Source organism: Desulfocurvus thunnarius (assembly GCF_055390965.1).
The window spans coordinates 2,453,847-2,900,290 of sequence record NZ_AP042411.1 but is presented as its reverse complement, the minus strand read 5'-3'; the positions used below and the strand labels follow the sequence as shown (position 1 = coordinate 2,900,290).

The 446,444-nt window shown below is 69.9% G+C and carries 407 protein-coding genes, 4 tRNA genes, 1 pseudogene and 2 riboswitches (2 of these 414 cut by a window edge); of the genes and pseudogenes, 195 read left to right on the top strand and 217 right to left on the bottom strand.

Annotation, left to right across the window (positions count from 1 at the left end):
- The 5 genes from ACZ5KV_RS12710 to ACZ5KV_RS12690 all read left to right on the top strand — a co-directional run.
- Positions 1-404, top strand: partial view of an ATP-binding cassette domain-containing protein gene (locus ACZ5KV_RS12710; protein ID WP_464239681.1) — the end only. It extends 1,540 nt beyond the left edge of the window; only the last 404 of its 1,944 coding nucleotides appear in the window; its start codon lies off the left edge, out of view; it ends in the stop codon at positions 402-404.
- Positions 405-669: 265 nt separating this feature from the next.
- Positions 670-1,428, top strand: coding sequence for a substrate-binding periplasmic protein (locus tag ACZ5KV_RS12705; RefSeq protein WP_464239680.1), 759 nt, complete (start codon positions 670-672; stop codon positions 1,426-1,428).
- 86 nt (positions 1,429-1,514) lie between these two features.
- Positions 1,515-2,273, top strand: coding sequence for a substrate-binding periplasmic protein (locus tag ACZ5KV_RS12700; protein ID WP_464239679.1), 759 nt, complete (start codon positions 1,515-1,517; stop codon positions 2,271-2,273).
- A gap of 25 nt (positions 2,274-2,298) precedes the next feature.
- Positions 2,299-5,019, top strand: a complete 2,721-nt coding sequence (locus ACZ5KV_RS12695) for an ATP-binding protein (protein ID WP_464239678.1) — start codon at positions 2,299-2,301, stop codon at positions 5,017-5,019.
- 51 nt (positions 5,020-5,070) lie between these two features.
- Positions 5,071-6,108, top strand: a complete 1,038-nt coding sequence (locus tag ACZ5KV_RS12690) for a GGDEF domain-containing response regulator (protein WP_464239677.1) — start codon at positions 5,071-5,073, stop codon at positions 6,106-6,108.
- A 69-nt stretch (positions 6,109-6,177) separates the two neighbouring features.
- Here the strand turns inward: ACZ5KV_RS12690 and ACZ5KV_RS12685 are convergent, their stop codons facing one another.
- Positions 6,178-7,350, bottom strand: coding sequence for an ATP-grasp domain-containing protein (locus tag ACZ5KV_RS12685; RefSeq protein ID WP_464239676.1), 1,173 nt, complete (start codon positions 7,348-7,350; stop codon positions 6,178-6,180).
- A gap of 27 nt (positions 7,351-7,377) precedes the next feature.
- Positions 7,378-8,388 carry an HD-GYP domain-containing protein gene (locus tag ACZ5KV_RS12680; protein ID WP_464239675.1) on the bottom strand — a complete coding sequence of 337 codons (1,011 nt, stop codon included), beginning with the start codon at positions 8,386-8,388 and terminating at the stop codon, positions 7,378-7,380.
- Positions 8,389-8,589: 201 nt separating this feature from the next.
- On the opposite strand from ACZ5KV_RS12680, the gene ACZ5KV_RS12675 reads away from it, so the two are divergent.
- Positions 8,590-8,850, top strand: a complete 261-nt coding sequence (locus ACZ5KV_RS12675; RefSeq protein ID WP_464239674.1) for an FmdB family zinc ribbon protein — start codon at positions 8,590-8,592, stop codon at positions 8,848-8,850.
- Positions 8,851-8,958: 108 nt separating this feature from the next.
- On the opposite strand, the gene ACZ5KV_RS12670 is transcribed toward ACZ5KV_RS12675, so the two are convergent.
- The 17 genes from ACZ5KV_RS12670 to mraZ form a co-directional block, all read right to left on the bottom strand.
- A complete protein-coding gene (locus ACZ5KV_RS12670) occupies positions 8,959-10,674 on the bottom strand; it encodes a radical SAM protein (RefSeq protein ID WP_464239673.1) in 1,716 nt (571 codons plus the stop codon).
- A 62-nt stretch (positions 10,675-10,736) separates the two neighbouring features.
- Positions 10,737-12,152: a peptidoglycan DD-metalloendopeptidase family protein gene (locus ACZ5KV_RS12665; protein ID WP_464239672.1), complete on the bottom strand. Its 1,416-nt coding sequence runs from the start codon at positions 12,150-12,152 to the stop codon at positions 10,737-10,739.
- Between the two features lie 132 nt (positions 12,153-12,284).
- On the bottom strand, positions 12,285-13,688 hold the full coding sequence (ftsZ, locus tag ACZ5KV_RS12660; protein WP_464239671.1) for a cell division protein FtsZ: 1,404 nt from the start codon (positions 13,686-13,688) through the stop codon (positions 12,285-12,287).
- A 65-nt stretch (positions 13,689-13,753) separates the two neighbouring features.
- On the bottom strand, positions 13,754-14,983 hold the full coding sequence (gene ftsA / locus ACZ5KV_RS12655; protein WP_464239670.1) for a cell division protein FtsA: 1,230 nt from the start codon (positions 14,981-14,983) through the stop codon (positions 13,754-13,756).
- A gap of 33 nt (positions 14,984-15,016) precedes the next feature.
- Entirely contained in the window at positions 15,017-15,874 is an 858-nt protein-coding gene (locus tag ACZ5KV_RS12650) for a cell division protein FtsQ/DivIB (RefSeq protein WP_464239669.1), read from the bottom strand.
- A complete protein-coding gene (murB, locus tag ACZ5KV_RS12645) occupies positions 15,871-16,758 on the bottom strand; it encodes a UDP-N-acetylmuramate dehydrogenase (protein WP_464239668.1) in 888 nt (295 codons plus the stop codon). The genes ACZ5KV_RS12650 and murB overlap by 4 nt, the downstream gene beginning before the upstream one ends.
- Positions 16,759-16,781: 23 nt before the next feature.
- Positions 16,782-18,161 carry a UDP-N-acetylmuramate--L-alanine ligase gene (murC, locus tag ACZ5KV_RS12640; RefSeq protein WP_464239667.1) on the bottom strand — a complete coding sequence of 460 codons (1,380 nt, stop codon included), beginning with the start codon at positions 18,159-18,161 and terminating at the stop codon, positions 16,782-16,784.
- Between the two features lie 21 nt (positions 18,162-18,182).
- The gene (gene murG, locus ACZ5KV_RS12635) at positions 18,183-19,271 is read right to left on the bottom strand and encodes an undecaprenyldiphospho-muramoylpentapeptide beta-N-acetylglucosaminyltransferase (protein ID WP_464241839.1); all 1,089 of its coding nucleotides are present in this window, start codon (positions 19,269-19,271) and stop codon (positions 18,183-18,185) included.
- 14 nt (positions 19,272-19,285) lie between these two features.
- Positions 19,286-20,419 (bottom strand): putative lipid II flippase FtsW, encoded by a 1,134-nt coding sequence (gene ftsW / locus ACZ5KV_RS12630; RefSeq protein WP_464239666.1) that lies wholly within the window; start codon positions 20,417-20,419, stop codon positions 19,286-19,288.
- Positions 20,416-21,708: a UDP-N-acetylmuramoyl-L-alanine--D-glutamate ligase gene (gene murD / locus ACZ5KV_RS12625; RefSeq protein WP_464239665.1), complete on the bottom strand. Its 1,293-nt coding sequence runs from the start codon at positions 21,706-21,708 to the stop codon at positions 20,416-20,418. The genes ftsW and murD overlap by 4 nt, the downstream gene beginning before the upstream one ends.
- 4 nt (positions 21,709-21,712) lie before the next feature.
- Positions 21,713-22,789 (bottom strand): phospho-N-acetylmuramoyl-pentapeptide-transferase, encoded by a 1,077-nt coding sequence (gene mraY, locus ACZ5KV_RS12620; protein WP_464239664.1) that lies wholly within the window; start codon positions 22,787-22,789, stop codon positions 21,713-21,715.
- Positions 22,790-24,181 carry a UDP-N-acetylmuramoyl-tripeptide--D-alanyl-D-alanine ligase gene (locus ACZ5KV_RS12615; protein ID WP_464239663.1) on the bottom strand — a complete coding sequence of 464 codons (1,392 nt, stop codon included), beginning with the start codon at positions 24,179-24,181 and terminating at the stop codon, positions 22,790-22,792. It abuts the gene before it with no gap.
- The gene (locus ACZ5KV_RS12610) at positions 24,178-25,620 is read right to left on the bottom strand and encodes a UDP-N-acetylmuramoyl-L-alanyl-D-glutamate--2,6-diaminopimelate ligase (protein ID WP_464239662.1); all 1,443 of its coding nucleotides are present in this window, start codon (positions 25,618-25,620) and stop codon (positions 24,178-24,180) included. The genes ACZ5KV_RS12615 and ACZ5KV_RS12610 overlap by 4 nt, the downstream gene beginning before the upstream one ends.
- A gap of 4 nt (positions 25,621-25,624) precedes the next feature.
- Positions 25,625-27,616, bottom strand: a complete 1,992-nt coding sequence (locus tag ACZ5KV_RS12605; RefSeq protein ID WP_464239661.1) for a penicillin-binding transpeptidase domain-containing protein — start codon at positions 27,614-27,616, stop codon at positions 25,625-25,627.
- The gene (locus ACZ5KV_RS12600) at positions 27,613-27,921 is read right to left on the bottom strand and encodes a hypothetical protein (RefSeq protein ID WP_464239660.1); all 309 of its coding nucleotides are present in this window, start codon (positions 27,919-27,921) and stop codon (positions 27,613-27,615) included. Before ACZ5KV_RS12600 ends, ACZ5KV_RS12605 begins: the two co-directional genes overlap by 4 nt.
- Entirely contained in the window at positions 27,918-28,904 is a 987-nt protein-coding gene (rsmH, locus tag ACZ5KV_RS12595) for a 16S rRNA (cytosine(1402)-N(4))-methyltransferase RsmH (protein ID WP_464239659.1), read from the bottom strand. The genes ACZ5KV_RS12600 and rsmH overlap by 4 nt, the downstream gene beginning before the upstream one ends.
- Positions 28,905-28,916: 12 nt before the next feature.
- Positions 28,917-29,378: a division/cell wall cluster transcriptional repressor MraZ gene (gene mraZ / locus ACZ5KV_RS12590; protein ID WP_464239658.1), complete on the bottom strand. Its 462-nt coding sequence runs from the start codon at positions 29,376-29,378 to the stop codon at positions 28,917-28,919.
- A 369-nt stretch (positions 29,379-29,747) separates the two neighbouring features.
- On the opposite strand from mraZ, the gene ACZ5KV_RS12585 reads away from it, so the two are divergent.
- The 16 genes from ACZ5KV_RS12585 to ACZ5KV_RS12510 all read left to right on the top strand — a co-directional run bounded on the left by ACZ5KV_RS12585 (position 29,748) and on the right by ACZ5KV_RS12510 (position 44,900).
- Complete coding sequence (locus ACZ5KV_RS12585) at positions 29,748-30,752, top strand: HD-GYP domain-containing protein (protein WP_464239657.1); 1,005 nt, start codon at positions 29,748-29,750, stop codon at positions 30,750-30,752.
- A gap of 154 nt (positions 30,753-30,906) precedes the next feature.
- Positions 30,907-30,982 (top strand) — tRNA-Ala (locus tag ACZ5KV_RS12580).
- 121 nt (positions 30,983-31,103) lie between these two features.
- The gene (locus ACZ5KV_RS12575) at positions 31,104-31,964 is read left to right on the top strand and encodes a class I SAM-dependent methyltransferase (protein ID WP_464239656.1); all 861 of its coding nucleotides are present in this window, start codon (positions 31,104-31,106) and stop codon (positions 31,962-31,964) included.
- Positions 31,965-32,108: 144 nt separating this feature from the next.
- Positions 32,109-32,234, top strand: coding sequence for a hypothetical protein (locus ACZ5KV_RS12570; protein WP_464239655.1), 126 nt, complete (start codon positions 32,109-32,111; stop codon positions 32,232-32,234).
- 155 nt (positions 32,235-32,389) lie between these two features.
- Entirely contained in the window at positions 32,390-33,499 is a 1,110-nt protein-coding gene (potA, locus tag ACZ5KV_RS12565) for a spermidine/putrescine ABC transporter ATP-binding protein PotA (protein WP_464239654.1), read from the top strand.
- Positions 33,492-34,370, top strand: coding sequence for an ABC transporter permease (locus ACZ5KV_RS12560; protein ID WP_464239653.1), 879 nt, complete (start codon positions 33,492-33,494; stop codon positions 34,368-34,370). The genes potA and ACZ5KV_RS12560 overlap by 8 nt, the downstream gene beginning before the upstream one ends.
- Positions 34,367-35,140, top strand: coding sequence for a spermidine/putrescine ABC transporter permease PotC (gene potC, locus ACZ5KV_RS12555; protein WP_464239652.1), 774 nt, complete (start codon positions 34,367-34,369; stop codon positions 35,138-35,140). The genes ACZ5KV_RS12560 and potC overlap by 4 nt, the downstream gene beginning before the upstream one ends.
- Positions 35,137-36,183: an ABC transporter substrate-binding protein gene (locus ACZ5KV_RS12550; RefSeq protein WP_464239651.1), complete on the top strand. Its 1,047-nt coding sequence runs from the start codon at positions 35,137-35,139 to the stop codon at positions 36,181-36,183. Before potC ends, ACZ5KV_RS12550 begins: the two co-directional genes overlap by 4 nt.
- A gap of 536 nt (positions 36,184-36,719) precedes the next feature.
- Positions 36,720-37,718 (top strand): BMP family protein, encoded by a 999-nt coding sequence (locus tag ACZ5KV_RS12545; protein ID WP_464239650.1) that lies wholly within the window; start codon positions 36,720-36,722, stop codon positions 37,716-37,718.
- 55 nt (positions 37,719-37,773) lie between these two features.
- Complete coding sequence (locus ACZ5KV_RS12540) at positions 37,774-39,315, top strand: ABC transporter ATP-binding protein (protein ID WP_464239649.1); 1,542 nt, start codon at positions 37,774-37,776, stop codon at positions 39,313-39,315.
- Positions 39,305-40,354, top strand: a complete 1,050-nt coding sequence (locus tag ACZ5KV_RS12535) for an ABC transporter permease (protein WP_464239648.1) — start codon at positions 39,305-39,307, stop codon at positions 40,352-40,354. Before ACZ5KV_RS12540 ends, ACZ5KV_RS12535 begins: the two co-directional genes overlap by 11 nt.
- A 3-nt stretch (positions 40,355-40,357) precedes the next feature.
- Positions 40,358-41,299, top strand: coding sequence for an ABC transporter permease (locus ACZ5KV_RS12530; protein ID WP_464239647.1), 942 nt, complete (start codon positions 40,358-40,360; stop codon positions 41,297-41,299).
- A 10-nt stretch (positions 41,300-41,309) separates the two neighbouring features.
- Complete coding sequence (locus ACZ5KV_RS12525; protein ID WP_464239646.1) at positions 41,310-42,602, top strand: amidohydrolase family protein; 1,293 nt, start codon at positions 41,310-41,312, stop codon at positions 42,600-42,602.
- 232 nt (positions 42,603-42,834) lie between these two features.
- On the top strand, positions 42,835-43,548 hold the full coding sequence (locus tag ACZ5KV_RS12520; protein ID WP_464239645.1) for a tetratricopeptide repeat protein: 714 nt from the start codon (positions 42,835-42,837) through the stop codon (positions 43,546-43,548).
- Between the two features lie 93 nt (positions 43,549-43,641).
- Positions 43,642-43,839: a flagellar biosynthesis anti-sigma factor FlgM gene (locus ACZ5KV_RS12515; protein ID WP_464239644.1), complete on the top strand. Its 198-nt coding sequence runs from the start codon at positions 43,642-43,644 to the stop codon at positions 43,837-43,839.
- 203 nt (positions 43,840-44,042) lie between these two features.
- Positions 44,043-44,900 (top strand): hypothetical protein, encoded by an 858-nt coding sequence (locus ACZ5KV_RS12510; protein ID WP_464239643.1) that lies wholly within the window; start codon positions 44,043-44,045, stop codon positions 44,898-44,900.
- Between the two features lie 37 nt (positions 44,901-44,937).
- On the opposite strand, the gene ACZ5KV_RS12505 is transcribed toward ACZ5KV_RS12510, so the two are convergent.
- A complete protein-coding gene (locus ACZ5KV_RS12505; RefSeq protein WP_464239642.1) occupies positions 44,938-46,392 on the bottom strand; it encodes a sensor domain-containing diguanylate cyclase in 1,455 nt (484 codons plus the stop codon).
- Between the two features lie 219 nt (positions 46,393-46,611).
- Here ACZ5KV_RS12505 and ACZ5KV_RS12500 point away from each other — a divergent pair, with 219 nt between their 5' ends.
- The gene (locus ACZ5KV_RS12500; RefSeq protein ID WP_464239641.1) at positions 46,612-47,367 is read left to right on the top strand and encodes an SDR family oxidoreductase; all 756 of its coding nucleotides are present in this window, start codon (positions 46,612-46,614) and stop codon (positions 47,365-47,367) included.
- Positions 47,368-47,435: 68 nt separating this feature from the next.
- Here the strand turns inward: ACZ5KV_RS12500 and ACZ5KV_RS12495 are convergent, their stop codons facing one another.
- A complete protein-coding gene (locus tag ACZ5KV_RS12495) occupies positions 47,436-50,129 on the bottom strand; it encodes a tetratricopeptide repeat protein (protein WP_464239640.1) in 2,694 nt (897 codons plus the stop codon).
- Between the two features lie 26 nt (positions 50,130-50,155).
- Between ACZ5KV_RS12495 and ACZ5KV_RS12490 the strand changes: the two genes are divergently transcribed.
- From ACZ5KV_RS12490 to ACZ5KV_RS12475, 4 genes are all read left to right on the top strand, one after another.
- Positions 50,156-50,521 carry a molybdenum cofactor biosynthesis protein MoaE gene (locus tag ACZ5KV_RS12490; RefSeq protein ID WP_464239639.1) on the top strand — a complete coding sequence of 122 codons (366 nt, stop codon included), beginning with the start codon at positions 50,156-50,158 and terminating at the stop codon, positions 50,519-50,521.
- Positions 50,522-50,596: 75 nt separating this feature from the next.
- Positions 50,597-51,703 carry a glycosyltransferase gene (locus ACZ5KV_RS12485; RefSeq protein ID WP_464239638.1) on the top strand — a complete coding sequence of 369 codons (1,107 nt, stop codon included), beginning with the start codon at positions 50,597-50,599 and terminating at the stop codon, positions 51,701-51,703.
- Complete coding sequence (locus ACZ5KV_RS12480) at positions 51,700-52,815, top strand: glycosyltransferase family 4 protein (RefSeq protein WP_464239637.1); 1,116 nt, start codon at positions 51,700-51,702, stop codon at positions 52,813-52,815. Before ACZ5KV_RS12485 ends, ACZ5KV_RS12480 begins: the two co-directional genes overlap by 4 nt.
- Positions 52,812-53,564 (top strand): UPF0280 family protein, encoded by a 753-nt coding sequence (locus ACZ5KV_RS12475; RefSeq protein ID WP_464239636.1) that lies wholly within the window; start codon positions 52,812-52,814, stop codon positions 53,562-53,564. Before ACZ5KV_RS12480 ends, ACZ5KV_RS12475 begins: the two co-directional genes overlap by 4 nt.
- Before the next feature lie 174 nt (positions 53,565-53,738).
- Here ACZ5KV_RS12475 and ACZ5KV_RS12470 read toward each other — a convergent pair whose 3' ends face one another.
- Together ACZ5KV_RS12470 and ACZ5KV_RS12465 are read right to left on the bottom strand one after the other, a co-directional pair.
- Entirely contained in the window at positions 53,739-54,653 is a 915-nt protein-coding gene (locus ACZ5KV_RS12470) for a delta(1)-pyrroline-2-carboxylate reductase family protein (RefSeq protein WP_464239635.1), read from the bottom strand.
- 2 nt (positions 54,654-54,655) lie between these two features.
- Complete coding sequence (locus ACZ5KV_RS12465; protein WP_464239634.1) at positions 54,656-55,144, bottom strand: CBS domain-containing protein; 489 nt, start codon at positions 55,142-55,144, stop codon at positions 54,656-54,658.
- Positions 55,145-55,326: 182 nt separating this feature from the next.
- Between ACZ5KV_RS12465 and ACZ5KV_RS12460 the strand changes: the two genes are divergently transcribed.
- From ACZ5KV_RS12460 to ACZ5KV_RS12450, 3 genes are read left to right on the top strand one after another with little or no spacing between them, the layout of a single operon-like run.
- Positions 55,327-55,854, top strand: coding sequence for a type 1 glutamine amidotransferase domain-containing protein (locus ACZ5KV_RS12460; RefSeq protein WP_464239633.1), 528 nt, complete (start codon positions 55,327-55,329; stop codon positions 55,852-55,854).
- 44 nt (positions 55,855-55,898) lie between these two features.
- Entirely contained in the window at positions 55,899-57,071 is a 1,173-nt protein-coding gene (locus tag ACZ5KV_RS12455) for an AAA family ATPase (RefSeq protein WP_464239632.1), read from the top strand.
- Positions 57,072-57,106: 35 nt separating this feature from the next.
- Positions 57,107-57,637 (top strand): DUF4276 family protein, encoded by a 531-nt coding sequence (locus tag ACZ5KV_RS12450; protein ID WP_464239631.1) that lies wholly within the window; start codon positions 57,107-57,109, stop codon positions 57,635-57,637.
- A gap of 76 nt (positions 57,638-57,713) precedes the next feature.
- On the opposite strand, the gene ACZ5KV_RS12445 is transcribed toward ACZ5KV_RS12450, so the two are convergent.
- The 4 genes from ACZ5KV_RS12445 to thiM are packed head-to-tail and all read right to left on the bottom strand — an operon-like array spanning position 57,714 to position 60,991.
- Positions 57,714-58,235, bottom strand: a complete 522-nt coding sequence (locus ACZ5KV_RS12445) for a GNAT family N-acetyltransferase (protein WP_464239630.1) — start codon at positions 58,233-58,235, stop codon at positions 57,714-57,716.
- Entirely contained in the window at positions 58,217-59,434 is a 1,218-nt protein-coding gene (locus ACZ5KV_RS12440; RefSeq protein WP_464239629.1) for an aminotransferase-like domain-containing protein, read from the bottom strand. The genes ACZ5KV_RS12445 and ACZ5KV_RS12440 overlap by 19 nt, the downstream gene beginning before the upstream one ends.
- A gap of 55 nt (positions 59,435-59,489) precedes the next feature.
- Positions 59,490-60,128, bottom strand: coding sequence for a thiamine phosphate synthase (thiE, locus tag ACZ5KV_RS12435; protein ID WP_464239628.1), 639 nt, complete (start codon positions 60,126-60,128; stop codon positions 59,490-59,492).
- Positions 60,125-60,991, bottom strand: a complete 867-nt coding sequence (thiM, locus tag ACZ5KV_RS12430; RefSeq protein WP_464239627.1) for a hydroxyethylthiazole kinase — start codon at positions 60,989-60,991, stop codon at positions 60,125-60,127. The genes thiE and thiM overlap by 4 nt, the downstream gene beginning before the upstream one ends.
- Positions 60,992-61,210: 219 nt before the next feature.
- On the opposite strand from thiM, the gene ACZ5KV_RS12425 reads away from it, so the two are divergent.
- The 6 genes from ACZ5KV_RS12425 (at position 61,211) to ACZ5KV_RS12400 (ending at position 67,051) form a co-directional block, all read left to right on the top strand.
- Complete coding sequence (locus ACZ5KV_RS12425) at positions 61,211-61,486, top strand: metal-sensing transcriptional repressor (protein ID WP_464239626.1); 276 nt, start codon at positions 61,211-61,213, stop codon at positions 61,484-61,486.
- Between the two features lie 131 nt (positions 61,487-61,617).
- On the top strand, positions 61,618-63,534 hold the full coding sequence (locus ACZ5KV_RS12420; protein ID WP_464239625.1) for a heavy metal translocating P-type ATPase: 1,917 nt from the start codon (positions 61,618-61,620) through the stop codon (positions 63,532-63,534).
- Between the two features lie 179 nt (positions 63,535-63,713).
- Positions 63,714-64,589: a CheR family methyltransferase gene (locus tag ACZ5KV_RS12415; protein WP_464239624.1), complete on the top strand. Its 876-nt coding sequence runs from the start codon at positions 63,714-63,716 to the stop codon at positions 64,587-64,589.
- A 98-nt stretch (positions 64,590-64,687) separates the two neighbouring features.
- Complete coding sequence (locus ACZ5KV_RS12410; protein WP_464239623.1) at positions 64,688-65,749, top strand: HDOD domain-containing protein; 1,062 nt, start codon at positions 64,688-64,690, stop codon at positions 65,747-65,749.
- A 160-nt stretch (positions 65,750-65,909) separates the two neighbouring features.
- Complete coding sequence (locus tag ACZ5KV_RS12405; RefSeq protein ID WP_464239622.1) at positions 65,910-66,539, top strand: chemotaxis protein CheX; 630 nt, start codon at positions 65,910-65,912, stop codon at positions 66,537-66,539.
- A 182-nt stretch (positions 66,540-66,721) separates the two neighbouring features.
- Positions 66,722-67,051 carry a hypothetical protein gene (locus ACZ5KV_RS12400; protein WP_464239621.1) on the top strand — a complete coding sequence of 110 codons (330 nt, stop codon included), beginning with the start codon at positions 66,722-66,724 and terminating at the stop codon, positions 67,049-67,051.
- A 290-nt stretch (positions 67,052-67,341) separates the two neighbouring features.
- On the opposite strand, the gene ACZ5KV_RS12395 is transcribed toward ACZ5KV_RS12400, so the two are convergent.
- The 3 genes from ACZ5KV_RS12395 to ACZ5KV_RS12385 all read right to left on the bottom strand — a co-directional run bounded on the left by ACZ5KV_RS12395 (position 67,342) and on the right by ACZ5KV_RS12385 (position 70,808).
- Positions 67,342-68,343: a GGDEF domain-containing protein gene (locus ACZ5KV_RS12395; protein ID WP_464239620.1), complete on the bottom strand. Its 1,002-nt coding sequence runs from the start codon at positions 68,341-68,343 to the stop codon at positions 67,342-67,344.
- 44 nt (positions 68,344-68,387) lie between these two features.
- Positions 68,388-69,344 carry an MBL fold metallo-hydrolase gene (locus ACZ5KV_RS12390; protein WP_464239619.1) on the bottom strand — a complete coding sequence of 319 codons (957 nt, stop codon included), beginning with the start codon at positions 69,342-69,344 and terminating at the stop codon, positions 68,388-68,390.
- A gap of 207 nt (positions 69,345-69,551) precedes the next feature.
- Positions 69,552-70,808, bottom strand: a complete 1,257-nt coding sequence (locus ACZ5KV_RS12385; protein ID WP_464239618.1) for an HD domain-containing protein — start codon at positions 70,806-70,808, stop codon at positions 69,552-69,554.
- 293 nt (positions 70,809-71,101) lie between these two features.
- Here ACZ5KV_RS12385 and rplM point away from each other — a divergent pair, with 293 nt between their 5' ends.
- The 3 genes from rplM to ACZ5KV_RS12370 all read left to right on the top strand — a co-directional run bounded on the left by rplM (position 71,102) and on the right by ACZ5KV_RS12370 (position 73,406).
- Positions 71,102-71,530 (top strand): 50S ribosomal protein L13, encoded by a 429-nt coding sequence (gene rplM / locus ACZ5KV_RS12380; RefSeq protein ID WP_464239617.1) that lies wholly within the window; start codon positions 71,102-71,104, stop codon positions 71,528-71,530.
- Positions 71,531-71,553: 23 nt separating this feature from the next.
- The gene (gene rpsI / locus ACZ5KV_RS12375) at positions 71,554-71,946 is read left to right on the top strand and encodes a 30S ribosomal protein S9 (RefSeq protein WP_464239616.1); all 393 of its coding nucleotides are present in this window, start codon (positions 71,554-71,556) and stop codon (positions 71,944-71,946) included.
- Between the two features lie 149 nt (positions 71,947-72,095).
- Complete coding sequence (locus tag ACZ5KV_RS12370) at positions 72,096-73,406, top strand: radical SAM family protein (protein ID WP_464239615.1); 1,311 nt, start codon at positions 72,096-72,098, stop codon at positions 73,404-73,406.
- A gap of 112 nt (positions 73,407-73,518) precedes the next feature.
- Here the strand turns inward: ACZ5KV_RS12370 and purM are convergent, their stop codons facing one another.
- Positions 73,519-74,583 (bottom strand): phosphoribosylformylglycinamidine cyclo-ligase, encoded by a 1,065-nt coding sequence (gene purM / locus ACZ5KV_RS12365; RefSeq protein ID WP_464239614.1) that lies wholly within the window; start codon positions 74,581-74,583, stop codon positions 73,519-73,521.
- 93 nt (positions 74,584-74,676) lie between these two features.
- On the opposite strand from purM, the gene ACZ5KV_RS12360 reads away from it, so the two are divergent.
- The 3 genes from ACZ5KV_RS12360 to ACZ5KV_RS12350 all read left to right on the top strand — a co-directional run bounded on the left by ACZ5KV_RS12360 (position 74,677) and on the right by ACZ5KV_RS12350 (position 76,377).
- The gene (locus ACZ5KV_RS12360) at positions 74,677-74,976 is read left to right on the top strand and encodes a hypothetical protein (RefSeq protein WP_464239613.1); all 300 of its coding nucleotides are present in this window, start codon (positions 74,677-74,679) and stop codon (positions 74,974-74,976) included.
- A 161-nt stretch (positions 74,977-75,137) separates the two neighbouring features.
- Positions 75,138-76,172, top strand: a complete 1,035-nt coding sequence (amrS, locus tag ACZ5KV_RS12355) for an AmmeMemoRadiSam system radical SAM enzyme (RefSeq protein ID WP_464239612.1) — start codon at positions 75,138-75,140, stop codon at positions 76,170-76,172.
- A 128-nt stretch (positions 76,173-76,300) separates the two neighbouring features.
- Positions 76,301-76,377, top strand: a tRNA-Pro gene (locus ACZ5KV_RS12350).
- Here the strand turns inward: ACZ5KV_RS12350 and ACZ5KV_RS12345 are convergent.
- Together ACZ5KV_RS12345 and ACZ5KV_RS12340 are read right to left on the bottom strand one after the other, a co-directional pair.
- Positions 76,356-77,765, bottom strand: a complete 1,410-nt coding sequence (locus ACZ5KV_RS12345) for a HAMP domain-containing sensor histidine kinase (protein ID WP_464239611.1) — start codon at positions 77,763-77,765, stop codon at positions 76,356-76,358. The genes ACZ5KV_RS12350 and ACZ5KV_RS12345 overlap by 22 nt on opposite strands.
- The gene (locus tag ACZ5KV_RS12340; RefSeq protein ID WP_464239610.1) at positions 77,758-78,453 is read right to left on the bottom strand and encodes a response regulator transcription factor; all 696 of its coding nucleotides are present in this window, start codon (positions 78,451-78,453) and stop codon (positions 77,758-77,760) included. Before ACZ5KV_RS12340 ends, ACZ5KV_RS12345 begins: the two co-directional genes overlap by 8 nt.
- A gap of 246 nt (positions 78,454-78,699) precedes the next feature.
- Here ACZ5KV_RS12340 and ACZ5KV_RS12335 point away from each other — a divergent pair, with 246 nt between their 5' ends.
- From ACZ5KV_RS12335 to ACZ5KV_RS12315, 5 genes are all read left to right on the top strand, one after another.
- Positions 78,700-79,071 carry a hypothetical protein gene (locus ACZ5KV_RS12335; RefSeq protein ID WP_464239609.1) on the top strand — a complete coding sequence of 124 codons (372 nt, stop codon included), beginning with the start codon at positions 78,700-78,702 and terminating at the stop codon, positions 79,069-79,071.
- 218 nt (positions 79,072-79,289) lie between these two features.
- Positions 79,290-80,495 carry an efflux RND transporter periplasmic adaptor subunit gene (locus ACZ5KV_RS12330; RefSeq protein ID WP_464239608.1) on the top strand — a complete coding sequence of 402 codons (1,206 nt, stop codon included), beginning with the start codon at positions 79,290-79,292 and terminating at the stop codon, positions 80,493-80,495.
- A gap of 10 nt (positions 80,496-80,505) precedes the next feature.
- Entirely contained in the window at positions 80,506-83,652 is a 3,147-nt protein-coding gene (locus ACZ5KV_RS12325) for an efflux RND transporter permease subunit (RefSeq protein WP_464239607.1), read from the top strand.
- 398 nt (positions 83,653-84,050) lie between these two features.
- Positions 84,051-85,040, top strand: a complete 990-nt coding sequence (locus tag ACZ5KV_RS12320; protein WP_464239606.1) for an HD-GYP domain-containing protein — start codon at positions 84,051-84,053, stop codon at positions 85,038-85,040.
- A gap of 220 nt (positions 85,041-85,260) precedes the next feature.
- A complete protein-coding gene (locus tag ACZ5KV_RS12315) occupies positions 85,261-85,989 on the top strand; it encodes a TrmB family transcriptional regulator (protein WP_464239605.1) in 729 nt (242 codons plus the stop codon).
- 216 nt (positions 85,990-86,205) lie between these two features.
- Here ACZ5KV_RS12315 and ACZ5KV_RS12310 read toward each other — a convergent pair whose 3' ends face one another.
- The gene (locus tag ACZ5KV_RS12310; protein WP_464239604.1) at positions 86,206-87,237 is read right to left on the bottom strand and encodes a response regulator; all 1,032 of its coding nucleotides are present in this window, start codon (positions 87,235-87,237) and stop codon (positions 86,206-86,208) included.
- Positions 87,234-91,166: a PAS domain S-box protein gene (locus ACZ5KV_RS12305; protein WP_464239603.1), complete on the bottom strand. Its 3,933-nt coding sequence runs from the start codon at positions 91,164-91,166 to the stop codon at positions 87,234-87,236. The genes ACZ5KV_RS12310 and ACZ5KV_RS12305 overlap by 4 nt, the downstream gene beginning before the upstream one ends.
- Positions 91,167-91,379: 213 nt before the next feature.
- Here ACZ5KV_RS12305 and ACZ5KV_RS12300 point away from each other — a divergent pair, with 213 nt between their 5' ends.
- The 6 genes from ACZ5KV_RS12300 (at position 91,380) to ACZ5KV_RS12275 (ending at position 98,424) form a co-directional block, all read left to right on the top strand.
- Positions 91,380-93,104, top strand: a complete 1,725-nt coding sequence (locus tag ACZ5KV_RS12300; protein ID WP_464239602.1) for a methyl-accepting chemotaxis protein — start codon at positions 91,380-91,382, stop codon at positions 93,102-93,104.
- A gap of 115 nt (positions 93,105-93,219) precedes the next feature.
- Positions 93,220-94,707: an MBL fold metallo-hydrolase gene (locus ACZ5KV_RS12295; protein ID WP_464239601.1), complete on the top strand. Its 1,488-nt coding sequence runs from the start codon at positions 93,220-93,222 to the stop codon at positions 94,705-94,707.
- Positions 94,704-95,306 (top strand): ribosome biogenesis factor YjgA, encoded by a 603-nt coding sequence (gene yjgA, locus ACZ5KV_RS12290; RefSeq protein WP_464239600.1) that lies wholly within the window; start codon positions 94,704-94,706, stop codon positions 95,304-95,306. Before ACZ5KV_RS12295 ends, yjgA begins: the two co-directional genes overlap by 4 nt.
- 246 nt (positions 95,307-95,552) lie before the next feature.
- On the top strand, positions 95,553-96,299 hold the full coding sequence (prxU, locus tag ACZ5KV_RS12285; RefSeq protein WP_464239599.1) for a thioredoxin-dependent peroxiredoxin: 747 nt from the start codon (positions 95,553-95,555) through the stop codon (positions 96,297-96,299).
- 129 nt (positions 96,300-96,428) lie between these two features.
- Positions 96,429-97,829 (top strand): NAD(P)/FAD-dependent oxidoreductase, encoded by a 1,401-nt coding sequence (locus ACZ5KV_RS12280; RefSeq protein ID WP_464239598.1) that lies wholly within the window; start codon positions 96,429-96,431, stop codon positions 97,827-97,829.
- Positions 97,830-97,878: 49 nt separating this feature from the next.
- Positions 97,879-98,424, top strand: coding sequence for a hypothetical protein (locus ACZ5KV_RS12275; protein WP_464239597.1), 546 nt, complete (start codon positions 97,879-97,881; stop codon positions 98,422-98,424).
- Between the two features lie 120 nt (positions 98,425-98,544).
- Here the strand turns inward: ACZ5KV_RS12275 and ACZ5KV_RS12270 are convergent, their stop codons facing one another.
- The 3 genes from ACZ5KV_RS12270 to ACZ5KV_RS12260 all read right to left on the bottom strand — a co-directional run bounded on the left by ACZ5KV_RS12270 (position 98,545) and on the right by ACZ5KV_RS12260 (position 103,538).
- Entirely contained in the window at positions 98,545-100,872 is a 2,328-nt protein-coding gene (locus tag ACZ5KV_RS12270; RefSeq protein ID WP_464239596.1) for a methyl-accepting chemotaxis protein, read from the bottom strand.
- 208 nt (positions 100,873-101,080) lie between these two features.
- Positions 101,081-103,108 carry a methyl-accepting chemotaxis protein gene (locus tag ACZ5KV_RS12265; protein ID WP_464239595.1) on the bottom strand — a complete coding sequence of 676 codons (2,028 nt, stop codon included), beginning with the start codon at positions 103,106-103,108 and terminating at the stop codon, positions 101,081-101,083.
- Positions 103,109-103,118: 10 nt separating this feature from the next.
- The gene (locus ACZ5KV_RS12260) at positions 103,119-103,538 is read right to left on the bottom strand and encodes a multiheme c-type cytochrome (RefSeq protein WP_464239594.1); all 420 of its coding nucleotides are present in this window, start codon (positions 103,536-103,538) and stop codon (positions 103,119-103,121) included.
- Positions 103,539-103,976: 438 nt separating this feature from the next.
- Here ACZ5KV_RS12260 and ACZ5KV_RS12255 point away from each other — a divergent pair, with 438 nt between their 5' ends.
- Complete coding sequence (locus tag ACZ5KV_RS12255; protein ID WP_464239593.1) at positions 103,977-105,149, top strand: response regulator; 1,173 nt, start codon at positions 103,977-103,979, stop codon at positions 105,147-105,149.
- A 50-nt stretch (positions 105,150-105,199) separates the two neighbouring features.
- Here the strand turns inward: ACZ5KV_RS12255 and ACZ5KV_RS12250 are convergent, their stop codons facing one another.
- On the bottom strand, positions 105,200-106,000 hold the full coding sequence (locus ACZ5KV_RS12250; RefSeq protein WP_464239592.1) for a 2-amino-3,7-dideoxy-D-threo-hept-6-ulosonate synthase: 801 nt from the start codon (positions 105,998-106,000) through the stop codon (positions 105,200-105,202).
- 95 nt (positions 106,001-106,095) lie between these two features.
- Positions 106,096-106,221, bottom strand: a complete 126-nt coding sequence (locus tag ACZ5KV_RS12245; protein ID WP_464239591.1) for a hypothetical protein — start codon at positions 106,219-106,221, stop codon at positions 106,096-106,098.
- A 342-nt stretch (positions 106,222-106,563) separates the two neighbouring features.
- Between ACZ5KV_RS12245 and rpsB the strand changes: the two genes are divergently transcribed.
- The 24 genes from rpsB to rpe all read left to right on the top strand — a co-directional run bounded on the left by rpsB (position 106,564) and on the right by rpe (position 129,926).
- Entirely contained in the window at positions 106,564-107,352 is a 789-nt protein-coding gene (gene rpsB / locus ACZ5KV_RS12240; RefSeq protein ID WP_464239590.1) for a 30S ribosomal protein S2, read from the top strand.
- A 2-nt stretch (positions 107,353-107,354) separates the two neighbouring features.
- Positions 107,355-108,212, top strand: a complete 858-nt coding sequence (tsf, locus tag ACZ5KV_RS12235; protein WP_464239589.1) for a translation elongation factor Ts — start codon at positions 107,355-107,357, stop codon at positions 108,210-108,212.
- 93 nt (positions 108,213-108,305) lie between these two features.
- Positions 108,306-109,028 (top strand): UMP kinase, encoded by a 723-nt coding sequence (gene pyrH / locus ACZ5KV_RS12230; RefSeq protein WP_464239588.1) that lies wholly within the window; start codon positions 108,306-108,308, stop codon positions 109,026-109,028.
- Positions 109,029-109,583, top strand: a complete 555-nt coding sequence (frr, locus tag ACZ5KV_RS12225) for a ribosome recycling factor (RefSeq protein WP_464239587.1) — start codon at positions 109,029-109,031, stop codon at positions 109,581-109,583.
- Positions 109,584-109,692: 109 nt separating this feature from the next.
- Positions 109,693-110,373, top strand: coding sequence for a polyprenyl diphosphate synthase (gene uppS / locus ACZ5KV_RS12220; RefSeq protein WP_464239586.1), 681 nt, complete (start codon positions 109,693-109,695; stop codon positions 110,371-110,373).
- 12 nt (positions 110,374-110,385) lie between these two features.
- Positions 110,386-111,246, top strand: a complete 861-nt coding sequence (locus ACZ5KV_RS12215) for a phosphatidate cytidylyltransferase (protein ID WP_464239585.1) — start codon at positions 110,386-110,388, stop codon at positions 111,244-111,246.
- 11 nt (positions 111,247-111,257) lie between these two features.
- Positions 111,258-112,454 carry a 1-deoxy-D-xylulose-5-phosphate reductoisomerase gene (gene dxr / locus ACZ5KV_RS12210; RefSeq protein ID WP_464239584.1) on the top strand — a complete coding sequence of 399 codons (1,197 nt, stop codon included), beginning with the start codon at positions 111,258-111,260 and terminating at the stop codon, positions 112,452-112,454.
- Between the two features lie 51 nt (positions 112,455-112,505).
- The gene (gene rseP, locus ACZ5KV_RS12205) at positions 112,506-113,579 is read left to right on the top strand and encodes an RIP metalloprotease RseP (protein WP_464239583.1); all 1,074 of its coding nucleotides are present in this window, start codon (positions 112,506-112,508) and stop codon (positions 113,577-113,579) included.
- A gap of 4 nt (positions 113,580-113,583) precedes the next feature.
- Positions 113,584-114,408 (top strand): tRNA (adenosine(37)-N6)-threonylcarbamoyltransferase complex dimerization subunit type 1 TsaB, encoded by an 825-nt coding sequence (tsaB, locus tag ACZ5KV_RS12200; RefSeq protein ID WP_464239582.1) that lies wholly within the window; start codon positions 113,584-113,586, stop codon positions 114,406-114,408.
- Positions 114,409-114,641: 233 nt separating this feature from the next.
- Positions 114,642-115,535, top strand: a complete 894-nt coding sequence (locus tag ACZ5KV_RS12195; RefSeq protein ID WP_464239581.1) for a flagellin N-terminal helical domain-containing protein — start codon at positions 114,642-114,644, stop codon at positions 115,533-115,535.
- 141 nt (positions 115,536-115,676) lie between these two features.
- Positions 115,677-117,341, top strand: coding sequence for a flagellar filament capping protein FliD (gene fliD / locus ACZ5KV_RS12190; RefSeq protein ID WP_464239580.1), 1,665 nt, complete (start codon positions 115,677-115,679; stop codon positions 117,339-117,341).
- 21 nt (positions 117,342-117,362) lie between these two features.
- Positions 117,363-117,923, top strand: coding sequence for a flagellar export chaperone FliS (gene fliS, locus ACZ5KV_RS12185; RefSeq protein ID WP_464239579.1), 561 nt, complete (start codon positions 117,363-117,365; stop codon positions 117,921-117,923).
- Between the two features lie 13 nt (positions 117,924-117,936).
- Positions 117,937-120,315: a glycosyltransferase gene (locus ACZ5KV_RS12180; protein ID WP_464239578.1), complete on the top strand. Its 2,379-nt coding sequence runs from the start codon at positions 117,937-117,939 to the stop codon at positions 120,313-120,315.
- Positions 120,316-120,424: 109 nt separating this feature from the next.
- Positions 120,425-121,519, top strand: coding sequence for a YIP1 family protein (locus ACZ5KV_RS12175; RefSeq protein WP_464239577.1), 1,095 nt, complete (start codon positions 120,425-120,427; stop codon positions 121,517-121,519).
- A gap of 12 nt (positions 121,520-121,531) precedes the next feature.
- Positions 121,532-121,873 (top strand): hypothetical protein, encoded by a 342-nt coding sequence (locus ACZ5KV_RS12170; RefSeq protein ID WP_464239576.1) that lies wholly within the window; start codon positions 121,532-121,534, stop codon positions 121,871-121,873.
- A 99-nt stretch (positions 121,874-121,972) separates the two neighbouring features.
- Positions 121,973-122,647: a hypothetical protein gene (locus tag ACZ5KV_RS12165; protein WP_464239575.1), complete on the top strand. Its 675-nt coding sequence runs from the start codon at positions 121,973-121,975 to the stop codon at positions 122,645-122,647.
- 146 nt (positions 122,648-122,793) lie between these two features.
- Entirely contained in the window at positions 122,794-123,465 is a 672-nt protein-coding gene (locus ACZ5KV_RS12160) for an ATP-binding protein (RefSeq protein ID WP_464239574.1), read from the top strand.
- Positions 123,465-124,832 (top strand): 4Fe-4S binding protein, encoded by a 1,368-nt coding sequence (locus ACZ5KV_RS12155; RefSeq protein WP_464239573.1) that lies wholly within the window; start codon positions 123,465-123,467, stop codon positions 124,830-124,832. The genes ACZ5KV_RS12160 and ACZ5KV_RS12155 overlap by 1 nt, the downstream gene beginning before the upstream one ends.
- Before the next feature lie 246 nt (positions 124,833-125,078).
- Positions 125,079-126,260, top strand: a complete 1,182-nt coding sequence (gene ahbC / locus ACZ5KV_RS12150) for a 12,18-didecarboxysiroheme deacetylase (RefSeq protein ID WP_464239572.1) — start codon at positions 125,079-125,081, stop codon at positions 126,258-126,260.
- An 8-nt stretch (positions 126,261-126,268) separates the two neighbouring features.
- On the top strand, positions 126,269-126,481 hold the full coding sequence (locus ACZ5KV_RS12145; RefSeq protein WP_464239571.1) for a hypothetical protein: 213 nt from the start codon (positions 126,269-126,271) through the stop codon (positions 126,479-126,481).
- Between the two features lie 71 nt (positions 126,482-126,552).
- Positions 126,553-127,566 carry a porphobilinogen synthase gene (hemB, locus tag ACZ5KV_RS12140; protein ID WP_464239570.1) on the top strand — a complete coding sequence of 338 codons (1,014 nt, stop codon included), beginning with the start codon at positions 126,553-126,555 and terminating at the stop codon, positions 127,564-127,566.
- Positions 127,563-128,792: a heme b synthase gene (ahbD, locus tag ACZ5KV_RS12135; RefSeq protein WP_464239569.1), complete on the top strand. Its 1,230-nt coding sequence runs from the start codon at positions 127,563-127,565 to the stop codon at positions 128,790-128,792. The genes hemB and ahbD overlap by 4 nt, the downstream gene beginning before the upstream one ends.
- A complete protein-coding gene (gene ahbA, locus ACZ5KV_RS12130) occupies positions 128,792-129,256 on the top strand; it encodes a siroheme decarboxylase subunit alpha (RefSeq protein ID WP_464241838.1) in 465 nt (154 codons plus the stop codon). Before ahbD ends, ahbA begins: the two co-directional genes overlap by 1 nt.
- A 1-nt stretch (position 129,257) precedes the next feature.
- Entirely contained in the window at positions 129,258-129,926 is a 669-nt protein-coding gene (rpe, locus tag ACZ5KV_RS12125) for a ribulose-phosphate 3-epimerase (RefSeq protein WP_464239568.1), read from the top strand.
- A 99-nt stretch (positions 129,927-130,025) separates the two neighbouring features.
- On the opposite strand, the gene ACZ5KV_RS12120 is transcribed toward rpe, so the two are convergent.
- From ACZ5KV_RS12120 to ACZ5KV_RS12070, 11 genes are all read right to left on the bottom strand, one after another.
- On the bottom strand, positions 130,026-130,388 hold the full coding sequence (locus ACZ5KV_RS12120; RefSeq protein WP_464239567.1) for a PilZ domain-containing protein: 363 nt from the start codon (positions 130,386-130,388) through the stop codon (positions 130,026-130,028).
- A gap of 104 nt (positions 130,389-130,492) precedes the next feature.
- Positions 130,493-130,702, bottom strand: coding sequence for a hypothetical protein (locus ACZ5KV_RS12115; protein ID WP_464239566.1), 210 nt, complete (start codon positions 130,700-130,702; stop codon positions 130,493-130,495).
- Between the two features lie 2 nt (positions 130,703-130,704).
- Positions 130,705-130,932: a hypothetical protein gene (locus tag ACZ5KV_RS12110; RefSeq protein ID WP_464239565.1), complete on the bottom strand. Its 228-nt coding sequence runs from the start codon at positions 130,930-130,932 to the stop codon at positions 130,705-130,707.
- 395 nt (positions 130,933-131,327) lie between these two features.
- The gene (locus tag ACZ5KV_RS12105) at positions 131,328-133,052 is read right to left on the bottom strand and encodes a DUF2207 domain-containing protein (protein ID WP_464239564.1); all 1,725 of its coding nucleotides are present in this window, start codon (positions 133,050-133,052) and stop codon (positions 131,328-131,330) included.
- Positions 133,053-133,055: 3 nt separating this feature from the next.
- Positions 133,056-133,853, bottom strand: coding sequence for a hypothetical protein (locus ACZ5KV_RS12100; protein WP_464239563.1), 798 nt, complete (start codon positions 133,851-133,853; stop codon positions 133,056-133,058).
- Between the two features lie 12 nt (positions 133,854-133,865).
- Positions 133,866-134,441, bottom strand: coding sequence for a LemA family protein (locus ACZ5KV_RS12095; protein WP_464239562.1), 576 nt, complete (start codon positions 134,439-134,441; stop codon positions 133,866-133,868).
- A gap of 168 nt (positions 134,442-134,609) precedes the next feature.
- Positions 134,610-135,236, bottom strand: coding sequence for a LysE family translocator (locus tag ACZ5KV_RS12090; RefSeq protein ID WP_464239561.1), 627 nt, complete (start codon positions 135,234-135,236; stop codon positions 134,610-134,612).
- A gap of 33 nt (positions 135,237-135,269) precedes the next feature.
- Positions 135,270-135,608 carry a tRNA-binding protein gene (locus tag ACZ5KV_RS12085; RefSeq protein ID WP_464239560.1) on the bottom strand — a complete coding sequence of 113 codons (339 nt, stop codon included), beginning with the start codon at positions 135,606-135,608 and terminating at the stop codon, positions 135,270-135,272.
- A gap of 51 nt (positions 135,609-135,659) precedes the next feature.
- Entirely contained in the window at positions 135,660-136,592 is a 933-nt protein-coding gene (locus ACZ5KV_RS12080; protein WP_464239559.1) for a PAS domain-containing protein, read from the bottom strand.
- A 149-nt stretch (positions 136,593-136,741) separates the two neighbouring features.
- The gene (locus tag ACZ5KV_RS12075; protein WP_464239558.1) at positions 136,742-136,987 is read right to left on the bottom strand and encodes a hypothetical protein; all 246 of its coding nucleotides are present in this window, start codon (positions 136,985-136,987) and stop codon (positions 136,742-136,744) included.
- 3 nt (positions 136,988-136,990) lie between these two features.
- On the bottom strand, positions 136,991-138,343 hold the full coding sequence (locus ACZ5KV_RS12070; RefSeq protein ID WP_464239557.1) for an MFS transporter: 1,353 nt from the start codon (positions 138,341-138,343) through the stop codon (positions 136,991-136,993).
- A gap of 326 nt (positions 138,344-138,669) precedes the next feature.
- On the opposite strand from ACZ5KV_RS12070, the gene ACZ5KV_RS12065 reads away from it, so the two are divergent.
- The 11 genes from ACZ5KV_RS12065 to ACZ5KV_RS12015 all read left to right on the top strand — a co-directional run bounded on the left by ACZ5KV_RS12065 (position 138,670) and on the right by ACZ5KV_RS12015 (position 149,084).
- A complete protein-coding gene (locus ACZ5KV_RS12065) occupies positions 138,670-139,248 on the top strand; it encodes a GAK system XXXCH domain-containing protein (protein WP_464239556.1) in 579 nt (192 codons plus the stop codon).
- Between the two features lie 3 nt (positions 139,249-139,251).
- Positions 139,252-140,427 carry a hypothetical protein gene (locus ACZ5KV_RS12060; protein WP_464239555.1) on the top strand — a complete coding sequence of 392 codons (1,176 nt, stop codon included), beginning with the start codon at positions 139,252-139,254 and terminating at the stop codon, positions 140,425-140,427.
- A 48-nt stretch (positions 140,428-140,475) separates the two neighbouring features.
- Positions 140,476-140,748 (top strand): amphi-Trp domain-containing protein, encoded by a 273-nt coding sequence (locus ACZ5KV_RS12055; protein WP_464239554.1) that lies wholly within the window; start codon positions 140,476-140,478, stop codon positions 140,746-140,748.
- A 5-nt stretch (positions 140,749-140,753) separates the two neighbouring features.
- Entirely contained in the window at positions 140,754-142,430 is a 1,677-nt protein-coding gene (locus ACZ5KV_RS12050; RefSeq protein WP_464239553.1) for a PhoU domain-containing protein, read from the top strand.
- Positions 142,431-142,454: 24 nt separating this feature from the next.
- A complete protein-coding gene (locus tag ACZ5KV_RS12045; protein WP_464239552.1) occupies positions 142,455-143,333 on the top strand; it encodes a GAK system ATP-grasp enzyme in 879 nt (292 codons plus the stop codon).
- On the top strand, positions 143,330-144,466 hold the full coding sequence (locus ACZ5KV_RS12040) for an HprK-related kinase B (RefSeq protein WP_464239551.1): 1,137 nt from the start codon (positions 143,330-143,332) through the stop codon (positions 144,464-144,466). The genes ACZ5KV_RS12045 and ACZ5KV_RS12040 overlap by 4 nt, the downstream gene beginning before the upstream one ends.
- Before the next feature lie 6 nt (positions 144,467-144,472).
- A complete protein-coding gene (locus ACZ5KV_RS12035) occupies positions 144,473-145,657 on the top strand; it encodes a GAK system CofD-like protein (protein ID WP_464239550.1) in 1,185 nt (394 codons plus the stop codon).
- Positions 145,658-145,689: 32 nt separating this feature from the next.
- Positions 145,690-146,118 carry an amphi-Trp domain-containing protein gene (locus ACZ5KV_RS12030; protein ID WP_464239549.1) on the top strand — a complete coding sequence of 143 codons (429 nt, stop codon included), beginning with the start codon at positions 145,690-145,692 and terminating at the stop codon, positions 146,116-146,118.
- Positions 146,119-146,226: 108 nt separating this feature from the next.
- A complete protein-coding gene (locus ACZ5KV_RS12025) occupies positions 146,227-146,829 on the top strand; it encodes a MarC family protein (protein WP_464239548.1) in 603 nt (200 codons plus the stop codon).
- An 84-nt stretch (positions 146,830-146,913) separates the two neighbouring features.
- Entirely contained in the window at positions 146,914-148,434 is a 1,521-nt protein-coding gene (locus tag ACZ5KV_RS12020) for a carboxypeptidase M32 (RefSeq protein WP_464239547.1), read from the top strand.
- A gap of 263 nt (positions 148,435-148,697) precedes the next feature.
- Positions 148,698-149,084, top strand: coding sequence for a hypothetical protein (locus ACZ5KV_RS12015; RefSeq protein ID WP_464239546.1), 387 nt, complete (start codon positions 148,698-148,700; stop codon positions 149,082-149,084).
- Positions 149,085-149,125: 41 nt separating this feature from the next.
- On the opposite strand, the gene ACZ5KV_RS12010 is transcribed toward ACZ5KV_RS12015, so the two are convergent.
- Positions 149,126-149,872 carry a LexA family transcriptional regulator gene (locus ACZ5KV_RS12010; RefSeq protein WP_464239545.1) on the bottom strand — a complete coding sequence of 249 codons (747 nt, stop codon included), beginning with the start codon at positions 149,870-149,872 and terminating at the stop codon, positions 149,126-149,128.
- Positions 149,873-150,164: 292 nt separating this feature from the next.
- On the opposite strand from ACZ5KV_RS12010, the gene ACZ5KV_RS12005 reads away from it, so the two are divergent.
- Both ACZ5KV_RS12005 and ACZ5KV_RS12000 read left to right on the top strand, forming a co-directional pair.
- Positions 150,165-150,560 (top strand): FxsA family protein, encoded by a 396-nt coding sequence (locus ACZ5KV_RS12005; protein ID WP_464239544.1) that lies wholly within the window; start codon positions 150,165-150,167, stop codon positions 150,558-150,560.
- A gap of 7 nt (positions 150,561-150,567) precedes the next feature.
- Positions 150,568-151,515, top strand: coding sequence for a rhomboid family intramembrane serine protease (locus tag ACZ5KV_RS12000; protein ID WP_464239543.1), 948 nt, complete (start codon positions 150,568-150,570; stop codon positions 151,513-151,515).
- A 112-nt stretch (positions 151,516-151,627) separates the two neighbouring features.
- Here ACZ5KV_RS12000 and ACZ5KV_RS11995 read toward each other — a convergent pair whose 3' ends face one another.
- Positions 151,628-152,068, bottom strand: coding sequence for a response regulator (locus tag ACZ5KV_RS11995; RefSeq protein ID WP_464239542.1), 441 nt, complete (start codon positions 152,066-152,068; stop codon positions 151,628-151,630).
- A 220-nt stretch (positions 152,069-152,288) separates the two neighbouring features.
- Here ACZ5KV_RS11995 and ACZ5KV_RS11990 point away from each other — a divergent pair, with 220 nt between their 5' ends.
- On the top strand, positions 152,289-153,206 hold the full coding sequence (locus ACZ5KV_RS11990) for an ADP-ribosylglycohydrolase family protein (RefSeq protein WP_464239541.1): 918 nt from the start codon (positions 152,289-152,291) through the stop codon (positions 153,204-153,206).
- Between the two features lie 290 nt (positions 153,207-153,496).
- Positions 153,497-154,516, top strand: a complete 1,020-nt coding sequence (locus tag ACZ5KV_RS11985; RefSeq protein WP_464239540.1) for a nucleoside recognition domain-containing protein — start codon at positions 153,497-153,499, stop codon at positions 154,514-154,516.
- 115 nt (positions 154,517-154,631) lie between these two features.
- Here the strand turns inward: ACZ5KV_RS11985 and ACZ5KV_RS11980 are convergent, their stop codons facing one another.
- The gene (locus ACZ5KV_RS11980) at positions 154,632-154,991 is read right to left on the bottom strand and encodes a hypothetical protein (RefSeq protein ID WP_464239539.1); all 360 of its coding nucleotides are present in this window, start codon (positions 154,989-154,991) and stop codon (positions 154,632-154,634) included.
- A 312-nt stretch (positions 154,992-155,303) separates the two neighbouring features.
- Here ACZ5KV_RS11980 and ACZ5KV_RS11975 point away from each other — a divergent pair, with 312 nt between their 5' ends.
- Entirely contained in the window at positions 155,304-156,845 is a 1,542-nt protein-coding gene (locus ACZ5KV_RS11975; RefSeq protein WP_464239538.1) for a sigma 54-interacting transcriptional regulator, read from the top strand.
- 74 nt (positions 156,846-156,919) lie between these two features.
- Here ACZ5KV_RS11975 and ACZ5KV_RS11970 read toward each other — a convergent pair whose 3' ends face one another.
- Complete coding sequence (locus ACZ5KV_RS11970; RefSeq protein ID WP_464239537.1) at positions 156,920-158,467, bottom strand: alpha/beta hydrolase; 1,548 nt, start codon at positions 158,465-158,467, stop codon at positions 156,920-156,922.
- Positions 158,468-158,625: 158 nt separating this feature from the next.
- Here ACZ5KV_RS11970 and ACZ5KV_RS11965 point away from each other — a divergent pair, with 158 nt between their 5' ends.
- Both ACZ5KV_RS11965 and ACZ5KV_RS11960 read left to right on the top strand, forming a co-directional pair.
- Entirely contained in the window at positions 158,626-159,279 is a 654-nt protein-coding gene (locus ACZ5KV_RS11965) for a class I SAM-dependent methyltransferase (RefSeq protein WP_464239536.1), read from the top strand.
- 108 nt (positions 159,280-159,387) lie between these two features.
- Complete coding sequence (locus tag ACZ5KV_RS11960; RefSeq protein ID WP_464239535.1) at positions 159,388-160,515, top strand: response regulator; 1,128 nt, start codon at positions 159,388-159,390, stop codon at positions 160,513-160,515.
- Here the strand turns inward: ACZ5KV_RS11960 and ACZ5KV_RS11955 are convergent.
- The 21 genes from ACZ5KV_RS11955 to ACZ5KV_RS11855 all read right to left on the bottom strand — a co-directional run bounded on the left by ACZ5KV_RS11955 (position 160,512) and on the right by ACZ5KV_RS11855 (position 184,457).
- Positions 160,512-160,940, bottom strand: coding sequence for a Fur family transcriptional regulator (locus ACZ5KV_RS11955; RefSeq protein ID WP_464239534.1), 429 nt, complete (start codon positions 160,938-160,940; stop codon positions 160,512-160,514). The two genes, ACZ5KV_RS11960 and ACZ5KV_RS11955, sit on opposite strands and share 4 nt — an antisense overlap.
- Positions 160,937-161,752, bottom strand: coding sequence for a metal ABC transporter permease (locus ACZ5KV_RS11950; protein WP_464239533.1), 816 nt, complete (start codon positions 161,750-161,752; stop codon positions 160,937-160,939). Before ACZ5KV_RS11950 ends, ACZ5KV_RS11955 begins: the two co-directional genes overlap by 4 nt.
- Complete coding sequence (locus ACZ5KV_RS11945; protein ID WP_464239532.1) at positions 161,749-162,594, bottom strand: metal ABC transporter ATP-binding protein; 846 nt, start codon at positions 162,592-162,594, stop codon at positions 161,749-161,751. The genes ACZ5KV_RS11950 and ACZ5KV_RS11945 overlap by 4 nt, the downstream gene beginning before the upstream one ends.
- A gap of 15 nt (positions 162,595-162,609) precedes the next feature.
- On the bottom strand, positions 162,610-163,590 hold the full coding sequence (locus tag ACZ5KV_RS11940; protein WP_464239531.1) for a metal ABC transporter solute-binding protein, Zn/Mn family: 981 nt from the start codon (positions 163,588-163,590) through the stop codon (positions 162,610-162,612).
- Positions 163,591-163,727: 137 nt separating this feature from the next.
- Positions 163,728-164,768, bottom strand: coding sequence for a lysozyme inhibitor LprI family protein (locus ACZ5KV_RS11935; RefSeq protein ID WP_464239530.1), 1,041 nt, complete (start codon positions 164,766-164,768; stop codon positions 163,728-163,730).
- A 182-nt stretch (positions 164,769-164,950) separates the two neighbouring features.
- The gene (locus ACZ5KV_RS11930; RefSeq protein WP_464239529.1) at positions 164,951-166,126 is read right to left on the bottom strand and encodes an MFS transporter; all 1,176 of its coding nucleotides are present in this window, start codon (positions 166,124-166,126) and stop codon (positions 164,951-164,953) included.
- An 8-nt stretch (positions 166,127-166,134) separates the two neighbouring features.
- Entirely contained in the window at positions 166,135-166,644 is a 510-nt protein-coding gene (locus ACZ5KV_RS11925; protein ID WP_464239528.1) for a MarR family winged helix-turn-helix transcriptional regulator, read from the bottom strand.
- A 245-nt stretch (positions 166,645-166,889) separates the two neighbouring features.
- Positions 166,890-167,534 carry a hypothetical protein gene (locus ACZ5KV_RS11920; protein ID WP_464239527.1) on the bottom strand — a complete coding sequence of 215 codons (645 nt, stop codon included), beginning with the start codon at positions 167,532-167,534 and terminating at the stop codon, positions 166,890-166,892.
- A gap of 155 nt (positions 167,535-167,689) precedes the next feature.
- On the bottom strand, positions 167,690-168,670 hold the full coding sequence (gene fliM / locus ACZ5KV_RS11915) for a flagellar motor switch protein FliM (RefSeq protein WP_464239526.1): 981 nt from the start codon (positions 168,668-168,670) through the stop codon (positions 167,690-167,692).
- 226 nt (positions 168,671-168,896) lie between these two features.
- Positions 168,897-171,389, bottom strand: a complete 2,493-nt coding sequence (locus ACZ5KV_RS11910) for an HD domain-containing phosphohydrolase (protein WP_464239525.1) — start codon at positions 171,387-171,389, stop codon at positions 168,897-168,899.
- 141 nt (positions 171,390-171,530) lie between these two features.
- The gene (locus ACZ5KV_RS11905; RefSeq protein WP_464239524.1) at positions 171,531-172,241 is read right to left on the bottom strand and encodes a tetratricopeptide repeat protein; all 711 of its coding nucleotides are present in this window, start codon (positions 172,239-172,241) and stop codon (positions 171,531-171,533) included.
- An 86-nt stretch (positions 172,242-172,327) separates the two neighbouring features.
- On the bottom strand, positions 172,328-173,929 hold the full coding sequence (locus ACZ5KV_RS11900; protein ID WP_464239523.1) for a hypothetical protein: 1,602 nt from the start codon (positions 173,927-173,929) through the stop codon (positions 172,328-172,330).
- Positions 173,930-174,007: 78 nt separating this feature from the next.
- Positions 174,008-174,661 (bottom strand): SctD/MshK family protein, encoded by a 654-nt coding sequence (locus ACZ5KV_RS11895; RefSeq protein WP_464239522.1) that lies wholly within the window; start codon positions 174,659-174,661, stop codon positions 174,008-174,010.
- The gene (locus tag ACZ5KV_RS11890; RefSeq protein ID WP_464239521.1) at positions 174,662-176,305 is read right to left on the bottom strand and encodes a hypothetical protein; all 1,644 of its coding nucleotides are present in this window, start codon (positions 176,303-176,305) and stop codon (positions 174,662-174,664) included.
- A gap of 33 nt (positions 176,306-176,338) precedes the next feature.
- Complete coding sequence (locus ACZ5KV_RS11885) at positions 176,339-176,848, bottom strand: hypothetical protein (RefSeq protein WP_464239520.1); 510 nt, start codon at positions 176,846-176,848, stop codon at positions 176,339-176,341.
- A 46-nt stretch (positions 176,849-176,894) separates the two neighbouring features.
- Positions 176,895-178,121 carry a type II secretion system F family protein gene (locus ACZ5KV_RS11880; RefSeq protein ID WP_464239519.1) on the bottom strand — a complete coding sequence of 409 codons (1,227 nt, stop codon included), beginning with the start codon at positions 178,119-178,121 and terminating at the stop codon, positions 176,895-176,897.
- A 39-nt stretch (positions 178,122-178,160) separates the two neighbouring features.
- Entirely contained in the window at positions 178,161-179,810 is a 1,650-nt protein-coding gene (locus ACZ5KV_RS11875; RefSeq protein WP_464239518.1) for a GspE/PulE family protein, read from the bottom strand.
- A gap of 56 nt (positions 179,811-179,866) precedes the next feature.
- Positions 179,867-179,942: riboswitch (cyclic di-GMP riboswitch) on the bottom strand.
- Between the two features lie 14 nt (positions 179,943-179,956).
- The gene (locus ACZ5KV_RS11870) at positions 179,957-181,669 is read right to left on the bottom strand and encodes an AAA family ATPase (protein WP_464239517.1); all 1,713 of its coding nucleotides are present in this window, start codon (positions 181,667-181,669) and stop codon (positions 179,957-179,959) included.
- Positions 181,670-181,855: 186 nt separating this feature from the next.
- Positions 181,856-182,644 carry a prepilin-type N-terminal cleavage/methylation domain-containing protein gene (locus ACZ5KV_RS11865; RefSeq protein ID WP_464239516.1) on the bottom strand — a complete coding sequence of 263 codons (789 nt, stop codon included), beginning with the start codon at positions 182,642-182,644 and terminating at the stop codon, positions 181,856-181,858.
- A gap of 37 nt (positions 182,645-182,681) precedes the next feature.
- Positions 182,682-182,757, bottom strand: a riboswitch (cyclic di-GMP riboswitch).
- 131 nt (positions 182,758-182,888) lie between these two features.
- Positions 182,889-183,776, bottom strand: coding sequence for a UshA-like (seleno)protein family 2 (locus ACZ5KV_RS11860; protein WP_464239515.1), 888 nt, complete (start codon positions 183,774-183,776; stop codon positions 182,889-182,891).
- A gap of 72 nt (positions 183,777-183,848) precedes the next feature.
- Positions 183,849-184,457 carry a hypothetical protein gene (locus tag ACZ5KV_RS11855; protein ID WP_464239514.1) on the bottom strand — a complete coding sequence of 203 codons (609 nt, stop codon included), beginning with the start codon at positions 184,455-184,457 and terminating at the stop codon, positions 183,849-183,851.
- 231 nt (positions 184,458-184,688) lie between these two features.
- Between ACZ5KV_RS11855 and ACZ5KV_RS11850 the strand changes: the two genes are divergently transcribed.
- From ACZ5KV_RS11850 to ACZ5KV_RS11840, 3 genes are all read left to right on the top strand, one after another.
- Complete coding sequence (locus tag ACZ5KV_RS11850; protein WP_464239513.1) at positions 184,689-185,477, top strand: type II secretion system protein; 789 nt, start codon at positions 184,689-184,691, stop codon at positions 185,475-185,477.
- A gap of 53 nt (positions 185,478-185,530) precedes the next feature.
- Positions 185,531-187,225: a prepilin-type N-terminal cleavage/methylation domain-containing protein gene (locus ACZ5KV_RS11845; protein ID WP_464239512.1), complete on the top strand. Its 1,695-nt coding sequence runs from the start codon at positions 185,531-185,533 to the stop codon at positions 187,223-187,225.
- A gap of 105 nt (positions 187,226-187,330) precedes the next feature.
- Positions 187,331-188,731, top strand: a complete 1,401-nt coding sequence (locus tag ACZ5KV_RS11840; RefSeq protein ID WP_464239511.1) for a hypothetical protein — start codon at positions 187,331-187,333, stop codon at positions 188,729-188,731.
- A gap of 79 nt (positions 188,732-188,810) precedes the next feature.
- Here ACZ5KV_RS11840 and hgcB read toward each other — a convergent pair whose 3' ends face one another.
- The 9 genes from hgcB to rfbC form a co-directional block, all read right to left on the bottom strand.
- The gene (gene hgcB / locus ACZ5KV_RS11835; RefSeq protein ID WP_464239510.1) at positions 188,811-189,107 is read right to left on the bottom strand and encodes a mercury methylation ferredoxin HgcB; all 297 of its coding nucleotides are present in this window, start codon (positions 189,105-189,107) and stop codon (positions 188,811-188,813) included.
- Positions 189,104-190,315, bottom strand: coding sequence for a mercury methylation corrinoid protein HgcA (gene hgcA, locus ACZ5KV_RS11830; protein ID WP_464239509.1), 1,212 nt, complete (start codon positions 190,313-190,315; stop codon positions 189,104-189,106). Before hgcA ends, hgcB begins: the two co-directional genes overlap by 4 nt.
- A complete protein-coding gene (locus tag ACZ5KV_RS11825) occupies positions 190,312-190,659 on the bottom strand; it encodes an ArsR/SmtB family transcription factor (protein ID WP_464239508.1) in 348 nt (115 codons plus the stop codon). The genes hgcA and ACZ5KV_RS11825 overlap by 4 nt, the downstream gene beginning before the upstream one ends.
- A 487-nt stretch (positions 190,660-191,146) precedes the next feature.
- Positions 191,147-192,439, bottom strand: a complete 1,293-nt coding sequence (gene qrcD, locus ACZ5KV_RS11820) for a menaquinone reductase integral membrane subunit QrcD (RefSeq protein WP_464239507.1) — start codon at positions 192,437-192,439, stop codon at positions 191,147-191,149.
- Positions 192,432-193,235: a 4Fe-4S dicluster domain-containing protein gene (locus ACZ5KV_RS11815; protein WP_464239506.1), complete on the bottom strand. Its 804-nt coding sequence runs from the start codon at positions 193,233-193,235 to the stop codon at positions 192,432-192,434. Before ACZ5KV_RS11815 ends, qrcD begins: the two co-directional genes overlap by 8 nt.
- Positions 193,236-193,253: 18 nt before the next feature.
- Positions 193,254-195,290 (bottom strand): menaquinone reductase molybdopterin-binding-like subunit QrcB, encoded by a 2,037-nt coding sequence (gene qrcB / locus ACZ5KV_RS11810; protein WP_464239505.1) that lies wholly within the window; start codon positions 195,288-195,290, stop codon positions 193,254-193,256.
- Positions 195,291-195,308: 18 nt separating this feature from the next.
- Positions 195,309-195,911 (bottom strand): menaquinone reductase multiheme cytochrome c subunit QrcA, encoded by a 603-nt coding sequence (gene qrcA, locus ACZ5KV_RS11805; protein WP_464239504.1) that lies wholly within the window; start codon positions 195,909-195,911, stop codon positions 195,309-195,311.
- 504 nt (positions 195,912-196,415) lie between these two features.
- Entirely contained in the window at positions 196,416-197,864 is a 1,449-nt protein-coding gene (locus ACZ5KV_RS11800; RefSeq protein ID WP_464239503.1) for a mannose-1-phosphate guanylyltransferase/mannose-6-phosphate isomerase, read from the bottom strand.
- Entirely contained in the window at positions 197,861-198,454 is a 594-nt protein-coding gene (gene rfbC, locus ACZ5KV_RS11795; RefSeq protein WP_464241837.1) for a dTDP-4-dehydrorhamnose 3,5-epimerase, read from the bottom strand. Before rfbC ends, ACZ5KV_RS11800 begins: the two co-directional genes overlap by 4 nt.
- Before the next feature lie 209 nt (positions 198,455-198,663).
- On the opposite strand from rfbC, the gene ACZ5KV_RS11790 reads away from it, so the two are divergent.
- Entirely contained in the window at positions 198,664-200,652 is a 1,989-nt protein-coding gene (locus ACZ5KV_RS11790) for a PAS domain S-box protein (RefSeq protein WP_464239502.1), read from the top strand.
- 95 nt (positions 200,653-200,747) lie between these two features.
- Here the strand turns inward: ACZ5KV_RS11790 and eutC are convergent, their stop codons facing one another.
- The 5 genes from eutC to ACZ5KV_RS11765 all read right to left on the bottom strand — a co-directional run bounded on the left by eutC (position 200,748) and on the right by ACZ5KV_RS11765 (position 206,028).
- The gene (gene eutC / locus ACZ5KV_RS11785; RefSeq protein ID WP_464239501.1) at positions 200,748-201,605 is read right to left on the bottom strand and encodes an ethanolamine ammonia-lyase subunit EutC; all 858 of its coding nucleotides are present in this window, start codon (positions 201,603-201,605) and stop codon (positions 200,748-200,750) included.
- Positions 201,602-202,999, bottom strand: a complete 1,398-nt coding sequence (locus ACZ5KV_RS11780; RefSeq protein WP_464239500.1) for an ethanolamine ammonia-lyase subunit EutB — start codon at positions 202,997-202,999, stop codon at positions 201,602-201,604. The genes eutC and ACZ5KV_RS11780 overlap by 4 nt, the downstream gene beginning before the upstream one ends.
- A gap of 61 nt (positions 203,000-203,060) precedes the next feature.
- Complete coding sequence (locus ACZ5KV_RS11775) at positions 203,061-204,380, bottom strand: TRAP transporter large permease (protein WP_464239499.1); 1,320 nt, start codon at positions 204,378-204,380, stop codon at positions 203,061-203,063.
- Positions 204,377-204,889: a TRAP transporter small permease subunit gene (locus ACZ5KV_RS11770; protein WP_464239498.1), complete on the bottom strand. Its 513-nt coding sequence runs from the start codon at positions 204,887-204,889 to the stop codon at positions 204,377-204,379. Before ACZ5KV_RS11770 ends, ACZ5KV_RS11775 begins: the two co-directional genes overlap by 4 nt.
- A gap of 86 nt (positions 204,890-204,975) precedes the next feature.
- Positions 204,976-206,028 (bottom strand): TRAP transporter substrate-binding protein, encoded by a 1,053-nt coding sequence (locus ACZ5KV_RS11765; protein ID WP_464239497.1) that lies wholly within the window; start codon positions 206,026-206,028, stop codon positions 204,976-204,978.
- Between the two features lie 873 nt (positions 206,029-206,901).
- Here ACZ5KV_RS11765 and ACZ5KV_RS11760 point away from each other — a divergent pair.
- Positions 206,902-210,138 (top strand): PAS domain S-box protein, encoded by a 3,237-nt coding sequence (locus ACZ5KV_RS11760; RefSeq protein WP_464239496.1) that lies wholly within the window; start codon positions 206,902-206,904, stop codon positions 210,136-210,138.
- 82 nt (positions 210,139-210,220) lie between these two features.
- Here ACZ5KV_RS11760 and ACZ5KV_RS11755 read toward each other — a convergent pair whose 3' ends face one another.
- From ACZ5KV_RS11755 to ACZ5KV_RS11745, 3 genes are all read right to left on the bottom strand, one after another.
- On the bottom strand, positions 210,221-210,784 hold the full coding sequence (locus tag ACZ5KV_RS11755) for an NADPH-dependent FMN reductase (protein WP_464239495.1): 564 nt from the start codon (positions 210,782-210,784) through the stop codon (positions 210,221-210,223).
- A gap of 284 nt (positions 210,785-211,068) precedes the next feature.
- Positions 211,069-211,389 carry a DMT family transporter gene (locus ACZ5KV_RS11750; protein WP_464239494.1) on the bottom strand — a complete coding sequence of 107 codons (321 nt, stop codon included), beginning with the start codon at positions 211,387-211,389 and terminating at the stop codon, positions 211,069-211,071.
- A 122-nt stretch (positions 211,390-211,511) separates the two neighbouring features.
- Positions 211,512-211,601, bottom strand: a tRNA-Ser gene (locus tag ACZ5KV_RS11745).
- A 182-nt stretch (positions 211,602-211,783) separates the two neighbouring features.
- Between ACZ5KV_RS11745 and ACZ5KV_RS11740 the strand changes: the two genes are divergently transcribed.
- The 3 genes from ACZ5KV_RS11740 to ACZ5KV_RS11730 all read left to right on the top strand — a co-directional run bounded on the left by ACZ5KV_RS11740 (position 211,784) and on the right by ACZ5KV_RS11730 (position 214,251).
- Complete coding sequence (locus ACZ5KV_RS11740; protein ID WP_464239493.1) at positions 211,784-212,842, top strand: glycosyltransferase family 2 protein; 1,059 nt, start codon at positions 211,784-211,786, stop codon at positions 212,840-212,842.
- A 187-nt stretch (positions 212,843-213,029) separates the two neighbouring features.
- Entirely contained in the window at positions 213,030-213,458 is a 429-nt protein-coding gene (locus ACZ5KV_RS11735; RefSeq protein WP_464239492.1) for an FKBP-type peptidyl-prolyl cis-trans isomerase, read from the top strand.
- A 217-nt stretch (positions 213,459-213,675) separates the two neighbouring features.
- Complete coding sequence (locus tag ACZ5KV_RS11730; RefSeq protein ID WP_464239491.1) at positions 213,676-214,251, top strand: arylesterase; 576 nt, start codon at positions 213,676-213,678, stop codon at positions 214,249-214,251.
- A 101-nt stretch (positions 214,252-214,352) separates the two neighbouring features.
- On the opposite strand, the gene ACZ5KV_RS11725 is transcribed toward ACZ5KV_RS11730, so the two are convergent.
- Complete coding sequence (locus ACZ5KV_RS11725) at positions 214,353-216,896, bottom strand: ABC transporter permease (protein WP_464239490.1); 2,544 nt, start codon at positions 216,894-216,896, stop codon at positions 214,353-214,355.
- Positions 216,893-217,591, bottom strand: coding sequence for an ABC transporter ATP-binding protein (locus ACZ5KV_RS11720; protein WP_464239489.1), 699 nt, complete (start codon positions 217,589-217,591; stop codon positions 216,893-216,895). Before ACZ5KV_RS11720 ends, ACZ5KV_RS11725 begins: the two co-directional genes overlap by 4 nt.
- Before the next feature lie 207 nt (positions 217,592-217,798).
- Here ACZ5KV_RS11720 and ACZ5KV_RS11715 point away from each other — a divergent pair, with 207 nt between their 5' ends.
- Complete coding sequence (locus ACZ5KV_RS11715) at positions 217,799-218,374, top strand: flavodoxin family protein (protein ID WP_464239488.1); 576 nt, start codon at positions 217,799-217,801, stop codon at positions 218,372-218,374.
- A 12-nt stretch (positions 218,375-218,386) separates the two neighbouring features.
- Here the strand turns inward: ACZ5KV_RS11715 and ACZ5KV_RS11710 are convergent, their stop codons facing one another.
- From ACZ5KV_RS11710 to ACZ5KV_RS11615, 20 genes are all read right to left on the bottom strand, one after another.
- The gene (locus ACZ5KV_RS11710) at positions 218,387-218,983 is read right to left on the bottom strand and encodes a MarC family protein (protein WP_464239487.1); all 597 of its coding nucleotides are present in this window, start codon (positions 218,981-218,983) and stop codon (positions 218,387-218,389) included.
- Positions 218,984-219,106: 123 nt separating this feature from the next.
- Positions 219,107-219,616, bottom strand: coding sequence for a hypothetical protein (locus ACZ5KV_RS11705; RefSeq protein WP_464239486.1), 510 nt, complete (start codon positions 219,614-219,616; stop codon positions 219,107-219,109).
- Positions 219,616-220,065, bottom strand: a complete 450-nt coding sequence (locus ACZ5KV_RS11700) for a hypothetical protein (RefSeq protein ID WP_464239485.1) — start codon at positions 220,063-220,065, stop codon at positions 219,616-219,618. The genes ACZ5KV_RS11705 and ACZ5KV_RS11700 overlap by 1 nt, the downstream gene beginning before the upstream one ends.
- Positions 220,065-222,587, bottom strand: coding sequence for a hypothetical protein (locus ACZ5KV_RS11695; RefSeq protein WP_464239484.1), 2,523 nt, complete (start codon positions 222,585-222,587; stop codon positions 220,065-220,067). Before ACZ5KV_RS11695 ends, ACZ5KV_RS11700 begins: the two co-directional genes overlap by 1 nt.
- Positions 222,588-222,590: 3 nt before the next feature.
- Positions 222,591-223,142, bottom strand: a complete 552-nt coding sequence (locus tag ACZ5KV_RS11690) for a phage connector family protein (protein ID WP_464239483.1) — start codon at positions 223,140-223,142, stop codon at positions 222,591-222,593.
- A gap of 3 nt (positions 223,143-223,145) precedes the next feature.
- Positions 223,146-223,502, bottom strand: coding sequence for a hypothetical protein (locus ACZ5KV_RS11685; RefSeq protein ID WP_464239482.1), 357 nt, complete (start codon positions 223,500-223,502; stop codon positions 223,146-223,148).
- A gap of 115 nt (positions 223,503-223,617) precedes the next feature.
- On the bottom strand, positions 223,618-224,010 hold the full coding sequence (locus tag ACZ5KV_RS11680) for a hypothetical protein (RefSeq protein WP_464239481.1): 393 nt from the start codon (positions 224,008-224,010) through the stop codon (positions 223,618-223,620).
- 13 nt (positions 224,011-224,023) lie between these two features.
- A complete protein-coding gene (locus tag ACZ5KV_RS11675) occupies positions 224,024-224,935 on the bottom strand; it encodes a major capsid protein (protein WP_464239480.1) in 912 nt (303 codons plus the stop codon).
- 3 nt (positions 224,936-224,938) lie between these two features.
- Entirely contained in the window at positions 224,939-225,742 is an 804-nt protein-coding gene (locus ACZ5KV_RS11670; protein ID WP_464239479.1) for a hypothetical protein, read from the bottom strand.
- A 7-nt stretch (positions 225,743-225,749) separates the two neighbouring features.
- Entirely contained in the window at positions 225,750-225,986 is a 237-nt protein-coding gene (locus ACZ5KV_RS11665; protein WP_464239478.1) for a hypothetical protein, read from the bottom strand.
- Complete coding sequence (locus ACZ5KV_RS11660) at positions 225,986-227,758, bottom strand: portal protein (RefSeq protein ID WP_464239477.1); 1,773 nt, start codon at positions 227,756-227,758, stop codon at positions 225,986-225,988. Before ACZ5KV_RS11660 ends, ACZ5KV_RS11665 begins: the two co-directional genes overlap by 1 nt.
- A 2-nt stretch (positions 227,759-227,760) precedes the next feature.
- Complete coding sequence (locus tag ACZ5KV_RS11655; protein WP_464239476.1) at positions 227,761-227,988, bottom strand: hypothetical protein; 228 nt, start codon at positions 227,986-227,988, stop codon at positions 227,761-227,763.
- Positions 227,989-227,991: 3 nt separating this feature from the next.
- The gene (locus ACZ5KV_RS11650; RefSeq protein ID WP_464239475.1) at positions 227,992-228,630 is read right to left on the bottom strand and encodes a hypothetical protein; all 639 of its coding nucleotides are present in this window, start codon (positions 228,628-228,630) and stop codon (positions 227,992-227,994) included.
- Positions 228,630-230,186, bottom strand: coding sequence for a hypothetical protein (locus ACZ5KV_RS11645; RefSeq protein WP_464239474.1), 1,557 nt, complete (start codon positions 230,184-230,186; stop codon positions 228,630-228,632). The genes ACZ5KV_RS11650 and ACZ5KV_RS11645 overlap by 1 nt, the downstream gene beginning before the upstream one ends.
- On the bottom strand, positions 230,183-230,686 hold the full coding sequence (locus ACZ5KV_RS11640; RefSeq protein ID WP_464239473.1) for a terminase small subunit: 504 nt from the start codon (positions 230,684-230,686) through the stop codon (positions 230,183-230,185). Before ACZ5KV_RS11640 ends, ACZ5KV_RS11645 begins: the two co-directional genes overlap by 4 nt.
- Positions 230,687-230,973: 287 nt before the next feature.
- Complete coding sequence (locus ACZ5KV_RS11635) at positions 230,974-231,162, bottom strand: hypothetical protein (protein ID WP_464239472.1); 189 nt, start codon at positions 231,160-231,162, stop codon at positions 230,974-230,976.
- Between the two features lie 14 nt (positions 231,163-231,176).
- Positions 231,177-231,701, bottom strand: coding sequence for a hypothetical protein (locus ACZ5KV_RS11630; protein WP_464239471.1), 525 nt, complete (start codon positions 231,699-231,701; stop codon positions 231,177-231,179).
- Between the two features lie 16 nt (positions 231,702-231,717).
- Entirely contained in the window at positions 231,718-231,879 is a 162-nt protein-coding gene (locus ACZ5KV_RS11625; protein ID WP_464239470.1) for a hypothetical protein, read from the bottom strand.
- An 11-nt stretch (positions 231,880-231,890) separates the two neighbouring features.
- The gene (locus ACZ5KV_RS11620) at positions 231,891-232,301 is read right to left on the bottom strand and encodes a DUF5675 family protein (RefSeq protein WP_464239469.1); all 411 of its coding nucleotides are present in this window, start codon (positions 232,299-232,301) and stop codon (positions 231,891-231,893) included.
- Positions 232,302-232,536: 235 nt separating this feature from the next.
- A complete protein-coding gene (locus ACZ5KV_RS11615) occupies positions 232,537-233,013 on the bottom strand; it encodes a hypothetical protein (RefSeq protein WP_464239468.1) in 477 nt (158 codons plus the stop codon).
- Positions 233,014-233,254: 241 nt separating this feature from the next.
- Here ACZ5KV_RS11615 and ACZ5KV_RS11610 point away from each other — a divergent pair, with 241 nt between their 5' ends.
- Positions 233,255-233,533, top strand: a complete 279-nt coding sequence (locus ACZ5KV_RS11610; protein WP_464239467.1) for a hypothetical protein — start codon at positions 233,255-233,257, stop codon at positions 233,531-233,533.
- Between the two features lie 344 nt (positions 233,534-233,877).
- Positions 233,878-234,159 (top strand): hypothetical protein, encoded by a 282-nt coding sequence (locus tag ACZ5KV_RS11605; RefSeq protein ID WP_464239466.1) that lies wholly within the window; start codon positions 233,878-233,880, stop codon positions 234,157-234,159.
- Positions 234,160-234,720: 561 nt separating this feature from the next.
- On the opposite strand, the gene ACZ5KV_RS11600 is transcribed toward ACZ5KV_RS11605, so the two are convergent.
- The 3 genes from ACZ5KV_RS11600 to ACZ5KV_RS11590 all read right to left on the bottom strand — a co-directional run bounded on the left by ACZ5KV_RS11600 (position 234,721) and on the right by ACZ5KV_RS11590 (position 236,657).
- The gene (locus ACZ5KV_RS11600; protein WP_464239465.1) at positions 234,721-235,485 is read right to left on the bottom strand and encodes a substrate-binding periplasmic protein; all 765 of its coding nucleotides are present in this window, start codon (positions 235,483-235,485) and stop codon (positions 234,721-234,723) included.
- Between the two features lie 147 nt (positions 235,486-235,632).
- Positions 235,633-236,388 (bottom strand): substrate-binding periplasmic protein, encoded by a 756-nt coding sequence (locus ACZ5KV_RS11595; RefSeq protein ID WP_464239464.1) that lies wholly within the window; start codon positions 236,386-236,388, stop codon positions 235,633-235,635.
- Between the two features lie 178 nt (positions 236,389-236,566).
- A tRNA-Ser gene (locus tag ACZ5KV_RS11590) sits at positions 236,567-236,657 on the bottom strand.
- A 245-nt stretch (positions 236,658-236,902) separates the two neighbouring features.
- On the opposite strand from ACZ5KV_RS11590, the gene ACZ5KV_RS11585 reads away from it, so the two are divergent.
- Positions 236,903-237,736 (top strand): AMIN domain-containing protein, encoded by an 834-nt coding sequence (locus ACZ5KV_RS11585; RefSeq protein WP_464239463.1) that lies wholly within the window; start codon positions 236,903-236,905, stop codon positions 237,734-237,736.
- Between the two features lie 24 nt (positions 237,737-237,760).
- On the opposite strand, the gene ACZ5KV_RS11580 is transcribed toward ACZ5KV_RS11585, so the two are convergent.
- Complete coding sequence (locus ACZ5KV_RS11580; RefSeq protein ID WP_464239462.1) at positions 237,761-238,378, bottom strand: TetR/AcrR family transcriptional regulator; 618 nt, start codon at positions 238,376-238,378, stop codon at positions 237,761-237,763.
- A gap of 102 nt (positions 238,379-238,480) precedes the next feature.
- On the bottom strand, positions 238,481-239,044 hold the full coding sequence (locus ACZ5KV_RS11575; protein WP_464239461.1) for a peptidylprolyl isomerase: 564 nt from the start codon (positions 239,042-239,044) through the stop codon (positions 238,481-238,483).
- Between the two features lie 410 nt (positions 239,045-239,454).
- Here ACZ5KV_RS11575 and ACZ5KV_RS11570 point away from each other — a divergent pair, with 410 nt between their 5' ends.
- A complete protein-coding gene (locus ACZ5KV_RS11570) occupies positions 239,455-239,661 on the top strand; it encodes a hypothetical protein (protein ID WP_464239460.1) in 207 nt (68 codons plus the stop codon).
- Between the two features lie 361 nt (positions 239,662-240,022).
- On the opposite strand, the gene ACZ5KV_RS11565 is transcribed toward ACZ5KV_RS11570, so the two are convergent.
- On the bottom strand, positions 240,023-241,084 hold the full coding sequence (locus tag ACZ5KV_RS11565; protein WP_464239459.1) for an HD-GYP domain-containing protein: 1,062 nt from the start codon (positions 241,082-241,084) through the stop codon (positions 240,023-240,025).
- A gap of 128 nt (positions 241,085-241,212) precedes the next feature.
- Between ACZ5KV_RS11565 and ACZ5KV_RS11560 the strand changes: the two genes are divergently transcribed.
- From ACZ5KV_RS11560 to ACZ5KV_RS11550, 3 genes are all read left to right on the top strand, one after another.
- Entirely contained in the window at positions 241,213-242,274 is a 1,062-nt protein-coding gene (locus ACZ5KV_RS11560; protein WP_464239458.1) for a transglycosylase SLT domain-containing protein, read from the top strand.
- Between the two features lie 92 nt (positions 242,275-242,366).
- Positions 242,367-243,251 carry a DMT family transporter gene (locus ACZ5KV_RS11555; RefSeq protein WP_464239457.1) on the top strand — a complete coding sequence of 295 codons (885 nt, stop codon included), beginning with the start codon at positions 242,367-242,369 and terminating at the stop codon, positions 243,249-243,251.
- A 67-nt stretch (positions 243,252-243,318) separates the two neighbouring features.
- Positions 243,319-243,663 carry a hypothetical protein gene (locus tag ACZ5KV_RS11550; protein WP_464239456.1) on the top strand — a complete coding sequence of 115 codons (345 nt, stop codon included), beginning with the start codon at positions 243,319-243,321 and terminating at the stop codon, positions 243,661-243,663.
- Positions 243,664-243,843: 180 nt separating this feature from the next.
- Here ACZ5KV_RS11550 and ACZ5KV_RS11545 read toward each other — a convergent pair whose 3' ends face one another.
- From ACZ5KV_RS11545 to sat, 5 genes are all read right to left on the bottom strand, one after another.
- Positions 243,844-245,733 carry a peptidylprolyl isomerase gene (locus ACZ5KV_RS11545; protein WP_464239455.1) on the bottom strand — a complete coding sequence of 630 codons (1,890 nt, stop codon included), beginning with the start codon at positions 245,731-245,733 and terminating at the stop codon, positions 243,844-243,846.
- 34 nt (positions 245,734-245,767) lie between these two features.
- Positions 245,768-247,693, bottom strand: a complete 1,926-nt coding sequence (locus ACZ5KV_RS11540) for an aconitate hydratase (RefSeq protein ID WP_464239454.1) — start codon at positions 247,691-247,693, stop codon at positions 245,768-245,770.
- A 46-nt stretch (positions 247,694-247,739) separates the two neighbouring features.
- Complete coding sequence (locus ACZ5KV_RS11535; protein ID WP_464239453.1) at positions 247,740-248,018, bottom strand: hypothetical protein; 279 nt, start codon at positions 248,016-248,018, stop codon at positions 247,740-247,742.
- Positions 247,978-250,239, bottom strand: coding sequence for a 3-phosphoshikimate 1-carboxyvinyltransferase (locus ACZ5KV_RS11530; RefSeq protein ID WP_464239452.1), 2,262 nt, complete (start codon positions 250,237-250,239; stop codon positions 247,978-247,980). Before ACZ5KV_RS11530 ends, ACZ5KV_RS11535 begins: the two co-directional genes overlap by 41 nt.
- Positions 250,240-250,419: 180 nt before the next feature.
- Positions 250,420-251,691, bottom strand: coding sequence for a sulfate adenylyltransferase (gene sat / locus ACZ5KV_RS11525; protein WP_464239451.1), 1,272 nt, complete (start codon positions 251,689-251,691; stop codon positions 250,420-250,422).
- 935 nt (positions 251,692-252,626) lie between these two features.
- Here sat and aprB point away from each other — a divergent pair.
- From aprB to ACZ5KV_RS11445, 16 genes are all read left to right on the top strand, one after another.
- Positions 252,627-253,118 carry an adenylyl-sulfate reductase subunit beta gene (gene aprB / locus ACZ5KV_RS11520; protein ID WP_464239450.1) on the top strand — a complete coding sequence of 164 codons (492 nt, stop codon included), beginning with the start codon at positions 252,627-252,629 and terminating at the stop codon, positions 253,116-253,118.
- Between the two features lie 63 nt (positions 253,119-253,181).
- Entirely contained in the window at positions 253,182-255,176 is a 1,995-nt protein-coding gene (aprA, locus tag ACZ5KV_RS11515) for an adenylyl-sulfate reductase subunit alpha (protein WP_464239449.1), read from the top strand.
- A 167-nt stretch (positions 255,177-255,343) separates the two neighbouring features.
- Positions 255,344-256,579: a CoB--CoM heterodisulfide reductase iron-sulfur subunit A family protein gene (locus ACZ5KV_RS11510; protein ID WP_464239448.1), complete on the top strand. Its 1,236-nt coding sequence runs from the start codon at positions 255,344-255,346 to the stop codon at positions 256,577-256,579.
- A 5-nt stretch (positions 256,580-256,584) separates the two neighbouring features.
- Positions 256,585-258,825: an FAD-dependent oxidoreductase gene (locus ACZ5KV_RS11505; protein ID WP_464239447.1), complete on the top strand. Its 2,241-nt coding sequence runs from the start codon at positions 256,585-256,587 to the stop codon at positions 258,823-258,825.
- Between the two features lie 11 nt (positions 258,826-258,836).
- Positions 258,837-260,018, top strand: a complete 1,182-nt coding sequence (qmoC, locus tag ACZ5KV_RS11500) for a quinone-interacting membrane-bound oxidoreductase complex subunit QmoC (RefSeq protein ID WP_464239446.1) — start codon at positions 258,837-258,839, stop codon at positions 260,016-260,018.
- A gap of 53 nt (positions 260,019-260,071) precedes the next feature.
- On the top strand, positions 260,072-260,752 hold the full coding sequence (locus tag ACZ5KV_RS11495; RefSeq protein ID WP_464239445.1) for a zinc ribbon domain-containing protein: 681 nt from the start codon (positions 260,072-260,074) through the stop codon (positions 260,750-260,752).
- 467 nt (positions 260,753-261,219) lie between these two features.
- Positions 261,220-261,984, top strand: coding sequence for an ABC transporter ATP-binding protein (locus tag ACZ5KV_RS11490; protein ID WP_464239444.1), 765 nt, complete (start codon positions 261,220-261,222; stop codon positions 261,982-261,984).
- A gap of 30 nt (positions 261,985-262,014) precedes the next feature.
- Positions 262,015-263,154 (top strand): branched-chain amino acid ABC transporter substrate-binding protein, encoded by a 1,140-nt coding sequence (locus ACZ5KV_RS11485; RefSeq protein ID WP_464239443.1) that lies wholly within the window; start codon positions 262,015-262,017, stop codon positions 263,152-263,154.
- Positions 263,155-263,327: 173 nt separating this feature from the next.
- Positions 263,328-264,239, top strand: a complete 912-nt coding sequence (locus tag ACZ5KV_RS11480) for a branched-chain amino acid ABC transporter permease (protein ID WP_464239442.1) — start codon at positions 263,328-263,330, stop codon at positions 264,237-264,239.
- On the top strand, positions 264,223-265,446 hold the full coding sequence (gene livM / locus ACZ5KV_RS11475; RefSeq protein WP_464241836.1) for a high-affinity branched-chain amino acid ABC transporter permease LivM: 1,224 nt from the start codon (positions 264,223-264,225) through the stop codon (positions 265,444-265,446). The genes ACZ5KV_RS11480 and livM overlap by 17 nt, the downstream gene beginning before the upstream one ends.
- A 3-nt stretch (positions 265,447-265,449) precedes the next feature.
- Positions 265,450-266,211: an ABC transporter ATP-binding protein gene (locus ACZ5KV_RS11470; protein ID WP_464239441.1), complete on the top strand. Its 762-nt coding sequence runs from the start codon at positions 265,450-265,452 to the stop codon at positions 266,209-266,211.
- 178 nt (positions 266,212-266,389) lie between these two features.
- Positions 266,390-266,647: a hypothetical protein gene (locus tag ACZ5KV_RS11465; RefSeq protein ID WP_464239440.1), complete on the top strand. Its 258-nt coding sequence runs from the start codon at positions 266,390-266,392 to the stop codon at positions 266,645-266,647.
- 28 nt (positions 266,648-266,675) lie between these two features.
- On the top strand, positions 266,676-266,882 hold the full coding sequence (locus ACZ5KV_RS11460) for a hypothetical protein (protein ID WP_464239439.1): 207 nt from the start codon (positions 266,676-266,678) through the stop codon (positions 266,880-266,882).
- An 85-nt stretch (positions 266,883-266,967) separates the two neighbouring features.
- The gene (locus ACZ5KV_RS11455) at positions 266,968-268,005 is read left to right on the top strand and encodes a glycosyltransferase (protein WP_464239438.1); all 1,038 of its coding nucleotides are present in this window, start codon (positions 266,968-266,970) and stop codon (positions 268,003-268,005) included.
- Positions 268,006-268,214: 209 nt separating this feature from the next.
- Positions 268,215-269,030: a TatD family hydrolase gene (locus ACZ5KV_RS11450; RefSeq protein WP_464239437.1), complete on the top strand. Its 816-nt coding sequence runs from the start codon at positions 268,215-268,217 to the stop codon at positions 269,028-269,030.
- A 155-nt stretch (positions 269,031-269,185) separates the two neighbouring features.
- Positions 269,186-271,336: a methyl-accepting chemotaxis protein gene (locus ACZ5KV_RS11445; RefSeq protein WP_464239436.1), complete on the top strand. Its 2,151-nt coding sequence runs from the start codon at positions 269,186-269,188 to the stop codon at positions 271,334-271,336.
- Between the two features lie 170 nt (positions 271,337-271,506).
- On the opposite strand, the gene ACZ5KV_RS11440 is transcribed toward ACZ5KV_RS11445, so the two are convergent.
- From ACZ5KV_RS11440 to ACZ5KV_RS11420, 5 genes are all read right to left on the bottom strand, one after another.
- Positions 271,507-271,923, bottom strand: a complete 417-nt coding sequence (locus ACZ5KV_RS11440) for a hypothetical protein (protein WP_464239435.1) — start codon at positions 271,921-271,923, stop codon at positions 271,507-271,509.
- Between the two features lie 19 nt (positions 271,924-271,942).
- Positions 271,943-272,236: a DUF4911 domain-containing protein gene (locus ACZ5KV_RS11435; RefSeq protein WP_464239434.1), complete on the bottom strand. Its 294-nt coding sequence runs from the start codon at positions 272,234-272,236 to the stop codon at positions 271,943-271,945.
- Complete coding sequence (locus ACZ5KV_RS11430) at positions 272,233-273,300, bottom strand: M24 family metallopeptidase (protein WP_464239433.1); 1,068 nt, start codon at positions 273,298-273,300, stop codon at positions 272,233-272,235. Before ACZ5KV_RS11430 ends, ACZ5KV_RS11435 begins: the two co-directional genes overlap by 4 nt.
- A 118-nt stretch (positions 273,301-273,418) precedes the next feature.
- Positions 273,419-274,870: a protoporphyrinogen/coproporphyrinogen oxidase gene (locus ACZ5KV_RS11425; protein WP_464239432.1), complete on the bottom strand. Its 1,452-nt coding sequence runs from the start codon at positions 274,868-274,870 to the stop codon at positions 273,419-273,421.
- Between the two features lie 172 nt (positions 274,871-275,042).
- Positions 275,043-275,861: an acyl-[acyl-carrier-protein] thioesterase gene (locus tag ACZ5KV_RS11420; protein ID WP_464239431.1), complete on the bottom strand. Its 819-nt coding sequence runs from the start codon at positions 275,859-275,861 to the stop codon at positions 275,043-275,045.
- A gap of 139 nt (positions 275,862-276,000) precedes the next feature.
- Here ACZ5KV_RS11420 and ACZ5KV_RS11415 point away from each other — a divergent pair, with 139 nt between their 5' ends.
- Positions 276,001-277,488, top strand: coding sequence for a sigma 54-interacting transcriptional regulator (locus ACZ5KV_RS11415; protein WP_464239430.1), 1,488 nt, complete (start codon positions 276,001-276,003; stop codon positions 277,486-277,488).
- Between the two features lie 62 nt (positions 277,489-277,550).
- Positions 277,551-278,738, top strand: coding sequence for a pyridoxal phosphate-dependent aminotransferase (locus ACZ5KV_RS11410; RefSeq protein ID WP_464239429.1), 1,188 nt, complete (start codon positions 277,551-277,553; stop codon positions 278,736-278,738).
- Positions 278,739-278,847: 109 nt separating this feature from the next.
- Here ACZ5KV_RS11410 and ACZ5KV_RS11405 read toward each other — a convergent pair whose 3' ends face one another.
- Positions 278,848-279,249 (bottom strand): bacteriohemerythrin, encoded by a 402-nt coding sequence (locus ACZ5KV_RS11405; protein WP_464239428.1) that lies wholly within the window; start codon positions 279,247-279,249, stop codon positions 278,848-278,850.
- Positions 279,250-279,473: 224 nt separating this feature from the next.
- On the opposite strand from ACZ5KV_RS11405, the gene ACZ5KV_RS11400 reads away from it, so the two are divergent.
- A complete protein-coding gene (locus ACZ5KV_RS11400) occupies positions 279,474-280,016 on the top strand; it encodes a ferritin-like domain-containing protein (RefSeq protein WP_464239427.1) in 543 nt (180 codons plus the stop codon).
- 92 nt (positions 280,017-280,108) lie between these two features.
- Here ACZ5KV_RS11400 and ACZ5KV_RS11395 read toward each other — a convergent pair whose 3' ends face one another.
- From ACZ5KV_RS11395 to ACZ5KV_RS11385, 3 genes are read right to left on the bottom strand one after another with little or no spacing between them, the layout of a single operon-like run.
- Positions 280,109-280,924 (bottom strand): class I SAM-dependent methyltransferase, encoded by an 816-nt coding sequence (locus tag ACZ5KV_RS11395; RefSeq protein WP_464239426.1) that lies wholly within the window; start codon positions 280,922-280,924, stop codon positions 280,109-280,111.
- Positions 280,925-280,968: 44 nt separating this feature from the next.
- Positions 280,969-281,553: a class I SAM-dependent methyltransferase gene (locus tag ACZ5KV_RS11390; protein ID WP_464239425.1), complete on the bottom strand. Its 585-nt coding sequence runs from the start codon at positions 281,551-281,553 to the stop codon at positions 280,969-280,971.
- Positions 281,550-282,362, bottom strand: coding sequence for a glycosyltransferase (locus ACZ5KV_RS11385; RefSeq protein WP_464239424.1), 813 nt, complete (start codon positions 282,360-282,362; stop codon positions 281,550-281,552). Before ACZ5KV_RS11385 ends, ACZ5KV_RS11390 begins: the two co-directional genes overlap by 4 nt.
- A gap of 406 nt (positions 282,363-282,768) precedes the next feature.
- On the opposite strand from ACZ5KV_RS11385, the gene ACZ5KV_RS11380 reads away from it, so the two are divergent.
- Positions 282,769-283,416 (top strand): class I SAM-dependent methyltransferase, encoded by a 648-nt coding sequence (locus tag ACZ5KV_RS11380; protein ID WP_464239423.1) that lies wholly within the window; start codon positions 282,769-282,771, stop codon positions 283,414-283,416.
- Position 283,417: 1 nt separating this feature from the next.
- Here ACZ5KV_RS11380 and secA read toward each other — a convergent pair whose 3' ends face one another.
- A complete protein-coding gene (gene secA, locus ACZ5KV_RS11375) occupies positions 283,418-285,931 on the bottom strand; it encodes a preprotein translocase subunit SecA (RefSeq protein WP_464239422.1) in 2,514 nt (837 codons plus the stop codon).
- Positions 285,932-286,004: 73 nt separating this feature from the next.
- Positions 286,005-287,159, bottom strand: coding sequence for a (Fe-S)-binding protein (locus ACZ5KV_RS11370; protein WP_464239421.1), 1,155 nt, complete (start codon positions 287,157-287,159; stop codon positions 286,005-286,007).
- 283 nt (positions 287,160-287,442) lie between these two features.
- Here ACZ5KV_RS11370 and ACZ5KV_RS11365 point away from each other — a divergent pair, with 283 nt between their 5' ends.
- Both ACZ5KV_RS11365 and ACZ5KV_RS11360 read left to right on the top strand, forming a co-directional pair.
- A complete protein-coding gene (locus ACZ5KV_RS11365; protein WP_464239420.1) occupies positions 287,443-288,360 on the top strand; it encodes a DMT family transporter in 918 nt (305 codons plus the stop codon).
- Between the two features lie 74 nt (positions 288,361-288,434).
- Positions 288,435-290,819, top strand: coding sequence for a PAS domain S-box protein (locus ACZ5KV_RS11360; protein ID WP_464239419.1), 2,385 nt, complete (start codon positions 288,435-288,437; stop codon positions 290,817-290,819).
- 364 nt (positions 290,820-291,183) lie between these two features.
- Here the strand turns inward: ACZ5KV_RS11360 and ACZ5KV_RS11355 are convergent, their stop codons facing one another.
- The 16 genes from ACZ5KV_RS11355 to ACZ5KV_RS11280 all read right to left on the bottom strand — a co-directional run bounded on the left by ACZ5KV_RS11355 (position 291,184) and on the right by ACZ5KV_RS11280 (position 306,876).
- Positions 291,184-292,551 (bottom strand): FAD-binding oxidoreductase, encoded by a 1,368-nt coding sequence (locus ACZ5KV_RS11355; RefSeq protein WP_464239418.1) that lies wholly within the window; start codon positions 292,549-292,551, stop codon positions 291,184-291,186.
- Positions 292,552-292,559: 8 nt separating this feature from the next.
- Complete coding sequence (smpB, locus tag ACZ5KV_RS11350) at positions 292,560-293,027, bottom strand: SsrA-binding protein SmpB (RefSeq protein WP_464239417.1); 468 nt, start codon at positions 293,025-293,027, stop codon at positions 292,560-292,562.
- A gap of 2 nt (positions 293,028-293,029) precedes the next feature.
- Positions 293,030-294,811 carry a phosphoenolpyruvate--protein phosphotransferase gene (ptsP, locus tag ACZ5KV_RS11345; RefSeq protein WP_464239416.1) on the bottom strand — a complete coding sequence of 594 codons (1,782 nt, stop codon included), beginning with the start codon at positions 294,809-294,811 and terminating at the stop codon, positions 293,030-293,032.
- Positions 294,811-295,110, bottom strand: a complete 300-nt coding sequence (locus tag ACZ5KV_RS11340; RefSeq protein ID WP_464239415.1) for an HPr family phosphocarrier protein — start codon at positions 295,108-295,110, stop codon at positions 294,811-294,813. Before ACZ5KV_RS11340 ends, ptsP begins: the two co-directional genes overlap by 1 nt.
- 46 nt (positions 295,111-295,156) lie before the next feature.
- The gene (locus tag ACZ5KV_RS11335; RefSeq protein WP_464239414.1) at positions 295,157-295,984 is read right to left on the bottom strand and encodes a PTS system mannose/fructose/sorbose family transporter subunit IID; all 828 of its coding nucleotides are present in this window, start codon (positions 295,982-295,984) and stop codon (positions 295,157-295,159) included.
- 51 nt (positions 295,985-296,035) lie between these two features.
- Positions 296,036-296,893: a 16S rRNA (cytidine(1402)-2'-O)-methyltransferase gene (rsmI, locus tag ACZ5KV_RS11330; protein WP_464239413.1), complete on the bottom strand. Its 858-nt coding sequence runs from the start codon at positions 296,891-296,893 to the stop codon at positions 296,036-296,038.
- A complete protein-coding gene (locus tag ACZ5KV_RS11325) occupies positions 296,887-297,294 on the bottom strand; it encodes a YraN family protein (protein ID WP_464239412.1) in 408 nt (135 codons plus the stop codon). The genes rsmI and ACZ5KV_RS11325 overlap by 7 nt, the downstream gene beginning before the upstream one ends.
- Positions 297,276-297,917 (bottom strand): ribonuclease HII, encoded by a 642-nt coding sequence (locus ACZ5KV_RS11320; RefSeq protein ID WP_464239411.1) that lies wholly within the window; start codon positions 297,915-297,917, stop codon positions 297,276-297,278. Before ACZ5KV_RS11320 ends, ACZ5KV_RS11325 begins: the two co-directional genes overlap by 19 nt.
- Before the next feature lie 60 nt (positions 297,918-297,977).
- Positions 297,978-298,328, bottom strand: coding sequence for a 50S ribosomal protein L19 (gene rplS, locus ACZ5KV_RS11315; protein WP_464239410.1), 351 nt, complete (start codon positions 298,326-298,328; stop codon positions 297,978-297,980).
- A gap of 44 nt (positions 298,329-298,372) precedes the next feature.
- Entirely contained in the window at positions 298,373-299,659 is a 1,287-nt protein-coding gene (trmD, locus tag ACZ5KV_RS11310) for a tRNA (guanosine(37)-N1)-methyltransferase TrmD (protein ID WP_464239409.1), read from the bottom strand.
- 17 nt (positions 299,660-299,676) lie between these two features.
- Positions 299,677-300,312, bottom strand: coding sequence for a ribosome maturation factor RimM (gene rimM / locus ACZ5KV_RS11305; RefSeq protein ID WP_464239408.1), 636 nt, complete (start codon positions 300,310-300,312; stop codon positions 299,677-299,679).
- 127 nt (positions 300,313-300,439) lie between these two features.
- The gene (locus ACZ5KV_RS11300; RefSeq protein ID WP_464239407.1) at positions 300,440-300,673 is read right to left on the bottom strand and encodes a KH domain-containing protein; all 234 of its coding nucleotides are present in this window, start codon (positions 300,671-300,673) and stop codon (positions 300,440-300,442) included.
- Between the two features lie 85 nt (positions 300,674-300,758).
- Positions 300,759-301,007 (bottom strand): 30S ribosomal protein S16, encoded by a 249-nt coding sequence (gene rpsP / locus ACZ5KV_RS11295; protein WP_464239406.1) that lies wholly within the window; start codon positions 301,005-301,007, stop codon positions 300,759-300,761.
- Between the two features lie 133 nt (positions 301,008-301,140).
- Entirely contained in the window at positions 301,141-302,691 is a 1,551-nt protein-coding gene (ffh, locus tag ACZ5KV_RS11290; RefSeq protein ID WP_464239405.1) for a signal recognition particle protein, read from the bottom strand.
- Between the two features lie 468 nt (positions 302,692-303,159).
- Entirely contained in the window at positions 303,160-305,811 is a 2,652-nt protein-coding gene (locus ACZ5KV_RS11285) for a cytochrome c (RefSeq protein WP_464239404.1), read from the bottom strand.
- Between the two features lie 3 nt (positions 305,812-305,814).
- On the bottom strand, positions 305,815-306,876 hold the full coding sequence (locus ACZ5KV_RS11280) for a hypothetical protein (RefSeq protein WP_464239403.1): 1,062 nt from the start codon (positions 306,874-306,876) through the stop codon (positions 305,815-305,817).
- A gap of 174 nt (positions 306,877-307,050) precedes the next feature.
- On the opposite strand from ACZ5KV_RS11280, the gene ACZ5KV_RS11275 reads away from it, so the two are divergent.
- The 3 genes from ACZ5KV_RS11275 (at position 307,051) to folD (ending at position 310,176) form a co-directional block, all read left to right on the top strand.
- Positions 307,051-307,842 (top strand): type III pantothenate kinase, encoded by a 792-nt coding sequence (locus tag ACZ5KV_RS11275; RefSeq protein ID WP_464239402.1) that lies wholly within the window; start codon positions 307,051-307,053, stop codon positions 307,840-307,842.
- An 81-nt stretch (positions 307,843-307,923) separates the two neighbouring features.
- Positions 307,924-309,216 carry a phosphopyruvate hydratase gene (gene eno, locus ACZ5KV_RS11270; protein ID WP_464239401.1) on the top strand — a complete coding sequence of 431 codons (1,293 nt, stop codon included), beginning with the start codon at positions 307,924-307,926 and terminating at the stop codon, positions 309,214-309,216.
- 93 nt (positions 309,217-309,309) lie between these two features.
- A complete protein-coding gene (gene folD / locus ACZ5KV_RS11265) occupies positions 309,310-310,176 on the top strand; it encodes a bifunctional methylenetetrahydrofolate dehydrogenase/methenyltetrahydrofolate cyclohydrolase FolD (RefSeq protein WP_464239400.1) in 867 nt (288 codons plus the stop codon).
- Positions 310,177-310,427: 251 nt separating this feature from the next.
- Here the strand turns inward: folD and ACZ5KV_RS11260 are convergent, their stop codons facing one another.
- Positions 310,428-312,629, bottom strand: coding sequence for a PAS domain S-box protein (locus ACZ5KV_RS11260; RefSeq protein ID WP_464239399.1), 2,202 nt, complete (start codon positions 312,627-312,629; stop codon positions 310,428-310,430).
- Between the two features lie 218 nt (positions 312,630-312,847).
- On the opposite strand from ACZ5KV_RS11260, the gene ACZ5KV_RS11255 reads away from it, so the two are divergent.
- Together ACZ5KV_RS11255 and ACZ5KV_RS11250 are read left to right on the top strand one after the other, a co-directional pair.
- Positions 312,848-313,303 carry a YbhB/YbcL family Raf kinase inhibitor-like protein gene (locus ACZ5KV_RS11255; protein WP_464239398.1) on the top strand — a complete coding sequence of 152 codons (456 nt, stop codon included), beginning with the start codon at positions 312,848-312,850 and terminating at the stop codon, positions 313,301-313,303.
- Positions 313,304-313,383: 80 nt separating this feature from the next.
- Positions 313,384-314,220, top strand: a complete 837-nt coding sequence (locus ACZ5KV_RS11250; RefSeq protein WP_464239397.1) for a hypothetical protein — start codon at positions 313,384-313,386, stop codon at positions 314,218-314,220.
- On the opposite strand, the gene ACZ5KV_RS11245 is transcribed toward ACZ5KV_RS11250, so the two are convergent.
- From ACZ5KV_RS11245 to ACZ5KV_RS11235, 3 genes are all read right to left on the bottom strand, one after another.
- Entirely contained in the window at positions 314,217-315,179 is a 963-nt protein-coding gene (locus ACZ5KV_RS11245; RefSeq protein ID WP_464239396.1) for a hypothetical protein, read from the bottom strand. The genes ACZ5KV_RS11250 and ACZ5KV_RS11245 overlap by 4 nt on opposite strands.
- Before the next feature lie 12 nt (positions 315,180-315,191).
- Positions 315,192-316,079 (bottom strand): 3-methyl-2-oxobutanoate hydroxymethyltransferase, encoded by an 888-nt coding sequence (panB, locus tag ACZ5KV_RS11240; RefSeq protein ID WP_464239395.1) that lies wholly within the window; start codon positions 316,077-316,079, stop codon positions 315,192-315,194.
- A 147-nt stretch (positions 316,080-316,226) separates the two neighbouring features.
- A complete protein-coding gene (locus tag ACZ5KV_RS11235) occupies positions 316,227-316,904 on the bottom strand; it encodes a LexA family transcriptional regulator (protein WP_464239394.1) in 678 nt (225 codons plus the stop codon).
- Between the two features lie 123 nt (positions 316,905-317,027).
- Here ACZ5KV_RS11235 and ACZ5KV_RS11230 point away from each other — a divergent pair, with 123 nt between their 5' ends.
- Positions 317,028-317,345 carry a helix-turn-helix domain-containing protein gene (locus tag ACZ5KV_RS11230; RefSeq protein ID WP_464239393.1) on the top strand — a complete coding sequence of 106 codons (318 nt, stop codon included), beginning with the start codon at positions 317,028-317,030 and terminating at the stop codon, positions 317,343-317,345.
- Between the two features lie 347 nt (positions 317,346-317,692).
- Here ACZ5KV_RS11230 and hflC read toward each other — a convergent pair whose 3' ends face one another.
- Together hflC and hflK are read right to left on the bottom strand one after the other, a co-directional pair.
- Complete coding sequence (gene hflC / locus ACZ5KV_RS11225; RefSeq protein ID WP_464239392.1) at positions 317,693-318,541, bottom strand: protease modulator HflC; 849 nt, start codon at positions 318,539-318,541, stop codon at positions 317,693-317,695.
- Positions 318,538-319,632: an FtsH protease activity modulator HflK gene (gene hflK / locus ACZ5KV_RS11220; protein ID WP_464239391.1), complete on the bottom strand. Its 1,095-nt coding sequence runs from the start codon at positions 319,630-319,632 to the stop codon at positions 318,538-318,540. Before hflK ends, hflC begins: the two co-directional genes overlap by 4 nt.
- A gap of 384 nt (positions 319,633-320,016) precedes the next feature.
- Between hflK and ACZ5KV_RS11215 the strand changes: the two genes are divergently transcribed.
- The 7 genes from ACZ5KV_RS11215 to ACZ5KV_RS11185 all read left to right on the top strand — a co-directional run bounded on the left by ACZ5KV_RS11215 (position 320,017) and on the right by ACZ5KV_RS11185 (position 327,808).
- Complete coding sequence (locus ACZ5KV_RS11215; RefSeq protein WP_464239390.1) at positions 320,017-321,384, top strand: phosphomannomutase/phosphoglucomutase; 1,368 nt, start codon at positions 320,017-320,019, stop codon at positions 321,382-321,384.
- A 170-nt stretch (positions 321,385-321,554) separates the two neighbouring features.
- Positions 321,555-322,838, top strand: coding sequence for an efflux RND transporter periplasmic adaptor subunit (locus tag ACZ5KV_RS11210; protein WP_464239389.1), 1,284 nt, complete (start codon positions 321,555-321,557; stop codon positions 322,836-322,838).
- Positions 322,835-323,518, top strand: coding sequence for an ABC transporter ATP-binding protein (locus ACZ5KV_RS11205; protein WP_464239388.1), 684 nt, complete (start codon positions 322,835-322,837; stop codon positions 323,516-323,518). Before ACZ5KV_RS11210 ends, ACZ5KV_RS11205 begins: the two co-directional genes overlap by 4 nt.
- Entirely contained in the window at positions 323,502-324,749 is a 1,248-nt protein-coding gene (locus ACZ5KV_RS11200; RefSeq protein WP_464239387.1) for an ABC transporter permease, read from the top strand. The genes ACZ5KV_RS11205 and ACZ5KV_RS11200 overlap by 17 nt, the downstream gene beginning before the upstream one ends.
- Positions 324,750-324,866: 117 nt before the next feature.
- On the top strand, positions 324,867-325,391 hold the full coding sequence (locus ACZ5KV_RS11195; protein WP_464239386.1) for a hypothetical protein: 525 nt from the start codon (positions 324,867-324,869) through the stop codon (positions 325,389-325,391).
- Entirely contained in the window at positions 325,388-325,864 is a 477-nt protein-coding gene (gene rnhA, locus ACZ5KV_RS11190; protein WP_464239385.1) for a ribonuclease HI, read from the top strand. The genes ACZ5KV_RS11195 and rnhA overlap by 4 nt, the downstream gene beginning before the upstream one ends.
- Before the next feature lie 417 nt (positions 325,865-326,281).
- Positions 326,282-327,808, top strand: a complete 1,527-nt coding sequence (locus tag ACZ5KV_RS11185) for a flagellar hook protein FlgE (RefSeq protein WP_464239384.1) — start codon at positions 326,282-326,284, stop codon at positions 327,806-327,808.
- Positions 327,809-327,885: 77 nt separating this feature from the next.
- On the opposite strand, the gene ACZ5KV_RS11180 is transcribed toward ACZ5KV_RS11185, so the two are convergent.
- Positions 327,886-328,947: a phosphotransacetylase family protein gene (locus ACZ5KV_RS11180; RefSeq protein WP_464239383.1), complete on the bottom strand. Its 1,062-nt coding sequence runs from the start codon at positions 328,945-328,947 to the stop codon at positions 327,886-327,888.
- A 232-nt stretch (positions 328,948-329,179) separates the two neighbouring features.
- On the opposite strand from ACZ5KV_RS11180, the gene rnc reads away from it, so the two are divergent.
- Positions 329,180-329,896, top strand: coding sequence for a ribonuclease III (gene rnc, locus ACZ5KV_RS11175; RefSeq protein WP_464239382.1), 717 nt, complete (start codon positions 329,180-329,182; stop codon positions 329,894-329,896).
- A gap of 67 nt (positions 329,897-329,963) precedes the next feature.
- Here the strand turns inward: rnc and ACZ5KV_RS11170 are convergent, their stop codons facing one another.
- The gene (locus tag ACZ5KV_RS11170; RefSeq protein ID WP_464239381.1) at positions 329,964-330,878 is read right to left on the bottom strand and encodes a flagellin N-terminal helical domain-containing protein; all 915 of its coding nucleotides are present in this window, start codon (positions 330,876-330,878) and stop codon (positions 329,964-329,966) included.
- A 317-nt stretch (positions 330,879-331,195) separates the two neighbouring features.
- Between ACZ5KV_RS11170 and ACZ5KV_RS11165 the strand changes: the two genes are divergently transcribed.
- Positions 331,196-331,570: a flagellar protein FlaG gene (locus ACZ5KV_RS11165; RefSeq protein WP_464239380.1), complete on the top strand. Its 375-nt coding sequence runs from the start codon at positions 331,196-331,198 to the stop codon at positions 331,568-331,570.
- Between the two features lie 179 nt (positions 331,571-331,749).
- Here the strand turns inward: ACZ5KV_RS11165 and ACZ5KV_RS11160 are convergent, their stop codons facing one another.
- The 14 genes from ACZ5KV_RS11160 to ACZ5KV_RS11095 all read right to left on the bottom strand — a co-directional run bounded on the left by ACZ5KV_RS11160 (position 331,750) and on the right by ACZ5KV_RS11095 (position 350,507).
- Positions 331,750-333,375 carry a flagellar hook protein FlgE gene (locus ACZ5KV_RS11160; RefSeq protein ID WP_464239379.1) on the bottom strand — a complete coding sequence of 542 codons (1,626 nt, stop codon included), beginning with the start codon at positions 333,373-333,375 and terminating at the stop codon, positions 331,750-331,752.
- Between the two features lie 146 nt (positions 333,376-333,521).
- On the bottom strand, positions 333,522-334,322 hold the full coding sequence (locus ACZ5KV_RS11155; RefSeq protein ID WP_464239378.1) for a flagellar hook assembly protein FlgD: 801 nt from the start codon (positions 334,320-334,322) through the stop codon (positions 333,522-333,524).
- A gap of 21 nt (positions 334,323-334,343) precedes the next feature.
- On the bottom strand, positions 334,344-336,290 hold the full coding sequence (locus ACZ5KV_RS11150) for a flagellar hook-length control protein FliK (protein WP_464239377.1): 1,947 nt from the start codon (positions 336,288-336,290) through the stop codon (positions 334,344-334,346).
- Positions 336,291-336,431: 141 nt separating this feature from the next.
- On the bottom strand, positions 336,432-337,895 hold the full coding sequence (locus ACZ5KV_RS11145) for a glycosyltransferase family 9 protein (RefSeq protein ID WP_464239376.1): 1,464 nt from the start codon (positions 337,893-337,895) through the stop codon (positions 336,432-336,434).
- A 7-nt stretch (positions 337,896-337,902) separates the two neighbouring features.
- A complete protein-coding gene (locus tag ACZ5KV_RS11140) occupies positions 337,903-339,621 on the bottom strand; it encodes a CgeB family protein (RefSeq protein ID WP_464239375.1) in 1,719 nt (572 codons plus the stop codon).
- Position 339,622: 1 nt separating this feature from the next.
- Positions 339,623-340,375: an OmpA/MotB family protein gene (locus ACZ5KV_RS11135; RefSeq protein ID WP_464239374.1), complete on the bottom strand. Its 753-nt coding sequence runs from the start codon at positions 340,373-340,375 to the stop codon at positions 339,623-339,625.
- Positions 340,376-340,378: 3 nt separating this feature from the next.
- Positions 340,379-341,134, bottom strand: a complete 756-nt coding sequence (locus tag ACZ5KV_RS11130) for a motility protein A (RefSeq protein WP_464239373.1) — start codon at positions 341,132-341,134, stop codon at positions 340,379-340,381.
- A gap of 7 nt (positions 341,135-341,141) precedes the next feature.
- Positions 341,142-342,269 carry a DUF342 domain-containing protein gene (locus tag ACZ5KV_RS11125; RefSeq protein ID WP_464239372.1) on the bottom strand — a complete coding sequence of 376 codons (1,128 nt, stop codon included), beginning with the start codon at positions 342,267-342,269 and terminating at the stop codon, positions 341,142-341,144.
- A gap of 147 nt (positions 342,270-342,416) precedes the next feature.
- Positions 342,417-342,884, bottom strand: a complete 468-nt coding sequence (dtd, locus tag ACZ5KV_RS11120; RefSeq protein WP_464239371.1) for a D-aminoacyl-tRNA deacylase — start codon at positions 342,882-342,884, stop codon at positions 342,417-342,419.
- Entirely contained in the window at positions 342,881-343,282 is a 402-nt protein-coding gene (locus ACZ5KV_RS11115; RefSeq protein WP_464239370.1) for a 6-pyruvoyl trahydropterin synthase family protein, read from the bottom strand. Before ACZ5KV_RS11115 ends, dtd begins: the two co-directional genes overlap by 4 nt.
- Positions 343,283-343,336: 54 nt before the next feature.
- Positions 343,337-346,783: a DNA polymerase III subunit alpha gene (dnaE, locus tag ACZ5KV_RS11110; RefSeq protein ID WP_464239369.1), complete on the bottom strand. Its 3,447-nt coding sequence runs from the start codon at positions 346,781-346,783 to the stop codon at positions 343,337-343,339.
- Positions 346,784-346,995: 212 nt separating this feature from the next.
- Positions 346,996-348,924 carry a molybdopterin-dependent oxidoreductase gene (locus ACZ5KV_RS11105; RefSeq protein ID WP_464239368.1) on the bottom strand — a complete coding sequence of 643 codons (1,929 nt, stop codon included), beginning with the start codon at positions 348,922-348,924 and terminating at the stop codon, positions 346,996-346,998.
- Positions 348,925-349,091: 167 nt separating this feature from the next.
- Positions 349,092-349,946 carry a DUF169 domain-containing protein gene (locus ACZ5KV_RS11100; RefSeq protein WP_464239367.1) on the bottom strand — a complete coding sequence of 285 codons (855 nt, stop codon included), beginning with the start codon at positions 349,944-349,946 and terminating at the stop codon, positions 349,092-349,094.
- A 150-nt stretch (positions 349,947-350,096) separates the two neighbouring features.
- Positions 350,097-350,507, bottom strand: a complete 411-nt coding sequence (locus ACZ5KV_RS11095; RefSeq protein WP_464239366.1) for a MarR family winged helix-turn-helix transcriptional regulator — start codon at positions 350,505-350,507, stop codon at positions 350,097-350,099.
- A gap of 226 nt (positions 350,508-350,733) precedes the next feature.
- On the opposite strand from ACZ5KV_RS11095, the gene ACZ5KV_RS11090 reads away from it, so the two are divergent.
- On the top strand, positions 350,734-351,453 hold the full coding sequence (locus ACZ5KV_RS11090; protein ID WP_464239365.1) for a class I SAM-dependent methyltransferase: 720 nt from the start codon (positions 350,734-350,736) through the stop codon (positions 351,451-351,453).
- 104 nt (positions 351,454-351,557) lie between these two features.
- Here ACZ5KV_RS11090 and gap read toward each other — a convergent pair whose 3' ends face one another.
- The 3 genes from gap to surE all read right to left on the bottom strand — a co-directional run bounded on the left by gap (position 351,558) and on the right by surE (position 354,436).
- Positions 351,558-352,559 carry a type I glyceraldehyde-3-phosphate dehydrogenase gene (gap, locus tag ACZ5KV_RS11085; RefSeq protein ID WP_464239364.1) on the bottom strand — a complete coding sequence of 334 codons (1,002 nt, stop codon included), beginning with the start codon at positions 352,557-352,559 and terminating at the stop codon, positions 351,558-351,560.
- A 22-nt stretch (positions 352,560-352,581) separates the two neighbouring features.
- A complete protein-coding gene (gene fba / locus ACZ5KV_RS11080; protein WP_464239363.1) occupies positions 352,582-353,505 on the bottom strand; it encodes a class II fructose-1,6-bisphosphate aldolase in 924 nt (307 codons plus the stop codon).
- A 175-nt stretch (positions 353,506-353,680) separates the two neighbouring features.
- The gene (gene surE, locus ACZ5KV_RS11075) at positions 353,681-354,436 is read right to left on the bottom strand and encodes a 5'/3'-nucleotidase SurE (protein ID WP_464239362.1); all 756 of its coding nucleotides are present in this window, start codon (positions 354,434-354,436) and stop codon (positions 353,681-353,683) included.
- 216 nt (positions 354,437-354,652) lie between these two features.
- Here surE and ACZ5KV_RS11070 point away from each other — a divergent pair, with 216 nt between their 5' ends.
- Genes ACZ5KV_RS11070 through ACZ5KV_RS11060 form a run of 3 tightly spaced genes read left to right on the top strand, consistent with a single transcriptional unit; the run spans position 354,653 to position 357,152 of the window.
- The gene (locus ACZ5KV_RS11070; protein ID WP_464239361.1) at positions 354,653-355,690 is read left to right on the top strand and encodes a 3'-5' exoribonuclease YhaM family protein; all 1,038 of its coding nucleotides are present in this window, start codon (positions 354,653-354,655) and stop codon (positions 355,688-355,690) included.
- Positions 355,666-356,352 carry a dTMP kinase gene (gene tmk / locus ACZ5KV_RS11065; protein ID WP_464239360.1) on the top strand — a complete coding sequence of 229 codons (687 nt, stop codon included), beginning with the start codon at positions 355,666-355,668 and terminating at the stop codon, positions 356,350-356,352. The genes ACZ5KV_RS11070 and tmk overlap by 25 nt, the downstream gene beginning before the upstream one ends.
- Entirely contained in the window at positions 356,349-357,152 is an 804-nt protein-coding gene (locus ACZ5KV_RS11060) for a glycosyltransferase family 2 protein (protein ID WP_464239359.1), read from the top strand. The genes tmk and ACZ5KV_RS11060 overlap by 4 nt, the downstream gene beginning before the upstream one ends.
- 308 nt (positions 357,153-357,460) lie before the next feature.
- On the opposite strand, the gene ACZ5KV_RS11055 is transcribed toward ACZ5KV_RS11060, so the two are convergent.
- The 17 genes from ACZ5KV_RS11055 to ACZ5KV_RS10975 all read right to left on the bottom strand — a co-directional run bounded on the left by ACZ5KV_RS11055 (position 357,461) and on the right by ACZ5KV_RS10975 (position 376,188).
- Positions 357,461-358,606 carry a glycosyltransferase gene (locus ACZ5KV_RS11055; protein WP_464239358.1) on the bottom strand — a complete coding sequence of 382 codons (1,146 nt, stop codon included), beginning with the start codon at positions 358,604-358,606 and terminating at the stop codon, positions 357,461-357,463.
- Entirely contained in the window at positions 358,603-360,549 is a 1,947-nt protein-coding gene (gene asnB, locus ACZ5KV_RS11050) for an asparagine synthase (glutamine-hydrolyzing) (RefSeq protein WP_464239357.1), read from the bottom strand. The genes ACZ5KV_RS11055 and asnB overlap by 4 nt, the downstream gene beginning before the upstream one ends.
- 338 nt (positions 360,550-360,887) lie before the next feature.
- On the bottom strand, positions 360,888-362,048 hold the full coding sequence (locus ACZ5KV_RS11045; protein ID WP_464239356.1) for a glycosyltransferase: 1,161 nt from the start codon (positions 362,046-362,048) through the stop codon (positions 360,888-360,890).
- Positions 362,045-363,217: a glycosyltransferase family 4 protein gene (locus tag ACZ5KV_RS11040; protein WP_464239355.1), complete on the bottom strand. Its 1,173-nt coding sequence runs from the start codon at positions 363,215-363,217 to the stop codon at positions 362,045-362,047. The genes ACZ5KV_RS11045 and ACZ5KV_RS11040 overlap by 4 nt, the downstream gene beginning before the upstream one ends.
- Positions 363,214-364,260 carry a glycosyltransferase gene (locus ACZ5KV_RS11035; protein WP_464239354.1) on the bottom strand — a complete coding sequence of 349 codons (1,047 nt, stop codon included), beginning with the start codon at positions 364,258-364,260 and terminating at the stop codon, positions 363,214-363,216. The genes ACZ5KV_RS11040 and ACZ5KV_RS11035 overlap by 4 nt, the downstream gene beginning before the upstream one ends.
- Entirely contained in the window at positions 364,257-365,201 is a 945-nt protein-coding gene (locus tag ACZ5KV_RS11030; protein WP_464239353.1) for a glycosyltransferase family protein, read from the bottom strand. Before ACZ5KV_RS11030 ends, ACZ5KV_RS11035 begins: the two co-directional genes overlap by 4 nt.
- A complete protein-coding gene (locus tag ACZ5KV_RS11025; RefSeq protein ID WP_464239352.1) occupies positions 365,198-366,094 on the bottom strand; it encodes a hypothetical protein in 897 nt (298 codons plus the stop codon). Before ACZ5KV_RS11025 ends, ACZ5KV_RS11030 begins: the two co-directional genes overlap by 4 nt.
- A complete protein-coding gene (locus tag ACZ5KV_RS11020) occupies positions 366,091-366,789 on the bottom strand; it encodes an acylneuraminate cytidylyltransferase family protein (protein ID WP_464239351.1) in 699 nt (232 codons plus the stop codon). The genes ACZ5KV_RS11025 and ACZ5KV_RS11020 overlap by 4 nt, the downstream gene beginning before the upstream one ends.
- Positions 366,790-366,791: 2 nt before the next feature.
- Entirely contained in the window at positions 366,792-367,841 is a 1,050-nt protein-coding gene (locus ACZ5KV_RS11015) for a nucleotidyltransferase family protein (RefSeq protein WP_464239350.1), read from the bottom strand.
- Positions 367,838-369,031 carry a UDP-N-acetylglucosamine 2-epimerase gene (neuC, locus tag ACZ5KV_RS11010; RefSeq protein WP_464239349.1) on the bottom strand — a complete coding sequence of 398 codons (1,194 nt, stop codon included), beginning with the start codon at positions 369,029-369,031 and terminating at the stop codon, positions 367,838-367,840. Before neuC ends, ACZ5KV_RS11015 begins: the two co-directional genes overlap by 4 nt.
- 67 nt (positions 369,032-369,098) lie before the next feature.
- On the bottom strand, positions 369,099-370,142 hold the full coding sequence (neuB, locus tag ACZ5KV_RS11005) for an N-acetylneuraminate synthase (protein ID WP_464239348.1): 1,044 nt from the start codon (positions 370,140-370,142) through the stop codon (positions 369,099-369,101).
- 13 nt (positions 370,143-370,155) lie between these two features.
- Entirely contained in the window at positions 370,156-371,154 is a 999-nt protein-coding gene (locus ACZ5KV_RS11000) for an NAD-dependent 4,6-dehydratase LegB (RefSeq protein ID WP_464239347.1), read from the bottom strand.
- Entirely contained in the window at positions 371,151-372,260 is a 1,110-nt protein-coding gene (locus ACZ5KV_RS10995) for a glycosyltransferase (protein ID WP_464239346.1), read from the bottom strand. The genes ACZ5KV_RS11000 and ACZ5KV_RS10995 overlap by 4 nt, the downstream gene beginning before the upstream one ends.
- The gene (locus tag ACZ5KV_RS10990) at positions 372,257-373,534 is read right to left on the bottom strand and encodes a lipopolysaccharide biosynthesis protein (RefSeq protein WP_464239345.1); all 1,278 of its coding nucleotides are present in this window, start codon (positions 373,532-373,534) and stop codon (positions 372,257-372,259) included. Before ACZ5KV_RS10990 ends, ACZ5KV_RS10995 begins: the two co-directional genes overlap by 4 nt.
- 29 nt (positions 373,535-373,563) lie before the next feature.
- Positions 373,564-374,484, bottom strand: a complete 921-nt coding sequence (locus tag ACZ5KV_RS10985; RefSeq protein WP_464239344.1) for an NAD-dependent epimerase/dehydratase family protein — start codon at positions 374,482-374,484, stop codon at positions 373,564-373,566.
- A 30-nt stretch (positions 374,485-374,514) separates the two neighbouring features.
- Positions 374,515-375,654: a non-hydrolyzing UDP-N-acetylglucosamine 2-epimerase gene (wecB, locus tag ACZ5KV_RS10980; RefSeq protein WP_464239343.1), complete on the bottom strand. Its 1,140-nt coding sequence runs from the start codon at positions 375,652-375,654 to the stop codon at positions 374,515-374,517.
- A gap of 9 nt (positions 375,655-375,663) precedes the next feature.
- The gene (locus ACZ5KV_RS10975; protein WP_464239342.1) at positions 375,664-376,188 is read right to left on the bottom strand and encodes an ArsR family transcriptional regulator; all 525 of its coding nucleotides are present in this window, start codon (positions 376,186-376,188) and stop codon (positions 375,664-375,666) included.
- A gap of 759 nt (positions 376,189-376,947) precedes the next feature.
- On the opposite strand from ACZ5KV_RS10975, the gene ACZ5KV_RS10970 reads away from it, so the two are divergent.
- The 5 genes from ACZ5KV_RS10970 to ACZ5KV_RS10950 all read left to right on the top strand — a co-directional run bounded on the left by ACZ5KV_RS10970 (position 376,948) and on the right by ACZ5KV_RS10950 (position 380,245).
- Entirely contained in the window at positions 376,948-377,766 is an 819-nt protein-coding gene (locus ACZ5KV_RS10970) for an amino acid ABC transporter permease (RefSeq protein ID WP_464239341.1), read from the top strand.
- 46 nt (positions 377,767-377,812) lie between these two features.
- Positions 377,813-378,646 (top strand): transporter substrate-binding domain-containing protein, encoded by an 834-nt coding sequence (locus ACZ5KV_RS10965; RefSeq protein ID WP_464239340.1) that lies wholly within the window; start codon positions 377,813-377,815, stop codon positions 378,644-378,646.
- A 6-nt stretch (positions 378,647-378,652) separates the two neighbouring features.
- Positions 378,653-379,531: an amino acid ABC transporter permease gene (locus ACZ5KV_RS10960; RefSeq protein ID WP_464239339.1), complete on the top strand. Its 879-nt coding sequence runs from the start codon at positions 378,653-378,655 to the stop codon at positions 379,529-379,531.
- Between the two features lie 104 nt (positions 379,532-379,635).
- Complete coding sequence (locus tag ACZ5KV_RS10955) at positions 379,636-379,890, top strand: glutaredoxin family protein (RefSeq protein WP_464239338.1); 255 nt, start codon at positions 379,636-379,638, stop codon at positions 379,888-379,890.
- 4 nt (positions 379,891-379,894) lie between these two features.
- Complete coding sequence (locus ACZ5KV_RS10950) at positions 379,895-380,245, top strand: ferredoxin-thioredoxin reductase catalytic domain-containing protein (protein ID WP_464239337.1); 351 nt, start codon at positions 379,895-379,897, stop codon at positions 380,243-380,245.
- An 87-nt stretch (positions 380,246-380,332) separates the two neighbouring features.
- Here ACZ5KV_RS10950 and ACZ5KV_RS10945 read toward each other — a convergent pair whose 3' ends face one another.
- The 4 genes from ACZ5KV_RS10945 to ACZ5KV_RS10930 all read right to left on the bottom strand — a co-directional run bounded on the left by ACZ5KV_RS10945 (position 380,333) and on the right by ACZ5KV_RS10930 (position 385,307).
- Positions 380,333-381,751: a sigma-54-dependent transcriptional regulator gene (locus ACZ5KV_RS10945; RefSeq protein WP_464239336.1), complete on the bottom strand. Its 1,419-nt coding sequence runs from the start codon at positions 381,749-381,751 to the stop codon at positions 380,333-380,335.
- Positions 381,748-383,583 carry a two-component system sensor histidine kinase NtrB gene (locus ACZ5KV_RS10940; RefSeq protein WP_464239335.1) on the bottom strand — a complete coding sequence of 612 codons (1,836 nt, stop codon included), beginning with the start codon at positions 383,581-383,583 and terminating at the stop codon, positions 381,748-381,750. Before ACZ5KV_RS10940 ends, ACZ5KV_RS10945 begins: the two co-directional genes overlap by 4 nt.
- 129 nt (positions 383,584-383,712) lie before the next feature.
- A complete protein-coding gene (locus ACZ5KV_RS10935) occupies positions 383,713-384,297 on the bottom strand; it encodes a Spy/CpxP family protein refolding chaperone (protein ID WP_464239334.1) in 585 nt (194 codons plus the stop codon).
- Positions 384,298-384,803: 506 nt separating this feature from the next.
- Positions 384,804-385,307 carry a periplasmic heavy metal sensor gene (locus ACZ5KV_RS10930; RefSeq protein ID WP_464239333.1) on the bottom strand — a complete coding sequence of 168 codons (504 nt, stop codon included), beginning with the start codon at positions 385,305-385,307 and terminating at the stop codon, positions 384,804-384,806.
- Between the two features lie 305 nt (positions 385,308-385,612).
- Here ACZ5KV_RS10930 and ACZ5KV_RS10925 point away from each other — a divergent pair, with 305 nt between their 5' ends.
- Entirely contained in the window at positions 385,613-386,806 is a 1,194-nt protein-coding gene (locus ACZ5KV_RS10925) for an MFS transporter (RefSeq protein ID WP_464239332.1), read from the top strand.
- Positions 386,807-386,934: 128 nt separating this feature from the next.
- Here ACZ5KV_RS10925 and ACZ5KV_RS10920 read toward each other — a convergent pair whose 3' ends face one another.
- Both ACZ5KV_RS10920 and ACZ5KV_RS10915 read right to left on the bottom strand, forming a co-directional pair.
- Positions 386,935-388,083 carry an AI-2E family transporter gene (locus tag ACZ5KV_RS10920; RefSeq protein WP_464239331.1) on the bottom strand — a complete coding sequence of 383 codons (1,149 nt, stop codon included), beginning with the start codon at positions 388,081-388,083 and terminating at the stop codon, positions 386,935-386,937.
- Positions 388,084-388,163: 80 nt separating this feature from the next.
- A complete protein-coding gene (locus tag ACZ5KV_RS10915) occupies positions 388,164-389,768 on the bottom strand; it encodes a Gfo/Idh/MocA family oxidoreductase (RefSeq protein WP_464239330.1) in 1,605 nt (534 codons plus the stop codon).
- Positions 389,769-389,992: 224 nt separating this feature from the next.
- Here ACZ5KV_RS10915 and ACZ5KV_RS10910 point away from each other — a divergent pair, with 224 nt between their 5' ends.
- The 3 genes from ACZ5KV_RS10910 (at position 389,993) to ACZ5KV_RS10900 (ending at position 392,385) form a co-directional block, all read left to right on the top strand.
- Positions 389,993-390,214, top strand: a complete 222-nt coding sequence (locus ACZ5KV_RS10910) for a NifU family protein (protein ID WP_464239329.1) — start codon at positions 389,993-389,995, stop codon at positions 390,212-390,214.
- A gap of 87 nt (positions 390,215-390,301) precedes the next feature.
- Positions 390,302-391,705 carry a glutamate--tRNA ligase gene (gltX, locus tag ACZ5KV_RS10905; RefSeq protein WP_464239328.1) on the top strand — a complete coding sequence of 468 codons (1,404 nt, stop codon included), beginning with the start codon at positions 390,302-390,304 and terminating at the stop codon, positions 391,703-391,705.
- A gap of 17 nt (positions 391,706-391,722) precedes the next feature.
- Positions 391,723-392,385, top strand: coding sequence for an acetyltransferase (locus tag ACZ5KV_RS10900; protein WP_464239327.1), 663 nt, complete (start codon positions 391,723-391,725; stop codon positions 392,383-392,385).
- Positions 392,386-392,695: 310 nt separating this feature from the next.
- Here ACZ5KV_RS10900 and rpmB read toward each other — a convergent pair whose 3' ends face one another.
- Positions 392,696-392,914, bottom strand: a complete 219-nt coding sequence (gene rpmB / locus ACZ5KV_RS10895) for a 50S ribosomal protein L28 (RefSeq protein WP_464239326.1) — start codon at positions 392,912-392,914, stop codon at positions 392,696-392,698.
- A gap of 208 nt (positions 392,915-393,122) precedes the next feature.
- Here rpmB and ACZ5KV_RS10890 point away from each other — a divergent pair, with 208 nt between their 5' ends.
- From ACZ5KV_RS10890 to ACZ5KV_RS10770, 25 genes are all read left to right on the top strand, one after another.
- On the top strand, positions 393,123-393,650 hold the full coding sequence (locus ACZ5KV_RS10890; RefSeq protein ID WP_464239325.1) for a YceD family protein: 528 nt from the start codon (positions 393,123-393,125) through the stop codon (positions 393,648-393,650).
- A gap of 57 nt (positions 393,651-393,707) precedes the next feature.
- On the top strand, positions 393,708-393,890 hold the full coding sequence (rpmF, locus tag ACZ5KV_RS10885) for a 50S ribosomal protein L32 (RefSeq protein WP_464239324.1): 183 nt from the start codon (positions 393,708-393,710) through the stop codon (positions 393,888-393,890).
- Positions 393,880-394,902 carry a phosphate acyltransferase PlsX gene (gene plsX / locus ACZ5KV_RS10880; RefSeq protein WP_464239323.1) on the top strand — a complete coding sequence of 341 codons (1,023 nt, stop codon included), beginning with the start codon at positions 393,880-393,882 and terminating at the stop codon, positions 394,900-394,902. The genes rpmF and plsX overlap by 11 nt, the downstream gene beginning before the upstream one ends.
- Before the next feature lie 42 nt (positions 394,903-394,944).
- Positions 394,945-395,925, top strand: a complete 981-nt coding sequence (locus ACZ5KV_RS10875; protein WP_464239322.1) for a beta-ketoacyl-ACP synthase III — start codon at positions 394,945-394,947, stop codon at positions 395,923-395,925.
- A 174-nt stretch (positions 395,926-396,099) separates the two neighbouring features.
- The gene (gene fabG, locus ACZ5KV_RS10870; RefSeq protein WP_464239321.1) at positions 396,100-396,843 is read left to right on the top strand and encodes a 3-oxoacyl-[acyl-carrier-protein] reductase; all 744 of its coding nucleotides are present in this window, start codon (positions 396,100-396,102) and stop codon (positions 396,841-396,843) included.
- A gap of 56 nt (positions 396,844-396,899) precedes the next feature.
- Positions 396,900-397,130, top strand: a complete 231-nt coding sequence (gene acpP / locus ACZ5KV_RS10865; RefSeq protein ID WP_464239320.1) for an acyl carrier protein — start codon at positions 396,900-396,902, stop codon at positions 397,128-397,130.
- A 122-nt stretch (positions 397,131-397,252) separates the two neighbouring features.
- Entirely contained in the window at positions 397,253-398,497 is a 1,245-nt protein-coding gene (gene fabF / locus ACZ5KV_RS10860; RefSeq protein WP_464239319.1) for a beta-ketoacyl-ACP synthase II, read from the top strand.
- Between the two features lie 59 nt (positions 398,498-398,556).
- The gene (gene glyA, locus ACZ5KV_RS10855; RefSeq protein WP_464239318.1) at positions 398,557-399,798 is read left to right on the top strand and encodes a serine hydroxymethyltransferase; all 1,242 of its coding nucleotides are present in this window, start codon (positions 398,557-398,559) and stop codon (positions 399,796-399,798) included.
- 116 nt (positions 399,799-399,914) lie between these two features.
- The gene (locus ACZ5KV_RS10850; protein ID WP_464239317.1) at positions 399,915-400,373 is read left to right on the top strand and encodes a deoxycytidylate deaminase; all 459 of its coding nucleotides are present in this window, start codon (positions 399,915-399,917) and stop codon (positions 400,371-400,373) included.
- A complete protein-coding gene (gene ribD, locus ACZ5KV_RS10845; RefSeq protein WP_464239316.1) occupies positions 400,360-401,514 on the top strand; it encodes a bifunctional diaminohydroxyphosphoribosylaminopyrimidine deaminase/5-amino-6-(5-phosphoribosylamino)uracil reductase RibD in 1,155 nt (384 codons plus the stop codon). The genes ACZ5KV_RS10850 and ribD overlap by 14 nt, the downstream gene beginning before the upstream one ends.
- Before the next feature lie 2 nt (positions 401,515-401,516).
- On the top strand, positions 401,517-402,191 hold the full coding sequence (locus ACZ5KV_RS10840) for a riboflavin synthase (protein ID WP_464239315.1): 675 nt from the start codon (positions 401,517-401,519) through the stop codon (positions 402,189-402,191).
- 49 nt (positions 402,192-402,240) lie between these two features.
- Positions 402,241-403,464 (top strand): bifunctional 3,4-dihydroxy-2-butanone-4-phosphate synthase/GTP cyclohydrolase II, encoded by a 1,224-nt coding sequence (locus ACZ5KV_RS10835; protein WP_464239314.1) that lies wholly within the window; start codon positions 402,241-402,243, stop codon positions 403,462-403,464.
- A gap of 40 nt (positions 403,465-403,504) precedes the next feature.
- The gene (gene ribH, locus ACZ5KV_RS10830; RefSeq protein ID WP_464239313.1) at positions 403,505-403,975 is read left to right on the top strand and encodes a 6,7-dimethyl-8-ribityllumazine synthase; all 471 of its coding nucleotides are present in this window, start codon (positions 403,505-403,507) and stop codon (positions 403,973-403,975) included.
- Positions 403,976-403,978: 3 nt separating this feature from the next.
- Positions 403,979-404,485, top strand: a complete 507-nt coding sequence (gene nusB, locus ACZ5KV_RS10825) for a transcription antitermination factor NusB (protein ID WP_464239312.1) — start codon at positions 403,979-403,981, stop codon at positions 404,483-404,485.
- Entirely contained in the window at positions 404,463-404,990 is a 528-nt protein-coding gene (locus ACZ5KV_RS10820; RefSeq protein WP_464239311.1) for a hypothetical protein, read from the top strand. The genes nusB and ACZ5KV_RS10820 overlap by 23 nt, the downstream gene beginning before the upstream one ends.
- 31 nt (positions 404,991-405,021) lie before the next feature.
- The gene (leuS, locus tag ACZ5KV_RS10815; protein ID WP_464239310.1) at positions 405,022-407,526 is read left to right on the top strand and encodes a leucine--tRNA ligase; all 2,505 of its coding nucleotides are present in this window, start codon (positions 405,022-405,024) and stop codon (positions 407,524-407,526) included.
- Positions 407,527-407,531: 5 nt separating this feature from the next.
- A complete protein-coding gene (gene lptE, locus ACZ5KV_RS10810) occupies positions 407,532-408,056 on the top strand; it encodes an LPS assembly lipoprotein LptE (RefSeq protein WP_464239309.1) in 525 nt (174 codons plus the stop codon).
- Positions 408,057-408,073: 17 nt separating this feature from the next.
- Positions 408,074-409,081, top strand: a complete 1,008-nt coding sequence (gene holA, locus ACZ5KV_RS10805; protein ID WP_464239308.1) for a DNA polymerase III subunit delta — start codon at positions 408,074-408,076, stop codon at positions 409,079-409,081.
- A gap of 114 nt (positions 409,082-409,195) precedes the next feature.
- On the top strand, positions 409,196-409,876 hold the full coding sequence (gene radC / locus ACZ5KV_RS10800) for a RadC family protein (RefSeq protein WP_464239307.1): 681 nt from the start codon (positions 409,196-409,198) through the stop codon (positions 409,874-409,876).
- A gap of 88 nt (positions 409,877-409,964) precedes the next feature.
- Entirely contained in the window at positions 409,965-410,240 is a 276-nt protein-coding gene (locus ACZ5KV_RS10795; RefSeq protein ID WP_464239306.1) for an acylphosphatase, read from the top strand.
- A gap of 127 nt (positions 410,241-410,367) precedes the next feature.
- Complete coding sequence (lon, locus tag ACZ5KV_RS10790) at positions 410,368-412,941, top strand: endopeptidase La (RefSeq protein ID WP_464239305.1); 2,574 nt, start codon at positions 410,368-410,370, stop codon at positions 412,939-412,941.
- A gap of 527 nt (positions 412,942-413,468) precedes the next feature.
- The gene (locus tag ACZ5KV_RS10785) at positions 413,469-414,587 is read left to right on the top strand and encodes an O-antigen ligase family protein (RefSeq protein ID WP_464239304.1); all 1,119 of its coding nucleotides are present in this window, start codon (positions 413,469-413,471) and stop codon (positions 414,585-414,587) included.
- Positions 414,587-416,062, top strand: a complete 1,476-nt coding sequence (wbaP, locus tag ACZ5KV_RS10780) for an undecaprenyl-phosphate galactose phosphotransferase WbaP (RefSeq protein WP_464239303.1) — start codon at positions 414,587-414,589, stop codon at positions 416,060-416,062. Before ACZ5KV_RS10785 ends, wbaP begins: the two co-directional genes overlap by 1 nt.
- Positions 416,063-416,108: 46 nt before the next feature.
- The gene (locus ACZ5KV_RS10775; RefSeq protein WP_464239302.1) at positions 416,109-417,044 is read left to right on the top strand and encodes a glycosyltransferase family 2 protein; all 936 of its coding nucleotides are present in this window, start codon (positions 416,109-416,111) and stop codon (positions 417,042-417,044) included.
- A gap of 8 nt (positions 417,045-417,052) precedes the next feature.
- Positions 417,053-417,892 carry a glycosyltransferase family 2 protein gene (locus ACZ5KV_RS10770; RefSeq protein WP_464239301.1) on the top strand — a complete coding sequence of 280 codons (840 nt, stop codon included), beginning with the start codon at positions 417,053-417,055 and terminating at the stop codon, positions 417,890-417,892.
- A 76-nt stretch (positions 417,893-417,968) separates the two neighbouring features.
- Here ACZ5KV_RS10770 and ACZ5KV_RS10765 read toward each other — a convergent pair whose 3' ends face one another.
- From ACZ5KV_RS10765 to ACZ5KV_RS10725, 9 genes and pseudogenes are all read right to left on the bottom strand, one after another.
- Positions 417,969-418,829 carry a hypothetical protein gene (locus tag ACZ5KV_RS10765; RefSeq protein WP_464239300.1) on the bottom strand — a complete coding sequence of 287 codons (861 nt, stop codon included), beginning with the start codon at positions 418,827-418,829 and terminating at the stop codon, positions 417,969-417,971.
- Positions 418,830-419,013: 184 nt separating this feature from the next.
- On the bottom strand, positions 419,014-419,949 hold the full coding sequence (locus ACZ5KV_RS10760; RefSeq protein ID WP_464239299.1) for a sulfotransferase family 2 domain-containing protein: 936 nt from the start codon (positions 419,947-419,949) through the stop codon (positions 419,014-419,016).
- A 56-nt stretch (positions 419,950-420,005) separates the two neighbouring features.
- On the bottom strand, positions 420,006-423,299 hold the full coding sequence (locus tag ACZ5KV_RS10755; RefSeq protein WP_464239298.1) for a glycosyltransferase: 3,294 nt from the start codon (positions 423,297-423,299) through the stop codon (positions 420,006-420,008).
- The gene (locus tag ACZ5KV_RS10750; RefSeq protein ID WP_464239297.1) at positions 423,299-424,336 is read right to left on the bottom strand and encodes a class I SAM-dependent methyltransferase; all 1,038 of its coding nucleotides are present in this window, start codon (positions 424,334-424,336) and stop codon (positions 423,299-423,301) included. Before ACZ5KV_RS10750 ends, ACZ5KV_RS10755 begins: the two co-directional genes overlap by 1 nt.
- Positions 424,333-424,938: pseudogene (locus tag ACZ5KV_RS10745) on the bottom strand (ABC transporter ATP-binding protein); the annotation flags it as partial. The pseudogene ACZ5KV_RS10745 and the gene ACZ5KV_RS10750, both read right to left, overlap by 4 nt.
- A gap of 167 nt (positions 424,939-425,105) precedes the next feature.
- Complete coding sequence (locus tag ACZ5KV_RS10740; protein ID WP_464239296.1) at positions 425,106-425,864, bottom strand: ABC transporter permease; 759 nt, start codon at positions 425,862-425,864, stop codon at positions 425,106-425,108.
- Between the two features lie 55 nt (positions 425,865-425,919).
- Positions 425,920-426,516: a class I SAM-dependent methyltransferase gene (locus ACZ5KV_RS10735; RefSeq protein ID WP_464239295.1), complete on the bottom strand. Its 597-nt coding sequence runs from the start codon at positions 426,514-426,516 to the stop codon at positions 425,920-425,922.
- Positions 426,509-429,514 carry a methyltransferase domain-containing protein gene (locus ACZ5KV_RS10730; RefSeq protein ID WP_464239294.1) on the bottom strand — a complete coding sequence of 1,002 codons (3,006 nt, stop codon included), beginning with the start codon at positions 429,512-429,514 and terminating at the stop codon, positions 426,509-426,511. The genes ACZ5KV_RS10735 and ACZ5KV_RS10730 overlap by 8 nt, the downstream gene beginning before the upstream one ends.
- Before the next feature lie 569 nt (positions 429,515-430,083).
- A complete protein-coding gene (locus ACZ5KV_RS10725) occupies positions 430,084-430,353 on the bottom strand; it encodes a hypothetical protein (protein WP_464239293.1) in 270 nt (89 codons plus the stop codon).
- Between the two features lie 204 nt (positions 430,354-430,557).
- On the opposite strand from ACZ5KV_RS10725, the gene ACZ5KV_RS10720 reads away from it, so the two are divergent.
- The 3 genes from ACZ5KV_RS10720 to ACZ5KV_RS10710 all read left to right on the top strand — a co-directional run bounded on the left by ACZ5KV_RS10720 (position 430,558) and on the right by ACZ5KV_RS10710 (position 434,766).
- Entirely contained in the window at positions 430,558-432,825 is a 2,268-nt protein-coding gene (locus ACZ5KV_RS10720; protein WP_464239292.1) for a DUF3536 domain-containing protein, read from the top strand.
- 373 nt (positions 432,826-433,198) lie between these two features.
- On the top strand, positions 433,199-434,200 hold the full coding sequence (locus ACZ5KV_RS10715) for a lipid II-degrading bacteriocin (RefSeq protein ID WP_464239291.1): 1,002 nt from the start codon (positions 433,199-433,201) through the stop codon (positions 434,198-434,200).
- A complete protein-coding gene (locus ACZ5KV_RS10710) occupies positions 434,194-434,766 on the top strand; it encodes a hypothetical protein (RefSeq protein WP_464239290.1) in 573 nt (190 codons plus the stop codon). Before ACZ5KV_RS10715 ends, ACZ5KV_RS10710 begins: the two co-directional genes overlap by 7 nt.
- A gap of 247 nt (positions 434,767-435,013) precedes the next feature.
- Here the strand turns inward: ACZ5KV_RS10710 and ACZ5KV_RS10705 are convergent, their stop codons facing one another.
- From ACZ5KV_RS10705 to trmFO, 3 genes are read right to left on the bottom strand one after another with little or no spacing between them, the layout of a single operon-like run.
- Positions 435,014-435,220, bottom strand: a complete 207-nt coding sequence (locus ACZ5KV_RS10705; RefSeq protein ID WP_464239289.1) for a SlyX family protein — start codon at positions 435,218-435,220, stop codon at positions 435,014-435,016.
- A gap of 43 nt (positions 435,221-435,263) precedes the next feature.
- The gene (locus ACZ5KV_RS10700; protein ID WP_464239288.1) at positions 435,264-435,755 is read right to left on the bottom strand and encodes an EVE domain-containing protein; all 492 of its coding nucleotides are present in this window, start codon (positions 435,753-435,755) and stop codon (positions 435,264-435,266) included.
- Positions 435,752-437,101 carry a methylenetetrahydrofolate--tRNA-(uracil(54)-C(5))-methyltransferase (FADH(2)-oxidizing) TrmFO gene (gene trmFO, locus ACZ5KV_RS10695; RefSeq protein ID WP_464239287.1) on the bottom strand — a complete coding sequence of 450 codons (1,350 nt, stop codon included), beginning with the start codon at positions 437,099-437,101 and terminating at the stop codon, positions 435,752-435,754. Before trmFO ends, ACZ5KV_RS10700 begins: the two co-directional genes overlap by 4 nt.
- 134 nt (positions 437,102-437,235) lie before the next feature.
- On the opposite strand from trmFO, the gene ACZ5KV_RS10690 reads away from it, so the two are divergent.
- From ACZ5KV_RS10690 to ACZ5KV_RS10680, 3 genes are all read left to right on the top strand, one after another.
- Positions 437,236-438,198, top strand: coding sequence for an ABC transporter ATP-binding protein (locus ACZ5KV_RS10690; protein ID WP_464239286.1), 963 nt, complete (start codon positions 437,236-437,238; stop codon positions 438,196-438,198).
- A 159-nt stretch (positions 438,199-438,357) separates the two neighbouring features.
- Positions 438,358-438,957 carry a hypothetical protein gene (locus ACZ5KV_RS10685; protein ID WP_464239285.1) on the top strand — a complete coding sequence of 200 codons (600 nt, stop codon included), beginning with the start codon at positions 438,358-438,360 and terminating at the stop codon, positions 438,955-438,957.
- 140 nt (positions 438,958-439,097) lie between these two features.
- Positions 439,098-441,233, top strand: coding sequence for an ATP-binding protein (locus ACZ5KV_RS10680; protein ID WP_464239284.1), 2,136 nt, complete (start codon positions 439,098-439,100; stop codon positions 441,231-441,233).
- Here the strand turns inward: ACZ5KV_RS10680 and ACZ5KV_RS10675 are convergent.
- Positions 441,208-441,990, bottom strand: a complete 783-nt coding sequence (locus tag ACZ5KV_RS10675; RefSeq protein WP_464239283.1) for an acyl-CoA dehydratase activase — start codon at positions 441,988-441,990, stop codon at positions 441,208-441,210. The genes ACZ5KV_RS10680 and ACZ5KV_RS10675 overlap by 26 nt on opposite strands.
- Positions 441,991-441,992: 2 nt before the next feature.
- Entirely contained in the window at positions 441,993-443,264 is a 1,272-nt protein-coding gene (locus tag ACZ5KV_RS10670; protein WP_464239282.1) for a double-cubane-cluster-containing anaerobic reductase, read from the bottom strand.
- A 1,111-nt stretch (positions 443,265-444,375) separates the two neighbouring features.
- On the opposite strand from ACZ5KV_RS10670, the gene ACZ5KV_RS10665 reads away from it, so the two are divergent.
- Positions 444,376-444,726, top strand: a complete 351-nt coding sequence (locus ACZ5KV_RS10665) for an ArsR/SmtB family transcription factor (protein ID WP_464239281.1) — start codon at positions 444,376-444,378, stop codon at positions 444,724-444,726.
- Positions 444,727-444,739: 13 nt separating this feature from the next.
- Complete coding sequence (locus ACZ5KV_RS10660; RefSeq protein WP_464239280.1) at positions 444,740-445,840, top strand: SO_0444 family Cu/Zn efflux transporter; 1,101 nt, start codon at positions 444,740-444,742, stop codon at positions 445,838-445,840.
- 192 nt (positions 445,841-446,032) lie between these two features.
- Here ACZ5KV_RS10660 and ACZ5KV_RS10655 read toward each other — a convergent pair whose 3' ends face one another.
- On the bottom strand, positions 446,033-446,444 hold the final stretch of the coding sequence (locus ACZ5KV_RS10655; protein ID WP_464239279.1) for a glycosyltransferase. The gene runs 1,640 nt beyond the window's last position; only the last 412 of its 2,052 coding nucleotides appear in the window; its start codon lies off the right edge, out of view; it ends in the stop codon at positions 446,033-446,035.

The following is a 446,444-nucleotide window of genomic DNA, read 5'->3' as shown; positions in this document are numbered from 1 at the left end:
TGGCCGAATACGTCGGCGGCTACGACGACTGGCTGCGCCAGCGCCCGGCGCCGCCGGAGGCGCCCGCCGCCCGCCCGGCCGCCCCCCGGGCCGCCGACGCCCCGGCGCCCGGCGCGCCGGGCGCAGCCGGTGACGCCCCCCGCAAGCTCTCCTTCAAGGAACAGCGCCACATGGCCGAACTGACCGCCGAACTGGAGGCCCTGCCCGCGCGCATCGAGGCCCTGGAGCGCGCCGTGGCCGCCGCCGGGGAACGTCTGGCCGACCCCGCGCTGTACAAGGACTCCGGCGAGGCCGTGGCCGCCGCGCGCCGGGAGATGGCGCGCGCCGAGGCCGAACTGGCCGCCGCCTTCGAACGCTGGGAGCACGCCGAAGCCGAACTGGCCGCCTACGCCGGGCGAGCCTAGGGCCGTCGCAAAACGACCTGCCGCACCTGCGGAGAAATCAGAACCGTCTGTCTATGCGGCGGGCGCCCCGTATCCTGGGTTTTTCCGCGTCGCGCAATCCGCCATTTTCGAGCGCTCTGCGCATTCCGTCGTCCCGGCTGCCAACCGGGCCGCCCCCCCTTGCGGCGCGGCCCACGGCGGGCTCCGGAACGTTGCAAGCCCCCGGGCTCCATGCTACAAGGGCCGCGCACCGGGACCTCTGCCGCCGAGGGGGTCTCATCACCGCATGTCCATTCTCCGCCGTCTCCTCGCCGCCGTCGCGCTGCTGGCGTGTCTGACCGCGCCCTGCCGGGCCCAGGAGTCCATTGCCGCCATCCGCGTGGTCAGCCCCGCGTGGGACACCTTCACCAACGCCGACGGCACCGGGCTGTATTTCGACCTGCTGCGCGCCGTGTTCCAGGACTTGTACGGCATCGAGGTCGAGCACCAGTTCGTGCCCAGCCTGCGCGCCACGCACCTCGTGCGCGAAAACGAGGCCGACATGATGGTCTGCAAGGCCCGGGTGGACCCGCCCCTGAGCATGGCCCGCATACCCATGTACGAAAACGCCTACGCCGTGTTCTACGACTCCGGAAACGTCGGCCCCTGGCAGGGCCGCGAGAGCATGACCGGGCGCTCGGTGGTCTGGCGCATCGGCTACTACGACCAGCGCTACATCCCCGAAGGCATGCAGACCAAGGAGGTCAAGACCGGGACTTCGGCCCTGGGCATGGTCATCCTGGGCCGGGCGGATTTCTACCTCGACGACCCGGTGCTCATCCGCGAGTCCATCGCCCGCACGGACCTGACCTTCGACCGGGAGCGCTTCCGCATCGAGCCCGTGGGCTTCCGCTCCTACCACCCCGTGCTGCTGCCCACGGCCCGGGGCCGGACCATCATGGACCTCTACGACCAGGGTATGCTCCGGCTGTACGACGCGGGCGCGCTGGGCGCCATCTACGCCAAATGGGGCCACCCGGTCCCGGATTTCTCCAAATACCGCTGAGTCCGCCCCGCCTGCGCGCTGACAAGCGCGCCACCCTGTGCTAGAGAAGGAAAAACGCGGCCCGCCCCCGGGCCAGGAGCCCCGATATGCGCATCCTCTGCTGGCTTCTGCTCGCCCTGCTGCCGACCCTGCCGGCGGCCGCGGGCGCCCCCCTGCCCGACGCCGGAGGCATCGCCGCCGTCCGCGTGGTCGGCCCCGCGTGGGAAAACTTCACCAACCAGGACGGCACGGGCCTGTACCACGAGACCCTGCGCGCCGTGTTCGGCCTGTACGGCATCGAGTACGAACGCGAGTACATGCCCTCCGAGCGCGCCTATCACATGGTCCGCGACGGCGCGGCGGACATGATGACCTGCCACGACAAGCCGCCCCGGGGGCTGACGCTGGCCCGGGTGCCCATGTACGAGGGCAAGTACTACGTGTTCTTCAACCGCGAGAACATCGGCCGGTGGTCCCTGCCCGCCAGCCTGGAAAACCGCTCCATCGCCTGGCGCATCGGCTACTACGACGAAAGCAACATCCCCGTGCCCATGCGCCACAAGGAGCTCAAGTCCGGCGTTTCGGCCCTGGGCATGGTCATTCTGGGGCGCATCGATTTCTACCTCGACGACCTGAACTTCATCGAGGACTCCATCCGCGAAAACACCATTCCCTTCGACATGGCCCGCTTTCGCATCGAGCCCATCGGCAGCCGGGGCTACTATCCGGTGATGAAGGACACCGAGCGCGGCCGCAAGATCCGTGAGCTCTACGAGCGGGGCATGGAACACCTCTACCGCACAGGGCGGTTGCAGGCCATTTTCGGAAACTGGGGCTTCCCCCTGCCCGACTACCGCTTCGACTAGCCCCCGCCGCCCCGGCAGAACAGCCATGCAGCAGCCCCAGACCCCGCCGCCGTCGCCGCAGGTCTCCATCCGCAACTCCATCGCCATCCGGCTGCTGACCCTGGTCTTCGCCGTCTATGTGGTCATCACCATCGCCCTGACCGCCGTGCACATGGCCGCGGAGTACTACAACACCCGCGAAACCGTGCGCAAGGATCTCAAGGCCATGGCCCAGACCTTCAACCAGGGCCTGGCCACGGCCATCTACAACGTGGACGACGTGCAGATCAATTCCATGGTCCAGGGGTTCATGGAGAGCCCGGCCGTGGTCGGCGTACGCGTGAGCACCGAGTACCAGGGCGTCTACTCGGCGGGCGAAACCTTCCGCCAGAGCCCGCCCGGCGAGGAGGCCGCCGAAGGCTCCCGGGGCGACTTCTTCTGGCACACCGAGCCCATCATCTATTCCGAGGAGATCGGCCAGAAGGTGCCCATGGGCATGGTCACGATCTACTCCAGCCGCTACGTGGTCCTGGGCAAGGTCTGGTACGGGTTCATGTTCATCCTGGTCAATTCGGTCATCAAGACCGTCGCGTTGTGGGTCATCTTCCTGTGGCTCAGCCGCGCGCTGCTTTCGCGGCCCCTGGCCCGGCTCACCGCCGCCGCCCGCGACATCGACATGGACAACCTGGAGCACCTGCGCGTGGACGTGGGCACCCGGGGCCGCAACGAACTGAAGGTCCTCGAAGAGGCCCTGAACTCCATGATTACCAAGCTGCTGGCCGCGCGGCGGCGTTCCGAGGGCCTGCACGCCAGCCTGGCCGAGGCCGGGCGCAGGCTGGAGGACTACAACCGCACCCTGGAGCAGCGCGTGCAGGACCGCACCCGCGAGCTTCAGGATCTGCTGGTCCAGGTGCGCACCGCGCGCGAGGCCGCCGAGGTGGCCAACAGGGCCAAGAGCGAATTCCTGGCCAACATGAGCCACGAAATCCGCACCCCGCTCAACTCCATCATCGGCATGAGCGACGTGCTGGCCGACAGCGGGCTGACCCCCGAGCAACGCCAATACGTGGAGATATTCCGCGCCAGCGGCGAAACCCTGCTCGGCATCATCAACGACGTGCTCGATTTCTCCAAGATCGAAGCCGGGCAGGTGACCCTGGAACGCATCCCCTTCGACCCGGCGACCCTGGCCGAAACGGCCTGCGACATGTACGCCGTGCGCGCCCGCGAAAAGGGGCTGGAACTCATCTGCTCCGTGGCGCCGGACTTGCCGCCCCTGCTCGTGGGCGACCCCACGCGCCTGACCCAGGTGCTGTCCAACCTGCTGTCCAACGCCGTGAAATTCACCACCCGGGGCGAGGTCGAACTGCGCGTGGACAGCCCCGACCCCCTGTGCCCCGGCCTGCTGGCCCTGACCGTGCGCGACACGGGCATCGGCATTCCCGACGCCATGAAAACGGCCGTGTTCGAAAGCTTCACCCAGGCCGATTCGTCGACCACCCGCCTCTACGGCGGCAGCGGCCTGGGCCTGGCCATCAGCAGGCGCATCGCCAATCTCATGGACGGCAGCCTGACCCTGGCCGACGCCCCCGGCGGGGGCTCGCTGTTCCAGTGCCGCGTGGAGCTGACCGTGGCCGACCCGGGGCCGCGCCCCCGGCCCCTGGCGGGCCGCACGGCCCTGGCCGTCGGCGGGACTCCGGCGGCCCGCCGGGCGCTGGAGGAGCACCTGCGCGGCCTGGGCGCCACGGTGCGCTGCGCCCCGGACGCCGCCCGGGCCCGGACCCTGCTGGGCCTGGACCCCGATGCCCCGGAGGCCGCCGCGCCGCCGGACCTGCTGCTCCTCGACGCCACCGACCCCGCCGCCGAGGCCCCGGCCCTGGCCCGCGAGGCCCACGCCCTGGGCCGGGCGCACACCGTGGCCCTGCTGACCTGCGGCGAACTGCGCCCGGAAGCGGCCCGAACCCAGGGGCTGGACTTCGCCCGGCTGGTGGCCAAGCCCGCCACCCCCGGCCGCCTGGCCCGGACCCTGACCGACGCCCCGGCCCCCCGGGACGAGACCGCCCGGCGCCCGGGCCTGCGGCCGCTGTCCATCCTCCTGGCCGAGGACCAGCCCGCCAACCGCAAGCTCATCCGCTACTACCTGGCGGGCACGCCGCACACCCTGGCCGTGGCCGAAAACGGGGCCCAGGCCCTGGAGCTGTTCAAGGCCGCCCCGCCGGACATCGTGTTCATGGACATGGAAATGCCCGTCATGGACGGCTACGGCGCCACCCGGGCCATCCGCGACCACGAGCGCGCCCTGGGCCTGACGCCGGTACCCGTGGTGGCGCTCACGGCCCACGCCTTCGAGGAGCACGTCCACGAAAGCGCCCGGGCGGGCTGCACCGGGCACCTGACCAAACCCATCAAGAAGGCCCGCTTCCTGGACGCCCTGGCGACCTACACCGGCCAGGAGGACGGCAACCGGAACGCGCCCGAGGTCCGGGCCGACCCGGCCATGCGCGCGCTCATCGAGGAATTCCTGGCCGATGCGGCGGCGGACCTGGCGGCCATGCGCCAGGCCCTGGCCCGGGGCGAACTGGACACCGTGCGCGTGCTCGGCCACAGCCTCAAGGGCTCGGGCGGCGGCTACGGCTTCGACGCCCTGACGGACCTGGGCCGGGCCGTGGAGGCCGCCGCCGTGCGCGCCGACACCGACGCCCTGGACGACCTGTTCCGGCGGCTGGAAAAATATCTCGCCGAGGTGGTCATCCAGTATGGGCAGTGATAGGCTTGCCTCCCGGCCCCGAGCCCGAAGACCCGGCCCCGACGGAGCACCATGAGCATTCTCATCGTGGACGACACCCGGAGCGTGCGTTCGCTCATCGAATTCTACCTGCGCTCGGACGGGCACAGGACCCTGGTCCACGCCGAAAGCGCGGCCCAGGCCCTGGACATGCTCGGGGTGGACATGCCCGGCGCGGACTCGCCGGGCCCGGCCCGCGACGGCTGGGACCTCGTGCTCATGGACATCGTCATGCCCTCGGGCCCCAACGGCATCGAGGCCTGCCGACGCATCAAGGCCGACCCGCGCCACGCCCGCCTGCCGGTGATCATGATCACCTCCGACCTGGCCGAGACGACCCTGGAGGCCGCCTTCGCGGCCGGAGCCATGGACTTCATCGAGAAGCCCCTGCGCCGCGTGGAGCTGCTGGCCCGGGTCCGCTCGGCCCTGCGCCTCAAGGCCGAAAGCGACGCCCGCACCCAGCGCGAACGCGAACTGCTGGTCATGACCCGGGCCATGGAAGAGGCCAACCGCAAGCTCAACCTGTCCAACGAACTGCTGCTGCGCATGTCCGTCACCGATCCGCTGACGGGGGTGGCCAACCGCCGCTCCCTGGAGGACCTGCTCGGCCGCGAGGTCGCCCGGGCCCGGCGCAGCCACGCCCCGCTCTCGCTGATCATGGCCGACATCGATTTCTTCAAGCAGTACAACGACACCTACGGCCACCAGGCCGGGGACGACTGCCTGCGCGCCGTGGCAGGAGCCCTGGGCGCCTGCCTGCGCCGCTCGTGCGACCTGCTGGCGCGCTACGGCGGCGAGGAGTTCGCCGCCGTCATCCCCGACACGGACCAGGAAGGCGCCCTGCGCGTGGCCGAGATGATGCGCCGGGCCGTGCGCGACCTGGGCCTGCCCCACGCCAGCTCGGCGGCGGCCGGGGAGGTCACGGCCTCCTTCGGCGTGGCCACGAGCACGGTGGACGAGACATGGGACGCCCGGACCCTGGTGGCCGCCGCCGACCAGGCCCTCTACGCCGCCAAGACCGCCGGGCGCGACCGGGTGGCCGCCCACTGCTCGGCCCCGCCCGGGCCCTGAACGACAACGCCCCCGCCGCGCCTGCCACGAGGACGCGACGGGGGCGCCGTCGGCAACCGGCCCGGCCCGTCACTGCGGGGCGGGCAGCAGGAATTCCGTCAGATCCGAACGCAGGATGGCGTCCAGTTCGCCCAGGGCGTCGGGCGCATGCTCGGCGAAGAGGAAGGCGAACACCGGATACTCGCGCCAGTCGATGCGCCGCAGCTCCAGGGGCCGGGCGAAGCGCGCGCAAAACGCCGCGTAGTCCACGCCGCCCACCGCGCCGGGGTCCACCCCCGGAGCCAGGTCGGCGATGATCACGCTGGTCACCGTGTCGCCCCGGCGGGCCAGCAGGGCGTCCCAGTCGGGTTTGCGGTCCAGCAGGTAGGCCTCGTAGGGGTTCACGCCCCAGGCGTGCCAGGTCAGGTCCGCCACGCACCAGCCCGCGAAGCGCAGCGGGTTGCCCTCGATGAAGCCGATGCTCCCGTCCCGGGCCACGCGCAGCTCCACGTGGGCCGGGAAGTCGTGCAGCCCCGCCAGCCGCCCCAGGTCCGCCAGGGCGCGGGTGAAACGCTCCAGGTTCGGTTCCACCACCGCCCGCGAGGTCACGTAGACGCGGTCGTTGACGCTGGCCTCGTCCGGGAACAGATGGGCCAGGATGTTGAGGATCACCGGTCGGCCCCGGCTGTCCCAGTACACGTCCACGGCGAATTCCTCGCCGGGGATGTTCTCCTCGATGAGGAAGGTGTCCAGCCCCAGGACCTGCTCGGGATACTGGCCCGCGATGCGCCCGGCCTCGGCGCGGATGGCGGCCACCACCCCGGGCCAGTCGGCGTCGGCCTCGACCTTGTGCACGCCCAGGCTGAAAAAGCCCGTGGCGGGCTTGACGATGAACGGCTTGGAGAAATCCGCCGGGTTCACGGCGTCCAGCCCGCCCAGGGGCACGCCCCGGAAGCCGTAGCCCGGATACAGCGGGCGCAGCAGCTCGCGGAAGGCCAGCTTGTCCTTGAACAGGCGCACCTGCTCCGGCAGGGCCGAGAAGCCCAGGCTGCGGGCCACCCAGCCCAGGGCGTTTTCGGAGTTGGCGTAGACGCGCCGGGCGGGCCCGCCGCGCAAGGCGGCGGCAAAGGCGGCCTCGCCGGTCAGGCAGGGGGCCGCGCCCAGGGCGGCGCGGGCCACGGGCCCGTCCAGCACGGGCAGGCCCAGGCGCAGGGCGGTGTCGCGCAAAAAGGCGGAAACATAGGGCTTGTCGAGCAGGAACATCACCAAACCTCGGGGCGGAGCGCGCCGCTACTGGGTGGGCACCTCGGCCCCGGAGAGCACGCTGATGAGCCTGCGCATGGCGTCCACGTCGAAGCAGTCCTTGTGCATCTTCATGTAGCGCAGGGCCTCGTAGGGCGTGCGGGCCGGGCGCCAGGGCGCGGGGCGGGTCAGGTTGTCGTAGGTGTCGCACACGGCCAGGGCCTTGACGTAGAACGGCTGCACCTCGCCGGGCACGCCCGCGGGATACCCGCTGCCGTCCACGCGTTCATGGTGCAGCAGGATGCAGTTGACCGTCTCGCGCTCCATGGGCAGGTGGGCGCACAGGGCGACCCCGGCGGCGGCGTGGGCGCGCAGCTTTTCGCGCTCGCCCAGGGGCAGGGTCTCGGGGTCGCGGTCCAGGATGTCCTGGGGCACGAGGGTCTTGCCCAGGTCGTGCAGCAGTGCGCCGAGGCAGACGGCGTGCAGCCGCTCGGGGTCCACCTTGGGCGAGCCCGCGCAGACGAAATAGGTCAGCACCGCGCAGCCCAGGCTGTGGTGGTAGCTCTTGTAGCCCCGGGACACCATCCGGGCCACCTGCTTGAGGGCCCCGTTGCGGCTGAAGAAATCCATGCCCGTGCGCAGCATCTCGGAGATCTCGGCAAAGCGGCGCTTGGCCAGCCCCTTGGGCAGGCGTTCCTCGAACACGCGGCGCAGGGCCATGAGCGAGGCCTGATACCAGGCCTCCCCGCGCTGCTCCATGGGGATGTTCTCGTCCAGCAGCAGGTCGGGCAGGTTCTCCAGCAGATAGCTGGCGTAGGCCCCGCGCTCGGCGCCGTCCACGTAGACCAGGAGCACGCCCATGTCGTCGAGCTTGCGGCGGTGCGCGTCGGTGAATGCGTCGCCCTTGCTGGTGTAAAGCACGTAGGAATTGCCCTGGCGCAGGTAGAGCGCGAAGCGGCCCTTGCTCCAGTTGCGGATCATCAGCGGGCTGACGGGGAAAAAGCCCTCGGTGTCCTGGGTGGAGGACGAGTCCGGAGCGGGGCGGTCGGCGTCGGTCATGGGCGATTCCGGTTGCGGGTTGCCGGGGGGTGGTCACGGTGCCGGTGAATCTTCGTCAAAGGCGCCCGGGCTGTCAAAAGGTTTCCCGCCCGGCGCGCGGCGCCCGGGGCTGCCGGGGATTCTTGACTTGCGCGCGCACGGCGGTATGGTGCGCCCTGGCGCGGCGCCCCCTTCGGCCCGCGCGAACCCGGGAGGACCGCCATGCCCATGTACGAATACGAATGCGACAAATGCGGCCACACCTTCGAGGACTTGGCCGGACCCGACGAGCCCTGCCCGGCCTGCGCCAAATGCGCGGGCCCCACGCGCAAGGTCATCTCGCGGGCCTCGCTGCGGGTGGACCACGCCAGCCCCCTGGACCGGGGGGTGGCTCCGATGGTCGGCTACAACCCCACCGGACGGCCCCGGGCCTGCCCCTCGGGCGGCTGCGGCGGCGGGCGCGGCGGCTGCGGCGGCAGCTAGCCGTCTCCGGCCCCTTGCGCAGGCCGCCCCGGGCGGAGGCTCCGGCGCAAAAAGCGCACCCGTTCGCCGCGGGCGGGGCGCGCCTCCAGGGCCCGCGTCCGCAGGCCGTCAGTCGGGCCCGGCCTGTGCGGGGCCTCCGGCCGCCAGCCATCCACCCATGCCGCAGGCGTCGCACCCGGCGCAGTTGCCCGGCGCGCAGCGCGCCGAGGGCCGCGCCCGGGCGTAGAGCTCCCACTCCCGCCACAGATAGTCGCGCGACACGCCGATGTCGATGCACTCCCAGGGGAACGCCTCGTCGCGGCCGCGCTCACGGTCGAGGTAGGCCCCGGGATCGCCCTCCCAGGCCTTGAGCGCCCGGCGCCAGCCCATGCCCGGGCGGGCCGCCAGCTCCGCCAGGTCGAACACCGCCTCGTCGCCGCGCGCCAAAAGCCCCTGAAGCCGCGCCGGGCCCGGGCGCTCCAGCATGGCCCGGAAGCCCCGCAGGGGCTTGACCATGGCCCGCACCTGGCCCATGGCCCACTCCAGGGCCGCCTCGTCGGCCATGGGTGCCCATTGGAAGGGCGTCCACGGCTTGGGCACCAGACAACTGGCGCTCACGGTGACATGCTCCACGCCCTGGCGCCTGCCGCCCTGGCCCTGGCGCACGGCCTCGGCCATGCGCCCCAGCAGCGCGCCCAGTTCGTCGTAATCCGCCTGCGTTTCCCCGGGCCAGCCCACGATGAGGTAGACCTTGAGGTGGTTGAAGCGCAGGGCGCTCACGCGGCGCACGGCGTCCAGCAGCGCATCCTCGTCCAGGTTCTTGTTGGCCGCCCGGCGCAGGCGGCGGCTGGCGCCCTCCAGGGCGAAGGTCAGGCTGCGGGTGCCCGTACGGCGCAGGAATTCGAGCAATTCGTCCGTGAGCCCGTCGGCGCGCAGGGAGGCCAGGGAGAACTTGGTGCCCCGCCCGGCCAGCCAGCGCAGGAAGGGCAGAAGCTCCGGCCAGTCCGTCAGCGCCGTGCCCACGAGCCCGACCTTCTGCGGATTGGCCTGCTCCACGGCGGCCCGCAGTTCCTGGACGGCGGCGTGGCGCGGGGGGCGGTAGACGTATCCGGCGGCGCAGAAGCGGCAGCCGTAGGGGCAGCCCCGGTTGATTTCCAGCAGGAACATGTCGCGGAACTCGGCCTCGGGGCTGACGAAGCAGGAGCGCCCCGGCGCCTCCAGCAGCCCCGGCGCCCCGGCGGGCACGGCGCGGCGCGCGGGCGCCCCGGGGTGCCCGGGCAGGAAGACGCCCTCGCGCCCGGCCAGGGCGGCCAGGGCTTCGGCCTTGCTCGCGCCCGCGTCGGCCGCGCGGGCCAGATCGCCCAGCAGCTCGGGCAGCCCGGCCTCGGCCTCGCCGACCCAGAACAGGTCCACCCCCGGGGCCGCCGGGGCCGGGTTCAAAAAGGCCAGCGGCCCCCCGGCCATGACCAGGGGCCAGCCCGCCCCGCGCGCCGCGCGCCGCGCGGGGATGCCCGCGCGGTCGAGAACCTCGATCAGGCCGCGCAGTTCCTCCTCGAAGTTGAGGCTGAAGGCGATGACGGGAAAATCGGCCAGGGGACGGCCGGAATCGTAGGCCCGGGGCTCGGCCTCGCCGCCCTCCCAGAAGAAACGCTCCACGGCCAGCTCGGGCCGGTCGGCCAGGAGCCGCCAGACCACCTGCCAGCCCAGGGTGGACAGAGCCGTGGCCGGAGGCTGGGCAAAAACAAGGGCCACGGGCAGCCGCCCGCCCCACTCGGGGACGGGCGGCTTCTCGCGGCCGTACCAGACGCCGGTCCAGAACTCCTTGTCGCCCCGGGCCCTGCTCATGGGGCGATGGTACCCGCCGGACGGGAAAAGGCAAGCCGGGCCACGCGGAAGGCCGACACGCCCTAGCGCAGGGCCACGTTCGCCGCGCCCGCCACGCCGGGAGCGGGCGCCCCGGCCCGGGCGTGCAGCATCCCGGCGCTGTGCATCTGGGCCATCAGCGGCTGGATGTGGCTCATGAATTCGGCCATGCGCTCACGCGCGACCGGGTCCGCCGGCGGCGACTTGATGGTCCTGGGGTTGATGTAGGTGCCGTTCTTCTTCATGCGGAAGTCCAGGTGCGGGCCGGTGGACATGCCGGTGCTGCCCACGTAGCCGATGACCTGCCCCTGGCGCACCCGGGCGCCGTTGGCGATGCCCTTGGCGAAGCCCTTCAGGTGCATGTAGACGGTTTCATACACGCCGTTGTGGCGGATCTTGATGTAGTTGCCGCCGCCCTTGTCCCAGCCGCGCTGGAGAACCACGCCGTCGCCCACGGTCTTGACCGGGGTGCCCATGGGCGCCGCGTAGTCGATGGCCGGATGCGGCCTGCGGTAGCCGAGCACGGGATGCAGGCGGTTCAGGTTGAAGCCCGAAGAAATGCGCGTGAAGTTCAGCGGCGCCTTGAGGAAGGCCTTGCGCAGCGACCGGCCCTGCTCGTCGAAATACTGCTCGTTGCCCTGGGCGTCGGCGAACAGGAAACCGTGGTAGGCCTCGCCCTGGTTCACGAACTGGGCGGCCTCGATGCGCCCGTAGCCCACGAACTGCCCGTCGCGCGAGCGTTTTTCCACCACGGCCACGAAAGTGTCGCCCACGCGGATGTCGCGGATGAAGTCGATGTCCCAGGCAAAGATGTCGGCCAGGCGGATGGCCAGGGCCGGGGTTTCGCCCGCCTCGGCCACGGCGCCGAACAGCGAGGACGTGATCTTGCCGACCACGACCTTGGTTTCCCTTTCATAGGCGATGGCCTCGCGGCTGGCCGCGTAGCCGTCGCCCTCGGGCTGGACCACAAGGCGCGATTCGGCGTCGATCTCGTACTCGAAACGCTCCAGGCGGTCTTCGGTGGCCGTAATGACGTAGGGCTGGCCCGCGCGCAGGCGCGACAGGGGGAAGACCTTCTCGCAGCCCTGGACCAGATTGTGAATCTGGGCCGCGCTCAGATAGGGCGACAGCAGGGCCGCGGCGGTATCGCCGGGGCTGATGGTGCCCTCCTGCACGTTGCGCTCGGGAGCGGTTTCCGCCGGGCGGGGGCTGTGGTCCACCAGGGGCAACCCGCCGTTCACCGCGGCGGGCACAAGGCCCATGTCCTCGGCGGAGGTGTCCAGCTCGTGCAGGGTTTCGGTCTGGGCGGTGCGGCCCAGGTCCCCGGCGGTATCGTGGAAGAACCACGTGGTCGCCGCGAGGGCGACCGCGAAGGCCAGCGCCGCGCATACGGTGCATTTGCGCCTGCGCTCGCGGGCGTAGTCGCGGAACAGATTGCGTCTGGATCGGAACATGCCCATGTTTTGGCCTCCGCTCGGGCTATACCCGTCGCCCCGCGCCCTGGCAAGGGGAGCCGGGGCCGGGCCGGAGGGCGGCGAGACCCGCCGCGCCCGGCCCCCGGCTCGTTCGGGGGAGGATACTGCCCGAATTTGCTAGTCGGCCTGAAGCCGGATGAAGGACGGAATCTCGAAGTCCTCCTCGTCGAAGACGAAGTCCTTTTCCCCGGGGCGCGACGCGCCCACGGCCTGGGCCAGGGGCGCCCGGCGCAGGGGCGCCTGGGGCTGGGGCTCGGCGGCCTGGGCCGCCCGGGCGGCCTGGGCCCGCAGGTAGGCGGGCTGCTGGCTCAGCTCGGGGTCGTTCTTGGCGTTGGACAGGGCGCGCTGGTAGCGCTGCTCGCGGGTCAGGGCCCGGCCGCCCTGGATGTCCACCGGCGCGGCGGGCGCGGCGGGCTGGGCCGGAGCCGCGGCGGCGGCGCGCACGGGCTGGGCCGCCGGAGCGACCGGGGCCGCCTGGGCCGCCGGGCGCGCCTGCCCGGCCTTGCCGCCCTGCATGGACAGAAGCTGGGCCAGCTTGGGGTCCTGCACGGGGCGGAAGTTCTGGGCGCACTGGATGCCCGTGGCGATGACGGTGATGCGCATCTCGTCGCCGGCCTCGGGGTCGAAGACGGTGCCGAAGTAGATGCGCGCATCGTCGTCGGCGGCGTCGGAGATGATGCTCGCCGCCTCGCTGACCTCGTCGATGGTCAGGTCGGGCCCGCAGGTGATGTTCATCAGCACGCCCTTGGCGCCGTCGATGGACACGTCCTCCAGCAGCGGGCTGGTGATGGCCTTCATGGCCGCCTCGCGCGCGCGCGCCTCGCCCCGGGCGATGCCCGTGCCCATCATGGCCAGCCCCATCTCGCTCATCACGGCCTTCACGTCGGCGAAGTCCAGGTTGATGAGGCCGGGGACCATGATCAGGTCGGAGATGCCCTTGACCGCGAAGTAGAGCACCTCGTCGGCCTTCTTGAGCATGTCGATGAAGGTGGCCTTTTTGGAGGCCAGGGACAGCAGCCGGTCGTTGGGGATGGTAATCAGCGAGTCCACGCTCTCGGACAGGGCGCGGATGCCCTCCTCGGCGGCCTCGAGGCGCCGTTTGCCCTCGAAGTAGAACGGTTTGGTGACCACGCCCACGGTGAGCGCCCCGGCCTGCTTGGCGGCCTGGGCGATGACCGGGGCCGCGCCCGTGCCCGTGCCGCCGCCCATGCCGGCGGTGACGAAGACCATGTCGGCGCCGTCGATGTACTCGCTGATCAGGTCCATGCTCTCCAGGGCCGCGTCGCGGCCGATCTCGGGGTTGGCCCCCGCGCCCAGGCCCTTGGTCAGCTTCTCGCCAAGCTGAATCTTGTGTTCGGCCTTGCTTTTGTTCAGGGCCTGGATGTCGGTGTTGGCCGTGATGAACTCCACCCCGCGCAGGGCGGAGCAGATCATGTTGTTCACGGCGTTGCCGCCGCCGCCGCCCGCTCCGAACACCTTGATCTTGGCGCCGCTGTCGTTTTCCAGTTCCAAAAAGTCCATGGTATCCTCCTTACCCCGTTGGTTTCCGGGTCGCCCCGGCCTGAAAGGTCCGTTTCCGCTCGCCGTTACTTGATGTCCACGAACCACTTGCGCATCCGCCCGAGAATGCGGTTGAACACCGGCTTCTCGTCGCGGATGCGGAAACTCATGTCCCCGCCCTCCTTCTCGGCTCCGTAGAGCAGCAGGCCGACAGCCGTTGCGTAGACGGGACTGTTGACCACGTCGTGCAGCCCGCGGATTTCGCGGGGGTAGCCGATGCGGCAGGGCAGGTTGAAGATCTGTTCGCCCAGCTCCTGGACGCCCTCGATGAGCGAGGCCCCCCCGGTAAGCACCACGCCCGCCGGAACCTTGCCCTTGAAACCGCTGCGCGACAGCTCCTGGTCGATGAGCACCAGAATCTCCTCCATGCGCGGCTCGCAGATCTCGGCCAGCACCTGGCGCGAGAGCCTGCGCGGCTCGCGGTCGCCCACGCTGGGCACCTCGATGACCTCGTCGGGCGGCACCAGCTCGGCCATGGCGCAGCCGTAGCGCTCCTTGATCTTTTCCGCCGCCGCCATGGGCGTGCGCAGCCCGTAGGCGATGTCGTTGGTCAGGTTGGTGCCGCCCAGGGCCAGCACGGCGGTGTGCTTGATGGAGTCGTCGCTGAAGATGGCCATGTCCGACGTGCCGCCGCCCAGGTCCACCAGGGCCACGCCGATCTCGCGCTCCTCGGGGGTCAGCACGGCCTTGGACGAGGCCAGGGCCTCGAGCACGATGTCCGACACGTCCAGGCCCGAGCGGTGGCAGGAACGGATGATGTTCTGGGCCGAAGTCACCGCTCCGGTGACGATGTGCACCTTGACCTCCAGGCGCACCCCGGCCATGCCCAGCGGGTCGTGGATGCCGCGCTGGTCGTCCACGATGTACTCCTGGGGCAGGATGTGGATGACCTCGCGGTCCAGCGGGATGGCCACGGCCTTGGCCGCGTCGATGACGCGCTCCACGTCGCGCGGGGCGACCTCGCCGCCCTTGACGGCGATGACCCCGTGGCTGTTGAAGCCCTTGATGTGGCTGCCGGCGATGCCCGCGTACACCGAGCGGATGTCGCACCCGGCCATCAGCTCGGCCTCTTCCAGGGCCTTCTTGATGGACTGCACGGTCTGCTCGATGTTGACCACCACGCCCTTGCGCAGGCCGGTGGACGGGCTGGTGCCGATGCCCACCACGTCCACCCCGCCGGGGGTCAGCTCGCCGACCACCGCGCAAATCTTCGTGGTGCCCACATCCAGGCCGACGATGAGTTCCGATTTGGCCATGTCACGGTCTCCGTTGACTGTTGCGCGGCAGGTTCAGGTGCGCACCCAGACCTTGCCGCCGAAAATGCGTATCTCGCGGGCCGCGCGGTCCTCGCCGCGCCGCACCAGGTCGGCCCAGACCAGCCCCAGGCGCTCCATGCTCCGGTCCCAGTCCCGGACGCTGGCGGCCACGGTCAGCCCGCGATCCTCGAAAAACAGTTCCAGCCGCCCGGCCAGCACGCGCACCCAGGCCGCGTCCATGGGCCGGATGGGCAGATCCAGAGCGGCGAAGGCGGCCATCATCCCTTCCAGCCCGGCGGGCGTGCCGCCCGCCTCGGGGGTCACCTCCAGCACGGGCAGCGGCAGGAAGCGGCGGCCCAGCACCGGCGCGATGACCGCGCCGTCGGCCTCGGCGTAGAACAGCCCGCGCCCCGTGCCCACCCACCAGCGCGGCTGGCGCTCGGTGACGGTGACGGCCAGCCCGGCGGGCAGCTTGCGGCGCACGGCCACCGTGCCCACCCACGGCGACGCCGACACCCGGGCCTCGACCTCGGCGATGTCGATGTCCAGGGTGTTGGCGCCCAGGGGCACATCGACCAGGGCCAGGATATCCTCGCTGCTCAGGCGCTCGTTGCCCGCCACGCTGATTTCCTTCAGGGCGAAGTACGGCGCCGAGGTCAGCCAACGGAAGCCCACCAGGAGGCCCACGCTCACGGCGACCACGAAAGTCGCGCACAGCGCGAGCCCCAGAAGCCAGCCCAGCAGCCCGAGCAGGCGCCGCGCGCCGCCCCCGCCGCCGGGGCCGGAGGCCGCCCCGCCCCGCCCGGAGGCGTAGCTGTTGCCGCCCCGGCCGGAGCGCCCCAGGTCCAGGCGCGCCTGCCCCGTGCGCCGTACCGCCAGTGCCGTGCTCATGCCACCACCTTCACTTCCAGCTCCAGGGCCACCCCGAAGCGCCCGGCCACGGCCTCGCGCGCGGCCTGGATCAGCTCGAAGGCCTGGACGGCGGTGCCCCCGCCCAGGTTGACCAAAAAATTGGCGTGGACCTCCGAGAAGGCCATTCCGCCCAGGCGGCGGCCCTTGAAGCCCGCCTCGTCGAGCAGCCTGCCCGCCGGGGCCGCACCCTCGGGGTTCTTGAACACGCAGCCCGCGCTGGCCGCCGCCAGGGGCTGGGCCGCGCGCTTGCGGGCCCAGGTGGCGTCCAGGGCCGCGCGCACGGCCTCGGGCTCGGCCTTGGTCAGACGCAATTCCACGCCGAGGACCAGGAAAAACGCATCCGCCGTCTGCGGGGCGAAAAAGCGGTAGCCCATGCGCACGTCGTCGCGCCCGGCCCAGCGCAGGCCGCAGCACGGGCTGTACAGCAGCACGCGCTCCAGCACCTGGCTCACGTCGTTGCCGAAGGAGCCCGCGTTCATGGCCACGGCCCCGCCCACGGCGCCCGGGATGCCCGCCAGCCCTTCCAGGCCCGAGAGCCCGTGGCGCGCGCACCAGGACAACAGCGCGGGCAGGCCCATGCCCGCCCCGGCGCGGACGACCGTCTCCTCGCCGCTGGAAAAGACCGTCTCGGGCCTGTCGCCCTCGGGCACGCGCAGGAGCACCACCGGCAGCGGCCCGTCGGCGGCCAGCACGTTGCTGCCGTGGCCCAGGGCCATGGGCCGCCCGCCCAATTCTTCGAGCCTGCCCGGCAGCTCGTCCAGGGCGCGCTCGGAGCCGATGCGCACCTCGGCCAGGGCGGGGCCGCCCAGGCGCAGGGTGGTGCGCTCGGCAAGCGCTGGTCCGGGCAGTACTCTCAGATGCATGACGGTCCTCGTCTCCTTGGGGCTCAGGCGCCCACGGGGCGGTTGTGCAGCCAGTCCATGCCGACCTGCCAGATGTTTCCGGCGCCCATGGTCAACAGCAGGTCGCCGGGGCGCAGCACCTCGGGCAGAGCGGCGCGCACGGCGTCGAAGTCGGCGCAGAAGCGCACCTCGGTGGCCGAAACCTGGCGGATGCCCTGGGCCAGGCTCTGGCCGCTGACGCCGGGGATGGGCGCCTCGCTGGCCGGGTAGATTTCCGTCAGCAGCAGCAGGTCGGCATCGTCGAACGCCTTGCAGAACTCGCCGAACAGGGCCTGGGTCCGCGTGAAGCGGTGGGGCTGGAAGGCGACCACCAGACGGCGGTCCGGCGCATACTGACGCGCCGTGCGCAGGGTGGCGGCGATCTCCGTGGGGTGGTGGCCGTAGTCGTCCACCACGAGCACGCCGCCCTGCTCGCCCTTGACCTCGAAGCGCCGCCCCACCCCGCCGAAGCGGCCCAGGGCCTGGGCGACCACGTCCACGGGCAGCCCGGCCTCCAGGGCCACGCCGATGGCGCCCAAGGCGTTCAGCACGTTGTGCCGCCCGGGCTGGGACAGCTCCACCGAGCACAGGAACTCGCCGTCGCGCAGCACGTCGAAGCAGCTTTTGGCCTGACACTGGCGGATCACCGCGCGCAGGGTCGCGCCCTGCTCGTCGATGCCGTAGGTCAGCACCGGGCGGTTGACCCGGGGCAGCACCTCGCGCACCACCGGGTCGTCCAGGCAGACCACGTTCATGCCGTAGAAGGGCACGTTGTTCATGAAATCCACGAAGGCGTCCTTGATGGCATCCAGGTCGCGGTAGTGGTCCATGTGGTCGCAGTCGATGTTGGTGACCACCGTGACGATGGGGAACAGGCACAGGAAGGAGCCGTCGGATTCGTCGGCCTCGGCGATGAGATATTCGCCCTCGCCCAGCAGGGCGTTGGAGCCGAAGGTGTTCAGCCGCCCGCCGATGATGACCGTGGGGTCGAGCCCGGCTTCGGTGAAGATGGTCGCCAGCAGCGAGGTGGTCGTGGTCTTGCCGTGGGTTCCGGCCACGGCGATGCCCGTACGCAGGCGCATCAGCTCGGCCAGCATCTCGGCGCGGGGGATGACGGCGATGCCCCGGCGGCGGGCCTCGGCCACCTCGGGGTTGTCCCGCCCCACGGCGGTGGACTTGACCAGCACGTCGGCGTCGCCCACGTTGGCGGCGGCATGGCCCTTATGCACAGTGGCGCCCAGGGTCCGCAGGCGGCTGGTCACCGGCGAATCGGCCAGATCCGAGCCGCTGACCTCGTAGCCAAGGTTGAGCAGCACCTCGGCGATGCCGTTCATGCCCGAGCCGCCGATGCCCACCATGTGTATCTTTCTGACCTTGTTCTTCATCTTCCGTCGTGTCCTTTCGGCTCAGGCCGCCCGGCGCGCGGCCAGGGCCTCGATTTCGTCGGCCAGGGCTCCGGCGGCGTCCGGGGCGCCCAGGGTCCGCGCGGCGGCGCCCATGCGCTCCAGCCTGCCCGGCTCGGCGAACAGGGCGTCCAGGGTCCGGGCCAGGTCCGTTTCACGCAAAATGTTCTGGGCCAGGATCAGCGCCGCCCCGGCCTGCTCCAGGCGCCGGGCGTTGGCCATCTGGTGGTCGTGCGTGGCGTGGGGGAAAGGCACCAGCACCGCCGGTTTGCCCATCACCGCCAGCTCCGCCACCGTGGTCGCCCCGGCGCGGCACAGCACCACGTCGGCCCAGGCGTAGGCCGCGGCCATGTCGTCGATGAACGGCTCCACCCGGGCCTGCTCCGGGCTCCAGTCCGCGGCGGCGTAAGCCTCGCGCACGCGCTCCAGGTCGTCGGGCCCGGTCTGGTGCCACAGGGAGAACCCGTGCCCGCGCAGGCTTTCCAGGCCGGCCAGCACGGCGTCGTTGATGGCCCGGGCGCCCAGGCTGCCCCCCGCCACGAGCACCCGCCGCCCGGCGGGCTGCCCGGAGTGCGCCCCGGCCTCACGAATGGCCGCGCGCACGGGGTTGCCCGTCAGGCGCGTGCGCCCGGCGTCGAAAAAGCCCGCCTCGTCGGGGAAGGACAGGAATACCCGGTCCACCCAGCGGCCCAGCAGGCGGTTGGCCGAGCCCGGACGGCTGTTCTGCTCGTGCAGGGCGCAGGGCACGCCGCGCAGGGCGGCCATGGCCACCGGGGCGAAGCCCGCGTAGCCGCCGAAGCCCACCACCACGTCGGGGCGGCGGCGCAACAAGAGCCACCACGAGCGCACCAGGGCCCGGGCCAGCCCGAAGGCCGCGCCCACGGCCCGGGGCCCGCGCCCCAGAAAACCGCGCACCGGCAGGCCCACGAAGGGAATGCCCGCGGCGGCGGCGAACTCGGCCTCGCGGCCGTGGCGCCCGCCCACGAAGAGCAGCCCCAGCCCCGGGTGGCGGCGGCGCAACTCCTCGGCAACGGCCAGGGCCGGGAACACATGCCCCCCCGTGCCGCCCGTGGTCAGGACCACCAGTCGCATCGATTCGCCGCCCATCAGGCCCTCCCGCGCGAGAGGTTGAGGAGCATCCCCGCGCAGAAGCACGAGACGATGAGGCTCGACCCGCCGTAGCTGAGGAACGGCATGGGCACGCCCTTGGGCGGCGCCATGCCCAGGACCACCGACATGTTCAGCACCGCGCCCACGGCCAGTACAAGGACCAGCCCGTAGCCCAGGAAGCGGTCCTGCGGCTCCTGCTGGGCCAGGGCGATGGCGAAGCCCCGCCACAGGATGACCCCCAGGCCGACGAAAACCAGGGACACGCCCAGGAACCCCAGTTCCTCGCCGATGACGGCCAGGATGAAGTCGTTGTGCGCCTCGGGCAGGAAGAGCAGCTTCTGCTTGCCCGCGCCCAGGCCCTGGCCGGTCCAGCCGCCGGAGCCGAAGGCGTAGAGGGACTGCACGAGTTGATAGCCCGTGTCGCGGGCGTTGCCGAAGGGGTCCAGGAAGGCCGTCCAGCGCTTGATGCGATACTCGGACTGGGCGATGAGCAGCCCGCCGCAGCCCAGGGCCAGAACCAGGGACGAGCCCAGGTAAACGATGCTCGTGCCGCCCACAAGGCTCATGAGGAAAAGCAGGATGCACAGGAAGGCCGCGCCGCCGAAATCGGGCTGCAACAGCAGCAGCCCGCCCAGCAGGCCCGTCACGGCCACCGGGGGCACGAAGCCGACGCTGAAGGTCTTCACCTGCTCCTGCTTGTGGCTGAAGAAGTAGGCCAGGTAGAACACCAGGGCCAGCTTGGCGGCCTCCAGGGGCTGCAGAGACACCGGGCCCAGGTGCAGCCAGCGCCGGGCGCCGCCCGCCTCGTAGCCGAAGGCCAGCGTCGCCGCCAGCAGCAGCACCGCCAGCCCCAGGATGGGATAGGTCAGGCGGTAGAGCAGGTGGCGGTCCGCGAAAACCGCCCCGGCCATGACCGCCAGCCCGACCACGGCGTACACGGCCTGCTTCCTGATGAACAGGTACTTGTCGCCGTAGGCCAGCTCGGCCATGACGCCGCTGGCGCTCATGACCATGACCAGCCCGAAGCCGATCATGGCCAGGGTGCAGGCCAGGAGCAGCACGTCCACGCGCACGCGCTCGGCGTGGCGCGGGGCTCCGGCGGCGGCGGCCGTGGCGGCGGCGGTACTCATCGCAGGGCCTCGAACACGCGCTGGAAGTGCTTCCCGCGCTCCTTGTAGTTGGCGTACAGGTCGAAGCTGGCCGTGGCCGGGGACAGCAGCATGGTGTCGCCGGGCTCGGCCCAGGTCATGAGCCGGGCCACGGCCTTGTCCATGGTCGGCTCCCAGGCCAGGGGCGCATGCCCGGCCCAGGCGGCCTCGAAAACCTCGCGCCCCGCGCCGAACAGGCACACCGCGCGCACCTTGCGGCGCAGAAGCGGCGCCAGGCTGGCCAGATCGCCGCCCTTGTACACCCCGCCCGCCAGCAGCAGCACGCCGCCGTCGAAGCTCTCCAGGGCCGCGCGCAGGGCGTCCACGGTGGTGGCCTTGGAGTCGTCCACGAAGGTCACGCCCCGGACCTGCCCCACGCGTTGCAGGCGGTGGGGGTAGGGCTCGAAGGTGTCCAGGGCGTCGCGCATGCAGCGCTCGTCCACGCGGAAGCGCAGCGTGGCCTGGAACACGGCCTCCATGTTGGCCTGGTTGTGCGCCCCGGGCAGGCGGTCGCTCTCGAAGCGGTCGGTGGACTCGAACCACTTGATGCGCGCGCGGGTGAAGTGGCGGTCGGCCAGTTCGCCGCGCATGGCCGCGGGCAGCACGGCCAGATCCTCGGGGCGCATGTGCGCGAAGAGGTTCAGTTTGGCGTCGAGGTACTCGGCCATGTCCGCGTGGTGGTCCAGGTGGTTGGGGCTGAAATTGAGCAGCACGGCCACGTCGGGGCGGAACGAGGTGCAGTACTGGGCCTGATAGCTGGAGACTTCGAGCACCAGCACGTCGGCCTCCTGCCCGTCGAGCACGTACTGCGACAGGGGCGTGCCGATGTTGCCGCCCAGGAAGACCTTGAGACCCACGCTTTGCAGCACGTGGGCGGCCAGCCCGGAGGTGGTGGTCTTGCCGTTGGTGCCCGTTACGGCCACGATGCGGCCCACGCTGTAGCGCCCGGCCAGCTCCAGCTCGGAGATGACCTCGGGCGCGGCGTCCCCGGCGGGCAGCAACGGCAGCAGCGGCGGCAGCATCACGCCCGGGGAGAGCACGACCATGGCGGCCCCGGCGAACTGCCCGGCGTGGTGCTCGCCGAAGTCCAGAACCACGCCCGCCCCGGTCAGGGCCAGGGCGTCGTCGCCAGTCACGGCGTCGGGCTTGCGGTCCAGCAGGCGCACGACGGCGCCCAGGCGCGCCAGCAGCAGCGCCGCCGCCTTGCCCGAGGCTCCGGCCCCCACCACAACCGCGCGCGTTCCCGCGAGTTCGCCTTCGTGCCCGAACATGCCGCTACCTCAGCTTCAGGGTTGACAGCGCCATGAGCGCCAGCAGGATGGACAGGATCCAGAACCGCGTGATGATCTTGGATTCCGGAATGCCTTTGAGCTCGAAATGATGGTGCAGCGGCGCCATGCGGAAGATGCGTTTGCCGCCCGTGAACTTGAAGTAGCCCACCTGGAGGATGACCGAGAGCGTCTCGACCACGAACAGCCCGCCGACGATGACCAGAATCAGTTCGTTCTTGCTCATCACGGCCACGAAGCCCAGGCTGCCGCCGATGGACAGCGAGCCCACGTCGCCCATGAAGATCTGGGCGGGGTAGGCGTTGTACCACAGGAACCCGAGCCCAGCGCCCACCAGCGCCCCGCAGAACACGGCCACCTCGCCCATGCCCGGCACGTAGGCGATGCGCAGGTACTTGGCGATGGCCACGTGGCCGGACACGTAGACGAACACCGCGAAGCAGGCGCCCGCCACGATGCTCGGCCCGATGGCCAGCCCGTCCAGGCCGTCGGTGAGGTTCACGCCGTTGGAGGCCCCGACCATGACCAGCACCGCGAAGGGCAGGTAGAACCAGCCCAGGTCGGGGTACAGTTCCTTGAAGAAGGGGAAGGCCAGGTGCGTGTTGTAGGCGGGCTGCTCGATGAGCAGGAACATGGCCGTGCCCGCCACGAGCACCTGCCCGATGAACTTGGCCCGGGCCGACAGGCCCTTGTTGTGCTTCTTGACCACCTTGAGCCAGTCGTCCACCAGCCCGATGAGGCCGAAACCCACGAAGACCAGCAGGGCCAGCCAGATGTAGACGTTGGTCAGATCGGCCCACAACAGGACGGCCACCAGCACCCCGAAGCCCATGAGCAGCCCGCCCATGGTCGGCGTGCCCGCCTTCTGCATGTGCGCCTCCACGTCCTCGTGGATGACCTGGCCGAACTTCAGGCGCTTGAGGAAGCGGATGAACGCGGGGCCGACCACGATGGTGATGAGCAGCGCCGTGACCAGGGCCCACACCGAACGGAAGGTGATGTAGCGAAAGACGTTGAAGATGCCGACTTCGTTGGAGAGCGGGTAGAGAAGATTGTAGAGCATCTAGCCGCGACCCTCCATGGCTTCGGCCAGCGCGTACAGGAAGCGCTCCATCCTGCGCCCGCGCGAACCCTTGAACAACGCCACGCCGGACTCGAGGCCCAGCGCCAGGAACTGCCCGGCGAACAGCGCCGGGTCGTCGATGCGTGCAAATTTTCCGGTGAAGCCGCCCTCTTCCAGGCCCCGGGCCACCTCGGCGGCGTGCTCGCCGTGGAAGAACACGGCCTCGGGCCGGGCCCCGGCGGCGGCGCGGGCCATCTCGCTGTGCAGCGCCCCCGCCTGGGCGCCCAGCTCGCGCATTTCGCCCAGCACCAGCACCAGGGGCTCCGCCCCGGCCAGCTCGCGGGCGTTGTCCACGGCCTGGCGCATGGACAGCGGGTTGGCGTTGTAGCTGTCGTCCACCAGGGCCCAGCCGCCCGTGCGCCTCACGTCGAAACGCCCTCCGGGCACGGCCACGTTGGCGATGCCCCGGGCGATCTCGCGCTCCCCGGCGCCCAGGGCGAAGGCCACGCTGGCGGCGGCGATGAGATTTTCGGCGAACACCGCCCCGGCCAGGGGCGAGGTCACGTCCATTTCCAGCCCGTTCAGGCGCAGGCGGTAGCGGCCCCGGCCCTCGGCGGTGCGGCCTAGGTACTGCCCGCGCACCAGCCCGGCCGCGTCGGCCACGGTGAACTGGCGCACTTCGGGCGCGATGGCCCGGGCGCAGTCCAGCAGCGGCGGATGGTCGGCGCTGACAAAGGCCCGGCCCCCGGGGGCCAGATGGCGCAAAAGCTCGGTCTTGGCGGCGGCCACGCCTTCCAGGCTGCCCAGGCCCTCCAGGTGCGCCGGGCCGATGTTGGCGATGACCGCCGCATCGGGCCGGACCATGGCCCCCAGGGCCTGCATCTCGCCGGGCAGGTTGATGCCCAGTTCCAGCACCCAGAAGCGCTCCTGCCCGGTGCAGCCGAGCATGGTCAGCGGCACGCCGAGCAGGTTGTTGAAGTTGCCGTAGTTGCGCGCGGTCTCCCCCAGTTCGGAGAGGATCGCGGCCAGGATTTCCTTGACCGTGGTCTTGCCCGCCGAGCCGGTGACGGCCACCACCGTGGCCCGGGCCCGCGCGCGCCACAGGGCGCCCAGGTCGCCCAGGGCCCCGAGCACGTCGCGAACCATGAGCACCGGCGCGCCCTGGACCTCGGGCACCGGCCGCGAGACGACCACGGCGGCGGCTCCGGCGCGCGCGGCCTCGGGGGCGAAGGCGTGGGCGTCGTACTTCTCGCCCGCGAGGCAGAAGAACAACTGCCCCGGCTCCAGCAGGCGGCTGTCGGTGCAGATGCCCGTCAGGCGCACCTCGCGCCCGGGGTCCACATCGCCCACCGCGTGCATGGCGGCGGCGGCTTCGGCCAGCGTCAGATTCACCCGGCAAGCTCCCTGACCACGGCGGCGTCGTTGAAGGGATGACGCACGCCCTGGATTTCCTGATAGGATTCATGGCCCTTGCCCGCGATGACCAGCACGTCGCCGGGCTGCATGGCGTCCAGGGCCAGGGCGATGGCCAGGGCCCGGTCGGGCTCCTCCACCACCCGGGCGCAACCCGTGAGCCCGGGGCGCACGTCGGCCATGATCGCCAACGGGTCCTCGCCGCGCGGGTTGTCCGAGGTCAGAACGGCCACGTCGGCGTAGCGGCACACGGCCTGGCCCATGAGCGGGCGCTTGGCCCGGTCGCGGTTGCCGCCGCAGCCGAACACGCAGTAGATTTTGCGGAAACCCAGCTCGCGCACGTTGGAGAGCACGTTTTCCAGGGCGTCGGGGGTGTGGGCGTAGTCCACGAAAACGTCCAGGCCCCGGGCGTTGGGGATGCGCTCCAGGCGCCCGGGCACCCCGGCGAAGCCCTCCAGGGCCTTGAGCGCCTTGGGCTTCAGGCCCAGGGCCAGCCCGATGGACTGGGCCGCCAACAGATTGGAGGCATTGTGCTTGCCGATGAGCGGCGAGGTCAGGGTCCAGCTCTGGTCGCCGTACTTCATGAGCAGCTCCAGCCCGCGCGCGGAGCAGGCCTTGACGCTGCCCGCAAGCCCCGGGCCGGTGCCGACGTTGGGGTAGTACAGCCCGAAACCGATGGCCGGGGCGTAGCGCCCGAGCAGCATGCGCCCGTAGGCGTCGTCGGCGTTGATGACGCCGATCTTGCCCGGGCGGCTCATTTCGTGAAAGAGCTTGGCCTTGGCCCGGAAATAGTCGTCCATGGTCTTGTGGTAATCCAAATGGTCCTGGGTCACGTTGAGCAGCGCGGCCACGTCGTAGTCCAGGCCCCAGACGCGGTCCTGGTCCAGGGCGTGGGAGGAGACCTCCATGACCACGGTATCCACCCCGGCGGCGGCCATGTTGGCCAGCAGTTCGTGGAGCTGCCAGCAGTCGGGGGTGGTCATGGGCGCGGCGAGGCTGAAGCCCGGCCAGCGGTAGTTCACCGTGCCGATGACGCCGACCCGACGCCCGGCGGCGGAGAGCAGGTGCTCCAGCATGTAGGTCAGGGTCGTTTTGCCGTTGGTGCCGGTGATGCCCACCAGGGTCAGGCCGTGGTCCGCCGTGCGGAAGCGCGCGGCGGCCAGTTCCCCCAGGGCCCGGCGGGGCATGGGGTGCTCGACCACGCGCACATCCCGCCCCCGGGGCACGGCCCCGGCATCGCGGGTGACCACCCAGGCCGCGCCGCGTTCCACGGCGTCGGGGATGAAGCGGGCGCCGTCGAGCCCCGCTCCGGGCACGGCCACGAAGACCTCGCCGGGCAGCACCTGGCGCGAATCCGTGCGCACCATCAGCCCGGCGGCCACCAGCGTTTTCAGTTCAGCCCACACGCGCTCGTCCATCGTCTCAGCTCCTGTCCTGCGCGGCGTCGAGCCAGAGCACGCAGCGGTCGCCCGTTCCGGGCCAGGGTTTCCCCGCAACGGGGCTCTGTTTGCGGACCACGAGCCCGCTGCCCCGGACCTCGGGGACGGCTCCGCCCCCGGCGAGCAGTTCGACGGCGCGGCGCAGGGACATGCCGACCACGTCGGGAACGGACTCGGCTCCCTGAAGGGCCACAGCGGGATTTTCGATTCCCGCGCCAATCGCATCAACCAGTCTGCGAACGTCCTCATCGGTCAACCCTCCGTCGCCGACGGCGGCCCGGGCCTGGGCGGCGGGCTCGGGGAGCCGGCCCATGTAGGCCAGGGATTGCAGCGCGATCTCGCGCACCGCCGGGGCCGCCACCACGCCGCCGTAATGCTGCGGCGCGGGCTCGTCCACGATGACCATGACCAGGAATTCGGGCCTTTCGCCCGGCAGCAGCGCCACGAAGGACCCCACGTGGTCGTTGCCGTAGCCGCCGGCGGCCGAGGCCTTCTGGGCCGTGCCGGTCTTGCCCGCCACGGTCATGCCCTCGATGCGCGCGCGGGTGCCCGTGCCGTCGGCCTGCACCACGTCGCGCATCATGGAGAGAATCTGCTCCGTGACCTCGGCGGAGAACACGCGGCGGCCCGGCTCGGGGGCCGCACCGTCGTCTGCCACAAGGCGCAGGGCCCCCGTGACCCCGCCCCGGGCGAGGCACAGGTAGGCCTGGGCCACCTGCAGCGCCGTCACGGCCACGCCCTGGCCGAAGGCCACGTTGGCCAGGTCCACCCGCTGCCAGGCGCCGGGGGCGCGCAGAATGCCCTTGGCCTCGCCCGCCAGGGGCAGGCCCGTGCGCTGGCCGAAGCCCAGGCTGTCCAGGTAGCCGTAAAGTTTACCGGCGCCCATCTCCAGGCCGATCTTGGCCATGCCGATGTTGCTGGAGTAACGCAGGATGTGCGTCACGGGCAGGTCGGCGTAGTCGTGGGTGTCGCGGATCACGGCCCCGGGCATCTCGAAGCGCCCGTTTTCGCAGAAATACACGCTGTCCGGCCGGACCACGCCCTCCTGGAGGGCGGCGGCCAGCACGAAGGGCTTGAAGGTCGAGCCGGGCTCCAGGGCGTCCAGGGCGATACGGTTGCGCCAGGCCTCGGGCCGGTAGCTCGAATAGACGTTGGGGTTGAAGAACGGGTAGACGGCCCAGGCCAGGATGTCCCCGGTGGGCACGTGGACCACCAGCCCCATGCCGTCCTTGCCGCGGAAGGTAGTCACGGCACCGGCCACGGCCTGCTCGGCCATGGCCTGGATGTCGGCGTCGATGGTCAGGCGCACGTCGCCGCCGCGCACCGAGGCGCGGCTGGGCTCGTCGCCGTCCAGCAGCCTGCGGCCGCTGGCGTCGCGCTGGACCACCGTCCTGTCGCTGCGCCCGGCCAGGGTCTCCTCCAGGGCGCGCTCCAGGCCTTCCAGGCCCGCGCCGTCCAGGCCGGTGAAGCCCAGAAGCTGCCCGGCCAGATGCCCGCTGGGGTACAGGCGCTTGAATTCCTCCATGGTGCCCACCCCGGGCAGGGCCAGGGCGGCAACGGCCGCGGCCTCGCGGTCGGCCACCTGGCGGGCGATCCAGACGAAGGGCCGCCGCGCGCTCAGGCGGGCCTGCACGTCGTGGGCGCTGACGCCGAGCACCCGGGCCAGCTCGCGGGCCGTGCGCGCCGGGTCGTGGATCTCCATGGGCCGGGCAAAGACGGAAGCGCACCGCACGCTCTTGGCCAGCACGCGGCCCCGGCTGTCGAAAATCCGGCCCCGGGGCCCGCTCACGGACTCGGCGGCCAGATGCTGCCGCTCGGCCCGGGCGGCCAGTTCGTCGCCCATGAGCACCTGGACCTGGAAGGCCCGGGCCCACAGCACCACCCCGGCCAGGCCGAACAACACGGCCACGACCACCAGCCTGACGGCGGCCCAGTCGTGGACCTTGGTGTGTCGCGGCGTGTAGCGGGTGGTCATTGCTGCTCCGTGCCTCCGGGCGCCCCGGCCGGGGGCGCGTCCATCCTGCGAATGCGCCCCTGGCTGGCGGGGCCCAGGCCGAATTCCCGGGCCTTTTCGCGCAGCCGATAGGGCGAAAGAAGATTGTCGCGTTCCACTTCGAGCTTGGCCACAAGCTCCTCGCGCTCGTCGAGCCCGGCGCGCAGGGCCGTGAGCTTGTAGGCGAGGTCGTAGCGCTCGGTACCGCACCAGACCACCCCAAGCCCCAGACCCAGGGCCAGCAGCAGCAGCGCCGCCAGCACCCCGGCCCAGCGCGCGCCGCTCATGGGCGCTCTCCGCCGCCCGGAGCGAGCTTCTCGGCCACCCGCAGCTTGGCGCTGCGCGCCCTGGGGTTGGCCGCCACCTCGTCCGCCGTGGCGACGACGGGCTTTGCCGTCACTATTCTCAATTGCGGGACATGCCCGCAGATGCACACCACCTGCTCCGGGGGGCACAGGCACCCCGAGGCTTCCCGCTTGAACGCGCGCTTGACGATCCGGTCTTCCAACGAATGGAAGCTGATGACCGCCACTCGCGCGCCGGGCTTCAGGACAGGCAGTATCCGGTCCAGGAATTCCTGAAGCTCGTCCAGCTCCCGGTTGACCTCCATGCGCAGGGCCTGGAAGGTCCGGGTCGCGGGGTGGTTTCTCGCCGTGGCCCGGAGCTTGGCCGGGTAGGCGTTTTCAACGATGACCGCCAGTTCCCGCGTGGTCCGGATGGGGCCACGCTGGCGGGCCTCGACGATGGCCCGGGCGATGCGTCCGCCCTGGGGTTCCTCGCCGAAGCGTCCGATTATCTGTTTCAAGCGCTCCAGCGAGGCCCCGTTCACGATGGCCGACGCCGGGGCCAGCCCGTCGGCGAGGCCCATGCGCATGTCCAGCGGCCCGTCCTCCATGAAGCTGAAACCCCTCGCCGGGTCGTCGAGCTGCAAGGAAGACACGCCGATATCGATCAGGGCCCCGTCCAGGCCGTCCCAGCCCAGTTCGGCCAGGGGTTCGTCCAGCCGGCTGAACCGGCACAGGGCGAACTGCACGGCGTCGCCGTAGGGGGCCAGCCGCTCCCGGGCCAGTTCCAGGGCCTGGGCGTCGCGGTCCAGGCCCAGAACCTCGGCCCCGGGGCCCGCGGCCTCCAGGATGGCCCTGGTGTGCCCGCCCAGGCCCAGGGTACCGTCCAGATAGCGGCCACCCGGCCCGGGGCGCAGGTGCTCAAGCACCTCTTTCAACAGTACCGGGACGTGCAGTGCGGCGGGGTCCTTGCCAGATTCCGTCATCCCCGCCTCCACCTAGAGCCGCAGCTCGAAGCCCTTTTCGGCCAACTCGGCCATGTCGCCGTCGAAGGATTCCTCCATCTCGCGGCGTTTGGCCTCGAAAGTCGTCTGGCTCCAGATCTCGAACTTGCGGCCCACTCCGGCCACGACAACGTCCTTGTCCAGCCCCGCGTAGCTGCGCAGGTGGGGGGCGATGAGCACCCGGCCCTGCTTGTCGAACTGCGCCTCCACGGCCCCGGAGAGGAAAAAGCGCTGGAAGTTGCGCAGGCGCTTGTCCAGCACGTTCACGCGATTGAAGCTCTCCTCGATGCGTTCCCACTCGGGCAGCGGATAGGCCACCACGCAGCCGTCGAAATTGGTCAGCATGAGGACGCCCTCGGAACCCATGGAAGCCGCGGCTTCCCTGTATTCCGGGGGAATCATCAGCCGGCCTTTGGGGTCCAGGCTGCGGTAGGAGTGGCCTCTGAATTTGGACATTTCCCTCACTTCGTCCCACAATTTACCACAAATTACCACCAGGGGTCGTAGAGGTGTCAAGGGGAAAATACCACGGCCTGTAAGATTTTTCTAGAGATTTTCTAGAAAATACCCCACACTTTGGAGCAAAAGGCTTGACGCCGCTGGGGAAAAAAAGCCAAGGGACGAAACAGGTCTCCCGTTGTGCCCGCAGGGCGGGCGATTTTCCCCGCAGCCCGGGCTCCGGGCAGTCGCGTTTGCATCCGCCGCGCGGCACCCGGGCCCCGCGTTGCATGGCCGAAGCGGCCCGCAACATGCCCCGGACGCGCCGGGCAAGAACCATGCGCCGCCCAGAACGGGCCACGGCGCCCCACATCGAGGTCGGGCATCATGTGCGCTGTCAAAAGCAAGCTCAAGAGCGGCATCGTGGACAATCTGGACGAGGAATACTACCAGATCAGTCCCGACATCCTCGAAAGCTTCCCCAAGTTCCGCCCCCCGCTGAACCTGTACCGCCTCAAGGAGGACACGGCGCAAATCCTGCTCTACAAGAAGCAGGACGAGCGCCTGGACAAGGAGGCCCAGGAACAGGTGGCCGCGATGTGCGCCGAGGGCAACCTCTTCGTGGCCCGCACCGACCACCCCATCTACTCCAAGCACATCGCCAAGCAGCTCGACCTCGTGCTGGTCGACGAGCACCTCAAGGAATCGGAAATCGCCGAGATTTTCACCTACGCGCTGACCGACCGCATCGACGAATTCTTCGAGCAACCCGTGGCCCCGGTGTTCACCAAGCTCTACAACGACGTGATGGTGCTCACCGAATACCTGTGGAACGACAAGAACCGCACCAAGGCCCTGGTGCGCCGCCTGCACAAGGAGCACACCCTGGCCCGGCACTCCTACAACTGCGGCGTGCTCGGGCTGTGGCTGTTCAACAAGATATTTCCCGGCGGCTTCAACCGCCGCGTGTACGACAAGACGGCCCTGGCCCTGTTCCTGCACGACATGGGCATGTCCAAGATTCCGGCCTTCATCCGCGACAAGCCCAAGGCCCTGACCCCGGACGAACACTCCAAGGTCAACCTGCACCCGCTGCTGGGCTCCAAGCTGGCCCTCAAGCTGGGGCTCAAGTTCGACGAGATGCAGCAGGCCGTCATGGAGCACCACGAGCGCCTGGACGGCAGCGGCTACCCCTCCAAGGCCCGGCAGATCTCGCCCCTGGGCGCCATGACCGCCGTGGTCGATTCGTACTGCGCCATGACCACCACCCGCCCCTACGCCCCGGCCAAGGAGCCCCGCGACGCCGTGAACGAACTGAACGACCTGAAGACGAAATACGGCGAAAAGGCCGTGGCCCCGCTGTTCAAGGCCGTGTTCGTGGACGAGTGGTAGCGGGCGGGAGCGGGCGGCGGCGCGGGGGAAACCGCCGCAAGCCGCCGCCCCCCGCGCCGGGCCGCCCGGCGCCGCGAAATAGTGCTTGCGCCTCCCGGGCGCTGCGTGTAAGAAACCTGCTCCATCGTCGGCGCCCGACGGCCCGCACGACAGTGGGGATGTAGCTCAGTTGGGAGAGCGCTGCCTTCGCAAGGCAGAAGTCGTGAGTTCAAGTCTCATCATCTCCACCAAGAAATTTCAACGGCTTGCGGTGCAAACGCCGCGAGCCGTTTTTCGTTGGCCCAGCCCCGGCCCCCGCCCCGCCAGCGCGCGGGCGGCGGGCACCCGCCGGGGCCCGGCCCGGGAGCGAACATGCACATCGAAGTTCTTCTTGGCGGATGGGACCAGTACGAGCTGCTGGATTCGGGCGACCGGCGCAAGCTGGAGCGCTTCGGCGACGTGATCGTGGTGCGCGGGGAGCCGCGCGCGTGGTGGGCCCCGGCCCTGCCCGAGGCCGACTGGAACCGCGCCGTGGCCGTGCACGACGAAAAACGCTGGACCATGCGCCCCGGCGCCCCCAAGGAATGGACCATGCCCCTGGGCGACCTGCGCCTGCTGGCCCGCTTCACCGAAACCTCCAAGCACCTGGGCGTGTTTCCCGAGCAGTGGCCGCACTGGATGAGCCTGGCCGCGCACGGCGCGCCCCTGGCCGGGCGCAGGCCCCGGCTGCTGAACCTTTTCGGCTACACCGGCGTGGCCAGCCTGGCCGCCGCCCGGGCCGGGTTCGAGGTCACGCACATCGACGCCTCCAAGACCGCCCTGGCCTGGGCCCGGCGCAACCAGGAGCTTTCCGCCCTGGGCGACACCAACGTCCGCTTCCTGCTGGACGACGCGGCCAAGTTCACCGCCCGCGAGCTGCGGCGCGGCAACCGCTACGAGGCCATCCTGCTGGACCCCCCGGCCTTCGGGCGCGGCCCGGCCAAGGAACTGTGGAAGGTCGAGGCCCAGGTGGCCGACCTGCTCGCCGTCTGCGGGCAACTGCTCTCCGACGACGCGCGGCTGGTCATCCTGACCATGTACAACACCGACGCCTCGGCGCTCATGCTGCGCAACCTGATGCTCGGGGCCATGCCCGGCGCCGGGGGCACCCTGGCCGTGGGCGAACTGGCCCTGGCCCACAGCGCCAGCCCCCGGCTGCTGCCGCGCTCGCTGTGGGCACGCTGGACGCCGTAGGCCCCGCGCCGCATTCCCGCGCGACGACGGAAATCGCCCCGGGGCCGCGGCGCCCCTTGTCAGCCCGGCGCGATCGTGGCATAAGGCCCCCAGCGGACGGGACCGCCCCTGCGGCGCCCCGCCCTACCCCTCCGAGGAGCGACAATGAAACGACAGACCAGCTACCTGCTGCGCCACCTGCGCCGGGCCCGCCGGGGCCTTGCCGTGCGCGGCGCCAGGCAGGCCGGGCCGGGCGGAAGTAGACCCTGGTCCGACCACGCCCTCGGGTAGGCGGCTGGCGTCCGTTTCCGTTCCATCCTTCCCCACAGACGCTTTTCCGCCCCCCGGCGTGGCCGGACGAACCGCGCGGCCCGCAAGGACCGCGACGCACGGCTGCGGCCTTTTCCATTCCCTGTTAGCGGCCCGCGCGGCCCACGAGGGCGGACATGGCGGATCAAGACTGCATCATCGAGTTGCGGGGCGTCTCCAAGCGCTTCGACGACCTGCTGGCCCTGGACGGCATCGACCTGGGCATCAAGAACGGCGAGTTTCTGACCCTGCTCGGCCCCTCGGGCTGCGGCAAGACGACCATCCTGCGCATCCTGTCGGGCTTCGAGGCTCCGACCGAGGGCGACGTGTTCATCGGCGGGCGCCGCGTCAACGACGTGCCCCCCGAGCGCAGGCAGGTCAACACCGTGTTCCAGAACTACGCCCTGTTCCCGCACATGACGGTGGAGGCCAACGTGGGCTTCGGGCTGCGCATGCAGGGCACCGGGCGCGCCGAGGCCGCCCGCCGCGTGGCCGACGTGCTGCGCACGGTGCACATGGACGGCTTCGCCAAACGCCGCCCGGGGCGGCTTTCCGGCGGGCAGCAGCAGCGCGTGGCCATCGCCCGCGCCGTGGTCAACAACCCCCTGGTGCTGCTGCTCGACGAGCCCTTCAGCGCCCTGGACGCCAAGCTGCGCAAGGCCATGCAGCTCGAAATCAAGCACCTCCAGCGCCAGCTCGGCATCACCTTCGTCTTCGTGACGCACGACCAGCAGGAGGCCTTCGCCATGTCCGACCGCGTGGTGGTCATGAACGAGGGCCGCATCGAGCAGATCGGCTCGCCCCAGGAAATCTACGAAAACCCCGCCAACCTCACGGTGGCGCGCTTCGTGGGCGACATCAACATCCTGGACGCCACCATCGCCGAGAAGGTCAACGGCGTGCGCTACCGGGCCGTGGTCGAGGGGTCGTCCATGCCCGTGGAAACACGCCGCGACTTCGCCCCCGGCGACGACGTGAAGGTCCTGCTGCGCCCGGAGGACCTGCGCGTATGGCGCGCGGTGGACGACCGGCCCGAGGGGCCCTTCCTCACCGGACGCATCGAGGAGACCGTCTACAAGGGCGCCACGGTGGACATCATCGTGCGCCTGGAAGGCGAAGACGGCGGCAAAACCCTGCTGGCCCAGGAATACTTCAACGAGGACGACCAGGAAATCAGCTACGCCACGGGCGAGACCGTGGCCGTGACCTGGGTCAACGGCTGGGAAGTGGTGCTGCCCGATGCATGACGGCACGCTCTTCCGGCGCATCTGCATCCTGGGCGTGGCGGCGTGGCTGCTGGTCTTCGCCCTGGCGCCCAACGCGGGCCTGCTGGTGGTCTCGTTCCTCTCGCGCCACCCCGAGGACTTCGTCGCCCCGGGCCTGACCCTGGACGCCTACACCCGGCTCATGGACCCGACCTTCGCGGCCATCTTCTGGGAGTCGGTGCGCCTGGCGGCCCTGGCCACGCTGGTCTGCCTGCTGGCGGGCTACCCCTTCGCCTACGGCATCGCCCGCGCCAGCCGCCGGGCGCGGCCCTGGCTGCTGCTCATGGTCGTGGTGCCCTTCTGGACCAACTCGCTCATCCGCACCTACGCCGTAATCATCATCCTCAAATCGCGCGGGGTGCTCTCCAACCTGCTGGAGGCCCTGGGCCTGACCAACGGGCCCGTGTCCCTGCTCTACACCGACACGGCCATGTTCGTCGGCTTCACCTACACCCTGTTGCCGTTCATGATCCTGCCGCTGTTCGCGGCCATCGAAAAGCTGGACCGCAACCTGCTCGACGCCGCGCGCGACCTGGGCGCGGGCAGCCTGCGCGCCTTCTGGAACGTGACCCTGCCCCTGACCATGCCCGGCATCCTGGCCGGAAGCATGCTCGTGTTCCTGCCCGCCCTGGGCATGTTCTACATCCCCGAGCTGCTCGGCGGCGGCAAGTCCATGCTCATCGGCAACTTCATCAAGAACCAGATGCTCCTGGCGCGCGACTGGCCGCTGGGCGCCGCGGCCAGCACGGTGCTCACCGTGGCCCTGGCGGTGATGATCGTGCTGTGGCGGGTGGCCTCGCGCCGGGCCCGCGAGGACGAAACCGAAGACCTGCTGGCCGAGGGCACGCCATGACCCGCAAGCTGCGCATCGTCTGGATGGCCCTGGTCTTCGCCTTCCTGTACCTGCCGATCCTGGTGGTCATCGTCTATTCCTTCAACGACGCGACCTACTCCACGGCCTGGCGCGGATTCACCTGGAAATGGTACGGACGGCTGGCGGACAACGGCCCGCTCATGGACGCCGCCCTGCGCACCCTGGCCGTGGCCGTGGTCTCGGCAACGGCGGCCACCGTCCTGGGCACCCTGGCGGCCCTGGCGCTGAACCGCTACCGCTTCGCCGGGCGCAAGGTGCTGCTGGGCAGCATCCTGGTGCTCACCGTCTCGCCGGACATCGTCATGGGCATCTCGCTGCTCATCTTTTTCGTGGTTCTGGGCGCGAGCCTGGGCTTCGGCACGCTGCTCGTGTCGCACATCACCCTGTGCCTGCCCTTCGTGACGCTCACGGTGCTGGCACGGCTGGCATCCTTCGACGAGAACCTCGTGGAGGCCGCGCGCGACCTGGGCGCCTCGGAGTGGCGGGCCTTCCGCCACGTCATCCTGCCGCTGATCCTGCCCGCCGTGGGCGCTGGGTGGCTGCTGAGCTTCACCCTGTCCATGGACGACGTGCTCATCAGCTTCTTCGTCACCGGCCCGAGCTACGAGATTCTGCCGCTCAAGATCTATTCCATGGTGCGCCTGGGCGTGAAGCCGGACATCAACGCCCTGTCGGCCATCATGTTCACCCTGACCGTGGCCTGCGTCCTGCTGGCCCACGCCATGACCCGCACGAGGAGAACAACATGACCAAGCGCATCGCAGCCCTGCTGCTCCTGGCGGCCCTGGTGGCCGTCCCCTCGGCCTGGGCCGGGGCGGGCAAAACCCTGACCATCTACAACTGGACCGACTACATGCCCCAAAGCGTGCTCGACGACTTCAGCGCCGAGACGGGCATCAAGGTCATCTACTCCACCTACGAATCCAACGAGGCCATGTTCACCAAGCTGAAGCTCATGGGCGGCAAGGGCTACGATCTCGTGGTGCCCTCCACCTACTTCGTGAGCCTGCTGCGCGAGCAGAACCTGCTGGCCGAGATCGACCCCAAGGCCCTTTCCAATTTCGCCAATCTCGACCCCACCGTGCTCAACAAGCCCTTCGACCCCGACAACCGCTACTCCATCCCCTACATGTGGGGCTCCACGGGGCTCATGGTCAACACCACCCAGGTCGCCCCCGGCACCGTGACCTCCTGGGCCGACCTGAAGCGCCCCGAGCTGGCCGGGCGCATCGTCATGTCCAGCGACCTGCGCGACGGCCTGGGCCTGGCCCTCAAGGTGCTGGGGCACTCCATGAACTCCCGCGAGGAGACCGAGATCAAGGCCGCCTACGAATGGCTGCTGGAGCTCAAGCCCGCCGTGCGCGTGTTCACCAGCGACGGCGCCAAACAGGTCTTCGCCGGCGAGGAGGCCGTGGCCGGGCTGATCTTCAACGGCGACGCCAGCCAGATCCGCGAAGAGATGCCCGAGCTGGAGTACGTCTACCCCCGCGAGGGCGCCATGCTCTGGATGGACAGCCTGTGCATCCCGGCGGGCGCGGAAAACAAGGAAGGCGCCCTGCTGTTCATCGACTTCCTGCTGCGCCCGGAGATCGCCGCGCGCATCGCCGAGGAGTTCCGCTACACCACGCCCAACAAGGCCGCCTTCGCCCTGCTGCCCGAAGACCTGCAAAACGACCCCATCGTCTCCCCGCGCCCCGAAGACCTCGTGAACAGCGAGTTCCAGACCGGCGTGGGCGACGCCCTGCCCGTGTACGAAAAGTACTGGGAAATGCTCAAGGTCGCCGAGGAATAATCCCCCCGGCGCCGAACGACACCCCGGGGCCCGCGGCGCATGCGCCGCGGGCCCCTGCGGTTTGCCCCCGCCTGCGCCCGCGCGGGGAGGGCGGAAGCCCGGGGCCGGTGCGTGCTCCCGGGGATGGACGAGCCTCCGGCGGCTTAAGGGCTGTCGCCTTTAAGAATCCCATTCGGGGGGAGGTCCGGCGGCGCGCCGCCGGGCCCACCCAATGCGGGATTCTCAAGGGCCCGTGGCCCTTGAGCCGCCGGAGGCTGATCAACCCGCAGGAGACGCGCACCGGCCCCGGGCTTCCGCCTTCCCCGCGCTCTCCTTTACAATTTCGGCAAACGGTTACAATTGCGTGGCGCTTCTTTCCGCTTTTTGTCATATTCTTCGCCGCCCGCGGCGGGGGGCGGAGGGCTTTTCCTGGCTGCTGCGGGCCTTGCCGCCGCTGGCACGCCCGTTGCTCAGGACGCGGGTCGCGGCCCGCGCCGCAGCCCCGGCACGCCGCCGCAGCCGGGAGCATCAACCACCACCACCCTCGGGAGACGACGATGAAACACCATTCCCTCACGGCCCTGGCCTGCGCCCTGGTGCTGGCCTGCGCCCTGGCCCTGCCCGGGGCCGCCCTGGCCAAGACCATCAAGGTCGCCGGCATCTACACCCAGCCCATCCAGCAGAAATGGGACGCCCGCCTGCACCAGGCCCTGACCAGGGCCGCCGAGGCCGGGGAGATCGAATACGTGTTTTCCGAGAAGGTCTCCAACACCGACTACGTGCGCGTGCTGCGCGAGTACTGCGAGTCCGGCGTGGATCTGGTGGTCGGCGAGGCCTTCGGCATCAGCCGCGACGTGCGCAAGGTGGCCGACGACTATCCGGGCGTGGCCCTGCTCATGGGCGACTCCTTCGGGCCCTACGGCAAGAACATGGCCGTGTTCGACAACTACATCCATGAGCCCTGCTACCTGATGGGCATGATCGCCGGGTCCATGACCAAGAACAACCGCATCGGCATGGTCGGCGGCTACCCCATCGGCGAGGTCAACCGCCTGTTCAACGCCTTCATGGCCGGGGCCAAGGCCGCGAACCCCGCCGTGGAGTTCAAGGTCTCCTTCATCGGCTCCTGGTACGACCCGCCCAAGGCCAAGGAATTCGCCTACGCCCAGATCGAGGCCGGGGTGGACGTGCTCTACGCCGAGCGCGCGGGCGTGGTGGACGCCGCCCGCGAAAAGGGCATCATCGCCTTCGGCAACGTCAACGACATGAACAAGGAAGAGAACGGCACCGACGTGGTGGTCACCTCCGCCCTGTGGAGCATGGACGCGGCCATCGGCCACGCCGTCGAGCGCGTCAAGGCCGGAACCTTCGCCGCCGAGGACTACCGCGACTGGACCATGATGGCCAAGGGCGGCGCCGCCCTGGCGCCGTACTACGAGTTCGACGCGCGCATCCCCGCCGGGGTCAAGGCCGAGGTCGAGAAGGCCGAGGCCGCCATCCTGGCCGGAGAGCTGGTCATCGCCATCGACGACAACGAGCCCAAGTCCACCTTCTAACGGACGCGGACCGGCCGGGGCCCCGCGCGGGGGCCCCGGCGCGCCCGGGAGCACCATGCCCGAAAGCCAGACCGTGCTGCGCCTGCGCGGCGTGACCAAGCGCTTCGGCCCGCTGCTTGCCAACGACGGCGTGAGCCTGGAGCTTGCGCGCGGCGAGATGCTCGCCCTGCTCGGCGAAAACGGCGCGGGCAAGACCACGCTCATGAACATCCTCTTCGGCCATTACGTGGCCGACGAGGGCGAGGTGGAGGTCATGGGCAGGCCCCTGCCCCCGGGCTCGCCCCGGGCGGCGCTGGACGCCGGGGTCGGCATGGTCCACCAGCATTTCACCCTGGCTGCGAACATGACCGTGCTGGAAAACGTCACCGTGGGCACGCGCCCGCTGTTTTCGGCCCGGTTGCGCCAAAACGCCGCCCGCAGGCGGCTGGCCGACCTTTCGGCGCGCTTCGGCCTGCACGTGGACCCCGACGCCCGCGTGCGCGATCTGTCCGTGGGCCAACGCCAGCGGGTGGAAATCCTCAAGGCCCTGTACCGCGACACGCGCGTGCTCATCCTGGACGAACCCACCGCCGTGCTCACGCCCCAGGAGAGCGACCAGTTGTTCGCCACCCTGCGGCTGCTGGTGAACCGGGGGCTCTCGGTCATTTTCATCACCCACAAGCTGCGCGAGGTCATGGCCTCCAGCGACCGCTGCGTCGTCCTGCGGCACGGCAAGGTCGTGCTGCGCGCCGCGACCCACGAGACCGACGCCGACACCCTGGCCCGGGCCATGGTCGGCGGCGAGGTGCCCCGGGTGCGCCGCCGCCCGGGCGCGCCCGGCGCCGAAGTGCTGGCCCTGGACGGCGTGCTGCTGCGCGGCGCCGAGGGCCGCCCCGTGCTGGACGGGCTGGACCTGACCCTGCGCGCCGGGGAAATCCTGGGCATCGCCGGGGTGTCGGGCAACGGGCAGGCCGCCCTGGCCGATCTGGTCAGCGGGCTGGCCCGGCCCGACGCCGGGGAACTGCGCGTCCATGGCCGGACCGTGGCCGCGCCCAGCCCGGCGGGCATGCTGGCCCTGGGCGTGGGCCGCGTGCCCGAGGACCGCACCGGCACCGGCCTTGTGGGCGACATGAGCGTCATGGAGAACCTGGCCCTGGAAATCTACCGCCGACGGCCCTGGTCGCGCTGGGGTCTGCTCGATTTTTCGGCCATGCGTCGGCGCGCGCGCGACCTCATCGCCCGCTTCGACGTGCGCTGCCCGGGGCCCGGCGCCCCGGTGCGCCAGCTCTCCGGGGGCAACATGCAAAAGCTCATCCTGGCCCGGGTGCTTTCGGGCGGCCCGTCGGTCATCCTGGCCAACCAGCCCGCCTGGGGCCTGGACGTGGGCGCCGCCGCCTTCGTGCACAAGACGCTCATGGACGCCAGCCGCGCCGGGGCCGGGGTGCTGCTCATCTCCGAAGACCTGGACGAAATCTTCCAGGTCGCCGACCGCATCCAGGTCATGCACCGCGGTCGTCTGTCCGCCCCCGTGCGGCCCGACGAGGCCGACGCCGCGGCCATCGGGCTGGCCATGAGCGGCCACGGCGCCCCCGGAAGCGAGGCTCCCCATGCGTCTTGAACCGCGCGAGCAGCCGTCCCTGGCGCTCACGGTGCTGGCCCCGGTGCTGGCCGTGGGCGTGGCCCTGGTCCTGTGCTCGCTGCTGATCTGGTGGGCCGGGGCGCCGCCCGCGCGGGCCCTGGGCCTGCTGCTCAAAGGCTCCCTGGGCTCGACCTTCGCCCTGACCGAGACCCTGACCCGCGCCACGCCGCTGATCTTCACCGGGCTGGCCGCCGCCGTGGCCTTCCGCGCCAAGCTGTGGAACATCGGCGCCGAGGGCCAGCTCTACGCCGGGGCCGTCATGGCCACCTGGCTGGGCACGGGCATGCTCGACCTGCCCGCCTGGGTCATGGTTCCGCTGCTGTTCGCCGCCGGAGCCCTGGCCGGGGGGCTGCTGCTGCTGGGCCCGACCCTGCTCAAGACGCGTCTGGCCGTGGACGAGGTGGTCACCACCCTGCTGCTCAACTTCGTGGTCATCCTGGCCGTGAACTGGCTGGTCTTCGGGCCGTGGAAGGACCCCATGGCCATGGGCTGGCCCCAGGCCGCGCCGGTGGTCGACGCCGCCGTGCTGGCGCCCATGGTGGCCAAGACGCGCCTGCACTGGGGCTTCGTGGTCGCCCTGGCCTGCGCCGTGGGCACCTGGGCGCTGATGCGCTTCACCACCTGGGGCCTGGAAATCCGCGCCGTGGGGCTGAACGAGCGCGCCAGCCGCTTCGCGGGCATCCCCGTGGGCCGCGCGGTGCTGCGCACGGCGCTCATCTCCGGCGGGCTGGCGGGCATGGCCGGGGTCAGCGAACTGGCCGGGCTCAAGGGCTACCTGACGCTGGACCTCTCCCCGGGCTTCGGCTACTCGGGCGTGGTCGTGGCCATGCTGGCGGCGCTGCACCCCCTGGGCGTGGTGGCGGCGGCGCTGTTCGTGGCCGTGATGTCCATCGGCGCCGACTCCATGAGCCGCTCCCTGGAAATTTCCAACTACATCGCCGACGTGGCCACGGCGCTCTCGCTGCTGGCCGTGCTGGTGAGCATGCTGGCGCCGCGCTGGCGCATCCGCTGGAGGTAGCCCGTGGGCGTGCTGGAACTGCTGCTGGAAACCGGCTTCTGGGTCGCCACCGTGCGCATGGCCACGCCCCTGCTCTTCGGCACCCTGGGCGAACTGCTCTGCGAGCGCGCGGGCGTGCTGAACCTGGGCATCGAGGGCATCATGGCCGCCGGGTGCATGGGCGGCTGGTGCTGGGTGTACCTGGGCGGCTCGCTGTGGGGCGCGGTGGCCTTCGCCGCCGCCGTGGGCGCGGCGCTGGGCCTGCTCCACGCGCTGCTCACCGTGCGCCTGGGCCTGTCGCAGCACGTCACCGGCCTGGGCATCACCATGCTGGCCTCGGCCCTGTCGTCCTTCGCCTTCCGCATGCTGCTGCCCAAGGCCACCACCCCGCCCAAGATCGTGCCCTTCGCGGCCATGGACATTCCCGGGCTGACCTCCGTCCCCTTCCTGGGGCCGGTGCTCTTCGGCCAGACGCCCCTGACCCTGCTGGCCCTGGCGGCCCTTGCCGTCACGGCCTGGATGCTCTACCGCACCCCGGCGGGCCTGGCCCTGCGCATGACCGGCGAGAACCCCATGGCCGTGGAGTCCCAGGGGTTGTCCGTCCACGCCATCCGCACCGCGGCGGTCATGGCGGGCAGCGCGCTGATGGCCGTGGGCGGCGCCTTCTTGACCCTGGCCGCCTTCGACGCCTACTACATCGGCATGGTCAACGGCCGGGGCTGGATCTGCATCGCCCTGGTCGTATTCGCCTCGTGGCGGCCCGGCAAGGCGCTGCTCGGTGCGCTGCTCTTCGCGGCCTTCGACGCCGTGCAGATGCGCGTGCAGCAGCAGTCCGGCCTGGGCATTCCCTATCAGGTCTACCTGATGATGCCCTACGTGTTCTCCATCGTGGCCCTGGTAGTCATGTCGCGCCGCGCGGCCTACCCCGCCGCGCTGCTGGTGCCCTTCCGCAAGGGCGAACGCTGAGGAGGTTTCCATGCTCGACCTGCTGGTCACCCGCGCCGCGCTGCCCGAGGGCGGCGGACACGACGCCCTTGTCGATATCGCCGTGGCGGACGGACGCATCGTCGAAATCGCCCCGCGCATCGAGGCCCAGGCCGCGCGGACCATCGACGCCGCGGGCAATCTGGTCACCCCGCCCTTCGTGGACCCGCATTTTCATATGGACGCCACCCTGTCCCTGGGCCTGCCGCGCATGAACGAGAGCGGCACCCTGCTGGAGGGCATCCGCATCTGGGGCGAACTCAAGCCCGACCTGACCCCCGAGGCCGTCAAGGCCCGGGCCCTGGAGCTGCTGGACTGGTCCGTGGCCCGGGGCACCCTGGCCGTGCGCACCCACGTGGACGTGACCGACCCGAGCCTCATGGCCGTGGACGTGCTGCTGGAGGTCCGCGAAGAGATGCGCGGGCTGGTGGACATCCAGCTCGTGGCCTTCCCCCAGGACGGCGTGCTGCGCACCCCGGGCGGGCAGGAGCTGCTTACCCGCGCGCTGGACAAGGGCGTGGACGTGGTCGGCGGCATCCCGCACTTCGAGCGGACCATGGAGGACGGGCGGAGGTCCGTGCGCTGGCTGTGCGAGCTGGCCGCCGCGCGCGGGCTGCTGGTGGACATGCACTGCGACGAGACCGACGACCCGGCCTCGCGCCACGTGGAGACCCTGGCCTTCGAAACCACGCGCCTGGGCCTGCAGGGCCGCGTCACCGGCTCGCACCTGACGAGCATGCACTCCATGGACAACTACTACGTGTCCAAGCTGCTGCCGCTCATGGCCGAGGCGCGGCTGCACGCCGTGTGCAACCCGCTCATCAACATCCACCTCATGGGCCGCCACGACACCTACCCCAAGCGCCGGGGCCTGACCCGCGTGCCCGAGCTGCTGGCGGCCGGGGTCAACGTGGCCTTCGGCCACGACTGCGTGATGGACCCCTGGTACCCCCTGGGCAGCCACGACATGCTGGAGGTCGCGCACATGGGCGCGCACTGCCTGCAGATGATGGGCACCACGGGCCTGGGCCGGTGCTTCGAGGCCGTGACCCACGGCGGCGCGCGGGCCCTGGGCCTTGCGGACTACGGGCTGGCCCCGGGCAAGGCCGCCGATTTCGTGATCCTCCAGGCCGGGAACCCCGTGGAGGCCCTACGGCTGCGCCCGGCGCGGCTGTTCGTGGTCCGGCGCGGGCGCGTGGTGGCGACGACGCCCCCCGTGCGCGCCACCCTGACCCTGGACGGCCGGCCCCCGCGCGAGGTGGACTTCACCCTGCGCAGAAGCTGAAAAAACAAGGCGCCGCAGCGGGCTCCGAGAAAAGGCCTTGACAGCACCGCCCGGGGACATACTGTTAGGGCGTCGGTTGCCGGGCGCGCCCGGGGGAGCCTTCGAGTCCTTCCTCCTCGCCCCCGAGGCGTGCCCCGCCAACCGGCGCCATCCTCCCGGCCGCGCCCGGCCCCCGACATGCGGCCCGGCCCCGCGGGTTGACAGCCCTGCTTCGGGGGCGCACAACATTCCCATGCGCCCCGCCATCGCCCCGCATGCGCTGCTGCTGGCGCCTATTTTCGCCTGGATGCTCCTGGCCCAGGCGCCATGCGGTGTGGCCCCCGCCCTGGCCCGGGGCCCGGCGCAGACCATGACCGAAAACGCGCCGCTCATCCCCCTGCTCACGCCCCGGCTGACCCGCGACGACCCGCGCCAACTGGTGCGCCGGGGCCGCGAGGCCGCCCGGGACGGCGACGCGGACGAGGCCTGGGACCTGCTGACCCGGGCCGTGAACTCCCAGGACCTGGATCAGCGCTCCCTGGCGGACGCACTGGTGCTGCGCGGGCGGCTCGGCCTGGAGGGCGTCGCGCCCTATCAGGCCCTGGCCGACTTCCGCCGCGCCGTGGAACTGGCCCCGGCGGCCTCGGGGGCCCTGGCCTGGCGGGCCCTGGCCTGGCTGGAACTGGCCCGGCCCGAACCCGCGCTGGACGACGCACGCCGCGCCGTGACCCTGACCCCCAGCCTGGCCCTGGCCCACCTGGCCCTGGGCCGGGCCCTGCTGGCCCAGGGCCGCCCGGCCGAAGCCAGGGACGCGCTGGACGAGGCCCTGCGCCTGGACCCCGGCCTCGGCGCCGCCCTTCAGGACCGCGCAGGCGCCCTGCGCGCCCTGGGCGACGAGGCCGCCGCCCGGCAAGACGAGACCCGGGCCAGCGAGCTTTCCCCGGCCCTGCCCCTGCCCATGCCCTGACGCCGCCGCGCCCGCCCGGGCGCAACGAAAACAAATCTTTGCACTTTCCTGCGCGCCCCTTAACTTCGCGCCGCCGCCGCCGATAAGGACGGCATGCACCGCGACGACCAACGCGGCGACCGCGCCACGCCCCCCCGGGCAGGCCACGGCGCCGACGAACACTACGAACCCTCCGTGGAGGACCGCAAGGCCCTCGTGGAGGAGTTACGCGCCCAGATCCGGTCCGGCACCTACCGCCCGAGCATCGGACGCATCAGCGTGAACATCGTCGGCGACCTCGCCGAGGACTGATCCCTCTCCCCCATTGCGGGTTTGCGCGCACCCTCCGGCGCAGCCACGCCCGGCACCGGGGAGCCGCCCGCTCCGGAGTCGCCGTCCATTTTCCCCCGCCCCCCAGCCCTCCGCGCATTGACCCCCGGGGCCGATCCGTGCAACCGTGGCCCGGCGGCAATGCCGCACGTCCCGCAGACCTCAACCCGCCCGGAGCCGACGCCATGCCCCGCATCCGCCGCCCGCGCCCCAGCGCCCCGTCCACCCTGCGGCCCACGGCGACCCTGACCCTGCTGGCCGCGCTGCTGGCCGTGGCCGCCGCCCTGGTCGGCCATCGCTCGGGGCAGGAGACCGCGCGGCTGGTGGAGGCCCGGGGGCGGCTGGCCCTGGTGCTGGCGGCCCAGACCGACGCGCGCCTGGGCGCCCTGCGCGCGGCCCTGGCCGGAGCCGTCGCGCCCCTGGCCGAAGGCTCCCGGCCCGACGGCCCCCAAATGCCGCAGCCCCCGGACGGCCCGGACGGGCTGGACACCCTGAACGCCGCCCTGCGCGACGCCGACCCGGCCTTCGCCGGGCTGGCCCTGGAGCAGCCCCCCGCGCCCGGCGCCCTCGAAAACACGACCGCCCCGGGCCCGGACGGGGCCACGCACCTTGCCCTGCACCAGCCCCTGGCGGGCAGCGGGGCCCGCCTGACTCTGCTGGTGGACCCCCGGGCCCTGGCCGAGGGTGCGGACCAGCCCCCGGGCCTGGCCCTGTTCTTCGCCACCCGGGACGGCACCCTGGTCGCGGCTTCCGGCGCGGGCCGCGACGACGCCTCGGGCGATACGGGCCGGCCCCTGCGCGCCCTGGCCGCCGAGGCCCGCGCGGCCGGGGCCCTGGCCCAGCGGGAACTGGACGGACCCAAGGGCTCCGGGCTGCTGGCCGTGGCCGCGCCCCTGCGCGACGAACCCCTGGTCCTGCTGCTGCTCGTGCCCGCGCCCCGGGACCACGGGGCACCCGTGGGCATGACGGCCATCCTGCTGGCCCTGGCGGGCACGGCCCTGGCCGTGCTGCCCCTGCTGCGCAAAAAAAGGTGCCAGCCCTGACGGCCGACGCCCCAAAAAACTTCCGCCCGGACCGGCCCTAGCCGGAGCAGGCCTCCACCCGGTCGCGGCCGTGCTCCTTGGCGGCATAGGCACCCTGGTCCGCGCGGCGGGTCAGGGAATCCAGCGTCTCTCCGGGCTGGTATTCGGCCACCCCGCAACTCACGGTCACGGCCCGGCACTCCGCCTGCCCCGTGAAGCTCGCCCCGGCCACGGCCTGCCGGATGCGCTCGGCCATGGCCAGCCCCTCGGCCAGCCCGCCCTCGGCCAGGACCATGAACTCGTCGCCGCCCCAGCGCGCCAGCAGGTCGCTGGGCCGGATGATGCCGCGGATCAGCGCGGCCACGCCCTGGAGCACGCGGTCGCCTTCCAGGTGCCCCAGGCAGTCGTTCACGGCCTTGAAATGATCGAGATCGAACAGGATCAGCGAGAACGGCTCCCCGTGGCGCGCATGGCGCGAGACGGCCAGCCCGAAGCGGCCCTCGAACTCCCAGCGGTTGGCGGCGCCCGTAAGCTGGTCCGTGGCGGCCATGTGCACCAGACGGCGCTGGAAATAGTTCACCGTGACCACGCTCAGGGCCAGGATCACGGCCCAGGCGGCCACACCCACCACCAGGGTGCGCACCAGGTTGCCCCGCGCCACGGCCAGGGCCGAGGCCTCGTCCTGCTCCACCAGCAGGGTCCAGCCGATGTCGTCCAGATGCCGCGCGGCCAGCAGCACGGTGCCCTCGGGCCCGACGTATTCGAAGTTGGCCGGCTCGCCGCGCAGGGCCAGCACCTCGCGGGCGACGGCGGAGATGCCGGGCATGGTCCGGATGTTGTCCTTGCCCATCCGGGCGGCGTCCGGCCCGAGCTGGACGGTGCCGAACTCGTCCACCAGGGTGATGCGCCGGTGGTATTTGCTCTGGAAGCCCTGGATGATCCGGGCGAACTCCTCCAGGTTCAGGCCCACGCCCGCCACGCCCAGCAGATAGCCCCGGTAGTCCTCCACGCGGTGGTTGATGAACAGGGTCAGGGTGCCGCCCGCGGCCTGGTTGGAGTCCACGTCCAGGGCGAACTCGCGCCCGCCGCCCACGAACTCGTAGTACCACACGTCGTGCAGGTCCATGCGCGAAATGGTCTTGAGCCGCCCGCCGTGGTAGTAGTAGCTGCGCGTGCCCTCGGAGACGAAAAAGGCCGTGAAGAACCCGTAGCGGTTCCGGATTTCCTCCAGGTACTTGCGGACGCTCTGCGTGTCGCGCTCGCCGTCCAGGGCCCAGTCGCGCAAAAAGGTGTCCGTGCCCATGAGCGAGGACACGAACAGCGGGCGCATCAGTTCGGCGCGCAGCTCCGAGTGGATGGTGTCGCGCGTGAGCGGCAGGCCGGTGGTCAGCAGCTCCTCGCGCACGGCGTCGCGCGACACGCGGTAATTGACCACGCTGGTGGCCACGAAGGCCACCAGCAGGATGACGGAAAGGGCCGACACGAGTTTGGCTTTGACGGAGAGACGGGACAAGAAAATCCTCCAGATTCCGCGAGGGGCGCGGCAAAAACACTCCCTGGCCGGACCCTACAGTTTCCCCGCCCCGCCGACAAGCCGGAAACCCGCCGATTCCCCGGGGCTCCCGAAAACGGCCCGGGCCGCCCGGCTTGCAATCGGGGACCGATGCGCTACACTGGCAGCGGCAACCCCGCCCAACGCATTTCCCCAGCAATCCAAGACAGGAAGAAGACGATGAGCAAGACGATCTGCATCACCGGAGCCACGGCGGGCTTCGGCGAGGCCATGGCCCGGCGTTTCGCCCGCGAAGGCTGGCGCGTCATCATCACCGGCCGCAGGCGCGAGCGCCTGGAGGCCCTGGCAAAGGAACTGGCCCCGGCCCCGGTGCACGCGGCGGCCTTCGACGTGCAAAGCCGCGAGGCCGTGGAAGCCTTCGCGGCCGGGCTGCCCGCCGAATTCGCCGCCGTGGACGTGCTGGTGAACAACGCGGGCCTGGCCCTGGGCCTGGAGCCCGCCCAGGCCTGCGACCTGGACCAGTGGGAAACCATGGTCGACACCAACATCAAGGGCACCCTGTTCGTGACCCGGGCCCTGCTGCCCGGCATGGTCGCGCGCAAGGCCGGGCACGTGGTCAACCTCGGCTCCATCGCGGGCACCTATCCCTACCCGGGGGCCAACGTGTACGGCGCCACCAAGGCCTTCATGCGCCAGTTCTCCCTGAACCTGCGCGCCGACCTGCACGGCACCGGCGTGCGCGTGACCAACATCGAGCCCGGCATGGCCGACACGGAATTCTCCGTAGTCCGCTTTTCGGGCGACAAGGGCCGCGCGGACTCGGTGTACCAGGGCATGCAGCCCCTGGTGGCCGACGACATCGCCGAGTTGATCCACTACGCCGTCTCCCTGCCCGCCCACGTGAACATCAACCGCCTTGAAGTGATGCCCGTGGCCCAGAGCTTCGGGCCCTTCCCCGTGGCCCGCGAAAGCTAGGCCGAACGCACGGGGCCCCACCCGCTCGCGCGGGCGGGGCCCCGGTGCCTCCCGCCGTTCCGGTCGCCTCAGCGGCCCCGGCGCCCGGCCGGGGCGCCCCGGCCGCCCCTGCCCCGGGCCGCGGCCTGCTCCTGGGCCAGCTTGCGGCCCAGTTCCACCTGCTCCTCGAAAAACCGGGCCTTCTTCTTCTCGAAGACCAGCGCCGTGCGCAGCAGGGCGAACACGAAGGCCGCCACGCTGACCACGACCACAAGCCCCTTCTGGATGCTCCAGCGCTGGCCTTCCACGGCCCGCGAAATCCATTCGATGCCCCAGTGCTCGGCCATGAACACCGACGCGGGCATGGCCACCAGGGCCAGGCCCAGGCCGATGATCTCCAGCCACATGAAGCTCTTGCTGAGCAGCAGAACGAACAGCGTGGCGTCGCGCACGATCCGCAGGGTCACCAGCCTGCGGCCCAGGCGGCCCAGGATGTCCTCCACCTGGCGGAAGTACTCGTGGCTCTGGCGGAAGTTCTTGGCCACGGTGAAATGCTGCTGGCGGACCCAGTTCAGCTTGGCCACGCAGAAGTTGAAGTCGCGGTTGAAGTCGCGCAGGGCCCGGGGGAAGGGGAACCAGGAAATGTCCTCGTGGATGCGCCGCAGCCGGTCGCGGATGTTCTCGGCCTGGCGGGTCAGGCCCCGGGTCTCGGCCTCGATCTTCTGACGCATGGCCTTTTCGAGCTGCACCCGGCCCGCGGCCAGCCGCCGGAAGACCACGAAGTTCTCCACGTCCGCCAGGTGCAGCAGTTCCTCGATCTGGCGCCGGGCCGTCTGGCCGAATTCATGGCTCGCGCCGAACCAGTCGTCGATCTCCTCCTGGAGCTGGCGCAGCTTCTCGGCACTCTCGCGGGCCGCCGCCTGGGACTGGACCCACAGCCCGTAGAGCACACCCAGAAGCTGCACGTAGCCGCGCTCCATCTCGGGGTCGACCAGCACGCGGTTGAACATGTTCGGGTCTTCGTCCACAAGCTGGTCCACCAGGGACACGGCGTGCTCGGTAAAGCCCATCTTGACCATGCTCACGGCCTGGCGGTAAAGCGGCTCGTTCCAGCGCGGGCAGAGCTTGTAGGCGTCGCGGTACAGGGCCATGGCCTGGTCGAAGCGGCCCTGGACCTCCAGGGCCCGGCCCTGGAGGTATTTGTGGTAGGCGAAATGCAGCGGCGTGTCGCCCAGGTGCTCGGCCTCGGCCCAGAACTCCACTGCGCGCTCCAGGTCGCCGCGCTCCAGGGCCAGAAAGCCTTGCAGCGTGCGGAAGCCGAAGTCGCGCGGGGCACGCAGGGCACCCTGGCGGGCCTGGGCGTCGGCAGCGGCCGCGTCGCCGGCCAGGAACGCCCCCAGGGCCTGGGCGTGGGGCGAGTCCTGCGGGGGCGAGAGCCTGGAAAGACCCGAGGGCAGATCCTTGCCCAGGGCGCGCATGACCAGCGGGGCCATGCGCAGTTGCGAGGGCGCGTTGATCTCGAACACGGCGCCGAGCAGCGTCCGCGGGCGGCCCGAGCCGGTGAGCACCGTGCCCAGGGCCTGGGCCGGGTCTTCGCGCAGGGCCTCGCCCAGTTCGACCAGCGCCGAGGACACATCCTCCAGGTTCATGCCCGCCAGCTCCCGCCACAGGCCGGGGTTCAGGTCCACCAGCCGCCGCGAGGGGCACTGGGCCTCCCCGTGGGTGCGCTGCCCGCAGTAGAAGCACGGCCGCCCGCTGCCGACCAGCAGCGCCACGGGCAGGGCCACGTTCAGCGAGCCGCGCTCCTGGGTGCCCTCGGACTCGGCCAGCATCACGTAGCACCAGTCCGTAAGCTTGTTGCGCTCGAAGCTGTAGCTCACGTCCTTGATGCGGAAGCGCGGACCCAGCAGGAAGGCCGTGCGGTAGGACATGTGCGGGAAGTCCGGGGCCATCTTGTCCCAGTCCAGGGCGACCTTGCGCGGCAAGTCCTCGTTGAACTGGAACCCGGCCTTCTCCACCGCGGCCATGACGCAGGGCCAGTAGGCGCAGTCCTCGCAGTCCTTGGCCCGGGCGACGAGAGCCAGGATTTCGCGGCACCAGACCGTCAGGGTCTTGAAGTTCTCCAGCTCGAAGATCAGATGGTTGTCGTGCAGGATGAACTTGAGTTTCAAATGCTTGATGATCTGCTCCACCTCGGCGAAAAACCGGGGCCAGCCCTCGATGAAGCGCTTGTCCAGGGGGTTGCCCAGAGGCCGCAGGATGAAGTACCACGCCAGGGAGGAGCGGAAACCGATGCGCGGGTCGCCCGAGAGCCTGTGCCAGTGGGCCGAGGCCATGCCCGTGAGCTGGCGGTCCACCTTCTCCAGATGGATGCCGGGCGTGTTTTCCACGTCGGGGCGGACCTTGGGGTGAACCCAGACCTCGAAGACCTCGGGGGGCATGGCCTGCTGGGAAAACAGCTCCGAGGCGATGGACAGGGCCATCTCGCCCTGGAACCCGATCATCAGGTTCGTGGGCATGATCTGGATGAATACCGGCAGGTCGTTCAGATTGGCCCAGATCTGCAGCCGCGCCGCAGCCTGGAACACGTCGCGCGACCAGAAATACCACACCGCCTGGTTCTGGTCGGCGTTGATCTCCACGCCGCCGTAGTCGCGGAAGGTGGACGGGATGGCCTCGGTCAGCTCCCCGGACCAGACCAGCCACACGGCGTAGCCCGTGGCCGACATCCTGTACTCATGCAGGGTGGGAAGGTCCTTGAGAAGCGTCGAAAACTTGTACACGATTCGCCTGCCGCGAAGGAGTTCACATGGACATTACAGCAACCATCGCAAAGCTCAAGGCCGAGCCCGGGTTCAGCGACCACGTGGGCATGGTCCTGGTCCACAACGGAGTGGTGCGCGCCACCTCCCGGGCCGACGGCGCCCGGGTCAGCGCCGTGAACGTCACCCCCGACCGGGACAGGATCGCCGCCCTGTGCCGCGAATACCAAGCCCGCCCGGGCATCTGGCGCGTGCTGGCCGAGGCGGCCGAAGGCCACCTGACGCCCGGCGACGACCTGCTCTTCATCGTCGTCGCCGGGGACTTCCGTGAAAACGTCAAGGCCACCCTGGCCGAAGTCCTGGACCGGATCAAGGCCGAAGCCGTGGTCAAGACCGAGACCCGCGAGGGCTAGCCGGGGCCGGGCGGCGGAAAAGTGCCGCCGCCCTTTTGCCTTGCAATTCCCGTGCAATCCGACTAGGCAGCCCCCATGCGCGTCATCCAGGTCGCCAACGTCCGCTGGTTCAACGCCACCTCGTGGTACGCCCTGTACCTCGCCCGCCTGCTGCGCGAGGCCGGGCACGAGGCACTGGTGCTGACCCTGCCGGGCACGGAAACCGAAGCCACGGCCCGCGCCTGGGGCCTGCCCGTGGCCGCACTGCCGCTCAATTCCGGCAACCCCGCGACCCTGGCCCGGCTGGCCGTGGCCCTGCGCCGCGTGGTGCGCGAATTCCGGCCCGACGCCGTGAACTGCCACCGGGGCGAATCGTTCTGGCTGTGGGGCGCCATGCGCGCGGCCGGGGCGCCCTTCCGCCTCGTGCGCACGCGCGGCGACCAGCGCCCGCCGCGCAACAATACGCCCAACCGCTGGCTGCACAACCGCTGCGCCGACGCCGTAGTAGCCACCAACTCGGTGATGCACGCCCACTTCCGCGACGTGTTCGGCATCGGGCCGGACCGGCTGCACCTGATCCTCGGCGGGGTGGACCGCGCACGCTTCGCCTTCGACCCCGAAGGCCGCGCCCGGGTGCGCGCCCGGTTCGGCTACGGGCCGGACGATTTCGTGGTCGGCCTGCTGGGCCGCTTCGACGAGGTCAAGGGCCAGCGCGAACTCATCGAAGCCGTGGCCCTGGCCCGGCGCGCCCCGGGGGGCGGGCGCCTGCGGCTCATGCTCGCCGGGTTCGCCACGGCCACAACCCAGGCCGAAGTCCAGGGCTGGATCGCCGCCGCCGGGCTGGACGACATCACGGTCATCACCGGCCGACAGCCCGACGTGGCCGCCATGATTTCGGCCATGGACCTGGGCGTCGTGGCCTCCAAATGGTCGGAAACCATCGCCCGCGCGGCCCTGGAGATCATGTCCTGCCAGCGCCCGCTGGTGGGCACCACCGTGGGCGTCATGCCCGACCTGCTGGACCCCGGGGCGCTGTTTCCGCCCGCCGACGTGCCCGCCATGGCCCGGGCCATCGCCCGCGCCGCCACGGACACGGCCCACCGCGAGGCCCTGGCCGCCGCCCAGGCGCGGACCATCGCGGGCCTTTCGGGGCCGGATTTCCTGGCCCGGACCCTGGCCGTCTACTCCGGAGGCCGCCCATGAGCCGCGTGGCCCTCATGCTGCCCAAGCTCTCCACCTACGGTGGGGTGGAGGGCTTCGCCCACCGCCTGGCCGGGGCCCTGGCCGCCGACGGGCTGGAAGTGGACTTCCTGTGCGCCCGTCAGGAAACGCCCGCCCCGCCCGGGGTGCGCGTGGTGGCCCTGGGCCGCCCGCCCCTGGGCCGGGCCGCCAAGATCGCCTGGTTCGCCTTTGCGGCCGAGCGCGCCCGCAGGCGCGGCGGCTACGCCCTGACGTGCAGCATGGGCAAGACCCCGCGCCAGGACCTGCTGCGCATGAGCGGCGGGCCGCTGTCCAAATTCTGGGAGCTGTCCTCCCGGGCCTACGCTCCGGGCGCCCCCCGGGCCTGGAAAACCCTGCGCCGCCGCCTGGCCCCGGAAAACGTGCTCATCCGCCTGCTGGAACGCCAGGCCCTGGAACACCAGCGCGTGTGCGTCGCCGTGTCGCACCGCGTGCGCGACTGGCTGCTGGAGGCCCACCCCTTCCTGGCCGGGCGCGACCTGCGCGTGATCTACAACCGCCCGGACCTGACGCGCTTCTCGCCCGTGGACGAGGCCGAACGCGCGGCCCTGCGCCGGGCCATGGGCCTGGACGGCCAGCGCCTGCTCATCGCCACGGCGGGCACCAACTTCGCCCTCAAGGGCCTGGAGCCGCTCATCCGCGCCCTGGCGCTGTTGCCCGGCGACGCCGTGCTGCATGTGGCCGGGGGCCGCAACCCCGGGCGCTTCGGGGCCCTGGCCCGGCGCCTGGGCCTGGAAGGCCGGGTGACCTTCCTCGGCCGCGTGGAGGACATGGCCGCCCTGTATCGCGCCTGCGACGTGTTCTGCCTGCCCTCGTTCTACGACACCTGCTCCAACGCCGTGGTCGAGGCCCTGGCCTGCGGCACGCGGGTGGTCTCGTCCGTGGACAACGGGTCGAGCTTCTTCCTGCCGCCCGAGCGCGTGGTGGCCGACCCCGGCGACCACGAGGCCCTGGCCCGGGCCATCGAGGCCGCCGCCGCCGCGCCGCGCCCCGGGGCCTTTGCCTGGCCCGCGGGCGTGGCTTCGGGCCTGGAGCCCTACCGGACCCTGGTGCGCGACATGCTGGAGCGGGCATGAGCCGCGCCCGGCGGCCCCAGGCCGTGCATACGGGCACGGCGCGCGGCTATCGCGGCGCCCTGCGCCCTGCGGGCGGGGAAACGGCCTTCCAGGTGGTGGTCGAGCAGACGGACCTCTGGGTGGTCGCCCGCAAGGACCTGACCCGCGAGGTGGCCGCCTGGGTCACGGAACTGCGCGGCCGGCTCAAGGCCTACATGGCCCTGGACCCGGCCTTCGGGCCGAGCCTCGTGCCCGTGGAGGTACTTCCGGGGGCGCCGGAGATCGTCCGGGCCATGGCCCGGGCCGGGGCGGCCTGCGGCGTGGGGCCCATGGCCGCCGTGGCCGGAACCATCGCGCGCATGGTCGCCGAGCGCTTTGCACAGGAAAGCCCTGATATTCTTGTTGAAAACGGCGGAGACATCGCCATGTTCTCCACCCGGGAGCGCACGGTGGGCATCCTGGCCGACCCCGCCGGGGGCGCGCGCCTGGGCGTGCGCATTCCCGCCGAAGACTTCCCCTGCGCCCTGTGCGCCTCCTCGGCGCGCATCGGGCATTCGCTGTCCCTGGGGCAGGGCGATTTGGCCGTGGCCCGGGCCCGCGACGCAAGCCTGGCCGACGCCGCGGCCACGGCGCTGTGCAACCACATCCGCACCGCGCGCGACCTGCCGGGGCTGGCCGATCTGGGCCGCCGCTTCGGGCTGGACGGCCTGTTCGCCCAGGCCGGGGAGCGCGTGGCCGCCTGGGGCCGCATGGAACTGGTGGCCCTGTAGATCCGCCGGGCCGGGCGGGATCGGGCCGGAAAACAAAAGGCACCGGCGCCGCCGCCCAAGGGCCGGACACAACGAAAAGCCGACGGAGAATCACTCCGTCGGCTTTTCGCTTCGACGCGCTTCATAAAGGCCGCGCCCCGGCGCAGACATGCCCCGCGCCCGGCCCCCGCCCCGTCAGCGCCCCGCCGCGTGCCCCAGAGCCAGCCGCCCGGCGGCCAGGTCGAACAGGGCGTGGCCCACGCTCTTGAACAGCACCGGCCCTTCCAATGGACGCGGGGCGCCCAGGGCCTCGGCCAGGGGCGTGCAGTCCCGCGCGGGGTCCAGCCCGGCCAGAAGCAGATCGCCGCCCTCGGCCGCGCAGCCCGCCACGGTGTCCACGACCACCCGGCAGGCGCGCACCACCTCCGGGGCCACCTCGGCCATGTCGGCCTTGAAGGCGCCCACGGCGGCCACGAAGGCGTCGCGGCGCAACGGCCCGTGCAGCACCGGGGTCCGGCTGCCCGTGGCCGTGACCACCAGGTCGCACCGCTCCAGGGCCGGGCCCGGGTCGGCCACGGCGGCGGCCTCCATGCCCAGGCCGCGGGCGTGGGCCGCCAGGGCCTCGGCGTGGGCCGGGGTCCGCGAAAACACGAACACCCGGCGGGTGCCCAGGCCTTCGCGCATGGCCTCCAGATGCGCCCGGGCCTGGACCCCGGCGCCGACAACCAGCAGCGCCCCCTCGGGCCGGGGGGCCAGGGTCCGCGCCGCCAGCAGGGACAGGGCCGCCGTGCGCCGCGCCGTGACCGTCGGCCCGTCGAGCACGCCCAGGCATCGGCCCGTGGCCGCGTCGAGCACGGTCATGGAGCCCAGCAGCAACGGCAGGCCGCGCCCGGGGTTGCCCGGGCAGACGGACACCAGCTTGTTCACGGCCACGCGCTCGTCCGCCGCGGGCATGACCAGCAGCGTGCCGCCCCCGGCCAGGGGGTGGTGGATGCGCTCCGGCGCCGTGGCCAGCCCCCGCGCGGCGTCCACCAGGGTAGCGGCGATGGCGTCGGCCAGGGCCTCGTAGGGCAGCAGCGCCGCCGTGCGCCCGGCGTCGTAAAACTCCACGGCTACTTGCCCTGGGCCAGCACGTCGCGGCCCACCTCCTTGAAGATGTCGGCCTTGAAGATCACGCCCAACACCTTGTCGCCGTCGCAGACCAGGGCCCAGCCGCGCCGGTGGCGCAGGAAATCGGCCACCACGGTGATGAGCGGATCGTTGGGCTGGACTTTGGGCACCTTGGTTTCCACCAGGGAGCCGATGCCCTTGGCCGCGCACGAGCGGCAGGCCATGGCAAAGGCGCGGTCCCAGTCCTGGTCGGTCAGTTCCAGCAGGGTCTCGTCGCCGAAGATGCACTCCTCGAGCTTGCGCATGACGTTCCACATGCTGATCACGCCCCGCAGGGTGCCGTCGGCATCCTGGACCACGGCGATGTGGTTGTCCGAATCGGTTTCCAGGCCCCGGTACAGGGCGCGGATCAGGTCCATGAAATCCACGTCCTCGTTCACGATGGTCACATCGTCGCGCATGATGTCCCAGGCGCGCTTGCGCATCAGCATGAAGGGCTCCTTTCGCCGCCGGGCGGCCGTCGGGGTTGGTGCTGCCTGTTTCGTCTTCCCCTGGATGTAGGGAACTTTGCGCCGGGACGCAACTCCCCTGCGGCGCTTGCGCCCCGGGCGGCCTTCCCCTATGCTGAAAGACCAAGCACACAAGGCGCCCCCGGGCGCGCAAGGAGACGATCATGCCGGAACTGGACGGCCTGCGCGGGCTGATGTTCGTGGAGCACGTGTACGAGGACCTGGAGTTGTGGTACCCCAAGCTGCGGCTTGTGGAGGCCGGGGCCGAAATGGTCGTGGCCGCCCCGGAGGCGGGCAAGCTCTACACGGGCAAGAACGGCTACCCCTGCGTGAGCGACGCGGCCCTGGACGGACTCACCGCCGCACAGTTCGACTTCCTGGTGGTGCCCGGCGGGTTCGCGCCGGACAAGCTGCGCCGCCTGGACACGGTGAAGACCCTGACCCGCGAGATATTCCAGGCCGGCAAGCTGGTGGCCCACATCTGCCACGGCGGCTGGATTCCCATCTCGGCGGGCATCATGGCCGGGATGCGCTGCACCTCCACCCCCGGCATCCGCGACGACCTGGTCAACGCGGGCGCCACCTGGGAGGACCGCGAGGTGGTCGTGGACCGCAACATGATCTCCAGCCGCAAGCCCGACGACCTGCCCGCCTTCTGCCGGGAGATCATCGCGTATCTGGCGCGCGGGTAGCTCCGCCCGCGGGCAACAGCCGCTCGTAAACAAGGAAGGTGCTCATGCAACTTGAATCCATCGAAATAGAAAACTACCGCGTATTCCGGCACGCCAAGCTGACCAGCCTCCCCCGGCTGGTCACGCTGGTGGGGGCCAACGGTTCGGGCAAGAGCACCCTTTTCGATATGTTTTCCTTCCTCAAGGACGCGCTGGCGTTCAGCGTCGGCAAGGCCGTGGCCCGCCGCGGCGGCTGGAAGGAGCTTAAAAGCCGCGGACAGGAAGGGCCGATCCGCATCGAAATCAAGTTCCGGGAATCCGGCGGGCGACTCGCCACCTACGAACTGACCATCGGCGAGGCGAACGGGCGCATCGTCGTGGAGCGGGAAATCCTGAAATTTCGGCGAGGGCAAACCGGCAAGCCCTGGCATTTCGTGGACTTTTCCCGTGGCGAGGGAACGGCCATTACCAACGAAGAGCAGTACGGCAAAAAAGACGCCAAGGAAAAACGGGACAAATACACCCTCGACGAACCCGATGTCCTGGCCATCAAAGGCCTGGGGCAATTCAAGGATTTCCGCGTGGTCGCGGAGTTCCGGTCGCTGATCGAAAACTGGCAGATTTCCGATTTCCATATCGTGGAGGCGCGCCCGGCAACGGAGGAAGGCTACAGCGAACACCTGTCCACGCGGGGGGACAATCTGGCCCAGGTGGCGCAGTATCTCCATACCTATCACCGGGAACGCTTCGACGCCATCCTGGACGCCATGACCCGCCGGGTGCCGGGCATTGCCGCCGTGGATGCCAAGCCGACGGAAGACGGGCGGCTGGTGCTTCGCTTCCAGGACGGCAGTTTCAAGGATCCGTTCATCGCCCGCTTCGTTTCGGACGGCACCATCAAAATGTTCGCCTACCTGGTGCTGCTCCACGACCCCAGGCCGTTCCCGCTGCTGGCCATCGAAGAGCCGGAAAACCAGCTCTACCCGAAGCTTCTGATGGACCTTGCCGAAGAATTCCGGGCCTATGCCCAGCGCGGCGGGCAGGTCTTCGTTTCGACGCATTCTCCGGATTTCCTCAATGCGCTGGAACTCGAAGAAATCTATTGCCTGTATAAAAAGGACGGATTCACCACCATCAGCCATGCCAGCGATTCCGAAAACCTGCGGGCCTTGTTTGATGGCGGCGATCTGCCCGGGTATCTCTGGAAACAGGGCGTCTTCGAGGGAGTCAACCGCTGATGGGGCGCGTCGTCTTTCTGCTGGAGGATCCCTCGATGAAGGAATTCCTCCTCGAATACCTGCCGCGGCTGATACCCGGCTGGGAGCACGGGCAGCACTTCCTGCTCATCGAGTACCATGGCAAGTCGGATCTGGATGGAAACATCCGCACCAAACTCAAGAAATGGACGGAACCCGGTGTGTGCTTCGTAATCGTGCGCGACACCGATGGCGCGGACTGCCTCGCGCTCAAAGAAACCCTGCGTGGCCGCTGCGACGGCCTGGGCCGCGAAGCGCTCATCCGCCTGATCTGCCAGGAATTGGAAGCCTGGTATCTCGGCGACAGCGCCGCCTTGCAGTCAGCCTACCCGCAGGCCAAGAAAGCCATCCTCTCACTGGCAAAACGCCATCCCGATCCGGACGTTTGCCGGAAACCCTCGCGGGAACTGAAACAGTTCATCCCGGAATTCCAGAAACGAGATGCGGCGCGCCGCCTCGGCCGATTGCTGCACTACCGGAACAACCGCTCCGCAAGCCTGCGGGTCTTTTCGCAGGGAGTGGAACGGCTCGCCCACCAGGAAGAATGACCAGCCCTCTTTCCCCCGCGCACAAAAGCCCCCGGGCCTTACGGTCCGGGGGCTTTGTCGTTGTTGCCCGCGCGGGTCAGGGGCCGGGGGGCGGGGCGTATTCCAGGTGCAGCAGGGGGTAGGGCCGCCCGCTGTCGTCCAGGGCCGAGCGACCCCGTTCCACGAAGCCCAGGGCCGCGTAGAACCAGCGCCCGCCGGGGTTCTGTTCGTTCACGTCCACCAGCACGCGCCGCCCGGGGCCCGCCTGGGCCAGGGCGTGGGCCACCAGGGCTCGGCCCACGCCCCGGCGGTGGTGCGCCGGGTCCACGAAGAGCGCGTCGATGGCGCACAGGCCCGGGCCCGGGGTGTCGCCCGGGGCGTCGACCGGGCCCTCCTCCATGGTCAGGCCCATGAAGCCCAGGGGCGTGCCGCGCGCGTCGCGGGCCACGGTCAGCGCCGCGCCGGGCAGGTATTCCTCGCGCACCAGCCGCGAGTAGAACTCCAGGTCCCCGGCGGCCAGGAATCCGTGGGTGGCGCGCACGGCGGCCAGCCACAGGGCGTGCAGGGCGTCCAGTTCGTCGGCCCGCCCGGGGCCCAGGGTCAGGCCGTGGCCGCGCATGCGCCGCAGGCGCCCCGGCGCGCCGCCAGGTATTCCTCCAGGCAGCGCCCCAGGCGGCGCATGCCTTCCTCGATGCGCTCGGGCTCGGAGTTGGTGTAGTTCAGGCGCATGGTGTTGTCGCCGCTGCCGTCGACGTAGAAGGGCCGCCCGGGCACGAAGGCCACCTTGCAGCGGATGGCCCGCTCGAACAGCTCCATGGACGAATAGCCCTCGGGCATGGTCGCCCACAGGAACATGCCGCCCTCGGCGCGCGTCAGGCGCACCTCCGGGGGCAGGTGCCGCGCGGCGGCCTCCTGCATGGCCCGGCACTGCCTGCCGTAGCACTCGCGGATGCGCGCGATGTGCGCGTCCAGGTCGTTGGTTTCCAGGTAGCGGTAGACGATGCGCTGGGTCACGGTGCTGGTGTGCAGGTCGCTGGCCTGCTTCACGCGCACCAGCGCGTCGCGCAGCGGGCCCTTGGCCACGATCCAGCCGATGCGGAAGCCCGGGGCGCAGACCTTGGAGAAGGAGCCCGTGAGCACGCTGTTCTCGGGGCGCAGGGCGTAGACCGGGGGCTGGTGCTCCCCGGCGAAGCGCAACTCGCCGTAGGGGTCGTCCTCGGCGAAGAAGGTGTCCGTGCCCGCCAGCAGCTCGGCCACGGCGCGGCGCTTGGCCGGGCCGTAGGTCAGGCCCGAGGGGTTCTGGAAGTTGGTCACGGCGTAGAAGGCCTTGACCCCGCCCTTGAGTTCGCGCGCCAGAACGTCCAGGTCCGGCCCGTCGTCCTCCAGGGGCACGGTGCGGAACTCGGGCTGGAACACCGAAAAGGCCTGGATGGCGCCCAGATAGCCCGGGGCCTCCATGAGCACGCGCGAGCCCTTGTCGATGAGCACCTTGCCCATCAGGTCCAGGGCCTGCTGGGAGCCGGTGGTGACGAGGATGTCGTCGGCGGCCACGTCCAGGCCCTTGCGCTCGCGGTAGCGCGCGGCGATCCACTCGCGCAGGGGCGCGTGGCCCTCGGTGGTGGAATATTGCAGGGTGGCGCGGCCCTCCTGGCCGATGACCTGCGCGGCGGCCTCGGCCAGTTCGCGCATGGGGAACAGGCCGGGGTTGGGCAGGCCTCCGGCAAAGGAGATGACCTCCGGGTCGGCGGTGACCTTGAGGATCTCGCGGATGAAAGAACGGTGCACGGAATCCATCCGGGTGGCAAAAGACGAAGACATGGGCCAAGGCTCCTTCGGGAGGAAGGTTCTGGTTGCGCCGTGCGGGAACGGCGGTTCAGCGGGCCGCGTCCGCAGCGGTCCGCAAATCTGTGGCCGCGCGCCGGGGGTCGGGCGCACGGCAGATGGCCGACACGACGGCCAGCCCGTCGGCCCCGGCGCGCAGCACGTCGGCCGCGTTGGCCGGGCCGATGCCGCCGATGGCCACCAGAGGCCGGGCCGTGGCGGCGCGCAGCCGGGCCAGGCCTTCCAGGCCCCAGGCCGGGCCGGTGTCGGTCTTGGTCGGCGTGGCGAAGACGGGGCTCACGCCGTAATAGTCCACGTCCAGCCCCTCGGCGGCCCCGGCCTGGGCCATGGTCTCCACCGACAGGCCGACGATGGCCCCGGGGCCCAGCAGACGCCGGGCGTCGTCCGGGTGCATGTCGCCCTGGCCCACGTGGACCCCGTGGGCCCCGGCGGCCAGGGCCACATCCACCCGGTCGTTGATCAGCACCAGGGCGCCGCTGCCGCGCAGAACGGCCAGCACCTCGCGGGCCAGGGCCACGAAGGCCCGGGTACCCAGGGTCTTTTCGCGCAACTGGACCACGCGCGCGCCCCCGGCCACGGCCAGGCGCGCCGTCTCGGCCACGCCCCGCGCACCGCACTGGGCCGCGTCGGTCACCAGGTAGACGCTGTAATCCGGCGCCGGGCGCGTCACGGGCCCTCCACGCGCACCTGGGCCTCCAGGTCGGCGCGGCCCAGGGTGTACAGGGCGTCCAGAAAATGCATTTGCAGGCTGCCCGGCCCCTGGGAGCGGGCAGCCGCCGCGCCCCCGGCGGCGGACATGACGGCCATGGCCGCCACGGCGGCCTCGAAGGCGTCGGGCACCACGGCGGCGAAGGCCCCGGTCAGGGCCGTGGCCGTGCAGCCCATGCCCGTGACCAGGGGCATGAGGCCGCTGCCGCCGGAGACGAAGGCCGTGCGCCGGGCGTCGGCGATGGTGTCCACCGCGCCGCTGACCACGACCACGCAGCCCGCGGCCACGGCCACGGCCCGGGCCACTTCCTCCACGCCCCGGCCCGAGTGGGCGCTGTCCACCCCGCGCGTGGTTCCGGCCCCGGCGGCGATCGCCTCCAGGCGCCGGGCGTCCAGGGCGTCCAGGGCCCCGGCCACGGCCAGGATCTCCGAGGCGTTGCCGCGCAGGATGGCCGGGCGGACCTCGTGCAGCAGGTCCAGGGTCGCGCGGGTGCGCATGCGCGAGGCCCCCGCGCCCACCGGGTCGAGAACCACGGGCACCCCGCGCGCGGCCGCCGCGCGCCCGGCCAGGAGCATGCTGCCGACCCACGGGCCGCTCAGGGTGCCGATGTTCAGCACCAGCGCCCCGGCCAGGGCCGTCATCTCCTCCAGTTCCTCGGGGGCGTGGGCCATGACGGGCGAGGCGCCCAGGGCCAGCAGGGCGTTGGCCGTGGTATTCATGACCACGAAGTTGGTGATGTTATGCACCAGGGGCCGCGCGGCGCGCACCCGCTCCAGGGCGGAGTGGACGGCGGCGGTGGCGTTGCTGGCCGGGGCTGCGGGCATGGCGGACTCCTTGGGCTTGCGTGGCGCGTGACCCTCCACTGATACGCAAAACGCCCAGGATTTCAAGGGGCCCTGCGCCGGGAGCCTCCCCGGATGCCGATTTTGCCCGCAGGGGCCCGGCGGCCCGTGGTTTCTCTTGACAGCGGCCGTTCCCCGGGCAAGGCTTGCGCATACCCCGGCGGGTATCCGCCGGAGTCACCAATGCACCCGGAGGGCCACATGCGCCAGTGTATGGACGCCGACAACCTGCACCGCAGGCTGAAGAAAATAAGCGGCCAACTCAACGCCATCGGCAAAATGATCGACCAGGACGTGCCCTGCGAGGATGTCCTCATCCAGGTCAACGCCGTCAAAAGCGCCCTGCACAAGGTCGGGCAGATCATCCTCGAAGGCCACCTCAGCCACTGCGTGCGCGACGGCATCGAGCACGGCGACCCCGACAAGACCATCGAGCGCTTCGCCAAGGCCGTGGAGCACTTCTCCCGCCTGTCCTGACCGCGCGGGTACAACGCGCCCCGCCCCGGCCGCCCGGTTTTTCCGGGCGGCTTTTTTGGGAGTGTTGACAACGGCGCCCTCGGCAGATACCCATACCCCCTATAGGTATCTGCAACAGGAGGAACACCGCCTTGCAACGCCTGCTCGCCGCCCTCAAGGAGGGCAATCGTCTGGACTTTCTGCTGTTGGCCGTTTCGGGGCTGGCCCTGGGCGCCAGCTTCGCGGCCGGGGCGACCCTGCCCGCGGACCCGGCCTGGGTCGCCGTGGCGCTCTGCGGCGCGCCGATCATCAAAGGTGCCGCCGAAGGGCTCGTCACCGAATTCGACATCAAGGCCGACGTGCTGGTGTCCCTGGCGCTCATCGCGGCGGTGGCCATCGGCGAGATATTCGCCGCCGGGGAAATCGCCTTCATCATGCAGATCGGCGCACTGCTGGAGGAGCGCACCGTGGCCAAGGCCCGCGCGGGCATCGAGCGCCTGGTGCGCCTGACCCCGCGCACGGCGCGGGTGGTGGACGGCGGCGCCGAGCATGTGCTGCCCGCAGGCGAAGTCCGCGTGGGGCAGACCCTGCGCGTGCTGCCCGGCGAGTCCGTGGCCGTGGACGGCGTGATCACCGCCGGGCGCACGGCCATCGACCAGTCCGTCATGACCGGCGAGTCCCTGCCCGTGGACAAGGAACCCGGCGACGAGGTGTTCAGCGGCACGGTGAACCAGTTCGGCGCCTTCGACATGCGCGCCGAAAAAGTCGGGCAGGACAGCGCCCTGCAACGCATGATCCGTCTGGTGGAATCCGCCGACGCGGGCAAGGCGCGCATCGTCGGCGTGGCCGACCGCTGGGCCACCTGGATCGTGGTCGGCGCCCTGGCCTGTGCCGGAGGCACCTGGCTGGTGACCGGCGAGGTCATCCGCGCGGTGACCATCCTGGTCGTGTTCTGCCCCTGCGCCCTGGTGCTGGCCACGCCCACGGCCATCATGGCCGCCATCGGCAACGCCACGCGCCACGGCGTGCTCGTGCGCCAGGGCGACGCCCTGGAGCGTCTGGCCGCCGTGCGGCGCCTGGGGCTGGACAAGACCGGCACCCTGACCCACGGCACGCCCCGGGTCGTGGCCGTGGAAAGCTTCGATCCCGCCATGGACGCCGCCGCCCTGCTGGCCCTGACCGCCGCGGCGGAGCTGCGCTCGGAGCATCCCCTGGGCCGGGCGGTGGTCGCCCACAGCCGCGCCCAGGGCCCGGGCGCCCCGGCCGAGCCCCGGGAGTTCACCATGCTCCCGGGCCGGGGCGTGCTGGCCGAAGTCGGCGGCGCGCGGGTGCTGGCGGGCAACGCCCAGCTTCTGGAGGAGCACGGAGTAACCCTGCCCGAGGCCATGGCCGAGGCCGTGCGCCGCCACGCCCGCGAGGGCGCCACGGCGATCCATGTGGCCGTGAACGGCCGGGCGACGGGCATCGTGGCCCTGGCCGACACCCTGCGCGAGGCCGCCCCGGCCATGATCCGGGGGGTGGAAGCCCTGGGCCTGTCCACCGTGCTGCTCACGGGCGACCACGAGCAGGCCGCGCACCACGTGGCCCGGCAGGCGGGCATCGCCGAGGTCCAGGCCGGGTGCCTGCCCGAGGACAAGCTGGCCCTCATCGACCACTATCAGGACGGCGGGCAGCCCGTGGCCATGCTCGGCGACGGCATCAACGACGCCCCGGCCCTGCGCCGGGCCCACGTAGGCATCGCCATGGGCGGCATCGGCAGCGACATCGCCGTGGATGCGGCGGACATGGCCCTGGTCGGCGACGACATCGCGCCCCTGCCCCACGTGGTGGCCCTGGCACGGCGGATGATGCGCACCATCCACGTGAACATGACCCTGGCCATGGCCCTGAACGTCGGCGCCACGGCCCTGTCCATGCAGGGGCTCATGGGCCCGGTGGCCGGAGCCCTGGTGCACAACGCGGGCTCGGTGCTGGTGGTGCTCAACTCGACCCTGCTGCTGCGCTGGGCCGCGCACTCCGGGCCCGCCCCGGCCCCGGTCGCCTCCCGGCCCGCGACCGTGCCGCGCTAGCCGCCGCGCGCCCTTTCCCCTCGGGGACCGCCCCCCCGGTCCCTCCTCCCCCTGCCCGCCCGACCCTCACCTCGGGGCGGGCAGGGCTTTTTTTGCGGGCCTGGGCTTCCCCAGGCACCACGAATCTGCTATTTTGCAACGTGTCGGAGCACCGTATTTGCCGGGAAGGAGAATCATCCATGGGAGTTCTGGGCAGTTCGCTCACCCTGCGCAAGCAGCCGAAGATCAGCGACGCCGAATTCGCGCAGTTGCGTGACTTCATTTATGACAAGACGGGCATCAGCATCCCGGACAAGCGCAAATACCTGCTGGAAAACCGCCTGGGCGTACGCCTGCAGGAGCTGAACCTCGCCTCGTTCAAGGACTATTACGACTACCTGCGCCTGGACGCCAACAGGACCAGGGAGATGGATGCGCTGTGCGAGCGCATCACCACCAACGAGACGAGCTTCTTCCGCGACATCAAGCAGTTGACCATGTTCAAGGACCATATCCTGCGCGAGACCATCGAGCGCCAGGAACAGGCCGGGCGCAAGGAGCTGTCCATCTGGTCCGCCGGGTGCTCCTCGGGCGAGGAGCCCTACACCCTGGCCATCCTGCTGCACGAGGTTCTGGGCATGTCCATCATCGGCTGGCGCATCCGCATCACGGCCAACGACCTCTCTCCGGCCATGCTGGCCAAGTGCCGCCGGGGGGTCTACGGAGACTACGCCCTGCGCACCACGCCCAAGGGCATGCTGACCAAATACTTCGACGACGTGGGCGGCGGCGAATTCCAGATCAAATCCAAGGTTCAGAAGCTGGTCAGCTTCGGGCCCATCAACCTCTCGGACCGGACCCAGCTCCGGCGGGTGCCGCCGTCGCAGATCGTGTTCTGCCGCAACGTGATCATCTACTTCGACGACCCCATGAAGAAGCAGGTCGTCTCGGCGTTCTACGACAATCTCGTGCCCGGCGGGCACCTGTTCCTGGGGCATTCCGAGAGCATCCACAAGCTGTCCACGGCATTCCGGCCCGTGTTCAAGCCGGGCGGCATCGCCTACGTCAAGGCCTAGCCGCCGGGCGGCAGGGGCGCCCCGGGGATTCCCCTGGGCCGAGGAACGCAGAGCACGGCACGGCCAGACGCCGCGCCACACCGATACGGAGGACAGGCGTGTACCAGATCGACACCAGCGCCGCGAATTTCCCGGAAGCCGACAACTACGTGCGCGGCTTCTTCCTCTACGTGGACCCGGACCACGAGGCCATGGTCGCGCTGTACCGCGTCACCGTGGCCCGGACCCTGGCCGCCCTGCGCACGGGCTGGACCTTCCCGACCATCGACCAGCTCATGCCGCGCAACGTGGAGCACCTGCGAGACATGTTCTACCAGGAGCAGGAGAGCGGCGCGCAGGAGATGGTCGACGCCGAGACCAAGATCGCGTCCTTCCCGGACGTGTACTTCCGCCTGCGCGAGGTGCTCGACCGGCCCACCAGCTCCGCCGACGACGTGGCCAATGTCGTCGGCACCGACGTGGCCCTGACGGCCAAGCTGCTCAAGCTGGTGAACAGCCCGCTCTACGCCTTTGCCGAGCGCATCGATTCCGTGCCCCACGCCGTGTCGCTGCTGGGCGTGCGCGAGGTCTCCAACCTGGCCCTGGGCATCTCGACCATCAATTTCTTCAAGGACATCCCGCCCGAACTGATCGACATGCGCACCTTCTGGAAGCATTCCATCAGCGTGGGCATCTTCTCCAAACTGCTGGCCGCGCGCGTGCGCGGGGCGAACACGGAGCGGTTGTTCACCGGCGGGCTGCTGCACGACGTGGGTCGGCTCATCCTGTTCAAGAAGCTGCCCTACGCCTCGACCCAGGCCCTGATCCACGCGCGCTCCAACATGCTGCCCGTGGTGGACGCCGAGGCCGACGTGTTCGGCTACGACCACACCGAAGTCGGCCGGACGCTGCTCACGGCCTGGAACTTCCCGCAGGAGATGATCGACCTGGTGCACTACCACCACACGCCCATGGACGCGCCCGACCCGCTGGACGCCGCCGTGGTCCAACTGGCCGACAACATGGCCAACGCCGTGGAGATTCCGGCGGGGGGCAAGTTCGTGCTGCCGGGGCTGAGCGCCGGGGCCTGGGAGCGCCTGGGGCTCTCGCCCCAGTCCATCGAACCGCTCATGGAGCTGTACGACCTGCACATCGAGGAGGTCACGGAAACGTTCCTGTAGGCGCGCCGGGGTGCGGGCCGGGCCTGCGCCCCGGGCTTGCCTTCGGCCCCCCGAGCGTCTATGAAATGATGTTTCCGCCGCGCGCGGAAGCATCGGTCACGATTCCCGGCCCAGCGGGCCGCTTCCGACCCTGCCCCTCAACCGGACCCCCCAGGCGGCCATGGCCATCAAATACGACGTTGCGTTCATCAACCCCTTTCTGGAAGCCGTCGTCAACGTGCTGTCCACCATGGCCATGGTCTCGGCCACGCCCGGGCGTCCGTACATCAACACCCGGCGCACGGCCCAGTGCGACGTGACCGGGCTCATCGGCATCACCGGCCACGCCGAGGGCACCATCGCCCTGTCCCTGTCCAAGGGCGCCATCCTGCGCATCGTCAGCAACATGATCGGCGAGGAATACACCGATCTGAACAACGACATCGCCGACGCCGTGGGCGAGCTGACGAACATGATCTCGGGCCAGGCGCGCCAGAACCTGTCCACCATGGGCCTGAACTTCCGGGCCTCCACGCCGTCGGTGGTCATCGGCAAGGGCCTGCGCGTGGCGCACCCGGCCTCGGGGCCCATCCTGGCCATCCCCTTCACCACGGCGGACGGCGACCTGGTGGTGGAAATCTGCTTCGTGCGCACCCAGGCCGTGGCCGTAGGCAAGGAGGTGGCGCCCCAGGCCCCGGCCCCGGGAACCCAGGCCGCCGCTCCCGAGGCCCAGCCAGCCACCCCCGCGCCCGACCCGGGCCAGAAGCAGGAAAAGATGGACCAGAACGCCATCGACAAATTCTTCGACTAGATCGCCCCCGGGCGCACCATCACGCGGGCGGGCCCCGGCCGGAAATGGCCGGGGCCCGCCCACGTTTCGCCCAGTCCCGCGGCGGCCGGGGCAACGCCCGTTTTCGCTCCCGCCTTCCGCTTTCGCAAAATATCTGCTATCCGGATCAAGGCCACGACTTTCCCGCTGCCAGGAGAAACGCCATGAAACCCGGCATCGCGGTCCTGATCCTGCTGCTTGCGCTGTCCGGCCCGGCCCTGGCGGCCGGGCCTTTCCCGGCTCCCGCCCCTGGGCCGGGAGGCATGCGCAGCCCACCCCCGTCTCTGCCTGAGGTCGGCGGCCCGCTTGCCCAGCGGGGCTGCTGCTCGTGGCACAAGGGCGTCTGCGGCTGCCGCAACGGGCGGGTGGTCTGCTGCGACGGCACGCTGAGCCCGACGTGCACCTGCCGCGCCGACGGCGGCGCCGGGGCGCAGCTTCCCGAGCAGGCATTCTCCGGCCGCCCTCCCGCGCCCCCCACCGGGCACTCCAGATAGCGCTTCCCTCCCCCTCCGCAAACACCCGGGCCGGGTTCCCGCCAGGGAATCCGGCCCGATATTCTGTCCCGATCTCCAGCCTCCCGCCCGCGCAGCCCAACGGGCAACAAGAACACCCCCGCCCCGAAACCGCGCGGGCTTTGCCGCGCGGTTTCGGGGCGGGGCGTACGGGGTCGAGGGCCGTCGGCCCCTCGCAGGGGGTGCAGGGGGGCGGCGCCCTCCTGCCGGGGTCCGGGGCAGCGCCCCGGCAGCGTGCGGCCCCCCCGGCAGCGTGCGGCGCGGCGCGGGCCCTATTTGGCGACCACGGCGCGGTCGCGCCCGCCCTCCTTGGCGGCGTAGAGGGCGGCGTCGGCGCGGGCGAAGATGTTTTCGGCGGTCTGCCCGGGGCCGTCGGCCTGGGCGATGCCCGCGCTGACGGTGACGCGCAGGGGCGGTTCGATGCCCGGGAAGGTCATGGCGGCGGCGGCGTGGCGCACGCCTTCGACGATTTCCAGGGCCTGGGGGGCGGTGGTGGCGGGCATGATCAGGGTGAACTCCTCGCCGCCGTAGCGGCAGGCGAGGTCGTGGCCGCGGCGCACGCCGTGGCGCACGGTGCGGGCGAATTCGCGCAGCACGAGGTCGCCGGTGGCGTGGCCCCAGGTGTCGTTGACGCGCTTGAAATGGTCGATGTCGAAGACCACGAGGCAGGCACTGGCCCCGGGGCGCAGGGCGGCCAGTTCCTCGGCGATGCGCGCGTCGTAGAAGCGGCGCATGTACAGGCCGGTGAGGCCGTCGACCATGGCCAGCTCGAAGAGGCGGGCGTTGTCGAGGCTGACGGCCAGGACGGTGGCCAGCAGGCGCAGGGAGGCCAGGGTTTCGGGGGCGGGGGCGGCGGCGTCCAGGCTCAGGGCGCCGAGGATCAGCCCGCTGGAGGCGACCACGGGCAGCACGAGGCAGCCCTGCCCGGGCCCGGCGGGCAGCGGGGCCAAAGCCCCGGGCCGGGCGGCGAAGGCCATGTCGCGCTTTTCGGCGAAGACGCGCTCGAAGGCGCCGCCCGCCACGGGCACGGCCAGCTCCGGGCGGGAGGCGGCGTTGGCGGCGAAGAGGCGGTCCAGGGTCAGGGTGGCGCCGTCGGGGCTCAGGGTCCACAGGGCGACGCGCGGGGCGGCGGCGAAGTCGGCCAGGGTTTCCAGGGCCATGTCCGTGACGGTATCGCGGTCGGAGGCGAGGGTCAGCATCCGCGAGGCGAAATTGAGGATGAGCAGGGTTTCGCCCAGGTCGGTCTCGGCCGGGCGGGTTTCGGCCTGATGCATGGCGGCTCCTTGTCCGGCGGGGCCGGGCTTGCGGGTTGCGGGGCTCAGAGCTCGATGGTCATGCCGTCGTAGGCCATGAGCACGTCCAGGGGCGTTTCGGGCATGAACAGCCGGGCGTAGCGGCGGGTTTCGTCGTGGAAGGCCTCGATGGATGCGTCGTCCAGGGTGGGCTCCTGGTGGAAGAGGCACAGGGTGCGCACCCCGGCGCGCTTGGCCAGTTCCACGCCCACGATGTTCGAGGAGTGGCCCCAGTCGCGCTTGCTCGTGCTGGCGGCGTGGAAGGTGTACTGCGCGTCGAAGATGAGCAGGTCGGCGCTGCGGATGTGCTCCAGGAAAGGATAGCCGGGGCTTTCCGCGTCCTCGCGGTGCTCGCTGTCGGTGGACATGACGAAGCGTTTGCCGCCGGCCTCGAAGCGATAGCCGTACGAGCCGCCGGGATGGTTCTGGGCGAAGGGCGTCACGGCCATGCCGCCGATTTCGACGGTCCGGCCCGGGGTCAGGGTGTTGAAGCCGATGTCCGCACCCAGGTCGTCGAAGTTCACGGGGAAGAACGGCTGGGACTGCTGGGTGCGCAGGGCCTGCTCCACGGCCTGGTGGCAGCCGTGGAAGCGGATCGCGTTGCCGGGCACGTAGGCCGGGATGAAGAAGGGGAAGCCCATCAGGTGGTCCCAGTGCAGGTGGGTCATGAGGAAATCGTAGCGCCCGCCCGAGGGGCCGCGCGTGGTCAGGATGGCGTTGCCCAGGTCGCGCAGGCCGGAGCCGCAATCGACGACCACGGTGCTTTCGCCGCCGCCGTCCACCTGCACGCAGCAGGTGTTGGAGCCGTAGGAGCCCCACACGGAAAAGGGCAGTTCGGCGTCGATGAAGGCGTCCACGTCGGCGCCGGGGCCGAGGTTCTTGCGCGCGGCGGCGCGCAGGGCCCTGGCGACCTTGCGGCGGATGATCGGGGCGGTGGTGGACACGGGCAACGATCCGCGACAGCCCCAGATGGTCACTTTCACGGCGGCACCTCCTGACGGCACGGCAACGGGATACTCATTTATACATCCGTCCCGCCGGAAGGTCAAAGAAAGAGGGGGGTTGGCTGGCGCCTGGGCCGGGCGGACGCCGCCGGGGAAGAAGCCCCGCATGGCGGGGCTTTTCCCGCACCGGGCCGGAAGGGGAGGTGCGGCCCCGGGGTGGAGGGGCCGGGGGGGAGGGGCCGGGCGCTAGTCGAAGTCGGCCAGCAGGGCGCCGACGTGGAGGTCGTCGCCCAGGGCGTAGGTCTGATACTGCTGGCGCAGGCGCCAGACGGCCTGCTGAAGCTGGTCGGACGAGATGCCGTTGCGCAGGGCGGAGTAGGCCTCCACAAAGGCCGCCAGGCTGTCGCAAACCTTGAGCAGTTCGCCGTCCTTGGGGTCCAGGTCGTCGCGGTTGGCCGGGCCTTGCAGCTCCTCCCAGGTCACCGGGGCGGGGGAACCGGAAGCACCATCGCGCAGGGCCATGGCCTGGAACTCCGAGCCGACCTCGCGGCCCAGAAAGTAGCCCAGGCGCGCGGCGAGGTCGGCGAAGCCCCCGGCCTCCAGCGGGCCATAGACGCGCCGGGCCAGCTCGGCGTCCTCGTACTGGCGGATGAGGTCGCCGATGGGCCGCACGGATTTCTTCACCGGCGAAATGATGTCGCGGGTGAGCACCTCGGGCAGGTCGTGGAACAGCCCGGCGAAGAAGTCGTTCTGCCTGCGCGCCGGGCAGGCGCCCACGGACAGGCTGAGAAACCAGGCATAGGCCGCGACGATGAACAGGTGACCGAGCACGGAGGTCTCGGGGATGCGCGGCGTCTGGGACCAGCGCGTCTGGAAGCGCAGTTGCCCGCACAGGTGGGCGAAGCGCCCGAGCACGGACTCCGGCCCGGCCAGAAGGTCATCCACGCCGCGCAGATCCGAAAAGCGGTGCAGCCCGTCGATGAACGACTGCTCGATGCCGGCCTTTTCGTCGTCCCAGGGGCCGAGATCCTTGATGAGGTTGAACTCCCAGCTCGACGCGTAGAGGTGGGCGGCGTCGAGGATGCGCCCGGCCGCCCCGGCCCCGCCCGGCGGCAGGGACAGCCGGGCCCGGAAGCGGTCCCAGAACTCGCGGCCCACGGGCAGCAGCAGGGGCTCGAGCTGGTCGAGCACCCAGGCCGTGAGCTGGCGGTGGTGCTCGGGGTTCTCCTTGATCTTATAGAAGATGGGCGGCTTGATGTCGGTGATGACCAGGCGGTAGAAGTAGTCGAACAGGCCGCCCTCGACCACGGCGTCGCCCAGCTCGCGGCGGGCGGCGGGGGCCATGTCGCGCGAGTTGAGCATGAAGAGCATCCAGGCCGTCATCATCTTGTGGGCCTGCTTGTCCACCTCCAGCAGCTCCACCGGGCGCAGCTTGTCGTTCCAGCGCTTCATGGTCGTGCCGGAGAAGATGAATTGCAGCAGGCTCTTGCGAATGATCGGCATGGCGGCTCCCGTTGTGGGCCCCACCCTATCCCGGGGCCGGACAAAGCTCAAGGCCGCGATGCGCCGGGCCCGGCAGAGCCCGGCCCGGGCGGCGCCCCAGGGCGGCGCGACCCGCACCGGCCGTGGCTCGCCGCCCCGGTCGCGAAAAAGCCCTCGCAGGGGCTTCCCAAGCGGAAAATTTTCGGGTAGGTTTCCGGTCCCTGTTACGTTTCGCGCATTGGAATTTTGTTTGACAGCCGGAGGCAAAGCCCTTAATGAGCCTTGTTTCCGACTTTACGACCGAGGAGCTTCCCATGAAGACATATAGTCCGAAGCAGGGCGAAGTCGCCCGCGAGTGGTTCGTGGTCGATGCGCAGGACAAGATCCTGGGCCGCCTGGCCACCCAGATCGCCACGCGGCTGCGCGGCAAGCACAAGCCCGAGTACGCCCCGCACATGGACATCGGCGACTTCGTCGTCGTGGTCAACGCCGAGAAGATCAAGGTCACCGGCGCCAAGCTGGGCCAGAAGAAATACTACAGCCACTCCGGCTATGTCGGCGGCATCCACGAGATCAGCCTCAAGGACCTGCTGGCCACCAAGCCCGAAGAGGTCATCCGCAAGGCCGTGCGCGGCATGTTGCCCAAGAACCGCATCGGCCGGGCCATGCTCAAGAAGCTGAAGATCTACGCGGGCGGCGAGCATCCCCATGGCGCGCAAAGCCCCAAGCAGCTTGACATCTAGCACGCACCGCAAGGAGTGAGACAATGAGCGAATTTTTCTACGGCACCGGCAAGCGGAAGACCTCCGTTGCCCGGACCCGCATCTACCAGGGCGGAACCGGCCGGATCATCGTCAACGGGCGTCCCTATGAGGAGTACTTCCCCCGGGCCACCCTGCAGATGATCATCCGCCAGCCCCTGAACCTGACCAAGACCATGGGCAAGTTCGACATCAAGATCAACGTCGACGGCGGCGGCATCGCCGGTCAGGCCCAGGCCGTGCGTCACGGCATCACCCGCGCCCTCATGGAGTTCGACGGCGGCCTGCGCCCCTCCCTGAAGAAGGCCGGGCTGGTCACCCGCGACGCCCGCAAGAAGGAGCGCAAGAAGTACGGCCAGCGCGGCGCCCGCGCCCGGTTCCAGTACTCCAAGCGCTAGGATCGACTCTCACGCGGTGCTCTTCCGGGCGGGCTTGCGCTTTTGCAGGCCCGCCCTTTGCTTTGGCCCCGCGCCGTCGTGCAATGCGGCGGCTCCCGGCCCGCCGGACGGCCCGAAACCGCCCTGCCCCCCAGCCCGACGGAGGCGCCATGTCCACCGGAACCAAGGTCCAGCCCCGGCTGCTGTTCGCCGACGAAAAGGGCACCATCTACGACGACCCGGACCTGCTGCTGCTCTGCCGCCGGGGCGAGGAGCTGGCTCTGCCCCGCCCGCAGGACCTGACCCCCCTGCCCGAGGGCAGCGACGTGTTCCTGCTGCCCGGACGGCGCGCCGTAGGCCTGGACCCCGAAACCGGGCAGGCCCTGGCCCTGGAAGAAAACGCCGTGGCGGCGTTCGTCTGCCCGGCGCACACGGTGACCGGCGTGGCGGCCTACGCCACCGACGAAGGCGCCCCGCGCCTGCCGCTCATGGCCTACGCCGCCGTGGGCTTTGCCGAAGGGCGCTTCTGGGTCTGCGCCAAAAAGGTGGACGAAGACCGCCGTCAGGTCTTCAGCGGCATCCCCGAGGAGCGCATCGCCCAGGGCGCCCGCGCCCTGCTGGCCAAGTATCCCAAAAACCGGCTGGTGGCCCACCTGGGCCGCTGCGCCCTGACCTACTGCTGCCCGGCGGCCAAGAACCTGGCCCTGGGCCGCTTCGAAGCGCCCCTGCCCACGGCGCGGACCTGCAACGCCCGCTGCCTGGGCTGCATCTCCCACCAGCCCGAGGACTCGGGCTTCCCCGCGCCCCAGGGGCGCATCAACTTCCGGCCCGATCCGGCGGAGATTGCGGAGGTCATGGCCGAGCACGCCCGGCGCGAGCGGCGCCGCCCGGTCTACTCCTTCGGCCAGGGATGCGAGGGCGAACCGCTGACCGAAGCCCGGGCCATCGCCGAGGCCGTCACCCGCTTCCGGACCGGCGGCGGGCGCGGCACGGTGAACGTGAACACCAACGCCAGCCTGCCCGAAACCATGGAGCCCCTGGCCCGCGCGGGGGTGGATTCCATCCGCGTGTCCATGAACAGTGCCGACCCCGGGCTGTATGCGGCCTACTACCGCCCCCAGGGCTACGACGGGCTGGCCGCCGTGCGCCAGACCATCGGACAGGCCAAGGCCCACGGGCTGTTCGTGTCCCTGAACCTGCTGTTCTTCCCGGGCGTGACGGACACCGAGGCCGAGCTGGAACGCCTGGCGGCCTGGGCCCACGACCTGCGCGTGGATTTCATCCAGTTGCGCAACCTGAACCTGGACCCCGAATTGTATCTGGACCTGGCCGCGCCCTTCGTGGACGGCCCGAGCATGGGGCTGGCCAATTTCAAAAAACGCCTGAAAAAAGCCTGCCCCTGGCTGGAATTCGGCTACTTCAACCCCTACCTGGGCGACCGCGAGGCACCGCAGCGCCCCCAGGGGCCCGCAGCCTCCTGAACCCCGCGCCCGGCGGCGCAACGATGCCACGCCGCACGAACGCGAAAAGCCCCGGAAGGCAAACCTTCCGGGGCTTTTCGCATCGCGCCCGCAGGCGGCCCGCCGGGCGGGCCTAGCAGGATTCGGGGAAGTGGACCACCACCTGCTCGGTGTCGTCCTTGGTCATGCGCTCCACCGTGCCGATGACCCAGGCCTGCTCCTGCATGCCCTCGGCGCGGGACACCACGTCCAGGGCCACGTCCTCGGGCACGATGAGGATGTAGCCGATGCCGCAGTTGAAGATCTGGAGCATTTCCGGCCAGGTCATGTTCCCGGCCTCGCGCAGCCAGTGGAAGACCGGAGGCATGTCCCAGGCGCCGAAGTCGATATGCGCCGCCACGCCCCGGGGCAGCACGCGCGGGATGTTGTCGTAGAACCCGCCGCCCGTGACATGGCACATGCCGCGCACTTCCAGCTCGCGCATCAGCGCGCGCACGGTGCCGACGTAGATCTTGGTCGGCGCCAGGAGCACCTCGGCCACGGTGGCGCCGTTCTGCCCGGGGAAGGGGTCCGTGCCCTTGAGCCCGGCGGCGGCGGCCAGCTTGCGCACCAGGGAATAGCCGTTGGAGTGGACCCCCGAGGAGGCCAGCCCGACCAGCTTGTCGCCGGGGCGTACGGAGGAGCCGTCCACGATGCGCGCGTTGTCCACAACGCCCACGCAGAAGCCGGACAGGTCGTATTCGCCGGGGTTGTAGAAATCGGGCATCTCGGCGGTTTCGCCGCCCAGCAACGCGCATTCGCCCTGCTTGCAGCCCTCGACCACGCCTTCGAGCACCTTGGCCGCGCGCTCCACGTCCAGCTTGCCTGTTGCAAAATAGTCAAGGAAAAACAGCGGTTTGGCACCCTGAACCAGAATATCGTTGACACTCATGGCCACCAGGTCGATACCGATGGTATCGTGGACATCGTACTCGAAGGCCAGCTTGAGCTTGGTGCCCACGCCGTCGGTGGAGGCCACCAGCACGGGCTCTTCCATGGCCGTGGTGTCGAGCTTGAACAGGCCGCCGAAGCCGCCGATGTCGGTGATGACACCGCCGGTGAAGGTCGAGGCGACCATGCTCTTGATACGCGAGACAAAGGCGTTGCCCGCGCCGATGTTCACCCCGGCTTCGGTGTAGGCCTTGCTCCTGTCGGTCATGGGGAACGCTCCTTGCAGGGAAAATCCAGGCGCGAGGGCGCCGAGGGGTGGGTTATAAGTGTTTCGCGCCCATTCTTCAAGGGAGTATTTTTCATGAACAATCACGGCTTATTCGCGCGAGGCGGGCATTTCCGGGCCCTGGCGGCGGCCCTGGCCCTGGCGGCGGCCCTGGGCCCCGGCCCTGCCTGGGCCGCCAACGCCACGACGCCCGACCCGCCGGCCTACAAAAGCTTCGGCACCGGCGGCGGCAACATCGAAATCGGCCGCGACCCGCAAACCGGGGACAAATTCATGCGCACGGGCCCCGTGCCCCGGGACGAAGAGCCCGAATACCAAGCGCCCCCCGTGGAGGTGCGCCCCGAGGTCCATTGGCCCGCGCCCCGGAAGAAATGACCGCCCGGACCGGGACGGCTCCCGGCCCCCACGGCCCGCGGCAACGGCCCGGCCAGGAGAGGCCGGGCAAGCCCTGCCCCCGGCACCCGGATGACCCCGGGACGGCCCAGGCACCCCTCCCCGGGGCGCGCCCGGCCCGACCAGACCGGCAAGGAGACTCCATGCATCCGGCCCAACTCTGGAAACCCCTGGAAGGCGGCAAGGTCCAGTGCCGCCTGTGCGCCCACTTCTGCGTGCTGGCCGACGGCGACCGGGGCCGATGCGGCGTGCGCGTCAATGACCACGGCGCCCTGTTCACCCTGGTCGCCGACCGGGTGGCCGCCCTGGCCGTGGACCCGGTGGAAAAGAAACCCCTGTTCCACTTCCGCCCCGGCACCACGACCCTCAGTCTGGCGACCATGGGCTGCAACATGAGCTGCACCTTCTGCCAGAACTTTTCCCTTTCCCAGGGCCCGCGCACGGGCGAGGCCGTGCAGGGCCGCCGCGCCGAGCCCGAAGCCCTGGCCCAGGCCGCCCTGGACCACCATTGCGCCAGCCTGTCCTATACCTATTCCGAGCCCACGGTGTTCTTCGAGCTGGCCCGGGCCACGGCCCAGGCCGCCCGGGCGCGAGGGCTGGACAACATTCTCGTCTCCAACGGCTTCATGAGCCCGGAGTGCCTGGAGGCTCTGGGCCCGCTCATCCAGGCGGCCAACATCGACCTCAAGGCCTTCTCCGAGGAGTTCTACCGCGAACTGTGCGGCGCGCGGCTGGCTCCGGTGCTGGATAACCTGCGCCATATCAGGGCGCTGGGCTGGTGGCTGGAGGTGACCACCCTGGTCATCCCGGGGCTCAACGACTCCGACGCCGAACTGGCGGCCATCGCCGGATTCATCGCCGGGGAGCTGGGGCCCGACGTGCCCTGGCACGTGTCGCGCTTCCACCCGGACCACCGCTTGCGCGGGGTGGGCCCCACGCCGGTGGGGACCCTGGAGCGCGCCTGGAGCCTGGGCCGCGAGGCCGGGCTGCACTTCGTCTACCTCGGCAACGCGCCCGGCGGCGGGGTGGACGGCGAAAGGGAATCGACCCGCTGCCCGGGCTGCGATGCCGTGCTGCTGCGGCGCACGGGGTTCCTGGTGCGCGAGAATTTCCTGGGCTCCGGCCCGGAGCGCGGCCGCTGCCCCGAGTGCGGCCAGCCCGTGCCCGGGGTCTGGTAGCCGCGCGGGCCCAAACCCCGGCGGCGCGCCACGGCGTCCGCACCGCGCCCGCCCTCCGACACCGCGCGCCTCCCGGCGCCGCGCATCTTGCCTTGAGGTCCCCTTTCCGGTACGACACCCTCTCCCGTCGGGGCGTGGCGCAGCCTGGTAGCGCGTCAGCTTTGGGAGCTGAATGCCGGAGGTTCAAATCCTCTCGCCCCGACCAGCTTTTCGCGGGTTGCGGCCTGGGCTGCGGCCCGCTTTCCTCTGCGAGGTAGCGCATCCCATTCCCGTCCCGCCCTCCTGCGCCACCAAGGGCAGAAGGACGGTGACCAGGGTACCCCAGCCGCGCTGGCTGCGAACGGCAATATGCCCGCCGTGGGCGTGGACGATGGCCTGGCACAATGCCAGACCCAGGCCAAACCCCCCGGTTTCGCGGGTGCGGGATTCGTCCACCCTGAAAAACGGCTCGAACAGGTGCGGCAGGGCCTCGGCGGGAATGCCCGCCCCGTGGTCACGCACGGTAAGCGCCGCCACCGCGCCCTGAATCTCCAGGCCCAGCTCCACCGGAGCCGCCTCAGAGCCGGAATACTTCAAGGCATTGTCCAACAAGTTGCCCAGCAGCGTGACCACCTGAGCAGGGTCCACCAAAGACCGAACCGGCCCGGCAGGCAGTCGCAATACCACCCCCGGCGCCCGGCCCGCCACGCGCCCTGCGGCAGCCCCCGCCAATGCCCCCAGATCCGCCGGTTCGCGGTGCAACATGCCGATCTCGTGGCGCATCCGCGCCGCCTCCAGCAGGGTCGTAATCATATCCTGCATTTCGCGCAGATCTCCACGCATGGCGCCCACCTCCGGCCCATCACCGCACAGTTCCAGGCGCAGCTTGAGACGGGTAATAGGCGTACGCAGTTCGTGGCTCACGTCCAGCAGCAACCTTTGCTGCCCCTGCACCACGCCCTCCAACCGAGCCAGCATCTGATTGAAGGTCTGCGTCAGGTCGCGCAGTTCGCCGCGACAGGCCTCTGGCACGCGATGGGCCAGATCGCCGTCGCGCACGGCGCGTGCGCCCTCGGTAAGCCAGCAAACGGGCCGCAACAGGTACCGCATGAACCCGTAGCCCACCAGCATGATCAGCGCGGTCAACCCCAGGAACAGCCAGCCGTAACGCCGCAAGGCCGTCCGCTCCGCCTGCGTAGGAAAGAGATCGAAGGTCAGGGTCTGGCCCGACGCAATGCGTACGCGAATGCGATGGTATCCGTGCAGGCTGGCAACCTGCACGGGGCCATCCTCCAGCCAGGACTTCAGGTGCTCCTCGGGAAAATGCTCCGGGTTCCGCCCCTCGACCCAGGCGCCAGGACCATCCCAAGTGATGCGCATGTCCAGACGCATCCCCAGCTCGGCGGCCCGGGTCCGATCCGGGGGTGAGCCCAGTTCGCGCACCAAATGAGCGGCGTATTCCTCCAGGTTGCGCTCCAGGGCAGTCTGACCCCAGCTTTGTACGCTGAAAAACAGGTGGTAGGTCACCACGTTCACGGCGATGGCCGCCAGGAGCAGTATCAAGGCCAGTCGGGTGAACAAGGATCCCGTCGCGCGGTGCAACAGATTAGGCATCTCCGTCCTCCCAGGGCAAGAACATGTAGCCCTCGCCCCACACCGTCCTGATGAACTGCGGAGCCCTGGGATTGTCGCCGAGTTTCTGGCGCAGGCGGCTCATGGTGATGTCCACTGCGCGGTTGAAGGCCTCGCTGTCCAGCCCGCGCAATTCATGGAGCAGCATATCGCGGTCGAGCACACGGCCCGGGTTGCGCGCCAACAGAGCCAAGGCGTTGAATTCGCCCGTGGTCAGGCCAAGGTCGCGCCCGTCCAGGAACGCTGCGCGGGCATCGAAGTCCACCTCCAACGGGCCGAAACTTCCGCGCCGGGGGGCGGGGCCCCGCTCCGCGCGCCGCAACACGGACTGGATGCGCGCCACCAGCTCACGCGGCTCGAAGGGCTTGGGCACGTAGTCGTCGGCGCCCATCTCCAGGCCAGCCACGCGGTCGGGGATGTCCCCGCGCGCGGTGAGCATAATCACGGGCACCTGACTGCGCTGGCGAATCAGACGACAGACCTCGAAACCGTTCATCCCGGGTAGCATCACGTCCAGCAGCACCAAATCCGGCGCCAGTTCATCCAGGGCACGCAAACCACCCTCGGGGCGCCCCTCGGCATGTAGGGCGAACCCAAAGACACCCAGATAATCGGCCAGCAGCTTTTGCAGGCCCGTGTCGTCCTCGATGAGCAGGATGGTCCGGGTCATGGTGCGGTCCTTCGAATTTTCTCACGAATACGCCGAGGCGGCGCTTCCTGGCAAGGCCGCCATCCGGCCCGCGCCCTTGTCGCCCGCACAGCGGCTCAAAGCGTCTCCCTGCGGAAACAGGATGTAACAAAGTGTATCCCCCAGATGAAACATCTCGAAACGCTTTGTTGCAGCACCGAGATGTTTCCGCCACGCAAAATGCTAGGTAGAGGCACGAACTGCATCAAACCAACCAAGGAGTCGACCATGCCTCAAGTAGAACCTGAAGTGCTGCACGCCTTTGAAATGATGTGGGGCTTGTATCCTGGCCCGGTGTTGCTCATCCACAAAAGTCGCGAAATCATGGCAGTGAACCAGGCAGCCGCTACCCTTGGCCTGCCTGCAGGCATCCTGTGTCATTCGCTCTACCCCAGCGACACCCCCTGCCCGGGCTGCATGGCCAACAAAGCGTTGAAACAAGGCCAGGGCGTTCGTCGCCCGGCCTGGTCCGAACGCCAGGGCCAGTTCATGGACGGATTCTGGATTCCCGTGTCCGGAGAGCCGGAACTCTATGTCCATTTCGGCAACGATCTTACCGATCTGGTTCGCCCCGAGTTAAAATCCGCCGGGAACGGCTAATCCTCGAAGGACGGTGGATCTCCCCCTCCTGTATCCGCCCTGGGAAACCGGGGCGGATACCTTCTTCGTCCGCACCCTGCCCTCAAGCCCTGCGCGGGAAACTACATTATCCGCCATTCCAATCCATTTGACGCCCTCCCGGCGCCTGTGCATAGTCTGTTGCGCGATCCATCCACGCCACGGCCCACGCGGGCCCGCCCACGAGGATTTCCACACCGATGCACAGCCCCACGCCCAGCTCCCGGCCCCGGCGGGCCGCACGTCCGGCCCTCGTCCCGCTTCCCGCCCTCGTCCTGCCCGCACTCCTGGCCCTGGCCCTGGCCGCCCTGGCCGCAGGCTGCAAGGACGGCGCCCCGGCCAAGGGCGGCGGCCCCAAGCCCGTGACCGTCACCGTGGCCCGGGCCCAGGCCCGCGATACGCCTGTGGAACTGCGCGCCGTGGGCACGGTCCAGCCCCTGGCGTCGGTGACCGTCATCCCCCGCGCGGGCGGCATGATCGTGACCCAGCACGTCGCCGACGGCCAGCGTGTGACCGAGGGCCAACCGCTGTTCCAGATCGACCCGCGCCCGGCCCAGGCCGCGCTGCGCGAGGCCCGGGCCCAGCTCGACCGCGACCTCGCCGCCCTGGACCAGGCCCGGCGCGACATGCTGCGCCAGAAGGACCTGGTGACCCAGGCCGCCGTGAGCCAGGAGCAGTTCGAGCGCGCCCGCACCGAGGTGGACAGCCTGGCCGCCACGGTGGAAATGGACCGCGCGGCCATCGAGCGCCTGGAGCTGGAGCTGGAATACACCGACGTGCGCGCGCCCATCGCCGGGCAGGCGGGCAAGGTGCTCGTGCAGCGCGGCACGGTGGTCGAGGCCGACAAGGGCATGCTTTTGCTCATCAACCAGCTTTCGCCCATCGCCGTGGACTTCGCCGTGCCCGAGCAGCACCTGCCGGTGGTCCGCCAGCGCCTGCTCCAGGGCGGAACCCAGGTTCTGGCCCTGCCCACGGGCGACACCGGCGCCCCCGAGGCCGGAACCCTCACCGCCATGGACAACACCGTGGACAAGGCCACGGGCACCATCGGCCTGCGCGCGGTGTTCGACAACCCGGCGGGCCGCCTGTGGCCCGGGCAGTTCGCGCGCACGACCCTGGTCCTCGGCGTGCTGTCGCAGGCGGTGGTGGTGCCCTCGGCGGCGGTGAACGTCGGCATCGACGGGCCGTACTGCTACGTGGTGGAGAACGGCGCGGCGGTGCTGCGCCGGGTGGACCTGGGCCCCGTGCTCGACGGCGAGACGGTGCTGGCCTCGGGCGTGGCGCCGGGCGAGACGGTGGTCACCCAGGGGCAGATCCGCCTCAAGCCCGGCACTCCGGTGCATATCGCGCCCGAGGCCCCCGGCGCGCCCGCAACCCCCGGCCCCGCCAGTCCGGCCGCCAGCTAGAGGGGCCGCCATGAACATCTCGCGCCTGTTCGTCGAACGCCCGGTGATGACCACGCTGCTCATGCTCGGGCTGCTGGTCTTCGGCCTGTTCAGCTACACACTGCTGCCCATCAACAACCTGCCCAACGTGGACTTTCCGACCATCGAGGTTTCGGCCTCGCTGTCGGGCGCCAGCCCCGAGACCATGGCCTCCTCGGTGGCCTCGCCGCTGGAAAAGGAGTTTTCGGCCATCGCGGGGCTGGAGTCGATCACCTCCGAAAGCACCCAGGGCTCCACGCGCGTCACCCTGGAATTTTCGCTTTCGCGCAACATCGACGACGCGGCCCTGGACGTGCAGTCGGCCATCTCCTCGGCCATGCGCTCCCTGCCCGACGACATGACCACCCCGCCGTATTTCCGCAAGATCAACCCGGCGGCCTCGCCCATCCTGATGATCGCCGTCAGTTCGCCGACCCTGCGCCTGTCGGAGGTCACGGAATACGCCGAAACGATCATGGCCCAGCGCATCTCCATGGTTTCCGGCGTGGCCCAGGTCAACGTCTACGGCTCGCAGAAATACGCCGTGCGCATCCGCGTCGACCCCGAAATCCTGGCCGCGCGCGGCATCGGGCTGGACGAGGTCATGACCGCCGTGCAGCGGGCCAACGTGAACCTGCCCACGGGCTCGGTGGCCGGGCCGGGCCGCGAGTACACCGTGCGCTCCTCGGGCCAGCTCATGAACGCCGCGGCCTTCCGCCCGCTGGTGGTCAGCTACGTGGACGGCTCGCCCGTGCGCCTGGGCGAGCTGGCCGTGGTCGAGGACGGCGTGGAAAGCGAACGCCGCAGCAACACCTTCGACGGCGACCCGGCCATCATCCTGGCCATCTCGCGCCAGCCGGGGTCCAACACGGTGCAGATCGTGGACGACGTGCTGCGGCTCATGCCCTCGTTCCGCTCGCAGATTCCGGCCTCGGTGGACCTGGAGGTCATGTACGACCGCTCGCAGTCCATCCGCGAGTCCGTGGCCGACGTGGAGTTCACCCTCTATCTGGCCGCCGTGCTGGTCATCCTGGTCATCTTCCTGTTCCTGCGCACCCTGCGGGCGACGATCATCCCCAGCCTGGCCCTGCCCCTGTCCATCGTCGGCACCTTCGCGGTGATGTACCTCGCCGGGTTCAGCCTGAACAACATTTCGCTCATGGCCCTGACCCTGTCCCTGGGTTTCGTGGTGGACGACGCCATCGTCATGCTGGAAAACATCGTGCGCCACAAGGAGATGGGCAAGCCCACCCTGCGCGCGGTGCTCGACGGCTCGCGCGAGATCAGCTTCACCATCGTGTCCATGACCGTCTCCCTGGCGGCGGTGTTCATCCCCGTGCTCTTCATGGGCGGCATCGTGGGCCGCCTGTTCAACGAATTCGCGGTGACCATCTCCAGCGCCATCCTGCTTTCGGGGCTGGTGTCGCTGACGCTTACGCCCATGCTCTGCCGCATCGTGCTGCGCGACGGAAAACCCGGGGAGCACGACCGCCACGGGGCGCTCTACATGGCCGTGGAACACGCCTTCGAGGCCCTGCGCCGGGGCTACGAGGTGACCCTGGACGCCACCTTGCGCCACCGGGCCCTGGCCATGCTCCTGTCCCTGGGCATCCTCGGGCTCACGGGCTGGCTGTTCGTGACCGTGCCCAAAGGCTTCCTGCCCAGCGAGGACCAGGGCCGCGTGGACGTGTCCACCGAAACCGTCGAGGGCACGTCCTTCGAGGTCATGCGCGAGTTGCAGCGCAAGGTGGACGCCATCGTGGCCGCTGACCCGGCGGTGGAGTCCACCATGTCCGTGGTCGGCTCGGGCGGGCCCAACAGCAACACCAACGCGGGGCGCCTCATGGGCAAGCTGCGCCCCCTGCACGAGCGCGACGCCGGAGCCGACGAGGTCGTGGCCCGGCTGCGGCCCCAACTGGCCGACATCCCCGGCATCATCGCCGTGCCGCGCAACACGCCTTCGGTGCGCATCGGCGGGCGGACCACCAAGGCGCTCTACCAGTTCACCCTGCAAAACCCCGACACCGACGAGCTTTACGCCCACGCCGGGCGCTTCCTGGCCCTCATGCGCGCCATGCCCCAGCTTCAGGACGTGGACAGCACCATGCAGCTCGACACGCCGCAACTGCGCGTGCAGATCGACCGCGACCGCGCGGCGGCCCTGGGCGTCAGCCCCCAGCAGATCGAGAACGCCCTGTCCATGGCCTACGGCTCGCGTCAGGTGTCCACCATCTACGCGCCCACCAACGACTATCAGGTCATCATGGAGCTGGCCCCGGGCTTCCAGCGCACGCCGTATGCCGCGCGGATGCTGCGCGTGCGCGCCGACAGCGGCGCCCTGGTGCCCCTGGACGCCGTGGCCGCCCTGTCCCTGGACACCGGGCCCTCCTCGGTGTCGCACACCCAGCAGATGCCCTCGGTGACCCTGTCCTTCAACCTGGCCCCGGGCCAGTCCCTGGGGCCGACGGTGGCGGCCATCGAGGCCCTGGCCGCCGAAACCCTGCCGCCCTCGTTCAGTTTCAGCTTCCAGGGCACGGCCAAGGCCTTCCAGGATTCCATGGCCGGCATGTGGCTGCTGCTGCTCATGTCCGTGGTGGTCATCTACATCGTGCTGGGCATCCTCTACGAGAGCTTCATCCACCCGCTGACCATCCTCTCGGGCCTGCCCTCGGCGGGCGCGGGCGCCCTGCTGACCCTGGCCGTCTTCGGCAAGGACCTGGACATCTACGGCTTCGTCGGCATCATCATGCTCGTGGGCATCGTCAAGAAAAACGCCATCATGATGATCGACTTCGCCATCGCCGCCCAGCGCGACCAGGGCCTGGACCCCCTGGCGGCCATCCGCCAGGGCGCGCTGATCCGCTTCCGGCCGATCATGATGACGACCATGGCCGCCCTCATGGGCGCCCTGCCCATCGCCCTGGGCATCGGCGCGGGCGGCGACGCGCGCCAGCCCCTGGGGCTGGCCGTGGTCGGCGGGCTGCTCATCTCCCAGGTGCTCACGCTGTACTTCACGCCGGTCTACTACTATTACCTCGACGCGGCCAAACAGCGCCTGGCCCCGGCGTCCGGCCCGGAGCCCGGCCCGGAGCCCGGCCCGGAGCCGGGAGCCCGGCCCGAGGAATCCCCGGCGCCCTAGCCCCGCCGGAGCGGCCCCGGCCGCGCCGCGCGCCAGTTGCCCGGCTGCGCCGGCTGCGTCTGTTCGTGCGGAAACCCGCAAGCGGCGCAGGGAAGGACACAACCTGCCGGGATTGCTCCGCAACCCACGCCCAGCAACGGCTCCCGGGAGTTTCCCCTGTACAAATAGTGTAAACCCCTATATACGTCCCCTTGCGTTCCGGGCTAAACTGAAAAGTTTGCCGGGGCGCACCGGGACCAGGGGAGAAACGCCACCCGCCACTCCGGCGGGTTTGAGCATACAGACCAGCCGCAAGACGCAGCCCCGCCTTCCGAGGCGGCCGAACCTGGCGCATCGCGCCGGGTTTCCTGTGCGCTCGCGCTCCGCGCCGTTTCCATCCCCGCCCCAGCGAGAAGTCCATGCACAATCCACAGGACCGTCACGGCCTGCGACAGGAACGCTATTTCGCCATATCGCCCCTGATGCTCTTTCCCGGCAGGCAGGGCGGCTTCGACGTTTACCTGCTGCGCGGCGGGGAGTTCGTGCTCTACACCCACGCCTGCGACCGTTTCACCGACCGCCACCGGGCCACCCTGGCCGAAAACGGCGTGGACGAGGCCTACGTGCCCTGCGACCAGGAGGCCGCCTACCGCGCCTACGTGGAACATAACCTGGGCAAAACCCTGCTGCGGGACGACACGCCCCTGGAAGAGCGCGCGCGCATCGTCCACGACTGCGCCGTGGACATCGTGCGCTCGGCCTTCGAGCACCGCCTGCCCGAAGCCCTGGCCCGCCAGCAGAACATCGCCCGGGTCATGGACTTCGTGCGCGAGGCCATCGCCTTCTTGTGCACCGGGCAGTCCTTCCAGACCCTGGCCCGGCTGGTGTCCCACGACTACCGCACCTTCTCGCACTGCGTGCACGTCTTCCTCTATTCCTCGGCCATCCTGCAAACCTACGAGCCCGACCGCGACACCCTGCTCCAGACCGGCATCGGCGCCATGCTCCACGACATCGGCAAGATCCTCGTTTCCCACGACATCCTGAGCAAAACCGGCGCGTTGACCCTGGGCGAGCGGGCCATCATCAACACCCACCCCCAAAAGGGCGTGACCCTGTGCTCCGGCCTGCCCCTGTCCCAGACCGCCCACGACTGCATCCTGCTGCACCACGAAAAGCTCGACGGCTCGGGCTACCCGCACGGCGTGCGCGGCGCGGCCATCCCCCTGGCCGTGCGCGCGGTGACCATCGCCGACATCTACGACGCCATGACCACCAACCGGCCCTACAGCAAAGCCATGAATCCCTTCCAGGTCCTGCGCATCATGCGCGACGAGATGTTCGACGAGCTGGACATCGAGATGTTCAAGCGCTTCGTGACCATCCTCTCCGGGGCCAGGGTCATCTAGGCCCGGCGCTCCCGCGCCCCCAACGCCGCCCCCTCCCCCTCGGGCCCCGGCGTTTTTCACGCCGCCGCCCGCACCCCGCGCTCCCCGCCGCCCCTCGTCCCCTGCCCGACCTCTGCCAGCACGTAAAATCGACTTTTCCCCGAAATCGATTTTCTTCGCCAAAGGGCATTGACAGCCCCCCGGCCCGGAGAATAGTAGTTCCAAAAGGAACCACTACGGCATGGACTGCATCGACGCTCTCAACAGGTTCGGCCTGACCCGCCAGGAGGCGCTGATGTACGCGACCCTGCTGGAGCACGGGCCGCAGACGGGCTACGAGGCGGCCAAGCGGGCGGGGATTTCGCGCTCCAATGCCTACGCCGCCCTGGCCGGGCTGGCGGAAAAGGGCGGGGCCATGCGCTCGGGCGGGCCAGCCCAGCGCTTCAGCCCCACGCCCCGGGCCGAGTTCCTGGCCCGGCTGCGAGCCGCCAGCGACGACGCCCTGGCCCTTCTGGAGCGCGAGTTGCCCGAACGCGCTCCCGAGGAGGAGCCCTACCTCACCGTGTCGGGGCAGGCCAACGTGGTGGACAAGATGCGGGCCATGCTGCGGGCGGTGCACAGCCATGTGTACGTTTCGGCCCACAGCGCCGAGGCCGCCCTGGTGGCCGAAGAACTGGCGGCCCTGGCCGCGCGCGGGCGCAAGACGGTGCTCATCTGCGACGCCGATCCCGGGCTGCCCGGTGTGCTGCTGCACACCAAGGCCCAGGAGCGCGGGCACGTGAAGATCATCGCCGACACCGCAGCGGTGCTGACCGGGAGCCTGGAGCCCGCCGGGGCGGCCCAGTGCCTCTACTCGCGCAACGGGCACCTGGTGCGCCTGATGCGCGAAGCCTTCCTGAACGAACTGGCGGTCATCGCCACGGGGGAAGGAACGGCGCCCGCCACGGACGGGACAGACACGGCGGGCTGAACACGCCGCAAAGATTGAATTTTCCGCCGCCGCGCGCGGGGCACCGGCGCGGCACAAGGCGGATCGATGGTTCGGCGGGCGGACGTTCTGGCAGGCTCCGCACCGCCGGGCACCTCCGTGCAGAGGGCCGGTTCCGGATTGGCTGGGACCGGCCCTTTCCTTGTTTGCCGGGCAGGGCCGCCAAGCCCGGGCCGCCAGGGCCGGGAATCCGGCGCGTCAGGCCGGGATGCGCACCTGGGCCGTGGTTCCCGGGCCGGGGAGGAAGCGCACCTCGCCGCCCACCTGGGTCACCAGTCCATGGACCAGCTCCAGGCCCAGGGTGCCGCTGTTGCGCACGTCCAGCCCCGAGGGCAGCCCCGCGCCGTCGTCGACCACCGTCAGTTCGTAGAAGCCCGGAACCCTGGCCAGGGCCACGCGCACGCGCCCGGCGCGCCCACCGGGGAAGGCGTGGCGCAGGGCATTGGTCAGCAGCTCGGTGCAGACGATCCCCATGGGCATGGCCTTGTCCGGCTCCAGCTCCATGTCCTCGCAATCCAGGGCCACGGCCAGGCCCTCGGGCACGGCGTGGACCCGGCGCACGGCCTCGGCCAGGCTGGCGAAATAGTCGCGGGCGTTGATGGAATCCATGTGCCGCGAGGTGTACAGCGCCTCGTGGACCTTGGCCACGGAAAGCACCCGCCCGTGCACGGCCCGCAAGGCGTCGGCGCAGCTTCCGCTGCTGTGCATGACCTGCAGGGCCAGAAGCCCGCAGATCATGTTCAGGTTGTTCTTGATGCGGTGGTGGATCTCCTTGAGCTGCAACTCGCGGTCCACGGCCTGGGAGCGCAGGCCTTCCATGACCCGGGCCATGTCGCGCTCCACGGCCTTCTTTTCCAGGGCGATCTCGATGGCCGCCTTGATCTGGTCGTTCTGGCTGGGCTTGAGGATGTAGCCGTAGGGCCGCACGGCCTTGGCCTGGGCGATGTGGCGGTCGTCGCCGTAGGCCGTGAGCAGGATCACCGGGGTGTCCAGGTCCTCCTGGACGGCGGCGCAGGCGGTGATGCCGTCCATGGCGCCGGGCATGACGATGTCCATGAGCACCAGATCCGGCGCCAGCTCGCGCACCAGGCGCACGGCGTCGGCCCCCGAGGAGGCCTTGCCCACCACGTTGTAGCCCAGGGCGCAGAGCATGTCCTCGAGCTGCGTGATGATGATCGCCTCGTCGTCGACCACCAGGATGCGGTTGGTCCCGCCGTCGTGAGGGGTCATGAGGTCGCTCCTTCGTCTTGGCGTCTGAAGGTGATGTGGATGCGGGTTCCGGTGTCGTCGGAAGTCATGTCCAGAGTGCCTCCGAGCTGGTAGCGCACGATGTTGCCCATGAGTTTCAGGCCCACACTGTCGGCCGGGGGCTCGGCCCCGCCGGGCAGCCCCGCGCCGTCGTCCTCCACGTGCAGGACCACCGTGTCCCCCGCCCCGGGGGCCACGCGGACCAGCACCGTACCTCTGCGCCCGCCGGGGAAGGCGTGCTTGAAGACGTTGGACAGCGCCTCGCTGAGCACCAGCCCGCACGGGATGGCCTTGGACAGGGGCAGAAAGGTCTCGGTCATCTCGAAACGCGGGGTCACGTTCGCGGCGTTGTACATCTGGGCCAGTTGCCAGGCCAGCATCTGGGCGTAGCTCGCTATGTCGATGCTGTCAAAGCGCTCGTAGCCGTAAAGCTGCAAATGGATCATGGCCATGCTGTGGATCTTGGACTGCGTGTCGCGCATGATCTCGCGGGCCCGGGGGTTTTCGATGCGCCGCCCGGCCATGTCCAGCAGGCTGGAAATGATCTGCAGGTTGTTCTTCACGCGGTGGTGGACCTCCTGGAGCAGGAGTTCCTTCTCGCGCAGGGAGCGCAGCGTCTCCTGCTCGGTCTCGCGGCGCAGGGTCGCGTCGCTGGACACCCCGGCCAGCCATTCCACGGCCCCGCCTTCGTCCAGCACGGGGAAGGCCCGCTCGCGGATCCAGCGCACGGTGCCGTCCGGCGCCACCAGGCGGTACTCGATCTCGCGCGGGCCCTGGGCGGGCCTGCCGTAGTGCGCCGCAAGGCGCCTGCGGTCCTGGGGGTGCACCCGGGCCAGGAACGCCCCGGGGTCGCGGAAGACGGCCTCGCGCGGGCCCACCAGCCGCTCGAAGGCCGGGCTCAGGTAGATCAGGGTGCCCCGGTCCGGGCTGGTGATCCAGAACACGTCCTCCACGGTCTCGGCGATGAGGCGCAGCTTGCGCTCGCTCTCGCGCAGGGCCCGCTCCACGTGCTTGCGGGCGATGGCGTTGCCCAGGATGTCCGCCGCGGCCATGAGCGCTTCCAGTTCCGTGTGGGTCCAGCGGCGGCCCTGGCCGCAGTCGTCGAAGCCCATGAAGCCCCACCACTGGTCGCGCGCGAACACCGGCAGCACCGCCAGGGACAAAATGCCCTGCACGCGCATCAGCGCCTGCTCTCCGGGGGCCAACTCGTCCGCGACCCTGTGGAACGGCCGCTTGGCGGCCAGGGCTGCGGCCATTTCGCGCAGGCTCTCCTGGTCGTAGGCCTTTCGGGGGCCCTGGTTCGCGGGCCGGGGCGGGGCGCCCGGCGCGGTCCATTCGCATTGCAGCTCCATGTGCAGCCGCCCGGCGGCGTCGCGCACGTTGCGGCACAGGTAGGCCCGGCTGGCCCCGGCGGCCACGCCGAAGGTCTGAAGCACCGTGGCGATGGACCCGCGCCAGTCCGGCTCGCGCAGGAAGCGCTCCGCCGCCAGGCCCACGGCTTCGAGCACCGCGTCGCGCCGCAGCAGCGCCTCCTCCATGGCCTTGCGCTCGGTAATGTCCTCCATGACCACGAAATTGTAGCGGTGCCCGCCGTCCTCGTCCTGGATGCGGCTCACGGTCACGTTGGCCCACACGGTGCGCCCATCCTTGCGCAGGTAGCGCCGCTCCAGGGTGCCGCCGGACATCTCGGCGCCCGGCAGGGCCTGACGCAGCAGCAGATCGGCGGACAGATCGGCGGGCAGGGCCACGTCCTGGAAGCGCAGGCCCGTCAGCTCCTCGCGCGGGCGACCCAGGATGGCGCACAGGCGGTCGTTCACGGCCCAGAAGCGTCCGTCCAACCCGCAATGGGCCAGCCCCACGGCGGATTGCTCGAAGGTCGCCCGGAAACGGGCCTCGCTTTCCATCAGCTCGCGCTGGGCATTGCGCTCGGCGGTCACGTCGCGCGAATACAGGGCGTAGCCGCCGACGCCGCCCGCCTCGTCGAACACCGCCGAAACCTCGCACTCGAAAAACCGCCCGGCGCAGGTTTCGGCGTACTGCACGGGCCCGCCCATTTCGCGCACCTGGGCGAAGACGCGCTCGCCCGGCGGGCGCAGGCCGTCGTCGGCAAAGGAGCCGATGGGCCGGCCGATGATCTCGCCGGGGCGCCGCCCCAGAGCGTTGGCCGCGTGGCGGTTCACGGCCTGGACCGTGCCGTCCAGGGCCAGGAGCGTCACCTGGTCGGGGATGGCGTCGAACAGCGCGCGCAAGGTGCCCTCGCGGCGGCGCAGGGCGTCCATGGCCGCCAGACGGCGTTCCTCCACGGCAATGGCCGAGGCCACCACGCCCAGCAGCCAGATATCCTCGTCGCCGGGCCGCGCATCGCGCACGGAAACCACGCACAGCGTGCCCAGGCGGCTTTGGCCGATGGCCACGGGAATGCCCACGTAGGTCCGCAGGCCGTAGCGGCGCACGTTGGGGTCTGTTTCGGCGAAGCGCGAGGATTGCAGGTCGCGAATGACCCGGGGCACGCCCTCGCCCTGGCGGGCGACCTCGGCGCAGATATGGCCCCGGGCGTCGCCGCGGTACTCGAACCCCCCGGGCGCGTTCCAGGCTCCGGCCACCTCCAGGCGCTCCCCGCTGATGCGGCTGTAGAGGGCGCAGGTGCCGTCGAGCACCTCGCCGCACAGGGCCACCAGGGCCTGGATATTGTCCAGCGGGGCGCTGCCGAAATGCAGAAGCGTCCGGTTCAGCCGCTCCAGGCGCGCCAGCATCCTGCTCGGGCGGGTGATGTCCGTGCACACGCCGAGCACGGCGCCGCCGCCGTCGCGGGTGGGGAAGGGCATGGCCGCGCATTCCAGGACCCGGCGCACGCCCGAGGCGTCCTCGAACTCCAGGGCGGGCTCGGCCACCGGGCGCCCCGTGTCCAGCACGCGGCGGTCGATCCCGGTGAGCCCGGCGGGGCCGGGGCCCGGCGCGCTCCCCGGCGCGGTCATGGCCGCCACGGTGGTGCCGCAGGCCTCGGCCATGGTCCGGTTGGCCAGCAGGTAGCGCCCCGCCGCGTCGCGGGCGTAGATCATGTGCGGCACCAGGTCCACCACCTGGCGCAGGCGCTGCTCGCCCAGGGTCAGTTCGTCCTGGGCCAGCTTGAGGCTCGTGAGATCCACGGCCAGAACCAGGCTGGCCGGGGCGTCCTCCCAGTCGATACGCACGCCGGAAACGCCCACCCAGCGGGACTGCCCGGCGCGCGTGCGCACACGCAGCATGGTCTGGCCGGGGGCCGAGCCCGTGTCCAGAAGCTGGCGGCGCAGGGCCAGGGCCGCCTCGCGGCTCTCGGGGGGCACGAGTTCCAGCAGATCGCGCCCGGCCAGCTCGGCGAGGCCGTAGCCGCACAGGGCCTCCACCCAGGGATTGACGAACAGCGGGCGCCCCTCGCGCAGCACCAGCACGCCCACGCTGGCGCGCTCGAAAATGGTCCGCAGCCTGCGCTCGCTGGCGCGCAGGGAGTGGTCGGTGACGCGGATGTCGGTAATGTCCTGCAGGACGCCCACCACGTAGCGCCGCCCGCTGCCGGGGTCCACATGCAGGCTCTTGCGGGCCACGATATGGTGCGAGCGCCCGTTCCAGACCACGCGGGTCTCGTAGTGCTGCGGCTCGCCCGTGGCCAGAACGCGTTCGTCCTTTTCCCACAGGAAACGGGCGTACGCGCCCTCGTAGAAATCCGCGTCGCCCTTGCCCAGCAGTTCCCCGCGACCACGGCCGAGCACGCGGCAGGCCGCCTCGTTCAGGTACACCCAGCGGTGGTCCTGGTCCTTGACGAAAACCGGAGTGTCCAGGCTGTCCAGAACGGCGGACAACTCCGGGCCCGGTGGCGGCGGTGCGCCGGGCCCGGCGGGCCGCCCCGTCCTCTCGTCCTTGTGCTTCGCGCTCAATTGCACCCCTTCGGCCCGTTGCGGGCCCTGGTCCCTTCCCTTCCCTACCTCACTCCCCCCGGCAAGGACAAGCGCCATGAAAACCCCGGCGCACCTCGCGCGGCACGGCGCAAAACATGCGGCCATTCCGGATTTTCAGCGCCCCCCCGCCCCGCTCCTGGCCCCGATCTTGCTTCGGGCCTGTGGCCCCATTCCCTCATCAGGAGTTCCGCCATGACCCGCAGCGACCTCGTCCCCTGCGCCCTGGTTCTGCCCGCCGCCTTGTGCGCGGTGCTGCTCGTCGCCGTCGCGGCCTTCGGCCCCGACCCGGCCCCCAGCGCAACGACAAATATGCAAAACACTCTGGCGGGCCACCGGGCCTGGGTCGTGGGCCTGGCCATGCTGACGCTGGCCGCGACACTGGCCGCCGGAGCCGTGGCCGCCGTCCGGGCCGCCCGTGGCCGTCAGGCCCTGGAGGCGGCCCTGAACCGGGCCGCGGGCCTGCTGGACGGCACGGCGGCCACGGCACCGGTGGATGACAATTCTGTATCGTCCCACCACGGCGTGAATGCCATTTTTGTCAGCATCCACCAGGCGCTTCAGGCCCGCGCGGCTCTGGAAGCCAGGGTGCGGACCCTGGAGGAGGCCCTGGCCGCCGGGAAAACCCTGCGCGGAGACATGGCCCGGCGCGCCGAGGCCTCGCGCTGCCAGAGCCTGCGCAACGCCGCAGCCACCCTGGGTGCGGCCATCGCCGACATCCACAAAAGCGCCGCCGAACTGGAAAGCGCCTCGAAAAGCGCCACCACGGGCGCCGGGGAGCAACGCCGCCTGGCCGCCGAGGCCGCCACGGCCATGGAGCAGATGAACGCCTCGGTGAACCAGGTGGCCCAGGGCGCGGAATCCGCCGCCCAGGCCGCCCACGGGGCCATGGAGCAGGCCCGCGAGGGCGCCGGAGCCGTGGAGCGCACCGTGGCCGCCATCCAGGCCGCCCAGGAGCGCACCGCCGCCCTGGGCGCGGTGGTCCAGGGCCTGGGCACCCAGGCCGGGAACATCGGCCAGATCATCGAGGTCATCAACGACATCGCCGACCAGACCAACCTGCTGGCGCTCAACGCCGCCATCGAGGCCGCCCGCGCGGGCGACGCCGGGCGCGGCTTCGCCGTGGTCGCCGACGAGGTGCGCAAGCTGGCCGAAAAGACCATGGCCTCCACCCGCGACGTGGGCACGCAAATCGAGGCCATCCGCAAGGGCGTGGACGGCACCCGCCAGGGCATGCGGGAGGCGGCGGACCTCGTGGCCCAGGCCACGGAGGTCGCCCACCGCTCGGGCGGGATGCTGGCCGGGATCGTCGCCCTGGCCGGAGAGAACGCGGGGCAGATCCAGTCCATCGCCGCCGCCGCCACGCAGCAGTCCGCCGCCAGCGAGCAGGTCACCCGCGCCGTGGCCCGGGTGGAGGACATTTCGCGGCGCACCGTGGAGGATATGGAGCGCTCGGACCAGGCCCAGCGGGCGCTCCTGGGCCGGGTGCACGACCTGGGCGGGCTGAACGGCGCCTTCGAGCTCATGGGTGGGGGCAAGGTCCAGGAGCTGATTGCCGCCCTGGCCGCCTCGCCGGACGTGCTGTCCTTCGACCCTGCCCGCCAGGAGCGCGCCCTGCGCCAAGCCGTGCGCGACGCGCCCTTCGTGGAGCTGCTCTACCTGACCGACGCCCGGGGCATCCAGCCCGTGGCCAACGTGCCGCGCCCGGGCCGGGAAACGCCCGAGGACGCGCGGGCCAGGGGCCGCGACTGGTCCTCGCGGCCGTGGTTCACCGCCGCCATGGAGCTGGGCGCCCTGGCCATCTCCGAGGTTTACGTGTCCCAGGCGTCCGGGCGGCGCTGCCTCACCGTGTCCATGCCCCTGCGCGACGCGGAGCAGGCGGTGGTCGGCGTGGTCGCCGCCGACGTGACCCTGGGCTGACCCGGCCCCGGGCGCGGCGCGCCGCGCCCGGGGCGCCGTGGCGCGGGCGCTGGACGCGGGCGCCCTTCTCGGCTATCCGGGCGCCTGAGGGGCACACCCGGCTCCAGGAGGATTCGTGCGCGACACCCCGCAGGCGCCGCAGTGGGACATGCTCCCCGGCGCGCTGGACACGGCCATGCTGGCCTTCACGCGGCGCCCCGGCGTGCTGCGCTGCAACACCTACGTGCTGTGCACCCCGCACCACGCGCTGGTGGTGGACCCCGGAGCCGACCCGGCCCAGACCCGAACCGTGGCCGCCATGGTTTCCGGGCTGCTCCGGGACGCCCCGCGCCAAGCCACCCTGTGCCTGACCCACTGCCACCTGGACCATTGCGCGTCCATGGACGTGCTGCACGGCGCCCTGCCCGAGGCCACGGTGCTCTGCCACAGCGAGGGCGCCGAAGCCCTGCGCCGGGCCGACCCGGACCTGACCCTGGCCGGGCTCACGGCCCTGCGCGTGCCCGCCCTGCCCGACGTGCTGCCCCTGTTCCAGGGCCCGGGCCCGGCGGGCGTGCCCCGGGCCATGGACACGCCCGGCGGCGGGCTGCGCTCCCTGTCCATCCCCATCGGCCCGCGCGACGCGCTCCAGGTCTACCACACCCCGGGCCACAGCCCGGACAGCGTGTGCTACCGCGTGGGCGGAGCGCTGTTCGCCGGAGACCTGCCCTTCGCCGCCGGGCCCGGGCTGGTGCGCCTGCCGGGCTGGAACGGCGCGCAGCTCGCGGCCTCGCTGGAAAAAATCCTCTGGCTGCTGGAGCACTGCAACGTCAGCACCGTGCTGCCCGGCCACGGCCGGGCCCTGGAGCGCGGCGAAGCCCGGCGCGTGATGGCCGATATCCTCGCCGACCTGCGCGGCCGGGGCGCGATCGACACCCCTCCGCCCGGCGGGGCCCTGCCCGGGGCGCTTCTGGCGTCCTGCGCCGCGCTGCTGACCGAGGCCGCCCTCCCGGCTCCCGCCAAGGCCGACCCGGAAGCGGCTCTGCCCGCCGCCCTGCCCGGCCCCGAAGCCATGCCCGGGCTGCACCGCCGCGCCGCGCGCCTGGCCGCCGCCCTGGACCGCACCCTGGACGCCGCCGCGCCAGGTACCGGGGGCACCGACCCCGCAGCCCACGCCGTCCGGCGCGCCCGGCGCAGGCTGGGCGACCTGCTCTGCGCCCTGCACGGCTTCCGCTTCGCGGACCACGCCGGGCCGGCCGAGGCCAACCAGACCGTGGCCGGACTGCTGGCCGAACTGAGCGCCAGCGGCCGCTTCGCGGAGGTCGCCCTGAGTTTTGCCCACGCCGCGTCCGCGCCCGTGGCGCGCATGGACGCCGAGGCCCTGGCCGACCTTGTGGAAACGGCCCTGGAAGCCTACAAGGACGCCGGAGCCCGGGAGGCCCGCGTGACCGTGCGCACCGAGGGCCCCTGCGTGGTCGTGGCCCTGTGCGCCGCGCCGGGCGGCCCGGAACTGCCCGAAACCCTGGCCGCGTACCTGCGGCTGTCCATGGATGCCTACGGCGGCGCCTTCGAGGCCGCCCCGGGCCGCTGCACCTTTGCCATGCCCCGCGCGGGGGAGGACCGATGAACCGGGACGACCAGTACGACGAATACGACGACGACGGACGCAAAAGCAAATCGCAACGCAAACGCGAGATGCACGAGTTGCAGGCCCTGGGCGAGGCGCTGTGCGCCCTGACGCCGGAAAAGATCAGGAGCCTGGACCTGGCCCCGGCCCTGGCCGAGGCCGCCCTGTTTTCCAAGACGCTCACGTCCCACGAGGCCCGGCGGCGACACATGCAGTACATGGGCCGTCTGGTGCGCGAACATGCGGGCGACCCCGACGGCGAGGAGGTCGCCGCCCTGCGCCGGGCCCTGGACGACCTGGACCACCGCAAACGCGCCGGGGACGCCGCCTTCCATCAGGCCGAGGCTTGGCGCGACCAGCTCGTGGCGGGCAACCTCGATCTGGTCGAGGAGATCGCCGCCCGGCATCCGGACCTGGACCGCCAGCATGTGCTGACCCTGGCCCGCAACGCCGCCCGCGAAATCGCCTGGGCCAAGCCGCCCAAGGCCGGCCGGGCCCTGTTCCGCTACCTGCGCGACCTGCCCGCGGGCCCCGCCGACTCCGGCGCGCCCGGCCCGGCGGACCCGGCCGACCCGGGCAACGGCGGCACCAGGGGCTGAGGCTCCCGCCGCCGCTCCCGGTCCGCCTCCCGCCGCTTCACGGCCGCTTGCGGCCGTCATCCTCTCCGCTTTTCCCTTCCTCCGCGGCTTCCTCCTCTTGCGCCGCAGGCCGCCCCGGGGCGGCCTGCGGCGATGGTTCCCCCGGCGCGTGACACCCGGAGGCAAAGGGGCTATGTTATTATAAATAGTTGTTTTCATGATGCCTTTCGATTGGAAAAGGCAATAACACAGACCAAGGAGGCGCCCATGCCCAAGGCACGACCCGTCGGCTGCGCCCGGCCCACCGGAGGCCCCGTCGGGGGCCAGTCCGATCCGCAACAGCCGCACGAGGCAGAACACCACCCCGCAACGCCAGGAGAGTTCCGCATGACCCAGCCCATGGTCCAGGTGGGGCGCAAGGCCCCCGACTTCGAGGCCCCGGCCTATTTCCGGGGCGAGTTCGTCTCGGTGTCCCTGTCCGAATATCTCGGCAACTGGGTGTCGCTGTGCTTCTACCCCGGTGACTTCACCTTCGTTTGAGCGACGGAAATCTCGGCGGTCGCCGAGAAGAACGCCGCCTTCGCCGCCCTGGGCGTGCAGGTGCTGTCCATGAGCACCGACAGCGTGTTCGTGCACAAGATGTGGGTGGACCACGAGTTGTCGAAGATGGTCACGGCGGACACGGTGCCCTTCCCCATGCTCTCCGACGCCGGAGGCCGGGTGGGCGGCGCCTACGGCGTCTACGACCAGGACGCCGGGGTGGACGTGCGCGGCCGGTTCCTCATCGATCCCGACGGCGTGATCCAGGGCTTCGAGGTGCTCTCGCCGCCCGTGGGCCGCAACGTGGGCGAAACCCTGCGCCAGATCCAGGCCTTCCAGCTCGTGCGCTCCAGCGCGGGCGCCCAGGCCACGCCCTCGGGCTGGCGTCCGGGTAAGCCGGTGCTGACCCCCGGCCCGGCCCTGGTGGGCAAGGTCTGGGACGCCTGGAAGGTCTCCCAGGCTTCGGACGACTAGCGGAGCATTCCAGGTCGGCGGGGAAGGCCGCCCCTTGCTTTCCTCGCCGACCTGTGCAACGTATCCTCAAGGGTTTTGCGCGCGAATTTCCGGCCGCGCCCCCCGCAAACCCTTGTGGAGCACGTTTTCATGCCATCCAAGACCCCCGGCAAGCATTTCGATGTCATCATCGTCGGCGGCGGCCCCGCCGGACTGTTCTCGGCCTGGTACCTGGCCAAAAATTCCAAGCTCAAGGTCCTGATCCTGGAAAAGGGCAAGGCGCCCCTCAAGCGCAACTGCCCCATCGGCCACGGCCAGGAATGCGTCAAATGCAGGCCCTGCAACATCCTGTCCGGCATGGGCGGGGCGGGCCTGTTCTCCGACGGCAAGCTGAACTTCATTCCCATCCTCGGCAAGACGGACCTGACCCAGTTCATGCCCCTGGCCCAGGCCCAGGCGCTCATCGACGAAACCGAGGCCGTCTTCAACGCCTACGGCATGGACGGCCAGGTTTTTCCCACGGACATGGCCGCCGCACGGGCCATCCGCCGCGAGGCCCTGCGCCACGGCGTGGACCTGCTGATCATCAAGCAGAAGCACCTGGGCTCGGACAACCTGCCCGGGCACATCAACGCCATGGTCGAGGATCTGCTGGCCATGGGCGTGGCCATCCACACCTCCGAGGAGGTCCGGGACGTGCTGGTGGACGACGGCCGGGTCACCGGCGTGGTCACCAAGCGCGGCGGCTACTACGCGCCGAACGTCATCCTGGCCCCGGGGCGCGTGGGCGCGGACTGGGTGGGCCGCGTGGTCCAGCGCCTGGCCCTGCCCGTGACCCAGCGCGGCATCGAGGTCGGCGTGCGCGTGGAGGTCCACAACGATATCATGCAGGACCTGTGCGGCATCGTCTACGACCCGACCTTCTTCATCCGCACCCGCAAGTACGACGACCAGACGCGCACCTTCTGCACCAACTACGGCGGGTTCGTGGCCCTGGAAAACTACCAGGACTTCGTGTGCGTCAACGGCCACGCCAACATGAACCTGAAGAGCGAGAACACCAACTTCGCCTTTCTGTCCAAGGTGGTGCTGACCGAGCCGGTGTCCGACAACCAGGCCTACGGCGAGTCCATCGGGCGGCTGGCCACGCTCATCGGCGGCGGCAAGCCCATCCTGCAACGCTTCGGCGACCTGCGCCGCGGGCGGCGCAGCACCTGGGAGCGCATCCGCAACAGCTACATCAACCCGACCATGAAGGACGTGGTGCCCGGCGACATCGCCATGGCCCTGCCCGAGCGCATCGTGACCAACCTCGTCCAGGGCCTGGAGCAGCTCAACCACGCCGTGCCCGGGGTGGCCAACGACGAGACCCTGCTCTACGCCCCGGAGATCAAGTTCTTCGCCAAGCAGGTGACCACCAGCGAGCACCTGGAAACGCCCGTGACCGGGCTGTTCGTGGCCGGAGACGGCCCGGGCGTGGCCGGCAACATCGTTTCGGCCTCGGCCACGGGCATCATTCCGGCCAGGGAGATTGTGCGCCGGGCGGGCTGAGGCCCCCGCCCGGGCCCGCGCCCGCAACCGCCAACCCCGAGGAGCCGCCATGCAGCAGCCCGCAGCGCCCATGTTCAAGGTCCTGCTGGACACCACCGAAGACGCCCGGGCCATCGCCCTGGAAGAAATCAAGGAACTGCGCAAGGACCTCGCGGCCCTGGAGCGCATCCTTTCGGGCCGCGCCAGGGACGACGACTTCCCCCTGCTCGACGTGGCCCACGGGGCCTTCGAGATCTTCCGCACGGCCAGCATCGTGCTGGAAAACCAGCGCCTGCTGGCCGGGATGCAGGACGCCGTGGACCGCGCCCTGGCCGAGGAATTCCTGGCGGCCAACGGCGCGCGGCTGCTGCGCGAGCCCGAGGGCTGGCACTGGTTCTCGCAAAAGGGCGTCATGCGCCACCTGGGCCCGGGCGACGACCCGACGGGCGCCGCCGCGCGCCTGAAGCGCCACCTGCCGCGCCCGACGGCCCCCGCCGCCCCTGCCCCCGCCGAGGCCGACGCCGCCCCCTGCGCCGGAGGCGACCCGACGGCTCGCGCCAAGGCCAAACCCAAGCCCAAGGGCAAGGCCAAGCCACCGGCGAACGGCGACGCCTGAGCCCGCCCCGGGCCGGGGAGGCCCGCACCCCCCGCCCCGCGCTGAGCCCGCAAAAAAGGTCCCGGAACACGTCCGGGACCTTTTGCTTTTTTCCGCCGGGCCCGCGCCCGGCCTGCGGCCTCAGGCGCCGCGCATGGCGTCGATGATGGCCTTGAGGTCGGCGGCGATGCGCGCCAGATCGTCGGTGGCCCGGCGCGATTCGCCCATGGCCTGGGCCGTCTCGGTGGCGATCTGGTGGATCTCGCCGGTGGCGCGGCTGATTTCCTCCGACGCGGCGGACTGCTCCTCGCTGGCCGTGGCGATGGCCCGGACCTGATCCGCCGTGCGCTCGATGAAGCCCACGATCTCGCGCAGGGCCTCGGCCGATTCCCCGGCCATGCCCGTGGACTCGTCGATGGACAGCGCGGCCTGCTCGGTGTTGCGCACGTTCTTCTGGGCGCTCTGCTGGATGGTGCGGATGGCGGCGCCCACCTCCTGGGTGGCGGCCATGGTCTTCTCGGCCAGCTTGCGCACCTCGTCGGCCACGACGGCGAAGCCCCGGCCCGCGTCGCCCGCGCGCGCCGCCTCGATGGCGGCGTTCAGCGCCAGCAGGTTCGTCTGGTCGGCGATGTCGGAAATGACGTTCATGATCCGCCCGATGCCCTCGGCCTGCCGCCCCAGTTCGGCCATGTCGTCCTTGAGCTGGGTGGCGTTTTCATGGACCTGGCGGATGGTGCCGGTCATGCGCTCGACGACCTCGGCGCCGAACAGGGCGCGCTCGCGCGACTTGTCGGCCAGGGCCGCGGCCTCGGAGGCGTTGCGCGCCACCTCCAGCACCGTGGCGTTCATTTCCTCCATGGCCGTGGCGGCCTCGGAGGCCCGCTCGCGTTGCAGGTCCGCCCCCTGGGAGGACTGCTCGACCTGCGCGGCCAGCTCCTGGCTGGCGTCCACCACCTGCTCGGCCACCACGTCGGCCTTGCGCGCGGCCTCGCCGATGGTCTCGTTCTTGGCTTCCACCAGCCGCTGGGTGCCTCTGATCTCCGTCATGTCGAAAAAGACCAGGAAGGCGCCCATGGGGTTGCCGTCCAGGTCGTGCAGCGGGGCGATGTCGTAGCGCACCACGACCCTGTTGCCCCTGGCGGTCGTCAATTCCGCCTCCTGGTCGCGCAGCACGCGGTTGTCGCGCATGCACTGGGCGGCCTGGGTCTCGCGGCCCGCCTCGTTGTAGACCAGCGCGGCCAGCTCCATGCCCAGGGCCTGCCGGACGCTCTCGGAGCGCTCGAACAGGTCCAGGAACCGCTGGTTGACGAAGGTCACCCGCGTCGCCGGGTCGACCACGAGGCACGGCGAGGTCATGCCCTCGAGCACGCCCTCGGCGAAGCCCAGCTTGCGCTTGAGTTCGTCCACCATGTGCGTGATGTGCCCGGCGAGGTTGCGCATCTCGTGGCGGAACACGCCGGAGAGCGCCGCCGAAAGGTTGCCCGAGGCCACGTCGCCGGAATAGGCCTCGATGGCCGCCAGGGGCCGGAACACGAGGCGGCGCAGCATGAGCACCAGAAGCCCCGAGACGACGAGCACCAGGAGCAGGCCCACGCCGACGAGGATGCCGCGCTGGCGCAGGGCCCCGGCGGCCAGGTCGTCCTCGTAGACGCTCATGCACACCAGCCAGCCGGTCATCTCGTTGCGGCGCACGGTCATGACCTTGGCCCGGCCCTCCCACTCGTAGTTGATGACCCCGCCGCCCTGCTCCATGGCCTGGCGCACGAAGCCCTGGTCCGTCATGTCCTTGAGCAGCAGGGCCTTGTTCCTGGCATGGGCGATCATCACGCCGTCGGGGTCGAACACGAAGCCGTAGCCGTCGCTGCCGACCTTGACCGGATCGATGAAACGCGCGGTGAAGACCTCCCAACGCGGGAACACGGCGATGCCGCCGAGAATCCTGCCGTCCAGGTCGCGCACGGCCTTGGCCACACCGAGGATGAGCATGGTCCCGTCGCCGCTGGCGGCGTTGAGCACCGTGCGGGTGACGTAGACATCCTGCCCGCCGAGGATGGCCTTCACGTAGTCGCGCGAGGAGCGGTCGCCCCCGGCCATGTCCGCGCCCTTGGCGTTGACTCCGGCCACGATGCGGCCCTGAGTGTCGAAGGTGAACATGGCCCAGTAGTCGGGCTCCACCTCCATGACCTCCTCGAAGGCCTTTTGGGCCCGCGAGGCGGAGAAGCCCGGGAACAGGCTGTTGGTGATGTTTTTCTGCTTGGCCAGGCCCTCGATCTTGCCCACGGCGCCCTGCATGTAGGAATCCAGCGCCTTGGCCGCCAGATCCACGGACTGCTCGGCCATCTGGACGCCCAGGTCGCGGGCCACTGTGTAGGTGGAGCGGCCCACGTACAGGACGAGCCCCGCGATGGCGACCACCACGACCAGCGTGGCGATGAGCGAGACCTGGGCGTTGATGCTGCGCAGTTTCATGAGTGTCCCCTTGTGCAACGGTGCCGCGGTTCGACCCGCAGCGGTTTGGTCCCGGAAGGATAAATCGGCAGCCGTGAGGGATTTCTTGAGACCCGGAAAACCGATTATGCCTGAGACCCGCAATCCCGGTCAAGGCGCGAGGACGGAAGCGGCAAAAGCCCCGGACGGTTTCCCGCCCGGGGCTCCACGGCATTGCGGCGCGGGCGCGTCAGGCCGCGCGCATGTCCTCGATGATCCGGCGCAGGGCCTGGGCCTGCTGAGCCAGTTCGGACACGGCGGCGGCGGATTCGGCCATGGTCCGCGCCGTCTCGTTGGCGATGCTGTTGATGCCCTCGGTGGAGCGGGTGATCTGCTCGGAGGTCGCCGACTGCTCCTCGGCGGCGGTGGCGATGGAGCGCACCTGATCGGCAGTCTTCCGGACCACCTCCACGATGCGCCCCAGAGCCTCGCCGGACTTCTGGGCCATGTCGCGGCTGCGGGCGATGCCCTCCACGGTGCGCCCGGTGCCCTCCACGCTGGCGCCCGCGCTGGCCTGGATGGTCCGGATGGAGCCTGTGACCTCCCGGGTGGCGGCCATGGTCCGCTCGGCCAGCTTGCGCACCTCGTCGGCGACCACGGCGAAGCCCCGGCCCGCGTCGCCCGCCCGCGCGGCCTCGATGGCGGCGTTCAGCGCCAGCAGGTTGGTCTGGTCGGCAATGTCCTCGATGACCCCGATGATCCGGCCCACGTCCTCGGCCTGACGGCCGAGGTCGGTCATGTCGCGCTTGAGGTCCTCGGCGCGGCCGGCCAGTTCCTCGGCCAGGGCCAGGGTCTGGCCGACCAGCCCGCGCCCGCCCTCGGCCATGCCCCGGGCCTGGTCGGCCAGTTCGGCCGCGCCGCCCGCGTTGCCCGCCACCTCCAGCACCGTGGCGTTCATCTGGTCCATGGCCGTGGCGACCTCGGCGGTGCGGGCCTGCTGTTCGGCCGAGCCGCTGCTGGCCTCGTCCACCTGGGCGGCCAGTTCGTCGGCGAAGGTGGACATGCGCACCGACACGTCCTCGGCCCGGGCCGCGGCGTCGGCAATGCGCCGGTGCTGCTCCTCGATGAGCCGCTGCTGCTCCGCCAGGGCCGTCAGGTCGGTGGTCAGGGCGAAGGCGCCGATGAGGTTGCCGTCCAGGTCGTAGAGCGGGGCGGCCTCCACGCTGAGCACGAGGGTGGCGCCCTTGCGGTTGGTGTACTCGAAACGCGGGCGCGACTGGGCCTGGCGCGTTTCCAGCACGCGCGAAACGATGGTCTGGCGCTCGGCCTGCCCGTAGTAGAGTTCGGCCACGGCCCGGCCCACGTAGCCCTCGGGGGCGCCGTCCAGACCCAGCAGGTCCAGCAGCGGGCGGTTGACGAAGCTGACCCGGCCCTGGGTGTCGGCCACGTAGCAGGCCACGGTCATGCCGTTCAGGATGCCCTGGGAGAAGCCGAGCTGCGTCTTGAGCTTGCCGACCATCCCGCCCAGGTGCCCGGCGAGTTGGCCCAGCTCGTCGCCGCTGGCGGCGTCGAAGGTCGCCGCGAGGTTGCCCGAGGCCACCTCGTTGGCCGCCCCGGCGATGGCCGCGATGCGCGCCACGACCTTGCGGCGCAGGAAGACGACCACCGGCGCCGCGAGCAGCACCAGCCCCGCCGCGCACAGGCCCACGAAGTTCCAGACCTGCGCGTCGATGGCGGCCATGGCCGGGCTCACGTCCTGGACCACGACGATCTCGCCCAGGATGGGCTGCGAGGCGCCGTGGCAATGGTGACAGGTCCGCTCGTTGCGCACGCTCATCACACGCATGAACAGGTCGGCCTCGCCGTGGCGGGCCAGCAGCCCGGCCTCCAGGGGCTCCTTGAGGGCCCGGGCGAAAAGCGCGTCGATTTCCGCGTGGCCGTAGGCCTGGCCGAAATCGCGCCGGAGCATGGACTCGTCGGTGCTGTAGGTGACGTTGCCCTTGAAGTTGGTCAGGTAGATGCTGATGTCCGGGTATTTGCCGCGCAGGAAGTCGAATTCCTTCCTGGTGCCCGCGTCGTCGCCGACGATCATCGGGTTCTCCACGGCCAGGCGGATCAGTTCGGCGGTGCGCGTCAGGGCGCCGTCCATCTGCCCGATCATGCCCTGGCGCTGCCAGGAGGCGCTGATGGCCACCAGGGCCGAAAACACGGCGATGCTGATGCCCAGCACCAGGGCCGTGACCTTGGCGCTGACGTGATTGCGCAGGGATTTGAGCATGGCCGCCGCCCTAGTGCGCGCCGCTGAACAGCAGCGGCTTGAAGTTGAAGTCGGCCACGCGCTCGGCGTTATGGCAGGTTTCGCAGGTGGCCAGGGCGGGCCTGCGGACGATCAGCTCCGGGTCTCCGCCGGAGTCGGCATGGGCCCGGCCCGGGCCGTGGCAGGACTCGCAGCCCACGTCGGCCAGCCCGGGGGTGGACTGGTAGTCCCGGAACCCGCCCTTGCCGTAGCCCGTGGTGTGGCATTCGTAGCAGCCGCGCAGTTCCTCGGGCGTCAGGTCCGAGGCCATGATCTCCACGCTGTGCCACGATTTGGATTTCTTGGAATATTTGGAAAAATTTTCATACTGCCCGTCATGGCAGTCCGCGCAGGTCTTGGAACCCACGTAGTCCCCGGCCCAGGCGGGCCAATGCAGTGCGCAAACCACCATTGCGGCCACTACGGACCGCCCCAGGACACCCAGCCGTGCCATCATAAACCTCCCCTGCATGCGTCAGCGAAACGGTCCCCATCCGCTCCGCCCGGGCGCCACCACCCGGATTCCCGACGGCCCGGCCACATGCCGGGGCGCCGGAAGGCGTGGATTCTCCTAGCCGAGTCCACACAAGGAAATCAACCCCCCGGGAAGGCCGTAAATTATGGCTTTTTTGCAGTTCATGCCGTCATATCGGCAGGTTGGCCGCCAAAGCTTCGTGAAAAAAATATCACACAGACGATGCACCGTTCCATTTTCGCCCACGATCCGGGGCCGGAAAAAATCCCGCTCCGCCCAGGCCCCACCGCCCAAAGGCCAAACTAAAGCCCTTGGCCCGGGGCGCCGATAAGGCAGGCAACGCCCCACGGCACAGCAGCACCGGAGCCCGAAGCCATGCAGCAGCACACCCCGCCCACCCCACCCTTCGCCTCGGCCCTGATCGTCACCACCTCGGCGGACCACTTGCGCACCGACCGCGATTTCCTGCGCCGGGCCGGGGTGCCCGCGGTTCGCGGCGGCACCAACGTGCGCGCCACCATGGCCTGGCTGGCGGCCAACCCCGTGGGCCTAGTGCTGCTCGACGCCGACCTGGGCCGGACCACCGGCCCCCGGGTGGCGGCCATGCTGCGCCGCCGCCGGGCCTTCGACCGCACGCCCATCGTGCTGACCAGCACGGACGGGGCCGAGGCCGACGTGCTGGAGGCCGTGGCTTCCGGCTGCTCGGGTTTCCTGCTGCGGCCTTATTCCCAGGAGGCCTTCGCGCGCCAAATGAAGCTGGCCGCCCACGGGGCGGACCCCGGGGCGGCCCGGCTGGCGGCCCTGGCCCTGGCCCGGCGCGAGGCGGCCCAGGGGCGGCACGACAAGGCCCGGCTGGCCTTCGAGCAGGCCGCGCCTCCGCGCGATGAAGCCCGCGAGCATTACCGGGCGGGCTGCACGTACCTGGCCGCGCGGCGCTACGAGGAGGCCGTGCGCGAGTTTTCCCGGGCCGTGGCCGTGAACAGCCTGCTGGCCGAGGCCCACGTGGGCCTGGCCAGCGCCTGGAAGGAGTTGGGCGAACCCATGCGGGCCCGCGAGGCCATGCGCCGCGCGGCCCAGGCCTTCGCCCTGCGCGACGAGATGCTGCGCACCCGGGACGAGGTGGCGCGCATCCTGCGCGACAACCCCGGCACCGAGAACCCCTTTGTGGACCTGGGCTTCGCCCTGGTGCGCCGGGGCGACCACGCGGCGGCGGGCCGGGCCTATGCCCTGGCCGAAGGGTACAGCGCCTCCGGCGCGGTCCGCGCGGCCATGGCCCGGGCCTGCCACTTCACCGCCGACCCCGAGGCCGCCGCCCGGGCTCTGGCCTGCGGCCTGGCCCAGGCCACGGGCCGACGCAACGCGGGCGCCGTTTACAAGGCCATCATGGGCGACGTGCCGCGCCGCGCCGTGCGCGACGCCGAGGCCCTGCCCTCCGACTGGACCCCCGGACCCATGCACGACCTGTGGGCCGTGCTCAAGTACACCGTCAAGGCCTACCGCCGGGGCGGACGCCTGCCGGGAGCCGCGCCCCTGGCCCTGGACTTCTGACCCCGGCGCCCGGCCCATTGCGGCCCGCCACGCCTGACGTGACGGGCGCGTCAGGCGCCTTCCACAGTCTCCAGGGCCATTTCCACGCTCCAGCCCTCGTGGACGATGCCCCGCAAGGCACGCACCAGACGGTACGGCCGCGCGGCCTGAAAGATGTTGCGCCCGATGGACAGGCCCCGGCCCCCGGCGTCCAGGGAGTCGCGGACCATGCCCAGCAGCCCGGCCGTGCTGTCCAGCTTGGGTCCGCCCGCGATGACCACCGGCACGCATACGCCCTGCACGACCCGGGCGAAGCTCTCGGGGTCGCCGGTGTAGGGCACCTTGACCACGTCGGCCCCCAGCTCCATGCCCACCCGCGCGCAGTGCGCCACCACGGCGGGATCGTACTCGTCCTTGATCTTGGGCCCGCGCGCGTAGACCATGGCCAGCACGGGCATGCCCCAGTCCGCCGCGCGCGAGGCCGTGCGGCCCAGGTCGCGCAGCATGTCGCGCTCGGTCTCGTCGCCGATGTTCACGTGCACCGACACCGCGTCGGCCCCGAGCTTGATGGCGTCCTCCACCGTGCCGGTCAGGGTCTTGGCGTTGGGGAAGGGCGACAGGCTCGTGCTGGCCGACAGGTGCACGATGAGCCCGATGTCCGGGCCGCTCTGGCGGTGGCCGCAGGGCACCAGGCCCTTGTGCATGAGCACCGCGTTGGCCCCGCCCTCGGCGATGTGGGTCAGGGTCTCGCGCATGTCGATGAGGCCCGCGATGGGGCCCACGGTGGTGCCGTGGTCCAGGGGCACGATGATGGCCCGCTGGGTGTCGCGGTTGAAGATGCGTTCCATCCGGATGGCTTTGCCGATGTGCATGGCGTGTTCTCCTGTGCGAGCATGACATGAAAAAAGGCCGCCGGAACATTCCGACGGCCCGTGGGTCCTTGTGTGTGTGCGCGGCCCGCTGCGGCCTACGACACCCCACCCACCCCGGGCCTGGCGCCGGGGTAGTAATAAAAGCCCGCGAAAAAGCCGCCCGCCGCGGGGCGCGGCAGGGGCCGGAGGGTCGGGCTGTGCGGGGCGGTCATGGTGCGCATGGGCGGACCCTACGCCCGGGCGCGCGGGCTGTCAAGGTCAAACGATAATAGTTTATTTGGCCGGAAACGAAAAATGCGCGCCCCGGCATCGCCGCGTGCAGCCGACGAGGCGCATATCATTAAAAGATGAACCCAGCCCGTGAAGCCCTGCGCTGCGGCCCCCCCGCGAGGCGCGGCCGCCCGGCCCGCCGCCGGGGGTTGCGCTCCGGGCGCGAATCGGCTATAGACCCCGGACTTCGATTCCACACACCCCGGTGCCGCCCTGGGTGCCCCGCATGGTGCGGGGTTGGAGGCGGCGCCCTGCCGGGGTGGAGGGACAACAACCCGATTAGGAGGATTCCCATGGCTTACGCAAGCATGAAGCAGATGCTGGAGACCGGCGTCCACTTCGGCCACCAGACCCGTCGCTGGAACCCCAAGATGCGCCCCTACATTTTCGGCGCGCGCAACGGCATCCACATCATCGACCTCCAGCAGACCGTGCGCCTGTTCCAGACGGCCTACGACTTCATCGCCGACGTGGTCGCGCGCGGCGAGAAGATCATCTTCATCGGCACCAAGCGTCAGGCCCAGGAGGCCGTGAAGCAGGAAGCCGAGCGCGCCGGGCAGTACCACGTCACCAACCGCTGGATGGGCGGCACGCTGACCAACTTCCAGACCATCAAGCGCTCCATCGACCGCCTGAAGAAAATCGAGGGCTGGTTCGAGGACGGCACCATCAACAAGTTCCCCAAGCGCGAGATCGTGGGCATGACCCGCGAGGTCGAGAAGCTCAACGACGCCCTGGGCGGCATCAAGGACATGGACGCCCTGCCCGGCGCGGCGTTCATCATCGACCCCAAGCGCGAGGAGATCGCCGTCAAGGAATGCCGCAAGCTGGGCATCCCGCTGGTCGCCGTGGTCGACACCAACTGCGACCCCGACCTCATCGACTACATCATCCCCGGCAACGACGACGCCATCCGCGCCATCAAGCTGTTCGTGGCCCACATCGCCGACGCCTGCCTCGAGGGCGAGGCGCGCCAGGACGAGACGGCCATGGCCAAGGCCGCCGCCAAGGCCAAGGCCGAGGACAAGACCGGACCCGCCCCCGAGGCCGAGCCCGAAATGGACGACGACGAGGAGATCTAGACATGGCTATTTCCGCTTCCCAGGTGAAGGCCCTGCGCGACAAGACCGGCGCGGGCATGATGGACTGCAAGAAGGCGCTGGCCGAAACCGGCGGCGACGAGGAAAAGGCCATCGCCTATCTGCGCGAGAAGGGCCTGGCCAAGGCTGCCAAGAAGGCCGGCCGCGCCACCTCCGAGGGCCTGATCGGCTTCTTCATCGCCCAGGACGGCAAGACCGCCGCCATCGCCGAGCTGATGTGCGAGACGGACTTCGTGGCCAAGAACGACGAGTTCCGCCAGTTCGCCGCCGACCTGGCCGCCAAGGTCGCCGCCCTTGACCTGCCCGTCGGCCCCGACGGCATGGCCAAAGGCACCGCCGCCGAGCTGCCCGCCGACATGGCCGACGTGACGGGCCTCATCGCCAAACTGGGCGAGAACATGGGCGTGGGCCGCTTCGCCAAGGCCGTGGCGGCCGACGGCTGCGTGGGTTCCTACATCCACTCCAACGGCAAGATCGGCGTGCTGGTGCCCGTTTCGGGCTCCGCCAACGTCGACGCCGCCCGCGACGTGGCCATGCAGGTCGCCGCCGCCAGCCCCCTCTGCCTGACCTCCACCGACGTGCCCGCCGACCTGCTGGAGAAGGAGAAGGAAATCTACCGCAACCAGGCCATCGAAGAGGGCAAGGCCCCCGAGATCGCCGACAAGGTCGTCCTGGGCCGGGTGTCCAAGTACTACAAGGAAGTCTGCCTGCTGGAGCAGCCCTTCATCAAGGATGACAAGAAGAGCATCAAGCAGTACCTCAAGGAAGCTGCCCCCGGTGCAACGGTAACGAATTTCGTCCGCCTCGCCCTCGGCGAGGGCGGCGAAAGCAAAGCCGAGTAACCCAAAAACGGGCCGCAAGGCCCGTTTTTTTTGGCCCCGGCCCGCCCGGCGGCGGCGGGCCGGGGGAACCTTCACAGCGCGAGGCAAAGACAGATGAGCACGTTGCGTTTCTCCAGAGTCCTGCTCAAGCTCTCCGGCGAGGCATTGGCGGGCACGAAAAAATTCGGTATAGACCCCGAATCCGTCAGCGCGTTCTCCAAGGAGATCGCCGAGGTCGTGCGCATGGGCCTGGAAGTGGCCCTGGTCATCGGCGGAGGCAACATCTTCCGCGGCATGGCCGCCAGCGCCAAGGGCATGGACCGCGCCCAGGGCGACTACATGGGCATGCTGGCCACGGTGATGAACGCCCTGGCCGTGCAGGACGGGCTGGAGAAAGAGGGCGTGCAGACCCGCGTGATGAGCGCCATCACCATGCGCGAGGTTTCCGAGCCCTACATCCGGCGCCGCGCCGTGCGCCACCTGGAAAAGGGCCGTGTGGTCATTTGCGCCGCGGGCACCGGCAATCCGTACTTCACCACGGACACCGCCGCCGCCCTGCGCGCCGCCGAGCTGCACTGCCAGGCCATCCTCAAGGCCACCCGGGTGGACGGAGTGTACGACAAGGACCCGGAAAAGCACGCCGACGCGAAGCTTTTCCGGAAGCTGACCTACATCGACGTGCTGAACAAGCGGCTCAAGGTCATGGACTCCACGGCCATCTCCCTGGCCATGGACAACGAGATGCCCATCTGCGTGTTCAACCTGTTTTGCAGCGGCAACATCAAGAAGGTCGTCACCGGCGAGGATGTCGGCACAACCGTTCAAGGAGGAGAATAGATGCAGTCCGTTCTCGACGATTGCAGGCAGCGCATGAAGAAGGCCCTGGCGGCCCTGGAGCACGATTTCGCCAAGCTGCGCACCGGCCGCGCCACCCCGTCGCTGGTCGAGGACATCAGCGTGGACTACTACGGCACGCCCACGCCGCTCAAGCAGATCGCGTCCATCTCCGTGCCCGAAAGCCGCAGCCTGACCATCCAGCCCTGGGACCGCGGGGCCTTCCCGGCCATCGAGAAGGCCATCATGAAGTCCGACCTGGGCCTGACCCCGGTCAACGACGGCAAGATCATCCGCATCAGCATCCCCCCGCTCACCGAGGAACGCCGCAAGGAACTGGTCAAGGTCGCCAAGAAGTTCACCGAGGACTGCCGCGTGGCCATGCGCAACATCCGCCGCGACGGCATCGACCAGTTGAAGAAGCTCCAGAAGGACAAGGCCATCACCGAGGACGAACTGCGCACCGGCCAGACCGACATCCAGAAGATCACCGACGACCAGATCGCCGAGGCGGACAAGACCCTGGACGCCAAGGAAAAGGAAGTCATGGAAATCTAACGCGCCCGCGCCGGGCCCGCGCCCCCGCCCGGCGCGGGCCCGGCGGGCCGCCCGCCCACGGAGCTTTCCCCTGCAACCCACAGAACTCCCCAGGCATCTGGCCGTCATCATGGACGGCAACGGCCGCTGGGCCCAGGCCCGCGGCCTGACCCGCAGCCAGGGCCACTCCGCCGGAACCACCGCCGCGCGCGCCTTCGTGGCCCGCTGCCGCGAGCTGGGCATCGCCCACGTGACGCTGTACGCCTTCTCGCGCGAGAACTGGTCGCGCCCCAAGGACGAGGTGGACTCGCTCTTCGAGCTGATGCGCCGCTTCCTGGACAAGGAACTGGACACCCTGCTGGCCCAGGACATCCGCCTGAACGTGCTGGGCGACATGGACGCCCTGCCCCTGCTCACGCGCAAGGCCCTGGCCCACACCGTGGCCCGCACGGCCCGGGGCCGGGCCATGGTCCTCAACCTGGCCCTGAACTACTCCGGGCGCGACGAGATCGTGCGCGCCGCCCGGCGCCTGGTGCAGGACGGCCTGGCTCCCGACGAAATCACCGAGCAGGCCCTGGCCGAGCGGCTCTACACGGCGGGCCAGCCCGACCCGGACCTGATCATCCGCACCAGCGGCGAACTGCGCCTGTCCAACTACCTGCTGTTCCAGTGCGCCTATTCCGAGTTGTATTTCACGCCGACCCTGTGGCCCGACTTCGACGCCGCCGAGCTGGACAAGGCCCTGGCCGACTACGCCACCCGCAAGCGCCGCTTCGGCAAAACCGCCGAGCAGGCCGAAGAAAACCGCTGACGAGACGCCGCCATGCCCCTGTCCGACTCGCACAAGAAGCGCATCGTAACCGCACTGATCCTGCTGCCCCTGCTGGCCCTGGCCATCTCGCTGCGCGGCTGGACCGAGTTCGCCCTGCTGGCGGCCCTGTCCAGCGCCGGGCTGTGGGAATTCTACAGCATGTCCTGGAGCGGCGGGCGCCACGTGCCGCTCAAGGTCGCGGGCCTGGGCCTGGGCCTGCTCATCCTCTACGCGGGCAAAATCGGCCAGCCCTGGCTGATCCTGGGCGCGCTCATCGCCGCCTTCTGGGTGTGCAGCCTGTGGTTCCTGTGCCGCTATTCCGAACGCAGCGAAGACGCGAGCGACGAGTCCTCCTACGGCCGGGCCTCGGTGCTGCTCACGGGCCTGCTCTACCTGCCGGTGATGCTCCAGTTCCTCATGGGTTTCGAGCGCATGGAGATCATCCTGGTGCTGCTGGCGACCTTCGCTTCGGACACCGGGGCCTTCTACACCGGCTCGCTCCTCGGCGGGCCCAGGATCTGGCCGCGCATCAGCCCCAAGAAGACCTGGGCGGGCAGCCTGGGCGGTCTGAGCACCAGCGTGGTCGTCTGCCTGCTGGCCGGGGCGGCGGACGAATTCTGGCTGGCCGGGGCCGGAGCCGGGCGCCCGTGGTGGATGTGGGCCCTGCTGGGCGCGGGGCTGAACGTCTCCTCCCAGTTCGGCGACTTTTTCGAGTCGGCCCTCAAACGCCGCCTGGGCGTGAAGGACTCGGGCACCCTGCTGCCCGGCCATGGCGGCGTGCTCGACCGCATCGACAGCCTGCTGCTGGCCGTGGCCACCTATGCGGGGCTGGACGCCGTGTTCCACTTCTTCCGCAGCGCCCCGGTCCACTAGGGCGCCCCGCCATGCGCTACATCTCGCCCCTCGTTCCCCGGCCCGAAGGCCCCCGGCGGCTGGTCGTTCTGGGCAGCACCGGGTCTATCGGCGTCAGCGCCCTGCGCGTGGTGGCCGAGCACCCGGGGCGCTTCGAGGTTCTGGCCCTGGCCGGAGCCCGCAACGCCGCCCGGCTGGCCGCGCAGGCCGCCGCCCTGCGCCCGCCCCGGCTGGCGGTGCTCACCGCCGCCGCCGCCGACGAACTGCGCACCCTGCTGCCTGCGGGCTACGCCCCCGAAATCCTCGTCGGCCCCGAGGCCTACGTGGAGCTGGCGACCCTGCCCGAGGCCGACACGGTGCTCGCGGCCCAGGTGGGCGCGGCGGGGCTGCCCCCGGCCCTGGCCGCCGCCCGCGCGGGCAAGGTCATCGCCCTGGCCAACAAGGAGGCCCTGGTCCTGGCCGGGCATCTGTTCCGCGAGGAGTGCCACCGCTCCGGGGCCATGATCCTGCCCGTGGACTCGGAGCACAACGCCCTGTTCCAGGCCCTGGCCGGGCACGATCCGCGCCACGTGCGCCGCCTGATCCTCACGGCCTCGGGCGGGCCCTTCCGGGGCTGCGGCCGCGAGGCCCTGGCGCGGGTCACCCGCGCCCAGGCCCTGGCCCACCCCAACTGGTCCATGGGCGCCAAGATCAGCGTGGACTCGGCCACCCTGATGAACAAAGGCCTGGAGGTCATCGAGGCCGCGCACCTGTTCGGCCTGGGCCCCGAGGCCATCGACGTGGTGGTCCATCCGCAGAGCATCGTGCATTCGCTGGTGGAATACCACGACCGCTCGGTGCTCGCGCACCTCGGCCCGCCGGACATGCGCATCGCCATCGCCTACGCCCTGTGCTGGCCCGGGCGGGCGCCGCTGTCCCTGGAGCCGCTGGACCTGGTGCGCGCCGGACACTTGACCTTCGAGGCCCCGGCATTAGATATGTTCCCGTGCCTGGCCTACGCCTTCCGGGCGCTGGAGGCCGGGCCGAGCCACCCGGTGGCCATCAACGCCGCCAACGAGGTGGCCGTGGAACTCTTCCTGGCCGGGGCCATCGGCTTCATGGACATCCCGGCCCTGGTGGGCCGGGCCCTGGAGGCCCACGAGCCCCGGGCCGTGGACAGCCTGGAGGCCATCCTCGAGCTGGACGGCGCCACCCGAGCCACGGTCCGCGCCTGGGCCGCCAACCCCTGACGCCGCCCCCGCCCCCTCCGGGGCCGGGCCGGACACTGGAGATCCCCCGCGATGCAAGGTGCCTTTGCCGTCATCCTGGTTCTTGGAGCATTGATCTTCTTCCATGAACTGGGCCATTTCCTGGTGGCCCGGCTGCTGCGCATCGGGGTCAAGACCTTTTCCCTGGGCTTCGGGCCCCGGCTGCTGGCCTTCGACCGGGGCCGCACGCGCTACCAGCTCTCCCTGGTGCCCCTGGGCGGCTATGTGCAGCTCGTGGGCGAGTCCGCCGAGGACGACCAGCCCGACGGCTTCACCGCAGCCGAGAACTTTTCCCTGCGCCCGCCGCTGCACCGCATGCTCGTGGTCGCCGCCGGGCCGGTGTTCAACTTCGTGCTGGCCTGGGTCGTGCTCTTCGGCATCTACGCCACGGCGGGCAAGACCGAGATGGCCACCACCGTGGGCAGCGTGCAGGCCGAAAGCGCCGCCGAGGCCGCGGGCATCCTGCCCGGCGACCGCATCGTCGCCCTGGACGGCGCGCCCGTGCATTTCTGGAACGACATGACCGAGCGCATCGGCGCCAGCCAGGGCCGACCCATGGAAGTGACCCTGGAGCGCGACGGCGCGACCCTGGTCATGGAGGTCACCCCGCGCCTGGCCCAGAGGCGCTCCATCTTCGGCGAAATCATCACCACGCCCATGCTCGGCGTGGGCTCGGCGGGCGAGCTGGCCACCCTGCCCATGCACGCGGGCTCGGCCCTGATCGAGGGCGCCAGAGACACCTGGGGCTACATCGTCCTGACCTTCAACGCCCTGGTCAAGATCGTGGAGCGGGTCATCCCCCTGGAAACCGTGGGCGGGCCGATCATGATCGCCCAGCTCGTGAGCCAGGGCGCCGAGCAGGGCATCGTCAGCGTCCTGCTGCTCACGGCCATCATCAGCGTGAACCTGGGGCTCATCAACCTGTTCCCCATCCCCGTGCTCGACGGCGGGCACATCCTGTTCTTCGCCCTGGAGATGGTCTTCCGCCGCCCGGTGCCCGAGCGCTGGCAGGTGATGACCACCCGCCTGGGCATCGTGTTCCTGGTGGCCCTCATGGGGCTGGCCATCTTCAACGACATCCTGCGGCTGTTCACCGCGCCGTCCTGACGCCGTGGCCCGCAAGCATCCCCAGGAGCCCGTGCTGCGCCCGGCGCTGGCGCTGTGCGGCGCGGAGGAGCACCTGCACCTCGTGCTGGCCCAGGGCGGCGCCGTGCTCGCCGCCCAGGAGCTGGCCGTGCCCGGCCGGGCCATGCGCCACACGGCCCCGGCCCTGGCCGGGCTGCTGGGCGCCCTGGGCCTGACGGCGGCGGACCTGACCGGGGTGGCCGTGGTGCGCGGGCCGGGCAGCTTCACCGGGCTGCGCATGACCATGGCCATGGCTCTGGGCCTGGCCCGGGCGGCGGGCCTGCCGCTGGCCGGGCTGGACTACCTGCCCCTGCTGGCCGCCGGGCCCGCGCCGCTGCTCGACGGCACCCTGGCCGTCGTCACCCATTCGCGCGGCGGGCAGGTGTACATGCAGCCCTTCGCCATGCCGGACGCGACGCCCCTGGCCGGGCCCGCGCCCATGAGCCTGGAGCAGGCCGCCGGGGCCCTGGCCGCCCTGCCGGGCCCCTGCCGGGCCCTGGGCAGCGGGCTGCGGAACAATGCCGACTTCTTTGCCGCCGCCCTGCCCGAACTGGCCCGGCCGGGCCGGGCGATCGACACGCGCTTCGACCAGCCCCTGGCCCATGTGCTGGCCCGGGCCGCCGCCAGCGCCGCCTTCGGCCCCGAGCCGCCCGCGCCGCTCTACCTGCGCGCCAGCGACGCCGAAGACAACCTGGCGGCCATTGCCGCCGGGCGCGGGCTGGACCCCGCCGCCGCCCGCCGCCGCCTCATCGCGGCCACCTCGCGTCTGGATGCCCCGGCGGGCTGCCCGCCCCTTCCTTCCGCCGACTGAGCTCCCTGCCCGCCGCCGCCCTAGCGCCCGTGGCGCGGCCCGCGCGCCGTGCGGCGCCGTCTTTGCCCGTACCCGCAAGCCGACCCTAAAGCCTTCGGCCGACCCCGCCGATGAGACCAGCAACACGCGGAAGCGATCCGGCAAGGACAGCCAGACTCCGCACCCGCGTGGGCCTTCGCATACCCGGCATGGACGCCGGGGGCAGAGAACGGACTTTCATGGAGGAAAGTGGCATGTCTCTGGTCATCAATACGAACCTGATGGCGATCAACGCCGCCAGGAACCTGAGCAACTCGTTTGGGGCGCTTGGAACGTCGGTCCGCCGGCTGTCTTCCGGGCTGCGTATCGGCACCGCCGCCGACGATGCGGCGGGCATGGCCGTGCGCGAAATCATGCGTTCGGAAATCGCCGCCCTGCACCAGGGCGCCCGCAACGCCAACGACGCCATCTCGCTGATCCAGACGGCGGACGGCGCCCTGGGGGTCATCGACGAAAAGCTGATCCGCATGAAGGAACTGGCCGAACAGGCGGCCACGGGTACCTACAACTCCGACCAGCGCCTGATCATCGACTCCGAGTACCAGGCCATGGCCTCGGAAATCACCCGTATCGCCAACGCCACGGACTTCAACGGCATCTACCTGCTGAACGGCAACCTCTCCGGCGACACCCACGACGGATCGGCGATGGCCTCCACGGGCAAGATGAAGATCCACTTCGGCACGGGCAACGACTGCTCGGAGGACTACTACTACATCCAGGTCAACACGGCCACGGCGTCGGCCCTGGGCGTGGGCAACCAGTCCGCCGCCGGCGGCGCGGGGTACTCCATCTCCACCCAGTCCGCCGCGCAGCACGCCCTGGACGCCCTGAACGAGGCCATCGTCTCCAAGGACAATATCCGCGCCAGCCTGGGCGCGCTGCAGAACAGGCTGCAGAACACCATCACCAACCTGGAGGTCCAGGCCGAGAACCTCCAGTCGTCGGAGTCGCGCATCTCCGACGTGGACGTGGCGCTGGAGATGACGGAATTCGTGCGCCAGCAGATTCTGACCCAGTCGGCCACGGCCATGCTGGCCCAGGCCAACAGCCTGCCGCGGCTGGCCATGCAGCTTCTGGGCGGCTAGGGCGGGCCCGCGCGCGCTCCGCCGTCAGGCCGCGCCCCGCCCGGGCGCGGCCTGCCCCGCCGCCCGGCTGGCACCGGCCTTGCATCCGCCAGGGCGTCAGGCTCAGGTCAGGAATTTTTTGCACGCGAGGAGCGAGGGAACATGGCGGGCGACTATCTTACCTCAGGCGCGGTACGTATCACAGGGCTCGGCAGCGACACGGACTTCGATGCCATCATCGACGCCATGGTCAAGGCCCAGAGCGTCCACAAGCAGCGGCTCATCACCTGGCGCACGGACTGGGAGGACAAGCAGGTCGCCTTCCAGGAACTGAACACCATGCTCCTGGACCTGAAGACGCACATGCAAACCATGGACACCATGGACGAATTTTTCGTCAAGACCGGCGACATCTCCAACCCCTACGTGGCCTCGGCCACGGCGGACAGCAGCGCCGCACCCGGCACGCACACCGTGGTGGTGACCCAGATCGCCCAGGCCAACGTCCTGACCGACCTGGCCACCGGCTTCGCCGCCAGGACCGACAGCGTGGCCGCCGCCGACGGCGTGCTGGAGCTGACCTACGGCACCGCCGACCCGCAGACGATGACCATCAATGTCGCGGCGGGCACGACCCTGGAGGCCCTGGTCAACCAGATCAACAAGGACCCGGACAACCCCGGGGTGCGCGCCAGCATCGTCTACGACGGCAGCAGCTACCATCTCCAGGTGCGCGGCCTGGACATGGGCGCGGACAAGACCGTGACCATCGGCGCGGGCACGACCCTGACGGGCTTCGAGGCCGCGGACTGGACCAGCACCCAGGCCGCCCAGAACGCCAAGTTCACCGTGGACGGCCTGGCCATCGAATCCGCGTCGAACACCGTGGCCGACGTGGTCGAGGGCCTGACCTTCACCGTCAAGGACGCCGGGACCACGGTCATCACCGTGGCCAATGACGAAGCGGCCATCCTGTCCAACGTGCAGAGCTTCGTGGACAAGATCAACGAGGTGCGCACCGCACTGCTCAACCTGACCAAGTTCAACGACCAGACCGTCCAGGGCTCGCTGCTTACGGGCAACTACGGCCTGCAGATCATCAGCTCCCAGCTCAAGGAGATCACGGCGGGCAAGGGCCTGGGCTTCGACTACGACGCCGACGCGATTTCCACCCTGAGCCAGATCGGCATCACCACCGACGCCGAGGAGGGCTCGCCCACGCGCGGCCTGTTGCAGATCGACCAGGAGGACTTCCTCAAGGCCCTCAAGGAACACCCCGAGGAACTGGCCGCCCTGTTCAGCACGAGCTACGAGGGCGAAACCGACTCGCCGGACTTCTCCTTCGGCGGCTACATCAAGGGCATGACCGAGGCCGGAAGCTACGATGTCGAGTACACCACCGACGGCTCGGGCGCCATCGTCTCGGCGACCATCGGCGGCTACGCCGCCGCCGTCAGCGGCACGACGCTCACCGGCCCGTCCAATTCGCCTGTGGCCGGTCTGGTGCTCAACGTCGCCAACCTCACGCCGTCGAGCACCATGACCGGCACGGTGCATCTCAAGCTCGGCAAGGCCGGTGAAATCGGCGAAAAGCTTACGGATCTGACCAGCTCCGTGTCCGGCCCGCTGCATATTTTGCAAAAGAACTACCAAAACATCATCAACAACATCAACAAGAAGATATCCCTTGAGGAAGACCGCATATCGCGCACGGAAACATCGTTGCGACTGCGTTTCGCCCGGCTGGAATCCACGCTGTCTTACTACGAGAACATGAAGACCTCGCTGGAAAACCAGACCAAGCAACTGTCCTCCTCGACCTCGTAACGCAAGCCTCCGGAGACGCTCATGCTCAAGGCCGCCAAGGCATACTTCCAGACCCAGGTCACCACCACCACCCAGGGCGACCTCCTGATCCTGCTCTACGACGGGGCCATCAAGTACCTGAACCAGGCCAAGGCGAGCATGGCCCAGCGCGACTATGCGGGCAAGGGCATGCTCATCTCGCGGGCCATGGACGTGATCTCCGAGCTGGACGAAAGCCTGAACCCCGAAAAGGGCGGCGAACTGGCCGCGAACCTCCACCAGCTCTATTTCTACTGCAACACGCGCCTGCTGCGGGCCAACCTGGAAATGAAGCCCGAGAAGATCGACGAGGTCATCCGCATCCTCGATTCCCTGCGCGACGCCTTCAGCCGCATCAAGAACACCGCGCCCGAGGCCGCCGCAGGCCAGGGCGAGCCCGCCCCGGCGCAGGTGCCCCAGGCCCAGTCCCCTGCGCCCGAGGCCCCGGCCGCGGAGCCCGCGCCCCGGCCCCAGCCCCAGGGCACCTACGGCCCCCGGGCCGTGCTGCGCCCGGCGCACAAGGGCGCCATGCCCGGCACCTACGGCCCCTCGCGCCAGGGGTGAGCGGGCCCCGGCCATGAGCGCGCCGCGCACGGTGCTGCACGTCTGCGGGGGCCTGGGCCTGGGCGGCACGGAAAAGGCCATGCAACTGCTGGCCGCCGCCATGGACCCCGCGCGCTACCGTCCCGTGGTCCACGCCTTTGCCGACGGCCCGCGCCGGGCGCAGCTCACGGCCCTGGGCATCCCGGTGCACATCGGGCCGGACCTGTTGCGCACCGCCGCGCGCACCGCGCCGGACATCATCCACCTGCACCGCGCAGGCTGGCCCGAGCCGCGCCTGCTGCGCAGCGTGACCCTGGCCGGGGCGGCGGCGGTGGTCGAAACCAACGTCTTCGGCCGCCACGACCCCAGCCCCCAGGCCGCCGTCATCGACCGCCACCTGTTCGTCTCCAGCTTCTGCCTGCGCCGCTACGGCGCCGTACACGGGGTGGACGTGTCCGGCCCGCGCCACCGCGTGCTGTACAACCCGGTGGACACCGCCGCCTTCGCCGCCTGCCCGGGGCCGACCCCCGGGGCGCCGCCCGTGGCCGGGCGCGTGTCGCGTGCGGACCCCGGCAAATGGTCGGCCCTGGCCCTGGACTTCCTGCCGCACCTGCTCGCGCACGTGCCCGGGGCGGAATACCGCGTCATCGGCGGCACCCCGCAGGCCCGGGAGTGGGTCGCCGCCCACGGCCTGGACGCGCACGTGCGCTTCATGGAGCCCGTGAGCGGCGACGCGGCCCTGGCCGCCTTCCTGGGCGGGCTCGGCGTGCTGGCCCACGCCAACGACACGGGCGAGACCTTCGGCATGGTCATCGCCGAGGCCATGGCCGCCGGGCTGCCCGTGGTCACCCACCCCTGCCCGGGCCTCAAGGACAACGCCCAGCTCGAACTGGTGGAGCACGGCGTCACCGGGCTGGTGGCCGCGACGCCCGAAGACTACGCCGCCGCCGTGGCCCGGCTGCTCGCCGACCCGGCCCTGGCCCGGCGCCTGGGCCAGGCCGGGCGCGCCAAGGCCCGCGCGCTGTACGACACCCGCGTGGTCGCCGCGCGGCTCATGGACATTTACGACGAACTGCCCGACCGCAGCGCGGCCGGAGCCACCGCCGGGAATGCCGCCCGCGCCCCCCGCCCGCAACGCGCCCCCGAGCCGAACGGGAACCAGCATGCCCCCGTCGGCGTCCCGCATCCCTTCGCGCGCTACACGGCCGAGGTCGCGCGCTTCGGCTTCGCCGGGCAGGCGCCGGCCGCCGCGCCCGCGCCCCTGGCGCCCGGGGCCCTGCGCGCGGCACAGGGCGGCTGCCTGCGCGCCCTGGAACGCGAGCCGCGCGAGCACGTGCTGCTGCTCGGCCTGGGCACGGGCGACCTGGCCCGGGCCCTGGACGCCGCCCTGCCCCCCGGGGTGGGTCTCACGGTCTGCGAACTGGACACGGCCCTGGCCCGCGCGGCCCTGGACGAACCCGGGGCGCCCTGGGCCCGCCCGGGCGGGCGCACGGTCCTGCTGGCCGACACCTCGCCGTGGGCCCATTTCCTGCTCTGGACCCTATACGGCCTGACCCCGGCCACGGCCCACCTGCGCCTGTATCCGGGCATCCAGGGCACCCGGGGCGGCGCAAAGGGTGCGGGTGGCGCCCGGGGCTGGGCCCTGGCCCGACGGCTCTTCACCCAGGCCCGGCCCCTGGACCCGGCGCCCGCTGGCGGTCCGGCGCCCGCCGTCCCGGCCCTGACCCTGGCGGCCATCCTGGCTCCGGACGACCCGGGGCTGGAGGATTTCTTCGCCCAGGTGCCGCCCTGGGTGACCGAGGTGGTGGCCCTCTGGGACGCCGCCGCGCCCCCGGCCGCGCCCCCGGCCTGCGCCGCGCCCGTGCGCCACCTGGCCCGACCCCTGGGCGACGATTTCGCGGCCCAGCGCAACGCCATGCTCGCCGCCTGCGCCACGGACTGGGTGCTCGTGCTCGACGCCGACGAGCGCCTGGATTCCGGCGGCTGGCTGGCCGCGCGCGAGCTGGCCCTCCGGGGCGAGGCCCACGGCCTGGGGCTCTTCCTGCTGCCGCGCCGCACCCTGCATCCCGACGGCGCGCGCGTCCTGGCCGGGCTGGGCCTGTGGCCGGACCTGCAACCGCGCCTGTTGCGCCGCACCCCGGCCCTGCGCTACCGGCGCCCGGTCCACGAACGCCTGACGGGCGCGCGCGGGCCCTTCGGCGTGGCCCTGGACCTGTCCATCCTGCACCTGAACCGCCTGCTGCGCGACCCCGAGGGCGTGCGCGCCAAGCTCGCGGGCTTCGACCGCGCGGGCGGGAGCGGCGTGCGGCACGTCCTGTCCGCCGACTACCCGGCCCTGGCCCCGGAGTTGCTGCCCGGGGCGTCCGGCCCCGGCGCCCCGCGCGCCGTGATCCTGCCCTTCGACCCCGCCTGAAGCCCCGGGCGCGCACCGGCGCGGCCCGGCCCGCCGCAAGCCGCGCTGTTGCTATCCCGCAGGCTTGCATGTATCCTTGCGAACTGGACACAACCAGGAAGGACACGCAATGGACATCACCTGCCCGAAGTGCAAATACAGCCGCTCCATTCCCGACGACAAGGTGCCCGCCAGCTCGGTGAAGGCCACCTGCCCCCAATGCGGCACGAAATTCCGCTTCCGCGAGCTGGACTTCGCCCTGGAGGACGCCGGGGCGCCCGAGGCGACGGCGACACCGGAAGCGCCCGGAGCGACGGAAACACCTGCGGCTCCGGAATACCCGGCGTCCGCGGCGTCTGAGGCCCCCGCGGCCGCCCCGCGGCCCGAGCCCGCCCCCGCGCCGGACACCCGCCCCGTGCGCAACATCGGCCGCCTGCAGGAAGACCCCGCCCCGGACGAGGACGCGCCCGATGCGCCGCACGCCCCGGGCCGCCCGGACGGCGACATCTGGGACCGCCTGGAGGACCTGGGCGACCGCCACCCCGGCCGGGGCCGGAGCGCCGACGACGACCCGCGCGGCCCCGGCGGCGCCCCGGTGGTGGACGTGCCCTTCGAGCGTCTGGACCAGTTCGGATTCTTCGGCGGGCTGTGGGAGACCTGCAAGCGCACGGCCGTGGCCCCGCGCCTGTTCTTCGAAACCATGCCCGTGGACCGGGGCTACGGCCGCCCGGTGGTCTACTACCTGCTGCTGAACATCGTGGCCGTCATGCTCCAGCTTGCCGTGGAGTTCGCCCTGCACGGCGTGCAGACCCCCGGCGGGGCCGACCTGCCCGCCGAGGTCCAGGGCCTGACCGCCGGGGCCGCCGTGGGCGCCTCGTACCTGTTCATCCTCGTGGCCGGGCCGCTGCTGCTGAGCGTCTTTCTGTTCGGCATCGCCTCCATGCTGCACTTGGTGCTGACGCTGCTCCAGGGCGTATCCGGCGGATTCCAGGCCACGGTGCGCGCAGTGGCCTACTCGGCCCTGCCGTCGCTGTGCATGGTCGTGCCCGTGGCCGGGATGTACGTGGGTTCGGCCTGGAGCATCGTGCTGCTGGTCTACGCCCTGCGCGGGGCGCACAAGACCTCGTTCCTCAAGGCCGGGCTGGCCGTGGGGCTCTACACCCTGGCCGCCCTGGCCCTGGTGGTCGCCGCCATGCAGGGCCTGCCCCAGGGCGCGGGGCAGTAGCGGAGGCCGGGGATGCGGCTGTTCCACACGCTCATGGAGCGCTGGCGCCAATGGCGCGAGGCCCGCAGGCTGGCGCGGGAGATCGACCCCGCCGTGTTCCTGAACATGGCCGCCGAACTGCGCGACATCGCCCACGCGGCGTCAAAACTCTGGCAGGACGATCCTTCGTTCTCGGCCCGGGCCCAGCGCATCCTCGAAGAGATGGACCAGTTGGAGCGCATCGCCCAGCGCCCGGAGTTCCGCCGCCTGTCGCCCCAAAAGCGCCTGGAGCTGCGCAAGAGCCTGATCCTTTCGCGCGACCAGCTCCTGGAATCCATGCAGGCCTCGCCGCCGCCGACAACCACCCTCCAGTAACCGCGCGGGCGGTACGCATCTTGCTTCTCCCTGCGCGCCGGGCCCGCCCGGCGCCGGGGCGCCCGTGCGCCCGGCAACGCCAGCCCGTCGAGGTTCCGCATGTCCGCACGCCCGGTCCTTCTCGCTTCGGCCTGCCTGCTGGCCGCCCTGCTCCTGGGCGGCTGCGCCCTGGAAGGCGACTTCGCCAACCCGCCCGTGCTCTACGTGGACGAGCTGGTCACCCGCGCCTGGCAGCCGGAAATCTACATCGAACCAGAGAACCCGCCCATGCAGCCGCTGCGGGCGGTGTTCTTCCCTCTGCGCATGCGCCCGCAGATGGCCAACGGCCAGATCTACGCCGAGGAGATGTCGCGCGTGTTCTGGCAGTCCTGGCTGCGCGAGCGCGTGTTCCCGGGGCTGGCCTTCGCCGAGGGCCAGACCTGGCGCGGCCCGGACCAGGCCATGCACCTGGCCGACGGCTCGGCGGACCTCCTGGTCGGCGGCGAAATCACCCACGTCATGTTCGGCGGCTCGTCGGGCACGACCCAGGTCTCCCTGCGCCTGGAAATCTACGACGCGGCGGCGGGCACCCTGCTGTGGTCCATGGCCCACTCCGGCGAGATGCGCAACGCCCAGACCCGCGACTTCATCCTGCTGACCAAGAAATCCCGCCTGCCCGCCGAGCCGGTGCAGGCCATCATGGCCGCCCTGGCCGAGGACATGGGCGCCCCCGTGGCCGCCTGGAATCACGGCCAACCCGAACCCGGCGAGGGCGCGCCCTCGGCCCTGGAATAGCGCCGGAATCTTTTCCCGGCACCCGGGGCCGGACAAGGGCGCGGCCGCAGGCCCGGGGTCGAGACGCTTTTCGCCCGCCCCGCCGTCGCCGTCCCTTTTTGACTCCGGTCAAAGCCGCGCCGTCCGCCAGGGCCTAGACTGACGCCATGAGCACCCCTCCTCCCCGCACAGTGCGCCTGGACGGCCCGGGCTTTTGCGTCACCGCCTGCCGGGGCGCCGTGGACTGCCCGCGCCGCGCCCTGGACGCCCCCGAATTGCCCCAGGCTCTGGCCGCCGCCCTGGCGGAGCTGGCAACCGCGCCCGCCGGCGCCGGAACGGACCAGCCCCACGCCCATACCCTGCTGCGCGTGGCCGTGGCCTACTGCCCCAACGCCTGTTCCCAGCCGCAAATCGCCGACGTGGGCGCCATCGGCGCGGCCCTGCCCGCCGCGACGCCGGACGCCTGCATCGCCTGCGGAGCCTGTGCCGCCGCCTGCCGCGAAGGCGCCGTGCTGCTGGACGGCCTGGGAGCCATCCAGGGCATCGACGCCGCGCGCTGCCTGGGCTGCGGGGCCTGCGTCGCCGCCTGTCCCGCCGGGGCCCTGGCCGTCGCCCGGCGCGGCTTCCGGCTGCTGGTGGGCGGCAAGCTGGGGCGCCACCCGCGCCTGGCCGACGAACTGCCCGGCCTGCACGCCCCAGAGGCCCTGCCCGCCCGGGCCGCGGCCTTCCTGGCCGCCTGCGGGGCCGCGCGCCGGGGGCACGAGCGCCCCGGCGACGTGGCGGCTCGCCTGGGCGCCGCCGCCCTGACGGATCCGCCTCCCGCCCCGGAGCGGGACTGATGGACGCCCCGGCCCGGGCGACCGCGCCCTGCGCAACGTCGCGCATGCCGGCGGCGGCCTGCCTGGCACCGGCGGCGCTCTCCCTGTGGCTGCTGGCGGCCCACGCCCTGCGCACCGGGGACCGGGGCCTGGCCCTGGCCTGGGCCCTGGCGCCGCTGCTCCTGGCCGTGCCCCACGGCTGGGTGCGCCGGGCCGCGCAACTGGCCCTGGCCTGGGCCGTGCTGGCCTGGGCCCGCGCGGGCGGCGAGCTGATCGAGCTCCGTGTGGCCATGGGCCTGCCCTGGGCCCGGCTGGCGGCCATCCTCGCCGCGCTGATGCTCCTGGCGGCGGCGGGCATGGTCCTGCTGGAGCGCGGCCCGGCCGCCCGGCGCCACGGCGCCGACCCCGCCCCGCACTGGCCGCCCGCCCTGGCCCTGGCGCTGACCGTCGGCCTGCTGGCCGTCTGCCGGGCCAAGGTGCCCTTCCCCATCCTGTTGCCCGACCGCTTCCTCCCCGGCGCGGGCTGGCCGCTGGTGCTGGCCCTGGGCGCCTACGCGGCGTGGCTGGTCCGCGCGCTGCTCGCCCCGGGGGGCGGGCCCGGACGCTGGGCGCGGCTGCGCCTGCGGGCCTGGGGCCTGTTCTCGACGCTGTTTTTCGCCCAGCTCCTGCTGGGGCTGGCCGGGGCCGAGCGTCTGCTCATGACCGGAACGCTGCACCTGCCCGTGCCCGCGCTCATCGCCGCCGGGCCCGTGTTCCGGGGCGAGGGCCTGTTCATGGCCGGGCTGTTCCTGGCCACGGTGGCCGTGGTCGGCCCGGCGTGGTGCAGTTGGCTGTGCTACATCGGCGCATGGGACGGCGCGGCGGCCGCCCGGCACAAGGTTCCCCGGCCCCTGCCGCCCTGGCGCGGGCCCGTGCGCGCGGCCCTGGCGGCGCTGGTGCTCCTGACGGCCTGGGGCCTGCGCGTGGCCGGGGCGCCCGTGGCCCTGGCCGTGGGGCTGGCCGCGGCCTTCGGCCTGGCCGGGGTGGCCGTGATGCTCCTGTTCAGCCGCCGCCGGGGGCTCATGGTCCACTGCACGGCCTTTTGCCCCATGGGCCTGGCCGCCACCCTGCTCGGGCGGCTGACCCCGCTGCGGGTGCGCGTGGGCCCGGGCTGCACGGACTGCGGGGCCTGCCTGCGCGCCTGCCGCTACGGCGCCCTGAGCCCCGAGCGCCTGGCCCAGGGCCGCCCCGGGGGCACCTGCACCCTGTGCGGCGACTGCGTGGCCCGCTGCCCCCACGCGGCCCTGGGCTATCGCTTCCCGGGGCTCTCCCCGCGGCGGGCCCGGGCGCTGTTTGCCGTGCTGGCCGTCAGCCTGCACGCCGTGTTCCTGGGCGTGGCGCGAATCTGATTCCGAAAACGCCCGGAGCCGGAGGGGACAGCCTCTCCGGCGACCCGACCCGCCGCCCCGCGCCCGGGCGGAGGGCGTTGCCGTCCGCCGCCGGATGATTACCATTATCAATGCTCCACGCGGCCCAGTTCCTTTGACTCCACCGTCCAGGCGGTCTATGGTGCTGGTCCGCCTCGGCGGCGATTCCAGCAATCCCGGCCGGACGGCGCGCGCCTGGCGCGCCCCCCGCCACACGGAGGTTTTTTCATGATCGGCATTTCCAAGCTCTACTGCGGCGCGGTGGAGGCCTCGGACGCCCTGCGCTACGGGCGCGACTCCAAGAGCCTGCCCTCCCACCTGCTGCAATTTTCCAAGGACAAGAAGCCCGTGGTCGTGTGGAACATGACCCGGCGCTGCAACCTCAAATGCGTGCACTGCTACGCCCAGGCCGTGGACCCCGACGGCCAGGACGAAATCAGCACCGAGCAGGCCAAGGTCATCATCAAGGACCTGGCCGACTACGGCGCGCCGGTGATGCTGTTCTCCGGCGGCGAGCCCCTGGTCCGCCAGGACCTGCCCGAACTGGCCAGCTTCGCCACGGCCAACGGCATGCGCGCGGTCATCTCCACCAACGGCACGCTGATCACCAAGGAAAAGGCCCGCGAATTGAAGCGGATCGGCCTGTCCTACGTGGGCATCTCCCTGGACGGCGGCGAGGAGATCCACGACAAGTTCCGCAAGGTGCCCGGCTCGTTCAGGCGCGCCCTCCAGGGCGTGGAGAACTGCCAGGCCGAGGGCCTCAAGGTCGGGCTGCGCTTCACCATCAACAAGCGCAACCAGGGTGAAATCCCGACCCTGTTCCGGATCATCGAGGAGCTTGAGGTTCCGCGCATCTGCTTCTACCATCTGGTCTACTCCGGGCGCGGCTCGGAGCTGATCAAGGAAGACCTGGACCACGCGGAGACCCGCGAGGCCGTCCACCTGATCATGGACAAGACCCGCGAGTTGTTCGACAAGGGCAAACCCAAGGAAGTCCTGACCGTGGACAACCACGCCGACGGCCCCCTGGTCTACCTGCGGCTGCAAAAGGAAGACCCCGCGCGCGCCGCCGAGGTCAAGCGGCTGCTCGACTTCAACGAGGGCAACAACTCCGGGCGCGGCATCGGCTGCATCTCGTGGGACGGGCAGGTCCACGCCGACCAGTTCTGGCGCAACCACACCTTCGGCAACGTGCTGGAGCGCCCGTTCTCCGAAATCTGGGACGACCCGTCCATCGAACTGCTGCACAAGCTCAAGGACAAGAAGCAACACGTCGGCGGGAGGTGCGCCACATGCCGATACCTCGCCATCTGCGGCGGAAACTTCAGGGCCCGGGCGGAAGCCTACTACGGGGACATCTGGGCTCAGGATCCCGCCTGCTATTTGACGGACGAAGAGATCAAGGCCTGAGGCTGTCCATGTTCGGTTACGCCCGCGCGCGCGTGTGCGCGGGCTTCCGGCTGGTGCAGGCGGCCAGCACGCGGCGCGACGAATACTTCGGCGGCGAGGGCGAGGGCCTGACCCGCGAGATCGTCTTCAGCCCCGAGCGCCTGGCCGAGGCCGAGGCCCGCAAGGAGGCCGCCCGCGACGCCGAGCGCGCCAAGGCCGGCCGGATGCGGCCCTGCAAGTAGACCCCCCGCGCCGGGGCGCCCCCGGGTGCCCCGGCGCTTGTTCAAAAGCCATCGCGCCCAAGGAGCATTCCATGGACCAGCCCTGTTTCTTCCGGGGCCGCCGACTGCGCAGAACCCCGACCATGCGCGCCATCTTCCGCGAGCATCACGTCCGCCCCGAGGACCTGATGATGCCCTACTTCGTCGTGGACACCGACGACCAGACCCTGCGCAAGCCCATCGAGGCCATGCCCGGGCAGTTCCAGCTCTCCCTGGACGAACTGGACCGCCAGGTGGGCCGGGCCGTGGCCCTGGGCCTGCGCTCGTGCATCCTCTTCGGCCTGCCCAAGGTCAAAGACGCCCGGGGCAGCGGCGCCTACGCCCCGGACGGCATCGTCCAGCGCGCCATCCGCCGCCTGAAGGAGCGCTACCCCGACCTGCTGGTGGCCACCGACGTGTGCCTGTGCGAATACACCGACCACGGCCACTGCGGCCTGCTGCGCCAGGACGACACCTCCGGCGAGGTCAGCAACGACCCGACCCTGAACCTGCTGGCCAAGACCGCCGTGTCCCACGCCGCCGCCGGGGCGGACATGGTCGCCCCGTCGGACATGATGGACGGCCGGGTGGGCGAGATCCGTCAGGCCCTGGACGAGGCGGGCTTCACCCAGGTGCCGGTCATGTCCTACGCCGTGAAATACGCCTCGGCCTTCTACGGGCCCTTCCGCGAGGCCGCCGAGAGCGCGCCCAAGTTCGGCGACCGCCGCACCTACCAGATGGACCCGCCCAACGCCCGCGAGGGCCTGCGCGAGGCCCAGGCCGACATCGACGAGGGCGCCGACGTAATCATGGTCAAGCCCGGCATGCCGTACCTGGACATGATCATCCGCCTGCGCGAGGCCTTCGACCTGCCCGTGGCGGCCTATCAGGTCAGCGGCGAGTATTCCATGGTCAAGGCCGCCGCCGCCAACGGCTGGATCGACGAGGCCGCCGTGATGCTCGAAAGCCTGACGGCCTTCAAGCGCGCCGGGGCCGAGCTGATCCTGACCTACTTCGCCGAGGATTTCCTGCGCCTGCGCGCCCAGGCCCAGGGAGGGAACTCATGAGCGCGGCCCAGCACCCCGGGCGGCCGGGGCATCCGGACGGGCACGGCGGCGGGCATCCCGGCGGCCACCCCCACGGCGCGGGCCACGGACCCAAGGGCCACCCGGGCGCCCACCCCATGGCCCCCGGCGGCCACCCCCACGACGCCCGCCAGGCCGACGGCACCCCGCCCCTGCGGCTCATCGCCTGGGAAATCACCCGCTCGTGCAACCTGGCCTGCAAGCACTGCCGCGCCGAGGCCCACGAGGAGCCCTACCCCGGCGAGTTCAGCACCGACGAGGCCAAGGCCCTCATCGACGACTTCCGCAAGGCCGGAGACCCGATCCTGATCTTCACCGGCGGCGAGCCCATGATGCGCAAGGACTGGCCCGAACTGGTGCGCTACGCCACCAGCCTGGGCCTGCGCTGCGTCATGTCGCCCAACGGCACGCTGATCACCGCCGAGAGCGCGCGGACCATGGTCGAGGCGGGCGTGCAGCGCGTGTCCATCTCCATCGACGGCCCCGACGCCGCCTCGCACGACGCCTTCCGGGGCGTGCCCGGGGCCTTCGCGGCCTCCATGCGCGGCATCGAATACCTCAAGGCCGCCGGGCTGGAGTTCCAGATCAACACCACGGTCACGCGCGGCAACCTGGAGATGTTCAAGGACATTTTCAAGCTCTGCGAAAGCCTCGGCGCCGCCGCGTGGCACATCTTCCTGCTCGTGCCCACCGGGCGGGGCGCCCAGCTCGGCGCCGAGGTCATCAGCGCCGCCGAATACGAGGACGTGCTCAACTGGTTCTACGACTTCCAGAAGACCACGGCCATGCAGCTCAAGGCCACCTGCGCCCCGCATTACCACCGCATCCTGCGCCAACGGGCCAAGGCCGAGGGCATCCCCGTGACTTTCGAGAACTTCGGGCTGGACGCCGTGTCGCGCGGGTGCCTGGGCGGGGTGGGCTTCTGCTTCGTGTCGCACACCGGGCAGGTCCAGCCCTGCGGCTATCTGGTGCTCGACTGCGGCAACGTGCGCGACACGCCCTTCCCGGAAATCTGGAAGAACTCGAAAATCTTCAACCAGTTCCGCGATCAGGACGCCTTCACGGGCAAGTGCGGGGTCTGCGAATACCACAAGGTCTGCGCCGGGTGCCGGGCCCGGGCCTACACCATGTCCGGCGACCACATGGCCGAGGAGCCGCTGTGCTCCCACGTTCCGGCCCGGGCACGCCACGAGGGAGGCAAGTCGTGATGGACGCCATCGACCGCAGAATCCTGGACGTGATCCAGTCCGGCTTTCCCGTGGCCGCGCGGCCTTACGCCGAGCTGGGCCGCGACCTGGGGCTGACCGAGGCCGAGGCCCTGGCCCGGGTGCGCGCCCTCAAGGAGTCCGGCGTCATCCGGCGCATCGGGGCCAATTTCCAGTCCGGCCGCCTGGGGTGGCACTCGACCCTGTGCGCCGCCAAGGTGCCGCCCGGGCGCATGGACGACTTCGTGGCCACGGTCAACGCCCACCCGGGCGTGACCCACAATTACCTGCGCGACCACGAGTTCAACGTCTGGTTCACCTTCATCGGCGAGGACCCCGAAACCGTGCAGCGGGCCCTGGCGGACATCGGCGCGGCCACGGGGGTGGACGTGCTCTACCTGCCCGCCACCCGGCTCTTCAAGATCAAGGTCGATTTCGCCATGCAGGGCGCTGGCGGGGAGGAGTAGCATGGCCCGGCCGTTCCTGCTTTCGCCGTCCCTGCTGTCCAGCGACTACGGGCGCCTGGCCGAGGAGCTGGCCGCCCTGGAGGCCGCCGGGCTCAAGTGGGTCCACTGGGACGTGATGGACGGCGCCTTCGTGCCCAACATCACCCTGGGCGCGCCGATCATCGGCGCCCTGCGCGGGCGCAGCAAGCTGTTCTTCGACGTGCATCTCATGGTCGAGGAGCCCGCGCGCTACGTGGCCGACTTCGCCCGCGCCGGGGCGGACCTGATCTGCGTCCACGCCGAGGCCACCCGCCACCTGGAGCGCACCTGCGCCGCCGTGGCCGAGCTGGGCAAGCAGGTGGGCGTGGCCCTCAACCCGGCCACCCCCGTGGACGCCGTGCGCTACCTGCTGCCGCAACTGGACATGGTGCTCGTCATGAGCGTGAACCCCGGCTTCGGCGGGCAGTCGTTCATCCCCTTCGCCGTGGACAAGATCCGCGAACTGGCCGCCCTGCGCGACGGGCTGAACCCGCGCTGCCTGATCCAGGTCGACGGCGGCTGCACCCCCGAAAACACCGCCGAGCTGGTGGCCGCCGGGGCCGACTGCCTGGTGTCCGGGTCGGCCTTCTTCAAGTTCCCGCCCTACAGGGAACGCCACGAAACCTTCCTGCGCGCCGCCGGGGCCCTGTAGCGAGGCTCCGCACCGGCGTTGCCCAAGGCACGAAAGGCCGCCGCACCCGCAAGGGTGCGGCGGCCTTTCGCATGTCGCGCCGGGGGGCGCCCGTCCGGGTCAGCAGGGCCCCGCGCAGGGTCCGGCCAGTTCGGCGTCGATGGTGTCCGGGTCGCTGGCGGCGTAGCGCACCAGATTGCGCAGATGGACAAAGGTCGCGGGCTCCATCTCCTCGAAGGCCAGGGCCAGGGTGCCCTCCCCGGCGCGCGCCACCCGGGCCTGCACGGTGAGCACCACGCTGGAGGCCAGGGTCAGACGCACCGCGCAGGCATCGCCCGCCTGCATGCCCAGGCCCAGGGGTGCGTCGCACAACATGCCGCGCAGGCTGATGTTTTCGCTAATCACGGGCACGGTCAACCCCCGCCAGGAGACGGTGGCGTCGAAATGGGCCGCAACCCGGCTGCGGCTGCGCTGGTCGGTCATGTCCCCCCCTCCGCCGTCCCGCAGCGGCCCCGAAACCAGGGCCCGGGGGACGGTCATGGAGGACGAGCCTACACCATCGCCAGGGGCCTGTCAGCCCCGGGGGTTCATTTGCCCGCTTCGAGCTGGCGGATGAAAATGAGCGCCATGCCCACAGCCCAGACGGACAGGATGATGAACCGGGGCCAGAAGGGCACGAAGAAGCGCGACAGGCCGATGAAGAGAATACCTGCGGCGAAGTAGCCGATCTTCCAGGCGTTCTTGCGCCACCAGGGCCGGGGCGCGCCGGGGGTCGGAGTGGGGTCGGGGGTGGTCATGGTCAGCGTATCCTGGCCGCCAGGGCATTCAGGCCGTAGAGCAGGCAGCCGCCGATGACCACCAGAATCAGCGCCGTCACCGGGTTGCGGTAGGAGCCGATGAAGCCCATGTAGTCGTCGATGACGCCTTCCAGGCGCATGGCCTTGATCAGTCCCAGGAACCCGTAGGTGATGAACGGGATGGCCAGGACGAAGGACAGGGCCTTGATGAGGATGCGCAGGATGTTCATGGCGTGTGCTGCTCCTGGCGAAGGGTTGCGGCGCGGGCGGGCCTCAGCGGCCCGGGGTTCCGCCCCGGCCGCCCTCCGCGCGCCGACGGGCGCGGCGGTTGGCGGCGCGCACGATGCCCACCCCGGCCCCCAGGGCCAGCAGGGTGAAGATCAGGGCCATGGCGGCTGCTTTCAATATAAAAGACAGGGATTCCCACATGTTGTCAATCTCCAGACAGTCGTTGGCGCCCTCATGCTATAGCCTTGCGCGCGGCGAAAGGCAACCGCCGGGCGCGCCGGGCACGGCGAGCCGCGATCCGGCAGCCCGCCAGACGCGCCGTCTGCCGTTGCGGTGCGGCCCGGCCGAGCGCGGCCGGGCGCAGCCGACCATGACCGGACGTGACCAATACAAGGGGCTACCAGCCCCCGCCGCCCCCGCCGCCGCCGCCCCCGCCCGAGCGGCCCGCGCCGCCTGAGCCCCGGCCCGAGCCCGGCGCCGCGGCCGAAGCGGCGATGGCCCCGGCCAGGGAGGCCCCCAGCCCGCCGCCACGCGCCCCGGGCCCCAGGCCGCCCAGGCCCCGGCCCGCCCCCCGCGAGGCGGCCCCGGGGTCGCGCCCGGCGGCCTCCAGCACGGCGCTGAAGCGGCGCGCCCACTGCTGCTCGCAATCCAGGGCCAGGGCGTAGGGCAGGCAGGCCTCGAACAGTTCCGGGGTCCGCTCGGGCGGGTTGAGCAGGTTCAGGCGCTCCTCCTCGGCCACGGCCAGATAGAGCCGGAAGCCCTCCAACTCGTCCATCAGCGCGCGCCCCCCGGGCGTCGGGGCGCGCATGAGCCGCGCGAAAAGCAGGAACAACGCCGCGCCCAGGGCGATGACCGCCAAGGGATGCGGCCCGGGCATGGTCCCCAGCGCGGCTCCCGCCGCCAGCAGGCTGCACGCCAGCCCCGGCAGCAGCCAGGGCCCGTTGACGTGGAACAGCGCGCCCCGGTAGCGCGCGGCCAGGGCCCTGCGCAGGGCCGCACGCGCGGCGCGGACCGTGACCCGGGCCTCCCGGCGCAGGGTCACGGCATCGCCCCGGGCGAACAGCGCCGCCAGCAGAGCCCGCTCCTCGGGTTCCAGGTCCGGCGGTTCGGCCCCGGCGCGGGCCACGGTCCAGGCGCCGTCCGCCGTCCGGTCCAGGGCCACGGCCCCGCGCGCGCCCAGGCCCACCAGGGCGGCGGCGAACACGTGGTCGTCGAAACCCATGCGCAGCACGTAGCGCGCCGCCCCGGGGCCGACTCCCGCCGGGGGCCGGAAGCGCGGCACCACAACCCCGCCCCGGGGGTCGCGGCCCACGCGCCGCCAGGCCCACAGGTAGGCCGCCAGGGCCGCCAGCAGCCCGGCCCCGGCGCCCAGGGGCCCGGGGTTGTCGCGCACCAGCCGGGCGACTTCGCCGCCCGGGGCGGCCACGGCGCCCTTGTCCAGGCGTACGGCCACGGTCAGCCCCTCGCCCGGCGCCAGGGGTACCGTGGTGGCGAAGGCGGCGAGCCCCGGGCCGCGCAGCCCGCCGGAAACGGCCGAACCCCGGACGCCCGCGGGGCCGGTGACGGCCTCGGCGCCCAGCAGCCGCCCGCCCGGGGGCGCAACCACCGCACACCGGGCCTCCAGCACGGGCAGGGTCCAGCCCGTGCCCGTCACGTTCCAGTACAGTTCATCGTGGTCGGCGAAGAAACCGAGCTGGTCCGTGGTTTCGTAAGTCAGTTCATAGCGGTGCGGCCCCGGGGCCAGCGGGGCGTCCTCGTGGCCCAGATACACGCGCACCCCGTTGGCCCGGGGCCGCGTCAAGGCCGCCTCGGGCTGGCCGTCGCGGACGGCGCCGAGCACGGAAAAGCCCACGCGGCGCACCAGCCCCAAGGCCCGCGCCCAAGGCTCGGGATGCGGGTAGACGGTGGGAAAGTCGCGGTAGATGCCCCGGCGGATCGTGCGCCCCTCGGCGGCCACGGCGATGGCCTCGGTCACGCGCAGGCGCCCGTCGGGCAGGATGTCCACACGGCTGGCGAAAGAGGTGACGGCCTCGGCGGCCGAAGCCGGGAACGGGGCGGCCAGCAGGCCGACCAGCACGGCGAGGAGAACCGCCAGGACGACGGGGCCGCGCGCCGGGCCCACGGGTCAGCGCCCTCCGCGCGCCCGGGCCCAGGCCGCCGCGCGGGCCCGGGCGGCGGCGGAGTCGGCGGCCCACAGGGTTTTGGCATGGGCCAGCACGGCCTCGCGGACCTTGTGGGCCGCAGGCAGCTCGGGGGTCACCGGATGCTCCGCCGCCGGGCAGCTCACCGGGGCGAAGGCCAGCTCCTGGTCCAGGGACGAGGCGTAGTCGGCGATGGGCGCGTCGGCCAGGCGGCTGCGCTCCTGGCGGGCGGGGTCCAGCCCGCGCACGAAGCTCATGGTCCCCGAGGGCCGCTGGTCGCGGTTCAGGGTTTCGATGCGCGCGTTGAGCGCGCGGCACCAGTCGCGCAGTTGCCCGACGTTGGCGGTCTGGACCTTGCGGCCCCCGGGGCCCGTGGCGTGGCGGCCGTGCAGATAGGCCTCGGCGGCCTCGGCCAGGGCGGCGTAGGCCGCCAGCAGCAGCCCGGCATAGCGCCGCCAGGGCAGCAGGGAAAAAGGCGCTCGCACGGCCTCGCGCGCGGGCGCGGCCCCGGCGGCGGCCTCGGGCAGGGGGCCCGGGTCCACGCCCAGGGCGGCGTAGAATCCGCGCACGGCCGCGGCGTCCGGCAGCAGGGAGTGCAGGGCCGCCGCCCGGCGCAGCACCTCGGCCTCAGCGCGTTCCAGTTCTTCCGTCCGGCGCCGGTAGAGTTCGATCTCGTCCTCCAGGGCCTTGCGCGCGCCGAAAAAGGTCGAGGCCGCCTCCACCAGGGTCTCGGTCACCAGCCCGTCGGCCATGCCTTCCAGGGTCTTGCCGCCGCCCGCCATCGTCCGCTCCGCCTAGTCCAGCCGCACCCGGGGCGCGGCGCGCACGGCCTCGTCCCCGATCTCGAAAAATTCCGCCTCGGCGAACCCGAACAGCCGGGCCGCGATGTTGGACGGGAAGGACTGCACGTTGACGTTCAGCCGCCGCACGGCGCCGTTGTAGTAGCGCCGGGCCATCTGCAACTCGTCCTCCACGGCGGCGAGCTGCTCGGCGAGCTGGCGGTAGTTGGCGTCGGCCTTGAGTTGCGGGTAGGCCTCGACAACGGCGAACAGCCGCCCCAGGGCCCGGGTCAACTCGCCCTCCCGGCGCGCGGCCTCGGCCACGGCTGCGCCCGGGGCGGTGCCCTCCGAAGCGCCCATGGCGCCGCGCAGGGCCGTCACCCGCGCCAGGGCCTCGGCCTCGTGGGCGGCGTAGGCCCGCACCGTCTCCACCAGATTGGGGATCAGGTCGTGACGGCGGTGCAACTGCACGTCGATGCCGCTCCAGCCCTCGCGGACCAGGGCCCGCGCACGCACCAGGGCGTTGAAGGCCAGCGCCAGCCACAAGGCGAGGAGCACCAGCAGGGCCAGGGCGGTCCACAATGCGGTCATTGCACTCTCCGGGGGTTGGGGTCGGAAGTCCGCACCCGCACTCTACATGGCCCCGGGCGCGGGCGTCAAACACGGGGCGGACGAACCGCCCGAAGGGACGCCGGGGGCGCGAGGATCTCCGGCCCGGGCCGCGCTCCCGGCCTCCCGGCCTCCGGGCGGTCCCGGACCCTAGTCGCGCCCGCCAGCCAGCCCCAGGCCCAGGCCCATGGACAGGAACACCCCGCCCGTAACCCACTGCCGGGCCCGGCGCGCCCCGGGGTGCGCCCCGGCCCAGGAGCCGATGCGCCCGAAGCACAGCGCCACGCAGGACATGACCATCCAGCCCGTGGTGCAGAAGGTCAGGCCCAGGACGACGATCTGGGCCGGGAAATGGGTCGAGCCGTGGTCCGCGAACTGGGGCAGGAAGGCCAGGAAGAACAGGGCCACCTTGGGGTTCAGCACGCTGACCAGGAAGCCCTGGCGGAAGATGCGCGCGCGCGGCAGGCAGGGCGCCGGGCCGTGGGCCTCGGGCCGCGCAAGCAGGATGCGCAGGCCGACCCAGACCAGATAGGCCGCCCCGGCAAAGCGCACCACCTCGTAGGCCGCAGCCGAAACGAGCAACACCGCCGACAGGCCCAGGGCCGCCGTGGCCGTATGCACCAGCCCGCCGCAGGCGATGGCCAGGGCCGAGAGCAGCCCGGCCCCGCGCCCCTGGCAGGCGCTGCGCGTGGCCACGTAGAGCATGTCCGGCCCGGGGGTCACGTTGAGCAGCAGCCCCGCGCCGAGGAAGAGGAAATAATTCTCGATGCCGAACACGGAATGCTCCGGAAGGTTGCGGGCGGGCGCGGCCTAGGTCAGACGCGCGCCGTTGGGCACCGGGCGCTCGGGCGCGGCCAGCACGATGGCCCCGTCGGCGTCCGGAAAGCCGGTGACCAGAAACTGCGAGCGCAGGGGGCCGATCTGCTTGGGCGGAAAGTTGACCACGCCCACGATCTGGCGGCCCACAAGCTCCTCGGGGCGGTAAAGATCCGTGACCCGCGCGCTGGACTTGAGCACGCCGAGGCCCGGGCCGAAATCGGCGTGAATCACGTAGGCCGGAATGCGCGCCGCGGCGAAAACCTCGGCGGAAACCACCGTACCCACGCGGATTTCCACGCGCTCGAAATCCTCCCAGGTGATGTGCGTCATGCGGTTGGCCTCGCAGGGGAAAGAGAAGGAGTGAGAAACGAAGGAGGGGACCTAGGCGGTGCAGACCTCGTCCGCGCCGTGGACGGCGAAGCCGTTCTTGCCTCCGCTCTTGACGCGGTACATGGCCTGATCGGCCTTGTCCAGCAGCACGGCGGGGTCCTCGCCGTGTTCGGGGGCCAGGGCGATGCCCACGCTGACCCCGGTGCGGACCATTTCGCGCTCCAGCGGATACTCCTGACGCAGGGCGGCCACCAGATCGCGGGCAATGGCCAGCACGTCGGCGCGCCCGGAGGTGCACCCCGGGAGCACGGCCACGAACTCGTCGCCGCCCAGGCGGTAGACCGTGCCCGCGTCGCCCACGCAGCGCTCCATGCGCCCCGCGGCCTGGACCAGCAGCGCGTCGCCCGCGCGGTGGCCGAAGGTGTCGTTCACGGCCTTGAAGCCGTCCAGGTCCATGAACAAGAGGGCCACGCTGACGCCCAGGCTGCACGTACGCGTCACCAGGGCGGGCAGGGTGTCCTCCAGGGCCATGCGGTTGGCCAGGCCGGTCAGGGCGTCGCGGTAGGCCAGGGCGTCGCTGCCGCTCATGCCCGAGGCGTCCTTGACCATGCAGAAATAGCAGTCGTGGTCCGGCGAGAAGATCACGTTCCAGTTGAGCCTGCGGTAGTCGCCCCCGGCGCAGCAGAAGCGGAAGAAGAGCGAGGTGGAGCCGATGTCCGAGGTGATGAGCCGCTGCATCTGGGCCAGCACGCGCTCGCGGTCGTCGAAGTGGATGTGCTCGATGAGGTAGCTGCCGGTCAGCCCCTGGGGCGCATGGCCGGTCACGCGCTCCCACTGCACGTTGCAGTCCTCGAACTGCCCGTCGGTGGTCAGCACGGCGGCCATGTCCAGGGACAGGGAGAGCCAGGCGTAGCGCTCCACGGTGAGCACCCGCTCCACGGCGTAGATATCTATGCCTTCCGCTGCAAGGATTTCCGCATCCATGGCTTCTGCGTAGCACGTTCGTACAGGCCTTTCCAGTGGCAACGATGGGGTCGGCGTTATTTCCTCTTTTGTGAAGCCTGCGGCCCGTCGTGTCGGAAAAACCGACAAAGCCCGGGGCGGGCCTGCCGGTCGCCGGGCGGCGCCCGGGGCTAGGAGCGGTCGCCGCCCTTGCGCGGGGCGTGGCGGGCCAGTTCGGCGCGCAAAAGTTCCAGGGCCCGGGGGCCGTGGCGGCGGATCAACCCGGCCAGGGCCCCGCCCTTTTCCGCCGCCCAGGCCCGCAGTTCGGGCAGGCTGCGGATGGAGCGCAGCCGCTCCAGTTCGGCGCGGATTTCGTCGCCGTGCTCGCGCAGCTCGCGGCGCACGGCCCACAGGATGAGCTTGTGTCGCATGGACATGGATCACGCTCCTTTGGCTGTGGGCGCGCCCTCGCGCCCGGCGGGCACGCGCGCGAGCAGCGCAAGCCCGAGGACGAAAAATGCCGTCAGCACCAGGATGCCCCCGCGCGCCGAGCCCGTATGCTGGGCCACGGCGGCGAACACGGCGGGCCCGGCGATGGCCGAAAGCCGGTTGACCACCGAAAAATAGCCGAAAAACTCCGCCGGGCGGTCCGGCGGAATGAGCCGCGCATAGAGCGAACGCGACAGGGCCTGGGAGCCGCCCATGACCAGCCCGACGACCACCCCGAGAATGAAATACTCCGTGGCCGAGCGCATCCGCCAGGCGTAGAGGGCCACCCCGGTCCACAGGGCCACCGAGAGCATCAGCGCCGCGCGCGTGCCCACGGCCCCGGCCAGACGGCTGAAGGCCAGCGCCCCGAAGACCGACACGAACTGGATCATGAGCAGGGTCAGCATGAGCACCGTGGTGGACAGGCCGAGTTCGGTGCTGCCGTAGATGGTGGCCATGCTGATGGTCGTCTGCACCCCGTCGTTGTAGCACAAAAAGGCCAGCATGAAGGGCACGAGCCCCGGCACGGCCCGGGCCCGGCCCCACAGCCCGCGCAGGCGCCCCAGGGCCTCGCGCACAGGGGCCCCGCCCGACGCCCCGGCGGCCCCGGGCGGTTCGTCCATGCCGCGCACGGCCCACAGCCCGAAGCCCAGCCACCACAGCCCCGCCGAGGCCATGGCCAGCCGCGCGGCCAGGTCCGCGCCCAGGCCCAGGGCCTCGTGCCCGGCCACAAGCCCCAGGGCCAGGGCGAACTGGACCCCGCCGCCCACGTAGCCGTAGGCAAACCCCCGGCCGGACACGGCGTCCAGCCGCCCGGGCGGCGCCACGTGGCCCAAAAGCGAGTCGTAGAACACATTGCCGCCCACAAAGCCCACCTGGGCCACGAAGAACAGGCCCATGGCCGGCCAGACCGTGCCCGGCCCGATGGCCACAAGCCCCGTGGCCGCGAGGCTGCCGCAGACGCAAAACGCCAGCAGCAGCCGCCTGCGCAGGCCCAGATGGTCGGCCACGGCGCCCAGGGGCGGCGCCAGCACGAAGACCACCAGGGCCGTGGCGCTGACCAGATAGCCCCACAGGCTGGCGGCGGACAGCCGCGCCCCGCCCACGGCCACCCCGCCCTCGGGCACCACCGCAGCCGCGAAATACGCGGGCAGCACGGCAACGGCCACGGTTGTCACATAGGCCGAGTTGGCCCAGTCGTACAGGCACCAGGAGTGGATGCGGCGGCGTGCGGCGCGCGCGGCGTCCGGAGCGGTCGGGGCGCGTGGGACGCCTGGGGCGTTGTCGGGGGTGGCGGCGGGCATGGCGGGGTTCTACCCCAGGCGGCGGCCGAAGGGAACCCGCCCGGGGCAGGTCCGCCGGATGGCCGACCGCCGCCCGGGCGGGTCCGGGCGCGACAACCTCCCGCCGGTCCGGCATCCCACGGCCCTGTGACCATCGCGTGTCGCCCCCGGCGCGTATTCTCCCCCCGTTCGCAACGGAATCGTCACATGCGTCAAGTAGACAGCGGAAAGCATCACGAACCGGTGGCGGGCACGGCGCCCGTCGCCCCCGGCCCCCCACGGGGCGCCCTCCCGGTCCATGCTTTCGGGCCCGCCCCCGGGCCCGCTGCGCCAAGGAGAACGACGCAATGAGCAGCAAATCCCTCAAGTTCGAGCGTGTGCTTTCCGACGCGGAGCTGGAGCCGGCGCTCCAGGCCCTGCTCGCGCTGCTGGCCGCCCCCGGCCCGGCGGCGGGCGAGGCGGCCGCCCCCGGCCGGACCCCTGCCGCCCAGGCCGTGCCCGCCGCTGCGGACGTGTGCAAGATCAAACTCGTCATCAAACGCGAATTCGGCGAATTGCAGGCCAAAATGAAGGTCGAGCCCATGCACCCGGGCTGCTCCTGCGACCCGGAACTCGGCTGCGTGACCACCGCCGACGAGCCCGAGAAATACTCGCGCCTGAAAAAGCGCATGAAGCACTCCTTCAAGGCCATCCGCTCCAGCCTGGAAGCCGGGCGCGCGCCCGCTGCCGAGGCCGTGGAATCCTTCCTGGCCGACTCGGAGGTCATGGTCTGCTACCCGGGCCACGGCGACGAATTCTACCTCGACTACAGCCGCGCCTGCCGCGAACTGACCCGGGCCTGGAAGGCCGGGGACCTGGAAGCCATGGCCGCCGCCGCCCAGGCGCTGGAAACCCGCAAAAACGAGTGCCACGACAGGTACAAATAGACCATGCCCGCCACGCCCATCACGCCCCTGCGCCCGGCGGCCCGCCCCGCCTGGACCGCCCCCGACCTGGACACCGTGCCCGTGGAGCCCACCGAGGCCGACCTGGAGCGCTTCACGCGCGTCATCAGCATCGACCTCTGCCCCGAGCAGGAGGCCCGCGCCGTCACCCCCGGGCAGGCCTACCCCAAGCAGCGCCGCGTGCTGGCCCTGCACTGGCACCCCGAGTTCGTGCCCATGCCGCTCGTCGAGCGACGCCTGGAGGCCCTGTTCCCCAACGCCGAGGAGCGCCTGATCATTCCCACCCAGCACAACGAGCTGACCACCTTCGGCGACTACGCCGGGGTGGAGGTGGATTGCTACGCCTCGGGCTTCAACCAGAAGATCCAGCTCCTGCTGCACTTCCGCAAGGAGCGCCTGGAGCAGGCCCACACCCTGCGCCAGATGCTGCGCCACACGCACAAGTACCGCTCCTCGCAGCTTTTCGCGTTCATGGCCGCCATCCTCGAATCGCACCCGGAGATCGTCGGCCAGGCCGCCGCGCAGACCGGCGCCGACGAAACCACCGTGGAATACGTGCGCCGCAACGTGGCGCGCATCGACGCCCTGCTGGCCGTGCGCTGGGACGCCGTGCCCCGCGATTCCATGAAAAACAAGCTCCTGGCCAACTGGTTCGACACCCTGCGCGCCGAGCACTCCGACCCGTTCATCGACCGCGTGCAGACCTACCTGCGGGCGGTCAAGGCCCTGGTCAAGGCCGACTTCTCCCTGGACTACTTCTACCGCGCCAGCGAGGTCATCGAAGAGGCCCGGGCCCTGGGGGCGGGCATCGTCATCCCGCATCCCGAGCAGTTCTGGCCCGTGCTGCTGGCCGAATACGACGTGGACGGCTGGGAGGTCTGGAACCCCCAGTCCAGCCGCTACACGGGTTTCCTGGTTTCCGTGCTGCACGAGCGCAACCGCTGCCGCCCGCGCTCGGGCCGCCCGCTCATGGTCTTCATGGGCGACGACACGCACATGGGCGAAAAGGTCAAGGACCCGGCCTTCCAGAACCCCGAAAAGGCCGCCCGCGAAATCGGCGTCCAGCCCTGGGGCGACATGCTCGTGCGCAAGCAGCTCATCACCGCGGGCATGGACCGCGCCCAGGTCATGGCCGAATACCGCGCCCGGCTGGACGGCTGACCCCGCCGCCCGCCACTCCCCACCAACGCCGCACCCAAGGAGATCCCCATGGCCCAGGAAGAAAAGTTCTTCTTCGAGTCCATCCAGGACCCCCGCTCCATCCGCGACTACCTGCAATCGCTCATGGAGGGCCTGGAAAAGGGCCGCATCGTGCTGTCCACCAACGGCGACGAGCTGACCCTGACCCCGCCCGACCTGCTCAAGCTGACCCTCAAGGCCAAGCGCAAGGCGCCCACCAGCAAGCTGGTGCTCAAGCTGGCCTGGAAGGACGAACCCAAGGCCGCCATCCGCTCCGAAGACTCCATGAACATCCGCTCCTGACACCGATGACGACCATCGAAAGCCTGGAAGAGAACTTCCGCTTCCTGACCATCGAGGCCACCAACCTCGTGGAGGCCACGCTGTCGTTCCTGGACGCGCCCTCGCGCACGCTCTTCGAGCGCATCATCTCGCGCGACGACTACGTGGACAACCTGAAGAACGTCATCGAAAACACCTGCTTCTCCAAAATCCACGGCGGGGCGGACATCTCCGGACGCATGGTGGACACCATCCGCTCGGTGCAGATCATGTGCGCCAACCTGGAGCGCATCGCCGACTTCTGCGTGAACATCACCCGCCAGGTCGAGCACTTCGCGGACCCGCGCTTCCTGCATCGCTACGACTACCGGGCCATGTTCACGGTCATCCGCGACGGCCTGGCGCGCATCGCGCCCACCCGGCGCGGGGCGGACCTCGCCGGGGCCCTGGAAATCTGCAAGGCCGAAAACCAGCTCGACGCGCTCTACAAGGAGCACTTCGACCGCATCATGGCCGAACTCTCGCGCGGGGGCGACCCGCGCGACCTGATCACCGCGCTGTTCATCTTCCGCTACCTGGAGCGCGTGGGCGACTCGCTGCTCAACATCGGCGAGGCGCTGATCTTCTCCATCCTCGGCGAGCGCATCAAGATCGAGCAGTTCGAGGCCCTGCGCCAGACCCTGGACAAGGGCGGCTTCACCGGCTCGGTGGGCGACATCGATTTCAAGTCCATCTGGGGCTCGCGCTCGGGCTGCCGCATCGGGCGCGTGGCCTCCCGCCCGCCCGGCGCCGCCGGGGCCGCCCCGGCCAGCCCCGAAGACGTGGCCGCCGGAAGCCTCTACAAGGAAGGCAACCTCAAAAAAATCCGCCGCGAAAAGGAAAACATCGAGCGCTGGGCCAAGGTCTTTCCGGGCCTCGGCCCGCGCATCTTCAGCTTTCACGAGGACGCGGACAACGACCACGGCGCCATGCTCGTGGAGTTCCTGCCCGGCTGCACCCTGGACGAGGTCATCCTCTCGCCCAACCAGGAGCTGGCCACCAACGCCCTGTTCGTGCTCACGGCGACCCTGCACGAAATCTGGGCCCAGACCCTGACCCCCCGGCCCTGCCCCACGCGCTTCATGGCCCAGCTCGAGGAGCGCCTGGAGGCCGTGCGTCAGGTGCACCCCGACTTCGAGCGCCCCGAGCGCAGCCTGGGCCTGGCGCGCATCGCGCCCACAAGCGAACTCATCGCGCGCTGCAAGGCCCTGGAGGCCGAGCTGCCCGCGCCCGCGTCCATGCTCATCCACGGCGACTTCAACACCAACAACGTGGTCTACGACCACGAGCGCCAGCAGGTGCATTTCATCGACCTGTACCGCTCCACCGAGGGCGACTACGTGCAGGACGTGGCGGTGTTCCTGGTCTCCAACTTCCGCGTGCCGCTCAAGGGCAGGCAGGAGCGCGACCGCCTGAACTGGGTCATCGCCCAGTTCCTGGAATTCGCCGCGGCCTTCGCCGGGGAGATGGGCGACACGACCTTCCAGGCGCGCCTGGCCCTGGGCCTGGCCCGCTCGCTGTACACCTCCACGCGCTTCGAGCTGCATCCCAAGTTCTCCAAGGAGATGTGCCTGCGCGCCCACTTTCTCATGGAAAAGACCCTGGCCCACCAGGACCAGCCCTGGGAGGCCTTCCGCCTGCCCGAGGGCGTCCTGTACTACTGACGAAAGCCCGCAACGGAGGGCGTCATGAAACGCATCGGCGTCATCGGGACCACCGGAGGGTGGTCCTCGGAACTGCTGGCCGACACGGTGGCCGAGATCACCGGCGGGCCGCGCCTGCTGGTGGATATGTCCCGCGTCCGCCTGGACCTGCCCGGCGGCTCGGCCTGGTTCGACGGCACGGACCTGGCCACCCTGGACGGGCTCATCGTCAAGAAGATCGGCGCGCGCTACTCGCCGGACCTGCTCGACCGCCTGGAGGTGCTGCGCTTCCTGGCCGCGCGCGGGCTGCCCGTGTTCTCCGATCCCCTGGCCATCATGCGCGTGCTCGACCGGCTCTCGTGCACCGTGACCCTGCAACTGGAAAACATCCCCATGCCGCCCACGACCATCACCGAAGACGTGGAGCAGGCCCTGGAAGCGCTGGAGGCTTACGGCCAGGCCGTGTTCAAGCCGCTGTACACCTCCAAGGCCCGGGGCATGGCCATCATCTCCCGCGGGCCGCAGGCCCGGGAGGCCGTGGCCGCCTACGCCGCCGAGAACCCCATCATGTACATCCAGAAAACCGTGGAGCTGGACGACAGGGACCTGGGCGTGGTCTTCCTGGGCGGCGAGTACCTGACCACCTACGCCCGCTGCAAGACCAACGGCGCCTGGAACACCACCACCGCCTCGGGCGGCAAATACGCGCCCTTCGAGCCCGGGCCGGACATCGTGGACCTGGCCCGCCGGGCCCAGGCGCCCTTCGGGCTGGACTTCACCTGCGTGGACGTGGCCATCACCGCCCAGGGGCCCTGCGTGTTCGAGGTTTCGGCCTTCGGCGGCTTCCGGGGCATCCAGGAGACCAGCGGCCTGGACCCCGCCCGGCTCTACGCCCGCTATGCCCTGGAGAGGATCGCGTCATGAGCGTGCCCATGCCCCCGGATGCCCTGGTTTCCGTCGGCGCCCTGGCCGCGTGGGCCCGCGCGGCGCTGCCCGCCGGGCACGCCCTGTTCCTGGCCCTGGGCGACTGCGTGGTGGAGGTCCGCACCAGCCGGGCGGAGCTGAAGGACGCCCTGGCCGGATATTTCGACGAATTCCTCTGCCCGCCCCCGGCCCCCGGCGCGGCAGACATCCTCATCACCGCCCACGAGGCCCCCGCGCCGGACCTGGGCCTGGCCCTGGCCGAAAAGGCTCCGGACCCGGGCAAGGCCAAGGTCAAGGAGCAGTGGGCCGACCTGCCCGACGGGCGCGTGGTCCGCAAGCGGCTGACGGGCATGGTCTTCGCCTTCGGCGGCGGGGTCAACGTGGCCCTGGGGCCCTGCCTGGCCAACCCCAACCAGGTCATCAACTTCGTGAACAACCGCTTCATCGAGCGCAAGCTCGACGCGGGCTGCCTGCTGGGCCACGCCGCCGGGGTGGCCCTGGGCGGGCGCGGGCTGGCCCTGGCGGGATTTTCGGGCATGGGCAAGTCCACCCTGGCGCTGCACCTCATGTCGCGCGGCACGGATTTCGTGTCCAACGACCGGGTGCTCATGCAGGAGAACCCGGGCGGCGGCGCGACCATGTTCGGCGTGGCCAAGCACCCGCGCATCAACCCCGGCACGGCCCTGGCCAACGCGGACCTTTCGGACATCGTCGCCCCGACGGACCGCGAGCGTTTCCTGGCCCTGCCCGAGGCCGAGCTGTGGGCCCTGGAGCACAAGTACGACGCCCTCATCGACCAGTGCTTCGGCCCCGGGCGCTTCCGGCTCCAGGCGCCCATGGACGCCCTGGTGCTGCTCAACTGGCGGCGCGGCGCGGGCCCCATGGCCGCCCGGCTGGTGGACCCCGCCCGGCGCACGGACCTGCTGCCCGCGTTCATGAAGGCCACGGGCCTGTTCTACCGCCCGGCCGACCCCGCCCGCCCGCAGGACCCGCCCCTGGCCGACTACGTGCGCGCCCTGTCGCGTTGCGCGGTCATCGAGCTGGCGGGCGGGGTGGACTTCGAGGCCGGGGCCGGGGTATGCCTGGAGTTCCTGAACACGGGGCAGACCCCCGCCGCGCAGCCGGAGGGCTAGACGACCATGGTCCAGGTGCGCATCACCCGCCAGGCCCGGGTGCCCGACCCGGTGCTCCTGCGCCGCCACGAGCGCTGCCCCGACCTGGGGCCGCGCATCCTGTTCTTCAGCGGCGGCTCGGCCCTGCGCGCCCTGTCCCAGCGGCTCATCCGCTACACGCACAACTCCATCCACCTCATCACGCCCTTCGACTCGGGCGGCAGCTCCGCCGTGCTGCGCCGGGCCTTCGGCATGCCCGCCATCGGCGACGTGCGCAACCGGCTCATGGCCCTGTCCGACCAGAGCCTGCACGGCAACCCCGAGGTGGTCGCCCTGTTCGCCCACCGCTTTCCCAAGGACGCTCCGGCAAAGGAGCTGCGCGAGGCCATGGAAACCATGGCCCGGGGCAGGCACCCCCTGGTTTCGGCCATCCCCGACCCCATGCGCAAGATCATCCGCCACCACCTGCGCGTGTTCACCGAATGGATGCCTCCGGTCTTCGACCTGGCCGGGGCCAGCGTGGGCAACCTGGTGCTCACGGCGGGCTATCTGGAGCACCGCAGGCACCTCGACCCGGTGATCTACATCTTCTCCAAGCTGGCCGAGGTGCGCGGCACGGTGCGCCCGGTGGTCAACCACAGCCTGCACCTGTGCGCCGAGCTGGAAGACGGCACGACCGTCCTGGGCCAGCATCTCATCACCGGCAAGGAAGGCCCGGCCCCGGCCTCGCCCGTGCGGGCCCTGCGGCTGGTGCGCAGCGCGGCGGACACCGACGCCGCGCGCGTGCCCATCCGCGACAAGGTTCGCAGGCTCATCGCCTCGGCGGACCTGATCTGCTTTCCCGTCGGCAGCTTCTGGACCAGCCTGATCGCCACGCTGCTGCCCCAGGGCGTGGGCGCCGCCGTGGCGGCCAACCCCTGCCCCAAGGTCTTCGTTCCCAACCTGGGCCACGACCCCGAGGCCCCGGGCCTCACGGTGGCCGAGCAACTGCGCGTGCTGCTGGCGACCCTGACCCGCGACGCCCCCGGCGCCGGGCTGCCCGTGGACTTCGTGCTCGTGGACCAGAAAAACGGCAAGTACCCGGGCCCGCTGGACAAGCGGGCCATCCAGGCCAAGGGGGCCGAGATCATCGACTGCCCCCTGATCACCCCGGACAGCGCGCCCCTCCTGGACCCGGAACTCCTGGCCCAGGCGCTGCTGTCCCTCACCTGAGCGCCGGAACGTCCGGCCCAAAGGAGCGCCCCATGGAAAAGGACAAGATTTCCCTGGAACAGTCCATGGCCCTCGAAGACGCCATCGCCTACCTGGAAGACCTGGCCGACGGCTTCCGCGCGGGCAGGGTCATCGTGGCCCAGGGCGACACCAGCCTGGAGCTGGTGCCCGCCGACAGCGTGGACGTGGAGGTGGAGGCCCGCGTGAAGAAGGGCAAGGCCAAGTTCAGCCTGGAGCTGGAATGGCGCACGCCCGTGGAGCCCGGCGAGCAGGTGGTCCTCACCCCGGTGGAGACCGACATGCCCGCCCCCGAAGCGCCCGCGGCCCCCAAGCCCCCCAAGGCCGAGGCCAAGCCCGCCCCCGAGGCGCCCAAGCCCGCCGCTCCCGCCAAGGACGCCCCCGCCAAGGACGCCGCCAAGGACAAGGACGCCAAGGCCGCCCCGGCCAAACCCGGCAAATAGGCCCGAAGCGCCCGGAAAGAAACAAGGCCCCCGCTCACCACGGGGGCCTTGTCTTTGACGCCTTGCCTTCCCCCGGGGGCAAGGATAGGAAACGCGCAGGAGAGCCCCATGCAGCAGTTGAGCCTCCAGGCCGTCCTGGAAATCGCCTTCCCCCTGTTCCTGATCATGGACCCCATCGGCAACGGGGTCGTCTGCCTGACGGTGCTCAAGGATTTCCCGGCCCGGCGCCAGCGGGCCATCATCCTGCGCGAGCTGGTCTTCGCCCTGGTCATCATCGTGCTGTTCATGTACCTGGGCGAGGGTCTGCTCGGGCTTCTGGACATCCACCAGTCCACCCTGCGCATGGCCGGCGGGGTCATCCTGTTCATCATCTCCATGAAGATGGTCTTCCCCCAGTCCGACGACGCCCTGTCCGACCCGCATCTGAAGGACCCGTTCATCGTGCCCATCGCCGTGCCCTTCGTGGCCGGGCCGTCGTGTCTGGCGGCGGTGATGGTCTACGCCCACCGCGACAGCCACGCCGTGCTGCTGCCCGCCATCGGCGCGGCCTGGGCCGCCACCCTGGCCTTCATGCTCCTGGCCCCGGCCCTGACGCGCGTGCTCGGCGCCAAGGGCATGCGCGCCATGGAGCGGCTCATGGGCCTGGTGCTCATCCTCATGTCCTTCCAGATGCTCGAGGACGGCATCCGCCTGTTCATCGCCAGCCTCTAGCCGTTCCGCCCGGGTTGCCACCGGGCCGGGCCATCCCGTACACTGGCCCCCCGGCCCCACGCCCGCCAACCCCCGGAGGAGCCCATGCCGCCCCGCGAATCCTACGACTGGCTGCGCGCCCATGCGGTGGAAACCGCCACCATCGGCTCGGCCCTGGCCCTGCTGCACTGGGACCAGTCCACCAAGATGCCCCCGGCGGGCCACGCCCACCGCACCGCCCAGGTCGGCATCCTGACCAAACTGCTGCACGAGCGGCGCACCGACCCGCGTGTGGGCGAAGCCCTGGACAAGGCCCGGGCCGAACTGCTGCGCGAGGACCCCGAAAGCGAATTCACGGCCAACGTGCGCGAATGGCAGCGGGCCTACGACCGCGCGGTGCGCATCCCCACGGAGCTGGCCGTGGCCACGGCCCGGGCCGCCGCCGAAGGCGAAACCGCCTGGAAGCGCGCCCGGCCGGACAGCGACTGGCAGGCTTTTTTGCCGCACCTGGAGGAGATCGTGCGCCTGCGGCGCGAGGAGGCCGAGGCCGTAGGCTACGCGAACGAGCCCTACGACGCCCTTTTGGACGAATACGAGCCCGGGGAGACGGCCGCGAGCCTGGAGCCCGTGCTGGCCGGGCTGCGCCGCGAGCTGGTGCCCCTGCTGGAGCGCATCCTCGGCGCGCCCCGCCAGCCCGACCGCACCCTGCTGACCCGCCACTATCCCCTGGGCTGCCAGCGGGCCCTGTGCCGCGAGGCCGTTGCGGCCATCGGCTTCGACTTCGAGGCCGGGCGCATCGATCCCACGGCGCACCCCTTCTCCACGCGCATCGGCCCCGGGGACGTGCGCATCACCACGCGCTACAACGAGCACGCCTTCGGCGAGGGCTTCTTCGGCGCCATCCACGAGGCCGGGCACGCCCTGTACAGCCAGGGCATCCCCGGCGCGCACTTCGGCACGCCCTGCGGCGTGTCCGTGTCCCTGGGCGTCCACGAGTCGCAGTCGCGGCTGTGGGAGAACATGGTCGCCCGCTCGCGGGGCTTCTGGCGCCACTTCCTGCCCCGGGCCGAGGAGCGCTTCGACTGCCTGCGCGGCGTGGAGCTGGACGCCTTCGTGCTGGCCGTCAACGACGTGCGGCCGAGCCTGATCCGCGTGGAGGCCGACGAGGTGACCTACAACCTGCACGTGCTGCTGCGCTTCGGGCTGGAGCTGGCGCTTTTGCGCGGGCGCCTGGAGCCGCGCGACCTGCCCGGGGCCTGGGACGAATCCATGCGCGCCCTGCTGGGCCTGACCCCGCCGGACCTGGCCGACGGCGTGATGCAGGACGTGCACTGGTCCGCCGGGCTGCTGGGCTATTTCCCGACCTACACCCTGGGCAACCTCTACGCGGCGCAGCTTTTCGAGGCCGCCGGGCGCGAGCTGGGCGGCGGGCCCCAGGGCCTGGACGAGCGCTTCGCCGCCGGGGACTTCGCGCCCCTGCTGGGCTGGCTGCGCGAAAAGGTCCACGTCCACGGCAGCCGCTTCGTGCCGCGCGAGCTGATGCGCCGGGCCACGGGGGCCGAGCTGGGCCACGAGGCCTTCATGCGCTACCTGACGGCCAAGTACGAAGCCCTCTACGGCCTGTAGCGCCGAGGCGGGCACGGGTCCTGGTCCTCCCGCCCTTTGGGCCCGCGCAGGCAGCGCGGCCTATCAAACTGAAATTCATGCACATCATGAAGCGTAGCGGCCTCCGGGCCGCTCCGCTTCCGTGGAATGGCACGAAAAAGTCGCCAAGCTGTAAGCTTTTTTCTTTACATCGGCTGGCGACCGCGTGCTATAGGAGTACTAAGCCGAATTTCCCGCGAACGCGGGAGGCGATGCGTAAACCCGAACAGCCAGGAGGGAACGCCATGACCCAGGTCAGAGTGCAACGCCACGGCAAGCCCGACCTGCTCTTTTCCGGCATGCGGCTGGCGCACGTGGACGACCGCGTGTTCACCGGCTTCACCGAGAACTGGATGGAAACCAGCCTGTACCGCACGTCCATGAGCCAATACGTGCTGGCCTCCGAGTTCCGCGTCACCAGTTGCGGGCGGCGCAGCGTGCCCACGGCCCTGGTCTTCGCCTCGGCCCAGGACCTGCTGGACTACATGGAGGTCGGCACCCGGCCCCTGTCGCCCCTGGCCGCCGAACTGCTGCGCCAGGCCTCGCTGGAAGACCCGGCCTTCACCCTGTGCGGCACCTTCGCGCCGGTGGCCCTGCGTCCGCCGGTGGCCCTGGCCGTGGGCGCGCAGTAGCGGGTCCGGGCGCACCCCTGCGGCACGGCGCCCGGCCCGGCTTACATGACCTCGCGAGCCATCCAGATCACGCGGCCCAGGATGTCCACGTTGACCTGCTCGCCCATGGTGATTTCCAGCGGGTCGTAGAAGCTGCGGTTGTCGCTGATGAGCACCAGCCGCCCGGGCTTCTTGTCCAGCCGCTTGACCACGATCTCGTCGTCGATGCGCACGGCGTAGATCTTGCCCGTAAGGATGTCGCGCTGGGAAAGGTCCACCAGCACCACGTCCTCGTCCTCCAGGGTCGGCTCCATGCTCACGCCGGTGACGCGCATCAGGCGCATGGAACGAATGTCGCCCTTGCCCGCCAGCCAGGCGCGGCGGAAGGCGTAGTAGCCGACCACGTCGCCGCTGGTCTCCAGGCTTCCGCCGCCGCCCGAGAGCCGGGCCTTGACCATGGGCACGTAATCGAACTCGCCCTCGGCTTCGGGTCCGGGGGCCACGTCCTCCCCGGTTTCACGCACGGTGCGCTGGTCCAGGTGCATGGCCCCGCGCCCGGTCTCCAGCCAGAAGGGATTCACGCCATGACCGCGAAAGAGCTTGAGCAGCCATTCGGCGGGAATCTTGTCCTTGCTCTTGGCGTCGGACACCGCCCCCCGGCTCACGCCCAGCTCGTCGGCCAGGGCGCTCTGGGTGCCCAGCTCCAGGGCCTGCATCATGCGCTCGATGATTTGCGCGGCGCCGAAGCCCTCGACCACGGAGCCGGGCCCGACGGGCTGGAATACGGGTTTGCGCTTGCTGACGGCCATGGCCACCTCCCCGGGCCGCGAGGCGGCCCCTGCGCGGCCCCTGGGGGCCGGTTTGCGGTTCTGTCCGCGCGCCGCCGCGCCCATGCGCCCCGGCCGGGGCCCGCACCGGGCACCCCGGCCTGTCCGCTTCCTGGGCACGGATTCGTCGCGCTTGACAGGATGCATGTACATAATTACTGATTTTACGTCAAGCAAAACAATACCGCTCAAGCAACGCTTGCGGCTTTGCAAAGCCCCGGAAATGGGGCATGCTCAAAGCCCCGCACCCTCCAACCACGGAAGCCAGAAACCCATGCTTTTCCGCCTGTTCGCGGCCTTCGCGCTGATTCCGGTGCTCGAAATCTACCTGCTCATCAAGCTCGGCTCCCTGCTGGGGGCCGAGGCGACCATCGCCCTGGTGCTGGCCTCGGCCCTGGCCGGGGCCTGGCTGGCCCGCCAGCAGGGCCTGGGCGTCATGCTGCGCATCCGCGAGTCCATGGCCCGGGGCGCGGCCCCCGCCGAGGAAATGGTCGATGCCCTGCTGATCCTGGTGGCCGGGGTGCTGCTGCTGACCCCGGGCTTCATCACCGACACGGCGGGCCTGCTGCTGCTCGTTCCGCCCGTGCGCGGGCGCATCAAGGCCGCCCTGCGCCGCGCCCTGGAGGACTGGGTCCGGCGCGGCCAGGTGCGCGTGGTCCGCTTCCCCTAGCACCGCCATGTACGATTCCGAGCCGCTGCCCGTCCGCCACGAGGCGCCCGCCTGGGCCGACCTGGGCGCGGCCATGGGCCGGGCGCCCCTGCGCCAGGGCGTGGCGGACGACTGGTCCCTGGCCCTGCGGGCCCGGGGCATCCCCCACCGCCCGCTGCGCGCCGGGGCCCGCTGGCGCATCCTGGTGCCCGTGGCGCGGCTGGACGACGCCGTGCAGGAACTGACGGCCTACCTGGAAGAACAGCCCGTGGGCCCGCCCGAGCCCGAACCCCGGCCCGGGCCGCTCTCCCCCGCCGTGCAGACCTCCGTGGCCGTGGTCGCCCTGGCCGCGGCCTTCACCGCGTTCATCGCCGCGCCGCACCCGGGCCTGGGCCTGTATCCCGACACCTGGCAGGAGCTCGGCCAGGCGGATTCGGCGCGCATCCTGGGCGGGCAATGGTGGCGCGCGGTCACGGCCCTGACCCTGCACGCCGACGCGGCGCACTTCGTGGGCAACGCGGCCTTCGGCGGGCTGTTCACGGCGCTCCTGGGCCGCGCCGTCGGCGCGGGCACGGCCTGGGGCCTGTTCGTGGCCTGCGGGCTGGCGGGCAACCTGCTCAACGCCTGGTTCCACGGCCCGGGGCACCTGTCCGTGGGGGCGTCCACGGCGGTGTTCGGCGTGGTCGGCGCCATGGGCGCGGCGGCCATGGCCGCCCACCGCAGGCCGGACCTGCTGCGCGCCGTGGCCCCGGTGGCCGCCGGGCTGGGCATCCTGGCCATGCTCGGCACCGAGGGCGAGCGCACCGACCTGGGCGCGCACCTGTTCGGATTCCTGGCCGGATTGCCCCTGGGCTGGCTGGCGGGCAAGCGCGCCGCGCGCCCGGGCCCGGAGCGCACGCCCCCGGGCCGGTGGGCCGGGCTGGGCGGGCTGGCCCTGGTCGCTGCGGCCTGGGGGCTGGCCCTGGCCGGGCGCTGATCCGGCGGCCGCCCCGCCCGGGCGGCGCAAACGCAAGCTCGCCGCGCAGTATTCCTGCGCGGCGAGCTTGTAGGCATGCCGTTTCCATCGGCCCGCTCCATCCCGGCGGCGGCTACCCCTGCCGCCCCGGAGTCTCCTCCGGGTCCTCCCCCAGGGCCTCGGCCAGGGCCCGGCACAGTTCGTGGTCCGACGCGGGCTTGCCCAGCACGGCACTGGCCCCGGCTTCCAGGGCCCGGGTCCGGATGTCCTGGTCCGAATAGGCCGAAATGACGATTACCGGCACCCCGCACTCGTGGACCAGCCGCCGCGTGGCCGCGATGCCGTCTCCGCCGCCGCGCAACGACACGTCCATGAGCGCCGCATCCACCACTCCGGAGCGCGCGAATTCCACGGCGTCGTGGGCCGCGTCCGTCACGTGGCAGACCTCGAAGCCCGCTTCCTCGACCTGCCTGCGCAAAGCCAGAGCGATGATGAACTCATCCTCGACGACCATCACCCTGCGGCGCCGTTCATGCCGCCGTGCGTCGCACTCTTCTTCGTTGCCAGCGCCCATCCGGCCTCCTTTCCCCAGATGCCGCTCCCGGACCAGACCCCGCCAAAGGGCAACCCCCTTTTTGGGGTATCCTTCATATTTCACACATCGCGGGCTTCTGGCAAGAGCCAAGGCAAACGTTTCTTTTTCGGCGCCACTTGCCTCGTTCCGGCCGCTGGCCTATCCTGAAGGCATCATCCACAACCGGCCCTTCATCGGGCCGCAAGCCACGGAGCCGCCCATGCCCACCATCAACAGGGACGCCGCCCTGGCCGGACTGCTGACCTCCCTGGCCGCCGACGCCCTGGCCCTCGGCGCGCACTGGATCTACGACGCCGGGCGCATCGCCCGCGACATCGCCCCCGTGGACCGGCTGCTGCCCCCGCCGCCGGATTCCCACCACAAGCGCCGCACGGCCGGAGACTTCACCCACTACGGCGATCAGACCTTCGTCCTGCTCGAGTCCGTGGCCGCCTCGGGCGGCTTCGACCCGCACGATTTCTTCCAGCGCTGGAAGGCCCTGTTCGCCGACTACGACGGCTACGTGGACGGCGCCACCCGGGGCACCCTGGGGCGCATCGAATTCGGCGAGGGCCCCGAGACCTCGGGCTCCAATTCCCGCGACCTCGCCGGGGCCGCGCGCATCGCTCCGCTGGTCCTGGCCCTGCGCGACGATCTGCCCGCCCTGGTCAACGCCGCCCGCGCCCAGACGCGCATGACCCACAACACGCCCCAGGTCGTCGATGCCGCCGAGTTCTTCGCCCGCGCCGCCCACGCCGCCCTCGCGGGCGCCCCGGCCGCGGATGCCCTCCGGCAGGCCGCAGGCGCCGACTACGCCGCCGCCCCCGTGGCCGACTGGCTGAACGCGGGCCTGGATCTGGCCGACACCGATACCACGGCCGCCATCGCCACCCTGGGCCAAAGCTGCCACATCGAGGACGCCTTCCCCGCCGTGGTCCAGATCATCGCCCGCCACGCGGCCGCGCCCGCCACCGCCCTGGAACACAACATCCTGGCCGGAGGCGACAGCGCCGCACGCGGACTGCTGGCCGGGCTCGTCCTCGGCTGCGCCAGCGGCCCCGGCGCAGTGCCCGCCGCCTGGATCGACGGCCTGACCCGCGCCCAGGCCATCGGCCGACTGGCCGCGAGCATCCCCTGAGGCCGAAGCCCGGGGGACGGTGCGTATATCCTCCGGACGGATTAGCCTCCGGCGGCTCAAGGGCCACGGGCCCTTGAGAATCCCGCTTTAGGGGGCGTGGCGGCGTGCCGCCGCGCCCCCTAAACGGGGTCCCTAGGGGCGACGGCCCCTAAGCCGCCGGAGGCTCGTCCGTCCCCGGGAGTACGCACCGTCCCCCGGGCTTCGGCCCGCAGTGGACGCCGCCGCCGCGAGGGTGTAGGAATCGGGGGCCTGCCCCGCACCACAGCCCCGCACCACAGGACAGTTTTCCCATGGCCGTGACACACGTCGTCTCCCAGTGCTTCAAAAATGCGGTTTCAGTCAGTGCAACCCTGTTCCGGGTCATGGTGCCCATCATCATCGTGGTCAAGGTGCTGCGCGAGCTGGGGTGGATCGCCTATCTGGCCGTGCCGCTCGAGCCGGTGATGGCGCTGGTGGGCCTGCCGGCGAGCATGGGGCTGGTGTGGGCCACGGCGCTGCTGAACACGGTGTACGCGTCCATGGTGGTCTTCGTGTCCCTGGCGCCCGACGCCGGGCTGACCGTGGCCCAGACCACGGTCCTATGCACCATGCTGCTCATCGCCCACGGGCTGCCGGTGGAGCTGAAGGTCGCCCAGCAGTGCGGGGTGTCCATGCTCGGGCAGGGGCTGTTGCGGGTGGGGGCGGCGCTGTGCTGCGGGCTGATGCTGCACGGCATTTTCGACGGCTTCGGGCTGCTCCAGCAGCCGGGCGGCGTGTTCTGGACCCCGGGGGCCGAGCCCGCGACCCTGGCGGCCTGGGCCCTGCGCGAGGTCCGGACCCTGGCGGCCATCTTCTGCATCATCTTCGCGCTGATGCTGGCCATGCGTCTGCTGGAATGGCTGCGCGTGACGGACCTGCTGCAATTCCTGCTGCGCCCGGTGTTGCGGCGCATGGGCATCGGCCCCCAGGCCGCCACGGTGACCATCGTGGGCCTGGCCCTGGGCCTGTCCTACGGCAGCGGACTGATCATCCACGAGTCGCGCTCCGGGCGCATCGGCCCGCGCGACCTGTTCCATTCCCTGACGCTCATGGGCCTGGCCCACGCCCTGGTGGAGGACACCATGCTCGTCCTGCTGCTGGGGGCGAACTTCAACGGGGTCTTCTGGGGGCGGCTGCTGTTCTCGCTGCTGTTCATGGCCCTGCTGCTGCGCGTGACCACGGCGATGCCCGACGCGACCTTCGCGCGCATCTTCCTGCGCCGGGGCGCGGTCATGGCTGCGGCGCCCACCGGGGCTGCGCAGAACGCCGGGGCCGCTGACGATATTTCGTGATTTTGATTTCATCCGGACAGGGCGCGGGGCGGAAGGCCAAGCCTTCCGCCCCGCGTCCTGTCCGGGCCCCGGCGCCGCAGCGCCGCGGCCCGAGCCCGGAGCGTCCCTCCCGGTATCACATGAAGCGCTTGCGCTCGTCCACGATGCTGCGCAGGTACTGATCGCGCTCCGAGGGGTCCTCGGGCATGTAGGCCGTGTTCGGCGGCTCGGCGCTCGGCGGGCGGCCCCGGCGGCTCTTGACCAGCCCCTGGGCGCCCACGATCTCGAAGACCACCTCGCGCGGGTCCATGCCCGTCAGTTTCGCCAAGCGCGCCACATACTTGGGCACCACGTTCTGGCACTGGGTCACGTATTCGCACAGGCCCTTGTAGTCCTGCTCCTCCCAGGAGCCGAGCACCCCGGAAATATCGTCTCCGGAAACCTCGACCTGGTCGTGGAGCATCTTGGTCAACCGGAACTTGTCCAACAGATTCATGTGGGTCCCCCTGGTCGGTTATGCGGGGAACCGAGCAACGCCCATGCCAAAGAAAGGCGTCCGGCCAGACGGTGCGGGTGCCTTCCGGCCCAGTTCGCGCCGCAGGCCCTCTCACAGGCCGGGAAATCGAAGTTTTCACCTTGTGGAAAAATTTGCAAAACCTGCAATCCTGCCCGCAAGGCCCTTCCCTGGCGGCCTCCGACCCGCGATTCCGGGCCATCCGGCCTCCACTTTTGTTTTGCAATTCCAGCAAACTCACGATATATCGTCATCAGCCTACAGCCCGCAACCGCCCGCGCGCAAGGACCGCCCATGACTCTGCGGCACATGAACTTCTTCAAGCTGCTCTCCGGCGAGGTCGCCCCGCGCCAGATCCTGCTCAAATTCCTGCTGCTGCTCCTGGAGTTGCAAAACGTGGAGCGCGGGTCCATCTGGAGCCGCGAGGACGACGACTACGTGTGCCTGGAGGCCGTGGGCGAGGAAAGCGACACCATCAAAGGCATGCGCATCCCCAGGACCATGGAAAGCATCGTCGGCTGGGTGATGAAGAACGGCCGCATGACCACCGCCGAGGTCGGGCGCGACGAGCGGCACTTCAAGGAAGCCGAGGAGGGCCTGGCCGTCAAGTCCAGCGTCATCCTGGCTTTTCCGCTGATCCTCAAGGACTCCTCGGTCTACGGCGTCGTCGAGGTCATCGACACCAGCGCCGGGGGCGACTCCATGAACCTGGCCCCCGAATACCTCGAATTTCTGCAAAACCTTGTGGACATCGGCTCCATCGCCCTGTCCAACTCCATCGAGTTCTTCGGCCAGGTGCAGGAAAACCGCGAACTCAAGCGCACGATCCAGGTCATGAGCGGCGAGGGGCTGGTGGCCGGGCCGAGCCCGACCTTCGGCCACGCCGTGCGCCTGGCGCGCAGCTACGCCGCCAACGACTATCCCGTGCTCATCACCGGCGAATCCGGCGTGGGCAAGGAGGTCCTGGCCCGCGAGATCCACCGCGTCAGCGCCCGCCACGGCAAGCCCTTCCTGGTCCAGAACTGCAGCGCCATCCCGCGCGCCCTGCTGGCCAGCGAGCTGTTCGGCTACAAGCGCGGGGCCTTCACCGGGGCCTACCGCGACAAGGTCGGCCTGTTCGAGGCCGCCACCGGGGGCACCGTGTTCCTGGACGAGATCGGCGACATGTCCACGGACCTCCAGGCCGCGCTGCTGCGCGTGCTCCAGGACAACGAGATCAAGCCCCTGGGCGGCAACGTGGCCCGCAAGGTGGACGTGCGCATCATCTCGGCCACCAACAAGGACCTGCGCCAGGCCATCCGCGAGGGCACCTTCCGCGAGGACCTGTTCTTCCGGCTCAACGTGCTGCCCGTGGTGGTGCCGCCCCTGCGCGAGCGCCCCGAGGACGTGCCCTACCTGCTGGCCCACTTCATCCGCCGCGAGGCCGTGCTGCTGGGCCAGGAGCCCCGGCCCGTGTCCCACGCGGCCATGGAGCTGCTCGCGGCCTACCCCTGGCCGGGCAACGTGCGCGAAATGGAGAACTTCGTGAAGCTCGTGCTCGTCACCGCCGAGGGCGACGAGATCGTTCCGGCGGACCTGCCTTCCTCCATCGTGGACGGCGCCCGCGAACGCCTGGCCGAGGTGCGCCCCGAGCTGGCGGCCACCGTGGCCGCGCCCCTGGGCGATCCCTTCGCGGGCAAGGACTGGGACGCCGTGGAACGCGAATACGTCCTGCACCTGCTGGAGCGCCACCGCTGGGTCATCAGCCGCGCCGCGCGCGAGGCGGGCCTCAAGCGCTCGACCTTCGATTCGCGCATGAAGCGCCTGGGCATCAGCAAGACCCCGCCCCGGGCCTAGGCCCGCGCGCCCGTGCGCCGTCTCGCGGCCAACGCCTCCACGCCGCCCGGCCCGGGGTGCATCGGGGCCCCGCGCTAGCGCCCGGGGCCGCGAATCCACGGCCCGGCCACGCGCCCCAGGCGCAGGCCCGGAGGCTTGCGGCCCTCGGCGTCGGGGTCGGCGGCCCCGCCCCCTCCGGAGCCGTCGGGGGAATCCGGCACGAGCCGCACCTCGAACTGCCCGGGCCGCGCCCGCTGCGCCCGGGCGACCTGCTCCAACTGGTCGGCCCACAGCGTTCCGGGCTCCGGCCCCATGGCCAGAACCAGCGTCGGAACCTGCACGCCGTCCAGGGCCACTGGCGCCCCGGCCGCGCCCTCGGGCCCCGGGGGCACCAGCGCCAGGACCAGAAAATCCGGAGCCACACTGCGCGTGGCGGCCAGGGCCGCCACCGCCGCCCCGCCGCCCTGGCCCCACAGCCCGGCCCGGGCGCCGTCCACCCCCGGCTGGGCCCGCAGGGTGCGCAGGGCCGCCAGGGCGTCCGCCGCCCGCTCCCCGGGCGAAACGGCCCCGCCCTGCCCCGGGCCGCACCCGCGCCCCTCGTAGACCAGCACGGCCAGCCCGTGCAGGGCCAGGGCCTGGGCGAAGCCGAGCATCCGCTCCGGCCCGGCGCAGTCCGCGCAGTGCAGCAAGACGACCCCCGGCACGGGCTCGCGCTCCGGCACGAGCACCAGCGTCCCCGCCAGCTCGCCCCCCGGGGCCTCGACGGCCACCCCGGCCCGGGTGAATTCCACGCGCGTGCCGTACTGCATGGGCGGCACGTCGGGCAGCCAGACGAGCTGGGCCGGAAGCAGGATGCGCTTGTCCTCGTAGCGGTCCTTCTTGGGCAGGATGGTCACCGAGCCGACCACGGGCTCGGCCTGGTCGAAGGCCGGGCCGTAGGTGAAGATCATCTCGCCCCGGCGCGTGAGCTTGCGGTGCAGCCCGGTGCGCGCGTCGTAGAACAGGAAGGCGTCGTAGGCCTCGCGGCCGTCGATGACGCTGACCACGCGGTCCCGGCCCACGGCGTAGTGGCCGAAATAATCCTCGGGCACGTAGGTGTCGGCCCCGCAGGCGTCCAGGGCGAAGGTGTCGGCAAAGGCCGCGAAGCCGTGCAGCCCGGTGACGTAGGTCGTGTCGCCGCGCTGGGTCGCGCTGGCCTGGGCCAGGGCGCGGGTGGGGTCGGCCTCGCGGGGGGCGTCCGGCGCGGGGGCGGGGGCGGCCGGAGCATCGGCGCGCGGCAGCCAGGGGAAGGCCGGTGCCGCGGGCGGCTGCGCATCGGGCGCGGGAGGCACGGGAGTGGAAGCCTGCGGCGGCACGGGAGCGGAAGCCAGCGGCGGCGGGGGCACGGGGGCGTTGCGGGGCGCGGCGGGCGCGGGCGCCGGGGCAACGGCCCGGGGCGCCGGGAGCGGCGCAGCGGCGGGCGCGGGCGGCGGCCCGGCCTGCGGCGCAGGCTCCGGGGCCGGAGCGGCCATCCGCACCAGATCCACGGTGTAGACCGGCACGAAGGGCTCCGGCGCCCGCCCCGGCCACGCCGCAACCCACAGCCCGCCCAGGGCCAGGGCCGCATGCAGCAGCAGGGACAGGACAACGCTTGCGATGCGCATGGCGCGGGCGACCTCCGGGCGCCGGGGCGCCCGGCTCGCCGGAACGCCCTGCCCGATGCTAGCACCTTTGCCTTCCGGGCGCCAATTTCCTTGCTTCTCCCTGTGATTCCAGGCCCAAGGCCCTGGTCAACGCCCCATGCCTTGGCTAGAGTGGGCCCATGACCAGCCGCCGCGACCAGCCCGCCGCCCCCGTGAGCGTCCCGGCCCCCGGGCCCGAGGAGGCCCTGCGCGCCGCCGTGGCCTACTACGACGCCCACGCCGGGGAGTTCCAGGCCCAGACGGCCGACCTGGACCTGGAGCACGTGTTCGCGCGTTTTCTGCCCCACCTCCCGCCGGGCGGGGCCATCCTCGAAGCGGGCTGCGGCGCGGGGCGCGATGCCCGGCGGCTGGCCGCGCGCGGCTACCGGGTGGAGGCCTTCGACGCCTCCCCGGCCATGGTCCGCCTGGCGCGGGCTCACGCCGGGGTGCCCGTGCGCGTGCTGGATTTCACGGCCATGGACTACCCGCCGCGCTTCCACGGCGTGTTCGCCAACGCCTCCCTGCTGCACCTGCCCCCGGCGGCGCTGCCCGGGGCCCTGGAGGCCGTGGCCCGGGCCCTGGTGCCCGGGGGCGTGCTCTACGCGGGCCTCAAGCACGGCAGCGGCCACTGGACGCGCCAGGGCCTGCCCTTCTGGGCCCACGACGAAGCGGCTCTGGCGGCCCTGCTGGCCCCGCCCGGCCCCCTGCGGCTCGTGGAAACCTGGACCACGCCGGACCTGCGCCCCGGGCGCGAAAACCAGACCTGGCTGCACTGCATCGCCAAAAAGCCCTGAGCGGGCGCCGAAATCCCATTGCGCCTTTGACGCCCCTCCCCGTTTGCAGTTAGTATCGAATGACCGAACACCGCACGCAACCCGACCCGAGACACGAGGCTCCGCGGCATGGACACGAACCCCAAGGCGAAAATCCTCACCATCGACGACGAGGACATCATCCGCGAAAGCATCGAGGCCTACCTGGAAGACAGCGGCTTTGCGGTGATCCACGCCGAAAACGGACGCGTGGGCCTGGAGGTCTTCCGCCGCGAGAAGCCCGACCTGGTGCTGGTGGACCTGCGCATGCCCGAAGTCGACGGATTGGACGTGCTCGCCCGCGTGACCACCGAGTCGCCGCTCACGCCGATCATCGTGGTTTCGGGCACCGGGGTGCTCCAGGACGCCATCGAGGCCCTGCGCCTGGGCGCGTGGGACTACGTAACCAAGCCCGTACAGGACATGGCCGTGCTGGAACACGCCGTGACCAAGGCCCTGGAGCGGGCCGAGCTGCTGCGGCGCAAGGAAACCTATAGCGAGGAACTGGAGCGCGAGGTCGCGCGGCGCACCGCCGAATTGCGCCAGACCAACGAGCGCCTGGCCGAGGAGGTGGCCGAACGCCAGCTCGCCGAGGAGCGCATCCGCAGCTCCCTCCAGGAAAAGGAGGTGCTGCTCAAGGAAATCCACCACCGGGTCAAGAACAACCTGCAAATCATTTCCAGCCTGCTCTATCTCCAATCCCAGCAGATCGGCGAGGAGCGGACCCGCGAACTGTTCATGGAGAGCCGGGGCCGCGTGCGCTCCATGGCCCTGGTGCACGAAAAGCTCTACCAGTCCGAGGATCTGGCGCGCATCAACTACCGCGACTACCTGTCGAGCTTCACCCGCTCGATCATGCAGGCCTACCCCCAGCGTCAGCGCACCGTGCGCCTGGACCTGCACCTGGACGACATCTGCCTGCCGGTGGACCTGGCCATTCCGTGCAGCCTGATTATCAACGAACTGATGACCAATGCCCTGAAATACGCCTTCGACGGCAACGCGCCCGGAACCCTGACCCTGGCCCTGCGCCGGGAGGGCGACGCCGTGGAACTGGAAGTGCGCGACGACGGCAAGGGCTTCCCCGAGGGCTTCGACATCAACAACACCGAGACCCTGGGCATGCAGTTGGTGGTCAACCTGGTCAACCAGATTCGCGGCGAACTGGACACCGCCCTGTCCGGCGGCGCCCGCTTCACCATCCGCTTCACGCTCTAGGCCTCGGCCTCGGCCTCGCGGCAGGCGGCGCACAGCCCGTCCACCCGGATCTCCACATGCCCCGCCGCCGCCCCGGGCGGCAGGACCTGCTCCACGGCCAGCGCGGCCTGGGGCAGGCAGCACATGGCGTGGCAGCGCAGGCAGTAGAAATGGCCATGGGCCGCCCCGCCGGGCGCGCCGCTCCCGGCGCAGTAGCGGAAGGCCCGGTCCGGCCCCAGGGTGCGCAGCACAAGCCCGCGCTCGGCCAGCAGGTCCAGGGTTCGGTACAGGGTGGCGCGGTCCAGGAGCGCGGCCAGTTCCGGGCGTTCCAGAAGCTCGGCCGGGGCCACGGCCCGCTCCGCCGCGAGCACGGCTTCCAGGACCCCGACCCGCTTGCGCGTGGCGCGCACCCCGGCGGCGCGCAGAAGCCGCGCCGCGCGGCTCACGGCCGCTCCCGGCGCCCCAGGCGCCGCCGCAGGGCGTCGGCGAAGAACACGGCCACGGCCACGGCGATGATGCAGGCCCCGGAGGTCAGGTCCAGGGCGTAGGACAGGCCCAGGCCCACGGTGCAGAACAGCGCGGCCAGCCCCACCGAGCGGAGCATCATCCCGCCCATGGAGCGCGACGCGGGCAGCGCCAGCCCGGGCGGGATGGTCAGCAGGGCCATGACCAGGATCAGGCCCACCACGCGGATGACCATGACCACCGAGACCCCGACCATGGCCAGCAGCAGGAAATGCAGCGCCAGCACGGGCACGCCGCGCACGGCGGCGAACTCGCGGTCGAAGGCCAGGGCGGTGAACTCCTTGTAGAAAACGAGCGTCACGGCCACGATGGCCGCATCCAGCCCGAGCATGAGCCACAGGTCCGCGCGGGGCACGGCCAGGATGCTGCCGAACAAAAAGCTCATCAGGTCGGCGTTGTAGCCGGGGGAAAGGTCGAGCAGGATGACGCCCGTGGCCATGCCCCCGGCCCACAGGGCGCCGATGAGCCGGTCGGCGCCGTCCATGCCGCGCGCCGTGGCCGCGGCCATGGCCCCGCCCGCCGCCACCGAGAAGCCCACCGTGCAGGGCAGCACGGGCCAGCCCAGGAAGTAGGCCAGGCCCACCCCGCCGTAGGCCGCGTGGGCCACGGCCCCGGCCAGGAAGACCACGCGGTTGGCGACCACCAGGGTGCCGATGATGCCGCAGGCCACGCTGGCCAGCAGCCCGGCCCACAGGGCGTTCTGCATGAACTCGTAGGACAGGGCCTGAATCATACGCCGTCTCCGGGGGCGCCACCCCGGCAGCCGGGGCAGCCCGGGCAGTCGGGCCCGTCGTGACGCGGCACCACGCGGTGCGGCACCTCGCCGTGGGTGAAGATTTCCACAGGGCAGGAATGCCCGCCGCCGTACATCATGGTCAGCATATCGCGGGTGACCTCGGGGCGACCGTGCAGGTGCAGGGTGCGATTCACGCAGACCACCGAGCGCACGCCCCCGGCCACGATGGACAGGTCGTGGCTGACGTAGAGGATGGTCATGGTCCGGTTCAGTTCGGCCAGCAGTTCCAGCAACGAGCAGCGGCCTTCGGCGTCCACGCTGGCCGTCGGCTCGTCGAGGATGAGCAACCGCGGGTCGGCCACCAGGGCCCGGGCGATGTAGGCCCGCTGGCGCTGGCCGCCCGAGAGGTCCGAAACCAGCCGGTCCCTGAGGTCCAGCATGCCCGTGCGCTCCAAGGCGGCCTCGGCCCGGTCGCGCTCGGCCGGGGAAAAGCGCGGGCCGCGCCCCGTGGCGCCCAGAAGGCCCATGAGCGCCACGTCGAGCACCGTCACGGGCAACTGGCGGGCCATGCCCGTGGACTGCGGCATGTAGCCGATACGCCGGACGGCCTCGCGCGGGGGGCCGCCGAACACGCGCACCTCGCCCCGCACCGGAGTCAACACGCCGAGAATCAGCTTGAGCAGCGTGGATTTGCCCCCGCCGTTGGGCCCGAGCACGGCCACGTAATCCCCGGCGGGAATGGCGAAGTTCAGGTCGCGCAGGACCTCGGGCCCCGGGGCGTAGGCAAAGCCCACGCCCCGGAACTCGATGGCCGGGGCGGTCGCTCCGGGCGCGTTCATGTCAGGTTCCTCATGTCAGTTCCCTGCACTCATGGCCTTGGCCATGCGTCCGGCCACGGCGCGCAGGTTGGCCGCCCAGTCGCGGGCCAGGGGGTCGGCCTCCACCAGGGCGCCACCGACCTCCTGGGCGACCACTCCGGCCGACCGCTGGGAGAACTGCGGCGAAACGAACACCGCGCGCACCCCGTGCTCGCGGGCCTCGGCGACCAGCTTGACCATGGTCCGGGGCCCGGGCTCGCTGCCGCGCCCCTCCACAGGCATCTGAACCAGGTCGAATTCCCTGGCGAAATAACCCCAGGAGGGGTGGAAGACCATGAAGCGCCGCTCGGTCAGCCCGGCGAACAGGGCGGCGAGGTCGTCGTGCACGGCGCGGGCCTCGGCCACGGCGGCCTCGCAGCCGGCGGCGTAGGCCTGGGCATTGGCCGGGTCGGCCCGGGTCAGGGCGTCGCGGGTGGCGGCGGCCATGACCTGCATCAGTTCCGGCGCCAGCCAGATGTGCGGGTCGGGCAGGCCAGCGTGGTCGTGGTCATGGTCGTGGTCGTGGTCGGGGGCTTCGCCCGAGTGGTGTTCGTGGGCCTCGCCCTCGTGGCCGTGGTCGTGCTCCTCGCCTTCGTGGTGGTGGTGTTCGTGGGCGGGCATGGGCAGCTTGGCGATGCCCGCGTCCATGGGCACGACCTTGAGGCCCGGGCTGGCCGCCAGGAACCGGGGCAGCCACACGGTTTCAAACTCCAGGCCCAGGCTCAGGTAGAGGTCCGCGCGGTCCACTTCGGCCATTTGACTCGGGCGCGGCTCGAAAGTGTGCGGGTCGGCCCCGGGGGGCACCATGACCGTGACCTGGGCCAGAGGACCGGCCACGCGCTCCACCAGCCAGGCCTGGGGTTCGATGGTTACCAGCACCCGCAGGGGGCCGCCCTGGGCGGCGCGCGCGGACGGAACGGCCAGGGACAGGACCAGGGCCACAAGCCCCAGCACGGCGACGACTCGATGCATTTTCATGGCAAACTCCTTGGGGCGACGGCCCCGAGGCTGTTTTGCAACCAAGTCGCATTTCCTGTCAAGCCGCCTCGGCAAGCCTCCGGCGGACGGGGTGCCGGGCCCAGGCCCGAGGGGCCGGAGGGCCGGAAGAGCCGCCCTCAGGGCGCGGGCTCCACGGCGATGTCCACGTAGTCGCTGACCCCGGTGCAAGGGTTGTCGATGGCCTGGAGCCGCCAGAAGGGCCGCCCGGCCTTGCGCGCGAAAAACAGATCGCCCCGGCGCTCGCAGGACTGGCCGCCGCCCAGAAAATCCACCCGCGTGACCACCCGGCCGCGCAGGACGAAACCGTCCGCGTCCACGGCCACCACATGGCCCTCCACCAGCAGCATGTTGGCGCCCTGGCCCTGTTGCCCCGCGAGCCACAGCGCGCCGTCGCGCTCCACGATCTCCGCCGTGCCCGAGGGCACGGAGGACAGCCACTGCAGGCGCAGGTCGTGACGGCCCAGCAGGACGCTCGCGTCCGGGCCGTCGACGGGGATGGCCGGAGCCTCCGGGGCCACGGCTTGCGGCGGCGCGGGGGGGGCGGGCGCGGGGGGCGGCACGGGTGCGGGGTCGTCGCCGGGCGGCAGGGGCACGGGGGGCCAGGGTGCGGGGCCGTCGCCGGGCTCCGGCTGTCCGGGGTCCGGGGCTCCCGGGGCGTTCGGGGCGGGCGGATCGGGCAACGCCCGCCGTGGTGTCGGAACCGCAAAGTCCGGGGGCGCCTGGTCCGGAACGGGCCCGCCGTGGCCGGGCCCGGCGGCAGCCGCCGCCAGGGCGCGCAGGCGCTCCAGTTCCCGGGTGCGCGCCGTGGTCAGCAGGCGCAGGTCGCGCACGCGCTCGGCCAGCCCGGCCTGGCCCTGGCCCGGGTCCGCGGCGGCAAAGGACTCGAAGTTGCCGTCGCGATAGGCCAGCCAGGCGCGCTGGGCCGCACGCAGCATCTCGGCGCCGTGGGTGTCCAGGTCGGCCATGGCCTGCCGGTAGACGCGGTTCAGTTCGGCGTCGGCGGCGTCCAGCAGAAGGCTTTCGCAGTGCGCCCTGTCTTCGGCGGACAGGTTGGCGCCGCACTCCACGGCGCCTCGCGCGGACGCGGGCGCAAGCAGCGGCAGGGCGGCCAGGGCCGCAAGCAGGCCCCGGCGCAGGGTGAGGCGACACGGACACATGCCCAATGCTGTGCCACAGGGCGGGCAGGCAGGCAAGGGCGCCGAAACAGGCGGCGGCGCGGCAGTCCCCGGCCGCTGGCACCGTTCGGCTCCTCCCCGGGCGCAACGGAGTTCCGCCGCCCGGACCCGGCGCACACGGCGCGGACCCGGACGGCGGAAACCGGGAACGGGCGAGGCTCGCCTCAGGCCCCCTGGACGGCCTGGACGGGCTCCGGACGGGCCTCCTTGAGCCACAACGCCAGGATCATGGCCACCACGGGCAGGAAGAGCAGCAGATGGATGGCGGAATCGACCCCCGAATGCTTGACGTACAGCCCCACGAGGCCCACGCCGAGCCCGCCGAGGCCGATGCCGAAGCCCAGGGAGAACCCGGAGGCCATGGCCGCGTTCCTCTTGAACAGCTCCTGGGCCATGACCACCGTGGGCGAAAACGAGGCCAGCAGGGAGCCCCCGGCCAGCGCGAGCAGGACGGGCCGCATGGCGTCGGTGGAGTACAGGAAGGCATGGAAGAGCAGCGCCGCCAGGAACAGCGAGGCGACGATGACGGCGCGCTTGCCGACCCTGTCCGAGAGGTAGCCGCCCAGGATGCCGCCGATGGCGCCGGAGAAGAGCATGAAGAACAGCAGGTGCCCGCTGGCCACCAGGGAGACGTGCTCCTTTTGCAGATACAGCGGCAAAAAGGCCACCAGGCCCGCCTGGGTCAGGGTGCGCAAGGCGATGACGAGGATCAGCATGGTCAGTTCCCGCCACGCGGGCCGCAGCACATCCAGCAGCGGGGCGACCGGGGCGCCGCCGCGCTGCGGGGCCGTCCGGGGCGCCTTGCGGGCCAGCAGAACGGCCACGACGATACCCGGCAGGACGAAAAACGGTGTGATCTCCAGGCCCCACAGCCCCACGAGAGGGATGACGACCAAGGGCGTCAGCGACCAGCCCAGGTTGCCCGCCGCCCCGAAAATGGCCTGGCAAAGGTTTTTCCTGTTTCCGCTGGCGGCGCTGACCATGGCCGAGGCCTGCGGATGGAAGGCCGCCGCGCCAAGGCCCGCCAGGGCGGCGACCAGCAGCAGCAGGTACTGGTTGTGGATGTACCCGATGCCGCTCAACAGGAGCGCCAGCCAAAGCGTTCCGACGTAGACCATCCACTGCTGGTTGCGTTTGTCCACGAGGTAGCCGACCGCCGGTTGCGACAGCGACGAGGTGATGGTGAAGGCGGAAATGGCGAAGGACACCGCCTCGACGCCGAACCCGGCGGCCACGAGAAAGGGCATGAGGATCGGGATGAGGTTCATGTACCAGTCGTTGAGCAGATGCGCGGCGGAGACGGAGACGATGGTGCTTTTCTGGATGGAACTGTTGCCCATGGCGGACCTCATGCGTCGGATTCGGCGGAGTCTGTGGATGCTGTGGATTCTATGGAGGGGACTTCGGGACGGTCGCAGCCGAGCGCCGCGTCTATCTGGCAATTGATGTCGTTCAGAAAACGCAGGATGATCGCCTGCTCGTCGTCGCTGTAGGTGGTCAGAAGATCCATTTTCTCCTGCCTGGCCCGGACGTGGCATTTCCTGTGCTCGGCGTAGAATTGCCAGCCCTTGTCCGTCAGCCGGAAATAGATCTCCTTGTTGTTGGTCGGCTCCTGGTAGCTCTCGATCAGGCCCTTGCCCAGCAGCTTCCGGCCGATCTTGCTGATGGCGCCCCGGGTCATGCCCATTTCGTTGGAAATCTTCGTCACGTTGGCGTGGTCGATGGTGCCGATCCAGTCGATGCAGTGGATTTCCGTCAGGGTGATGTCCGCAAAAAGCTCCTCGCGCCCGTGGCGGAAGGTATCCGCCCGCTCGCGGATTCTGATCAGGGCGTCGATGATCCTGGCCCTTTGGTCCATGTGCGGCCTCCTTGTTTGTTTCTTGAGAAACAATATGAGGCCAGACTGTTTCCTTGTCAACAAAATTTCCGGCGACTCCCGAAAATCTCCGGAAGACAAGGCGGGGCGCGCCGAAACGGCGAACGGGGACGGACCGGCGGACCGGGCAGCGGAGGATAGCGGCGGGAAGAGGATGTGAAACGATCAGGAGCCCCGGGGCGGGGCGAAGGATGGCGAAAGGCGGCCGGGGAGGACTTCGCCCGGCGTCAGGGGGCGGGCACCAGCGGAACCCAGGGCTCCTCGCCCGGCTTCGGGGCGGGCCAGGGCGTGCGGGGCGTCGCGGCCTTGCCTTCGGGCTGCTGGGTCTTGCGCTCCCTCTTTTCCTTCCGCGCGGGCTTTCCGGGCTTCGCGGACTTCCCGGGCTTTGCCTGCTGCGCCGGAGCCTGCGGTGCGGCCTCGGGCACCAGGGGCACCCAGGGCTTCTCCCCGGCGGCCTGGGCCTCGGGCACCAGCGGCACCCACGGCTCGGGCTCCGGAGGCAGGGTGCCCTCCTCCACGGGAGGGCGGCGTTGCCCCTCGTCGGCGGCCGCACCGGGTTCAAGCAGGCGGAAGCGGCGCCGCACGGGCGCGTTGTCGGGGCGCGGGCCGATCTCCTCCGCCGAGGGCCGGGCGCCGAAGGACGGCAGCACCGTGCGCCCCCCCTGGGCGGCGGGCTGGTCCTCGGGCAAGGCCTCCGGGGCGTCCTGGACGGGGGAAGCCCCCCGGGGCGCGGCGGAATCGCCCGCAGGCGCGGGCACAGGCGCGGGCGCGGGCAGGACCAGCGGCGTCCAGTCGTCGGGCACCTGGGCCACGGCGACGCACGACGCCAAGGCCACCACACAGGCCACCACGAACGAAACCGGACCGCGCATCATCCTCTCCCTTGCAGGCGCACCTCCCGGGGTGCGTGGGCAATGGTCCTATCCCAAACCCGGCCCGCCGCCAAGGCCCGTCGAGGCCCAAAACGAGGCGACCGCCGCCAACGCTGGCAGCGGCCGCCGAAAAAAAGCGAGGCCGCAAAGCCGCGCTACGCGTAGCGCGGCTCCTCCTCGCGCACCACCTGGAAAGCCTTGTTGCCCTTGACCACCCCGGGCAGCCCGTAGAACTTGCGCACACCCTCGACCTCGGCCTCCAGAAGCCGCTCGGTGTCGGTGTTCAGCAGCAGGATGTCGCCCACCTCGAGGTTCAGGAGCTGGCGACCCGTGATCTGGGTCTGGCCCAGCTCGATGACCATTTGCACCGGGGTTTCCAGGAGCCGCTCCTTGAAGCGCGCGATCCAGGCGTGGTCCACCTCCAGCCGCTCGGACTGGAAGGAGGCGTGCAGCTTGGAGCGGATGGGCTCCAGGGTGGCATAGGGCAGGCAGGCGATGAGCGAGCCGATGGCGTTCTCCAGCTCCACCTCGAAGGTGACGACGATGACCACGTCCGAGGGCGGCACGATGGCCGCGAACTGCGGGTTGATCTCCGAACGCGTCAACTCGATGTGCACCTCGTGCACCGGGCGCCAGGCGTCTTCCATGTTCGACAGGGCGATCTTGACCACGCGGTCCACGATGGCCTGCTCGATGGGCGTGAAGTCGCGGCCCTCGACCTTGGGCTGCGAGCCCGCGCCGCCGAAGAAGTTCTCCACCAGCGCGAAGACCAGCCGCGAATCCACGACCAGGAGCGCGTTGCCGCGCAGGGGGTCCATCTTGAAAATGTTGATGGAGGTCGGCACCGGCAGCGAGCGCATGAAGTCGCCGAACTTGGACATGTCGATGGAAATGGGGTTCAGGTCCACGCGCTTGCGCATGGCGTTGGCCAGGGCGTTGGTGCACAGCCGGGCGAAGCGGTCGTTGACGATCTCCAGCACCGGCATCCGGCCCCGGATGATGCGGTCCTGGTTCGCCAGGTCGAAACTGACGACTCCGGAATCGTCCTCGGGGATGTCGGCCTCGGCCTCTATTTCGCCGCCGGACAGCCCGCGCAGCAACGCATCGACTTCGTCCTGGTCGAGAATCTTGCTCATGGACCCTTCCCGCCCTTACCCGGGGCAGATTCTGCCGCCGGAGAGTTCCGTACGCATGGCCCGCCGGGGGGCGGCCCCCCGGCCGACGCGGCCCGGCGTGCCTTGCCGCCCGACCGAAGCCCCCTTCTATCGCCCGGGAGCCACGTTGGCAACCCGGCCCCGGGCCCCGGGGGCACGGATTCCATGCAAAATACAAACCAGCCGGGACGCGAGCCGCCGGAAGCACTCACCCCCGGGGCAGATGGCGGTGCAGCAGTTCCTGAAGCCGGACGCCGGTCACGGGGCGTTCCACCGTGGAGGTGAAGCCCGCCTCCAGGCTGAGGCTCGCGTCCTGGGGGATGTAGGCCAGGGTCATGGCCACCAGGGGCACGGGCCGGGCGCCGCTTTCGCGCTCCCACTGGCGGATGGCGCGCGCGGCGGAAAGGCCGTCCATGACCGGCAGGCGCGTGGCCATGAGCACCATGTCGTAGATCCGGCGCGTCACGGCGTCCACTCCCTGACGCCCGTTGGCCGCCACGTCCAGGACCACGTCGGTGTGGCGCAGGTGGTAGCGCAGCATCATCCGCGTGTTGGCCGAGTCGTCCACCAGCAGCACCGCCGGGCCCGGGCTGCGGCGCGGGCGCCCGGCCGCGGTGCCCATGAGGCACAGGGCGGGGTTCACGCCCTCGCGGAAGGTGTGCCCCTCCAGCACGGCGAAGACCGCCTCGCGCAGGGCCGCCTCGTCCACGGGCAGGCCCAGGCGGGCCGCCACGGCGCAGGCCGGGGCTCCGGCCCGCGGGTCGTCGCACAGCGCAATGACGCTGTAGACCGGGAAGCCCTCGGCGGCGCACAGCTCGCCCAGCAGGCCCTGCGTGCCCAGGCCTTCGTCCACGAAAGCCAGGCGGTAGGGGCGGCAGTCGCGGAAGGCGTCCAGCAGCAGGTCGCGCGCGGTGGCGCCGTCGGCGACGACCTCGGGCCGCGCGCCCCAGGCCTCCAGCCGGGCCGTGAGGTCGGACACGTCGCGCCCCGAGGCCACAAGCACCCGGCGGCCCTTGAGGGCCGGGTTCACCGTCACGGCGTCGAACTGCGCCGGAGCCAGCTCCTGCTCTGCGTATTTCAGGAACAGCTTGGAGGACAGGAACAGGTCGTGCACATCGGGGTCGATGTGGCGGTCCTTCTTCATGAACCCCAGGATCTTCACCGCCTGGGACAGGGGCATGGGCTTCTTGTAGGGCCGGTCCTGGGCCGTCAGGGCCTCGAAAATGTCGGCCACGGCCATGATCCGCGCCTGGAGCGGCAGCGTCTTCTCGTCTAGGCCGTCCGGGTAGCCGCTGCCGTCGAGCTTCTCGTGGTGCCCCGCCGCATACTGGGGCACCCGCGCCAGTTTCTTGGGGAAAGGCAACTCCGAGAGCATCCGCCCGGTGACGCGCGCATGGTTCTCGATGATGGCCCGCTCGGTATCGGTCAGGGTGCCCTTGCGGATGCACAGGTTGGCGACCTCGTCCTCGGTGAGCAGGCGCCGGGGCTGCCCGTTCAGCTCGAAGGTCCGCTCGCCGATGGCCCGCACCCGCGCGCGCCGCTCGTCGCTCATGAACTCGCCGGGCTCGTTGCAGCCGATGGCGAAGGCCCGGTCCTCCTCCAGGGTCCGCAGGGCCTCGGCCAGGGTCTGGTCCTCGTCCCGCAGGGCCTGGGCCGGGGCGCCGCCCTCCAGCAGGGCCACCTTGCGCTCCAGGCTCCTGGTCCGCAGGGTCTGGGCCGCAAGGTCGAAACGCTGCTGCACCAGATCCACCCTGTCATAGATCGTCTGTAATTTTGAAGCCTTGTCCACAACCCATTCGGGAGTGGTGATCTTGCCGATGTCGTGCAGCCAGGAGGCCAGCTTGAGTTCCTCCAGCTCGTCCTCGTTGAAATGCACGTCGGCGAAGGGGCCCTCGTCCATGTCGTTGATCCGCCGGGCGATCATCATGGTGATGTCCACCACGCGGTTGATATGCCCGCCGGTGTAGGGCGATTTTTCCTCGATGGCGTTGGCGATGCTCTTGATGAAGGCGTAGAAGAGGTCCTTGAGGTCCTGGATGAGGCGCGTCTTGGTCAGGGCGGCGGCGGCCTGGGAGGCCAGGGAGGCCACCAGCGACACGCGGTCGTCGGCGAACTCGCCCACCGCCCCGCCCCGGGTCACGTCCTGGGCGTTGAGCAATTGCAGCACGCCGATCACGTCGTTCTCGTGGTTGCGCAGAGGGATGACCAGCATGGACTTGGAGCGGTAGCCCGTGGCCTGGTCGTATTTGCGCGGGCCGGTGAAGTCGAACTCCTCGGACTCGTACACGTCGGCGATGTTGATGATGTCGCCGGAAAGGGCCACATAGGAGGACACGTTGGCGTGGTTGGGCGCCCCGTCCACGTGCAGCGGCACGGGCGGCAGCTTCACGGGCACCCCGGAGGTCCCGCCCATGCGGGTCTTCATGGTGTCGTTGTGCAGGATGGCGAAGTCCAGGTGGGTGCGCTCGGCGTTGACGAGGTACAGGGTTCCGGCATCGGCGTCGGTGATCTCGCGGGCCTCGTGGACGATCATCTCCAGCAGTCGGTCCACGTTTTCCTCGCCCGACAGGGCCATGCCGATTTCGGCATACTTGCCCAGATGATAAAGCTGGAAAGCCGACAGTGCGGCGGCATCGGCCCCGGGGCCGACCGGGCCGCCCACTGCCCGGTTCTCTTCCTGATCCTTGTCCCGCTCGGCCATGGCCTTTCCTCCTGTGCGGCGCCTGCTGTGCCGTTTCCCCCGAAGCCGACTCTACCTCAAACCGGCACAAGAGCAAAGACAACTAAAGAAAAGCGGGCCGGGAGTGCCCTCCCGGCCCGCTTCGGCGACATATGCGACATGCTAGAGTTCGCCCAGCGCCTTGCCGAGCTTCACCACGCGGTCGTTGGTGGGGTAGCGGTCGATGAGCCTGCGGTAGATGAGCACGGCCTCGTCGCGCTTGCCCTGACCGAGCAACGCGTAGACCAGGTTGATGTTGCTCACGTAGTCCGAAGCGCGCAGGGCCACGGCGCGGCGGAAGAAGTTCTCCGCGTCGGCGTAGCGCTTCTCCTGCAGGGCCAGATAGCCTTCCCACTTGTAGGCCGTGGCGCTCTCCTGGTTGCCGATCTCGCGGGACATGGAGTCCAGAAGCTCCCGCGACTGCCCGGCATCGCCCCGGCGCGAAGCCTGGACCAGGGTCCGCTCCAGGGCCAGAACGCTCTCGTTCTTCTTGGCCCGTTGGGCGAAGTGCTGCTCCAGAGCCCGCGACGGCTTGGACAGGTCGACGGCCTTGGGTTTTTCAGGTTCCGGCTCACGGTACAGCCGCTGCTGCACGATGGGCGCCTGGGCAGGCGTGAGCTGTGCCACTGCCGGCTGCTCGACCACGGGGGCCGGAGCCGGGGCCTCTTCCACGGTTTTCTCGACAACTGCCTGGCGCTGGCTGGCCGCATTCTGCGCAGGGTCGTCCGGCAAGGCCAAGTCCTTGACCTCGCGTTGGACGAAGTACAGCCCGGAACCGGCCAGTACGACGAACACCAGCAGGAACAGCAGTCCCCTGAGGAAGAGCTTGCTCATCCTCGGAGCAACCGCCTGAGGCGCCTGGCGGGAATTCCGCTCCGCCTCCTCCCGTTTCAGTTGCTGCAGGCTGCGGTAGATGACGCTCATTGGACCACCTTGATGTTCATGACCACGACCAGTTCGCGGACGGCATCGGTCTCGACGCGGGTCTTGAAGAGCCAGCCGAGGATCGGGATGTCGCCGACGACGGGAATGCCGGAGTCTTCCTTGTCGGTGTTCTTGTCGATGAGGCCGCCCAGGATGATGGTGTCGCCGTCGTTCACGCGGGCCGTGGTCACGACGTTCTTCACGTCCACCTGGGGCAGGGTCAGCTTGTCGCCCGCGCTGGTCACTTCCACCAGGGCCAGGCTCGCTTCCTTGACCTCGCTCTTGATGGGGAAGATCTGCAGGTCGACCTTGTTGTCGTCGCTCACGTAGGCCACCACGCCGAGCATCACGCCGTTGAATACCGAGGCGGTGTTCACCGTGAAGGTCACGTTGCCCGCGTCGTCCACGTCGCGCTCGATGCCCGCGACGTACTGGCGCGAGCTGCCCGCCGTGAAGAGCGCGGGCTGGCCGTGCTTGGCGCGCACGTGCGGGTTGGCCACGACCTTCACGCCGCCGAAGGTCTGCATCGCCTCCAGGGCCGCGTTGAAGGCGTCGTCGCCCTTGCGGAAGCCGGTGATGGTGGCGACGGTGTTGTTGTCGGCGTAGGTGCGGTCGGCGATGGCGGTGGAGCCGCGCTGCAGCCAGCTCATGGTCGTGGTGCCGTCGCCCCAGGCCATGCGCTCGGCCACCCAGTTGAAGTCGATGCCGAAGCGGAACTCGTCGGACAGGCTCACTTCCATAATCCGCGCGTCGATGACCACCTGGCGGGCGAGCTTGGTCTTCAGGTTGTTGAGCATCTGTGCCACGGCCCGCAGCTTGCCGGGGGTGGAGCGGACGTACAGCGCGCCAGTCAGCGGATCCAGGGCGAAGTAGCCGGGGTTCTCCGGCTCCTCGCCGGTGGTGCCCTGCTCGCCGAAGGCCGTCTCCTCGGAGATGATCGAATCCACGCTCTTGAGGATCTGGCCGTAGATGGACTCGTCCTTGAAATCGCCGCTCAGTTCGTTGGCCACCGCGAAGGTGCCCGAGAGCTGGCCCTGGCCGGACATCGCGCTGCCGAAGATGTCGCCGCCGCTGGCGGAGGTCACTTCGGCATTGGTGTTCACGAAGTCGAGGTAGAAGACCTTCTCGGCGAAGCGCGACACCATGAGGATGTTGTCGTTGACTTCCCAGGCCAGGTCATAGGCGGCCAGGAGCTTTTCCACCACCAGGGCGCTGGAGGCGTCCTCGAAGCTGATGGTCACCCGGTTCTCCAGGCTGATGCCCGGCTCGATGACCAGGTTCAGCCCCGCGTTGCGGGCGACGATGTACAGAATGTTGTGGAGGGTTTCCTCCTGGACGCTGATGGAGATGGTGGTCTCCTCCAGGGGATTGAACTCGGGCAGCACCGGCTCGATGACGCTTTCGTCGACCGCGACGGACCGCTCCAGATGCTGCTGCTCCTGGGCGCGCATCTTGATGAACTGTTCATCCTCTTTGCGAAGCTGCTTGTAGAGCACGTCGTAGTTCAGGTCGCTCTCAAGCTGTTTCGTCGCCTTCTGGCAGGATGCCAGGGAAAGCGCCAGTACAATGAAACCGATGTAGACAAGACTCCTGCGCATATGTCGCCCCTTCTCCTTCCAATTCCCCCGGGGGGAGTGGCCCTGATTGCTTGCGGATATGGCCATGTCGCCCTCTCGTTATTGCTGCTTCTGGCCCACCTGCTGGAGGATCTGCAACGCCTGGTCCGGGGTCAGGTCCGGAGGCAGGTTGTTCAGATCCGCCGGGGGGGTCGGCTGGGTCTCGGGAGACGCCGCAGCTTCTTCCGCGCGGCGTTGCCCGCCCTGGGCGGCGGCCTTCTTCAACTCCACGCGGTATGCCGGAAGCCAACTGATCCGATCGGTATCCGCGCCCCTGCTCAGGGTGACGCCGTCGGCATCGATGGCCTTGATCACACGCCCGTCGGGCAACTCGGCGCCCTCGCGGTACACCGTCCCGTTCAGGATGGCGTACTTGTCGGGCGGGCCGAGGAACAGTGCGCTCAGGAACAAGGCGGCGTACTGCTGCTTGGCCGGGTCCAGGACCTCGGGGTCAAGGACCACCAGCGAGGGATCGACCTTTTCCACAGCCCCGTAGTTCGGAATTTTCTGCGTCAGCGCGCCGACGGCCTCCCGGATGGTCGTGCTGACCTCCTCCGGGGGCAGGGTCACCTGTTTGGGCGCCAGCCGCTCAGCGATGCCGGACTGCCGGGGTACGTCGATCCGCTGGTTGGTATACAGCCATGCGGCCGTCGCCACGATGACCACGGCGTAGGCAATCCAGCGGACCAGAATGCTTCTCCTGCCCGGGTGCATTTAGTCCCCCTTCTTCTTCAACGGCCACAAGGCGTTGAGCGAGTAATAGTTGCCCTCAAGCCCCAGGTCGATCTGCTTGGACTGGATCGTGAATCCCTGGCTCTCCAGGCTGCTGACGAACTTCACGAACCCGTGCTGGGCCGTGGAGATATCCATTTCCACCTGTCCTTCCAGGCGCACGGCCACGCCGTCGGGCTGGTAGGTAAACTCAAGCCCGTCCACGCGCATGTAGTCCGGGCGCAGGGACGAGAGGTAGTTCCACATTTCGCCCAGGGGCGGCGCCAGGGCCGCTGTGCGGATATCCGAGGCCGTCTGCGCCGCGGCGGTCACGTCCTGGAAAGCCAGGCTCCCCGCGCGGGAGGCAAGCTGCGAGTCCAGCGCGTTGTTGGCGGACTGCATGGACGCCAGGCGCTGCATGACCTCGCCCTTGGCGGTGGCCACGTAGCTGTAGCCCACGAAGGCCACCAGGGCCACGGCCAGCATGGCCGCCCAGACGTACTTCTCGGCCAACTCCAGGGGCCGCAGCAGGCGCTCTTCCTTCGGGCCGAGGATGGCCGCCATGGGCGCGGCCTGCATGGCTTCGGGCAGGGCGGACCAGACCGTCTCGCCGCCGTGCTGCAGGCGGTGCACCGGATAAGGCACCAGCGGAATCTCCACGTCCGGACGCGGCAGATTCAGCGTGCCGGTCAGGCCCTCGATCCAGTTGATGTGGCTGATGCGCTGGCCCAGGTTTTTCTCCAGGGCCGCCACGTCCTGCTCCAGGGCGAAGATGCCCTCCACCAGCGCGTCGCCGTCGTCGCCGACCAGGGTGTAGCGCCGCGAGAGGTACACATCGCCGTTCTTGCCGGCGACCATGATGATGGCGCCGGGGATGTGCAGGGCCAGCACGTGGGCGCCGCGGCCGTGGTGCTTGAGCAGCCCGTAGAGCAGGGACACGGTGTCCAGAATCACGAAACCCTGGGGATACCCCGCATAGGTCTCGCTCATGCCCACATAGCGGTCGCGCGGCAGGATTTCGTAGAAGACGCTGATCTGCCCGCCTTCGAGCTTGCGCTTGGAGAAGACGTGCAGAATGCCTTCGGCGGACAACTCGCCGGCCTCTTCGAGCTGCTTGCGCGCCAGCACCTCGGCGTACTTGCTCTCGGTGTTGAGCGTCAGGATGCCCATGCCCGGGGAGTCGGCGTAGTCCGTGAGGTACTTGAAGTAGCGGCCGATGCCGCCCACCTCGTCGATGGGCTCGACGCCGCGCGGGGAGAAGAGCAGCTTGTTGCCGTGCAGGCTGAAAACAAAAGCCTGGAAACCCGAGGATTTCGTCCGCCATCCCCACTCGGCCGAGTAGTCGGCGTTCGGGTCCACATAGCTCTCCTGCACCAGCCTGGCCGCAGGGCGGGCCTGGGCCTGGGGCTGGGGCTGGGGCTGGGGCGCGGCGGCGGGCCTTGCGGCCGCAGGAGCCTCGTCCTGCGGTTCGGGCTGGTCCGCTTCGACCTCGGGAGCCATGTCCACTTCGTCAGCCTTGGCCTCGGGTTGCCCCTGGTTGTCGATCTCCCAGGAAACGTCTTCGAGTTCCAGCTCGGGAACGTCCCTCCCCTCTGCGGCGGAGCCGGGGGCGCCGGGCACAGTGGGATTTTTCCGATCTTCGGTCATGCTTTACCCCGCTTCATATTCGTGGAAGGCCGCCTATTCCGCAGTCTTGGGAATAAGGAACGTTCCGCGTATGCTCGTATCGTACTTCTGCACCGGGGCAAGCCCGGCGGTCTCCACGCCCATCTCCGTGGCCGACTCCGACGCCGGGGCCGGAACCGGGGTTTCGCCTCCCGGAGCCACGGGCTGGCCGTTGCCGTCCACCACCACCCGCGACAGACGAAGCATCTCGGGCTTGAAATAGTACCCGGGGTCGTCCTTCAGGCGGTTGGAGGACAGGATCAGCAGGCGCTCCACGTCCTTCCAGTCCAGGACCTTGGACACGGACAGGGGAAAGCGCGTCCAGTCCTCGGGCTTGAGGTTGACGCTTTGCAACTCGGTCCACAGGCTGTTGACGGCGGCAACCTTCTGTTCTTCCGCATCATACTGGCGCGCCAGGCGCTCGTAGTCGCCGCGTTCCGCCTGAAGCGCGTCGAACTCCTTCTTGGCCGCGCCGTACTCGCCCAGCGACTGGGAGAGCAGGACGGCTCCGGCGGCAAAAGCCACACATACCACGATACTGACAAGCCAACGCATAACAGCTCTGCCCCCTTTATCCGAGTTGACCCATCATGTCGTAGATGGGCAGCATGAGTCCCGCAAAGATCGCGCCGAACATGACGCCCATGATGACCAGCATCAGGGGCTCCAGGGTCTTGCCGAGCACCTCGACCATGCCGTCGAGCTTCTGGCGGTAGATTTCGGCCACGTAGCTGGTCTGTTCCTCGATGCGCCCGGTCTGCTCGCCCACGGAAACCATGCGCACCGCGAACGGGTGCAGGGCTTCGGCCTGGCGCATGGAGTCCGACAGCGGGTTGCCGTTCTTCACCGCGTCCTGGACCAGGATCAGCCGACCCTTGTAGACGAGGTTCTCAATGGAATCGGTGATGATTTCCAGGGTGCGCACCACCCCCACGCCCGCACCCACCAGGATGCCCAGGTATTCGGAGATCCGGGCGTTGGTGGACAGGTGGATGATGTTGTTCAGCACCGGGATGTGCAGCATGAGCCAGTCCGTGCGATAGTGGAACCACGTGCTGCGCCGCCGCAGGAATCCCGTCAGGAACAGCGCGGCCACAAAGGCCAGGATGGTCCAGCCGAAATAGTTCTGGAACCAGTTGGATATCTCCATGAGCAACCGGGTGGGCCAGGGGATGGCCACCTTCATGTCCACGAACAGCGCAAGAATCTTGGGCACCACGACGTAGAACCAGAAGGCGCAGGCACCCACCACCACCGTGAGGATGAAGGCCGGGTAGACCAGGGCCCGCTTGGTGCCGCTGACGATCTGCTCCACGTGCTCCAGGTGCTTGGCGGACTTGGCGCACATCTTGTCCAGCATGCCCGTTTCTTCGCCGATGCGGCACATGTACTGGACCAGCGGGTTGAAGACCTTGGGGTGGCGCGACAGCGCCTCGCCGAAGGTCTGGCCGCTTTCGATGTCGGTGCGCATGAATTTGAGGGTCATGAGGAGCATCGGGTTCTTGATCTCCTGCATGATCTCTTCCATGGCCGAGAGCACGGGCACGCCCGCGCCGAGCAGCATGGCCATGTTGTTGAAGAATTCGGCCAGATCCGGGCGTTTGACGCGCGTGAAGCCCTGAGTCACCACGCGGGTGAGCCAGGACGCGGCGGCGCCGAGCCTCTGGATGTCGATGACCACCCCGCCCTGGCGCTCCAGATAGCGGATCGCCGGGGGGTTGTCGGTGAAGGGCAACTCCACCACGCCCCGGTCGATGCGCCCGTTGGCGGTGAGCAGTTTGAACCTGAAGAATGCCATGGTTGTGGTCCGTGCCTCGCCTGCCGGCCCGGGGCCGGGTTAGTACCGGGTCTTGCCCAGCACGCGCTGGATTTCCTCGACCGTGGTCGCGCCCTGCTGGACCTTGATGACCGCCACGTCGTACATGTTGCGGAAGCCCTTGCGCTTGACCATATCCTCAAGCTGGGTCAGCTCGATGTCCTTCTCCATGGCCTGGCGCACCTCGCGGTCCACCACCAGGATCTCGTAAATCAGCGTCCGGCCGATGTACCCGGTGTGGTTGCAGGTCTCGCAGCCTTCACCCTTGTAGAGCGTGTCCACGTTGACGCCGAGGTATTTCTTCTCGGCGTCGTTTGCGCGGTAGGCCACCTTGCAGTGCGGGCAGATGGTGCGCACCAGCCGCTGGCTGACCACGCCGATGAGGCTCTCGGAGAGCATCTGCGTATCCATGCCCAGGCCCTGCAGGCGCGGCAGGGCGCCGATGGCCGTGTTGGCGTGCAGGGTGGAGAGCACCAGGTGGCCGGTGGTGGCCGCGGTGAGCGCCGTGGAGGCCGTTTCCTGGTCGCGCATTTCGCCGATGAGGATCACGTCGGGGTCGTGGCGCAGGAAGTGGCGCATGGCGTTGGAGAAATCGTAGCCCGCCGTCTCGTTGACCTGGGTCTGACGCGCCAGGGGCACCACGTACTCGATGGGGTTTTCCACGGTGAGCACGTTCTTGCCCAGAAGGTCCAGGGAGGTCAGGCCCGCCACCAGGGTGGTGGACTTGCCCGAGCCCGTGGGCCCGGTGAGCAGCAGGATGCCGAAGGGCTCGTCGAAGATGCGCGCCAGAATGGCCACGTCTTCCTGCAGGAAGCCCAGGGCCGGAAAGCTGAAGCTCGCGCGCTCCTGGGAGAGCAGGCGCATGACGATGTTTTCGCCGAAGGGCGTGACGATGGAGGAGACGCGGATGTCGTAACGCCGCTCCAGCAGGTTGGCCGTCCAGCGGCCGTCCTGGGGCAGGCGTTGCTCGGCGATGTCCATGCCCGCCTGGAGCTTGATGGCCGTGGCCAGCCGCGAAAGCTGCGGCGGCAGGAAAGCCACGTTGACCATCACGCCGTCGACCCGGTAGGCCACGGCGATGCCGTGGGACATGGGCCGCAGGTGTACGTCGGTGGCGCGCTGCTTCACGGCCAGCAGCAGGATGTAGTTGATCAACGTGTCGGGGCTCACGGTGCGGCTGGTGTCGGCGGCGATGATGCCGACCTCGCGCTGCATGAGCTTTTCGACGGGGTTGTCGAGGAAATAGAAGAAGTTGTAGATGGACGAGACGACCCGCGACTCCTCGGCCATCACGTAACGCGGGCGCATGCCCGTGGCGCGTTGGATGAACTGGTCGAGCTTGGGGTCGGGGATGTCCGAAATGGCGGCGACGATCTCGCCCTCGGCGGTCTGCCCGTAGGGGAACACCCTCTGGGCCAGGCAGGCGTTGCGGTTGAAGCGCTTGAGGAGCTGGAAATCGGGCTGGATGCTGTCGAGCTTGACGTAGTCGATGCCAAGCTGCTGGGCCACGGTGTAGACGAGGTCGTACTCGGACACCAGACCCGTGCGCGTGAGCACCTGGCCCAGTTTTTCCTTGGTCACCCGCTGTACCTGGAGGGCGTAGCGGATGTGTTCGTCGCCGATGTAGCCCTTTTCCCGCAGAAGGTCGCCGATGCGAATTGGAGCAGCCATGAGGTCCACCTGACTTCGGAATTACGCCGAAGCTGAGGTCGCGCCTTGGTGCGTCCTTCGGTGGCCCGGCCGTCTGCGTGAGACCCGTCGGCTTTCCGTCCCCCCCTCGCGGAGGGTTTGGCGTTTCGGGAACGTTCCTGTCCGCGTCAACCCTGCTTCGACATGACGTTCAACCAAAAAACGGTTTCCGGGTCGGGCCACATGGTGCGCTTGAGCTTCATATCCTTCTGGAAGCTGTTGATCGCGCGCCACGTCACCGGGCCGACCATCCCGTCGTCGGGGCCCCAATAGTACCCCAGGCGTTTGAGCAGCCTTTGCAGAGCCAGGATGTTCTCGTTACGGTAGCCGTAGTAGAAATCCTGGACCATGAAAGGCGGCTCCCAGAGCACCAGCCACGACGGGTTTTCACCTGCTACGTCGTTCCAGGGAAACGCAGTGAAGGGCACCGGGCCCTCCTTGGGCAGCCTGTCCACCTGCAACAGCTGCACCCCCCCCGGCAGGACGTTCTCAAACAGCACAAGCTCGCGCCGCTGCAAAGCCGCCGCCAACTCCCCCGCTCTACCTTCCAGCCCGAAGGGCTTCAGGAAGGCGAGCATCTCCTGCGTGGGGGCCGGGGCTTGCGCTGAACTTCCTGTATTACTCAAGTCTGTCTCAGGTTTGGAAATTCCTGTCAAGGAGTTATTTCCCTGTGCCGCGTCTGCATAATTCACCGCGCCGCTCTGCTGCGCCGCATTTTCCGCGCCTGTGACTTTTTGTGTTTCTGCGGCAGCGACTGCGACACTCTCTGCCACAGCGGTGGTGTTGCTGTTGTCCGCACGGGCCGCATCATCGACTATTGCGGCTGTCTGTGCCTGTGAAGGCGCGTCCTGCGCGGCGTCACGAGCCAGATACGCCCCCAGGGCCAGCCCCAGCGGGCTCCGTGCGCCGTCCGCCCCGGGAATCCACGGCGCCACCAGCCCCGCGAAGACCACCAGCACCACCGCAGCGGCCGCCAGGCGCAGCCCCCGGCGGCGCCGGGCCCCCAGGCGCGCGGCCACCTCGATCTGGCAGGAGGCGATCTCGTCCACGGCAGCGCGCAGCACGCGCACGGAAAGCTCCTGCTCGCCGAAGGCCAGGGCCGCGTAGAGGCTGCGCTCCATGATCAGGTTGATCATGCGCGTGTTGCCCTCGGTGGCCAGATGCAACAACTTGAGCGGCGCCTTGGCGATACGCAGTTGCGACCCGGCGGCGGCCAGCTTGAAGTTCACGTAACGTCCGGTTTCCTCGGCATTGAAGGCCTGCAACTCGCGGTAGATGGTGATGCGACTGCGCAACTGGCGCAGCTTGGGCTCATCCATGCGTTCCTTGAGCTCGGGCTGGCCGACCATGAGAATCTGCACCAGCTTGCGCCCGCTGACCTCCAGGTTGGAGAGCATGCGCAGGGCTTCCATGGCCGGCAGGGACAGGTTGTGGGCCTCGTCCACGATGATGGCGCAGTTGCGGTCGGCGGCGTTCTGCTCCACCAGGAAGGCCTGGAGCAGCTCCACCAGTTGGGCCACGTTGGCCTCGCGCGGGGCCTCCAGCCCGAAGTCGCGGGCGATGGCGTGCAGCAGCTCCTCCTTGTTGAGCATGGTGTTGAATATCCAGGAGGTGACAAGCTGCTCGCCTTCCAGGCGACGCAGAAGCTGGTAGAGCAAGGCGGTCTTGCCCACGCCGACCTCGCCGCACAGCACCAGGAACCCTTTGCGGGACAGGATGCCGAACGCGAGTTCGTCGAGAATCTGCTTGGTGGCCTCGGTGTGGAAATAGCCGGGAGTGTCCGCGGCCATGGAGAACGGATTGTGCTTCAGGCCCAGAACATCGAAGACATCATTGGTCAAGGCGGCGCTCCTTGTGTTCCATTTCCACCAATCCATACAGAGATTCAATGACCATGACAATATATTCCAAACACAACGGAGCGGCCAGGAAATTTCGGCCCGCCACAGGGCTTTGCTGCTGACGGTGCGAACAAAAAAAGAGACCCGGCCGGAGCCGGGTCTCTTTCATGCTTCCCGCGGAAGGGATCAGTAGTCCAGGATGATGCCGACGGTCTGGCACAGGGCCAAGCCGCTGGTCTGAGAAACGGCTTCGCGCCAGGCAGTGGCTTCAACAGCGGCCTCGGCGACCAACTGGGAACCGCCGTCGCGCTGATAGCCAGCGCCCAGGCCGATGCAGCTACCAGCGAGGCCATCGTTGCGGGCGTCAACGGCCGTGTCGATGCCCTGGGCCACGTCGGTGGGCACGTTGTAGAACACGATCACGTTGCGCTGGAGCACCCGACCGCCGATGGTCAGGTTCAGGTTCACGAGATCAACGGACACGACGGTGGGGCCAGCGTACTCGCCGTCAACCTGGGCCTGCCAGGGGTTCATCACGTTGGTGCCGCCCGTCGCATCGCCCTTGCACATGGCGTCGTTGTTGGGGATGTTGTAGGCGCTCACGGTGCCGGCACCAGCGGTGCGGTCAATCAGCTTGGACTTGACGATGGAACACAGATCGACGCCCACGGCCTCGACGGCATCCTTGATGTCGTCCGTACGGCCATCAAGACCGCCGTCCATCCAGCCATCCGGCGAAGCGGTGGTCACGCCGCCGTTGCCGTTGCCGTCGTTCAACTGCTGGCCGGTCTTGTCGTAGTAGGTCTGCGCAACGGTGCCCCACTTCTGGGCGAACTGCTGCGAGAACTGCTTGACCTGCGCGCCGCGGACGATGTCGCGGCCCTTCATGACGCCGGCGAGGATGATGCCGATGATGACCAGCACGATGGCCATTTCGATCAGCGTGAAGCCCTTTGCCTGTTTCTCCAAACGCATGTTCCTTCCTCCTTTGGTGGAAATTCCTGGGAAATCGTTAGGCAACCCGGCCATCTTCGAGAGACCCGTGGGCTTTCCGTCCCCGCCTCGCGGCAAGTTTGGCTTTGCTAACCGTCACGCTATGAGAATTGATGCATTTCTAGCCCAATCGGCACAATCAGTCAATACACCATCTTTCATTTCGGCTCCATCTGCATGAAAAAGACACATGGGCGACGGCGAAAGCCTGTGCCGCGCCCTGTTTTCATATCCAGGCCAGGATTGCGGAGACGGCCTCGTCGGCGGGTATGGTGGCGTCCAACTTGATTTTTGTGGCGCGGTAGTGTGCCCCAGCGGTCCAGACGCGCCCACCCCGGGCCTCCGGAAAGCCCAGGATATCAAGCCGGATGACGGACCAGCCCTGATAGTCCGGGCGCACGTCGAGCGTGCGCCCCCCGCGCACGGCGCGCACCCCGGTGCCCTGCCCCGGCCCGCTGGACAGCAGCACGTCGAAATCGGCCTCCGGGGCCTCCAGCAGCGTCGCATCGCCCTGCCAGCCCCAGACGCCCAGCCCCACCAGCAGGTCCACCTGCGGGCGCAGCTCCCGCGCGGCGCGGACCACGGCGGCCACGGCCTCGGGCTCGGCGGGGGCGTAGATGTCGGCCTTGTGCGGCAGGACCAGCACCCCGACCCGCACGCCGCCCGCGTCCAGCAGCCGGGCCCGGGGCTCGGGGGCGGGCGCCAGCCAGCCCGGGCCCGGCGCGGCCCCGGCGCCGCGCAGCCAGTCGTGATCCCGCGCGGAAAGCAGCCCCAGGTCGTAGCTCATGGCCGCATAGGCCTGGGTCAGGGCCCGGGCCGTGCCCTCCCCGGCCGGGGCGGCGCGGAACGGGGTGAACTCGTGCCCGCCCGCCAGGGTCAGCACGCGCCCGCCGCCCTGGGCGCGCACCCGGGCCAGGGCCGTGGCCCGCCGGGCCAAGCCGCCCAGGGCCGAGCCGCCACACACGGGGCAGGGCTCGAAGGCGCCTTCGGAGTTGGCGGTGAACAGCAAGGTCACCAGGGGCCGCGCGGGCACGGAGGCGTCCTGCGCCCGGGCGGCCTCCCCAACGGGGGCACACAAAACAAGCATCAGCGCCATGCAACGCAACAACGGCATGGCGGACTTCGGACGGATATGCATCATTGCGGAATGTCTGCGCTGAAAGTCACTGGAACGCGCGGCCCGGCCCTAGAAGAGATCCAGGGCGATGTAGCAGTCCACGCGGTCCTTGTCGTCTTCGCGGGGGGAAACGATGACCGCGCCGGAGCCGCCCGAGGCGTCGTCGAACTTGCGGTCCATGGCCACGGCCTCCAGGCGGTCGAATTTCTCCAGCTTGAAGAAATGGCCCTCGGCCAGGGGCTGGCCTTCCAGGCGCAGTTCGGCGTAATACAGCACGATCTTGCGGCCCCGGACCAGTACGGGCGGATCGGGCAGCGCGCCGGAGAGGCGCATATCCTCGAACACGCGGTCGGCCTCGCCCAGTTCCTTTTCAATGCGCCCGTTGGCGTTGCCGTGGGGGAAATCGCCGGGCAGGGCGTTGGTCTGGTCCTGGTAAAGCCGTACGGCGGTGCGCAGCCGCTCCACCTGGTTCCAGGTGTAGAGGGCGTTGCTCCATTTATAAGGAGTTATGTCCGGGTAGGGGGAGTCGTCGTCAGTGGAGGACACCAGAAGCACGAGGCCCAGGAGCATGGCGGACAAAATCGCCAGGGCCACGCTGAACTCCATGAACGTGAAGCCGGAGACCCGTGTCCGCGCTGCGACGCGCCGCGTCGCGTATTTCGCAACCTTTGTCTGCATACGCCAGGATGCCTCGCGTCAGTGCCCTGTCCATGATGTCGTATTGTCCTGCAACCTACGAGTAAAACGGACAAATGGCAAGAGCTGTTGCAAAAGCATGGGGCGATTCCCCCAAAGGCCCACCAGTAGCTCTTTTTTCATCGGCCGTCCCTATTTCCGGGTCGTATTGCTTTTTTCCGGGAAAGCGGTCATTATCACAGCATCATAAAAACAGGCAGGACAGCGCACACAATGAAACACAGCACAGCCGCCACGCCCACTCCGGCCTCGGGCGCCTGGCGCCCCCGCAAGCGGGGTCGCGCGGGTTTCACGCTCATCGAGTTGTCCGTGGTCATCGTCATCATCGGCATCATCCTGGCAGCAGGCACTGTGGGATGGAACGCCGTGACCCAGGGCCGCCGTCTGGCCGTGGCCAAGACCAACCTCACGGAGGTGCGCGACTGCCTCGTGCGCCGGATGTTCCACAACAACAGCTACCCGACCTACACGGCGAACCTGGACTGCGAGGAAGGCGGCAATTTCGACGACGACGGCACGCTGGGCATGGACGTGGACGCCTGCCTGTGCGGCAAGCTCGACCCCTGGGGCCGCCGGATGTACTACATCGAGGGCCTGGCCCAGAACAGCACCACCGGCATCCTGGAACCCCTGAGCCAGGGCGGGAAGCACGTGGCCAGCCTGGCCTACCAGGGCGTCAACGGCACCACGCCGTACAAACATGAAAAACCGAGCGACGACAATGCCGAGCCCGACTCGCAGGTCATCGACATGAACGGCAATTATGTGAATTACGTGGTCTTCGTGCTCGTCAGCGCCGGGGCGGACGGGCTGTTGGACGATTCGTCCTACCGCGACCTGTTCTCCGGCGGCGCCCTGGCCGCGCCCCTGGACCCGGACGACCCGCCGGACTTCGACCGCGAGACGCCCCCGGACTACTCCGTCTCGTGGACCATTGAAGGCGACGACGACATCTATGTGTATCTGACCGCCCCGGAACTGCGCACCCTGTTGGCGCAGTAGCGGGCCGTCCCGCGCGCAGGCGGGACGAATCGGACAACCAGAGAGGGGAAACCGTGACATCCCGTAGCGTACGCCGAGCGTTCACGCTCATCGAAATGGCCATCGTGCTGGTCATCATCGGCCTGCTGGTGGGCCTTGTGGCGCCCATCGTCACCGACATGATCAAGCGCGAAAAATCCTCCGCGGCCAGCTCCTATGCCGAGCAGGTCAAAAACGAAATCATCGGCTTCGCCATCATCAACAAGCGCCTGCCCACGGCCGATGAACTGGGCACCAGGGTCGACCCCTACGGCAACACCCTGATCTACATCGCCCCCTCGGCGCTCACGGCGTCCTCCATCTGCGACTCCGTGCCCGACGAGGACGACCTGTACACCATCGAGGAGATCATGCCCGACGGCAGTTCTCCCGCGTCGAACAGCTACAAGAACATCGCCTTCGTCATCGCCAGCCCCGGGCGCAACCTGACGCAGCAGTTCACCGATCCGAACAGCGACAACGAGATCACCCTCTACGACCCCCGGGTGCCCAACGACGACGCGAGCGCCGCGGTGAAGCGCTCCGACGACCTGGAGGCCTACGACGACACGGTGCTCTACGTCTCCTACAACTACCTGCGCAGCAAGGTCTGCACCAGCGCCAACAACTCGTACAACCCGCCCGGCTCCGATGTCTCCTTCTCCCAGAACATGGTCGACTTCGCCGGAGCCAGCCAGGGCGGCGCCAGCACCAGCGCCGACCCGCACGCCGCGGGCGGCGGCTCCGTGAGCGTCAACATCACCGAGGGCACCATCGAAATGGAGGCCACGACCTCGCCCAGCGCGGCCTGCGTGTGGTACCAGGGCAGCAGCGCGGCGGGCAACTGCTCCGACGCCAACGCGGGCGACGGGCGCGGCAACGGCGTGTGCGACTGGGGTGACGGCGTGCGCGCCTACTTCACCTTCCAGCTCGACGCCGACGCCGCCGACCAGAACCGCGGCCACGGCGGCGGCTTCACCTTCGCCCTGGTGGACGGCAACAACGGCCCGCAGTCCTGCGGCGCCGCCACGGGCAGCGATAGCTGGATGGGCTACAGCGAAGTGGCGGGCGACCTGGGCGCCGACGGCGGCGTTTCCGCGCCCAAGATGGCCGTGGAAGTGGATACCTTCGCCGACGGCAGCAAATGCGACCCCGGCTACAACCACTCCGCCCTGGTCTACTGGACCGGCAACGCCCAGAGCAACAAGCACGGCGAGGACATCCCCGCCGCCAGCGCCAGCGGTGTGAGCGTGACGCCCGTCACCAGCGGTTCTTCCAGGCCCTTCAACCCGACCCTGGACAGCGCCTCCATCGCCGCCGACTCCGCCGATGCCGACGCCAACACCTACGCCGCCTGCCAGGACGACCTTTCGCCCCTCGGCCCCAAGAACATCCCGGGCTTCACCAACGCCACCGGCGCCGGAGACAACAAGCGCAACTGGCTCGAAGACGGCCTGGAAAAGCACGTGCGCATCGAGGTGTACGCCAACCCGGCCGCCCCCGGCTGGTACAACGCCACCGTCTGGATGGACTGCTCCAACTGCGCGGACCTCACCGAGCAGTGGGAAGGCAACGCCTCGCGCGACGGCAACGGCAACAAGATTCACCACGTGCTCCACGCCAACCCCAACACCTGGCCCACCATCCGCTTCGGCTGGACCATGAGTTCCGACGCCGTGGCCACGGGGCAGACCATCATCGTGTCCGACTTCGGGCTCAAGTTCCTCTAGGGCCACCCCCGGCAGACCCATGAGCGCCGTCACGCATTTCGCCACAGCCTCCAAGCCCGGCCCCGGGGCCCGACCCGTTCCCGGCGCGGCCGACCGGAGCAGACCATGAATTTTCGCACCCGCGCCTTTACCCTTGTCGAGATGGCCCTCGTGCTCATCCTGTTCGGCGTCCTGCTGGCGACCACCCTGCCCCGCCTGTTCTCGGACATCAAAACCGACGCCGCCAGGAAGAACAAAAACGCCGTAGCCGAGGCCCGCGAGGAGATCACCGGCTACGTGCTGGCCAACGAGCACCTGCCCGAAGCCGACACCAACGCCACGATTCCCCTCGTGCCGGGCAACATCAAGGCCCGCCTGGACGCCACCGGTCAGGGCATCGTCTACATCCTGCCCAACACCAACTCCACCGGCGGCAAGATCTGGGAAGACGACATCTGCCGATTCGGCGGCACCGGCATGTCCGTTACCGACGCGGGCGGAACCACCACCGCCGACGTGGCCTTCGTGGTCGCCAGCCCCGGGCAGAACCATGAGCTGGATCTGGTCGTCGTTCCCGCCTCGTATGCCGACGTGCAGGGCGGCTCCAGGAGCGTGACCCTGAAATCGTTCGGCTCTCAGATCGTCGGCGCTGACCGGCAGTTCGACGACATCGTGGAGTTCGTGACCCTGGACTTCCTGCGCGACAAGTTCGACTGCTCGGACTACAGGCCCGATCCGCCCGGCAGCCCCCTGGCCACCCTGCCCATGGACGACATGACCGACACCAACCTGAGCTTCGGCAGCGGCGCGTCCATCGTCTCCAGCACAAGTGCCGGGGGCGGCATGGGCAACGTGCTGTCCGTGGACGGCACCGCCGATGGCGCTCTTGAAGTGCTCAATTCCGCGACCTACCGCCTGGACCAGTTCACCATCATGGGCTGGTTCAAGACGCGCGACGCCACGGTCGGCGACTATGAGCCCATCATCAGCCGCCAGGACGGCACCGACTGGGACGACAGAACCTTCTGGGTGGCCCTGTGGGGGCCGAACGGGCAAACCCATTTTGCCGGGGAGACCGTCTTCAAGGCCAGCCGCAACGACGGCGTGAACGGCGGCGGAGGCAACAACTCCAACGCGTTCCACGCCGATGTCGACGCCAACACCCGCGCCCTGCCTGCCGGGCGTCACCATGACGGCGGCTGGCACTTCTTCGCGACGACCATGGCGGCGACCGATCCCGATGCCGCCAACGTGGAGAGCACCGAACACAGGGCCACGATGTACGTCAGCGAGAATATCGCCGCGGACTTATGGGTCTCCCCGGCGGGCAACTTCGCCAACACCCAACCCACAGGCCCCGACCTGGGTCCGGCATCGGGCGCGGCTGTCTACACCATGTATATCGGCAAGGAAGAAAACAGCGGGCGCTATTTCGACGGCTACATCGACGAGATCGTCATCTACGATTACGCACTCAACGCAACCGACATTGCGGACTGGTACAACGCCACGCGCGTCTATTACTGAGCGAACACCGCCACGGCGTGCAGACACGGCCCGGGAGGGAGTCCCCCCGGGCCGTGTCGTGTTTGCGCCGCGCCGGACCTTATTCGCCGCAGCAGGTGCCGCCGTCGCGACCCGGCAACCCGAGCCCGCGCAGCCAGGACTGGATGAGCAACGTGGCGCAGCCCGTGCCGGGCTTCACGGTCACGGCGCCCGGGGCGCAGTTGCGGGAGCAGGCGCCGCATTCGATGCAGGCGTCGCGGTCGCGCAGTACGGCCCGGCCGCCTTCCAGGGCGAACACCCGGTGCGGGCACACCGTGACGCACATGCCGCAACCCACGCAGGCCCGCGCGTCCAGGGCCAGGCTGACCACTCCGGTCAGGTACCGGAAGCGCTTCATTGCCCACCTCCCGGCCCGCTGAAGGCCGCCGTAACCCAGGCCGCAGCGCCCAGCAGCAGCGCCCCGGCCTGAAGCGGCAAAGCCACGCGCATCTCGCGCTCCACGCCCGAGGGCGACGTATAGGGCGTGGAACCCGTGAAATTCATGCCCAGATGCGAGCCCAGGGCCGTGGCCCACAGCGTGAGCCCCAGCCCGCCCAGGGCTCCGGCTCCGGCCCACAGGGCCAGCCCCAGGCCGCAGGCCGCCCCGGCCACGGCGCCTTTGAGCGCCAGGGCCCGCCCGGGCAGCCAGGGCAGCGCCAGGGGCACGAGCCCGGCTCCGGCCAACACCCCCGCCATGCAGGCCGCCACCGCCAGCAGCCCGCGTCGCCACGCCGCATCGAGCGAAAACCAGCCCGGCCCGATGCCCGAGAGCACCGCAGCCCCCAGCAGCACCCAGGGCACCATGCGCCGCAGCAGCCAGAACTCCACCGGCACCAGCACCGCGCGCTCGACCAGGGTAAACGTCACCTCGCGCTCGGCCTCGGACACCTCGCCGCCGCGCTCCAGCCAGGGCCGCAGATCCTGCGCACGCACCGGCCCGAAACGCACCGTGAATCCGCTGCGCCTGCGCACCTCGCGCGCGCAGATTCCCGGCGCCCCGAGTTGCGGCGCGATCACCCTGCGGTGTGCCACCACCGTGTCCAGCCCGACCGCGCCGATACGCCGCACCAGTTCCCCGGTGCCGAATGTCCCCTTGCCCGCCGCGCACCACACGTTGATGCCATGGGTGTCCAGCACGAGCACCCAGGCGTCCGCGCCGTCCAGTGCCGCACGCACGGCGTCGAAACTCAGCTTGTAGTTGGCCGTGACCACCACCGGGGCCCCGGGGGCCGGATACCCCACGGCATACAATCCCGGCACGACCTTGTAGTCGTCGCGCACGGCGCCCAGGCGCGCCAGGGCGGTGCCCATCCGGTCGCGGCAGCCCAGGCGGGTGTCCACGCGCGGCACCGGGCCCGCGGCCGTGGGAACGAACTCCAGCACGAACGGCTCGCGCCGGAAACCCGGCCTGTCTTCGAGTCCGAACCCGGACTCGGTCTTCGGGCCTCAGCAGGGCGCGGCGGCACGCGCGGAGCCCCCGGGAGCCCCGCCGCGGGCATCGCCCCCGGCCTGCGTGCACCCGTCCACATCCGGCGCGTGTCCCTTCGGCAACGGCTCCAGCTTCATGGCTTTCCTCCTGCCGCCGCGCCGCGCCCCAGGGCGTCGGCCAGACGGATGAAACGCGCCAGCCCCTCGGGGTCCAGACAATAGCAGGTGCGCGGCCCCTCGATCTCTCCGCGCACCAGGCCGCAATCCTTGAGAACCTTCAGGTGCTGGCTCACCGTGGATTGCGCCAGGGGCATGATTTCCACAATCCCGCCGCAGATGCAGCGCCCCTCGCGGGCCAGATGCTCCACGATGCGCACCCGCGCCGGGTGGGCCAGCCCCTTGCACAGCAAGGCCAGCTCTCCGGCGGCGGCAAGTCCGTTCTCCACTCCGGGCGGGCAGCCGCTGCCCGTTTCGTCCGCCATGTCGTCCCTCCCTGCCGTTCCTCCCGCCGGAGTCTTCCTGCGGGGGGCAACCATATCGTTCATCGACGATTAACGAATGCGGGGCAAAGAGTCAAGCCTTCCGGGGAGCTCCGGAATCCGGGCCGGAGAATTGCCTTTGGCCGAAACCCTTCCTGCGGACAGGACGCCGGGGCGGCTTCCGAGAGCCGCCCGGTGCCGCGCCCCCTTCCCCGCAACCCGGAAAGACGGGGCCCGCTCAAGCCGGGCGCGGGCGCATCCACCGCCCGTCCGCCCCCGGTACGGGAACCCCCTGGGCCAAGGCCCGGAGGCCCGCCCCTCCCCGGAGCACGAGGAAGACCCGCAGGGACCGGCACTGGCCGTTGCGCAGGCCCGCGCGTCTTGCCCAGCGGCCAGCGCTGGCCGCTGGGCGGGCGAATCCGGCGGCGCCACGCAAAGGGGCCCGGCCAATCGGCCGGGCCCCTGGAGCACATGGAATCCGCTTGCGGCCCTAGGCGGGCTGCTCGGCCTCGGCGGGCGCCGCCGGGGCGGGCGCCGGGGCGGCGGGCTTGGCGTTCAGGGCCACCTCCTGCGGGAACACAGGCAGGTAGCGGTAGGCCAGGGAGGTCACGATGAAGCCGTAGGCCACGACCATCACCGACGGGCCCCACTCGGCCCAGTTCGGCACGTACCCGTACCACTTGTCGAAGGGCATGACCGGGATGGCCAGGGCCTGGACGGTGAACACGTAACGGTTGATGGTCACGCCGACGCAGGACAGGATGGCGCCGGTGTACAGCAGGGCCGGGATGTTGCGGAAGCGGGGCACCATCAGCAGCACCGCCGGGACGATGCCGCACAGGCCGATTTCGGCCCACAGCAGGCCCACGCCGTAGCCCAGCTCGCTGTTGAACATCTGGTCCCAGGTCAGGCCGGAACGCGGCAGAACGTCCGTGGCCCAGGCCCAGGTGTCGAGGATTTTCAGGAAGACGTACAGGGTCAGCATGGTGCCCGCGATCTTGCACATCAGGCGCTTGACCTTCCAATCCACCAGCTTCTTGCCCGTGAGCAGCTCCATGAACTTGACCACCAGCACCGAGAAGCACGGGCCGGAGCCCACGGCGGAGAGCACGAACAGGAAGAACGTCCACGGCCAGATGAAGAACCCGTCGCGCAGCACGTAGGGGCGGCCGAAGAGCACACCGTACATGCCGCCCAGGGAACCCTGGTGGAACGTGGACAGGAACGCGCCGATGCCCGCGATGAGCGGCATCACGTAGTGGAAGTTGTGCGCGATGTTGTGCAGCAGCGGAATCTGGTTCAGCTTGCGGTTCTCAAGGATGTTCGGCACGAACTCCAGAGTCAGCACCATGAGGTAGCAGGTGATGCAGAACATCACTTCCGTCAGCATGGAGTGGACGTTGGGGTGCCAGAAGCCGAACCAGGAGCGCAGCGGCTGGCCCACGTCCAGGGCCAGGATGAGCATGGCGCCGGAGTAGCACAAAAAGCCGATGATGACCGTCAGGTTGACGATCTTTTCCAGCTCCTTGATGTCCAGGATGTACTTGAGCAGGCCGGTGAAGAAGGCGCCCGCGCCCAGGGCGATGACCGCCAGGTCGAAGGTGATCCACAGGCCGAACCCGAAGTAGTTGTCCAGCGCGGTGCGCGCCAGACCGTCCGGGAACAGGATCATGATGGCCTCGTAGGCGCCCAGGGCGAAGACCACCCCGCACGCGCCGAGCCACAGCAGGAATTTGCCGAGCGAGCAGCGCTCGACTCCTTCAGGCCACAGTGCTCTATCCATGGTGAGCCCCTCCCTCGCCCGCTTGGGCTTCTTCATTGGCCAGGTAGTTGTCGCCCTGCAGGCGGACCCAGGCGCGCTTGCTCATGTAATAGACCTGCGGATCGGTACCCAGGCGCTCCAGCAGCCGGAAGGTGTACGGGCTGCGGACCAGCTCGTAGACGGCGTGCTCGGGGTTCTTCACGTCGCCGAAGGTGATGGCGCCGGTGGGGCACGCCTCGCCGCACGCGGGCACGTAGGCGCCGTCGGCCAGCTTCTCGGGGTCCTCACCGGCCACGCGGGCGGCGTCCTTGGCGTACATCAGGCGATGGTGGCAGAAGGTGCATTTCTCGACCACGCCGCGCGAGCGGACCGACGTGTGCGGGGTGAGCTGCTTTTCCATGCCCTCGGGCCACACGGGCTGGTCCCAGTTGAACACGCGGGCGTGGTAGGGGCACGAGGCCATGCAATACCGGCAGCCGAAGCAGCGCGGGTAAATCTGGCTGACGATGCCGCCGTTCTCGTTCTTGTCCGTGGCGATGGCCGGGCAGACCGACACGCACGAGGGCATGCCGCACTGCATGCACGGCCGGGGCAGGTAGGCCGTGTCGCTGCCGTCGGAAAGCTCGTAGATGGTCAGCCACTCGATCTTCTTGAAGCGGGTGGGAAAGCCCTTGCCCGCGATGCGCTGCAACTGGTTTTCCTGCGGCGCGATGTTGTTTTCCTTGTTGCAGGCCACCACGCACGCGCCGCAGCCCGTGCATTTGTCAATGTCGATGACCATGCCCCATCTGATCGGGAAGTCTTGGAAAGTGGACATATTGCTTACCCTCTTCGATTAGGCGGTGGCGATGTTCACCCGGGTGTCGGACCACACGGACAGGCCGGTCTCGGGGTCGTCGGCCGCGGCCAGGACCTTGTAGGCGTTGTCGCCCAGGCCCCGGTGGAACTCGTCCCACGCCGTGTGGCCGAAGCCCAGGGGCGCGGCGACGACGCCGGTCATGACCTTCTCGGTGACGTGGACCCTGGCCGTCATTTCCCCGCCGGGGCCGCTCAGGCGCACGGTCTGGCCCTCGGCCACGCCGCTCAGGCGCGCGGTCTTGGCGTTCATCTGGACCATGAGGTCCGCGCTGCGCACCGTGGCGGCGTTATAGGGCGGCAGGGCCACCTTGGCCGAGCCCAGGTTGTGCTTGGCCACCGGGGCCAGGGCCAGCAGGCCCTCGCCCAGGGCGCGCGGCGCGGGGGCCGCGGCGGCGCTCAGGTCGGGCACGAGCGCGACGGTCGCCGCGCTGGTCCAGGTGGCGCCGCGCGACAGGGCCTTCCAGTCCGCGCCCAGGGCCACGGCCTTGGCCCGCAGCACGTCCTTGAACGCGCGGTAGCCGAGGTCGATGTCCAGCCTGCGGGCCACGGAGAGCAGCACGTCGGCGCTGGCGCGGGTGTCGAAGGCCGGGTGCGCCAGGGGCCGGTTCAGGCTGTAGACCGCCTGCCCGGCGCCGTAGGGCGTGTACACGTCGTCGTAGCGCTCCAGGGCCATGCTGCTGGGCAGCACCAGGTCGGCCAGTTCGGCGGTCTCATCCATGAAGCTCGCGAAGCTCACGGTGAAGCCCGCGCGGCGCACGGCCTGGGCCATCAGCTCGGCCTGGGGCAGGGCGTAGGCCGGGTTGGCGTCGTAGACCAGCAGCACACCGGCGCCGGCCTTGCCTTCGGCCAATTTTTTCAGGAAGGGCACCAGATCGGCGCTGTAGCGGCTGGCGGCGGAACCCGCGCCGTCCACGACCACCGGGGCCTCGGGCACGATCTTCACGCCCCCGGCCACGTTGATGCGCCCGAGCATGGCGTTCAGGCCCAGGGAGGCCATCAGCGCCCGGGCACCGGCGCCCTGGCCGAACTCCGACCCGGCGATGACCAGGGGGCGTTTGGCGGCGGCAAGCTCGGCGGCCAGTTTGCGCAGGGTGTCGGCGCGCACGCCCGTCTCGCGCTCGATGCGCGCGGGGCTGTAGTTGGCGGCCACGTCGCTGCGGAAGGCGTCCAGCCCCTTGGCCTGGGCGGTGGCGCCGCGCTCCATGAGCGCATGGACCAACCCGAGGGCCACGGAGGCCGCGGCGCCGGGGCGGGCCTGGATCCACTGGTCGCAGACCACGGCGGTGTTGTTCAGCACCGGCCCGGCGTAGACGTATTTGGCCGTGGCGGGCTGGCCCGAGGGGTGGCTCTGGGAGAAGGCCCGGGCGTTGCGCACGGCGGTGCCGGAGCTTTCCAGGGCGTCGGCGCCCAGCAGCAGCACGTAGTCCGCGCCTTCGATGTCGTAGGCCAGATGGCCTTCGCCGCCGAGCTTTTCCAGGGCCTTGTGGGCGCTCTGGGTCTCGCCGGGCATCATGTAGAATGAGCCGGAGAGCTTGTGCATCAGGGCCGCGAAGACTTCGTTGGCCGTGCCGGTGTCGTCGCCGCTGACCATGGCCACGTCGCCCTTGGCCTGACCGAGCTTTTCGGCCAGCAGGGCTTCGGCGTCGTCCCACGAGATGGGCGCAAGGCCCGCCTCGGTGCGCACCATGGGCTGGCGCACGCGCGCCGGGCTCATGAGCAGGCCGACCTCGGCCGCGGCCAGGGCCGACACGCCGCCGCCGGACAGCGGATGATTCGCGCTGGAGGCCAGCCCCACGGGCACGCCGTCGACCATGGCCACGCGCACGCCCGCCCCGGAGGGGTCGAGCTTGGAGGCCATCTCGGCGAAATACACGTCGCGCTTGGGAACCTTGGGGTTCCATTTCCAGTTCTGGGACCAGATGGAAACATCGTCCGTCAGCTTCCAGGGGATCGGGGTGATCATCAGCCCCGCCCCGGCACCGGCGGCAAAACTCAGGAAGGTTCTTCTATTCATGACTTCGCCACCTCGTTGCTAGCGATGACAGACGTAGCAGGCGTTGCTCTGGCCGTTCTCGGCGTGGCAGCGCTCGCATTCCCACATCTTCATGGTCCCGCGGCTGTAGGCCGGGTCCACGCCCACTCCCCTGCCGAACACGATCTTGTAGCCGCCGTTGGAGTAGCCGGTCAGCTTGTTGCGGTAGAGCAGGGGCGGGGTGTCGCTGGCGCCCACGTCGGGGTGGCAGGTGGTGCAGTCCTGCGCGGCATGGGCCGCGTGGGAGAAGAACACGTTGTCGGGCTGATCCTGGTAGATCAGCCACGGCACCTCTTTCTCCTCGTTGACGTACTCGTCGATGAAGCGCTGCTCCTCGGGGTCTTCGCCCATGGCGTCGGTATGGCAATCGGCGCAGGACTCGGTCGAGGGCAGGCCGCTGAAGGAGCCGTCCTCGTTGAGGTAGTGACAGTCCTCGCAGGCCATTCCGGCATTGTCCACATGGACGAGGTGGCTGAACCGGATGGGCTGTTGCTCGACGCTGAACAGCACCCGGGGGAACCACCACCAGCCCACGAGAAGTATTGCCACGAACCCGATGAAGAAGGGCAACGCTCCTCCGCTTCCTGAAGTTTTCTTCACCATGTGCTCTCGCCTCATCCTTGTAAAAGAGTTGCTCACCGGGCGCTCGTCCCGGCATCCCACCCGGGAGGGACGGCCCTTGGGCCCTTGCCACGACCCCGCTGGAACACGTCTGCCCGTCCGGCCGAGAGATGCCGGACGACGCGTTCTGGCGGGGGGCACAACCATGGAAAAAGTCTCAGGGAGACGCAGCAGTTCTAGGCATGTCCGCCCTGGCGTGTCAAGGCTTAATGAAATAATTCACGAATATGATTTCCCTGGATTGTCCTCCATTTCCGGAGGAAAACCGGGCTTGCGCGCCCCGCCGCCCCGCGCCCGGACGGCCCGGAAAAATCCATCCGCCGCCACGCATGTTCCGGAATGCACCCGCCGGGCCCGGCAAGGTCCGGCAAAGGCCCGCGCGCCGGTGCCCGCGCCCGCAAGGTGCTTGGCCGCCGTCCCGGGCGCGGCCCATGCGCACCCCGCCGGACGGCAAAAAAACGTATCGCCTCGCCCCGCGCGCCCGGCCTAGCCCTGCTCCCCGGCCCCGGGCTCCTCCCCGGCGCGGCCGTACACATCGTCGAAGCGCACGATGTCGTCCTCTTCCAGATACGGGCCGGACTGGATTTCGATGATCTCCACGGGCACCTTGCCGGGGTTGCCCAGGCGGTGCAGGGCCGTCTTGGGAATATCCACGGACTGGTTCTCGTAGAGCAGGATCTCGCGGTCGTCCACGCGCACCTGGGCCGTGCCGGAGATGACCACCCAGTGCTCGCTGCGGTGGTGGTGCTTTTGCAGCGAAAGCCATGCCCCGGGCAGCACCTCGATGCGCTTGATCTTGTAGTGCGGCCCCTCCTCCAACACCGTGTAGCTGCCCCAGGGGCGGCGCACGGTGACGTGGGCCTCCACCAGCCGGCTCTGCTCGGCGCGCAGGCGCTCGACCACGTCCTTGACGCGCTGCACCTTGTCCTTGGGGCAGATGAGCGTGGCGTCGCGGGTCTGAACCACGATGAGCCCGTCCACCTCCACGGCGGCCAGCTTGCCCCCGCGCGAGAGCAGCAGGCTGTCCTTGCAGTCCATGGCCAGCACGTCGCCCTGGACCACGTTGCCGCCCGCGTCCTTGGCGCCCAGGCGGTACAGGGCCTCCCAACTGCCCAGGTCGTCCCAGCCGAAATCGGCGCGGACCACGGCCTGGCGCGCGACGTGCTCCATGATGCCGTAATCCACGGACACGTCGGGCAGGGCCGCGTAGCCCCGGGCCAGGGGCTGGCTGTCGCGCGCCGCCCACCACGCCGCCAGCTCGGGCTGGAAGCGCTCCACGGCCTCCAGGAAGGCCCGGACCTGAAAGACGAACATGCCGCTGTTCCAGTAGTGCTCGCCCCCGGCCAGGAAGCGGCGGGCCGTGTCCAGGTCGGGCTTCTCCACGAACCGGGCCACCTCGAAGCACTCCTGCCCCAGGTCCGCCCCGCGCTCGATGTAGCCGTAGCCCGTTTCGGGCTTGTCGGGCACCACGCCGAAGGTCACGAACCAGCCCTGGCGGGCCAGAGCCGCGCCGCGCCCCAGGGCCTCGTGCCAGACTGCCGGCTTGTGGATCAGATGGTCGGAAGGGAACACGGCCACCAGGGCCTCGGGGTCGCGCTCCACCGCCCGGGCCATGCCCAGCAGGATGGCGGGCAGGGTGTTGCGGCGCATGGGCTCGGCCAGAACCTGGCCCTCCAGCTCCGGGCTCACCCCGGCCACCTGCCCGCGCACCTCGAAGAACTGCTCCTCGTTGGTGACCACCCACACGTCGGCCGGGGCGAAGACCTCCAGGGCCCGGGCGGCGGTCTGCTGGAGCATGGTGGCCGTGCCGGTCAGCGCCAGGAGTTGCTTGGGCAGGAGCGTGCGCGAGTACGGCCACAGCCGGGTGCCGGAGCCTCCGGCCAGGATCAGGGCCTGACAGCCGTGCAGGGCCCGGGCGGCAGCGTCGCTGGTCATCGGCATTCCTCCTGGTGCGGGCCGGGGGCGGCCGGAGCGGAAAAGACAAAGGGTGAAACGAAATCGGCCAGACGCGGCAGGACGCGGTCCTTGTCGGACAGCACGGGCCCGTCCACCGGCCAGGGGATGCCCAGGTCCGGGTCGTTCCACAGGATGCCCGCGTCGCGCGCGGGGTCGTAGTAGGCGTCCACCTTGTACTGGAACTCGGTGTCCGGGGCCAGGGTCGCGTAGCCGTGGGCGCAGCCCGCCGGGATGAACATCTGGGCGTGGTTGTCGGCGGTGAGGGTTTCGGCGTGCCAGGTGCCGTAGGCCGGGGAGCCGACGCGCAGGTCCACCGCCACGTCGTACACCGCCCCGCGCGACACGCGCACCAGCTTGGCCTGGGCCGAGGGCGGCGCCTGGAAGTGCAGCCCGCGCAGCACTCCGGCGGCCCGGGACAGGGCGTGGTTGTCCTGCACGAACTCGCAGGCCACGCCGCACTCGGCCAGGGCCTTGCGGCTGTAGGTTTCCATGAAAAAGCCCCGCTGGTCGGCAAAGACCCGGGGCGTCAGCACCAGCAGCCCCGGAATGCCCGTCGTGCGCACCTGCACCGTGTCGCCCTCCTTTTCCGCCCGGCCCGTCGGGGCGCGTCCGGCCCCATGTCCGCGCCCGGCGCGCTCACGGGTCATCTATCAGCCTTTGCCCGCGCAGACAACAACCGCGCCGTCCACGGGGCCAAAGACGTTGACAATCCGTGCCCAATCCACGAAACTGCGCCACAAACGGCACTCCGCCATCTCCGGGCCAAGCGGAACAGGACGTGAGCACAGACACAGCACAGGACCAGCAGGACGAAATCGACCGTCTCCAGGCCGTACTCGACGCCAAAAACGCCGAGCTGGAGGCCCTGCGCGCCCGCCTGGGAGCCGAAAACGCCGACCTGCGCCACCGCCTGGAGCAGTTCCGGACCATCTTCGACAACGCCGCCTCGGGCATCACCATTCAGGACTCCGAAGGCGTCATCACCGCCGCCAACCAGACCTTCATGGACATGGTCGGCTACGATCGCGATGAACTGCTGGGGCTACCCGCCACCGCCGTGACGCATCCGGATTTCGTGCAGCACACCCGGGCCCTGGTGGAATCGGCACGCCGGGGCGGCCCGGCGGCGTTCCACTATGAAAAGAAACTCCTGCGCAAGGACGGCTCCACCCTGTGGGCCGACCTGACCACCCGCGCCCTGGCCGCCCCCGACGGCAGCCCCCGGGGCTTCGTCTGCGTGCTGCACGACATCACCGACCGCAAGCGCACCGAGGCCGCCATATGGGAAAGCGAGCAGCGCCTGCGCCAGCTTGTGGAGCGCCTGCCCGTGCTCATCCACGCCCACGACGCCGAGGGCAACTACGTGTTCTGGAACCGCGAGTGCGAGCGCGTGCTGGGCTACAAGGCGGCGGACATCATCGGCAACCCCGGGGCCCGGGCCCTGCTCTTTCCCGACCCCGACTACCGCAGGCGCATGGAAACCCTGCACGGCGAGGCGGGCGACTTCGCGGGACGCGAAGCCGAAACCGCCGCCGCCGACGGCAGCGTAAAAACCATCCTGTGGACGCGCATCTCCGGCGAACACCCCTTGCCCGGCTGGGCGGTGTGGGAAACGGGCATGGACATCACCGAGCGCAAGGCCGCCGAGAACGCCCTGCGCGCCTCGGAGCACGAAAAAAAACTCATCCTGGACACCATCTCCGAGTGCGTGCTCTACCAGACCCCGGACAAGCGCATCCTGTGGGCCAACCGCGCGGCCCGCTCCCTGGCGGGCGGCGAACCCGAAGAACTGCGCGGCAAGCGCTGCTACGCCGTCTGGCACGGCTACAAGAAATCCTGCGCCGCCAGCCCCTGCCCCGTGGATCAGGCCCTGCGCCTGGGCACGCCCGTGGAGGCCGAGGTGGAGGGCGAGGGCGGGCGGACCTGGCTGGTCAAGGGCTACCCCTCCTTCGCGCCCGACGGCTCCCTGGCCGGGGCCATCGAGGTCGCCACGGACATCACCGGGCTCAAGCGCAGCGAGGAGGCCATGCGCCGCGCGCGCGACCTGGCCGAAAACGCCACCAAGATGAAAGATGAATTCCTGGCCAACATGAGCCACGAATTGCGCTCGCCCATGAACGGCGTGTTGGGCATGCTCGACGTGCTGCTGGACACCGACCTCGACGCCGAGCAGCGCGACTGCATCCAGACCGCCCTGCAGGCGGGCGAAGGCCTGCTGGCCATCATCAACGACATCCTGGATTTTTCCAAGCTCCAGGCCGACAAGATCGTGCTCGCGCGCAGGCCCTTCCGCCTGCGGCACACCGTGCGCACCGTGTGCAACACCTTCCGCGAGCAGAGCCTGCGCAAGGGGCTCGACGTGGGCTACGAGGTGGACGTGGCCGTGCCCGAAACCGTGGCTGGCGACGAAGGCCGCATCCGCCAGATTCTCTTCAATCTCGTGGGCAACGCGGTGAAATTCACCCACCAGGGCAGCGTGCGCGTGCGCACGCGCATCCTGCGCAAAGGCGCGGACCCCAGGCTGGCCCGGCTGCTGTTCACCGTCACCGACACGGGCATCGGCATCCCCGCCGACCAGCTCGACAGCATCTTCGACCCCTTCGTGCAGCTCAACTGGGCCAAGAACCGCAAATACGAGGGCACGGGCCTGGGCCTGGGCATCGTCAAGCGTCTGGTGACGCTCATGGGCGGCATCATCACCGTGGAAAGCGCCGTGGGCCAGGGCACCACCGTGCATTTCTGGATCAACGTGGAACTGCCGGACTGAGGGCGGGGCGGTCAGCCACACCGGAACCGGAACGTGAAAAAGGCGCCGTGGGGCGCCTTTCTTCATGCCCGGCCCAAAGCGCGGACCAGGAAGCCTCAGCCCTCCAGGGCCGGGGGGGCCGGGCGGCCGAAGGGCAGGTAGGCGGCGGGCATCTTGTCCTTGAGGCCCACGCCCGACAGGCCCAGGGCCAGGGATTCTTCCAGCAGGTAGGCCAGCTTGCGCACGGCTTCCTCCTGGCTCAGGCCGCCGGGGCGCACGTTGGAGATGCAGTTGCGGGCTTCGTCCGTGGCGCCGGGGCGCGGGCCGTGGGTCAGGTAGATGCCCAGGGAGTTGGGCGACGTGAGCCCCGGGCGCTCGCCGATAAGGATCACCGCAACCCGGGCGCCGAGCAGGGCGCCCACCTCGTCGGCCACGGCCACCCGCGCGTTTTCCACCAGACACACCGGGCCCACGCAAAGCCCCGCCCCGCGCAGCACGGGCACCAGACGACGCACCAGAGGCCCGGCGGTTTCATGCACCGCGCGCGAGGACAGGCCGTCGCCGACCACCAGGACCACGTCCGGGGCAGCGCCCGGAGCGACATGGAGGGCGGCACCGGAGGCCGCACCATCCGCTCCCCCGGCTCCGCCCGCCGCGCGCGCCGCCAGCAGTTCCCGCGAAGCGTCGCCCAGGCGGCGGCCCTTGTCCGGGCGGGTCAGATATTCGCCGCGGTCGGCCACGGCGCTTTGCAGGCGCAGGCATTCCAGCCCGGCCCCTTCCAGCTCCCCGGCCAGTTCGGCCACTCGAAAGGGCTGCCACACGGCGTCGCGGGCCTGGGCGTGCGCCAGGCGGAAGGCCAGGCTCTCGGCCAGGGGCAGGCTGACCCCGCAACGGCCCAGGCTGATGCGCGCCTCGGTGAAGCGGCGCAGTTCGCTCCAATGGTCGGGGGTGATGATCGGCCCGGTCGTGCTCATGCCCCGCCCTCCCCTGCGGCGCCGCCCTCCTGCGTGGCCCCGGCCTCGCGCGGCAGGGCCAGGAGCGCGTTTTCCGCGCTCATGGGCAAAAGCCGCCCGGCGGCGTCGTGGACGCCCAGGGCCTCCAGCCACTCCTGGAACTCCGGCGCCGGGCGCAGGCCCAGCAGACGGCGCAGGTAGCAGGCGTCGTGGAACGACGTGGACTGATAGTTGAGCATGATGTCGTCGGCCCCGGGCACGCCCATGATGAAATTGCAACCCGCCGCGCCGAGCAGGGTCAGCAGGGTGTCCATGTCGTCCTGGTCGGCCTCGGCGTGGTTGGTGTAGCAGATGTCCACGCCCATGGGCAGGCCGAGCAGCTTGCCGCAGAAGTGGTCCTCCAGCCCGGCGCGCTGGATCTGCTTGCCGTTGTAGAGATATTCCGGGCCGATGAAGCCGACCACGGTGTTGACCAGCAACGGGCGGAAACGCCGGGCCACGGCGTAGGCCCGGGCTTCCAGGGTCTGCTGGTCCACCCCGTGGTGGGCCCCGGCGGACAGGGCGCTGCCCTGCCCGGTCTCGAAGTACATCACGTTGTCGCCCACGCTGCCCCGGCCCAGGGCCAGGGTGGCCTCGTGGGCCTCCTCCAGCAGGGCCAGGGAGATGCCGAAGCTGGCGTTGGCCCGCTCGGTCCCGGCGATGGACTGAAAGCACAGGTCCACGGGCACGCCCTTTTCGATGGCCTCCATGGTCGTGGTCACGTGGGTCAGCACGCAGCTTTGGGTCGGCACCTTGTGGCGCTGGATGAGCCCGTCGAGCATGAAGAGCAGCCGGGAGATGTTCTCCAGGTTGTCCGTGGCCGGGTTGATGCCGATGACGGCGTCGCCGCAGCCGTAGCACAGCCCGTCCAGGGTCGAGGCGGCGATGCCCTTCAGGTCGTCGGTCGGGTGGTTGGGTTGCAGGCGCACGCTGAAGGTGCCCGGCAGGCCGATGGTGTTGCGAAAGCGCGTGACCACCCGGCATTTGGACGCCGCGAGCACGAGGTCCTGCACGCGCATGAGCTTGCTGACGGCGGCGGCCATTTCGGGGGTCAGCCCCGGGGCCAGCCGGGCCAGGGCGGCGCTGTCGGCCGCGTCGGTCAGCAGCCAGTCGCGCAGCTCGCCCACGGTGAAGGAGCGCACCGGGGCGAAGGCCCGCGCGTCGTGGCTGTCGATGATCAGCCGGGTGACCTCGTCGTCCTCGTAAGGCACCACGGCCTCGTCCAGAAAGCGCGCAAGCGGCACGTCGGCCAGGGCCATCTGGGCCCGCACGCGGCTCTCCTCGTCCGGCGCGGCCACGCCCGCCAGCACGTCGCCCGAGCGCAGGGGCGTGGCCCAGGCCATAAGCTCGCGCAGGCTCCTTGTGCTTGTGCCCATGCTTCTCCTCCGGCTCGTCGCCTGTTTCCCCTTAGCCCATCGCCCCCCTGCCGCGCCAGGGCTATTTGTAATAGACCGAGGGCAGGTACAGCGCGATCTGCGGGAAAGCCATGATGATGCCCAGGCCGACGACCATGATGATCACGAAGGGCACGATGGAACTGTAGATGTCCACCAGGGTGACTTCCTTGGGGGCCATGGCCTTCATCAGGAAGAGGTTGTAGCCGAAGGGCGGGGTCATGTAGGCGATCTGGCAGGTGACGGTATACAGCACGCCGTACCACACCGGGTTGAAGCCCAGGGAGATGATCAGCGGGATGTACAGCGGGGCGACGATGACCAGCATGGCCGTGTCGTCCAGGAACATGCCCATGATGATGTAGGAGACCTGCATCATGATCAGCACGCCCCACGGGCTCAGGCCCCACTCGTCCAGGAACAGCCGGGCGATGGCATGCACGGCGCCCAGGCCGTCGAACACCGCGCCGAAGCTCATGGCCGCCAGGATGATCCACATGAACATGCAGCTCACCGAGAGGGTCAGGTGCAGGGTGTCGCGCATCATCTTGCGCGTCAGGCGGCCCTTGGCCCAGGCGGCCAGCAGCGCGGCCACCGCGCCCACGGCCGAGCTTTCCACCAGGCTGGTCACGCCCAGGATGAACAGGCCGGTGACGGAGAAGATGATCGCCAGGGGCAAAAGCCCGGCGCGCAGCAGGCGCAGCTTCTCGCGCCGGTCCACGTTGCGCTCCTCGGCGGAGAGCACCGGGCCCAACTCGGGCTGCAACCAGCAGCGCACCACGATGTAGACGACGAACAGCGCGGCCAGCAAAAGCCCGGGCAGCACCCCGGCCATCCAGAGCTGGCTCACCGGCTGGCGGGCGATCATGCCGTAAAGCACGAGCACGATGCTCGGCGGGACCATGATGCCCAGGGAGGACCCGGCCTGGATTACGCCGGTGACCATGCGCTTGTCGTAGCCGCGCTTGAGCATCTCCGGCAGGGCGATGCTGCTGCCGATGGCCATGCCCGCCACGCTCAGGCCGTTCATGGCCGAGATGGCGACCATGAGCACCACGGTGCCGATGGCCAGCCCGCCGGGCAGCGAGCCCATCCAGACGTGCAGCATCTTGTACATGTCGTTGGCGATGCCCGACTCGGACAGGATGTAGCCCATGAAAATGAACAGCGGCAGCGTCAGCAGGGGGTACCAGTTCAGCAGGGCGATGCTGGCGTTGAAGGGCATCTCGGCCCCGCCGTCGCCCCACAGGCACAGGGAAAAGAGGGCCGCGATGAAGCCGATGGCCCCGAACACGCGCTGCCCGGTCATGAGCATGAGCATCAGCAGCGAGAACATCAAAAGCGCGATGAGTTCGTGGCTCACGACAGCTCCTTCCCCAGGGCCTGGGCAAGATCCTTGAAGAACATGGACACCGCCTGGAGCAGCATCAGGGCGATGCCCGCGACCATGACGACCTTGATGGGCCACATGAGCGGCGCCCAGGCCGAGTAGTTGCGCTGGCCGTACTCGATGGAATAGGCGGTGCTGGAAACGCCGCCGTAGAGCAGCACGCCCAGGTAGAACAGCAGGAACAGGGAGGTCACCGAGTCCATCACGCCACGCTTGCGCGGGGTCCAACTGCCGTAGAACACGTCCATACGCACGTGGGCGTGCAGGAGCATGGAGAATGCGCCACCGAGCATGTAGTACGCGGACATGGTGAACTGCGCCGACTCGACGGCCCACAGCAGCGGGTAATTGAACACGGTGCGCGTGATGGATGACAAGAGCAGGATGGCCATCATGGCGAAGACCAGATACAGCGTCGCCTGACCGACGCGGGTGCTGATGGCGTCCATGTAACGAACGTAAAGTCGGATTGCTTTGGGCAAGGTCTCTTGCTCTCTGCTTGGGGGTTGCGGGGGGAAAAGGAAGCGGGCCCGGGCCCGGCAAAACGCCGGGCCCGGGCCGGGCGCGGCTAGCTGCGGTAGGGCGGGCCGGCCAGCTTCATGGTCTCGACGTAATCCTTGAGGATGGAGACGACCTTGGCGCTTCTGGGGCTCTGGGTGGCGATCTCGTCCCAGAACTTGATGGCCTCGTCCTCCACGATCTTCCACTCGCTCTCGGGGATGGAGGTCAGCTTCAGCTTGCCGCCCTTGGTACGGTAGTGGGCCTCGCCCCACCAGTACCAGTGCAGGCGGTAGTAGTGCGAGCTGTCCATGGACATGCGGAAGAGCGTCTTCAGGCGGTCGGGCAGGGCGTCCCACTTGTCGGAGTTGGCGAAGTAGGACCCGGCCCAGGCGCCGGAAATGTTGTTGGTCAGGTAGTAGTTGGTCACGTTGGCCCAGCCGACGGTGTAGTCCTCGGTGATGCCCGACCAGGCGATGCCGTCCAGCTCGCCGGTCTGCAGGGCGACCTCCACGTCCTCCCAGGGCAGGGTCACGGGCACCACGCCGAAGCGCTGCAGGAAGCGGCCGCCCGTGGGGAAGGTGAACACGCGCTTGCCCTTGAGGTCGGCAACGCTGTTGATGGGCTCCTTGGTGGCGAAGTTGCAGGGGTCCCACGCACCGGCGGACAGCCAGGTCACGCCCTTGACCTCGGAGTAGGCCTCCTCCCAGATTTCCTTGAGCCCGTAGTGGTTGAACAGGGTGGGCACGTCCAGGGCGTAGCGCGAGGCAAAGGGGAAATAGGCCGCGAACACGGCCACGTCCACGGGGGCGGCGATGGAGTCGTCGTCGCTCTGCACGGCGTCGATGGTGCCGCGCTGCATGGCGCGGAACAGTTCGCCTGTGGGCACGAGCTGGTCGGCGTTGTACAGCTCGATGACCATCTCGTTGTCGGCGATCTTGTTGAAGGCCTCGATCTGCGGCTTGATGACGTGTTCGGCCAGGGCGGGCCCCGCATAGGTTTGCAGGCGCCAGCGGATGGTCGTTTTCTTGCTGGCGTGGACAAAGGGCGCGTTGACCACGGCCCCGGCGGTGGCCGCGATGCCGGCGGCGCCCGCCTTCTTGATGAACTCTCTGCGTTTCATGACCGGTGTCCTCCTGGTCGGGTGTGGGGTGTGCGCGCTTCCGCCGCCCGGCGCCGCGCGCGGACCCGGCGCCGACGCGGAAGCACGCGGGCCGTTGAGCAACTATCGTTCCGGGGACGGCGGGTAAAAAATTAATCAATTATTTTATGATATTGACAGATCAAGGTCCGCGAAAGGCACGCGTGGGCGCTCCGCATGTGTGACAATTATGTCTATTTTATGGCATATTTTTGCAAATATGTTGACTACTGACTGACAAAACGCACGGCACACCGCCAGAACAATACAAAAATGTAAGTCAGCGCCATTCTTTCCCCACGCCGCCACGCGCGGCCCGGGGCCCTTGAAACCGCGCCGCACCGTGGAGGAGCCCCGCCACCGCCCCCCTGGGGCCGTGGCACAACCGGGAACGGGGGGCACACTGCTGCCCGGGCGCATGGGGCGCACCTCCAATGCTGGCTCTCCGGCTCGGCGGCGCTGGCCCCAGGCCCCGCCGCGACGGCGCAGGCGGCGGCGGGCAGCGGAAAAGCAAACGACCCGGGCCCTCCTTCGGGGGTCCGGGTCGTCGGCGCCCGTTGCTCCCGGGTCCGTGCGGGCACGCGCCCAACTCTTCTTCTCAAAAATGCAAAATCGCCCTATTCCGCGTGCCGCCCCGCCCGGCGCCGCGCGCCCCGGGGCGGGCCTCGGGAGAAAATCCTCCCGCCGCGTCGGCCTTTTCGGACAAAGGCCTCCCCGTACGCGCATCGCGCGCATTTTTTGCTCCCGCCGGTAGCCCCCGCGCGCGGATCATGGTAGACTCTATAACGGTACACCCCCTTTCCACGGGATGGCGCCGACGACATCCCGGCGCCGCCCGAAGCACCCGAGGCCGGAATGCGTTACGTCGCCGTGGTCCTGCTTTTCCTGGTCGCGGCCCTGGCCGGGCCGCTGCCAGGCCGCGGCCAGCAAGGCGCCCCGCAGCAGGGCGTGACCGCCGTGGTGCTCAAGAGCATGCCGCCTTTTTTTGCCCTGGGCTCCGACGGCCAGCCCCAGGGCTTTTCCGCGGACGCCGCCCGGGCCATCGCCGAACGCGCGGGCCTGGAGATGACCTTCCTGGTGGCAGACGACTGGGCCGAGGCCCAGCGCGAGGTGCTCGAAGGCCGGGGCACGTTCATAGCCGGAATGACCCCGACCCAGGAGCGGCTGGACCGCTTCATCTTCACCTCGCCCATTTTCGTTTCCCCGACATGCCTGATGGTGCGCGCCAACGACAAGACCATCAAAACCCTGGACGATCTCCAGGGCCGGACCCTGGGCATTCTGCGCGGCAGCCTGCGCCCCGAGGAACTGACCCGCGTGCCCGATATCTGGATTCGCGACTACACCAGCCCGCAACACTACCTCGTCGACCTGCTCTCGGGCAACCTGGACGCCGTGCTCGCCGGGCGCTACGAACTGGAGCACCTGACCTCCCGGGCCGGAGTGGACAATCTGGTGGCCTTCCTGGACGGGCCGACCATGGAGTACAAGCGCAGCCTGGCCCTGACCCCGGAAAACGGCGCGCTGGCCCAGCGGCTGGACGCCGCCGTGCGCGAATTCACCGCCTCGGAGCAGTACACCGTCCTGGTGGAGCGCTGGTACGGCAAGCCCCGGCATTTCTGGACGGAGGGGCGCGTGGCCGCCACGGTGGGCGCCGTCCTGGCCGGTGCGATCCTGGTGGCCCTGGCCCTGCACTACCACCTGACCCTGCGCCTGAACGACCGCCTGGCCGCCGCGCTGGACGACAGCCGCCGCAAGACCGGCGAGCTGACCCGCAGCCGCGATCTCTTCCGCCATCTGGTGGAGAACATCCGCCACGTCTTCTGGATGCGCGACCTGACCACCGGCAGGATCATCTACGCCAGCCCGGCCTATGAGGACATCTCGGGCCGCAGCGTCCAGAGCCTGTACGACGACCCGACGTCCTTCCGGGCCATGATCCACCCCGACGACGCCCCGCATGTGGCCCGGGCCCTGGACGCGCTCTACGAACAAGGCACGCCCCTGGAGGCGGAGATGCGCATCGTCGCGACCTCCGGCGAAGTGCGCTGGGTCGGGGCCCGTGCCTTCCGCCTGCCCGCGGCGGACAGCCTGCCCGAGCGCACCGTGGGGTTCCTGGAAGACATCACCGCAAGCAAAACCGCGAGCCTGGCCCTGCAGGAGAGCGAAAGACTGTTCCGGGCGCTGTTCATGGACAGCAGCGTGATCATGCTCCTGCTGGCGCCGGACACAGGGCGCATCGTGGAGGCCAACCACGCGGCCAGCGCCTACTACGGCTGGAGCCGCGACGAACTCAAGGCCATGAGCGTCACGGACATCAACACCCTGCCCCCGGAGGAGCTCCGGGCCGCCATGGCCCAGGCCCGCACCGAAAACAAATGCTTCTTCTCCTTCCGCCACAGGCTGGCCCACGGCGAGACGCGCGACGTGGAGGTCTACACCGGCCCGGTGTCCATTCAGGGCCGGGAGGCGCTCTACTCCTGCATCATCGACGTGACCGAGCGGCGCAAGGCCCAGGCACTGCTGCGCCGCAGCGAGGAATTCCAGCGGGCCATCGTCTCCTGCTCGCCCGTGGCCCTCTACAGCGTGGGCACGGACTGCCGCGTGCTGTCCTGGAACGCCTCGGCCGAGCGCATTTTCGGCTGGACGGCCGAGGAGGTCCTGGGCAAACCCCTGCCCATCGTGGACGACGACCAGCAGGAGGAATTCCGCAGCCTCCGGGAGCGGGTTCTGGCCGGCGAGCTCCTCTCCGGGCTGGAACTGACCCGCCGCCGCAAGGACGGCTCGTCCATCCACATCAGCCTGTCCTCCGCCGCCATCTGGAGCGGCGGCGTGCCCATCGGCATCCTGGGCGCCGCACAGGACATCACCGCCCGCAAGCAGGTGGAAAAGGACCTGCTTCAGGCCAAGGAGGCCGCCGAGGCCGCCAGCCAGGCCAAAAGCGAGTTCCTGGCCAACATGAGCCACGAAATCCGCACGCCCCTCAACGGGCTCATGGGCATGCTCCAGCTCCTGGAATCCACGGCCCTGCGGGGGGAGCAGGGCGAATACGTGGACCTGGCCAAGCAGTCCTGCACGCGCCTGACCCGGCTGCTCTCGGATATCCTGGACCTTTCGCGCGTGGAGGCGGGCAAGCTGAACATCCAGGCCAAACCCTTCTCCCTGACCGCCGTGATGGACCAGATCAAGGGCATCTTCCGGCCCCTGGCGCGCCAGTCGGGTCTGAAATTCCACTGCCATGTGGACGCCGCCGTGCCGCGAACCCTCGGGGGCGATGAGGTGCGCCTGATGCAGGTGCTCATGAATCTGCTGGGCAACGCCTTCAAGTTCACTCCCACCGGGAGCGTGACCCTGGAGGCCTACCGTCTGCCGCCCCGCGCCCCCGGGCAGTGCCGGGTGCTCTTCAGCGTGGCCGACACGGGCATCGGCATTCCCGAAGAGGACATCGAACGGCTTTTCAAACCCTTTTCGCAAATCAGCGAGGGCTTCACGCGCAGATACCAGGGCGCCGGGCTGGGGCTGGTCATCTGCAAACGGCTGGTGGAACTCATGGGCGGCAGCATCGCCGTGGACAGCGAGCCCGGCCTGGGCACGACCATGTTCTTCTGTTGCACCTTCCGCGCCCAGGAGGAGCCCGTCCTGGCCGCTCCGGCCCCGGCGGCGTCCCCGGGCCCGCCCCTGGAGGGCGCCCGGGTGCTCGTCGCCGAGGACGACCGGGTCAACGGCCTGGCGGCGGCGCGGCTGCTGGAGAAGGCCGGAGCCCGGCCCACGGTGGTCGGCGACGGCAGCCAGGCCCTGGAGGCTCTGGGCCGCGAGCCCTTCGACCTGGTGCTCATGGACGTGCAGATGCCCGTGCTGGACGGCGTGGAAGCCACGCGGGCCATCCGCAACGGCCAGGCCGACGAGGCCGCCCGGGGCATACCCATCGTCGCCATGACGGCCTACGCCATGGCCGGGGACAAGGAAAACTTCCTGGCGGCGGGCATGGACGGCTACGTGTCCAAACCCGTGGACCCGGATGAACTGACCCGGGTCATCCGGGAAACGCTGGCCAGGGGCGGCGGCTGGCACAGGGCCGGGGACCGGGGGTGAAAAAAGACGGGGGACGGCAACTGCCGTCCCCCGCCGTTTGCGTTTCCGGCCGGGCGGCGCCCGGGGCGGGCGCCGCGCCGCGTCAGGCCGCGGGCCCGGCCGCGTGCAGCCGCACCCAGCCCGCGTAGGCGTCCATCCAGTGTTGCAGGAACTCCCTGCTCCCGGCGCCGATGGCGCCGCTTGCGTCGAAGAGCCCGTCCTTGGCCTGGACGAAGGCCTCGGGCTGGCCCAGGGTCGGCACGTCCAGGTAGGCCAGCACGTTGCGCAGGTGCTGCTGGGCCAGGGCCGTGCCGACGGCCCCGATGGACACGCCCAGCACCCCGGCGGGCTTTCCGGCCCAGGCGCTGTCGCCGTAGGGGCGCGAGGCGTGGTCGATGGCGTTCTTGAGCACCCCGGGGATGGAGCGGTTGTACTCGGGCGTCACGAACAGCAGGCCGTCGGCCTCGCGGATCTGCTCCTTGATCCGCCGCACCGGCGCGGCCTGATCGGCGTCGTCGTCCTGATTATAGAGCGGCAGGTCGTCCAGGCGCACGGTGTTGAAAACGAAATCCGACGGAGCCAGTCGAACCAGCCCCTCGGCCAGCCTGCGGTTGAAGGAATCCTTGCGCAGGCTGCCCACAATGACGGCGATGGTATAGGTCTTCACGATTGTTTCCTCGTTTTTCGGAGTGATGACGGAAGGGATTTTCCCATTTGCCAAGTATGGCATACCCGGCAAAGGAAGGCAACGCGGACCGGGGCCACGGCAGCCACGGCGGCCGGGCCCGGTATGCGGGCCCTCACGGGCGCCCCCAGGCGGCGACCTGCCGCGCCCGCAAAAGAGTCCGGACCGCGTGAGCATACGAGGGGCACTGCGCGTCCCGGCTTTCCCCGCGTCTTGCTTCTCCCGTTTTTAATCGCCCTGCGGGTTTCGGTTTTCCCGACAGTCCGTCAGCGGCCTTCGGCGAGCTTCATGAGCACCAGCCCGGCGACGATGAAGCCCGCCGCCAGCAGACGCAGGCCGGAAACCTGCTCGCCCAGCGCCACAACGCCCACCGCAAACGCGCCCACGGCGCCGATTCCGGTCCAGACCATGTAGGCCGTGCCCAGGGGCAGGGAGCGCATGGCCAGGGCGAGCAGCCCGAAGCTGGCAGCCATGGCCACAAGGGTGGCAAGAGACGATTCCAGACGAGTAAACCCGTTGGATTGCTTCAGGAAATAAGCCCACACGACTTCCAGGACACCGGCACAGACAAGCAGAAACCAGGACATGCGGTTCTCCGTTCCGAAGAGCCGGGCCGTCCCGGACAGTGCAACCCGAAATGGGGGAGGACGTGGCCTCGCTGGAACCCGACGGCGGACCGCCGCCAGGCGACGCGCACGGGGGGAAGGACTGGCGGAGGGGGAGGGATTCGAACCCCCGGACAGGTTGCCCCGTCAGCGGTTTTCAAGACCGCCTCCTTCAACCGCTCGGACACCCCTCCGCAGGGCGGTCAGCATAGGCAAGGGGGCAGGGGTTGTAAAGAAAACCGTACCGCGGGCGGGGCAGGTTTCGGGAGGCCGCCGGGGTTACCCTCGGGGCGGTTTTCGCGTAGAAACGGGCGCGAAGGGTCGGCGCGGCGCCGCGCCCGAAACCGGCGGCATCCCGCGCGCCAAGGGCCACCGCATGGGCGTTTCCCTGGTCAGTTACACCTACAACGACGCGCATCTCGCCCTGGAATTGCTCGAACAGGTCCGCACCTGGACCATCCGGCCCCGGGAAACCGTCCTCGTGGACGACGGCTCCCGGCCGCCCTTTCCCCCGCGCCCGGGCGTCGTCCTCGTGGCCCACGCCGCCAACAGGGGCGCCGGGGTCGCCAAGCAGGCGGGCATTTCCCGTTGCACGCAGGATGCGATCCTGTCCCTGGACTGCGATGTCCGCCCCCCTGCGGACTGGCTCGAACACGCCCTGCCCCTGCTTGATGAACCCGGCGTGGGCCTTGTGGGCGCGCCCATGCACCCGGCAGCGGGCGACAGCCTCTCGGCGCGCTATGAGCAGGCTTTCTGCGGCTACTATGAACAGGCGGACGCCCCCGGTTTCCTCTCGGGCGGCATCTGGCTGCTGCGCCGCGCCACCTGGCTCGCCCTGGGCGGCTTCGGCGGCTACGAGGCGAAGACCTACGAAGACCACCACTTCTGCCGCCGCGTACGCGAGGCGGGGCTCACGTTGCGCAACTACCGCCACCACAGCCCCGTGACCCTGGTCCGCAGGATGCACTATACGGACATCGTGGCCCGCTACTGGGCATGGTCGCAGCCCAAAAGCATCACCATGGAACAGTTCCGCATCTGCGACATCGTGCTGGCGGAAGACGCCCTGGCGCGCATGGAACAGGCCCTGGGCATCTCCCGCCCCGAGTTTCTGTACGTGGACTTCCTGATGGCCATCCACTGCTACCTGCGCCTCGCGCACATGGCCGGTGCGAGCCCGGCCGGGCCGCTGTTCCGGCTTCTGGCCGGGCGGCTGCCGGAGTCGTCCAGAAAAACCCGGGCCCTACTCGCGGCGGACCTGCAACGGCTGGGCCACGACCTCACCCCTGGCCCGGGCCACACCCCGCCGGACCTCGGCGCGCCCCTGGCCGCCCTGTTCGCCGCAGCCATCCTGCGCACCATCGAAAGCACGCTGCTGCCCGCCATGCAGGAGGCCGGACGCCGCTTCGACTACAGCTTTTACCGGGACCTGTAGCCCCCCGGAGGACGCCCCGCCGCCGGGGGCGGTTGCCCGCCGGGAGGAAAACCTGTAGGTTGCGAGCATCGGACCCATGCACGCCGGACCAGACGGCACGCACAGCGCGTGGCCGCCGCCCGGCGCCCCCCGGCCATCCGGCCCGCAAGCACACTCCGGGACACCCCGGAAAATCCCAGGAGATCCCATGCCCCAAGCCAAAGACGGCGACAGCGTTTCCGTCCACTACACCGGCACCCTGGACGACGGCACCCTGTTCGACACCTCGCGCCAGCGCGAACCCCTGGAATTCACCATCGGCTCGGGCATGGTCATCCCCGGGTTCGAGAAGGCCGCCATGGGCATGAGCGTCGGCGAGTCCAAGAAATTCACCATCCCCTGCGCCGAAGCCTACGGCGAGCACAGCGCGGAGCTGATCTACGTGGTGGACCGCGCCGAACTGCCCGAAGGCGTGGAACCCGCCCCGGGCATGGCCCTGGAGGCCCAGGGCCCCGACGGCCAGCCCTTCCGCCTGAACGTCACCGCCGTGGACGAAGGCACCGTGACCCTGGACGCCAACCACCCCCTGGCGGGCCAGGACCTGACCTTCGAAATCGAACTGATGGCCATCGGCTGAGGCCGGGCCCATGCGCACCCTTTCCGGCCCGGAGCGCCCGGCGCGGCTCCGGCGCACCCCCGGCGCGCCGCGGTCCCTTGCCCTGCGTGGCCTGCGGCGCCTCGGGGCTGCGGCCGCCCTGCTGGCCCTGGCCCTGCTCCTGGCCCCGGGGGCGGGCGCCCGGGCCCGCGCAGCCGACCGCCCCGCCCCGGCAACCGCCAGCCTCCAGGAGGCTCCCATGCCCGCTTCCCGCCCCGTGACGCTGCTGGCCGTGGGCGACAGCCTCACGGCGGGCTACGGCCTGCCCGTCTCCGCCGCCCTGCCCGCCGTGGTGGAGGGCCTGCTGCGCCGGGAGGGCCTGGACGTGCGCATCGTCAATGCGGGCGTGTCCGGCGATACGACCTCGGGCGGGTTGGCCCGGCTGCCCTGGCTGCTGGAGGAGCGCCCGGACTGCGCCTGGCTGGAGCTGGGCGCCAACGACGGCCTGCGCGGCCAGGACCCGGCACTCATGGAAGCCAACCTGGACGCCATGCTGGAGCTGTTCCGGGCCAAGGGCGTGCCCGTGCTGCTCATCGGCATGCGCGCCCTGGAAAACTACGGCGCGGACTACGCCGCGCGCTTCGACGCCGTGTTCCCCCGGGTGGCCGCGCGCCACGGCGTGGCCCTGCATCCCTTCCTGCTGGAAGGCGTGGCCCTCGACCCGGCCCTGAACCAGGACGACGGCATCCACCCCAACGAGCGCGGGGTGGCCATCATCGCCCGGGCCCTGCTGCCCCGGGTGCGCGCCCTGGTCCAGGCGGCGGCCCGGCCCTAGCGCCGGGGCGGTCCCGCCCGAAAACGAGCCCCCGCGCGAGGTCTTCGCGCGGGGGCCCGTTGTTTTCCGCCTCGCAGCCGGACGGCCCGGCCCGACGATACCTACTCGTTGCGCAGCACACCCCAGGCGCTGCCGCGCAGGGCCCGGCGCACGCCGAGCAGCCCGAGCAGCACCGTGGCCGCCACGCCGCCGACGGTAATGGCCAGCAGGGGCAGGGGCAGGAACACCCAGCCACGGTGCAGCGCCCCGGCCACGAAGGCCCAGGAGCCCGCAAGCCCCAGCAGCGCCGCCAGCGCCGCCGCCGCCGCGCCCAGGATGGCGAACTCCAGCACCAGGGCGGTCATGATGTCGCGCCGGGTGGCGCCCAGCACCTTGAAGACCACGGCGTCGTAGTGCCGCGCGCGCAGGTTGGCGCGCATGGCCTCGGCCAGCACCAGCAGCCCGGCCACCAGGGCCAGGGCCGCCGCCGCGCCCACGGCCAGCCCCACGTCGTCGACCATCTGGCCCAGGTTCTCCAGCACCTCGCGCATGGAAATGGCCACCACCTCGGGGAAGGCTCCGGTCACGGCGCGGAACAGGGCCGTCTCCTGCTCGCGGTCGGCGTAGGCCGTGGCGATCCAGGTATAGGGCGCGCCGTCGAGCACGCCGGGGGAGAAGATGATCGTGTGGTTCAGGCCGCCGGTGGTCCAGTCGATGCGCCGGGTGCAGGCCACGGTGCCCGTGATGCGCCGCCCGAGCACGTTGACCGTCAGCGTGTCGCCCACGGCCATGCCGAAGCCCCGGCAGACGCGCTCGTCCAGGCAGATGAGCGGCGGGCCCGCGTAGTCCGGCGCCCACCACGCGCCCTGGGTCAGCTCCACGCCCTCGGGCCTGGGCCCGGCGAAGGTCAACCCCCGGTCCGAGCGCAGGGCCCAGGCCACGTCGGGGTCCACGTCCACCGTGTCGGCCTCGCGGCCGTCGATTTCCACGATGCGGCCCCGGATGGAGGGCTGCTTTTCCATGCGCGAAACGCCGGGCACGTCCAGGGCCATGCGTTCCAGGGCCTCCATGCGCCCGCGCGGGATGTCGATGAAAAAGAACGACGGCGCCGTGCTCGGGGTCTGGCGGGCGATGATGTCGCGGATGTTGCCCTCGGCCAGGGCCACGGCCACCAGCACCGTGAGCCCCAGACCCAGGGAGAAGATGACGCTGGCCGTGGCCGCGCCCGGGCGGTGCAGGTTGGCCAGGGCCTGGCGCAGGCGCGGGCTGGCCGGGCGCGGCAGGCGCGCGGCCGCGCGGCGCACCAGCCCGGCCCAGAGCCAGAGCACGACCACGCTGCCCAGGGCACCCGCCGCGAAACCCAGGGCCACGCCCCGGTCCTCGCTGGTGGCGAGCAGCAGCGCCGTCAGCGCCAGGACCACCAGCGCGCAGGCCGCCAGCGTGCCCCGGCCCGGGCGGCGCGTCCCGGTGTCGGCATAGCCCCGGAACAGCCGCGCGGGCGAGGTCAACCCCGCGGCGGACAGCGGCCATAGCGAGAACGCCAGGGCCGTCAGCAGCCCGTAGGCCACGGCCAGCAGCGCCGGGAACTGCGCCGTGGTCCTGGCCAAAGGCACGCCCAGGCGCAGCGCCAGGGGCCCGGCCCCGGCCCAGGCCGCAATCCAGCCCACCAGGGCTCCGGCCGCGCTGCCCGCCAGGGCCAGGGCCATAACCTGCACGAAATAGACGCCGGTCACCAGCCGCCGCGAGGCGCCCAGGGCCTTCATCACGGCGATGGACCGCTGGCGCCCGGCCAGGAACGCGCGCACCGCCCCGGCCACGCCGATGCCGCCCACCAGCAGCGTGGCCAGCCCGACCAGGGTCAGGTACTGGGCCACGTCGTCCAAAAGCCAGGTCAGCCGCGTGGCGGCCTTGTGGAAGGTGCGCACGCGAAAGCCGCCGTCGGGATGGGCCGCCAGCACCTCGGCGCCCAGGGCCTCGGCCCGGGCGGGGTCCGGCTCCTCGCCGGGCAGGCGCAGGTTGTACACGTAGTGCGCCAGCGTCCCGGGGCGGACGACCCCCGAGGCCGCCAGGGCCTCAAGGCCGACGATGAGCCGGGGCCCCAGGGCCCAGAACTGGCCGACCCGGTCCGGCTCCTGGCGGATGATGCCCGTGAGCACGAACTCGGCGCCGCCCACGCGCACCACGTCGCCCAGCAGCAGGTCCAGCCGCTCCAGCAGCGCCTGCTCGGCCACGGCGCCGGGCAGGCCGTCGCGCCCGGCCAGGGCCTCGGCCAGCCCGAAGCCGCCCATCAGCTCGAATTTCCCGTACAGCGGGTAGGCCCCGTCCACGGCCTTCAGTTCCGCCAGGGCCGAGCCCTGGCCCGACCGGGGCCGGACCATGACCCGCATGTCCACCTGGCGCGAGAGGTCGCCCCGGGCTTCCAGGGCCCGGGCCACGGCGGAGTCCACGGGCACATGGGAGCGCACGAGCTGCACGTCGCCGCCCAGGATGGCCTGGGCGTTGGCCGCGAGCCCGCCGCCGACCCCGGCGGCGAAGGTGCCCACGGCGGCGATGGCCGCCACGCCCAGGGCCAGACAGGCCAGGAACACGCCCAGGCCCCGCGTGCCGCCGCGCATCTCGCGCCGGGCCAGCCGCAGGGCCAGGCCCAGTTCGCCGGGCAGGCTCATGCCCCGGGCTCCGCGCCCTGGCCCAGGCGCCCGCCGTGCATGTGCACCGTGCGGGCGCAGCGCGCGGCCAGGCCCATGTCGTGGGTGATGAGCACCAGGGTCACGCCGCGCCGCTCGCGCAGCTCGAACAGCAGGTCGGCCACCCGGGCGCCGGTGTCCTCGTCCAGGTTGCCCGTGGGCTCGTCGGCCAGAAGCAGGCGCGGCCCGGGGGCGAAGGCCCGGGCGATGGCCACCCGCTGCTGCTCGCCGCCGGAGAGTTCGGCGGGGTAGTGCCCGGCGCGGGCCTCCAGGCCCACGGCGGCCAGGCTCTCCCGGGCGCGGTCCCAGGCGTCGGGGCTGCCCGCGAATTCCAGGGGCAGGGCCACGTTTTCCAGGGCCGTCATGGTCGGCACCAGATGGAAGGCCTGGAAGACCACGCCCACGGCCCCGCGCCGGAAGCGCGCCAGGCCGTCCTCGTCCAGGGCGCGCAGGTCGCGCCCGTCCACCACCACCCGGCCCGAAGTGGCCCGCTCCAGCCCGGCCATGACCATGAGCATGGTCGTCTTGCCCGCGCCCGAGGGCCCGGCCACGCCCAGAGTCTCCCCGGCGGCCACGGTCAGGTCCACCCCGCGCAGCACGTCCACCGCGCCCGCGCCGCCGACCAGCGTCAGGCGCACGTCCTCAAGCTCCACCATGTTCCGGCCCGGTTCGGCCATGGGCAAATCTCCTTGGTTGCGGGCGCCAGCAAAGGCCGCGCCCGGCCTCCGGCCCCCGGCGCGGCAGTCCATCCTTCATGCGTGGCGAACTCCCCTGAACTGGTGTATACCCCAGGCCAAGGCCTGGGAAAAGCCGTTTCTGCGCGCCTTTCCCGGTGGTGCCCCCGCGCCGCAGTCCAAGCAAACCCGTCCCATCCGGAGGTCCACATGAAGGTCGTGGCATTCAACGGCAGCGCCCGCAAGAAAGGCAACACCCAGCATCTCATCGACCACGTGCTCAGGGAACTGGGTACCCACGGCATCGACACCGAATCGGTTTCCCTGGCGGGGCATTCCATACGCGGCTGCGTGGCCTGCCTCAAATGCTTCACCAACCAGGACAAGCGCTGCGCCGTGGACGTGGATTTCGTGAACGACTGCGTGGAGAAGATGCTCGGGGCCGACGGGATCATCCTGGCCTCGCCCACCTATTTCGCCAACGTCTCTGCGGAGATGAAGGCGCTCATCGACCGCGCGGGCATGGTCGCCAAGGCCAACGGCGACATGTTCGCACGCAAGGTCGGCGCCTCGGTGGTGGCCGTGCGCCGGGGCGGGGCCATCCAGGTCTTCAACGCCCTGAACGCCTTCTTTCTCATCGGCCAGATGATCGTGGTGGGGTCGAACTACTGGAACATGGGCATCGGCCTGAACCGGGGCGACGTGGACGACGACCTGGAAGGCGTGCAGACCATGCAGAACCTGGGCCGCAACATGGCCTGGGCCATGCGGCGGCTGCGCGACTGAACGCCCGGGAGCCTACGCCCCCAGGCCCAGGAAATTGCGCACGCCGGTGAACACGATCTGGGCCGCCAGGGCCGAGAGAATCAGGCCCGTGAGCTTGGTCAGGATTTCGATGCCCATGTGCCCGAGCAGGCGCCGGACGTGGGCCGAAAGCACCAGCACCACGCCCATGCAGGCCACGGCGGCCAGCAGCGCCCCGCTGCCCACCAGCCGGTCCTGCGCGGGCATGGACGCACCCATGACCAGCAGCGCGCCCGTGGTGGCCGGGCCCACGGCGATGGGAATGGCCAGGGGCACCACACTGATGTCGCCCTCGCCCTGCCCGGCGTCGGCCCCGGGCCGCCCGCGCACCAGCGACACGGCCGAGAGAAACAGCAGCGCTCCCGCGCCGATGCGGAAGCTGTCCACCGTGATGCCGAAAACCTCGAAAATGGCGTTGCCGAAGTAAAACAACACCATGGTGACCACGGCCACGGCCAGGGTCACGCGCACGGCGGTCAGCCGCCGCTCGCGCGCGCCCATGCCCTTGGTCAGCGCCAGGAACATGGACAGCACGAAGAACGGCGTCAGCAAAAAGAAGAACTTGATGAACACACTCAGGAACAAAGGCACGGCAACCTCCAGAAATGTGACATGGCGTGGGCGGAACCGGAGAAGACGCCCCGGTCCCGCCACCCGGTTGTACCACGTCGGGGGGAGCCTGTAACGGTCCTTTGCCCGGGCGTCAACCGCCTTTCAGTCCTCCTTCCAGATACGTGCGCCCAGGTCGAGGGCGCTGCCGCCCAGGTTCAGGCCCGTGCGCAGCAGGGAGTCGGCGCCGCGCGTCCGGGCCGTTGCGGCGGAGCCGGAATAGCCGTAGGCGGCCTGCCTGCCCTGTTGCAGGGCCTGGGCCGCGCGCAGCCCGCCCTCGTAGTCGATGTTCGCCAAATCCAGCGCGCCCAGGCCCGCCGCGCTGGCCAGCACTTCCAGAGCCGAGCCGGACCCAGCGTCGATGCCCGCGCCAACGGCGCCGACCCGGGCCGCCGCCAGCCGGCGGCGCAGGTCCGCCCCGGCGCGCTCGCGGTCCTTGGCGGTCTGGCGTTTGATTTCCCCGGCCTGGCGCGCGGCCTCGGCCTGGGCCGCGTCGGCCTGAAGGTCGGCGGCCTTGCTCCGGGCAGCGGCCTGTCGGCCCTGGGCGATGCCCCCGACCATGTTGCCGACCATACTCAAGCCCAGGATTCCTGCGGAAACGGGATCGGCGCCCATCAGCGTACCCTCGCGTAAAGGTGATAGTCGTCGTCGCCCACGAGCCTGCGCAGCAGACCCTCGCGGGTGAAACCAAGGAACTCGAACCATTCGGCCCGCGCCGTGTGCCGCACATGGATCGTGGTCTGGATGCGCGTCAGGCCCAGGCCGCTCTCGGCGGCCTCGACGCAACGCCGGGCCAGGCGGGCCATGGCCACGGGCCGGGCCTCCACCAGCGGGCTGGTCAACGCCCAGGCGTTGCCCGTGGCCCCGGGCTGCACGCCCACTCCGCCGCAGGCCGCCACGGCCCCGCCGTCCAGGATCGTCCAGCACGGACCGCTGGCGCGGTACAGCCGCGCCAGGGCCCAAAGCCCCTCGCGGCCCCCGCGCGCGGCGAACCCCAGCCGGTCGGCCGCGCGCAGCTCCAGGCGCTCCAGGTGGCCGACCTCGAAGGGAACGACGCGCAGCATCAGCCCTCCCCCTGCACCTGAGGCACGCAGCAGACCACGGTCATGGGCAGCGGGTCGTCCTGGCGGATGGTGAACAGGCCGTCGCGGTCGTAGCCGCTGGCCAGGCGCACCTCGCGGTCGCCGTCCAGAAGCGGCGGGGCCGTGCCCGCGCGCACGGGCGCGGTGTGCGGCAGCAGCCGCTCGTACTTGTCGGCCACGTCGTCGCCCGGGCAGACGCGCCCGCCCACGGTCTGGCGCAGGCGCACGGTGACGCCCATGATGCGCTTGCGCCGGGTCTGGGACGTGCCCGCCGCGCCGCCGACCTCCAGGCGCATGGGCTGGAGCACGGCGCTGTAAGGCAGACCCACGTGGACCTTCCAGCCCGCCCGGGGCAGGGCCACGGCCCCGCCCTGTACGCGCTGGGCGCCCTGAAGCGCGCCGTCGAGCAGCACGCAGACCTCGCGGCCCTCCAGGTGATCCAGCCCGCCCAGGGGCCCGGCGGGCAGGCGCCGCCAGCAGGTGCCCCCGCCCCGGTGGGCGGGCAGGGCCGCGCCCCGGACCCAGGCGCCGTCGGCCAGCAGCAGGAAGCTCCCCGTGGCCGGGTCGGCCCCCTCCACGGTGAACGGCACGCCGCACAGGGCCTCCAGTCCCGCCAGACCTTCCAGGAGCACCTGGTCGCCGTCGCGGGCGCCCAGGCCCTGGGCGAAGACGCGCACCCGGCCCGTGTCCGCCTCCGTTTCCACGCCGTCCACCCGCGCGCAGTTGGACAGCCCGCAGTCCATGAAGAACCCCCCGGCAGCGTCCTGGGCCCGCCCGCCCGCGCGCTCCCCGGCGTCGAAGACCGGGTCCAGGCGCTCCACGGTGCGCAGCACGCCGCCGCCTTCGGCCTCGCGGCGCACGAGCAGCCAGACCTCGTCGCCCTCGGGCCCCGGCACGGTGGCCACGCTCTCGCAGCGGCCGTCCCCGCCCAGCAGGTGGCGGTGCCAGGCGACCACGCCCTGCTCGCGCAGATAGGTGCAGGCCGCCAGCAGCCCGTCGTTGCGCACGGCCCACAGCACCCCGTCGGGCTCGCGGGCGAAGGCCATCTCGCGCAGGCCCGGCCCGGTGACGTGTTCGGCCAGCAGGGTCAGTTCCGGCGAGGCGTACTTGTAGCTGGCGATGTCGTAGGCCATCTCGCGCACCTTGCGCCCGCTGCGCGAGACGAAAAGCACCGCGCCGGATACCGGCTCGGGCCGCACCGCCGCGCTGCCGTGGGAGCTTTGGCGCTTGCGCTGGACCTTGGCCGGGGTCATGCCCTCGCCCTCCAGGCCGGACCAGACCTTCAGCTCGCCCGCGTTGGTGCCCACCAGCAGTTCCTCCTGGTCGGCCACCCAGCGCACGGGGTTGACCCGCGAGCCCGACAGGGTGATCTCGATGGCGTCGTCGTCCAGGGGCTGATCCTGCACGCCGTCGACGAACGAGGCGGTGTTCATGCGGAAGTCCTCATGAGCCCCGGTGCGCGACATCCACAGGGTCAGCGGCCGGGAGCGCGTGGCGCCCAGGACCAGCCGGTCCTCGTACAGCCCGACCACGGCGGGCCATTGCCCGGCCCCGAAGGCCGAAGGCATGGCCTCGTCGCTGTCCAGCAGCTTCCAGAACCCGCCCTGCAATTCGCTGCCGACGTACATGGACTCGATCTGGTTCTTGGCGTGGTCCGGCTCGTCACGAAAGAGCAGGTTGATGGCCGACTTCTCGGTCAGGTACACCCCGGCGCCCTTGTACATGTACCAGCCCGCGGTTCCTTGCGGGTCCAGGGCGCGCACGATGGTCGCCACCTCGAAGGTCCGCCCGGCGGGCAGCCGCAGATGCGCCGCGCCCGAGGTGGCGCAAGCCGGGGAGGCTCCCCCCGTGGCGACGACCGCGAGGTCATGCCCGGGCATGCGGTAGTCCAGTTCCTCCAGGGTCCAGTCGTCGTGGGCCCGGCGCACGAGCTTGCGCGGGGCCGTATCGGGATGGACCAGATAGAGCACGTCGCAGCTCTGGACGTGGTTCACGCCCCATATGGCCGCCGCGCCCCACGGGCTGGGGATGCGGTAGGCCGCGTCGGCCGCCCAGGCTCCGGCCCAGCCCGCCCCGGCACCGGGCTCGCTGTCCGCCGCGGCGGTATGCTCCGCGAGGCAGCGGTACACGGCCCCGCCCCGGGCCACATAGGCGCCCGGGGCGTAGGCCGTTCCCGCCGCCCAGGCGGGGGCGTCGGCCTTGAGCACCACGCCCCCGCCGGTGAAAAAGCGCAGAAAGCCGTCGCCCATCTCGATGACGTAGCTCTGGCTCTCGGTGCCGTTGAAGTCGAAGGACACCAGACGCGCGGCGCTGCCCTGGGCCCCGGCCAGGGCGATGAAGCGCGTTCCCGACCGCTTGCAGACGCTGCCGTGGGGCCTGGGGATGAAATTCTCCAGCCTGCGGCAGCCGGTGTAGTACTTCTCGTGGTCCGTGCGCCCGTCCAGGTGCGGCGACAGCTCGCCGCCGGTGAAGGCGTTGATGATCGGCGATGCGGAAACGCTCATGGTCTACCTCCTGGCCCGTTGCAGCAGGTCGGGCCGGTTGGCTTCGGGGGTGCCGCCGCCCCGGGCGTCGCGGCCCTTGGCCGTGCGCAGGCGCTCGCGGTACAGGGCCTCCAGGCGCTCCTTCTCGGCGCTGGAGCCGGTGATCTTGCGCGCCAGACGCGCGGCCACCCGGGCGGACAGCGCCACGCGGAAGGTCGGCGGCATGTCGGCCGGATTCTCGATCCGCCGCACGTAGCGCACGGCCACGGCCTCCAGGTCGCACAGCAGGGCCCCGCCCTCGATGGCGTAGGCCGCCTCGGGCTCGCAGGCGATGACGTGCAGGCAGTCGGCAGGCAGGCGGAAGGCCCGGGCGTAGCCGAAGGCCGGAGCATCGGCCAGCCGGGCCAGGGCCACGCGGCGGATGGCGAACTTCCAGGGATGCTCCTCCAGCATGGCGTCGCGCTCCACCTCGTACACCGCCCGGGCCAGCCGGGCGCGCTCGGTGTCCTGGTCCGTCGAGGCGATGCGGTCCTCACCCAGCTCGATGAGCGCCCCGGAGAGGATCTCCACGCTCATGGCCTAGTCGTCCCCCTGGAACAGGCTGCGGAAGAAGGCCTCGCGCTGCTTCAGGCCGCCGTCGGCGCCGCCGGGGGCCTGGGCACCCGGAGCCTGGGCCGCGCCGGGGGTGCCGGGGAAGGCGGACGCCCGGGCCTGGCCCATGCGCGGCTCCAGGCGCTCGGGATACAGCTCGAAGCTCACCTGGGCCGGGCCCTGCTGGTCGCCGGGGAAGGCGTCGCGGGCGCGGGCCGTGCCGGTCAGGGTGAAGGCCGCGCCGGGCTCGGGGGCCTGGGCCAGGCCCAGGCCGGGCAGGGCCTCGGCGTCCAGGGTGATGACGATGCTCTTGTGCCGCTGGTCCATGATGGTCGGGGTCTGCATGGGGTCTCTCCTGCGATGGTTGGAGTACGGCGGGGCCGGAGGCCCCGCCGGAAGGATGCCATGGGCCGCCGTCCAAGGGCGGGGAGGCGCGCGCGGCCCCCCCGCCCGGGCGGCGCTAGCGCGCCAGGTAGTGCGGGTACACCGACAGGTTGCCCTGGGCGGCGGGGTCGGTGCTGGCCAGCAGGGCGCGGGTTTCGGCGCGGGTGTCGCTGGGCGGGATGAAACGGCCCAGCACCGCCCCGGCCTCCAGGCTCAGGGGCCCGGTCAGGGCGCACACGGTGCCCAGGGGCTCCCAGGCGCCGCCCTTGTCGCGCTGCTCCAGGGTCACGCCCAGGGTGGCCCCGGCGGCCAGGGTCACTTCGGTGTCGGCCTGGGCCACCACCTCCTGGGAGCCCAGGGCCCCGGCGAAGCACAGCACGCGGCCGTTGCCCTCGGCGTCGGCGTTCTGGGGCAGGGCCTGGGCCTTTGCCAGGTATTCGTCATGAACCTTGAGGATGTGGTCGTACATGCTGCGCGTCCTCCTAGTTGACGGCCACCGTCGCCTCGGCGGCGTCGGCGAAGTTGTAGCTGGTGACGATGGGCACGCCGTTCCACTCGGCGATGCGCCGGTCCACGTTGCGCTCGGAGGCGGTCATCTGGAAGGCCGCGCCCTTGCCCGCCTCGGCCAGGATGCTCATGACCTTGCGGTGGCAGAACAGGAAGGTGCCGGCCCCGCCGCGCACCATGTCCAGCAGGTTGTCCACCTGCATGGCCGTGGGCGGGGTGCCGGGGGTGATGTTCACCAGGGCCGCCACGGTCTCGGGGTTGGCGATCTGGATGCCGAAGTAGCCCTTGAGGCGCACGCCGTAGCCCAGCACGCCGCGCTCGTCCTCGTAGAGCATGCCGCCGCCCACGGAGCGCACATCGAGGATGCCGCCCTGACGGAAGGTGTTGCTGGAATACAGGCCCGTGGTCTCGCCGGGCACGAAGCGCACGGCCAGCAGGCTGTAGCCTTTGTCGTCCTGGCCCCCGGCGTCCATGAGCCGCCCGGCGTCCATGGCGTATTTGCGCAGGTTGCCGTAGACGATGGCCTTTTCGGCATCCACACCGAGCTTGCGCAGGGCCTTGGGCAGCTTCTTGGCGAAGTAGGCGTCGCGCCCGCCCATGGCCTTGGCCTTGTCCTCGGGCAGGAACATCTTGGCCCCGAGGATGGACAGGTCCACCTTCTTCAGCCGGGTGCCCACGTCGATGCTGCCCAGGGGGGCGTCCATGTCCACGAAGCCGCCGCCGGTCACGTCGGCCACCTCGTCGTAGACGTTCCACAGGGCGTGGGAGGCCTCCTCGAAGGGGATCACGTCCAGCACGGGGGTTTCCTCAGTCAGCCAGTCGACCTGATCGGGCTGGCGGGTGGCGAAGCGGGCGCTCAGGTCGCGCAGGGTCGAAACGGTGCTCATCTGCTATTCTCCTTTGCCGCCGAAGACGACTTCGGCGAAGAAGCGTTCGGGAGTCATGGCCTGGCCGCGGGGTGCGGGACCACCGATCCCCCCGACGAAGCCGTCCTCCTGGTTGGTCTTCCCGATCTCGTGAAACAGACGGATCAGAACCGGGTCGTCGCCATGGGCGTCGAGGATGCGCCGGGTCTCGGCGGGGTCCAGCCCCGCGCGGCCCGCCACGGCCTGGAAGCCCCGCCGGGCGATCTCCGCGTTGCCCGGAGCCTCGGAGCCCCAAAGCTGCTCCAGGGCGTTCAGGGTCTCGGCCTGGCGCCGCCCGCGCTGGGTCTCGAACTCGCGCACGGTGCGCGCGGCCAGCTCGTTGTAGCGGTCCGACAGGCCCTGGGCCTGGCCGGGCGAAAGGCCCAACTCGTGGGCCGCCGTGCGGAACCAGCCCATGAGCCGGGCGTCGGCCTGCTGGCCCTCGGGCAGGGCGATGGCGTAGCCCTCGGGCCCGGCGGGCACGCCCGTCAGGCGCCGCAGTTCGGCGTCGAAGCGGGCGCGGTCCTCGTCGCTGGCGTCCCCGGGCAGGGGCGCGAGGCCCACGGTCTTGCGCCCGATGAGCGCCTGGGCGCCCACCAGGGCCCGGGCCATGTCGCGCACCCCGGCGTACTTGCGCAGGGAGGGATGCGCGGACAGCGGCACGGCCTGGCCGTCGATCTCGCAGGTTTCGGTGTCGGGAATGGCCTCCTCCAGCCAGTGTCGAGCAGTCGGGGAAGGTGTCTCTGCGCCGTATCCGCCCGCGGGGGCAATCGAGGCTTCCTGCATCATGGTCCCTCTACTCCTTTGTTTTGAAATGTTCGGGGTTCTCGAAGTATTCCACCAACTGGAACAGGGTCATCCGGCCGTAGCGGAACTCGACCTGCTCGCCGCCGCGCCAGGGCCCCGGGGCCGCGGCCGGGCGCATGAAGCAGTGCGTGCGCAGGAATTCGCGCAGCACCTGCCCCGAGGGCGTGGCCAGGGCCGCGTGGATGTGCCCGTGCAGTTCACGCTCGTTCATGGCGTGCAGGTCCATCAGCCCACCTCCCCGGCTGCGAGGCCGCCTTGGGGGAGCCCCCCTTCGGGCCCCGGCACGGCGCGCCCTGCCGGGATTGCGCCGCCGATGCCCGCCGCGCCCAGGCTCCCGGCCAGATTCCCGGCCAGGGCCGCCAGTTCGCGCGCCTGGCGCAGGGCCTGGACCTCGGCCGGAGCGCGCACCCCGGTCTGCGGAAAGCCGCGCTGCTCCATGACCCGGCGCACGTTCTCGTCGTGGCGGAACAGGTCCAGCACCTGGGGCGCCACGGCCACGATGGGCGCGATCTCGGCATAGGTGCGCAGCACGGAGCGGGCCTGGGCCTCGCGCTGGGCCAGCATCAGCGGGCTCACGTAGTCCACGCGCAGGCCGTGCCCGGCCATTTCCGGCGGGGCGGGCGGCAGTTCCCCGCGCCGCGTCATGAGCCGGAACAGCCGGTCGAACAGGCGCTGGAAGTTCTCGCGCTGCTGGTTGACCAGCAGCGGCCCCAGAAGGAACATGCGCTCGGAGGTCAGTTCGGCCACCTCCAGGGCCGTGGGCGTGCCGCCGCTGCGCACGCGCTGGCTCACGGCCATGAACAGGTCCACGAAGAAGGCCTCGTTGATGTCCTGTTTGGTGGCGGCGAGCATCTCCAGGGAGAAGCGCGGGTCGCCGCCCACGGACAGGGGCCCGAAGTCCGCCAGGCTGTTGCCCTCGGCGCGGCGGTAGTAGTTCATGGCCCGCGGCTCGAAGCTGAAGCGGCCCACGAAGCCGTCGTCGGGCACGAGATACGGCGGGGCCACGGCCAGTTGCCCGGCCTCCAGAATCAGCCGCTTCATCTCGTTGATCATCTTGGCGTCGGCCAGGGCCTCGGTGCCGGGGCTGTAGCTGTAGGCCGTGCCCGGCAGGCGATGGGCCCGGGCCACCACATAGGGCAACTCGGCATAGCCGCCCACGGACAGGACATGCCCGCCCGCCAGCTCCATGTAGACCGAGCGGTAGGCCAGCTTGCGGCGCCGGGCGCTGGGGTCGCCCTCGGGCCGGGTCGGCGTCACGGCGTGCAGGAAGTCCACAGGCTGGTTCTCGCCGCGCCTGCGCCCCAGGTTGCGCCGCAGGGCGGGCGACAGCCGCTCCTCGCCCCAGCGGGCCGCCGCCTGGCGCGGGGTGAGCCGGAAGCGGCGCACCACGGTATCCACCTCGCCCAGATGATTCTCGTCGATGTAGACTTCGTGCAGCGGCAGGGCCCGGAAGCGAATGCCCGTGTCGGGCACCGCCGGGTCCTCGTCCACGAACAGGCACTGCCAGCCGAACAGCCCGGACTGGTGGTAGCCCAGCACCTGCTGCGGGTAGTAACCGCAGCGCTCCAGTGCCGCGTAGAAGCGGTCCTCGACATCCTGGAGCCAAGCCCGCACCGGGGGACTGGCCGCCAGGTCGCCGTCCTCCAGGCCCAGGGCGAACCAGCGCTGGGACGGCGAGGACACCCCGGCCAGCATCCCGGCGGCGAAGATGTTGGCCGCGCGCCGGGCCGTGGCGTCCACCAGATCCTCGCGGCGACGCCGGGGATGGGCGGGCTCGCCGCAAAAACCCGCGTAGGCCGGGCCCATGTGCTCGGCCACCTCCTCCCAAATGGAATCGAAGGGCTGGCGGGCCCGTTGCAGTTCCTCGAAACGCTGACGCGTGGCCCGGGCCAGTTCGCGGGCGTCCCCAGTGCGGGCGCCGCCCGAAGCCCCGGCCAGGGCCGCGCTGGAACCGGCCTGCCGCGCGGGCGCGGCGTCGTGCGTCGTGTTCTCGTGCATGGCTACCCCAGTGTTTTGCGGCCCACCTGGGCCGATCCAAGCACCCCGCCCTCGGCGGTGGCCACCGTGGCCCCGGCCAGGCGGCGCAGGCGCTCGGCCTCGCGGCGCTTGGCTTCCTGGACCCGCGCGGCCTCCTCGCCGCCCGTGTCCTCAGGCAGGGGCGCGGGCACCGGCGCGGCCTGCACCGCGCCCTTGCCGCCCCCGCCGCCGATGATCGACGATCCGCCCATTGCTCATTCCTCCTTGTTGCGGGTCAGATAGGACACCACCGCGCCCACGCTGCGGCCCCCGGCCAGGGGCGCGCCGTGAGGAATGGCCCCCAGCACGGTAAAGCCCAGGTCGCGGATCAGGCCCAGGGCCGCCGCGTTGGTGCGCGGGGTCACGCCCACGAGCACCTCGATGAGCGGGCGGCCGTCCGCCCCGGCCACATGCAGCAGCCAGTCGGTGACGTAGAAGCCGATGATCCGCGCCGGGCTGCCGAAATAGTCGCGCAGCACGGCGAAATGGATGCGCGCCGAGCGCCCGCAACGACCGTCGAGCCAGAACAGGGCCGCCGGGTCGCCGTCGGCGTAGACGGCGTAGAAGGCCCGCCCGGGCTCTCCGGCAAAGGTGATGAAGCCCCGGGCGTCGGTCACCGAGCCGTCGAAGAACACGTGGCGCACGAGCCCGTCGTCCTCCAGGCGCTCCCACAGGGCCTCCAGATCGATGGCGTCCAACCCGCCGGGATGGGCACGGATGTCCAGCACATCCAGGGCCGGAACGGGGCGCCCGGGGCGCGGGCGGGGCCGCTGCCCCGCATTGCCGGAGCGGCCTGGGCGGCCCGGGCAGGTGGCGCGGGTCTGACGATGGGGTGTGGTCTGTGCGTGGTGCATCAGTCCTCCAAGGTTTCACGGGCCCCGGCGCCGAGCCGGGGGCCGAAGCTGCGGGTGGCGCCGTCGGCGTAGCGCTGGGCCGGGGCGGCCCCGCGCACGGGCGCGGCAAAGGTCAGGGCCAGGGCGTCGGCCAGGTCCGGGCTGCGCAGGCCCCGGGCGCGCATCTGCTCCTTGGGTTCCAGCACCAGGCGCGAGGCGCTGTCCCAACTGGCGGACGGGCCGGTAAGGTCGGCGTGCAGGGCGTCGTCGTCGGGCAGGTCGGCCTGGGCCTCGTCGGCCAGCCAGTCGCGCAGCAGGCCCCACATTTCGGCGCGCTTGTTGCGGTAGCGCTCGGGGCGCAGGGGGCGGGCGCCGAAGTTCACCGGGCTCACCCGCCGCTCGAAGCCCATCTCGCGCAGGCGGTCCACCACACCGGCGCCCAGGCCGCCCACGTCCACGAACAGCCGCTCCACGCGCGGGCTTTCGGATTCCAGCATCCGGCGGCACAGCCCCGCCACCTGCATGGTGTCGCAGCCGCGCCAGGCGCGCAGGCCGAAGGCCTTGCGGCCCTGGCGGAAGATGGCCGCCGTGGCGTCGTCGCCGAAGCGCGCGGGGTCCACCCCGGCCACCACGGGGCCGTACCCGGCCTCGTCGGCCCGGCGCGCGCGCAGCACGAGCAGCGGGTCGATGAACGGGGCCTGGCCCGTGGTCTGGAAAGCCTCGGCGGGTGTGGCCGGGTATTCCTGGCGAAAGAGCCGTTCGTCCTTGAGTTCGGCGATCTTGGCCCGGCGCCAGGCCATCTGGCCCGGGGTCAGGCCGTGCAGGGCCATGTACTCGGCCTCCTCCTCGTCGGGGGCGAATTCCGGCCCGGGCGCGGCGCTGTATTCCGGCTGCCAGAACCAGGGCAGGAACACGGCCTGATAGGGCCCCTGCCCGGCCTCGGCGGCCTGCCACCCGGCGTGGAAGAAGTTGCCCATGCCGCAGGCGGTGGATTCAAGGACGACCTCGGTGCCCTCGGCGTCGGCAATGGCCTGGAGCACCCCGGCGGCGTGCTCCTGGGCCCGGGGCCAGAAGGCGACCTCCGAGGCGTGGAAGAGTTGCACCGTGAGCGAGCGACCCGCGCCGCGCGCCCCGGCGGTGCCCACGCGGTAGCCGCTGTCCAGCAGGGGAAAGTGCATTTCTCGGGCGTTGTCGCGCCCCAGCCGGGGCCGCAGGGGCGCCGGGCAGAGGCTGTGGAAGCGCTGGGCCATCTCCAGCAGGTTGCGCGTGGCTTCCATCTCGTGGGTCATGATGAAGGTGCGCACGCCGCGCTCGTGGGTGGTGCGGTGGAAAAACCGCGCACCCACGTAAGTGGACACGCCCTGCTGGCGGCCCTTGAGCACGAAGGCGCGGACCCGCCCGATGCGCGCGCGCTGCTCCTCCAAGCGCTGGTGCAGGTGGCGCTGGGCGCGGTTGAGGACCAAAGGCGCCAAGCCTCCGAGCTTGGTGCGGATCTTCAGGCAGCGCCCGGCGTAGTGGACGAAATCGTCCTTGAGCCGCTGGCGGACGCGGCGGTCGCGTTCGGTCATGGGCGTCATTGCAGTTCGTCCAGTGCGTTTTCGTGGGGCGCGGCGTCGTCGGCCTCGCGCGCGGTGCCGAACATGCCCAGGTGCTTGCCCAGCAGACCCAGGGCGCGAATGGCCGCCCCGGCGTCGAACTTGTAGTGGGGCCCGTCGGCCCCGGCGGCGCCCCGGGCGGGGGCGGCGGGCGCGGCCTGCATGCAGCGCTCGGCGACCTCGCGCAGCCTGGCCACGACCCATTCGCTGGTCACGGCGTCGTGCTCCCGGCCGCCCTCGCGGAGGCCGTCCGCCTCGCCGGGGCCGTTCAGGGCCAGGGCCACGGCGCGGGCCACCTCGGGCCGCGCCAGCAGGGCCCGGCCCCGACTCGGGGCCGAAGCGGCGGCGTAGCCCGCCCGGAGCGCCGCCTCGCCCGCGTCGCCAAGCACGGCGTACTCGGCGACGAAGCGCTGCTGGCGCGTGGGCAGGGGCCTGTTCCCCCGCCCGGTCGTCCTGTTTTTTCGCGTCGTCTTCTCGGTCATGAGGCGCAACTCTCCCAACCCGGCGGATTTCCCCGGGGATCGCGTGCGACAACGGTTTTTCGGTTCCCGCCCTTGCCACGGGCCGTAGCGGGCGTTATCTTGAAACTGCCTGGGAGCCAGGTGAGGCGGCCTGTCCCAAGTGAATGAACATGCGCCGCTGGCGGCGTCCCATCCGGGCGGCAGCGCCGGACCCGGAGGAGGCCGCAGGGGGCTTGCCCCCACTGCACGAAAGAGCGTTCACGGTGGCACCGCCCACGGGCTCCCGGGCTTTCTTCTGCCCCGCCCGCCTAGCGGAACAGGTCGTACACCGCCTTGCCCACCAGCCCGAAGACCGTGGTCATCAGCCCGTAGACCACCCGCTCCACGTTGCGCAGCTTCTCGGTATGGCTGTGGCAGCGCCGCGTGGTCTTGATTTCGGCCACGTCGCGGGCCATGGCCCGCACCCGCTCGTCGATGCGCGCCAGAAGAACGCGCATGTCCTGCTCCCCGTTCATTGCCCACCGCCTCCGCGCCCGAAGCGCAGCCGCACGGCGCCCTTGTCGAAGGCGCTGCGGCCCAGGAAGTAGTAGCCGTAGACCCCGAAGCCCAACTCGGCCAGGGCGTCGAGCTTGCCGCCGTCCACCTGGGGCGCGAAGGTGCCGCCCACCAGGGCCAGGGTGAACACCAGCAGGCACAGCGGCCGCACGTTTTTGGACAGCCACGAATCCGAGGCCGCGTCGGCGTTGTGGCGTTCGGTCAGGCTGCGCTCGAACTCCGTCTCGGCGGCGAGCTGCTTTTCCTGCCAGGCCAGAAGCCGCTCCTGCTGCGCAAGCTCCAACTCCTTGAGCCGGATCAGGGCCTGCGGGTCGGCCGCCAGGGCCGCCTGCACGGCCTGCGGCTCCGCCTCGGTGCCCAGCCAGGAGGCCGCCAGGGCCCCGGCCGCGCCCGCCACGGCCCCCACCGGCCCGCCCAGCACTCCGGCCAGCACCGGGGCGACCCGGGCCACCGCCCGGCCCACGTCCTTCCAGTCCGCCATGTCCGTTCCTCCTCGGCTAGCGCACCGCCCCGGGGCGCTCGCCGGGCGCAAGGGCCCGCTCGTAGGTCCGCAACACCGCCCCGCAGCGCAGGCATACGCGCACCCGCACCACGCCCGGCTCCCCGGTCTGCACGGTGCGCACCACCCGGGTGCGCCCGGCGCATTCCACACAGGTCATGACGCCCTCCTTCAGTTGTGGCGGTGGATGGTCAGGTGGAAGGCGTCGTGCCCGCGCAGGGCTTCCAGGAACGCCGCCACGGCCCGCTTGCTGTCCTGCACGCCCCGGGCGCCCCCGGGCGGGGCGAAGCGCTCGCCCAGCAACACGCAGCCCCGGGTGTCCTCCACCGTGTTGCCGCCGTGGAAGATGACCCCGCTGCGTCCGGGCACGTCCTGCACGGCGAAGGTTTCGCCGAAACGCGGCGAGACGGTACGCACGCAGCGGTACTGCCCGGCCGGGATGCACGACACGTCGCGCTGATTCTGGCGCTCGGGCGGCTCCAGGGTCAGGCAGAGCAGTTGCTTGTTCACGCGCAGGGCGCCGAAAGTGCCCTGCGCCGATTCCTCGAGGCGCACGATTTCCACAACGGGGTCCAGATTCATGAAGGCCTCCTTCCATGTGGGCTGATTCGCAATCAAATATAGGAATAGCTATTAAAAGGCGCGCAGCAATCCGGGCATTCCCTCCGGTCAGCCCGCGCGATGGGCTTCCGGCTCCTTCGCTCCACCCCGCTCCCCCCGGCCTTGGGGCCGGGGGCAGGCCCGCAAGCGGCACCCGGAGATGCGTCCGGCAGAGCCCGGACGGGGCGGCCCGGCCCGGAGATGCCACACGAGGGACCTAGAAGCCGAGCACCGGGTCGGCGCCCCGGGCGTCGCCGCCCATGCGCGCCCGCTCCCAGGGGCAGCCGTGTTCGATGGTCAGAGCCAGCATTTCCATGTCCACCTCGGCGCCGTCCTGCACGGCGCTGCGCAGGCTTTCGCAGGCGTAGACCGCGCCGTGGGCCAGGGCGTTTTCGGCCAGGGCCCGGGTCCGCGCCCGGGCCAGCCAGACCGCGTCGGCCTCGGCGCGCACGCCGAACAGCCGGAAGATGTCCGCCACGCGCAGTTCGGCCCGGGCGCCCGCCGCGCACAGGCGATACAGGGGCTCCCCGTCGCCCGCGGCGTCTTCCAGGGGCAGCAGCCAGAACCGCCGGGGCGCCCCGGCCCCGCGCACCACCCGGCGCACGAACCCCAGCGGGCACATCTCGTAGTCCAGCCCGAAGCCCTTGATGCCCACCGGCGTCCAGACCTCGTCGGTCCACAGGCACTGGTCCATGGTCTCCCTCCTTTGCCGCGCGGCGGGCTCTTCCTTTCCGGCTCTCGGCGATCTTGAAGCCTGCTCTTTGCCTCGCCTGCGCGGCATCCAGCCCGAAGGTTCGGCGCCTGCCTAGCCGGGGTGCCGCGCGACGACGATCCCCTTATAGGCGATTTTCACCTCTCTGTCAAGGGGGTCAGGCAATTTTTTAGGAAAATTTTGCCTAATAGCGAGGGCGGCGGAATTCCTGTAAGAAAACGGCATGGATGAAGCGCTGCTTTTCTCCCAGAACTTCCTGGACGCCATCGAGGCCGCCCGCATCCAGCAGGGCCGCAGCCACTCGGACATCGCCCGGGCGGCCTTTCCCGCCCAGCGCGATCCCGTGGGCACCTACCGCAAGCTGCGCAACTCCGGGCGCACGGTGAAGCTGGCCGACGCGTACCGCCTGGCCCAGGCGGTGCAACTCGACTTCGCTTCCCTGTGCTGGCAGGTTTCCCAGGCCATGCGGGCCACCACTGGCCCTGTGGCGCCCGGTCGCTGACCCCCGCCCCTCCCCGTTTTCCCTTCCACGCTGCACGGCGCTCCGGCGCCCTGTTGCTGTGCGCCATGTAGAAAGCCGCACTCGCTTGTTCCAGCGATGCATTTCATGATACTTTGATGCATCACGCTATTGTTGCATCCAAAAAACAATACAGTACGAGAAAGTAGAAAAATTTTTTATAGTAAGAATTTCCGCAACGGCACACAAATAGGTTAACCTATTGAATAATCCCGTATATTTTCTGGACAAACTGGATGCAACTTGCTAATTATCGCATTGCCGCACTAAATATAGTTCAACATATTGAGCGGCAAGATACGACGCACCTTGAAAGGAGAGCATCCATGTCACACCGACCCCATGCCGAGAAGGATCCCGTCACCGAACTCTACGATGTCGCCTCCGCCCTGCGTTTCCTGGAGGAGGCCCTGGAAACGCACGATGAGACCGAAACCCAGGTCCGCGCCGGAGGGGCGGCCTACGTCACCGGGCTCATGGGCCGCCGCCTGACCGACCTGGCCAGCGCCCTGTGGGAAATGGAAAGCCGCCCGCCCGTGGCGGCGGCGCCCTGCCCGCCCGCCCCGGTGGCCGACTCCGCCCAGGCCCGCGCCCAGGCTGCCGACTGAGCGCCCCGGCCCGAGGAGCCGCCCCGGCCCGGAAAGAACTCCTTCGGGCCGGGGCGGCCCCGGGTTGGCCGCCGGTGCATTCCCGCCGCCACCGCCTTGACATAAGGCGATATCATCCGCATCATAAAAGGCAAAAAACGCCTAACCGCGCACGCGGCCCAACGGAGCACCCATGCCCGCCAGCCCTTGCCGTTTCCGTCTGTCCACGCTTTCCGGGAGCCTTCATTGCGTTCTCGACGGCCACCGGTGCCCCTCCGGGCCGGATGAGCCCCGCCCGGCCTCCCTGTGCCCGCGCTTCGCGCCCAGCGCCATACCCTGCCCGGCCTGTGCCGCCTCATGGCCCGCCGCAAGCCCGACACCGCTGCTGACGGACGCCGACGACGCCGCACCCCATGCCGCCACGGGCGAAACGACCCGTTACGTCTGCCCGGCATGCGGGCACGCCCCCGGGCCCGCGCAACTGGCGCGCGAACTCCTGGAACTGGAAACCGGGGCGTCGCCCCGGGAGAACCCGCCCCGCGAGGGCGCCCCGGCAGGCCCGGAACGCCGCCCGCACGGGGATCAGCGGTAGGCGGAGAGAATGCGCTCCATGCTGCCGTCGGCCCGCATGGCGCGCAACACGGCGGACAACTGCGGCAGGAATCCGGCCAGGGGCGACTGTTTGGCTACCAGGAGATGGAAAGGCACCGACTCCAGAACCACGGGCGTCTGGACCACCTCGCCCCCGGGCAGCAGGCTGCCCATGGTTTCCCGGGCGGCGGGCGGCCATTCGACCACCAGATCGCCCCGGCGGGCGGCCAGCATCCGCCAGACGCCCTCCAGGCTGGGCGCTTCGAGCACCTCGATCCCGGCCCCGGCCAGATGTGTCCGGCTCCAACCGTTGCCCACGTAGGTGATGACCGTGAACCCGGCGTCGCGGATGCCCCGGGCATCGCGCAGGGCCAGAATCTGGTCCATGCGCGGATGCCCCGCGTAGGTGAACAGGGTGCGCTCCTTGCGATACAGGGGCTCGTCGTGGGTCACGGTGTAGCGGGCGCGCTCGGGGGTGGGCACGGTAAGCATGGCGTCGGCCTGGCCGCGCTGCACCCGCTCCTGGCAGCGGGCCCAGGGGCCCGGCTCCCAGGCCACGGGCACCCCCAGCCGTTTCTGCACCGCCTCGGTGACGATGTCGTAAAGCAGGCCGGACATGTTGCCCTGGGCATCCCGGCAGTGGAAGAGCGGAAACTCGGTGTAGGCGATGTGCAACGCACCCTGCGCCGCAGCCGGGGCGCAGGGCGCCGCGAGCAGCGTCATCCAGGCGAGCAGCCGCAGGATCGTTCGCATCATGGGGACACCGTTCCTCACAGCGGGTGGGGGGGCGGGGAAACTCCGCGCCCAGGCAAGACCCGGTAAGAGAATAGATTGTTCCACATTCAAAGGCAAGGAAGCGGTTCCCCTTTGTCGCCACCCGGCACGGCGCACGCCCCCGGGCGGTCAATAGGCCGCGAGGATCCGCTCCAGGGTGCCGTCGGCGCGCATGGCCCCGATGGCCTGCTCGAAAGGCCCGAGCAGGCCCACATGAGGCGAGTTCTTGGCGATGAACAAATGAAAAGGCATGGAGTCGAGCACCGCCGCCGTCTCCACCACGCGGTCCGCAAGGCCGCAGTGGCGGATGGCGGGCCAGGCCGCCTTGGGCCACTCCACCACGAGGTCCGCCCGCCGGGCGGCAACCATCGGCCAGACGCACTCGAAACACGAAGTCTCGGTGACGGGGATGCCCACGCCCGCAAGGTGCTCCTTGCTCCAGCCGTTGCCGATGTAGGTCACCACGGAAAAACCGCCCCGGAGGATGTCGTCCACGCTGCGCAGGGCGCGAATTTCCGCCAGCCGGGGATGGTCCGGGGCGGCGAAGACCACCAGATCCTTGCGGTAGAACGGCGTGGGGTGGGTGTCGGCGTAGAGGGCGCGCTCGGCGGTGGGCGCGGTGATCATGGCGTCGGAGCGGCCGTCGCGCACGCGCTCCTGGCAGCGGACCCAGGGGTAGCACTCCCAGATCACGGGCACGCCCAGGCGCCGCTCCAGGGCCTCGGTCACGATGTCGTGGAAGAAGCCGACCACCTTGCCGCCTTCGGCCTGGGAGAAGAACGGCCAGAACTCGGGGAAGGCGATATGCAACGGCTGCCCGGCCCTGGCGGGCAGGGCAGGCAGCACCAGGGCCGCGACAAGCAGCAGGCGCAAAAGAATTCGCATGCAGAGCCCCCGGGACCTGCGCCCGGGAGGGTCAGGCTCTCCCGGAAGCACCAAACGCAGTCCGCATCGTATCAGGACAATCCCGCAAGGACAACAGCCGCGGCGCCTTTGCCGCGCCACCCGGCGCCCGGGGCGACAAACGCGAAAAGCCCCCGCAGGCGGGGGCTTTTCTGAAAGCTGGCGGAGAGGGAGGGATTTGAACCCTCGATACCCGTTAAGGTATACGCCCTTAGCAGGGGCGCGCCTTCGGCCGGCTCGGCCACCTCTCCAAGGGGTCGCGCGCCGGGGCCCGGGGCCCCGCGCGGGACTGTCATATCGGCCCCCCGGCCGGGACGGGCCCGTGCGGGGGGAGGTCATGGATATGTTCCATCATGCCGCCTTGTCAAGACCATTCTTCCCGCCCCCGGCCCCGGGCTTTACACAGCCCCCCCTTTCTCCTTACATGACGGCAGGACCAACACGGCCAACGGGCGAGGCGAAGCGAGTGAAGTGCGGCAATTGCGGAAACGATCTGATGCTGGGCATCGTGCCCCGGGGCCCGGCGCGGCTTCTGGGCCTGCTGCCCCTGGTGCCCTACCGCTGCGTGCGCTGCGGCAAGAGCAACTGGCGGCTATCGGCCGCCTACGGCGCCCTGGGCTCGCGGCTGACCCTGGGGGTCGCGGGCCTGGCGGCCCTGGCCCTGGCCTACTGGCTGGGCGCGACTCTGGGCCTGCCCGGCGGCCAGCCCGGGTTCCGCGAGGTCACCGTGGCCACACGGCTCGCCGTGCCGCCCGAGCCCATGGAGCCCGGCCCCCCGCCGCAAAGCGCCCCTCCGGCCGCCGGGCCCGTCACGGCCGCTCAGCCCGCCCCGGCCGCCGCTCCCGGGCAGCAGGCCGAAGCCGCCCCCGCGCCCGCCCCGGCGCAGCCCGCCCGGCCCGCGCCGCCGGTGGAGACGGCCGCCCCCGCCGCCGGGGAGGAGGCCCCCCTGCCCCTGCCCGTGCCCAGGCAGCCCGCCGCCGCCCGCGCCGCCAACGCCAGCCCGGCGCCCGCCACGGCGCCCCTGAGGCTCAAGGATCTGGCCGTGCGCGCCTCGGGCGCGGCGGTGGTGATTACGGCCCGGGCCAGCGCCCCCCTGGCCGAACCCGAGGCCTTCCTGCTCGACGGGCCGCCGCGCTTCGTCATCGACATTCCCGGCCGTTGGACGCCGGGCAGCGCCCGCAGCCTCAAGACCGGAGCGGGAATCGTGCGCGGGGTGCGCACGGGCCTGCGTGAGGGCGCCCTGCGTCTGGTGCTGGATCTGGCCGCCCGACCGGCCCATGTGCCGCAGATCGCCCTGCGGGGCGACACGCTGACCGTAACCCTGCGCTGAGGGCCGGGGCCGGGCGACGCGGCGTCAGGAGGCGGGCAGGTCCATGTCGTCCAGCCGCAGTTGCGGCGGATCGCGGAACAGCCCCGCGGAAAGCATGGTGAACCAGGTGATCACGGCCGCGCGCGGGTCCACTCCCGCGCCCCGGAAGGTCTCGGGCACCATGTAGTGCTGGACCACGACCTGCATGATGCCCGCCGCCACCTCGGGCACCACGCCCGGGCGCAGCTCGCCCCGGGTCGCGCTCTGAGCCAGGCAGCGGGCGAACAGCGCCACGATGCGCAGCCGCACGGTCTCCAGTTCCTCCCACACGTCCGGATAATCGGCGCGGATATCGCCCACGAACTCGGGGGCCGTCTCCTTGGCCAGGCGCTGGATGGCGAAAAATCCCGCCGCGAAACCCTCGCGCGGGGTGGGCGCCGCGTCCAGGGCCTGGCACACGGCCTCCAGCCGCTGGCCCACGCCGCGCAGGGCGAGTTGGCGCACCAGGTCGTGCTTGCCCGCGAAGTGCCGGTAGAGCGTCTTCTTGCTCATGTGGATGTCACGGGCGATGTCGTCCATGGTCACCCGGCGGATGCCGCGCGCGGAGAATTTCGCGTGGGCCGCGGTCATGATCCGCTCACGGGCCTGGGCGGGGGTCGTCATTGCGCACCTCTGGGGGCCGGATGTTTTTCGCAACTTTCTCTTGTGCCTCTGGGGCCGCGCAAGGTCAAGAGCCGCCGGGCGGAGGGCCGCCCGGCGCAAGCCCTAGCCCTGGTGGCGGTACGCCCGCAGGATGACCACCTGCTCCCGGGGAACATCGGCCATGCCGCCCTGGTTGCCCGTGGGCACGTCGGCGATGGCGTCCACCACGTTCATTCCGCGCAGCACCTTGCCGAATACGCAGTACTTGTTGGTGTCCAGAAAGGCGTTGTCCACGTGATTGATGTAGAATTGGCTGGTGGCGCTGTCCAGGTCGTTGGTGCGGGCCATGGCGATGGTGCCGCGCCGGTTTTCCAGGCCGTTGCCGGACTCGTTGCGGATGGGCGCCATGGTCGGCTTGACGCGCAGGGAGGTGTCGAACCCGCCGCCCTGAATCATAAAGCCCTTGATGACCCGGTGGAACAGCGTGCCGTCGTAGAAGCCCGCGTCCACGTATTTCAGGAAATTCTCAACTGAAACCGGGGCCTTGACCGGATCGAGCAGGACCATGATGGTGCCCTTGCTGGTTTCCAGGACCACCACGGGGCCCGGCCCCTGAGCCCGGACCGGGGCCGCGCCCAGGACCAGCGCCAGGACCAGCGCGGCAAGAATGATACCGATGCCTTTCATTGCACGACTCCTGTTGGAAATTTATCTGCCCGTCAGCAATAGGAGAACCCGGGGCGGGTTGTCAAAGGCCGGATTGCTCCCGGGCCCGCCGGAGGGCGCGCCGCGCAGGCCGTACAGGACGGCCCCTGACGCGACATGCCGATATATCGTCAAACAATACATCCGGAGATATGCACCAATCCACGTATTCGTATCGAAATTTTCTATTTGCGACCCCGATTTGGCCTCCATATAATCGGCTCAGACGATTTTCCACAAAAACGAATAGGTGCTGTGGAAAACTTTCCCCGGTCGCAGAGGGGCGCCGGGTGAAAGTTCCCTGAATCGGACCACGGACGGCATGGGGGTGCCGGCCAGGCCCAGCGACCCGGGCGGAACCGGGGCGACGAACGTCACGCGAGGCTCATGTCATGTATTCCACCGAAACGCTGGTCCTTGAACACAAGCGGCAGATGCGCGAGTTGCGCCGCGAGATCAAGGAAGCCACCAGAAACAGGCGCGCCGAAACCCGGCGCATGAACGGCGTGCTGGCCGAATGCCGCAGGCAGTGGGCCGTGGAGCGGCCCAAGCCCAAGCGGACTCCGCTGCCGCTGCGCATCCTCTCCTTCCTGTTCTAGCCTGGCGATGCGGCCAGGCCGAAGGCGCGCCGCGCGACGGAGCTCGCGCGGCGCGCTTTTGCGCCCGGGCCCGGGCGGAGACGGCCGCCCGGCCCGCGCCTCCCCTGCCGTTGGTTTTCCACATCCCGCCCAAGGGCCGGATGCGCACTCCCCGCAGCCGTATCTCCTTCCGGGGCGTAATGTGCGGCGAGAGGGTGTCCCCCGGGCAGACGCCGGGCCGGGCGGCCATCTCCGCCAGCCCTTCCGGAGGGAACACCGCAGGGCGTCCGGGAGGACCGGGGCACCCGGTCGGCGCACGGAGTCGGCGCCGTCGTGCTCCAGGCGCGGAGCCTTGCCGAACCGCCCGCCGCCCCGCGTGGGGTCAGCCCCGGCCTGCGGCCACGGTGCCGCCCGCCTCCGGGGCGCCGTCCGCGCCGTCCGCGCCGCCAGGGGCATCCGGACCATCCCCGGCGAGCCCCGCGCCGGAAAGCACCAGCACCAGACGGCGCAGCACCTCCGGATCGTAGCGCCCCTTGTAGCGCTCGGAGAGCGCCCGCAGGGCCTGGAAGGGCGACAGCCCCGCCTGCCAGCGCGGCCCGGAAATGAGATTCTCGTACTTGTCGGCCACGGACACCACCCGGACCATCAGCGGCAGGGTGTCAGCCGCGATGCCCGAGGGGTAGCCCGTGCCGTCCAGCTTTTCATGGTGGAACAGGATCACGTTGATCACGTCGCCGGACAGGGGCATCCCCGCGCACAGGGCCGCCCCGCGCACGGGGTGGGTGCGCAGGATGTCCTTGTCGCGCGCCGAGAGCTTCACCGAACGCTCCAGTATCTCGCGCGGCACGGTGGTCTTGCCGATGTCGTGCAGGATGGCCGCCAGCCCGCAATCGACCAGGAAGCCCTCGTCCACCTCGTAGGTCTGCAAAATGGCCATGGCGAAGACCAGCACGTTGATGCTGTGACGGTAGAGCTTGTAGTCGTGGCTGACGAGCCCGCCCACGGCGCGCAGCCCGTCGCTGCGCGAAAGGAAGGCCACGCAGCCGCGCACCATCCGGCGGATGCGCGCGAACTCGGCCTCGCCCATGGCCTCGGGCAGGCGGCGGGTGAAGGCCTGGCGCACGATGGACACCGACACGTCGTAGAAGATGCCTGCCCGCTCGCGCACGGGCATGGCCTCGTCGGCCAGGATGGCGCCCAGGTTCTCCTCCACGTAGCGCCGGAAGCGCGCGCTCTGCGCGCGCAGCACGAAGACCTCGCGCACGCCCAGCTCGTGCATGGTCCGCTTGTGCCCGGCGGTGAACAGTTCGCCCGTGCGCGTGTAGAGCACGAACTCGCCGTCCTGGCGCAGGTAGACCTCGAAGCTCCCCTGGGTCTGCGGAAAAAGCATCAGCGGCGATACCGCGAAATAGGCGTCTTCGGGAACCCGCAACGTCTGGGCCATGCATCCTCCGCGCCACGGGCGCCGCCCTGGCGCCCGCAGGTTTTCCCCATGTTAGCATTGCCGGGCCCCGGGGCAAAGCCCCAGGTTGCCCCCTTCGCAAACGGCCCGGGGCGTGCTATGGCTGGGCCATGGACAAGCAACGCCGTCTGGCCCTGCGCGCCGCCGTGGGCGCCGCCCTGCTGCCCCTGGCGGCCCCGGCCCTGGCCGTACCCGCTCCGGCCCGCGCCGGGTCGCCCGTCACATCCATCAACGTCATCCTGCCCAGCAGCGCCACCCTGGACCTGGACGGCGCCGCCGGGCGCGCGCACCAGGAACGCCTGACCCTGGCGGTGATGGACTTCGTGCGCGAGCACTACCAGGGCCGCAACCTGCCCGTGTGGCGCAAGCCCCTGGAGAGCATCGACCTGCACAAGCGCGTGGCCAACATCTGCCTGTGGATCGTGCGCTCGTGCCACGCCCGCCGCGATGTCTACCCGCTGGACCCGGCCTGGGTCGCCGGGCAGATCATGGCCGAATCGTTCTTCAACGAATTCGCCGTGTCCTGGGCGCTGGCCGTGGGCATCTGCCAGTTCATCGGCCCCACGGCCCGCGAATACGGCATGACCGTGGCGGGCTCGGCCCCGGCGCACGCCGCCGCGCCCTACAAAAACCCCGCCGACGCCGGGGCCGAGGCCCGCTACATCGCCGTGCGCCGCGACTGGCGCGAGGCCATGCGCGCCCGCAGGCGCCTGGGCGACGAGGCCGAGCTGCTGCGCACGGCCATGCAGGCCCTGGCGGACGGCACACCCTGCCCCCAGGCCGGGCCCTACCTGGAAGCCGCCCGGGCCGTGGACGAGCTGGACGCCCAGGTCAAGGACGCGCGTCAGCGCTTCACGGCCTACCTGGAGGCCAACTTCGCCGGGCGCAACATCTTCAGCGACAAGGACGTGGCCTTTCTCAAGGGCTTCGACGAACGCGTGCTCTACGCCAAGCCCGTGGACGCCATGGTGCTCATGCTGGCGCGCTTCCTGCGCGCGCGCGGCGGCAACATCCTGGCCGCCGCCGCCGGCTACCACGCCGGGCTGGGCAACACCAGCGAGGACGCCGGGGTCTACAAGCGCTACGGGCGCATCCCGGCCTTCGCGGACACCGTGGGCTACGTCAGCCGCTGCCTGGTCAACCACCACGAAATCGCCCTGCGCATGGCCTAGCCGCCCGGCGGGCCCCCCCGCGCAATTCCCCCTTGCCCCCTCCCGCATTGGTGCTATAACCGCCTACCAACGCTGCATTTCGAGGTTGCCTCATGCGCAAAGGCCTGGCCTGCGCCGTCCTGTCCGCCTGCTGTTTCGGCCTGCTGCCCATCCTGGGCAAGCTCGGCTTCGCCCACGGCCTGGATGCCACGCGCATGATGCAATACCGCTTCGTCATCGGAACGCTGGTGCTCATGGGCTGGTTCGCGGCGACCAACCGCGCTGCCCTGCGCATCTCCCCGCGCGGCCTGCTCAAGACGGCGCTGCTCGGCGGAGTCATCTCCCCGGTGCAAAGCACCTGCCTCATGCTCTCCCTGGAAACCATTCCCGCGGCCACCACCTCGCTGATCCTCTATTTCTACCCCGCCGTGGTCACGGTCCTCGGCGCGATCCTGCACCGCCAGCGCATCGGGCGGCAGGTCGGCATTTCGCTGCTGCTGGTCACCGCCGGGTGCGCCCTGGTCTTCCTGGACGCCGTGCTGCGCTCGGTGGCGCCCATCGGCGTGCTGTGGGCCTGCGTGTCCATGACCGTCTTCTCGGCCTACATGCTGCTTGTGCAGCGGCTCATGCGCGGCGAGCGGCCGCTGACCTTCTCGCTGTACGTCATCGCCTTCGCCGGGCTGGCCTTCGCCCTGCTGCGCGGCCTGCCCGACCTGGGCAGCATCACCCCGGTCCAGGCCTGGGTGGCCCTGGCCCTGGGCCTGGTGCCCACGGCGCTGGCCGTGACCCTGCTCTACATGGCCATCGAGGCCGTGGGCAGCGCGTATGCCTCGATCTTCTCGACCATGGAGCCGGTGACCACCGTGGCCGCCGCCGCCCTGGTCCTGGGCGAGCCGGTCTTCGCGCGCCAGCTTGCGGGGGCGGCGCTCATCGTGGCGGGCATCGTGCTGCCCAACCTGAGCCTGCTGCGCCGCCGGGAGCGCGTGGCCCCGGGCTGAGGCCGCGCCGGGCGGCTTGCACGGGCCGCACCCATGGGGTAAGGCTGGTTCAACCCCGGGAGGCGCCATGGAAATCCTGACCAACCTCCTGCTCCTCGTGCAACGGGCCCTGGAAATCTCCCTGGACCTGGTCTCGCCGCTGTCCGCGGGCCTGTATCTGGCCCTGCTGGCCGCCGTGGGCTGGGGCTACCATCGCGGCCCGCGCCTGGGCGCCCTGCTGCATCTCATGGGTCTGATCTTCTTTTTCTTCGTCATCTGGAACCACCCCGGCTACTCCTGGTACAAGGACAACCCCTGGAACGGCGGCTACGTCTACGCCCTGATCCTGCTCGTGGTCTACATGTACGCGCCCATGAAGCTGGCCTCGGTGGGCCTGCGGCTGTGGCGCGCGCGGCGCAACCCCGAAGCCTGACGCGCCTGCCGGGTTCCGAGCCCGCCGGGCGCCCCGGAGTCCACGCCCGCCACTCCGGTGCGCAGCCCTCCGGCCATGCCCCAGGTGCCCGGCGCTCCCGCCCGGGCCGCCGCAGCCAGCGAAAAGGCCCGCCCGGACTTCTCCGGACGGGCCTTTTCCGTTGCCAAAACAGGCGCTGGGCTATTGCAGCACGCGCTGATCCACAATCTTGACCTCGGCCTTGTCGCGCAGTTCCATGACGAAGGCCTGGAACATCTCCTGCTGGCGCGACTGGCGAATCTGGGCCAGCATGGTGTCCCTGGCGGCTGCCCACTGCGCGTCGTCGGGCACCTGACGCTCGCGCACGCGCACCAGGGCGTAGCCGTTGGCCACGGCGTGGGGCTCGGGCAGCCACTGCCCGGGCTCGGCGGCAAAGGCCGCCTCGGCCAGGGTCGGGTTCATGCCCAGCTCGCCGACCACGCCCGAGCGCTGGAAGGGCTCGCTGGTCTTGACCTTGGACTGGTAGCGCGCGGGCAGGGCCCCGTCGGCCACCTCGGCCAGCACCTGGACGGCCTTCTCGCGGGCCAGCTTCATGCCCGCCTCGCGGCGCAGGGCCTCCTCGATGGCGCCGCGCACCTCGTCCAGGGCGGCCACGGACTCGGGGTTGTCCACGGTCTTCTCGGCCAGCAGGGAGCCGTCCTCGATCTCCACGGGCACGTCGGCGGCGTGGCCGGGGGCCAGGGCATAAAGCATGTCGGCGGAGGCCTCGTCGACCCCCAGGCGCTGGGCGAACACGGCCTTGGTCACGGCGGGCACGGGCTGCAGCGGCAGGCCCAGGGACTCGGCCACCTGGGCCAGGGTGTCCCCGGCCACGAGCCGACCGAGGGCCATGTCCAGGGTGTCGTGCAGGGTGTCGGCGGCCTTTTCCTCGGCGAGCTGGCGGCGGATGGCCGGGGCGGCCTCCTCGAAGCTCCTGGCGCCCGCCTCGCGGCGCTCCTCGACCTTGATCAGGTGCCAGCCGAACTCGGTGCGCACCGGGTCGCCCACCACGCCGGGCTCCTGGGAGAACGCGGCCTGGGCGAAGGGCGCGACCATGGCCTCGCGGGAGAACCAGCCCAGGTCGCCGCCGCGCGCGCTGCTGGGGCAGTCGGAATGCTTCTCGGCCAGGGCCGCGAAGTTCTCGCCCTTGGCCAGCCGGGCCTTGAGCTTGAGCATCTCCACGCGGGCCTTGTCCACGTCCGCCGGGGAGGCGTCCTTGGGCAGCTCGCGCAGGATGTGCCGGGCGTGGACGGATTCGGGCATCTGGAATTCCGCCGGGTGGGCGTCGTAGTACGCGCGCACGGCGGCGTCGTCCACGTCCTGGCGCGCGGCCAGGGTCGCCGGGGAGAGCACCAGCAGGTTGAAGCCCGAGGTGGCCGGGCGCTTGAAGCGCTCCATGTTGTCCTTGTAATAGGCGGCGATCTGCTCCTCGCCGAGGGTCACGCCGTCCTTGAAGTCCTCCCAGGGCAGCAGCAGGTAGTCCACCACCAGCCGCTCCTGGCTGAAGCGGAACAGGTCGCGGGCCTCGGTCTCCTGGACCTGGGCCGCGCGGCCCACGTGCTCCATGATCTTGCGCTGCACCAGGGCGCGGCGGGTGGCCTCCTCGAAGGCCGCCGGGGTCATGCCCTGGCCGCGCACGGCGCGCTCGTAGTACTGCTCGTCGAAGGTCCGCGCGTCGTTCCAGAAGGCCGGGTTGGAGCGCACGAAGGCCGCCAGCTCCGCATCGGTCACGCCCAGGCCCAGGGCCTTGGCCTGACGCTCCAGGAGCATGGTGTTGATCATCTTGGCCAGCACGGCCTGCTTGATGTCGAACTTGGCCATGTCCTCGGCGGTGAGGTTGGGAATCTGCTCCTGAAGCTGGCGCACGTCGGTCTCGTACTGGCGCTCGAAGTCGCGCACGAGGATGGGCTCGTCGTCCACGTAGGCCAGGATGCCGCTGCCGCCCTGCTGCAGCGAGCCGGAGCCGTAGGCCAGGATGAACACCAGGATGATGATGAGAAACAGGATCTTGATGATCCACGATCCGGCGTGCTGTCGCATTCCGTCGAGCATGGCGTCTCCAGAGGGTTCGGTTGTGGTGGTCGGCTCAGGCGCCCGCGCGGGCGCGCACGTGATTGAGCAGGCCGCCTGCCTGAATAATGGCCAGTTCGTTTTCCGTCAAATCGTTTCGGACGGCCACCGGCCCCACGCCCGCCACTTCCACCTCGAGCACGCCGCCGGGGGCCAGCCGCGCGGCGGGGATGGACACCGCCGCGCCCTGGGCCACGCGCTCGTAGTCCGCCGGGTCGGCGAACAGCAGCGGCAGGATGCCGAAGTTGACGAGGTTGGCGCGGTGGATGCGCGCCAGGGACTTGACCAGCACCGCGCGCACGCCCAGGTGGCGCGGGCCCAGGGCCGCGTGCTCGCGGCTGGAGCCCTGGCCGTAGTTCTCGCCGCCGACGATGACCCCGCACCCGGCGGCGCGCTGACGGGCGACGAACCCGGCGTCCACCCGCGAGAAGATGTGCTCGCTGATAGCCGGAATGTTGGAGCGCAGGGCCGTGATCTGCGCCCCGGCGGGCAGGATGTGGTCGGTGGTGATGTTGTCGCCGACCTTGAGGGTCACCGGGGCGTCGATGGCCCCGGGCAGGGCGTCGAAGGTTTCCAGGGCCACGATGTTCGGCCCGCGCAGCACTTCCACGCCCGCGCCGTCGGCCGGGGGCATGACGAACAGGTGGCGGATGGAGGGCACCCGCGCCGGGAATTCGGGCTGCGCCGGGGGCTGGCCCCAGGTGGCCGGGTCGCTGAACTCGCCGCGCAGGGCGCACATGGCGGCGGTCTGCGGGCTGGCGAGGTAGACCTGGGCGTCCTGGGTGCCGCTGCGGCCCTCGAAGTTGCGGTTGAACGTGCGCACGGACACGCCCGCCGACACGGGCGAGCCGCCCATGCCGATGCACGGCCCGCAGGTGCATTCCAGCAGCCGCGCGCCCGAGGCCAGCAGGGGCTCCACGAGATTTTCGGCGGCCAGCATGGTCAGCACCTGCTTGGAGCCCGGGGAGATGAGCAGGTCCGTGCCCGGGGCGGTGCGTCGGCCCGCGAGCATCAGGGCCACGGTCTTCAGGTCGGCGTAGGAGGAGTTGGTGCACGAGCCGATGGCGGCCTGATCCACTTTGAGCCCGGCCAGCTCGCGCACGGTCATGCGGCAGTCGGGCATATGCGGCGCGGCCACCAGGGGCTCCAGGGCGGACAGGTCGATCTCCACGCGCTCGTCGTATGCGGCGTCGGGGTCGGCCGCCAGGGCCTCGAAGTCCTCCTCGCGGCCCATGGCCCGCAGGAAGGCCCGGGTCTGGTCGTCGCTGGGGAAGATGGACGTGGTCGCACCCAACTCGGCGCCCATGTTGGTGATGGTCGCCCGTTCGGGCACGGTCAGGGTGGCCACGCCCGGGCCGGTGTATTCCATGACCCGGCCCACGCCGCCCTTGACGCTCAGTTCGCCCAGCAAATGCAGAATGATGTCCTTGGCCGTGGCCCAGCCGCCCAGGCGCCCGGTGAGGTGGATTTCCACCACCCGGGGCATGGTGATGACATAGGGTTCCCCGGCCATGGCCAAAGCCACGGACAGCCCCCCCGCGCCCATGGCCAGGCTGCCCACGCCGCCCGCGGTGGGGGTGTGGCTGTCCGAGCCGATGAGCGTCCGCCCGGGGCGGGCGAAGTTCTCCAGGTGCAACTGGTGGCAGATGCCCGTGCCCGCCGGGGAGAAGACGATGCCGTAGCGCGCGGCCACGGTGCGCAGGTAGCGGTGGTCGTCGGGGTTGCGGAAGCCCATCTGGAGCGTGTTGTGGTCCACGTAGCTCACGGACAGCTCGGTGCGCACCCGGGGCACGCCGATGGCCTCGAACTGGAGGTGGGCCATGGTGCCCGTGGCGTCCTGGGTCAGGGTCTGGTCGATGCGCAGGGCCACCTCGCCGCCGGGGGTCATGTCCCCGTCGAGCCGGTGGGCGGCGATGATCTTGCGGGTCAGGTTCATGGACATGGGCAGCTCCTGACGGCGGGGGGGCAGGCGTCCCGCCGGGCGTGGCTTATTGCAGGGGTCCGTGCAGGGGGTCGGGCATGAGCAGGCGCGCCGCCCGGCGGCGGCGGAACTCGATTTCCGTATCCAGACGCAGCTTCTCCTGGGAGAGCTGGAAAATCTCCTGGGCGTAGTAGACGCCGGAGGCGGGATCCTCGGCGTCGCGCAGGCGGCGGACTTCGGCCGCCACCTCGGCGCGTCGGGTCTCGAAGGCCGCGCGCTCGGCGTCCAGGCGCGCGACCTCGTCCTCAATCGAGACGGACTCGTCGTCCTTTCTTCTTTGCGTCATCGGGTTCGGGCTCCTTCTCCCTGGGAATGAAATTGTCCGCCAGCAGGCCGAGGAACCCCGGCCAGACCTCGGCCAGCCCGCCGGGGTTGGCCAGCCCGATGTTGGGCGTATGCAGCGACACCAGGACCAGGGCCAGGGTCCAGGCCGGAGACGGGCTGGACATGCGCCGCTCGGCGTCGGCCCACTCGCCGCCCTGCCCCGGCACGATGACGATGCGCCCGGGCTTCACGCGGGCGAAACGCCCGGCGCGCTCGGCGACGATCTCCGCCGTGGCGGTGTCGGCGTCCTCGGCGACGAGGATACGCGCGTCGCCCGGGGCGGCCAGCCCCAGAGCCACGGCCAGGGGCACCAGGTCCGGAGCCGTGGCGTCCAGCTCCACGGCCTCGGGCCAGGCTCCGGGCCGGACGGCGGCCACCGTGGGGCCGAACTCGGGCTCCAGGCCGCTGGCGGCCAGCAGGGCGCGGGCCGCCGGGCCCAGGGGATCGTCGTCGGCCCAGGCGCCCTCCAGGGCCACCCGCCCGCCCGCCACGCGCGGCACGGCCAGCAGGCTGGCGGCCAGCAGCGGGTCCAGCGGCAGGGCCGCCCCGGCGGGGGCGGCGGGCACGGCCAGGGTCGCATGGTCCACGGAGAACCCGCCCGCGGTCAGTTCGCAGGGCACGCCGCAGGCGCGCAGCACCGCCGCCGCATGGGCCAGCATGGGCGCGCCCGGCCAGCCCGGGCCCCAGGTGAAGCGGATGCCCTCGGGGTAGACCGGCCCGGCCAGGGCCAGGGCCACCGCCGCCTCGGCGGGCAGCGCGTCGGGCACGCGGAAGGTGTTGTGGGTCATGCCGCCGCTTTCCAGGCGCGCGGGCAGCCCCGGGGCGTAGGGCTCGATGGCGGTGAGCCGCGCGCCCAGCCCCGCGAGCACCCCGGCCATGGGCCCCAGGTCGTGGACCTTGAGGGCCGCGCCGCCGGTGAAGGTCATGCGCCCCACCTGCGGCAGGGCCAGGGCCAGCAGCAGATACATGTTCAGCGGGTCCGCCCCGGCAAAGACCGTGCGCCCGGCAAAGGCCAGGGCGCCGCCCTGATTGCGCACGGTGCCCTCGGCCCAGGACAATCCGGCCCCGGCCTGATTCAGGGCCTTGACCAACTCGACCAGCGGGTCGTTGAGCACCACGGGGGCCAGGGTGCAGTCCGCCCCGGCGGCGGCGGCCATGGCGGCCCACAGCCGCGTGCGCACCAGGGAGCGCGGTCCGGCCATGGTCAGGTCCACGTCCTTGGCGCGCGGCGAGAGATAGAAGGGCTTGCGGCCGATCTCGGGCTTGGTGGCGTGGGCGTAGGCCAGGCCGTTGGCCAGGGTGAAGATGCCGCGCAGGGGCGCGACCTCCAGGCCCTCGCGCCCGGCCACCACGTCCCAGGCGCGGCGCAGGGCGCGCTCCTGGTTGGGGTCGGCCAGGGACAGGCCCTTGTCCAGGCGGGCCTTGGCCGAGCGGCCCAGCAGGGCCGTGCGCTTGGCCAGCAGGTTGGCCAGGTCGAATTCCAGGTCCACCAGTTCCTCGGTCAGGGACTGGGGCCGCCCGCCGGGCTTGCGGAAACCGCCCGCGCCGCCCCGGGCGTCGCCGGAGTGGCCGTCGCGGCGGTCGTCGCGCCGGTCGTCGCGGCGGTCATTGCGCCGGTCATTGCGGCGTCCGTCGCGCGGCTCGTCGCCTCGGGCGGAGGCCGTCGCGCGGCGCGGGGTATCCTCGGCGCGCGAAGCCGCACGCGCGGCGGCGTCGGAGCCCTCGACGCGGGGAGCCGAGGCGGCGGGCGCCTCGGGAGCCCCGGCGTCCGGACGGCGCAGGGCCTCGTCTTCGCGCGAGCGTGGGCCCGGGCGCGAATCGCGCTTCTCGGGGCGCCCCTGGGGCCGGTCCTGCGGCCGGGAAAATTTCGGCGCACCCGAGGGGTTGCCGCCGCGCGGGGCGCCGCTGCCGGAGGTGCGGCGGGGCGCGCCCTCACCGCCGCGCGAGGCGCCCTCGTCATCACGCCGGGGGCGTCCTGCGGGCTTGCCGCCGGGCTTGCCCGTGAACTTGCCGGGTTTGCCGGGCTTGTCCCCGGGCTTGCCGGGTTTGTCCGCGTATTTGCCGGGCTTGCGCCCGTGGTCCGCCGTACGGGCGGGCTTGCCGGAGGGGCCGCCGGAGCCCTGAGCGGGCTTGCGCGGGCGCCCCGCCTTGGGCGCCTTGCCGCCGTTGTGCTGTTCGGTCATGGAGTTCTCGGAGAAAAAGGGGATCGGGGAGACGTTCCTATACCATTTGATGCATCCCCTGCAAGCGCCGATTTCACCTCCCGGCGGCGGCGGGTGCCGCCGGGGGAAGGCGCGGATAAAAAAACGGGAGGCATCCGAGGACGCCTCCCGTGGATCGCAGACGTGACGCGGAGCCGGAGGCTACTTCATCACGGCGCCGGAAGCGGCACCCTGCATCTTGATCTCGACCTTCTCGGTCAGACCCTCGTAGTACTCGCGCAGGATGGCCAGGACTTCCTCACGACCGAAGTGGTCCGGAACCTCGGCGCCCTCGGACAGGGCCTTGCGCAGCTTGGTGCCGGACAGGATGACGCGGTCTTCCTTGCCGTGCGGGCAGGTGCGCAGGGAGGCCATGCCGTCGCACTTGTAGCAGTAGAAGGTCCAGTCGATCTTCATGGGCTTGGTGATCAGCGCCTTGCCGGGCTCGGCCGGGTAGGGGATGCGATCGAAGATCTCCTGGGCCTCGAACAGGCCGTAGAAGTCACCCACGCCCGCGTGGTCGCGGCCGATGAGCATGTTGTTGATGCCGTAGTTCTGGCGGAAGGTGGCGTGCAGCAGGGCCTCGCGGGGACCGGCGTAGCGCATGTCCAGAGGATAGCCCGCGTTGATGACGTGCTCCTTCACGAAGTACTTGTCGATCAGGGTCTGGATGCACTTGATGCGGACCTGACCCGGGATGTCGCCGGGCTTCAGGTTGCCGATCAGCGAGTGGATGACCACGCCGTCGCACACTTCGCAGGCGATCTTGGCCAGGAACTCGTGGGAGCGGTGCATGGGGTTGCGAAGCTGCAGGGCGGCGACGTTGGCCCAGCCCTTGGCTTCCATCTCGGCGCGAATCTGGGCCGGGGTCTTGTAGACGCCGGGGTAACGGTCGGCGTAGTCGCCCTCGGAGAGGACCTTCACCGGGCCGGCCAGGTTGAACTTGCCCTGGGCCAGAACCATCTGCACGCCGGGGTGATCCTTGGGAGCGATCTCCCAGAATTTGTCGCCCTCGGACTCGGCGCCGCTGCCGCGGTAGACCTTCTCGCACTCCCACTTCTTGTCGGCGTCGGTCAGCTCGTACTTCTCGGTGACCTTCATGGTCGCGAAAATCTCGCCGCCGTTCTTCAGGGCGATCTCGTCACCGACCTTCACGGACTCGTCGTTGGTGTCCAGGCACACGGGCACGGGCCAGAAGGTTCCGTCGGCCAGGGTGAAGTTCTCGCACACGCTCTTCCAGTCGGCCTTGGGCATGAAGCCGGACAGCGGAGAGAAGCCGCCGATGCCGAGCATGATCAGGTCGCCCTTGACGCGGTTGGAAATCTCCAGAGCCTTCAGGCCCTCGGCCTTCTTCAGTTCGGCCTTGAGGGCGTCGCCCTTGAGCAGGCACTCGACCAGGCCCTTGCCACCATGAGGGGGAACCAGTTTGGACATTTGTGGTCTCCTTTCAGCAATGAGTGTGAAACAGGAAGTTGATCCACAGCCTTTTGCGAGGCATCCGAATTTTCCCATCCAGCTTCGGACGTACGTCCGGAAATTCAGGGTGCCCGATTCGTCCTACCATCTCCGGTATTCGTCTGTCGGTGTTTGTGAAAAAAATGCGCAAATGTCAAGGCCCCTATTTTTTCATAATAAATCAATTGATTATATACTTGGACGCCAGAGCATCCCCTCCCGCGGATGCAGGCGGGGCCCATTTCCCCGCTTCCCTCTTCCCTTTCGGCCGCCGGGTCCGGCGTCCGTGAAAATTGGCCCAAGGCCCGAAACGCCCGGGGGGCCTAGGGAAAACCCCGCGCCGGAATATGGGAAAAGAGTTTAATTATTTCAGCGAACTGTATGCAAACAAGGAGTGAATTTCCTTCTCAGGCCTTGCGCTGTATGGCCTTTGCGGGTATACACACGTCTGCTAGCGGACCATATTTTCACATTCGATGTGCGGAACGCATCATGCGTGAAAAAAATCAGGGTGTTATCGGCAGGAGTCCGCAGCTTGGGATAAAATTCACTTTCACCTTGACAGCGCAAAACCCGCTTGCTAGACAAAAGGCGCTTGTTCCATCCCTCACAAGCTCCACGCAAAGCAACGCGGGGCGGAGCGGGCCCGGCCCCGGCAGGGGCGGCGCCAAGGCGGCCGGTGCGACCCGGCCACGGGCAACTCCGGCAGGCAACGCGCATGGCGCAAGTTCCTTGATCGTCCGAACCCATCCCGGCGCCCGCTGCCCAACGGGTGCCCGCGCCGGGGCGGTGCCGCGCAGCCGCACGGCAAGAAGGCGGGGAAGTTTTCCCTGCTTTGCATATCTCCATCACCGTGATGCGGGATATTCGGAGTTGGTTGTTTGTATCAACCCTAATATTGTTGGAGGACTAGTATGCCGACTTTTGTTGATCCCTCGAAGTGCGATGGATGCAAGGGTGGCGAGAAAACCGCTTGCATGTACATCTGCCCCAACGACCTCATGATCCTGGATCCTGAGGAGATGCGGGCGTACAACCAGGAGCCGGATGCGTGCTGGGAGTGCTACTCCTGCGTGAAGATCTGCCCCCAGGGCGCCATCACTGCCCGCCCCTACGCCGACTTCGCGCCCATGGGCGGTACCTCGATTCCCATGCGCTCCTCCGAAGACATCATGTGGACCATCAAGTTCCGCGACGGTTCCGTGAAGCGCTTCAAGTTCCCCATCCGCACCACCCCGGAAGGCTCCATCAAGCCCTTTGACGGCAAGCCCGAGCCCGGCGACATCGAGAGCGAGCTGCTCTTCACCGAGACTTCCCTCAAGGCCCCCAAGGAGGCCCTGTGCAAGAAGTTCGACGTGACCGACGGCGACAAGAGCCAGTGCTGGCAGGATATTCCCTGCGAGTAGGCCCCGCCCTCCGCTGCATGGGTGAACAAGAAAACAACAAGCGAATCAGAAAGGAGCACTCACATGCCTAAGATTCCTGTTAAAGAATCCCCCAAGGGTCTGCCGCTGGCCGAGCCGACCATCGTCGAGCATGACGTTGACATCCTGCTGGTCGGCGGCGGCATGGGCAACTGCGGCGCCGCTTGGGAAGCCGTTGCCTGGGCCAACAAGTACGCCCCCGAAGCCAAGATCCTGCTCGTCGACAAGGCCGCCCTCGAGCGCGGCGGCGCCGTCGCCCAGGGCCTGTCGGCCATCAACACCTACCTCGGCGACAACGATGCCGACGACTACGTGCGCATGGTCCGCACCGACCTGATGGGCCTGGTCCGCGAAGACCTGATCTTCGACCTGGGCCGCCACGTGGACGACTCCGTGCACCACTTCGAGGAGTGGGGCCTGCCCGTCTGGTGCAAGGACGAGAACGACCACAACCTTGACGGCGCCGCCGCCAAGGCCGCCGGCAAGGCCGTCCGCAAGGGCGCCAAGCCCGTGCGTTCCGGCCGTTGGCAGATCATGATCAACGGTGAGTCCTACAAGTGCATCGTGGCCGAGGCCGCCAAGAACGCCCTGGGCGAAGAGCGCTACATGGAGCGCATCTTCGTGGTCAAGCTGCTGCTCGACGCCAACCAGCCCAACCGCATCGCCGGCGCCGTGGCCATGAACGCCCGCGAGAACAAGGTCCACATCTTCCGCTGCAACTGCGCCGTGGTCGCCTGCGGCGGCGCCGTGAACGTGTACCGCCCCCGCTCCACCGGTGAGGGCATGGGCCGCGCCTGGTACCCCGTGTGGAACGCCGGTTCGACCTACACCATGTGCGCCCAGGCCGGCGCCGAAATGACCATGATGGAAAACCGCTTCGTGCCCGCCCGCTTCAAGGACGGTTACGGCCCGGTCGGCGCCTGGTTCCTGCTCTTCAAGGCCAAGGCGACCAACTACAAGGGTGAGGACTACTGCGAGACCAACCGTGCCATGCTCAAGCCCTACGAGGAGCGCGGCTACGCCAAGGGTCACATCATCCCCACCTGCCTGCGCAACCACATGATGCTGCGCGAAATGCGCGAAGGCCGCGGTCCCATCTTCATGGACACCAAGACCGCCCTGCAGACCTCCTTCGCCACCATGACCCCCGCCCAGCAGAAGCACCTCGAGGCCGAGGCCTGGGAAGACTTCCTCGACATGTGCGTCGGTCAGGCCAACCTGTGGGCGGCCACCAACTGCGCCCCCGAGGTTCGCGGCTCCGAAATCATGCCCACCGAGCCTTACCTGCTCGGCTCGCACTCCGGCTGCTGCGGCATCTGGGTCTCCGGTCCCGACGAAGCCTGGGTTCCCGAGGACTACAAGGTCCGCGCGGACAACGGCAAGGTCTACAACCGCATGACCACCGTCAACGGCCTGTTCACCTGCGCCGACGGCGTGGGCGCCTCCGGCCACAAGTTCTCCTCCGGCTCGCACGCCGAGGGTCGTATCGTCGGCAAGCAGATGGTGCGCTGGTACCTTGACCACAAGGACTACAAGCCCGCCATCAAGGAAAGCGCCGCCGATCTCGCCAAGGAGATCTACCGTCCGTACTACAACTTCCAGGCCGGCAAGGGCGCTTCCACCGACCCGGTCGTCAACCCCGAGTACATCACGCCCAAGAACTTCATGATGCGCCTCGTGAAGTGCACCGACGAGTACGGCGGTGGCGTGGGTACCTACTACACCACCTCCGCCGCGCTGCTCGACATGGGCTTCTGGCTCCTCGACATGCTGGAGGAGGACTCCAAGAAGCTGGCCGCCCGCGACCTGCACGAGCTGCTGCGCTGCTGGGAGAACTACCACCGCCTGTGGACCGTGCGCCTGCACATGCAGCACATCCGGTTCCGCGAGGAGTCCCGCTACCCCGGCTTCTACTACCGCGGCGACTTCCTGGGCCTGGACGACAGCAAGTGGAAGTGCTTCGTGAACTCCAAGTACGATCCCACCAAGGGTGAGACTGCGATCTTCAAGAAGCCCTACTACCAGATCATCCCCGCCTAGTGGCCTAAGGCAACAACAAGGTGGCCGCGGACCCCGCGGTCCGCGGCCACCTTCCCTTTGCGCACACGAGGCAGAAAATGGTCTAAGCCTGAGCCGTACAATGCGATATTGTTCAGGCTTAGGCCATTTTTAACAGCCTGGCCGGAACCTGATTTAGGGAGGAACACATGCCAAACACCAGCGTGCTCGTTGTCGGTGGCGGTTTCAGCGGTATCACGGCCGCCCTCGAAGCCGCGGAACTCGGACACGAGGTCTACCTCGTAGAGAAAACGCCTTTCCTGGGTGGTCGGGTCGCGCAGCTCAACAAATACTTCCCCAAGCTGTGCCCCCCGTCCTGCGGTCTGGAAATCCAGTTCCAGCGCATCAAGAAGAACAAGAACGTGAAGGTCTTCACCCTGGCCGAGGTGACGTCCGTTTCCGGCCAGAAAGGCGACTACACGGCCAGGATTCGCATCCGCCCGCGCCACACGGCCCCGGGCAGCGCCGACCTCTCCGAGCTGGCAGGTGAACTTTCCGCCCGCGCCGACAACGCCTTCGAGCTGGGCCTGGCCAAGCGCGGCCCGCTGCACCTGGACATGCCCTTCGCCTTCCCCGCGCGCTACGTGCTCGAAAAGGACGAACTGCGCGCCGCCGACCTGGAAACCCTGGAAGACAACGAATTCATCGATCTCGAAGAGACCGAGAAGGAAATCGAGGTCGCCGTGGGTTCCATCGTCGTGGCCACGGGCTGGAAGCCCTACGACGTGACCAGGCTGTCCAACCTCGGCGCCGGAGCCATCGACAACTGCATCACCAACATGCAGATGGAGCGGCTGGCCGCGCCCTGCGGCCCCACCGGGGGCCGGATTCTGCGCCCCTCCGACGGTGCCGCGCCCAAGCGCATCGCCTTCGTGCAGTGCGCCGGATCGCGCGACGAGAACCACCTGAACTTCTGCTCCTACATCTGCTGCATGGCCTCCCTCAAGCAGGCCACCTACGTGCGCGAGCAGTACCCCGACGCCCAGGTGACCATCTTCTACATCGACCTGCGCACCCCGGACCGCTACCAGAAGTTCCGCGCCCGCGTGCTGGCCGACGAGAACATCCGCACCGTCAAGGGCAAGGTCGCCGCGGCGGCCCAGGGCGAAGGCGGCCAGGTGGTGCTCACCGTCGAGGACGCCGTCGCCGGGACCAAGTCCCACGAAACCTTTGATCTCGTCGTTCTCGCCACGGGCATGCAGCCCACCCTGGCCGGTGAGCGCCTGCCCATCGACGTGCCCGTTGACGAGGACGGCTTCATCGTCGGCGGCGAGGACAAGGGCATCTTTGCCGCCGGGTGCGCGAAGAAGCCCCTGGACGTGATGAAATCCGCCCAGTCTGGCACCGGCGCCGCGATGAAGGCGATTGAAACGGTGAGGAGGTAGAGACGATGGCCGAGAAAATTGGTGTCTATTTCGACGAATCCGCTATCGGCCCGTACCTGAGCGTCGAGGATCTGGCCGAAAACGTCAGGAACCGCTGGGGCGGCAACTGTCCCGTCATCGAGACCAGCCCCATCCTCGCCGGCGAGGAAGGCCGCGCAATGATCGAGGAGGCCATCGAGGCCGGAACCATCGACGGCGTGCTCATCTGCGGCTCGTCGCCGCGCGTGGACTGGCAGTTCTTCGACTTCGGCCCGGCCATCCCCGTGGAGCGCGTGAACCTGCGCGAGCAGTGCGGCATGTGCTTCCCCGAGGGCGAGGACGAGGAACTCAAGACCCTCATGGCCATCGACTACATCAACATGGGCATGATCAAGCTCCAGAAGACCCTGGTGCCCGAGCCCGAAAAGATCGAGACCGTGCGCACGGTGCTCGTTGTCGGCGGCGGCTGGACCGGCCTGCACGCGGCGCTGCACGCCGCCGGGGCCGGGGCGGACGTGGTGCTCCTGGAAAAGTCGGAGCAGCTCGGCGGCAAGGCCCGGACCATGTACAAGACCGTGCCCCTGACCCCGCCTTACACCCAGGCCCACCCCACCGGCATCGAGGACCTCATCGCCCGCGTCCAGGCCGAGCCGCGCATCGAGATCATCACCGGCGCGCAGATGCAGGCCCTGGAGGGCGCGCCCGGCGCCTACACCGCCAAGTTCACCAACGGCGCGGAAAAGGCCATTGGCGCGGTGATCCTGGCCACGGGCTGGGTGCCGCAGGACGGCAAGGCCCTGGCGCCCCTGGGCTACGGCAGCGTTCCCGGCGTGGTCACCACCGCCGAGTTCGAGGCCATGATGAAGGACGGCAAGGTCAAGGCCAAGCGCGTGGCGTTCGTGCTCAACACGGCCAAGGCCATGCCCAGGGACCTCTACCAGCCCGCCTGCACCTCGGCGCCCGCCGAGGAGGCCGCAGCCGCCGAGAGCGCCGAGGGCGAGGCCGCCGAGGAGCCCAAGTTCAAGGATCTGGAGAGCGCGCGGCACCTGCCCTACGCCAGCGCCGTAAACTCCGTGGTCGCCCTGAAGCAGGCCGGCTACGTCCGCGAACTGGACGCCGAAGCCCAGGCCTACATCATCTATGAAGACATGATGGTCCAGGGTATCCACGAGCGCTTCTACAAGGCCGCCCAGGACGACCCGGGCGTCATGCTCACCAAGGGCTACGTGGCCCGCGTGGAGCAGGGCGACGGCGGCGTGCTGCTGACCGTGAAGAACACCCTGCTCGGCCAGGACTTCGAGCTGGCGGCGGATCTGGTGGTCCTGCCCACGGGCATGGTGCCCACCACGGCCAAGGACCCGATCATGAACTTCGTCTACCGCCAGGGCCCGGCCTTCCCGGACCTGGACCTCTTCGACGGGTTCTGCGACTCCAACTACATCTGCTTCCCCTACGAGACGCGCCGCACCGGCGTGTACGCGGCGGGCGCCGTGCGCCAGCCCATGCTCATGGACAACGCCGAGGAAGACGCGGCGGGCGCGGCCCTCAAGGCCATCCAGTGCATCGAGTCGGCCAACCGGGGCGTGGCGGTGCACCCACGCTCGGGCGACCTGACCTACCCGAAGTTCAACTTCGTGCGCTGCACCCAGTGCAAGCGCTGCACCGAGGAATGCCCCTTCGGCGCCCTGGACGACGACGAGAAGGGCACGCCCAAGCCGAACCCCACGCGCTGCCGCCGCTGCGGCACGTGCATGGGCGCCTGCCCCGAGCGCGTCATCTCCTTCGACAACTACAGCGTGGACCAGATCGGCTCGGCCATCAAGGCCATCAAGGTGCCCGACAACATGGAGACCGACGGCCCGCGTATCCTCATCCTGGCGTGCGAGAACGACGCCTACCCGGCCCTGGACATGGCCGCCATGCGCGGCAAGAGCTGGAGCCCGTACGCGCGCATCCTCCCGGTGCGCTGCCTGGGCTCGGTCAACGCCATCTGGGTGGCCGACGCCATGTCCAAGGGCGTTGACGGCGTGATGATGCTCGGATGCAAGTACGGCGACGACTACCAGTGCCACTTCGTCAAGGGCTCCGAGATCTGCAACCGCCGCAAGGAGAACATCGCCGAGACCCTGAACCGCCTGGGCGTGGAACCCGACCGCGTCGAGCAGTACCAGGTCGCCATCGACGAGTACGACAAGGTGCCCGGGATGATCGAGGAATTCATGGCGATGATCCTTGAGAAGGGTCCCAACCCGTTCAAGGGCTATTAGGAGGAGATACCATGTCCAAGGCAGTACGGATCGAACCCGATCTCCAGTTCATCAAAGACCTGCAGGCCGTGGGTGGCGACTCGCTCAAGAAGTGCTACCAGTGCGCCACCTGCAGCGTCGCCTGCCCGCTGTCTCCGGCCGACGCGCCCTATCCCCGCAAGGAGATGGTCTGGGCGCAATGGGGCCTGAAGGACAAGCTGGTCAACGATATCGACATCTGGCTGTGCCACAACTGCGGCACCTGCTCGGACCTGTGCCCGCGCGGCGCCAAGCCCGGCGACCTGCTGGCGGCCCTGCGCAACATGGCCTACCGCAGCCTCGTGTCGCCGACCATCATCGGCACCTGGATGAGCTCCTCCAAATACCTGCCCATCCTGGTGGCCATCCCGGCGGCCCTGTGGCTGATCGTGTGGTACCTGACCACGGGGCTGACCATCCCCGAGGGCGAAATCGTCTTCGGCAAGATCTTCCCCGGCGACTACACCATCGACCCGATCATGAGCCTGACCTTCTTCTTCATGGTCGCCTCGTTCGTGCTGGGCGCCAGCAGGCTCATCAAGTCCTTCGGGGCCTCGGGCGGCACCTACTACGTGGGCGCGCACAAGAAGCCCTGCATCGTGGACTGCATCAAGGACGTGCTCCTGAACGAAGTCGGCCAGCACACCAACTTCAAGGAGTGCGGCGGCGAGGAGCAAAAACCCGCCGACGAGGAGCGCTTCAAGGGCCACCTCGCCCTGTTCTACTCCTTCGTCATCCTGGCGGTGGTCACCGGGCTCATCGCCTTCGGCCACTGGGGCGGCAAGGTCATCCACTTCCTTGAGCCCATGGGCCACACCCCGCTGCCCCTCTACGCGCCGCACAAGTTCGCGGCCCTGGTGGGCATGTGTCTGGGCATCTACGGCCTGGTCAAGCTGACCGGCCGCCGCCGGAACCTGGACCAGACCAAGACCAAGTCCAGCTACTACGACTGGTACCTGCTGGGCGTGGTCTGGGCCGTGTTCGCCACCGGCGCGGGCGCCCTGGTGCTCCGCCTGGCGGGTCTGGCCGCTCCGGCCTACCTGACCTACTACGTCCACCTCGTTGCGGTCTGGATGCTGTTCGCCTACCTGCCCTGGTCCAAGCTCGGGCACCTGGTGTACAGGACCGTGGCCCTGATCTACGCCCGCTACATCGGCCGCGTGCCGCTGCGCTAGGGCCAAGGCAACCGAAAGGAATCAACTTTCCTTACTACCTGGAGGAAATGACAATGGCTGAGAGCGTTGACCGCAAAGTGTTCCCCATGGGCACCTTCGCCGCGTACCTGACCGGCGAGGACAAGGACGCCAACATGGCCGGCATCAAGGAGATGCTCGGCTACATGACCCAGCTTGAGATCGACGGCACCTCCCTGCCGTTCGCCGAGGCCGTGGCCAAGGCCTGGATCTACGAGCAGAACCCCGAGCTGCTGCACATCGCGGGCAAGGCCGACCAGTTCGGCCAGCATGTCTCCGTACCCGTGCTGCCCGCCGAAGTGACCGCCCAGGTGGCGAGCATCGTGGCCCAGCTCAAGGACACCCAGGCCAAGAACAAGGCCCAGGCCACCAAGATCTCCGAACTGGAGAAGAAGCTGGCCGACGCCCAGGCCGAACTGAAGACCGCCAAGGCCAAGGTCACCACCTACGAGGCCCAGCTCGGCGAGGGCGAGAAGAAGCTCCAGCTCTCCGAGACCAAGGTCAACGACTACATCGGCAAGGTCGACGGCCTGCTGGCCAAGATCGAGGAAGTCATCAAGCACGGCGTAGTCACCGCCGCCGCCGGCGGCGCCGCTGCCGCCGGTGACGCCGCCGCCCCTGCGGGCGCCGACGCCGCCGTGGACAGCCCCGGCTCCGTCTCCTCGGACTTCGGCTTCGGCACCGACGACGCCGGCGGCGACAGCTTCGGCTTCTAGCCCCGGCGCCATTGCGCGACACAAGCCCCCGGCCTCGGCCGGGGGCTTTTTTTCGGCCCGCGCCAGGGGGGACGCGCCTTCGCCGACCCGGTCGCCGCATCCGCCCGGTCCGCGGCCGCCGTCCCTGGCGCCCGCTCCGGCACGGTGGCGCCGCGGCCCCGGCCCGCTGCGCAGCCGCGCCCCTCGCGCCGTTTCGGCGGCACCCGCTCCGGCGCCTCCCCCCGCAGGCGGGCACCCCGCCCGCCCGCGTCCATGCCCATCCAGCCCCAAGAGACGTTCCTGTTTAACATAAACGTCAAAAAATGCTGTTTTCAGGCCCAATCCGCCCATCGCGGCAGGACAGAGCGCGCGGTTATATCTCATTGATTTTATTTATTTCAACATTATTGGACAGAATCTTCCCCGGCACCAAAATCCTGGCAATCCCCTTGCGTTTGCAGCTTGTTTCAACTATGGAAATTTGGCGTATGCAGAGCCAATCCGACCTCATCCTCAGCGACGTGACCGTCCAGTTCGGCGGTCTCAAGGCCGTCTCCGACGTGAGCTTCGGTGTGCCCTCCGGGCAGATCGTCGGGCTCATCGGGCCCAACGGCGCAGGCAAGACGACCATCTTCAACGTCATCACCGGCGTCTACAAGGCCTCCGAAGGCAGTGTGGCCTATGGCGACACGCCCCTGCTCGGCCTGCGGCCCCACCGCATCCTGGCCGCCGGAATCGCCCGCACCTTCCAGAACATCCGCCTGTTCACGGCCATGACCGCCCTGGAAAACGTCATGGTCGCCCAGCACTGCCGCACCCGCAAGGGCGTGCTCGGCGCCATCCTGCGCACGCGCTCCCAGCGCGCCGAGGAGCGCCGCATCCGCCAGCGCGCCCAGGAGGCCCTGGATTTCATGGGCCTGGGCGACATCGCCGGGGAAGTGGCCGCCAACCTGCCCTACGGCCACCAGCGCCGCCTGGAGATCGCCCGGGCCCTGGCCTCGGACCCCGCCGTGCTGCTGCTCGACGAACCCGCAGCGGGCATGAATCCCGCCGAAAGCGCCGACCTGACCATCTACATCAGGAAAATCCGCGACCACGGCATGAGCGTGCTCATGGTCGAGCACGACATGAAAGTGGTCATGGGCATCTGCGACCGCATCGTGGTTCTGGACCACGGTGTGAAGATAAGCGAGGGCAACCCCGGAGAAGTCCAGCGCGACCCGAAGGTCATCGAGGCCTATCTGGGGCAATAGCGCGGACGGCAAACAAGAGGAGGATTCGGCATGAAACGGCTTCTTTCCCTGTCCCTGGCCCTGGCCCTGGCGCTGACCGTCGCCACGGCCGCCCCGGGCCTGGCCAAGACCCTCAAGGTCGGCAGCCTGAGCCCGCTCACGGGCCCCTACGCCGCCGACGGCAACGACATCGCCAACGGCGTGCGCGCGGCCATCGCCGTGGTCGAGCAGGAGGGCGGCATCCCCGGCTACGACGCCATCGAACTCTTCCCGCAGGATTCGGCCTGCGACCCGCGCCAGGCCGTGGCCGCCGCCAACAAGCTCATCAACGAAAAAGTCGCCTTCGTGGTCGGCGCCTACTGCTCCTCGGCCACCATCCCGGCCTCCGAGGCCCTGGACGAGGAGTCCATCCCCATGCTGACCCCGGCCTCGACCAGCGAAAAGGTCACCGAGCGCGGGCTGGCGCACATGTACCGCCTCTGCGGGCGTGACGACGACCAGTCCGTGGTGGCCGTGAAGTTCATGGTCGAGCATCTCAAGGCGGGCACCGTCTACATCATCGACGACAAGACCACCTACTCCCAGGGCCTGGCCGACAACGTCGAAACCCGCTCCGGCACCGCGAACATCAAGGTTCTCGGCCACGACCACGTGAACCAGGGCGACAAGGACTTCTCCGCCGTGCTGACCAAGGTCAAGCAGGCCGATCCCGCCGTGTTCTACATGAGCCTGCAGAACTCGTCCTCCGGCGCGCTCATGGCCATCCAGGCCCGGCGCATGGGCATCACCGCGCCCATCATCGCCCAGGACGCCGTGTACCATCCGCAGCTCATGGAGATCGCCAAGGACGCCGCCGAGGGCATGTACCTGACCTTCGGCTTCATCGACGAAGAGCGCCCCCTGTACAAGCTCTTCCGCGAGCAGTACGCCAAGATGGGCTTCGCCGCCCCCGGCGCCTACTCCGGCTACGCCTTCGACGCCGCCTACGCGGCCCTCAAGGCCATCAAGGAAACCGCCGGGACCGACCCCGACAAGATGAAGGCCGCGCTGATGGCCATGGACTACGACGGCGCCACCAAGCGCATCAAGTTCCTGCCCAATGGCGACTCCGGCTCCAACTACATCATCCGCAAGGTCGAAAAGGGCGCGTTCATCAACTACTGGAACCCCGAGACCAACGCGCTCTACTAGCGCACAGCGCCGCTTCGGCGGGAGCCGCCCCCGGCGGCTCCCGCCATGCACCCCCGGGCCGCGGCCCGGCTTGCGGCCCCGGCGGGCGGAACACGCCGGGGCCCCCCCGCCCGGGCACGCCACGGCGCCCGCCGCGCCACGGCTTCAGGACACGGAGGACAGGAACCAGGCCTATGGAATTCTTCATCCAGCAAGTCATCAACGGGCTGACCCTGGGCGGGCTCTACGCGCTCATCGCCTTGGGCTACACCATGGTCTACGGCATCATCCAGCTCATCAACTTCGCCCACGGCGAGTTCTTCGCCGCAGGCGGCTACATGGGCGTGATCCTGCTGAGTTTCCTGGCCGCCCACGGCTACATGGAAACCCACCCCTGGTTCTGCCTGTTCGGCGCCCTGCTGCTGACCATGGGCTACTGCGCCATGCTGGCCATGGCCGTGGAAAAGGTGGCCTACAAGCCCCTGCGCTACGCCTCGCGCCTGTCGGTGCTGCTCTCGGCCCTGGGCATGTCCATCTTCCTGCAAAACGGCCTCATGCTGACCCAGGGCGTGTACGACAAGGCCTACCCCACGGAGTTCACCCACGGCGGGCTGGAGTTCGGGTTGATCACCTTCTCCTACATGCAGATCCTCATCGTGGCCGTGACCATCGTCCTGCTGCTCGGGCTCAATGCCCTGGTCTTCCGCACGCGCATCGGCACGGCCATGCGCGCCACGGCCCAGGACAAGGTCATGTCCTCCCTGGTGGGCATCAATTCCAGCCGCATCATTTCGGTGACCTTCGCCATCGGCGCGGCCCTGGCGGCGGCGGCGGGCATCATGATCGGCCTGTACTACGGCAGCGTGCGCTACGACATGGGCTTCGTCCCCGGCATCAAGGCCTTCGCCGCCGCCGTGCTCGGCGGCATCGGCAACATCACCGGGGCCATGGTCGGCGGGCTGATCATCGGCATGGTCGAAATCTTCGCCGCCGGGTATCTTTCCAGCGAATACAAGGACGTGTGGGCGTTCATCATCCTCATCGCGGTGCTGTACTTCATGCCCACAGGCATCATGGGTGAAAATGTCGATGATACTCGCGTCTAGAAAGATCTGGCTCTACTGGGCCGCGGGCATGGCCTGGTTCTACCTGCTGCTGTGGCCGCTCATGGGCATCGGCGCCGACGGCACCGTGGCCTTCGCGGACAGCCTCACCGTCTGGGCTTACGTGGCGGCGGCCTCGGCCGCGCTGCTGGCGCTGCACCAGATGCACGCGCGCGGCGCCTTCACCGCCGTGACCACCCCCCTGGCCCAGGCGGTTTCCGGCGCCAAGGCGGGCATGGACAAAGTGCCTCCCGCGGTCTGGTGGTCCCTGGCGCTGTGCATCGCCGCCGCCCTGCCCTTCGCCTCCGGGCGCTACGTGCAGGACGTGGCCATCAACGTGCTCATCTACATCTGCCTGGGCCTGGGGCTCAACGTGGTCATCGGCCTGTGCGGCCTGCTCGACCTGGGCTACATCGCCTTCTACGGCGTGGGAGCCTACACCTACGCCCTGTGCAGCATCCACTACGCCCTGCCCTTCTGGCTGGCCCTGCCCGTGGCCGCCGCCCTGGCCGCCGTGGCCGGGTGCATCATCGGCTACCCCACCCTGCGCATGCGCGGCGACTATCTGGCCATCGTCACCCTGGGCTTCGGCGAAATCGTACGCCTGATCCTCAACAACTGGATGGCCCTGACCAACGGGCCCAACGGCATCCTGGGCATCCAGCCGCCCACCGTCTGGTGGCCGGATTTCGAGGGCTCCTTCGGCTTCGAGCTGCTGCAGATGAAAAAGCTCACGGCCCTGTATTTCGTCATCCTGGGGCTGACCATCGTGACGACCATCGCCGTGCACCGACTGAACTTCTCGCGCATCGGCCGCGCCTGGGAGGCCATCCGCGAGGACGAAACCGCCGCCGAGCTCATGGGCGTGAACACCTTCCGCCTGAAGCTTCTGGCCTACGCCACGGGCGCGGTATTCGGCGGACTGGCCGGGGCGTTCTTCTCGGCGCGCATGCGCTTCGTCAGCCCCGAGAGCTTCACCTTCATCGAGTCGGCCATGGTCCTGGCCATGGTCGTGCTGGGCGGCATGGGCTCCATTCCGGGCGTGATGCTCGGGGCCCTGGCCCTGGTGGCCCTGCCCGAGGTCTTCCGCGAGTTCGAGCTGTACCGCATGCTGGCCTTCGGCGGCGCCATGACGGTGATGATGCTTTTCCGCCCCAAGGGCCTGTGGCCCGCCAAACGCTTCGGGGCCCGCTCCGAGGAGATGGACTAGGCCATGACCGCACCCACCGGCACCACCGCTCCCCCTCCGGCCGCCGCCCCGGCGCCCATCCTCGAACTGCGCGACGTGGTCACCAGCTACGGGCGCATCCAGGCCCTCAAGGGCGTGTCCCTGCGCGTCATGCCCGGCGAGATCGTGACCATCATCGGCGCCAACGGCGCGGGCAAGTCCACCACGCTGATGACCATCTGCGGCATCACGCCGCCGCAGTCCGGCACGGTGTTCTACAAGGGCGAGCAGATCAGCGGCGTCTCCCCCGACCTTTTGCCGCCCCGGGGCCTGTGCCAGGTGCCCGAGGGCCGGCGCATCTTCCCCCGGCTCACCGTGCGCGAAAACCTGGAAATGGGCGCCTTCTTCCGCCGCGACAAAGACGGCGTGCAGCACGACATCGAACGCGTGTTCTCGCTCTTCCCGGTGCTCAAGGAGCGCCGCCGCCAGCGCGGGGGCACGCTGTCCGGCGGCGAGCAGCAGATGCTGGCCATCGGCCGCGCGCTCATGAGCCGCCCGCGGATGCTCCTGCTGGACGAACCCTCCCTGGGGCTGGCCCCGCTCATCGTGCGCCACATCTTCTCCATCATCGAGCGCATCAACAGGCAGGAGGGCGTGACCATCCTGCTGGTGGAGCAGAACGCCAACCTGGCCCTGCAACTGGCCACCCGGGCCTACGTCATGGAAACCGGCAAGGTGACCATGGAGGACGACGCCCGGGCCCTGCTCTCCAACGAAGCCATCAAGAAGGCCTACCTGGGCGAATAGCCCCGCGCCGCCCGCCGCGCCAGCGCGCCCCGGTCCTCCCTTTGGAGGGCCGGGGCGCGCGGCTTTGGCCAAGGGCGTGCGAAGTGCCCGGGCCCGCTCCGGCCCGGGTGATTGACACGGCGGGGAAAATGTATAGCATTGGCGTAACCTGCAAAGCTATAAAAAAGGAAGTGCACGGATGCCGTACTACCATGTCGCCAAGGCCCCGCAGCCGGGCGGCGACCACGAGGTGCATCAGCAAGGCTGCATGTACATGCCCGCTCCGGCGGACTGCCTGCCCCTGGGGCGGCATCCCACCTGCCACGGCGCCCTGGCCAGGGCCCGGGAACGATACGCCCGGGCGGTGGGCTGCTACTGGTGCTGCCTGGAATGCCATCCCGGCCCGGAGCCGGACCATGCCCTGACGACGCCCGGAGTGCCCGGGCACCGGGACTGACGCCCCCCCGCAACGTCCGAAGGAAACCATGCCGCAGTATTACGTGAACAAAAATGCCCAGGAAAACGGCGACCACGAGGTGCACGAAGAAACCTGCGCATACCTGCCCGCGCCCGCCAACCGCGTCGCCCTGGGCTGGCATCCGTCCTGCCACGGCGCAGTGGCCGAGGCCCGCAAACATTTCCGGCAGGTGGACGGCTGCTACCGGTGCTGCAACGCCTGCCACCACTCCTGACCGCAGGGCGGGACAAGAGCGGGCGAGACCCGACGGGATGTCCCCCGGCCTTGCCACATGGCCCGGCCTGGGCTAACACCGGGGCATGAACCGACCGACGGGCACCACCCACATCTTCCTGCCGCCGCTGGCCACGCCCACGGGCGGGTTGGCCGTGCTGCACCAGATCGCCGCGCACCTGCACGCCGCCGGGCGGCCCGTGGCCCTGGCGCCCCGCGAGGCCCGCTTCTGGCGGCCGGACTGCTCCCGGGCCGTGCCCGTCGTGCCCTGGGCCACCCTGGCCCTGGCCCCGGGGGACATCTGGCTGGTGCCCGAGGGCTGGGTCAACGCCCTGGCCCCGGGCCTGCAATCCGGCGCGCGCACGGTGCTCTACGTGCAGAACTGGGCCTACCTCTTCTCGGCCCTGCCGCCCGACGTGCGCTGGGACCAGTTGCCCGTGGAGTTCCTGGCCGTGTCCGACCCGGTGGCGCGTTTCGTGGAATACGCCCTGGGCGAAAGCGCGCCCGTGGTACGCGCCGCCGTGGACCCCGCGCTCTTCCACCCGCCCGCCGCGCCGCGCCCGGCCAGCCCCGTGAGCGTGGCCTTCATGCCGCGCAAGAACAAGGCCCTGGCCGCGCAGATCCGCGCCGTGGTCGAGGCCCGCGCCGCGCGCGATCCCGGCGCGCCGCCCCTGCGCTGGCTGGAAATCGCCGGGCAGCCGCCGGACGGCGTGGCTGCGCTGCTGCGCCGGGCGCATATCTTCCTGGCCACGGGCTTCCCCGAGGGCTGCCCCCTGCCGCCCCTGGAGGCCATGGCCTCGGGCTGTCTGGTGGTGGGCTTCACCGGTCTGGGCGGACAGGACTCCATGCGCCAGGCCGCCGACCTGCCCGGGGCCCTGCGGCCCTGGCTGCCCCAGCGCCCCGTGCCCTGGGGAGGCAACGGCCTGTTCTGCGCCGACGGCGACGTGCTCGGCGCGGCCCAGGCCCTGGAAACCGCCGCGCGCTGGGTGGCCGGGGCCGACCCGGCCCTGGCCGCCGCAGTGGACGCCGCCCGGGCCACAGCCGCCGCCTACGGCCCCGAGGCCCAACGCCGCGAGGTCCTGGCCGCCTGGGACGCCCTGGCCGCCCGACCCCTGCGCGCCTGAACCCGCCCGGACGCCCCACACTCCGCCGCGCCCTGCGCGCCACGCCGCCCTGGCCGGATGCGCCCCGGGCCCCCCGCCGTCCGACCGCCGCCGCCCGCCAGGGGTTGGCATCGGCGCAAAAAGGCCTATAGTCACTCCCGCAACAGTGCACGAACCGCCACTCCACCGCCCCGCCGGGCCTGCCACCGGCCACAGGACACCGCACCACCATGGGAAAGAAAAAACGCCCGCTGCCCGAGACCCTGGGCCTGCCTTCCGGCGGCGTGGAAACCCACGCCCACCTGGACATGCCCCCCCTGCGCGACGACCTGGACGCCGTGATCGAACGCGCCGCGCGCTGCGGCGTGTCGCGCATCGGCCAGGTCTTCCTGGGGCCGCAGGCCTACCACGCCGGGCACGCGGCCTTTGCGGGCCACCCCGGGGTCTTCTTCCTGCTCGGCACCCACCCCCACGACGCCAAGGACCTGACCCCCGACGGCCTGGAGGCCACCGCCGCCGCCTTCCGCGCCGACCCGCGCCTGCGCGCCCTGGGCGAAATCGGGCTGGACTATCACTACGACCTCTCCCCGAGGGAAACCCAGCGCGCGGCCTTCGCCGACCAACTGGCCCTGGCCCGCGAACTGGACGTGCCCGTCGTCATTCACTCCCGCGAGGCCTGGGGCGACACGATGGACATTTTATCGGACATGGGCTTCCACAAACGTCCCTTGTTGTGGCATTGTTTTACGGAAACTGTGGCGCGCATGGACGAGGTGGTGGCTCACGGCTGGATGCTTTCGCTGCCCGGCCCGGTGACATACCCGAAAAACGAGGCCCTGCGCGAGGCGGCGGCGGCCGTGCCCCGAGACCGGCTGGTGCTGGAAACGGACAGTCCGTTCCTCAGCCCGGACCCCTATCGGGGCAAAACCAACGAACCCGCCCTGCTGGGCTTCACGGCCCTGGCCGTGGCCGCCCTGCGCGGGCAGGAGCCGGCCGCCCTGTGGCTGGAGGCCGCGGCCAACGCCGAGCGCTTCTTCGGGTTGTAGCATGAACCGACCGTCCGCCCTCCCACCCGCGAACCGCGCATTTCTCCGGCACAGTGCCCCACGGCCGCCACGATTCGCCCTGCGGCACATAACGGCCTGACGATTTGGTGGGCACCCGCCCTCCCGGCGTCGGCATCTCGTTGAGGGAGGGTTCCATGTCCGTCCGCATCAAAGTCCTGGCACTCATCGGCCTGACCGCCCTGGTGTCCCTGCTCGGCTACGCCCTGATGCTGGGCAACATACGCGAAGCCGGAGACGCCTATGTCGGGGAAACGCATAACGCCATCCGCAACCGCGTGGCCACCGAAGCCGAAGCCATCAACACCTACATGGCCGTGATGCAGGAAAAGACCCGCGACATCGCCACCGCCGGGGAAAGCCTGTACGCCATCCACCAGGCCGCGGATGCCGACATGGAACCCCGGGTCCGCGACTTCCTGACCACAAGCATCCGCAGGTATCCAGAGGCCATCGGCTGCGGTGTATGGTACGAGCCCCACACCTTCTTCGCCGACCGCGAGTACTACGGCGCCTATGCTTACTGGGACAACGGCTCCGTAATCTTCACCATGGAATACAACACCCCCGAATACGACTATCCCGGCCAGGACTGGTACACCCAGGCCGTACCCAAGGATTGGAACCGCACCCGCGCGCGCGACCGGGAGGTCTACTGGTCCTCCCCGTTTTTCGACAGCGCCGGAACCAAGGCCCTCATGGTCACCGTGGCCGGGGTCATGTACGACGAAACCGGCCGGATCATCGGCATTTCGACCCTCGACCTGAGCATGGAAACCCTGCGCGAAATCGTGGGGGCGATTTCCATCACGCCCTCTTCCCTGGCCTTTGCCGTGGAGACTCAAAGCGGACTGGTCACCGCCTATCCCGCCGACAACGACATGGTGCTCAAACCCGTCGCGGAGCTGCCTTTCGGGGCCGATCTGGCCCGCAAAGCCGCCCAGGCGCAGCCCGATCGGCCCGTTGAGTTCGAAACCGTCGTGCAAGGCGTGCCCTACCTGGTCTTCTACAGCGTGACGCCCACCGGCATGGGCCTGGGCATCGCCGTCCACAAGCACGAACTGTTCGCCGGAGCCGAGGCCCTGGCCCGGGCCAGTACCCGCACGGCCATCGGCGCCGTGGCCGCGCTGCTGGTGCTCATTGCCGTCATCGCTCTGGCCTTGAACTCGGCGGTCATACGCCCGGTGCGCACCCTGGCGGACTACTCCCGGCAAGTGGCAGAAGGGAATCTGGATGCCGCCATCGCCGGAAAACATTCCAGTGAATTCGGTGTATTGCGCACGGCAATGGAGTCCATGGTCGCAAGCCTCAAGGACAAGATGCGCGAAGCCGGGCAGCAGGCCGAAGCCGCACACCGGAGCGCCGAGGCCGCCGAGACCGCCAAGGCCGTGGCCGAGGAGGCCACACGCAAGGCCGAAAACGCCCGAACCGAAGGAATGCGCCATGCCGCCGCACAGTTGCGCGATGTGGCCCAGGTTCTGGCCTCGGCCAGCGAGGATCTCAGGAACCATATCGACCTCTCCAGCCAGGGCGCCCGGACCCAGGCGTCGCGTATGGACGAAACCGCCACGGCCATGGAAGAGATGAGCGCCTCGGTGCTGGAAATCGCCAGGAGCGCCGAAAGCACCGCCACCCTGGCCGAAAGCTCGCGCAGCGCGGCGGGCGACGGCGCCCGCCAGTTCGGCAAGGTCCGCGACGACTTCACGGCCATCAACGAGGGCTTCCAGGGCGTCTACCACGCCGTGGACGACCTGAGCGCCAAGGCCGACGGCATCGGAGCCATCGCCCAGACCATCGAGGACATTGCCGACCAGACGAACCTCTTGGCGCTCAACGCCGCCATCGAGGCCGCCCGGGCGGGCGACGCCGGGCGCGGCTTCGCCGTGGTCGCCGACGAGGTGCGCAAGCTGGCCGAGAAGACCATGACCGCCACCAAGGAGGTCGGGCAGTCCATCAGCGCCATCCAGCAGGCCGTGCGCGGCACCCTGACGGGCATGGACGGCACCCGCGCCGTGCTCGACTCCTCGCGCGAGGGCGTGCAGGCCGCCGGGCAGCTTCTGGAGCGCATCGTGGAACTGGCCCGCCAGTCCTCGGACCAGGTGCGCTCCATCGCCACCGCCGCCGAGGAGCAGTCCTCGGCCACGGAAGAGATCAACCACAGCATCGGCGAGGTCAACCGCATCTCCACGGAAACGGCCCAGGCCATGGACGGCGCCCTGCGCGCCGTGGCCGAGGCCGGGCAACAGGTGACCGTGCTGCGCGAGCTTATCGCCGAGCTGGAACGCTGACGGCCCGAAGCCGGGCACACCGCGCCTCGCGGCCGGGGCCGGACGCCCGCCATCCGCCTGCGGATGCGACGCCCGGGAACAGAGCGCACCCACGGTGCAAATGCCCGGAATGCGGGGCACGAAAAAAGGGAGCCTTCGGGCTCCCTTTTTTACGCGGGCTGCGGCCTTGCCTAGAAGCGGAGTTCCTTGATGTCCTTGGCCAGCAGGCGCATCAGGCCCCAGGGCGTGCGCCCGAAGAACACCGTGCGCGGCGAGGCCGTGACGGTCTTCTCCTGGCCGTCGGTGAAGCTCACCCGGGCCAGCAGCTCGTCGCCCTGGTGCAGGAAGACCACCCGCGAAATGCGGGCGAAGTCGATGCTCAGGCTGGCCTTGCCCATCTGCACGGGAACCATGGTCAACCCGTCCACCGAGAAGTCCTCGGCCTGGAAGCTGGTGTCGGTCACGTCCACCACGGTGACGGTGAAGTGCCGGTCGGGCTCGGGGATTCTGTTGATGATCCCGGTGTCGCCCGTGCCGCCCATGCCCATGCAGGCAAGGGCCAGAAGCAGGGCCGCGGCCAGGGCGGCGAGGCGTTTCAAGGCTGGCATTGGCTGTCTCCGCGGGGGCTCAGGGTTCGATGACGGCAAAGTCCACCTGCGTGCGCATGGCTTCCAGCCACTCCCGGACCTCCCGCTCCTGCCCCGGGGAGTGCACCAGACGGCACACCGCGCTGTATCTGTCCACGACACTCAGATAGGCCAAATTGTCGTGGCCTTCAAGGATGAACTTGAACAGGGCCATGTCCTGCGGGCGCAGCCGGACGTAGACCCGCCGCGAGCGCGCGGGGCGCACGGCCTCGCGCGCATACTGCGCCGAACGGGCCTTGCCGACCCGGCGCCTTGTCCACGGGGCGGGGCTCACAGAACCTCGTGCCCGTCCTCGGTGACCAGGACCATGTACTCCCAGCGGATGCCGCCCCATTGGGGGTAGTACAGGCCCGGCTCCACGGTGATGATCATGCCCGGCTCGAACACGCCCGTGGCCTTGGGGCCCAGGCTGGGCGCCTCGTGGGTTTCCAGGCCGATGCCGTGGCCCAGGGCGTGGGTGAAATGCTCGGCCACGCCGTAGCCCTCGAACACGGCCCGGGCCGCCGCGTAGGCCCCGGCGATGGGCAGGCCCGGGGCGATGGCCGCGATGCCCGCCGCCTGAGCCTCCTTGGTCCGCTCCAGGGCGCGGGCGAAGTGCTCGGCCGGCGCGTCGCCGACCCAGAAGGTCCGCGTCTGGTCCGAGCAGTAGTCGTCCAGGCGGCAGCCCTTGTCCAGCAGCACGGGGCTGTTGTCGGCCAGCACGTCGTCGCCGGGGATGGCGTGGGGCAGCGCCCCGTTGGGCCCGAAGGCCGCGATGGTGTCGAAGGACAGGCCGCTTGCGCCCTGGGTGCGGTAGAGCTTCTCGACCTCCCAGGCCAGGGCCTTCTCGGTGATGCCGGGGCGCAGGAAGTCCTGAATCTGCCCGAAGACCTTGTGGTTCAGCGCGCAGGCGCGGCGCATGGCCTCCTGCTCGGCCCGGTCCTTGATGTAGCGCAGATGGGCCACGATGCCCACGGTGGGCGCAAGGCCCACGTGCTCGCCGAGCTTGCAGGCGAATTCGTGGCTCACGCCGTCGGACTCGAAACCCAGCGGCCCCTGGAGCACCCCGCGCAGGAAGGCGCCCATGCTCGCGGGGGCCGGGCGGCCGTAGATGAAGATGCGCTCCTCGGGCCACAGCCTGCGGGCGGCGTCCAGGTAGCGCGAGTCGGTCAGCAGCCAGTCGTCGCCGCGCCGGGTGACCAGGATGGCCCCGGCGGATTCGTTGCACTGCGGGTCTTCCAGCTCGAAGCCGGACAGGTAGTAGCGGTTGGCGGCATGGGTCACCAGCAGGGCGTCCAGTTCCTGCCCGGCCAGGGCCGCGCGCACGCGTTCGCGGCGGGCGGCGAAAACCTCGTTCATGGGCATCGGTGCTCCTTGGGTCGGCTCGTTTTTCCCGGGGCGCCGCGCGCGGCGCCGCGCCCGCCGGGGCCGTTCTTATAGCGCGCCGAGGCGCGGGAGGCAACGCGCCCGGGCGCCGTCAGACGGGATAAATGGTTTCCGGCTCGCCGTGAACCACGCGCCGGGCCCATTCGATGCCCTGCATGACGCACTGGTCCAGGTCGCCCAGTTCGTGGCGCCAGCCGCCCAGCAGGCCGCGCGGGGCGATGCCCTGGGCTTCGAGGTAGGGCACGATGGTCCGCAGGGCCGCGTCGCGCCCCAGGTCCGGCAGGGGCACGGCCCGGGGCCGTTCGGCGTGCCACAGGGCAGCCAGCCCGTCCCGCTCCCCGGGCGCCAGCAGGGACACGTCCTCCAGCCCCGCCAGCACGTCGCGGACCATGGCCTCCACCGGCGCCGGGCGCGGGCCGCTCCAGGCCACCTCGGCCAGCAGGGCCCGGCCCCCGGGCTCGGGCACGCGCGCCGGGGCGAGGTTGTGCAGCAGCGTCACGCGGTGGAACGGACAGGACTCCTGGGGAAACTCCATCCAGTGCGCCGCGTCCATGCCCGGGCGCGGGCGCGGGTGCGGGCCGCGCAGGCCCACGCCCACGGCCAGGGCCGCGGCGTGGCGCAGGGTGGCCCCGGCGCGGCGCACGGGCTCGGGCGGGTCGTCCAGCACGGCGCCCACCAGATGGTCCAGGGGCATGGTGGACAGCAGGTGCGCATAGCCCACGGTTTCGCCGCCGCGCAGATGCACCGTGCGGGCCACCGGGTCCACGCGGACCACCTCCTGGCCGATGAGAATACGCTCGCGCAGGCGTTTGCTCATGCGCCGCAGCAGTTCCCCGCTGCCGCCGAAGGCCGGGCTGCGCACGGTGGCATCGGGCCCCCACTGCGTGTCGTCGCGCTCCAGGACCAGGGTTTCCAGCAGGGTGTCCAGGTCCGCCGGAGCGAAGCGCCCGGGGGCCCAGCGCCAGTCCAGCTCCGCACAGGGCGTGCCGAATTCCTTGGCCGTCTGCGGGGCAAGGGAAAGCCGGGCGATGCCCGGGCCGTAGGTCCGCTCCAGCCACTGGGCGAGGTTTTCAGGGGCGCCCGGGGCGTCCGGCGCATCGGGGGAGGCGAGCGGAGGCAGGACGACGCGTTCCGAAAGCGCCGTGGGGGCGGGGGCGGCGCCCGAAGCCGACGCCAGAGCCGCGCCCAGCAGGCCGCGCAGGCATTCCAGGCGCTGGCGCGGAGGCAGGTAGCGCAGGTTGCGCTGGAAAGGCCCGGGCACCCAGGCCCCGCCCGCGCGAACCCAGGCCGCGCGCGGCGCCGGGGGGGCATCGGGGCCCAGCAGATCGTCCACCAACCGGGTGAAGGTCTTGAAACGCCCGCACAGGGGCCGGGGCTCGGGCTCCCAGAGGAATCCCGCGGCGTCCTTTTCGGCGGCGGCGCGGCCTCCGATGCGCGCCTCGCGCTCCAAAATCAGAAAATCATCCTCCCCGAGGCGCGACAGGCCCCAGCCCGCGCCGATTCCGGCGGGCCCGGCCCCGATGATGCAGTACGTCGCGCGCATGCGGCCTCCCTTGCCCGGCGGGCGCCGCCCCCGCCGGGGGGACGGGACACTCCACCGTGGGCGGACTGTAGACCGGCACAGGGCAAATGGCAATGCGGACGGCTGGTTCCGGCACAGGGGCGCGGGGCGACCTGCCCGGGGCCGCAGCGCCGCCGAAGCACGCGGGCGGGCCTCAGCCCCCGGGCCACAGGCTGCGCAGGCGCAGCAACTCCGTGCCTCCGGCGGTGGTCAGCCCGTGCAGCAGGGCCGGGCCGCCCAGGGGCGCCGCGGCCCCGGGCGCGCAGGTGGCCGTCACGGCCTCGGGATGGCGACACTCGGCGCGAAAGGCGATGTCCACCATGCGCGGGCGCAGGCAGGCCGCGCCCGTCAGCCCGGGCAGGGCCTCGGGCACGGGCTCCAGGGCCCATTCCAGCAGGTGGACGTTGTTCACGTGCCCGTTTTCGTCCAGGTCCGCCCGGCGGCTGAGGATGGCGCACTGCGGATGGCCCTGGCCCGGCCCGGGCGGCGCGGGCAGGCTCCGGCCCGTCAGTTCCAGGGCGCGCTCGCCCGTGGCCGGGTGGCAGGCGGTGACGAACTCCGGCAGGGCCACGGCCCGGCGGCGCACCATGTCCAGGGCCACCCAGACCGAGGTCGCCGCGCCGATCTGCGCCCCGGCGGCGTCGAAAATGCGGAAATCGCGCACGGCGCGCAGGCCTTCCAGGACGGCGGGCCAGGTGCGCACCGTGATCCGCGCGTCGGCGGGCGGGTAGGCGTCCATGCGCAGGGCCAGGCGCGCCAGCACCCAGGCCACCCCGGCCTCGTGCATCCGGCGGCTGGAAAAACCCAGGGCCCGGGCATGGGCCGCCGCGGCTTCCTGAAGCCAGCCCGCAACGGCGGGCACCACGGCCCCGCCCATGCCCACGGTGAAACCCGCCGCAAAGACCCCGGCGGCCGTGGCCGCCCCGTCCGTTTCCGCCGCGCGCGGCGCGGGCCGCGTCGTTTCGTGGTCCATCCTGTCCTCCCTGGTGCTGGCGGCAAAAATAGGCCCGCCCTCCCCGCAGGTCAACCGCGGCCGGGAAACCCGCCACGAGGTGGCGCCCGCCAACGCATTTGATTGAAAATCATGACGGGACAGGCTAAGAAGACAAGTCATGTCCGCCAAGACCATTCTGTTCCTCTCCAGGCCCACGCCGCTGACCCCGCTGTTCCCCTCCTTCCGGCAGGCCGGGGTGGAAGCCGGGCTGGCGGACACCGTGCGCGGCGCCCTGGATTTCATCGCCAAACGGCGGCCCGTGCTCGTTTTCGCCGCCAGCGACCTGCCCGGGGTGCGCCCCGAGGATCTGCTGGCCGCCGGGCGCGGGGCGGACGGGTTCCCCCCGGTGATCGTCTTCACCGAGCGCGGCAGCGCCGCCGAGGCCCAGCGCTACCTGGAGCTCGGCGCGCAGGATTACTGGCTGGAACCCCTGACCTGGGAAAAAATCCAGGCCGCCCTGCCCGCCGGAGCCGCCCCGGCCCGGCCCGCCCCCGGCGCCGCCACAGCGGCGGGCAACGGCCACGGCGCCGCGCCCGCAGCGCCCGCGCCCTCCGGCGTGAGCATCCTCGGCGAGCACCCGACCATGCGCCGCGTGCTGGCCCTGGCCCGGCAGGTCGCGCCCTCCAAGGCCTCGGTGCTCATTTCCGGCGAGTCGGGCACCGGCAAGGAAATGTTCGCCCGCTACCTGCATCAGAACAGCACCCGCGCCGGGCGGCCCTTCGTGGCCATCAACTGCGCCGCCCTGCCCGAGCACCTGCTCGAAAGCGAGCTCTTCGGCCACGAAAAAGGCGCCTTCACCGGGGCCATCAACCGCAAGCTCGGCAAGTTCGAGCTGGCCGACGGCGGCACCATCCTGCTGGACGAGATCACCGAGATGGACCTCGGCCTGCAGGCCAAGCTGCTGCGCGTGCTCCAGGAAAGCGAGCTTGACCGCGTGGGCGGCACCGAGACCGTGAAGGTGGACGTGCGCGTGCTGGCGACCACCAACCGCGATATCGAAGACTCCGTGCGCGCCAAGGAGTTCCGCCAGGACCTCTTCTTCCGCCTGAACGTCATCCCCCTCAAGCTGCCCGCCCTGCGCGAACGCGGCGATGACGCGATGCTCCTGGCCCAGTTCTTCGTGGACCGCTTCGCCGACCAGTACGGCCTGCCCCGGCTGGCCTTCGCCGACTCGGCCCGGGCCTGGCTGCTGGACTACGACTGGCCCGGCAACGTGCGCGAGTTGCAAAACCTCATGGAGCGCGCCGTGCTGCTGGCCGGATCGGGGCCCATCGACGAGCGCCACTTCCTGCTCGACGCGGACTCCTGGCCCCTGCCCGAGGAGGAACCCGCCCCGGCCGCCGCGCCCTGCGCCGACCCGGCCGACACCCCCGGCGCCGCCATCGGCACAGCCATCCGCACCGCGGACGCCGACGATCCGGGCCTGACCAACGCCGTGGACGCCCGGGACATCCCCCTGGCCGAGATCGAGCGCATCGCCATCATGCGCCGCCTGGAGCAGACCGAGGGCAACCGCACCCAGGCCGCCGACCTGCTGGGCATCTCCGTGCGCACCCTGCGCAACAAGATTTCGGAATACAAGAAACGGGGAATCGACATCCCCTGAAGCCAGCCCCCGGCCCCAGGCCGGGCAGCCGCCGCGCGCGGCGCAGCGAGGACACGCCGACCATGCAGATGCTTTCCTCCCAGGTCCAGGGCTACCTCAAAAGCTCGTCCTGGATCCGCAAGATGTTCGAGGCGGGCCTGGAACTCAAGGCCAAGTACGGCGAGGACGCCGTGTGCGACTTCAGCCTGGGCAACCCCGACCTCGCCCCGCCCAAGGCCGTGGCCCAGGGCCTGCACGACATCGCCGCCACCGCCGAGCGGCCCTTCGCCTTCGGCTACATGCCCAACTTCGGCTACCCCAGCACGCGCAAGGCCCTGGCCGGGCACCTTGCCCAGGAGCAGGGCGTGGCCGTGGAGCCCGGCGACCTGGTGCTGACCTGCGGCGCCGCCGGAGCCATCAACTCGCTCCTGCGCGCCGTGCTGGAGCCCGGCGACGAGGTGATCTGCCCCGCGCCTTACTTCGTGGAATACGGCTTCTACGTGCAGAACTACGGCGGCACCCTGCGCCCCGTGCCCGCCAGGCCGCTGACCTTCGAGCTGGACCTCCCGGCCATGGAAGCCGCCATCACCGAGCGCACGCGCATCGTGCTCATCAACTCGCCGAACAACCCCAGCGGCGCGGTCTACACCCGGGCCGAGCTGCAAGGTCTGGCCGCCATCCTGGCCCGCAAGACCGCCGAATTCGGCCGCCCGATCTACCTCGCGGCCGACGAGCCTTACCGCTTCCTGACTTTCGACGGTTGCGAGGTGCCCAGCGTCCTGCCGCTGTACCCCTACTCCGTGGTGGTCAGCTCCTTCTCCAAGTGCCTGTCCCTGGCGGGCGAGCGCGTGGGCTACGCCCTGGTCAACCCCGCCATGCCCGACAAGGCCACTCTGGTGGCGGGCATCGTCCTGGCCAACCGCATCCTGGGCTTCGTCAACGCCCCGGCCATCGGCCAGATGCTCGCCGAGCGCGCCCTGGGCTCGCAGGTCAACCTCGCCGTCTACGCCGAGCGCCGCAAGGCCATGACCACCGTCCTCGACGAGGCCGGGTACACCTTCACCATGCCCAAGGGCGCCTTCTACTTCTTCCCCCAGGCTCCGGGCGGGGACGACGTGGCCTTCTGCGCCGCCCTTCAGGAGGAGCGTATCCTGGCCGTGCCGGGCTCGGGCTTCGGCTGCCCGGGCTTCTTCCGCCTGGCCTTCTGCGTGGGCGAGGAAGTCATCAACCGCTCCGCCGAAGGCTTCGCCAAGGCCCTGGCCCGTTTCTAGCCCCGGCAGCCCCGGCGCGAAGGCCCCCCCGGGGCCCCACGAGAAAAGCAAGACGCGGCGCGCCCGGACATCCGGACGCGCCGCGTCTTGTCTGGGCCACCCGCGCGGGCTACTTCACGCCGTGCTCGCGCAAAAACGCCGCCAGCTTGCGGTCCGCCCCCGCGATATGCCCGGCCCACCAGTCCGCCAGCCGCAGCAGCACCGCCTCCGCAGGCTCCTCCCCGCCGCCGTCCTGGAGCATGGCCAGGTCGTCCGCAGCCTGCACCATGAAGTCGTCGTGCGCGTCCACGTGCTCGCCCAGGTCGGGGTAGTCCCACTCCTCCATCAGCCGCTGCTCTGCGGCGAAATGGTAGTCCATGTAGTCCAGAGCCTCGCCCACGGCCTCGTCGAAGGCCTCGCCCGGGGCCTTGGCGGCGCCCAGAGCCTCCAGCAGGCCCATGACCTTCTCGTGCTGCCGGTCCATTTTGGCCACCCCGAGCCGCAATCCGTCGTTCCACCGCACTGCCGACATGCGTCCTCCGCTGCTTCGCGTTGTTCCCGCCAGGCGCCCTGTCCGCGCCGTTACGCGGTTTCTAGGGACAGCCCCGCCCGCTGTCAAGCCGCCCGGGTGTGCAAAAGCCGATGAAAACCGCTTTCATCTCTTGAATCCGGAGCATTTTGACCTATAGTACAGGCGAAGTACGACATTCCGGCCGCCCGCGCGCGGCCACGACCCCAACCCAAAGGAGAACAACCATGCCCAAGGCGAAGACCGACAAGGAAAAGCGCAAGGAAAAAGTCCTCGAAGTCCTGAACAAGGCCCGCGCCATGGAACTGTACGCCATCTCCCAGTACATGAACCAGCACTACGGCCTGGACGGCATGGACTACGGCGAGCTGGCCCGCGACATGAAGCTCATCGCCATCGACGAGATGCGCCACGCCGAGCAGTTCGCCGAGCGCATCAAGGAGCTGGACGGCGAGCCGACCACCGACCTGGCCGCCAAGGTCGTCAAGGCCCAGGACGTGCGCACCATCTTCCCCTTCGACGCCGACGTGGAAGACAACACCATCGACGTGTACAACCAGTTCCTGCAGGTCTGCCGCGAGTGCGGCGACAACGTGAGCTCCAAGCTCTTCGAGGCCATCATCGACGAGGAGCAGGGCCATTTCAACCACTTCGACAACGTGGGCAACCACATCAAGACCCTGGGCGACACCTACCTGTCCAAGATCGCCGGCACCTCCGCCAGCACCGGCGCCGCCAGCAAGGGCTTCTCCCTGGGCGCCGCCGAATAGGCCCCGCCCCACACGCAACGCAAGGCCCCGCTCCGGCAACGGAGCGGGGCCTTTTGCGTGGCCCGGGCCTGCCGCGCCGCGCGGGCAGGGCCTCAGGCGAAGCGGTACAGCATGGTCCTGACGACGCCAGCCCCGGCGGGCACCTCGCACAGCACCTCCCGCGAGGCGGGCGCGAGCCCGAAGGGCGGCTCCGTGAGCACCACGCCGCTGCGAAAGGCCAGCCGGATGTCCGCCCCGGCAGGCTTGTCCAGGTTCGCTTCGAAGGCGCCGCCCCCGGGCAGGTGCTCCGTGACGACCAGATAGCGGCAGCTTGCGGCCAGCTTCGCGGCGGCCGTGGCGATCTGGGCGTTGGACAGATGCTGCAACACCTGGCGCACGAAGATCACATCGGCGTGCGGCAATGCGTCCCGCACCAGGTCGAGCACCCGGAAATCGACATCGAGGTGCCGGAACTGCACCTTGTTGTGCGCTATCAACTCCTCGACGACATCGCAGGCCGTGTACGCGGCGCACAGGGGCCGCAGCCGCGAGCCGACGTTGAAATCCCCGCAGCCCACGTCCAGAGCGGAAAACCGGACCGGCGCGGCGGACAGGAAGCGCCCCACGGCGGTGACGTAGGGTTCCACGAACGCCGCGTCGTGCGAGCCCCGGCCCGAGAAAAACGGCTGCTCCGGGTCGTCGGAACGGCCCCAGTGCCCCTGCGCGTAGACCTTGCGGAAGACCTCCCGCGCCGAAACGTCCTCCGCCGGGGCACCCTGCGGCGGCGCCTGCTCCGCGCGCGGGGGGCGGTCGCCGGAGGTCCGGGCCCGGGCCCTTGCCGCAATCGCCTCGATCTGCGGCGCCAGTTCCGGGTGCTCGGTCACCAGTTGCTCTATGGCGGCCAGAACCGCCTGGAAAGGCTGTGTCATCCGTACCTCGCGCGCGGAGGCCGCCGCGGCGGCCCCGGCAGGAATCAATCCGCCCTCTTGCGCGCCACGACGCGCATGTCCCGCTCCGGAACGTGAAACTTGGCCTGATTGTCCAGAACGAGAATCTCGAACCCGATCCTGCCCAACTCGGCGGCCATCTCCGGCTTCGTCCAGACGTAGCGGTGCGTTTCGTAGTCCAGCCGGTCCCACTGGTTGCCGTAGAACTGGGTGAAGCCCTGGTTCAGCGTCCCCAGCGGCGTCTCGATGCTCATGCTGCCTTCCAGGTACATCCGGATGCAGCCGTCCAGGTCCGGGTGCTCCATCATCAGCAGGCCGCCCGGCCTGAGCAGGCGGTGGAACTGGGCCAGGAGGTCCAGCGCCTCCCAGCGCACGAAGTGTTCGAGCACGTGGATGAGGAGAATGCGGTCCACGCTGTCCGGGGCGGCATCGATGGCGCGGATGTCCATTTTCAGGTCGTAGTGCGCGCCGTCGCGCGACGTGTCGCCCGCCTCGTAGTCGTAGTTGTCGATGTTGATCCAACCGTCAAGGTTCTGGCCCCCGCAGCCGAGGTGCAGGTTGATCTCCGCCATGTTCCGGCGGCGGGCGTAGGCGTTGACCGCGTGTCTCATGCATTTCTCTCCCGGATCAGGGCGGTGAACAGGCGCAGGTGGTCCAGCACCCAGCGCTCCCACGTACAGTCGCGGACCATGGCGGCCAAACGCAGCTTCTTCGCGTACAACTCGCGCAACACCCGCTCCAGGCTGGAAAAATCGCCATTGTCGTAGGGGACGATGCCCTCGGGGAAGCGATCCGCAAAGCCCACGTCCGGCGGGCAGATGACCTGCTTGCCGCAGGCCAGCCCTTCCAGCAGGCACATCGGCCCGCCCTCGTAGCGCGAGGTCACCAGAACGTAGTCCAGCCTGCGGTAGAACGCGGGCAATTCCTCAAGGGTCAAACGGCCGTCGGAGACGGCAAGCTCCACGAACTCCAACCCGCCGACCTGTTGCAGCAGGTCCACGCCCTTGCGCTTTCCGTAGGAGTTGAAACGGCCGACGAACCCCAGGACGAGCTTGGGCGTGAACGCCGCCTCCACCCCGGGCAGGACCGTGGCCGCGCGGCAGCCCCGGCTCTCCAGCGCCCGGCGGTACTGGTCGCAATTGCAGACCGCCAGGTCCACATGGCGGGCGACCTCCCAGAACAGGCCGTTGTCCTCGGGATGGGTGAACCAGGCGGCGTCGAGCTTGGCCGTCGTCCGGCGCATCGTGGCGTAATTTATGAAATAATTGAGCTTTTGCGGCCCTGAGTCGAGCACGCCGCCGGGGGTCCACGTCTCCGGATCTTCGTAGTCCAGCCCGATGCTTTCGGGAATCCGCGCCAGCAGGTGCTCCGCCATGCGTTGTAATATCCAGCCATCCTTGGGATAGCAGACCGCGATCATCGCTCAGGCCCCCTTTGGGAAACGGCGCGACGCCTGCGGGGCGCGCCGGGCCCCCCGCCCGGACGCCGCAGGCAGTGAAACGGATAAAATGCAAAACATAGGCCAACGGTTTCGCCCTGCCCCGAGGCGCGCGGCCCCGGCCCGGGGAGCGTGGTTTTGGAATCAGGAACTCCGCGACAACACTGTGGAGGCCCGAATGCCAGCCCCACGCCGCCCTGTGCAGCAAATGCCGACCACGCGCCCGGGCCGGGGCATTCCAGGGGCATCGAAACGGCGGCAGCCGCACCCTTGCCGATTCCTCCTCCGTTTTCCCCCCCCCAATCGCGCTCTCCCCTTTGACAGCCCGCAAGAGAAGGCATAGCGTGCGAATGAAAATCAATCTCAAAAAGAAGGAGGTGGGACGACCATGGCCGAAAAAGGAAGGGAATTCAATGGCTTCATGGGTGGCGACTGGTACCGGCGCTGGGCCGCGCTGTTCGGCATGGGCCCCGGGTTCTATCGCCGGGGGCTCGGCGACCTGACGCTGGAAAGCGGAGCGCGCGCCCTGGACCTGGGCTGCGGCCCGGGAGCCCTCAGTCTGGCGCTGGCGGAGCGGGCCGCCCCCGATGCGTCCATCGTCGGGCTGGACCTGTCCGAAGACCAGTTGGCCTGCGCGCGCAGCCAGGCGGACAACGCCCCCTGTCCCGTGGAGTTCCGCCGGGGGTCCATGGACGAGTTGCCTTACCCCGACGGACATTTCGATCTCGTGATGACCTCCATGGCCCTGCACGAGACGCCGCCCGCCGTGCGCCGGGCGACCGTCGCCGAGGCCGCCCGCGTGCTCCGGCCCGGCGGCCGCTTCCTGCTGGTGGATTGGAGCAGGCCACGCCTGGGGCTGTGGGGCGTGGTCTGGTTCCCGCTGGTGTGCCGGGGCGAAAACAACCGCGACAACTGGAACAACGTCTACCCCGCCCTGTGCGCGGCCCAGGGGCTGGAACTCGTCCAGGACGGCTACATCAATTCCATAACCCGCCGCCAGCTCTTCCGCAGGCCCGAGGCCCCGCAGCCCGGCTAGGCTACTTGCCGCAGCACTTCTTGTACTTCTTGCCGCTGCCGCAGGGGCAGGGGTCGTTGCGGCCTGTCTTGGGCGCGTCGCGGCGCACGGTTTCGGGCTGCTGGGCGGCCTGGGCGCCGCCGGAGTAGCGCACCTTGGCGGGCTCCTCCTTGTGCTTGAAGTCCTCCTCCTCCACCTCGGCCTTGAGGCGCACGCGCACCAGGGCCCGCAGGGCGTGCTCCTTGATGCGCGCCAGCATGTCCTGGAACAGGGTGAAGCCTTCGCGCTTGTACTCCTGCTTGGGGTCCTTCTGGCCGTAGCCGCGCAGGCCGATGCCCTCGCGCAGGTGGTCCATGGCCAGCAGGTGTTCCTTCCAGTTGCGGTCCAGAGCGTCGAGCAGGAAATAGCGCAGGATTTCCTTGTACACGTCGGGCGCGCCCGCGCGCAGGGTGGAGAACTTGTCCATGACGCCCGCAAGGGCCTCGTCGCGGGCGGGCAGGTCGGCCTTCATGGTCTGGGCGTCCCAGAGGTCGAAAATCTCCTCCAGGCGCGCGGCGCAGTAGTCCACGTCCTCGGGGTCGGGCTGCTTGCTGGCGGCGATGGGCGCGTAGAGTTCCTCCAGCAGGTCGTCGGTGAATGCCTCGACCATCTCCTGAAGGCGCTCCTCGTCGGCGGCCATGATCTGGCGGCGCTGGGCGTAGATGGCGGCGCGCTGCTGGTTCATGGTGTCGTCGAAGTCCAGGAGCTGCTTGCGGATGTCGAAGTTGTGGGCTTCCACGCGCTTCTGGGCGTTCTCGATGGCCCGGGAGACCATGGCGTTCTCGATGGCGTCCTCCTCGTTCAGGCCCAGGCGCTCCATGATGCCCGTCAGGCGGTCGGAGCCGAACAGACGCATGAGGTCGTCGTCCAGGGCCAGGTAGAAGCGCGAGGCGCCGGGGTCGCCCTGGCGGCCCGAACGGCCGCGCAACTGGTTGTCGATACGCCGCGACTCGTGGCGCTCGGTGCCCAGGATGAACAGGCCGCCCAGGTCCTTGACGCCCTCGCCGAGCTTGATGTCCGTACCGCGCCCGGCCATGTTGGTGGCGATGGTCACCTTGCCGCGCTGCCCGGCCTCGGCCACGATCTCGGCCTCCTTCTCGTGCTGCTTGGCGTTGAGCACGTTGTGCGGCACGCGGCGCTTGGTGAGCATGGAGCTGATAAGCTCGGACTTGTCGATGGACACGGTGCCCACCAGCACGGGCTGGCCCTTCTTGTGCAGCTCCTCGATCTCGCGGACGATGGCCCGGTATTTGGCCTGCTGGTTCTTGTAGATGGCGTCGGGGTGGTCCTTGCGGACCATGGGCATGTTGGTGGGGATGGCCACCACGTCCAGGTCGTAGATCTGCTTGAATTCCACGGCCTCGGTGTCGGCGGTGCCGGTCATGCCCGAGAGCTTGGCGTACATGCGGAAGAAGTTCTGGAAGGTGATGGAGGCCAGGGTCTGGTTCTCGGCCTCGACCTTCACGCCTTCCTTGGCCTCCAGAGCCTGATGCAGGCCGTCGGAGAAGCGCCGCCCGGGCATGAGCCGCCCGGTGAACTCGTCCACGATGACCACCTGCCCTTCCTTGACGATGTAGTCGTCGTCGCGCTTGAAGAGCTTGTGGGCCTTGAGGGCCTGAAGGATGTGGTGCTGGTAGGTGATGTTGGCCGGGTCGTAGAGGTTGTCGATGTTCAGAATCTGCTCGCAGCGGGCCGAGCCTTCGTCGGTCAGGGCCACGGTGCGGGCTTTTTCGTCCAGGGTGAAGTCCTGGTCGGCCTTGAGGCCGGGGATGATGGCGTCGATCTGGGTATACAGGCCCACGGCCATTTCGGCCTGGCCGGAGATGATCAGCGGGGTGCGCGCCTCGTCGATGAGGATGGAGTCCACCTCGTCCACGATGCAGAAGTTCAGGTCGCGCTGCACGAGCTGTTCGAGGTAGAACTTCATGTTGTCGCGCAGGTAGTCGAAGCCGAATTCGTTGTTGGTGCCGTAAGTGATGTCGGCGCCGTAGGCGGCCTTGCGCTGGGCGTCGTCCAGGCCGTGGACGATGACGCCCGTGGACAGGCCGAGGAAGGAATAGAGTCGGCCCATCCACTCGGCGTCGCGCCGGGCGAGGTAGTCGTTGACGGTGACCACGTGGGCGCCCTTGCCCGTCAGGGCGTTGAGTACCACGGGCAGGGTCGCCACCAGGGTCTTGCCTTCGCCGGTGCGCATCTCGGCGATGCGGCCCTGGTGCAGGGTGATGCCGCCCACGAGCTGCACGTCGAAGTGGCGCATGTCCAGCGCGCGGCGCCCGGCCTCGCGCACCAGGGCGAAGACCTCGGGCAGCATCTCGTCCAGGCTGCGCCCGGCCTGGGCCTGGGCGCGCAATTCGCCCGTGCGCGCCGGGAAGTCGGCGTCGGCAAGCTTGCGCATATCCTGTTCCAGGCCGCCGATGGCGTCCACCAGGGGGCCGAGTTTTTTCAGGTAGCGCTCGTTCTTGGTCCCGAAGATCTTGCGGCCGATGAGCCCCAGCATATGCTTTCCTCGCTTGGCGTGGCGCGCGGCCCGGTCCGGGGCGCGCCGTTTGGGCAACGTGGTATGCGACTTTTCAAGAGATGTCGATGCAATCCAGCCAATGGGCCACGGCCACGCCCCCGGGGGCGGTGGCGGCAAGCTGCGTCAGGCAGCCGCTGCATCCGGACAGCAGCAGGTCGCCCTCGCGGGCGGCGCGGCGTTGCCACAGCCGCGCGGCCACGGCCTGCGACAGGCCCGGCGCGCCGAGCTGCATGACGCCGCCCAGGCCGCAGCAGTCGCGGCCGTCGCCCGCGTCCGGCTCCAGGCCCGGCAGGCCGGTCAGCCAGGCGCGGTCGGGGTCGTCGGCCCCGGCATGGCAGGGCGCGTGATACAGCACCCGCCCGGTCGGCGCGGCGACGGAAAAACGCACCGTACGCAACAGCCGCGACAGCGGCGTGACGGCCCGGGCCCAGGCGGCGGCCTCGGCGGCGTCCAGCCCGGCGGCGGGGTCCGCGGCGTAGGCGGACAGACCGTGGGTGCACGAAGCGCAAAACGTCACCACCCGGGGGCGGCCCGCCGCGCGCCACGCGGCCACGTTGCGGGCCACGGCCTCTGCCCGGGCCCCGGCCAGCCCGGCGTGGCCCAGGGTGGCGCCGCAGCAGCCCCAGCCGGGCTCGGGCCCGGGCTCGCAGCCCAGGCCGCGCAGCAGGGCCGTGGCCTTGCCCGCCCAGGCCGGGCGCAGGGTCCGCGCCAGGCACCCGCTGAAAAGTACGGTCTTCCCGGCGTCAGGGCAAGGCTCGAACGCCTCGGGCCGCAGCAGGGCCCGGGGCGCGGCCTGGACCATGGCCGCCAGCTTGCGGGCCGGGGAGCCCGGGCCGCCGCGCGGCCCCAGCAGGGCGCCCAGGCGCGCCGCCCCCGGCCACAGGGCGTCGGCCCCGCCGATCCAGGCCTTCCAGGCCCAGGCGGCGAAGCCGGGATGCCGCCCCCGGGCCCGGGCCACGGCGGCGGGCACGTCCAGCCGCTGGGGGCAGACCCGCGAGCAGCGCCCGCACGACAGGCACAGCCCGGCCAGATGCTCCACGCTCCGGGCGCTCAAGGTGCCGGGGGCCTCGTCCAGGCGGCGCAGGGTGAACAGCTTGGCCCGGGGGGACAGTTCCTCGCGCCCGGTGGCGGCGAGCAGCGGGCAGACTTCGAGGCAGCGGCCGCACAGGATGCACTGCGGCTCCTGCGGCCGCGCGGGGGAATCCATGATTTCTGGGCGCTCCGTGATGGTCTCGGGGTGGGGCCCTGCGCGCCTTGGCGCGCATCCATGGGGCAACAGAAGAAGATAAGCATGCTCCCGGCCCGCGTCAATGCGCCCCGAGGCCGGAAACGGCCTCCGGGCTCCGGCGGGGCATACGCGAACCGCCGCCCCGGCGCGCACGGCGAAACAGCCGCCCCCCGCGCCCTGCCCTGCGCGGGTTTCGCTTTACACCCTCCCCCGCCGGAGCTACTTCTGCCTTCGCCCCTCCACCTCCTGCCCGAGGCCTGCCGTGACTCCCGCCCTGCCCTCCGTCTCCCTGGTCCTGCCCGTGGCCGCGCTGACCATGGCCTCGCTGCTGTGGGCCGGGGCCTTCGTGGCCATGAAATACGCGGTGGCCATTTTTGATCCCATGGTCGTCGTCTTCGGGCGCATGGCCCTGGCCGCCCTGGTGCTGCTGCCCGTGGCCGTGCGCATGCATCCGCACCAGGACCGCCGCCCCGGCGACCTGCGCCTGCTGCTGTTCATGAGCCTGGGCGAACCGTGCCTGTATTTCGTATTCGAGGCCAATGCCCTGCGCCTGACCACGGCCTCCCAGGCCGGGATGATCGCGGCCGTCCTGCCGCTGATGATCGCCGGGGCGGCCGTGGCCTTCCTGGGCGAGCGCGTTTCGCGACGAACCATGGCCGGATTCGTGCTGGCCCTGGCCGGGGTGGCCTGGCTGTCCCTTTCGGGCCAGGCCAGCGAAAGCGCGCCCGATCCCCTGCTGGGCAACGTGCTGGAGGTTCTGGCCATGGCCTCGGCCACCTGCTACATCGTCACCGCCAAGCACCTCTCGGCGCGCTACAGCCCGCTCTATCTCACGGCGGTGATGGCCGTGGTCGGCACGCTGTTCTTCCTGCCCGCCCTGGCCCTGCCGGGCACGGAACTGCCGCGCAGCTTCCCGCCCCTGGCCGTGGGCAGCGTGGTCTTTCTGGGCCTGGGCGTGACCCTGGGCGCCTACCTGTGCTACAATTACGGGGTCAAATACCTGCCCGCCAGCCAAGCCGGGGCGTTCATGAACCTCATCCCGGTGGTGGTGGTCCTCCTGGGCTGGTGGCTGCTGGGCGAGGTCTTCACACCCCAGCAGTTCGCGGCCTCGGCCCTGGTGCTCGGCGGGGTGCTGCTCTGCCGCGAGGCACGCCCGGGCGACGAGGACGCGACCCACTGAGGGAAAAGGCTTTTCCCCCTGCGGCCTTTCTGGTATAGCTGAACCAAACCGGGAAAGGCGGACCAGACGGACCCATGGAGAACGGACGCGACACCGGGCCCGAAACCGGGACCTGGGACGTGAGCGGCGTGATGGAAGCCGCTTGCGGCGGTTTGTGGGCCTACGACCTCGACCGGAAGGATTTCCTTTGCGGCCCCGGTCTCCCGGAGCTTACCGCCTGCGGCGCAACCCCGCGAACCTGCCGTTCCCCCTTCTGCCGCCACCTGCTGCACCCCGACGACCTGCCCGAACTGGACCAGGCCCTGGAAGCATGCTCCGCGGGCGCGAGCATGCGCCTGGAACTGGCCGTCCGCCTGCGCAGGCCGGATGGCGGCTGGCGGCCCCTGCTTCTGCGCGGGGCGACCCTGGCCGAGGACGACACTTCCCGGCGCATGGAGGGACTGGCCGTGACCACCACCGACGAACCCGAACTCCCCGAGGAATGGAATCTCTTCGCCAGCGTCTTCGAGCACGCCCAGACCGCCATGCTGCTCATCGACCCCGACTCCGGCCGCATCGAGGAAGCCAACGCCATGGCCTGCCGCTTCTACGGCTACCCGTGTGAAATCCTGCGGACCATGACCATCCTGGACATCAACGCCCTGCCTCCTGAGAAGGTCCGTCGGGAGATGGAGGCCGCCCGGCGCACGCGGCGCACCTTCTTCCACTTCCGCCACCGCCTGGCCTCGGGCGAACTGCGCGACGTGGAGGTCCACTCCGGCCCGGTGCGCGTCCACGGCCGCAACCTGTTGTGCTCCATCATCCACGACGCCACCGACCGCCTGCGCGCCGAAGAGGCCCTGCGCCGCAGCGAGGCCTTCATGTCCGGCCTCTTCCGCGCCGCGCCCGTGGGCATGGGCACCGTGCGCGAGCGCGTCATCGGCACGGTCAACGACGTGCTCTGCCGCATGCTCGGCTACGAGGCCGACGAACTGCGCGGCAAAAGCGCGAGCATCCTCTACCCAAGCCCCGAGGAATTTCTGCGCGTCGGGCTCGTGCGCTCCCCGCTGGTGGAGCGCTTCGGCAGCGGCACGGTGGAGACCGTGTTCCGCCGCAAGGACGGCACGCCGCTCAACGTGCTGCTCGGCTCGGCCTGGATGGACCCCGAGCGCCCCGAAGAGGGCATGATCTTCACCGTGCTGGACATCACCGAGCGCAAGCACGCCGAGCAGGAACTCTCGCGCGTGCGCCGGGCCATGCACCAGTTGGCCGACGCCATGCCCTCGGCGCTGTTCGTGGTCGATGCCCGGGGGCGGATCACCCTGTGCAACGGCGCGGCCCAGGCCCTGTGCGCGGGTGCGCATGTCGTGGGGCTGCCCTTTGCCCAGGCCCTGCCGGGCTTCCCGGGGCTCGACGACATGCTGCGCACCCTGCGCGAGGGCGGCGCGCCCCTGTCGCGCAAGGCCATGCCGCGCGAAATGGACGGCGGCCTGCGCTACTGGGACCTGCTCATCTACCCCCTGGACCCCCAGGCCCCCCCCGGCCGGACAAACGACACGGACGAGACGGGCGGCGCCGGGGAAACCGGCGGGGACGGCACCGGGCAGGCCGTGGTGCGCCTGGACGAGGTCACCGAGCGGGTGCTCATGGAGGAAACCCTGATCCAGAGCGAAAAAATGATGAGCGTCGGCGGGCTGGCGGCGGGCATGGCCCACGAGATCAACAACCCCCTGGCGGGCATCCTTCAGGGCGCCCAGAACATCCGCCGCAGGCTCGACCCCGACCTGCCCGCCAACCGCGAAGCCGCCCAGGCCCACGGCTGCCCCATGGACGCCATGGCCGCCTACATGGAAGAGCGCGGCATCCCGCGCTTCCTCACGGGCATCATCGATTCCGGCAGCCGCGCGGCGGCCATCGTGAGCAACATGCTCAATTTCGCCCGCGGCGGCCAGGCCGCCCACGCCCCGCTGGACCTGAACCAATGCCTGCAAGGCGCCCTGCAACTGGTGGAGGGCGGCTACGACCTCGCCCGGGGCTACGACTTCCGGCGGATCGAGATCGTCGCCGAGCTGGACCCGGCCCTGCCCGAAATCCCCGGCTCGGCCCAGGAGCTGCAACAGGTTTTCCTCAACCTGCTGACCAACGCGGCCCATGCCCTGGCCTCGCGTGCAAGCGGGGCAGCTCCCCCGCGCATCACCCTGCGCACCAGCGCCACCTCCGACGCCGTGCTCGCCGAGGTAGAGGACAACGGTCCCGGCATCCCCGAAGACCGGCGCGGACGCATCTTCGACCCCTTCTTCACCACCAAACCCCCCGGCCAGGGCACCGGCCTGGGCCTGTCCGTGTCCTATTTCATCGTCGCGCGCAACCACGGCGGCGCCATCAGCGTGGAATCCCAGCCCGGCGCCGGGGCGCGCTTCACCGTGCGCCTGCCCCGAAGCGGCCCGCGCCGCACTCCGCACGCCGACGGCAAGGAGTAGCGGCAACGCGGCCTCCGGCGGCCGGGGCGCCGCCCCGGACCCCGCCAAGGGGCGCCGCCCCCTGGACCCCCGCAAGGGGTCGGGGACCCCTTGACCCCGCACGCCGTCCCGCGACCGCGCGGGAGGAACGGGCACGGCCGGGAGGCCGTCCGGGTATGCCGAGCACCCGCCGCCCCCCGCAAACAAAACCCAAAGGGAGGGGTCGGGAACGTAAGGCTCCAAGCCTCGCGTTCCAAAGAAAAAGGTCTTTTGGGAAAGGGGGATGGGGGTGCGGGGGAAGGGGGAGAACCCTTTTCTCCTCAAGAAAAGGGTTCTCCCCCTTCCCCCGCCGGCCTCGGCCGCCCGGGCGGCCCGCCGGGCAGCGCTAGTAGGCCTTGCCGGGGTTCATGATGCCGTGGGGGTCGAAGGCGGCCTTGATGCGCCGCATGAGGTCGCGCTCGCGCGGGGAGATTTGCTCGTCCAGGTAGGGCAGCTTGGTCAGGCCCACCCCGTGCTCGCCGGACATGGTGCCGCCCAGGGCCAGCACGTGGCCGAGGATGGCCCGTTTGGCGGCCACGGCGGCCTCGGCCTGCCGCCGGGCGTCGTACATGATGTTCACGTGGATGTTGCCGTCGCCCAGGTGGCCGAAGGCCAGGATGTTCAGCCCCCGTTGCGCGGCCACGGCGCGGATGTGCTCCAGGGCCTGACCCACGCGCCCGCGCGGCACGGTGATGTCGTCGCTCATCTTGTCCGGCGCGATGGTGAACGAGGCCGGGTTGATGAGCCGCCGCACCTCCCACAGGCGCTCCTCGTCGGCGCCCATGCCGTGCTCCAGGAACACCGGCGCCGTGGCGCCCAGCACGCGGTCCAGCCGCCGCAGGTCGGCCTCCAGGGCCTCGCGCCCGCCGTCCAGGCGCAGCAGCAGCGCCGCGCGCACCTCCGGGCCCCAGGGCACCTCGCCCACGCGGCTTACGGCCTCCAGCACCGTCTCGGTCATGAACTCCATGGCCGTGGGCAGGATGCCCGCGCCCAGCACCGCCCTGGCCGCGGCCAGGGTGGCGTCCACCCCCGCGTAGCCCGCCAGCACCGAGGCCGTGGCCTCGGGCCGGGGCAAAAGCTTCAGGATCAGCTCCGTGAACAGGCCCAGGGTGCCCTCGCTGCCCACGAAAAGCCGCGTCAGGTCCAGGCCGACCACGTTCTTGTGGTTGCGCCCGCCCGTGCGCAGCACGTCGCCCCCCGGCAGCACCGCGCGCACGCCCAGCACGTGTTCGCGCGTCACGCCGTACTTCACGGCGCGCATGCCGCCCGCGTTGGTGGCCACGTTGCCGCCGACGGTGGACACGCGCACGCTGGCCGGGTCCGGCGCGTACATCAGCCCGCGCGCGGCCAGTTCGCGTTGCAGGTCGCCGGTGACCACCCCGGGCTGAACCACGGCGCAGAAGTCTTCGCCGTCCACGTCCAGGATGCGGTTCATGCGCAGGGTGGAGACCACCACGCCCCCGCCCCGGGGCACGCAGTCGCCGACCACGTTGGTGCCCCGGGCCCGGGGGAACAGCGGCACGCGCTCGGCGTGGGCCCAGGCCAGCAGGGCCACGGCCTGCTCCTCGGTCTCCACGCGGACCACGGCCCACGGCGCGTCCACCAGGCGGCTGGAATCCGTGCCGAAAATGGCCGTGGCCTCGGCGTCCAGCAGGCAGCCGTCGCCGGGGAAGGTTTCGCGCAAAAAGCGCCGCCGGCTCCTGTCCAGGCCCATGGCGCCCTCTAGTAGCGCGCCAGCTCGCGCGCGGTGTCGCGGGCGATGTCGCGGTTCTTGATGTCGTCGCGCCGGTCGTGGACCTTCTTGCCCCGGCCCAGGGCGATTTCCAGCTTGACCCGGCCCTGCTTGAGGTACAGGCGCACGGGCACCACCGTCAGCCCCTTCTGCTCCACCTTGGCCTGAAGCTGGGCGATCTCGTGGGCGTGCAGCAGGAGCCTGCGCTCGCGCTCGGGGTCGTGCCCGGTATGCACGGCGTTCTCGTAGGGTGCGATATGCACGCCCACGAGCCAGGCCTGCCCGTCCTTCAGGCGCACGTAGCCGTCCTTGAAGCTGACGTGCCCGGCGCGCAGGCTTTTGACCTCCGAGCCCATGAGGGCGACGCCCGCCTCGAAGGTTTCCAGCAGCTCGTAAAGCCGCCGGGCGTTCTTGTTGCTGGCGATGAGTTTTTCGCCGGTCCTGGGTTTCTGGGTCATGGTCAGATCAGATCCTCGGATTCGATGAGCGAGGAGAAGAAGGTCAACTCCTCGGGGAAGCGCTGGAAGATGGTGTCCATGACCAGCTTGTTGATCTTGTTCACCGTGCGGCATTCGAGCACGCGGCGCAACAGGTCCTTGCATTCGGCCATGGTGGTCTGGCGGATGATGCGCTTGATGCCCGGGATGGCCTGGGGGTTCATGGACAGGGAATCGATCTGCATGCCCATGAGGATGGGCACGCAGAACGGGTCCGCCGCGACCTCGCCGCACAGGCTGACCTCGATGCCGCTCTGGTGCGCGGCGTCCACCACGTGCTTGATGGAGCGCAGGATGGCCGGGTGCAGCGGCTGGTAGAGGTACGACACGTTCTTGTTGGTCCTGTCTATGCCCAGGGAGTACTGGATCAGGTCGTTGGTGCCGATGGAAAAAAAATCCGTCTCCTTGGCCAGCAGCTCGGCGGTCATCACCGCCGAGGGCAGCTCGACCATGATGCCCACGGGCATTTCCTCGTTGAAGGGCACGCCCTCGCCGCGCAGCTCGTGCTTGGCGATGTTGAGCACCTTGTTGGCCTCGCGCAGCTCGCGCAGCCCGGAGATCATCGGGTACATCATGGCCACGTTGCCCCCGGCGCTGGCGCGCAGGATGGCCCGGATCTGGGCCTTGAACAGCTCCTTGTGCTGGAGGCAGAAGCGGATGGAGCGCAGGCCCAGGGCCGGGTTGCGCTCGTCGATGGCCCCGAGTTGCGACACGACCTTGTCCGCGCCCAGGTCCAGGGTGCGGAAAACGATCTTGCCCGGCGCCAGGGAGGTGGCCAGCCCGATGTACTCGCGGGTCAGTTCCTCCTCGTTGGGCAGGGCCATGCGGTTCATATAGGAATATTCCGTGCGGTAGAGCCCCACACCCTCGCCGCCCAGATCCTGCACGGCGGCGACCTCCTCGAACAGCTCGATGTTGGCCAGCACCTGCACGCGGTAGCCGTCGATGGTCTCGGCGGGCAGGTGGCAGTTGCGGATGATCGCCTTCTGGTACAGTTCGAACTGGTTCTGGAGCAGGGAATATTCCAGAATCTCGTCCTCGCCGGGCTCGACCAGGATGCGGCCCTTGAGGGCGTCGATGATGACCATCTGCCCGTCGCGGACCTCGTCCTCCAGCTCCTGAACGCCCACCAGCGAGGGGATTTGCAGCGAGCGGGCCAGGATGCCGGTGTGCGAGGTCTTGCCGCCCTCGGCGGTGGTGAAGGCCATGATCTTGTCCACTTCGAGGCCCACGGTGTCCGCCGGGGCCAGGTCGTGGGCCATGAGGATGATGCGGCCCTCGATGTCGCGCAGCTCGCGGGCCAAGCCCATGAGCTTGGACTGCACCCGGTCGGCCACCAGGCGCACGTCCTGGATGCGCTGGCGGATGTATTCGTCCTCGATGGCCGCGAACTTGCCTTCCAGCTCCTTGACGGCCTTGAGCAGCGCCCATTCGGCATTGATGCGCATGCGCTCGATGAACCCGCAGGCCGATTCGCACAGCTTGGGGTCGCGCATGATGGTCACGTGGGAATCGATGAGCAGGGAATGCTCGCGCAGCTCGGCGGGCACCTGCTCGCGGGCGGTTTCCAGCTCCTGGGCGGCCTGGGCCAGGGCCTGGCGCAGGCGGTCCTGCTCCCCGGCCACCAGGTGCGAGGCGATGGACTGGCGCGGGATGCTGCCGTAGAGCCTTCTGTTCATGAAGAAGGCCTTGCCGATGGCGATGCCCGAGGAAACCGGGATGCCGGTCAGGACCTTGCGCGCCACTATTTCTCCTCGCCGAAGCGCCTGCTGAAGAGTTCCTGAAGGGTCTGCACGGCCAGGGGCGCGTCCCGCCCCGTGGCCCGCACGGTCATGGTGCAGCCCGGGGCGGCGGCCAGGGTCAGGATGTCCAGGATGCTCTTGGCATCCACCTCCTGCCCGCCGACGACCAGGGCGATGTCGCACGAAAAACGCTGCGCCTCTTGGGCGAGGCGGGCGGCGGGCCGGGCGTGCAGCCCCAGCTCGTTGCCCACGCACACCTCGGCGCTCACGCTTTCTCCCTGTGCGATCTCCTCGTTGTTCACGGAAGCCTCCTTCCCTATGCCGCGCCCAGGCGCGGGGTGCAAGCGTCTAGACCCAGCCCGGCAGCAGCCCGGCCACAAGGCCGAGGAGCCACGGCAGACCGAGATACGCGGCCACGGCCAGGGCCGCGAGAATCTCCCGCGAAATCCCTGTGGCCGACAGGATCATGCCCACGGCGCCGAAGGCGAAGCCGGTGGGCAGCCAGAGAAACCAGGCGATGTTCCCGGGCCAGGCCAGGGCCCAGAATGCCACGAGCAGAACGGCATTGAACAGCTTGATGCGCTGGCTCCAGTTGATGAGGTTCCAGCGCCCCAGGCGATGCAGGAAGGTCAGCCCCTCGCAAAAGCCCAGCCAGAAGGTCAGGGCCTTGAAAACCAGAAGCCCCTGGAACAGCAGCGCCCCCAGGGCCACGGCCAGGGAGCCGTGCCCCGCCACCACCAGACAGGCGCAGGACAGGGACCACAGCACCAGCACGCTGCCGCCGAACAGCGAATCGCCGATGGCCGACAGGGTGTAGACCGTGGTGGAACGCACGCTGTCGAGCATGTCCGCCGGGAACAGGCCCTTGGCGATCTTGCGCTCCATGCCCAGAAAGATGCCCACCAGAAGGGGCGTCCAGAAAGGGTGGGTGTTGTAGTGCGTGGCGTAGCGCACCCGCGCCTGACGCAGGGCCTCGGGGTCGCGGTAGAGTTGGACCAGCCCGGGGTCGATGGCGTAGGCCAGCCCGATGTTCTGCATGCCCCGGGTGTTGAACCCCGCACCCACCAGCCAGGTGCGCAGCAGGCAACGCAGCAGCACCCGCGCCGAGGGGAACGCGCCGGACGCCTGGGGCGCGCCGGAGGCGGGAGCGGTGGTCCGCTGGGTGGGCAGGTGCACGTGCTCTCCCGTGGTGCGTTGCAGGGGCGCGGCGGACAATCCGGCGCGGGGTCAGCGGCCCAGGTCGCCCAGCAGGGCGTAGGCCTGCCCGGTGCTCCAGCCCGGGGCGCGGGCCGCCGCGCGGCGGGCCACCTCGCGGGGCTTGCCTCCGGCGGCCAGTTCCTCGCGCAATATGGCGCGCAGGCCGTCCTCGTCCACGGCCCGGGCCCCCGGGGCGGGCGGCCCGACGACCACCGTGAACTCGCCCAGCAGGGACACGTCCAGGTCCCCCAGGGCATCCAAACGCCCTAATGTAAATGTCTCGTGAATCTTGGTCAATTCGCGCGCCACGCAGACTTCGCGCGGGCCGAGTGCGGCATGGGCCGCCTCCAGGCTGTCCAGGAGCCGGTTCTTGCGCTCGAAAAACACCAGCGTCGCCCCGGTCGCGCCGTGGGCCTCCAGCAGGCGGCGGCGGTCGCCGTCCTTGCGGGGCAGAAAGCCCAGAAAGGTGAACGGCAGCGGCGGCAGCCCGCAGGCCATGAGCGCCGCCAGGGGCGCGCTGGGCCCCGGCACGGGCACCACGGCCAACCCGGCCTCGCGGCAGGCGCGCACCAGGGCGAATCCGGGGTCGGAGAGCAGCGGCGTGCCCGCGTCGGACACCAGCGCCGCGCTGCCGCCCTCGCCCACCAGGGTCAGCACGCGGCCCAGGCGCTCCTGCTCGTTGTGCTCGTGGCAGCTTACGAAGCCCCGGGCCGGGATGTCCAGGGACTTGAACAGCGCGCCCGTGCGCCGGGTGTCCTCGGCCAGGACGAGATCCACCCCCGCCAGCACCTCGCGGGCGCGGGCCGACAGGTCGCCCAGGTTGCCCAGCGGCGTGGCCACCACGTACAGCGCGGGCGCCAACGGCCGGGCGGGAGCGTCGTTCACCACGGCTGCCAGCCCCCTTCCCCGCCCGATCCCGAGCCCGGGCTCAGGTCGAACGCGTTTTCCACATGCTCCACCGCCATGCGCCCCCTGTCCTCGACCACGGCCAAAAGGTCGAAGCGGCAGGGCCGGTCCCAAGCGTCGTGCGCCGTCAGCCACTCTCCGGCGGCGCGGGCTAGGTTGCGGCGCTTGGCCGGGGTCAGGGCGTCGTGGGGCGTAGCCATCTGGCCCGCGGTGCGCGTCTTGACCTCGGCGAAGACCAAGGTGCCGCGCCGCTGGCACACGATGTCCAGCTCGCCGCCCCGGCCACGCCAGTTGCGGGCCAGAACGGCGTAGCCCCGGGCCGCGAGGTGCGCTGCGGCGGCCTCCTCGCCCCGGCGGCCCAGGCTCAGATGCCCGGCAGGCACAACGAATCCTCGCGGCGGCGCGCCCGGGGGCGCACGCCCTGGAAGGTGCGGCGGTGCAGGCGGCAGGGGCCCAGGCGTTCCAGGGCCGCCATGTGCGCCCGGGTGCCGTAGCCCTTGTGGACCTCCAGCCCGTAGCCCGGGTAGCGCCGGGCCAGGGCGACCATCAGCCGGTCGCGGAAGGTCTTGGCCAGCACCGAGGCGGCCGAAATTTCCGGGATTTTCGCATCGCCGCCGACCACGGCCCGCTGGGGCAGGCCCAGGCCGGGCACGGTCTTGTCGCCGTCCACGGCCACGAAGACCGGGCGCGCGCGCAGGTGCGCCACCGCTCCGGCCATGGCCGCGAAGGTCGCCCGCAGGATGTCCAGGCGGTCGATATCCGCAGGCCAGACCACACCCAGGGCCCAGGCCGCGGCCTGGGCCTTGATGGCCGGTTCCAGCGCCAGACGGCGCCGTTCGGACAACTGCTTGGAATCGCCCAGGCCGGGCAGGTCGAAGCCCGGAGGCAGAATGACGGCGGCGGCCACCACAGGACCGGCCAGACAGCCCCGCCCGGCCTCGTCAACACCGGCAAAAGGCCGGGGAAACGCTTCCCCGGCCCCTTGGTGACAGCTCAACAGCGACATGGGTCGCCTCCCGCCGCGCTCACGGATGCGGGCGCGAACCCGCCAAAGACCCCAGGGGGATTAATCCCACTGGTTCTTGGTCTTGATGCGGGCGGCCTTGCCCTTGAGGTTGCGCAGGTAGTAGATGCGGCTGCGGCGCACGCGGCCCTCGCTGACCAGCTCCACGCGCTCGATGAACGGGCTGTGCATGGGGTAGATGCGCTCCACGCCCACGCCGTCGGACACCTTGCGCACGGTGAAGGTGGCGTTGGTGGTGCCGCGATGCACGCGCATGACCACGCCCTGGAACACCTGGATGCGCTCCTTGCCGCCCTCGATGATGCGCTGGTGCACCTTGACGGTGTCGCCCGCCTTGAACTGCGGGATGTCGATGCGCAGTTGCTCCTGCTCGATCTTCTTGATGATGTTCATATCAAAACTCCTTGCACGGAATGTTTTCTCGCGTTGCGAAGCGTCTAATACAGGTCGCCCAGCACGCGGTCAACGATCATTGCCGCCGCCGCGCGTACGGGCAGGTGATTGTACCCGCCCAGGGCATGCAGGGGCCGCAGCACGCCGTCGGCCCGTTCCAGAATTTCCGGCGCCAGCCCGTGACCCGTGCCCAGGGCCAGAACCACCGGCCCCCGGCCCAGCCAGGCGCGGACCCGGCCCGGGGTCGCGCTCCCCGCGCCGCGCGCGCTGGTGGCCACCACCCGGGGCGCCTGCCCGCAGCGGCGGGTCACGTCGGCCACGATTTCGTCCAGGTCCGTGGCGGCGCGCACGAGGCCCAGGGCCTCGGCCCGGTCCGCGTTGGCCTCGCGGCCCGGCCCGTCCAGCCAGTGGGTCAAAAGGGCGTCCAGCAGGGCGCGCTGGTCCACGAGGGGCGTGGCGACGTAGTATCCGCCGAGCCCGCACGTTCGGGAAACGCGGGCTATATCGTGAACGTCGAGATTTGTCAAAGACACAGCCACGGTCTGCCCGAATTTGTTCAGCACCGGGGCGTGCAGCAGCGCCAGATACAGATTGCGGCCCAGGCCGGGCCCCGCCGCGCGCCGCGCCCGGCGCAGCACGGCCATGTCCGCCTCGTCCAAGGCGGTCTCGGCCAGCAGGTCGGGCCGCCGGGCGAGGGTCGTCTCCAGGGCCCGCTCCCGGCGCCAGACCGCCACCCGTCCGTGGTCGCCCCCGGCCAGCACCTGCGGCACCCGCAGCCCCCGGAATTCCTCGGGCCGCGTATAGTGCGGATATTCCAGGAGCCCCTGGGAAAAACTCTCCTCGTCGGCGGACTCGTCGTGGCCCATGAACCCCGGCAGCAGCCGCGACACGGCCTCCACCAGGCACAGCGCGGCGGACTCGCCCCCGCCGAGCACGAAATCGCCCACCGAAACCTCCTCCAACGGAAAGGCCTCCAGCAGGCGCTGGTCGATGCCCTCGTAGCGCCCGCAGACCAGGGTCAGGGCCTGCTCGGCGGCCAGTTCGCGGGCCAGGGCCTGATCCAGCCGCCTGCCGCGCGGCGAGAGGTAGAGCATCCGCCCGGGCCGGGGGATGCTCTCCAGGGCCGCCGCCAGCGGCGGGCAGGCCATGACCATGCCCGGGCCGCCGCCGTAGGGCCGGTCGTCCACCGTGCCGCGCTGGTCCGCGGCGAAATCGCGCGGATTGACGCGGGCGAACTCCACCAGCCCGGCCTGGGCCCCGCGGGCCACCAGCCCGCTGGCCAGAGGCGAGTCGAAAAACTCGGGGAACAGGGTCACCAGGGTGAAACGCACGCGGGCTCCGGGCGGGGCTAGGCGCCGCCGCCGTCGAGATAGAGGTCCAGCAGCCCCGGGGGCGGGGCGATGGTCACCGTACCCGCCTCGGGGTCCACGGCCACCAGGAATTCCCCGACCACCGGGAAGAGCACCTCGCCCCCGTCGTCGGTGGCGATGGTCCAGACCTCCTGGCCGCCGGGCAGCATGATGTCCGTGACCACACCCAGGCGCTTGCCGTCTTCGAGCAGCACCGTCAACCCTTCGATCTCATGGAGGAACAGCTCGTCCTCCTCCGGGGCGGGCAGGTCGGCCTTGCGCACCAGGATCTCCTGGCCGCGCAGGGCCTCGGCCGCGTCGCGGTCGGCCACACCCGTGAGGGTCAGCAGCACCAGATCCTTGTGCTCGCGCCAGGAGGCGACCTCCACCCGGCGGGGCCGGGTCGGGGCCTGCTTCCGGGCCCGGGCCACCTGCGCCGGGCGCAGCGGGCCGGGCCCCAGGGCCGCCAGCGGGTCGGGCCGGGGCGTGCGCGGCCCCGGGCGCAGATACACGCACGGCACCGCGTCGAACAAAAAAGGGGACTGCGCGTGGCACGCCACGCGCAGTTCCCCGCGAATTCCATGGGGCTTCAGGATTTCGCCGACCACGACGAAATCCTTGTCCACGTCCTGCACCGCCCCTCCGGCTGGCTGCAATTGGCCGCCCCCCGGCCCGCCCGGGCGCCACGCGTCACAGCGCACCGGGCGACCGCGCACCGGACGCCCGGACCACGCCGCCAGCCGCCGCGTGGCGGCCGGCGGCCTACTCGATGATTTCGAGTACGGCCCGTTTCCTGGCCTTGGTCGAGGCCGCGCCGATGATGGTGCGCATGGCCCGGGCCGTGCGGCCCTGCTTGCCGATGACCTTGCCCAGATCTTCCTTGGCCACCTTGAGTTCGATGACCGAGGTCTGTTCGCCCTCGATCTCCGAGACGGTCACGGCGTCGGGGTTGTCGACCAACGACTTGGCAATGTACGAGATCAGGTCCTTGAGCATGATACCCTCCGCATCGCAACGTGAGCTGGACGCCTCGCAGAACATTGCCGCAGGCCGCCGGGAGACGGCGGAACGGAAAAGGCGCCTACTCGGCGGCCTGGGCGGCCTGCTTGAGCAGCGCGCGGACCGTGTCGGAGGGCTGGGCCCCACGCTCGATCCACATCTTGGCCTTTTCCTGGTCCACCTTCAGCTCCACCGGCTCGACCATCGGATTGTAGTACCCGATGTAGTCCAGGGCCCGGCCATCACGGCGGGTGGGGCTGTCCACGGCGACAATGCGGTAGAACGGACGCTTCTTGGAACCCATTCTGGTCAAACGAAGCTTCATAGCCATCTTTTCTATACTCCCACTGGTAGATTATTACAATTTCAATAATAAAAGCAAGCAGCCGGAGGAAACCGACTGTTTTCCTTTTTGCCGTGTATTTGCAAGCGCCCCGGGCCAGCCGCAGCCCGGATTGCGCCACCTAACGCTTCTTTTTCTTCTGCTTTGCAGGCTTGACCCGCTTCTTGCGTTCCTTCCTGGCCTTGGTAAAGCCGCTCTTGGCCGGGCCCTCGCCGCCCATGCCGGGCATGCCCGGCATGGCGCCGTCCAGCCCTTCCATTCCGGGCATGCCGCCCAGCCCGGGCATCGCGCCCGCCCCGGGCAGCCCCGGCATGCGCCCGGCCATGCCCGGCGGCAGCTTGGGCATCTTGGGCATGCCGCCCTTCTTGCCCTTCTTGCCGCCCATCATCTGGCGCATCATCAGGCGCATGCCCTCAAAATTCTTGATGAGCTGGTTCACGTCGTCCACGGCCAGCCCCGAGCCCCGGGCAATGCGCTCCTTGCGGCTCTTGTCGATGAGCGCCGGGTTGCGCCGCTCGGCCTGGGTCATGGAGTTGATCATCGCCTCCACGCGCCCCAGTTCCTTGTCCGGCACCTTCATTTCCCCGAGCTTGTCCTTGAGGGCGCCCATGCCGGGGATGAGCTTCAGGATGCTCTCGAAGGAACCGATCTTCTTCAGCCGCCGCATCTGGGTGCGGAAGTCCTCGAAGTCGAACTCCGCGCGCTGGAACTTCTGGCCCAGGCGCTCGGCCTCCTCCTCGTCCATGGTCTCCTGGGCCTTCTCGATGAGCGTCAGCACATCGCCCATGCCCAGAATGCGCGAAGCCACGCGGTCGGGGTGGAAGATTTCCAGGTCGGAGGCCTTCTCGCCCATGCCCACGAACTTGATGGACTTGCCCGTGACGTGCTTGATGGACAAGGCCGCGCCGCCGCGGGCGTCGCCGTCCATCTTGGTCAGCACCACGCCGGAAATGTCCAGCTTGGCGTCGAAGCTCTCGGCCACGGTCACGGCGTCCTGGCCGGTCATGGCGTCGGCAACGAACAAAATCTCCTGCGGGCGCACGGCCGCCTTGATGGCCGCAAGCTCGCCCATGAGCGCCTCGTCAACGTGCAGGCGGCCCGCCGTGTCCAGCAGGACCACGTTGCAGCCCTGCTCGCGGGCGGCCACGACGGCGGCGCGGGCGATGTCCACCGGGTCGTCGCCCGAGGCCGACGGATGCACCGGCACGTCGAGCTGGCGCGCCAGGGTCGTCAACTGGTCGATGGCCGCCGGGCGGTACACGTCCGCAGGGACGAGGTACGGCTTCATCTTATGCACCCGGCGCAAGTACAAAGCCAGCTTGGCCGAGGAGGTCGTCTTGCCCGAGCCCTGCAGGCCGACCATCATAATGACGGCCGGGGCGCCGCGCAACTCCAGACCCTTGGCCTCGCCGCCCAGAAGCTGCACCAGCTCGTCGTGGACGATCTTGACCACCTGCTGGCCGGGGGTCAGGCTGCGCAGCACCTCCTGGCCCAGGCAGCGCTCGCCCACGCGGGCCGTGAACTCCTTGGCGACCTTGAAGTTGACATCGGCCTCCAGGAGCGCAAGACGCACCTCGCGCAGGCCCTCCTGGATGTTGCTCTCATCCAGTCGGCCCTGACCCTTGAATTTTTTGAATACGCCGCCCAGGCGGTCTTGGAGGCTTTCAAACATGCGCTGCTGGCTCCTGCAAGCAAAAAGAGCTTCTCATTAAAGAACCGCCGCTGATTCGTCAAGTGGCGAGACAAGCGGCCCCGGGCGCGCGGGGCGGGCGGGGAAAGGCGGGAACGGAAGGGGGGATCCTTTTCCCCTCAGAAAAAAGGGTTCCCCTTCCGCCCTCCGCACCCCATCCCTCTCCCCAAAGACCTTTCCCCATGGAAAAGGCTGCACGGCCGGAGTGGCGCGCTCTTTTCGTGCCTGAACGATTGTTCCTTTCGCGGAGAGAGGGCACCGTCGGAGCCTCCGCGCCTGTCCGCAGCGCTCCGGCTCGCCGTCCGCCACTCCCGCCCCGCAACCGCGCGGCGCTTTGCCGCGCGGTTGCGGGACGGCGTGCTGGGTGCAGAGGCCGTTGCCCCTGCCGGGGGTCCAGAGGGCGGCGCCCCCTGGCGCCCCCTCCCCTCCGGGGGCAACGCCCCGGCGGAATCAGCGCAGGCCCATGGGATGGTGGGCGCTGTCCGCGGGGGTGTAGTCCGTGCCCACGTGGCACAGGGCGCAGTTGCCGTCCTTGCCCAGTTGGGCGTTGGTGCCCATGTACTGCATGGGCTGGATGCTGTCGCGGTAGGCGCCGTAGCCCGAATCCTCGCGGGCGGGATACGTGGAATGCGGCGCGCCGTGGCAGGCCGGGCAGCGCAGGGCGTCCATCTGGTCGCCGCGCACGCGGAACAGCTCGCCGGGCCCGGCGGTCCACTCCCCGAAGGTCTCGAACTCCTGGGGCGGCGCGAAGTCGCGGTGGCAGTTCAGGCAGTCGGGGTTGTTGATCCAGGCCTGACGCGGGGGCACCTGTTCGGCGGATTCCACGTTGCGCACGGGCAGCTTGGCCAGGAGCTTGTCCATGCCGGGCACCCCGGCCTCCTGCTGGCCGCGCACGAGGCCCCGGGCGTGGTCTTCCAGCGGCCCGTGGCAGTTCAGGCAGGTCATGCCCAGGGAATCGTGGTGGTCGCGCAGGCAGCGGGTCGGGCCTTCGGGGTTGTTGGGGTGGCAGGCGGCGCAGGCTTCCTCGGCGCGGTCGGTCAGGTAGTTGGCGTGCCAGCCGTGGATGGCGGCGGACAGGCTGGGCATGCCGGGCTTGCCCGGGGCGCCGATGGCGGCGTCGGGGTGACAGCCCTGGCAAAGCACGGCGTTGCCCGACTTCGCCCGCGCCAGCAGGTCGGTCTTGTTGATGCGGTCATGCACGGCAAGCACGTCGGTGCTGGTGGCGTCGGTGAATCCGGCCACGCCGTCCACGCGCCAGGTGCCGCCGTGGCAGTTCTTGCAGCCCATCTCCGACGACGTGGGCGCGACCACGCGGGTGCTGGCCAGCAGCTTGCCGCTGGCGGCGTCGCGGGCCTCGATGGTGAAGGTCGGATAGGGGTTGAAGCCACCACCGTCGGGGTAAGGCACCACGGGGATGAGCGCGGCCTCGAACATGCGTTCGTCGGCGCGCAGGTCCATGGTGCCGGACAGGCCCTTGCCCGCCAGCCCGACGTTATCGGGCAGCTCCTTGCCGAAGAGCTTGTCTTCCACATCCCAGAAACGCACGTGGGCCGAGGGCGTCTCGAAGCCGGGCTCCACGGCGTAGGTCACGGTCACGCCCTCGGTGACCAGCTCTGGCGAGGCTCCGCGCCGCACGAGCTGGCAGCGCAGGTCGTTGGCCGGGGGCAGCAGTATCCAATAGGGTTCGGAGTCGGACAGGCAGTGCATGCCCAGGGTATTCCAGGCCAGCAGCACGTACTCGTCGGCGTCCTTGTCGAAAGCGGGGATGGCGATGTCGCCGCCGGGCGGGGTGAAGCCGGTCTCGTAGGCCGGCTTGTCGGCGCCGTGCAGCCCGACAACCAGGAAGCGGGCCAGGGCCATGCGCTCGTCGCGGGTGCCCAGGAAGGGCGGCATGTAGTCGCGGATCTTGCCCTGGCCGTTCAACTGGGCGTCCATGCCGAAAACGCTGTACTTGGCGGTCAGCGGCCGGATGTCGTTGGAGGGACCGTCGATGCTGTGGCAGGACTGGCACTGGCCCATGAACAGCTCGCGCCCGGCGTCGAGCACGTTGTCTTCGGTGATTTCCTTGTGTTTGGCCCACAGGGTGCGCGCCAGCCAGCCCGTTTCGTTGATGGCGCCCGCCTCGGCCACGCGGGCCTGGTTGGAGTAGATATGATCGGTGATGACATAGGGCCTGCGGGCGGACTCGCGGGTGTACTCGAAGCCGCCGATGTAGACCAGCCCCAGAGCCAGCAGGACCAGGGCCACGGGCTTGCGCACGGCGTCGGCGCGCGGGGCGGCCATGACCAGGGCCAGGGCCATGATGGCCGGGCCGCTGATGAACAGGGCGCGCACGTAGCGCACCAGCTCCGGGTTCCAGCCGTCGACCATGACCTGACGCCCCTCGGGCAGCACGGCGTAACACCACCACCCGGCCGGGACCATGAGCACCAGGGGAATGCAGGTCCACTTGGCGGTGTAGCGCATGAGGGAATCGCGGACCTTGGGGTCGGCCATGCGCGTGGCGGTGAAGAAACCGAAGAGCCCGGCGATGGAGAAGCACATCATGGACCGGAAGGCGAGCTGCGGCCAGAAGGCGGGGTTAAAGAAACCGTCCCAGAAGCTCTGGGTTTCGGGCCAGCGCCCGGGCAGGAGCATGGCGCCGATGATGCCGTTGATGATGAACAGCGACAGGAAGCCGAAGCAGAAATAAATCCAGCCCACGGTGAGATGCTCGCGGCGGCGCATCTTGCCGAAGGTGTAGTAGTACACCAGCAGAGCCACGATCTCGCCGAAGAAGAAGACCCACTCCGTGGACCACCCGAAGGTGAAGGCGCGGATGAGGGTCAGGGTCGCCGTGGGGCTCGTCAGGGCGATGATGAACCAGATGGCCACGCCGGTCAGGCTGCCGAAGACCATGGTCAGCAGCAGGAAGAACAGGGTGTGGCGCTTGGCGTAGGCCAGGATTTCCGGGGAATTTTCGCGGTGGCCCTTGAGTTCGGTCAGCGGCAGGAAGAGCCCGCCGCCCACGGCGAAGTGAGCCACGTAGACGTGAATGACCGCGATCCAGGCGATGAGCACGCCCCCGCCGAAGAAGGGCACGTTCCAGATGGGGTAATCCATGGGTTACGCCTCCTTCCCCGCGTTGCGGGCCAGTTTGAGCACGTAGGCCACCACGCTCATGCCCACGACCAGGGCGGCGAGGAACAGCACCAGCGGCGAATACTCCCCGCGCGAGGGCACGTCCCAGGCCCGGTAAAAGCCTTCGAGGTACGAGATACGCATCATCTCGCGCACGCCGACCATCATGGCCGCCGTAAAGACCACGGCCCCGGCGCCCAGGCCCGGGCGGCGGGTCAGCCCCGCGTAGAGCACGACGGCCACGCCGAGCATGGCGGCGGCGAAGAAGGCCGTGTGTACGGCGCTGTGGCCCATGAACAGGAGCATCACGTCGCGGCGGATGGTCAGCAGGAACCAGGGGCCGATGACAAGCTGGCCCACGGTGGCCCACAGGAACCAGCGCATGCCGCGCCGGACGTGCTCGGCCGCCCCGGGCCGCGCGGCGCGCTCGCCCCGGCTCCACAGCAGGGCCAGCGTCAGCCCGCCCACGGCCAGGGAGGCCAGCAGGAAGTGCGCCACGCGCGGCAGCAGGCTCGGGTCCGCCCAGTTCAGCACCGTGCCCCGGTCGTTCTCGAAATAGGCCAGCCAGCGGTCCGGCGTCAGGAACATGGTCAGGTTGTTCACGAAAAAGAAGGCCACCGCCGTCATGCAGGCCACGGCCAGCGCCAGCACCAGGGTCCGCCCCCGGCCCAGGTCCTCGTAGCGGAAGTCGAACAGGTAGGCCATGTAGTAGGCGAACATGACCAGGAAAGGCACCGAAAGCCAGAACCAGCCCATGATGATGTCGCTGATGTAAAAAAAGTGCCCGTAGAGCACCTGGAGGAAGAGCAGCGGCACCACCCCGAAGTTCACCGTGAAGGCGATGACCGTGGGCAGCTTGGTGGAAACGGCCCGGGCCGAGGGATCGTCCTTGCCGCCCAGACCACCGGCCAGGGCAATGGCCGCCATGCCGAGCATGACGTTCACGAGCAGGATATGCACCAGGAATCCCAGGCTCAGCAGGGCCTGGAATATCCACCATTGCACCTGATAGGGCTCGGTGGCGGGAATGAGGGTGGTCGGGTCCATGGCGTCCGTCCTTTCTCCCAGGATTTTGGTCCGTTATTTGGGCGTACTTCTTCCATCCCATACCCTCGGCCCGGGAAAAGGACAACCAGTTTCGTTCGTGAAAAGGACGCTTGAGTTTCCGCGCCAAATCGCTAGAGTCCGGAAAGCGATTCACGCCCCGCGCCCGGACGGCCCATGAGCGACACTCTTTTCCTGATACTGGACATCGGCAATACCAACATCAAGGCCGCCCTGGCGGCGCCCGGCGGCCCCCCCGGCCCGTCGCGCGCGGTGCCGACGCGCGACGGCGCGACGGCCCTGGGCCCGGCGGTGGAGGCCCTGTGCGCCGCTGCGGGCACGCGCCCGCAGGCTCTGGCGGGCGCCGTGGCCTCGTCCGTAGTGCCCCCGGCAGACGCGGGCGCGGCCGCCCTGGTACACGAGCTGACGGGCCGGGCGCTGCGCTTCACCCCGCGCGATCTGCCCCTGGGCTTTGCCAACATGGCGGCCATCCCGCCCAACGTAGGGGCGGACCGGCTGGCCGGAGCCTTCGGGGCGCGCGTGGCCCTGCCCGACGCCCGGGCCCTGGTGGTGCTCGATTTCGGCACGGCCACAACGGTGGACTGCGTGCTCGGGGGCGACTATCTCGGCGGGCTGACCTGCCCGGGGCTGCGCACGGCGGCCGACGCCCTGACGGCGGGCACGGCGCTTTTGCCGCCCCTGAGCCTGACCCTGGACGACCCCGGCCTGCGCCTGAGCTTCGATACCATGGACAGCCTGAACCAGGGCTTTCTGTTCGGTTTCGCGGCCCTGGCCGAAGGGCTGGTGGCGCGGCTGACGGCCCTGCTCGGCGAACCGGCCGAGGTGGTGGCCACGGGCGGGCTGGCCCCGGCGGTGGCGGCCCTGTGCCCGGCCATCGGCCACGTGCGGCCCGCGCTGGTCATGGAAGGTCTGAGCGCCGCCCTGGTGGCGCAAGGCCCATATTTCTGATACCAGGGACGCTGCGGCGTCCCGCCCCCGGCGCGCCCGCGCGCCGCACACACGCAGCCATCCTCAAGGAAGGAGACACCCATGAGCACGATCGTCAATGTCTGGGCCAGGGAGATTCTCGATTCGCGCGGCAACCCCACCGTGGAAGTCGAAGTGACCACCGACTCCGGGGCCAAGGGTGTGGCGGCGGTGCCCTCCGGCGCCTCCACCGGCACCCGCGAGGCCCTGGAGCTGCGCGACGGCGACCCCGCCCGCTACGGCGGCAAGGGCGTGCAAAAGGCCGTGGAAAACGTCAACGGCGAAATCGCCGAGAACGTGGTCGGCCTCGACGTGCTGCGCCAGGTCGCCCTGGACAACGCCCTCATCGACCTCGACGGCACCGAAAGCAAGTCGCGCCTGGGCGCCAACGCCATGCTCGGCGTGTCCATGGCCGCCGCCCGCGCCGGGGCGAAGTTCATGGGCCTGCCCCTGTACCGCTACCTGGGCGGCATCAACGCCAAGGTGCTGCCCGCGCCGCTCATGAACATCGTCAACGGCGGGGCGCACGCCCCCAACAACCTGGACATCCAGGAGTTCATGATCGTGCCCCTGGGCGCGGACACCTTCGCCGAGGCCCTGCGCATGGGCGCCGAAACCTTCCATAACCTCAAGAAGATCCTGGCCAAGGACGGCCACGTCACCAGCGTGGGCGACGAGGGCGGCTTCGCGCCCAACCTCGCCAGCCACCAGGAAGCCTTCGAGTACATCATCCGCGCCATCACCGCCGCCGGCTACGAGCCCGGCCGCGACATCGCCCTGGCCATCGACGCCGCCGCCAGCGAATTCCACAAGGACGGCAAGTACGCCTTCGCGGGCGAAAAGCGCGTCTTCTCCGCCGGTGAACTCATCGACTACTACGCCGACATGTGCTCGCGCTTCCCCATCGTCTCCATCGAGGACGGCCTGGCCGAAGGCGACTGGGACGGCTGGAAGGCCCTGTCGGCCAAGCTGGGCGAAACCATCCAGCTCGTGGGCGACGACATCTTCGTCACCAACCCCGAGATCCTGGCCCGGGGCATCGAGGAAGGCGTGGCCAACTCCATCCTCATCAAGCTGAACCAGATCGGCACCGTCACCGAAACCCTGGACACCATCGAAATGGCCCGGGGCGCCGCGTACACCACGGTCATCTCCCACCGTTCGGGCGAAACCGAGGACCACTTCATCGCCGATCTGGCCGTGGCCGTGAACGCCGGGCAGATCAAGACCGGATCGCTGTCGCGCTCCGACCGTCTGGCCAAGTACAACCAGCTGCTGCGCATCGAGGAGGACCTGGAGGACGACGGCCTCTACTTCGGGCCCATCATGGGCGAGCAGTGGTTCGACATGGACTAGCACACCGACCCCGAAGCAACGCGGGGCGCGGGAGCCCGACAGGCCCGCGCCCCGCTCCTTTTCCCGGCTTGAACCACAACCCGGAGGCCCGACATGATTCTTCTGGACGGCAAGGCCACCGCAGCCACCATCCGCGCGGAACTCAAAACCAGGGTCGACGCCCTGCACCGGGCCCACGGCCGGGCCCCGGGGCTGGCCGTGATCCTCGTGGGCGACGACCCCGCCAGCCAGGTTTACGTGCGCATGAAGGAAAAAGGCTGCGCCGAGGCGGGCGTCGTGTCCTTCTCCCACCGCCTGGACGCCGCGATTGCCCAGGCCGACCTGGAAGCCCTGATCGACCGCCTCAATGCCGACCCCGCCGTGGACGGCATCCTGCTCCAACTGCCCCTGCCCAAGGGGCTGGACAGCCAGGCCTGCCTGGAGCGCATCGCTCCGGACAAGGACGTGGACGGCTTCCACCCCGAAAACATGGGCCGCCTGGCCCTGGGCCTGCCCGGCTACCGGCCCTGCACCCCGGCGGGCGTGGTGGAACTGCTGCGCCGCCACGGCGTGACCACGGCGGGCAAGCGCGCCGTGGTGCTGGGGCGCTCCAACATCGTGGGCAAGCCCATGGCCCTCATGCTCCTGGAATACGGCGCCCACGGCGACGCGACCACCACCGTGGTCCACTCGCGCACGCCCCTGGCCGACCAGCGCGCCTGCTGCCGCGAGGCCGACATCGTGGTCGCCGCAGTGGGCCGCCCGCTGCACGTCAAGGCCGACTGGATCAAGGACGGCGCCGTGGTCGTCGACGTGGGCATCCACCGCACCGAAACCGGGCTGGTCGGCGACTGCGACTTCGAGGCCATGAAGGACAAATGCGCCGCCATCACCCCCGTGCCCGGCGGCGTCGGGCCCATGACCATCGCCCAACTGCTGACCAACACCGTGGCCGCCTGCGCCGCGCACCTGGGCGCCTGACGCGCCCGCCGGGGCGCGGCCCCATTCCCGAATGGGGGACCGGCCAGGGGGCTCCGCCCCCCGGCACCCCCCGCCAGGGGCCGACGGCCCCTGGACCCCGCACGCCGATGCGGGCCGGGCGGCAGGAAGCCGTCCGGCCCGCATCGGGAGTTTTGGGCGCAGAGAAAAGGCTACCGGAAACCGGGCTCCGAAAAGGCGCCCCCCTCCTCCGCTCCGCCTGCGGCAATGCGCCACGGCCCGCGCAGGCCGGATTATTCGATGGGCTCCAGCCGGAAGCCGCCGAACTCCGTTTCGCCCAGGCCTTCGTCGTTCGGCTCCGGAGCGGGGCCCCGGTTGGGAGCCGGACCGGAGTCCGGGCCAGGCTTCGGGGCAGGGTCCGGAACGGCGCCCGGTTCGGAGGCAGCCTGTGAAGCGCTGCTTGAGGCGCCCTCAGGGGGCTGCTCCGGAACCGGAGCCATGGCTGGAGCGGAAGCCGGAGCCGGGGCGGCCAGGGGGCAACCGGGACGGCCGACTCCGGCAGCCGGGAGCCCCCGCCCCTGCGCCGCATCGGCGGCCGGAGGCCGGGCCTCGGCATCGTCGTCCCCGGCCAGCCGGAAGTGGTTCCGCCCGCGCTGCTTGACGCGGTACATGGCCTGATCGGCGCGGCTGGTGAGCTCGCGCGGGGTGTCGCCGTGGGCCGGGAACAGGCTGCCGCCCACACTCACGCCGACCTCGCAGCGGCAGGCGTCCAGGTCCACCGGAATATTCAGGGTCTCGATGATTTCCCCGGCGATGCACTCCATGGTCTGCGGGCCCGAGACGTTCCACAGCAGCACGCCGAACTCGTCGCCGCCGATGCGCGAGGCCATGTCGGACACGCGCAGCCGCTCGCGCAACCGCCCGCCCAGAACGCGCAACAGTTCGTCGCCGGTCTGGTGGCCATAGGTGTCGTTTACGGGCTTGAAACCGTCCAGGTCCATGAACAACACGCCCACGGTCTGGCCCGAGCGCCGGGCCTGGGCCAGCATGCGCTCGAACTCGCGCTCGAAGGCCACGCGGTTGGGCAGCCCGGTGAGGGGGTCGGTCAGGGCGCGCTCGGCCAGTTCGGCCACTTCGCGCCTGCGTTCGGACACGTCGCTGGCCACGCCCTCGATACGCAGCAGGGCGCCGTCCTCGCCCCGGATGGCCCGCAGGCTGCATGCCAGCCAGACCCGGCTGCCGTCGCGGCGCAGCACTTCCACCTCGTGGCCGTGCAGCACACCCTCCTCCTGCATCCGGGCCAGGACTTCCATGCGCTTCCCGGGGGTGGCGTAGACCTGCCCGGCGAGGTCCGTCACGGCGCGGGTCAGTTCCTCGGGCGAATCGTAGCCAAGGATGCGCGCCATGGCCGCGTTGGCGCGCACGATGCGCCCCTCGGCGGTGGTGGTGAAGATGCCGTCCACGGCGTTGTCGAAGATGTTGCGGTAGGTCGCCCAGGCCTCGCGCAGGTCGGCCTCGATGCGCTTGAGGTCCGTCACGTCGGTGATCACGCCCACAAGGCCGAGGTGCTTGCCCGCCGAGTCGGCCACCAGTCCCTCCTGGATCACCACGTCGCGCCGGGAGCCGTTGCGGGTACGCAGCCAGGTGTCGAAGCGGTGCATGCCGCCGCCATTGGTCAGCAGGGCTTCGGAGCGCTCCATCCAGTCGGCGGCGACCTCGGGCGGCATCAGTTCGGCGGGGCCGCGGCCGATGACCTCGCGCCGCCCGTGGCCCAGAAACTGCTCGAAGGCGCTGTTCACGTGGCGGAACTGGCCCCGGCCGTCCTTGTAGAACAACGGGTTGGGAATGGTGTCCATGACCGTTTGGAGGAACAGGTGGCTGTCGCGCAGTTCGCGCTCGGCGCGCCTGCGGGCGGTCACGTCCAGCATGGCGCCTTCGAGATAGCCGTCTTCGGAATTCAGGCTGGCCGTCAGGGCCAGGGCCTTGCGGCTGCCGTCGGGCCGGGTCACGAAAATCTCGAAATCCTCCACACGGCCCCGGGCGGCCAGGGCCTCCAGCAGGGCCTCGCGCTGGCCGGGCTCGGCATAGGCCTCTGCCGGGCGGCAGCGCTCCAGGAACTCGGCCACCGAGGCGTAACCGAACATGGTCGCCGCCGCCTCGTTGGCCAGCAGCACGCGCTCGCCGTCCACCGAGGTGCGGAAGATGCCCACGGTGGCGCTTTCGTAGATGCGCTGAAAAAAAGCCGCGGCATCGGAGGAGCAGGCCTCCGGGGCGACGGGCGGCGACGGGGCCGCGACTCCGGGGGCGGCGGGGGCGGATTGGCGCAGGTCGGGGACGCCGCGCCCGGCCGACGGCCCGGAGGCCGGGGCCGGGCGGCGCAAAGCCTCGGGCGGCGGCAGGACCCGCCCGCGCTCGCGGACGACATACGCACCCACGCCACCCAGGCCGAGGGCCAACCCCGCCAGCAGCAGCCACAGCGGCACAGCAATGGTCATGCTCAGAAATTCCACTCGTCGCCTCACAACCCCGCGCACCGGCTTGGCAGTCCGGCGGGGTGCCGTCGATTGTCCGCCCCCGTGGCGCGGGGGCACCCGTGTCATTGTCAACGATAGCCGCGAAGCCGCCCGGGCGCAAGGCCGCCGCCGGGCTTGGCAAGGCCGCCGGGGGTCTGCTATCCCTGCCGGACCGCAACCGCAGTCAGGAGACCCGCGCCATGCAGCTCGAAAGCCCCCAGTTCACCGACGGCCAGCCCCTGCCCATCCAGTACACCGCCGACGCCAGCGACTTCGCCCCGGCCCTGAAATGGGACGGCGCCCCCGAGGGCACCCGGAGCTTCGCCCTGGTCTGCGAAGACCCGGGCGGCCCCCGCGGCCCCTGGACTCATTGGCTCGTCTACGGCATCCCGGGCGCGGCCTTCATGCTGGCGGCCAAGCTGCCGCGCATGGCCGAGCACCCCTCGGGCCTGCGCCAGGGCCTGAACGACTGGGGTCGCCTGGGCTACAGCGGCCCGGCCCCCGGCCACGGCAGCGGGCGCTACGTCTTCACCCTGCACGCGCTGGACACGGACCCCGACCTGCCGCCCCAGGCCGGGCGCAAGGAATTCGAGGCCGCCCTGCGGGGCCATGTGCTGGCCTCGGCCAGTATCGTGGCCACCTACGGCCCCGCATAGCCGCCCGGGGCTCCCGGGCCGGGGTGCATCCCCGGCCCGGCTGTGCTAGCATGGGGGCACCCTCGACCCTGGAGCCCGCCATGTCCAGCATCTTTCACCGCCGCATGCGCTCCCGCCACACCTTCGCGCCGCTGGCCGCCCTGGCCCTGCTGCTGGCCCTGGGGGCCTGCGCCGGGGCGCCGCGCGCCCTGACCCCGGTGCCCGCCGCCCTCGACCCTGATCACCCCGGCCCGGCCCGCACGCCCGAAGACGCCGCCTTCGCCGCCCGGGCGGTCCTGGGGCGCATCCAGGGCGCGGCCCCGCGCGGGGCGGGCTACGCCCCCGAGGCCGCCGCCGTTCTGGACCGCCAGCCCTTCGCCTATCCCGGCTTCCACATCGCGGCCCACGGCCTGCTGCGCTACGCCGCGCCTCAGGGCGCCCCCGAGGCCCGCACGGCGGCGGGCAACCTCGTGCTCGCCGACGCCCACGGGCGCATCGCCGGGCTGGCCTACGACGTGACGTATCATCTGGCGGACGGCGCCCTGGTCCTGGACCGGGCCCTGGTGGCCCCCGTCTACCGCGAGGCGGCCACGGTGCGCGCCTTCCTGGTGCCCAAGGACGCCCTGCCCGCCCCGGCGCCCACCTGGGAGCAGGCCTACGCGGCCATGGCCGCCCTGGACGCCATGCCCCCGGAAGGCCTGCGCACGCCGCACCTGCTGGGCACCCACGCCCTGGCCCTTTTCGTCATGGAACGCATGCACCCCGAGGCGGACCTGCGCCTGAACATCCCCATCCCCGAAGTGGACGTGCCGCTGGACGCGATGCGTCCGGTGCCCGGGGTCTATCGCGATTACGACGGCTGGCGCATGGCCGTGGTCGAGCTGTCCCCGGGCATCGTGGCCGGGCTGGGCGGAACGGGGCGGGAGAGGAACCCCTAGAAGGCCAGCAGCACGTAGCCCGCGGTGACCAGGATCATGGACACCACGCGCAGGGTCTGGCTGGCCACGATGAGCTTCACCGCCAGCCGCTGGGGGAAGATGCCCGCGTAGTAGGGATATTGATGGCGGATGGTGCGCATGGGTGAGGACAGCACGTTGCCCAGCAGCAGGGTCAGCACGGCCATGTTGGGGGCGATGGCGCCCTGGTCCAGCAGGGGCCGCAGGGCCGAAAGCCCGGCGGCCAGTTCGCCCGTGGATTGCAGGGCGATGACCGAAACGACCTGGGGCGGCAGCCAGGACAAAAAAGCCAGGTGCGCGGTCATGAACCGCTCGATGGCCGTGAACAGTCCCCACTCCTGAAGCAGGAAGAACAGCACGTAAACCGGCACGGTGATGCCCAGGATGCGCCGGATGCGCTGGGAGAAGCGCGCCAGGGCCCGGCCCAGGGCCTGGCGCACGGACAGCGGTTTGTACTCGTCCAGGCGGCAGGGGATACACCCATCGGCCAGGGGCGGGTTGAACAGCCGCCCCGCCAGCACCACCGCCCCCGTGCGCAACACCGCAGCCAGCACCGCCAGGCCCACATAGGCGTTGGCCAGCTCGCCCACCAGGGAGCGCGTGATGGCGTACATGGTCGGCAAGTGCAGGAAGAACGTCGGCATGCTGTTGAACAGGTTGGAGAACAGGAGTTCGCGGTCGCCGATCTGCCCCCGGGCGTGGGCCTCGGCCAGCATGGTGTTGGCCGATACGCCCGAGAAAAAGGCCATGGAGAACGCGGCGCCGCTCACGTCGGTCAGGCGCGCGGTGCGCGTAAGCGGCGCGGCCAGCACGGCCACGAAGCGCACCCAGTTCAGGGCCTCGATGAGCGTGCCCACCAGCAGGCCCAGGGCCACGAAGAAGCACAGCCGCACCAGCGGCCAGCCAAGGCCGTGCCACAGGGCGACGAGATCCCATTCCACGGGCGGCCTCCGCTAGCCCCTGCCTCCGGGGCCGGGCGCCGGAGGCGCGTCCAGCCCGGCGGAGCGCTGCTCGTCCGGGTCCATGGCGAAGCTGTGTTCGGGCCCGGGAAAGGCGCCGCTGCGCACCTCCTCGCAGAAGGCGGCCATGGCCTGGGTCGCGGCCTGGCCCAGCTCGGCGTAGCGTTTGACGAAGCGCGGGGTGAAGCGGTCGAACAGACCGAGCACGTCGTGGCTGACCAGCACCTGCCCGTCGCAGTGCGGCCCCGCGCCGATGCCGATGGTCGGGATGCCCACGGCGGCGGTGACGGCCTGGGCCACGGGCGCGGGCACGGCCTCCAGCACCAGGGCGAAGCAGCCCGCATCCTCCAGGCGGCGGGCGTCGTCCAGCAGGGCCTGGGCGGCCCGGGCCGTGCGGCCCTGAACCTTGAAGCCGCCCATGCGCGCCACGCTCTGGGGCGTGAGCCCGATGTGGCCCATGACCGGGATGTCCGCGCGCAGGATGGCCTCGATGCGCCCCAGCACGCGCGCCCCGCCCTCGACCTTCACCGCCCCGGCCCGGCCCTCGGCCAGAAAGCGCACGGCGTTGCGCACGGCGTCGGCATCGTCGGCCTGATAGGAGCCGAACGGCATGTCGCCGACCACCAACGCCCGCAGCACCCCGCAGGCCACGGCCCGGGTGTGGTGGATCATGGCGTCCATGCCCACGTCGAGAGTGTCGGGCCGCCCCAGGCCGACCATGGCCAGGGAATCGCCCACGAGAACCATGTCCACCCCCGCGGCGTCGGCCAGACGGGCCAGGGCATAGTCGTGGGCGGTGAGCATGGCCAGCCGGGGCCCGCCCTTGCGGGCGGTCACGGCGGGCACGGTCATGGGGGCGGAAGCGGCGGTGGGGGCGGTCATGGCGAAATCCTCCTTGCAGGGGCGGCCCTGCGACGCGGGCGACACGGTAGCAACAGCCCGCGCCCGGTGCAAGGGCGGCGTGGCGGCAAAAAAACGGGGCCCCCGCCGCGCGTGCGACGGGGGCCCCGGCTTGCGGGCAAAGAGAGGCTAGAGTTCCTGGATCATCCAGACCATGCGGCCGATGATCTTGTCGCGGTACTCCTCGAAGCCGAAGTGCTGGTCGGCGTGGCCGGAATTCTCGGCGCGCAGCACGAAGCGGTTCTTCTCGGCCTCCAGGAACACCCGACGCACCACCAGCCCCTCGTAGGGCAGCAGCACGCCGTATATCTCGCCGGAAAGCACGCTGATCTGGTCGCGGTCCAGGCCCACGAAGGCTCCGCGGCGGATGATCGGCTCCATGCCCGCGCCGTCCATGCGCACCACAAGCAGCGACTTGCGGTCGAAGGCCTTGGGGATGGCGATCTTGCCCGCGGGCTGGGGCTTCCAGCCGCCGTCCTCGGCGGTGCCCCCGGCCATGGCGTAGCAGGTGACGACCTTGGCCGAGGCCATGGGTTCGCCGTAGGGCGAGCCCTCCTCGCGCAACGTCTCGGACAGGGCGGGCTGGTCGAAGGGCTTGTAGCCTTCCTTGGTCTTGATGTATTGCGGGCCGCGCCCCAGGGCCAGCCAGTCGGGGTTCAGCCCGAACTCGCGGAACAGGGTCAGGAACCAGTCCGCCGGCACGGAATCGCGGCGCTTGGCGTCGGAGATGCTGGACTGGCGAATGCCCAGCACCTGCGCCAGCTCGACCTGGGTCCTGGTCCCGGTGGCCTCTTTTATGCGGTCCACCACCGTCTCGAAATTCTCACCGTATTTTTTCCCGGATTTTCCCATTTCTTTTCTCTCATTACCCGTTTTGCTGTTGACCGCCCATGCGCATGGCTATATAGTCAATCGCGTCAGGACCATGCCATGGAAATCGGTAAACAAATTGACGAAAAGAACCCGAGCCGTCAAGACCGGCTGCGGTCCTGGCTGGCGCTGCACAAGATCCGCCACGGGGACCTGGCTCTCGCCCTGGGGGTCCACCCGTCCATGATCACGCGCATCGTCAACGGCGACCGCGCACCGGCGCGACGCATCGGCGAACTTGCCAAGCTCGGCATCCCCCGCGAGTTGCTCCCCGAGCCCTCGCGGTCGCCCGGCAGGCCACCTGGCGCCAAAAACGCACCACACAAAGCCGCAAGGCCCTCTGTGGAACCCTCGGACTGTCCGGATAAAGAATCGTAAGTGGAATGCAGTGCGTATGCACTTCCGGCGGGCGCGCCCGCTGGGTTCACAGACGATTCCGGCCACGCCGGACGCAGTCAACACTGCGGCCCGGCGTACCCGCCAGCCCGTCCCCCTCAGGCGTTTTCGTATGCGATGATGAATGCCCTTGACGCATTTGTCAATCGGCAACCTGCGTCGGCCCGGGGATATCGCTGGAACGATACATCGAAGAATCGCTGTGCGCCCTGGGAAAAGAAGGAGCCGTATCGCGCCAAAGAATTTCAACTGGTGAACTGATATTTCATAAAACGGGCGGCTCCCCCGCATGGGGAAGCCGCCCGTTCAGTGGACAACACTGTGAAACGTCAGCGGAAGTGGCGCAGGAACTCGCTGTCCGGAGACAGGATGACCCGGGTGTTGTCGCCGAAGCTCTTTTCGTAGGCTTCCAGGCTGCGCTTGAAGGCGTAGAAGTCCGGCGACGACTTGAGGGCCTCGCCGAAGATGCGCGCCGACTCGGCGTCGCCCTGGCCGCGCATGATCTGCGCCTCGCGCTCGGCGTCGGCCAACAGCAGCGCGCGGTCCCTGTCCGCGCCGGACTTGACCTTGGCGGCCTCCTCCTGGCCCTCGGAGCGGTACTGCTTGGCCTGACGCTCGCGCTCGGCGCGCATGCGCCCGAAGATGGCCCGCTCGTTCTCCGGGGGCAGGTCCGTGCGCTTGATGCGCACGTCCACCAGCTCGATGCCGTACTCCCCGATCAGTTCCGCCGAGCGCGTCAGCACCTCGGCCATGATCTGGGCCCGCTTCTGGGCCACGATCTCCTGCAAGGTGTAGCGGCCCAGAGCCACGCGCAACTGGGAGTAGATGATGTCGTCCAGCCGGGCCGTGGCCCCGCGCTCGTTGTTCACCGTGCGGTAGTATTGCAGCGGGTCCACGATGCGCCACTTGCTGAAGTTGTCCAGCAGCATGGCCTTCTTGTCCTCGGTGAGAATCTCCCGCGGCTGGGCGTCGTGCTCCAGGATGCGCGCGTCGAACAGCGTCGCGCCCTGGATGAAGGGTTTCTTGAAGTGCAGGCCGGGCTCCTTGGCCCCGCCCACGGGCTTGCCCAGCTCCAGCACGATGGCCGTCTGGGTCTGGTGCACCAGAAACACGCTTTGGGACAACAGCAGCAACGCCGCGCCCAGAATGCCCAGCAGCCAACCGGTTCTCTTGCTCATTGCTTGCCTCCGGTGGTCTGGGCCGCCGGGGCGCCCTGGCCGGAAGCCTGGGCCCTGGGCAGCTTGTCCAGCGGCAGATACGGCACCACGCCGCCCGCCGCCTTGGAATCGATGATGATCTTCTCCAGGTCGGGGTTGGCGAGCACGTTCTCCATGGTTTCCAGATACAGGCGGGTGCGCGTCACGTCGCGGGCCTTCTCGTATTCGCGCAGCAGGGCCGTATAGCGCGCGGCGTCACCCTGGGCGTGGCGGATGCGCGTCTCCTTGTAGGCCTCGGCCTGGTTCAGCAATACCGCCGCCTGCCCCCGGGCGCGCGGCAGCAGGTCGTTGCGGTAGGCGTCGGCCTCGTTGATCAGCCTGCTCTTGTCCTCGCGGGCCGAGGCCACGTCCTTGAAGGCGTCGATGACCTCGCGCGGCGGGTGCACGTCCTGAAGCTGCACGGCGATCACGTCCACCCCGGCCTTGTAGCGGTCCAGCACCGTCTGGAGCAGCTCGCGGCAGTCGTCCTGGATGGCCGCCTTGCCCGTGGTCAGCACCGTGTCGATGAGGTTGTAGCCGACCACCTCGCGCATGGCCGCCTCGGCGGCGGCCTTCACCGTCTCGTGCTGCTTGCGGACGTTGAACAGGAACTCCCGCGCGTCCTTGATCTTGTATTGGACGATGAACTGCACGTCGACGATGTTCTCGTCGCCGGTGAGCATGAGCGATTCCTGGTCCACCGCGCGGGTCTGCTGGGCGCCGGCGCCGCCCGGCCCCCGGAAGCCGACCTCCAGGCGATGGATGGTCGTCACCTTCGGCGTTTCCACGCTCTCGAGGGGGAACGGCAGGTGGTAATGCAGCCCGCTTTCCGTCAGTCGGGCGAACTTCCCGAACCGCAAGACCACGCCCTGCTCGTCCGCATTGACGATGTACAGGCCCGAAAGGCCCCACAACGCCAGCGCCACCAGCACGATGATCTTGCCCGCCGGAAACTTGAACTGCCGCAACCGCCGGACCTCGAAGCTGAAATCGCCAAGGCCCGGCCCCCCGCCCGGCGCGCCGGGCTGCCTCTGCCGCTTGTTTTGTTGGAGCTTGTCCCAGTCCCAGTTCATAATGCCCCGGTTTACGGTCTGCGCGCCCGCAGGTCAAGCACTCCCGGAACAGCGCACCGGGCATGGGCGGGAGGGAGGAAGCCCGGGGACGGTGCGTGCTCCCGGGGATGGGTAGGCCTCCGGCGGCTCAAGGGACACGTCCCTTGAGAATCCCGCATTGGGTGGGCGTGGCGGCGCGCCGCCACACCCACCCCGAACGGGATTCTTAAGGGCGACAGCCCTTAAGCCGCCGGAGGCTGATCAACCCGCAGGTGAAGCGCACCGTCCCCGGGCTTCCTCCCCTTCCCGCCGTCCCTCTTGCCTCCCCGGGCGACCGGGGATAGGGTGTCCCATGGGCCCCCCGGGGCCCGCCGCAAGCGCAAGCAACGGACCAACGGAGGAGCGATGAAGCCGGTCAACAAGGAAATCTTCAGGGCCTACGACATCCGGGGCGTGGTGGACCGCGATTTCGACGAAGAGTGGGTGGAGGTGCTGGGCCGGGCCTGCGGCACCTACTTCCGCGCCAAGGGCCACACCCGGGCCGTGGTCGGGCATGACTGCCGCCATTCCTCCCCGGGCTACCAGCGGCGTATGATCGCCGGGCTCACGGCCAGCGGCGTGGACGTGCTCTTTCTGGACATGGTCGCCACCCCGCTCTTCTATTTCGCGGTCAAAACCCTGGGCTACCACGCCGGGGTGATGATCACCGCCAGCCACAACCCGCCGGAGTTCAACGGCTTCAAGGTCTGGGAGGGCGACTCGACCATCCATTCCGACGAGATCACCGCCGTGTACGACATCATGGCCGCCGGGCAGTTCGCGTCCGGCGCGGGCGTGTCGGCGCATCACGACATCGTGCCCGCGTACCTGGACGCCCTGGCGGCGCGCGGGCCCCTGGCGCGCCCGGTGCGCGTGGTGCTCGACGGCGGCAACGGCGCGGGCGGGCTGGTCTGCGCCGAGCTGCTGCGCCGTGTGGGCGCCGAGGTCATCGAGCAGTATACCGAGCCCGACGGCGACTTCCCCAACCATCACCCCGACCCGACGGTGCCCAAGTACATGACCGACCTCGTGGCCCGCGTGCCCGCCGAGGGCGCGGAGCTGGGCATCGGCCTGGACGGCGACGCCGACCGCATCGGCGTGGTGGACGAGACCGGGGCCATGGTCTACGGCGACAAGCTCCTGGCCATCTATGCCCGCGACATGCTGACCCGCCACCCCGGGGCCAGGGTCATCGGCGAGGTCAAGTGCACCCACCTGCTTTACAAGGACATCGAGGCCCATGGCGGGCAGGCCATCATGAGCGCCACCGGGCACTCGCTCATCAAGGCCCGCATGCGCGAGACCGGCGCCCTGCTGGCCGGCGAGATGAGCGGGCACATGTTCTTCGCCGACGAGTATCACGGCTTCGACGACGCGCTCTACGCCGCCCTGCGCATCGTGGACATCGTGGCCCGCACGCCGGGCACGCCGCTGTCCGCAGCCCTGGCCGACTGGCCCGTGACCTGCAACACCCCCGAGCTGCGCGTGGACTGCCCCGACGCCCTGAAGTTCCGCGTGGTGGCCCGCGCCCAGGAATATTTCCGCCAGCGCTTCGAGGTCATCGACGTGGACGGCGTGCGCATCGTGCTGCCCGACGGCTGGGGGCTGCTGCGCGCGTCCAACACGCAGCCGGTGCTCGTGCTGCGTTTCGAGGCCCAGTCGCCCGAACGGCTGGAGGAAATCCGGCGCATGGTCGAGGAGCCCCTGGCCGCCTGGATCGCCGAAATGTCCTGACCGGGCCGCCCGGGGCCTGCGGCCCGGGCAGGCCCGCTTCTTCCGGAGCCCCAGGGGCCCGGGGCCCAGCGCATTCTTAACAAAGGTGGGCTGGACCTCGGAGCCCCGTGCGGGTACTCTGCCCCCGCGCTCCCCAGCCCGACCTCGCACACGCAACCAGGGGGATCCCCGTGCGCAAGAAGCTCATCATCGCCACCCTCGTGGCCGCCGCCGTGGTGGCCGCCCTGTTCTGGACCACGGGCCGCCGCGACGGCGAAATCCGGGTGTTGGGCACGGCCAAGGTCGTGCGCGGCACCGTGCGCAGCCAGTTGGAGGCCACGGGCATCGTCAAGGCCCAGGTCGGCGCCATCGTCAAGATCGGCGCCCAGGCCACGGGCCGCATCACCTCCATGCACGTCAAAATCGGCGACCCCGTGCGCGAGGGCGACCTCATCGCCGAGGTGGACAACCGCGAGCTGCGCGCCTCCCAGGCCGAAGCCCGGGCCCGCCTGGAGCGCGAGCGCGCCGAGTTGGCCCGCGCCCGAGACGTGGAACCCCTGGCCGTGGCCGCCGCCGAGGCCGACATGGAGGCCGCCGTCGCCGAGGCCGCCTACGCCACCCAGTTCGCCGCGCGCCAGCAGACCCTGTTCGACCAGGGCCTCGTCGCCCGCGACACCCGCGACGACGCCGCGCAGACGGCCCAGGTCAAGGACAGCACCCTGCGCGCCCGCCGGGCGACCCTGGAGCGCACCCGCACCGAATCGGACAAGGAGTTGCAAAAGGCCCGCAAGGCCGTGCGCGAGGCCCAGGCCGCCCTGGAATCCATCGAAACCCGCCTGAGCTACACGCGCATCGTCAGCCCGCTGACCGGCGTGGTCAGCCAGGTCACGATCCAGGAAGGCGAAACCGTGGTCGCCGGGCTGGAGGTCGCCAACCTGATCACCGTGCTCGACCCCTCGCGCCTGGAGATGTGGATCTACGTGGACGAGACGGACATCGGCCAGGTCCACCCCGGCCTGCCCGTGGAGTTCCAGGTGGACGCCCTGCCCGACACGGTTTTTCACGGCAGCATCGACCAAATCTACCCCGAGCCCGAGGTCCGCGACAACATCGTCTACTACCAGGCGCTGGTGCGCGTGAGCCCCGAGCAGGCCGCGAGCCTGCGCCCCGAGATGACCACCCAGTGCCGGATCATCGTCGAGGTCCGGGAGAACGTCCTGGCCCTGCCCAACGCGGCCCTCAAATGGGTGGCCGGGGAGCAGGCCGTGTACGTCATGCGCGACGGCAAACCCCAGCGGACCATGCCCGTCCTGGGCCTGTCCGGCGTGGAGACCACCGAGGTGCTGGACGGCCTGCGCGAGGGCGACGAAGTCGCCGTGCAACTCGTGCTGCCCGGCGTGCAGACGGCTCCGGGCGCCCAGAGCGGCCAGACCTCGCGCCCGCCCGGCCCGCCCGCCGGAGGAGGCCGCCGGTGAGCGCCGCCCCGCTCATCCGCCTGACGGACATCCACAAGCGCTACGAAACGGCGGGCGCGCCCACGGAGGTCCTGCGCGGCATCGACCTGGACATCGCCCATGGCGACTTCACGGCCCTGCAGGGGCCTTCGGGCTCGGGCAAGTCCACCCTGCTGCACATCCTCGGCCTGCTCGACCGCCCGACTTCGGGCCGCTACGAGCTGGACGGCCGCGACGTGTCCACCCTGGACGACGACACCCTCTCCGGGCTGCGCAACCGCACCTTCGGCTTCGTGTTCCAGAGCTTTCACCTCATCCCCTACGTGACGGCCCTGGAAAACGTGCTCCTGCCCGGGCTCTACGGGCCGCAGTCGCGCCGCGAGCTCACGGCCCGCGCCCACGACATCCTGGCCCAGGTCGGCCTGGCCGACCGCGCCCAGTTCCGCCCCGGGCAGCTCTCCGGCGGCCAGCAGCAGCGCGTGGCCCTGGCCCGCGCCCTGCTCAACCGGCCCTCGTGCATTTTCGCCGACGAGCCCACCGGCCAGCTCGACTCGACCACCAGCAAGGAAATCATGGAGCTGCTGGCCCAGATCAACGCCACGGGCACCACGGTGGTCATGGTCACCCACGATGCGCAGACCGCCGCCTTCGCCACCTCGGCCATCCACCTGCTGGACGGGCGCATTGCCGGCCGCGCTTGAAACCCTGCGCCACCTGGGGCGCGCCCTGGCCTTCGCCGTGGAGGCCGTGTGGGCCTACAAGCTGCGCAGCGTCTTCGTGGCCGCGGCCATCGCCCTGGGCATCGCCGCGCTGACCATCATCGTCACCAGCGTGGACGGCGCCCAGCGCCGCGCCGTGGAAATCGTGGACACCTTCGGGCCCGACGCCGTGTTCATCCTGGGCGGGGACATCATGTCCCGCGCGCCCGGGCGGCGCAGCATGACCCTGACCTGGGACGACGCCCGGGCCATGGAACAATCCCTGCCCGGGGCCTACCTCGTGGTGCCCATGCGCGCGCGCATGGGCCTGCGCGCCCGCTCGGGCAACCGCAACGCCGACCTGCCCGCCCTGGTCGGCTCCACCCCGGGCTATGTCCAGGCCTGGAACTGGCCGCTCTCCGAAGGCCGCGACCTCTCCGCCGACGACGTGCGCCTGGGCGCCAAGGTCGCCCTCATCGGCGACAGCATCTCGCGCGAGCTGTTCGGCGACGCCTCGCCCCTGGGCCGCGTGGTCCACGTGGGCAACCTGCCCGTGCGCGTGGTCGGCCGCCTGAGCTACCGCGGCGTGGGCGGCGGCCACGGCACCATCGACGACCGCATGGTCATCCCCATCACCACCCTGACCCAGCGCTTCAACATGGACCGCAAATACTTCCGCGCCCTGCGCGTGAAGTTCCACAACCCCGAGCGCATGGCCGCCCACGTGGAAAACCTGCGCTCCCTGCTGCGCCACCGCCACGGCCTGACCGGCGACACCCCCGACGACTTCACCCTGCTCACCGCCGACGAAATCCTGAAATTCATCGGCATGCTCAAGGGCAGCCTCGTGGCCTTCCTGGGCGTCACGGCCACGGCGGCCATGGTCGTGGGCGGCTTCGTGCTGGCGAACCTGTTCTACATCAGCGTCAGCGAACGCACCGAGGAAATCGGCCTGCGCAAGGCCATGGGCGCCACCGGCTGGCAGATCACCGCCCAGTTCCTTTTCGAGGCCGCCCTGCTGACCCTGGCCGGGGCCCTGGCGGGCATGGCCCTGGGCATGGGCATGGGCCAGTTGCTCTCGCGCCTGGGCGTGCTGGAAATCCTGTTCTCCGCCAAGGTTTTCCTGCTGGCCCTGGGCTCGGCCCTGGCCATCGGCCTGCTTTTCGGCCTGCGCCCGGCCCGGCGCGCCGCGCGCCTGGACCCCGTGGCCGCCCTGCGCGGCGAAGGCGCCTGAGCCCGCCCGCCGCGCCGGGGCCCGCGCCTTGACGCGCCCGCGCCCCGGCGGCTACCCTGCGGCCCATCCCGAACCACGCGCGGCCCCGCCGCGCCCAACCCGACCACGAGGAATCCCATGCGCAGAGGCTTCTCCCTGCTGCCCCGCCACACCAGCGAGTCCCGGGGAACGAGCGCCGTGCGCATGCTGCTGCTCATCTGCGTCTTCGCGGGCGTGGCCTGGCTGTACACGAAACACTTCGACCGCACCCTGGCCGACATCCAGACCCGCGCCGCCGTCCACGACGCCACCGGCCTGCTGGACTCCGGGCAGATGCGCCAACTGCGCGAGTTCAGCGCCCTGTTCCGCGACGAGTTCGGCGTGGAACTCGTGTTGCGCATCACCCAGGGGCCCGTGGAAATCCCGCGCCTGAAGTCCAAAACCCTCTTCCTCGGCCTGGACATCAAGAACCAGACCCTCATCGTCGAATACCCGGCCTGGATGCGCCGGGCCCTGGGGCCCGGGTTCACCGCCGACCTCGAAACCGCGCACATGGCCCCCTACTTCGCCTCCGACAGTTGGCCCACCGGTCTCATGATGGCCCTGAAACGCATCTGGGATCAGCTCATGACCCTTGAAACCCGCGAGACTCCCGCCCAATGACCCAAACCCTGACTCCGGTGATCATCCACACCGACGGCTCCTGCCTGGGCAACCCCGGCCCCGGCGGCTGGGCCGCCGTGCTCACGGGCAACGACGCCCGCAAGGAACTCTGCGGCGGCTACCGCCTGACCACCAACAACCGCATGGAACTCATGGCCGTCATCGAGGCCCTCTCGGCCCTGACCCGGCCCTGCAAGGTCGAGCTGCACTCCGACTCCCAGTACTTCCTGCACGCCCTGACCAAGGGCTGGCTCAGGAACTGGAAGCGCAACGGCTGGCTCACCGCCGCCAAGAAGCCCGTGAAGAACCGCGACCTCTGGCAACGCCTGGACCCGCTGCTCGCCGCGCACCGGATCGACTACCGCTGGGTCAAGGGCCACAGCGGCAACCGCGAAAACGAGCGCTGCGACCTGCTCGCCCGCCGCGAGGCAGGCCGCCGCGACCTGCCCGAAGACCCCGGCTTCGAGCCCTGAGGGCCCGGGGCCTTGCCGGGGCGCCGCCCCGGACCCCGCCGGGGGGCGCCGCCCCCTGGACCCCCGCAAGGGGGTAACACCCCCTTGACCCCGCACGCCGAGGCGGCCCGGGCGGCAGGAAGCCGCCCGGGCCGCCTCGGGGGTTTTCGGGGCTGCGAGGGGGAGCCTCTCCGCTTCTGCGTCCTTAAAGAAAGAGGGCGTTTCTTTCCCGCCAGACGCACGTTCGGCCACGCTCCGGGCCCTGCACATCTTGCCGCCCGGGGGGAGCGGGCGAACATCCATGGCTTGAGGATTCTTGATATTTCTTGATGTTCGCCCCGGGGCGGCACGGTCCTTGCGATACGCCCCGGCGAGGGAAATTGTTTCCCCGGTCGTGTGTTTCGGTTGTGTGCGGTTTACGGTTGAAGGAGAACGGGCATGGGTTTGAGTGCCTTGTACATCGGGGCCACGGGTCTGAAGACCCACGGGTCCGGCATGCAGAACATCGGCAACAACCTGGCCAACGTGAACACCGTGGGCTTCAAGGCCACGGACATGCATTTTTCCACGTTGATGAGCCAGACGTTGACCTCGGCCAGCAACCCGCTGACCGTCGGCTTCTCGCAGGCGGGCCAGGGCGTGGGCCTCGGCGCGGTGCTGACGAATTTCCAGAACGGCGGCTTCATGGACGGCAGCGCCACCACGGATCTGGCCATCACCGGCAAGGGGTTCTTCCGCGTGGAGCGGGACGACAAGATCCGCTACACCCGCGCGGGCAACTTCCGTTTCGACAAGAGCGGCTTCCTGGTGGACCCCAGCGGTTTCCGCGTCCAGGGCAAGCCCATCACCGACGGCGTGGCCGGAGCCACGGGCGACATCCGCCTGCCCCTGGACGACAACGGCGAGATCACCGTGCCGTCCAAGGTCACCAGCGAGGTCATGATGGGCATGAACCTGGGCACCATGACCGACGCCACGGTCAGCACGGGCAACCCGTTCTTCGCGCTTTTCGAGGCCTGGAACGGCGCGGACTCCGAAGGCCAGCCCCTGGGCGCCAATGCCGCCGGGTACGACAACACCATCCGCGTCTACGACTCCCAGGGCAACGGCCACGATCTGACCGTACACGTGGACAAGGTGACCGTCTCCAACGCCTCGGGCAAGTCGTACTACGAGTTCGTGGTCGGCACGGCCCCGGAAGCCGACGGCCGCGCGGGCATCGCGGGCACCTCCGGCGCCGGGCTGCTGATGACCGGCACCCTGACCTTCAGCTCCGCGGGCGACCTGGAAGACATGACCGCCTTCACCTACGACGGCGCGGGCGACCCGCGCGACCTGGCCAACTGGACGCCCGCCGGCCTTTCGGAATCCGGCGCGCCGAGCTTTTCCATGACCTTCGCGGGCCAGCCGCCCGGCACGGCGGACATCGGCCTGTCCTTCGGCCTGACGGGCACGGGCTGGACCAACGCCCCGGCCAGCGCGGCGGACGTAGGCCACGACAAGACCCTGCTCCCGGGCATGGCGGACGCAAAGAAGGGCAGCTTCGCCACCACGTCGCGCGGCGCCACGTCCACCACCGTCTACCAGACCCAGGACGGCACGCCCATGGGCTGGCTCATGAACCTGGAGGTGGACGCCTCGGGCACCCTGGTCGGCTATTTCACCAACGGCGTGCACGAGGAGCTGGGCCGGGTGTCGCTGTACAACTTCGTCAACGAATGGGGCCTGCGCCGCGAGGGCGGCAACCACTTCTCGGCCACCGACGCCTCGGGCGAGGCCGTGGAGGGCGAGGCGGACACCCTGAACTACGGCTCCATCGCCCAGAACACCCTGGAAGGCTCCAACGTGGACATGGCCGAGGAGTTCACCCGGATGATCATCACCGAGCGCGGCTTCCAGGCCAACTCCAAGGTCGTCACCACCCAGGACCAGATCCTCCAGGTGCTCTACCAGCTCAAGAAGTAGCGCGGGGCGCCGGAAGAGCCACGAAAAAGGGCGCGCCCGCCGGGCGCGCCCTTTTTCGTGGCCCTGCGGCGCGGGGCTTACAGGCCCAGGCTCTTCTTGACGTAGGCGTAGTCGATGTTCGAGCTGACGAGCTGCGCGCCCTGGCGGATCTTGATCACGTCGCGCAGCTTGTGGCGCGAGAGGATGGTTTCCATCTTCTTGGCCACGGAGAAGGTGTCCTCGCGCACGATGACGATGGGCACCTCCAGCACTTCCGAGCGGGTCAGGATGATGTCGTTGGGGTAGAGGTTGCCCGTGAGCACCAGGCAGGGGCAATTGCCTTCCAGGGCCACGAGCTGCACGTCCGAGCGGTCGCCGCCGACGATGACCGCCGAATTCTTGTTCTTGCGGAAGTGGGTCATGAAGTTCTCCACCTGCATGGTGCCGATGAGGAAATTCTCGACCACCTTGTCCGCCTTGTTGTGCGAGGAGATGACCTTGCCGCCCAGGCGCGCGGCCAGGTCGGACACCTTGATGGCGCCCATGAGCGGGTCCTTGGGGATGACGCCCAGCACGCGCACGCCCAGGCGCTCCAGGCAGGGCCGCAGCAGGGTTTCCACCTCGTCCATGGACGCCGGGGGAATGTCGTTGAGCACGACGCCCAGCAGCGCGTCGCCCAGGGCTTCCTTCATGACCATCAGGTAATCGTATTTCAACTCGTCGTGGAAGCGGTCGATGACCACGGCCTTGAGCCCCAGCTCGCGGACCACGGCGATGGCGTCGAGGTTGCAGTACTTGCCCGAGTACATGCTGCCCGACCCGGCCACGATGGTCACGTCGTTGCCCTGGGAAATCTTGGCGTAGGCCGCGCGGATGTCCTGCATCATGTCGCCGCACTCGCCCGCGAAGGCCTTGACCTTGAAGTCCTGCGTGACCAGCACGGGGGTCACGTCCGCGGCGGCGCCGGACAGGCCGAGGATGTTCTGCACGAAGTAGGCGTCCTCGTCCCAGGCCGTGCCGTCGATCTCGGTGGGCATGGCGCCCACGGGCTTCATGTAGCCGACCTTGTGGCCGTCTTTCTGGAGCTTGAGCCCCAGGCCCATGACCACCATGTTCTTGCCCGAGAAGCCCGCCGTGGAGCCGATGTAGATTCCCGCCATGGTCTTGCCGTCCTCCTGGCTGTCGTCCGTCCTGTCTACTTCATTTTCACGGCATTGCAAATCCCGCCGCCGCGCCGCCGTGCGAAGGGCGGTTGACCGCGCAAACCATCCCCTGGTATCCGGCCTCAACCAGGACTCCCGGCGGCGCCGGGCGCGGCGGCCGCCCGGCCTGCCGCGCGCGCCCCCGGGCAAACCCGGACACCAACGGCCTGGCCGCGACACGGGGACGGCAATGACGCAGGATTTTGATACGTTGCAAGAGGTTATTTCGCATCGGTTTTCCCAAGTCAAGCTTTTGGAAACCGCGCTGACCCACAGCTCCTTCGCCAACGAACACGAGGACGCCCAGCAGGACAACGAGCGCCTGGAATTCCTGGGCGACGCGGTGCTGGAACTCGGTGTTTCGGAAATGCTTTACGAACGCAACCCCGGGGCCCCCGAGGGCGAACTGACGCGCATGCGCGCGCGGCTGGTCAGCGAACCGGCCCTGGCGGCCCTAGCCCGCGAGCTGGGGCTGGACGAACTGCTGCGCCTGGGCCGGGGCGAGGAGCTGCAAGGCGGGCGCACGCGCGACGCGCTGCTGGCCGATGCCTTCGAGGCGGTGCTGGGGGCGGTGTTTCTGGACGGAGGCTTCGCGGCGGCGCGCGCGGTGCTGCGCGGCATCTACAGCCAGCGCCTGCCCGCGCCGGACGAAACGCGGCGCGTCAAGGACGCCAAAAGCCGCCTGCAGGAACTGACGCAGAAGGATTTTCGCGAGCGCCCGGCCTACGCGCTGCTTGGCGGCAGCGGGCCGGACCACGCCAAGGTCTTCGAGGTGGAGCTGACCTTGCCCGACGGGAGGCGCCTGCGCGCGAGCGGCCCGACGGTGAAGAAGGCCGAGCAGGACGCGGCGGCCAGGGCCCTGGAGCTGCTCCAGGCGCCCGGCGTTTCCCGACCCGGGGAGGCCTGAGCCTCCCCGGACCGGGCACGTCTTTGGTCTCACGCCGCAGCAGGAACCACAGCAGGGCTATGCGGCATCAACCGCCGCCGCCGATGAGCTGCATGGCCAGCCGCGGAATGGAGTTGGCCTGGGCCAGCATGGCCGTGGCCGACTGGGTCAGGATCTGGTTGCGCACGAACTCGGTCATCTCCCAGGCCACGTCCACGTCGGAGATGCGCGACTCTGCGGCCTGGAGGTTCTCGGCCTGAATCTGCAGGTTGGAGATGGTGTTCTCCAGGCGGTTCTGCAGGGCGCCCAGGTTGGCGCGGATGTTGTCCTTGGAGATGATGGCCGCGTCCAGGGCCGCCAGGGCGGCCTGCGCCAGGGACTGGGTGGAGATGCTCATGCCGCCGATGGAGGTGGCGGCGTCGGCGCCCATGCCCAGGCCGAAGTGCGAAGCCGTGGCCCCGCCGATGGAAATGAAATAGTAGTCTTCGCTGCTGTCGTTGCCGGTGCCGAAGTGAATCTTCATCGGCCCCACGGGCTGCAGGCCGGAGCCGTCGTGCTCGTCGGGAATGGCGCCCGAGAGCGTGCCGTCCAGCAGGTGGACCTGGTTGAAGTCCGTCGCCATGGCGATACGGGTGATTTCCGAGGCCATGGCCTGGTATTCGGAGTCGATGATCAGGCGCTGGTCGGAGTTGTAGGTACCCGTGGCCGCCTGTTCCGCAAGTTCCTTCATGCGGATGAGCTTCTCGTCGATGATCTGCAGCGCGCCGTCGGCGGTCTGGACCATGGAGATGGCGTCGTTGGCGTTACGGATGCCCTGGTGCAGGGTGGCCACGTCCGAGCGCATCAGCTCGCGGATGGCCAGGCCGGCGGCGTCGTCGGCGGCCGTATCCACGCGCAGTCCCGAAGAGAGCCTCCTGGTCGAGGTGGACAGACGCCCGTAGGTCTGGGTCAGGTTGCGGGCGGCGTTCATCGCCATGAGGTTGTGGTTGATGACCAAAGACATTGCAAAACCTCCTTGTTTTGACTTGCCCAGATTAAGCAACGTCAGTGCCAATTGAACTTTCTTAATCAATTCCAAACAGTTGCATTCTAGAAAAAGTCTAAAAACCCTAAAATTTCCGGGGGGATGGATATTTTTTCCGCCCAGGGCGCGGCGTTTTGCGCCGCCGGGCGGCGCCGCCCGGGGCGGGGCGGCCTCTTGACGAATCTTAACGAAAGCCCCGGAGCCGGGCGCGCGGGCTAAAGAAACGGGGCCATGCTGCCGATAAGGCAGTCAGGAGGTTCCACCATGGACACCGGCGGGGCCTTCGGGAGGCGGACATGGAAGTCACAAGCGTCACGGGAGCCCTGGGCTCCACCGAGGCCGCGCGCACCGCGGCCCGGGCCTACGGCAAGAGCCAGCGCCCGCAGGAGGCCGCACTGCGGCGCGACGACGAGACCGACACCGAAAACGGCACGGCGGAAACCGAAAGCAGAAGCGCCCTCCTGCGGCTGACCGAGCCGGTGGAGCGCTTCATGGCCAGGGTCGGGGTGGAGATCAAGTTCACGGTCCACGAGCAGACCGGGCAGGTCCAGGCCGAGGTGCGCGACGCCTCGGGCGAGAAGGTCCTGCGCAAGGTGCCCGCCGACGAGGTGCTGCGCCTGGCGCAGTCCATCCGCGAGATGAGCGAGCGGGTCATGGACAAGGCCCTGTAGGCCCGGCGGAGGCGCACATCCGTCACGGGCGCCACGCGCCCGGCACGGCCCCGGGGCGGGCGAAGGCCCGGCGCGTCCTGCGCGCCGGGCCTTCGTGCGTCCGGAAAACGGCGTGCCCGGCGGAGGCGTCCGCCGGGCACGGTTATGGTGAAGGAGGTCGGTTGTGTGCTGTGTTCGGGCTAGCGCTTCATCTGGATCACGGTCTGGAGCAGGCCGTCCACGGAGGTGACCATCTTCGAGTTGGCCTGGAAGCCGCGCTCGGTGGTGATCATCTGGACGAACTCGGCGGCCATGTCCACGTTGGACTGCTCCAGGGAGTTGGAGGAGATGGAGCCGTAGCCGTTGGCGTTGGCCGGGCCCGCGTTGGCCTCGCCGGATTCGCGGGTCTCGGAGAACAGGTTGGAGCCGTTGCGCTTGAGGCCCCACTTGTTGGTGAAGTCGTACAGGGTGACCTGGAACAGCTCCAGAACCACGCCGTTGGAGTAGCGCCCGGTGAGGATGCCGTCGCGGTCCACCGAGACGTTTTGCAGGAAGCCGAAGGTGTAACCGTCCTGCGACTGGATCTGGGTGGAGCTGGAACCCGAGTAGTTCGTGGTCGCGTCGGCGTTGACGCGGACGGAGGCGAACTCGGGCAGCAGGGTCGGGTCGGTGCCGATGGCCGCCGCGTTGGCCGCGCCGCCGGTGGCCCAGCCCGCCGAGGTGTTGGCGTTGGTCAGGCCGAAGTTGATGCCGATGTTGCGGGCGTTGGACTCGGCGGTGCCGCTGGCCGAGGTCAGGCCGGTGAAGTTGGCCGTGAACACGGGCTGGCCGTTGGTGTTGAACTGGGCCGGGGTCCAGTTGGCCAGGTTGCCCAGGTCGCCCGTGGCGCTGGAGGCCAGGGTGAAGGACGACATGCTCTTGAGCTGCCCCGAGGTGTCGAAGGTCATGGTGCCGATCATGACCACGCCCGCCACGCCGGAGTTGGCCAGGGTCTGGCCGTCGATGACGCGGCCGTCCTCGCTGGGCGGCACGGTGACCATGTACTCCCAGTAGCGCTCGCCCGAACTGGACACCGAGGCCACCTGGTCGAAGTAGACCGTCAGGTCGTGGGCCGAGCCGCCCTCGTCGTAGACCTTGATGGTGCTCTGGTAGGCGAACTGGGTCTCGCCCAGGGGCGTCTCGTTCTGCCCGTTCCAGACGTTGAACATGCTGAAGAAGGGGTCGACGGCGTCGGCCACGTTGTCGTTGCCGTCGCGCGAGTCCAGGTTGGTGACCATGGTCACGCTTTCGGTGGCCTTGGGCGGCGCGGTGAAGCCCTCGATGCGGATGTCCCTGGGCAGGCCTGCGCCCTTGATGGCCGAGGCGCCGCTTGTGGTGGTGGAACTCGCTCCGGAGGAGGCCAGCGCCGTGGACGTGGAGTTGTCGATGGCCCAGCCCTGAAGCACGTAGCCGTGGGGATCGACCAGGTAGCCGTCCTTGTCGAAGCGGAAGTTGCCCGCCCGGGTGTAGTAGACGGTCTCCTCCTCCTTGACCTTGACGCGGAAGAATCCGCGCCCGCCGATGGCCAGGTCGGTGGCCTCGTTGGTGGTTTCGAAGGCACCCTGGCTGAAGTCGGCATAGATGGCGCCCAGGGCCACGCCCCGGCCGATCTGCCCGACTCCGGCCGCGGTGTTCACGTCCTGGCTGATGAAATCCTCGAACTGCATGGTCGCGCCCTTGAAGCCGACGGTGTTGATGTTGGCGATGTTGTTGCCAACAACGCTCATCTTCTCGCCATGCGTCTGCAAACCGGACACGCCGGTCCACATGGAAGCGGAAAGACCCATAACCGAACCTCCTTATCCTGACTTCTGCCGTTGCCTGACCGGAACCCCGTGCCCGGGGCGCCGTATGCTGTCCATCGTTCCTCCTGGCCGAACCCCTTCGCCCGGGGTACGGCCAGGGAAAATATCGCCGCCTGGGCGGCCTCCGCCTATTCGTCGCCGGTGTCTCCGGTGTCGTCACCGGTGTCCCCGGTGTCGTCCCCGGTGTCGTCCCCGGTCTCCTCACCGGTATCCCCGGTGTCGCCCGTCTCGCCGCCGCTGCCGGTGCTCGGGGCGACCACTTCCTTCACGTACTGGAAGGCCACCGTGCGCCCGTCGGACAGGCGCAGATAGGTCACGCCGCCGGAGTACTGCACCGCGGTGACCACGCCCGCCACCTCGGTCTGGGTAAGAATGGCCGAGCCGTCCTCGCCCTCGGCGGCCATGGCCAGGTAGTAGACGCCCTCGGGCAGGTCCCTGCCCTTCCAGTCCTTGCCGTCCCACTGGAATTCGTGGTCTCCGGCGGCCTGGGCGCCCAGTTCCACGGTACTCACGATGTTGCCGTTCTCGTCGAAAATGTTCATGTAGACCTTCTCGGCCTTGTCGGCGAGCTTGTAGTACATGGTGCTCACCGTTCCATCCTCGTGGATGCTCAGGTTGTCGCCCACGGCGCGGATGGTCTTGCCGATGTAGGAGGCGGCGTTGACCATCTCCTGGTGCACGGTGGTCTCGCCCAGGGCGGCCACTCCCTCGTTGATCTGGGTCAACTGCTCCAGGCTGGAGAACTGCGCCAGCTCCGCCGTGAACTCCTTGTCGTCCATGGGGTTCAGGGGGTCCTGGTTCTGCATCTGGACCACGAGCAGGGTCAGGAAGTCCTCCTTGTCCAACTGGGACTTCCCGGTGAACTTCTCGGTATTGTAGAGGTCCTTCTCGGCCCTCCCGATGATGTTGCTCGGCTCGTAGAGTTGCATGGCGCTCCTCGCAATGGGTCGCTAGGCGATGATATCCAGCCCCTGGCGGGCAATTCTTGCCGTCTGCGGCTCATTGTGCATTTCCTGGGCCACGTCCTCGTCCTGGTCGCGCAACTGGCGCAGCATGCCCTGGCGGCGGGCGCTTTCCTCACGCTCGCGGGCCTGGTTGTGGTCTCCGGCGGAAAGCCATTGCCCGGGGTTCTGGTCGCCGGAAAGCTGGGTCTGCACTTCCATGCGCCCCACGCGGATGCCCTGCTGCTCGAGCTGCGAGCGCAACTGGCTCATCTGCTCGGAGAGCATGGTGTGGGCCTCGCGCGTTTCGGCGCGAAACGTGGCGCTGACCTCGCCGTCGCGCACCGAAAGGACCATGCTGAGCTTGCCCAGCTCGGGCGGGTCCAGCCGCAGGACGAGCTGCTTCTGATTCTGGCCCAGGGTGCGCAGCAGGCCGGACTCCACCTGGCGCAGGGCCCGGGCGGCCAGCTCGCGGTCCATGCCCGCCAGGGCCTCGCGCCCGCCGGTCTGGATCGCGGCCTGGCCCTCGGCAAAGCGCGCGGCGGCCAGGGTGGCGTCCTGCGTGGCGGCCTTGGGCGTATCGTCGGTGCGCACCTTGTCCCACAGCCGGGTCCAGGCCGCGTCGGCGGAGTCGCCGCCGGTCTTGGACTCGCCCTTGCCGCCCGCATTGTCGCCCTGGGCGGCGGCAGCGCCACGGCGCCCCGCGCCGTCGGCCGGGGAGCGGCTCTCGCGGCCTTCCCTGCCTTCATGGCGCGAGTCGCCCTCGGCGGCGCCCTGGGTGCCCCGCGTGCGGCCCGCGTTGGGATCGGCGGCCAGGATGCGCGCGGCCACGCCCTCGTCGCCGCCGTCGGCGGCTTCCGCGGCCTCGGCGGCCTCGGCGCCATCGGCCTTCTCGGCGCGCTGGCGGCGGCCCTCCTGGGCCAGGATGCGCCGGTTGCGGGCGTCGTTGTCCGTGCGGTTGCCCGCCTGGGTGGCCAGCCCCGCGCGGTCGGCGGCGGCGGTCAGCCCCTGGTTCACGAGGTTGCGCAGGGCCTGGTTGGCGTCGGCGTCCACCTGTCGGTCGGCGGCGACCTCGGCGCGCAGCATGGTCATGACCACGCCGAGCTGCCTGGAGGTCAATTCGGCGGAGTCCGCTCCGCCGAGCAGGGCCGCCAGCCTGCCCTGCCCGCCGTCGGACAGGCGCATGACCTTGCCCAGGGTCGCCAGCTCGGAGCCGGTCAGCTCCACGGTGGAGCCCTCGGGCATCTCGGCCAGCCGGGAACGGATGGCTTCCCAAACCGTGGCCGTGCCGCCGTTTTGCAGGGTGCCCAGCAATTCGTTGGAACGCGCGGCGGTCATACCCAGCTTCTGGAACAGGGTCAGCATGTCGCGCGACTCGGCGTCGGAAAGCTCCGGGGACGAGGATTCGCGCCCCAGTTCGACCATCTTCTGGGACAGGGAGCCCAGGAACTGACCCCAGCTCAACCCGGAGCCGCTGGAAATGCGCTCCTCCAAAGCCTGGATGTCGGCCTTGGACAGGCCGTAGGCCTTCAGGCCGTCGCGCAGGGCCAGGAAGTCCTCGCGGGTCATCTGCAATTCGCTGAGTTCGCGCGCGCCGGACACCGGGCCGTTGCCGGAAATCATGGCCGACAGGGTCGCGACCGTCTTGCTGCGCGTGCGCCGGGTGGACGCGGCCTCCTCGCCGAAGTCCGGCCCGCCGGGGACCAGACGGCCCGAGGCCAGGGCCTGGGCGCCGGAGCGGGCCTTGTCCCACATGGTCCGCACGGCTTCCTCGCGGCCCGGCACGTCGTCCCGCACGGCGGCCAGTTCGTCGTCCAGCAGGGCCGCGAACTGCGCACGACGGGTGTCTGCCTGCGAGTCGAAGAGCCCCGGGCGCGACGACGAGCCGCGCCCCTGGAACAGGCCCTCCAGGCTCGAAGACGTGGTGTCGGTGTTCACGAAGGGAAAAAACTGCATGCTGCGCACTCCTGGCCGCCTTGATTACAAGAGGCGTACCAACGCGTTCATGCAATGATTCCGGGCCTTGGCTGCGGGGAGCTCCGGGCAGTGCGGGCAGAACTTGCCCGCGCGGACGGCCCGGCGGAGGGGCGGGGGGAACTAGGCGGCGGGGCCGCGCGGGTCGGTCACGTGCAGCAGGGCCTCGGCCAGGGCCAGGGCCAGGGCCCAGGCCGGGCGGCCGAAATCGCCGTTTTCCAGCAGAAGCTGGCACAGGCTGCGCGCGGGCTGCATGGCCGGGGGCGTGCGCAGCCAGAAGTCGGGCGGCAGGGTCCGCCGCGAGCGGGCCAACCCCCGGCCCAGGTCGCGCCCCAGGCGGGCCAGAAAGCGGCGCATGCCTTCGTGCAGGGGTGGATAGCCCTCGGCCAGGGCCGCATAGGCCCCCCGGGCCGCCCCCGGGCCCCACAGCCCGAAGTGCTGCCCGAAGAACCCGTGCCAGAAGCGGCCCAGAAGCTCGCGGGCCGCCAGGGGCCCCTCGGGCGCCAGGGATTGCAGGGAGTAAAGCCCTTGGGCCGAGCGGCCCGAGCGCAGCAGTTCCAGGTCCGCCAGGGGCCGCTGCGTGTAGCGATCCAGGCGGCCCTCGATGGCCTGCTGGGCCAGATAGGCCACCTGCCGGGGCAAAAAACGCTCGCGGCAGGGCACGCCCGGGCGGGAGCACTCCCAGCAGCCCCGGCAGCTCATGCGCGCGCGCAGTACGTGGTGTTGCGGCTGGTAGGGCCCGGTTTCCCAGCAATTCACGTTGCCCATGGACAGGTTGAGCACCGGCAGGCCCGTCCAGGCCGCCAGATGCATGGGCCCGGTATCCGGGGTGATCATCAGCCCCAGGGTCTGGCCGATGACCACCAGCTCCGAAAGGCTGGTGCCGCCGCACAGGTTGAGCACCTGGGCCGGGACGGCCCCGGCCACAGCCCGGCCCATGGCCGCCTCGCCCGGGCCGCCCAGCAGCACGGGCCGCAGCCCCCGGGCCAGCAGCTCGCGGGCCAGGGCGGCCCAGAAAGTCGGCTCGGGGCGTTTCTCCGGCTGGCTGGCGCCCAGGAACAGGCCGATCTTGCGCCGCGCCGCGGGAGTGATGCTGCGCGGCGGGGGGAAGCTCGTGGCCGCGATGTCCGCCAGGGGAATCACGTCCAGGGCGTTCAGGTCCGCCCAGTGGAAACGGTTGTGGCGGTTGGCCCGCACCAGGGAGGTGCGGTAGAGTTGCCAGTGGCCGCGCACATAGGCCGCGCCGCCCGCGCCGCGCACCGGGCCGTAGACCTCCTCGGCGCGCACGCTCCCGGCCAGCTCCGCCGCGCGCGGGTCGTGGCTCAGGTTGATGACCAGGTGGTAGCTGTGGGCCCGCAGGTGGGCCAGGCTGGCGGCCTCCCAGGGGAAATAGGTCACCTGGGGGCTCACGGGCAGCAGGTGCTCGGAGAACACGCGCTCGGCCATGGTCCACAGCGGGTGGCCGGGGAAGCGGCGCGACAGCCAGAGCATGAGCGGAAAGGACAGCACGAGGTCGCCCATGCGCTGCATCTGGAGGATCAGGATGGGCGCCTTGCCGGGGTCGCCCTGGGCCGTGGCGGCGGTCATGCCCGCCTCACCCGTACAGCTCGCGCATGGCCCGGAACAGGGTGTCCAGGCGGTGCTCGTAGGTGTGTTCGGCCAGGATGCGCCGCCGGGCGGCGGCCACGATGCGCTCGCGCTCGGCGGGATGGTCGAGGTAGCGGCGCACCAGTTCGGGCACCTCGGCGGGGTCGCGGAAAAAAGCCACCTCACGCCCGGGCTCGAAAAGGTCCTCCATCTGCTGGCGATGGTCCGTCAGCACGAAAGCCCCGGCGGCGGGCACGTCGAACACGCGCTGGTTCACCGCGCCCTTCATCTGCTGGCTGGTGCAGTTGAAGTTGATCTCGGACAGCGTGTAAAACAGGGGCAGTTCCTCGTAATAATTCAGTTCCTTGTGCCAGCGCCAGGTGTCGCCCCGGCCGGGGAAGGTCCGCAGCCAGCCCCGGTCCCCGGCGATGAGCGGGTCAAAGCCCAGCAGGCCCTGGATGCAGCCCTTGCGGTACTGGCGGGTGGCCTCCCAGGTGATCATGGTTTCGTAGCACAGGCGGCGCTCGTCGCTCTCGAAGGCGTCGAAGACGCGGGCCAGGTCCGGGTGGGCCCGGCGCAGGAACTCGCTGACCGAACGCTCGCTCCCGGCGCTGAACCCGGCGGCCACGGCCTTGTAGGTGCGCAGCATCTCGCGCGGGAAGCGCCCGGCCTGCATGCGCTTGCCGACCTTGGTGGTCATGGAGTTGCCCACGAAGGAGACCCGCGCGCGCCAGGGGTGCGGCCCGGGCGGCGCGGCCACGGGCGCGAAGCGCGTGGCGTCCGTGGCCAGGGGCAGGTAGCGCACGTGGGGGAAGCCGCGCGCGGTCAGGCTGGCGATGTTGTCCGTGTCCCACGTGAAGATGGCCGTCCACGGACTTTGCAGCTTGTTGTAGAGGTAGAGGATGAGGTGCGGGTTGTCCACGAACCACGAGGCCAGAGGGATACGCAGGCGCTCCAGCAGATCCACCAGCACGCCTTCGCGGTCCACCCCCAGGTGGTTGATGGTGAACACGAAATCGGGGCGGAAGGTCACCACCTCGTGCAGCAGGCGTTCCACGAACTCGGCCCGGCCCGTTTCGCGGGCGCCGATGTTCACGAAGCGATGCGGCGCGCCCAGGCGCTCACTGGCGCGCACCAGCTCGCCCAGCAAAAAATAATCGCTGGTCAGATACAGCACGCGCGGCGGCCAGGAAACGAACTTGGGATAGCGGGCCCGGGCCCAGAAATCGGCCTTGCGGCTGGCTGCAAGGGCCTGCTCCACGGCGGCGTAATGGTCGCGGTCGATGCGCCGGTACACGGGCAGGGCCAGGGGCGCGAAGGGCCTGCCGCCGTGCTCCATCTGCCAGCGAGACAGGACCCGCAGGGCGGCCTCGGGGGTCGGGTCGTCCACCCACAGCACGCGCGGGTCCGCGCCCGGGCCCCGGCGCACGCCGGTCAGTTCCAGGATGGGCGCCTCGCGGTCCACCACGGCCACGGGTCCGGCCCAGAGTTCCAGCACCCGGGCCAGGGCCGCGCCCAGGCCCGAACCCAGCAGCACGGGCAGCCGTCCGGCCCCGGGGTCGAAGCCCTCCACGGCGCGCAGTTCCATGGCCGCGCCCGCGCCGCCCAGAAGCGGCCAGGAGCGCGGCCCGAAGGTCAGCAGCACGTCGGCCAGGGCGCCGTCGTCGCCCGTCAGGGGCCGGGCCGTATAGGGGCGCGGGGTCGGGTCGTCGTGCTCCGGGTTCACCTCACCACGTCTCCGTGTCGGGCCGGTGGAACATGAATTCCACGCGGCGGTTGCGCGCGCGGTCCTCGGGGCGGTCGTTGGGCACCAGGGGCCGGGTGTCGGCGTAGCCCACGGCCTTCATGCGCCGGGGGTCGATACCGCCGGTTTCCACCAGATAGTGCAGAGCCGCCGCCGCGCGGGCGGCGGAAAGCTCCCAGGCCGAGGGATAGGGCCCGGAGCCGCCCTTGCCTTCCTGGTCGTCGGTGTGCCCGCGAATCACGCAGTTGAAATTGTATTCTCGCAACACTTTGAGCACGTTGTCCAGCAGCTTCGGCGCATCGGCGGTCAGGGCGGCCTCGCCGGGCTTGAACAGGGCCGCCGATTCCACGCGCACCAGGGCGCCTTCGCGCTCGGCGCTGACGCCCACCGAACGCTTGAGTTCCTCCTGGTTCTCCATGAGCGCGCGGAGCTGCATGGTCAGGTCGAGCACGGCCTTCTGGTCGCTGTCGAGCTTCACCCCCTGGCGCTCCAGGCGGGTGGGCGAATAGGCCGCGAAGGTCGCCTCGGGGCGCTCGGTCTGCACGCCGAAGGCGTTCTGGATGGACCCCATGAGCGTGCGGAAGTTCATGATGTCCATGTTGGCGAAGGACAGCAGCAGCACGAAAAAGCACAGCAGCAGGGTGACCATGTCCGCGAACGTGGCCATCCAGGGCGGCAGCCCCTCCTCCGGCGGCGGCTCCACCGGGGGCTTCTTGACGTAGGGTGCGCCGGCCACGGCCTAGCCCTTGCCCTCGCGCAGGGCGGGGGCCAGGAAGGCCAGCAGCTTCTCGCGCACGATGGTCGGGTGCTCGCCGTGCATGATGGACACCACGCCCTCCATGGCGATCTCCATGTACAGGCTCTCCTCGGCGCTGCGCTCCTCCAGCTTCTTGGCCATGGGCAGAAAGATCACGTTGGCCAGCACCGCGCCGTAGAAGGTCGTCAGCAGGGCCACGGCCATGGCCGGGCCGATGGAGCTGGGGTCGTCCAGGTTCTGGAGCATCTGCACCAGGCCGACCAGGGTGCCGATCATGCCCATGGCCGGAGCCATGGTGCCCATGCCCTTGAACACGCCCTGACCCTGGAAATGGCGCCGCCTCATGAAGGAAATCTCGGTGTCGAGCACGGCGCGCACGAGGCCCTCCTCGGTGCCGTCGGCCACGAGCTGCACGCCCTTCTTGATGAACGGGTCGTCCACCTGGACCTTTTCCAGGGCCACCAGGGACTCCTTGCGGGCCTTCTCGGCCAGGGAGACCATGAGCTCGATGAGCGCGGCGGCGTCGCGGCCTTTGGCGAAAAAGGCCTTCATGCCGACCTTGAACGAACGCAACACCACGCCCGCCGGGAACATGATGAAGGTGATGGCCACCGTGCCGCCCCCGACCATGAGCACCGAGGGTACGTCGAAAAAGCCGCCGATGGCGCCGCCGAAGGCGATGGACCCGAAGATCAGGCCCAGCCCGGCGATCATGCCGACAAGGGTTCCGATGTCCATAGAAAGGCTACTTCTTCAAGGCGGGTTGACCGACCACGACCTCGTGGTCGGCGTAGGTGAAAAACACGTTTTCCAGGTAATCGTCCACCATGTAGCTGGCCTCGCCGATGCAGACCTCCACCCCGGGGTGGACCTTGCCGGGAACGACCACCCGGCAGCCTTCGAGATTTTCCACGGCGCGGATGCCCTGCCACAGCTCGCGGTGCCGCTCGCGGAACTTGCCCAGGCGCTCCTCCAGCAGGGCGATCTTGGGCGCCAGGTCCCCGCGCAGGTGGGGATGCTTGCCCAGCAGCGCCCGGGTCTCCTCCAGGCGGCCCAGGGTCTCGGCCAGCTTGGCTTCCACCAGGTGCGAACTGTTGAGCAGCATGGCGTCGTAGCCCAGGATGAGCACCGTTCCGGCGCCCATGCCGCCGCCGAGCTGCCCGCCCACGTAAATGATGCGCGTGCACACGGCCTTGCCGCCCACAAGGCGGCCCTTCACGGCCAATTGCTCTCCGGCGTACACGTCGCAGTGCATGCACGGCCCGTCCACGAGCATCCGGCCCCCGGCCAGGAGCATGGCGTTCTCGGCGAAAGGCACGCGGAAATTGGCCCCGGCCTTGACGGTCGCCTTGCCGCCGCCTTTGATGCCGCCCTCGGCCTGGAAGGACTCGCGCGCGCGGATCAGCGCGCCCTCCACCGTCTGGCGCACCAGCACGTTCAGCCCCTGGACCTGGAACCCCGCGCGCACGCTGCCGTGAACGACCACGTTGCCCAGAAACGAGATGTTGCCGGTGTGAAAGTCCACGTCGCGGCGCACGTTCAGGGTCTTCTTCACCGTGATGCGCCCGTCGAGGTAGAACACGTAGCCCGCCTCGGCGGCCAGAAGCTCGTCGGGCCGCGAGGGGTCGACCATGGTGTTGTTCCCGGCGGGGAAGACCTTTTCCTCGTAGGCCAGGGTGCTCCAGGGGTCCGGGGCCGAGCCGTCCCCGGGCACCGGGGGCGCGTCCATCCACCGGGCCAGCACCTGCCCGCGCTCGACGTTCTGCACGTAGCCCCGGTTGTAGTGGTCCACGCTGCCGTCGGCCAGCTCGCGCGGGCGCAGATCGGTATAGTCGAAGCCCGGGTCGAAGAAGTGCTTGAGATAATAGGGCATGCACGATCCTTCGCCGGGGCGCCGCGCGGCCGGGCCGGCCGGGCGCATGCCCCCGAGCAGTATACCGCCATACGTTGCCGGGCGGTCAAATTCAAGCGACATTTCAGCCCGGCTCCGCAGGGTAATTCCCGGGCCGGGCCCCGCGGCTCAGTCCCCGGCCACGCTGTCCAGCATGATGGTCACCGGACCCCAGTTGACCAGCGACACGTGCATGCTCGCGCCGAACTCGCCCTGGGCGACCTTGCCGGGCAGGCGCACGCGCATGTCGTCCACCAGCCGCGCAAACAGCGGCTCGGCCACCTCGGGTTCGGCCGCCAGGTGGAACGACGGCCTGCGGCCCTTGCCCAGGTCGGCATACAGGGTGAACTGCGGCACGAGCAGAAGCTCCCCGCCCCACTCCGTGAGCGACAGTTTCATGCGGTCCTCGGGGTCGGGGAAAATGCGCATCTCGCACAGTCGGCCCAGAGCCCGCTCCCAGGCCGGGCTTCCGGGCAGTTCGGGCCCGTCCTCGCGCGAAAAACCCACCAGGGCCAGCAGCCCCACGCCGATGGCCCCCGCCGTGCGCCCGCTCACGGTCACCCGCGCCTCGCGCACCCGCTGGATCAGGATTCTCATGGCTCCACCTCGAAATAGGTCGCCGACTGGCCCGGCTTTTCGGACACCGTGACCCGGGCCACCGCCACGCCGCTGCCCGCCAGCCGGGCCGCCAACGCATCATACACGAAACGGGCGATATTTTCCGAGGACGGATTGCGCTCGGCGAAGCAGGCCAGCTCGTTCAGGTGCCGATGGTCCAGGGCGGCCAGGGCCTCTTTCAGATGCCCGCGCAAGACCTTGAAATCCATGAGCAGCTCGGTGCCAGGGCTCAGGGTGTCGCCCTCCACCTCGGCCACCACGCCGAAGTTGTGGCCGTGCATGCGCTCGCACTTGCCCTCGTAATGCCGCAACTGGTGCGCGGCCGAGAAATCCTCGCTGACGGACAGGCGCCACCTGCCCTTGCGCTTGGGGGTCATGGTCGTTCCTGGGCCCGGGGCCCGGTTGATGGTTTCCGCCGCCCGCGCGGCGGCCTACAAGGCATCGATGGCCTTCCAGAACTCCTGGCAGGGCGTCACGCGGTAGCGCGGGCCCAGGGCCAGACGGCATTCGAACTCGCCGGTGCAGACCCAGAGCTGGACCTCGGTCTTGCCCGCGAAGCGCGCCAGCACGTCCTTGAGCCGGTCCATGCCCTGGGCCGAGAGCTGGGCCTCGCGCAGGGAGAGCACCACCGGCAGCGTATTGGTCGCAAGGGCCTCGGCCAGGGGCAGCACCTTCTCGGCCACCAGCCGGGCGCGCTTGGGCCCGCCCTCCTCGCCGGGGCCCTCGCGGTCGCTGACCCGGGCCTCGAGCAGCAGCGGCTGGTCGGAAGTGAAAATTTCCTTCATCTCGGTCCAGGAGTCCGGAAACACGGCGCACTCGCCGCCGCCCACCAGGTCCTCCACCTCCAGAAAGGCCATTTTGCCGCCCTTCTTGGTGATGATCTCCTTCACACCGGTCACGATGACCGCCGTGCGCAACTGCACGCCGCCGGGGTAGTCCGCCGCTTCCTGAAGGTCCACCAGCTTCATGCGCCGGATTTCGTGGCGGAAGGTCAGCAGCGGATGGCTGGAGAGGAAGAAACCCAGGGCCTCCTTCTCCTGGCGCAGGCGCTCGTCGTCGGCCCATTCGCCCAGGGGCGGCCCGTCCTGGGGCAGGCCGGTGCCCGGCAGGCTTGGCACGTCCATACCCGCCATGCCCATGAGCGACATCTGGCCGCTGTCACGGTCCTTGGCGCGCTTCTGGGCCGTGGCGACCACGCGGTCCAGGGCGTCCGCCATCTCGGCCCGGGGCACGCCGAAGCAGTCCATACTGCCGCTCTTGATCAGGTTTTCCAGCACGCGCTTGGTGACCTTGCGCAGGTTCACGCGCTCGGCCAGGTCCAGCAGGCTCTTGTACGGCCCGCCCTCGGCCCGGGCGTCCACGATCTCGCGGATGGCCTCGTCGCCCACGTTCTTGACCCCGGCCAGGCCGAAGATGATCCGGCCCTGCTCGGGCACGGTGAAGTGGCTCTGGGAGCGGTTCACGTCCGGCGGCAGCACGGCGATGTCCATGTCGCGGCAGGCGTTCAGGTATTTGAGCAGCTTGTCGGTGTTGCCCACTTCCGAGGTGATCATGGCGGCCATGAACTCGGTGGGGTAATGGGTCTTCAGGTAGGCCGTGTAGTAGGAGATGAGCGCGTAGGCCGCCGAGTGCGACTTGTTGAAGCCGTAGGCCGCGAACATCTCCATGAGGTCGAAGATCTCCTTGGCCTTTTCCTGGCTCACGCCCTTGCCGATGGCGCCCTCGTAGAACACGGCGCGCTGCTCGGCCATGGCCTCGGCGATCTTCTTGCCCATGGCCCGGCGCAACAGGTCCGCGCCGCCCAGGGTGTAGCCCGCCACCACCTGGGCGATCTTCATCACCTGCTCCTGGTAGACGATGACGCCGTAGGTGTCGCGCAGCACGGGCTCCAACTCGGGCAGGGGATAGACCACCGGCACCTCGCCGTGCTTGCGGCGGATGAACTCGTCGACCATGCCCGAGCCCAGGGGCCCGGGGCGGTACAGGGCGAGCATGGCGATGATGTCGTCGAAGCAGGAGGGCTTGAGCATGCGCAGGTATTTGCGCATGCCGTCGGACTCGACCTGGAAGATGCCGTCGGTGTCGCCGCGCGAATACAGGTCGTAGGTCGGCTGGTCGTCCAGGGGCAGGGTGTCCAGGTCGGGCACGGGCAGGCCCTCCTCGCCGATGATGTCCAGGGTGTCCTGGATCACCGTCATGGTCCGCAGGCCCAGGAAGTCGAACTTCACCAGCCCGATCTTCTCGACGTATTTCATGTCGTACTGGGTCACGACCTCGCCCTTCTTGCCCCGGTACAACGGCAGGAACTCGTTCATGGGCCCCGGCGAGATGACCACGCCCGCCGCGTGGGTCGAGGCGTGGCGGTGCATGCCCTCCAGGCGTTGGGACACATCGAGCAGCCGGGCCACGCGCGGGTCCTCGGCCTGCATGCGCACCAGCTCGGGCTCCAGCTCCAGGGCCTTGCCGATGGTCATCTTCAGGTCTTCGGGGATGAGCTTGGCGATCTTGTCCGTCTCGGCGAAGGTCAGCCCCAGGGCGCGGCCCACGTCGCGCACCACGGCCTTGGCCTTCATGGTCCCGAAGGTGGTGATCTGGGCCACGGACTCCTCGCCGTACTTCCGGGCCGTGTAACGGATGACCTCGCCCCGGCGGCGTTCGCAGAAGTCCACGTCGATATCCGGCATGGAGATGCGCTCGATGTTCAAAAAACGCTCGAACAGCAGGTTGTACGGAATGGGGTCCAGGTTGGTGATGCGCAGGGCGTAGGCCACCAGGGAGCCCGCCGCCGAGCCGCGCCCGGGGCCCACGGGAATCCTGTTGCGCTTGGCCCAGTTGATGAAGTCCTGGACGATGAGGAAATAGCCGGGAAAGTCCATCTCGCGGATGACGCCCAGCTCCATTTCCAGGCGTTCCCAATAGAGCTTCTCGTCCACCGCGTAAGGCAGGGCCGCCAGGCGCTCGCGCAGGCCCTGGCGCGCCAGGTCGCACATCTCGTCGGCCAGGCTCTTGCCCTCGTCCACCTTGTAGACCGGGAAGAAATACCGGCCCATGGGGATTTCCACGTTGCACTGCTCGGCGATGCGCACCGTGTTGTCCAGGGCCTCGGGGCAGTCGGGGAACGCGCGGCGCATCTCCTGGGGCGGACGGTAATAAAGCTTGTCCGAATCCACGCGGAAGCGCTTGTCGTCGTCCACGCAGGCGTTGGTCTGCACGCACAGCAGGATGTCGTGGGCCTTGGCGTCGGCGGCGGTGAGGTAGTGGCAGTCGTTGGTGGCCACCAGGGGCAGCTTCGCGTGCCCGGCCAGCTCGCGCAAAAGCATGTTGGCCCGGTCCTGCTCGGCGATGCCGTTGGCCTGGATCTCGATGTAGAAACGCCCGGGGAAGATGGCTTCGTAAAGCCGGGCCACGCGCAGGCCCTCGTCCATGCCCCGGTCGAGCAGCGCGCGGACCACCTCGCCCTGCAGGCAGGCCGACAGGGCGACGACGCCCTCGCTGTGGCGCGCCAGGAACTCGCGGCTGACCCGGGGCTTGTAGTAGAAGCCCTCCAGGTAGCCTTCGGAAACGATCTTGGTCAGGTTATGGTAGCCTGTGAGGTTCTGGGCCAGCAGCACCAGATGGTAGCGGCGCGCGGCCCCGGGGCCTTCCTTCACCCGGTGGTCGCCCTCGGAAACGTAGATTTCCGAGCCGATGACCGGCTTGACCCCGTGGTCCTTGGCGGTGGTGAAGAACTTGGCCGCGCCGTACATGCTGCCGTGGTCGGTGATGGCGGCGGCGGGCAGGCCGAATTCCACGGTCTTGGCGCACAGATCCTTCAGACGGATGGCGCCGTCCAGCAGGCTGAACTCCGTATGGCAGTGCAGATGGACGAAATCGGACATGGCTGTCGGGCCCTGCTTGGTGGCTGGTGGGGTTGCGCGCCCGGGGCGCGGGCGCGTCGGGGCAGTATACCAGCAATCGGCCCGGGGCAAAACCCCGGGCCGAAGCCTTGCGGGAAAAAGCCTGGGCGGCGGCGCAGGCGTGGAGCGTTCGCCCCCCGGGCCGCACGGGCGGCCCTGCCGGGCGCCGGCCGCCCGGCGCCTCCGCCGGGGCCTCAGTTCTCCAGGCGCGCCCGCTGGCTGTAGAAGGCCGTGCAGCCGCCCAGGTCGCATTCCTGCGCCGCGATGAGCGGGTTGAAGCAGCGGCCGTCGCGCATCCAGCCGCCCCGGCGGGCCACGATGGCCTCGGGGTGGACCCCGGAGTCCAGGCGCAGGCGCACGGGCATGCGCCCGGCCGGGGTGGCCAGGAACACCGGGCGCTCGGGGTCCAGGCCCTCCAGGCAGGGGTTGCCCGGCGACACCGCCACCGGCGGCAGCCCCGGGCCCTCGCCCGGGGCGTCCAGCGCCTGCGGGTCGATCTGGGAATTGATGCGGTCGCGGTGGGCCAGGGTCAGCAGGGCGCAGGGCCATTCGGGCCCGGCCTCCGGCTCGGGATGCAGGGCCCCGGGCAGGCGGAATTTGCCGTCGGGGTGGGCGAAGCGCATGCCCTCGAAGGCGACCTCGGGCCAGCGGGCGCGCATGAAGCCCCGGGCGCGCAGTTCGTCCATGGAAAACGGCGTGCTCGGGCCGGACAGGGCCATGCGGAAGCACTCCTCGGCGGCGGGCAGCGGCACGGGCTCGCGCAGCATCCGCCCCAGTTCGCTCACGAAGTCGAAGTCCGCCCGGGCCTCGCCCACGGGCTCGCGAACCTTGGCCGCGTAGTTGACCACGCTGTGCACGCACGAGCCCGCCAGGTCCTCGCGCTCGGTGAGCAGCGCGCAGGGCAGGATCAGGTCCGCCTGCTCGGCGGTGTCGGTCATGAACGCCTCGACCACGACCACGAAACCGCAGCGGCGCAGGGCCCGGGCCAGGGTCCGGCTCTCGGGAAGCTGGGCCACCGGGTTCATGCCGTCGATCCACAGCAGCTCCACCGGCGGGTCGGCCTCCAGCAGGGCCCGGCCCAGGGCGTGCATGGGCAGGCTGCGCGGCGCCGGAGCCACCCCGCGCGTGGCCCACTTCACGAAGTTGCGGCCCGAGGAGATGCCGTAGGACACCCCGCCCCCGGCGCGGCCCACGTTGCCGGACAGGGCGGCCAGGGCGTCGATGAAGCGCACGTTCTCGCCGCCGTGCAGGTAGCGCTGCACGCCCCAGCCGATGAGGGTCGCCGTGGGCCCGTCGGCGATGTAGCAGGCCAGCAGTTCGGCGAAATCCGTGGGCGCGACGCCGCAGGCGTCCAGCAGGGCCGCCGTGTCGTGGGCGGCCAGCAGGGCCTGGAAGGCCTCCAGCCCGTGGGCGGCGGCGCGAACCCCGGGGGCCACGCCGCGCTCCAGCAGCGCCTTGCACGCGGCGGCGGCCAGAAAGCGGTCGCACCCCGGGCGCACGGCCAGCACGCGGTCGGAAAACTCGGCGCAGCCGCCGCCGTCGGGCGAGATGGACAGCACCCGCGCGCCCTGCCTGCGGGCCTGTTTGACCAGGGCAAGCTGATGCACCGAGCAGCGCGTCAGGTCGCGGCCCCAGTTGACGATACGCGCGGCGCGCAGCACGTCTTCGGGGGCGTTCTGGTCCAGGGCGCCGAAGTCCAGGACGGTGGCCGCGCTGCCCGCCTCGTCGCAGGGCGAACCGCTGGTGTTCGTCGCGCCCAGGACGCCGAACAGGTGGCGCGAGGCCTGGGCCAGCACCCCGCGCAGGGCTCCGCCCTTGACGTGGGCCATGCGTTCGGGGGTGGCCCGCAGGGCGTCGATGCGCCCGGCCACAAGCTCCAGGGCCCGCCGCCAGGACACGGGCACGAAGCCCTCGCCCCGGCGCAGCAGCGGCGTGGTGATGCGCGCGGGATGCGCGAGCCGCTCGGGGAAGCGCGCGGTCTTGGCGCAGATGAAGCCCTGGGTGAAAGGATGCTCCGGGTTGCCCCGGATGCGCATCCCGCCCTCGTCGTCGGTGGCCACGATGAAGGAACACCCGTCCGGGCAGTCCAGCATGCAGGCGGAAACGGTTTCGGTCGTGCTCATGGCCGCGACGCTACCCGACCCGGCCCGGGCCGTCAAAAGACGTTTTCGGGCGGGCGCGACGCGGGCGGCGCCGCCCGTGGCCGGGTGCCGTGCCAGGGTGCTGTGTCAGGCGCCCGGGTCCGGATTTCGGCACCGCCCCGGCGGTCGGGGCGGCGCCGTTTCCGGTTTCAATCCTTCCCGGCGCCCTCCTGCGCCACCTCGCCCCAGGCGCGCTTGCTCTTGTCCACCTTCTTGCGCACGCCCGCCCAGGTCTCCCGCGTCAGGGTCGAGGTTTCCATGGCCGCCAGCATCTTGCGGTACAGCGCCAGCGGCACCGCGAAGCTCAGTTCGTCCGGCTTCATGAACTTGCGGGCCGAGGGGTCGAACCCCCCGAGCACGGCGCACTCCTCGCCGCGCCGCTGGTAGGTCAGCGGCCAGGTGATGATGTTCGTGCAGCCCGCGCCGAAAGGCGCCCGCACGGCGTCGAGGCCGCCCGTGGCGTAGCCGACCAGCGAGTGCAGCCCCGTCAGCACCTCCGGGCGCGCGAAAAAGGCCACCACCAACGGCTCCTCTTCGGCGGTGAACAGCTCCAGGGGCTTGATGACGCAGTACTTGCCCAGGCCGGACGGCGGATCGACCTCCTCAAGGAAGTGCCGCATCGCCTCGGGCGAGGGCATGTAGTGCTCGCCCTCCATGGGCGTGCCCGGAATGCCCGTGGACACGTAATTGACGATCATCTCCACGTAGGGCGCGTAGACGCCCGAATAGTAGCCGCCGCCCATGCAGCCGCATTCCTCGTGACTGATCCAGGCGGCCTTGCGCTTCTTGCGGGCCAGCCAGATGTTGCCGATGATGCACGAGAACGTCCCGAAGGCCTTCTGCCAGTCGATGGCTCCCGCAGCCTCTCTCTGCCGGTCGAATATCTCGCCCGGCTTGGGCCCGAAGCCCTCGGGCTTGGCGTCGGCATAGTAGACTCCGAGCGGCGTCTCCTCGTGTCCCAGCAGCTCCAAAAGCCTGCCGGTCTGTTCCATCAACGTGTTCATACTCGCTCCTTTGTCCGGTCATGCGTTCGGCGCACATGCCTGCGCCCCGGGCATCACGCCCCGGCTCCTTTGCGGGAGCCGCCCAAACTGTTGATAACATCAACAATTTATCTAAAAAAACACTCCGGGCACCCGCCTGCCCACAACGGCTCATCCGGCCCCGGTGCGCAGGTTGCGCTTGACCGTGGCGAGCACGCGCAGGCAGGTCGCCACGTCTTCGGGGTCCAGCCCCGCCGCGGCGCCGCGCAGCGTTTCCAGCGAAATGGCGAACCCCTGCTCCCGCAGGGCCAACGCACCCGGTGCGGCGCTGATGATCTTCCGACGCTCGTTGGCGGCGTCCACCTGCCGCGTGATGAGCCCTTTGGCCTCCATCAGGGAGAGCACCCGGCTGATGCTCGCCTTGTCGGCGCAGATCGCATGGGCCAACTCATCCTGTGTGGCGCTGCCCCGCTCCCAGAGCAGCACCAGCAGCCCCCACTGCTCGGGGGTCATGTCCAGCCCCGCCTCCCGCAAACGCCGCCGCAGGGTCGAATGCAGCAGCCGGTAGGCGGTGATGGTCATGAATCCCAATGATTCTTCAGGGAAATACGTGTCGGCACCCATGGATTCCGGGTAGCGGGAACTGTTGAACTTGTCAATTGTTACCGCAAAAACGCCCCGGGACCGTAAGGTTCACGACCGGGGGCGACCGCGACCGCCGATTGACAAAACAGCCCTTAGCATGTTTTAATAAAATGATAATTATTCATAACAAAACCAAACATCCAACCCCGCCCGGAAACACCCCATGCGAAATGACGCCTCACTCGGCGCGGCAATCGCGGACTTCGCCCGCGCCACCCCCGAGGCCCAGGGCTGCTGCGAGCACATACTCGACCTTCTCAAGGGAAAGAGACCCCACAAATACGCGGCGATCATACGCTTCGTCCTCAAAGGCCGCGCCGCGCGGATACTCGACATCGGGTGCGGCCAGGGGGAACTGGCCGTCTTCTTCGCCCTCAAGGGCCACACCGTCACGGGCATCGACATCAACCGCAAGGCTCTCGGCATTGCGGCCGACCTGGCAAAGCACCTGCACCTCGAAAACGCCCGCTTTGCATACGCCGACGCCCAGGCCTTCGACATGACGGGCTTCGGCGCGGCCTATTCCACGGATTTCTACGAGCACATCGACGAAGAAACCCAACTGGCGCACCTGAAGTGCGTGAACAGGGCGCTGAAGGATGGAAGCTACTTCATTCGCGCCCCGCACAGGGCCAACATCAGGCAGCACCGGGGGTCGCACATCGGCCTGCCGACCTATGCCTCCATCCTGAAGCAGGCCGACACGGCCGGCTTCCGCTGCCGCTGCATGCTCGGGCACGCGGGCATTCCCTCGCCCGTCGGCTACCACTACGCCGCGGAGCGCTGGGTGCTGTCCCGGCAGGCCACGCCGGAAAGGAAATACGACACGCTGAAGAAACTCGGGCTGGCCAACGTCCTCGTCCGACTGCAAAAGCGCCCGTAAGGGAACGCCCGCCCGGCGCTCCCCCACGCAAAAACGCCCGGAAGCCGAAGCCTCCGGGCGTTTTGCATTCGTCCGTGCCCGTTGCGTCCGCGCCGACGGGGTGCCTACAGGCTGGCGGCCATCTTGCGCAGCAGGCGCACGAGCTGGTTCGAGTAGCCGGATTCGTTGTCGTACCAGATCACCAGCTTGAGCTGCGTGCCGTCGATGACGTGGGTCAGCAGACCGTCCACCACGCCGCCGCAGGCGTTGGAGGTGTAGTCCACCGACACCAGGGGCACCTCGGTGTAGCCCATGTGGCCCGCAAGCGGCCCCTCGGCGGCGGCGCGCAGCAGGGCGTTGACCTCGTCGGCGGTCACCGGGCGTTCCAGTTCGCAGGTCAGGTCCACCAGGGAGACGTTGGCCGTGGGCACGCGCATGGACACGCCGTCCAGCTTGCCGTGCAGCTCGGGGATGACCAGCCCGATGGCCCGGGCCGCGCCCGTGGAGGTCGGGATGATGCTCAGGGCCGCCGCGCGGGCCCGGCGCAGGTCCTTGTGCGAGCCGTCGAGGATGCGCTGGTTCATGGTGTAGGAATGCACGGTGGTCATGTGCCCGTGGCGGATGCCGAAGGCGTCGTGCACGGTCTTGGCCGCCGGGGCCAGGCAGTTGGTGGTGCACGAGGCGTTGGAGAGCACCATGTGCCGTGCGGGGTCGTAGAGCCCGTCGTTCACGCCCATGACCACGGTCAGGTCGGCGTCTTCCGCCGGGGCGGCGATGACGGCCTTCTTCGCGCCGCAGTCCACGTGCTGGGCCAGCCCGGCGCGGGTCTTCACCCGGCCCGAGGTCTCCACCACGATGTCCACGCCGCCCGCGCCCCAGGTCCATTGCCCGATGTCCTGGCGCGACACGGCCACCTCGCGGCCGTCGATGGCCAGCCCGGCGGCGGTGGGCACGATCTCGCCCGGGTAGGTGCCGTGGATGGAGTCGTACTTGAGCAGGTGGGCCAGGGTCGCGTTGTCGGCCCGGGCGTTGATCATGGCCAGCTCAAGCTCCGTTTCGTGAACCAGCAGGCGGGTCAGGTAGCGGCCGATGCGGCCGAAGCCGTTCAAACCGATGCGCACGGACATTGTTCCTTCCTTGCAGGCAATTTTAGATTTGGTTCGAGCAGCCCAGCACGTTCTTGATCTTGTGCTGGACCATATCCTTGACCGCCCCGCGCGCCTCGCCCAGATAGCCGCGCGGGTCGAAGGCCGCCGGGTTGTCGTGGAAGAACTTGCGCATGGTGGCCGTCATGGCCAGGCGGATGTCGGTGTCGATGTTGATCTTGCACACGCCGAAGGTGGCCGCGCGGCGCAAAAGGTCCTCGGGCACGCCCTGGGCGCCGGGAATCTGCCCGCCGTAGGCGTTGGCCATGGCCACGAACTCCTGGGGCACGCTGGACGATCCGTGCAGCACCAGCGGGTAGTCCGGCAGCATCTTCGTGATGGTTTCCAGGCGCTCGAAGTCCAGGCGCGGGGTGCCCTTGAACTTGTAGGCCCCGTGGCTGGTGCCGATGGCGATGGCCAGGCTGTCGCAGCCGGTCTTGCCCACGAAGTCCACGGCCTGATCGGGGTCGGTGTACACGTTCTCTTCGCTGACCACGTGCTCCTCGATGCCCGCCAGCCGCCCGAGCTCGGCCTCGACCCACACGCCCTTGTCGTGGGCGTACTGCACCACCCGCCTGGTCAGGGCCACGTTCTCCTCATACGGCAGGTGCGAGCCGTCGATCATCACCGAGGTGAACCCGCCGTCGATGCAGGCCTTGCAGATGTCGAAGTCCGCGCCGTGGTCCAGGTGCACGCAGATGGGCAGGTCGGCCTCCACCAGGGCGGCCTCCACCAACTTCATCAGGTAGGGCTGGCTGGCGTATTTGCGCGCCCCGGCGGAAATCTGGAGGATGAGCGGGGCGCGCTCCTCCTGGGCCGCCATGACGATGCCCTGGATGATCTCCATGTTGTTCACGTTGAACGCGCCCACGGCAAAGCCGCCCTTGTACGCCTTCTCGAACATTTCCTTGGGTCCGGTCAGGGGCATGGCATCCTCCTCGATCGGTATGAATGACGGCGGAGCCCGGGCCGGGCGCCGCCCATGCGGACATCGCAACCCCTCGCGCACCGAGGCCCCGCGCCCCGAAGGCCGGGGGCGGGTCTGGCGCGCGAAGGCCTCCCGTTGAAAACGAACCAGCTTATAGACGCAGCCCGGTGGGCTGTCAATTGAGGCCCATGGCCTCCAGGGTGCCCATGGCCCCGTCGTCGGTGAAGTTGAAGCGCAGCGGCGTCAGGGTGATGTGCCCGGCCCACAGCAGGGCCCGGTCCGTCCCGGGGCTCACGCGCTCCTCGGGGATGCGCCCGCCGAGCCAGTAATACTTGTGCCCGCGCGGGTCGGTGCGCTCGTCGTACCAGTCCTCGTAGCCCGCCGTGGTCTGGCGGCAGATGCGCAGCGGCATGGTCTCGGCCAGGGGCCGGTCCGGAAAGTTCAGGTTCAGCACGCACTGGCGCGGCAACCCGGCCCAGTCCACGCGGTCCACGAAATCCGCCGTCCAGCCCGCCTGTTCGGCCAGGTCCCCCGGGGTCCAGTTGTCCAGCGACACCGCCAGGGCCGGAAAGCCCATGAGCGCCCCCTCGGTGGCGGCGGACACCGTGCCCGAATAGATGATGTCCACCCCCACGTTGCAGCCCGCGTTGATGCCCGAGACCACCAGGTCCGGCGGTTCGTCCAGCAGGCGGCTCAGGGCCAGCTTCACACAGTCCACCGGCGTGCCCTGCACGCCCTGGCCGCGAAAGCCGTTCTCATGGAACTGCTTGACCTTGAGCGGCATGGCCAGCGTCACGGCATGGCCCACGGCGGACTGCTCGGTGACCGGGGCGACCACGCGCACCCGGTGCCCGCGCGCCGTCAGCGCCGCATACAGCGCCCGCAGGCCCACGGCCTGGATGCCGTCGTCGTTGGTGAGAAGAATCTTCATGGGCCGCAGGCTCCCTTGTTGGCGTTTTCCACCCGGCCGGGCCGTGCCGCTCCGGCCACGCGCCGAAAATCGCGGCGCCCCAGGCGCGCGCCCCCAAGCCTAGCCCAGGCGCGCCATCTTCGCAACGTCCAAGGACGATTGCACCGCCCCCATGCTTCTGCTATCCCTTGCGGGCGGCACGCGCGCCGCGCAAACCCTTTGCCCCCACCGCCGCCCATGCACGCCAAGACCGTCTTCGTCCGCGACCTGACCCCCGGCCAAAAGGCCGACGCCGTGTTCCTGCTGGCCGAGGCCCGCCAGGGCCAGGCCAAGAACGGCCCCTTCTGGGCCCTGACCCTGGCCGACCGCAGCGGCGAGGTGCCCGCCAAGATCTTCTCGCCCCAGGCCCAGGCCCACCAGGAGCTGGCCACCGGCAGTTTCGTCCACGTGCGCGGGCTGGTCGGCACCTATCGCGATCAGGCCCAGGTCGTGGTGGACGAACTGGCCGTGCTGGACCCCGAGGCCGAAGCCGCCCTGACCCTGGCCGACTTCGTGCGCGCCAGCGAGCGCCCCCCCGAGGACATGCTGGCCGACCTCGAAGCCCTGTGCCGCGAACACCTGCACCACAAGCCCCTGCGCACCCTGTGCCGCAACGTGCTGACCGACCCCGGGGTCAAGGCCCGGCTGATGACCGCCCCCGGCGCCGTGAGCATCCACCACGCCTACGCGGGCGGCCTGCTGGAGCACACCCTGGCCGTATGCCGCGCGTGCATGGCCTTTTGCGACCTCTACCCCGACCTGGACCGCCAGGTGCTGCTCGCCGCCGCCGTCTTCCACGACCTGGGCAAGGCCTGGGAATACGCCCCCGGCCCCGTGCGCGAGCACAGCGACGAGGGCCGCCTGCTGGGGCACATCTTCATCGGCATGCAGGTGCTCGAACCCTTCCTGCGCAAGGCCAGGGACCTGGAGCCCGAAATCGCCACCCACGTCCGCCACGTCATCCTGGCCCACCACGGCGAGCTGGAATGGGGCTCGCCCAAGCGCCCCAAAACCCGCGAGGCCTTCGCCCTGCACTTCGCCGACAACCTCGACGCCAAGCTCAAGACCGTGGCCGAGGCCGTGGACGAAACCCTGCCCGAAGGCGAACCCGGCTGGAGCGCCTTCGTGCGGCCCCTGTCGCGCTTCGTCTACCGCCCCGCCCGCACCCCCGACCCGTCCCAGGACAGGAAGGACAACACCAAGGCCCAGCAATGTTCATTACTTTCGAAGGAATAGAAGGCTCCGGCAAGTCCAGCGTCCTGGACCGCGTGCAGGAACACCTCGCCGCCCAGGGCTACGACGTGCTGCGCACCCGCGAGCCCGGCGGCTCGCGCCTGGGCGTCGAGCTGCGGCGCATCCTGCTGGCCGTGGAAAACGCCGACCTCACCGCCGAGGCCGAGCTGTTCCTCTACCTCGCCGACCGCGCCCAGCACGTGGCCACCGTCATCCGCCCCGCCCTGGCCGCCGGGCGCGTGGTGCTCTGCGACCGCTACGCCGACTCCACCGTGGTCTACCAGGGCTACGGGCGCGGCCTGGACCCCGCCCTGCTGCACACCCTGAACAACGAGGCCATCCGCGGCCTGTGGCCCGACCTGACCCTGCTCTTCGACCTGCCCGCCGAGCAGGGCCTGCGCCGCGCCCTGGCCCGCAACGTCCGCGAGGGCACCCACCAGGCCGAAGGCCGCTTCGAGGCCGAGGCGATCTCCTTTCACGAAACCGTGCGCGAGGGCTACCTGACCCGCGCGGCCCTCTACAACAAACGCTTCCGCGTGGTGGACGCCTCCAAACCCCTGGCCGCCGTGGTCGCCCAGGCCGTGGAAGTCGTGGGCCAGAACCTGCGCGAGCGCCCCGACTCCGCCCAGGGGCCGGCCCCGCGCACCCTGGAGCCCAGGCCGTGACCGCTCCCACGGCGCCCGCCCCTCCCACCACCCCGGCCGCCACCGTCCCGGCCACCGCCGTGGTGCTCACCTGCAACGGCCAGCGGCACCTGGAACGCACCCTGGCCTCCCTGGATTTCTGCCAGCGCCTGCTGGTGGTGGACTCCGGCAGCACCGACGCCACCCTGGACATCGCCCGCGCCGCCGGGGCCGACATTCTCACCCGGCCCTGGGAAGGCACCATCCCCCAGTTCCGCTTCGCCTTCGGGCATGTGGACACGCCCTGGATCGTCACCCTGGACCAGGACGAATTCCTCTCCCCCGAGCTCAAGGCCGAGCTGCGCGCCGCCCTGGCCGCCCCCGGCGCGGCCACCGGCTTCTTCTGCCCGCGCCGCTCCTGGTACCTCGACCGCTTCATCCGCCACTCCGGCTGGTACCCCGACCTGCTCCTGCGCGCCTTCCGCCTCGACGCCGTGGAAATCCGGGGCACCCTGCCCCACGAGGAGTTCCACCCCACCGGCCCGGTGCGCACCCTGGCCGCCGACATCGTCCACTACCCCTACGCCGACCTCGCCGAACATCTGGACAAGATCAACCGCTACACCAGCACCGCCGCCGCCGAACTGCACCGCAAGGGCCGCCCCTCCGGCCTCGGCCGCGCCCTGGCCCACGGCGCGGGCAAGTTCGCCAAGCAATACCTGCTCAAGCAGGGCTTCCGCGACGGCCGCGCAGGCCTCGTCCTGGCCGTCCACGCCTTCCTCTACGCCTTCCACAAATACATGAAGCTCGACGAACTCAACCGCCGCGCCGGGCAAAAATAGCGGGCGGAAGCGGCCTGCGGCCGCCGGGAGAGGGGGCGGGGGGAACCCCCTTTTTCCCGAGCGCCAAAAGCGGGTTCCCCCCGCCCCCTCTCCCGGACCCTCTCCCCCACCCCCCTCCTGGGAAATGCGCTCTTTCCGGGGAAAGGCCCGGCTTGGCGGCACAGGTATCAAAAATATTGCCCCGGGGAACTTACCGGGGTGGAAAAGGGAAAGAAAGAGCGCATGGGTCCTGCCTTCCTTCTCTTTTTAATGTTCAGGTGGGAGAGAAGGGAAGGAGGAGGGGGGATAATGGCGGGGAGAGTGGGAGATCAGCCCCTTTCTGAAACCAGGGAAGACCACAGGCGGCGGTAGTTGTCCGCCATGGCGGCCAGGGAATAGCGGGTTTCGATGCGCTGGCGGGCCTGGCGGCCCAGGGCCGCCCTGGCCTCCGGGGGCAGCAGGGCCAGGTCCAGTATGGCTTCGGCCAGGGCCGGGGCGTCGCCGCGCGGCACCACGCGGCCCAGCCCGCCCAGGACCAGGGCCGCGTCGCCCGCGTCCGTGGTGGCGCAGGGCACGCCGCAGGCCATGGCCTCGCCCAGCACGTTGGGAAAACCCTCGCTCTGCGACGACAGGGCCAGACAATCCACCGCCGCCAGCACCTGCGGCACGTCGGCCCGGGGCCCCAGCGGCAACACCCGGCCCGTCAGGCCGTGCTCGCGCAGCAGGCCTGTGCCCGCGGTCATGGCCGCGTCTCCCGGGCCGAGGCCCTGGCCGCAGAAAACGGCCCGCAGCCCCGGCTCCCGCCGCAACGCCAGGGCCAGAGCCCGGCACAGCAGCGGCAGATTCTTCATGGCGTCCATGCGGCCCACGAAGCCCACCACCGGCTCCCCGGCCCCGAAGCCCCACTCCGCCCGCAGCCGGGCCCGCGCCGCCGGGTCCGGCGCGAAACGCCGCGTGTCGAAGCCGTTGGGGATGACCGTCATGGCCCCCGCGTAACCCAGGCGCCGGTGGTGCTCCACCGCCGCCTGCGAGTTGGTCACAATCGCCCGGGGCAGGCGCGACAGCCGTGCCAGCAAGCGCACCGTCAGCCGCGTGCCCGCACGGTAATGCGAAAAATCCATGTCCGCGCAGCGGATGTTCCAGGCCACGGGGATGGTCCCCCGGCCCCAGGCCGCCAGCCGCGCGGCCAGAAGGCCCATGAGGTCCGCGTGGTACAGCCAGGTCTGCACCACGTCGGGCCCGAATTCGCGCACGGTGCCCACCAGCCGGGGCAGGGCCAGCAGGGCCGACGGCCCCGGAGCCAGCCCCAGGCTCGACACCCGCGCCCCGGCCTCGCGCGCGGGCCCGGCCAGCGGCCCCTCGGCCAACAGGCTGACCACCCGGTGCTCGACCTCCGGCACGGCGGCCACGGCCTTGACCAGCGAGGCTTCCGCTCCGCCGCGCCCCAGCCCGGTGATGACGTGCAGCACCTTCACTGCGCAGCCCCCCCGCCCCAACGCCCGTGCCAGGCCTGGAGCATCAGCACGGCCCACAGCAGCGCGTGGCGCGAGGTGTCGCCCGCCAGATGCCGCCGCCACAGGGCGCGCACGGGCCCGGGCGCCAGCAGCCCGGCCTCGCGCAGGGCGCGCTCCGAAAGCAGCGACTCGGCCCAGTCGCGCAGCTCGCGGCCCAGCCACAGCTCCACCGGCAGGGTGAACCCGGCCTTGGGCCGCTCGAACAGCGCCGGGGCCAGCCGCCGGGCCAGCAGGCGGCGCAGGGGCTGCTTGCCCCGCCCCGCGCTCGTGGTCGCCGCCGGGGGCAGCGCGGCGGCGAACTCCACCACGCGGTGGTCCAGGAACGGCGCGCGGGCCTCCACCGAGGCGCCCATGCTGGCGCGGTCGGCCTTGACCAGAATGTCCCCGGGCAGATAGGCGGCCAGATCCCAGGCCTGCATCTGGCGCAGCCGGTCGGTCCCCGGCAGGGTCCAGGCCGGGTCGGTCAGCGCCGTGGGCGGCTCGGCCGCCCTGCCCGCCCCGGGTCCACCAGCCAGCAGGGCCGCCGGATCGGGCAGCAGGGACACCAGGGCGCGGTAGAACTGCGGGAAATCGCGGCTGGCCAGCAGCCCGGCGCGCCAGTGCAGCTTCGGCCCCCGGGGCCCCAGGGCCCGGAAAAGCGCCCCCGGCGCCAGGGCGCAAGCCCGCGCCCCCAGCCGCCGCAGGCCCAGAGGCACGCGCTCCAGGGCCGCGAAGTTCGCCGCCCAGCCGTAGCGCGCATAGCCCGCGAAGCTCTCGTCGGCCCCGTCGCCCGTCAGGGCCACGACCACCTCGCCGGCCAGCTTGCGGAAGATCAGGTGCGTGGGAATCTGCGACGAGTCGGCAAAGGGTTCGTCCCACAGCTCGGGCAGGCTGGGCACCAGGGCCAGCAGGTCCGCCGCCGCCACGGGCAGCACCGTGTGCTCCAGGCCCAGGGCCCGGGCCACGGCCCCGGCATGGCCCGACTCGTCGTAGGCCGCCTCGGCGAAGCGCACGGTGAACGCGCGCACCGGCGCCCCGCCCGCCGCTTCGGCCATGAGCGCGGCGGTCAGCGCGGAGTCGATGCCTCCCGACAGCAGCACGCCCACGGGCACATCGGCCACCATGCGCTGGGCCACGGCCCGGGCCAGCAGGGGCTCCAGGGCGGCGTCCACCTCGTCCGGCCCGCCCGCGAAGGGCTCGCGCACCCCGCGCAGCCAAACCTCGCGCAGGCTCCAATAGGGCCGGACCTCGGGCCCGGCGCCGCCGGGGGCCAGCCGCGCCAGGCAGCCCGGGGGCAGCTTGCGCACGCCCGCGTGGATGCAATACGGCTCCGGCACGTAGCCGTGGCGCAGGTAGAGGGCCAGAGCGCCCTGGTTCACCCGGGGGTCGAACTCCGGCAGGGTGCGCAAGGCCTTGAGTTCCGAGGCGAAGGCCAGCCCCGGGCCGCCCTGCCCGGCCCCGGGCAATGGCATGTAATACAGCGGTTTGACTCCCAGCCGGTCGCGCCCGAGCCACAGGGCGCCCTCGGCGCCGTCCCACACGGCGAAGGCGAACATGCCAGCGAAACGCTCCGTGGCCGCAGCCACGCCCCACTGCTCCATGGCCGCCAGGGCCACCTCGGTGTCCGATCCGCCGTTGAAGGCGTGGCCCAGGGCCGCCAGTTCCCGGCGCAGCTCCAGAAAATTATAGATTTCGCCGTTGTAGCTCATGACGTAACGGCCCGAGGCCGAGGCCATGGGCTGGCGCCCGGCCTCGGAGAGGTCGAGGATGGCCAGCCGCCGGTGGGCCAGGGCCACGCCCGGGGCGCCCCAGACGCCCGCGCCGTCGGGGCCGCGATGGGCCATGGTTCCGTTCATGGTCCGGGCCCGGGCGTCCAGCTCCCGGGGCCCGAGCCCGTCATGCACTATGCCGCAGATTCCGCACACGCGCGCCGCTCCTGTGGTTCACGCCGCCGGGGCCGCAGCCCGGCTCCGGAAGGGGAAAATCGTTCTTCGCGCAGAAACAAAAGAGAGGGCGTCCTGCGTCCTGTGGCCGACGGCGCCCCGGGGTGCATCCGGGCTCCGCCTTCCGACGGGGCGGCGCACAAGGCGCGCGCCCTCCCCTTCGTCCCCTCCCTCCCGGGGCGAGCATAGCCGCAGGGCCGCCGGAATGACAATCGGGCGGAGAAAAAACGTCCTTCGGCTGCCGCCGCCCGCCACATGCGGCTCTTTGCCTGCCAGCCCTTGCGTGCCACATCCTCTCTGCCACATCTTGCCTGCCCCCCTCACTTGCCGCCCCGGCTCAGGGCCTGGCGCCAGCGCAGCGCCCGGCGCAGGGCGCCGTAGAGCGCGCGACGCCGCTGCTGCCCGAAGTGCAGGGCGCAGGCGGCCAGCAGCGCGAGGTCGTCCGCCCCCGTCCCGCCCAGAGCGTCCGGGGTGCCCTCTGCCCGGGCGGCCTCGCGGGCCAGGGCCGAGCGACGATACTGCCGCCACACGGCGAGCCCCTCCCCGGCCTGGGCCCGGCAGACCATGCGCCAGTGCCAGCCCAGGCGCCGGGCAAAGGCCCGGGCCTCGAAGACTCCCGTGGCCGCGTCGGCCGCCGCCAGCCCCAGCAGCCAGGCCTCGGCGGCGTCGCGGAAGCCGGACCCGGCGGGCACCTCGGCGGTGGCCCAGTGGGCCGTGCTGATCCGGTGGTGCAGGGCCAGGGCCTCGCCCTCGGGATGCAGGCCCAGGCGACCCAGCACGGCGGCCTGGGTGCGCATGTACCATTGCCTGCGCACGTCGTCGGCGCGCACGGCGCCCATCTGCCCGCCGTGAACCCGGTAGCGCAGCACCACTTCGGGCAGGTTGTCCAGGGCGTGGCGCGCGGACAGGGCGGCCCACAGCGCGTAGTCCTCGCCGTAGGCGTTGGCCTCGTCGTAACCGCCCTGGGCCTCGACCACCGCGCGGCGGAACATCACCGCCGGGTGCGCGATGGGGTTCACGAAGGGCATGGCCGCCGCCACGGCGGCCGGACCCACGGGATAGCGCCAGACGTTGCCCCGGGCCTGACCGAAGGTGCGCACGAACCCGCCCAGCACGGCCACTTCGGGGTGGGCGTCCAGGTAGGCCGCCTGCCGTTCCAGCCGCAGGGGCAGGGCCAGGTCGTCGGCGTCCATGCGCGCCACCAGGGGCGCGCGGGCCAGGGCCAGCCCCGCGTTGAGGGCGGCGGGCAGGCCCCGGTTCTCCTGGCGCAGGACGCGCACCCGCGCGTCCTGCGCCGCCATGCGCTCCACGACGGCCCCGGAGCCGTCCGTGGACCCGTCGTCCACCACCACGACCTCCAGCTCGCCCAGGCTCTGGGTCAGGATGGACTCCAGGCTGGCCCGCACGTAAGGCGCGGCGTTGTACACCGCCATGAGCACGCTGACGCGCGGAGTGGCGCTCGAAGCCGTGCGCGCGGTCATGGCCGGGCCTCCGCGTTTTCCGCGCTCCCGGCGCTCCCCTTGCCGTTCGGGGCCGCCCCGCCCAGCACGCGGCGGAAGATGTCCTCGTGGCGCGAGACCCAGGCCGTGGCGGAAAAACGCTCCACGGCCCGGGCCCGGGCCGCCGCGCCGCAGGCCCCCAGGCGCGGGGCCAGAGCCTCCACGGCCCGGGCCATGGCCCCGGCTTCGGGAGCGTGGTCGCGCTCGTAGTCGTCCTCGGGCACGGGCAGCAGCACGCCGCCCTCCTCGCCCAGCAGTTCGGGCAGCCCCCCGCTGCGCGAGGCCACCACCGGCAGCCCGCAGGCCATGGCCTCGATGGGCACCGTGGGGCACGGGTCGTTGTATTTGGTATGCAGCAGGATGTGATGCGCGCAGTACAGCGCCGGGGCGTCCTCCTGGCGGAAGGGCGGGGCGAAGGTCACCAACCCCTCGACACCCAGCTCCCGGGCGTCGCGGGCGGCCTCCTCGGCGCCGCCGGGCCAGTGGCAGCGGCCGGCCACGGTCAGGCGCGCGGCAAAGCCCCGGGCGGCCAGGGCCGCTAGGCATTCCAGGGCCGAGCGCACGCGGTACGGCGCCTGATGCGTGCCCGCCAGCAGCAGGCGGCAGGGAGCGCCCTCCTCCGGGCCGGGCACGGCCCCGGGCGCGGGGCGGAAGGCGTCGGTGTCCACACAGTTGTGGACCACGGCGAAGGGCGCGGCGCAGGGCCCCAGCCAGCGCAGGGCCGAGCGGCGGCAGAACTCGCTTTGGAAAACCACGAAATCCGCGCTGGCGAAGCAGCGGCGCATGGGCGCGTTGGTGTACTCGTAGGCCGGGCCCGCCCAGGCCGGGTAGGCCACACCGTTCTGGTTCCAGACCAGCCGGGCCCCGTTGGCCCGGGCGCGGCGGATATGGCCCATGGCCGCCGGGGGCATGGCGCTGCTAACCATGTAGAGCAAGTTGAAGCGTTCCTCGTCCACGGCGAAGCGCCGCCGCAGGTGGACCAGCTTCACCCGCCCGCCGTGAATCAGGGCCCCGGGCCCGGGCAGGGCTCCCGCGAAGGAGAGCACCGGCTCCCCCGCCGGGGGGCTGAAACGCGTACGGGCCATGCGTTGTTCCACAATGCGGTCGCGGACCGCGCGGGCCAGCCCGCGCAGACGGTATCCCAGGCTCATGCTCCGGGCCTCCGAAGGCTCCGCCCCAGGCGGCGGAGCAGGCTTTGGGCGGTGATGTTTCCCAGCACGAGGCGCATCCGCCAGCGGGCGAGCGCCAGGCGCCAGGGGGCCGGAGCCTTGGCCGCGCCCCGGGCGGCCTCCCCGGCCAGGGCCAGGTAGTCCCCGGCCAGGGCCTCGATGCGCGGCGGGGCCAGCCGGGCCCGGTAGTCGCCCAGGCGCGCGGCCACGGCCTCTATGGCCGCCACGGCTTCGGCGGGGTCGTCGAAGACCTCGCCCGCGCCGCCCACCAGCTCGGGGTGCCCCCCCGAGCGGCGGACCACGGCGGGCAGCCCGCAGGCCATGGCCTCCAGCAGGGCGTTGGAGCACGGGTCGTTGCGGCTGCCCGCCACGTAGATGTCGCACCCGCGCAGCACCCCGGCCAGGGCCACGCTGCCCTGGGGCGGCAGGTGGCGGATGTTGACGAAAGCCGAGGGCGCGTTGCCCACGAACAGCATCTCGAAACGCGAAAAGTCCAGGGCCCGGTCCAGGTGGGCGTACACGTCGAAACCCTTGTTGGGGTTGGCCGACCAGCTTGTGGCCACCAGCCGTATCCGGCGCTCCGGAGCCGGGGCCTGTTCCGGCGTCCGCTCCGGCGCGGGGTGGAACAGCTCCGGGTCCGGCGCGTTGCCGATGATCCGCCAGCGCCCGGGCGGGCGCATGCCCAGGGCCAGATTGCCCTCGCGGCTGTAGCGGCTCTGGAAGACCGTCGCATCGGCCAGCAGGTGGTTCAGGTGGTGGATGAGCCGGTCCACGGCGCGGTCGCGCCCGCGGTAGGACGAGATGGGGCCGTCCAGGCGGTGCAGCAGGGGCAGGCCGGGCCGGGCGGCCTTGAGGGCCAGCACCTCCCCGGCCACGTTGTAGCTGTCGAACAGCGCGGCGTCGGCCTCGGCCGGGGTTTCGGCGTAGGCTCCCCGGCGGCGCAGCTCGGCGCGCAGGGCCTTCAGGAACTGGTTGCACCCGCCCCAGGGCCCGTCCACGAAGGGGAACAGGATGTGCAGTTTCACAGGGCCTCCAGCCAGCCGCGCAGGCGCCGGGCCCAGAGGTGCACGTCGTAGGCCGCACGCACGGCGGCGGGGTCCGCGCTGAGGCCGCGCAGGGCCGCGAGAGCCGCCGCCGGGTCGTCGCCGTGGTCTTCCAGGAAGCTGACCGCCGCGAAATCCCGGGCCATGAGCTCGTAGGACGGCAGGCGGTTGGCGATGACCGGGATGCCCAGCACGGCAAAGGCCAGGGCCTTGAAGGAGCTGTTGTTGCGCGTGTAGGTGGATTCCAGGGTCCGCGGCAGGAAGGCCGCGTCGCAGCGCAGCAGCTCGGCCGGGAAGGTCGCGTGGCGCCAGCGGGCGAAGGTGTAGCGGAAGGGCAGCGCGGGCGGCGCCTCGCTGACGACCAGCAGCCTGCCGTCCAGGAATTCGCCATACGGCGCCAGGAACGAGGCCTTGTGCGCCACGCCGGACCAGCCGAAAAGCGGCGCGTCCAGGTTCGGCTCGGCCCGCCCGGCGAAGTGCTCCATGTCCACGGGGTCGGGCATGACGAAGACGTTGGCGTTGAAGCGCCGCGCGCTTTCGGCGATGCCCTCGGTGGTCACGCACAGGCCGTGGGCCAGCCCGGCGATCTCGCGGGCGCAGGCCACCTGCTCGGCGTCGGCGGCCTCGTGGCGGTCGAAATAGTCCACGCAGGTGTCCCAGACCACGCGCCCGGCGATGCGGCGCAGCAGGCGCACGGTGCGCACCGCCCCCCGGCGCATGCCCCGGTGGTAGACGGCCACGTCGTAGCGGCGCAGGGGGTTGTTCAGGTGTACCTCGCACCCGGCGGCCCGCAGGGGTTCGAGCATCTGCAGCGCCCGGATCCACAGCGCGGACTGCACGCGGTCGTAGTCGCGCCGCAGGGCGGGGATGAACAGGCCCAGGCGCAGGGGGCGGCCCCCAAGGGACGGACGCGGGGCGCTCATGGCCGCACCTCTTCCCCGGCCAGCCCGGCGCCGGGCCGCGCATACACCGGCAGGGCCCCCGCCAGCAGGGACCGGGGGTTGTACACCGCAAGACGCACCCCGCGCCGGGCCAGCAGGTCCGCCCAATGCCCGAAAAGGCCGATCACGCCGTCGGCCATGTTGTGGCGGTCGGTGGCCGTGGCGCCGCGCATGCGGTCGCCGTCGCGGGTTTCGTCGTGCTCCAGCCAGAAATAACGCCGGTCGTAAAGGTCCACGCCCACGAGGACTATCTCGGTGAAGCCCAGCAGGGCGCCGAGGTCCACACAACAACTCAGGGTGCCCGCGCCCGCCGCGAGGCCCTGGGAAAAGTCCGTGGACGGCGGCCCGGGCACGCCCTTGTCGCGCACGCGGAACTCGAAGACCGGGAACTTGCGCGGCAAAAGCCCCAGGCCCACCAGCCGGTTGTAGTTGATGCCCCGCAGGCCGCCCTGGGCGATGAGCGCCGCGCCGTCGTAATGGCCATTGGTTCCGAGCAGCCGGGCATACTCCTCCAGCCGGGGCCGCCAGATGGCCGGGTCTTCGTCGTTGGGCGCCACCTCCTTGAAGAGGTGGAAATCCACGCGCACGAAGTCCTGGTGTACGAACCAGTTGAAGCTCATGGTCTGGTGGCGCTCCATGTGCCGCCATTCGGCGGGGGTCACGTCGCGCACGGAGTAGCCCGAGCCGAGGACGAACAGCGTGCCGCCGCGCGCCCGGGCCTTCAGGGCGGCGGCGTCGAGGCGCTGGCGGCCGCCCCGGCGCAGGCGGGCCAGGGCCGCGTAGCGGAACAGGTCGCACGTCAGGCGGGGGCGCCGGGCGTAGGCCGCCAGCAGGCCCGCCGTCCGGCGCAGGGCGCCGGGGGTCGTGGAGGTCATGGGTGCTCCTGTGCCGCCAGAATGGCCTCGCACAGCATGAGGTCGAGCCGGGTATCCACGTCCACCGAACGCTCGGCGGGCATGACCCAGCCCAGAGTCTCTTCCGTCAGCAGGGCTCCGCGCCGACGGACCTGCTCCACGCTGGCCACGTAGACCGCGCCGTTCAGGGCGTAGGCCGGGGCCAGGTCCTGGCGGCGCGTGCCCAGGGCCTCCCAGCCCAGCAGGGGCTCCACGCGCCGCCCGTGCAGGCGGAACATCCAGTTGGGCTGCTTGGCCGCCGGGGCCAGGGTCGTGGCGCTGGGCGCCCCGTGATCCAGGCACAAGCGGATGCAGGCCGTGATGTCCTCGCTCACGCGCAGCGGCGAGGTCGGTTGCAGGCAGACCAGATAGTCGTATGCCCCGCCCACGGCCTCCAGGGCGTGCAGCAGGGCGGCGACCATGGGCGTGTCGTCGGCGGCCAGGGCCGCCGGGCGCGTGAAGGGGACATCCAGCCCGCAGGCCCGGCCCACGGCCATGATCTGCGGGTCGTCCGTGGACAGGACCGTGCGGTCCAGCAGCGGGCAGCCCAGGGCGGCCCGGGCCGTCCATTCCAGCAACGGGCGGCCCGCCAGGGGCATGACGTTCTTGCCCGGCAGGCCTTTGGAGCCGCCCCGGGCCGGAACCACGGCCAGAAAGCGAGGAGACGCGGGCGCCATGGCTACCTCGGGAACAGGGTGTGGATGTCGCGGTTGGCGGCCTCGAAATCCGAAAGCCGGCCGATGTCCAGCCAATAGTCGTGCATGGTGTAGGCCGCCACGCGCTCCCCGGCGTTCAGAAAATCACCGAGCAGGGTCGGCATGTCGTAGAACTCGCCCTGGGGCACGCGGGCCAGGCCGCGCGGCTCGATGACGTAGATGCCCGCGCTGACGAGATATTTCAGCACCGGCTTTTCTTCCAGGGCGCGCACGAGGCCGCCCTCGGCGCGCGCGACGCCGAAGGGCACCTGGACCTCGTATTCGCGCAGGCACATGGTGGCCACCCCGCCCTGGGCCTCGTGGTGGTCCAGCAGGGCGCCGAGGTTCACGTTGGTCAGCACGTCGCCGTTCATGACCACCACCGGCCGCTCCTGCGGCGGCAGCAGGGACAGGGCCCCCGCCGTGCCCAGGCGCTCGCGCTCGCGCAGGTAGGTGATGTCGACGCCCAGGGCCGAACCGTCGCCGAAGCGCTCCTGGATCATCTCGCCCTTGTAGTTGATGCACAGGTAGAAACGGTGCAGCCCGTGGGCCGCCGCGTTGCGGATGATGGTTTCCAGCAGGGGCCGGTCGCCCACCGGGAGCAGGGGTTTCGGGCAGTCCTGGGTCAGGGGCCGCAGGCGCGTGCCCAGGCCCCCGGCCATGATGACCATTGCGTTGTCGCGCAGGCCCAGGCGCAGCACGTCCATGTCCGTCCACAGGCCGACCACGCGGCCCTGGCCGTCCACCATGGGTACCTGGCGCACCCGCCGGGCGCGCATCATGGCCAGGGCCTCGTCGCGCGAGAGCGCCGCGTCGGCGCGGATCGGCGTACGGTTCATGGCCAGGGCCACGGGCGCGTCCAGCCCCTGCCCGCCGAGCAGCGCGCGGCGAATGTCGCCGTCGGTGACCGTGCCGAGCAGCGTGCGCGCGCCGTCCACCACCAGAAGAATCTGCATGGCCGAGCCGTCCAGGATGCCCATGGCTTCCAGCAGGGGCATGTCGGCGGAAACAAGAATCTTTTCCCAGGCGTTCACGAGTGGTCCTCCCCCCGGCCCGCCCGCGCGGGCTCCAGGTCGTAAAACGGCTTCATCAGGGCTCCGTCCAGCCCGGCTCCGGCCAGCACGTCCACGATGCGCGCGGCGGTGTCCCGCCCGGCATAGGGGTTCTCGCGCCGGGCGGCCAGGGCGCGCACGGGCGGCGAGAGCACCTCGGCCAGCCCCCGGGCGATGGCCCCGGGCTCCGCCGCGCAGTGCAGCACGCTGGGGGCGCGCACGCGCCCGCGCTGGCGCTCGCCGATGTCCAGGGTCGGCACCCCCAGGGACGGCGCCTCGATGATGCCGCTGGACGAGTTGCCGACCACGGCCGCCGCGTGGTGCACGGCCTCCAGGTAGCGCGCCGAGCCCAGGGAGGCGAAGGCCGCCGCCCGGCCCCGCCGCCCGGCCACGAAGGCGGCGGTCATGGCGTTGATGGCCCCGCCGCCCGGGTCCGCATTGGCCCCGGTGAAGACCACCTGCATCCCCCCGCCCAGGCCCTCCAGGGCTTCCAGCAGGGCCCCGAACTCGGCGGCCGCGCCGCCGGGGTTCAGGGTCACGGGGTGGTGGGTGACCATGAGGTAGGGCAACCCGGGGTCCAGCCCCAGGTCGGCCGCCACGGCCCCGCGCGGCCTGGGCGCAAGCCGCGCGATGTTCTCCACGCCCAGGGCCCCGACATTGAACACGCGCTCCGGAGCCTCGCCGAGCTGGATCACCCGGCGACGGTAGGCCTCGGTGCTGGTGAAATGCAGCAGGCTCATCTTGGTCACGGCGTGGCGCGCGGCCTCGTCCACGGCGCCGAAGGTCGCCTCGCCGCCGTGGATGTGCGCCACGGGCACGGCGCTGACCAGACAGGCCGAGGCCATGGTCAGCGTCTCGAAGCGGTCGCCCAACAGGACCACGAGGTCCGGACGCAGCCGGGCCAGCTCCTGGCCGTAGCCGATAAGCCCCAGGCCCATGGCCGAGCAGGTGCCCCGGGCGCTGTCCGAATCCAGGAGCATCTCCACCCGCGCGTCGATGGCGAAGCCGTCGGCCTCGATCTCGCCCACGGTCATGCCGTGGGCCGGGGACAGATGCGCCCCGCTCGCCAGCACCTGCAGGCGCACGTCCGCGCGCTCCCGCAGGCCCCGCAGCACCGGCCGCAGCAGCCCGTACTCGGCCCGCGTGGCCGTGAAGACCAGAATCGTGCGCATCAGCGCGCCTCCCGCGTGAAAGTCCGCGTCACCATGCCCGGCCCGGCCGCGCCATGACGGCAGGTGCTCATTGCCCGTCCACCTCGGCCGCGTCAATGGGTTCGTCCGGGGCGTAGTCGCGCCCGGCGGGGCGGCCCACAAGCGCGTCCCACAGCAGGGGCGAGAGGCCCGTGGCCGGGCGCTTGCAGGCCAGGGCCGCCTCGGTGAAGGCCTCGCCCCGGGCGATGGGCCGCGCGGCCACGATGCTCTTGCGCACGCGCTCGCGGTTGGCCAGCTCGCTGGGCATGGGCCGCTTGATGCCGTCGCCCAGGGCCAGTTCCACGGCGCGCACCGAGCGCACCAGTTCAGCCAGTTCGTCCGGCTCCAGAGAGGCCTGATGGTCCGGCCCGGGCAGGGTGCGGTCCAGGGTAAAGTGTTTCTCCACCAGCCGCGCGCCCAGGGCCGCCGCGGCGACGGACACGGCGATGCCCCGGGTGTGGTCCGAGTAGCCCGTGGCCACGCCGAAATGTCGGCCCATGGCCGCCATGGCCCGCAGGTTCACCTCGGCCAGGGGCGCCGGATATTCCGTGGTGCAGTGCAGCACCACCACGGCCTCGCGCGGGGTGCCCGCCGCGGCCAGCACGTCCAGGGCCCGGCCGACCTCTTCCAGCTCGGCCATGCCCGTGGACAGGACCACCCGCCGCCCCAGGGCGCCCACCCGGCGCAGGTAGGGCACATTGGTGATCTCCCCCGAGGGGATCTTGAACAGCTCCATGCCCAGGCCCGCCAGCAGGTCCACGCTTTCCAGGTCGAAGGGCGTGGACAGGAACAGGACGGCGCGCTCCCGGCAGCGCTCCAGCAGGGCCCGGTGGGCGGCCTCGTCCAGCTCCAGGCGGCGCAGCATGTCGAGCTGGCCGCCCGCGCCGTCGTTCGCGGCCTGATAGTCGGCCTTGGCCGCCCGGGCCGTGGCCAGGGCCTCGGCCCGGAAGGTCTGGAACTTCACGGCGTCGGCCCCGGCCCGGGCCGCCGCGTCCACCAGCTCCAGGGCCCGGCCCAGGTCGCCGTTGTGGTTCACCCCCGCCTCGGCCACCAGCAGCACCGGGCCCGCGTTCCAGTCGCTCGCCACGCTCATGCCCCGCCCCCGCTCAGATGTTGTAGGCAAAGGGTTTGTAGGCCGCGAAGTTCGCCGGTTCGCGGAACCAGGCCACGGTCTTTTCCAGCCCGCGCCGGAAGCCGTCCAGCCCGCCGTGGGTCGGGGTCCAGCCCGTCAGTTCGCGGGCCAGGGCGTTGGCGGCGAACAGCCGCTCCACCTCGCTGCGCTCGGGGCGCAGGCGCTGGTCGTCCTGGCGGATGGTCACCTCGGCGCCCATGACCTCGGCGATGAGCCGCGCGGTGTCGCCGATGCCGACCTCGAAGCCCGAGCCGATGTTGACCGTCTCGCCGAGGGTGCGCGGCGATCCGGCCACGGCCAGAAAGCCTTCCACCGTGTCGGCCACGTAGTTGAAGTCCCGCGTGGGGTGCAGGGAGCCGAGCTTCAGCTCCCGCGCGCCCGCCAGAATCTGGGTGATGATGGTCGGAATCACCGCCCGGGCCGACTGGCGGGGGCCGTAGGTGTTGAAGGGCCGGGCGATGCTCACCGGCAGGCCGAAGGAGGCGAAGAACGAGAAGGCCAACTGGTCCGCCGCGATCTTGGTGGCCGAATAGGGCGACTGGCCGCGCAGGGGATGGCCCTCGTCGATGGGCACGTAGCGCGCCGTTCCGTAAACTTCCGAGGTCGAGGTATGCACCAGCCGCTCCACGTCCAGGTCGCGGCAGGCCTGGAGCACGTTCAGCGTGCCCTTGACGTTGGTGTCCACGTAGGCGTCGGGCGAATGGTAGGAGAAGGGAATGGCGATGAGCGCCGCGAGGTGGAACACCGTGTCGCAGCCCTTGACCGCCGTGCGCATGCCGTTCGGGTCGCGCACGTCTCCGGCGAAGATGTCCATCGCGTCGCGCAGTTCCTTGGGCGAACGGTCGAGCCAGCCCAGGGAGTTGAAGGAGTTGTAGAACACGAAGGCCCGCACGCGGTAGCCCCGGCGCACCAGCTCCTCGGCCAGATGCGAACCGATGAAGCCGTCGGCCCCGGTCACAAGAACGTTTTTCATGGATGGTGCTCCTCTTCCTCCAGCGCGGCGAGCAGGTCATGCACGCGCCGGTCGATGGTGTGGTGGCGCATGGCGTGGGCATGGGCCCGCTCGACCATGGCCCGGCGGCCCGGCTCGTCGCCCAGGCGGTCCAGAACCTCGTCGAGGTTCGAGAGGTCGCGGCGGACCTCGATGTAATGCTCCCCGGGGGTGAGCAGGCCGTTGTAGTGTCCTTCGAGCAATATCTGCCCCGTGCGGGTGCCGATGGCGTCGAAATGGCGCGACGAGATGCACTTGCCGCAGACGGCCCCGGCGGCGGGCCCGGCAAAGAAGCGGGCCTCGATCTCGGCGAAGGGCGCCTCGGGGTGCCCGGCCACGTAGGCGTTCACCGCCTGGCGCGTGCGGTCGTCGATGTCCAGCGCCGCCGCCCCGGCTTCGGTGGACACCGTGAAGCGGCAGGTGTTCAGAAACGCGGCCCAGCCGTCGCGGTCGAAGCGCCGGGCCGGGTCGTTGGTCACCAGCACGTCCGAGGCCAGGCCCCGCTCCAGGGCCCGGCGGTGCAGCAGGGTCAGGAACTCCTGGCGGGCCTGATCCCCGAGGTAGGCCGGGTAGACCGCCGAGCGGCAGCCGATGTCCAGCGGCCTGGGGCTGGGGCCGCTCCCGGTTTCGGGGCGCGAGGCGAAGGCGTGCTCGTTCAGGGCGTGGGGCATGGGCAGCACGCGCGCCGGGGACGCCGGTCCGTAGAGCGCCCGGGCGCTTTCCAGGGGCAACTGGGTGGTCACGTAGGCGCAGGACAGCCGCGCGGCCATGCCCAGCTTGTCGCGGAACAGGCGGTACTCGTTCTGCATGAAAAAGACGTTCCTGCGCCGCCCGGCCAGCCGCAGCCACGCCCCGAGCAGCGGCAGCAGCCTCCGTGAAATGCCGTAAAAAAACGAATAGCCGAAGACCACGTGGTCGCAGCGCGCCAGGGGCAGCCCGGCCAGGGCCCGGGCCTGGGCCAGGGTGCTGTGCGAGCCCAGGTTGGCCACCCGGGCTCCGGCGCGGGCAAAGGCGTCGGCATAGTCCTGGAAGTAGGACATGGTTACCGACGGCGCGAAGGCGCACAGATACAACACGCGCGGCGTCACTGCCCGTCCTCCTGCGGCCCCTGCGGGCCGGATGCTTCCCGTGTCGCGGCCATTCGCCTCTCCCTGCCCAAGAGGTACACGAAGGACAGCAGGTAGGCGAGGCCCACGATGACCTGCATGGCGAAACGGGCCACCACCAGCCCGAGGATGCCGTGGCCGAGGAGCGCCACGTACAGCCCGAACTGGAGCAACGGCTGGAACGCGCCCATGAAGTAGACGAAGCCCGTCTTCTGCTGGGCCTTCAGGATGTTGGAGAGCAGGGTCAGCGGCGCCAGCACGGACAGGGACAGCCACAGCCATTTGCCGTAGGGCACCGCCGCCACGTACTTGGCCGAAAACAGCAGGGGGATGAGCACCGGGAAGGCCGCGAAGCCCACCAGCCCGATGGCCACGAAGGCCGCGCCGATGCCCGGCAGGCGCGGCTTGATGGCCGCCCAGGCCCCGGCCACGGAGTCGGCCTTGTACATGTCCGGAGTCAGCATCTGGTTCACGATGCTGAAGATGGTGTTGAACTGCTGGGGAAAGACCAGGGCCACGGCGTAGACCGCCACGTCCTCCGGGCCCAGGCTGTCGCCCAGGAGCAGCTTGTCCGTGGCCAGCAGGCCCGTGGCCAGCAAGGCCACCGAGGTGTGCCAGCCGAAGCGGATGGACGCCGCGTCGCGCGTGGTGTTGCTGCGCTGGCGCAGGATGCCCGCGGCCAGGGCCACGGCCAGCAGCGCCTGGGGCGCCACGATGCAGGCCAGAAGCGCCGCCGGAGACGACGCCCCGGCCCACAGCGCCGCGCCCAGGCAGGCCAGTTGCGCCGCCGACAGGACGAACTGGGCCGCGAACAGCCGCTCGGTCAGCCCCCGGGCGTTCAGCCAGGAGTACGTCGTCGCGGCCATGATCCACGGCGCGAACAGCGCTGCCCCGACCAGCGTCGGCCAGAACAGTTCCGGCGAGTCGGCCCGCCAGTGGAAGGCCACCCCGGCCACGGCCACGGCGCCCGCGACCCCGGCCAGGAGCTTGGTGCGCAGCACCGGGGCGAGGTTGCCGTCGTAGCCCTTGGCCGCCGCGACGGCCATGCTCGACCCCATGCCCTGGAGGCAGAAGCCGCTGACGAAGGTCAGCAGCGCCAGCACCATCTGGTACCGGCCGTAGACCTCCATGGGCGCGCAGCGCGTCCACAGGATGGAGGTCAGGATGCCCAGGCCCACGGCGCCGTAGCGCAGCAGGAACAGGCTCCCGACCCGGCCCAGGCCCCCGGCGGGCCGACGGGACAGCATGGCGGCCATAATGCTTGCGCTCCGCGTCCCGGGCCGCCTCAGCGGGTGAACACCGGGCATTCGCCCGAGGCCAGCCGCTCGCGGATGCGCCGACAGACCAGCCCCACGCCCTCTTCCAGGCCCACCCGGGGCTCCACGCCCAAAAGCTCGCGCTGGCGGTCCAGCAGGGGCCGCTTGACCGGGGTCATCCGCCCGGGCTGCTCCACCAGCCGCAGCAGCGCCTTGTCCGCGCCCAGCTCGGCGCGGATCATCTCCGCAAGCTGCTCGATGGGCCGCACGTCGGGGTGGCCGATGTTGACCACCGCGTAGCGCTCCACCCGCGTGGCGGCCTCGATGGCCCGCACGGCGTCGGACACGTGCAGCCAGCCGCGCGCGCTGCCCTTGTGGACCTCGATGGGCCGCCCCAGGGCCAGATTCGTGGCGAAGCGGATCATGGCCGAACGGTGGTCGCCCAGGGTCTCCTCCTCGTCGTACATCATGAACGGCCGCAGGGAGACGGCCTTGAGCCCGTAGTTGGCCACCTCGTACTCCACCAGCTTTTCGCCCAGGAGCTTGGACAGGCCGTAGCGGTTGTTGGGGCAGGGGTCGGCGATGGCCTCGTCCATGGGGTTCACGCCCGGGCCGTAGATTTCGGAGGTGGAAAAGAAGACCAGCCGCGCGCCCACGCGCTTGGTCAGTTGCAGCACGTTGTTGATGCCGCCGAGGTTCGTGTCGATGGCCAGCCCGCTGGCCTGCTCGCAGGTCACGCGGCTGACCATGGCCGACAGCAGGAACACCACGTCGGGCTGCCAGTCGAACACCGGCAGCAGGTCCACCGGGTGGTTGATGTCGGCCATGATATAGTTGGGCCGCCAGCCGGGCTTGAGGTCCGTTTCCATGACCTCGTGCCCGCCGGCGCGCAGGTGCTTGACCAATGGCCCGCCGATGTTGCCTTCGGACCCGATGACCAATGCCTTCATAGCGTTCTCCCTTCTCGGTTCGGTTCGTTTTCAGCCCAGCAGCCGCCCAAGCGCCGCGGCGATGCGACCGGCGGCGTCGCCCCGGCCGTAGCCCGCCAGGGGCGCTCCCGGCGCACGGGCCGCGCGCGCGGCGGCGATGATGCGCCCGCCGTCCGCCCCGGTGAGCACGTTCCAGCCCTGCTCCACCGTCTCCACCCACTCGGTCTGGTCGCGCAGGGTCACGCACGGGCGGCCCAGGAAGCAGGCCTCCTTTTGCAGGCCGCCGCTGTCGGTAAGCACCACGCGGCACTCGGCCGCGAGGGCCATCATGTCCAGAAAACCCAGCGGCTCGACCACGCGCAGCCCCGGCCCGAAAGCGGGCAGCCCCAGGCCCGCCAGCCGCCCGCGCGTGCGCGGGTGCAGCGGCAGAACCACCGGCAGCTCCCGCGACAGGGCGTCCAGGGCACCGAAGACGGCCGAAAGCCGCGCGGGGTCGTCGGTGTTCTCGGCCCGGTGGACCGTACACAGGGCGTACTCTCCAGCCAGCCCCAGAGCCGCGCGCAGCCGCGCAGCCCGGCCCTCGGCCCGCGCCTGGGCCGCGAAACGCAGCACCGCGTCGTACATCACGTCCCCGGTCAGCAGCACGCGCACCGGCCTGTCGAAGGGGGCGTCCGTTCCTCCGGAGCCCCCGGCATCCCCGGCGTCGCGGACCCCCTCCGCCGCCAGGTTCTCCACCGCCGTCCGCGTCGGGCAGAACAGGATGTTTGCCGCATGGTCCGTGAGCACACGGTTCACTTCCTCGGGCATGCGCCGGTTGAAGCTGCGCAACCCGGCCTCCACGTGGGCCACCGGGATGTGCAGCTTGGCCGCCGCCAGCGCCCCGGCCAGGGTCGAGTTCGTGTCGCCGTAGACCAGCACCGCGTCCGGCCTCTCGGCCACGAGCAGCGCCTCCACGGCTTCCAGCATCCGCCCGGTCATGGCCCCGTGCGAGGTGCCGCCGAGGCCCAGATGATGCCCCGGGCGCGGAATGCCCATCTCCTCGAAAAACACCTGCGACATGTTGGCATCGAAATGCTGCCCGGTATGCACCAGCACCTCGTCGATCCCGCAGGCCGCCAGGGCGGCGCACACCGGCGCCGCCTTCACGAACTGGGGCCTGGCCCCCACCACGGTCAGTACCTTCACGCCCATGCCCGCCCCCTAGACGATCTTCCAGTTCGGCCGCCCCAGGAACACGTCGCGCTTGGCCGCGAATTCCCCGGGCGACACGATCATGATCCTGATCTTGCGGTTGATCTTGGCCTCCACCCCCGCGCGCGTGCCCTCCAGCAGCCCGCGCTTGGGGTCGCCCACGATGAGCAGGTCGATGATCCCCGAGTCGCGGCCCTCGGCGTAGTCGTCCAGGATGTACACCGCCTCGATGGGCGCCAGGGCGGTCATGACCTGCTCAACCACCCGGTCGATGCCCAGGTGCTTGCGCACGATGGAATGGATTTCCGGAAAAAAGGGATGGCGCGTGTTGGCCCGGAAGAACACCGAGCGCCCGCTCTGCTCGCGTTGCAGGTAGCCCGCGCCCGCGAGGCGGTCCAGCTCGTCCTTGATGGTCGCCGGGGCCACCTTGAACTCCGAGGCCAGCTCGCGCAGATAGCTGGAGACCCCCGGGTTCAGGAACAGCTTCACCAGCACCTGGATGCGCGTCTTGGAGGTGAACAACTCGGTCAGCATGCGGCCTTTCTGTTAGGGAAAAGCGAACGAACTGTCAAGAGGAGGACGCGGGCGCAGGGGGGACACAGGGTGGCGTGGCGGCCGCAGGCCGCCGGGAGAGAAGGCGGGGCTCCCCTTTTTCTCCGCGCCGGAAACGGATTCCCCCTGCCCCCTCTCCCCTGCTCCCTTCCTGGGAAATGCGCTTTGGGGGGAATTTTCAGCGCGGCAGCAGGCAAGGCTGCTGTGGAACAGACGGTGCGCCATGGCGGAATTCCGGGGGGAAGGAACAACGGAAGGAAACGGATGCCGGACCCCGGGGACTGTCCAGCAGGGTTTGCCATCGCGGCCGTTTTTGCTAGGATGGTGTCTTGTGGCAGGAGGCCCTTGCATGATCCGTATCGCAAACACCCTGCGGCCCGAGCGGCTGCGCCAGACCTCGCAGGTCTTCTTCGGCCCCGGCGGGGAATGCGGGGGGCGGTGCGCCCTGTCCGGGGTTCCGGCGCGCCACGCGCGCGCGGCCCCTCGCGCAACCGCCGAGCCTGAGCCCGCCTTCCTTGCCGCGCCCTTCCCCTTGTGCAGCCTCCCCCCAAAAGCAGCAGAGCCCGACCCCGCCGCCGGGCCGGGGTGCGCCCGTCGCCCGCGCGCCCGGCGCGACCCGGGGCAGGCGCCGCGCGCAAATCAGCCGGGACGGGCACCGCACCCGCAGGCACCGGCTTTCATGGCCCTGTCGCGCCGCGCGGGCGCCCGCACGGCAGGCACTCCCCACCCGGAGGCCCGGCCATGAGCGCCGCCGCGCCCATTCCCGTTCCCGGGCGGCGCCGGGCCATGCTGCGCGCCGGGCGCGACGTGCTGCTTTTCGCCCTGCTGCTGGCCGGGGCCGCCGCATTCCTGGCCTCGGGGGAACACGGCCTGGGCTACCACTGGAAGTGGTACCGCATCCCGCGCTACCTCGTGCAGGCCGCCGACGGCGCCTGGGCCCTCGGGCCCCTGCTGCGCGGGCTGCTGGTCACCTTCCAGATCGCGGCCCTGGCCCTGGTCCTGGCCCTGGTCTTCGGCCTGGGGGCGGCGGTGCTGCGCCTGTCGCGCTCCTTCACCGCCCGGCTGGTGGCGCGCGGCTACGTGGAAACCGTGCGCAACACTCCGCTGCTCACGCAGATTTTTTTCCTGTACTATGTGGCGGCGCCCGTGCTCGGGCTGGACGCCTTCGCCTCGGCGGTGCTGGCCCTGGCGCTGTTCGAGGGCGCTTACGCCGCCGAAATCTTCCGCGCGGGCATCCTGTCCGTGGACCGGGGGCAGTGGGAGGCCGCCCTGAGCACCGGCCTGACCCGCTGGCAGACCTACCGCCGCGTGATCCTGCCCCAGGCCGTGCGCCGCGTGCTGCCGCCGCTCACGGGGGTGGCCGTGTCCCTGGTCAAGGACTCGTCCCTGGCCAGCACCATCGCCATCTTCGAGCTGACCCAGCAGGGCAACATCATCGCCTCGGACACGTTCCTGGTCTTCGAGACCTGGTTCACCGTGGCCGCCATTTACCTGTGCGTGACCCTGCCGCTGTCCCTGGCGGCGGCGGGGCTTGAACGACGCCTGGGCACGGGGTGCTGACCGTGCCCGCCAGCGCCCCACCACCAGCCCCCGAGGAGGACTCCCCATGCGCCTCATCACCCTGACCCTGGCCGCCCTGGCCCTGGCCGTGGCCCTGGCCGCCCCCGCGGCCCCCGCAGCCGCGGGCGAAACGGGCGACACGCTGACCCGCGAAAGCGCGCTGACCGCCATCATGGAGCGCGGCGTGCTGCGCGTGGGCTTCGACACCTTCGTGCCCTGGGCCATGAAGGACAAGTCCGGCACCTTCATCGGCTTCGAAATCGACGTGGCCGAACGCTTCGCCAAGGACCTGGGTGTGCGCGTCGAACTGGTGCCCACGGCCTGGAAGGGCATCATCCCCGCCCTGCTGGCCGGCAAGTTCGACCTGCTCATCGGCGGCATGAGCATCCGCGCCGACCGCGCCCAGCAGGTCTACTTCTCCGCGCCCTACTACTTCTCGGGTCAGTCCATGGTCGCCAGCCGGGCCAAGGCCGGAAGCTTCACGACCATGGAGGACTTCAACGACCCCGCCGTGGTCATCGTCGCGCGCACGGGCACCACGGCCCAAAAGGCCCTGGAGGAACACTTCCCCAAGGCCCAGAAGCGCCTGTTCGACAAGGAGCCCCAGGCGCTCCAGGAGCTGCTCGCGGGCCGGGCCCACGCCTTCGTGAGCATGGCGCCCCTGCCCGCCCAGCAGGCCGCCGAGCACCCCGAGACCCTGTTCGTGCCCTTCGAGCGCAACCTGACCAACGAGCCCAACGGCATCGCCATGCGCAAGGGCGACCCGGACCTGCTGAACTACGTCAATAGCTGGATCGAACAGGTGCGCGGCGAGGGCTGGATCCAGGAGCGCTACCACTACTGGTTCCTGACCGCCGACTGGAAGGACCGCGTGGAATAACCCGCCATGCCGGGCCGCCCCGCACGCTTCACGGCCCTGGACGCCGTGCTCCTGTGCGCCCTGCTGTGCGGGGCGGCCCTGCTGGCGTGGCGCGCCGTGGCGACGCAGGACTACACGTGGCGCTGGCACGTCCTGTTCCAGTACCTCGCGCGCTTTGACGAGGGCACGGGGCGCTGGGTGCCCGGGCTGCTGGCCCAGGGCCTGGCGACCACCGTGCGCCTGAGCCTGTGGACCATGCTCCTGGCCACGCTGCTGGGCGGGGCCATGGGCCTGGCCCGGGCCTCGGGCGGCCTGTTCTGGCGCCTGACGGGCGGGCTTTACGTGGGCATCGTGCGCAACGTCCCGCCCCTGGTGCTGGTGTTCATCTTCTACTTTTTCCTGTCCGACATGCTCCTGCGCGCCCTGGGCGTGGAGGCGGCCTTGCGCGCCCTGCCGGGCTGGGCCGCCGGGGCCCTGGGCTGGGTCATGGCCCCGCCGGAGCAGTTGCCCAACTTCCTGGCGGCGCTGATGACCATGGCCGTCTACGAGGGTGCCTACATCGCCGAGCACGTGCGCGCGGGCATCCAGTCCGTGGAGCGCGGCCAGCGCGAGGCCGCCCGGGCCCTGGGCTTTTCGCCCTGGCAGCAGATGCGCCTTGTCGTCCTGCCCCAGGCCGTGGCGCGCATCGTGCCGCCCCTGGCCGGGCAGCTCATCGCCACGGTCAAGGACACGGCCATCGTCTCGGTCATCAGCGTGCAGGAGCTGACCTTCCAGGGCCTGGAACTCATGGCCGCGACGTACATGACGTATGAAATCATGATCGCCATCACCCTGCTCTACCTGGTGCTGACCCTGGCCTGCTCGGCCCTGGCCCGGCGGCTGGAACTGCGCCTGCGCCGGGCCTGACGCCGCTCCGCGCCCGGCCCGGTTGACCTGCCCCGGGCGCCGGGGTAGGCTGTAACGACACGGGGCTTTGCCCCGGCCACCCCAACGCCCCGAGGAGGCCCGCAATGGCCCAGAAGAAAGTCAAGGTCTACGCCCTGTCCACCTGCATCCACTGCAAGAACGCCAAGAAATACCTGGACGACATGGGCGTGGAATACGAATGCGTCCACGTGGACCAGCTTAGCGGCGACGAGCGCAAGGCCGTCGTCGAGGAGGTCCGCCGCTACAACCCCGCCACGTCCTTCCCCACGGTGGTCATCGACGACGAGTGCGTCGTCGTGGGCTTCAAGAAGGACGAGCTGGACAAGATCCTGAGGTAACCCCATGGACGCCAAGACGCTGCATGCGGCCCTGCGCAAGCTCCAGGAACCCAAGGGCTACTACTTCAACAACGACCTGGACGGCATGACCATGCCGCTTCTGGAAAGCCTGCTGGTCAACAAGGAACGCTACGGGCACATGGCCTGCCCCTGCCGCCTGGCTTCGGGCGACTTCGAGCAGGACCGCGACATCGTCTGCCCCTGCACCTACCGCGAGGCCGACGTGGCCGAATACGGCGCCTGCTTCTGCGGGCTGTACGTCAGCCGCGAGTGGAACGAGGGCAGTGTCCCGCGCCCCACGGTCCCCGAGCGGCGGCCTCCGGAAAAGGTCATGGCCGCCCTGCTGGGCGGGTGAGGGCGCGCGGCGCGCCAACGCAAACCGCCCCCGCCGGAGTGCTCCGGCGGGGGCGGTTTTCCTTTGCCCCGGGGCGCGGGGGGGGGGTCAGCCCCGGGTGGTCAGGCCGTATTTGCGCAGTTTGTATTGCAGGGTCCGGCGGCTGATGTTCAGGGCGTCGGCGGTGCGCTGGCGGTGGCCGCCATACAGGGCCAGGGCCTCGATGATGGCCTGTTTCTCGGCTTCGTCCAGGGAGGGCGCGGCCCGGGGCGGGCGGGGGCCGTCGGCCGGGGCGAAGGCCGGGGCCGCCCCTCCCGCGTGTCCTCCGCGCGCCGCCGCCGGAGCCAGCACCTGGGGCGGCAGGTCCGAGGCGGAGAGCGAATCCGTGCGCGAGAGCACCAGGGCCCGCTCCAGGGCGTTTTCCAGCTCGCGCACGTTGCCCGGCCAGTCGTGGCGGGCCAGGGTTTCCATGAACGCGGGGGAGACCTCGCGCACGGTCTTGTTGTTCTTGCGCGCCAGCTTGCGCAGAAGGTGCGCCGTCAGCAGCGGCAGGTCGTCCATGCGCTCGCGCAGCGGCGGGATGGCGACCTCCAGCACGTTGAGGCGGAAATACAGGTCCTCGCGAAAGCGCCCGGCCTGGACCTCGGCCACGAGGTTGCGGTTCGTGGCCGCCAGCAGGCGCACGTCCACGGGCACGGCGCCCACCCCGCCCAGGGGCTCCACCTGGCGCTCCTGGATGGCCCGCAGCAGCTTGGCCTGCAAGCCCAGGGGCAGTTCGCCGATCTCGTCCAGGAACAGCGTGCCCCCCGAGGCGAGCTGGAAGCGCCCGGGCTTGTCCTTCACCGCGCCGGTGAACGCGCCCTTGACGTAGCCGAACAGTTCGCTTTCCAGCAGGTCGCCGGGCAGGGCCGCGCAGTTGACCTTGATCAGCGGGCCGCGCGTGCGGGGGCTGGCGGCGTGCAGGGCGGCAGCCACCAGCTCCTTGCCCGTGCCCGAGTCGCCGGTGATGAGCACCGTGGCCTCGCTGGGCCCGGCCTGCTCGATGAGCCGCTTGACGCGCTGCATGCCCTCGGACTGGCCGATGATCTCGCGCACCTCGGGGGCCATGTCGGCCTCGCGGCGCAGCTCCAGGTTCTCGGACACCAGCCGCGAATACTCGTAGGCCTTGCCGAGCACGGCCACCAGCTCGTCGTTGTCCGTGGGCTTGGTCAGGTAGTCGAAGGCGCCGCGCTTCATGGCGTCCACGGCGCTGCCCACGGTGCCGAAGGCCGTGAGCATGACCACGGGCACCCCCGGCGACTTGGCGCGGATGGCGCCCAGGGCCTCCAGGCCGTCCATGCCCGGCATGCGCATGTCGAGCAGGATCACGTCGGGCCGGGCGCCGGAAAGCAGGTCCAGGGCGTCTTCGGCGCTGGGGGCTTCGGCCACGTCCCAGCCCTCGTCGCGCAGCACGGCGCCGACCATCATCCGCAGGGCGGGTTCGTCGTCCACAACCAGGGCGCGGCGCTTCTGGCTTGCAGCGATCATTGCGGTTCTCCCTGTTCAGGTTCGCAGACGGGCTGCTCCCCGGCGGGCGGGAAGCACAGCCGGACCTCGGTGCCGTGGTCCGGGCCGCCGCGGCGGGTTTCAATATCCACGCGGCCGCCGTGGTTGCGCACGATGCGGTGCACGATGGCCAGCCCCAGGCCGGTGCCCTCCTTCTTGGAGGTGAAGAAGGGTTCCAGGGCGTGAGCGCGCTCCTCGTCGGTCATGCCCGGGCCGGTATCGCGCACGGCCAGACAGGCCCGCCCGTCGCGTTGCGAGAAGGCCAGCCCGATGCGCCGGGGTTCCCCGGGCGGATTGGCACCCACGGCGGCCAGGCTGTTGAGCAGCAGGTTCAAAAGCGCCTGCTTGAGCATGTCCGGGTCGGCGTGGACCACGCAGGCCGCACCGGGAGCCACGGGGTCGGGGGCGATGTCCACGGCCAGTTCGGCGCCCTGGTGCTCCAGGTCGAAGCGCAACAGGGCCCGCAGGTCTTCGGCCAGGGCGGCGGCGTCCACGTCGGTCTTCTCGGGCGCGCGCGGGCGCGAGAGGAACATCAGGTCCGAGATGACCTTGTCCAGGCGGTCGGCCTCCTTGACCATGGTCGCGGCGTACTGCTCCTCGGGCTGGCGGCCTTCGAGCTTCTTCTTGAAGAACTGGGCGAACCCGCGCAGGGCCGAGAGCGGGTTGCGGATTTCGTGGGCCAGCCCGGCGGCCAGTCGGCCGATGGCCGCCTGCTGGCGCGCCTCGGCCAGATCGTCTTCCAGGGCCTTCAGGTCCGTGCGGTCACGCACGAGCACCAGCCGCTCGCCCGCCTCGCCCTCGGCGGACGCGGCGGACGGCAGGGGCATGGACAGGATTTCCAGGCTGCGTCCGCCCGCGCGGGCCTGCTCCCAGCCCTTGCCCCACAGGCAGGAGGCTCCGGCCCCGGGCCGCTCGTCGGTTTGCAGGGACAGGTCGTCGAAACGCTGGCCCACAAGCTCGCCGCCGCCCGCGAGCAGGGCACGCGCGGCGGGGTTGGCCGCACGGATGGACCCGGCGGCGCTGACGGTCAGCAGCCCGTCGGGCATGGTGTCCAGCAGCCGGGAATGGAAGGACTCCAGGCGGTGCAGCTCGCGGCTCTGGTCGCGGCGGCGCACGTAGGCCGCGCCCAGGCCCCACAGGAACACGGCGACCATGATCACGTAGCCCGTTTGCAGCAGGGCCGTGCGGCGGAACTTGCCGAAGGTCGCCAGATGCTTGCGCGGATCGATGCCCACGATCAGATACGGCCCCAACGGCCCGTCGCCCTCGCGGCCCCGGGGCTGGGCCTCGAGGCACAGCCGGGCCAGCCCGGGCCGCGCGCGCAGCCCGGCCACGAAGCTTTCCGGCCCCGCAGGGCCCTGGTACAACGCGGCCCATTCTCCGGCGGTGCCCAGGCGCTCCCAGGCCGAAGGCGGCAGGGTCGGGATGTCCGGCGCGCCCGAGGCCCGCGCGCTGAAAAGCACCCGCCCGCCCGAAGCCAGAATGGCCACGAACTGCACGTCGCTGTTGTCGATGAGCTCGGTGAGCATTTCGCGCAGCCGGGGCACCAGCAGCGAACCCGGCGGGGCGGCATGCCCGCCGCGGTGCATGAGCCCGGGCAGCAGGCGGTCCAGCCCGCGCATCTCGCGGGCCATGGCCGTCTCCACACCGCGCAGGATGACCTGGGAGGAGAGCAGCAGGTGCTCCTCGATGGTCTGGCGCTGGCGCTCCAGGTTCTGCCAGGTGAGGAAGGACAGGGCCAGCCCGATGAGCACCACGGCCAGGGCGGCACCGGCGAGGTAGGAGCGATTGCTGGAGCGCAGGCCTATATCCATAAGAATGCGTGACCTTTGGGCGCCCGCGCGGGCGCCGGGCCTCCCGCGCCGATGCAAGCCCGGGGCGCCGCCCCACGCGGCGCCCCGGGCATCGGGATGAGGGAGGCGATGAAACGGTTGTGCGGGCGGCTAGCTGCCGAAACCCGCGAAAGCCTCGTCCATGTCGAAATCCATGCCGGGCGCCATGCCCAGCATGTCCGGTTCGTCGTCGTCGAAACCCATGGCCTCGCCCATGCGCGGGCCGGGGCCCATGCCCTGGTCCTGCCCGGGGCAGCCGCCCGCGCCGGGGCCCATGCCGCGCCCCATGCCGCGCCCCATGCCACGGTGACCCATCATGGCGCCGAGATCGGGCAGCCCGGCGGCGGCGAACTTCTTGCGCAGCTCCACCTGGGCGGTGAACTGGCGGACCTTCAGGTCGCCCAGTTCCCGGGTCAGGGCGTCCACGGCCTTTTCGTCCACGGGCTTGGTGCCCAGGGCCGAATCCAGCAGGGCGGACTTGGTGCGGATCTGCTCGCGCAGGGGGATCATGGCCTTCTGGTGTTCCTCGAACAGGGCGATGGCCTGCTCGCGCTGCTCGGGGGTCAGGGCCTGCATGGGCCCGCCGCATCCGCCGGGGCCCGCGCCCGGGCCGAACCCGGGGCCCGCCACGGCCAGGGCCGACAGGGACAGCACGGCCACCGCAGCCAGCGAAAGGATGAGTGACTTCTTGGACATACGCTAACTCCTTGTGGATGGATGGCGTTGCATTCGTGATGGCACCTTTCTGTTAGCATGACTTGTGCCAAAATTAATAGTTAATAATTTCAATTGAATGCAAAGACATATCCACTTGTGCAAATCCCTTTTGTGCAATAGACAACACACCACAGAACCTCGATTTGTGCAAGAAAATTCACGGCGCCGCGCTCGTATGCGGCCAAAGGGCCGCCGGAAAACAAAACAGGTGCACGGCCCGGTGAAACAAGTCGAGCCCCGCCGCCGTCCGCCGCTCGCCGGGGCGGTGGAGCGGGCCGGAGGCGGCGGAACGCCTGGGGAACGGGCCGGAGGGTCGTCCGGGGCGACCCGCCGGGCGGCGCGATGGCCGGAGCCCCCGCCCGGACACAGTTCCGCCGCCCCAAAAGGGCAGGCCCCTCCGGGATGGAGGGGCCTGCGCAAGGGGGTTGGGGGTGAGGGTAGGAGGAGGAAGGAGGGTGTCTCGTCTATGTCATCTGCCGAAGCGGTCAGTTGCTGCCCATCATCATGCCGCCATGCATCATGCCGCCCTGCATCATGCCCATGCCCCGGCCGCAGCCCTTGCCGCCCATGCCCATCATCGGGCCCATGGGCGGCAGCCCGGCCTCGGCCATGGCCTTGCGCAGGGCCACGCGCTCGGTAAAGAGCTGGGTGCGCAGGTCGCTGACCTCGGCGGTCAGGGCGTCCACGCGCTTCACGTCGGGGGTCACGGCCACCAGCTCGGCGTTGAGCATGGCCTGCTTGGCGAACAGCTCACGCTGCGCCGTGGCGGTCTTCTGCTGAAATTCGGTGAACAGGGCCTGGGCCTTTTCCTGCTGCTCGGGGGTCAGGTTCGCGCCGCCCCAGGGGCCCATGCCGGCCTGCATGCCGTAGCCGTGGCCCTGTCCGTGGCCCTGGCCGTGTCCGGCGGCCATGGCGGCGGGGTTGAAGCTCAGGGCGGCCAGCGCCACAAGGGCGCCCATTGCGGCGATGGTAGTCATGCGTCTGGTCATGTCTGGTTCCTCCGTGAAGGTCTGGCGCGTCGTCGTTGCGCCTTGTTTTTCGTGGGGGACGCGTCGTCCCGCTTGCCCCTCTCAAAGCACAGGCCGTGCCAAACATAAAAACACTTTGATTTCATTATGATAGGAGAATGCCCCCACTTCCATCCTCCGGCGTTGTGAATCCGCGCGCACATCGGTTTGCACATGGGTGCAGCAGAATGCACAACCCCCCGCGCCGGGCCCGCCTTTCCCGTTGCTCCGGGAGGCATTGGACGCTAAGACCGTGGACGCACCCCAACGCCCGGAGACGCCGCACCATGCCCCAGCCTCCCTTCCAGACGGCCGCCCTGCCCCTGCGCGCCGCCCTGCCCTCCCTGCTGCTGCTGGCCGGGCTGTTCTACGCCAACTTCGTCTCGCGGGTGATCATGGCCCCGCTGCTCGCGCTGGTGGAGCACGAGTTCGGCATCAACCACGCCAGCGCGGGGGGGCTGTTCCTCTTCGTGGCCGGAGGCATGAGCCTGTCCATGACCTGCTCGGGCTTCGTGGCCGGGCGCCTGGGCCACCGGCGCACGGTGCTGCTGTCCACGGCCCTGCTGGGCACGTTTCTCATCGGCGCGGGCCTGTCGCGCTCCTTTTTCGAGCTGCGCGCGCTGCTGCTGGCCACAGGGCTGGCGGGCGGGCTGTACTTCCCCTCGGCGGTGGCGACCATCACCACCCTGCTGGAGCCCCGGCACTGGGGCCGGGGTCTGGCCGTGCACGAAATGGCGCCCAACCTGGCCTTCGTCACCGTGCCGCTGCTGGCCACGGCCCTGGCGGAGGTGCTGCCCTGGCGCGGGGTGTTCCTGGTCTTCGGCAGCCTGGCCCTGGGGCTGGGCGGGCTGTTCCTGGCCTTCGGCCGGGGCGGCGACGCGCGCGGGGCCGCCCCGCGCGCCCAGGCCCTGCGCGAGGTGGTGCTGCACCCGGCCTTTCCGGTGCTGGTGGCCCTGTTTTCCCTGGCCGTGGCCGCAAGCTTCGGGCCCTACAGCATGCTGCCGCTGTACCTGACCACCGAGCGCGGCGTGACCCCGGAAACGGCCAACGCCCTGCTCACGGTCTCGCGCGTGGCCGGGCCGCTCATGGCCCTGGCTACGGGCTTCGTGGTCGACCGCATCGGCGCGCGGCGCACGGCGGCCCTGTCCCTGGCGTCGTCGGGGCTGATGACGCTTTTGCTCGGGCCGCTTTCGGGCCCGTGGCTGGCGGCGGCGGTGGTGCTCCAGCCGACGCTGTCGGTCTGCTTCTTCGCCGCGGGGCTGACGGCCATGTCCCAGACCTACGGCCAAGGCGTGCGCAACGTGGCCGTGTCCCTGGTGGTGCCCCTGGGCATCCTGCTCGGCTCGGGGGCCACGCCCACGGCCCTGGGCTGGTTCGGCGACCAGGGCTCCTTCGCCACGGGGTTTGTGGTCCTGGGCGTCTGCATCCTGGGCGGGGTGCCGCTGCTGCGGCTGCTGCGCTTTGCGCCCCAGGAGGCGTAAGACCCGCGCGCTCCCGCCCTGTCACCGGGGCTCCGGGCGCAAAAACGGCCCCGCCCGCCGCGCATGCCTTGGCATACGCGACGGGCGGGGCCGTCTTGCTCCTGGCCGCCCTCCGGGGCCGGGCGGGCCTAGGGCCCGGGCGGCGGCGGCGGCCCCTCGGGCGGACGCCTGGGGTCGAACTCCAGGATCTCGCGGAACTCCTCGCCGTACAGGCGCAGCATGACCATGGTGAAGGCCAGGATCAACGGCCCGTACAGCAGCCCCGCCGGGCCGAAAATCTGCAACCCGCCGATGACCGACAGAAAGATGGCCAGAAGCGGCATGCCCGACGAGCCGCGCATGAAGTAAGGCCGCAGGAAGGTATCGATGCTCGTGACCCCCAGCCCGCACCAGACCAGCAGGAACACGCCCATCTCCCAGCGCCCGGTGAGCAGCAGGTAGACGCTGGCCGGAAACCAGACCAGACCCGTGCCCAGCACGGGGATCAGCGAGGCGAAGCACATCATCGTGCCCCAGAACAGGGCCGGGATGCCCGCGATGGCCAGCCCCACGCCGCCCGCCAGCCCCTGGAGCACCGCCACCAGCAGCCCGCCCACCAGCACCGCCCGCGAAACGTTGCGCAGGCTGGCGATGATGGTGTCCTCCTGGCTTTCGTGCAGGGGCGAGAGGTACTTGACGTAGGCCACGATGCGCCGCCCGTCGCGCAGGAAGAAGAACAGCACGAACAGCATGATGCAGAAGGAGAACAGCACGGTCATGGCGTTGCCCACGATGGACGTGCCGGTGCGGATCATGGTCTGGCCGATGTTGCGCGAAAAGTCGATCAGCCCGGCCTGGATGTCCAGTCCGTCCAGGTCCAGAAAAGGCAGGCGCTCGTGCAGCCAGGCCACCACGGCCTCCACCCGGGCCTTCTCGACCAGTTGCACGAAATCCGCGCTGCGAATCCAGGCCGTGAGATCGGCGATGGACGTGGCCGCCTGGGATACCAGGCCCGAGAAGAACACGAAGGTCGGCAGGAACACGCAGAAGATGACCAGCACCAGCACGATGAGCGCCGCCAGGGAGTCGCGCCCGCCCAGGCGCGCCGAAAGCCGGGCCTGGAGCGGGTAGCAGATGGCCGCCAGCACCGAGGAGAAGATGATCGGCGCCAGGAACGGGCTGAAGACCCGGTAGGCCAGATACACGGCCAGCAGGATCAGCGCGCCCAGGGCCCACTTGTAGATGGTCGAGGTCGGCCCCTTGAGGCCTCCTCCGCAGTCGTCGGGAACGGTGCTCATGGTGGGCGGACTATAGGCGAGGACACGGCGCTTGGGAAGGCCCCCCGGAGCCCGCGAATCCGGCGGCCAGGGCCGCGCCGTTATTTCCCCGGGCCGTCGCCAGCCCGGGCCGGGGCCAGCCCGGGCCCGGCCTGTGCGTAGGCCGCGCCGCAAGCCGGGCATTCCAGGCCCTCGTCCAGCCGCACGCCGCAGGCGCAGACCCAGCCCCGCACCCGGGCCGGGTTGCCCGTGACCAGGGCATGGTCCGGCACGTCGCGGGTGACCACCGCCCCGGCGCCCACCAGGGCGTAGCGCCCGATGGTGTTGCCGCAGACGATGGTCGCGTTGGCCCCGATGGTCGCGCCCCGGCGGACCAGGGTCGGGCGCAGCTCGTCCATGCGCCGGATGTGCGCGCGCGGATTCCAGACGTTGGTGAAGACCATGCTCGGCCCGCAGAACACGTGGTCCTCCAGGGTCACGCCCTTGTAGACCGACACGTTGTTCTGGATCTTGCAGCCGTCGCCGACCACGGCGTCGGGCCCGACGACCACGTTCTGGCCGATGCTGCACCCCTGGCCGACGACGCTGCCGGGCAGCACGTGGGAAAAATGCCAGATCTTCGTGCCCGCGCCGATGCTCGCCCCGGGATCCACCCGGGCGGTGTCGTGGATGAAAACGTCCTCCGGGGCCGGGGGCGCCGGGCAGGCGCCCGGGTCGGCACCCAGGCTGGTGACGGCGCAGCCCGCGTCCATGGACCGCTGGGCCGCGTGCAGCACGCGCAGCACGGCCAGGCCCTCGCGGCCGTCGGTGCGCGGGGCGGCCCCGGTGTCCACGCAGTTCAGGAAGTGCAGGCATTCGCGGCGCAGGGGCTCGGCCTCCTCCAGGGCCACGCCCTCGGCCTCGCCGCGCACCGGCACGGGCACCTGGCCCTTCCAGTCGATGGAATGCGGGTAGAGCAGCAGCTTCTCGGCCCAGGGCAGGGTGTCGTCGAACACGGCCATCTTGCGGTCGCCGACCACCACGAGCTTTTGTTCCTTGAACGGGTGCAGCCAGGACACGAACACGTGGGCCTTGACCCCCGAGGCGAAGTCCAGATGCGTGGTGGTCACGTCGGCCAGGGCGCTGTGCAGGTAATTGCCGCCCGTGGCCAGCACCGTGCGCGGCTCCTCGCCCGTCAGGGACAGGATCATGGAGATATCGTGCGGCGCGAAGGACCACAGGGCGTTTTCCTCGCGGCGGATTTTGCCCAGGTTCAGGCGGTGGGAGTAGATGTAGTTGATGCGCCCGAGCTCCCCGCTCCCGGCCAGGGCCCGCAGGCGCTCGAAGGCCGGGTGGTATTGCAGCAGGTGGCCGACCATGAGGGTCAGCCCGCGCTCCCCGGCCAGGGCGATGAGCTCGCGGGCCTGCCCCTCGTCCAGCACCAGGGGCTTTTCCACGTAGACGTGGCGCCCGGAGAGCAGCACCTCGCGGGCGATGGCGAAGTGCGTCTCGGCCGGGGTGGCCACCACCACGCCCCGGATGGCCGCGCACGCCAGCACGTCGGACAGGGCCAGGCAGGTCCCCGCGCCCGGATACTGCTCGCGGAAGCGCGCCAGGGTGTCCGCGCTGCGGTCGCAGATGAGCCCCAGGCGGCCCAGGGCATGGTAGTTGCGCACAAGGTTCTTGCCCCAGTAGCCGGAGCCGATGACGGCGATGTCCAAAGCCACGCTGCTCTCCTTCTGCAAAAACCTGGCGAAGGCACCGGGGAGACGCGCCCCGGGGCGCCGGGGTCCGCGCGGGCACCGGCCGGCGGCACGTGCCGCTGTCTGTCCGGGTACGACCCGGGGCACGGGCTGTCAAGGGCCCGGGGCGCCCCGCGGCTCCCGCCGCGTTTGACATTCGCCCCCGGGAGCGGATACAGCCCGGTCAACACGCAACGGAGGTCCACACCATGCGCGAGCAAGTCGAACAGGCCCTGGCCAAAATCCGCCCCGCCCTGCAGGCCGACGGCGGCAACGTGGAACTGGTGGATGTCACGCCCGAGGGCGTGGTCCGCGTGCGCCTGACCGGCGCGTGCAAAGGCTGCCCCATGGCCGGGCAGACCCTGCGCCTGGGCGTGGAGCGCGTAATCCTGGCCGAGGTGCCCCGCGTCGTGCGCGTGGAGGCCGTCTAGGCTCCGGGCCCGCCGGGCCCCGGCCTCCTTCTTCCTTATAATACGACCCCGCGCGCACCCGCGCGCCGTCCGCATCCGGAGACAGCAATGAGCAAGGTGGTCACCAGGTTCCCCCCCAGCCCCACGGGCTTTCTGCACATCGGCGGCGCGCGCACCGCGCTGTTCAACTGGCTCTTCGCCCGGGGCCGGGGCGGCGAGTTCGTCCTGCGCATCGAGGACACCGATCAGGCCCGCTCAACCCCCGAAATGACCCAGGCCATCGTGGACGGCATGACCTGGCTCGGCCTGCACTGGGACCACGGCCCCTACCTGCAAAGCGACCGCACCCCGCTGTACGACCAGTACATCGAGCGCCTGATCGCCTCGGGCCACGCCTACTACTGCGACTGCACCCCCGAGCAGGTGGACGCCATGCGCGAAACCGCCAAGGCCGCAGGCAAGAAACCCAAGTACGACGGCTCCTGCCGCCACAGGAACCTGGGCCCCGGCCCGGGCCGCGTGGTCCGCTTCCGCGCGCCCGAGGGCCTGTGCGCCTGGGCCGACATGGTCAAGGGCCCCATGGAGATGGACTTCGAGGAAATGGTGGACGATTTCGTCATCCGCCGGGGCAACGGCTCGCCCATGTACAACCTGGCCGTGGTGGTGGACGACGCCGACATGGGCGTGACGCACATCATCCGCGGCGAGGACCACCTCTCCAACACGCCCAAGCAGATCGCCCTGTACATGGCCCTGGGCCTGCCCGTGCCCGCCTTCGGCCACCTGCCCATGATCTTCGGGCCCGACCGCAAGAAGCTCTCCAAACGCCACGGCGCCATGAGCGTCATGGAGTACGAGGCCATGGGCTTCCTGCCCGAGGCCGTGGTCAACTACCTGCTGCGCCTGGGCTGGGGCCACGGCGACCAGGAGCTGTTCACCCGCGAGGAGATGATCGCCCTGTTCTCCGAAAAGGGCCTGGGCTCCTCCCCGGCCATGTTCGACATGGCCAAGCTCGAAGCCGTGAGCGCCCATTACATCAAGGAAGCCGACCCCGCCCGGCTGGCCGGGCTGCTGCCGCGCTTCCTGGCCGAAATGGGCGTGGCCGCTCCCGACCCCGCGCGGTTGGCGGCGGCGGTGCCGCTCTACCAGCCCCGGGCCAAGACCCTGCGCGAAATGGCCGAGGGCATGGCCTTCTTCTTCGCGCCCGACCAGGCCCTGGAGCACGACCCCGAGGCCCTGGCCAAGTTCGTCACCGCCGAAAGCGCGCCCCTGCTGGAAGCCGCGGCGCGGCTGGTGGAAGACGCCCCGGTGTTCGAGCCCGGCCCCCTGGAGGACGCCTTCAAGGCCTGGCTGGACGCCCAGGGCCTGAAGTTCAAGGCCGTGGCCCAGCCGGTGCGCGTGGCCCTGTCGGGCCGCACGTTCTCGCCCGGGCTGTTCGAGATGATGCTCGTCCTGGGCCGCGAGTCCACCGTGCGCCGCCTGCGCCGGGCCGCAGCCCTGGCCGGAGCCTGAGCCCCCCGGAGGCCGCCATGGACGCCCTGCTCATCGTCGGTGCATCGGGCCACGCCAAGGTCGTGGCGGACATCGTGCAGCGCCAGGGCCTGTGGCGCGTGGCCGGGTTCATCGACGCCGCCCTGCCCGCCGGGGCCGAACACTTCGGCCTGCCCGTGCTCGGAGCCGAGGCCGACCTGCCCGAAGCGGCCCGCACCCACGGCGCGCGGGCGCTGCTGGTGGCCATCGGCGACAACGCCGTGCGCGCCCGGGTCGTCGCGCGCGTGGCGGCCCTGGCCCCGGAGCTGACTTTCGCCACGGCAGTGCACCCGGCGGCCAGCGTGGCCCGGGGCGCCGAAATCGGCCCGGGCAGCGTCGTCATGCCCGGGGCCGTGCTCGGGCCCGACACGCGCGTCGGCCGCCACTGCATCGTCAACACCGGCGCCAGCCTGGACCACGACGGCCTGCTGGAAGACTTCGCCAGCCTGGGCCCCGGGGCGACCCTGGGCGGCAACGTGCGCGTGGGCGCCTTCGCCCATATCGGCCTGGGCGCATCGGTGCTCCACGGGCGGACCGTGGGCGAACACGCGCTGCTCGGCGCCGGGGCCGTGGCCGTGGCCGACGTGCCCGCGCGCACCGTGGCCTTCGGCGTCCCGGCCCGCCCCGTGCGCCTCCGCGAACCCGGAGAACGCTACTACTAGCGCGCTCCGCCCGCCTGGGGTGGGAGGAGGCCGGGGACGGTGGGCGTGTCCTGCGGGTTGATGAGCCTCCGGCGGCTCAAGGGGCATGCCCCTTGAGAATCCCGCATTGGGTGGGCTTTGCGGCGCGCCGCCCCAGCCACCCCGAACGGGATTTTTAAGGGCGACAGCCCTTGAGCCGCCGGAGGCTCATCAATCCCCGGGGGTACGCACCGTCCCCGGGCTTCCTCCCCCTGACGGACGGGCGACAGCCAAAAGAAAAGGCCCCGCCGGGGTGACCGGGCGGGGCCTGAAGAGTTTCGGGCGCGGAGGGCTAGGACTCCTGAGGAGTCGTCCGGGCCACGGGCTTGGCCACGGCGCCGGAGCGGATGCAGCGGGTGCACACGCTCATGCGCTGCACGGAGCCGTTGTCCAGTTGCACGCGCACGCTCTGCAGGTTGGGCATGAAGCGACGCTTGGTCTTGTTGTTGGCGTGGCTCACGTTGTTGCCGACCTGGGGCCGCTTGCCGCAGATGTCACACGTATGGCTCATGGGGGGTCCTCCTTTATTCCCGGCGGCAAGGCCTCTGGCCCGCCGCTGTGCGAGTTCGGATCTGGTCCGCCGGGGCCGCCCGGCCCAATCGGCCTTTCAGCCGCAGCGAATTTGCCTCCTTATATCTTCCCCGGAGAAAACGCAAGCGCTTTTGCCTTGACAACGGAACGATTTCGGATAGACCTAGGGCCTCGCGCGAGGCAGCACCATGATGAAGAGCATTTGGCTGGATATTTCCGACATCCCGGCGGAAGGCCGGGAATTTTCGTTTGACGACCAGGCCGTCTGGGCCGGGCCGGCCGCCGCTTTCGGCATGGACGTGACCTTCTCGGCGCCCATGGCGGCGGCGGTGCGCGTCTGGCCCCATGGACGCGGCGCGACCATGGCCGGGCGGCTCACCGGCGAGGTGACCCTGCCCTGCGCGCGCTGCACCCGGCCCGCCGTCTGCCCCCTCGACCAGGAATTCGAGATTTCCGAAAGCCTGGACGACGAAGACGCCACCGGCGAAAGCCCCCTGCGCGAGCAGGACGGAAAAATTGAACTTGACGCGGGGGCGATCCTCTGGGAACAGTTCGTCCTCGCCTTGCCCGGCCGGGCCCTGTGCTCGCCGGACTGCAAGGGCCTGTGCGCCCGCTGCGGCGCGGACCTGAACCTTGAGCCCTGCACCTGCGGGGACGAGGACGGGGACCCGCGCCTGGCGGCCCTGCGCGGGCTGACCATCGGCCGCAAGAACTAGCCCGCCCCCGGGCGGGATCGGGCTCCGGCCCGAAGACCATAGAACGAGGTAACTGCAATGGCTGTCCCGAAAAAGAAGACCTCCAAGTCCAGAAAGGGCATGCGCCGGGCGCACGACCATGTCGCCAAGCCCACTGTGATCTACTGCGAGTGCGGTGAGCCCACCGTGCCCCACCGCGTGTGCGCGAGCTGTGGCACGTACAAGGGCAAACAGATGCTCGCCGTGGACAATGCCGAGTAGCACCCCGCGCATCGCCGTGGACGCCGCGGGCGGCGACCACGGGCCCGGGGTCAACGTTCCCGGAGCCCTGGACGCCGCGCGCGAGAAAGGCCTGCGCCTGCTGCTGGTAGGCGACCGGACCGCCCTGGAGGCGGAGCTGGCCCGCCACGACACCGCCGGGCTGGACGTGGAAATCGTCCATGCCTCGGAGGTCGCCGCCATGTCCGACAAGCCGTCGGACGTCTTGCGGCGCAAGAAGGATTCCTCCATCCAGGTGGCCTGCCGCCTGGTGAAGGAGGGCCGCGCCGACGGCGTGGTCAGCGCCGGGAACTCGGGCGCATCCGTGGCCTGCGGGATGTTCGTCATCGGCAGGGTCAAGGGTGTGCTGCGCCCCGCGTTCGCGGGCATCCTGCCCACGGTCAAGAACCCCATGATCCTTCTGGACGTGGGGGCCAACGTGGATTCGCGCCCCGAGCATCTGTTCCAGTTCGGCATTCTGGGCGACGTGCTGGCGCGCGACGTGCTGCGCTACGACTCCCCGCGCGTGGGCATCCTGTCCATCGGCGAGGAGGAGGGCAAAGGCAACATCCAGGTCAAGGAGGCCTTCGAGATGCTCAAGGCCTCCTCGTTGCGTTTCATGGGCAACGTCGAGGGCCGCGACATCTTCACCGGCGACGTGGACGTTGTGGTCTGCGACGGGTTTGTGGGCAACGTGGCCCTCAAGCTGGCCGAGGGCCTGGCCTCGAACATGGGCAAGGTCCTCAAGCGCGAGCTGACCGGCAGCCTGCTGGGGCGCATCGGCACCCTGCTGGCCATGGGCCGCCTCAAGCGCTTCGCGCGCTTCGCGGACTACGCCGAGTACGGCGGCGCGCCGCTGCTCGGCCTGCAGGGCATCGTCATCGTCTGCCACGGCGCGTCGAGCATCAAGGCCATTTCCAGCGCGGTCAAGATGGCCGGGCGCTTCGTGGCCAGCGGCGCCAACGAGCACATCCGCCAGGCTCTCGAAGAAAACCGCGACCTCACCCGGGCCTAGCCGCGCGGGCCCCGGCCCGCGGCAACATCAGGAATTCCCGCCATGACAGCGTATATCTGCGGAGTCGGGCTGTACACGCCCGAGCACATCGTCACCAATCACGACCTTGAAGAGCGCGTGGAAACCAGCGACGAGTGGATCGTCACCCGCACGGGCATCCGCCAGCGGCACATCGCCCAGGGCGAGGTGACCTCGGACCTGGGCGCCCAGGCCGCCCGCGCGGCCCTGGCCGACGCCGGGCTGACCGCCGCCGACGTGACCCACGTCATCTGCGCCACCTGCACGCCCGACTCCTACTGCCCCAACACGGCCACCCAGATCGCCCACAAGCTGGGCCTGACCGGACCCATGGCCATGGACCTCAACGCGGCCTGCTCGGGCTACATCTACTCCCTGCAGACCGCCCGGGCCCTGACGGCTCTGGACCCCGAAGCCGTGGTGCTGGTGGTGGCCGCCGAAGTGCTTTCCTCGCGCGTGAACTGGACCGACCGCGCCACCTGCGTGCTTTTCGGCGACGGCGCCGGGGCGGCGGTGGTCCGCGCCCAGGCCTCGGGCCGGGCCATCGGCATCGTGGACGCCATGCTGGAATCCGACGGGCGCTACGGCGAGCTGCTGACCATCCTGGGCGGCGGCTCGGCCCGGCCCTACGCCCCGGGCGAGCCCGTGGGCGACGACTTCTTCATCCAGATGAACGGGCGCGAGGTCTTCAAGGTCGCCGTGCGCAGCATGACCGACGTATGCCGCCGGATGCTCGAACGCCACGGCCTTGGCGTGGACGACCTGGGCATGTTCGTCGCCCATCAGGCCAACCTGCGCATCATCGAGGCCGTGGGCAAGAAGCTCGACCTGCCCGCCGAGAAGGTCTTCGCCAACGTCCAGCGCTACGGCAACACCTCGGCCGCCAGCGTGGGCATCGCCCTGGCCGAGGGCTGCGCCGACGGTACCTTCGCCCCGGGCCGGCGCGTGCTGCTGACCACCTTCGGAGCCGGATTCACCTGGGGCGCGGTGCTGCTCCAATTTTAATGATGCGCCCGCAACTATATTCTTAGCATACTGGAATTATTGATATTCCAACCCGGCCTCGCCTGTTGCCCCCGCCGTTGATTTAGGCTACAAACACGGCTTCGAGGCGAACCGGACAACCCCTCGCGCCCCGCGCGCGGCCAGACGCGGGCCCCGGCCCGGATACACCACACCATGAGCGACCTTCCCAAGACTGCACTCGTTACCGGCGGCTCCCGGGGCATCGGCAAGGCCTGCGCCCTGCGCCTGGCCGCCGACGGGTTCCAGGTCTACCTGACCTACGTGAGCCGCCCCGAGGAGGCCGAGGCCACCGTTGCGGCCATCGAAGCCGCCGGGGGCAAGGCCCGGGCCTTCCGCCTGGACCAGGGCGACCGCGAGGCCATCGCCGCCTTTTTCGCCGGGCACATCAAGGATCAGGTCCATCTCGCGGCCCTGGTGAACAACGCGGGAATGACCCGCGACGGCCTGCTCATCCGCATGAAGGACGAGGACTGGGACGCCGTGCTGGGCGTGAACCTCTCCGGGGCCTTCGCCTGCCTGCGCGAGGCCGCCAAGATCATGAGCCGCCAGCGCGCCGGGCGCATCGTCAACATGGCCTCGGTGGTCGGCCAGTCGGGCAACGCGGGCCAAGCCAACTACGTGGCCTCCAAGGCCGGGCTCATCGGCCTGACCAAGACCGCCGCCCTGGAGCTGGCCTCGCGCGGGGTGACCGTCAACGCCGTGGCCCCGGGCTTCATCGCCACGGACATGACCGCCGTGCTGCCCGAAAAAATCACCGAAGCGATGCTGGAGCGCATCCCCCTGAAGCGCCTGGGCACCCCCGAGGACATCGCCGGGGTCGTCTCCTTCCTCGTTTCCGACGCCGCCGCGTACGTCACGGGCCAGTGCCTGTCCGTCACGGGCGGCATGTACATGTAAGACAAAACGACGGGCCCAGCCCGCCAACAAAGCCCAAATTGAAGACTGGAGGAACAATGTCCGTCGAAGCCAAAGTCAAAGAGATCATCGTGGACCAGCTTGGCGTCTCCGCCGACGAAGTGCACAACGAAGCCTCCTTCGTGGAGGACCTGGGCGCCGACTCCCTGGACCTGACCGAGCTGATCATGGCCATGGAAGAGGAGTTCGGCATCGAGATCGACGACGACGAGGCCCAGAAGCTCGTCAAGGTGCAGGACGCCATCGACTACATCGCCAACAACAAGTAGGGCCACGCCCTGCCGCTGCCCTTTGCGGAGCGTCTTGTGGCCCGGAAGGGCCACGAGACGCTTCCGTTTTCTCCGTCAACCCCACCCCGGTGGACCCGCCCCAGGGGCCCAAGCGAGGCCGTATGAACAGGAAAAGGGTAGTCGTTACCGGTCTTTCCGCCATCACTCCCATCGGTAACGACCTGGAAACGAGCTGGACCAACCTGCTGGCCGGAACGACCGGCGTGGCGCCCATCTCGCGCTTCGATGCCGCCGAGTTCGCCACCACCATCGCCGCCGAGGTCAAGGGCTGGGACGCCGCCGCGCACATCCCGCCCAAGCAGGCCAAGCGCATGGAAATCTTCACCCAGTACGCCGTGGCCTGCGCCCAGGATCTGCTGGCCCACGCGGGCTTTGCCGTCACCGGGGAAAACGCCGCACGCACGGGCACCATCCTCGGCTGCGGGCTGGGCGGGCTGGAGACCATCGAAAACCAGCACGCCAAGTACATGGAAGGCGGCGCCCGGCGCGTATCGCCCTTCTTCATTCCCATCGTCATCGGCAACATGGCCCCGGGCCAGGTGGCCATCTTCACCGGCGCCAGGGGCCCGAACCTGGCCATCACCTCGGCCTGCGCCTCGGGTACCCACGGCATCGGCTACGCCTTCACCGAGATCGCCATGGGCCGCGCCGACGCCATGATCACCGGCGGGGTGGAGTCGACCATCAGCCCGCTGGCCGTGGGCGGCTTCTGCGCCATGAAGGCCATGAGCACCCGCAACGACGACCCCGCCCACGCCTCGCGCCCCTTCGAGAAGGACCGCGACGGCTTCGTCATGGGCGAGGGCTGCGGCATGCTGCTGCTCGAAGAACTGGAGCACGCCCGCGAACGCGGCGCCACGATCTATGCCGAGGTGGTCGGCTTCGGCGCCTCGGCCGACGCCTATCACATGACCGCCCCGCCCGAGGACGGCTCGGGCATGGCCCTGGCCATGGCGGCCGCCCTGCGCGAGGCCGAAGTGAGCCCCGCCGAGGTGGACTGCATCAACGCCCACGGCACCAGCACCTACCTGAACGACCTGTGCGAGACCCGGGCCATCAAGGCCGTGTTCGGCGCCCACGCGAAGAACGTGGCCATCACGGCCAACAAGTCCATGATCGGCCACCTGCTGGGCGCCGCGGGCGGCGTGGAGGGCGTGTTCTCGGTGCTGACCCTCTCCCGGGGCGCCATCCCGGGCACCGTGAACCTCGACACTCCCGGCGAGGAGTGCGACCTGGACTACACCGCCCAGGGCACCGTGCACCGCCGCGTGGACTACGTGCTGTCCAACTCCTTCGGGTTCGGCGGCACCAACGGCTCCGTGCTGTTCAAGCGTTTCGAGGACTAGGACCAGCCGCCACGGACCCGCAGGGCCCGCGCAACAGAGCATCAAGGAAGGAAACCGCGATGGAAGAACTGTTCCTGCAAGACCGCGAGGTCGCCAAGGCCGTCACCCTGGAGATCGACCGCCAGATCCACAACGTGGAGCTCATCGCCTCGGAGAACTTCACCTCCCCGGCGGTGCGCCAGTGCATGGGCAGCGTGCTGACCCACAAGTACGCCGAGGGCTACCCGGGCAAGCGCTACTACGGCGGCTGCGAATACGTGGACATCGTCGAGGACCTGGCCTGCGACCGCGCCAAGGCCCTGTTCGGCTGCGGCTACGCCAACGTGCAGCCGCACTCCGGCTCCCAGGCCAACATGGCCGCCTACTTCGCGGCCTGCGAGCCCGGCGACACCGTGCTGGCCATGGACCTGTGCCACGGCGGCCACCTGACCCACGGCAGCCCGGTGAACTTCTCGGGCAAGCTCTACGACATCAAGGCCTACGGCGTGGACCGCGAGTCCGGGCTCATCGACTACGACGCCCTGGAGAAAACGGCCAAGGAGTGCCGCCCGAAGATGATCATCGCCGGGGCCACCGTGTACCCGCGCATCATCGACTTCGCGCGCTTCCGGGCCATCGCCGACGAGGTGGGCGCCACGCTGATGGTCGACATGGCCCACATCGCCGGGCTCATCGCCGCCGGAGTGCACCCCACGCCCATGGGCCACGCCCACATCGTGACCACCACCACGCACAAGACCCTGCGCGGCCCGCGCGGCGGCATGATCCTGGCCGACGACCCCGACCTGGGCAAGAAGCTGAACTCCCAGATATTCCCCGGCATGCAGGGCGGCCCGCTGATGCACGTCATCGCCGCCAAGGCCGTGGCCTTCGGCGAGGCCCTGCGCCCCGAGTTCAAGACCTATCAGGTCCAGGTGGTCGCCAACTGCAAGGCCCTGGCCAAGCCCCTGCTGGCCGCCGGGTTCGACCTCGTTTCCGGCGGAACGGACAACCACCTCATCCTGGTGGACCTGACCAACAAGAACATCACCGGCAAGGACGCCCAGATCGCCCTGGACAAGGCGGGCATCACGGCCAACAAGAACACCGTGCCCTTCGACACCCGCTCGCCCTTCGTGACCTCGGGCATCCGCCTGGGCTCGGCGGCCATGACCACGCGCGGCTTCAAGGAGGCCGACATGGAGCAGGTGGGCCAGTGGATCGTGGACGCCCTGGCCGACGTGAACAGCGATGCGCGCCTGGGCGAAATCCGGGCCAGCATCCGCGACTACACCCGCAACTTCCCGCTCTTCGCCTGGTAGGGCGTCCGGGCCGAGGCGCCCGGTCCGCCGGGGCGGCGCCCGCCGCCCCGGCCCGGGCCGCCCGGCCCGGAGCATTGACATCGAACCCCGGCCCCCGGGCCCGGAGGTGGAGGCACATGCACACGCGAATGTCCTGGCCCGACTATTTCATGGGCATCACCTATCTGGTGGCCGAGCGCTCCACCTGCACCCGGCGCAAGGTCGGCGCCGTGGCCGTGCGCGACAAGCGCATCCTGGCCACGGGCTACAACGGCGCCCCCAGCGACACGCCCCACTGCCTGGACATCGGCTGCCTGCGCGAGGAGCTCGGAGTGCCCTCGGGCCAGCGCCACGAAATCTGCCGCGGCCTGCACGCCGAGCAGAACGTCATCATCCAGGCCGCCCTGCACGGCGTGAGCATCAAGGGCGCGGACATCTACTGCACCACCCAGCCCTGCCTCATCTGCACCAAGATGCTCATCAACACCCAGGTGGCGGCGGTCTACTACGCCGAAGCCTACCCCGACCCCCTGGCCGAGCGGATGATGGCCGAATCCGGCGTGAACTTCGCGCGCATCGCCTATGTCCGCCCCTAGCCACGAGGACTTCATGCGCCAGGCGGCGGCCCTGGCCCGCCAGGGCCGGGGCGCCACGGCGCCCAACCCCTGCGTGGGCGCGCTGCTCGTGCGCGGGGGCACGGTGCTGGCCGGCGGCTGGCACCGGCGCTACGGCGGGCCCCACGCCGAGCCCGAATGCCTGGCCGACGCCCGGGCCAAGGGCGTGGACCCGGCGGGCTGCACCCTCTACGTGACCCTGGAGCCCTGCAACCACCACGGCAAGACCCCGCCCTGCACCAGGGCCATCCTGGAGGCGGGCGTCCGCGAGGTGGTCGTGGGCACGGCCGACCCCAACCCCGTGGCCGGGGGCGGGGCCGACTTCCTGCGCGCCAACGGCGTGGCCGTGCGCCTGGGCGTCGAAGAAGCCCTGTGCCGTGAGCTGATCGCGGATTTCCTGGTCTGGCAGCGCACGGACCGGCCCTACGTCTACCTCAAGCTGGCCAGCACCCTGGACGGACGCATCGCCACGCGCACGGGCCACTCGCGCTGGATCAGCGGGCCCGAGTCGCGCGCGGCGGTGCATGCCCTGCGCGCGCGCTGTCAGGCGGTCATCGTCGGCGGGGGCACCCTGCGCGCGGACGACCCCCGGCTGACCGTGCGCCTGCCCGGCGACGTGCCCGCGCCCGGGCCCCAGCCCCTGGCCGTGGTGGTCACCCGCACCCTGCCCGGGCCGGACGACTTCGCCCTGACCCGCGAGCGCCCGCAGGAGACGATTTTCTGGACCGGCGAGGCCGGGGCCGCCGGGCCGCAGGCCGAGGCCCTGCGCGCGCGCGGCTGCCGCGTGTGGGCCCTGCCGCCCGCAGCGCCGTCCGCCGGGGCTTCCGGCGCCCCGGGGCTGGACCCGGGCCCGGGCCTGGCCCGGCTGCGCGCCGAGTGCGCGGCGTGGTACGTGCTGTGCGAGGGCGGCGGGTCTTTGGCCTTGAGTTTCCTGCACGCGGGGCTTATGGACGAGTTCCGGCTCTTCGTGGCCCCCAAGATCCTGGCCGACGGGCAGGCCCGGCCGCTGTTCGACGGCCTGGCCCCGCAGACCATGGACCAGGCCCTGACCCTGCGCCAGACCGCGGCCCGGCCCAGCGGCGAGGACGTGCTGCTCATCTACCGCCCCCGGGAGGACGGCTAGTCATGTTCACAGGACTGGTGGAATGCACCGGCACGGTGACCGGCCTGGAGCCGCGCGGCGCCCAGACGCGCCTGCGCGTGGCCCCGGCCACCATGCGCGACTTCGTGCCCGGCGAGAGCATCGCCGTCAGCGGCGCCTGCCTGACGGTGGAAACCTTCGGGCAGGACTGGTTCACGGCCTACGCCTCGGCGGAGACCCTGCGCGTCACCAGCCTGGGCGCGCTGCGCACCGGGGCGCAGGTGAACCTGGAGCGCGCCCTGGCCCTGGGCGACCGCCTGGGCGGGCACCTGGTGTCCGGCCATGTGGACTGCCTGGCCGAGGTCGCCGCCGTGCGCCCGGCGGGCGAGTCGCGCATCTACCGCATCGCCTTTCCCGCGGCCTTCGGCCCGCAGGTCATCGCCAAGGGCTCCGTGGCCCTGGACGGCGTGAGCCTGACCGTCAACGCCTGCGGCGGCGACTGGCTGGAGGTCAACGTCATCCCCGAAACCCAGCGGGTGACGACCATCGCCGCCTGGGCCCCGGGGCGGCGCGTGAACATGGAGACGGACTTGATAGGCAAGTACGTGCAGCGTATGCTCGGCCCCTGGGCCGCGCGCGCCGGAGCCCCCGGGGCCACCGGCGCGTCCGCGCAGGAGGGGGCCATCACCGAGGACTTCCTGCGCAGGCACGGCTTCTGATACGATCACAACGGGGCGGCCCGGACGCCCCATCCCGAGAGGACACGACATGCCCATCGTCAAGGCCGAAGAGGCCATCGAGGAAATCCGCAAGGGGCGGATGATCATTCTGGTCGACGACGAGGACCGCGAGAACGAGGGCGACCTGACCATCGCCGCCGAATTCGCCACGCCCGAGGCCATCAATTTCATGGCCACCCACGGGCGCGGGCTGATCTGCCTGTCCATGGCCCCGCCGCTGGTGGAGCGCCTGCAACTGCCCATGATGACCACCAAGAACGAGTCGGGCTTCGGCACGCCGTTCACCGTGTCCATCGAGGCCCGCCGGGGCGTGACCACGGGCATCTCGGCCTATGACCGCTCCACCACCATCCTCACGGCCATCAGCGACACCGTGGCCCCCGAAGACATCGTGACCCCCGGGCACGTCTTCCCCCTGCGCGCCAACCCCGCCGGAGTGCTGGCCCGCGCCGGGCAGACCGAGGGCAGCGTGGACCTGGCCAAGCTCGCCGGGCTGCGCCCTGCGGGGGTCATCTGCGAGGTCATGCGCGAGGACGGCAACATGGCCCGCATGCCCGACCTCATCGAATTCGCCAAGAAACACGGCCTGAAGATCGCCACCATCCGCGACCTCATCGAATACCGCATGAAGTTCGGCAACATGGCCGTGGACAAGGTGGCCGAGGCCAAGCTGCCCTCGTGCTACGGCGGCGAGTTCACGGCCCACGCCTACCTCTCGCAGGTGGACGGCAAGGAGCACCTGGCCCTGGTCATGGGCAAGATCACCCCGGGCGAGCCCGCGCTGGTGCGCGTGCACAGCGAATGCCTGACGGGCGACGTGCTCGGGTCCATGCGCTGCGACTGCGGCGGGCAGCTCCAGGCGGCCATGCGCAAGATCGCCGAAGAGGGCAAGGGCGTTCTGCTCTACATGCGCCAGGAGGGCCGGGGCATCGGCCTGTGCAACAAGATCCGGGCCTACGCCCTGCAGGACGAGGGCTACGACACCGTGGAGGCCAACCGCAAGCTCGGCTTCAAGGCCGACCTGCGCGACTACGGCATCGGCGCGCAGATCCTGGTTTCCCTGGGCGTGACCAAGATGCGGCTCATGACCAACAACCCCAAGAAGATCGTGGGCCTGGAAGGCTACGGCCTGGAGGTGGTGGAGCGCGTGCCCGTGGAGATCGCCGCCTGCCAGTGGAACCACGACTACCTGGAAACCAAGAAGAAGAAGATGGGCCACCTCCTGCATCTGGACGAGGAGAAGCGCGCCTAGCGCGCCGCGGGCCTTCCCCCACCCCCAAGGAGAAACAGCGATGTACCATATCAAGACCATCGAGGGCCAGTTCCAGGCCCAGGGCCTGCGCTTCGCCCTCGTGGCCGCCCGCTTCAACGACTTCATCGTCGACCGCCTGGTGGGCGGCGCCGTGGACTACCTGACCCGCAACGGCGCCACGCGCGAGAACATGACCCTGGTGCGCGTGCCCGGGGCCTTCGAGATGCCCCTGGCCGCCAAGAAGCTGGCCGCCAGCGGCAACTACGACGGCGTGATCTGCCTGGGCGCGGTCATTCGCGGCGCCACGCCGCACTTCGACTTCGTGTCCGGCGAGGCCGCCAAGGGCATCGCCCACGCCATGCTGGAGACGGGCGTGCCCATCGGTTTCGGCGTGCTGACCACCGACACCCTGGAGCAGGCCATCGAGCGCGCCGGGTCCAAGGCCGGCAACAAGGGCGTGGAGGCCGCTTCCGCCGTGCTGGAAATGGTCCGGGTCATGGAGCAGATATAGCCCATGAACATGCAGAAGAAGGGTGGCCGCCGCTCTGGCCGCCGCCGCGCCTTCGAGGTGCTCTACGGGTTGTGCTTCGCCCCGCCCGAGGGCGGCGACACCGCGCGCGCCGTGGCCCTGGCCCCCGAGGCGCGCCAGGAACAGGATCAGGACACGCCCCCCGAGCCCCCCGACGCCGAGCCCGACGCCGACGCCAGGGACTCGGGCCGCGAGGAGTTCGCCCGGGCCCTGGTGGCCGGGGTCTGGGCCCGGCGCGACGATCTGGACCAGACCATCAACCGCTTCTCGCAGCACTGGAAGCTCGCGCGCATCGCCCGCGTGGAGCTGACCATCCTGCGCGTGGCGCTGTATGAAATGCTTTATCTGGACGACATTCCGCTCAAGGTGGCCATCAACGAGGCCGTGGAGCTGGCCAAGCGCTACGGCGACGACAACTCCAAGAACTTCGTGAACGGCATCCTCGATGCCGTGGCCCGGGCAGTGGAACATGGTGAGCTTAGGGTTCGTTAAGGACACCGCGCAGTGCCCGCCGGGGACGCCCCGGGTGGTGCTCGGCCGGGCGGCCATGGGCGGCCCGGTGCTGCGGGCGTGGCGCGAGCGCCGCCGCCAGAGCGTGGAGCTGCGCTGGAACGTGGCCCGGGGCGGCGAACTGGCCCTGTGGGCCCGCGACATGGCCCAGGCCATGGCCGACCTGCGCTGGAGCGCGTGGTGCATCGACGCCCAGGCCGTGGCCGACGCCACGGACGCGCCCCCCGGCCAGCGGCTCACGGCCTGGGGCCTGGAATTCTGGCGCCACTACACGGCCAGCGCCGACGTGTACGTGGTCGTCGGCGAGGACGGCCGCAAGGCCGCCATGCGCAGCGTGGATGCCTGGACCCGGAGCTTCGCCCATGTCAGGTTTGCCCAGCGGCTCGACATCGACCTCCAGGTGCGGCAAAAAGCCGAGGAACTGAAGGACAAACCCGTGCGCAGGACGCTCAACCGGCTGTTCCCCGCGCTGTTCAACCGCCAGTAGACGCCGCAGCAGGCGCAAGCAAGGAATCCGCATGTCCGAAAGCGTGTACGCCCCCGAATCCATCGAGACCAAGTGGCAGCGGCTCTGGGAGGAGCGCGGGCTCTTCAGGGTCCAGGTCGATCCGGCCCGGCCCAAGTTCTACGTGCTGGAAATGTTCCCCTACCCCTCGGGGCGCATCCACATGGGCCACGTGCGCAACTACTCCATCGGCGACGTGGTGGCGCGCTTCAAGCGCATGCAGGGCTTCAACGTGCTGCACCCCATGGGCTGGGACGCCTTCGGCCTGCCCGCCGAAAACGCCGCCGTCAAGCACGGCACCCACCCGGCCAAGTGGACCTACGAAAACATCGCCACCATGCGCACCCAGTTGCGCCGCCTGGGCTATTCCTACGACTGGGACCGCGAGCTGGCCACCTGCCACCCCGGCTACTACCGCTGGGAGCAGCTCTACTTCCTCAAGCTGCTGGAAAAGGGCCTGGCCTACCGCAAGAAGTCGCCCGTGAACTGGTGCCCGAGCTGCCACACCGTGCTGGCCAACGAGCAGGTGGAGGAAGGCCTGTGCTGGCGCTGCGATTCCGTGGTGGAGCAGCGCGAACTGGAGCAGTGGTTCCTGCGCATCACCGACTATGCCGACGAGTTGCTGGAATGGCTGGACAAGCTGCCCGGCTGGCCCGAGCGCGTGCTGACCATGCAGCGCAACTGGATCGGCCAGAGCCACGGCTCGGAGCTGGAATTCCAGGTCGAGGGCCGGGACGAACGCGTGGCCGTGTTCACCACCCGCCCCGACACCCTGCACGGCGCGACCTTCATGAGCCTGGCCGCCGAGCACCCGCTGGTGGACACGCTGCTGGCCGCCTGCCCCGACCCCGCCCTGGCCGAACAGGCCCGGGCCTTCGTGCACAAGGTCCGCAACATGGACCGCATCGTGCGCGGCGCCGACGACCTGGAAAAGGAAGGCGTGTTCACCGGGGCCTACTGCGTGAACCCCGTCACCGGCGCACGCATGCCCATCTGGATCGCCAACTTCGTGCTCATGGGCTACGGCACCGGCGCGGTGATGGCCGTGCCCGCGCACGACCAGCGCGACTTCGAATTCGCCCGCAAATACGGCCTGCCCATGCGGGTGGTCATCCAGCCCGAGGGAGAGACCCTGGACCCCGCCGCCATGGACGCCGCCTACACCGGGCCCGGCCTGCTGGTGAACTCCGGGGCCTTCGACGGCCGGCCCAACGAGGAGGCCAAGGCCGCCATCACCGAACATCTGGCCCAGAGCGGCCTGGGCAAGACCACCGTCAACTACCGCCTGCGCGACTGGAACGTCTCGCGCCAGCGCTACTGGGGCGCGCCCATCCCGGTGGTCTACTGCGAGCGCTGCGGCGTGGTGCCCGTGGCCGAGGCCGACCTGCCCGTGCTGCTGCCTCTGGACGTGAAAACCCGCCCCGACGGCAAAAGCCCGCTGCCCGAGACCGAAAGCTTCCTGGCCGCCGCCTGCCCCAAATGCGGCGGCCCGGCGCGGCGCGAAACCGACACCATGGACACCTTCATGGAATCGTCGTGGTACTTCATGCGCTACGCCTGCGCCCGCGACGAGGCCCGGGGCCTGGACCCCGAGGCCCTGAAGTACTGGCTGAACGTGGACCTGTACATCGGCGGCATCGAGCACGCCATCCTGCACCTGCTCTACTCGCGCTTCTACGTGAAGGCCCTGCGCGACCTGGGCATCGTGGACCTGGACGAGCCCTTCACCGACGTGCTGACCCAGGGCATGGTGCTCATGGACGGGTCCAAGATGTCCAAATCCAAGGGCAACGTGGTCGATCCCGACGACATGATCCGCACCTACGGCGCGGACACCACGCGCCTGTTCTGCCTGTTCGCCGCGCCGCCGGAAAAGGATCTGGAGTGGAACGAACAGGGCATCGAGGGCGCCTCGCGCTTCCTCAAGCGCCTGTGGCGGCTGGTGGACGAGCTTTTGCCCGTGCTCTCCCCGGTGGGCGCCTGCGCGGCCATGGACGGGGCGGCCCTGACCGGCGCCGCCCGCGACCTGCGCCGCAAGGAGCACCAGACGGTGCAGAAGGTCCAGCGCGACATCATGGCCAACTTCCAGTTCAACACGGCCATCGCGGCGGTGATGGAACTGGTCAACGCCCTGTATCTGGCCAAGGACGAACTGGCCGCCGCCGAAGACGGCGCCCGGGTGCTCTCCTCGGCCGTCAGCTCGGCCCTGACGGTGCTCTCGCCCGTGGCCCCGCACATCTGCGAGGAGCTGTGGCAGCGCATGGGCTACGACACCCTGCTGACCGGCGCGCCCTGGCCCGCCCACGACGAGGCCGCCCTGGCCGTGGACGAGGTCACGGTCATCGTGCAGGTCAACGGCAAGGTGCGCGGGCGCGTGGCCGTGCCCGCCGGGGCGGACTCCGCGCGGATGCAGGCCCTGGCCCTGGCCGAGCCCAACGTGGCCAAGCACCTCGAAGGCCATACCGTGCGCAAGGTCATCACCGTGCCCGACAAACTCGTGAACATCGTGGTGGGGTAAACGTCATGCAGCAGCAGCGGGTCATCCACGTTCTGGCCGTTCTGACCCTGGCCCTGGCCGCGACCATGGCCCTGGCGTCCTGCTCCGGCTACCGCAACGCGGCGGAACCGGGAACGGCCCTGGCCCTGCCCGCCGACTGCCGCGCCCTGTTCCTGCGCACGGTGAAGAACCCGACCATGGCCCCCGACCTGGAAGCGACCCTGCGCTCGGCCCTGCGCGACGAACTGACCCGCCGGGGCCGGGCGACCTGGGTTTCGCGCGAGGCCGCCACGGCCTACGTGGACGTGGACGTGCACCGCTTCACCTCGTTCACCTCGCTGACCAACGCCAACGACGAGACCATCCGTTCCAGCGCCAGCGTCATCCTGACCGTGAGCATCTTCCGCCGCTCCACGGGCGCGCAGGTCTGGACCTCCGGGCGGGTGAACTCCAACGAGTCCTACACCGGCAACGACCGGCCCCTGGCCGAAGCCAACGCGCTGGACATGGCCGTGCGCCGCGCGGTGGACCGCATGTCCCAGAACTACTGACCCCGAGAGGCGACCCCGTGGCCCAGGCCCCAGGCAGACCCGGCTTCAGCTTCCTGCTGTGCCCCGACCCGGAACTCATCCGCCAGCGCCTGGAGGCCCTGGCGGCCGAGCACGGCCAGGGCCGTCCCTGGGAGCGCCGCGTCCATTGGGGCGACGAGGAACTGCCCGGCTCCTTCTGGGCCGACCTCACCGTGCCCGACCTCATGGGCACGCCCCGGCTGGTGGTCGTCCGCCGGGCCCACAAGCTGCTCAAGGACACCTGGGACAAGCTGACCCAGCCCCTGGGCAGCTTCAACGCCGCCATCTGGCCCGTGTTCTGCCTGGAGGCCGAGGCCGACCGCAAGGGCCCCAAGCCTCCGGCGGTGCTGACCAAGACGAAATTCTGGCCCGTGGCCGAAAAGCGCGGCTGGGTCTGGACCTCCCCGGGCCTGACGCCCCAGGGCATGGAGGACTTCGTGCGCGGCCACGCGGCCCGCGCGGGGCTGAGCGTCGCCCCCGACGCCCTGCGCGCCCTGTGCCGGGCCCTGCCCTGCGACGCCCTGGGCGCAAGGAACGAGCTGGACAAGATCGCCCTGGCCGCCGGCCCCGGCGGCACAGTGACCACCGCACACCTCGGGATCGTCTCCTTCGAGGCGGACATGGACCTCTTCGCCTTCATCGCCGCCGTCATCGAGGGCCGCAGCGGCGACCAGGTCTGGAAAAAGGTCATGGACAACCGCCAGGCCAGTTCCAGCGACGACATCTTCTTCGCCTTCCTGTCCCTGCTCCAGCGCGAGGCGCGCCTGCTGTGGGAGCTGGCCAGCGGCGAGCCGCCCTCGGCCTGGATGCCCCCCGGAGCCCAGCGGGCCAAGGCCGAACTGGCCCGCCGCGCGGGCCCGCAGGCGGCCGCCCGGGTCTTCGAACTGGCCCTGGAGGCCGAGTTCGGCATCAAGACCGGCCAGCGCACGCCCGAGCAGGCCTTCGAGGCCCTGGTCATGGGCCTGCACGCCGCCCTGGGCGCCCGGCCCGCCTCCGCCCGCCGCTAGGCGCCCCTGTTTCGGGTTGAACCCGTCCCCTCATGCGGATAAAACGGGCCTGGGGCCCGTTTCCGGGACCATCGCATGCCAACCCCCCTTGCCAGCGGGCCGGGAAGTGCTCATATGAAGGAAGAACCGCATTACACGGGCCATCGGGAGCGCCTGCGGGCCCGGCTGCTGCGCGACCCGCGCCAGCTTGCCGACTACGAGCTGCTCGAACTGCTCCTGGCCCAGGTCGTGCCGCGGCGCGACACCAAGCCGCTGGCCAAGGCCCTGCTGGCGAGCTGCGGCTCCCTGGGCGGCGTCTTTGCCGCCCGGCCCGAGGAACTGCGGCGCGTGCCCGGCTTCGGCCCGGCCCTGGAAGCCTTCTGGACCCTGTGGCGAGAAACCTGGGCCCGGGCGTCCGAAAGCCCCGTGCGCCAGCGCGAAGTGCTGGACAGCCCGGCAGGCGTGGCGGCCATGGCCAGGGCCCGCCTGGCCGACAGGACCACCGAGGAGCTGTGGCTGGCCCTGGTGGATGCGAAAAACAGGCTGGTGGGCTGGGAACGCGTGGGCCAGGGCTCGGTGGACGAGGTGGCGGTGCCCGTGCGCGAGGTGCTGCACGCGGCTCTGCGCTTCGAGGCCCACGGGGTGGTGCTGGTGCACAACCATCCGGGCGGCGACCCCCAGCCCTCGGAGAGCGACATCCGCTTCACCCGGCGCCTGGACGAGGCGGCCCGGGCCGTGGGGGTTCGCCTGCTGGACCATCTGGTGGTCGCCTCGGGGGGCTACGCGAGTTTTCGATCCCTGGGCCTTCTGGGCTGACGCCCACGCCCGGGGCGGGACGGCACGGACACGACGAACGGCGCACACGCAACGGACACGCGGCGAAAACCCCGCAAGGAGGACAGCCATGATCCGCAGCCTGCAATCCATCGTCACCGGCACGGTCCAACGGGTGGGCCTGCGCTCCTGGATTCAGGGTCAGGCCCGGAGCCTGGGCGTCAACGGCTGGGTCCGCAACCTGGCCGACGGCACCGTGGAGGTGCTGGCCCAGGGCGACGAGGCCGCCGTGGTGGAACTGCGCGACCGGCTGCTGACCGGCTCGCCCCTGGCCCGCATCCAGGACGTGCGCTCCAAGTGGCTGGACTACGACAAGCCGCACGACCGCTTCGAAATCCGGTCGTGACCCGGGCCGGTGCCCGGGCCAGGACCCCGCCGCCCGCGCCGCGCGCGGCGCGCAACGAGAACAAAACGGCCCGGACCGGGCTTCGCCCGGCTCCACAGGGCCTTTGCATGCCCCGAAAAGGAGCCCCATGAGCAACGATACCCTGGAAAACGTCCTCGTGCTGGCCGACGCCGACCCCAAGGACGACAACGGGCAGGAGCAGAAGCCCAAGATTCCCGCCGAAGTCCCGGTGCTGCCCGTGCGCGACATCGTGGTCTTCAACTATATGATCCTGCCGCTCTTCGTCGGCCGCGAGAAATCCGTGGCCGCCGTGGAGGCCGCCCTGGCCGGCGACCGGCACATCCTCATCCTGACCCAGAAGGACGAAAGCGTCGACGAGCCCACGCCCGACGACCTCCACGAGGTCGGCACCGTGGGCCTGATCATGCGCATGCTCAAGATGCCCGACGGACGGCTGAAGATTCTCGTCCAGGGCCTGTCGCGGGCCCGGGTGGCCGAGTTCACGGGCCAGGAGCCGGGCCTGCACGCGCGCATCGAGCTCATCGAGGAGCCCCAGGTGGCCGAGCTGACCAGCGAGCACGAGGCCCTGGTCCGCGCCGCCAAGGAGCAGAGCGAGCAGATCATGAACCTGCGCGGCGTCTCCTCGCCGGACATCATGGGCGTGCTCTCCAGCGTGGACGACCCCGGGCGGCTGGCCGACCTGGTGGCCTCCAACCTGCGCATGAAGGTGGCCGACGCCCAACGCATCCTGGCCTGCGTCGACCCCATCGAGCGCCTGCGGCTGGTCAACACCCAACTGGCCAAGGAGGTCGAGGTCGCCGGAATGCAGGCCAAGATCCAGTCCATGGCCAAGGAGGGCATGGACAAGGCCCAGAAGGACTATTTCCTGCGCGAGCAGATGAAGGCCATCCGCCGCGAGCTGGGCGACGGCTCCGACGACGCCGAGGAGCTGGACGAACTACGCGCCGCCCTGGCCAAGGCCGACCCGCCCGCCGAGGTCATGCAGGAGGCCGAAAAGCAGCTCAAGCGCCTGGGCTCCATGCACCAGGACTCCTCCGAGGCCACGGTCATCCGCACCTACCTGGACTGGATCGTGGAACTGCCCTGGAACCGCCAGACCCGCGACCGCCTGGACATCAAGAAGGCCGAAAAAATCCTCGACGAGGACCACTACGACCTGTCCAAGGTCAAGGAGCGCATTCTCGAATACCTCTCGGTGCGCAAGCTGAACCCGAAGATGAAGGGCCCCATCCTGTGCTTCGTCGGCCCTCCCGGCGTGGGCAAAACCTCGCTGGGCCGCTCCATCGCCCGGGCCCTGGGCCGCAAGTTCCAGCGCATGAGCCTGGGCGGCATGCGCGACGAGGCCGAAATCCGCGGCCACCGCAGAACCTACATCGGCGCCATGCCCGGGCGCATCGTCCAGGGCCTCAAGCAGACGGGCAGCCGCAACCCCGTGTTCATGCTCGACGAAATCGACAAGCTCGGCGCGGACTTCCGCGGCGACCCGTCCTCGGCGCTGCTGGAGGTGCTCGACCCCGAGCAGAACAACACCTTCACCGACCACTACATGAACGTGCCCTTCGACCTGTCCAAGGTCATGTTCATCTGCACGGCCAACACCCTGGACACCGTGCCCGCGCCGCTGCTCGACCGCATGGAGACCATCCGCATCCCCGGCTACACCGAGCACGAGAAGGTCAAGATCGCCCGGCGCTACCTGCTGCCGCGCCAGGCCACGGAGAACGGCCTGAAACCCCGCGAGCTGCAACTCTCGGACGGCGTGCTGGCCAAGATCGTGCGCGAGTACACCCGCGAGGCGGGCCTGCGCAACCTGGAGCGCGAGGTGGGCTCCATCTGCCGCAAGCTGGCCCGGCGCAAGGCCGAGGGCCAGAAGGGCCCCTTCCGCGTCACCGCCGGAGCCGTGGAGAAATTCCTCGGCCCGCCGCGCCTGCGCGACGACGCCCTGGAGGCCAGCCTGCCCCCGGGCGTGGCTCTGGGCCTGGCCTGGACGCCCTTCGGCGGCGAGATCCTGCACATCGAGGTCCAGGCCATGCCCGGCAAAGGCAAGCTGACCCTCACCGGCCAGCTCGGCGAGGTCATGAAGGAGTCGGCCCAGGCCGCCCTGTCCTACGCCCGGGCCCGGGCCAAACGGTTCGGCATCGACCCCGACTTCACCGAAAAGATGGACATCCACATCCACGTGCCCGCCGGAGCCACGCCCAAGGACGGCCCCTCTGCGGGCGTGACCCTGGTCACGGCCCTGGTCTCGGCGCTGACCGACACCCCGGTCTGCGGCGACGTGTGCATGACCGGCGAGGTCACCCTGCGCGGGCGCGTGCTGCCCGTGGGCGGCATCAAGGAAAAAATCCTCGCCGCCGTGGCCCACGGCATGACCACGGTCATCATCCCCAAGGACAACGAGCACAACCTCGTGGACATCCCCGCCGAACTGCGCCGCCGGATCACCGTGCGCCCGGTGGAACTCATCGACGAGGTCTGGCCCCTGGCCTGCCTCCGGGAGCCGGGGGGCAAAGCCGCCGCACCGGGTGCGCCCGATGCGCCCGATGCGCCCGATGCACCGGGAAAGGGCACGGCCAAGCCCCGGGGCAAGGGCAACGCGCGGCCCAAGGCCGCAGCGAAGCCCAAGGCGAAGGCCAAAGCGACCCCCACGCCCAGACCGGGCAAAACCACCGCCGGCTAGCACAAAGGGCGACCTCCGCGAGGTCGCCCTTTTTTACGCGCCCGAAAGCACGGGCTCGCCCCGCGCAGGTCGGAGGAAGGCCACGCGCGCCCTTGCCGCCCGCGCCGCGCCCCGCGCCGACTCTCCCGCCGCGACACCGCAATATTAATATTTATCAAGGATTTCCCCTGAAGATTGACAACGGAATCACAAGCACAAAGAGCCCCGCCCAGTCATATGAAATTCTTGAGGATCGGAATCTTTACAGAGCACCCCATCTGGGATAAATTCCCGAAAGCGAAAGACTGGGCATGTCGAAGCCTGTCCGCATCTATCGACTGAAAGCAATGCCGCTTGTAATTGACTCATGGATACAGGCAATGACTCTTGATCCAGCAAAAGAAAGCGCCGACCTTCCACTTGGGCGGAAGAAGATTTATGCGGGCCATCTTTTCCGTCTTTCCCGTATCGCCCTGCTCTTCTATCTCCTGCTCTTTCCATTCGGCATGAGCTTCCGTGAAATCGGGGCGTGGACGGCGACATCGGCCGTGCTCCTGCTTTATGCATTGGACTTCCCCTCCACCAATGCCAGCCGCATGGGCCGCCTGTTCTGGGTCTTCCCGGCCTTCTGGGCCTTCCTGGTCTTCAAGACCGTCACGTCCATCTCGCCCTCCACAAGCTGGTACGCCCTGCAAAGCAACGTGCACATGGGCTTCGGGCTCTTCTTCGTCGGCCTGGAGTTCGTGCGCCGCGAAACCGACCTGCGCCTGCCCGTCTACGCCATGGCCGCCAGCGGCTGTGTCCAGGGCCTGGACGGCGTGTGGCAGGCGGCCTTCGGGCGGGACTTCTTCTACGGAGCCAAGCCTCTGGGCGTCCGCCTGACGGGCACCTTCTCGACCTACCGCGTGGGCAACCTGCTCTCGCTCTACATGCCGCCCATGGCCGGGCTGTTCTGGGCCCTGCCCCAGCGGATCGCGCGGCACAAACGCCTGCTGGCCACGGCCGCCGTGCTGGCGCCCGCGCTGTTCCTGCTCATGGGCTCGCGCACGCGCAGCGCCATGATCGGCCTGGGCGTGGCCCTGCTCGTGGCTTGGTTCGCCATGCGCCGCTCGTGGTGGAAAGCGCTGCTGGTTCTGTGCGTCGCGGCGGCCCTGGTGGTCGCCTTCGGGCCCTACCGCTTCAGCCTCGAAGGCGTCATGAACGACCCGCGCATCCAGGACCTCTGGCCCCTGGGGCTGAAGGTCTTCGCCAACTGGCCCCTGCTCGGCTCGGGGGTCGAGACGTACAACAACGCCTTCCGCAGCCTCGGGCTGAAACCCTTCACCGTGGCCCTGGACATCCCCCACCCGCACAACGTCTATCTGCAACTGCTGTGCGAAACGGGCATCATCGGCCTGGCGTTTTTCCTGGGCATGGTCTTCCTGCTCCTGCGGTTCGCCGGGAAGCGCGTCCTGCCCCGGGCGCGCGCGGGCAGCCGCTGGTGGAGCGTCGCGGCCCTGTTCCTGGCCGCCTATGTCGGCTATCTGGCCACGGGTGTCAGCGGCCACAGCTTTTTCCGCAACTGGTGGCTGGGTACGGCGCTGCTCCTGCTGGGGCTGGCCCTGGGCTTCTGCGCCGCGTCCACGCGCCCGGAGTTCGGCGGCGGCGCCAGACAGGATCGCCGCTGATGACCGCCAGTTCCACAAGCCCCGGAAACGACGGCTCCCGGCAAACCGGCTGCGGCTCCATGCAGGACGCCTCCAGGCCGAGAATCCTCGGGCCCAAGGCCTCGCTGCTGGCGGCCATTCTCCTGGACCTCGCCGTGCTGACCGCCTCGGCGGCCTGCGTGGTGGCGCTGCGCTCCGCCTTCGGCGGCGGCATCGTCCTGCCCCGGCTCTACCTCGGCCTGTCCTGGGCGCTGGGCCTTTATTTCTGCATCGCCGCCTCCATGGGCCTGTACCCCGGCTACCTGCGCACGCCCCCGGAAGAACTGAAAATCCTGAGCTGGGTGACCACGCTGTTCTTCCTGGTCATCGGCTCCCTGACCTTCTTCTCGCGGGGGGCGGAGCTCTATTCGCGCTCCATTTTCCTGGGCGCGTGGCTGCTCTGCCTGCTGACGCTGCCCGCCGCGCGCATTCTCGCCCGACGCTTTCTGGGCCACCTGCTCTGCTGGGGCTACCCCTGCGTGCTCATCGGCTCCAGCGAGGAAGTCCACCGCGTGCTGGACAACCTGCAACACGACCGCCGCCACAGCCTCTGGCCCCTGGCCGCCGTGACCGAAACCGGCGCCCCCCTGGGCGGCGGCAGGCGCATCCCCGTGGTGCCCTTCGCCGAACTGGAGCTCATCGCCGCGCAGCATCCGCACTGCCACGCCATCCTCGTCTACGCCACCGGCAACCCCTTTCCCCCGCCGGAACTCGCCGAGGCCCTGAGCTTCCATTTCAAGCACGTCCTGCTCTCCTCGCGGGCCATCAGCGACCTGTCGCTGTGGACCAAGGGCGTGGACGTGGGCGGCAGCACCTTCCTCAAGACCTATTTCAAGCTGCTCGACCCCACCCGGCGCCGCTTCAAGCGCGTCTTCGACCTCGTGCTCTGCGTGCTGGGCAGCGTGGTCGCCCTGCCCCTGCTGCTGGGCATCAGTCTGGCCATCAAGCTCGACAGCCGCGGCCCGGTCCTCTTCCGCCAGCCCCGCCTGGGCCAGGGCGGCCGGGAATTCCAGATTCTGAAATTCCGGACCATGCACTGCGACGCCCAGGCCTGCCTGGAGCGCATGCTGGCCGAAGACCCCGAACTGGCCCGGGAGTGGGAGGTCAACCAGAAGCTCCGGGCCGACCCGCGCATCACCCGGGTCGGCCGCTTCCTGCGGGCCACGAGCCTGGACGAGCTGCCGCAGTTCTTCAACGTCATCGACGGGACCATGAGCCTGGTCGGGCCCCGGCCCATCCTCGTGGACCAGGCCGGGATATACGGCGAGGCCTACGAGATATACACCCGCCTGGAGCCGGGCATCACCGGCCTGTGGCAGGTCTCGGGGCGCAACCGCCTGAGCTTCGAGCGCCGGGCGGAGCTTGATGTCTACTACGCGCGCAACTGGTCGATCTGGATGGATTTCTGGATTCTGGGCAAGACCGTCCGCGAGATTCTGACCCGCAGCGGGAAATAGCCGACCCCGGCCCGCGCCGCCGCAGCCCCAACGCAAGCGAGCCGCCATGCCCCCAAGCACCAGCCCCCGCCCCGCCGTCTCCGTACTGCTCGCCACATACAACGGGGCGGCCTACGTGGAGGCGCTCCTGGATTCCCTGCTGGCGCAGACGCTGCCCGCGCGGATCATCGCCCGCGACGACGGCTCCGCCGACGCCACGCCGCACCTCCTGGCGCGCCGCGACGCTCGGGTCCGGATTCTCGAGGACGACCGGGGCAACGTCGGCGTACGCGAAAATTTCAACCTGCTGGCCCAGGCGGCGGACACGCCCTACGTGGCCTTTGCCGACCAGGACGACCTGTGGGAGCCGCGCAGACTGGAGGCCGGAATGGCCGTCATGGCCGAGCTGGAAGGGCGCCTCGGCCCCGGGGTCCCCGTTCTGGTGCACGGCGACCTCGCGGTGTGCGACGCCCAGGGCCGCACGGTGGCGTCCTCCCTGTGGCGCTTCCAGGGCCTGGACCCCGCCGTACAGGACTTTTCCCGGCTGCTGGTGCAGAACAACGTCACCGGCTGCACCGTGCTGTGCAACCGCGCGCTGCTGGAGGCGGCCTTCCCCGTGCCGCCCGGGGCGATCATGCACGACTGGTGGCTGGCCCTGGTGGCGGCCATGAGCGGAACGATCGGCGTCGTGCCCGAGGCGCTGGTGCGCTACCGCCAGCACGGCGCCAACCAGATCGGCGCCGTGCGCGGCAACCTCGCGGGCTTGCTGCGCCGCTGGCGCAAAACCGACCCGTGCGCCGCCCTGCGCGCCACCCAGGCCCAGGCCCGGGCTTTCCACGACCGCTACCTGGGCCAGGGAGACCCGCACGGCGCCCTGCCCCTAGCCGCCGCCTACGCGGGCATCCGCAGCCGAAGCTACCCCGGGCGGCTGCTCACGCTCTGGCGATACGGATTGTGGAAGCAGGGTCTGCTGCGCAATCTCGGCCTTGTGCGCTATATCTGAGGCTGGTCATGAAGCATTCGGTCATCATTCCCGTCCTGAACCCCGGGCCGCTGCTCGGCCCGCTCGTCGCGGCCCTGCGCGCCCAGACCCTGGCGCCCGACGAAATCATCGTCGTGGACTCCGCCTCCGCCGACGGCAGCGCCGCCCTGGCCCGCGCGCTGGGCTGCCGGGTCATGCCCATCGCCCGGGCGGCCTTCGACCACGGCGGCACCCGGCAGATGGCGGCGGAGTCGGCCGGGGGGGACATTCTCGTCTACCTGACCCAGGACGCCCTGCCTGCGGACGACGGCGCCCTGGCCGCGCTGGTGCGTCCCTTTGCGGACCCGCGGGTCGGCGCCTGCGGCGGGCGCCAACTGCCCCACAAGGACGCCAACCCCCTGGCGGCCCACGCCCGGCTGTTCAACTACCCGGCCGAGTCCTGCGTGAAAACCCGGGCGGACATCCCGCGCCTGGGCATCAAGACGCCCTTCCTCTCCAATTCCTTTGCGGCCTACCGCAAGGCCACGCTGCTGGAGATCGGCGGCTTCCCCCACCCCGTGCCCCACAGCGAGGACATGCACGTGGCCGCGCGCATGCTCCTGGCCGGGTACGCCGTGGCCTACGCGGGCGACGCCCGGGTCCACCACTCGCACAACCTGACGCCCTGGCAGGAATTCATGCGCTACCGCAGCATCGGCGCCTTCCACCGCCAGAACCCCTGGATCGAGGAGGCCTTCGGCAAGGCCAGGGGCGAAGGCCTGCGCTACGTGCGCTCGGAGCTGCGCCACGCCCGCACCCACGGCCTGGGCTGGGTGCTGCGCTCCATCCTGACCTGTGGGGCCAAGTACGCGGGGTTCAGGCTGGGGTAGGCAGTTCCGCGGCACAAGGTGAGACGAAGCGCCCGCCACGCACCCGGGGCGGCTGCACTCCGGGCCGCGCGGGAGCTCAGAAGCCCATCTGCCGCAGCTCCCCGAAGGCATTGCGGATGTCCATCTCATGAGGCCGCAACCCCTCGAACTCGGGCTGCGCCAGGATGCGTTCCACATCCTCCGCCCAGCGTTGCGGGTCCAGCAATTCGGGATACTGCGAAAAATCCCGCTCCGGGAAATCGCCGACCGTCCGGTGCAGGGTGTCGTTGTATCCAGTACTGCCCGCCCGCAGCGTGGCCGCCTGCTCCCGGGAAATCCGGAACGGCCCGCGAAAGCGGGCCTCGGCTTCGGCCAGACGACGCAAGGCGAGATAGTGTCCGGGCTGGTGCGCAAAGCGCCGGTTCACGATGAGCTTGAAGGCCAAAAGATGCCCGGAGATGGTCGGATTCTTGTCCCCCGTCGCTTCCGTGGCCCCGGGAAGGGGCAAACTCAGCCGCTCCAGGAAATCCGTGACGACCCCGCCCGGCCGAGCCAGGGTCTGCTCGTAGCTCAGGAACTGGGCCGTGTCCGAAAAGGCCCGCCAAAATTCCATGAACCGGTCGAGGTCGATTTTGAAGAAGCCCCGGCAATAGTCCTCGAATCCGCAGGACAGGGCGGCGGCCTGCACGCGCTGGGCATACGCGCTGCGCGCGTAATCCAGAAATTCACGCAAGTAGCACAGCGTATGGATGCGGTAGGCAGGCGGCCGCTGCCCGGGGAGGAGCACGGGGCCCGCAAGCAGCGACAACACGGCCCAGAGCGGCGCACCCACGAGCCTTCGCCTGAAAAAGAAACCCAGCCGCCCGGAGGCCTTCACGTTCTGAAATCCTTCGGAGCTGCAAATGACCTTCGGAAAGGGGCGTGTTTCCTGTTCAAACTGCTTACGGATGCGCATCATCTCAAGGGCCTTCCTAGGGGCCGGACCGACGAGGGCAGACGCAACGGCTGAATGGTTCACATACCTTCCGATCCGTGGATAGCAGAACCCGAGGGATTCGAGGCGTTCCCTGTTTGCAAAAAGGAAATGCTGCAAGGAGCTCGTCCCCGTCTTGTGGCGCCCGATGTGCAAATAGAGTGTTTTTTCAGACATCGGCCCCCTCCTCTTTCCGCGTATCCCAATCCTTACGCAGAAGGGCATCCACTTTCCCAGCCCGTTGCGCGTTCCTCTCCTCTCCCTGGCTGGCCACGAAGGCATGCAGCGTGGCGTCGAAGCCCGGCGTGGCGCTCATTCTTCGGCGCAAAGTCGACACCGCATATTCGTAAAGCTCGATATCCAGCGCATTGCACTCGCAGAGCAGATCGAATGCATCCTGCCCTATTTCCTCTCTGAGGCGCGCGATGCGCTCCACGGGGCTCAATCCGTTGGCCTGACGGACATTCCGCCGGACGTAGGAGAAATCTATTCCGGGAAACACCGGCCTGAGCGTCTCGCCAAACAGCACCATGCTTTCGTCGAAGCACTCGACAATCCCCAAAAGCGGCAACCCGGCCACGAATTCCTTGGCTGTTTCGAGGTCGGCTCTGGTGATCGTCCTGTCCCACCTGTGGGGAAAGGGCAGGGAATGCATGATGCTCGCGTTGCGGATGGTCGGGGGCACATCCCGGCGCATGCGCCAGAGCACATACTCGCGCAGGCTGTGCTCGCGCGCGAAGCGCGAACCCTGGGTGCCGGAATCCACCTGGGCCCGCTCGAAATTATAGGCCGAGGCCACCCGGTCCAAAGGATGCCGGTACATGGTCAGGAGATAAAACGCGGTGTTTGCGATTTGCGGCAGCGGCAAGGCCAAATGGTGCGACGCCAAGGCGCTGACGTGCGGATTGTTCCGGAAAAACTCGCCAAGATATGCGGACCCCTTCCGCATGGCCTTGTTGTCGCGGTGATCGACGAACCGGGACCCGAAATTTTTCCGCAGTATCCCGTCGACGGTCGTTCCGGCATTCTTGAAGAGGTGGTTATGCACGATGACATGACGCTCGCCACCTTTCTTACGGAATCTGCCCCGCAGGAAACGCAGCATCTCAGGAACTCCTCATCGGGCCTGCAAGCAACGAGGGAACAGACCGGTTGGCTCTCTCAACGATCCGGAACAAGCAAATCCTCCATCGCCTCGGTCACCGTCCGGGCCACGGTTTCAAAGGAATAGACCTCCCGGCAGACCTGCACTCCGGCCTGCGACAGGCGCTGCCACAGCGCCTCGTCGGCGTACAGGGTCATGATGGCCTGGGCCATTTCCTCTCCGGTTTCGGCCACGAGCAGGTGCTCCCCATCGGCCAGCACGGAACCCTCCACGGCGATGGGCGAGGCCACGCAGGGCACGCCGTGGGTCAGGCTGGAAATGACCTTGCCCTTCATGCCCGCGCCGTAGCGCAGGGGGGCGACCGTCAGTCGGCAGCCTCCGAACAGCGCGCCGAGATCCTCCACGAATCCGCGCACCTCCACATCCCCGGCCGCCAGGGCCAGCACTTCGGAGGGCGGATCGCTGCCCGCGATGACGAAACGCCCGGGAAAGCCCCGCTCGCGCAACAGGGGCATGACCTCGGCCACGAAATGTTTCACCGCATCCACGTTGGGCGGATGCGCGTAGCCGCCGATGAAGACGATGTCCTTGCGCTGCCCCCAGGGCGTCGGCGCCGGGCCCGGAACGTCGCGCATGATGGGCATCTGCAACAGCCGGGCTCCGGGCAGGGCCTCGCGCAGCACGTCCACCTCATGGGCGCTGCGCAGCAGCGTCAGGTCCGCCCGGGCAATGACCTCGAGCTCCAGTTCCCTCGTCTTGCGGGCCATGCCCGCCAGCACGGCGGAGCCGTCCAGCTCCGCCTCGCGGCTTTCGCGCAGGAAGTGCAGGTCCACGGTATCGAAGCAGATCTTCGCCTGCGGGGCGCACTCGCGGACCAGGGGCACCAGCGGCGCGGCCACGCCGACCCGGGTCAGCACCACGAGGTCCGCGCCGGGGGCGTAGCGGCGGATACCCTCCTGGACCGAGGGCACCCAGGGGCCGTACAGGCATTCGATGCCGATACGCTGCAACTCTTCGGTATAATGGCCTTCGTGGCAGCAGCTTTCGGGCAGGAAGACCACGTGGAAGCCCATGCCCAGGAAGATGCACATGAGGTTGCGGGCATCGATGGAGCCCGAATCCTTGTCCGGGGTGGGGGTGGTCGCATCCACGACCAGCACGCGTCCGGCCTTGGCGCGCAGCGCGGGCAGGGCCCCGGGGTCGCAGAGCCCGTATCCGGCAAGCTCCCGGGCCCATTTGGTCCGGAACTTGAGCTTGTTCACCGCCTGGTGGCGCTTCACCCCCGAGGCCTCGGAGGTGCCGTTGCTCACGCCCTCGAAATGCACCACCCGCGAACAGGGCTGGAAAAGCACGCGCTTGCCCGCGGCGCGGACCTGGAAGGCCAGATCGGTGTCCTCATAGTAGGCCGGGGCGAAGCGCTCGTCGAACCCGCCCAACCGGTGCCAGAGAGCCGCGTCCACGGCGATGCAGGCTCCGGAGCAGTAGTCCGCGTCGCGTGCGAAACAGAAACGCGGGTCCCGGGGGTCCTCCATCCGCCCGTAGTTCCAGGCGCCGCCGTCCTCGAAGACGATACCCCCCGCCTCCTGAAGCGCGCCCTCGGGGTAGATGAGCCTGGCGCCGACCATTCCGGCGCCGGGATGCTCGTCGAACGTGCGCACCAACTCGGTCAGCCAGTTCGGCAGGACCACGGTGTCGTTGTTCAGGAAGACAAGAACGGCGCCCCGGGCCGCCAGGGCCGCCTTGTTGCACGTGCGCAGGAAGCCGAGGTTCGTCTCGTTGCGCAAATAATGGACCCGGGAAAATTCTTCGCTGAAAACCGCCAGGGTCTGGTCCGAGGAGGCATCGTCGGCGACGATGATCTCGTAGTCCTGGTAGGCGGTGTTGAGATAGATGGAATGCAGGCAGGCCAGGGTAAAACGAATCTGATTGTGGACCGGGATGATGATGCTCACCGTGGGTCGGGGGCCGGCCTGGGCCAGGGTGCCCATGAGCAGGTACAACTCCTGGCGCCAGGAGGCGATCTCCGCATCCGTGGCGGGCGAGGGCCGGGCATCCCCCGAGGAACGGGGCAGGCCGTAGCGGCCGACCAGGGGCAGATCTTCCAGCGGCAGCGTCGGCACCAGGGACGACCGGACCCCGCTCAAATGCCGCCTGCAACGCAGGAGCACCTGACGCAGGCCGCTACGCCCCGAAGTCAGCAGCAACAGGCCGTTTTTGACGCGCCGGGGGTGCAGGATGCGCAGCACTCCGGAAAGAGCGGTCACAAGACGGGAGATTGCGGACGGGGCCACAGGGCCGGAACCCGGGAGCGGCGCCTGACGCAAGAGTCGCTCCACGCGCGCAAGCTCGGCCGCCAGCCCTTTGTCCGCCCGGCCCAGCCATCCGGTCAGCGTCGCCACGCCCCGAAGCAGCCTGGAATCCCGCAGCCGTTGAAGGCTGGCCTCCAGCGCATGGACGCGGACCTGGAGCATGGCGTTGCGTTCGCGCAACCCGGACTCCATCTGCTCCGGAGGCAGTTCCTCCACCCGCTCCCGCTTCAGAACGTCGGCCCAGGGTTGCCCGCTTCTCCGGCTGCGCAAATCCCGGCGCAAGGCCTCCTCCCGGTCCGGGGCGGACGGAACGGCCCGCCCCTGCTCCAGGGCGGCCGCGAGCTCGCGCTGCGGCGGCTCCAGCGGGAGGAGGGCATCGTTGTCGCCGTGTTGCAAGCCGGGATCCACGAAAGCCTCCACCTCCGCCCGTTGCGGCAGGCGCAGGCCATGCACTCCGGCCGCCATCAGCGCACCGTGGAGGTACACAACGGTCTGCCAGGGGTCGCGCAGCAACTCCTCGTAACGCACGGGAATCCGGGGCCGGTCCCCCAGGGTGCGCAGCATGTTCCTGGTGTAGAATTCCCACAGCCCCACGCCGTATGCCAGGGGAAGAGCGTTGCGCCGCAGCAGGGACAAGGCCACCTGCACCGGGGAGCGCTGGGCGTGGATGAAGACCGGGCATTCCAGGCGCGGCAGCCAGTGTTCCAGGGTCAGGCACAGCCGCGGGTCCTTGATGAACCAGGGCCGGTTGGCGTCCAGCCGGAGCAGGATGTTGGCCAGATAGGCATGGGTCGGAGCCAACGCCTCAGCAGACGCCGCGCCGAAGTCCAGCTCGTCGACCCGCCACCAGGAGCCTCCGGCGGCCTGGAGCAGCCTGTCGTTGGCCCAGACCACGTCCAGGCGCTCCCAAAACCCCTTGGGATTGTCCTGGGCCACTTGCGCGGCGACACTTTCCTCGCCGAAATAGCAGCCCATCATATTCAGCAGCCGGGCCAGGGCCGAAGTGCCGGAGCGGTGCATGCCCAGGACGATGATCTGCATCAGGCGCTCCCCTGCGGGGCGAAATCGAGCGGGCGGGCGGGAACGGCCCGGCCCGGAGGCACTTGGCGGAACCAGAAGCTGCCGCCGCCGCCGGGATAGCGGCGGTGCATGAATTCCTCCAACTCGGAGCGCAGGCTCAGATAGGCAAAGGACGAGCCGAAAAGCGTGCGCGTGCGGCCGTTGCCGAGCAGATAGGCCAGCAGCAGGTACTGTTCGGTCCAGTGCAGGTGCCGCTCCAGGGCCCAGGTCTTCGGCAAGCCCACGGGCAGGAACACGTCGTGCACGTGGATGGCCAGGTCGCGCGTCAGGCCGGGCAGCACCCGCAGATAGAGATGCAGGCAGTCGCTGCCGACCTTCACGGTGTGCGTGGAGTCGATGAACAGGATGTCGCCGTCGGCCAGGGTCTCGTTGAAAAACGCGGCGGGGATGGCCTGGGCGGGCTTTTCGATGAGTTCGATGCCGGGCAGGCGGCGCAGCCATTTGGAGGGGAAGGGCTCGATGCAGACGAGCCGACCCGCGCCGTTGCGGCGCAGGGCCTCCCGGGCCACCAGGGAGGAGAAGCCCGAGCCGATTTCCACAATGGTTCGCGGGCGGACCCGACGAATCATGGCGTAGTAGCTCATGGCGTCGGAATAGGAGAACATGCCGTTCTTCCAGAAATAGCCTTGGGGCGCGTCGGAGTTGCCCTCCAAAGGCGGCTCGAAATCCTCGGAAAACGCGGTCAGCTCCTTCAGGTTCCCGCGCAGTTCCTCCACGGGGAAGACCTCCTCGGGTCCGAAGGGCGCGGCTTCCCGATACTCGAAGGCCGCTTCCACGTCACGGACCAGGGGGATCGTGCCGTAGAAGGTCGCCGGTTCCACGAACACGCCGCCGTCCTGGAGGTAGCGGTGGATGTCCGGCCCGGCGTACATGTATTTGGTGCCCAGGCGCACGAGGGTGTTCAGCTCGGCCCGGGTCTGCGGAGCGGCCAGAGGTCCGGGAAGCCGCCCCAGGCGGCGCTTGATCCATTGTTTTGCCCGCAGGGCCAGGCTTGTCATTCCGTTTTCCCTCCAGCGGCAGGCGCCGGTTTCAGACGCTGCCTGAACTCGCCGAGCACCGTCCGGGTGTCCCCCAGCGCCACAGGCCTGCCCTGGTCGACCCAAAGCACCCTGTCGCAAAGTTCCTCAATGGTATCGATGGAGTGTGACACAATAACCACTGTCTGATCTGAGCGGATACGCGCTTTCATGGCTTCGGTGGACTGCTGCTTGAACTCGGCATCGCCCACCCCGAGCACCTCGTCGATGAGCAGGATCGGCGGAGCGACGTGGAAGGCCACCGCAAAACCGAGCCGGGCCTGCATGCCCGAGGAGTAGTTGCCCGCAGGCTCGTCGATGAAGTCGCCGATGCCGGAATAGGCGATGATGGAGTCGAGCCTGGCTTTGGCCTCGCGGCGGCGCAGCCCCAGGAGCATGGCGCTCAGCAGCGCGTTTTCCCGGCCGGTAAGGTGCGCCACGAAGCCCACCTTCAGCGAAAACAGCGACGCCCGCCCGACGTGATTGACCACCTCGCCCTCGTCCGGGGCGATGATTCCGGCCATGATCCGCAGCAGCGTGCTCTTGCCCACTCCGTTGCGCCCGATGACCCCGAGGGTCTCGCCGCGAAGCAGGTCGAAGGAAAGATTGCGCAGGGCCCAGAATCCGCCCTGGCCCGCCCGCTTCCGGCGCTGATAGCAGACGCCCACATTGCGCAGGCTCAGAGCCACGCGCCCCGCCTTGTCTGTCATGCCTGTCGTGTCCACCATGTCCGTCGCACCCGTCGAGTCCGTCATGCCAGCACCTTCGGATAGACGCGGTCAAAGCGGCGCATGAGCGCACACGCGGCGGCCCAGACCACCGCGGACAGCAGGAAGATCGCCCCCAGGCCGCCCCAGCCGGGCCAGGCCCCGTCGATGAGCACCCGACGGTAGTCGGCGATGAGCGCCGCCAGGGGATTGAAGTACAGATAGGACTGGAACGGCTCGGGAATCCGCGAAATGTCGAAGATCACGCCGGAGAGAAAGAATAGCGGCATGAGCATGTTGCTGATGATCTGGTTCAGGTCCGGCACGAAGGGCACCAGCGCCGCAAGAACTCCCGAGACGGCGAGCATGAAAAAAAACTGCGCGGCGACGAGCAGGGGCAGGGCCAGCCACGCCACCGTGGGCCTGACGCCGGTCACCAGCAGGAAGGTCAACAGCAGGCAGAAGACGACGAGGAATTTGAACGCGTTGGTCAGCGCGGAGACCCAGGGGAAGATGTACTTGGGCAGATAGACCTGACGCATGAGGTTCACACCCCCGGCGATGGACTTGGAGCAGGCAGGCAGCGTGCTGGCGAACCATTTCCAGGCCACCAGCCCGGTCAGCAGGAACGGCACGAGTTTGCCGTCGGCGTGCTGCCGGATGTAGACGAAAAAGAAGGAAAACATGCCCAGATAGATAAGCGGCTCAAGAATCCACCAGAGCACGCCAAGGTAGCCGCGCGCCGCCTCGGCCTTGAGGTCGGCATATGCGCGGAAGAAAATGATCTCCACATAGTGCAGCATGGCGTCAGCGTTGCCGGATACCGGGTGATCCTTCCCTCTCTCCCGCGGCCCGGGCTCACTTAACAGCTTCGACATACAGCGAAAACGTCCTATAGCCCGGGTTATCTTTCCCCTTGAAAGGGGTAGAGCAGGAGTGGAGGCTTTTTTTGTTTACCTGTCGGAATCCCGCCTCAGACAAAAACGCATGCAACAACTCATAATCAAAAATAATTTTGTGCCCAGGCGTGCCATTGACACTGTTGGTTTCCGTATAAAACCAAGAAGAGAGCCTGGACATCTTCGTATCCGGAACATTGGAATTCAAACGGGGCATCATCCTCCTTCGCAACACGGAAGGAAAGAAAAAATAGTAAAAAACGCCCTTCTTGAAACTCGGAACGACAATCCGGATTATGCCGCCCGGCTTGAGCACACGATATAATTCCGCAATAACATGACGGATTCTGTTCGGCTCAACGTGCTCAATGCAATGCGATGAATATATGTTGTCAACGGAGGCGCTCTGGAGAGGGATGTCGTCCGTCTCCAGGTTCATCTTGATATCGGCCCCATCATGTAAATCAATTATAATCCAGCGGCCGCCTTGGTCATTCCGATTATTTTGGCCTCCGATATCAAGATTCACAATCTCGCCATTCTTACAATCAGACATACATGACTCCTCCTTTCCCTTCAGGATTGAAGGTCAAGCCGTCTCCGTCCCAATAAAACTCCTGCCTTGTATACACTGTCTTCCTCAAGGAGCAGCAAAGCAGCGTCCAGTTCTTGAATGATTTTTCGATGTAGAGCTTTTCTATTTCATAGGCATTCGCCTGGGCTAGGCGTTCAAAGAAATCAAGCGGGTAACCCCAGAAACCGTGCTGCGGATGAAATGAAGCCATCGGCACCCAATGCACCATCCGGAACGACGACAGCCTGTGTATGTTCTTGAAGACCGCATGTTGATCCAAAACATGCTCGCTCGTCCCGATATTTGCCACCATCGGCCGCGGCGGGAGGTCTATCGGCTGGCTCAAGTCGAGAGGCAAGGCGCCATCCAATCCATTCAGGTCGATTGAAGTATACTCTATGCCCCGACGCTCATAAAATTTACTGTAGGGAACGCCTTTTGTCTTTTTATTGCCAAGCTCGTAGACCCCAGAGAAATCAAAGGGCTTCATCAAATTTTGCACCTGAAGGGGGATGATCTGGTCGAATGAATCGCCGCCATTGCTCCAGTAATGGATGACAGGGCAGACCGACATTTGCTTCAAATAAGCGTTGGCCCGCAAATATAGGTTTGTACAAAAAAGTTCAGAAGGATCATTCCCCGTCTTCCAGCCTTTTGCGGCATAATGCGACGCTGGCGTACAACTCCCCTGGAAATCAATTTCCGGATGCCGGGCGGCATACCACCGCGCATCAAAAAGACGACAGGCCTCGACCCGCCGGGCAATCATGCCGGGAGCAATCGCAGACGCCGCAGACAAGGAAAGGGTTTTCAAGTAGTCCGATACTCTTGGCGTGCGCCTGTCTTCATGGTCCTGCGTCGCCACGGCGGTCAGCAGGGCAATATCGACCTTTTCCGATTCAGGCATGGGCTCCGTTGCATAACGTACCGCCTCAAACCCGCTGTCTTTCAGTTCCGCGATCACCGTGCCGAGATCGCCGTGCGCACCTTCCTGGTCGACAACTTTTCCCGCGCACCGGTTCCAGAGAGCTTCAGAATCCTTCTCCAGATCCAAGGTCAGCAAAAGGAAACCGCCACCTTTCAGCGTCTCGCGCATCACGGAAAAAACCCGGCGCCGCTCGGTCGCGGCAAGATGCTCCACCACACTGACGGAAAGCCAGACATCAAATTTTTCTTTACCAAGAGACGGCAGATCAATCTTACCATTGATACATTCAATCTTTTCGTCCACCTCAGCGTAATCGAAAAAACCCCACTCATTTTTCAAGCCAACTGAATTCCTATCTATACGGGGCCCGTAATCGACGGTACATACTTTCGCCCCGCGCGTCGAAAGCAGAAAGGGGAGGGGCGTTATGCCAGCCCCGAAGTCGCCTATCCGTTTCCCATTGAGCTCATAGCCGAGCTGAGACAGAATCCAGGGATATTCAATCAATCGTGGATAGTGCTTTGTGAACCAACCGAAAATGGATTCCGACACCGTGACGCACTGTCCCAGAAGGTCAGGATTCTTCGCATTGCGAAGAAAATCATTGAGCGCCGTGCCGTCTATCGCGTTTTCATTCCGCCCGGCTTCGAACAAGTCCTCCTCCTTGTCCGCGACAACGACGGCAAGGTTCCTGTACTGCAAAAAAACAAAAACATTTTTAAAGGCGCCAGTCTTTTCTACCGACTCGACAATATCTTCATGAAAGAAGCACATATGCGATTTATCGCAGTCACTCTGGTTTCTATACCCGGAGATCACCAGCCTCCGGCGGGCCTTTCGCGCTGCGAATTCAATAAGCTCTTCATATTTCTCTTTACTCTCTTGGTGCAGCAAGACATCGAGGCACAAAACGAAGTCTGCCGAAGCGATCTCCTCTCTGTTCTCATACTTTTTGAAGCACCCCCCCGGGTGTTTCCTCGCGCATTCCTTCAAGGATTCCTCGGAGATATCCACCCCGACATAGCTGGGAAACTGGAAACCGGATGTTGTTTCGCAATCCCCGCACCCGATGTCCAGAACGGAAGCAAAATGCTCTATCCCCAAAAGTCGCAACATCTTCCGCTTTTTCTCAAGGACATCACCCCGCGAACCGACGCCCGACCCAAGATCGGGATACATACGGTAGCGAAAATCCCAGAACAATGCGTTGGTATAGCTCTGACGAATCACCGCGTTCACTTTTCCAATTGCATTGTCAACTGGAACGACTCCAGTGGGCTTCAATTGCCCAAGATGATCGAGTGAAGAATGATAGTGGAGGACGGCCGGTTCGTCTTCCCCCAACTCATCAAGAATCTTAGGAAGAAACAATTCGCGGTGAATAGGGGTATTGAATTTGACACCAACTGGCGAAAAAGGAAGGCTCAACATTTCAAGGATTAAACAAAAAGATATTTGATCGACATGCATTGCGTATGCGCCGAGCCGCTCTTGGATTTCTTTGTTCGCAAGCAAGTCCAAGGCCATTTTCCGCCATTCTCTGCCGAGAGCAGCAAAAAGGGCCTTGGGGATGCCGATCAGACCTCCATTACAATTGGATTGGAACGTCGCTCCCTTATACGTTTGCACCTGGACTGGTTTTTGAATGCCATACTGCTCAAAAATCCACTCCAGGATGTCAACGCTTGGATGACCCGCGTCAACCGTCTTCCCAATGATTTCATTTTCATGCTTGCCAGCCAAGGCATCGATGCTATCTGCGAATGCGATATCTGCATCACAGAGAAAAACATAATCATATTCTTTAAATTCACTTGTATCAAACTGGGCTAACTTGTTACAATACTTTTCATCACCAAATGGTTTTACCCGTACAACATTAATTCCATTTGATTTTGCATATTCATCTATCTTAAAATTTTCGCCAACTACATGAATAAATATGTCCTCTGGATTCACACCGGCACAATCCAGAAGAGTGCGTATAAATATAAACCCCTGCCATTGATAGAGGGGCGCATCATCAACAACACATGAATACGCAACCTTCATAAGACAAACTCCATATCGCTTCGCTCTAACAACACTGCGGACGCCAAGAGAGATGCATCAATCAGAAGTCTCATGCTTTTACAGTATCTGATGTGGGATTTGAGCGGCACGAAAAATATCCCGAATCTCCTGGATTGCCAAGGGATAAAACGCCCTGGATAGCGCTGGAACGCCCCTCCTGGCCGTACAAGCCGCAAAAAATCCCGGCCACCAAGAACGAAACACTCCGATCAGCAGACTCCATGGCAACGGGAAACGCACATAAGGATGCAACAAAAAAATCCAAGAAGGAATACGTAAGAAAAATAACGACAACCCGTCGGGATCACGATGATTACGCAGACATTGAAAATGGACGGACACATATGGAAGCGACCGTGTTCCTGATGGCCGGGAGGGCTTTGAATCGGGCGGGGGAGCGCCCCGGAGCCGCAGCGAAAGAGCCGAGGTTTCGGCCTGAATCGAATTTGCCCTTGCGGCGGGCCACTGTTCACCGCCTCCATCCGAACCAAACAAAAAACGGCGTCCTCCTGAAAGGCCGCCGTTTTCCTCACGTGGAGCTCCTCCGCCTATTCTCCCTCCAGCAAGCCCTGCTCGGCGGCGAAATCCACCAGCTCCAGCACGGCCCGCTCGCTGTCCATGAACAGCTCGATCAGTTCTTCGCGGGGGCGGTCGGCCAGTTTGGCGGTGACGAAATGCTTAAGCCCCAGGGCCAGGGTCATTTCCAGCATTTCCGAATACTCCCGGCCCTCGGTCACCAGCTCGAACAGCGCGCCCTCGAAGACCTCCAACAATTCCTCGCGGGACAATTCCTCAAGTTCGGCACGTTCGTCGTTCATCATCCCTCCTGCGCCGGGCAGCGTCTGGTTTTCGCTTCCCTACGGCACCCGTCCCCACCCGTCAAGAACCTCACGCTTCGCCACGCCTCTCCACCCGCCCGGCGTCCGCCCCGGTTGACTTGCGCGCCCAGGCGGGCAACAACGGACACAGCCGTCCAGCCCCCCGGCCCGGCACCCTCCACAGCGCAACCCGCAGGAGCCGCCATGACCGACCGCCACCTCTGCATCCACGGCCACTTCTACCAGCCCCCGCGCGAAGACCCCTGGCTCGGCGTCGTGCTGCCCGAGGGCAGCGCCGCCCCCCGGCGCGACTGGAACCAGCGCATCACCCGCGAGAGCTACGCCCCGCTTTCCCGCGCCCGCCTGCTCGACGCCCAGGGCCGCATCCGCGCTCTGGTCAACGCCTACGAGTTCATCAGCTTCAACTTCGGCCCCACCCTGCTGGCCTGGATGGCCCGTCAGGCACCCGACACCTATGAACTGATCCTCGAAGCCGACCGCGCCTCGCGCGCGCGCCTGGGCTTCGGCAACGCCATGGCCCAGATCCGCCACCACACCATCATGCCCCTGGCCAGTGCAGAGGACAAGCGCGTCGAAACCGCCTGGGCCGTGCAGGACTTCGAGGCCCGCTACGGCCGCAGCCCCGACGGCCTCTGGCTGCCTGAGGCCGCGGCGGACACCGCCAGCCTCGAAGCCCTGGCCGAGGCGGGCATCGCCTACACCGTCCTGGCCCCGCGTCAGGCCGCCGCCGTGGCCGACCCCGGCGGCCCCTGGCAGCCCGTCACCGAAGCCACCCTGGACATCACGACACCCTACCGCGCCGAGCTGCCCTCGGGCCGCTCCATCGCCATTTTCTTCTACCACGGCGCCCTGTCCCAGGCCGTGGCCTTCGAGCGCCTGCTCACCGACGGCGGCGCCTTCTGGAACCGCCTGCGCGCCGCCGCCGCCCCGGGCCTCGTCTGCCTCGCCACCGATGGCGAAACCTACGGCCACCACTTCACCTTCGGCGAAATGGCCCTGGCCTGGTGCCTGGACCAAGCCCAGGCCGACCCCACCGTGCGCCTGACCAACTTCGCCGCCCATCTCGCCGCCCACCCGCCCGTGCGCCTCGTGCAGTTGCACGAGCCCTCGTCCTGGAGCTGCGTCCACGGCGTGGAGCGCTGGCGCGCCGACTGCGGCTGCAACAGCGGCGAGCACCCCGGCTGGACCCAGGCATGGCGCGGCCCCCTGCGCGAGGCCCTCGCCGCCCTCAAAACCCGCCTGGACGCCCACTACGCCCAGGCCGCCCCGGCCCTGCTGCGTGACCCCGCCACCGCCTTGCGCGACTACGGCCGCGTCATCGCCGAGCCCGCCGGGCGCGACGCCTTCGCCGCCACCCATCTCGCCCCCGGCCTGGAGCCCGCCGCCCGCCAGCAGGCATGGGATCTCCTGGCCATGCAGCGCCACGCCCTGGCCTCCTTCGCAAGCTGCGCCTGGTTCTTCGACGACCTGGACCGCATCGAACCCGTCAACGCCCTGACCAACGCCCTGCGCGCCTGCGAACTGGCCGGACGCACGGGCGTCCCCGGCGGCGCCCAGGCCCTGGAAGCCGCCCTGGAACAAGCCCTGGCCCAAGCCCGCTCCAACCCCACCCCGCGCCAGCCCCTGGGCCGCACGGGCGACGCCATCCTGCGCCAGGAGGCCCGCCCGCGCCACGGCACCCCCGCCAGCCTCGCCCTGCACGCCCTGCTCCTGGCCTGGGCCCAAAACCCCGACCTGCCCCCCGGCAGCACCCCCGTGGACCAGCCCTGGCCCGACGTGCGCGTCACCGTCCACTGGAACACCGCACCCGTCGCCCAACCCGGCGCTCTCGCAGGCACCGCGCGCATCGTCCACACCCACGGCGAAGCCGCCGTCGCATACGCCCTGCTCTGGGAGCCGCCCACCGCCACAGCCCCCTGGGCCAGCCGCCTGCGCCTGGACAACGGCCCCTGGCTCGCCGCCGCCGACCTGCCCTGGAACAAGCGCCAGGACATCACCCTGGCCTTCGCCGCCGCCTCGGCAGCCACACAGCGCGCCACCTTGGCCGCCCGCGCCGCCACCGCCCGCGCCCTGACCCTGCCCCTGGCCGAGGCCCAAACCACCCAGAACCAGACCGACCACTGGCAACACCTGCTGCCCGCCCTGGCCCACCACTGGATCGCCAACGGCACCGACACCCCCGAAGACGAGGCCCTGCACGCCCTGCTCACCGCCAACCCCTGGCCCCCCGCAGCCCGCCAGGAGCTTTCCCAAACCCTCAACCTCGCCGCCCTGGCCCTGCTCGCCGCGCCCGCGCCCGACTGGGCCGCCCTGACCCGCCTCGCCACCCGCGCCCAGGCCCTAAACGCCCAACCCGACTGGTGGCCCACCCAAAACCGCCTCTGGACGCTGACCCCCATCTCTCCCGAAGCCCAGGCCGCCGCCCGCGCGTTCGGCTTCGCCATGCCCTAGCGCGCCGCGCGTTGCCGGGGCGCTGCCCCGGACCCCGCCAGGGGGCGCCGCCCCCTGGACCCCCGGCAGGGGCCAACGGCCCCTGCACCCCGCACGCCGCCCCGGCTCCGCACGGCGAAGTCTCGCCGCGCGGACCCGGGGCGGGGGCCAGGGCAAAGGGCAAAGGACGGGCAGGAAACCGGGCTGCCTGGCTGGAATGGCCGGGCAGGCGCGGCTGGGTTGCGGGGGCCTGGCCGGATAATTCTTGTTACGATTATAAAGTTTATGAATTTTATAGATTGCCATCTTAACAAGTAGGCGTTTTTAGCCTAGGTGCAGGGTACGCAAAATGTCGTCCCAAAAGCGACAGCACCAGGAAGCAGGAGGAAAACCCGTGCCCCAGTCCGCCCAAAGCCAGACGGCCCGCAACGCCCGCAAACAGCCCATGCCCCTTGAGGAGTTCTTCCGCACCGTGGTTTTCGGGGCCGATACGGCCAAAGAGGCCCGGCGTAACGCAAACACCGCCCCCATGAACAGCGCGGACTACTGGCGCGAGGAATTCGACGGCCCGTGGTCCGAACATGCCGAGCCGACCCCCGCCCCGTTCGGGCAGAACGCCCCGCAGGCCGCAGGCCCTCTCCCGGGCACCCTGCCCGGGAAGCAGGCCAACGACCCGCTCCTCTCTGCCGTCCCCAACCCGGGCGGGCCGCTTCTCCTTGAGCTGCCCAACCTCCTGCGCACCTCCGCCCGCGCCGCGCAAAACAGCCTCGCCCCGCGTCCCTCGGCTGGCGACTCCGCCACGCGGAAATCTGCAACCTCCGCCCCCGCTCTCGCCAGCAGCGAAACCACCACACACCAGAATACCCCGCAGCCCTCACAAAACGCCACCACCACCGCGCCCATTCCCCATGCCGCGCCAAGCAAAGACCTGCCCATCCTGAACGGCGGCATCCTGGACGCGGGCAAGCTTTTTCTGCATTACTTGGGGGGCAGCGAGGAAGAATTGGAAATGGATTTCAACGATGTGGACACCTCCGGCGTCACTCCGGAACAATTCCCCGGCTTCCAGCAGCAGGTGGACGCCCTACGCGCGGCTGGCGGCGGAACCGCCACCATCTCCTTGAGCAAGACCTACAGCACCAAAGGCGCCCAACACGCCGCCCTCGGCCACATCACTCTGAAGCTGGAAGGTAAACTTACCGTGGGCAAAAACGGCTGGCACCTGGACGGCGAGTTGGAATCGGGGCCGGACAAATATGATTTCAACAAGATGAGAGAAGGAGAACGGAATGGACTCGCTGAGGCATCCACACGATTTGGAGGCATGTTCGATGGGAAAAATTTTGTCATCAGAATAAAAGGCAAAAAAAGCATCGTGGGGCAAGGATCATGGTAACATTGCGAAAAAGATACATCTTTATCCCTTTCCTACTCGTTTTCGTTTACGCCATGATCAAGCCAGAGATCATTGCCTTGTTTTGTAACCCCTACGAGGAATATGACGATGCATTCAGCGGTGCCATATTCGACGGCAATCCAATTGTTTCATCAGAATTACTCCAAGAAATCACCTTCTACGAGCTTCCTTCAGAAATTGATCTTCCATGCGAAATGAACAGGGAAAGTATGCGCTTACTGAAGCGGATAATTGATAAAAAGACTATTACAGAATTCATAAATCTGATTCATGATTCAAGTGGGAGCAAGCACTACGGGAAATCGCATATCAAAATGCCAAATCAGCTTGGCATAGAAATCATCGCCAATGATCAACGCAAGACATTCTTGATCATATGGATATTTGGCGACAAAATATGTATGTTTCCTTTTCCTGAAAAGCGATTTAAATATAATAAATTTGGCGCATACAAAGAAAAACTCCATGCCCTGCTCTTGGAGGAGGGCATCCTTGACCAGCTTTCTGGATACGCCGAATTCATGGCAAGGCAGCAGGGGCAATAGATCAAGCCGACCGGGCCGGGTTCCCCCAAGGGAATCCGGCCCGATTGTTTTTCGGTCCCTAACAAAGACCGTGCGCGCCTTTTCCCCCGAGAGCGCCTTTCCGGTGGTGGGAGGGGATGGGGTCCGGGGAAGGGGAGGGCGGCCCCGCTTTCGGCGCTTGGGGAAAGGGGGGTCGCCCTCCCCTTCCCCGGCGGCCGCAGGCCGCAACACGCCAGCCCGACCACTCCCCGCGCTTGCGCCGCCAGCCCTAGTAGTGCGGCGGCGCCTCGTCGGGCGGGGCGGCGGTGGTGGCGCCGACGGTGAAGGCGGCTTGCAGGCGGGTGGCGACGGCCTGGAGCAGGCGTTCCATGGCGTCGATCTGCTTTTGCTGGGCGGCGAGCACGTCGGAGAGTTCTTCGATGGTTCGTTCCTGGAGGGCGACGGTTTCTTCCAGGCGGATGATGCGCTCTTCCATGGTGTCCTCCGGTGGTTTGGAGGCCGGGGCGGCCTGTCACCTGTCAGCGGTCGCGGGTCAGGGCCATGACGGCCTGGAACTCCTCGGGGCGCACGGGCTGCACCGACAGGCGGCTGCCCTTGCGCAACAGCTCCATCCCGGCCAGGGCGGGCACGCCGCGCAAAAGCGCCAGGGGCAGCGGCGCGGCGAATTTCTCCACCAGCCGGATGTCCACCATATACCACAGGGGCCGCTCTTGGGAATGGCGGGGGTCGAAGTGCTTGTCGTCGGGGTTCAGGGCAGTGTGGTCGGGGTAGGCCGTGCTGGCGACCTCGGCCAGCCCGACGATGCCGGGGCTGGTGATGCTGTGGTAGAACAGCACGGGGTCGCCGGGCTGCATGGCGTCGCGCATGAAGTTGCGGGCCTGGAAGTTGCGCACCCCGTCCCACGAAGTGGTCCGCCCCGGGGCGGCGGCCAGGTCGTCGATGGAAAAGCAGCCGGGCTCGGTTTTCACGAGCCAGTGGCCGGGAGTGGCGGGGGTGGGGGAAGCGGTCATGGCGCGGCCTCCTCGGGGAAGTGGGTGTCGAGATAGTCGGCAAAGGCCTTTTCGGCGCGGGCGGCGTAGAGTTCCATGCGTTTGCGCTTGCCCGCGCGCACGCCCAGCTCGGGCATCAGGCCGAACTGGACGTTGGAGGGCTGGAAGTTTTTGGCCGGGGTGCGCAGGTGCCCGAGCAGGGCGCCCAAGGCGCTCTCCACCGGCGCGGGCGGCACCACGCGCCCGCGCAGGCGCGCGCCCAGGCTCAGGCCCAACCACAGCCCGCAGGCGGCGGACTCCACATAGCCCTCCACCCCGGTGATCTGCCCGGCGAGGTAGACCCCGGGGCGGTTGCGCAGTTCCAGGGTCTCGCTCAGGGCCTGGGGCGCGTTGACGTAGGTGTTGCGGTGGATGCTGCCCAGGCGCTCGAACTCGGCGTGCTCCAGGCCGGGGATCATGCGGAACACGCGGCGCTGCTCGGGGTAGGTCAGCTTGGTCTGGAAGCCGACCATGTTGAAGCGGGTCCGGGCCCGGTTTTCGGCGCGCAGTTGCACCACGGCGTGGGCCTGGGCGCCGGTGCGCGGGTCGGCCAGCCCCACGGGCTTGAGGGGCCCGAAGAGCAGGGTCTTGTCGCCGCGCTCGGCCATGACCTCGATGGGCAGGCAGCCCTCGAAGTGCATTTCGCGCTCGAACTCGCGGGGCCGGACCTTCTCGGCGGCCAGCAGCGCGTCCAGGAAGGCGCGATACTGGGCTTCGTCCATGGGGCAGTTGAGGTAGTCGTCGTCTTCGGGGCGGTAGCGCGAGCCCCAGTAGGCCTTGTCCATGTCCACGGAGTCGGCCTCGATGATGGGCGCGATGGCGTCGTAGAAATACAGGCCCGCGCCGTCGGCCGTGCCCATGGCGCGGGCGAGGTCGGCGGCCAGGGCGTCGGAGGCCAGGGGCCCGGCGGCCAGGACCACGGCGTCGAAGCCCGCCAGGGCCGGGTCGTCCAGGGCGGTGATCTCCTGGCGGAGAATGGTGATGGCCGGATGGTCCTGCATGGCGCGGGTCACGTGGTCGGAGAACAGGGCCCGGTCCACGGCCAGGGCCTTGCCCGCGGGCACGCGGGTGGCCTCGGCGGCGGCCATGATCAGGCTGCCCGCCCGGCGCATTTCGGCCTTGAGGCAGCCCACGGCGGTGTCGGGCAGGTCGGAACGCAGGGAGTTGGAACAGACCAGTTCGGCCAGCCCGGCGCCGGTGTGCGCGGGGGTGTTGCGCCCGGGGCGCATCTCGAAAATGGTGACGGCCACGCCCCGGCGGGCCAGTTGCCAGGCGCACTCGCACCCGGCCAGCCCGCCGCCGACCACGGCGACAGTATGTTGCGGCACTGCTTCCTCGATGTTTGTCGTCTTGGGTTGCCGGGCCGCGCGGGCGGCCTGCGGCGTTGACAACGGCGCGCCCCGCCGTCCACAATGCCCACGGCCCGGCCCGAGTATGACCGCTTCCCCCCAGCGAGGCAACCATGGACCTGCTTTCCATCCACGACCTGGAGACCACCTTTTTCACGGACCGTGGCCCGGCCCGCGCGGTGGACGGCGTGTCCCTGGGCGTCGGCAAGGGGCAGACCGTGGCCGTGGTCGGCGAATCGGGCTGCGGCAAAACCATGCTGGCCCTGTCCGTGCTGCGGCTGGTGCCCGCGCCCGCCGGGCGCATCACCGGGGGCCGGGTGCTCTTCGACGGCACGGACCTGTTGGCCCTGCCCGAAGCGGGCATGCGCGCCATTCGCGGCAACCGCATCTCCATGATCTTCCAGGAGCCCATGACCTCGCTGAACCCGGTATTCCAGGTCGGCGAACAGATCGCCGAGGCCGTGCGCCTGCACCGGGGCCTGGGCGCCCGCGAGGCCCGCGAGGCGGCCGTGGAGATGCTGCGGCTGGTGGGCATCCCCGGCCCGGCGGAACGCGCCCTGGCCTACCCCCACGAGTTGAGCGGCGGCATGCGCCAGCGGGTGGTCATCGCCATGGCCCTGGCCTGCGACCCCGAACTGGTGTTGGCCGACGAGCCGACCACGGCCCTGGACGTGACCATCCAGGCCCAGATTCTGGACCTGATGATGGACCTGGGCCGACGCAGGAACGCGGCCGTGCTGCTCATCACTCACGACCTGGGCATCGTGGCCCAGACCTGCTCGCGGGTGGCGGTGATGTATGCCGGGCAGGTGGTGGAGGATGCCCCGGTGCCCGAACTGTTCCGCGAGCCGCTGCACCCGTACACCCTGGGGCTGCTGCGCTCGCTGCCCGGGCCCGGGCGGCGCGGGCGCGAGTTGGAGCCCATCCCCGGCGTGGTTCCGGCGCTGACGGACCTGCCCCGGGGCTGCCGCTTCCACCCGCGCTGTGCGCGGGTCATGGCGCGCTGCCGCGAGGAGGCCCCGCCCATGCTGGCCCCGGCCCCCGGGCGCGGCGTGCGCTGCTGGCTGCACGCCTAAGCGGCCGCCGCCCGGCCCACCGGACTTCCCCTCCGCCCTTTCCCTCCTTCGGCGCGGCCCCCCTCCCTCCCCGGCCCGTCCGGGCATGGTCCTTGCTTCTCCCCCTGCCGTCCGGCGCCCTTGCCGGAAGTTTTTGCCCATCGGCCATCAGGAGGACCCATGAGCATTTACGGCGTTTCGCACAACGGCGTCTTGGGCACCGTCAGCTTCCGCGCCCAGGAAGAAGACGGCATCGATCCCGATTCCAAGCAAGGCCAACGGGTGGACCGCGACGGCGACGGCAAGCCCGACACCCTGGACGACATCACCCTGACGGACCTGGGAGTCAAGCTCTCGCAGCTCACCCGCGACTATCCGAACCTGAACATCGTGGATACCATGAGCGCCGACCTGGAGCTGCTCAAGACCGGGTTCATGGAGTCGCTGGAGCAGAAGCTTCAGGAGGCCGACGTCAACGTCACCGAGGCCTTCACCCTGAAGACCGACGCAAACGGCGACGTGCGCGTGAACGGCTCGCACCCCGACAAGGAAGCCATCGAGGCCGCCATCAACAACGACGAGCAGCTCAAGGAGGCCTTCGCCAAGATCACCGAGCAGGCCGGGCTGATCAGCAAGGTGCAGACCAACAGCCGCTACATGTCCATGCGCAAGGGCCTGGACGCCTACCTCCAGAACTCGGAGCAGTCCGGGTTCGACGGGATGTTCATGGTCAACCTGGCCGAAGGCGACATGCGCCTGGGCCTGGCCGGGCTGCTCTAGGCGAATTGCCGCGCGGACAAAGGACGGCGGAGCGTCGGGCCAATATGCGCCCGCCCCTCGACGCGGGCCGCCGATATGGGGTAGGGTGGCCACGGACCCGACCCCCGGGCCCCGGCGCATTCCTTCGACCCCGGACGCCCATGTCACTCTCCGCCCGCCTGCTGCTCCTTTTCCTCCTGGCCCTGGCGTGGCCGGGCCCGCCCGTGGGCGCCGGGCCCGCCGTGGCACCCGGCGCCCCCCTGGAACTGAGCGCCGAGGAACGCCGCTGGCTGGCGGAGCATCCCGTGCTGCGCATGGGCGTGGGCCGGGAGCTGCCGCCGTTCCAGTACGTGGAGCGCGACGGCGGCGTGCCGACCTTCAAGGGCATGGCCTCGGACTATGCGGCCCTCCTGGAGCAGCGCCTGGGCGTGCGCCTGGAGCCCGTGCTGGACGCGGACCTGCCCCGGGCCCTGGAACTGGCCCGCAGCCGCGAGATCGACCTCCTGCCCTGCGTGGCCGTCAGCCCCGAGCGCAGCGGCTACCTGCTGTTCACTTCGCCCTACCTGACCCACCCCGTGGTCATCATCACCCGCGACGACGCGCCCATCCTCACCGGGCAGGGCGACCTGCGCGGGCGCACCGTGGCCGTGGTGCGCAACATGGCCAGCAGCGAGAACTTCCGCGCGGCCCTGCGGGGCGCGGCCCTGAACGTGCAGCCCGTGGCCTCGACCCTGGAATCCCTGCAACTGGTCGCCTCGGGCCGGGCCGACGCCTGCGCGGCCAACCTGGCCGTGGCCAGCTACCTCATGCGCCGACACGAACTGACGAACCTGCGCGTGGCCGCGCCCACGGACTGGGACCGCCAGGAACTGGCCATGGGCGTGCGCAGCGACTGGCCCCTGCTGGCCAGCGCCGTGCAGAAGGCCCTGGACAGCATCGGCCAGGAGGAGCGCGACGCCATCAGCCTGCGCTGGATTTCCCTGGCCGCCGACAATAACGCGGGCCTGCGCCGGGCCCTGCGCTGGGCCATGGGCCTGGCCGGGGCGGCTGCGCTGTGCGTGGCGGGCGTGCTGCTGTGGAACCGCCGCCTGGCCCGCGAGGTCGCCGAGCGTCAGCGCGCGGAGGCCGAACTGCGCGCCAGCCGCAAGAGCTACCAGGACCTGTTCGAAAGCATGCAGACCGGATTCGCCCTGCATCAGATTCTCCTCGACGACCAGGGCCGCCCCCGGGACTACCGCTTCCTGGCCGTGAACCCGGCCTTCGAGCGCCTGACGGGCCTTGCGGCCGACGAAATCCTGGGCCGCACGGTGCTGGAGATCCTGCCCGAAACCGAACCCGTCTGGATCGAACGCTACGGGCGCGTGGCCCTCACGGGCGAACCCGCAAGCTTCGAGCAGTTCGCGGGCGCGCTGGACCGCCACTTCGAGGTGGTCGCCTACTGCCCGGCTCCCGGCCAGTTCGCCACGCTGTTCACCGACGTGACCGAGCGCAGGCGGGCGGTGCTGCTGATGATGCAGTCGGAGAAGATGCTCTCCCTGGGCGGGCTGGCGGCGGGCATGGCCCACGAGATCAACAACCCCCTGGCGGGCATCCTGCAAAGCGCCCAGAACATCTCCCGCAGGCTGGCCCCGGGCATGCCCGCCAACGAGGACGCCGCGCGGGCCTGCGGCCTGTCCCTGGAAGCGCTGCAATGCTATCTGAAGGCCCGGGGCATCGAGCGCATGCTCGAAGGCGTCGTGGCCTCGGGCTCCCGGGCGGCGCGGATCATCGCCTCCATGCTTTCCTTCAGCCGCCAGGAGGGCACCAGCCGCACGCCCTGCGACCTGCGCGAAATCGTCGAGGAAACCCTGACCCTGGCCGAAAACGACTACGATCTGAAAAGCAAGCACGACTTCCGCAACATCCGGCTGGTGCGCGACCTGCCGCCGGACCTGCCGCCCCTGCCCTGCTCGCGGGTGCAGATCGAGCAGGTGCTGCTGAACCTCGTGCGCAACGCGGCCCACGCCCTGTCGGCCATGGAGCCGCGCCGACCCGACCCCGCCATCCGCATCGCCGCCCGGGCCGAGGCCGGGCAGATGGTCATCGAGGTGGAGGACAACGGCCCCGGATTCTCCCCCCAGGCCGAAAAACGCATCTTCGAGCCCTTCTTCACCACCAAGGCCCCCGGCCAGGGCACGGGCCTGGGCCTGTCCGTGTCCTATTTCATCATCACCCGCAACCACGGCGGCGGCTTCGAGGTCCGTTCCGTTCCGGGCCAGGGTGCGAGCTTCGTCATCCGCCTGCCGCTTGTCCCGTAGCCGCCCGGGCCAGCCCTTCCAGGGCCGCGCCCAGGGCGCCGCAGTGATCCGGCTCGTCGGGCACCAGGGGCTCGAGCCCCAGCTCGCGGGCCAGCAGGCGCACCATGCACGGGTTGCGCGCCACGCCCCCGGTGAAGACCACCGGCGGCTCCAGCCCCACCCGGCGCAGCATGCCCGCCGTGCGCGCGGCAATGGCCGCGTGCAGGCCCAGGGCGATGTCCTCGGGCGGAGCGCCCCCGGCCATGAGCGACACGGCCTCGGTCTCGGCGAACACGGTGCACATGCTGCCGATGGGCACGGCGCGCGCGCCGCCCAGGGCATAGGCGCCGAACTCCTCCACGGGAATCTGGAACACCCCGGCCAGATGCTCCAGGAACTTGCCCGTGCCCGCCGCGCAGCGGTCGTTCATCTCGAAGCGCAGCACCCGCCCTTCCGGGCCCAGGCGAATGGCCTTGGTGTCCTGCCCGCCGACATCCACCACGGTACGCGCCTCGGGGAAAAGCCGGTGCGCCCCGGCGGCGTGGGCCTTGATTTCCGTCAGCGTCGAAACCGGCGCGCCCAGCCCGGCCCCGGCGACCAGGTCGCGGCCGTAGCCCGTGGCCACGATGGCCTCGGGCGCCGTGCCGTCCAGCACGGCCGCCACCTGGCGCAGGGGATGGAACGTGGTGGGCACGCGGCGGGCCAGGACCACCCGCCCCGCCGCGTCCACCACCACCAGCTCCACCGAGCGCGAACCGACGTCCAGCCCGGCGATCATGGTCAGGACACCATTTCCACGAAGGCCTCGACGCGCGTCTTGAGTTGCTCCACGTCCTCCATGGAGTAGTCCGTCTCCAGGGTCAGCAGGGGCACGCCCTTGTCGGCCAGGGTCCGGCCCAGCTTCATGGCCTCGTGGGCATAGGGCTGGCAGAACATGAGCGCGTAGTGCACCACGCCGTCGGCCTTCTGCGTGGCGGCCAGGGCGGCCACGTTGTCCATGCGCTCGTCGTTGGGCGTGAAGCAGGCGCAGTCGATCTTCATGTAGCGCTCGGCCAGGGCGTCCAGCAGGCCGTCCATGGTCTCGGGCGTTTCGTCCACCAGGTCGCGGGTGTTGCGCGTGCCGATGCACGATTCCTCACCGACGATGACCGCCCCGGAGCCTTCGATCACGTAGGGCAGCTTCCAGTTGGGCACGGCCATGGGGCAGCCCGAGAGCAAAAGCCGCGGCGTGCCCGCCGGGGCCACGCCCTGGCCCTTGGCCACCCGGGCCTCCAGCTCGTCGCACAGCTCGCCGATCTTGGCCGTGAAGCGCTCGGGGTCGTCGTAGAAGCTGATCTGGTTGATGAGCAATGCGTCGCGCCCGGAGATGGGCGCGGGGTCCGCCGCGCGCAGGGCGTTCAGCCGCTGGAGCACCCGGCGCCGGGCGTTGACCGTCCGCATCGCGGCCTTCAGGGATTCCACGGTGATGGCCTTGCCCGTCAGTTCCTCCAGGCGCTCCTTGAAGCGCACGATCTCCGCACGCCACAGGGCCCGGGCCGCCGCGCTCTTGGTCTGCGGCACCTCCATCACGTACATGGGCGCGTGGGCCGCGAAGGCCTCGTAGGCCTTCTTCTTGCCGTCGCAGGTCGTCTCGCCGACGATCATGTCGCAGGATTCGATATACGGGCACAGCCGCGAAAGCTTGAAGCCGATGAACGACTTGATGAGCGCGCAGGTGCCGCGCGGCACCAGTTCCTCGGCCCGGGCGCTGCCCACCTCGGCCCCGGCGCACAGCCCGACCTGCACCGCGCCCGCCGCCAGGGTCAGTTCCTCGGGCACGAACACGCAGAACGTACCGACCACCTTGCGCCCGGCCGCCTTGGCGTCCTGCAATTCCTTGATGCGCAACCCATGCACTTCGGAAAGCACGAAGTCCATGTATTCCATGCCTTTGAGCCGGTTGTCCTGGGACATGTAGATGTCGCCGTAAAACTTGCCCAGCACTTCCAGCAGCCCGTCGTGGGCCTCGATGTCCAGGTTCAGCTTTTCCCACATCCGCTTGTGGTCGCTCATGCCGCAGCCCTCCTCGCCAGGGTTGGGGGTTGTCGAATTCCGAAAACCTACCCCAAGGCCATGGATAGAGCAAACCTATGCACGGTATTGAAGGATTGGCACCTTTCTGAAACGCGCCGGGGCACCCCGGCGTCTCCCGCGGTCCGTCCGGGCCTTGGGGGGCCGCCGGGGCCCACGAGGCCGGGCACAGCCCCGCCCCGGGAAACCCGCCAAGCCGGGCGCGAAGGCCCGAAACCGGCGCCCCCGGAGGCGCTCCCGCCCGCCGGGGCACACCGGCACCGGGAAACCCGGGCAAAACCCGACCGGACACGCACCTTGCGCCCGTTTCCGCGAAGCGGCATTCGCCCCCCCTTTCACCCTCGTGCCGCCCGGGCCGACGGTCCCGGCACAACGGCGACCACCCTCCCGGCAGGGTATCTCTTTTTTTGCGGGTTTCCCTTGACAGAATGATAGAGAATGACAATCATTCCCAACAGAGGCACGGTTGCCATCGCCAACCGACCACCGGAGCGGGTTGCCCACCGCTCCGGCGGACGCCTCGCCAGCCGGGCCGCTGGAATCCGCCCGGCAAAAGCCTCCAGATGTTCACTGCCTCATCGCTTCACATCCTCATCCTGAGAGCCCCCGGATCGGCCGGGGGCTTTCGCTTTGGGGCGCCGCCCGCGCGCGCCGCGCCTGAAGGGCCGGCCCGGGGCCGCTCCGCCGCCCCCGCGTGAGCGCGGGGCCCGGGCCGCCGCGCCCCGCCCCATGCGCCCCCCCCGCCGTCCCGCGCCGCCGCAGGAAATTCCGGCATCGGCCGCATCCCGCTTCCGCACGCCGCACCCTGCCCGGTTCCCCGGTCGGCCCCGGCCCAGTTCCCCCGGCGCATCCCCTCCCCCGGCGGCATCCTCCCAGCCCGCCCCGCAGCCCCCTCGCCAACCAATCCTCCGCCAGGCCACCCGACCGCCGCACCCCGGCCAATACCCGCCGCAACCGCCGACCTCTCATGCCGCGCCGCCGCCGCCGCTGCCGCTCCGCTCTTTTCCCATTGACAAGGCGCCGGAGGATACGTATCTCACATGAGCAAATGCTCAAGTGTTTAACTTTCAACCGGACACACGAGGGGGAGGCAATGGCACACGACGAATGCGAAGTGCAGGGGCTGCACCCGGAGGCCGTGGAACGCGTGGGCGCCAAGATGCCCGCCGAGGAAACCATCATCCGTCTGGCGGACATCTTCAAGGCTCTGGCGGACCCCACCCGGGCGCGCATCCTCTACGCCCTGTCGCTGGAGGAACTGTGCGTCTGCGACCTGGCGGCGCTGACCGGCATGAGCGCCTCGGCGGTGTCGCACCAGTTGCGCCTGCTGCGCGCCGGGCGGCTGGTGCGCTACCGCCGCGAAGGCAAGATGGCCTTCTACTGCCTGGACGACGAACACGTGCGCCACCTGCTCCAGGAAGGCCTGTGCCACGCCTGTGAATGACCCAGAGGACACCATGACCGACACCGTACTGCTCTTTCTCGACCAGACCTGGACGCTGCTCAACGAAGCCGCGCCGTGGGTGCTCCTGGGCTTCGCCGTGGCGGCGCTGCTCAAGGCCTTTGTTCCCGACGCCTTCATCGCCCGCCACCTGGGCGGCCAGGGCATCGGCCCGGTGCTGCGCGCCTCGCTCGTCGGCGTGCCCCTGCCGCTGTGCTCCTGCGGGGTGGTGCCCGCCGCCCTGGGGCTGCGCCGCCAGGGTGCCGGACGCGGCGCCACCACCGCCTTCCTCGTCTCCACTCCCGAAACCGGCGTGGACTCCGTGGCCGTGACCTGGGCCCTGCTCGACCCGGTGATGACCGTGATCCGCCCCGTGGCCGCCTTCATCACCGCCACCCTGGCCGGGCTGGCCGTGGACCTGCTGCCCGAGCCCAAGGCCCAGGCCGCCCCCGCCGCCACGCGCGAACTGCCCCTGGCCGCCCAGGCGGGCTGCGGCTGCAAGGGCGGCGCCTGCTGCGCGCCCCGGCCCGCGGCCAGCGCCGGGCTCGGCCAGCGCCTGCGCGCGGGCTTCGGCCACGCCTTCGGCGACATGCTCGCCGACATCGGCCTGTGGCTCGTCGGCGGCATCGCCGTGGCCGGAGCCATCGCCGCCTTCGTGCCCCAGGACGCCCTGGCCGACGCCTTCGGCCACGAGGGTCTGGCCATGCTGCTCATGCTCGCCGCAGGCATCCCGCTCTACGTCTGCGCCACGGCCTCCACGCCCATCGCCGCGTCCCTGGCCCTCAAGGGCCTGTCCCCCGGCGCCGCGCTGATCTTCCTGCTGGCCGGACCCGCCACCAACGCCGCCACCATCGCCGTGGTCGCCCGCGAAATGGGCCGCACCGTGGCCGCCGTCTACGTCGGCGCCATCGCCGCCGGAGCCCTGCTCCTGGGCTGGTGCGTCAACCGGCTCTACGCCTTCCTCGGCCTGGACATCGCCGCCTGGATCTCCCGCGCCGAAACCGACGAAGTCACCTGGTTCACCACCCTGTGCGCCGCCACCCTGCTGGCCCTGGTCGCCCGCGCCACCTGGCTGGCCCACCGCCACCACCAGCACGACCACGCGCATTCGCACTAGCGGCCCCGGGCCCCGCTCCCGAGAAGAACCGGCCAGGGGCCGACGACCCCTGGACCCCACACGTCGGTGCGGGCCGGGCGGCAGGAAGCCGCCCGGCCCGCACCGGAGGTTTTGGCGGAGGGAAATGGGGAAAGGCCCCGGAGGCTTTGCCTGGGAAAACGACCGGGGGGGTCCTGCCTTTTCCCGCCGCGCCTACCCGAGCAGCTTGTCCAGGTCGCGCACCAGGGGGCTGGCGGGCAGGCGGGGGCGGTGGATGGCGTAGAGTCGGCGGGCGGCGTCGCGGCCCTTGAGGGCGATGGTGGAGTCCAGTTCGGCCAGCAGGTTGTTGAGCACGGCCAGGGAGAGGCCTTCGGCGCAGTAGGCCGCGCGGAAGCGTTCGCGCAGGGTGCGCAGTTCGCCCTGGGTGCGCGACTGGTCGGAGAGGGCCGACTCGGAGAGCCAGGCCAGGCCGGTGACCACGGGGATGTGCCGCACCCGGCCCAGGCGCCCCAGGCGCAGGAAGAAATCCTGGTCGGCCAGGGCCTTCAGGCGCTCGTCGAAGAGGCCGTGGGCCTGGATGGCCGAACGGCGCAGCATGGGGTGCGGCCCGCCGGTGCAGGAGGCC

What these genes read in the sequence shown, in the direction of transcription:
- acpP (WP_464239320.1), top strand. Translation starts at nt 396,900, where the DNA reads ATGTCCGTCGAAGCCAAAGTCAAAGAGATCATCGTGGACCAGCTTGGC.
- ACZ5KV_RS11445 (WP_464239436.1), top strand. Translation starts at nt 269,186, where the DNA reads ATGTCCGTCCGCATCAAAGTCCTGGCACTCATCGGCCTGACCGCCCTG.
- rpmB (WP_464239326.1), bottom strand. Translation starts at nt 392,914, where the DNA reads ATGAGCCATACGTGTGACATCTGCGGCAAGCGGCCCCAGGTCGGCAAC.
- rnhA (WP_464239385.1), top strand. Translation starts at nt 325,388, where the DNA reads ATGACCCAAACCCTGACTCCGGTGATCATCCACACCGACGGCTCCTGC.
- ACZ5KV_RS12050 (WP_464239553.1), top strand. Translation starts at nt 140,754, where the DNA reads ATGACGACCATCGAAAGCCTGGAAGAGAACTTCCGCTTCCTGACCATC.
- ACZ5KV_RS12025 (WP_464239548.1), top strand. Translation starts at nt 146,227, where the DNA reads ATGCAGCAGTTGAGCCTCCAGGCCGTCCTGGAAATCGCCTTCCCCCTG.
- ACZ5KV_RS10940 (WP_464239335.1), bottom strand. Translation starts at nt 383,583, where the DNA reads ATGGATATAGGCCTGCGCTCCAGCAATCGCTCCTACCTCGCCGGTGCC.
- ACZ5KV_RS11400 (WP_464239427.1), top strand. Translation starts at nt 279,474, where the DNA reads ATGCCCAAGGCGAAGACCGACAAGGAAAAGCGCAAGGAAAAAGTCCTC.
- ACZ5KV_RS12330 (WP_464239608.1), top strand. Translation starts at nt 79,290, where the DNA reads ATGCACAGCCCCACGCCCAGCTCCCGGCCCCGGCGGGCCGCACGTCCG.
- ACZ5KV_RS11320 (WP_464239411.1), bottom strand. Translation starts at nt 297,917, where the DNA reads ATGTCGCTGTTGAGCTGTCACCAAGGGGCCGGGGAAGCGTTTCCCCGG.
- ACZ5KV_RS11570 (WP_464239460.1), top strand. Translation starts at nt 239,455, where the DNA reads ATGTATTCCACCGAAACGCTGGTCCTTGAACACAAGCGGCAGATGCGC.
- ACZ5KV_RS11535 (WP_464239453.1), bottom strand. Translation starts at nt 248,018, where the DNA reads ATGACGCAAAGAAGAAAGGACGACGAGTCCGTCTCGATTGAGGACGAG.
- ACZ5KV_RS11920 (WP_464239527.1), bottom strand. Translation starts at nt 167,534, where the DNA reads ATGCGCGGTCCGGTTTCGTTCGTGGTGGCCTGTGTGGTGGCCTTGGCG.
- ACZ5KV_RS11460 (WP_464239439.1), top strand. Translation starts at nt 266,676, where the DNA reads ATGCCGCAGTATTACGTGAACAAAAATGCCCAGGAAAACGGCGACCAC.
- ACZ5KV_RS11465 (WP_464239440.1), top strand. Translation starts at nt 266,390, where the DNA reads ATGCCGTACTACCATGTCGCCAAGGCCCCGCAGCCGGGCGGCGACCAC.
- ACZ5KV_RS11470 (WP_464239441.1), top strand. Translation starts at nt 265,450, where the DNA reads ATGACCGCACCCACCGGCACCACCGCTCCCCCTCCGGCCGCCGCCCCG.
- ACZ5KV_RS12445 (WP_464239630.1), bottom strand. Translation starts at nt 58,235, where the DNA reads ATGCGCGGCCACGGCCTGACCCTGGGCCCCGGGCGGGCCGACGAACTG.
- ACZ5KV_RS11700 (WP_464239485.1), bottom strand. Translation starts at nt 220,065, where the DNA reads ATGCTGCGCGTCGTTCCCTTCGAGGTCGGCCACCTGGAGCGCCTGGAG.
- ACZ5KV_RS12005 (WP_464239544.1), top strand. Translation starts at nt 150,165, where the DNA reads ATGCTTTTCCGCCTGTTCGCGGCCTTCGCGCTGATTCCGGTGCTCGAA.
- rpsB (WP_464239590.1), top strand. Translation starts at nt 106,564, where the DNA reads ATGGCTTACGCAAGCATGAAGCAGATGCTGGAGACCGGCGTCCACTTC.
- ACZ5KV_RS10700 (WP_464239288.1), bottom strand. Translation starts at nt 435,755, where the DNA reads ATGACCGCTTCCCCCACCCCCGCCACTCCCGGCCACTGGCTCGTGAAA.
- ACZ5KV_RS12345 (WP_464239611.1), bottom strand. Translation starts at nt 77,765, where the DNA reads ATGCCTAATCTGTTGCACCGCGCGACGGGATCCTTGTTCACCCGACTG.
- ACZ5KV_RS11670 (WP_464239479.1), bottom strand. Translation starts at nt 225,742, where the DNA reads ATGATGCAGGAAGCCTCGATTGCCCCCGCGGGCGGATACGGCGCAGAG.
- ahbA (WP_464241838.1), top strand. Translation starts at nt 128,792, where the DNA reads ATGGACGCCATCGACCGCAGAATCCTGGACGTGATCCAGTCCGGCTTT.
- rplS (WP_464239410.1), bottom strand. Translation starts at nt 298,328, where the DNA reads ATGAACATCATCAAGAAGATCGAGCAGGAGCAACTGCGCATCGACATC.
- neuC (WP_464239349.1), bottom strand. Translation starts at nt 369,031, where the DNA reads ATGCGCACGATTCTGGTCTTCACGGCCACGCGGGCCGAGTACGGGCTG.
- ACZ5KV_RS10770 (WP_464239301.1), top strand. Translation starts at nt 417,053, where the DNA reads ATGAAGCATTCGGTCATCATTCCCGTCCTGAACCCCGGGCCGCTGCTC.
- ACZ5KV_RS11610 (WP_464239467.1), top strand. Translation starts at nt 233,255, where the DNA reads ATGGATGAAGCGCTGCTTTTCTCCCAGAACTTCCTGGACGCCATCGAG.
- ACZ5KV_RS12265 (WP_464239595.1), bottom strand. Translation starts at nt 103,108, where the DNA reads ATGCTCAAATCCCTGCGCAATCACGTCAGCGCCAAGGTCACGGCCCTG.
- rpsP (WP_464239406.1), bottom strand. Translation starts at nt 301,007, where the DNA reads ATGGCTATGAAGCTTCGTTTGACCAGAATGGGTTCCAAGAAGCGTCCG.
- ACZ5KV_RS11685 (WP_464239482.1), bottom strand. Translation starts at nt 223,502, where the DNA reads ATGCAGACCCCGACCATCATGGACCAGCGGCACAAGAGCATCGTCATC.
- ACZ5KV_RS10665 (WP_464239281.1), top strand. Translation starts at nt 444,376, where the DNA reads ATGGCACACGACGAATGCGAAGTGCAGGGGCTGCACCCGGAGGCCGTG.
- ACZ5KV_RS12030 (WP_464239549.1), top strand. Translation starts at nt 145,690, where the DNA reads ATGGAAAAGGACAAGATTTCCCTGGAACAGTCCATGGCCCTCGAAGAC.
- ACZ5KV_RS11215 (WP_464239390.1), top strand. Translation starts at nt 320,017, where the DNA reads ATGAAGCCGGTCAACAAGGAAATCTTCAGGGCCTACGACATCCGGGGC.
- ACZ5KV_RS11800 (WP_464239503.1), bottom strand. Translation starts at nt 197,864, where the DNA reads ATGACCAGCGACGCTGCCGCCCGGGCCCTGCACGGCTGTCAGGCCCTG.
- ACZ5KV_RS11985 (WP_464239540.1), top strand. Translation starts at nt 153,497, where the DNA reads ATGGCCGTGACACACGTCGTCTCCCAGTGCTTCAAAAATGCGGTTTCA.
- ACZ5KV_RS11910 (WP_464239525.1), bottom strand. Translation starts at nt 171,389, where the DNA reads ATGGCCGAGCGGGACAAGGATCAGGAAGAGAACCGGGCAGTGGGCGGC.
- ACZ5KV_RS12360 (WP_464239613.1), top strand. Translation starts at nt 74,677, where the DNA reads ATGAACAATCACGGCTTATTCGCGCGAGGCGGGCATTTCCGGGCCCTG.
- murG (WP_464241839.1), bottom strand. Translation starts at nt 19,271, where the DNA reads ATGCGACTGGTGGTCCTGACCACGGGCGGCACGGGGGGGCATGTGTTC.
- ACZ5KV_RS11585 (WP_464239463.1), top strand. Translation starts at nt 236,903, where the DNA reads ATGCTGGGCATCGTGCCCCGGGGCCCGGCGCGGCTTCTGGGCCTGCTG.
- ACZ5KV_RS10795 (WP_464239306.1), top strand. Translation starts at nt 409,965, where the DNA reads ATGATCCGCAGCCTGCAATCCATCGTCACCGGCACGGTCCAACGGGTG.
- ACZ5KV_RS11160 (WP_464239379.1), bottom strand. Translation starts at nt 333,375, where the DNA reads ATGGGTCTTTCCGCTTCCATGTGGACCGGCGTGTCCGGTTTGCAGACG.
- ACZ5KV_RS12245 (WP_464239591.1), bottom strand. Translation starts at nt 106,221, where the DNA reads ATGCGCACCATGACCGCCCCGCACAGCCCGACCCTCCGGCCCCTGCCG.
- ACZ5KV_RS11390 (WP_464239425.1), bottom strand. Translation starts at nt 281,553, where the DNA reads ATGAGACACGCGGTCAACGCCTACGCCCGCCGCCGGAACATGGCGGAG.
- ACZ5KV_RS11145 (WP_464239376.1), bottom strand. Translation starts at nt 337,895, where the DNA reads ATGACCGCCGCCACGGCCCAGGGCGACCCCGGCAAGGCGCCCATCCTG.
- ACZ5KV_RS12065 (WP_464239556.1), top strand. Translation starts at nt 138,670, where the DNA reads ATGAGCAGCAAATCCCTCAAGTTCGAGCGTGTGCTTTCCGACGCGGAG.
- lptE (WP_464239309.1), top strand. Translation starts at nt 407,532, where the DNA reads ATGCAGCAGCAGCGGGTCATCCACGTTCTGGCCGTTCTGACCCTGGCC.
- ACZ5KV_RS12080 (WP_464239559.1), bottom strand. Translation starts at nt 136,592, where the DNA reads ATGGATGCGGAAATCCTTGCAGCGGAAGGCATAGATATCTACGCCGTG.
- ACZ5KV_RS11660 (WP_464239477.1), bottom strand. Translation starts at nt 227,758, where the DNA reads ATGCACGAGAACACGACGCACGACGCCGCGCCCGCGCGGCAGGCCGGT.
- ACZ5KV_RS11380 (WP_464239423.1), top strand. Translation starts at nt 282,769, where the DNA reads ATGGCCGAAAAAGGAAGGGAATTCAATGGCTTCATGGGTGGCGACTGG.
- ACZ5KV_RS11960 (WP_464239535.1), top strand. Translation starts at nt 159,388, where the DNA reads ATGGACACGAACCCCAAGGCGAAAATCCTCACCATCGACGACGAGGAC.
- ACZ5KV_RS11450 (WP_464239437.1), top strand. Translation starts at nt 268,215, where the DNA reads ATGGGAAAGAAAAAACGCCCGCTGCCCGAGACCCTGGGCCTGCCTTCC.
- ACZ5KV_RS11195 (WP_464239386.1), top strand. Translation starts at nt 324,867, where the DNA reads ATGCGCAGAGGCTTCTCCCTGCTGCCCCGCCACACCAGCGAGTCCCGG.
- ACZ5KV_RS11850 (WP_464239513.1), top strand. Translation starts at nt 184,689, where the DNA reads ATGAAACACAGCACAGCCGCCACGCCCACTCCGGCCTCGGGCGCCTGG.
- ACZ5KV_RS11890 (WP_464239521.1), bottom strand. Translation starts at nt 176,305, where the DNA reads ATGACCGAAGATCGGAAAAATCCCACTGTGCCCGGCGCCCCCGGCTCC.
- ACZ5KV_RS11070 (WP_464239361.1), top strand. Translation starts at nt 354,653, where the DNA reads ATGCACGCCAAGACCGTCTTCGTCCGCGACCTGACCCCCGGCCAAAAG.
- ACZ5KV_RS12675 (WP_464239674.1), top strand. Translation starts at nt 8,590, where the DNA reads ATGCCCATGTACGAATACGAATGCGACAAATGCGGCCACACCTTCGAG.
- ACZ5KV_RS12485 (WP_464239638.1), top strand. Translation starts at nt 50,597, where the DNA reads ATGCGCGTCATCCAGGTCGCCAACGTCCGCTGGTTCAACGCCACCTCG.
- ACZ5KV_RS12035 (WP_464239550.1), top strand. Translation starts at nt 144,473, where the DNA reads ATGGTCCAGGTGCGCATCACCCGCCAGGCCCGGGTGCCCGACCCGGTG.
- ACZ5KV_RS12280 (WP_464239598.1), top strand. Translation starts at nt 96,429, where the DNA reads ATGCCATCCAAGACCCCCGGCAAGCATTTCGATGTCATCATCGTCGGC.
- rpe (WP_464239568.1), top strand. Translation starts at nt 129,258, where the DNA reads ATGGCCCGGCCGTTCCTGCTTTCGCCGTCCCTGCTGTCCAGCGACTAC.
- ACZ5KV_RS12020 (WP_464239547.1), top strand. Translation starts at nt 146,914, where the DNA reads ATGCCGCCCCGCGAATCCTACGACTGGCTGCGCGCCCATGCGGTGGAA.
- ACZ5KV_RS11965 (WP_464239536.1), top strand. Translation starts at nt 158,626, where the DNA reads ATGACCAGCCGCCGCGACCAGCCCGCCGCCCCCGTGAGCGTCCCGGCC.
- ACZ5KV_RS11655 (WP_464239476.1), bottom strand. Translation starts at nt 227,988, where the DNA reads ATGGGCGGATCGTCGATCATCGGCGGCGGGGGCGGCAAGGGCGCGGTG.
- ACZ5KV_RS11440 (WP_464239435.1), bottom strand. Translation starts at nt 271,923, where the DNA reads ATGCCAGCCTTGAAACGCCTCGCCGCCCTGGCCGCGGCCCTGCTTCTG.
- ACZ5KV_RS11760 (WP_464239496.1), top strand. Translation starts at nt 206,902, where the DNA reads ATGCGTTACGTCGCCGTGGTCCTGCTTTTCCTGGTCGCGGCCCTGGCC.
- fliD (WP_464239580.1), top strand. Translation starts at nt 115,677, where the DNA reads ATGGCGGGCGACTATCTTACCTCAGGCGCGGTACGTATCACAGGGCTC.
- ACZ5KV_RS12100 (WP_464239563.1), bottom strand. Translation starts at nt 133,853, where the DNA reads ATGGCGGGCGGCGGCAAGACCCTGGAAGGCATGGCCGACGGGCTGGTG.
- ACZ5KV_RS12310 (WP_464239604.1), bottom strand. Translation starts at nt 87,237, where the DNA reads ATGACCCCTCACGACGGCGGGACCAACCGCATCCTGGTGGTCGACGAC.
- ffh (WP_464239405.1), bottom strand. Translation starts at nt 302,691, where the DNA reads ATGTTTGAAAGCCTCCAAGACCGCCTGGGCGGCGTATTCAAAAAATTC.
- ACZ5KV_RS12255 (WP_464239593.1), top strand. Translation starts at nt 103,977, where the DNA reads ATGCAGCAGCACACCCCGCCCACCCCACCCTTCGCCTCGGCCCTGATC.
- ACZ5KV_RS10750 (WP_464239297.1), bottom strand. Translation starts at nt 424,336, where the DNA reads ATGACAAGCCTGGCCCTGCGGGCAAAACAATGGATCAAGCGCCGCCTG.
- ACZ5KV_RS11635 (WP_464239472.1), bottom strand. Translation starts at nt 231,162, where the DNA reads ATGCGCGTTCTTCTGGCGCGCATCGACGAGCGGGTGCGGGCCATGGCC.
- fliM (WP_464239526.1), bottom strand. Translation starts at nt 168,670, where the DNA reads ATGAGCAAGATTCTCGACCAGGACGAAGTCGATGCGTTGCTGCGCGGG.
- mraZ (WP_464239658.1), bottom strand. Translation starts at nt 29,378, where the DNA reads ATGTCCAAATTCAGAGGCCACTCCTACCGCAGCCTGGACCCCAAAGGC.
- ACZ5KV_RS11855 (WP_464239514.1), bottom strand. Translation starts at nt 184,457, where the DNA reads ATGCAGACAAAGGTTGCGAAATACGCGACGCGGCGCGTCGCAGCGCGG.
- glyA (WP_464239318.1), top strand. Translation starts at nt 398,557, where the DNA reads ATGGAAGAACTGTTCCTGCAAGACCGCGAGGTCGCCAAGGCCGTCACC.
- ACZ5KV_RS11130 (WP_464239373.1), bottom strand. Translation starts at nt 341,134, where the DNA reads ATGGACATCGGAACCCTTGTCGGCATGATCGCCGGGCTGGGCCTGATC.
- ACZ5KV_RS12075 (WP_464239558.1), bottom strand. Translation starts at nt 136,987, where the DNA reads ATGTCCATGCGACACAAGCTCATCCTGTGGGCCGTGCGCCGCGAGCTG.
- ACZ5KV_RS12425 (WP_464239626.1), top strand. Translation starts at nt 61,211, where the DNA reads ATGCGCCAGTGTATGGACGCCGACAACCTGCACCGCAGGCTGAAGAAA.
- qrcD (WP_464239507.1), bottom strand. Translation starts at nt 192,439, where the DNA reads ATGGATAGAGCACTGTGGCCTGAAGGAGTCGAGCGCTGCTCGCTCGGC.
- dnaE (WP_464239369.1), bottom strand. Translation starts at nt 346,783, where the DNA reads ATGTCCGATTTCGTCCATCTGCACTGCCATACGGAGTTCAGCCTGCTG.
- ACZ5KV_RS11945 (WP_464239532.1), bottom strand. Translation starts at nt 162,594, where the DNA reads ATGAACGCGCCCGGAGCGACCGCCCCGGCCATCGAGTTCCGGGGCGTG.
- ACZ5KV_RS12160 (WP_464239574.1), top strand. Translation starts at nt 122,794, where the DNA reads ATGAGCACCCCTCCTCCCCGCACAGTGCGCCTGGACGGCCCGGGCTTT.
- ACZ5KV_RS10985 (WP_464239344.1), bottom strand. Translation starts at nt 374,484, where the DNA reads ATGAAGGCATTGGTCATCGGGTCCGAAGGCAACATCGGCGGGCCATTG.
- ACZ5KV_RS12215 (WP_464239585.1), top strand. Translation starts at nt 110,386, where the DNA reads ATGCCCCTGTCCGACTCGCACAAGAAGCGCATCGTAACCGCACTGATC.
- ACZ5KV_RS12405 (WP_464239622.1), top strand. Translation starts at nt 65,910, where the DNA reads ATGGCCATCAAATACGACGTTGCGTTCATCAACCCCTTTCTGGAAGCC.
- ACZ5KV_RS12275 (WP_464239597.1), top strand. Translation starts at nt 97,879, where the DNA reads ATGCAGCAGCCCGCAGCGCCCATGTTCAAGGTCCTGCTGGACACCACC.
- ACZ5KV_RS12040 (WP_464239551.1), top strand. Translation starts at nt 143,330, where the DNA reads ATGAGCGTGCCCATGCCCCCGGATGCCCTGGTTTCCGTCGGCGCCCTG.
- ACZ5KV_RS12480 (WP_464239637.1), top strand. Translation starts at nt 51,700, where the DNA reads ATGAGCCGCGTGGCCCTCATGCTGCCCAAGCTCTCCACCTACGGTGGG.
- ACZ5KV_RS11625 (WP_464239470.1), bottom strand. Translation starts at nt 231,879, where the DNA reads ATGACCTGTGTGGAATGCGCCGGGCGCACCCGGGTGGTGCGCACCGTG.
- ACZ5KV_RS11550 (WP_464239456.1), top strand. Translation starts at nt 243,319, where the DNA reads ATGGAAATCCTGACCAACCTCCTGCTCCTCGTGCAACGGGCCCTGGAA.
- ACZ5KV_RS12650 (WP_464239669.1), bottom strand. Translation starts at nt 15,874, where the DNA reads ATGAGCACGGCACTGGCGGTACGGCGCACGGGGCAGGCGCGCCTGGAC.
- ACZ5KV_RS12575 (WP_464239656.1), top strand. Translation starts at nt 31,104, where the DNA reads ATGCACATCGAAGTTCTTCTTGGCGGATGGGACCAGTACGAGCTGCTG.
- ACZ5KV_RS11410 (WP_464239429.1), top strand. Translation starts at nt 277,551, where the DNA reads ATGCAGATGCTTTCCTCCCAGGTCCAGGGCTACCTCAAAAGCTCGTCC.
- ACZ5KV_RS10930 (WP_464239333.1), bottom strand. Translation starts at nt 385,307, where the DNA reads ATGACCAGACGCATGACTACCATCGCCGCAATGGGCGCCCTTGTGGCG.
- ACZ5KV_RS10955 (WP_464239338.1), top strand. Translation starts at nt 379,636, where the DNA reads ATGGCCCAGAAGAAAGTCAAGGTCTACGCCCTGTCCACCTGCATCCAC.
- ACZ5KV_RS11185 (WP_464239384.1), top strand. Translation starts at nt 326,282, where the DNA reads ATGGGTTTGAGTGCCTTGTACATCGGGGCCACGGGTCTGAAGACCCAC.
- ACZ5KV_RS11930 (WP_464239529.1), bottom strand. Translation starts at nt 166,126, where the DNA reads ATGGGCAACAGTTCCATCCAGAAAAGCACCATCGTCTCCGTCTCCGCC.
- wecB (WP_464239343.1), bottom strand. Translation starts at nt 375,654, where the DNA reads ATGGGCGTGAAGGTACTGACCGTGGTGGGGGCCAGGCCCCAGTTCGTG.
- ACZ5KV_RS12155 (WP_464239573.1), top strand. Translation starts at nt 123,465, where the DNA reads ATGGACGCCCCGGCCCGGGCGACCGCGCCCTGCGCAACGTCGCGCATG.
- ACZ5KV_RS10960 (WP_464239339.1), top strand. Translation starts at nt 378,653, where the DNA reads ATGCCGGGCCGCCCCGCACGCTTCACGGCCCTGGACGCCGTGCTCCTG.
- qrcA (WP_464239504.1), bottom strand. Translation starts at nt 195,911, where the DNA reads ATGGTGAAGAAAACTTCAGGAAGCGGAGGAGCGTTGCCCTTCTTCATC.
- neuB (WP_464239348.1), bottom strand. Translation starts at nt 370,142, where the DNA reads ATGAGCGTGGCGAGCGACTGGAACGCGGGCCCGGTGCTGCTGGTGGCC.
- ACZ5KV_RS12490 (WP_464239639.1), top strand. Translation starts at nt 50,156, where the DNA reads ATGGACATTACAGCAACCATCGCAAAGCTCAAGGCCGAGCCCGGGTTC.
- ACZ5KV_RS12695 (WP_464239678.1), top strand. Translation starts at nt 2,299, where the DNA reads ATGCAGCAGCCCCAGACCCCGCCGCCGTCGCCGCAGGTCTCCATCCGC.
- ACZ5KV_RS10850 (WP_464239317.1), top strand. Translation starts at nt 399,915, where the DNA reads ATGCACACGCGAATGTCCTGGCCCGACTATTTCATGGGCATCACCTAT.
- mraY (WP_464239664.1), bottom strand. Translation starts at nt 22,789, where the DNA reads ATGCTCTACAATCTTCTCTACCCGCTCTCCAACGAAGTCGGCATCTTC.
- ACZ5KV_RS11680 (WP_464239481.1), bottom strand. Translation starts at nt 224,010, where the DNA reads ATGTACGACCACATCCTCAAGGTTCATGACGAATACCTGGCAAAGGCC.
- ACZ5KV_RS11510 (WP_464239448.1), top strand. Translation starts at nt 255,344, where the DNA reads ATGCCAAACACCAGCGTGCTCGTTGTCGGTGGCGGTTTCAGCGGTATC.
- ACZ5KV_RS11750 (WP_464239494.1), bottom strand. Translation starts at nt 211,389, where the DNA reads ATGTCCTGGTTTCTGCTTGTCTGTGCCGGTGTCCTGGAAGTCGTGTGG.
- ACZ5KV_RS10710 (WP_464239290.1), top strand. Translation starts at nt 434,194, where the DNA reads ATGGTAACATTGCGAAAAAGATACATCTTTATCCCTTTCCTACTCGTT.
- ACZ5KV_RS11990 (WP_464239541.1), top strand. Translation starts at nt 152,289, where the DNA reads ATGCCCACCATCAACAGGGACGCCGCCCTGGCCGGACTGCTGACCTCC.
- ACZ5KV_RS12415 (WP_464239624.1), top strand. Translation starts at nt 63,714, where the DNA reads ATGGGAGTTCTGGGCAGTTCGCTCACCCTGCGCAAGCAGCCGAAGATC.
- ACZ5KV_RS11925 (WP_464239528.1), bottom strand. Translation starts at nt 166,644, where the DNA reads ATGGACCAAAGGGCCAGGATCATCGACGCCCTGATCAGAATCCGCGAG.
- ACZ5KV_RS10990 (WP_464239345.1), bottom strand. Translation starts at nt 373,534, where the DNA reads ATGGCCGCCATGCTGTCCCGTCGGCCCGCCGGGGGCCTGGGCCGGGTC.
- ACZ5KV_RS11105 (WP_464239368.1), bottom strand. Translation starts at nt 348,924, where the DNA reads ATGAGCACGACCGAAACCGTTTCCGCCTGCATGCTGGACTGCCCGGAC.
- ACZ5KV_RS11615 (WP_464239468.1), bottom strand. Translation starts at nt 233,013, where the DNA reads ATGGACCAGTGCCTGTGGACCGACGAGGTCTGGACGCCGGTGGGCATC.
- ACZ5KV_RS11115 (WP_464239370.1), bottom strand. Translation starts at nt 343,282, where the DNA reads ATGACCCCCAAGCGCAAGGGCAGGTGGCGCCTGTCCGTCAGCGAGGAT.
- fliS (WP_464239579.1), top strand. Translation starts at nt 117,363, where the DNA reads ATGCTCAAGGCCGCCAAGGCATACTTCCAGACCCAGGTCACCACCACC.
- ACZ5KV_RS10910 (WP_464239329.1), top strand. Translation starts at nt 389,993, where the DNA reads ATGCGCGAGCAAGTCGAACAGGCCCTGGCCAAAATCCGCCCCGCCCTG.
- ACZ5KV_RS10925 (WP_464239332.1), top strand. Translation starts at nt 385,613, where the DNA reads ATGCCCCAGCCTCCCTTCCAGACGGCCGCCCTGCCCCTGCGCGCCGCC.
- ACZ5KV_RS11545 (WP_464239455.1), bottom strand. Translation starts at nt 245,733, where the DNA reads ATGCTCGACGGAATGCGACAGCACGCCGGATCGTGGATCATCAAGATC.
- ACZ5KV_RS10840 (WP_464239315.1), top strand. Translation starts at nt 401,517, where the DNA reads ATGTTCACAGGACTGGTGGAATGCACCGGCACGGTGACCGGCCTGGAG.
- ACZ5KV_RS11665 (WP_464239478.1), bottom strand. Translation starts at nt 225,986, where the DNA reads ATGGACCTGCACGCCATGAACGAGCGTGAACTGCACGGGCACATCCAC.
- murB (WP_464239668.1), bottom strand. Translation starts at nt 16,758, where the DNA reads ATGCATCTGAGAGTACTGCCCGGACCAGCGCTTGCCGAGCGCACCACC.
- ACZ5KV_RS12340 (WP_464239610.1), bottom strand. Translation starts at nt 78,453, where the DNA reads ATGACCCGGACCATCCTGCTCATCGAGGACGACACGGGCCTGCAAAAG.
- dtd (WP_464239371.1), bottom strand. Translation starts at nt 342,884, where the DNA reads ATGAGAATCCTGATCCAGCGGGTGCGCGAGGCGCGGGTGACCGTGAGC.
- ACZ5KV_RS12500 (WP_464239641.1), top strand. Translation starts at nt 46,612, where the DNA reads ATGAGCAAGACGATCTGCATCACCGGAGCCACGGCGGGCTTCGGCGAG.
- ACZ5KV_RS11090 (WP_464239365.1), top strand. Translation starts at nt 350,734, where the DNA reads ATGCGAAATGACGCCTCACTCGGCGCGGCAATCGCGGACTTCGCCCGC.
- plsX (WP_464239323.1), top strand. Translation starts at nt 393,880, where the DNA reads ATGCCGAGTAGCACCCCGCGCATCGCCGTGGACGCCGCGGGCGGCGAC.
- ACZ5KV_RS11100 (WP_464239367.1), bottom strand. Translation starts at nt 349,946, where the DNA reads ATGAACACGTTGATGGAACAGACCGGCAGGCTTTTGGAGCTGCTGGGA.
- ACZ5KV_RS10725 (WP_464239293.1), bottom strand. Translation starts at nt 430,353, where the DNA reads ATGAACGACGAACGTGCCGAACTTGAGGAATTGTCCCGCGAGGAATTG.
- ACZ5KV_RS11740 (WP_464239493.1), top strand. Translation starts at nt 211,784, where the DNA reads ATGGGCGTTTCCCTGGTCAGTTACACCTACAACGACGCGCATCTCGCC.
- smpB (WP_464239417.1), bottom strand. Translation starts at nt 293,027, where the DNA reads ATGACCCAGAAACCCAGGACCGGCGAAAAACTCATCGCCAGCAACAAG.
- ACZ5KV_RS11560 (WP_464239458.1), top strand. Translation starts at nt 241,213, where the DNA reads ATGGACAAGCAACGCCGTCTGGCCCTGCGCGCCGCCGTGGGCGCCGCC.
- ACZ5KV_RS11355 (WP_464239418.1), bottom strand. Translation starts at nt 292,551, where the DNA reads ATGGGCCTGGACAGGAGCCGGCGGCGCTTTTTGCGCGAAACCTTCCCC.
- thiM (WP_464239627.1), bottom strand. Translation starts at nt 60,991, where the DNA reads ATGCCCGCAGCCCCGGCCAGCAACGCCACCGCCGCCGTCCACTCCGCC.
- ACZ5KV_RS12195 (WP_464239581.1), top strand. Translation starts at nt 114,642, where the DNA reads ATGTCTCTGGTCATCAATACGAACCTGATGGCGATCAACGCCGCCAGG.
- ACZ5KV_RS11555 (WP_464239457.1), top strand. Translation starts at nt 242,367, where the DNA reads ATGCGCAAAGGCCTGGCCTGCGCCGTCCTGTCCGCCTGCTGTTTCGGC.
- ACZ5KV_RS10775 (WP_464239302.1), top strand. Translation starts at nt 416,109, where the DNA reads ATGCCCCCAAGCACCAGCCCCCGCCCCGCCGTCTCCGTACTGCTCGCC.
- ACZ5KV_RS12325 (WP_464239607.1), top strand. Translation starts at nt 80,506, where the DNA reads ATGAACATCTCGCGCCTGTTCGTCGAACGCCCGGTGATGACCACGCTG.
- nusB (WP_464239312.1), top strand. Translation starts at nt 403,979, where the DNA reads ATGAACATGCAGAAGAAGGGTGGCCGCCGCTCTGGCCGCCGCCGCGCC.
- hflC (WP_464239392.1), bottom strand. Translation starts at nt 318,541, where the DNA reads ATGAGCAAGAGAACCGGTTGGCTGCTGGGCATTCTGGGCGCGGCGTTG.
- secA (WP_464239422.1), bottom strand. Translation starts at nt 285,931, where the DNA reads ATGCTGGGGCTCATCGGCCGCAAGATCTTCGGGACCAAGAACGAGCGC.
- tmk (WP_464239360.1), top strand. Translation starts at nt 355,666, where the DNA reads ATGTTCATTACTTTCGAAGGAATAGAAGGCTCCGGCAAGTCCAGCGTC.
- ACZ5KV_RS12670 (WP_464239673.1), bottom strand. Translation starts at nt 10,674, where the DNA reads ATGAGCAGGGCCCGGGGCGACAAGGAGTTCTGGACCGGCGTCTGGTAC.
- ribH (WP_464239313.1), top strand. Translation starts at nt 403,505, where the DNA reads ATGTACCATATCAAGACCATCGAGGGCCAGTTCCAGGCCCAGGGCCTG.
- ACZ5KV_RS11430 (WP_464239433.1), bottom strand. Translation starts at nt 273,300, where the DNA reads ATGAACGAGGTTTTCGCCGCCCGCCGCGAACGCGTGCGCGCGGCCCTG.
- ACZ5KV_RS10680 (WP_464239284.1), top strand. Translation starts at nt 439,098, where the DNA reads ATGTCACTCTCCGCCCGCCTGCTGCTCCTTTTCCTCCTGGCCCTGGCG.
- ACZ5KV_RS10690 (WP_464239286.1), top strand. Translation starts at nt 437,236, where the DNA reads ATGGACCTGCTTTCCATCCACGACCTGGAGACCACCTTTTTCACGGAC.
- ACZ5KV_RS11415 (WP_464239430.1), top strand. Translation starts at nt 276,001, where the DNA reads ATGTCCGCCAAGACCATTCTGTTCCTCTCCAGGCCCACGCCGCTGACC.
- leuS (WP_464239310.1), top strand. Translation starts at nt 405,022, where the DNA reads ATGTCCGAAAGCGTGTACGCCCCCGAATCCATCGAGACCAAGTGGCAG.
- ACZ5KV_RS12010 (WP_464239545.1), bottom strand. Translation starts at nt 149,872, where the DNA reads ATGGCCGTCAGCAAGCGCAAACCCGTATTCCAGCCCGTCGGGCCCGGC.
- aprB (WP_464239450.1), top strand. Translation starts at nt 252,627, where the DNA reads ATGCCGACTTTTGTTGATCCCTCGAAGTGCGATGGATGCAAGGGTGGC.
- ACZ5KV_RS12300 (WP_464239602.1), top strand. Translation starts at nt 91,380, where the DNA reads ATGACCCGCAGCGACCTCGTCCCCTGCGCCCTGGTTCTGCCCGCCGCC.
- ACZ5KV_RS11875 (WP_464239518.1), bottom strand. Translation starts at nt 179,810, where the DNA reads ATGGCTGCTCCAATTCGCATCGGCGACCTTCTGCGGGAAAAGGGCTAC.
- gap (WP_464239364.1), bottom strand. Translation starts at nt 352,559, where the DNA reads ATGTCCGTGCGCATCGGTTTGAACGGCTTCGGCCGCATCGGCCGCTAC.
- ACZ5KV_RS11125 (WP_464239372.1), bottom strand. Translation starts at nt 342,269, where the DNA reads ATGCCCTATTATCTCAAGCACTTCTTCGACCCGGGCTTCGACTATACC.
- ACZ5KV_RS11675 (WP_464239480.1), bottom strand. Translation starts at nt 224,935, where the DNA reads ATGAGCACCGTTTCGACCCTGCGCGACCTGAGCGCCCGCTTCGCCACC.
- ACZ5KV_RS11165 (WP_464239380.1), top strand. Translation starts at nt 331,196, where the DNA reads ATGGAAGTCACAAGCGTCACGGGAGCCCTGGGCTCCACCGAGGCCGCG.
- ACZ5KV_RS12475 (WP_464239636.1), top strand. Translation starts at nt 52,812, where the DNA reads ATGAGCCGCGCCCGGCGGCCCCAGGCCGTGCATACGGGCACGGCGCGC.
- ACZ5KV_RS11260 (WP_464239399.1), bottom strand. Translation starts at nt 312,629, where the DNA reads ATGACCATTGCTGTGCCGCTGTGGCTGCTGCTGGCGGGGTTGGCCCTC.
- ACZ5KV_RS12700 (WP_464239679.1), top strand. Translation starts at nt 1,515, where the DNA reads ATGCGCATCCTCTGCTGGCTTCTGCTCGCCCTGCTGCCGACCCTGCCG.
- ACZ5KV_RS12085 (WP_464239560.1), bottom strand. Translation starts at nt 135,608, where the DNA reads ATGACGCACATCACCTGGGAGGATTTCGAGCGCGTGGAAATCCGCGTG.
- ACZ5KV_RS12515 (WP_464239644.1), top strand. Translation starts at nt 43,642, where the DNA reads ATGCACCGCGACGACCAACGCGGCGACCGCGCCACGCCCCCCCGGGCA.
- ACZ5KV_RS11420 (WP_464239431.1), bottom strand. Translation starts at nt 275,861, where the DNA reads ATGGACCACGAAACGACGCGGCCCGCGCCGCGCGCGGCGGAAACGGAC.
- ACZ5KV_RS12250 (WP_464239592.1), bottom strand. Translation starts at nt 106,000, where the DNA reads ATGCACATCGGCAAAGCCATCCGGATGGAACGCATCTTCAACCGCGAC.
- ACZ5KV_RS11280 (WP_464239403.1), bottom strand. Translation starts at nt 306,876, where the DNA reads ATGGACCCGACCACCCTCATTCCCGCCACCGAGCCCTATCAGGTGCAA.
- ACZ5KV_RS11765 (WP_464239497.1), bottom strand. Translation starts at nt 206,028, where the DNA reads ATGAAACGCAGAGAGTTCATCAAGAAGGCGGGCGCCGCCGGCATCGCG.
- potC (WP_464239652.1), top strand. Translation starts at nt 34,367, where the DNA reads ATGACCCGCAAGCTGCGCATCGTCTGGATGGCCCTGGTCTTCGCCTTC.
- ACZ5KV_RS12110 (WP_464239565.1), bottom strand. Translation starts at nt 130,932, where the DNA reads ATGAACATCCTGCGCATCCTCATCAAGGCCCTGTCCTTCGTCCTGGCC.
- ACZ5KV_RS12070 (WP_464239557.1), bottom strand. Translation starts at nt 138,343, where the DNA reads ATGCCCGCCGCCACCCCCGACAACGCCCCAGGCGTCCCACGCGCCCCG.
- ACZ5KV_RS10740 (WP_464239296.1), bottom strand. Translation starts at nt 425,864, where the DNA reads ATGCTGCACTATGTGGAGATCATTTTCTTCCGCGCATATGCCGACCTC.
- ACZ5KV_RS11730 (WP_464239491.1), top strand. Translation starts at nt 213,676, where the DNA reads ATGCCCGCTTCCCGCCCCGTGACGCTGCTGGCCGTGGGCGACAGCCTC.
- tsf (WP_464239589.1), top strand. Translation starts at nt 107,355, where the DNA reads ATGGCTATTTCCGCTTCCCAGGTGAAGGCCCTGCGCGACAAGACCGGC.
- ACZ5KV_RS12400 (WP_464239621.1), top strand. Translation starts at nt 66,722, where the DNA reads ATGAAACCCGGCATCGCGGTCCTGATCCTGCTGCTTGCGCTGTCCGGC.
- ACZ5KV_RS12060 (WP_464239555.1), top strand. Translation starts at nt 139,252, where the DNA reads ATGCCCGCCACGCCCATCACGCCCCTGCGCCCGGCGGCCCGCCCCGCC.
- ACZ5KV_RS10920 (WP_464239331.1), bottom strand. Translation starts at nt 388,083, where the DNA reads ATGAGCACCGTTCCCGACGACTGCGGAGGAGGCCTCAAGGGGCCGACC.
- folD (WP_464239400.1), top strand. Translation starts at nt 309,310, where the DNA reads ATGATTCTTCTGGACGGCAAGGCCACCGCAGCCACCATCCGCGCGGAA.
- ahbD (WP_464239569.1), top strand. Translation starts at nt 127,563, where the DNA reads ATGAGCGCGGCCCAGCACCCCGGGCGGCCGGGGCATCCGGACGGGCAC.
- frr (WP_464239587.1), top strand. Translation starts at nt 109,029, where the DNA reads ATGCAGTCCGTTCTCGACGATTGCAGGCAGCGCATGAAGAAGGCCCTG.
- ACZ5KV_RS11485 (WP_464239443.1), top strand. Translation starts at nt 262,015, where the DNA reads ATGAAACGGCTTCTTTCCCTGTCCCTGGCCCTGGCCCTGGCGCTGACC.
- ACZ5KV_RS11600 (WP_464239465.1), bottom strand. Translation starts at nt 235,485, where the DNA reads ATGATGCGAACGATCCTGCGGCTGCTCGCCTGGATGACGCTGCTCGCG.
- gltX (WP_464239328.1), top strand. Translation starts at nt 390,302, where the DNA reads ATGAGCAAGGTGGTCACCAGGTTCCCCCCCAGCCCCACGGGCTTTCTG.
- ACZ5KV_RS12460 (WP_464239633.1), top strand. Translation starts at nt 55,327, where the DNA reads ATGCCGGAACTGGACGGCCTGCGCGGGCTGATGTTCGTGGAGCACGTG.
- ACZ5KV_RS11725 (WP_464239490.1), bottom strand. Translation starts at nt 216,896, where the DNA reads ATGAGCCTGCCCGGCGAACTGGGCCTGGCCCTGCGGCTGGCCCGGCGC.
- ftsA (WP_464239670.1), bottom strand. Translation starts at nt 14,983, where the DNA reads ATGGCCAAATCGGAACTCATCGTCGGCCTGGATGTGGGCACCACGAAG.
- ACZ5KV_RS11970 (WP_464239537.1), bottom strand. Translation starts at nt 158,467, where the DNA reads ATGCGCATCGCAAGCGTTGTCCTGTCCCTGCTGCTGCATGCGGCCCTG.
- rseP (WP_464239583.1), top strand. Translation starts at nt 112,506, where the DNA reads ATGCAAGGTGCCTTTGCCGTCATCCTGGTTCTTGGAGCATTGATCTTC.
- ACZ5KV_RS11170 (WP_464239381.1), bottom strand. Translation starts at nt 330,878, where the DNA reads ATGTCTTTGGTCATCAACCACAACCTCATGGCGATGAACGCCGCCCGC.
- ahbC (WP_464239572.1), top strand. Translation starts at nt 125,079, where the DNA reads ATGATCGGCATTTCCAAGCTCTACTGCGGCGCGGTGGAGGCCTCGGAC.
- ACZ5KV_RS11620 (WP_464239469.1), bottom strand. Translation starts at nt 232,301, where the DNA reads ATGAATCTGGACCCCGTTGTGGAAATCGTGCGCCTCGAGGAATCGGCG.
- ACZ5KV_RS11565 (WP_464239459.1), bottom strand. Translation starts at nt 241,084, where the DNA reads ATGGCCCAGACGTTGCGGGTTCCCGAAGACGCCTATTTCGCGGTATCG.
- murD (WP_464239665.1), bottom strand. Translation starts at nt 21,708, where the DNA reads ATGTTCGGGCACGAAGGCGAACTCGCGGGAACGCGCGCGGTTGTGGTG.
- ACZ5KV_RS10765 (WP_464239300.1), bottom strand. Translation starts at nt 418,829, where the DNA reads ATGATGCGCATCCGTAAGCAGTTTGAACAGGAAACACGCCCCTTTCCG.
- ACZ5KV_RS11255 (WP_464239398.1), top strand. Translation starts at nt 312,848, where the DNA reads ATGCAGCTCGAAAGCCCCCAGTTCACCGACGGCCAGCCCCTGCCCATC.
- ACZ5KV_RS10900 (WP_464239327.1), top strand. Translation starts at nt 391,723, where the DNA reads ATGGACGCCCTGCTCATCGTCGGTGCATCGGGCCACGCCAAGGTCGTG.
- ACZ5KV_RS12510 (WP_464239643.1), top strand. Translation starts at nt 44,043, where the DNA reads ATGCCCCGCATCCGCCGCCCGCGCCCCAGCGCCCCGTCCACCCTGCGG.
- ACZ5KV_RS11880 (WP_464239519.1), bottom strand. Translation starts at nt 178,121, where the DNA reads ATGGCATTCTTCAGGTTCAAACTGCTCACCGCCAACGGGCGCATCGAC.
- ACZ5KV_RS11180 (WP_464239383.1), bottom strand. Translation starts at nt 328,947, where the DNA reads ATGGCGGGAATCTACATCGGCTCCACGGCGGGCTTCTCGGGCAAGAAC.
- ACZ5KV_RS11935 (WP_464239530.1), bottom strand. Translation starts at nt 164,768, where the DNA reads ATGTGTCCGTGTCGCCTCACCCTGCGCCGGGGCCTGCTTGCGGCCCTG.
- ACZ5KV_RS12535 (WP_464239648.1), top strand. Translation starts at nt 39,305, where the DNA reads ATGCGTCTTGAACCGCGCGAGCAGCCGTCCCTGGCGCTCACGGTGCTG.
- ACZ5KV_RS12335 (WP_464239609.1), top strand. Translation starts at nt 78,700, where the DNA reads ATGCCTCAAGTAGAACCTGAAGTGCTGCACGCCTTTGAAATGATGTGG.
- ACZ5KV_RS12585 (WP_464239657.1), top strand. Translation starts at nt 29,748, where the DNA reads ATGTGCGCTGTCAAAAGCAAGCTCAAGAGCGGCATCGTGGACAATCTG.
- ACZ5KV_RS12370 (WP_464239615.1), top strand. Translation starts at nt 72,096, where the DNA reads ATGTCCACCGGAACCAAGGTCCAGCCCCGGCTGCTGTTCGCCGACGAA.
- ACZ5KV_RS12685 (WP_464239676.1), bottom strand. Translation starts at nt 7,350, where the DNA reads ATGTTCCTGCTCGACAAGCCCTATGTTTCCGCCTTTTTGCGCGACACC.
- rsmH (WP_464239659.1), bottom strand. Translation starts at nt 28,904, where the DNA reads ATGACGGAATCTGGCAAGGACCCCGCCGCACTGCACGTCCCGGTACTG.
- hflK (WP_464239391.1), bottom strand. Translation starts at nt 319,632, where the DNA reads ATGAACTGGGACTGGGACAAGCTCCAACAAAACAAGCGGCAGAGGCAG.
- ACZ5KV_RS12705 (WP_464239680.1), top strand. Translation starts at nt 670, where the DNA reads ATGTCCATTCTCCGCCGTCTCCTCGCCGCCGTCGCGCTGCTGGCGTGT.
- ACZ5KV_RS12395 (WP_464239620.1), bottom strand. Translation starts at nt 68,343, where the DNA reads ATGCATCAGGCCGAAACCCGCCCGGCCGAGACCGACCTGGGCGAAACC.
- ACZ5KV_RS12315 (WP_464239605.1), top strand. Translation starts at nt 85,261, where the DNA reads ATGGACTGCATCGACGCTCTCAACAGGTTCGGCCTGACCCGCCAGGAG.
- amrS (WP_464239612.1), top strand. Translation starts at nt 75,138, where the DNA reads ATGCATCCGGCCCAACTCTGGAAACCCCTGGAAGGCGGCAAGGTCCAG.
- ACZ5KV_RS10935 (WP_464239334.1), bottom strand. Translation starts at nt 384,297, where the DNA reads ATGTCCAAGAAGTCACTCATCCTTTCGCTGGCTGCGGTGGCCGTGCTG.
- ACZ5KV_RS12165 (WP_464239575.1), top strand. Translation starts at nt 121,973, where the DNA reads ATGTCCGCACGCCCGGTCCTTCTCGCTTCGGCCTGCCTGCTGGCCGCC.
- ACZ5KV_RS11025 (WP_464239352.1), bottom strand. Translation starts at nt 366,094, where the DNA reads ATGACCTCCACGACCCCCGGCGCCCTGCGCCGGACGGCGGGCCTGCTG.
- ACZ5KV_RS12120 (WP_464239567.1), bottom strand. Translation starts at nt 130,388, where the DNA reads ATGACCGACCAGCGCAGCCGCAGCCGGGTTGCGGCCCATTTCGACGCC.
- murC (WP_464239667.1), bottom strand. Translation starts at nt 18,161, where the DNA reads ATGAAGAACAAGGTCAGAAAGATACACATGGTGGGCATCGGCGGCTCG.
- fba (WP_464239363.1), bottom strand. Translation starts at nt 353,505, where the DNA reads ATGCCCCTGACCGGACCCAAGGAAATGTTCGAGAAGGCGTACAAGGGC.
- ACZ5KV_RS12385 (WP_464239618.1), bottom strand. Translation starts at nt 70,808, where the DNA reads ATGCCGATCATTCGCAAGAGCCTGCTGCAATTCATCTTCTCCGGCACG.
- ACZ5KV_RS10685 (WP_464239285.1), top strand. Translation starts at nt 438,358, where the DNA reads ATGAGCATTTACGGCGTTTCGCACAACGGCGTCTTGGGCACCGTCAGC.
- ACZ5KV_RS11735 (WP_464239492.1), top strand. Translation starts at nt 213,030, where the DNA reads ATGCCCCAAGCCAAAGACGGCGACAGCGTTTCCGTCCACTACACCGGC.
- ACZ5KV_RS12260 (WP_464239594.1), bottom strand. Translation starts at nt 103,538, where the DNA reads ATGGTGGTTTGCGCACTGCATTGGCCCGCCTGGGCCGGGGACTACGTG.
- ACZ5KV_RS11595 (WP_464239464.1), bottom strand. Translation starts at nt 236,388, where the DNA reads ATGCGAATTCTTTTGCGCCTGCTGCTTGTCGCGGCCCTGGTGCTGCCT.
- uppS (WP_464239586.1), top strand. Translation starts at nt 109,693, where the DNA reads ATGGACGGCAACGGCCGCTGGGCCCAGGCCCGCGGCCTGACCCGCAGC.
- ACZ5KV_RS11370 (WP_464239421.1), bottom strand. Translation starts at nt 287,159, where the DNA reads ATGGATTCCCCCGCGCGGCCGCAGGAGCCGCAGTGCATCCTGTGCGGC.
- ACZ5KV_RS11045 (WP_464239356.1), bottom strand. Translation starts at nt 362,048, where the DNA reads ATGACCGCGCGCACGGCTTCGAGCGCCACTCCGCGCGTCAGCGTGCTC.
- ACZ5KV_RS11395 (WP_464239426.1), bottom strand. Translation starts at nt 280,924, where the DNA reads ATGACACAGCCTTTCCAGGCGGTTCTGGCCGCCATAGAGCAACTGGTG.
- ACZ5KV_RS11895 (WP_464239522.1), bottom strand. Translation starts at nt 174,661, where the DNA reads ATGCACCCGGGCAGGAGAAGCATTCTGGTCCGCTGGATTGCCTACGCC.
- ACZ5KV_RS11230 (WP_464239393.1), top strand. Translation starts at nt 317,028, where the DNA reads ATGGAAATCGGTAAACAAATTGACGAAAAGAACCCGAGCCGTCAAGAC.
- ACZ5KV_RS12000 (WP_464239543.1), top strand. Translation starts at nt 150,568, where the DNA reads ATGTACGATTCCGAGCCGCTGCCCGTCCGCCACGAGGCGCCCGCCTGG.
- ACZ5KV_RS11720 (WP_464239489.1), bottom strand. Translation starts at nt 217,591, where the DNA reads ATGGCCGAACCGGGCCGGAACATGGTGGAGCTTGAGGACGTGCGCCTG.
- ACZ5KV_RS11575 (WP_464239461.1), bottom strand. Translation starts at nt 239,044, where the DNA reads ATGAAAGGCATCGGTATCATTCTTGCCGCGCTGGTCCTGGCGCTGGTC.
- ACZ5KV_RS12665 (WP_464239672.1), bottom strand. Translation starts at nt 12,152, where the DNA reads ATGGGCATGTTCCGATCCAGACGCAATCTGTTCCGCGACTACGCCCGC.
- lon (WP_464239305.1), top strand. Translation starts at nt 410,368, where the DNA reads ATGAGCAACGATACCCTGGAAAACGTCCTCGTGCTGGCCGACGCCGAC.
- ACZ5KV_RS11385 (WP_464239424.1), bottom strand. Translation starts at nt 282,362, where the DNA reads ATGATCGCGGTCTGCTATCCCAAGGATGGCTGGATATTACAACGCATG.
- ACZ5KV_RS11000 (WP_464239347.1), bottom strand. Translation starts at nt 371,154, where the DNA reads ATGAAAAACGTTCTTGTGACCGGGGCCGACGGCTTCATCGGTTCGCAT.
- ACZ5KV_RS11480 (WP_464239442.1), top strand. Translation starts at nt 263,328, where the DNA reads ATGGAATTCTTCATCCAGCAAGTCATCAACGGGCTGACCCTGGGCGGG.
- sat (WP_464239451.1), bottom strand. Translation starts at nt 251,691, where the DNA reads ATGTCCAAACTGGTTCCCCCTCATGGTGGCAAGGGCCTGGTCGAGTGC.
- ACZ5KV_RS11650 (WP_464239475.1), bottom strand. Translation starts at nt 228,630, where the DNA reads ATGCACCACGCACAGACCACACCCCATCGTCAGACCCGCGCCACCTGC.
- ACZ5KV_RS12175 (WP_464239577.1), top strand. Translation starts at nt 120,425, where the DNA reads ATGGACATCACCTGCCCGAAGTGCAAATACAGCCGCTCCATTCCCGAC.
- ACZ5KV_RS11505 (WP_464239447.1), top strand. Translation starts at nt 256,585, where the DNA reads ATGGCCGAGAAAATTGGTGTCTATTTCGACGAATCCGCTATCGGCCCG.
- ACZ5KV_RS12560 (WP_464239653.1), top strand. Translation starts at nt 33,492, where the DNA reads ATGCATGACGGCACGCTCTTCCGGCGCATCTGCATCCTGGGCGTGGCG.
- ACZ5KV_RS11150 (WP_464239377.1), bottom strand. Translation starts at nt 336,290, where the DNA reads ATGCAGTTTTTTCCCTTCGTGAACACCGACACCACGTCTTCGAGCCTG.
- yjgA (WP_464239600.1), top strand. Translation starts at nt 94,704, where the DNA reads ATGAACCGGGACGACCAGTACGACGAATACGACGACGACGGACGCAAA.
- ACZ5KV_RS11815 (WP_464239506.1), bottom strand. Translation starts at nt 193,235, where the DNA reads ATGTCCACTTTCCAAGACTTCCCGATCAGATGGGGCATGGTCATCGAC.
- rnc (WP_464239382.1), top strand. Translation starts at nt 329,180, where the DNA reads ATGACGCAGGATTTTGATACGTTGCAAGAGGTTATTTCGCATCGGTTT.
- ACZ5KV_RS11860 (WP_464239515.1), bottom strand. Translation starts at nt 183,776, where the DNA reads ATGCCGTTGTTGCGTTGCATGGCGCTGATGCTTGTTTTGTGTGCCCCC.
- ACZ5KV_RS12145 (WP_464239571.1), top strand. Translation starts at nt 126,269, where the DNA reads ATGTTCGGTTACGCCCGCGCGCGCGTGTGCGCGGGCTTCCGGCTGGTG.
- eno (WP_464239401.1), top strand. Translation starts at nt 307,924, where the DNA reads ATGAGCACGATCGTCAATGTCTGGGCCAGGGAGATTCTCGATTCGCGC.
- fabG (WP_464239321.1), top strand. Translation starts at nt 396,100, where the DNA reads ATGAGCGACCTTCCCAAGACTGCACTCGTTACCGGCGGCTCCCGGGGC.
- ACZ5KV_RS11530 (WP_464239452.1), bottom strand. Translation starts at nt 250,239, where the DNA reads ATGACCGAACAGCACAACGGCGGCAAGGCGCCCAAGGCGGGGCGCCCG.
- ACZ5KV_RS11900 (WP_464239523.1), bottom strand. Translation starts at nt 173,929, where the DNA reads ATGCGCAGGAGTCTTGTCTACATCGGTTTCATTGTACTGGCGCTTTCC.
- ACZ5KV_RS11250 (WP_464239397.1), top strand. Translation starts at nt 313,384, where the DNA reads ATGTCCAGCATCTTTCACCGCCGCATGCGCTCCCGCCACACCTTCGCG.
- ACZ5KV_RS11360 (WP_464239419.1), top strand. Translation starts at nt 288,435, where the DNA reads ATGGAGAACGGACGCGACACCGGGCCCGAAACCGGGACCTGGGACGTG.
- ACZ5KV_RS12450 (WP_464239631.1), top strand. Translation starts at nt 57,107, where the DNA reads ATGAAGGAATTCCTCCTCGAATACCTGCCGCGGCTGATACCCGGCTGG.
- ACZ5KV_RS11405 (WP_464239428.1), bottom strand. Translation starts at nt 279,249, where the DNA reads ATGTCGGCAGTGCGGTGGAACGACGGATTGCGGCTCGGGGTGGCCAAA.
- ACZ5KV_RS10755 (WP_464239298.1), bottom strand. Translation starts at nt 423,299, where the DNA reads ATGCAGATCATCGTCCTGGGCATGCACCGCTCCGGCACTTCGGCCCTG.
- ACZ5KV_RS12600 (WP_464239660.1), bottom strand. Translation starts at nt 27,921, where the DNA reads ATGAGCGGCGCGCGCTGGGCCGGGGTGCTGGCGGCGCTGCTGCTGCTG.
- ACZ5KV_RS11695 (WP_464239484.1), bottom strand. Translation starts at nt 222,587, where the DNA reads ATGAGCGTTTCCGCATCGCCGATCATCAACGCCTTCACCGGCGGCGAG.
- ACZ5KV_RS10950 (WP_464239337.1), top strand. Translation starts at nt 379,895, where the DNA reads ATGGACGCCAAGACGCTGCATGCGGCCCTGCGCAAGCTCCAGGAACCC.
- ACZ5KV_RS11980 (WP_464239539.1), bottom strand. Translation starts at nt 154,991, where the DNA reads ATGAATCTGTTGGACAAGTTCCGGTTGACCAAGATGCTCCACGACCAG.
- fabF (WP_464239319.1), top strand. Translation starts at nt 397,253, where the DNA reads ATGAACAGGAAAAGGGTAGTCGTTACCGGTCTTTCCGCCATCACTCCC.
- ACZ5KV_RS12610 (WP_464239662.1), bottom strand. Translation starts at nt 25,620, where the DNA reads ATGGACGAGCGCGTGTGGGCTGAACTGAAAACGCTGGTGGCCGCCGGG.
- ACZ5KV_RS10945 (WP_464239336.1), bottom strand. Translation starts at nt 381,751, where the DNA reads ATGATCGCTGCAAGCCAGAAGCGCCGCGCCCTGGTTGTGGACGACGAA.
- ACZ5KV_RS10735 (WP_464239295.1), bottom strand. Translation starts at nt 426,516, where the DNA reads ATGTCTGATTGTAAGAATGGCGAGATTGTGAATCTTGATATCGGAGGC.
- ACZ5KV_RS10890 (WP_464239325.1), top strand. Translation starts at nt 393,123, where the DNA reads ATGATGAAGAGCATTTGGCTGGATATTTCCGACATCCCGGCGGAAGGC.
- ACZ5KV_RS11975 (WP_464239538.1), top strand. Translation starts at nt 155,304, where the DNA reads ATGACTCTGCGGCACATGAACTTCTTCAAGCTGCTCTCCGGCGAGGTC.
- dxr (WP_464239584.1), top strand. Translation starts at nt 111,258, where the DNA reads ATGCGCTACATCTCGCCCCTCGTTCCCCGGCCCGAAGGCCCCCGGCGG.
- radC (WP_464239307.1), top strand. Translation starts at nt 409,196, where the DNA reads ATGAAGGAAGAACCGCATTACACGGGCCATCGGGAGCGCCTGCGGGCC.
- ribD (WP_464239316.1), top strand. Translation starts at nt 400,360, where the DNA reads ATGTCCGCCCCTAGCCACGAGGACTTCATGCGCCAGGCGGCGGCCCTG.
- ACZ5KV_RS11865 (WP_464239516.1), bottom strand. Translation starts at nt 182,644, where the DNA reads ATGCGTTTGGAGAAACAGGCAAAGGGCTTCACGCTGATCGAAATGGCC.
- ACZ5KV_RS11300 (WP_464239407.1), bottom strand. Translation starts at nt 300,673, where the DNA reads ATGCTCAAGGACCTGATCTCGTACATTGCCAAGTCGTTGGTCGACAAC.
- wbaP (WP_464239303.1), top strand. Translation starts at nt 414,587, where the DNA reads ATGACCGCCAGTTCCACAAGCCCCGGAAACGACGGCTCCCGGCAAACC.
- rpmF (WP_464239324.1), top strand. Translation starts at nt 393,708, where the DNA reads ATGGCTGTCCCGAAAAAGAAGACCTCCAAGTCCAGAAAGGGCATGCGC.
- surE (WP_464239362.1), bottom strand. Translation starts at nt 354,436, where the DNA reads ATGAAGATTCTTCTCACCAACGACGACGGCATCCAGGCCGTGGGCCTG.
- rplM (WP_464239617.1), top strand. Translation starts at nt 71,102, where the DNA reads ATGAAGACATATAGTCCGAAGCAGGGCGAAGTCGCCCGCGAGTGGTTC.
- purM (WP_464239614.1), bottom strand. Translation starts at nt 74,583, where the DNA reads ATGACCGACAGGAGCAAGGCCTACACCGAAGCCGGGGTGAACATCGGC.
- ACZ5KV_RS10730 (WP_464239294.1), bottom strand. Translation starts at nt 429,514, where the DNA reads ATGAAGGTTGCGTATTCATGTGTTGTTGATGATGCGCCCCTCTATCAA.
- ACZ5KV_RS11020 (WP_464239351.1), bottom strand. Translation starts at nt 366,789, where the DNA reads ATGGCGCCCGCGTCTCCTCGCTTTCTGGCCGTGGTTCCGGCCCGGGGC.
- ftsZ (WP_464239671.1), bottom strand. Translation starts at nt 13,688, where the DNA reads ATGGACTTTTTGGAACTGGAAAACGACAGCGGCGCCAAGATCAAGGTG.
- ACZ5KV_RS11275 (WP_464239402.1), top strand. Translation starts at nt 307,051, where the DNA reads ATGAGCGACACTCTTTTCCTGATACTGGACATCGGCAATACCAACATC.
- ACZ5KV_RS12540 (WP_464239649.1), top strand. Translation starts at nt 37,774, where the DNA reads ATGCCCGAAAGCCAGACCGTGCTGCGCCTGCGCGGCGTGACCAAGCGC.
- ACZ5KV_RS12680 (WP_464239675.1), bottom strand. Translation starts at nt 8,388, where the DNA reads ATGACCGACGCCGACCGCCCCGCTCCGGACTCGTCCTCCACCCAGGAC.
- ACZ5KV_RS12690 (WP_464239677.1), top strand. Translation starts at nt 5,071, where the DNA reads ATGAGCATTCTCATCGTGGACGACACCCGGAGCGTGCGTTCGCTCATC.
- ACZ5KV_RS11640 (WP_464239473.1), bottom strand. Translation starts at nt 230,686, where the DNA reads ATGACCGAGAAGACGACGCGAAAAAACAGGACGACCGGGCGGGGGAAC.
- ACZ5KV_RS11285 (WP_464239404.1), bottom strand. Translation starts at nt 305,811, where the DNA reads ATGGATTACCCCATCTGGAACGTGCCCTTCTTCGGCGGGGGCGTGCTC.
- aprA (WP_464239449.1), top strand. Translation starts at nt 253,182, where the DNA reads ATGCCTAAGATTCCTGTTAAAGAATCCCCCAAGGGTCTGCCGCTGGCC.
- ACZ5KV_RS10975 (WP_464239342.1), bottom strand. Translation starts at nt 376,188, where the DNA reads ATGCTGACCGAGTTGTTCACCTCCAAGACGCGCATCCAGGTGCTGGTG.
- ACZ5KV_RS11095 (WP_464239366.1), bottom strand. Translation starts at nt 350,507, where the DNA reads ATGACCATCACCGCCTACCGGCTGCTGCATTCGACCCTGCGGCGGCGT.
- ACZ5KV_RS12605 (WP_464239661.1), bottom strand. Translation starts at nt 27,616, where the DNA reads ATGACCACCCGCTACACGCCGCGACACACCAAGGTCCACGACTGGGCC.
- rpsI (WP_464239616.1), top strand. Translation starts at nt 71,554, where the DNA reads ATGAGCGAATTTTTCTACGGCACCGGCAAGCGGAAGACCTCCGTTGCC.
- ACZ5KV_RS11690 (WP_464239483.1), bottom strand. Translation starts at nt 223,142, where the DNA reads ATGAGCGTGGAGATCCTCTCCGGGGCGCTCATCGAGCTGGGTGAGGAC.
- ACZ5KV_RS10705 (WP_464239289.1), bottom strand. Translation starts at nt 435,220, where the DNA reads ATGGAAGAGCGCATCATCCGCCTGGAAGAAACCGTCGCCCTCCAGGAA.
- ACZ5KV_RS10835 (WP_464239314.1), top strand. Translation starts at nt 402,241, where the DNA reads ATGCCCATCGTCAAGGCCGAAGAGGCCATCGAGGAAATCCGCAAGGGG.
- ACZ5KV_RS12115 (WP_464239566.1), bottom strand. Translation starts at nt 130,702, where the DNA reads ATGACCACCCCCGACCCCACTCCGACCCCCGGCGCGCCCCGGCCCTGG.
- ACZ5KV_RS10875 (WP_464239322.1), top strand. Translation starts at nt 394,945, where the DNA reads ATGACAGCGTATATCTGCGGAGTCGGGCTGTACACGCCCGAGCACATC.
- pyrH (WP_464239588.1), top strand. Translation starts at nt 108,306, where the DNA reads ATGAGCACGTTGCGTTTCTCCAGAGTCCTGCTCAAGCTCTCCGGCGAG.
- ACZ5KV_RS12465 (WP_464239634.1), bottom strand. Translation starts at nt 55,144, where the DNA reads ATGCTGATGCGCAAGCGCGCCTGGGACATCATGCGCGACGATGTGACC.
- ACZ5KV_RS11490 (WP_464239444.1), top strand. Translation starts at nt 261,220, where the DNA reads ATGCAGAGCCAATCCGACCTCATCCTCAGCGACGTGACCGTCCAGTTC.
- livM (WP_464241836.1), top strand. Translation starts at nt 264,223, where the DNA reads ATGATACTCGCGTCTAGAAAGATCTGGCTCTACTGGGCCGCGGGCATG.
- ACZ5KV_RS12170 (WP_464239576.1), top strand. Translation starts at nt 121,532, where the DNA reads ATGCGGCTGTTCCACACGCTCATGGAGCGCTGGCGCCAATGGCGCGAG.
- ftsW (WP_464239666.1), bottom strand. Translation starts at nt 20,419, where the DNA reads ATGAGTACCGCCGCCGCCACGGCCGCCGCCGCCGGAGCCCCGCGCCAC.
- hemB (WP_464239570.1), top strand. Translation starts at nt 126,553, where the DNA reads ATGGACCAGCCCTGTTTCTTCCGGGGCCGCCGACTGCGCAGAACCCCG.
- ACZ5KV_RS11950 (WP_464239533.1), bottom strand. Translation starts at nt 161,752, where the DNA reads ATGATTCAGGCCCTGTCCTACGAGTTCATGCAGAACGCCCTGTGGGCC.
- ACZ5KV_RS12095 (WP_464239562.1), bottom strand. Translation starts at nt 134,441, where the DNA reads ATGACCGCATTGTGGACCGCCCTGGCCCTGCTGGTGCTCCTCGCCTTG.
- ACZ5KV_RS10720 (WP_464239292.1), top strand. Translation starts at nt 430,558, where the DNA reads ATGACCGACCGCCACCTCTGCATCCACGGCCACTTCTACCAGCCCCCG.
- ACZ5KV_RS11155 (WP_464239378.1), bottom strand. Translation starts at nt 334,322, where the DNA reads ATGCAACTCTACGAGCCGAGCAACATCATCGGGAGGGCCGAGAAGGAC.
- ACZ5KV_RS12525 (WP_464239646.1), top strand. Translation starts at nt 41,310, where the DNA reads ATGCTCGACCTGCTGGTCACCCGCGCCGCGCTGCCCGAGGGCGGCGGA.
- ACZ5KV_RS11905 (WP_464239524.1), bottom strand. Translation starts at nt 172,241, where the DNA reads ATGAGCAAGCTCTTCCTCAGGGGACTGCTGTTCCTGCTGGTGTTCGTC.
- panB (WP_464239395.1), bottom strand. Translation starts at nt 316,079, where the DNA reads ATGACCGCCCCCACCGCCGCTTCCGCCCCCATGACCGTGCCCGCCGTG.
- ACZ5KV_RS12550 (WP_464239651.1), top strand. Translation starts at nt 35,137, where the DNA reads ATGACCAAGCGCATCGCAGCCCTGCTGCTCCTGGCGGCCCTGGTGGCC.
- ACZ5KV_RS11540 (WP_464239454.1), bottom strand. Translation starts at nt 247,693, where the DNA reads ATGTCCATGAACCTGACCCGCAAGATCATCGCCGCCCACCGGCTCGAC.
- ACZ5KV_RS12520 (WP_464239645.1), top strand. Translation starts at nt 42,835, where the DNA reads ATGCGCCCCGCCATCGCCCCGCATGCGCTGCTGCTGGCGCCTATTTTC.
- ACZ5KV_RS12180 (WP_464239578.1), top strand. Translation starts at nt 117,937, where the DNA reads ATGAGCGCGCCGCGCACGGTGCTGCACGTCTGCGGGGGCCTGGGCCTG.
- ACZ5KV_RS11825 (WP_464239508.1), bottom strand. Translation starts at nt 190,659, where the DNA reads ATGGCGGACGAAACGGGCAGCGGCTGCCCGCCCGGAGTGGAGAACGGA.
- ACZ5KV_RS12545 (WP_464239650.1), top strand. Translation starts at nt 36,720, where the DNA reads ATGAAACACCATTCCCTCACGGCCCTGGCCTGCGCCCTGGTGCTGGCC.
- ACZ5KV_RS12015 (WP_464239546.1), top strand. Translation starts at nt 148,698, where the DNA reads ATGACCCAGGTCAGAGTGCAACGCCACGGCAAGCCCGACCTGCTCTTT.
- ACZ5KV_RS10760 (WP_464239299.1), bottom strand. Translation starts at nt 419,949, where the DNA reads ATGCTGCGTTTCCTGCGGGGCAGATTCCGTAAGAAAGGTGGCGAGCGT.
- ACZ5KV_RS11645 (WP_464239474.1), bottom strand. Translation starts at nt 230,186, where the DNA reads ATGACGCCCATGACCGAACGCGACCGCCGCGTCCGCCAGCGGCTCAAG.
- ACZ5KV_RS12455 (WP_464239632.1), top strand. Translation starts at nt 55,899, where the DNA reads ATGCAACTTGAATCCATCGAAATAGAAAACTACCGCGTATTCCGGCAC.
- ACZ5KV_RS10670 (WP_464239282.1), bottom strand. Translation starts at nt 443,264, where the DNA reads ATGAGCGACCACAAGCGGATGTGGGAAAAGCTGAACCTGGACATCGAG.
- hgcB (WP_464239510.1), bottom strand. Translation starts at nt 189,107, where the DNA reads ATGAAGCGCTTCCGGTACCTGACCGGAGTGGTCAGCCTGGCCCTGGAC.
- ACZ5KV_RS11995 (WP_464239542.1), bottom strand. Translation starts at nt 152,068, where the DNA reads ATGGGCGCTGGCAACGAAGAAGAGTGCGACGCACGGCGGCATGAACGG.
- ACZ5KV_RS11715 (WP_464239488.1), top strand. Translation starts at nt 217,799, where the DNA reads ATGAAGGTCGTGGCATTCAACGGCAGCGCCCGCAAGAAAGGCAACACC.
- ACZ5KV_RS10970 (WP_464239341.1), top strand. Translation starts at nt 376,948, where the DNA reads ATGAGCGCCGCCGCGCCCATTCCCGTTCCCGGGCGGCGCCGGGCCATG.
- qmoC (WP_464239446.1), top strand. Translation starts at nt 258,837, where the DNA reads ATGTCCAAGGCAGTACGGATCGAACCCGATCTCCAGTTCATCAAAGAC.
- ACZ5KV_RS11840 (WP_464239511.1), top strand. Translation starts at nt 187,331, where the DNA reads ATGAATTTTCGCACCCGCGCCTTTACCCTTGTCGAGATGGCCCTCGTG.
- ACZ5KV_RS12045 (WP_464239552.1), top strand. Translation starts at nt 142,455, where the DNA reads ATGAAACGCATCGGCGTCATCGGGACCACCGGAGGGTGGTCCTCGGAA.
- ACZ5KV_RS10965 (WP_464239340.1), top strand. Translation starts at nt 377,813, where the DNA reads ATGCGCCTCATCACCCTGACCCTGGCCGCCCTGGCCCTGGCCGTGGCC.
- ACZ5KV_RS11495 (WP_464239445.1), top strand. Translation starts at nt 260,072, where the DNA reads ATGGCTGAGAGCGTTGACCGCAAAGTGTTCCCCATGGGCACCTTCGCC.
- ACZ5KV_RS11605 (WP_464239466.1), top strand. Translation starts at nt 233,878, where the DNA reads ATGTCACACCGACCCCATGCCGAGAAGGATCCCGTCACCGAACTCTAC.
- ACZ5KV_RS11705 (WP_464239486.1), bottom strand. Translation starts at nt 219,616, where the DNA reads ATGGGCGCCGATCCCGTTTCCGCAGGAATCCTGGGCTTGAGTATGGTC.
- ACZ5KV_RS12570 (WP_464239655.1), top strand. Translation starts at nt 32,109, where the DNA reads ATGAAACGACAGACCAGCTACCTGCTGCGCCACCTGCGCCGGGCCCGC.
- ACZ5KV_RS11780 (WP_464239500.1), bottom strand. Translation starts at nt 202,999, where the DNA reads ATGGGCACAAGCACAAGGAGCCTGCGCGAGCTTATGGCCTGGGCCACG.
- ACZ5KV_RS11940 (WP_464239531.1), bottom strand. Translation starts at nt 163,590, where the DNA reads ATGAAAATGCATCGAGTCGTCGCCGTGCTGGGGCTTGTGGCCCTGGTC.
- ACZ5KV_RS12440 (WP_464239629.1), bottom strand. Translation starts at nt 59,434, where the DNA reads ATGTCTTCGTCTTTTGCCACCCGGATGGATTCCGTGCACCGTTCTTTC.
- eutC (WP_464239501.1), bottom strand. Translation starts at nt 201,605, where the DNA reads ATGAGCACGACCGGGCCGATCATCACCCCCGACCATTGGAGCGAACTG.
- ACZ5KV_RS11030 (WP_464239353.1), bottom strand. Translation starts at nt 365,201, where the DNA reads ATGAGCGCCCCGCGTCCGTCCCTTGGGGGCCGCCCCCTGCGCCTGGGC.
- qrcB (WP_464239505.1), bottom strand. Translation starts at nt 195,290, where the DNA reads ATGAATAGAAGAACCTTCCTGAGTTTTGCCGCCGGTGCCGGGGCGGGG.
- ACZ5KV_RS11425 (WP_464239432.1), bottom strand. Translation starts at nt 274,870, where the DNA reads ATGCGCGCGACGTACTGCATCATCGGGGCCGGGCCCGCCGGAATCGGC.
- ACZ5KV_RS10675 (WP_464239283.1), bottom strand. Translation starts at nt 441,990, where the DNA reads ATGATCGCCGGGCTGGACGTCGGTTCGCGCTCGGTGGAGCTGGTGGTG.
- ACZ5KV_RS10660 (WP_464239280.1), top strand. Translation starts at nt 444,740, where the DNA reads ATGACCGACACCGTACTGCTCTTTCTCGACCAGACCTGGACGCTGCTC.
- potA (WP_464239654.1), top strand. Translation starts at nt 32,390, where the DNA reads ATGGCGGATCAAGACTGCATCATCGAGTTGCGGGGCGTCTCCAAGCGC.
- ACZ5KV_RS10820 (WP_464239311.1), top strand. Translation starts at nt 404,463, where the DNA reads ATGGTGAGCTTAGGGTTCGTTAAGGACACCGCGCAGTGCCCGCCGGGG.
- ACZ5KV_RS11455 (WP_464239438.1), top strand. Translation starts at nt 266,968, where the DNA reads ATGAACCGACCGACGGGCACCACCCACATCTTCCTGCCGCCGCTGGCC.
- ACZ5KV_RS11580 (WP_464239462.1), bottom strand. Translation starts at nt 238,378, where the DNA reads ATGACGACCCCCGCCCAGGCCCGTGAGCGGATCATGACCGCGGCCCAC.
- ACZ5KV_RS11630 (WP_464239471.1), bottom strand. Translation starts at nt 231,701, where the DNA reads ATGGCGGACTGGAAGGACGTGGGCCGGGCGGTGGCCCGGGTCGCCCCG.
- ACZ5KV_RS11040 (WP_464239355.1), bottom strand. Translation starts at nt 363,217, where the DNA reads ATGAGCCTGGGATACCGTCTGCGCGGGCTGGCCCGCGCGGTCCGCGAC.
- ACZ5KV_RS12320 (WP_464239606.1), top strand. Translation starts at nt 84,051, where the DNA reads ATGCACAATCCACAGGACCGTCACGGCCTGCGACAGGAACGCTATTTC.
- ACZ5KV_RS12055 (WP_464239554.1), top strand. Translation starts at nt 140,476, where the DNA reads ATGGCCCAGGAAGAAAAGTTCTTCTTCGAGTCCATCCAGGACCCCCGC.
- ACZ5KV_RS12270 (WP_464239596.1), bottom strand. Translation starts at nt 100,872, where the DNA reads ATGAAACTGCGCAGCATCAACGCCCAGGTCTCGCTCATCGCCACGCTG.